This window comes from Mesorhizobium sp. M8A.F.Ca.ET.202.01.1.1, from assembly GCF_004791595.1.
Taxonomy (GTDB): domain Bacteria; phylum Pseudomonadota; class Alphaproteobacteria; order Rhizobiales; family Rhizobiaceae; genus Mesorhizobium.
This window is the reverse complement of sequence record NZ_SRUN01000001.1, coordinates 66,001-510,457: the sequence shown is the minus strand read 5'-3', so window position 1 is coordinate 510,457 and position 444,457 is coordinate 66,001. Positions and strand designations below refer to the sequence as shown.

Below are 444,457 nucleotides of genomic sequence, written 5' to 3'. Positions count from 1 at the left end.
CATTCCGACCATGTGCTGGAACTGGGTCCGCTGATCCACACCGCCTGGACGGCCGGATTGGCGACGCCGGTCAGCGTGTTCGGCCCGCCCGGCACCGGCCATTACTGGCGGCGCTTTTGTCAGGCGATGGAATTCGACATCGAGATCCGCATCGTCGACGAGGGCCGGCCTGATATTCGCGAGCTGGTTTCTGTCGAAGAATTCGGCGAAGGCCATGTGGTCGAGCAGCGCGGCCTGAAGGTGACGGCGCTGCGCGTCGACCATCCGCCGGTTACCGACTGCTTTGCGCTGCGCTTCGAGCATGGCGGCAAGAGCGTGGTGTTTTCGGCCGATACAGCCTTCTTCCCACCGCTCGCCGATTTCGCCGAAGGCGCTGATATCCTCGTCCACGAAGCCATGCTGGAGGAGGGGATCGAGCGGCTGGTTGCCAGGACCGGCAATGGCGCGCGGCTCAGGGAACACCTGCTCGCCAGCCACAGCTTTGCCGAAGAGGCAGGCCGCATCGCCAGCGATGGCGGCGTGAAGAGACTGGTGCTCAACCACCTCATTCCGGCCGACGACCCCCAGATTGGCGAGACCGATTGGACTGCTGCCGTCAGGAAAACATGGGCCGGCGACTTGACGATCGCTCGCGACGGCCTTGTTGTGGAGCTAGCATGATCCCGAAAAGTGGAAACCGGTTTTCGGAAAAAGATCATGCGTAAGAAAAGCCAAAGCGGCGCCAAGGCCGCCTCAGGAGAGGGAACCGCATGAAGCTTGCCACACTGAAGGATGGGACGCGCGATGGAAAACTCGTTGTCGTTTCGCGCGACCTGACACAGTACACAGACGCCTCGTTCCTGGCGCGCACGCTGCAGGCGGCACTCGACGACTGGCGCAGGATCTCGCCGCATCTTGCGACAATCGCCGAATCGCTGGAGAACAGTGCGATGCCGGCGGCTCGCTTCCACGAGCACGACGCGCATTCGCCGCTGCCACGCGCCTATCAATGGGCCGACGGCTCCGCCTATGTGAACCATGTCGAACTGGTGCGCAAAGCGCGCGGCGTCGAGATGCCGGCAAGCTTCTGGACCGATCCGCTGATCTATCAGGGCGGCTCGGACTCCTTTGTTGCGCCGCGCGATCCGATCCGCATGGCCGACGAAGCCTTCGGCATCGACATGGAGGCCGAAATTGCCGTCATCGTCGACGATGTGCCGATGGGCGCCAGCCTCGATGAAGCGCGCGCCGCGATCCGGCTGGTCATGCTGGTCAACGATGTCACGCTGCGCGCGCTGACCGGCCCGGAACTCGCCAAGGGTTTTGGCTTCTTCCAGTCGAAACCGTCCTCGGCCTTTTCGCCGGTCGCGGTGACGCCGGACGAACTGGGCGACGCCTGGGATGGCGGCAAGGTCAGCCTGCCGCTGCTCGCCGACATCAACGGCAAGCCGTTCGGCCGCGCCAATGCCGGTGTCGACATGACCTTTGACTTCCCGGCACTGATCGCTCACGCCGCCCGCACAAGGCCGCTGGTATCAGGCACCATCATCGGCTCGGGTACGGTGTCCAACAAGCTCGACGGCGGCCCGGGCAAGCCTGTGTCGGCCGGCGGCGCCGGCTATTCCTGCATCGCCGAACTGCGCATGATCGAGACCCTCGCGAGCGGCGAACCAAAGACGCCGTTCCTGCGCTTCGGCGACACGGTACGCATCGAGATGAAGGACAAGGCCGGACATTCGATCTTCGGTGCCATCGAGCAGAAGGTCGAGAACTACCAGAGATAGAGGCTAGGACAGATTTTCAGCGATGAATCTTCTGGATCATCTGCGCCGCATGGCGGGCAACAATCTCTGGTCGAACGACCGGCTCTATCGCGCAGTGCTTGCTCTGAAGCCCGGCGAGTTCGAGGCTGAGCGCACCAGCTTTTTCCCGTCGGTCAAGGCCACGCTCAACCATGTGCTTGCGGTCGATTATCTCTATCTGGACTTTCTCGAAGAGGGCGGTGTCGGTGCCGCTGCCCATGATGACTTCGTGCCTTTCGACGAACCACAGGAGCTTTTTGCCGCGCAGGTCGCGGCCGACCGGCGGCTGATTGCCTTCTGCGATGGCTTGTCGGAGAGCGATCTAGATCGCCGCGTCATCACCGACCGGCGCGAGGACGGCATGATCCCGGAAAAGATCGGCAATATCCTGGCGCACGTCTTCCTGCACGACATCCACCATCGCGGCCAGGTCCACGCCATGCTGTCCGGCACCTCCGTCGCGCCGCCGCAACTCGACGAGTTCCTGCTCGATTATGATGTCAGGGTTAGGCGGGACGAGGTTGAGAGGCTTCGGTTGTGAGACCAGGTCCTTCGCTAGTCATGTCACAGCCACATCATAATGGGCGAAATGCGGGTCGGATGTGAGGATGGTCAGATTTTCCACTTGCGCCTGCGCAATCAGCAGTCTGTCGAACGGATCACCATGGTGGCGAGGTAGGCCACCAACGGCGTTCGCGTGCTGTAAGGTTACGGTGAGCGGCTGAAATCGCATCCTTGGAAGCAGCGCCGGCAGATCGTCCGGCGCGTTGAGCTTTCCGATCGAACGTTTGATGGCAATTTCCCAAACGCTCGCCGCGCTCACGAACACCACCGCTTCCGAAACCAGGATGCCGCGGTGATGCTCGCTGAGACGTCGGTCGTCCGAAATTGACCAGAGGATGATATGTGTGTCGGCGAGGAAGGGGCCGACCGTCATTTTACGAACTCGTCCCATTCAGGACCGAGTTCGTCAAAATCATCCGCAATCCAGATCTTGCCCTTCAAAGCGCCGATACGCGGCAGAGGTTCGGCCACCGCCGGAGGTACAATGCGCGCCGCCACCTTGCCGTGGCGCGTAAGAACGATCTCCTCACCTGCTTCCGCGCGGCTGACAAGTTCCGACAGTTTGGCCTTGGCTTCGGCGATGGAAACATTCATGTGCTCGATCCTTTATGACTAGAATTTAGGTCATAATCGACCGAGCGGCAAGTGTTCCTGTGTTAGACCGGCCTATTCCGCCGCCTGTACCTTGATCACGCCGCGCTTGATTTGATCCTGCTCGATCGACTCGAACAAAGCGCGGAAATTGCCCTCGCCAAAGCCTTCGTCGCCCTTGCGCTGGATGAACTCGAAGAAGATGGGCCCGATCACGGTCGTCGAAAAGATCTGCAGAAGGATCTTGGTCATGCCGCCATCGACCACGCCTTCGCCGTCGATCAGGATGCCGTGCTTGTTCATCCGCTCGATCGGCTCGCCATGGCCGTTCACGCGGTCATACGACATGTCGTAATAGGTCTCGGGCGGACCGGGCATGAACTTCAGCCCGTTCTCGGCGAGCTTGTCGGTGGCGGCGTAGATCTCGTCCGTGCCAACCGCGATGTGCTGGATGCCTTCGCCATTGTACTTCTTCAGGTATTCGGCGATCTGGCTGGTCTCGTCCTTGGATTCGTTGAGCGGAATGCGGATCTTGCCGCATGGCGAGGTGATGGCGCGGCTGACCAGGCCGGTGATCTTGCCGTCGATGTCGAAGAAATGGATCTGCTTGAAGCCGAACAGATTGCGATAAAAGTCCCACCACTTGTCCATCTGGCCGCGATAGACATTGTGGGTCAGGTGGTCGAGGAAATAGAAGCCGACGCCTTGCGGCCGCGGGTCGCGCGCGCCGAGCCATTCGAACTCGGCGTCATAGGCCGAGCCTTTCTTGCCGTAGCTGTCGATGAAATAAAGCAACGAGCCGCCGATGCCGACAATGGCAGGCACGTCGAGCGCCTTGTCGTCGCCTTCATAAGGCGTGGCGCCCTTGGAGACGGCATGCTCGAAAGCATGTTTGGCATCGACCACCCGCCAGGCCATCGAGGCAGCACAAGGGCCATGCTTGTCGGCGAACTTCATCGCGTGCGAGCCGGGCTCGGCATTGACGACATAGTTGATGTCGCCCTGCCGCCAGACGGTGATGTCCTTGGTGCGATGCCTGGCCACCGCCACATAGCCCATGCGAGTGAAGAGCTCGGCCAGCTTCTGCGGCTCGGGATGCGCGAATTCGACGAACTCGAACCCATCGGTGCCGGCAGGGTTGTCCCTGCTGATCGTGGCGGGCGGGGCGTCGTGCGGGAAGGGACCCATGATATTCCTCCGAAAATCTCGTTTGGCCTGAAAGGGCCATTTGAAACCATGATAGCGTGGAGCCTGTGCATGGTGCTTGCATTCAAACGCTTGAAATGATGATGTCATGCGTGAAGCATGCATGATTAGAGAAAAAACCATGGATGAGACGCGCATCGATCAGTTTGACCGCAAGATAATGGCTCTTTTGCAGGGCGATGCCCGGCTCACCAATAACGACCTTTCCGAAAGGGTGAACCTGTCGGCGTCGCAATGCTCGCGCCGCCGCCAGCGGCTGGAGGAGGATGGCTATATCAAGGGCTATCGCGCCGTACTCGACCGCGACAAGCTCGGCTTCTCACTGGTCAACGTCATCTCGGTGACCTTGGCCACCCACAACCGTGACAACGCGCGACGCTTCGGCGAATTGGTGGCGCGATTGCCGGAAGTGCAGGAGGCGCATGCGCTGACCGGCGAGATGGATTATATCCTGAAGGTGGTGACGCCCGACCTCAAATCATTGTCCGAGTTCGTCAACGGCGTGCTCCTGCCGCATGAATCCGTGCAGCATGTGAAGACGGCGATCGTGCTGGAGACGCTGAAGGAGACCGGCGCGCTGCCGATCTAACCCTTCGACTGCTGGATCAGCCCATACAGATTGGTGCATCGGGCGCCGGAGCGGCAATAGGCGAACACCGGGCCCTCGAGCTCATCCAGCGCCTCGGCCTGGTCCTCGACATTCTCGGCTGTGATCTGGCCGCTGATCACGGGGATGTAACGGAAGGCGAGGCCGGCGGCTTCGACCGCCGAGCCGATGCTTTTGGCCGAAGGCTGGCCGGGCTGTTCGTCGTCCGGCCGGTTGCAGATGACGCTCTTGAAGCCGGCGGCCTTGATGGCGGCGACATCTTCGGCCTGGATCTGGCCAGAGACCGAATAGTCCTCGCTGATTTCGCGGTATTCCATGACGATGTCCTCGCGATCTGATTTGGCAGGAGTTTTGCCACTCCCTGACGTGGCCGGCAACCAATTCCTATGCCGTGGCCGGCTGAGCGATGCGCGCCCGGGCAAAACGCGCCACGACGATGCCTGCGATCACCGAAGCGACGAAGATCGGCGTCTGTGAATAGCCGAGGCCCAGCGCCGGAATGGCGCCGCCCGGACAGAAGCCGGCAATGCCCCATCCGATACCGAACACGGCGGCGCCGCCAACCAATTCCAGATCGATAACGCGCTTCGTCGGCAGCGCAAACTCGGTTTCGAACACCGGGGCCTTGTACCGGCCGAACACCAGTCGGTAACCGATAAAGGCGACAGCCAAGCCGCCGCCCATGACGAAGATCAGGCTGGGGTCCCAGGTGCCAGCAATGTCGAAGAAATTCAGCACCTTGGCCGGATTTATCATACCGGAAACAGCGATGCCGAGGCCGAAAATCCCGCCGATCAGGAATGCCGAAACGAGCCTGTTCATGGTTAGCCCCCGACGACGTGGCGGATGATGAAGACGGTGATTAATGCGGTGACCATGAAGGTCGCGACGGCGGCCATCGAGCGTGGCGACAGGCGCGCAATGCCGCAAATGCCATGCCCGCTCGGACAGCCACCGCCGAAATGCACGCCGATGCCGACCACGAAGCCACCGACAACGAGGGACAGCGTTGGCAGCGGCACGCTGAAGGCAATATGTCCGCCAACAGTCCGATAGAGGAGCGGCGCCACGACTGCGCCAATGAGAAACGCGGCTCGCCAGCCCCAATCCGGGGCAAGCGGCGGAATGACCCCTGTTAGGATACCGGTCATCCCGGCAATCCGTCCATGCAACGCCATCAGGAGCACCGCCGACAGGCCGATGAGGGCACCGCCGAGCAGCGACTGGAAGGGCGTGAAATCTGTCATGGCAGTGCCGGCCTCAATCTGCGCTTCATGCGCGTCCCGCGCGGATCGACATCATAGCGCAGATGGACGTTGCCAGCGAAGATTCTGACTCGGATTGCCCAGAGGGGAATGAAAAAAGGCGGAGACTGGCTCCGCCTTTCGAGAACGCTCTTCTCAGCTGCCGAGAATGGCGCCTTTGATCTGGCGGATGTTGTTGTGCATCATGTCGATGTAGGTCGAGCCGGGGCCATCGGGCTGCGACAGCGCATCCGAATAGAGCGTGCCGCCCACCTTGATGCCGGTCTCGCTGGCGATCTGTTCGATCAGGCGCGGATTGGTGATGTTCTCGACGAAGATCGCCGACGCCTTGTCCTGCTTCACCTGCTCGACCAGTTTGGCGACATCGGCGGCCGACGGCTCGGAATCGGTCGAGATGCCTTGCGGGGCAAGGAAAGTCAGGCCGTATTCATGCTCGAAATAGCCGAAGGCGTCATGCGAGGTGATGACGACGCGCTTTGCCTCGGGGATCGACTGGATCGCCGCCTTCACTTCGCCTTCCAGCGCATCGAGCTTCTTGGTGTAGGCGGCGGCGTTGGTCTGGTAGGAGACGCAGCCGTCGCTGTCGGCCGCGCAGAAGGCTTCGGCGATGTTCTTCACATAGATCCTGGCATTGGCGATCGACTGGAAGGCGTGCGGATCGGTGACGGTCTTGCCGTCGCCGGTGCCGGCACCCTCCGCCGCGTCGGCGTCGGCGAACTCAGGCTTGAAGTCGATCGGCGTCACGCCCTTGGTCAAGGTGATGATCGAAGCCTTGGTGGCGCTGGCATCGACCAGCCGCTGCAGGAAACCTTCGAAATGCAGGCCGTTGACCAGAACGATGTCGGCCTTGGCCATTGCCACCGCGTCGGCGGGGCTCGGCTCATAGACATGGGCATCGCCGTCCGGCCCGACAATGGTGGTGATGTCGACGCGGTCGCCGCCGACATTTTTGGCGAAATCCGCTATGACCGTGAAGCTGGCGACCACTTTCAGCGGCTCGGCGAAGGCCGATGAAGCTCCAAAGGCTGTTAATGTTATAACGCTCATCGCCAGGGCGGCGCAGAGTGATTTCAGCATGGTTGGGTCTCCTTTGGGGCGGGGGATCAGGCCGTTCTGTGACGGTGATGGACGATGCGGGCGCGCAGAATGCCGCGCGTGCCAAACAGGATAGAGGCGAAATAGACGACGCCGGCCGACAGGATGATGGCCGGGCCTGACGGCAACGACGCATGATAGGACAGGAGCAGCCCGGCAATGCAGGAGGCAAAGCCGATCAGCACGGCCAGCGCGCACATCGGCTCGACGCGCGCCGTCCAGAAGCGCGCCGCTGCCGCCGGCAGCATCATCAATCCGACTGAAAGTAAGGTACCGAGCGCCTGGAAACCGCCGACGAGGTTGAGGACGACGAGACCGAGGAAAATGAAATGCACCGGGCTGCCCATGCGGCTGACCGAACGCAGGAACAGCGGGTCCAGGCATTCCGCGACCAGCGCCCGCCAGAAGACGGCAAGGCTGACCAGCGTCACCGCGACGATGCCGCCGATCAGCGTCAATGCCTCGTTGTTGAGTGCCAGCACCGTGCCGAACAGCACATGCATGAGGTCGACGCTGGAGCCGCGGATCGACACCATCAGCACGCCGATGGCGAGCGAAATCAGGTAGAAGGCCGCCATCGAGGCGTCCTCGCGCTGAATGGTGAAGCGCGAGACGGCGCCGGCGCCGAGCGCCACGATGATGCCGGCGATCAGGCCGCCAATGGTCATCGGCAGGATTTCGAGGCCGTAGAACAGGAAGCCGGCGGCCGCCCCCGGCAGGATGGCGTGCGCCATCGCGTCGCCCGACAGGCTCATGCGCCGCAGCATCAGGAAGACGCCGATCGGGCAGGCGCCGAGCGACAGCATCAGCGAGCCGAAAAGCGCCCGCTGCATGAAACCGAAATCGGCGAATGGCGAGATAAAAAGGCCGTAGAGCGCGTCCATCAGGCAGCCCTCGGTCCGGCGCCATGGTGATGGTCGTGATCGTGGCCGTCATGATGATGATCATGATCATGAGCGTGCTCGTCAGGCTCGCACCAGGGCGCGTTCTCTTCCCAGGCTTCGTGGAAGCGGCGCGCGCGCAACAGGTTCTCCGGCTTCAGCGTCTCCCGGGTCTCGCCCCAGGCTACCGGCTGGCGGGCAAGCAGCAGTGTTTCGGGAAAATTCTGGCGCACAAGATCCAGATCATGGACCACCACCATGATGGTGCGCTCTTCGCCGTGCCAGCGCTTGATCAGGGCAATGAGGTCACCGACCGTCTTGGCGTCGACCGCATTGAAGGGCTCGTCGAGCAGGATCAGGTCGGCATCCTGCAACAGCACGCGGGCAAACAGCGTGCGCTGCAACTGGCCGCCCGACAGCGTGTCGATTGGCCGCTTCTCGAAGCCGCCGAGGCCGACGGCCATCAAAGCCTGGCTGACGGCCTCGCGATCTTCCTGGGTGTAGCGGCCAAGCATGCCGCGCTTCGGCCACAGGCCGAGCGAGACCAGGTCGACGACGCGGGCGGGAAAGGAGCGATCAAGCTCCGATTGCTGCGGCAGGTAGGCCGCCCGCACGCCCGGCGCGCGGATAACCTCGCCGGCCATCGGCTTCAACACCCCAACGATACCTTTCATCAGCGTCGACTTGCCGGAACCATTGGCGCCGACCACGGCCGTCAGCGAACCCTTGCGGATCGCGCCATTGAGATGGTGGATCGCCGGGTGGCTGTTGTAGCCCAGCGTCAGGTCACGGAATGTCAGGCAGGTCTGGGTCATATCGTTCCGTTGGCCAAACGCGGCTGCAGGCAGGCGGCTTGGATATGTGATGTTATTACATTAGTCAACAAGCCAATCCGGCGGAATTGCGACGCGGTGGTCAACTCGCCGTGTACGCGCCTGGCCCTGGATGGAGCGATTGGCTCAAACGGTTTCGGTTCAGGCGGCCTTGCTCGAAGCGGACGGCGACTCTAAAGAGGCGCGACCACAACGGAAGGAACCTCGCAATGAGCATTCGTCGCATCGATGTTGGCCCGCGCATGAGCCAGATCGTCATCCACGGCAACACAGTCTATCTGGCCGGCCAGGTCGGCGAACCCGGCGGCAACGTCGCCTCGCAGACCCGCGACATCCTTGCGACCATCGATGGGTTGTTGGCCAAGGCCGGCACCGACAAGACCAAGATCGTCCAGGCGATCATCTGGCTGGCCGACATGGGCACCTTCGCCGAGATGAATTCCGAATGGGACAAGTGGGTACCGCAGGGCCACACGCCCGCCCGCGCCACCGGCGAGGCAAAGCTTGCCGGCCCCGAATATCTGGTCGAGATCATTATTACGGCTGCGATTTAAGCCGACAGTGCAGCTGCCGATCTCCCCCTCGTGGGGGAGATGCCTGGCAAGGCAGAGGGGGGCGCTGTCCCTCCAGCCCACCGATGTTCGTCATCCTCGGGCTTGACCCGAGGATCCATGCCGTGACCTTTGTCGAGGAACGCGGCGGTGCAGAATTCTGTAAACATTGCAAAGCTTTAGCGTCACGGCATGGATCCTAGGGTCTGCGCGCGTCACTTCGCTCCTTGCTTCGCCCTAGGATGACGAAAGCGAGGGCGCACTCACCCCTGCGACGGCGTGAACCTTGCCACCAGCGTGTGGCTTTCCGCCGGATAGATGAAGCGCACATGCGTCACTGGATGCTCGGCGCTCCATGTTCGCCGCTCGACCACCAGGCACGGCGCGCCGGTATCGATGTCGAGTGAATCGGCGATCGTATCGTCGGCGGCCATGGCGCGGATGCGGTGCTCGGCTTCGCTCCAGGGCACGCGGCCGATCAGCCACGGCCCCGCCGCGATTTCGAGGAACGCCTCGTCCGCTGCCTCGGCCACCGCTGACAGGTTGATCAGCCGCTGCTCGAGAGCGAAAGGCCGTTCGCCGGCAAAATGCAGCCCTTCAAGCCCCAGGACCGAGCCGGCGGCCGAGAGCCCAAGCAGCGCCCTGTCTCCGGCATTGCTGCGCCGCTGCACGCGTTCCAGCCGCTCGTAGCGATAGGGAAGGCCCAGCGCCTCGACCTCGATCCTGATGTCGTGCAGTTCCAGCACCGCCGCTTGCGATTGCGGCTGGCGCACGAAACTGCCCGAGCGGCGGCGCCGCTCGATCAGCCCTGCCTTGGCGAGTTGCGACAGCGCCTTGTTCACCGTCATGCGTGAGCAATCATACTCGGCGGTCAGTTCATGCTCGAACGGAATGCGATGGCCTGGCGGCCATGCGCCCGACAGGATCTTCTCCCTGATGTCCGACAGGATGCGCTGATGCAGCGAGATGTTCTCGCCGCTCTCGATATCCTCTGTCACGACAAGGCTCATCGGCTTGCCTTCAGCTTCGGGAAAGCGCGGTCATCACCTGGCGGAACCGCTCGGCGATCTCCTCGCGCTTCGCATGCCTGCCGCCGCTGACCTGCTTTTGCCCGTGCACCCAGACGCAATCCACTTTGCCGGCATTGGCGAAGATCCACGCATCCAGGATCGCATCGCCCGTCTTGCCCGCCAGCGAGGGATTGCGGGCGTCGAGCGAGACGAGATCGGCTGATGAACCAGGCGCGATTTGCGATGCGCCGGCGCCAAGCGCGACGCTGCCGCCTTCGATCGCTGCATCGAACAGCGCGCGGCCCGTCGAGCCACCGGCTACCGCAAGCACATTGCGGGCGCGGTGCGCGAGGCGCTGCGAATATTCGAGCTGGCGCAATTCGTCGGGCAGGCCGATCAGCACGTTGGAATCGGAGCCGACACCGAAGCGGCCGCCATGCTCCCTGAACAAGGGCGCGGCAAAGGTGCCGTCGCCGAGATTGGCCTCCGTGATCGGGCAAAGGCCGGCAATGGCGCCGCTTTTGGCCATGCCGATGGTTTCGGCGTCCGTCATATGGGTGGCGTGGATCAGGCACCAGCGCTTATCGACATCGGCAGCCCCAAGCAGAAATTCGACCGGACGCGCGCCGGACCAGGCAAGGCAGTCCTCGACTTCCCTGACCTGCTCGGCGACATGGATGTGGATCGGCCCGTCTGGCGCCATGGCGGCAACCGCCGTGAGTTCGTCTGGCGTCGCGGCGCGTAGACTGTGCGGGGCGACGCCGACGACAGCTTGATTCAACGCGCGAACCGATTCGCGGCTTTTCTCAACAAGCCGGGCGAACTCATCCACTTCGTTGACGAATCGCCTCTGGCCTTCGTTTGGCGCGGCACCACCGAAGGAGGAATGCGCGTAAAACACCGGCAGCAGCGTCAGGCCGATACCCGTTTCGCCGGCCGCGGCAGCGATGCGCTCGGCCATCTCGGCAGGGTTGGCGTAAGGTTTTCCGTCGCGGTCATGATGGAGATAGTGAAACTCGCCGACACGGGAAAACCCGGCCTCCAGCATTTCGACATAGAGCTGCGCCGCCACCGCCTCGACCTGGTCTGGAGTCATCGACAGCGCGAAGCGGTACATCACCTCGCGCCAGCTCCAGAAACTGTCGGCGGAGGGACCGCGCAACTCGGCAAGCCCGGCCATGCCGCGCTGGAACGCGTGGCTGTGCAGATTGGGCATGCCCGGCAGGAGAATGGCATGGCGCTCGTCACCTGCCGACGCGGTGCCCCCTGGCTCCACGGCGGTAATGCGCCCGTTGGCGAAAGTGATCCGCACATTGTCGTTCCAGCCATTGGGGAGAAGCGCCTGTTCCGCAAAGATATAGGTCACTTTTCTCTCCACTTCCCGGTCTCGCATGCGATGATGGCACTTGCAGTGCGTTTCAATATGTATATACATAATCGCCACCGATTGAAACGGAAAAGATGATGGCTGTAGAGAGCAAAAGCCGGGCAGGGGGGCTTCGCCTGTGGCGCAATGCGCGTCTGGCGACCATGGCTGAAAATTCTGCCGATCTTGGTATCGTCGAGCATGGTGCGCTGGCCGCGCGTGATGGCCGCATTGTCTATGCCGGTCCGGAATCCGAGATGCCCTCGGGGCTTGCCCAAGGCGAGATCATCGATTGCGAAGACCGCTGGATCACACCCGGCCTGATCGACTGCCACACCCATCTCGTCCATGCCGGCAACCGTGCCAACGAATTCGAGATGCGGCTGGCCGGCGCCTCCTATGAGGAAGTCGCCAGGGCAGGCGGCGGCATCGTCTCGTCGGTCAAATCCTTGCGTGCCGCCAGCGAGAGCGACCTGGTCGCCCAGACGCTGCCGCGCCTCGATGCGCTGATGGCGGAAGGCGTCACCACCGTAGAAATAAAGTCGGGCTATGGACTCGATCTCGAAAACGAGAAGAAATCGCTGCGCGCCGCGCGACTGCTGGGCAATGAACGCCCGGTGACGGTCCGCACCACATGCCTCGCGGCCCATGCGCTGCCGCCCGAAGCCAAGGGCGACAAGGACGCTTTCATCGATCTCGTCGTCAAAACGATTCTTCCCGGCGTCGCCGCAGAAGGCTTGGCTGATGCCGTCGACGGGTTCTGTGAAGGCATTGCCTTTTCGCCCGAGCAGATAGCGCGGGTCTTCGATGTCGCCAAGGCGGCTGGCTTGCCCGTCAAACTCCACGCCGACCAGTTGTCCAACCTGCACGGCGCTGAACTTGCCGCCCGCTATGGTGCGCTTTCGGCCGACCATCTCGAATACACCGACGAGGAGGGCGCCATGGCGATGGCCAAGGCGGGGACCGTGGCGACGATCCTGCCCGGCGCCTATTACTTCATCCGCGAGACCAAGAAGCCGCCGATCGGCCTCTTCCGCCAGCATGGCGTGAAAATGGCTGTCGCCACCGACAACAATCCCGGCACCTCGCCGCTGACCTCGCTGCTTCTGACCATGAACATGGCAGCGACCCTGTTCGGCATGACGCTCGACGAATGTCTCGCCGGCGTCACCCGCGAGGCCGCGCGTGCGCTGGGACTGTTCGACGAGACCGGCACGCTGGAGGCTGGAAAATCCGCCGACCTGGCGATCTGGGACATCGAGCGCCCCGCCGAACTCATCTACCGCATGGGCTTCAACCCGCTGCATGCACGCATCTGGAGAGGACAATGACCGAACTGACCTTGAAGCCCGGCAATGCCACGCTGGCCGACTGGCGCGCCATCTACCGTGGCGCCGTGCCCAAACTGGACGACGCCTGCCGGCCAAAGATCAAGGCAAGCGCCGAGGCCGTTGCCAGGATCGTTGCCAAGGGCGAGCCGGTCTATGGCATCAACACCGGCTTCGGCAAGCTGGCCAGCGTGCGCATCCCGGCCGAAGATCTCGAGACCCTGCAGCGCAACATCGTTCTGTCGCATGCCGCGGGCGTCGGCGAGCCGATGCCAGTCGCCGTTGCCCGGCTGATGATGGCGCTGAAACTTGCAAGCCTCGCGCAGGGTGCGTCCGGCGTGCGCTCGCAAACCATCGAGTTGCTTGAAGCGATGCTCGCCAACGACGTCATCCCGGTAGTGCCGGCGCAGGGCTCGGTCGGCGCCTCCGGCGACCTTGCCCCGCTGTCGCACATGACGGCGGTGATGATCGGTGTCGGCGAATGCTTTACCCCGCATGGCCGTTTTCCGGCCAAGGTCGCCTTCGTCTCGCACGGGCTGGAGCCCGTGACATTGGGCGCCAAGGAAGGTCTGGCGCTGCTCAATGGCACGCAGTTTTCGACGGCCTATGCGCTGGCCGCTCTGTTCGAGGCCGAAGTGCTCTACCAGTCGGCGCTTGTCGCCGGCGCGCTCTCGACCGACGCGGCAAAGGGTTCCGACGCACCCTTCGATCCTCGCATTCATCTGTTGAGAAAGCATCGCGGCCAGATCGAGACCGCGGACGCACTGCGCAATTTGATGGCCGGCAGCGCCATACGCGAGTCGCACCGGGTCGGCGACGAGCGTGTGCAGGATCCCTATTGCTTGCGTTGCCAGCCGCAAGTCATGGGCGCGGCGATCGATGTCCTGCGCAAGGCCGCCGATACGCTCGAAACCGAGGCCAATGGCGTCACCGACAATCCGCTGATCTTCGCCGAGGACGACACGGCACTCTCCGGTGGCAATTTCCACGCCGAGCCGGTCGCTTTCGCCGCCGACATGATCGCGCTGGCCGTCTGCGAGATCGGCTCGCTGTCGGAACGCCGCATCGCCATGCTGGTCGACCCCGCGCTGTCGGGCATGCCCGCCTTCCTGACGCCCAAGCCCGGCCTCAACTCCGGCTTCATGATCCCGCAGGTGACGGCGGCGGCACTCGTTTCGGAAAACAAGCAGAAAGCCTATCCCGCAAGCGTCGATTCCATCCCGACCTCGGCCAATCAGGAAGACCACGTCTCGATGGCCGCGCATGGCGCGCGCCGGCTGATCGGCATGGTCGAGAATGCGACTGCGGTGATCGGAATCGAATTGCTGGCCGCCGCCCAAGGCTGCGATTTCCATCAGCCGCTGGCCTCGAGCGCAGCGCTCGAAGCCGTGCGCAAGCTGGTTCGCGCCGAGGTGCCGCATCTCGACAACGACCGGCACTTCCACCCTGACATGGAAAAGGCGATCGCCATGGTGCGCAGCGGCGCGGCCGTGGAGGCGGCAGGCGCGGTGGCGCTGCCGGGGATTGCGCGATGACACCTTCCTGGCTGACAATAAAACAAGGCACGGCACCGCTGCTTGTGTCGATCCCACACACCGGCATCGACCTCGCCGGCCTCGAAAACCGGCTGGTGTCGCCATGGCTCGGTCGTCGCGATTGCGACTGGTGGATCGACAATCTCTATGATTTCGCCGCCGGTCTCGGCGCCACGGTCGTGCACACCGCGATCTCGCGCACCGTCATCGACGTCAACCGCGATCCTTCCGGCGCCTCGCTCTACCCCGGTCAGGCAACCACCGGCCTATGCCCGACCGAAACCTTCGACGGCGATCCGCTCTATCGCGACGGCGAAGAGCCGGGCCCGTCTGAGATCGACGAGCGCCGCGAGAAGTTCTTTGCACCCTATCACGCCGCCTTGCGGGCCGAGATCGACAGGTTGCGCGCCTTGCATGGCAAGATTGTCCTCTACGACTGCCATTCGATCCGCTCGGTGCTGCCACGGCTGTTCCAGGGCAGACTGCCGGTGTTCAATCTCGGCACGAATGACGGCAAGAGCGCCGATCCGATGCTGCAGGCGACGGTCAGCCAGATCATGGCCGAAACCGGCGAAACCTTTGTCGTCAACGGCCGCTTCAAGGGCGGGTGGATCACGCGCCATTTCGGCCAGCCGCTTCAGGGCGTGCATGCGCTGCAGATGGAACTCTCCAACCGCGGCTATATGCGCGAGCCCGAAGGGAAGGGCACGCCGGACAATTGGCCGGTACCCTACGATGCCGCGTTCGCCGCGCCGATCCGTGCCACGCTGACGCAGATTCTCCAAACCGCCATTGACTGGGCCGGGCGCTGACGCGCCGCCTCATCCGAAAGGGACAATGATGAACAACCCTCGCCACAATATCCGCGAAGTGCGCGCGCCGCGCGGTGACAAGCTCAACGCCCGGTATTGGACGACCGAGGCGCCGCTGCGCATGCTGATGAACAATCTCGACCCTGATGTCGCCGAGAATCCCAACGAACTGGTCGTCTATGGCGGCATCGGCCGGGCGGCGCGCACCTGGAACGATTTCGATCAAATCGTTGCGTCGCTGAAGACGCTTGGCCAGGACGAGACGCTGCTGGTGCAGTCCGGCAAGCCGGTCGGTGTGTTTCGCACCCACCCGGACGCGCCGCGCGTGCTGATCGCCAACTCCAACCTGGTACCGCACTGGGCGACCTGGGAGAAATTCAACGAGCTCGATAAGAAGGGCCTGATGATGTACGGCCAGATGACGGCCGGCTCCTGGATCTATATCGGCACGCAAGGCATCGTGCAGGGCACCTACGAAACCTTCGTCGAGGCCGGCCGCCAGCATTATGGCGGCAATCTCAAGGGAAAATGGATCCTGACCGGCGGCCTTGGCGGCATGGGCGGCGCCCAGCCATTGGCTGCCGTCATGGCCGGCGCCTGCTGTCTGGCAATCGAATGCAATCCCGATTCGATCGATTTCCGCCTGCGCACCCGCTATGTCGACGAGAAGGCCGAGACGCTCGACGAGGCCATGGAAATGATCGAGCGCTGGACTAAGGCCGGCGAGGCGAAGTCCGTTGGCCTGTTTGGCAACGCCGCCGAGATCGTGCCCGAAATGTTCAAGCGCGGCATCCGCCCTGATATGGTCACCGACCAGACCTCGGCGCACGACCCCATCAATGGCTATCTGCCGAAGGGCTGGACGATGGCCGAGTGGCGCGAAAAGCGTGTCAGCGACCCCAAGGCGGTCGAGAAAGCGGCCCGCGCCTCCATGCGCGAGCATGTCGAGGCGATGGTGGCGTTCTGGAACGCCGGCGTGCCGACGCTCGACTACGGCAACAACATCCGTCAGGTCGCCAAGGACGAAGGTTTCGAGAACGCCTTTGCCTTCCCCGGTTTCGTGCCGGCCTACATCCGTCCGCTCTTTTGCCGCGGTATCGGCCCGTTCCGTTGGGCTGCACTCTCCGGCGATCCGGAGGATATCTACAAGACCGACGCCAAGGTACGCGAACTCACTCCCGGCAACACCCATCTGCACAATTGGCTCGACATGGCGCGCGAGCGCATTTCCTTCCAGGGCCTGCCGGCGCGCATCTGCTGGGTCGGTCTCGGCGACCGGCACAGGCTGGGTCTTGCCTTCAACGAGATGGTGGCCAAGGGCGAGCTCAAGGCGCCCGTCGTCATCGGCCGCGATCACCTCGATTCGGGTTCGGTCGCTTCGCCAAATCGCGAGACGGAATCGATGAAGGACGGTTCCGACGCGGTCTCCGACTGGCCGCTGCTCAACGCGCTGCTCAACACAGCTTCGGGCGCCACCTGGGTGTCGCTGCACCATGGCGGCGGCGTCGGCATGGGCTTCTCCCAGCATGCCGGCATGGTCATCGTCGCCGACGGCACGCCTGACGCGGCAAGACGTCTGGAGCGGGTGCTGTGGAACGACCCGGCGACCGGCGTCATGCGCCACGCCGATGCCGGCTATGACATCGCCATCGAATGCGCCAAGGAGCACCAGCTCAACCTGCCCGGCATTCTCGGGTAGCGGCTGACGTGATGCGCATCCTTCGCGCCGCCGATTACCGCGTCATGCCGTGGAAGAACGGCGGCGGCACGACGACCGAGATCGCCGTCTCGCCCGACGGCGCCGGGCTCGACGATTTCGACTGGCGCGTCTCGATGGCCCGGGTCGAAGGCAGCGGGCCGTTCTCCAGCTTTGCCGGCATCGACCGCACGCTGTCGGTGCTGGAGGGCGAGGGGATCGTGCTTGATGTCGCGGGCCGTCCGCCGGAGCGGATGACAGCGGCTTCCCAGCCATTTTCCTTTCCGGCCGACCAGCCGACGCGTGCCGCGCTGATCGCCGGCCCGATCACCGATCTCAACGTCATGACCCGCCGCGGCCACATGTTGCATCAGGTCGAGCGTCTGGCGATTTCGACGCCCGTGGAAATCGCGACCGAGGCCGGTCCCACCCTCATCCTTTGTCACAGGGGCCATGCCATTTTCCCCGGCGCCGCGCCCATTCGTCTCGGGCCGCTCGACGCCCTGCTGCTCGGACCTGATGCCTCTGTCTTGCGGGTTCAGCCCGCACCGGATGCGATCCTTTTCGTGATCCGGATAATCGCTGCCGCCTGACACGTTTGGCGCCAACGGTTACCGCCTGTTTCCAAACATGATCGCGACGCCGGCGAAATATAGCGTAAGCTGGCGGTGGCATCACGAAAAAGCCCGAATCCTCCCCGTCGATCGGTCCTGACGGGAGCGAGGGGCGCTCGTCTTTGAGTTTGCTCGAAAGATGACGCCCTGTCGTGGTGCGGAAACAAACTTTCGGCATAGGGGTTGATGCAACCGATTGCATTTGAACCGGTTTTAGGGCCATTGCCGTGGCGGTGATGCCGCTGAGTGCCCGCTTACGGAATTTTCAATGAATATTCAGACGAACCCAGCCCAGATCGAGAAGACAAGCGCGAGCTTCCCAGCCATCACGGAAGAGCCGATAAGATCGACATTCCTGCCGGAGGAACGGCTCCGGCTGCTCGGCGAAAGCCTGGCCAAGGGCGATCTGACGGACCTGTTCGGACTGATACCATTCGACTTCCAGGCCCGCATCCGTGACAGCGCCAAGAAGATCCTCGAAGTCTACCGGTCGACCAACGCCGCGCAGGCGAGGGGCGAAACCATCACGCCGGCCGCGCAATGGCTGCTCGACAACAACTACCTGATCGAGGAAACCATTTTCCAGGTCAAACGCGACCTGCCGCGCCGCTTCTACCGGCAATTGCCGACGTTGAAACTGCCCGACGGCGGCACCGTGCCGCGCGCATTGGCGCTGGCCTGGACCTATGTCGCGCATTCGGACAGTTCCGTCTCGGCGACCATGTTCAAGTCCATCGTCCAGGGTTTTCAGTCGGTCGAGCCGCTGAAGATCGGCGAACTCTGGGCCCTGCCGTCACTGCTGCGCTTCGTGCTGATCGAGAACCTCCGCCGCCTGGCGGTCAGGGTCAACCGCACCCGCCAGATGCGCCAGATCGCCAACGAGGTGGCCGACAAGGTGCTTGCGACCGACGACAATCCGGATCGGCAGGCAATTCTCGCCAACTTCAGCGCGCATGCGCAGGACACCACCTTCGCCACTCAGCTTCTCTATCGCCTGCGTGACGGATCGCAGAACGCCGGCAAGGCGCTGGAGTGGCTGGAAGGCGAACTCGAAAAGACCGGCTCGGATGCCGAGGAAATCATCATTTCCGAGCACCAGACGCTGTCCAGCGGCAATGTGACCACCGGCAACATCGTGCGCGGTCTGCGCCTCATCAACGACGTCGACTGGACGGTGTGGTTCGAAGGCGTCAGCCGCATCGATACCGTGCTGCGCGAGCGCACCGATTTCGCCGCGCTCGACTTCTTCTCGCGCGATCAGTACCGCACCGCGATCGAGGAACTGGCACGCCGCTCGAACCTGTCGGAGTACCGTGTCGCCGAAAAAGCCATCGAACTGGCCGGCCACGCCGCCGGAGAAACCGTCGCGGAGGGCGTTGAAGGGGGGGATGCCCAGGCAGCATCCGCTCATACCGACGTCGGTTTCTATCTCGTTGGCCCGCGCCGGCTGGAGCTGGAAAAGGCGATCGAGTACCGGCCTACGGTCAGCCAGACGGTCAAGCGGACCTTCGCCAAGACGGGCTGGCTTGGCATCGTGCTCCCCGTCTTCGCGCTGACCGCCCTGCTGCTCGTCCTGTCCGGCAACGCCCTTTCCAATCTCGGCCTGTCGGTGCCGTCGATCGTGCTGATGCTGGCTCTGTTTGCCGTGCCGGCCAGCGAAGGCGCGCTCGCTTTCTTCAACACCGTGGTCTCGCTGTTCCTCAAGCCGACTCGCCTGATCGGTTACGACTACAGGCACGGCGTGCCGCCCGAGGCGCGCACCCTGGTGGTCGTGCCGTCGCTGATCGGCTCGCGTGACGATGTCGAGGAAAACATCCGCAACATCGAAGTGCACTATCTTGCCAATCTGGCGGACGAGATCCATTTCGCGCTGCTTTCGGATTGGCCCGACAGCAAGATCGAGATCGATGCGGCGGACACTGAGATTCTCGACTTCGCCCGCGCCGAAATCGCTCGCCTCAACGCACGCTATCCCTCCGAAGGCGCCCCGCGCTTCTATATCCTGCACCGCCGCCGGCTCTACAATGCGGCTCAAGGGTGCTGGATGGGCTGGGAACGCAAGCGCGGCAAGCTGCACGAGCTCGACCTCTTGCTGCGCGGCGACAGCGATACCACCTTCCTGCCGCTCGAAGTGCCGCTGCCGGAAAAAGTCGTCCATGTGATGACGCTCGACGCCGATACCCGCACCACCCGCGATGCCGTATCGAGCCTTGTCGGCAAGCTTTGCCATCCGCTCAACCGCCCGCATTTCGACGCCACCAGGCGTGTCGTAACCGCCGGCTACACCATCCTGCAGCCGCGTATCACCGCTTCACTCACCAGCGGCGACGAAGCCTCGTTCTTCCAGCGCGTGTTCTCGGCCAATCGCGGCCTTGATCCTTACGTCTTCGCTGTTTCGGACCTCTATCAGGACGTCTTCAGCGACGGGTCCTTCACCGGCAAGGGCCTCTATCATGTCGATGCCTTCGAGGCCGCCTTGCAGGGCCGCATCGAGGAAAACACCATCCTCAGCCACGATCTGCTCGAAGGCGCTCTGGCGCGCGCCGCACTGGTCACCGACGTCGAACTTGTCGAGGACTACCCGACCCGCTACTCGGTCGACGCCTCGCGCCACCATCGCTGGGCGCGCGGCGACTGGCAGCTTTTGGGATACATCTTCAACCCCCGTTCCGGCGTTCCGGCCTTGTCGCGCTGGAAGATGGTCGACAATCTGCGCCGCTCGCTGACGCCGATCTTCTGGGTGATGGCGGCGATCGCCGGCTGGACCTTGCTGCCCTTCACGCAGGCCGCGCAGTGGCAGGCCTTGCTGATCCTCAGCCTGTTCATGGCGCCGACCTTCGACGTGGTCAACGCCATCCTGCCCAAGAGCGGCGACCAGACGCCGCGCGGCCATTTCTCGGCGCTGGCGCGCGACGTCGCCTTCGGCACCGCCATGGTGGCACTGAAGATCGTGCTGATGGCACACAACGCCTGGATGATGGGCGACGCCATCGTGCGCACGCTCTACCGGCTGTTCGTCAGCCGGCAGAACCTCCTGGAATGGCGCACCGCCTCGCAGGCGCACAAGGCGGGCGACAACGACGTCGGCTCCTATTACGGCATGATGTATGGCGCCGTGATCATCGGCTTTGTCGGCCTCGCCATTCCGGTGCTGGCCGATTCCACCGGTGCCTTCGTCGCCTTCTTCTTTGCCTTGTTCTGGATCGGCTCGCCGGCGATCGCCAGCTGGATCAGCCGCTCCGCCGAAACCGAGGACCGGCTGCGTATATCGCAGGCCGATATTCACACCCTGCGCACCGTGGCGCGGCGCACCTGGCATTATTTCGAGAGCTTCGTGACGGCCGAACATCACAATCTGCCGCCGGACAATTTCCAGGAGAGCCCCGCGCCCGTCGTGGCGCCCCGCACCTCGCCGACCAATGTCGGCGTCTACCTGCTCTCGGTCGTCTCGGCGCGCGATTTCGGCTGGATCAGCCTGTCCGATGCCATCACCCGCATCGATGCCACCATGACGACCATCGAGAGCATGCCGCGCAGCCGCGGCCATCTCTTCAACTGGTACGACACCACGACCCTGAAGCCGCTCTACCCGCTCTATATCTCGGCTGTCGACAGCGGCAATCTCGCCGGTCACCTGGTGGCGGTGGCGGCGGCCTGCGCCGAATGGGCGGAAGCCCCTTCCGTCCACCTGCAGGGTGATTTCGAAGGCATTCTCGACACCGTGACCATCCTGAGCGAAAGCCTAGATGAATTGCCTGACGATCGCCGTCAGTTGCGCCCATTGCGCCAACGCCTCGTCGATCGCCTCGACGGCATGCGGCGCGCCGTCGACACGATCAAGGCACAGCCGGAAATGGCCTCGATCCGCACCATCAACCTGGCGGTGCTGGCCGGTGAAATCCGCAAGCTCGCCACCGCCATTCACACCGAGGCCGCATCGCCGCAGAGTGACGTCATTGTCGACTGGGCGGCAAGGCTCGAAGCCACCTGCGAGGCGCACGTCCATGACGCCCACAGCGACGAAAACGCGGTCGAGGCTCTGCGTGCCAAGCTGCTCACCTTGCGCGAGCGCACCCGCCGTTTCGCCTTCGAGATGGAGTTCGCCTTCCTGATGCGGCCGGAGCGCAAGCTTTTGTCGATCGGCTACCGGGTCGAGGAACATCAGCTCGACGAAAGCTGCTACGACCTTCTCGCCTCCGAGGCGCGGCTGACCAGCCTGTTCGCCATCGCCAAGGGCGATCTGCCGACCGAGCACTGGTTCAGGCTCGGCCGCCCCATCGTCGAGATCGGCTTCCAGGGCGCGCTGATGTCGTGGTCCGGCTCGATGTTCGAGTACCTGATGCCGCCGCTGGTGATGAAGGAACCGCAAGGCTCGATCCTCAACCAGACCAGCAAGCTGATCATCAAGCGCCAGATGCAGTACGGCCGCCAGAAGAACGTGCCGTGGGGGATCTCGGAAGCAGCCTACAATGCCCGCGACCGCGAACTGACCTATCAGTACACCAATTTCGGCGTGCCGGGGCTGGGGCTGAAGCGCGGCCTTGGCCAGAACACGGTGATCGCACCTTACGCGACGATCATGGCGGCGCAGTTCAACCCGCGCGAAGCGGTGCAGAATCTGGCCCGGCTGCGCGAGATCGGCGCGCTTGGCCGCCATGGCTATTATGATGCGGTCGACTTCACCCCGCAGCGCGTGCCGGAAGGCACCAACCACGCGGTCGTGCTGAATTACTATGCCCACCATTCGGGCATGTCGATCGCCGCCGTCGCCGACGCCATTTTCGAAGGTCGCCTGCGCGATCGCTTCCACAGCGATCCAGTCATCGAATCAGCCGAACTGCTGCTGCAGGAGAGGGCGCCGCGCGACATTCCGACCGCCACCGTCCGCACCGAGGCCGACGAGCGCTCCAAGGACGAGACCGAAACCGAGAGCCCTGACACCCGCATTGTGCTCGATCCCGTGCGGGCGCTGCGTTCGACCAATGTGATGTCGAACGGCCGCTATTCGGTCATGGTGACCGCGACCGGCTCCGGCTACAGCCGCTGGGGCGATCTGTCAGTGACCCGCTGGCAGCCGGATCCGGTCGAGGACCGTCTAGGCTCATACATCTTCCTGCGTGACGTCAGCACCGGCGACTGGTGGTCGGCAACGGCGGAGCCAAGGCGCGCGCCCGAGGAAAAGACGCAGACCCTGTTTTCCGATGACAAGGCGAGCTTCGTCAAATCGGCCGGCACGCTACGCTCGGAGGTCGAATGCATCGTCGTTTCCGAAGGCAATGGCGAAGGCCGCCGCATAACGCTCTACAATGAGAGCACATCCGACCGTCACATCGAAGTGACGTCCTTTGCCGAGCTGGTTCTGGGATCGGAGGCTTCCGACAACGCGCATCCGGCCTTCTCGAAAATGTTCGTGGAAACGGAAATCGCCGCCAACAATGGCGCGATCTTCGCCACGCGACGCAAGCGCGAAACCAGCGAGCCCGATGTCGCCCTGGTGCATTTCGTCACCGATCCGTCGGGGCCGGCTCGTGATGCCGAGGCCGAGACCGACAGGCGCGCCTTCATCGGCCGTGGCCGCACCATCGTCGATGCCGCCGCCTTCGATCCAGGCGCCAGGCTGGGCGGCCATTCCGGCTTCACGCTCGATCCCATCGCCTCGCTGCGCCGTCAGGTGCGCGTGCCCGCCAACAAGAAGATATCGCTGACCTTCTGGACCGTCGTCGGGGCCAACCGCGCCGAGCTGGAGGAGGCCATAAACCGGCTCGACCATCAGGAGAGCTTTGCCCGCCAGGCCATGCTTGCCTGGACGCGCAGCCAGGTGCAGACCCGCCATATGGGCCTCAGCCTGACCGATGCGGCCAATGTGCAGAAACTGGCGCGCTATCTGATCTATCCCGATCCGTTCCTGCGGCTGCCGGCCGAGTCCATCGCTTCCGGATTGGGCAAGCAGTCGAGCCTGTGGCCGACCAGCATTTCGGGCGATTACCCGATCTTCCTGGTCAGGATCGGCGACGTCGCCGATCTGGAGATCGTTGCCCAGGCGTTGCGCTTCCAGGAATATATGCGCACCCGTGGCATGATGATCGACTTCGTCGTCGTCAACGAGCAGGCCTCGTCCTATGTCCAGGATCTGCAGCGCGCGGTCGAGACGCTGTGCGAAAACAGCCGCTTGCGCGGCAAGGAACTCGGACCCCGCCAGCACATTTTCGCGGTGCGCCGCGACCTGATGGAGGAGACCACCTACAAGACGCTGCTCGCCGTCGCCCGGGTTGTGCTGCATACGCGCAACGGCACCATCTTCGACCAGATCGAACGAGCCGAGGCGGCCGCACTGCAGGCGCGCGATGGCCTGCAGCCGGCAGGATTTCCAGGCCCGCGCGAAATTCCTGCGCCCGTACAGATGCATGCATTCGCCTCGCAGGCGGTGGCCGATGTCAGCGCCGATGGCTCCGGCCTCAGCCAGTGGAACGGTTTCGGCGGCTTCGACGGTGACGGGCGGCACTATGTGGTGCGCCTGGCTGGCCGACGCACCACGCCGCAGCCCTGGATCAATGTCGTCTCCAACGCCTCGTTCGGCTTCCATACCTCGGCCGAGGGCGCGGCCTTCACCTGGAGCCGCAACAGCCGTGACTACCAGTTGACGCCGTGGTCGAACGACCCGGTCTCCAACCGACCGGGCGAGGGCATCTATATCTACGACCAGGCCAGCGGCAGGGCGTTCTCGCCGATCGCCGCGGTGGTGCGCGATCCCTCGATGACCTACGAAGCCTGGCACGGCCAGGGCTTCTCGACCTTCCGCTCGAAGCGCGGACCGTTGTCGATGGACTTGACGCACGTCGTCGATCCCATCGATCCGGTGAAGATCACGCGGCTGCGCATCCAGAATTCCGGCCCGGTACCTGCCCGGCTGCGCGTCTATGCCTATGCCGAATGGGTTCTTGGCGGGCATCGGTCGCGCACCGCGGCAACCATAGTGCCATCCCGTGACGGTGCCACCGGCGCGCTGCTCGCGCAAAATCCCTACGGGCTCGATTTCAGCGAGCGCGTGGCCTTCCTCGCCGCCGACACCGGTGTCCACTCGGTGACGACTGACCGGGCCGAGTTCCTCGGCCGGCACGGGTCCAGCGAGTTGCCGCAGGCAGTGCTGAGCGGTTCGGCCCTGTCGGGTCGCGTCGAAGCCGGAGATGATCCTTGCGCGGCGATCGCCCGCGACATCGAAATCCCCGCTGGTGGCGACGTCACGCTGATCTGGTTGCTCGGCGACGCCGAGTCTCCGGCGCAGGCGAGCGCGCTGGTGCAGAAGCACCGGGGCAAGGATTTCGACCAGCGCCTGGCCGACAATGAGCGCGAATGGCGCGCCTTCCTCGACACCATCCAGGTCGAGACGCCGGACAAGGCACTCGATGCCATGGTCAATCACTGGCTGCCCTATCAGAGCCTTGCCTGCCGCATCCGCGCCCGCTCGGCCTTCTATCAGGCAAGCGGCGCCTTCGGCTTCCGCGACCAGTTGCAGGACACACTCGCCCTGCTGGCGCATGATCCGACGCTGGCGCGCGACCAGATCCTCAATGCCGCGCGGCGGCAGTTCCCGGAAGGCGACGTGCAACATTGGTGGCTGCCGCGCACCGGCGCCGGCGTACGCACCCTGATCTCCGACGACGTGGTGTGGCTCGCCCACGCCACGGCCCGCTATCTCATGGTGACCGGCGACGCCACAATCCTGAAGGAGCAACTGCCCTTCCTCGACGGACAGGCGCTGGGTGAAGGCGAGCACGACGCCTTCTTCACTCCGGAAATCTCGAAGAAGACGGTGTCGCTCTACGATCACTGCGCGCGTGCGCTCGACCTTGCCATCAAGCGCAGCAGTCCAGCCGGCCTGCCGTTGATCCTCGGCGGCGACTGGAACGACGGCATGAACCGTGTCGGCGAGCATGGCAAGGGCGAGAGCGTGTGGCTGGGCTGGTTCCTGCTGAAGACGCTGGGCGACTTCGCCGCGGTCGCCAAGACCGAGGGCGACACCAAGCGCGCGCAGGCCTGGGCAAAGCATGCCGAAGCCCTGAAGCGGGCACTCGAAAGCACGGCATGGGACGGCGAATGGTACCGGCGCGGCAGCTTTGACGACGGCACGCCTTTGGGATCACGCACATCGCAGGAGTGCAAGATCGACTCCATTGCTCAGTCCTGGAGCGTGCTTTCGGGCGAGGGCGACCCGGCGCGGTCGACCACGGCGATGCAGCAGGCGACGAAGCTGCTCGTCGACGATCATCTCAAGATCGTAAAGCTGTTCACGCCACCCTTCTCGAAGACGGACAAGGATCCCGGCTACATCAAGAGCTACCCGCCTGGCGTGCGCGAGAATGGCGGCCAGTACACTCACGCCGCCACCTGGTTCGTCATTGCATTGGCGGAGATGGGACAGACCGATGAAGCCTATCGCTGCTTCTCGATGCTGAACCCGGTCAACCACGCCTTCGACGAGGCCTCGACCGAGCATTACCGCGTCGAACCCTATGTGGTGGCGGCCGACATCTATGCCGGGGACGACAAGGGAGGGCGCGGCGGCTGGACCTGGTACACCGGCTCGGCGGGCTGGCTTTACCGGGCCGCGGTCGAAGGCATCCTGGGCATCGAACGGCGTGGCAAGCAGATCACGTTCCGGCCGAAGCTGCCCAGTCATTGGGAGGGCTATCAGGCTTCACTCAAGATGCTGGGCGCCGAGATCAAGGTGCAGGTCATTCGCGACAAAAAGACCAAGACGATCTCGCTCGAAGTCAATGGTTCGAAGACAAAATCGGCGTCCTTTGAGCCCAAGGCCGGTGGCCAGACCGAGGTCGTGGTCAAGATACCGGCGTAAAATCAACAGGTTGGATCACCGGATCGCGCGTCCTTCGGGACGCGCGAAGCAGCGCCTCGTTACTTGCGCGTGATCCGTGGCGGCGCCGGCTGGGCGCCTTGAAACCGGGCCTCTTCAGCCTGCCGTGATTAAAAATGTGGCAGTGCTCGGCTACTGCCATGATTTTGCCGCAAGGCTGACATTTCACCTTTTATCTCAAACCGTTAGGTGATCACGTCAGATTTCGTATCGTCGTCATCTTTTGTTCGCTAAATGGGAACGGAAGCGATAGACGGGCATTGTTTTGCGACGCATCAACCGTTACGTGTCAGGAAATGGTGCAGTGCACAATATTGGTGTTGGGCACAATAGAGAGTTGGCGGAGTAGCTGAAGTGTCACTTCTGCAGATCTATTGGAGAGCGCTGGGATATCTGGCTGCCGACAAGAAGCGCGTCGCGCTGATCTGTGCGGCCAACGTCGCTCTGGCAGCCATCGCGATCCTCGAGCCGATCCTGTTCGGCCGGGTCATCGACGCGATTTCCACGAAAGGCTCGGTCTTCTCCACGCTTGCCGTGTGGGCCGGCATCGGCGCCTTCAACGTTCTCGCTTTCGTGCTGGTGGCGCGCGGTGCCGACCGGTTCGCGCACGCCCGGCGCAGCGAAGTGCTCTGCCAGTCCTTCGAGCGCGTCATCACCATGCCGCTCGCCTGGCATCATCAGCGCGGCACCTCGAATGCTCTCCACACGCTGCTGCGCGCCGTCGAGACGCTATTCAGCCTTTGGCTCGAATTCATGCGCCAGCATTTGTCCACCGCTGTTGCGCTCGTCCTGCTGGTTCCGACGGCCCTCAGCATGGACGTGCGCATGTCGATGGTCCTGCTCGTCCTCGGCGTTCTCTATGTCGGCATTGGCCGCCTGGTGATGAAGCGCACGAAGGAAGGCCAGGCCGCCGTCGAGCGCCACTATCACAAGGTTTTCGCGCACGTGACTGACTCGGTGAGCAACGTCGCCGTGCTGCAGAGCTACAACCGTCTTGGCCACGAAGCCGACGCGCTGCGCAGCTACGTCAAGAACCTGCTCGACGCGCAGAACCCGGTGCTCGACTGGTGGGCGATCGCCAATGCGCTCAATCGCCTGTCGTCGACGATCTCGATGATGGTGGTGCTTCTGATCGGCGCCTATCTGGTCACCCACGGCCAGCTGCGCATCGGCGACGTCATCGCTTTCACCGGCTTCGCCACGCTGCTGATCTCGCGGCTCGACCAGATGTCGGCTTTCGCGAACCAGATTTCGGAGGCCCGCGCCAAGCTCGAGGATTTCTACAAGCTCGAGGACTCGGCCGCCGATACCGCCGAGCCGGACGGCCTGCGCGACCTGGCCAACGTCACCGGCCATGTCCGTTTCGAGGATGTCAGCTTCGAGTTCGCCAATTCGGGGCAGGGCGTCAGCGACGTGTCCTTCGAGGTCCAGGCCGGCCAGACCGTCGCCATCGTCGGGCCGACGGGTGCGGGCAAGACCACGCTCATCAACCTGCTGCAGCGCGTCTTCTCGCCGTCCAGCGGCCGTATCCTGATCGACGGCATCGATACCCGCACCGTGACCCGCAAGTCGCTGCGCCATTCGATCGCCACCGTGTTCCAGGATGCCGGGCTTCTCAACCGCTCGATCGAGGACAACATCCGGGTCGGCCGTGCCGATGCGACCAACGACGAGATCCATGCCGCAGCCACCGCAGCCGCGGCGCAGGATTTCATCCTGGCCAAGAGCAATGGCTACGACACGGTGGTCGGTGAACGTGGCGGCCAGCTGTCTGGCGGCGAGCGCCAGCGCATCGCCATTGCCCGTGCCGTGCTGAAGGATGCGCCGATCCTGGTGCTCGACGAGGCGACCAGCGCGCTCGACGTCGAGACCGAGGACCGCGTCAAGGAAGCGATCGACGAATTGCGCCGCGACCGCACTACCTTCATCATCGCCCACCGCCTGACCACCGTCCGCGACGCCGATCTGGTCGTGTTCATGGACAAGGGCAAGGTGGTCGAGATGGGTGGCTTTGCCGAACTGTCGCTGCGCAACGGCCGTTTCGCCAGCCTGTTGCGTGCCGGCGGCCTGCTCAACGACGAGGAAGTCCGCCGCCTCAGCCGCTCCGTGCAGGGCGAGGCCGCCTGAGCAGTTGATGGTTCTGCCTTCTCCCGAATGGGAGAAGGAAGAACCTGCGACACCGCCGCTTGATTGCTCCAAACGCGCCGGCGGTCTATGTAAAGCCGCATGAGTGACACCACCTCACGCCCGAGCGGCTGGACCGATCTTGCCAATCCGATGCGGTTTGTCCGGCTGGCCGACAAGCTTGTGCCGTGGCTGGCGGCGCTCGCCGCCCTCGTCCTTGCTGGTGGCCTCTATATTAGCTTCACCGCGCCCGAGGATTTCCAGCAAGGCATCACGGTGCGCATCATGTACATCCACGTGCCTTTCGCCTGGCTCGCCATGATGTGCTACACGCTGATGGCGGTCTCTGCGCTGGGCACACTGGTCTGGCGGCATCCGCTGGCCGACGTCGCACTGAAGTCAGCGGCCCCCATCGGGGCCGTCTTCACCGCGCTGGCGCTGATTACCGGTTCGATCTGGGGCAAGCCGATGTGGGGCACCTGGTGGGTCTGGGACGCCCGCCTGACTTCCGTCTTCGTGCTGTTCCTGATGTATCTCGGCATCATCGCGTTAACCCGCGCGCTCGATGACGCCAGCCGCGCCGCCTGGGCCGCCGCCATCATCACGCTGGTCGGCTTCATCAACATTCCGATCATCAAATTCTCGGTCGACTGGTGGAACACACTGCACCAGCCGGCTTCGGTGTTCAGGCTCGGTGGTCCGACCATCGATCCCAGCCTGCTCTGGCCGCTGCTGGTGATGGCCGTCGGCTTCACCGTGCTGTTCTTCGCGCTGCATCTGATGGCCATGCGCACCGAAATCCGGCGCCGACGGGTTATTGCCATGCGGCGGGTGGCGGCGCGGCAGGCGGAACGTCCGGCTTAAATATTCACCCCATCCGTCCGCGCGCTGCCACCGGCAGCGTGTCCAGCACCGTCTCCCCGTCGATCAGGTTGACCTCGTTGAACAAATTGGTGACGACGCAGCAATGGTCCGGCACCACGCGCACGCGCTCGCCAATGCGCAGCTTGCCGTCGCCGGAAAGCATGACCGTGCCGTGCTCCTCGCTCAAGCCCGTCACCAGCGCCCCCGGGACGCCCATCAACTCTCCGAAATCCTTTAGCCCCAGCGTATCGCTGGACAGGGCCTTGCTGCCGCTATCGAGGATCGCGCGCGTCGCTGTCGGATGGCTGACCACGGTTGCCAGCACGGTCAGCGCGCAATCGTCGAGGCCGCCGACGCCTTTGGCGACCTGGTAGCGGTCGAGATAGATATAGGTGCCGGGCCGGTATTCGGTGACGACGGAGGCATCGGCGGAACGCCACATATCGGGCGTGCCGCCGCTGGAGACACGCTCACAGGCGAGCCCTGAAGCGGCCAGCGCCTGTTTGGCGTCGGCAAGCCAGGCCTCGGCCTCCACTGCCCGGCCGGCGGCCGGATAGGTCATCAGTCCGCCAAAGGCAAGGCCGCCCGCCTTGTCGATCACCCTCGCCAGCGCAACCGCTTCATTGGCCGTCTGCACGCCGCAGCGCCCCATGCCGGTGTCGCATTCGACCAATACCGACAGCGGATGCCCGGCATCGGTGAAGGTCGCGGCGAGCCCTTCCAGCGTCTGCGCGCTGTCGGCCGTCACCGACAGCGTCACGCGGCCGTGCAGCGCCTTCAGCCGGGCGAGCTTGGCGCGGCCAAGGATGTTGTAGGGAAGAAAGATATCCGTCAGCCCGGCGTCGGCCATCACCTCGGCCTCGCCGATCTTCTGGCAAGTGATGCCGACGGCCCCGGCTGCCACCTGCTTCTTCGCCCAATAAGGCAGCTTGTGGGTCTTGATGTGCGGCCTGAGCTTCAGTCCGTTCTTGTCGGCATGGGCCTGCGCGCGGGCGATGTTGGCTTCAGCGCGTGCGACGTCGATCAGGATCGACGGCGTATCGAGATCATGGATGGTCGGCATCGGTTGTCTCTGTGAAAATTCGCAGGGGTTATGAGCCGGAAAGCACGCGATGTCACGCCGCACGCGAACCCGATCGGTGGGCCATGGGCGCAGGGCTCGAACAGGCAGAATGGATCGACACCGCACCGGCGTTCGGCTATGCGATTTGTCGGAAAAATCGACACGAAGGGTCACGATCATGAAACGCTCCGCCATCAACGACATCATCCGCGAAGCCGACGCCTTCATCCGCTCGTTCGGCTATATCATGCCGCCCTTCGCCTACTGGCCGCCGGAAGAGATGAAGGCGCGCCAGGTCGATTCCTCGGCCATTTTCACCTCACGGCTCGGCTGGGACATCACCGACTACGGCCAGGGCAAGTTCGACGATCTCGGCCTGTTCCTGTTCACCGTTCGCAACGGCCGCTACGAGGACATGAAGAAGGGCATGGGCATGCTCTATGCCGAGAAGATCATGATCTCGCGCAAGGAGCAGATGTCGCCGATGCACCGCCACAACATCAAGGCCGAGGACATCATCAACCGCGGCGGCGGCAAGCTGGTGCTGGAACTGTTCATGCATGACCGCGACGGCGGCATCGACCCCAGGGCCGAGGTGTCGGTGCCTGTCGACGGAACCATCCACAGGCTGCCGGCGGGCGGGCTGTTGAAGCTCGACCCGGGCCAGAGCGTAACGCTTTTGCCCGGCGTGTGGCACGCCTTCTGGGCGGAGGGCAAGGACGTGCTGATCGGCGAGGTATCGACCGTCAATGACGATCGCACGGACAACGTCTTCCGTGAGCCGATCGGCCGTTTCGCCGATATCGAGGAAGACACGCCGCCGCTGCACCTGCTGGTGGCCGACTACGACAAATGGCTGGGTTGAGGCTTCCGCCCTTTATGCCGATTCGCCCCCTGATTTGCCGGCCAGCAACCAAGTCCGACGAGGAATAGATCTTGAAATCAGCTCTAGTTCTAGCCATTGCCGCCTTGGCGGCGGTCAGCTTCGGTATGCCGGCCCAGGCGGCCGGCTTCGCCAACATCATCCTTTCCGCGACGAAGGACGGCGCTACACCTCAGAGCAGCTTCCCCGTCGACACACCGGTGATTTACGTGTCGGCTGACTTGGTGGATATCGCGCCCACATCGAAAATCACATTTTCCTGGGTCTCGGTTGATTCCCACGGCGTCGCACCGGAAAACTATACTATCGACAAGGTCGATCTCGACGTCGGAGCGAACAATCAGGCTGATTCTCAGCTCACCAAACCCACGGCGGGATGGCCGGCGGGCACCTATCGTGTTGATTTGGCCATCGACGGAACGGTTGAGGATTCGGTGCCCTTCAGCATTCCATGATGGAAATGAACTGCCCTGAAAGGGCGTAGGCTCAATGACAACAGCTGAGTGCCGATTGCACGCTCGTCCGGCACAGGCAGGACGAGCTGATCGGCACATCCGCCTTTGCCATCGCCGTGGCAAGCCTTGCCTGCAGTGCCGGCAGTTCTTCGGTCTCGCCACGCCGGCTCAAACATTCCACCAGACCGTGCAGCGCCCAGACATTGTCCGGGTGCTGGGCACAGCGCTGCACCGTGGCGCTCAGGCCGAGATCCTCGCGATAAACCTGCTCGGCTTCCGCCGCATGCCCCTGGTCGAGAAGCAGCGCCGCAAGCGCATGGCGCGGCGGGTGCATCCACGCCCACGGCTCGGTGTAGGAAAGATTGTCATCCAGCTCGACCGCGTGCCTGAGATGGCCATAGGCCTCCTCGTGCCGGCCCTGATGGTAGGCAAGCTCGCCGTCGAGCAAGGCGGCACCGACGGCGAGCGAGGCGCGGGTCGGGTTGCTGAGGAAACGCCGCTCGGGTGCAATGCCTTCGAGGTGCTGGTGAAACAGTTCGCGCTCGCGCTCGGCTTCGGCGAATCGCCTCAACGTCGCATGCGCGACGCCCCTGGCGTAGTGCTGCATGGCCGCCGTCAGCACATAGAGGCCGGGCTCGGCGACCCTTGGTTCATCGATGATCTCCTGCCACCGACCGAAGCGCACCAACACGTGCGATTTCATCGCATGATAGCCTTCCACGGTCTGGGTGAGTTTGGGCCGGTCCTGGATGGCGACCACGTCACGCGTCACCAGGCTGCGCACCTTGTCGGCAGCCCACAGTGCCGGCTGGTACTGGCCTGACAACATGCAGGTGAACATCATCAGGTGCAGATCGTGACAGCAGCCGAGCAGATAGTAGGTCGGCTCGCCGGCATAGGCGAGATAGAGGTCGTTGGCCCCAACCGCCTTTTCGCTGGCAAGCTTGGCTTTTTCATATTCGCCGCACAGCACATAGATATGCCCCGGCATGTGGTTCATGTGTCCGGCATCGGGGCACATCTCGCCGAGCAGATCGGCTGAGCGCATGCCGCGTTCCGGCATGGTGGACATTTCCAGGAGATGAATGTGCAGATGGACGATCGCCGGGTGCTGCGCGATACCGGCCTCGTCTGCGAGCCGGATTGACCGCTCGCAAACCTCCAGCGCCTCGATCACGTCTGAATTTGGCGCCGGTGCACCGGTCTTGAGGTTCCAGAGCCGCCGCACCGTGCGCATCATCAGCGCCTCGACGAACAGCGCCATGACGTCATGGTCGTCGGGAAAGTTTTCATGGACCCGCCGCATCGCAGCGGCATAGGCATCGTCCCACTGCTCGAATTCCTGGGGGCTTACCCGGTGCGGCTTCTGGAAGCGGCAGGCCAGTGCCTCGATCAGTTGCCTTTCGACCTCGCTGGCTGACGCCGCATTGGAGCGCGCGAGCTGGACGTGCTCGAAACAACGCTTCGTCGCGCTGTCAGCCTCGGCCTCGCCATGCTCCTTCCAGGTCAGATTGTAGAAAGGCCCAGCCGCATAGGCGATGCCCCAATGAACCATCGGGCAGTCCGGATCGGTCTCCAGAGCCTTCTCAAAGCACTTGATGCCTTCTTCGTGGTTGAAGCCGTAGCACCAGTTCAGGCCAATATCGAACCAGCGCTGGGTTTCTGCCGAGCGGGTAGAGATGGGGCGGCGGTAGGCGCCAAGATTGAAGCGGTCCATGTGGTCTCATTCAAACTGCTCGGCCGCGAGCCTAGCCCTGGCCAGATTCTTCGCCATGAATGTGTGCCGGAACCGGTAGGCATGGCAAACGCAATGAGGCCATCGATCTGACCGGCGCCCGTTAGTCGCTTTCGGGTGGCGCGTCGCTTTGCCAGCCGGCGAGCTCCGGCAGGTCGTCAAGCCAACTTTTCTCGGTCATCACGGCATCGCCGGCCTGCGGCGCAGCCTCGGTGGCGTTTTGAATCAGCCAGTCCGTCCACTTCCGATAGGCAGCCGGATCCATCTGAGGCGGCAGCACCTTGGCCTTGAGCAGCATCCTCTTGCGGAAACTGGTTTGCCTGCGCAGCTTTGTCGTCGTGAACTTGATTGCCTTGCCTTGGTATTCGACGGTCCAGCGGTCGTCCCCATGGCCGACAAGCCTGTCGATGGCGAAACCGGCATCGACCGGTCTGTCCCGCCAGGGAAGCTCGATGGCGTTCTTCCGCAGATCGATAGCCCATCGCCTGTAGTTGGCCCCGGCACGCTGAGGCGGCAGCACGCCGGCCTGCTCGAGCATCTTCCTTCGGAAGGTAGGCTGCTTCTTCAACTGGCCGGTCGTGAACTCGACGCGATGCCTACGAAACTCGACATGCCACCTGATCCTTCCGTTGCCGACATACTTCACCACCCTGTCGATGAAGAACTCGCCATCGGCAAGCATCACGCAGCCTTGGCTGATGCTTTCGCGGATGAACTCGGTGTCAGTGACCATCCAGGCGGGCCTTATGCAGGATTTCGTCGACGAAGCTTGGGAGCGATGGTCCGGATTCGCACCGGAAGAGCGTTCCGGTTCCGATTTCTTGTTTAGCTGGGTGCTTTCATTGAGAGGTGCTGGCTGGGGAACCTGGATTCGAACCAGGACTAACGGAGTCAGAGTCCGTGGGTCTACCGTTAACCTATTCCCCAGCAGGCGCGGTCATGGACCACGCAGGCCGAACGGCTGAGCCGCTTGAGCGCTGCCTTGTAGCCGCCAGCGGAAAATAGTCAAGCCTGCTCCGCGGTTCAATCGCCAGCTTTTATCACTGGTTCCAAACGCCGCCCCTCCAATGACGTGCGAACCCCGGGCTCAGCTCTCCTTGCGGCTGAATTGCGAGCGTTCGAAGAACAGCACGATGCCCAGGCCCAGAAACAGCGGGATGATCAGATAAAACAGCCGGAACACCAGCAGCGCGGCCAGCACGCCGACCGGGTCCATGTCGGAAAGCCCGGCCAGGAACACCACTTCGAACACGCCGAGGCCGCCCGGCGCGTGCGATATCTGGGCGACCGAGAAGGAGACGAGGAAGACGCCGAGCACGACGAAATAACCGGGATTGTGCATCTCGGGCAGGGCGAAGAAGATGATCGCGGCCGCCGCCAGCAACTCGATCGGGCCGATCAGCAACTGCCTGGCGACGATCGGCAGCGCCGGATAGTGCAACTGGAAGCTGGCGATCTTCAGCGGGCGCAGATGCAGCCAGCTGCCGAATATATAGGCCGCGACGAGGACCAGCATCGCAATGCCCGCCGCCTCCGACAGGCCGTGATGGGCGATGCCGGAGAAGCGGTCGATAATCTGCGGCTCGAACACCAGCACGAGGCCTGCGGCGAGAATCGTCGACAGCACGAAGGTTATCCAGCAGACCGCCACCAACACGCCGACCTCGTGGCCGGTCAGGCCCCTGGTGCCGTAGGCGCGGTAGCGGATGACGGCGCCGGAAAACACCGAGCCGCCGATATTGTGCGACAGCGCATAGGTGGTGAAGGAGCACAGCGTCACGAACAGCCAGGAGACGCGCCTGCCGATATGCAGCAGCGCGATGTGGTCGTAACCGGCGAGCGCGGCATAGGCCACCACCGAACTCAAGCCTGCCAGCATCCAGCCGCGAGCCGGAATGGCCGCCAGCCCGTCCCAGACGTCGTCGAGCGAGATACCGCGCAATTCATGCCAGAGCAGGAGCAGCGAGAAAATCACCGCGCCGATGCCGACGACCGGCCAGAAATAGCGTTTCCAGTTCATTGCCCGACCGTCATGCGTTGCCTGTCCGCTTCCTTTTCTGTCGAGAGGCCGACCGCGCCCCGAATTCCCCATTCATTTCAGAAATGCCTCATTGAAGCCGGCTATTCAACCGCGAACACTTGTCGCGCCTGATGCCGGCAAGGCCCGCCTGCACCGGACGCGGCGCAAAAACGCCTCCAAGCGGCGAGGGCAGCGGCTTCGACGGGCGCGTCCCCGCCGGCGTTGCGTTATCAAACCAGCCTTGCGGGTACATTACGGCGGCGCGGCGAAAAGGCGGGGTTGGGCGCCCAGCCGGCAAAATTCGGCAAGCGGCTCTTGGTGATCGGGCGCGGCACTGTTAGTCTGGCGGCAACTTGAAACATGCCAAAGCGCCTGCTGCGTCCGTCACCGGTTCGCGCGGCGCCGGAAGGAACGACAGTGGAAGACCGCGACACCGGCGCAGGCGCGCCGGAGGTGGGCGCGTCCAGCGCTTCCCCAGGGCCATCGGGCCCCGGGACAGCCGGTTGGCAGCAACGCCGCCCGACGGAGCCTCGCTCCGTGAATGGGCAGGCGGGCGACGCGACCCAGAAGGGCAAGCCCAAGAAACGGCGCAAGCGAAGGCGTGGGCGCAAGGTTTTTGCGCGCGACGATGTGCGCCCCGAGGACAATCGATCGCCGGTACAAGGCAAGGCCGCTGTCGCGACAGTGGAGCTGAAGCCGGTGACGGCTCAGACGATCTCCTCCGTCGTTCCTGTGCCTCGCCCCGAACAAGGCAACCGCAGGCCGCCGGTGCACGAGCTTCCCGTCTTCGCGGCGCTGGACCTCGGCACCAACAATTGCCGGCTGCTGGTCGCCGTTCCCACCCGTCACGGCCAGTTCCGTGTCATCGACGCCTTCTCGCGCATCGTCAGGCTGGGCGAGGGGCTCACCGCCAATGGCCGGCTCGGCCAGCCGGCGATGGACCGCGCGGTCGAGGCGCTGAAGGTCTGCGGTGACAAATTGCGCGGCCGCAAGATCAGGAAGGCAAGGCTGATCGCCACCGAAGCCTGCCGCACCGCCGAAAACGGCCTGGAGTTCCTCGATCGTGTCGAACGCGAAGCCGGCCTGAAACTCGAGATCATCGATCGCCAGACCGAAGCCCGCCTTGCGGTTTCCGGCTGCGGCTCGCTGGTCGAGCGCGACACGCAAGGCGTCGTCCTGTTCGACATCGGCGGCGGCTCCTCCGAGATCGCGCTGATCGATCTCAGCGGCCGCCGCTCGCCGCGCCTTGCCAACCATATCGTCTCATGGACATCGCTGCCGGTTGGCGTCGTCTCGTTGGCGGAACGCTTTGGTGGCCGCACCGTGACGCGCGAGATCTTCACCGCCATGGTCGACGACGTCGCTGGCCGGTTGGCCACTTTCGATGGCCGCGACCGGCTGAGCCATCTCAAGGCCAGCCCGAATTTCCATCTGCTCGGCACTTCGGGCACGGTGACGACGCTGGCCGGCGTCCATCTCGATCTCGAGCGCTACGACCGCCGGCGGGTCGACGGCCTGTGGATGGACCGCGACAGCGTCGACCGCATGGTGGAGAGATTGGTCGGCTGGGATTTCCAGCAGCGCTGCGCCAACCCCTGCATCGGCGCCGACCGCGCCGATCTGGTGCTTGCCGGCTGTGCTATCCTCGAAGCGATCCGCGCCGTCTGGCCGTCGGAGCGGCTGCGCGTCGCCGACCGTGGCCTGCGCGAAGGCATATTGAGCGAACTGATGGCCGATGACGGCGTCTGGCGCAACGATGGGCGTGCTAGGGCATGATCATGCTCAAACAAGAAATCAGGCAATGACCAAGAAACCGGAAAAACCAGGTTCGGCGAGCATTCGCGTGCTGAAGACGCGGATCAAGAAGAAAAGCGGCCTGAAGGAATCGTCACGCCGCTGGCTGCAGCGCCACATCAACGATCCCTATGTCCAACGCTCGAAAGCCGACGGCTATCGTTCCCGCGCGGCCTACAAGCTGATCGAGATCGACGACAAGCACCATCTCTTGAAGCCCGGCATGAAGGTGATCGACCTGGGTGCCGCCCCCGGCGGCTGGTGCCAGGTCGCGGCCGCGCGCACGAAATCGACGGCCGAAAACCCGCATGTCATCGGCATCGATTATCTGGAAATGGACGCCGTGCCCGGTGCGCCGGTGCTGCTGATGGATTTTCTCGATCCGCAGGCTCCGCAAAAGCTGGCCGAGGCGCTGGGCGGCGACCCGGATGTCGTGCTGTCCGACATGGCGGCGCCGACAACCGGCCACAAGCGGACCGACCATATCCGCACCATGCATCTGTGCGAGGTGGCGGCCGATTTCGCGCTGTCGGTCCTGAAGCCCGGCGGCCATTTCCTGGCCAAGACCTTCCAGGGCGGCGCCGAAAACGAACTGCTCTCGATGCTCAAGAAGAATTTCCGCTCCGTCCACCACGTCAAGCCACCGGCCTCGCGCGATGAATCGGTGGAGCTTTATCTCTTGGCCAAGGATTTTAAGGGGCGAGAGGCTGGTCCGCCGTCAGGCGGATCGGAACGTCCAGTGGACGTTCCGATGGGCTCGAGCGCCCGGAGCCATGGCGAAGGGCCGGGGGACGCAGACGGCTGAGTTGGCCGCTTCACTCTCCCGGCGATCTCACCGGTTCCAGCGTCTTGGGCGTCGTCAGCCGGCCATGGCCTGACACGGCGTTGCCGGCATCGGGTGCCAGCCGCATGAACGACAGTGACGCCGCCGCCGATACCGCCGCCACGATGAAGAAGGCGGTATGGAAATCGCCCAGCGTCAGCGGGCCGCCATGGATCGAGGTCGAGACTTCCAGAACACCGCCGGCGAGCGCCACGCCGAGCGCGATCGAGAGCTGCTGGAACACCGCCGTGATCGGCGTCGCCTTGCTGGTGTCCTCCGCCGAAACCTCGGCATAGGAGAGGGCGTTGACGCCGGTGAAGAACATCGAACGGATGAAGCCGCCAACCAGCAAAATGGCCAGCATCAGCGCGTAAGGCGTTTCGGGGGTGAAGAGGCCGTAGATGGCGATCGATGCGGCAGCGACCAGCGAGCCGACGATCAGCACGCGGCGGAAGCCGACCACGCGGAAGATCAGCGCGGTGACGAATTTCATGCCGATGGCGCCGATCGCGGAGACGAAGGTGATCATGCCGGACTGGAATGGGGTCAGCCCGAAACCGATCTGGAACATCAGCGGCAACAGGAACGGCACCGCTCCGATGCCGATGCGAAACAGGCTGCCGCCAAGCACCGACGAGCGGAACACCTGGTTGCGGAACAGCTCAAGCGCCAGCAGCGGATTTCTGGCGCGGCGCGCATGCATCAGGTAGAGCGCGCCCGACAGCAGCCCCACCGCGACCGTGATGAAGCCGGTGGCCGGCGGCAGATAAGGCAGGCTGACCACCGACAGGCCGAACACGACGCCGGATGCGGCAAGCCCGCTCAACACGAAGCCGATGAAATCGAGCGGCGGCGTCTCGGTTGCTTCGGTTTCCGGCAGGAAGCCTGTGGCCAGCCAGATGCCGATCAGGCCGATCGGCACGTTGATCAGGAAGATCCAGTGCCACGTAAAATAGGTGGTGATAAAGCCACCGATCGGCGGACCGACCAGCGGGCCGACGAGTGCTGGAACGGTCAGCCAGGACATGGCGGCGACCAGGTCGCTCTTGGGCGTGGCGCGCACCAGCACCAGGCGCCCGACCGGGGTCATCATGGCGCCGCCAATGCCTTGCAGGAAGCGCGACACCACGAAGGCCGGCAGCGAACCGGACAGCGCGCAGGCAACCGAACCGGCAATGAACACCGCGATCGCCGCACGAAAGATGTTCTTGGCGCCGAAGCGGTCGGCCATCCAGCCGCTGATCGGAATGAAGATCGCCAGCGACACCAGATAGGCGGTCAGCGCCAGTTTGAGCGCGATCGGGCTGGTATGGATGTCGATGGCGATCGCCGGCAGCGATGTCGCGATGACGGTCGAATCCATGTTTTCCATGAAAAGAGCGACCGCCAGTATGAGCGGAATGGTGCGGTTCACAAAAACGCGTCCGGGCTTGATTCCAGATGTTGCCGACCTTGCCGGCACGCAGGGCGGGTATCACGGCTGGACACCGATGTCGCATTAATTTGCTGTCACTTTTGTGCGATCGCAACCAGGGGTGGCGTTGCCGGGCTCGTCGTGATCCTGTTGTGCAACGCAATGATCGGCTTTTCATCCGTCCCGGGACGTGTTACCAGCCACCGCCAATCCTGAAAGGGAATAACGAGTCGGCGCTGCCCATTCCGGTCCAGCGCTTTTTCGCATTCAAAGGGCTGGCTATGGCAAAAATCATCGAAACGTCCACCGGCGCACTGGCGCTGACCTTTGACGACGTGCTTTTACAGCCCGGTCATTCCGAAGTGATGCCCGGCCAGACCGACATCCGCACCCGCATCGCCGGCGACATCGACCTCAACGTGCCGATCCTGTCGGCGGCGATGGACACGGTCACCGAGGCAAGGCTTGCCATCGCCATGGCGCAGGCCGGCGGCATCGGCGTCATCCACCGCAATTTCTCGCCCGCCGAACAGGCGGAGCAGGTGCGGCAGGTCAAGAAATTCGAATCCGGCATGGTGGTGAACCCGGTCACCATCGGTCCCGACGCCACGCTCGCCGACGCGCTGTCACTGATGCGCACCTACTCGATCTCCGGCATTCCGGTGGTCGAGAATGGCGGCGCCGGCGGCCACAAGACCGGCCGGCTGGTGGGCATCCTGACCAACCGCGACGTGCGCTTCGCTTCCGATCCTGCGCAAAAGGTCTACGAATTGATGACCCGGGAGAACCTGATCACGGTCAAGGAGAATGTCGACCAGGACGAGGCCAAGCGGCTCCTGCACCAGCACCGCATCGAGAAGCTGGTCGTGGTCGACAAGGCGGGCAATTGCGTTGGGCTGATCACCGTCAAGGACATCGAGAAGTCGCAGCTCAACCCGCATGCCACCAAGGATGCGCAGGGGCGACTGCGCGCCGCGGCCGCCACCAGCGTCGGCGATGACGGCTTCGAACGCGCCGAGCGTCTTATCGAGGCGGGCGTCGACCTTTTGGTGATCGACACCGCGCATGGCCACTCGCAGCGCGTGCTGGACGCGGTGACGCGGGCCAAGAAGCTTTCCAATTCCGTGCGCATCCTGGCCGGCAACGTCGCCACCGCTGAAGGCACGCAGGCGCTGATCGACGCCGGCGCCGACGCCGTCAAGGTCGGTATCGGTCCGGGCTCCATCTGCACCACCCGCATCGTGGCCGGGGTCGGCGTTCCCCAGCTTTCGGCCATCATGTCGGCGGTCGAGACGGCGCATAAATCCGGCGCCTCGGTAATCGCCGACGGCGGTATCAAATATTCCGGCGATCTCGCCAAGGCACTCGCCGCCGGCGCCAGCGCCGCCATGATCGGCTCGCTGCTTGCCGGGACCGACGAAAGTCCGGGCGAGGTGTATCTGCACCAGGGCCGCTCCTTCAAGGCCTATCGCGGCATGGGCTCGGTCGGCGCAATGGCGCGGGGCTCCGCCGATCGCTACTTCCAGGCCGAGGTGCGCGACACGCTGAAACTGGTGCCGGAAGGCATTGAAGGGCAGGTTCCCTACAAAGGACCTGTGTCTGGCGTGCTGCACCAGCTTGCAGGCGGGCTGAAAGCCGCTATGGGTTATGTTGGTGGCCGCGACCTTGCCGATTTCCGCGACCGCGCCACCTTTGTGCGCATATCCAACGCCGGACTTCGTGAGAGCCACGCCCATGACGTCACGATTACCCGCGAAAGCCCCAACTATCCCGGCGGAGCCTGATTCTTCCGGGCTTTGGCGCAACTTGGCCGCCATGGTGCTGCGCCTGTCGCGCCATGTCGGAGCGCTCTGCTTTCTCTCGGCAGCGGTTTTCATCGCCATGACCGGGATGGAGTTCTTCTATTTCCGCCAGTTGAGCGGGGGCTTGGCCTCGCTCGACATGCGCTATTTCGGATTCACGCCCGACGAAGGCATGGCCTGGCTGACGGCGCTTGGCCGGCGCGGCAGCGAGATCATCCTGGTCTGGCATTACCTGACCTTCGATCTTTTGTTTCCTGCGCTGTTGTCGCTGACGCTAGTCAGCCTGATCGTGGTAACTGGCCGGCGCTTGAAGGCTTTCCGCGTGCTGCCGGGGCAGATGCAGGCGATCTTCGCCTTGGTCCTGGTGCTGCCCTACACGCTCGCCGACTATGTCCAGAATATCGCCGTGGCGCGGCTTCTGTCCGATTTCCTCTATGCCAACCCGGACTCGCTGTCTTTCGCCTCGGCGCTGATCGTCACCAAATTCGCGCTTCTCGCCCTCCCGGTCATCGTCATTGCCGCTTTCTGGCTGGCGGGCCAAAGACGTCAGAATTGAAGCCGAAAAGGGCAGGGGCCACTTCATGAACCAGACCACCATCTTCTGGCCGGTCCTGGCGCATGTGCTGCTGATCTACATCGTCTACTGCGTCCTCGGCCGTCGCCGAGACGGTGCGGTCAAGTCAGGCGAAGCCAAGACCGGCCAATACAAAGTGCGTTCGACCGAGCCGGCGTCCAGCGTCACGGTCGCCGCCAATCTCAACAACCAGTTCGAATTGCCGGTTCTTTTCTACGTGCTGTGCCTGGCGCTGCACGTCACCAACGGCGTCAATTACCTGACCCTGGCGCTGATGTGGATCTTTGTCGCCTCGCGCTACTTCCACGCCTGGGTTCACCTGACCAGCAACGATCTGCGCCTGCGCAGGCGGTCTTTCTTTCTCGGTGCGGTCATTATCCTGTTGGGCTGGATCTGGTTCGCTCTTCACCTGCTCCAGGTGGTTTGAGCAGAAGCGGCGTTGGCGCTCTTCTCCCGAGGCGGAAGAAGAGAGGCCGATTTCTACAGATCGAACACGGCTATCTTGCGCTTGTCGAACTTGATGCCGATCTCGCCGCGCACCAGCTTCAGCGCCTGTTCGCCGAACACGGCGCGCCGCCAGCCTTGCAGCGCCGGCACATCGGCATCCTCGCCTTCGGCCGCGATACGGTCGATATCGTCGCTGGAGGCCAGCACCTTCGAGGCGACGCCCTGTTTTTCGGCGACGATTCTGAGCAGCACTTTCAAGAGTTCCGCGGCCGCATTCGAGCCTTCGGGCGGCTGGAAGTTTTTCGGCAATTTCGGCATCTGCTCCTTGGGCAAGGCGAGCGCCGTGTTGACCGCGCCGAGCAGTGCGGTCGCCGTCGAGGAGCGTTCCCAGCCCTTTGGCGTGGTACGGAGCTTGGCAAGGGCTGCCGCGTCGCGCGGCCCTTGTTGCGCGATCTCGTAGATCGCGTCGTCCTTGAGCACGCGGCCGCGCGGCACGTCGCGCTCGCGCGCCTCGCGTTCGCGCCATGCCGCCACGGTCTGCACGATCGCCAGCTCCTGCGGTTTGCGAAGTCGCATCTTCAGCCGCTTCCAGGCATCCTCGGGGTGCGGGTCGTAGGTCTCGCGCGAGGTCAGGACATCCATCTCCTCATTCAGCCAGTGAGCGCGGTTTTCCCGCGCCAGCTCGGCGTTGAGGTGCTGATAGACCTCGATCAGATGGGTAACGTCGGCCAGCGCATAGTCGAGCTGCTTGTCGGACAGCGGCCGATGGCGCCAGTCGGTGAAGCGCGACGACTTGTCGAGCCGCGCCCCGGTGATGCGCTGCACGAGCTGATCGTAGGAAACGCTGTCGCCGAAGCCGCAGACCATCGCCGCCACCTGGGTGTCGAACACCGGGTGCGGAACGAGATCGCCGAGATGGACGATGATTTCGATGTCTTGCCGGGCGGCGTGGAAGACTTTGACCACCGCCTCGTTGGCCATCAACTTGAAGAACGGAGCCAGGTCGATGTCTGATGACAGCGGATCGATCAGCGCCGTCACGCCGGGCGCGGCCATCTGGATCAGGCACAGGATTGGCCAGAAGGTCGTTTCGCGGATGAATTCGGTGTCGACGGTGACGAAATCCGACTTTTCGAAAGCGGCGAGAACGGTCTCGAGTTCTTTCTGGGTGGTGATGACGTGCATCAAATCGCTTTTGGCAGGAGTAGGGTCTTCCTAGATTTCAGCCGGGAAGGCTTTCGTCAAGCTGTGCTGCCGCCGTCACGGCCCTTCCGGACTGTCTGGATCACTATTTCTCCTGGCCAGACGCGCGAAAATGGTCGAGGTGCGCAACAGCGCGGTGAAGCGGCTGCGCTTGCCGGCCGGCACGCCGGACCGGGCCTGCATGCGGTAGAGGATAACGGCGATGAACACCGCGTAGACCACGGCACTGAAGACAAACAGCGCGCTTGGCCCGAAATACTGCATCGCCGTCGAGGCCGCGAAAGGGCCGCCAATAGCGCCGAAGGAATAGAACAGCATCAGGGCTGCATTGATCAGCACGAACTCGCCGGCATCCGCGCGATCATTGGAATGCGCCGCCGACAGTGAATAGAGCGGCATGGCGAAACAGCCGAAGATGAAGACGGCGATGAAGTTGAGCAGCGGATTGCTGCCGGCAATGAACACCAGCGCCAGTGCCGAAAGCATCGCGCAGCAAGTCGTCATCAGCAGCACCCGCCGCCGGTCCCAGCGGTCGGAGAGATAACCGAGTGGATACTGGATGATCGCGCCGCCGAAAATGCCGACGCTGACGAAAGTGACGACGTCGGCGACCGACATGCCGATCTGCTCGGCATAGACCGGCGACAAGGTGCGAAACGCGCTGTTGGTGACGCCGACGGCGATGCAGCCGAAGCAGCCAAGCGGCGAAATCCGCCAGACGCGTGCCAGATCGAGCTTGACCTCTTCCGGCGGCGTCGGGTTGGAACGGTCGCCAAGCGAGACCGGCACCAGCGACAGCGTGATCATGATCGACATGATGGCGAAGATGCTGAAGCCGCCGGCACCGAGGACCGGAATCAGGAACTGGGCTGATGTCACCGATCCGGTATCGACCATCCGGTAGATGGCCAGCACACGGGCGCGGTCGCGGTTGGTGACGCCTGAATTCAGCCAGCTTTCGACGATGGTGAACAATCCGGCGAAACAGAAGCCGCCGGCAAAGCGCACCGCGCACCACATCACCGGGTCGAGGACCAGTACCAGGAGCAAGGTGCCGACAGAGGCGATCGCCGCCAGCGCCGAGAACGCCCTGATATGGCCGACCGCCTTCATGATGCGGGTGATGGCCAGGCAGCCGAGCAGGAAACCGGCAAAATAGAAGGTGCCCATAAGACCGATGTCGGACGCCGAAAACCCTTCCTGCGCGCCGCGCAGCGCGATCAGCGTGCTCTGCAGCCCATTGCCGCCGAGCAGGATGCCTGCGGCGAGAAGGAGCGGAATCAGCGGGCGGATGGAGGACATGAAGCGGCGATCACGTATCGGTGATCCCTTCTTGAACCAAAGCGACCGTCAATGCCAGCGGACAATCCTTCGTTCTCGCGAAGGCGACCTGCCTTGGGCAGGCCGCGCCAGCGTCCGGTTGGACGGGTAGGCGAGCCGCCTATGCCTCGTTGGCCCGCGCCAGTGCCTCCTCCCGCGTCCCGCTGGAGCCTGCGCTTGCGGAGGTGGCGGAAGAAGATCGCCTGGCGCCAAGCGAGCCGACGGTCAGCAGGCTGAGTATGATGAATGGGATGCCGATGCCGAAGGCCGAGCGGATGCCCCAATGGTCCGAAACGAAGCCAAGCAGCGGCGGGCCGAGCAGGAAGGCAGTGAAGGAGATCTGTGACAATGCCGCTACGTTGATCGCCGCGGGGCGATCGCTTCGCTGTGCGGCGGCCGAAATCGCCAGCGGGAAGATGGCGCTGCTGCCAACGCCCAGAAGCGCAAAGCCGAGCATCGAGACAAATGGCGCGGGCGAGAAGAAGACCAGGAAAACGCCGGCGGCCGTCGTCACCAGGAGGACGCGCGCCACGCCGCTTGGCGAATGGCGGTCGACGAAGCTGTCGGCGAAGAAACGCGTCGTCGCCTGCGAGAATGCAAACAGCGCCACTGTGAAGCCGGCGACAAAGGGGCCGGATTCGAACACGGTGCGCATGTAGATTGCCGACCAGTCGATGCTGGCACCTTCCAGCAGCATCGCCGAAAGCGTCACCGCGACGAGGACGAGTATAGGCAATGTCGGCCGGGCGAACATGGGCGCCTTGTCGCCGGTAGCGGCGAAGCGGGCAGGGGCCGGCTCGTAGCCGCCGAGAAAAATCGCCATCGAGATAGCCACTATGGGGACGACCAGCGCCAGATGGAGTTGCGGCGACAGGCCGAGATGCGCCATCGCGCCGCCGAACAGTCCGGCACCGAAGAAGCCAGCGCTCCAGAACGAATGGGCGCGGTTCATGATCCGGCGTTTGAGATGGAATTCCGTCCTGTCGGCCTCGACATTCAGGATGATTTCGACGCTGCCGATCATCAGGCCGATGGGAAACAGCATCAGGAACAGTGCGACGGGTTCCGGCGCATGTACGGCGATGGCGTAGAGAAGCGCCAGCAGCGGAACCAGCGTGAGCAGCGCGCGGCGAAAGCCGATGCGCTCCAGGAGGGGCGTGGCCAGCGTCAGTGCGGTCAGGGTGCCGATCGGTGTCCCGATCAGGCTGAGCCCCAGCGTGCCGTCCGCGATGCCCATGGCATGCTTGATGTCGGGCAGCCGCGGGAAGATGTTGCCCATGGCGAACGAATAGGTCGCAAACCCGGCATAGACCCGGTGTTGAGGGGCCAGGTTGAGGCTAAAGCTCATCGCGGTGCTTTCAATGAAAAAAGGGCGGCTGCCTTGTCCAGCAGCCAGACATGTCGACTCCTTGCATAAACGTGCAAAACATGCAAGAACGTGCAGAACAAGAAAACAGGGTTCGGCAATGCTCACCGATCAACGGCACCAGCTCATCCGTGACCGCCTTGCGGCGGAGGGGCGTGTCCTGGCCGGCGAACTGGCAAGCCGCTTCGGTGTTTCGGAAGACACCGTACGCCGCGACCTGAGGGAGCTGGCGAAGGCCGGCGAATGCCGTCGCGTTTACGGCGGCGCGGTCGCTTCCGCGCCCTTTGCAGCGGCAACGATCAGCCAGCGAGGCGGCCATGCGATCGAGGAGAAGGCGCGTCTGGCAAATGCGGCGGTGGCGGTGCTCTCCGCTGGACAAAGCCTGTTCATGGATGGCGGCACGACCAATGAGGCGATCGCCAGGGCCATCCCGCGCGACATCGAGCTGACCGTAGCCACCAATTCGCTTGGCGTCGCCTCGGTCCTGTCGGATCACCCCTTGGTCGAACTGATCGTGCTCGGCGGCAGGTATGTCCGCGACCTTGGCACCTGTGTCGGCGCCGATACGCTGGCCGCCGTGGCGCAGCTTGGCGCCGACCTGTTTTTCCTGGGATCCTGCGGCCTTGATGCCACGCGAGGCGTGACCGCCTTCGATTCGGCCGAGGCCGAGGTGAAGCGGGCCATGGCGGGGAACAGCGCCGGCATCCTCATTGCCGTCACCAATGACAAGCTGGCCACCGCGGCGCCCTACCGCGTCGCTGCCGCCGGGATGATCAGCCATCTCGTCGTCGAGAAGACCGCGCCCGCTGCCATCCTTGCCGATTTCGAACGTCAGGGCGCCCAAATCCACTTCGCGTGAACGGTCGAAGCCGCGAGCCTGTATGACCGCTTGCCTTGACAAATCCGGCCTCCCATGCGCTTTTCGCGCAAATTTTGAGGCCGGGCCGTAATGCTTCGGTCTGCCACCCAGCACCCCGGACTTTATCCATGACAATGCATCGTTACCGCAGCCATACCTGTGCCCAGTTGAGAAAGAGCGACGTCGGCAATTCCGTCCGGCTGTCGGGCTGGGTGCATCGCGTGCGCGACCATGGCGGCCTGCTCTTCATCGACCTGCGCGACCACTACGGCCTGACCCAGATCGTCGCCGATCCCGATTCGCCTGCCTTCAAGGTCGCCGAGACCGTGCGCGGCGAATGGGTGATCCGCGTCGACGGCGAGGTCAAGGCGCGCTTGCCCGAGACCACGAACGCCAATTTGCCGACCGGCGAGATCGAGATTTTCGCCCGCGAGATTGAGGTGCTGTCCGCCGCCAAGGAGTTGCCGCTGCCGGTGTTCGGCGAACCGGACTATCCCGAGGACATCCGTCTGAAATACCGCTTCCTCGATCTGCGCCGTGAGACGTTGCATCGGAACATCGTGGCGCGCACGAAAATCATCGCAGAGATGCGCAAGCGCATGGGCGAGGTCGGCTTCACCGAATTCTCGACGCCGATCCTCACTGCGTCGTCGCCGGAAGGTGCGCGCGACTTCCTGGTGCCGTCGCGCATCCATCCCGGCACTTTCTACGCGCTGCCGCAGGCGCCGCAGCAGTACAAGCAATTGATCATGGTGTCGGGCTTCGACCGCTATTTCCAGATCGCGCCCTGCTTCCGCGACGAGGATCCGCGCGCCGACCGTCTGCCCGGCGAATTCTACCAACTCGACCTCGAAATGAGCTTCGTCGAGCAGGACGACGTGCTGTCGACCATGGAACCTGTGATGCGCGGCGTCTTCGAGACCTTCGCCAACGGCAAGCCGGTAACGCAGAAGTTCCAGCGCATCCCTTATGATGTCGCCATGCGCAAATACGGCTCCGACAAGCCCGATTTGCGCAACCCGATCGAGATGCAGGCCGTCTCGGATCATTTCCGCGATTCCGGCTTCAAGGTATTCGCCAACATCTTGGCCAACGACCCGAAGGCGGAGGTTTGGGGCATTCCCGCCAAGACCGGCGGCAGCCGCGCCTTCTGCGACCGCATGAATAGCTGGGCGCAAGGCGAGGGCCAGCCGGGGCTGGGCTACATCTTCTGGCGCAAGGAGGGCGACAAGCTCGAAGGCGCCGGCCCGCTCGCCAAGAACATCGGCGAGGAACGCACGGAAGCGATCCGCCTGCAGCTCGGCCTTGCCGACGGCGACGCCGCCTTCTTCGTCGCCGGCGATCCGAAGAAGTTCGTTTCTTTCGCGGGCGCTGCGCGCACCCGTGCCGGCGAGGAACTCAATCTTGTCGATCGCGAACGCTTCGAATTGTGCTGGATCGTCGACTTCCCGTTCTTCGAATGGAATGAGGAGGAGAAGAAGATCGACTTCGCCCACAATCCGTTCTCCATGCCGCAAGGTGGCATCGATGCGCTCAACGGCGAGGACCTGCTCGGCATCAAGGCGTTCCAGTACGACATGGTCTGCAACGGTTTCGAGATCGCCAGCGGCGGTATCCGCAACCATTTGCCCGAAACCATGGTCAAGGCGTTCGAGACGGTCGGGTTGGACCGCGCCACGGTCGAGGAACGCTTTGGCGGCCTCTATCGCGCCTTCCAGTATGGCGCGCCGCCGCATGGCGGCATGGCGGCCGGTGTCGATCGCGTCGTCATGCTCCTGGTCGGTGCCAAGAACCTGCGCGAAATCACCATGTTCCCGATGAACCAGCAGGCCTATGATTTGTTGATGAGCGCGCCGTCGGAAGCCTCTCCGCAGCAGCTTCGCGAACTGGCGCTACGCGTCGCGCCGACCAAGAAGGACTGACGGCAGCGTTGCGACTGCCGTTTCTCCCCGTCTCTATACGGGGAGAAATGTCCGGCAGGACAATGAGGGGCAGCGCGGACGCAGGCGATTGGCGAACGGCCTCAGCAGTTGACGCCTTCTGACAGGCAATCGGATCGGCGTCGAATTGCAGTTGGCAGGGGGCGGCGCTGCCCCTCATCTGCCTGCCGGCACCTTCTCCCCGTATAATGACGGGGAGAAGGTAGCAACTCCAATCAGTCCTCGTTCGCCTTGACGCTGACGCCGAGTGTCTTCGGCAGATCGAGCGGGTTGGACATGGCGCCCGCCATGATCAGCGCGAAGGGCACCGATGCCGGCGGCTCGGCCGAGATTTCGAGGCTCTTCGGATCGTCGAGGTATTTGCTGACCGCCGCGGTCACCTGAGCCGTCAGTTCCGGATTGTTGAGCTGTGCCATGCCGAACGGCACGATCGCCTTGGCCTGGTTGGCGATGTCCTTGGCCGACATGCCCTGCTGCTTGCCGACATAGTCCAGCACCTTGCCGGTCAGCGAATCGTCGTCGAAGCGGATCGAGGCGCTGTTGAAAGACAGCTGCTGCAGCAGGCCGAGCATGGCCATGCCTTGTGCCGAATTGTCGGCACCTTCGGGCTGTGCCGCCATCTTCTTCTGCATTTCCTGCAGCGACTTGATGAAATCGATCGTGTAGCCGCCAAGGTCGAAGGTCATGCCGAGCGTGCCGGCGTTCTCGACGGAGATGTCGTATTTCGACAGTTCCATCTTGCCGTCCGATGGCTGCCATGTGCCGGCCATTTCGAGATTGCCCGAGATGTTCTGGTAGCCGAGCGCGTCGATGACTTCCTTGGACTTGGGATCGTCGACCAGCGAGAGATCGGCCGTGAACTTCTCGGTATTGGCGGTGAATTCCATCGCCTTGCCGTCGGCGGGCGGCGTGATCTCGATGGCAAGGCCGTCCATCGAGAAGGCGGTCTTGTCGGCGACCTTGACCGTCATGTTCGACAGTTCGGCGGATTTGTACATCATCAGCGAACCAAGCGGGCTGGTGGAGCCGTCGGCCGGTACCGTCATGTCGTGGATGACGAAGGGACTGAGATCGAGGGTGACGCCGTCCTTGCTGTGTTCGAAGGCCGAGGTCGACACGGTGCCGATATCATAGCCGCCATTGGCTTCGGTGACGTTCTCGAGCTTGACGTCGCCGATCGCCAGCGCTTCCTTTTCCGCGGCCGGTTTCACCGACACGCCCTGCAGCACCATGCTGGTGTTGTCGCCGGTCACGCCGGTCCAGGAGATGTCGACACCCTGTGCGGAGAGCGCTGCCTTCAGCCGGTCCGCGACCGCGGCGTCCTGGGCAAGGGCCGCATTCAGCGGCAGTGTGAGCAAGAAGGTCGAAAGAGCGAATTTCCGGAGAGTTGAGCGTTTGATTGTCATCGCAAGGTCCCTGAGAGTGTCCTGAAATTGTTTTTCAATTCTTTGCGCCATCACCATTCCGTGACGAACTGGACGGGAAAAAGGCGTGTTCCGGCACAATGGTCGAAAATCGCGGTGAAAGGCAAACCCGATCCGAGCGCTATTGGAGAATGCAGTGAATTTGGCATGAAGGTCGGGCCGCCAGCGTGCTTCGCAATAGATGCGGCATGTAACAGATTGATGTTGGACGGCAAGCTCGACCTTGCGGGTTCCTGTTGCAGAAACGAGCGCAAATCGATTGGTCGGGTGCGCGCCTCTTGCCGCGAATCACCCGCTCGGCTAGTCCCAGCCCATGGGAAAAAGGCTTTTGCCGCCTGACAATGGCGGTGGCGATCATATCGAACCGGTCGATCTGAAGAAGGCGCTGGAAGAGCGTTATCTGGCCTATGCGCTGTCGACCATCATGCACCGGGCGTTGCCGGACGTGCGTGACGGGCTGAAGCCGGTCCATCGCCGCATCATGCACGCCATGCGCCTGCTGCGCCTCAATCCCGACCAGGGTTTTGCCAAATGCGCCCGTATCGTCGGCGAGGTGATGGGCAAGTTCCACCCGCATGGCGACCAGTCGATCTATGACGCGCTGGTGCGGCTGGCGCAGGATTTTTCGATGCGCTACCCCCTGGTCGACGGCCAGGGCAATTTCGGCAACATCGACGGCGATAACGCGGCCGCCATGCGCTACACCGAAGCGCGCATGACCGACGTGGCGACCGAATTGCTTGCCGGCATCACCGAGGACGCGGTCGACTATCGGCCGACCTACAATGAAGAAGACGAGGAGCCGGTCGTGCTCCCCGGTGCCTTCCCCAATCTCTTGGCCAACGGCTCGTCCGGCATCGCGGTCGGCATGGCGACGTCGATCCCGCCGCACAACGCGGCCGAGCTTTGCGACGCCGCACTGCATCTGATCGAGCATCGCGATGCGCCGGTGGCGAAGCTGATGGATTTCGTCCAGGGCCCGGATTTCCCGACCGGCGGCATCATCGTCGACAGCCGCGCCTCCATCCTCGAAGACTACGAGACAGGTCGCGGCGGCTTTCGCGTGCGGTCGAAGTGGAGCCAGGAAGACCAGGGCAGGGGCACCTGGAGCATCGTTGTCACCGAAATCCCCTATGGCGTGCAGAAGGCGCGGCTGATCGAGAAGATCGCCGAGCTGTTGATGGCTCGCAAGCTGCCGCTGCTCGAGGATATCAGGGACGAAAGTGCCGAGGACATCCGCGTCGTGCTGGTGCCCAAGAGCCGTTCCGTCGACCCAGGCATCCTGATGGAATCGCTGTTCAAGCTGACCGAGCTCGAAAGCCGTTTCCCGCTCAACATGAATGTGCTGTCGCGCGGCAAGGTGCCCAATGTGCTGTCGCTGAAAGGCGTGCTGCAGGAGTGGCTGGATCACCGCCGCGACGTCCTCATCCGTCGCTCGAAACATCGCCTCGGCGAGATCGAGAGGCGGCTGGAAATCCTCGCCGGCTACCTGATCGCCTATCTCAACATCGATGAGGTGATCAAGATCATCCGCGAGGAGGATGAGCCCAAACAGGTCATGATGGCCCGCTGGTCGCTCACCGACACCCAGGCCGAAGCGATCCTCAACATGCGGCTGCGCGCTTTGCGCAAGCTGGAGGAATTCGAGATCCGCAAGGAATTCGATGGCCTGACCGCCGAGAAGAAGCAGATCGAGGCGCTGCTGGCGTCCGACGCCAAGCAGTGGTCGACGATCAAGTGGGAAGTCACCCAGGTTCGCGACAAATTCGGCCCGGAGACCGAGCTCGGCAAGCGCCGCACCCAGTTCGCCGATGCGCCAGAGCACGACCTGACCGACATCGCCCACGCCATGATCGAGCGCGAGCCGGTCACCGTGGTGGTTTCGGAAAAGGGCTGGCTGCGGGCGATGAAGGGGCATCTGGCCGATCTCTCGACGCTGACCTTCAAGGAGGGCGACAGCCTCAAGCTCGCCTTCCATGCCCAGACGACCGACAAGGTGCTGGTCTTCACCACCGGCGGCAAGTTCTACACGATCGGCGCCGACCGGCTGCCGGGCGGCCGTGGCCATGGCGAGCCGATCCGCATCATCGTCGACATGGACAATGACCAGGACATCGTCACCGCCTTCGTCCACGATCCCAAACGCAAGCTGCTGCTCGCCTCGTTCGACGCCAACGGCTTCATCGTTCCGGAGGAAGAGGTGGTCGCCAACACCCGCAAGGGCAAGCAGGTGATGAACGTCAGGGCCCCCGACGAAGCCAAGCGCTGCGTGCCGGTCGTCGGCGATCATCTCGCTATCGTCGGCGAGAACCGCAAGATGCTGGTGTTCGCGCTCTCGGAAATTCCGGAGATGGGCCGCGGCAAGGGTGTGCGGCTGCAGAAATACAAGGACGGCGGCCTTCTCGACCTCAAGCCGTTCACGATGGAGACCGGTCTTTCCTGGCAGGATTCAGCCGACCGTACTTTCACCCGGTCGCGCGAGGAACTGGCCGAGTGGATCGGCGCGAGGGCATCGGCAGGGCGTATGGTGCCGAAAGGTTTCCCGAGGACTGGGAAGTTCGGGTGAAGCTGCCGATCTCCCCCCTCGTGGGGAGATTGGCAGCTTCACCATCACCATTTGGACTATCGTCACGATTGCTGCACTATATCGGCGCATAACTGACCGGATGGTCGGGGAGAACAGCGCGTTTGAAGGAAGCAAAGATCCAGAAACCGGAACGGCAGCAGCGCCTGTTCGGGCTGTCGACGCCGCTCCGTTCGGCTGTCATCCCGCCGCTGTCGGCGGCGCGCTGGTTGTTGGTGCTGATCGTCGCCGCCGGCGTCTATTTCTTCCACGGTTTCCTGTTCCCGGTGCTGGCGGCGCTCGTCATCGCCTTCGCCAGCTGGCCGCTCTACCGTCGCCTGCTGGTCGGCGTTGGCGGCAACCGCACCATCGCCGCCACATTTGCCATCCTGTTCATCCTCGCCTTCCTGGTCATACCGATCGCGCTCGCCGGCACCTATGCCATCAACGAGGTGCGCGAATGGGTCGGCTGGGCGATCGAGACCAACCGCCATGGTGCGGTGACGCCGCACTGGATCGCCACCATGCCTGTCGTGGGTGAGTGGCTCAACGAGCAGTGGACGACCAATCTCGGCCATCCCGGCGGCATCGGCGAACTGATCCAGCTGGTCAGCGGCGCCAATATCGGCAGCATCTACCGAGGCGCGCTCGCCGCCGGCGGCAGCGCTTTCAGCCTCTTTCTGACGCTGCTGTTCATGATGATCGCCCTGTTTTTCGCCTATCGTGATGGCGAGAATTTCGCCGGCCAGATCGACCGCCTCGGCGAACGCATCCTGCCGACCCGCTGGGAGCGGATCTCGCGCGTCGTGCCGGCGACCATTTCCTCGACCGTGACCGGCATGACCGTGATTGCCATCGGCGAGGGCCTGGTGCTGGGTGTCGCCTACTGGCTGGCCGGGGTGCCGTCACCTGTGACGCTGGGCGCGCTGACCGGCGTGATGGCGCTCATCCCCGGCGGGGCGCCGCTGTCCTTCACGCTGGTGTCGATCTACCTCGCGGCCAGCGGCTCGCCGATGGCCGGCCTGGCGCTGTTCATATGGGGGACGGTCGAGCTGTTCATTGTCGACAAGACCTTGCGGCCGAAGCTCGTCGGCGGACCGATAAAACTGCCCTTCCTGCCGACCTTTTTCGGCCTGATCGGCGGCGTCAAGACGATGGGGTTTCTGGGCCTGTTCATCGGTCCGGTGCTGATGGCGCTGCTGGTCGCGATCTGGCGCGAGTGGCTGCGCGAGGTGGAACTGGCCGATGAGACGGCGGCCGGATCGGCCGCCGAGATCGAGGCCGGTCGGCGGATCGAGGTCCTGCCCGAACCAGGCGCCGCGAAGAAGGCCAGCGCCTGACCTCGAACCTTACGCTGGATGATGCACCGCAAGGTCGCCGCGACGCTTACGTCCATCATGCAGCTGCCAGAGCGAATGGGCGACCAGCGTGACGATCAGGATGCCGCCGCCGATCAGGCTGTTGCGGGTCGGCGTCTCGGCGAAGATCATCCACACCCAGATCGGCGCCAGCACCGTTTCGAGCAGGTAGAACATCGCCACTTCCGGTCCTGAAATATACTTCGGCCCGGCGGCGAGGCAGAAGAACGAGATCGGCATGATGACGGCGCCGTTGAAGATGATCCACCATGGCGCGTTCACGTGGAAGCCTTCGCCCGTCACCATGAAGGTGGCCAGCCCAAGCGGCAGAAGGACGCCGATGAGCGAGGTGAATCCCATATCCTTTCCGCTGGCGCGCGAGATGGTGATGGCGACCGCGATGAAGAAGGCCGAGCAGAGCGCCATGAAATCGCCGAACAGCTTGCCGGTGCCGACCGAACCGCCGACGATGACCAGCACGCCGAGGATCATCACCAGCATGGCCACGATGGTCACCGTCCGCGGTCTTTCCCGCAGGAATATCCACGACAGAAGCGCCGCGAACACGGTGTTGAAGGCGAGGATGAACACCAGATCGGCGGTCGAGGTGTGGAAGACCGCGGTGACGAAGGTGATCGAGGTCAGCCCATAGCATATCGCCACGATCAGCCCGTCCCAACCGGGGATGAGCGGCGGTGCATTGCGGCTCAGCGCACGCCAGACCGACCAGATGATCATCGCGGCGATGAAAGTGGTTCCGGTGCGCAGCAAAAGGATCGTCCACGCGCCGCCATCCGCAAGGCGGATCAACGGTATGTCGACAGTCAGTATCAGTCCGCCGATGGCGGTTATAAAAAGGCCCTTCTGGTGATCGTGGTGAGAGGACATGCAGGAACTTTCGCAATTGAATTGCAGGCGGTGGCCGATCGGCGCAAGCGCGCACTCTCTCCAACCGAGCGGCTGAAAGACCAGCATCCCCTGCCTTGAAACAGTTTAAGCGTGGATCGTGGGAAAACTCAGCGTCAGACCGCTTCGTTTGTATAGCGCTCCCAGCCTTTCGGGCCGAGATGCTCCTGCGGCATGAAGCGCATCTTATAGTTCATCTTGCGCGAACCATTGACCCAGTAGCCAAGGTAGACATGGGGCAGTCCCATCGCCTTGGCACGGGCGATATGGTCGAGGATCATGAACGTGCCGAGTGAGCGGCTTTCGAAATCGGGATTGAAATAGGAATAGACCATCGACAGGCCGTCGGCCATCTTGTCGGTGAGCGCCACCGCGATGAGTTCGCCCTGACCCTTGCCGGTGATGAAGGTATCGGGCCCGCGCCGCCGGTATTCGATCACCTTAGTGTCGACATGCGTATCCTCGACCATCATGGCGTAGTCGAGCACCGTCATGTCGGACATGCCGCCGCGGCGGTGGCGGGCATCGAGATAGCCGCGAAACAGCGAATATTGTTCGGTTGAGGGCTCGGCATTGTGCATGGCGCCGACGAGATCGGAATTGTGCTGCAGCACGCGCTTCATGTTGCGGCTGGCGGTGAACTCCTGGGCCAGGATGCGCACGGATACACAGGCGCGGCAGGTTTCGCAGGCTGGCCTGTAGGCGATGTTCTGCGAGCGCCGGAAGCCGCCTTGCGTAAGCAGGTCGTTCATTTCCGAGGCCTTGTCCCCGACCAGATGTGTGAACACCTTCCGCTCGAACTGGCCGTCGAGGTAGGGGCACGGCGACGGCGCGGTCAGGAAGAACTGCGGCGACTGGGTCGGATGCTGCGTCATCGAGCCTTGGAAACACTCCTTCGAATCGCTCTACCTTTGGCTCGGGCGGCGAAAAATTCAACAGGATTGTGAAGGTGTGGTTGCCTGAACACCTTCACATTTGCGCTCAAGGGGCTGCGACTTCTCTTGAGGGCCGGTTTTTAGCGGCCGGTGCGGCTGACCACGGTGCCGAGCAAAAGATCGTGCAGCGTGCGCTTGCGGTCCGAGAATAGCGTCACCAGCAGGACCAGCGGCGACAGGATGACGTTGCCGGCCCAGAACAATACGGAATGGACGACCGCGGTGAGGCCGTCGATCGGCCTGCCGTCGAGACGATCGAGGCGGATGCCCATCATCTTCATGCCCGTGGTGGCCTGGTCGGCGCTGCCCAGCGTGTTCCAGATGTAGAGGATGGCGACTGCCGGCACCAGGACGCCGAACAGCATCCAGCCAAGACCGAGGGTCAAAAGCCCGAGGAAGAACACCAGGATGGCGAACGGAATGGTGAGCAGGGCAACCATGATATAGTCGAGCACGAAGGCCAGGATGCGCCTTGTGCGCACGCCTTCATAAGCCCTGACATCGTCGAGCCGAGTGTTGATGATTTCGCCGTCGAGAACGCGAGCGTTCATGTCATTTCCTCGTAACAGGGTCCGACATAGGGTGCGGACCGCTCGATGATGAAATGGTGAAGGCTCGCCGCGGAATCAAGATTGGGCCTTTCGCCGGCTCGCACGGCGGAGCCAGACGGCCGACAGTCCGAATCGGTTGAATTCGCGGCGCGGATGGCGTTAGCTTGTTGCGGCGCAACAAAATGGGCGCCGTGGGACGGGGACATATGGATTACGACATGCTGGTCATCGGCAGCGGCCCCTCGGGCCGCCGCGCGGCGGTGCAGTCGGCCAAACTCGGCAAATCGGTGCTGGTGGTCGACCGCGGCCGGCGTCTTGGCGGCGTCTCGGTGCACACCGGCACCATTCCCTCGAAAACGCTGCGCGAAACGGTGCTCAATCTCTCGGGCTGGCGCGAGCGCGGCTTCTATGGACGCGGCTACCGGGTCAAGCAGGACATCTCGGTCGGCGACCTGATCGAGCGCCTGCACAAGACGCTCGACCACGAGGTCGAGGTGCTGCAACACCAGTTCATGCGCAACACGGTCAAAAGTGCGCGCGCGGCGGTAAAATTTCTCGGCCCCAACAAGGTCAGCCTGACATCGGACAATGGCGATTACAGCGAAGTCGGCTTCGCCAATGCGCTGATCGCCGTCGGCACCAGGCCGCATCGGCCGCGCGACGTGCCCTTCGACAAGACCCGTGTCTTCGACAGCGACGAGATGCTCGAACTCGACCGGCTGCCGCGCACGCTGACGGTGATCGGCGCCGGCGTCATCGGCGTCGAATACGCCACGATCTTTTCCGCGCTCGACGTACCGGTGACGCTGGTCGAGCCGCGCAACTCCATCCTCGATTTTGTCGACCGCGAGATCGTCGACGATTTCATCCACCAGATGCGCGACCGTGGCATGACCATAAGGCTGGGCAGTGCCGTCAAGGAAATCCGCTCCAAGCCGGAAGCCGCCGAGGTGGAGCTGGCCGATGGCCGCACCATCCGCTCCGAGGTCGTGCTCTATGCCGCCGGCCGCACCGGCAATGTCGGCAGCCTTGGCCTCGACGTGGTCGGCATCGAGGCCGACTCCAGGGGCCGCATCAAGGTCGATCCGCAGACGTTTCAGACCAGCGTGCCCAATATCTACGCCGCCGGCGACGTCATCGGCTTTCCGAGCCTTGCCTCCACCTCGATGGAGCAGGGCCGGGTGGCTGCCTGTCATGCCTTCGGCGTGTCATTGCCGCCGCCGCCGGAGACGTTCCCCTATGGCATCTACGCGGTGCCGGAGATTTCCACCGTCGGCCAGTCCGAGGAGCAAGTGCGCGAGAGCGGCGCCGCCTATGAGGTCGGCGTCGCGCGCTTTCGCGAGACATCGCGCGGCCACATCATGGGCGTCAACACCGGCTTCCTGAAGCTGCTGTTCTCGATCGAGACGCGGCGCCTGCTCGGCGCGCACATCGTCGGCGAGGGCGCCACCGAACTCATTCACATCGGCCAGGCGGTGATCAATCTCGGCGGCACGGTCGACTTCTTCGTCAACAACACCTTCAACTACCCAACGCTGGCCGAGGCCTACAAGATCGCCGGGCTGGATGCCTGGAACCGGATGGGGCGGGGGTAAGCTACCCCTCCATCTGGGCGAGCAGCGTCAGCATCACGTCGGCTGATGGCATCGGCAGCACCGCCTGCCCTGATTGCCTATCGCGATGGCGCGCGCGTCCACGCCGATCCCGGCAGCCATCGCCCGACGATCGCGGCGTCCGGCTCGCCGATTTCGTGGCCCGATGGAACAATCCGGGCGTCGATCTCGGTGCCGTGCCGGCTGAGCAGCGTCACCAGCGCCGGCGCGAAAGACCCGTAGGTCTCGTCGGCGGCTCCGGCAATGATCAGCGTTCGTGTTCCCGCAAGGTCCGTCGCCGGGACCTCGTCGAGCACGGGCATCGGCCTCAACAGCGCTGCGCTGCGGACGATGCCGGGATGGAGCAGCATCAGGCTCGAAACCAGATTGGCGCCGTTCGAATAACCAAGGAATGTCGCGTGATCGAGATCAAGCCCATGGCGCGCGACGGCTTCGTTTGCGAAGGCCGCGAAGGCGGTGGTTTCGACATGGATGCTTTCCTGGTCGAAAGTGGTCGGCGTGATTCGCTCGAACCAGCGAAAACCGTCCTCCTGGGGGACACGGCCACGCACCGCGATCAGGACGGCATCGGGCGCCAAGCGTCTCGCCAGCGCCACCATGCTTGTCTCGCCGACGCCCGATCCATGCAGCAGGAATAGGCATTCACGGCTCTTTTCGCCGGGGCGGAGGAGGCGATACGGAAAGGTCAGATCCAGCGTTAGCGGGCCGCTTTCGACATTGTCGCCGGTCATCTCGCATCCCTTTGATTATATGAGGTTCCGCTCAATTTGCCGGCTTCAAAACGCAATATTTTCATGCTCCGCGAAAGTTGATTGAACCAGGCGCATTCCAGCCCGTTTCTGCGCCGATACACTCCGGTGGGAGGAATCGAAGCGGTGCGTCGGGGGTCGCATTGCTGGACATGAACAACCAGCTTTGAGGCCTTTTGTCGATGACTACCCCTGTTTTGCCGGATCGCAATTTGCGTATCCCCGAACGCGACACGCGTATCGATGTACTGCGCGCGCTGGCCCTGCTCACGATCTTCATCGACCATGTGCCGGGCACGGCTTTCGAGGCGCTGACCTACAAGAATTTCGGTTTCTCGGACGCGGCCGAGGCATTCGTGCTGATTTCCGGCATCTCGGTCGCGCTCGCCTACGGCACGAAGTTCCGCCCGGGTGGCCGGCTTCTCGCGAGCTTGAAGATGTGGCGGCGGGCGGGCGTGCTCTATGTCGCCCATATCGTCACGACGATGGTGGTGATGGCCCTGTTCTGCGCCGTGGCGGTGTTTGCCAAGCGGCCGGAACTGGTGAAGCTGATCAACATCGAGCCGCTGATGAAGAACCCGCCGCAAGTGCTGGTCGGCATCGTCACGCTCGGCCACCAGCTCGGCTACAACAACATCCTGCCGGTCTATGCGGCGCTGCTTTTGATGGCGCCGGCCTTTGTCCTGTTCGTCAGCTACCGGCCCGTCGCGGCCCTTGTCGCATCCGGCACGTTGTGGCTCGTTGCAGGAATCTGGCAGATCGCGCCGCCCAATTATCCCGAGCCCGGTTTCTGGTTCCTCAACCCGCTGTCCTGGCAGTTCCTGTTCAACATCGGCCTTGTCGCCATGCTGCATGTCAGGCGCGGCGGTGTCATTCCGGTTAACCGCTGGCTGGTCGGCGCGGCCGCCGCCTATGTGCTGGCGGCGCTGGTCTGGGTGCACAGCCCGCTCTGGGGGCAGATAACCTGGTTCAACCTGCCGGTGGTGATCGGCGGCTTCGACAAGACCTTCCTGTCGCTGCCGCGGCTGCTGCACATCCTGGCGGTCAGCTACCTCGTCGTCGCTCTGCCGGCGCTCTCCAGCCTGTTCCGCACCAGCCCTGATCATCCGCTGGCGATACTGGGCAAACGATCGCTGCCGGTCTTCATTGCCGGCACGGTGATCGCCATGGTCGCTCAGGTGATGAAGCTGATCAATCCAGGCGGGTTCGTCTATGACAGCCTGCTGATATCGGCCGGCATCGCCATGCAGTTCGCGCTCGCCTTCTATCTCGAATGGCTGTCGACCATCGGCGGCTCGGCCAAGGCCCGCACGGCCCAAAAGGATCCCGCGCCGGTCCGTGCGCCTTTGGGCCTCTCCGCCATGGCAAGAGCCAACCGATAGGCGGTTCGGCGGCGGTTCAAGCGCGGGGCGGACCCGACGAGCCCCGCACGATCAGTTCGACCGGCAGTTGATGCCTGCTGACCGGCCCATCGCTCTCCAGGATCGCCCTGACGGCAAGGCGGCCTATCTCGGCAATCGGCTGGGCGATCGTGGTCAATGGCGGCTTGGACACCGCTGCTTCCGGAACATCGTCGAACCCGACGACGGAAACATCGTCGGGCACGTTGAGCCCGCGTGCGCTCAGCCATTCGAGCGCCACCAGGGCCATTCTGTCCGACATGGCAAGGATGGCGGTGGGCGGCGCGTCGGAGGCGAAGATGGTTTCGAGCCCCGCCTTCGTGCTCGCCACGTCGTTGGCGGTCTCGTAGACGGGCACTTTGGATATATCGACGCCAACCCGCGAAAGCTCCCGGAGATAGCCCGTGAGGCGGTTGCGCGTCCCTGCATAGGTAGCGCCCCGGACCTGTTCGGCCGAAACAATGCCCGTTCGGTCGTCGGCGAAGGGCAGCGCCAGGACGGCGAAGCGGCGATGTCCAAGATCGGTGAGATGGCGGGCCGCCATGCCGGCGCCGGCGATGTTGTCGACACCGATCGCGGCGACCGACCCGTCCTCGGAATCGAGGTCGAGCGCGACGAAGGGCAGCTTGCGCTCGCGTGCCAGTTCCACCAGGCGCGAACCGCCCTCGATGCAGAAGACGATGAAGCCGTCGACCAGCGCGCTCTGGATGTTCCAGGCAAGCTGTTCGTTGTTGGCGGCCGAAACCAGTGAGATGCCGGCTCCGGTCGCATCGCAAGCCTGTGAGATGCCCGCCATCATGACGCGCGCAAACGGATCGTCGAAGAAATAGGAGAGGGGCTCGGCGGTGGCAACGCCAATGGCGTTGACCTTGCCGGCCCGTAGCAGCCGGCCCTTTGGGTCGGGCCCGCCATACCCCATGGCCTCGGCGGCTGCGCGAACCCGTTCGCGAACTTCCTCGCGCACGATCTCGGGCCGGCTGAATACATTGGACGCGGTGCCGTGCGAAACCCCGGCGGCCTTGGCGATATCGGCCAGCCGGACGGGTCGTCGATTGCCTGCGGTAAGTGACGCCATTTGCGCGGGTCTCCTGACATGCATTTAGCACGTTCTCGGGCCGCATCTAGCACTTTCGTTGGATCGATTCAAATTTTGCTTGACCGTCGCCAATGAAAGGCTTATCTTTGAATCGATCCAAAGTGGCGGATTTGGCCTGTTGATTGACCTCCGAGGGAATGATGCATTCCATCAACTATCTGTTCGAAGACATCTACCGCAACGACTGGAATATCGGGTCGGCGACCAACAGCCAGAAGCGCCGCGACAGAACCAGTCCGTGGATTCGCGACTTGCGCTTCCTCGTAGGGCGCAAGCGGAGCTGATCGGCATTGCCCTTTTTGTGCTTGCGATTGGATCGATTCAATTGGAAGGAGAAAAACATGCACCCCATCCAGCATCTGTTCGAAGACATTTACCGCAACTACTGGGGCATCTCGCCCGCCGCCGAGCGGCCAGAGTCCAGACGCCTGAAGAGGCCGGCCGCGCGCAATCGTGATCTGCTGATCCGACCCGAACGTCGGCGCTGATCCTGCTGGCTTGAACCTCAGGAACGTGGGCGAGCCAGGGCAGAAATTGCTATTGCCAGCCAGCCGACGATGAGCAAGGTGCCGCCGATTGGCGCTGACATCGGAAACAGTCTCGATCCCAGGAAATCGCGGGCGAGAAGATCGCCCGCGAAAAGTACGAGACCGACGAGCAACGCCAGGCTGGCCATTCGCAGCCAGCGGTTCGCGCCGACAAGGCCAATGGCGAGAAACACCGGCGCATGCATCAGGAGGAACGACGCGGCCGTGCCGGTGAAGGCACCGCCACGGTGCGCCGCCGCTGCCGACAACGCCACGCCCGCGGCGCCGACGAGGCCGCCGGCAAGCACGAGGAGGCGGCTGCCGTTTGGATCGGCGAGGTTCATGGTCGGCGTGCTCCTTCTTTTTGCAGGTCGGCCAAGCGTCAGGGCTTGCCCGCTTCCAGCGCCATATGCCGCGTCCGCCGCGACTGGACAATCCAGTTGTAGACGGCACCGAGGGCCATCAGCACCGATGTGCCGAGAAACACCGACGGCATGCCGAAATGGCCGCCGACAAAACCGCCGGCCAGCGGTCCCGCGACCTGCCCGACATACTGCGCCGAGATCGCCAGGCCAAGCACGTTGCCGCCAACGCCGTCGGGGATATTGTGCCTGATGACACTGGTGATGCAGGGCAGGAGACCGCCCAACGCCAGGCCCATCAGGAAACGCAGGCCGATAAGCTGCCAGCTGTTGGTGACAAAAGCCTGCGGGATGAGCAGCAGCGCAGAGACGGCCAGCGCTCCCACGACAACGTTCCAGTGTCCGATCCGGTCCGCGAGCTTGCCGAGCCAGGATGCCGACAGGATGGTGCCGAGCGCGGCCGCCGACATCACAACGCCGGCGACGAGCGTCACCCGGCTCTGGTCCTCGATGAGCTGCTGCACATAGACGGTGATGATCGGCTCGATCGACATTGTGGCGAAGGCGAGCAGCATGCCGGTGGTCAGCATGGCCACGACCGGGCGCTTGTCCGGGATCTGAGACCAGCCGCTTTTCGGCTTTGCCACCGGCGCGGCCTCGGCCGGCCTTGGGCGCGGGCTCTCCTTGATGAGGAACGTCGTCGCCAGGAAGGCGAGGAAGATCACGCCGCCCGACAACAGGAAGGTGGCGCGAATGCCGATTACCGGCGGCAGCACGCCGCCGAGCAGCGGGCCGACCAGCGAGCCCGCCGTGATACCCGCCGACAGGACGCCAAGCGCCCAGCCGGAGCGCTCCTTCGGCGTCTGCATGGCCACCAATATCGTTGAACCCGAGGAATAGCCGCCGGCGAAGCCGATCAGCAGGCGCAGCAGAACCAATTGCCAGACCGTCTCGACCATGCCCGTCAGCGACATGCAGATCGCCATGCCGAAGGAGGCGCGGACCAGCATCACCTTGCGGCCGTAGCGGTCGCCCAGGCGTCCCCACAGCGGCGCGACCATTGCCGCGGCGAAGAAGGTGGCCCCATAGGCGATGCCGGACCACTGCACGATGGCCGCATGACCCTGTGCACCGAGCTGTTCGACATAGAGTGGCAGGAACGGCAAGAGCAGGGTCATGGCGATGAGCGTGCTGAACGAGCCCGCGAAACAGACGGCAAGATTGCGCCGCCAGTGAATGTTGTAGCCGCTCTGCCGCGTGTCTTCCTGTGTCATGTCCTGCCTGCCCGGTGTCGGCGCTTGTTGCGGATACCATTTTGGGATACCAATCTGGTATCCGTCATGAACTTCAAGCCCGCCGCTGTCAATGCGGCTTCGGAAAGGACGCGCGATGTCGCAGATGCAGAATGTCGAACGGCAGCTTCGCGAGATGATCCTGGCTCTCGAGGTCGGGCCGGGAGAGCGGCTGACCGAACGCTGGATCGAAGGCCGTTTCGGCGCCTCGCGCACGCCGGTCAGGGCGGCACTTCTGCGGCTGGAGACCGAGGGGCTGGTCGGCAGGGACGGGCGCGGCTGGACGGTCTCGCCCATCAACCTGGCCGAGCTCGAGCAGATCGCGGTCTATCGCGAGGCGGTCGAGGTCGCCGCGCTGCGGCTGACGTGCGGGCAAGCCGACAAGAGCGCGATCGATGTCATCGAGGCGATGCTCGATTCCTGCGACGAAAATACCCCGCGCGAGGAATGGCATCGTGTCGGCATGGATTTTCACATCGAGCTGGCGCGGCTCTCCGGCAACGAATTCCTGTTCCGGGCGGTTCGTGACGCCATGACGCGGCTGTCGCGCGCCCGCTGGCTGGAAGTGCGTGACGAAACGGCCCTTGGCCGTGCCTGGCTCGAACATCGCGCCATCCTTGCCGCGACACGCCTTGGCCAGGCCGATGAAGCCACGCGGCTGCTGTCGGCCCACATCGTCGGCAGCCGTGACCGGCTGGTGACGTCGCTTGCCAACGACCGACGTGGCCTTCGCGCCAGGGGATTTGCCGTCGTCGCCGCCTAGTGCGGTCGATGCAGGGCAGCATTCGCCGGAAAACAGGCCGCATCTGACGTGAAGAGCACTTTCGGCCTCGCTTCAAGCAAGCCGATGGCGTAAGAGCGGCAATGGAAAACAATCGGTTTGAAACACCCGTGACCGTCAAGTCCGTCACGGCGGGAAGCACTCAGCTCTTGCGTTCGGCAAGGGAAGCTTCCGATTACCTGCTCAACAGCTGGCCCGGCAAGCGCAGCGCCAAGCATCGTGCGGCGCTGCAGGCCTGCCACGACGCACTCGCCGGCGACAAGCCGGCGATGAATGCCCGACGCGCTTTCATCGCCGCGGCGCGGGAGGTGGATGTTTTCATCAGTGACAAGGCGCCAGCCTGACCTAGGCTGATACCGACAATTCGGATTGAGGCACGGCCCGCATTCGCGGGCCGCATGCCGTTACTCCTCGGTTTTGGTCTCCGTCTCGGTCTCGGTCTCGGGCTTCGAACGTTCGCGGGCGGCAACCTTGGCGGCCAGCTTTTCAGCCTTCTTGGCCGCTTTCTGGCGGTCACGCTCCTTGCGTTCCTGATCGTAGTTGGGTGCTCGCGCCATATCGGCTCCTTTTATCACTGCCTTGCGGCCCTGAACCTGCCTAGGAGCATTAGCCGTCAAACACAACAGCTGAAGCGACAATGCCTGGGTGCTTGCTGGAAGAGATGCGGGGGCTTGCCAGATGGGCGCCACAATGATGTAGGAAATGCGGGGCGCCAATGAATTGAGAGCTGCCTGTTTGTTTTGATCAAGTGACCGATGGCCACAATTTCGCGGACCGCCGCAAGAGTTTTCTATTATGCGAGAAACGTCGTGCGCGATGTCGCTCCGCAAACGCTGTTTCGCGCAAGGCTGGCCGGCCGGCTCGAAAGGGCGAGGCTTTCCGGTGAGGCGGCGCGCCGCAGGCTGAATTACTACAACAAGCTGCAGGATTGTTTCGCGCCAAGCGCCAATGCCAAGCGCATCAGCAAGCTGCCGTTCACGCCGACCATGTACTATTACGACCTGAAGGAATTCGCCCGCTATTTCGATCCGGATTTGTTCATCGACCTCGAATTCGGCGACGTCAGGAACGTGCCTAGGGTGCCCGCTATCGTCAAGGATCGGCCAATCTGCGATGACGACCGGAACGCCGTCATCATGAAGCTCGACAAGTTTCGTCACTTCCAGATGCCGGCTGACGCTATTGCGTTCGCCGACAAGCTGCCGACCGTGGTCTGGCGCGGCGATCTCAACAACCCGATCAGGACAAGATTCCTCAAGGCAGTGCGCGGCCTGCCGTTCTGCGATGCCGGCTCGCACAAGCCGAACGCGCCGGCCGAATACGCCAAGCCTTTTCTCAGCATCAGCCAGCACCAGCGCTACCGCTACATCGTCTCGCTCGAAGGCAATGATGTAGCGACCAACCTCAAATGGATCATGAACTCGAAGTCACTTTGCCTGATGCCACCGCCGACTTATGAGACATGGTTCGCGGAGCGGCAGCTCGAAGCCAATGTGCACTATGTGCCGCTCGAGGCGGATTTCTCGAACCTTGCGGACCATGTGGCCTATTTCGAGCGGAATCCGGCCAAGGCGGAGCGCATCATCGCCGCCGCGAATGCCTATTGCCGGACATTCGACGACGAGCGGACCGAACAGGCGATCTCTCTGCTGGTGCTCTACAAATACTTCGTGCTCTCGGGCCAGATCAAACCTGATGCCGAGGTGTGGCGCTACATAACGGGCTAGTTGCCGGGCACCTCGTCTCGGCCGGCTGCCACGTGTTCGGGCAGCGCTGGATTGCGTGGCCCAATCATGCGATCATGCCGAGGGAACCGTCCCGGCCGTCATTTGTTTAATCGCGTTTATCTCTGATCAAAAGAACGATGGCCACCATAAAACGAACGACCGCAAAGGTCTTTTACTACGCGCGAAACGTGATCCGCGATATCGCACCCCAGGCGATCTTCCGACGACGGTTGGCGGGCCGCCTGGAACAGGCCAGGCTCTCGGATGTGGCCGTGCGCCGACGGCTGAATCACTACAACAAGCTGCAGGACGCTTTTAGGCCAAGCCCGGATGCCGTGCGTATCGACCAGCTGCCTTTTGAACCGAGCATGTACTATTACGACCTGAAGGAATTTGCCCGCTATTTCGATCCGTCACTGCTCATCGACCTGAAGTTCGGCGACGTAAAAGGCGTGCCCGAGCTGCCGACGCTCGTCAAGGACCGGCCGATCCGCGCCGACAACGGCAACGCCGTCGTGATGAAGTTCAATAAGTTCCGCCATTTTCACATGCCCACCGACGCCGTCGTCTTCACCGACAAACGCCCGGCTGTGGTCTGGCGCGGCGACCTCAACAATCCGATCCGGACACGGTTCCTGGATGTCGCGCGCGACTTGCCGTTCTGCGACGTCGGTTCGCACAAGCGCAATGCACCGGCTGCGTACAGCAAGCCCTTCCTCAGCATCAGCCAGCACCTGCGCTATCGCTACATCGTCTCGTTGGAGGGCAATGACGTGGCGACCAACCTCAAATGGATCATGAACTCCAACTCGCTCTGTCTGATGCCGCCGCCGACCTACGAGACATGGTTTGGCGAGAGCCAGCTCGAGGCTGGAGTCCACTATGCGCCGCTCGACCCGGACTTCTCCGATCTCCGTGAAAAGGTAGATTATTTCGAACGGCATCCGGCCGCGGCGGAGCGCATCATCGCCACGGCCAATGCCTACTGCCGCAAATTTTCCAATGAACGGGACGAGCAGGCGATCTCCCTGCTCGTCCTCTACAAATATTTCGTGCTCGGCGGCCAGATCGAACCCGATCCCGAACTCTGGCGGTTCATCGAGAGCTAGCTCTCGCTCTCGACCTGACGCTGATCAGATATCGCTGCGGTCGAGAACCAGATCGGCGGGGCCGAAGCGATCCTTCGCTGTCAGTTGCTGATGCCAGTAGGGGTAGAGCAGGGGCGGCCGGCTTACGGCGTCGAGACGCTGGCGTTCCTCGGTGCCGAGCTCCAGGGCGGCGGCCGCGAGATTGTCCTTCAGCTGGACGTCATTGCGGGCGCCGATCACCAGCGAGGAGACGGCAGGGCGGCCGAGCAGCCAGGCGAGCGCCACCTGTGCCGCCGAAACACCACGATCCCTGCCGATCTCGACCAGCACATCGACGATCCGCCAGAGCCGGTCCTCGTCGCGGATCGGCGGCTCGGACCAGCCGGCAAGCTGGCGCGCGGTCGGGCTGTCGCGGCGGTATTTACCCGACAGCAGGCCGCCGGCGAGCGGGCTCCAGACCAGCACGCCCAGCCCCTGGTCGACCGAGATCGGCAGCAGCTCGTACTCGGCCTCGCGCGCTTCCAGCGTATAGTGGATCTGCTGGGTGATGAAGCGTTGCTGGTGGCGGCTGTCGCTGATGGAAAGCGCCTTCATCACCTGCCAGCCCGAATAGTTGGAGCAGCCGATGTAGCGCACCTTGCCCTGGCTGACCAAAGTGTCGAGCGCGGCAACGGTTTCCTCGAGTGGGGTGAGGCCGTCCCACTGGTGGACGAAATAGATGTCGATGACATCGGTCTTCAATCGCTTCAGGCTTCTCTCGCATTCGCGGATCAGATGATGGCGCGACAGGCCTTCGTCGTTCGGGCCCTTGCCGATCCGCATCCGGGCTTTGGACGCGATCAGCACGTCGTTCTTGCGCTTGCCGCCGAGCGCTTCGCCTATGATCTCCTCCGACAGGCCGTTCGAATAGACATTCGCGGTGTCGATGAGGTTGATGCCGGCGTCGATGCACATGTCGATCATCCGCTTTGCTTCGGCGAGATCGCTGTTGCCGACCGCAGCGAAAGGCCCGGCGCCGCCGAAGGTCATTGTGCCAAGCGTCAGTGTCGAAACCTTCAGGCCGGAACGGCCAAGGGTGCGGTATTCCATGTCAGATCCTCGCGATTTTGTTGAAGAGGCGTGCCGCCAAGGGCAGGCCTGGAACGCGACCGGGGATTTGTAGGACAATTCGGTCGGCTTGTCGCCATGCGATGACGCCGATCGATCATGCGTCGCGAAATTTGCACCGGCGGCAAATCGCGCCCGGGCTGCAATAAAACCGTCACCGCCGGCCTATATTGAAGTCGGCTCAGGTGTTTCCATTCCCGGCCGCTGGCAGCAATTTGGGGACGCTCCAGGGAACCGACAGGCTTGCAAGCGGAGCAGTTGATATGACCGAGCTAAGACAGAATTCCCCTGCCAAGGACTGGCTTGAAGCCGAACTCGCCGACACGCTCGACGAAGATTATGAACTCGAATTGTCGGAACCGGCGCTGTCGATGGAGATCGCCAAGATCTACAAGAACTCGCATCCGCCTTCGATCGATCGCATGCAGTATTTTCGCGACCTGATCACCCTTCAGTCCGAATTGATCAAGCTGCAATCCTGGGTCGCCTATCACAAGAAGAAACTGGTGGTGATTTTCGAGGGCCGCGATTCCGCCGGCAAGGGTGGCGTCATCAAGCGTATCACCCAGCGGCTCAATCCGCGTATCTGTCGCGTCGTGGCGCTTCCGGCGCCGACCGAACGCGAGAAGTCGCAATGGTATTTCCAGCGCTATGTCCCGCATTTGCCCGCAGGCGGCGAGATCGTGCTATTCGACCGCTCCTGGTATAACCGCTCCGGCGTCGAGCGGGTGATGGGCTTCGCCAGCCCCGATCAGGTCGAGGAGTTTTTCCACGACGTGCCGGAGTTCGAGCGCATGCTGGTGCGCTCCGGCGTCACCGTGGTCAAATACTGGTTCTCGATCACCGATGAGGAACAGCAGATGCGCTTCCTGATGCGCATCCACGATCCGATGAAGCAGTGGAAACTGTCGCCGATGGACCTACAGTCGCGGGTGCGCTGGGAGCAGTACACCAAGGCCAAGGAAGAAACCTTCGCCCGCACCAACATTCCCGAAGCGCCCTGGTACATCGTCGAGGGCAACGACAAGAAGCGGGCACGCCTGAACTGCATCGACCATCTGCTCAAGCAGCTGCCATATGAAGAGGTGCCGCACGAGGAGATCACGCTGCCGGAGCGCGTTTTCAACCCGGAATACGAACGCCAGGTCCTGCCGCGCGAGCTTTACGTGCCGGAGAAATATTGAGTGACCTTTCCTTCTCCCCGTTCACGGGGAGAAGGTGCCGGCAGGCGGATGAGGGGCGGCGCCGAGCTTAAGCCCGCTTGATAACCACGTGCGTGGCCAGCGCCGTCGCCACCTGTTCGGTGCACGCGTAGCCAAGCTTGGGCATGTCGAGGCCGGCAAAAAGGTTCTCGCCCCGGCCAAGCAGCACCGGCGAAATCGCCAGGTGCATCTCGTCGATCAGCCTCTCCTGGAGATACTGGCGGATCGTATCGACGCCGCCGCCGACCCGCACGTCCTTGCCGCCAGCCGCCGATCTCGCCTGCTCGAGCGCCGAATGGATGCCGTCGGTGACGAAGTGAAAGGTGGTGCCGCCTTCCATTGTGATCGATCCCCGCCTGTGGTGCGTCAGCACGAAAACCGGCACATGGTAGGGCGGGTTGTCGCCCCACCAGCCCTTCCACTTGTCGTCAGGCCATTCTCCGCGGATCGGCCCGAACATGTTGCGACCCAGGATCCAGGCGCCGACATTCTCGAAGCTGCGCGCCGCGAACGCCTCGTTGGTATCGGTGGTGCCGCCATCTTGTCCGAGCACCATCTTGCGGAAGGTGCGGGTGTCGAAAAACCACTTGTGCAAGGATCCTCCGCCGATGCCGAGGGGATTTTGCAGATCCTGATCAGGACCGGCGCCATAGCCGTCGAGCGAGAGGGTAAACGCGTTGACACGAAGTTTTGACATGAAGACCTCCTCGATAACCAGTTGTAATTTGCAAGTGGTTTTCTTTTAGCAAACTGATTGCGAATTGCAAGCGGTATTTTCGGATCGAAAGTATGTATCCGGACCTTTGCCGCCAGGCGATGTCGGGACTGTTTTTAGCGATCGGCCCGGACGGCCAGTGACGGCCGCCCAGGCCGCCACGATATCAGCTCATTCGCCCGTCAGTTCCATGAAGCGGATGTGGTTGCTGAACGGGTCGATGACCTCCACCGTCAGCCGGCCGTCTTCATGCTCCAGGCCGGGATTCATGTAGCGGTACTCCTTGCCGGCAAGCTCTTTGTGGAAGTCGCGGATGCCTGTCATATAAACGACCATGTTGCCGCCAGGCGTCGCGTCGCCCGCATGTTCGGACAGGTGCAGTGCAAGGTCGCCACGCGAGACTTGGGTATAGATAGGGGAACTTTCCCCATAGCGGTGCTCCCAGTCCACGGTGAAGCCGAGGAAGCCTAGGTAGAATTCGTGCGCCTTGGCGACGTCGACGATGCGAACGATCGGCGCGGTTCGCTCGAAGACGATCTTGTCTTGGCCGGCAGGCCGCGCTTCGATCTTCGCCGACAGAATATTCCAGCTCGCCAGTCCAAACTGGCGCGCGACGATCTCCAGGGCGTCACTGTGGCTGATCGTCAGGTCGCGGGCGGCAAGCGCCTCCCGCATGGCTTTCGCCATGGTCTTGGCATCGCGATAGGCAAGTATGTCCGTTTCCTCGGGTCACGGCGAAGCCTTCGTCAGTGCCCGCATTGCCGACGCCTTCGCCCGACGGTGAAACGGGTCAGGGAGCATCCTCTGGAGGCGTTCGCCATACCTCTTTGTCCGAGGTGCGGGCTGCCGGCCGCCTCCGGCCGTGCGACTATCATAGCTGCAGCTGCCGGTTTTTGTCAGCGGGAATTCGAAGGAACCGCCGACCGATCGAAAGAGTGGTGACACCTACTGAAAGGCATTGCCCGGGAAGTCGGGGCTAGCCCTTCAGCATCACAGCCACTTCGGGCGCGAAATAGGTCAGGATGCCATCGCAGCCGGCACGCTTGAAGGCGAGCAGCGATTCCAGCATCGCCTTCTCGCCATCGATCCAGCCATTTGCACCCGCCGCCTTGATCATCGAATATTCGCCCGACACCTGGTAGGCGAAGGTCGGCATCTGGAATTCGTCCTTCAGCCGGCGGATGATGTCGAGATAGGGCAGGCCGGGCTTGACCATCAGCATGTCGGCGCCCTCGGCGATGTCCTGTTCCGCCTCGCGCACCGCCTCGTCCGAATTCGCGTGGTCGATATAGTAGGTCTTCTTGTCGCCCTTGAGCAGCCCGGCGGTGCCGACCGCCTCGCGATAGGGGCCGTAGAAGGCCGAGGCGAATTTGGTGGCGTAGGACATGATCGCCACGTCCTGAAAACCGTTGGCGTCGAGCGCGTCGCGGATGGCGCCGATACGGCCGTCCATCATGTCCGAAGGCGCGATGATGTCGGCACCGGCCGCCGCCTGGATGACGGCAGCCGCCGCGACCTGTTCCACGGTTTCGTCATTGACGATGATGCCGTCGCGCAGGATGCCGTCATGGCCATGGCTGGTGAACGGGTCGAGCGCGGCATCGGTGATGATGCCGATCTCGGGCACCGCGTCCTTTATCGCGCGGGTGGCGCGGTTGATGATGTTTTCCGGGTCGAGGATGTGCGAGCCTGTCTGGTCGCGCAGGCCGAGATCGACATTGGGGAAAGTGGCTAGTGCCGGAATGCCGAGCTTGGCAGCGCGTTCGGCTTCCTTGACGGCAAGGTCGACCGAAAGGCGGAAAACGCCGGGCATGGCGGCGATCGGTTCGCGGACATTTCTGCCCTCGACGACGAAGATCGGCCAGATCAGGTCGTCGACCGAAAGCCGGTTCTCCTGCACGAGCCTGCGCGACCAGTCGGCCTTGCGCATGCGGCGCAGGCGGCGGCTGCCGGTGACGTCGTCGACGCTGCGCGCGCCGGCAGGTTTTGCTGGGGTGAATTTGTTCATGGCCAAAACTCCGGATCTACGGCTTTTACCACGAGCCCCTGGTGCTGACCAATGCGACACGTTTGTGCCAGGGGTCAAAGCTGCCACAGCGCTGTCCCACCACGCCTATTGGGTCAGGGCTGCCCATTACCCGAAAGGATCTGCGCCGCGCCTCCGATGGCGACACGGAACGCCTCGTCGAAGCTGACCCCACGCACCTGCCAACGATAGGTCTTGCCGTGATCGGCCAGCCGCCAATCGGCGATCCAGCCGAATTCCTTGTCGCTCCATACGATGCTGCCGGCGAGCGCTCTGGCGCCACCGGCCTGTTTGGCCAGCCGATCGAGCCTTGCCATGTCGGCCGCGCGCAACGCTTCTTCGCTCAGGTCCCCAAGCTGCGCGGCCTTCGGAAAGACGACATGCATCAGTGTTGGACCGGTGGCATTGACGAAGGATTCGCGCATCGTCTCGCCACGCTTTTCCTCGGCCGTCAGTGCGAAATGCCGAGCGCCCTGTTCGGTCGTGAGAAAGACGGTGAGCGTCGGCCGCTCGCCAAGCCAGGGTTTGCCGCCGAGCGACGCCAGCACCTTGTCGATCACATCAGGCTTGTAGAGGCAGGTGAGGTCATGCGGCCGGTCATGCGTGCCTTGCTCGTCATGGATCGGAATGCCTTCCAGCCGGTCGCGGTACCGGAACGAGTCGACAAAGCTGCCGGCCTTGTCGCGCAGCGCGTCCATTTCGCATCTGGCAAGCAGCCGCTGATCGCCCGAAACACGGACGAGGACCTTGTCGAGGCAAGTCCTGAAGCCGAGCTGACGGTTTTCTTCACCCTGGCCGGTGACGATGGTCTGCGATTGGTAAAGATCGCCGAGGTCGGTTGCCTTGGCGGGGACATTGGTTGCCCACGACGCAGACAGGCAACTCAGTACAAGGACAAGGCGCAAAAACTGCGGCATATGGCTCACTATCCGGCTCTTAGCCTGTCGTAATGGCTGCCAACGTCTAACATCGGCCACCGCGTGCCGCCAAGACCGCGGCCGACAGGCTGCTGCCATTGACGCACCCATGCGCCGCCTTTAGCACTTCAGTCCCGCAGGCGCGGGGACAAGGATTCTCTGGCGATGGATTTTGGTGGAGGCGACGAAATTCGCTTCGAAAGGATGGGCAGGGCCGGCGTCGTCACGCTGACGCGGCCGCAGGCACTCAATGCCGTCACCCATCGCATGGTCAAGGCGCTGGACAAGGCCCTGCGTTCCTGGGAGCGCGACGACGGCGTGGACGTCGTCGCCGTCAAGGCCGAGGGCAGGGCGTTTTCGGCTGGGGGCGACATCCTGCACATCTACGAAGCCGGCCGCGCCGGAAAGCCGCCGGTCGAGTTCTTCGCCGACGAGTATCGGCTCAACGCCTATATCGCGCGTTTCAAGAAACCCTATGTCGCCCTCATCGACGGCATCGTCATGGGCGGCGGAGTCGGCATTTCCTTTCACGGCTCGCATCGGGTGATGACCGAAAATGCGCAGTTCGCGATGCCTGAGGTCGGCATCGGCTTTTTCCCCGATGTCGGCGCCAGTCATCTGCTGCCCGATCTCGGCGGTTCCTTCGGCATGTACCTGGCGCTGACAGGCAACCGCATCCGCTATGGCGATGCCCTGTGGTCGGGGCTGGCCACCCACACCATCAAGACCGAAGACCAGGCAAGCTTCCTCGACCGGCTGGCGCTGACGGGCGATCCGGAATCGGTGCTGCGCGGTTTCTTTGTCCCAGCCAAGCGGGAGACGGACAGGCCGATCCTGGAGGCGATCGCCCGTCATTTCGCCCAGCCGTCGCTGCCGGATCTCATCGACAGCCTGGATCGCGCCGGCAGGGACGAGTTCGCAGCCAAAACTCTGGCGACGATCCGCATGCGCTCGCCGACCAGCCTTCGCGTCGCCTGGCGGCAGATCAGCGCCGGGCAGACACTGTCGATGGACGACTGCATGAGGATGGAGTTCCGCATCCTGAACCGCATGCTGGCCGGCCACGATTTCTACGAAGGCATCCGTGCCGCCATCATCGACAAGGGCTCGAAGCCGCAATGGCGGCCGGCAAAGATCGATGCGGTCGCCGAGGCGGACGTCGAAGCCTATTTCGCTCCGCTCGGTGATTGGGAGCTTGGGCTGTGAGCGAGGTGACATCGAGACGCGTCGTCCTGCAGCCCTCGACGGTCGAGGTGATCTTCGCCTGGTTCCAGCGCGTCATCGCGGGCTACTGTCTGATGTTCGGCGTCCTGTACTGGATCAAGCTGATCGGATTCTACCCGGGCTCGCTGTGGCGCTTCGACCTTATGCCGGTGCATTGGCAGGTGGCGGCGGTGTTGCTCGCCGTATTCTTTCCCTTTGCCGCGGCCGGCTTGTGGATGCTGGCGTCCTGGGGGCCGGTGATCTGGTTCATATGCGCGGTCACCGAGACGGTCATGTATGCCGGCTTTCCCGAGCTTTTCGGTCATCGTCTCCTGATCCTCGTCTCGCATGCCTGCGTGGCGCTGCTCTACATCGTCTTTCGCGTCGTCATCTACCTGCAAAAGCGGCCGGCACGGCACTAAGCCCTTGCGCGCGTTGACGACTTGGCGATCGCCTGAATCCAGCCCCGCGATCATTGCCTAAATCTTTAGGTTAATCATCCTTGCTCGGGTGACCGTTCGTTAAGCCTCTTCCGAAACCTCTTACCGGTAAGCTCTTGTTAGCCCTAGCGTTTAAGTCGAATTTTATGAGTATTCGATAGTGTCGCGATCAAGGTGAAAAACAAAAAATCACCAGGGCGACAAACGAGAGGCAAAGACAATGATCAATTCGCGTCCGGCGGCGAAGACCGCCAACGTTTCCGACGATCGCCGTGAGGCTATCCGTTCCCTGTACATGGAATCGCTGCAGCTGGTCGAGCGTCTGCACCGCCGTCTGCTTGATGTGATCAAGGACGAATTCGACCGCAACGGCCGTTCCGACATCAACGCCATCCAGGCGCTGCTGCTCTTCAACATCGGCAATTCCGAGCTGACCGCCGGCGAGCTGCGTTCGCGTGGCTACTATCTCGGCTCGAACGTCTCCTACAACCTGAAGAAGCTGGTCGATCTCGGCTTCATCAACCACCAGCGCTCGCGCATCGACCGCCGTTCGGTCCGCGTCTCGCTGACGCCGAAGGGCAATGAAGTGGCTGATGTAGTCGCCGGTCTCTATGAGCGTCATGTCGGCTCGATCGAGCAGGTCGGCGGCATCAACACCGACGAGTTCAAGCAGATGAACCGCGCCCTGCAGCGCCTCGACCGCTTCTGGAACGACACGATTGCCTATCGGATGTAAAACCATCCAGGAAACGGAGCGCGCCGCAGAAGCGTGGCCGAAATAGCGACCTCCAGTCAGGGCCGGTGCCGAAAAGCACCGGTCTTTTCTTTCTTTCGTCCGGCCGAAGCAAATTGCGGGCCAAGGCCACGTTGCCGCCATATTCCAATGGAACCGAGAGTGGCAGTGATGCTGTGGTGAAGACCATGCGTCCACCCGCAACCGTGTCGCGCCTCTGCCTTTGTCGCCAATGTGATACGGACCATGGTTGGCTAATTGTTAAGATTGCCGATTTTAGAGTGCGGGCGAGATCGCGCGATGATCGACGCAGCAAGTGATCGAACGCTACAAGAATGTCTGGAACGTCCATGAGAACCAGCCGCCGTTTTTTCCTTTCCGGAGCCTCCGTGCTCGCAGCCGCCATGGTGGCCGGCCGTGCGAATGCGCAGGATGTGATCGGGGATATCCTGAAATCCTCGGCCCGCGGCAACTGGGATGATCAGTTCGATGCCCGCGCCAGCGAAGGCGGCAAGGTGGCCTCGACGCTGCCGATCTTCAGCCCGCAGACCGTCGCCTTCACCGAGCAGGCGGTCGCGCAGTACCAGAACATCGTCTCGCAGGGCGGCTGGACAGACGTTCCCGCCACCAAGAAGCTTCAGCTCGGCGTCGACGATCCGGACGTGGTGCCGCTGCGCAAGCGCCTGATGGTTGCTGGCGACCTGTCGCAGAGTGCCGGCATTTCGACGGCCTTCGATTCCTATGTCGATTCGGCGGTCAAGCGCTTCCAGTTGCGCCATGGGCTGCCGGCTGACGGCTCGATGGGCAAATACACCTACGCCGCGATGAACGTGTCGGCGCAGATCCGGCTTGGCCAGCTGCAGACCAATCTGCAGCGCCTGAAGGAGAAGGCCGGTACGCTGGGCAGCCGCTACGTGCTGGTCGACATTCCGGCCGCGCAGATTGAGGCGGTCGAGAACGACCGCGTCGTGCTTCGCCACACCGCGATCGTCGGCAAGATCGATCGCCAGACGCCGATCGTCAATTCCAAGATCAACGAGATCATCGTCAATCCGTACTGGAACGCACCGGTCTCGATCGTGCGCAAGGACATCATTCCGCTGATGCGGAAGAATCCCGATTATCTCAAGAACAGTCACATCCGCCTGTTCGCGCCCGATGGCAGCGAAGTCGATCCGATGAATGTCGACTGGTCGACGGACGATGCTGAAAAGTACCGTTTCCGCCAGGATCCCGGTTCGGAAAACGCCATGGCGTCGGTCAAGATCAATTTCCCGAGCCCGGACGGCGTCTACATGCACGACACGCCGCAGCAGAGCCTGTTCGGCAAGATGATGCGTTTCGATTCCTCGGGCTGCGTGCGCGTCCAGAACGTGCGCGATCTCGTCACCTGGATTCTGCGCGACACGCCCGGCTGGGATCGCCAGCATTTCGAGGCGGCCATCAAGACCGGCCAGAACACACCGATCCAGGTCACCAATCCGGTGCCGGTGCATTTCCTCTATCTCTCGGCATGGTCGACGGGACCTGGCGTCGTCCAGTTCCGCGACGACGTCTACGCACTCGACGGCGCCAGCGAGCTGCAGATCACGTCTTCACTATAACAAGCTGATATCTTTGAAAAAAAGCCGCTCTGAGAGCGGCTTTTTTGTTGCGGACGCCGTCAGATCCTGCCTTCGACCGGCTGGACGAAGTTTCGGCAATTGGCCATGGTCGGCAACAGCCGGAATCGTGCCATGGACGTCGCCAGCTTCATTCTCGTCGTGCTCGTCTTCGTGGCGCTGTCCGGCGCGCTCGTCCGGCTGGTTCGGGTGCCGCTGCCGGTGCTGCAGATCACCATCGGCGCGGCCCTTGCCTGGCCGGCCAAAGGCCTGCATGTCGAGATCGATCCCGAACTGTTCCTACTGGTGTTCATCCCGCCGCTCCTGTTCGGTGACGCCTTCGCCGCGCCCAAACGTGAGCTCATCGGTTTGCGCGGACCCATCCTCGACCTCGCCATCGGGCTCGTCTTCTTCACCATTGTCGGCTTCGGCTATGCCTTGCACTGGCTGGTGCCGAGCTTCCGCTCGTCGTCGCTTTCGCGCTGGCCGCCGTGCTGTCGCCGACCGACGCCGTGGCGGTGTCCTCGATCGTCGACAGGAATGTGGTTCCGTCCCGGCTGATGCACATATTGGAGGGCGAGTCGCTGCTCAACGATGCGTCGGGCCTGGTCATGTTCCGCTTTGCGGTGGCGGCGGCATTGACCGGCAGCTTCTCCTTCGCGGGAGCCTCGCTCAGCTTCCTCTATGCCGTCGCCGCCGGCATCCTGGCCGGTGTCGCGGCCCTGTTCATCGCCGCCAAGGCGCTACAACTGCTCAACCGCATCGGCGGCGTGCCGGCCGAGGCGCAGGTTCTCGTCATGATCCTGCTGCCTTTCGTCGCCTATCTCGGCGCCGAACATGTCGGCGCCTCGGGCATCCTGGCGGCGGTGACCGCCGGCCTGCTGACCGGGGTCTCCGGCATGTATCGCCATCTCGGCGTGTCGGCGCGCATGCAGACCCTGTCGCTGTGGGCGACGCTCACTTTCGTCTTCAATGGCGCTCTGTTCATTCTGCTCGGCCTGCAGCTTCCCGACATCATCCGCAAGGTCCCACCGGAATTGTCCAGCCGGCATTGGCTGATCGAGCCGGTGGCGACGGTGCTGATCCTGACGCTCTGCCTGATCGGGCTGCGCTTCCTGTGGATCTGGGTCGGCGACATTGCCCAGGCGATCGCGGCGCGCTTTGGCAAGCGCGAGGCGGCGCCGTTCGGATTTCGCGTCCAGCTCGCCGGCTCGGTCGCCGGCGTGCGCGGCGCCATCACATTGGCTGGCATCCTGTCATTGCCGCTGGCTTTGCAGGACGGCTCGCCCTTTCCGGCACGCGATGTGGTGATCTTCCTCGCCGCCGGCGTCATCATCTGCTCGCTCGTCATTGCCAGCTTTGCCTTGCCCAGGATCGCGCGGGGGCTGGTCGAGCCGGGCGAGGATCCGGCCGCCGCGGAGGAGCGCCGCGCGCGCGTCGGCGCCGCCAATGCGGCGATCGCCAGGATCGAGAGCATCGCCAACGAGCAAGGCGAGGGCGAGGCGGTCGAGGCCCGGCTCGCCGTCGCCGACAGCATCGTGGCAGGTTACCGTAGACGCATCGCGGCTTCCGACGAGGCCGCCGAGGCCCGCGCCGAGGCCCGCGAGGCCGGCAGGCTGGAGCTGGAACTCAGGGCGGCGGGCATCGAAGCCGAACGCTCCGCGCTGCGCGACATGTTCCGGAGCCAAGAGATCAATGATCACACGATGCGCGCGCTATTTTCCGAAATCACCTTGACCGAGGCCTTGCTGAAGCAGCGGCGGGACAGGAAATAGCGGTCCGCCCGATCGTTTGCCGCAAACCGGCCAGCAAATTTCGCGCCGCAAACGTGGCGAGGCTAAAACAACTGTGTTAATGGCCCGGCGAACGCAATGCATGTCGCCCGGAACCGTCCAGTGGTTTGGGACGACGGCATGCACGAATTTACCCTTCCAACCCCAGGGGAACTCAGGCCATGGCAACAGCAGCGGCGGCGTCGAACAGATTCGAATCCTTCTTCGAAACCACTTTGGAAGATGCCGATCCGGAGATCTTCGGCGCCATCCGCAACGAACTCGGTCGCCAGCGCCACGAGATCGAACTGATCGCCTCGGAAAACATCGTCTCGCGCGCCGTGCTCGAGGCGCAGGGCTCGATCATGACCAACAAATATGCCGAGGGCTATCCTGGCAAGCGCTACTATGGCGGCTGCCAGTTCGTCGACGTGGCTGAGGAACTGGCCATTGAGCGCGCCAAAAAGCTGTTTGGCTGCAATTTCGCCAACGTCCAGCCGAATTCCGGCAGCCAGATGAACCAGGCGGTGTTCCTGGCGCTGCTGCAGCCCGGCGACACCTTCATGGGCCTCGACCTCAATTCCGGTGGCCATCTCACTCACGGCTCGCCGGTCAACATGAGCGGCAAGTGGTTCAAGGTCGTCTCCTATGGCGTGCGCAAGGACGACCACCTGCTCGACATGGACGCGATCGAAAAGACCGCGCACGAGACCAAGCCGAAGCTGATCCTGGCCGGCGGCACCGCCTATTCGCGTGTCTGGGATTGGAAGCGTTTTCGCGAGATCGCGGACGCCGTCGGCGCCTATCTCATGGTCGACATGGCGCACATAGCGGGCCTCGTCGCTGGCGGCGTGCATCCCTCGCCCTTGCCGCACGCCCATGTGGTGACGACCACCACGCACAAATCGTTGCGTGGTCCGCGTGGCGGCATGATCCTGTGCAATGACGAGGATATCGCCAAGAAGATGAACTCGGCGGTGTTCCCCGGGCTGCAGGGCGGCCCGCTGATGCATGTCATCGCCGCCAAGGCAGTGGCCTTCGGCGAAGCGTTGAAGCCGAGCTTCAAGGTCTATGCCGAAAGCGTCGCCGCCAACGCCAAGGCGCTGGCTTCCAGCCTCAAGGAAACGGGTCTCGACATCGTCTCCGGCGGCACCGACAACCACCTGATGCTGGTTGACCTCAGGCCCAAGAACGCCACCGGCAAGCGCGCCGAGGCGGCCCTTGGCCGCGCTAACATCACCTGCAACAAGAACGGCATCCCCTTCGACCCGGAAAAGCCCTTCGTCACTTCGGGCGTGCGGCTGGGTACGCCGGCCGGCACCACGCGCGGCTTCGGCCAGGCCGAATTCCGTGAGATCGGCAAGCTGATCGCCGAGGTGCTGGATGGGCTCAAGGTCGCCAATTCCGACGAAGGCAATGCGGCGGTCGAAGCGGCGGTCAAGGCCAAGGTCGTGGCATTGACCGATCGGTTCCCGCTCTATCCCTATCTCGGTTGACCATCCTTATCTCGGTTGACCGGGCGCGAAGCGTCATCTTTTATCCACCGGCGGTGCGTCACCCCTGATCGGGTGGCGCATGGAACTGGAGATTGATGATGCGCGATTTTTGTCTTGCCTCACTCGGCGCCTTCGGCTGGCTGGCTGCTTGCGGGCCTGCCTTGGCGCAGACGCAGCCCGCTCCGGACATGCCCGCCACCAGCACTTTCGGCCGTTGGACGACTATGGTCGATACGCTCGACACCGGCCAGGACGCGCACAAGACCTGCGCGGCCTCCACGGCATTCTTCGATGCGAGCGGCAATTCGGCCACGCTGACACTGTCGATCTCGACCGGCGATGCGCTGCCGCCCGATGCTTATCCGGCGATCTTGATCACCATCGACAACAAGACCCTGCCAACCGGCAAGAAGATCGCGGCGACTTTCGGCGATCCCGGTGTCAAGGTTTCGGCCACGGTCTACTCCAACGATGGCGTCATCGGCCGCCCCAGCTGGACGGTCGACAATCAGGCTAAGACCAGTCTCGCGCTGCTGCGTGCCATGCGCCAGGCCACCTCGCTCGACGTGACCTTCGGCAAGCAGGCTGTCGCCAGCATTCCGATGGACGGCTTCACCAAGGCCTACCGCAATCTCGGAACGTCCTGCGGCTTCCCAACCAAGGATGTGGCGCCGTGAGGCGGACGACCGGATCGGCATAGGCGCTGCTCATGGATATCGTCTGGAAAGGCGTGGTCGGCGGACTGGTGACGGCCCTGATCGTCTGGGCGTCCAAGCGGGGCAATGTCCTGCCCGGCATCCTGCCGCTGGCGCCGACCTTTGCCGTCATCGCGTTGCTCGCCGTCGGCGCCAAGGGTGATCCGGGCGGGTTCCGCGATGCCTGCCTTGCCGGAATGAAGACGATTCCGGCCTATCTCGCCTTCCTCGGCGCCTGCTGGCTGTTCATCGACAAGGTCGACTATCGCCTGGCTGTTGCCGGCGGCATTGCCGTCTGGCTGCTTGCCGCGCTGGCAATCTTCCTCGCGCCTCGCTATCTCTGAGGCGCGGCAGGCGATCGAAGAAACAGAACTGCTTCAATCCGCACCGGAAAGGCTCTAAGCCTTTCACCTCACCAGATTCGCGAACCCAAGGCTCTCCATGCGCTGTCCCTATTGCCAGTCCGAAGATACGCAGGTGAAGGATTCGCGTCCCGCCGAGGACGGCGCGGCGATCCGCCGGCGGCGTGTCTGCCCCGATTGCGGCGGCCGTTTCACCACGTTCGAGCGCGTGCAGTTGCGCGATCTCGTGGTGGTCAAGAAATCGGGGCGAAAAGTGCCGTTCGACCGCGACAAGCTGTTGCGCTCCGTCGAGATCGCGGTGCGCAAGCGCAACGTCGACCCCGAACGCATCGATCGCGCCGTGACCGGCATCGTGCGCCAGCTCGAAAGCTCGGGCGAGACGGAAGTGGCCTCGGGTGAGGTCGGCCGGCTGGTCATGGATGCACTGAAGTCGCTCGACGATGTCGCCTATGTGCGCTTCGCCTCGGTCTACCGCAATTTCCGTGAGGCCAAGGATTTCCACGAACTGCTCGGCGAGTTGAAGGGGGACGAGGACAAGAGCGAAGAGGACGCCGGCTGAGCATGGCAGCACCGCAACGCAGCGAGGCCGAACAAGCGGCCCTTGACCGCCGTTTCATGGCCGCGGCCTTGCGGCTGTCGCGCAAGCACGCCGGCCGCACCTCGACCAATCCATCCGTCGGCACGATCATCGTGCGTGACGACGGCTCAGGCCCGATGATCGTCGGTACCGGCGTGACCGCGATTGGTGGCCGGCCGCACGCCGAGACCGAGGCGCTGGCGGAGGCCGGCGAACTCGCGCGCGGCGCCACCGCCTATGTCACGCTGGAGCCTTGCGCCCATCACGGCCGCACGCCGCCTTGCGCCAATGCGCTGGTCAACGCCGGCGTTGCGCGCGTCGTGGGAGCTGCGAGCGATCCCGATCCGCGGGTCTCCGGCCAAGGCTATGCCATTCTGCGCGCCGCCGGCGTCGAAGTGGTTGAAAAGGTCCTGGCCGGCGAAGCGGCCGAACAAATGGCGGGCTATTTGATTCGCTCTCTGAAAAAACGCCCGGAAGTGATTCTGAAGATTGCGCTTTCCAGCGACGGCAAGATCGGCAGGGAAGGCGCCGGCCAAGTCGCGATAACAGGCGACATGGCGCGCCGCGAAGTCTACCTGATGCGCGCCGAGGCGGACGCCATTCTGGTCGGCATCGGCACGGCGCTGGAAGATGATCCGGCGCTGACAGTGCGTTTGCCCGGGCTGGAGAACCGTTCACCGGCGCGCATCGTCCTCGACCGCCAGATCAGGCTGCCGGAGGGCTCGAAGCTGGTGTCGGGCGTCGATCGCGTACCGCTTTACGTTGCGGCTTGCCTGGAGGCCGATCCGCAGCGCCGGGCGGCGCTCGAGCGCGCCGGCGTGCGCTTCATCGGCACGGAGACGCACGACGGCGGCGTGGCATTGCCGGAACTGCTCGAGGATCTGGCGGCGCTCGGCATGGCAAGCGTGCTGGTCGAGGGCGGCGCCAAGGTGGCGAGCGCTTTCCTGGCCGACGGGCTGGTCGACCGCATCGTGCTGTTCCAGGGACCGGAAGCGATCGGCGGTGACGGCATTGCGTCGCCCATCGACGCCGACCATATCCCGGCAGGTTTTCGCAAGCTGCGCGAGATGCGGTTCGGCGAAGACGGCTACGCCGAATGGATCAGGGATTTTCAGGGATAGAGATCGATGTTTACCGGGATTGTCACCGATATCGGCACCGTGGCCGCCGTCAAGCCGCTGCGGGAAGGGGTGGGACTGCGCATCGACTCCGCCTATGATCCCAAGACCATCGCCATTGGCGCCTCGATTTCCTGCGGTGGCGTCTGCCTGACGGTCACTGCCTTGCCCGACAGCGGGTCGAACGCGCGCTGGTTCGAGGTCGAGGCCTGGGAGGAGGCGCTCAGGCTGACGACGGCGGCGGGTTGGAAATCGGGCACCAGGATCAATCTGGAGCGGGCGCTGAAGATCGGCGACGAGCTCGGCGGCCACATCGTTTCCGGCCATGTCGACGGTACCGCCGAGATCGTCGAGCGCAAGGATGAGGGCGACGCGGTGCGCTTCACGCTGGAAGCGCCGCGCGATCTGGCGAAATTCATCGCGCCGAAAGGCTCCGTTGCGCTCGACGGCACCTCGCTCACCGTCAACAGGGTCGAGGGAACCCGTTTCGACGTGCTGTTGATCCACCACTCGCTGACCGTCACCACCTGGGGCGAGCGCAAGGCCGGCGACCGCGTCAATCTCGAGATCGACACCATGGCGCGGTACGCGGCGCGCCTGGCGGAGGCCGCGAAAGAGGGGCTTTGAGCGGCAAATCTACGACGAGCTTGGGATCTCGTCAGTTCGAAGACTTACAAGGACCTGCTGTATGGTGATGTGCATCAGCGGATCCGGGCTTTCCTCAGCATATCGCGGCACGACGACTTGTATTTCGCGCAAGATGTCTGCCTGAAATACGCACGGCACGACGATCCAGACGTGCGAAACATTTCCATCACTGGGTTGGGTCATGTCGCGCATCCATGGCGCTATCGACATAGGTTCCGTCCGGGAACTGGTAAGCGATCTTCGGCACGCCGGGCGCGACCACGGTTCCATCGTAGATATGTTTAGCGACATCATGATCTTGGTCGCGCAGCAGGGACGGCGAGCGGCCCTGATGTTCCACGCCTGCGCGTGAGATAAATCTTGAAATTTACGGCCATTGGCCGTACATTGTCGCCAGGAGACGAAGATGACTTCACCCGCTTTGAATACACCTCGCAGCCGCGTCCGTAGCGAGCGTTTGGAAGCGCGCCTCACGGCCGATCAGAAAAATCTTATCGAGCACGCAGCCGCACTTCAGGGCCGGACAGTGACGGATTTTGTGCTGACCAGCATCCAGGAAGCAGCCCGCCGAGCGATCGAGGAGCATCAGCGCCTCGATCTTTCCGTCCGCGATAGTCGCGCCTTCGTGGATGCTTTGATCAATCCGCAACCCGTGAATGATCGTCTGCGTGAGACGGTGCGCCACTATCGTCAAGCCACCGGTACCTAAAGGTGAGCAGTTCGGCCGAGGGGGCTCTTCGGGTCGAAGTGCTTGATCTGCAGCACGACAGGACATCTTTCGAGAGCGGCATAGAGGCGCTCGATCGGTATTTCAGGGTGCAGGCCGGGCAGGATGCGCGCAAGAACGTCGCGGCACCCTTTGTTCTTGTTTTGCCGGACGGGTCCGTGGCCGGGTATTACACGCTGTCCGCAACCGCCGTAGCCATCGGCGAATGGCCTGCCCAAACCGTTCGCAAGCTTCCCCGCTATCCGCTCATTCCGGCCACGTTGCTAGGACGCCTCGCTGTCGACAGGCGGCATCGGGGGCAGGGCTACGGCCGATATCTCCTGGCTGACGCTCTGTCCCGTTGCGTCAGGAGCGAGATTGCTTCGTTCGCGATTGTGGTCGATGCCAAGGACGAAAATGCACGCGGTTTTTATCAACGCGAGAGTTTTCTGCCATTCCCGGATCAGCCGATGAAGTTCTTCCGGCCAATGACCGACATCGCAGAGCTGTTCAAATGAGGAAGTGACTGTGATGGAAAGCGGGAACTCCAAAGAGCAAGAGCGGCTCACGCGGGAAGCATTGGCCGATGTGAATGCCGGCCGTGTGGTGGATCACGAAGCCGTTCGTGCCTGGGCTGAAAGCCTTGGTACGGACTGCCCGGTCTCGACACCTTGCCCAAAGAGGCGATAGGCCTGACCCACCTCCCAGCAATCTTCCGCTTGCGATCAATCCGGCTTCGGCCTAAGTCACCGGCAACCCCCGGAGACTTCTATGGCTGGCATATCCCAACACGGCAAAGCCTTCATTCGCCCGAAGGCGAAAGCGCATTTGCTCATCATTGAGGCGCGCTTTCACGACGACCTTGCCGACGCGCTGCTCGACGGCGCGACGAATGCGCTCGAGGAAGCGGGCGCGACTTATGACGTCGTCACTGTTCCCGGTTCGCTCGAAATTCCCGCGGTGATCACCTTCGCGCTCGACGGCATGGCCGAAGGCGGGACGGGCTATGACGGTTTTGTCGCGCTCGGCACCATTATCCGTGGCGATACCTATCATTTCGATATCGTCGCCAATGAATCCAGCCGTGCGCTCATGGACCTGTCCGTGCAGGACTCGGTCTGCATCGGCAACGGCATCCTGACCACCGAGAACGATGCGCAGGCGTGGACGCGGGCCAAGCGCTCGGAAGGCGACAAGGGTGGCTTTGCCGCGCGTGCGGCGCTGACCATGATCGCGCTGAAGGAACAATTGGGAGCGCGATCGTGAGCGAACCCGCTTCGCCAGGACAGCCCGCGGTGCGCCACGCCAACAAGCGCGGTGCTGCCCGTCTGGCCGCCGTGCAGGCGCTCTACCAGATGGATGTCGCCGGCAGTGGCGTGTTCGAGATCACCGCCGAGTACGAGGCGTTCCGCCTCGGCAAGGAAGTCGACGGTGCGCTCTACCGCGAGGCCGACGCGCAGTGGTTTCGCGCCATCCTGACCGGCGTCGTCGAGAACCAGAAGACCATTGATCCGATCATCCGCCAGGCGCTGACCGACGACTGGCCGCTTTCGCGCCTCGATTCCACGCTGCGTGCCATTCTGCGTGCGGGCGTCTACGAGCTAATGAAGCGCGATGACGTGCCTGTCGCGGTCATCGTCACCGAATATGTCGATATCGCCAAGGCCTTCTACGAGGAAGACGAGCCGAAGCTGGTCAATGCCGTGCTCGACCGTGTGTCACGCCGCGTGCGTGGCGAGGGTCGCGGCAAGGACGCTTCGTGACCGCCATCGCCGTCGAGGCGGGCAAAGAGGCGCGGCGGACCGCGCTGATCCTGGCCGCCTCGCAAGCGATCATCGGCTCGGCGGCCCCCATCGCCATCTCCATGGGCGCATTGGCCGGGCAATATCTGCTGGGAGCCGACAAATCCCTGGCGACGGCGCCCATCACCGGCTTCAACCTCGGCGTGGCGCTCGGTGCCTTGCCGGCTGCGGCCATCATCCGTTGGCTGGGGCAGCGCGGCGGCTTCATGACCGGAACCGTCGTCACAGCGCTCGGCGGGCTGGTCGCCACCCTGGCATTGTTTCATGGCAGCTTCTGGCTGTTCGCGTTCGCGCTGCTCGTCATCGGCGTCGGCGGCGCCTTCGTGCAGCAGTTCCGTTTTGCCGCGGCCGACAACGCGCCGCCGGCGTTCAAGGCGCGCGCCATCTCCTTCGTGCTCGCCGGTGGCATCATCACCGCCATTCTCGGGCCGCAGATCGTCATCTTCACCCGCGAATTGTTCGCGCCTGTCATGTTTGCCGGCTCTTTCGCCTCGATCCTGCCGCTGGCGGCGGTCGGCGCCATCATCCTGTCGTTCCTGCGCTTGCCGGCAAAGACCGCGAGCAAGGTGGACGTTGCCGACGGCGATGCCAGACCCCTTTCCGAAATCGTCACAAAGCCGCGTTTCGTCGCGGCGCTCTTCTGCGCGGTCGGCAGCTACGCGCTGATGAGTTTCGTCATGACCGGCGCGCCGCTCGCCATGGTTGGGTGTGGCCTTTCCGAGGACGATGCGACGCTGGGCATCTCCTGGCACGTCATGGCGATGTTCGGGCCCAGCTTCTTCACCGGCTCGCTGATCCATCGCTTCGGCGCCGAGCGCGTTGTCGCCACCGGCCTGCTGTTGCTGATCGGCTGTGCCGTCGTTGCCTTGTCGGGCCTGGCGCTGTGGCAATTCTGGACAGCGTTGATCCTGCTCGGTCTCGGCTGGAATTTCGCCTTCATCGGCGCCACCGCCATGGTGGCGGCCAGCTACCACCCTTCCGAAAAGGGCAAGGTGCAGGGCTTCCACGACTTTGTCCTGTTCGGCTCAGTCGCCTGCGCGTCACTGATGTCGGGCATGGTCTACAACGCCTGGGGCTGGACGATGCTCAACTGGATGATCTTTCCGGTCGCCGTGCTTTGCTTCGTGGCACTCGGCGCGCTGAAGATTACAAGCTTGCGGCCGGCTTGACGCCTATCCGTCAGCTATGCGTCCGGCGGCAAAACCTGAAGCACCCGCGCAATGAACATGTGGAACTCAGCCATATAGTTGCGCAGGAAGTCCTCGGTGGATTCAACCGTCACCTCGCCCTCATCCGTGATCAGCCCAGGCGTGAACTGGATATAGGCTTCGGGCGCGTTCATCTGCGGCGAGTTGCAGAAACTCAAAACGCTGCGCAGGCTTTGTTGCGCGACAGCGGTCGCGATGGCACCCGGCGATGTTCCAATGACGGCGGACGGTTTGCGCGCGAATGAATTCTTGCCGTAGGGGCGACTGGCCCAGTCGATTGCGTTCTTCAGTCCGCCAGGGATCGAGCGGTTGTACTCCGGGGTGACGAACAGCACGGCCTGGACCGAGGCGATCGCCTTTTTGAAAGCCTGGGCGGCGGGTGGGAAATTGGCGTCGTAGTCGTAACTGTAGAGCGGCAGATCCTTGAAGCCGATTTCCGTCATTTCGAGCTCGGGAGGGGCAAGTTGAACGAGAGCCTTCGCGAGCTTGCGGTTGATGGACTCCCGGGCGAGGCTGCCGATGAGATAACCGACCTTGTGTATGGCCATGACACGCTCTCCGTGTTTGCCCCCGCACCCCCGCGGCATTATCCACCCGATGGCGGCCGACCGCCAGCCCGCTGTTGCCGCCGGGCCGACATCGGCGCGTACGGAACAAAAATATTGCGTCGATCCCCTTTCTTATGAAACCGTGTGCCCCGACTGGCCGTTGAAGCCATGCTCATATGCGGCCACCGCATTCCGGTTCACAGCAAGGGATTCTCATAATGTTTTCAGTCAAGGTTCTGGCCAGCGCGGCAATCGCGCTCGCCATCACGGCGGCTTCCGCGAGCGCTCAGGTCGTCGTCTCCTCGAAGATCGACACCGAGGGTGGCGTGCTCGGCAACATTATCCAGCTCGTTCTCAACGCCAACAACATCAAGACCACGGATCGCATCCAGCTCGGCGGCACGCCGGTGGTTCGCAAGGCGATCACCGCCGGCGAGATCGACATCTATCCCGAATACACCGGCAATGCCGCTTTCTTCTTCGAGAAGGCCGATGATCCCGCGTGGAAGGATGCCGCCAAGGCCTATGAGACGGCCAAGAAGCTCGACTACGACGCCAACAAGATCGTCTGGCTGTCGCCGGCGCCGGCCAACAACACCTGGGCGATCGCCCTGCGCAAGGAAGTGACCGACGAGAACAAGCTCGTCACGCTCTCGGACTTCGGCAAATATGTCGCCGGCGGCGGCAAGGTGGTGCTGGCGGCCTCCGCCGAGTTCGTCAATTCGGCGGCAGCCCTTCCGGCCTTCCAGACCACCTATGGCTTCACGCTGAAGCCCGACCAGCTGATCACCCTCTCGGGTGGCGACACGGCCGCGACCATCGCGGCGGCCGCCAACCAGACCAGCGGCGCCAATGCCGCCATGGTCTACGGCACCGATGGCGGCATCGCACCGTCAGGCCTCGTCGTGTTGACCGACGACAAGGGCGTGCAGCCGGTCTACCAGCCGGCGCCGATCATCCGCGAATCCGTGCTGAAGGAGCATCCGGAGATCGAGACGCTGCTGAAGCCGGTTTTCGCCAAGCTCGATCTCGTCACCCTCCAGGAGCTCAATGGGCGCGTGCAGGTTGGCGGCGAGCCGGTCAAGGGCGTCGCCGAGGACTTTTTGAAGAAGAACGGGTTCTTGAAGTAATCAGCTTGAAAGTGACGCTGGTGCGAGGCGCCCCCCTCTGTCCTGCCGGACATCTCCCCCTCGATGGGGGAGATTGGCGGCTCCTGCGTCCCGCTTCTTTCTGCAATTCCACCGGTTGGCGAAGACCCTCGCGACTTTCGATCTCCCCCCTTGAGGGGGAGATGGCCGGCAGGCCAGAGGGGGGCGCCTCGCGCCAACGCACCTTATGACCCTCCGCTTCGACAAGCTCGGCGTCGTCATCGCGGCGATCGCCGCTTATGCGGCTTTCGCCGCGCCCTTTGCCACGTTCCGCGCCAATCGCATCGTCCCCGGGCAGGCGCGTTCGATCCTTGACGCACTGCCGGCGACCACCGGACCACTGCTTCTGGCAATCGTGATCGTCGCGGCGCTCATCGCATTGTTGAGGACGCCGCTGGCGCTGCGCCTTGCCGCCAGCGTGGTCGCGCTTGTCGCGCTGGCCCTGCTCATCGGCGTCGCCGGCACATTCCTCACTCCGGCCGGCAATACCTTTGCCCGGATCTCGCCGGCCTCCGGCTTTTGGATTCTCATCTTCGCCTTCACGCTTTTGCTCGCCGACGTGCTGAACCGGCTCAACCTGCCGCCCTCGGCGCGCGTTGGCGTGCTTGTCGTTGCGGCGCTAGCCATCGGCTTGCTGCTGATGTCGGGACGCTGGGACAGCCTCTCGATCCTCAAGGAATATTCCAACCGCGCCGACAGCTTTTGGGCCGAAGGCTCCAAACATTTGACCCTGGCGCTCGGCTCGCTGCTTGCCGCGGTGATCGTCGGCCTGCCGCTCGGCATCCTGTGCCACCGCGTCGAAAGCCTGCGGGCTGGCGTCCTCAATGTTCTCAACATCATCCAGACCATCCCCTCGATCGCGCTGTTCGGCCTGCTGATCGCGCCGCTCGGCTGGGTCGCAACCCATGTGCCGGGCGCGGCCGCGCTCGGTATCAGGGGCATCGGCACCGCCCCCGCCTTCGTCGCGCTGTTTCTCTATTCGCTGCTGCCGGTGGTGGCCAACACCGTGGTCGGCCTCGCCGGCGTGCCGCGTGCCGCCAATGACGCGGCGCGGGGCATGGGCATGACCGATCGCCAGCGCCTGTTCGGTGTCGAGTTTCCGCTGGCCTTTCCGGTGATCCTGACCGGCATCCGCATTGTCCTGGTGCAGAACATCGGTCTTGCCACCATCGCCGCGCTGATCGGCGGCGGCGGTTTTGGCGTGTTCGTGTTCCAGGGCGTCGGTCAGACGGCGATGGACCTGGTGCTGCTCGGCGCGGTGCCGACCGTGGCGCTCGCCTTTGCCGCCGCCATCATCCTCGACGCGGTGATCGAAATGACCGCCACCAAGCGCAGGGTAGAAACGGCGTGATCGAGATCGAAGGCATCACCAAGCGCTATGACGCGACGACGGTCGTCGACAACGTTTCAATGGTCATCGAGCCGCGCACCGTCGCCGTCATTGTCGGCACCTCGGGTTCCGGCAAGACGACGCTGCTGCGCATGATCAACCGGCTGGTCGAACCGACGTCAGGCGTCATCAAGCTCGACGGCGCCGACAATCGATCGGTGCCCGGTTACGAACTGCGCCGCAGCATCGGCTACGCCATCCAGGGGCACGGCCTGTTTCCGCATCGCACGGTGGCGCAGAATATCGCCACCGTGCCGGTGCTGCTTGGCTGGGACAAGGCGCGCATCAAGGCCCGCGTGGATGAACTGATGACGCTCTACCAGCTCGACCCCCAGGAGTTCGGGCCGCGCTATCCACACGAACTGTCCGGCGGTCAGCAGCAGCGCGTCGGTGTGGCTCGCGCGCTCGCCGCCGAGCCCAACGTGCTTTTGATGGACGAGCCGTTCGGCGCGCTCGACCCGATCATCCGCACCAAGGCGCAGGAGGATCTGCTGGCGATCCAGAAGCGCTTCGGCACCACCATCATCCTCGTCACCCATGACATGGAGGAGGCCGTGCATATGGGCGACAGGATCGCGGTGATGGATGCCGGCAAGCTCGTGCAATATGCAAGGCCGGCCGAGATCCTGGCGAGGCCGGCCAATGCCTTTGTCGAGACGCTGGTCGGCGCCAGCGAAAGGCCATTCAGGCTGCTGTCGCTCGGGCGGGTGCGCGATGCCGTGGAGCAGGGCGGGGCCGAAGGCGAGGCGATCCCCGGCGACGCCAGCCAGCGTGACGCGCTCGCGGAACTTCTCTGGTCCGGCAGGCCGGCGCTGCCGGTGAAGGGCGCCGACGGCAAGCCGATCGGCCGCGTCACCGTGGATGGCCTGGTCAAGCGGGCGGCGAGGCCGGCATGAAAGCCTGGCTGCCTCTGCTGCTCAGGCTTGCGCTGGTGGTGTTGCTCGTTGCCTTCATCACCAGCCCGGGCTGGTTCGAGCCGTTGCTTAAGCCGCTGACCGAAAACAACGCGCCCGCGATCTACAATCAAGGCAGCCTGCTGACGCTGACGCTGCTGCATCTGCGCACCGTGCTGATCGCGACCGTCGCGGCCACCATCGTCGCTGTGGCGCTTGCCATCCTGGTAACCCGGCCTGCCGGCGCTGAATTCCTGTCGCTGTCGCGCAGCTTGGTCAATATCGGCCAGACCTTTCCGCCGGTGGCGGTGCTGGCGCTCGCCGTGCCGGCCGTCGGCTTCGGCGAGAAGCCGACGTTGATCGCGCTGTTTCTCTATGGCCTGCTGCCGATCTTCGAGAACGCGCTGACCGGGCTGACGACGCTGCCGGCCAATGTCGTCGAGGCGGCGCGTGGCGCCGGCATGACCGGCTGGCAAAGGCTCACCAAGGTCGAACTGCCGCTCAGCGCGCCGATCATCCTTGGCGGCATCAGACTGTCGGTGGTGATCAGCCTCGCCACCGCCACCATCGGCTCCACGGTGGCCGCCAGGACGCTCGGCGAGGTGATCATCGCCGGCTTGCTGTCGAACAATCTGGCCTTCATCCTGCAGGGTGGCCTGATCGTCGCGGCGCTTGCCGTGCTGATCTATGACGGACTGTCGGCGGTCGAGCGCTACGCGGCGCGGCGCATGGGCAGGGAAGCGGACTGACCATGCCCGGTGGTCGGGATCGATTTCAATCGATCTAACCGCCGGGCGATCGCGACCCACACTCGCCCGCCTGGACCTTTTGGGCGAAAGCCGGGCAAAAATCGAACAATATCTTGACGTTCGCAGCCCTGTTTCGCATACACCGATGCGAAGAGGGGGATTCCATGCACGGGATTCCGTCTTTGTCTCAACGGCCCAGGGAGGGGTTCTTTTGGGCCAACAATCGAGGAAAACCCGGCAATGACCATAATTTCCGCCGTCATCGCCTGCGGCTTGCTGTCTGTCCTTTACGCCATATGGGCGACACGTTCGGTCCTTGCGGCCGATCAGGGCAACGCGCGCATGCAGGAAATCTCCGCCGCCATTCGCGAAGGCGCGCAGGCCTATCTGGCACGCCAGTACACCACCATCGCCATCGTCGGCGTGGTCGTGCTCGTGCTCGCCTGGTGGCTGCTGTCGATCACCGCCGCCATCGGCTTCCTGATCGGTGCCGTTCTGTCGGGCGCCGCCGGCTTCATCGGCATGCATGTTTCGGTGCGTGCCAACGTGCGCACCGCGCAAGCGGCTTCCAACAGCCTTGCCGCCGGCCTCGACATTGCCTTCAAGTCGGGCGCCATCACCGGCATGCTGGTGGCTGGCCTGGCCCTGCTTGGCGTTTCGATCTACTATCTCATCCTCACCCAGTTCCTCGGCCTCCAGCCAAACGACCGCATCGTCATCGACTCGCTGGTCTCGCTCGGCTTCGGCGCCTCGCTGATCTCGATCTTCGCCCGCCTCGGCGGCGGCATTTTCACCAAGGGTGCCGATGTCGGCGGCGATCTGGTCGGCAAGGTCGAAGCCGGTATTCCCGAGGATGATCCGCGCAACCCCGCCACCATCGCCGACAATGTCGGCGACAATGTCGGCGACTGCGCCGGCATGGCCGCCGACCTGTTCGAGACCTATGCGGTGACGGTTGTCGCCACCATGGTGCTGGGCGCCATCTTCTTTGGCGGCACCGCCATCCTTGGTGCGGCGATGCTCTATCCGCTCGCCATCTGCGGCGCCTGCATCCTGACCTCGATCGTCGGCACCTTCTTCGTCAAGCTCGGTTCCAACGGCTCGATCATGGGCGCGCTCTACAAGGGGCTGATCGTGACCGGCCTGCTGTCGGTCGTTGGCCTCGGCGTCGCCACTTCGGCCACGCTCGGCTGGGGCGAGGTCGGCACCGTCGCCGGCATCGTCATCACCGGCAAGAACCTGTTCATCTGCGGCCTCATCGGCCTCGTGGTGACCGGCCTTATCGTGGTGATCACCGAATACTACACCGGCACCAACAAGCGTCCGGTCAACTCGATTGCCCAGGCATCGGTGACCGGCCATGGCACCAACGTCATCCAGGGCCTCGCGGTCTCGCTGGAATCGACGGCGCTGCCGGCGATCGTCATCGTTGGTGGCATCATCGCCACCTACCAGCTCGGCGGCCTCTACGGCACGGCGATCGCCGTCACCACGATGCTCGGCCTCGCCGGCATGATCGTGGCGCTCGACGCCTTCGGCCCGGTCACCGACAATGCCGGCGGCATTGCCGAAATGGCCGGCCTGCCCAAGGAAGTGCGCCACTCCACCGACGCGCTCGACGCGGTCGGCAACACCACCAAGGCGGTGACCAAGGGCTACGCCATCGGTTCGGCCGGCCTCGGCGCATTGGTGCTGTTCGCCGCCTATTCGAACGACCTGAAGTTCTTTGCCGCCAATGGCGACAAGTATCCTTACTTCCAGGGCATGGGCGAAATCTCCTTCGATCTCTCCAACCCTTATGTCGTCGCCGGCCTGATCTTCGGCGGCCTCATTCCCTACCTGTTCGGCGGCATCGCCATGACGGCCGTCGGCCGCGCGGCCGGTGCCATCGTCGAGGAAGTGCGCAAGCAGTTCCGCGAGGATCCGGGCATCATGGCCGGCACCTCGAAGCCCAACTATGCGCGCGCCGTCGATCTCCTGACCAAGGCGGCGATCCGCGAGATGATCATCCCGTCGCTGCTGCCCGTGCTGGCGCCGCTCGTCGTCTATTTCGGCGTGCTGCTGATCTCGGGCTCGAAGGCGTCCGCCTTCGCCGCCCTTGGCGCTTCCTTGCTCGGCGTCATCGTCAATGGCCTGTTCGTCGCCATCTCGATGACCTCGGGCGGTGGCGCCTGGGACAACGCCAAGAAATCTTTCGAGGACGGGTTCACCGACAAGGACGGCGTCAAGCACCTCAAGGGTTCCGAGGCGCACAAGGCGTCGGTGACCGGCGACACCGTCGGCGATCCCTACAAGGACACCGCCGGCCCGGCGGTCAACCCGGCGATCAAGATCACCAACATCGTGGCCTTGCTGCTGCTGGCGGTGCTCGCGCACGGCTGAGCGGGAGCCCGGAAACTTGAAATAGCTCAACGCTTGAAATCAAGAACCCGCGAGGAGCGATCCTCGCGGGTTGGACGTTGCGACCGGCCTGATTTCCTTGATCCTGACGCCGTCGATCGGCGGCGGATCGATGGCAAGCCAGTCCGATGTCACTGTCTGCCGGTCAGGTGTCCCCGTCGTCATCCAGCCATCCGGCACCGCACGGTCGTCACCGCTCATGTCCAAGCCCCAAGCCTGGCCGGTTGATATGGGTTTGCCACATCCCTGACAAGCCGGCTCCTCATTGGCCAAACAAAAACCCGTGAGATCGCTCCCACGGGTTTTCGGTCGCCTGAGACATTTCCGTTCCCCAAGGTCAGGGAAGCAGGATTCTAGGGAAGCAGGAATCTAGAAATCAGGGGGTGCCGCCGGGCATGCTGGGGGCCAGCTTGCTGGCGCCGTTGATGATCTGGCTGAGGAAGTTCTGGTCCTTGCCGCCGGTCGGCGTGGTGCGCGAGATGAAGTCGAAGATCTTGCCGTCCTTCAAGCCGTAATTGGCGATCTGGGTGACGCGGCCGTCCGCACCGAAATAGACCGCGAGCACTTTCTGGTCGACGAGCCTGGGCTTGTCGAAGGCGACATAGCGTTTGCGGGTTTGCGAAATGTAATAAAACGCCTCGTTGTCGAACGTCGCCGTCGTCGATGGTGTGCCAAGCGCCAGAAGCACCTGTTCGCGGCTGGAACCGACGGGCACCGAATCGACGGCCTGCTGGTCATAGACATACCCTTGCGTGAACGTTTCGCTCGGACTGAGGTCACCGATCATCTTGTTGGTGTGGCATGCCGAGAGCGCCGATATGACAACCAGCAGCGAGATCGCGCCGGCGGGCCTGGACGAGAAGGTCGACTTGAAATTCAGCGCGCGCAACAACAATTCTCCATTATATCGCCGCAACTTGCGCTGGGCCGCAAAACCGGTAAACCAGCTTGCTTGCCGATGCAACAAGGCCAATTCAACAAACGGTCCCCGGAGACCATCCCCATGTTCCAGCGCCTTTTTGGCCGCGAACGCCACGCCAACCGCGCCATCACTGACGCGCTTTACGCACAAATCGTGGCGGCGGCGCGGCAGACTGTTTTTTATTCCCATTGGAATGTGCCGGACACGCCGCTCGGCCGTTTCGAGATGCTTTCGCTGCACATGTTCCTGGTCCAGCACCGCTTGCGCGGCGAAGACGGCGTGGCCCAGGAGATCGCGCAGGTGCTGATCGACGAGTTCTTCCTCGATGTCGATCATTCGCTGCGGGAACTGGGCATTGGCGACGTCGGTGTGCCAAAACGCATGAAGAAACTGGCGAAGATGTTCTATGGCCGCACCGCCGCCTATGATGATGCGCTGGAACGAGGCGATCATGATGGTCTGACCGCGGCACTTGCCCGTAATGTCCGTCCCGACGCCGACGCCTGGTCGGAAGCATCGCGTTTGGCAGGGTATGTCGCCGACGCCAGCCGGCAACTGAATGCGCAGCCGACCGAATCGATCGTTGCCGGCACTGTGGCATTTCCAGGAGCCAACGGAGGCTGATCGATGAAACACGCCGATATGCAAAGTCCGGTATCCTTTTTCGCCAATGTCGCCCGGCTGCCACAGAAGGGGCTGCCCGTGGTGATCGAGGCCGACCCCGCGCAACGCGCCGCGCTCGCCGAGGCGCACGGGTTGCTGTCGGTCGAAGCCTATCGCGCCGAACTGCTCGTTGCGTCGTGGAAGCGCAATGGCGTCAAGGTCAGCGGCCGTGTCGAGGCAGACATCACCCAGGCCTGCATCGTCACGCTCGACCCCGTCCAGGCACATATCGATGAGCCGGTCGAGGCGCTGCTCTTGCCCGAGGACTCCAAGCTCGGACGGCAGGGGTTCGATGGCGGCGGCGAGATTCTGCTCGACGCGGATGGGCCCGATAGCCCCGAGACATTTTCGGGCGACACCATCGATGTCGGGGCGCTTGCCGAACAGTTCTTCGGATTGGCGATCGACCCCTATCCGCGCAAGCCCGGCGCGTCGCTTGATGCCGGTGACGACACCGGATCGGCGGAGAATGAATTTCAGCAAAAACTGCGATCCTTGCTGGGAAAATCCTGAAAACCTCGCCCGCGACGGAAAAGTCGGTTGTGCGACAGCCTAAAACCGCTATTTTCGCCGAGCCTTTGCGATCACTAAAACGACTTGCCGCCTAACCGTGAGATGAATACCGCGTGATCAGGATTTCCATCGATGCCATGGGCGGCGATCACGGACCAACCGTGGTCATTCCAGCGCTCATGACGGTCGCGACCCGCCGTCCCGACATCCGCTTCGTCATCTACGGACGTGAGGAACTGGTGCGCCCCGAACTCGCCAAGTTCCCCAAATTGGCCGAGGTCAGCGAGTTCTTCCACTGCGAGATCGCGGTCAGGATGGACGACAAACCGAGCCAGGCGCTGCGCCACGGCCGCTGGAAATCGTCGATGTGGAAGGCGGTCGAGGCGGTCAAATCGGGCGCCGCGGATGCATGCATTTCCGCCGGCAACACCGGCGCGCTGATGGCGATGTCGAAATTCTGCCTGCGCACCATGGCCACCATCGAACGCCCGGCGATTGCGGCATTGTGGCCGACATTGCGTGGCGAAAGCGTGGTTCTGGATGTGGGCGCCACCATTGGCGCCGATGCGCACCAACTCATCGATTTTGCCATTCTCGGCACCGGCATGGCGCGTTCCGTATTCGGCATCGCCCGGCCCACGGTCGGCCTGCTCAATGTCGGCGTGGAAGAGATCAAGGGCCAGGAAGAGGTCAAGGAAGCGGGACGCATGTTGCGCGAAGCCAACATGGCCTCGATGAACTACCATGGCTTCGTCGAAGGCGACGACATCGGCAAGGGGACGGTCGACGTCGTGGTGACGGAAGGCTTCGCCGGCAACATCGCGCTGAAGACGGCTGAAGGCACCGCCCGCCAGATAGGCGGCTATCTGCGGGCCGCGATGAGCCGCACGCTGATGGCCAAGATCGGCTATGTCTTCGCCAAGGGCGCCTTCGACCGCCTGCGCGAAAAGATGGATGTCGGCCGCTCCAATGGCGGCGTGTTCCTGGGGCTGAACGGCATCGTCGTCAAAAGCCATGGCGGCGCCGATTCGGATGGTTTCGCCGCGGCGATCGAACTCGGCTACGACATGGTGCGCAACAATCTGCTCGACCGCATCGAGGCCGACCTCGATCTGTTCCATGCGCGCAACCCGCATGCCCTGACATCTAGGAAATCCGACGTCGTTACCGACGCAAAGGAATAGGAAAGAATTTTGATCAGATCAGTTGTGCGCGGCACGGGCTCCGCGCTGCCCCGCCGCATCATGAAGAATGCCGATTTTGAAGGCATGGTCGAGACCTCCGACGAGTGGATCGCCCAGCGCACCGGCATCCGCCAGCGCCATATCGCGGCTGACGACGAGACGACGGCTTCCCTGGGCGAGGCCGCGGCGCGCGCCGCCCTTGCCGATGCCGGATTGACCCCGGACGACGTCGATCTGATCGTGCTGGCGACTTCGACGCCAAACAACACCTTCCCCGCGACTGCCGTCGAAATCCAGAACCGGCTCGGTATGCACCACGGTTTTGCCTTCGACATGCAGGCGGTGTGCTCCGGCTTCGTCTATGCGGTGGCGACAGCCGACCTCTATATCCGCGGCGGCCTGGCAAAGCGCGTGCTGGTCATCGGCTCGGAAACCTTTTCGCGCATTCTCGACTGGAGTGATCGCTCGACCTGCGTGCTGTTTGGCGACGGCGCCGGTGCGCTGGTTCTGGAAGCGGGCGAGGGGGCCGGCACGATCGCCGACCGGGGCGTCCTGGCGGCCAGCCTGCGTTCCGACGGCGCGCACAAGGAGAAGCTTTTCGTCGACGGCGGGCCGTCGACGACGGGAACGGTCGGTCATTTGCGCATGGAAGGCCGCGAGGTCTTCAAGCACGCGGTCGGCATGATCACCGATGTCATCGAGGCGACCTTCTCGGCCGCTGGGATTACCGCCGAAGACCTTGATTGGTTCGTGCCTCACCAGGCCAATAAACGGATTATTGACGCTTCAGCCAAAAAGCTCGGGATAGCAGAGCAAAAGGTGGTGGTGACCGTCGATTTGCACGGTAACACCTCGGCTGCCTCCGTACCGCTGGCGCTGTCGGTGGCCGTCGCCGACGGCCGCATCAAGAAGGGTGACCTGGTGCTCCTGGAGGCGATGGGCGGCGGCTTCACCTGGGGCGCCGTTCTGGTTCGCTGGTAAGTGGAGAACGGTCCGGTTTCGGTCCTTGACCTTGCCGGATCAATTACTTAGGCTCTGCCGCTGTTGTGCCGATTTTACGTTTGAACTGATGGGACGGTCGCATGGGGGGAAAAACACTTACTCGCGCCGACCTGGCCGAGGCCGTCTACAGAAAGGTCGGCCTGTCGCGCACTGAGTCCGCCGAACTCGTCGAGGCCGTGCTGGACGAAATCTGTGAAGCGATCGTGCGCGGCGAGACAGTGAAGCTGTCGTCCTTCGCGACATTTCATGTCCGCTCCAAGAATGAGCGCATCGGACGCAATCCCAAGACCGGCGAGGAAGTTCCGATCCTGCCGCGCCGGGTGATGACCTTCAAATCGTCCAACGTGTTGAAGAACCGCATCTTGCGTTCTCACCAGAACAGCAAGGCCAAGGGCGGAAAATAGCCTTCATTGCCCGGTTGAAAACCGGCGCGGCGATGACGGCGGGCTTGAATATTGCTTCACAAACCGCTGAAATAGGGCCCGATTCGGCGGTATGGCCGGATTGGTGTTCTGGCGTATGATCTGTTCCGCGCTGGCGGAACAAGCTCTTCTCCTCGTTGGGCGCGATCTCGTCTGAAGACCGTTCCGGGCCACGCTCCAGCGTGAGGATTTCGCCCATGGACAAGAGCCCCGACGCCTTCCGCACTATCAGCGAGGTCGCGGAAGATCTCGACCTGCCGCAGCATGTGCTGCGTTTCTGGGAGACGCGCTTCAACCAGATCAAGCCGATGAAGCGCGGCGGCGGCCGCCGCTACTACCGACCGCAGGATGTCGAACTGATCAAGGGCATCCGCCACATGCTCTATGACCAGGGCTACACCATCAAGGGCGTGCAGAAGCTGCTGCGTGAAAACGGCAATCATTTCCTGGTCGCCATCGGCAATGGCGACATGGCCGCGGTCGAGGCGATCTCGCAACGCAAGCAGGCCGACCAGGTGCCGCTGACGCCGGCTGCACAGCCGCGCGGCGGAGATGACGAACTGGTTGGCCAGCCAAGGGTCAAGCCCAGCCGCCGCTTCTTCGGCCTGGGCAAGAGCGACGAGGAAGGTCCGGTCGCGCCGGACGCGTCGAAACTCTCGCGTGACAATCGCGCGCTGCTGCAGGAGGCGCTGTTCGACCTCCTGGAATGCAAGCGTCTGCTTGACCAGGTGCGCTGACCGCGAGCACCGGGTGCTTTGACGCCTCGAAACCGGAACCGGCGGTCGGGTGAGGCGTTACGTTTCCTTCTGCAAGACAAGGAAACGCATGATGGCTTCATTTTCGACCCTTTCGGACATCGACCTCGAAAAGCAGGTCGCGGCTCTCTCGAGGGAACTCGCGGCGTTGCGCAAGGCAGTGTCAAAGCGGGGTGGCGCTTATTATGAAGACGGCCGTGATGCTGCTCTTGATACATATTCGGATCTTGCGGAGCGCCTGCGAGATGCCATGCCGGCAATCCGCAGACAGGGCAGGGTGATCGAGAAATCGGCACGCGACCATCCGGCGGCCGCCGCTGCGGTCGGCCTTGTCGTGCTCGGTCTCGTCGCCAGCCTGCTGTTTAGCCGGCGCTGACTGCCACCCCAGGACAAGGAATCCGGAGAAATGGCGGCTCGCCTTTCCAGGCCGGCCGCCATTCTCATTCATATCAGCGCTTTGTAGTGCCGCTCCGGCATCTGGCACGAAGCGCGTCGGCATAGAGGCGCACGGCCCGCTTGTGCTTCCGACGCAAGAATGCGGATTGATCGAGCCGCCACAGCCGTTCGATTTCCCCGGCGATCGCCGGGTTTGTCCATGTGCCATATCCGGCGGCCGAGTAGACGGTGACCTCGCCGGCATAGAGACGATCGTCGGTGACCAGAAAATCGATACGGATATAATCGAGGTCGCCGGCTATGCCGGGCGCGATCGAGATCGCCTGGCGGACATAGGCGACGAGCCGCGCATTGACAGGCAAGGCCTGGTCCTCCCCGGGATAGTCTGGATCGCGGCCGGGCAACGGATTGGCGTCGCGGTCGAACAGCAGCGAGCGCTTGGCGTGCTTATCCTCCACCCAGACATGGGATATCACCCCGCTGCAGAGATGGACCTTGATGTCGGTGGCGATCGTCCCGCCGCTGAGTGCCAGCGGCTCCTCCACGAAAACAGCCGGTACGACAGGCCAATAGGCCCATTCGCCATTGCGCCGGCCGTAGCGTTTTTTGAGCCAGCGGCTGGCCTTGCGCACGATGGCGGCGCGATCGGGTTCGCCGTTGGAGACAAAAATGTTCATGGCGCAGCCATGGTTTGCCTTGACCACGACGTCTCCGGTCAGCAGATCAGGTGGAAGGTCGGCAGGGTCGCGCCCGGACCAGAGCGTCTTTGGCACGGCGACATCGCGGCAGGTTTCCCGGATATGAGCCTTGGCCGCGAGCTTGTCGGTCAGCGTCACGAATAGCGGGTTGCGATCGAGGATCTTTCGCCAGAGCAAAAGCTCGTTATAGCGCACGGGCGCGGCCGGATTGGGCAGATAGCCCAGTTTCATGACAAATCGTACGACAAGGACAGGATGGCGCAGCGTCAGCCACAATCGCGCGACCGACAGGACAATGCGGTCTGTCCGGGAAAGATCGGCCTTGGCCGTCATCGGGGATACCCTGGCCTTGTTGGCGAAGCCTGATCCGGCGCAGCGTGCCGGTTGGAAGTACCCCTTGCCGTATCGCGGTTTGGCGTCGCGTCAAAGGCACTTGCTTGTTGTCGCTACAGCTGGACCGTCGCCGCCATCCGGCAGTCGGATTAGCCCGGGTCGTCCGGGCCAGGCATTGCATGACCGGAGAAGACCGGCCTCGAACAGGAAGCCAAGACCGGTCTTCTCTGGCAGTCTGGTATGCTTAGTAGGTCTTCTTTGTCATCTTCTTCATGTGGTGATGATGGTGGTGGTGATGGTGGTGATAGCGATGGTGGTGGCGATGATGGTGATGATGATGATGATGCTTTGCCATCGGGGCCGCGTCCGCTTTCGTCGCGCCGACCACCGGCACCGCGAAAGCGATTGCAGCTGCAAGCCCGAGGGCCGAGAGGAGGGACTTCTTCATTGGATCGTTTCCTTCTTTCGCAGGCAGGTATCAATCGGGCCGATATCCCGATCGCCGCGAATGGAATTACGCTCCTGAATTTTTTCGTCAGTATTTCCCGACTGTAGAATTTTGTTTCTGGACTGTTGCCGGGCAAGCCGGAGGGCCTGCACCGTTGCGAGGGCGCAGGCCGAAAGCCGTGTCGTCCGTTTTGGCCTACATAGACCTTTGTTTCCCACAACGACGCGGCTGGCACTCAGCGTGCCGTCAGCCTCGCGCTGAGCGGTAACGAAAACCGTCGCGCTTGGCTTGAGATCGGCCGCCGCGGCCGGCGCGAACGTGACGACGGGCGTACCGTCGGGTATCGAGATCTTCTTCGTCTGACCATTGTCATAGGTCAACGTCACCGCCCGCCCGTTTATGTCGGTGACGTCGGCGACGGTGCCGTTGGTCATGCGGCTGTTCGGCTCAAGGTCCCAGGGGCGGTCCCCCTCGCCAGTGCCTTTCAAGGCAGCCGGAAAGACCACCACTTCCAGCGCGCCGCTGCCGCCGTCGGCCTTGGAGACAGAGGCGATGCCGAGGAAATCGCCCTGCTTGATGTCGTTTACAGACGCTTTGGCAACGCCTGACAGCTTCCAGCCGTCTTTCAGCTTGATCGCGGAAGTATCGCCTTGACGGGTTTTCACGGTCAGCAGCGACGGCTCGAAACTGACCACCGTGCCGCGCACGCGCAATGCGTCCGCCGCCTGCGCGCTGGCCACACCGACGCCGGAAAGCATGGAAATCGTGCCGAGCACGAAGAGGGATGTCTTGAGGTTCATTAGGGGTATCCTTTTGGGAAAGGCTGGCTGGAACGGGATGGTTTCACGCCGGCGACATCGAGATAACGACCGGATGGAGCGAAACTGCCGGGCAAAAGCCGCTCACGCGTTCAAAACAACTTGATCGGGACAGGACGAGGCAGCCGCATGGACATCCGCTTCACGATCCCGTGACGGTCGGTTTGGCGCTTGGCAAATCGCCGGCGAGAGGGCATCTTCCTGCTCGTCTCAGGCAACATCCCATTTTGATCAAACGCTTTCAGCCAACGGAGTTGCCAATGCCCAACAATGCAAAAAGCCACGCCCTCTCCGAACCATTAGCCAACGAGATCGGGCCCGATTACAATACCCTCAGGGCAATGCGGGAAACGCGCGGATACAGCCTCGAAGCGCTTTCCCTGACCTGCGGCCTCTCAGTCGACGAGATCGAGGACATCGAGAGCGGCCGAACGGCCGATCCGGCGAAGCTGCGTCGTATTGCGTCCGCGCTTCGTCTGCCCCAGGACGCTCCCATTGCGTCCGCACCGACACTGGCCGCACAAGGCCGGCCCCAGGCATAGGTCGGCGGCAGGCATGCCCAAGAAACCCGCCAAGGCCCGCTTGGCGGGTTTCTTGTTGATGCCGGCATTCTCCGGCAGGCCGGGCTTGCCGATCTGCAAATCGCACGTGTTTATAGGTGCGACATCCAAATCCGCGCCGATCGCATCTGCCATGCAGCGGGAACCGTGAGTTTTTCGATATGAGCCTGGATTCCGTTGGTGCCTTCTTTGCTGCTCACGCGCCTGACATCGAGGTCATTGTCACGCAAGCAAGTTCGGCGACGGTGACGCTGGCGGCGGAGGCGCATGGCGTGTTGCCGGCGCAGATCGCCAAGACCATCTGCCTTCGCGTCGGCGAGCGCACCATGCTGGTCGTGACCAGCGGCATCGCCAGGCTGGATAACCGCAAGTTCAAGGACCAGTTCGGCGGCAAACCGCGCATGCTGGACGCGCAAGAGGTTGTCGCTGCCACGAGCCATCCGGTGGGCGGTGTCTGTCCGTTCGGCCTGCCGTCACCGCTGCCGGTCTATTGCGACGTCTCGCTGCGTGAATTCGTCGAGGTGGTACCCGCCGCCGGCGCCACCAACGCTGCGGTGCGCGTTGCACCGCAGCGCATGGTTGAGCTTACTGGCGCGCAATGGGTGGATGTGTGCCAAGGTTAGCGCCGGATCCAATCAGGAGCTGAGCTGGGCAAAACGGGCAATTCGAGAATTAGGTGATGCGGCAGGGCGGACTTTTGGGGGCAAGTCCTGCTTCGAAATGGTCGGAGTGGCCGGATTCGAACCGACGACCCCTTGACCCCCAGTCAAGTGCGCTACCGGGCTGCGCTACACTCCGGACCGGTCGCGATGTATCGTGATAACCCGGCTCGGGTCAACCGATTTCCGCATAATTATCTTACCGCGATCCCTGGTTTGAATGAGGCCGGCAAGACCGGCCTCAACAGCCGCTGGTGGCGGTATTCCAGGGCGATGGCGCCCCAGATCAAGCCGAGCAGCAGGTACATGTGGCGCCAGTGGTCGATGTCGATGAAGGTGCCGAGCCCGATATTGCCGATAAAGGCGACGTAGGCGCACAGCAGGTAGGGCTGCCACGGCCGGTCGCGCAGCAGGATGCGGAATCCGGCCGATATCGTCCAGACGACCAGCGTCAGGAACGAGACGAAGCCGAGCCAGCCATAATCCATCAGCATTTTCAGCCAGATGTCGTGTGTGTCCTCGCCGTAGATCGTGCCGAAGACCAGCGGCCCGATGCCGAACGGGTGCTCCATGGCCATCTGGAAACCGATCGAGTAGCGCGCGAAGCGGCCGAGGCGGGCGGTGTCGTAGCTCTGTTCGAGGTGGGCGCGGCTGGAAAACATCTCCGCCACCCCAGGCAATTGCAATATGACGATGATGGCGACGGCAAGCAGCGACAGGGCGGCGATGGTCATGATTACCACGCGCAGCCGGAACATGCCGCTGGCGCTCTGCAGGAACAGGCAGCCGGTGAGCAGGATGGCCGAGACCGCGAACATGCCCCAGGCGCCGCGCGAGAACGAGAAGAAAATACCGGCGCTGATGATCAGCAGCGGCACGGCCAGCAGCGGCATGCGCGTGACCGGTCCGGTCAACAGCAGATAGAGCAGGTAGATGCCGGGCAGCACCAGGAACGGCCCGAACACGTTCGGGTCCTGGAAGGCACCGGCGGCGCGGTCGTATTTGGTGAACATTTCCGCGCCGGGGAAGGCGTGGAAATAGCCTGCTATGCCAAGCAGCGACGTGGCCACGGCCGAGACGACATAGGCATTGAAGATCAGCCGGTAGAGGTTCGGCTGCGTTGCGGTGACCGATGCGAAGAACACCGCGCTGAAGGCGAGAAACAGCGACACGGCGAGATAGAGCGGCGTATAGGCGAGGTCCGCCATCTGCGTCATGGAGATCATGCCGCCGATGTTCATGGTCACCAGCGGCACCAGCAGCGGCATGGCCGCGCGCGAAATCCGCAGGCCGAACAGGGCCCAGATGGCGATAAGCGCGGCCATGTAAATTTCGTAAGGCGCCGGCTCGCTGATGACGAAGCCCGACAGAAGAATGCCGAGCACGACCGCGCTCGAGGAAATCAGCGTGATCAGCTTGGCGTTGATCGCCGCGCGCGGCAGATCATGGCTGATCGCGCTCAATAGGCGTTTTCCGTATTGAGCAGCCGGATCGGCGTCAGGAACAGGATCCGCAGATCGAACAGCAGCGACCAGTTCTCGATGTAATAGAGGTCATACTCCGTCCGCATGCGGATCTTTTCATTGGTGTCCATCTCGCCGCGCCAGCCATTGATCTGGGCCCAGCCGGTGACCCCTGGCTTGACCTTGTGGCGCGCGAAATAGCCATCGACCACTTCGTTGTAGAGCAAATTGTGCGACTGCGCGGCTATGGCGTGCGGACGCGGACCGATGAGCGAGAGCGAGCCGAGCAGCGAGTTGAAGAATTGCGGCAGCTCGTCGATCGACGTCTTGCGGATGAAGCGGCCGACACGGGTGACGCGCGGATCGTTCTTGGTCACCGTCTGCTTGGCGGTCGGGTCCGACCTGTCGGTGTACATAGAGCGGAATTTGTAGACTTCGATCACCTCGTTGTTGAAGCCGTGCCGCTTCTGCTTGAACAGCACCGGTCCCTTGCTGTCGAGCTTGATGGCGATTGCGGTGGCAAGCATCACAGGTGAGAACGCGACGATGCCGATGAGGCTGAAGATGATGTCGAAGGCGCGCTTGGCGACCGAATCCCAATCGTTGATCGGCTTGTCGAAGATATCGAGCATCGGCACCGAGCCGATGTAGGAATAGGCGCGCGGACGAAATTGCAACGCATTGGAATGCGCCGACAGTCGGATGTCGACCGGCAGCACCCACAGTTTCTTCAGCAATTGCAGCACGCGCGATTCGGCGGTCAGCGGCAACGACACGATCAGCATGTCGATGCGGGCGATGCGGGCGAATTCGATCAGTTCCGAAATGGTGCCGAGCTTGGGATAGCCGGCGACGAGGGCTGGCGAACGCTTGTCGTTGCGGTCATCGAAGATGCCGCAGATGCGGATGTCATTGTAAGGCTGCTTTTCCACCGAGCGGATGAGCACTTCCGCCGCCTTGCCGCCACCGACGATGACGGCGCGCCGTTCCATGCTGCCATCGCGCGCCCAGCGCCGGATCAGCTTCGACATCACCAGCCTGAGGCCGAAGAGGCAGACAAAGGCAACGACGAACCAGGTGCCGAACAGCAGGCGCGAATAGTCTTGCGACATCTTCATGACGAATGCCGTCAACGCCATCAGGGCGAAGGTCCCGGCCCAGACCAGCAGGATGCGCCCGAAATTGGCGATCGGCCGCATCAGGGATACGACCTGGTAGCAATCCGTGACATCGAGCAGCACCACGGCGAGGAACGACGCGGCGGCGATCGTCAGCGGATATTGCCAGGCCAGGTAATTGAAGAATCCGACATAGTAGAAATAGACGCAAAGCCCCGAGACCAGGAGCACCGCGAATTCGACCATGCGCAGCACGCCGCTGACCATGATCGGCGACATTGTATCGCGCCGGTATTGCGACGCGACCTGTCGGGCAACGTCGTTCATGCCGCCGGGCTTGTCGCCTTCGGCAGGGCCGTCGAATTTACGGACCGCTTCTGATGAAAAGCGGTGCGCGGGGTCGATCTCGTTCATGGAACAGTCCGCAAGCTTCCCCAGGGTGATTAGCAAAAGAGAGCTAAGAAACCCTTGAAACAACCCATGGCTTTGGAAGAGCTTGGGACTAGTTTGCCAGCGCGGCGAAATACGCCTTCTCGATTTCGGCGGCCATGACGTCGGCGCCGAAGCGCGCCCTGAGCGTGGATTCATCGGGCATCAATTTGCGATAGGCGGCGAGGTCGCCCAGCGCCTGGCTCATCTTATCGGCGAGTTCGGCCGCATCCGGCCGGATCAGGGCGGGGGAGCCTGAACCGAAAATCTCCGGTATGCCGCCGACCGAGGTCGCAATCATTGGTCTTGCCGCGGCAAGTGCCTCCAGCACGGTATAGGGCATGGCCTCGGCACGCGAGGGAACGACGACGAGCGCCGCCAGGACAAAGGCCTCCCGGGCCGGCATAGGCGGCAGGAAGCGGACATTGCCTTCAAGCCCCAGGCGCTTCACCTGCTCGTGGTAGCGGGGCAGGTCGTCGCCATCGCCGACCATCACGGCACTCGGTGCTCGGCCAAGCCGGGAAGCGACGGCGGCCAGCGCATCGATGAAGATATCTGGGCCCTTGAGGTCCCGCATCATGCCGATATAGAGGAAATCAGCCGCATCGGACCCGGCGGTAACCGTCTCGAATTCGGTGGCGCGAAGTCCATTGTAGACCAGCGTGTTCGGGATCGGCGGCTCGCCTACCTTCCTGCGATAGGTCCGCCGCTCGTAGTCGGAGACGAACAGCAGGCTGTCGGTGAAGCGCGCCATGAGATACTCGAGCGCGAAGAACAGCTTTCCGGTGGCTGTGTTCTCGTCATAGTGGAGAGAGCCGCCATGCGGCGAATAGAGGCGGGCTACGCGAGACCTTGATACCCGCAACAATGAGCCGAACAGACGGGCATAGACGCCACCCTTGGCGCCGTGCCCGTGCAGCACGTCCGGCCGCAATTCCTTGATGATCCTGTAGGTGCGCCGCGCCGAGGTCACGTCGCCCGGGCCGACATGGCGCTGCATTGGCGTGCGATGGATGCCGAGCGCCAGCGTGCCCTTCATCTGCTCGAACAGGCGCTCCTCGAGTTCGCCGCCGGTGGTGGAGTCGCAAACGATGCCGACCATGTGGCCGGCGGCGACCTGCGCTTCCGTCAGGTCGCGCACGTGCCGGAAAATTCCTCCGACGGGTGAGCGAAAGCAGTGGACGATCCTGAGCTTGCCCGCCACGAGGTGTCTGTTCAGAACAGGCGTTCGCGGACGTAGACGGTATCTCCCGGCAGCAGCGGATCGGAAGTGACCACGCGGCCGGTTATCACCTTGCCGTTGATGTCGCGGGTGATGTCGACGCTCTCCTGGTTGGCGCGTGGCGTGAAGCCGCCGGCGATGGCGATGGCCTTCTGCACAGTCAGGCCGGGCACATAGGAATACTGGCCGGCGGCGCCCACTTCGCCCATGACGAAGATCGGACGGTAACGATCGATCTCGACCGAGACATCGGGGTCGCGCAGATAGCCCTGCCGCAGTTTGTCGGCGATCTCCTTTTCCATCTGCTGCGCGGTGTGGCCACGTGCCGGAATGGCGCCGACCAGTGGGAAGGAGATGTAGCCGGACTGGTCGACGCTATAGCTATTGGTCAGGCCCTCCTGCTCGAACACGGTGACGCGAACACGGTCGCCGGCGCCGAGACGATACGGCTGGTCGAGGACCTCGTGAAAGGCGGCCGGCGTCGGCCGATAGCTGGAGCAGCCCGCGAGCATCGACACGGCAAGCAGTGCGCGAAAGAGGGAAGCAGTGCTTTTCATGACCGGACAGGTACCTTCGACTGGCCGCTGCGGCGTCGCAGCAAACATCTGGGATCGGGTCCGTTATCATCCTGTTAGGGTTAATGGCCGGTAAAGGAGTGCGCCGATAGCCGTTCTTACGGGCAGGTTTTGCGATTTTATCGATTTTTTCGATCGCCCGCCAGTAAACCCTAATGGAAGCTTACCGTGATCTTAACGGCTGAGTTACCATAGTTGTTTACGGTGCGTCCCGACCCAGTTTCGGAGTAGGGATGCATGTCCGTTCAGTCCGCGGCCGCAGACGTCGACGTTGATCTCAGGCAGCTCTTCGCCAGCCTGGGGCGGAACTGGCTGCGGATTCTGGTCTTCGTTCTCGTGGTGACGGGACTTGCCTTCGCGGCCGCGTCGTTCGCGACCCGACACTACAAGGCCCAGACGCAGGTGGAGATCGCCCCGCGAGAATCCGTCTATACGCGGCCCGCCAGCAGCAACCCGGACAGCGACAAGCCGATCCTCGATGAGCAGGGCGTTGCCACCCAGGTCCAGATAATTTCGTCCAACGAAATCCTCAAGCAGGTTGCCCAGAAACTCGGCCTGTCGCGATTGTCTGAGTTCGACGAGACGATCAACATGTCGTCCCTGAGCCGTGTGCTGATCCTGCTTGGCCTGAAGAACGACCCGATGGATGTTCCGGCCGACGAACGCGTGCTGAAGAAAATGCGCGAGAAGCTCAACGTCTACGGCGTTGAAAAGACTCGCATCATTGCCATCGAGTTCTCTTCGGAGGATCCGAAGCTTGCCGCCGCCATCCCGGATGCCATTGCCGCGGCTTATATTGCGGGGCAGGGCGCGGCCAAGAGCGAATCGAACACCGCCGCCGCGGACTTCCTGGCACCCGAGATCGCCGACCTGTCCAAGCAGGTCAGGGATGCCGAAGCCAAGGTCGCGGCTTACCGCGCCCAGTCGGACCTCCTGATGGGCGGTAACAATTCCACCTTGGCCACCCAGCAATTGGCCGAGTTGTCGACCGAGTTGTCGCGGGTGCGAGCCAACCGCGCCGCGGCCGAAGGCACGGCCGAGAGCGTGCGCAAGGCACTGCAAAATGGCGGATCGCTGGATTCACTGCCGGAAGTGCTGTCTTCCGATCTGATCCAGCGTTTGCGGGAACGGCAGGTCGAACTGCGCGCTAACATCGCCGATCTGTCGACGACGCTGCTCGACAATCATCCACGTATTCGCGCGGCCAAATCACAGCTGGCCGATCTCGATGCGCAGATCCGCAGCGAAGCCCAGAAGATCATGAAGGGCCTGGCGATGCAGGCCGATGCCGCCAAGTCGCGCGAAAACCAACTCGTCGCCGACGTCAACACGCTCAAGGCTGCTTCGGCACAGGCCGGCGAACAGCAGGTCGGTCTCGACGCGCTGCAGCGCGATGCCGCCGCCAAGCGCCAGCAACTCGAACTTTACCTGACCAATTATCGCGAGGCGGCGTCGCGTCAGGATCGCAACTATGTTCCGGTCGACGCTCGCATCGCCTCGCCGGCCTCGGTCCCCTCCGAACCGTACTTCCCCAAGGTCGGGCCGATCGTCGGCGCTGCCGCGGCGGCTTCCCTTCTGCTGGCGGCGGTGTTCACGCTGCTGCGGGAACTTTTCTCGGGCCGCGCCATGCGCCCGGCAAGCGGCGCGCGGCTTGAACCGATCGACGAGGTGGCAATGTCGCCAGCCGCTTATCAGGAGCCATCCAACCGCCTGGAGCCGGCGATCGCCGACGAATTCGCCAATCGCGCCTCCGAGGCATCACGGCCCGAAACGGTCGCGCAAACACCGGCGCAGCCGCAACCTGCCGCCGAGGTCGAGCCTGTCGCCAAAGCGGAGCCTGCCGCCGAGCCTGAATCCTTGGCGAAACCTGAACCCGTGGCCAAACCTGAACCTATGGCCGAGCCTGAACCCGTCGTGGAGGTTCGGCGACCGCGCTCCGTGCTCGGCGAGATCGACGTCGAGAAGGCCGCCGAGAAGCTGATCGCCAGCGGGGCGGCGCGCGCCATATTCGTTTCCCCCGAGGGCGACGAAGCGGCGGCGTCGGCGATCCTGGTGGCGCGCGAGGTTTCCGATGCCGGCCTGCGCGTCCTGCTGCTCGACCTCACGGCCTCGGGGGCTGCCTCGCGGCCGATGCTGGACAGCGGGCTTTTCCCCGGCATCACCAATCTGCTGGCGTCGCAGGCGCAGTTCAGCGACGTGATCCACGCCGACCTCTATTCCGACTGCCATGTCATCCCGGTGGGCACCGCCGATCCGGTGCGTGCCATGCGTGCCGCCGACCGGCTGCCGATCATCATGCAGTCGCTGACGACAGCCTATGATCTGGTGGTGGTCGAGTGCGGGCCGGCCGATGCGCAAGGCATCAGCCGTCTGGGCGGGGAGGCCACCGAGGTGTTCCTGTCGATGCTGGAGGCCGACGACGAGGTGACGCAGGCCGCGGTCAAGCTGATCGAGAGCGGCTATCCCGACCTGACGCTGGTGACGCCGCTCGGCCACGAGCCGCCAGGCAATCCGGTGCCAGGGCGGCGTTCAGCAGCCTGAAAGAGCCGCCGCTCAAAGGCACGCCTGGCCTATCCCAGTTCCAGCGTCGTCACGCCGAATATCCTGTTGGCGTCAAGCCTCGGCGGCGGGCCTTTGTACATGCGCGTGGTGGTGAAGGTCGGTGAGAAGCCTGCCGCCACCAGCGCCGCGATGAAGTCCACCTTGCTGGCCGGAACGTCGATGTGAAGGTCGCCTCCTTCGCAGGCGCCTGCCAGGTCTTCGAGCAATCCCACTGCGGTCTGCATGTCGTCGGCGAAGAGCGGGCCGATCTTGAAGCCGCTGCGGCAGGATCGCGCTACCGCGTAGCCGGCCGTTCCCCGTGGCCCGATCGCTGCCACCGCGCGGTGCGGCGGCAGCAGCCATCGCTGCAGGAAAGAATGGCGGGAGGCGGGAAAGCAGAGCGCGTCATATCTCATGATGTCGGGCACCAATTGCGCGGTCACCATGCGAGGCCGTTTGGCGCCGATGGTCAGGGCCGCAGGGCGCCCGCTGTAACGGATGGTCTCGTAGAGCGGCCTGAACCCTTTGCTCTCGTAGTTGGCTCGTTGCTCTTCGACGCCATCGAGCCCGATGGTGCGCCCGGCCAGCCTGTTCATGCCCGCGGTCCATGCCGCCTTGCCGTAACCCTTGCCGCGCATATCCGGCCGGCAGATGTAGAGACCGACGAAACCAAAATCGTGCCCATAGGCCACGGCCGAGATCCCGGCGACCATTTCGCCGCCGGCAAAGGCGCCGATGAAACCCATGGGATCCGCTGCCTGAAACATCGCCGCATCGTCAACGCCAGGGTTCCAGCCCTCCGCGGCCGCCCAGTCGATGAGGTCAGCCAATTCTCCCAGCGACAGCGTGCGGGTGATCGGTTTCATGGTGCTTACTCGGCAGCGACTGCTCCTGGAGAGAACGATTTCAGCATACCACGATAGGGTTTGGCGAGCGGGGTCGCATAAGCACCGCGCTTCGATGTCGCGAGGCCAAGAGCCACCAGGGCCTCGGCTTGCTTCAAAGCGGCTCCGACGCCGTCAACGACAGGCAGACCGAACTCGCTCTGCAACCTGTGGGCAAGATCCGCCATGCCGGCGCAGCCAAGCACGATGGCCTCGGCGCGATCCTCCTCCACGGCCCGGGCGATCTCATCGCGCAGCTTGCCAACCGCTCCCGATGCCGGATCATCGAGTGCCAGCACCGGAATATCGGCGGCTCGCACGCGCGCCCGACCCGACATGCCATAGCGTTGCACCAACCCCTCGACAGGCACACGCGAGCGTTCGGTGGTGGTTACGACAGTGAAACGCTGGGCAATGAAGCAGGCCATGCTGAGGGCTGCCTCGCAAATGCCGATGACGGGAATGGCGGCCATGGCCCTGGCGGCATCAAGCCCGGTATCGTCGAAGCAGGCAATGATCGCGGCCTGCGCCCCGGCACGTTCGCCGGCGGCGATTTCCATTAGCAGGCCGGGCACCGCCAGTGCCTCGTCATAATAACCTTCGATCGAGGCCGGCCCCATGGACGACGTGACGGCGACGATTTCGGTCCAGACACCGGCGACACTGCGCGCGGCCGCCGCGATCGTCTCGGTCATGCTCGCCGTCGTGTTGGGATTTACCACCAGTATCCGCACGATCACGCCCTGGTCCGGCGGCGGCCGACATAGAGGATGGCGCCTAGCGTCGCCATGATCACCAGGAAGGAAAACACGGTGGTCACCGTGCCCAGCGCGTAGAGAACCGGCGTGGTGACATTGGTGGTCATGCCGTAGATCTCGAGCGGCAGTGTGTTGAAGGTTCCCGAGGTCATCAGTGTGCGGGCGAACTCATCGTAGGACAGCGTGAAGCCGAACAGGCCTACGCCGATCAGGCTTGGCGCGATCATCGGCAGCACGACATGGGCGAAGGTCTGCCAGGACGAGGCGCCAAGGTCGCGTGCGGCTTCCTCATAGGCAGGCGAGAAGCGGTTGAAGACGGCGAACATGATGAGCACGCCGAACGGCAAGGTCCAGGTCAAATGCGCGCCGAAGGCTGACGTATACCAGGCTGGTCGGAAGCCGACCTGCTGAAAGACAACGCCGATGCCCAGCGAAATGATGATGGAGGGTACCACAAGGCTGGCGACCGCCAGGTAGAACAAAGCGGTGGCGCCGCGAAATTTCTGGCGGAAGGCCAGCCCGGCCAGCAGCGAGACGACGACAGTGACGATCATCACCATAAGGCCGAGAACCAGCGAGCGCTTGAAGCTGCCGCCGAAATCGCCGACCGCCTGGCGCTCGAACAGATTGGCGAACCAGTGCAGTGATACGCCGTTGAGCGGAAAGGTGAGGCCGCCGGTCTCGCCCTGGAAGGAAAGGATCAGGATCGCCGACAGCGGGCCATAGAGGAACAGCACGAACAGCGCGAAGAACACCGCCAGCGCGTAGAATTCAAGAGTGCGTTTTTCGTGGTTCACGTCACAGTTCTCTGCGGATGTCGACGATGCGCAGGATGCCGGCGACCATCAAGAGCACCAGCACCAGCAGCACCACGGCGTTGGCGGCGGCGGCTGGATATTGCAGCAGCGACATCTGGTTCTTCATCATCAGCGCGACGGATGCGCTCTGACCGCCCGACATCACCTGCACGGTGGAGAAATCGGCCATTACCAGGGTGACGACGAAGATGGTGCCGATCGCCATGCCGGGTTTGGCCAGCGGGATGATGACGTTCCACAGCACCTGCCCGCCCGAAGCCCCGGCATCGCGCGCGGCCTCGACCAGCGAACGGTCGATGCGCATCAGCGTGTTGAAGATCGGCGTCACCATGAACAGCGTGTAGAGGTGGACCATGGCCAGCACGACCGCGAATTCCGAATAGAGCAGCCATTCGATGGGCTTCGGCACCAGCCCGAGATGCACGAGCGTCGAGTTGATCAGCCCGTTGCGGCCGAGCACTGGTATCCACGAGATCATGCGAATGATGTTCGAGGTCAGGAACGGCACGGTGCAGACCAGGAACAGCACCATCTGCATGGCGGTCGTTCGAATGTGGAAGGCGAGGAAATAAGCGACCCAGAAGCCGATGAACAGGGTCAGCCCCCAGACGATGAATGCGAATTTGATGGTGTTGAGATAGGTTTTCCAGGTGACCCAGGAGCCGAGAACGTCGGAATAATTGGTGGTGAGAAAGTCCGGGTACATTGTGGCGAAGTCGTAGTCCCAGAACGACACGACGACGATCATGATGATGGGCAGCAGCAAGAACGCGCCGAGGATCAGCGCCAGAGGTGCCGACTGCAGATAGGGCGCGACGGCGCCGATGGAGAACCGGCGTCGTCGGGCTGGTTTCGCGGCGGCGATTGCGGGGCGTTCGAGCGCGACTGTCATCAATGCTCTCGGGTTTGGCGATACGGCCGGGCCGCGTTCCCCTTCTCCAGCCAGGGAGAAGGGGTAGAGGAGGGCGCTTGTTCCCTTTACGCCGCGATGAACTCGTTCCAGCGCTTCACCATGTAGCGATCCTCGTCCATGACCGAGTTCCAGCAGGCGACCTTGCCCATGCGCTCTTCGAAGGAGCCGCCGTCACGCACGGCGCCGGCCTTTTCCATGACGGTGCCGTCGGGCGCCTTGATCTCGCCCTTGGCCGGCTTGCCTTCGATCCAGTAGCCCCACTCGTCCTCCGACATGAACTTCTTGGCCGAGACCATGTTGGCCGAGTAGTAGCCCTGGCGGTTGAGATAGCCGCCGACCCAGCCGGAAGTGTACCAGTTGATGTATTCATAGGCGGCGTCGAGCTCGGCGCCCTTGAGATGGGCGGCGAGGCCAAGGCCGCCGCCCCATGAGCGGTAGCCTTCCTTGAGCGGCTGGAAGCGGCAGGGAATGCCCTTGGAGCGCACGGCGGCCACCGCCGGCGACCACATCGATTGGATCACCACCTCGCCCGACGCCATCAGATTGACGCTCTCGTCGAAGGATTTCCAGAAGGCGCGGAACTGGCCGGCTTGCTTGGCCTTGATTAGGAAGTCGATCGTCTTGTCGATCTCGTCCTTGGTCATGTTACCCTTGTCGGCATATTTGATGTTGCCGGTAGCTTCCATGATCATCGCAGCGTCCATGATGCCGATGGACGGGATGTTGAGGATCGCGGTCTTGCCCTTGAAGGCCGGGTCCATGATGTCGGCCCAGGTGGTGATGTCGCGGCCAACGAGGTCGGGGCGGATGCCCAGCGTGTCGGCGTTGTAGATGGTCGGCACCATGGTGAACCAGTTGGTCGGTGCCTTGGCGAAGGTCTTGCTGTCTTGCGCCTCGACGAAGCCGACCGTGTGCGGCGCCGTGCCTTGGGCAATGACGCTGTCGGGCGTCAGCTTGCCGGTTTTGAACAGCGGCACCAGTTCGTCGTAATATTTCAGCTTGCTGACATCCATCGGCTGCAGCACGCCGCTCGGGAACACCTTCTTGCAGATCCAGTATTCGATGTCGGCGATGTCGTAGCTGTCGGGTTGGGTCACGGCGCGCTGGGCGGCGGCATCGGAATCGGTCGCCGTCATCTCCAGCGTGATGCCGAGATCGGCCTTGCACTTGTCGGCTATGGCATTGAGGTTCGACACGCCGGTACCGAACTGGCGTAGCGTGATGTTGGACTGCGCCCAGATGGTCGGAAAGCCTGTGATGACGCCGGAACCGGCGGCGAAGCCGACGGCGGCAGCCCCCGTCTTCAGCAGCGAGCGGCGCGAAATTCCCGTTTTTGTTTCAGTCGTCTTTGTCATGTTCATTCCCCTGTCTTGTTTTGGTTTGGTCATTGAGTGTTGAATGAAGGCGGTCATCAATTGAGACGGCCAAGAACGACCGCGTCCTGCCGGTCCCAGGCGAGCGGCACGGCGTCGCCGACGGCGACAGGCTTTGCGAAGAAATCCGAATCGTCGACGATCACCGTGAAGTCATCGATGCCGGCGCCGTTGACCGACAACTTTACCGAATGGCCGCGATATTCGACGTTGGAAACGATGCCGGTGAAGCCGAGGCCGGGCGCAGGCGCGTCGCCGATGCGCACATGATCGGTGCGGATGGCGATATCGATCGGCGCGCCCGGCTCTCGGCCGTGACCGCAGGCGGCGAGCGAGCCGCCGCCATTGACGTCGAAGACGACCATGCCGTCATGCTCGCCGGTGACCCGGCCGGACATGACATTGTGGTCGCCCATGAAGCGCGCGACGAAGGCCGTGGCCGGCCGTTCGAAGACGTCGCGCGGAGGCGCCGCCTGTTCGATACGGCCCTCATTCATCACCACGATCAGGTCCGCCAAGGCCATGGCCTCCTCTTGGCTGTGGGTGACGTGGACGAAGGTGATGCCGAGCGAGGTCTGCAGTTTCTTTAGCTCGGCGCGCATGCGGATCTTCAGGAACGGGTCGAGCGCCGACAGCGGCTCGTCGAGCAGCAGCGCTTCCGGATCGGTGATCAAAGCCCGGGCGAGCGCCACGCGCTGCTGCTGGCCGCCGGAAAGCTGCGCGGGCCGGCGCGTCGCATAGGCCTCCATCTGCATCAGCTTCAGCATGTCGAGCGCCTTGGCACGGCGCTGTTCCTTGTCGACGCCCTTCATCTTCAGGCTGAAAGCGACATTGTCGACGAGATCCAGATGCGGGAACAGTGCATAGGATTGGAACATCATTGCCGTGCCGCGTTTTGCCGGCGGCAGGTCGGTGACAACAATGTTGCCGAGCCGTACGTCGCCTGACGAGATGCTTTCGTGACCGGCGATCATCCGCAGCGTCGAGGTCTTGCCGCAGCCGGAAGGGCCGAGCAGGCAGCAATAGGTGCCCGCCGGTATCTTCAGGCTGATGTCCTCGACGGCGGTCGTCGTTCCATAGACTTTCGAAACGGACACGATGTCGATCTCGGCGGCTTTGGACATTCAGGCTTCCCCGTTTGGTGCATTAACCAAAGCATCATGCGTGCCAATCTGGGGATGTGGGGCCAAGCGTTTGAATCGTTTAAAGAAATCAGGCTTCTTGCCGGTTGCCTACCTTAGAGGCTACTTTGTGCATTGCACAAATTATGAGCTATCGCGCGCGATCTGCACAAAAATCGTATGCAATCTTTTTCGACTTCGTGTTCACTTTCCCTCTCGTGCACGAGCGAGGACTCGCGTTAGAAGAGGGCGGGAACCATCATCGCCATGAACATCACCGATCAGGTCTATTCCGCCGCAGACAGCGCCAACCAGGATCGCGCCCAGGCGATTCGCGACAGTCTGCGCGACGCCATAGTCGACCGGAGGCTGGCGCCGGGCACCAAGCTGTCGGAAGGCGAGGTCGGCACGCTGTTCGACGTGTCGCGCACCGTCGCTCGCGCGGCGCTGCAGATGCTGTCTTTCGAAGGGCTGGTGCGAACCGAGCGCAATCGAGGCGCCTTCGTTGCCAATCCATCGCCCGAGGAAGCGCGCCAGGTGTTCGCCTCGCGCCGGCTGATCGAGCCGGGCATTGCCACTGCCGCCTGCGAGCGGGTCACATCAGCCGATATTGTCGCCTTCAGGGCGCAACTCGACGAGGAGGGCCGCTTCATCGCCGAGCGCGGTCCGACGGCGCGGCGTTCCGAAATCAAGGCGTCCGGCGATTTCCATCTGTTGCTCGCCTCGGTCGCCGGCAATGCCATCCTGCAGCGCTTCATGGAGGAACTGGTTGCGCGCTCGTCGCTTGTCATTGCGCTTTACGGACGGTCTGGCGTATCGGCCTGCGGCCACACGGAGCACACGGGTATTGTCGGTGCGCTGGAAAGCCGCGACTCCGGGCTGGTGAGCCGCTTGATGCTGCACCACATCGACCACATCGAGGCTGATCTCGATCTCCGCGTCAGGGCAGGCCCAGCGCTCCGCGAGGCTCTCAATTTCTGAGGTCTAGTGTTCGTCTTCCGTGGGAAGGGGGGGCGTCTGTCCGGCTGCCTTGCGGCGCAGCATCTTGGCTAGCTTCCAGATCGTCGGGCTGTTCTTGACAAAGGCCTTCAGCCGCGCGCCCTGGCGAAGTGCCTGTCCCAGCGCACGGCCCTTGAGCGTCAGCGGAACCAGGATCTCGAAATGCTGCGTTTCGATATCGCACCACAGCCGCTTGTAGGGCTCGTCTCCGACGGAGAAATCATAGACCGCGAACCCGCTCTGGCAGGCGTTCTGGATGTTGTCGAAGAACAGGAAGTCGCCCGGGCTGGTGTTGGCGAGTTCATCCTCGGCGATCGCCCCGAACTCGCAGATCAGGCGCCGGCCCGAGCGGCTCGATCCGGTGACGGCGCGCAACTTGCCGGCGACCTCCAGCCCATGCAGCACGAAGCAAGGCTTGTCCTCGGCAAGCGCTTGCGTAAACAGCCCCCGGAAGAAGGCGCGTGTCCGGTCGTCACCGAAGACGTTGGCAATGCCCATCTTGCGGAAGCGCTGTTCCTTCATCTCGAAGAACGCGTCGAACAGCCTCTCCACCTCGTCGGCGCTGCGCGCCTCGATGCGCCGGTGGCTGCCGACGGCCTCGAACTTGCGCGTCTGCGAACGATGCTTCTTGCGTTTGCGCTTGCCGCTGGCACGCAGCAGCAGCGCATCGAATCCACCGCTGAGGTCGACGGCCAACGAAAGATTGGGGCTGGCGAAATGATCGAGCGATGCCAGCGGATTGGCAATGCCGTCGAGATCGGGCAGCAATCTTTCCAGCGCGATGAGATCAATATCGGGCCGGGACCCGGCGATCGCCGCGAGCATTGAGCGGATGGCTGTGATGTCGCCGCTCGCCAGCCATTGCGGTTCGGCGGCGGCGAAATTGCCATTGGCGTGGCGGCCGCCCATGAACTGGGCGACCCGCAACGGGCCGCGCTTGACCACCTCCAGCGCCACTGCGAAAGCCGGCCTGCCCTCCAGTTCGAGCGTGGCGATGAGCAGATCGGGCTTGACCTCGGCGGCCCAGGTCAAGACCCATGCCGCACTTTGCGCCGGCGCATGGAGTGCCGAACGACAGAACGCCGCATACGCCGCGAGTCCTTCGGCGGCGGCAACTGAAACCGACAGCCCCGCGGTATGCCCGGGCAGTGCGCGTGACGAAGCCTGGATCGCCGCGAGCCGCTTGCCATCAAATGACGCGGTTGCGTCAACCATACCTCAATCCTTAAGGCGTACTGATCCCGATTTGGGGGGCGCTCGGGCGTATTCCGTGCTTGGATAGCCTAGGCGCAAAAGGTGAATGAATGATCGACGGTGGGGAGGCAATCCGGAAACTGGCGCTCAACGTCGCCCGCTATACCGGCCTCGCACCGCTGGCCAGGCCGTTTGTCGGCGGCATCGGCGCCATCCTGATGCTGCACCGCGTGACGGCGACACCCGAAAAGCCCGACAGCGTCAACCGGCACCTCAACATCGCGCCCAGTTTCCTCGATGCCGTGATCGCCGACATGAGAGCGGACGGCTATGCCTTCGTCTCGATGGACGAAGCCGTGGAGCGCATCAAGGCAGGCGGCAAGGGCGGCCGGTTCGCCACCATCACCGCCGACGATGCCTATCGCGACAACATGACCGAGGCCTTGCCGGTGCTGGAGAAGCATGGCGCGCCGCTCACCATCTATGTCGCTCCAGGGCTGATCGATGGCACCGCCCACCTTTGGTGGGATGTGGTCGAGGATATCGTCAATGCCTGCGATCGCCTGACCCTGACCACACCGAACGGCCCGACCGTGATCGATTGCGCGACCCCCGTCAGGAAACATCAGGCCATCGCCCGCCTGCATGCCTATTTTACCACCGAGGTCGGCGAGGAGGACCTGCGGAGCGTGCTGCGCGATCTGGCCGCTTCCAATGGGGTCGACGCGGACGCCCCACGCCTGCGCACGCTGATGAACTGGGATGAGATCCGTACCGTCGCCGCACATCCGCTGGTGACGATGGGCGCCCATACGGTCAACCACAGCAATCTGAAGCGGCTTTCCGAGGCCGATGCGCGGCGCGAGATCGGCGCCGTCAACGACATGCTGCGAACTGAGCTTGGCGAGGAACCCCGCCATTTCGCCTATCCCTACGGCTACGCCAGCGCCGTCGGTTGCCGCGAAGTGGGCTTTGCGCGCGACGCCGGCTATGCTTCCGCCGTGACCACCCGCCACGGCGTGCTGCGCGCCGAACATGCCGGTTTCCTGCATGCCTTGCCGCGCATTTCGGTCAATGGCCGCTACCAGAGCCTGCACCATATCCGCACGATGCTGTCGGGCGTGACGACGCCGCTCGCCAACGCCGGCAAGATGCTCGTCACGATCTGACGGACTGCCCGGTCCGGGCTGGGCTCAGCGCTTGGCCCTCGGCTCCAGCATCAGCCATTTGATGATGCCCATCGCCGGCAGCACCCAGAGCAGACCGCTAAGCAGGAAGAACAGGAATTGCACCAGCGCGCCCGACTCCGACAGGCGGGCGACCGCGAAGATCGACGCGACCAGCGCGTAGATGATGACCAGCGCCAAAAGCAGGAACATTCCGATAAGCTTTTTCAGTCGAATGGGCATGGCTTGGCCTCGTTGATGGCTACCGCTTAGGCCGAACGCGGGACGCGCGCAACCTACCACATCAGGCGCGACGGCGTGCCGCGCTGCGCGGTCTTGCCAGCAGGAGTGCGATGGTTCACCAATCCGCGACATTCAACCTGCCGGGATATAGCCATGGCCGCCATCACCGCCGCCGCGCCCTATCAGGCCCGCGACCGCGACCTGCACAACCGGGTACTCGTGCGCGGCTGGCTGTACGTCGTGCTCCTGGTGCTGTTCGCGCTGGTGCTGGTTGGCGGCGCCACGCGGTTGACCGAATCCGGCCTGTCGATCACCGAATGGCAGCCGATCCATGGCGTCATCCCGCCGCTCAACGACGCCGACTGGCAGGAGGAATTCCAGCGCTACCAGCAGATCCCGCAATACACAGAGCTCAACAAGGACATGAGCATCGAGGCGTTCAAGTCGATCTTCTGGTGGGAATGGGCGCATCGCCTGCTCGCGCGCAGTGTCGGCCTGGTCTTTGCCTTGCCGCTTCTGGTCTTCTGGGCGACGCGCCGCATCGAGCGCGGCCTTGGACCGAAGCTGGTCGGCATTCTGCTTCTCGGCGGGCTGCAGGGGGCCATCGGCTGGTGGATGGTGGCCTCCGGCCTGGTCGACCGCGTGTCGGTGAGCCAGTACAGGCTCGCCACGCACTTGACGCTGGCGGCCCTGATCTTCACCGCGACCATGGTTGTCGCGCGGGGTCTCGCTCCTCATTCCGAGCCTGCGGCCGATCGCTCGACGCAGAGATTGGCCGGTTTCATCGTGCTTCTGGCGCTGATCCAGATTTATCTCGGCGGTCTGGTGGCCGGTCTCGACGCCGGCATGAGCTACAACACCTGGCCGCTGATGGACGGCAGGATCGTTCCCGGCGATCTGCTCATCCTCGATCCGGCGTGGCGCAACGTCTTCGAGAACCCGAAGACGGTGCAGTTCATCCACCGGCTCGGCGCCTATACGGTCTTCGCCGTCGCGCTCTGGCACATGATCGCCACGCGTCGGCGGCTGCCAGGCTCGACGCATGCGCGACGCGCGACGCTGTTGTTCGTTCTGGTATTGGTGCAAGCTTCGATCGGTATCGGCACGCTGCTGATGCAGGTGCCCCTGCATATGGCGCTGACCCATCAGGCGTTTGCGCTTGTTGTGCTGGGCTTTGCCGCCGCCCATTGGCGGGGCACCAAGGGCGCTTATCCCTTGCCCAACGAGATTGCCGTCGGACGCTGAGCGCGGCCGATCACATCCAGAATTCGTTGGACTGCGTCGTCTTCTCGCCGGCCTTCGCCGCGCCGCCAGGCAAGGAAATGCTCGCCGCGCAACTCGTCGGCAACGTCGTCGAACGGCTTCAGCGCCTTCACGATCGCCGGTGAGCCGTCCTCGCGCCGCACCTTCCAGATGCGGCTCGAGAATGTTTCGGCAATGAGTTCGGGTTCGCTGACTTGCCAGCGCGCTGGAAAGGCCGGTGCGTCCATCACAGGCCGAGCATCAGGTCCATGTTCTGGACGGCCGCGCCCGAGGCGCCCTTGCCGAGATTGTCGTAGACCGCCAGCAGCAGCGCCTGGGCTCTGCTGTCGTTGGCAAAGACATAGACCCTCATGCGGTTGGTGCCGTTATAGATCTCCGGATCGATGTCCGGCACGCGCTCCAGATGCGCATAGGGCGCCACCTCGACCACACCGCCCTTGATCGCGGCGAAATGGTCCGCAATGGCGGCGTGAAGTTCGGCACCCGTCGGCACGCGGTCGAGGCCGCCGAGCTGCAACGGCACCACCGTGATCATGCCTTGGGCGAAATTGCCCACCGCCGGCTGCATGATCGGATCATGCGACAGCTTCGCATAGGCCTTCAATTCCGGCACGTGCTTGTGCTGCAGGGTCAGGCCATAGGGCAGGAACTCCGAGGCGTCCTCGCCCTTGGTGACATAGTCTTCGATCATCGGACGCCCGCCGCCCGAATAGCCCGTAATGCCGTTGACCGCGATCGGGAAATTGGCCGGCAGCAGGCCTGCGGTGACCAGTGGCCTGAGCGTCGCTATCGGTCCCTGCGGCCAGCAGCCGGGATTGGCGACGCGCTTGGCCGTGGCGATCTTCCTCGCCTGCTCCTTGTCCAGTTCGGCGAAGCCATATTCCCAGCCTTCGGCCACGCGATGCGCGGTCGACGCATCGATCACCTTGGTGGTGTCGTTGGTGATCAGCGAGACGCTTTCCCTGGCGGCATCGTCGGGCAGGCACAGGATGGCGATATCGGCGGCGTTGAGGAATTCGGCGCGCGCGGCCGTTTCCTTGCGGCGCTCGACAGGAATGGAAATGATCTCCAGATCGCCGCGCTCGGCAAGCAGCGCCCGGATCTGGAGGCCGGTGGTGCCATGCTCGCCGTCGATGAAGATTTTCGGTTTCATTGCCTGATCAAATTCCCTGATATACCAAGACTATATGCCGTTACCGTGGTTGACCGCGGCGCCATTGTGGTTGCCGGTGTTCAGCTCCTCGAGCCGGGCCTTTCGCTCGGCCAGCAGGCCGAGATACTGCATGGCCACCATCGAACCGGCGATCGCCGTTATATCGGCGTGATCATAGGCCGGCGCAACCTCCACGACATCGGCGCCGACGATATCGACCTGGTTGAGCTGACGCAGCGTCGACAGGATCTTCGCCGAGGACGGGCCGCCCGAAACTGGCGTGCCGGTTCCAGGCGCATAGGCCGGATCGAGGCAGTCGATGTCGAAGGTCAGATAGGTCTTCTTGCCGCCGGTGCGATCGACGATGGCGTAGGCGATGTCGGAGGCGCGCATCTCCTCGATCTCATGGCCATAGAGGATCTTGATGCCGAACGTGTCGGGCGCGTGGGTGCGGATGCCGATCTGGATCGAGCGGTCGGGATCGATGATGCCTTCCTTGACCGCTCGGCCGACAAAGGACCCGTGGTCGATGCGCTTGCCGTCATCGGGCCATGTGTCCTGGTGGGCGTCGAACTGCACCAAGGCCAGCGGTCCGTGGATGGCGGCATGCGCCTTGAGCAGCGGCCAGGTGACGAAATGGTCGCCGCCGAGCGTCAGCAGGAAGGCGCCCGATTTCAGGATCTTGGCCGCTTCGCGCTCGATCGTGGCGGGCGTCTTCTGATGGTTGCCCGAATCGAGGAGGCAGTCGCCATAATCGACCACGGCGAGGTGCTCGAACAGATCGCGCGAAAACGGGTATTGCGGGTCGTTGTCGAGGATCGCCGAGGCGCGGCGGATCGCCTGCGGCCCGAACCGGGCACCCGGCCGGTTGGTGACGGCGGCGTCGAAGGGAATGCCCCACACCACCGCATCCGCGCCCTTCACGTCCTTGGTGTATTTGCGCCGCATGAAAGACAGCGCGCCCGAATAGGTCGGCTCAAGGGCGCCACCCGTTTTGGAGCGGGCGGTGAAGGCATGGTCGATGTTCTTGGTCGCCATTACGGGTCCTCGTTTTCATCGGGGTGCAACAACTACAGAACCGGCATGGAAGATGCCAGTCACAGCTTGGGGAGACGAAACCGCGCCGCCCGGGCGCCACGGCAAGACAGGATTTGTATCATCATGACGCAGACCGCGTTTCTTAATCCGTCGGATGCCGTGGTGTCGACCCACGCCGGCACGATCGCCGGCGATCGCTTCCAGGTTCTCGATTCGTGGCGCGGCATCTGCGCGTTGCTGGTGGCGCTGTTTCATTTCCCGACCGCATCAGTGATCTCGCAGAGCAGCTTTATCGGTTCGTCCTATCTTTTCGTCGACTTCTTCTTCGTCCTTTCCGGCTTCGTCATCGCCTCCAGCTATGCCAATCGGCTGGGCCGGCCGGAAGAGGTCGCCCGCTTTGCCCTGGTCCGTTTCGGCCGCATCTATCCGCTGCATCTGGTCATGCTTGCCGCCTTTGCCGCCTTCGAATTGTTGCGGCTGATGCTGCCGCAATTGCATGGCACGGGGGCCGCTCCCTTCACCGGCGGCTTCGACCTCAAGAGCCTGGCTGCCAATCTCCTTCTGCTGCAAGGTGTCGGCTTCGAGGATCGGTTGACGTGGAATGCGCCAAGCTGGAGCATCTCGGCCGAGTTTTTCGCCTATCTCCTGTTTGCCGGCGTGGTCTTCATCGCCGGCGCACGCGCCTGGATATGGTTTGTCGCCGCCGCCGTCACCGCGTCGCTGTTCCTGCTCGGCTTCTCCACGCATCATATGGATGTGTCCTACGATTTCGGCTTCATCCGCTGCCTCTACGGCTTCTCGCTCGGCGCCCTGCTGGCCTGGTTTCAGCATGATTCCATTGCAGGGGCGCGACAGGTCCTGGTCACAAACGGCCCGCGGGTGAGCTGGACTCTTGCCGAAATCGTCATGGTGGCCGTCATCGTTCTTTTTGTCTCGCTGGCGGGCGACAATGATTTCGGCATCGCCGCGCCCCTGGTGTTCGCCCTGGCGTTGTTTCTGTTCGCCCATGAAGGCGGCTGGATCAGCGCCTTGCTCAGGACGCCCTTCATGCTGACGCTCGGCGCGCTGTCCTATTCGATCTACATGGTCCACATCTTCGTCCAGGCGCGCCTGATCAACGTCGCCGGGCTCGTCGAGCGCAAGCTCGGCCTCGGCTTGATTGGCGACATCGTGCTGCGTGGCGGGCCCGCGACAGGCTTTGGGCCCGGCTGGACAGGGACTGTAGCGATCGTCGTCATGCTCGCCGCCACCATCGCCGTGTCGTGGATCACATGGCGCCTGGTCGAAATGCCTGCAATGGCCTGGTTCCGCCGGCTCTCGAAACGCATCTGACCCGCATCGCCGGCCAACCGCTAGCCGGCTTCGTTCACCTGGATGTCACCGAGGTCGCCTATCCCCGGCTCGATCCGGCAAGGAGCGATTCTCGATGCGGACGATCTGGCTGAACCTTCTGCTTTCCACCGCGCTGGCGGCCTCCGCCGGCCAGGCCTTGGCCGGCGAAACACGCGCCAGGCAGATCCTCGACCGCTTCGAACATGCCAACCAGTGGCGCGACCATGTCATGGTGGCCGCGCACAGAGCCGGCAGCATGCAGGCCGGCAAGACGCTCTATGCGGAAAACTCGCTCGCGGCGGTTGAAGGTTCGATCGCGATCGGCGCCGAAATCGTCGAGGTCGACATCAGGCGCTCGAAGGACGGCGAGCTCATCGTCATGCATGACAGCTGGCTCGACCGTACGACGACCTGCAAGGGCGAAGTCATCAACTACACGCTGGCCGAATTGAAGAGATGCCGGCTGGTGATCGAGGGCACCCATGCCGTCACCAACGAGACCGTCTCGACATTGCGCGAAATGCTGATGACGACTAGGGACAGAATCCTCATCAATCTCGACAACAAGCTCGAAGTCGGCGACCTCCCGGGCATGATCGCGGTGGCTCGCGATCTCGGCATGGCCGAGCAGGTCATCGTCAAGGAAAACCTTTGGAACCAGAACAGGATCATCACGGTGAAAGCCGCCATGGCCGCGGCAGGCGGTGGCTTTCAGTTCATGCCGATCATTGCCGATGACGCCGTGCATGATGCCGGCTTCGCCTCGACGGTCGACCACGCTTTCGCGCCGGGCGCGATCGAGTTGATCAACTGGCGGGCGGGCGCCGAGACGTTGACCGAAACCGGCGGGCCGCTGTTTAGCACGCGTATGCGCGCCGAGGCGGTGAGGGGCGATTGGCATATTTGGGCCGACACCTATGCCATCGTCAACAAGCCGGGCGGCTTCCTCGCCGGCGGCCGCGGCGACGAACTGGCGGTCCAGGCCAGCTCGCCGCGCGAAGCCTGGGGCTTCTGGGCCGATCGCGGCGCCACCATCATCCAGACCGACGAGCCGAAGGCGGCGATCGCCTGGCTGGCGGCGAACGGCTATCGTGTGCCTTATGCCGACGAGAAGCGGCCGGCCGAACCGACGCATACGGCCAGCATCAATTAGGGCTGAAGCTGCCGATCTCCCTCTCGTGACTGTTGCCCGGCAGGTCGGAGGGGCGCCGTCCCACAACCTGTCGATCACTGAAATCTGCGGCCCGAAAAACAAAGGCCGCCCGGAGGCGGCCTTTGATATCGGAAATTCGAAACGCTTAGCGCTTCGAGAACTGGAAGGAGCGACGGGCCTTGGCCTTGCCGTACTTCTTGCGCTCGACGACGCGGCTGTCGCGGGTCAGGAAGCCCCCCTTCTTGAGCACGGCGCGCAGCGCCGGCTCGTAGTAGGTCAGCGCCTTGGAAATGCCGTGACGAACAGCACCGGCCTGACCGGAGAGGCCGCCGCCGACGACCGTGGCGACGATGTCGTACTGGCCCGAACGGTTGGAGGCGATGATCGGCTGGTTGAGGATCATCTGCAGGACCGGACGCGCGAAATAGGTCGCGAATTCCTTGTCGTTGACGACGATCTTGCCGGAACCCGGCTTCACCCAGACGCGCGCGATGGCGTTCTTGCGCTTGCCGGTGGCATAGGCGCGGCCCGACTTGTCGAGCTTCTGGACATGGACGGGGGCCGCGGCCTGGGTGTTCGTGTTCCCGGTGGCGGCGCCCAGTTCTGCGAGCGAGGAAAGCTCAGCCATCTTATGCGACCTTCTTGTTCTTGGAATTCAGCTTGGCCACGTCGAGGACTTCTGGCTGCTGGGCGACATGCGGATGCTCCGCGCCTGCATAGACGCGCAGGTTCTTCATCTGGCGACGGCCGAGCGGGCCACGCGGAACCATGCGCTCAACGGCCTTCTCGACGACACGCTCGGGGAAACGGCCCTCGAGCAGCTGGCGCGCGGTGCGCTCCTTGATGCCGCCGGGGTGGCCGGTGTGCCAGTAATAGACCTTGTCGGTGAACTTCTTGCCGGTGAACACCACCTTGTCGGCATTGATGACGATGACATTGTCGCCGTCGTCGACATGCGGGGTGAAGGTCGGCTTGTGCTTGCCGCGAAGATGATTGGCGATGACAGTGGCAAGACGGCCGACGACGAGACCCTCGGCGTCGATCAGGATCCACTTCTTCACCACATCCGCAGGCTTCTGCGAAAAGGTTGTCATGTTTTCTGCTCTCGGTTTTGACCTTCACGGGGAAGGCGTTTCTTGTTGCTTGGATTGGCGAAAGACGCTTGTCATCAGCCAATAACAAAACGGCGGCCTTTGCGGGCCGCTGCTTCGTGAGGGCTTATAGGCGAGGGGGAACTGCACGTCAAGCAGATCAAAAAGCTCTACGGCGAAGAAACAATAGCAAAAACAATGACCTAGGTAAAAGGTATTATTTTACCACATCGCTGGTGCGCTTCGGCGGGATCGAGTAGGTACCCGTGGCATGCGCGATCGTGTGTCCATCCGGGCCGGCGACGATGTCGATGTCGAACACCATCAGGCTCTTTCCGAGCTTCAGGATGCGGCAATGGCCATCGATCGGCCCGGCCTCGGCCTTGCGGACGAAGTTGATGTTGAGGTTGGTGGTGACCGAGAGCGCATCCGGCCCGGCATGGCTGAGCACGCAGACATAGCCGCCAATGTCGGCCAGCGTAAACAGGGCAGGGCCGGACACCGTGCCGCCGGGGCGCAAATGCCGCTCGCCGGCATTGAGCCGCACGATACAGCCGCCGGGAAACACGTCGATCGCCTCATAGGCGGCGGAACTCTCATTGAGTTGCGGAAAGACGCTCTCCATCAACACGTTGATCTGCACTGTGGTCAGCACCGGCTTGAGATTGGTCTGGGCGGGCATGTCGGTCTCTCGTTCTGCGCATGCTTGTATGGGGGCAGCCGGGCGTTTCTGGCAACATATACATCGCCCTGGCGCAAGCGATGGGTGTTGGACGAAACCCGATCCGATATTAGATACTCTGCCAACACGATCGGAGTCGCGGAGACCTTAGCCATGGCCGAAATCCTTGCCATCAAGCCTGCTGCCGCCGAAGAGGGCCCGGTCACGACAAGGCTGGACAAGGGCGTGCTGCGCCTGACGCTTGCCAATCCGCCCGCCAACGCCTTGTCGCTGGCGGTCATGGCGGCGCTGACGGCGGAACTCGACCGCGCCAGGGCCGACAAGGCCGTTCGTGTCATCGTACTCTCGGCGGCCGGCAAGGTGTTCTGCGCCGGCCATGACCTCAAGGAAATGACCGCGCGGCGCGCCGACGCCGATCGCGGCAAGGCCTTCTTCGAAGAGACCTTTGCCGCTTGCGCCACGCTGATGCAGACGATCGTGCGCCACCCCCTGCCTGTCATCGCCGAGGTGGATGGCCTGGCGACAGCCGCCGGCCTGCAACTGGTCGCGAGCTGCGACCTGGCCATCGCCTCGCATGAGGCGACCTTCTGCACGCCGGGCGTCAACATCGGCCTGTTCTGTTCGACGCCGATGGTGGCGCTGTCGCGCAACGTCTCGCGCAAGCAGGCGATGGAGATGCTGTTGACCGGTGAGACGATCGATGCGGCAACGGCCAAGGAATTCGGCCTCGTCAACCGCGTCGTGCCGCGTGAGTACCTGAATCAGATTGTCACCAAATACGCGCAAACCATTGCGTCCAAATCGTCCTTGGTCGTGAAGACCGGCAAGGAAGCCTTTTACGCGCAGGCCGAAATGGGGCTGGCGGATGCCTATGCCTATACCGGCCGCGTCATGGTCGAGAACATGCTGGCGCGGGACGCGGAAGAGGGCATCGGCGCCTTCATCGGCAAGCGCAAGCCGGAATGGACGGACGAGTGACGTCGACGTGGAGCGCGATCGACCTTGAGCGATTTTCTCGACATCCTTGTCACGGCGTTCTTCGGATGGGCGGAAAAGCGGAAGTATCAGAATTTTTGGATCTCTGTGGGACTCATTCTATGGATGTCATGTATTATTCTCCTGGGTTACTTGATGTATAAGCATATCGATATCTAATACTGAAGACGGTACGCATGCATACGAAAATGGAACCGCGCATCTCAATCATCACTATCGCCACCGACGATCTCGATCGCGCGGTGCGTTTCTACGAGGCGATGGGCCTGAAACGTCATGCCGGGATCACCGATGGTGTCGCCTTCTTCCAGATGGGCGGCGCCATCCTCGGCCTGTTCCCGCGCGCCAGCGCCGAGGAGGATTCCGGCATTGTCTTCACCAAGGCGCCGTCAGCGGTCTACCTCGCCTACAACACTCGCTCCGATGCCGAAGTCGACGAGGTGCTCGCCATGGCTGAACAGGCCGGCGGCAAGATCGTCAAGCCGGCAGGCCGCGCGTTCTGGGGCGGCTGGTACGGCTATTTCGCCGATGCCGATGGACATGTCTGGGAAGTGGCCCACAATCCGGCCTTTCCGATCGCCGAAGACGGCACGATTTCGCTGCCTGGCTGATGGTCCATCGCAAGCAACTGACACGACTCAAGGCACCGTATCTCAAGCGCATTTTGCTCGACCCCGAGCGCGTGGCGGACTGGGAAAAATACCCGTGGAACCTGCCGCTGTTTCGCGGCCACGCCTTCGAACTCGAATTCACCACGCCGATCACCATCATCGTTGGCGAGAACGGCACCGGCAAATCCACCTTGCTCGAGGCGATCGGGGCGCTGGCCGGTTACGACGAGGCCGGCGGCGGCAAGGGTTACCGGCCGGTCGACCATTCCAGCGCCATCGACAAGAGTGGCGCCGCGCTGGCGAACACGTTCCGTGGCCATTGGCTGCCGAAGGTCACCGCCGGCTGGTTCTTCCGCGCCGAATCCTTCTATTCCGTCGCCCGCTATCTCGATCAGGCGGCGCTGGAAGACCCGTTCGGGCCGCCTCCGCCTGACTTTCTCTCCTGGTCGCATGGCGAGGGGTTTATCCGTTTCTTCGAGGAACGCTGCCGCAGGCAAGGCATCTACATACTCGACGAGCCTGAAAGCGCGCTGTCGCCTTCGCGCCAGATCGAACTGCTCAAGATGCTGCGGCGCATGGACCAGTCGGGCACCGCGCAAGTGATCATGGCGACGCACTCGCCGCTGCTGATGGCCTGTCCCGGCGCGCGGCTGTTCCGCATCAGCAGGTTCGGGCTTGAGCCCGCCGACTTTCGCGATACGGACCATTTCCGCATGCTGCGCGATTTCAGCAATGACCCGGATGGTTTTCTCACCGAGGCGTTGTATGAGGACGAGGCATGAATCACGATAGCTACGACAACACCTACATCGGCGGCATCCTCAATTCGGTGAAGACCATCGCCATGGTCGGCGCGTCGGCCAATGACGTCAGGCCAAGCTATTTCGTGCTCAAATACCTGCAGGCCAAGGGGTTTTCGGTGTTTCCGATCAATCCTGGCCAGGCCGGCAAGGAAATCCTTGGCCGGATGACCTATGCCAGGCTGGCCGACATTCCGGAGCCGATCGACATGGTCGACATCTTTCGCGCGCCGGCGGCTGTGCCGGGCATCGTCGACGAGGCGTTGCGGCTCGTTCCCTTGCCGAAAGTGATCTGGATGCAGCTTGGCGTGCGCCATGACGAGGCAGCCGCGCGCGCCGAGGCCGCCGGCATCAAGGTGGTGATGAACCGCTGCCCCAAGATCGAGTACGGCAAGCTCTCCGGCGAGATCGGCTGGACCGGGGTCAATTCCGGGGTGCTGTCGTCGAAGAAGCCGCTGATGCGCCAGGGCTTCCAGAGTTTCGGTGTGCGCCAGAAATAGGCGACAGGCAAAAGCGCAAAATTATTCCGGCAAAAGCCGTATTTCCCTTCGGCTTGGTCGAAGGTCCCACGCCGAAGGGTATTTTCTTCTTTGCATTCCGGGCCGGGCTTCGCCAAGAATGCCCGGCGATTTTCAGAAGGTTTTTTAGGGAGGTTTCCGTGACCCGTACGCCCGGTTTCAATACGCTCGCCGTCCATGCCGGCGCCAAGCCCGATCCGGCCACCGGCGCGCGCGCCACGCCGATCTACCAGACCACGTCCTTCGTCTTCGACGATGCCGACCATGCCGCCTCTCTCTTCGGCCTGAAGGCCTTCGGCAACATCTACACCCGCATCATGAACCCGACGCAGGCGGTGCTTGAAGAGCGCGTCGCCGCACTCGAAGGCGGCACGGCTGCCCTTGCTGTGGCATCCGGCCACGCCGCGCAGGTGATCGTGTTCCACAATCTGATGCAGCCGGGCGACAATTTCGTCGCCGCCAACAAGCTTTACGGAGGTTCGATCAACCAGTTCGGCCATGCCTTCAAGAATTATGGCTGGGAGGTGCGCTGGGCCGACACCAATGATCTCTCGACCTTCGAGAACCAGATCGACGACAGGACCAAGGCGATCTTCATCGAGAGCCTGGCCAATCCGGGCGGCACCTTCGTCGATATCGAGAAGATCGGCGACATCGCCCGCAAGCACGGCCTGCCATTGATCGTCGACAATACGCTGGCTTCGCCCTACCTCATCCGCCCGATCGAGCACGGCGCGGATATCGTCGTCCATTCGCTGACCAAGTTCATCGGCGGGCACGGCAATTCGATCGGTGGCGTCATTGTCGACGGCGGCACTTTCGACTGGTCGAAATCGGGCAAGTACCCGATGCTGTCGGAACCGCGCCCCGAATATGGCGGCCTCGTACTGCACGAAACCTTCGGCAATTTCGCTTTCGCCATCGCTGCCCGCGTGCTCGGCCTGCGCGATCTCGGCCCGGCGATCTCGCCGTTCAACGCTTTCCTCATCCTGACCGGCCTCGAAACCTTGCCGCTGCGCATGCAGCGCCACTGCGACAATGCGATCACGGTCGCAGGCTGGCTGTCGAACCACCCCAAGGTCGCCTGGGTGAACTATCCCGGCCTGCCCGGTGACAAGAACAACGCCTTGCAGAAGAAATATTCGCCGCTGGGCTCCGGCGCCGTGTTCACCTTCGGCCTCAAGGGCGGCTACGAGGCGGGCATCAAATTCGTCGAGGCGCTCGAACTCTTCTCGCATCTGGCCAATGTCGGCGACACCAAGTCGCTGGTCATTCACCCGGCATCGACCACGCACCGCCAGCTTTCCGACGAGCAGAAGGTCAAGGCCGGCGCTGGCCCGGACACGGTGCGGCTGTCCGTCGGCATCGAGGATGTGACCGACATTGTCGCCGACCTCGAACAGGCACTCGCCAAGGTTTGATTGCCATGGCTGAGCCAAAATTCCTTGCCGTCGGCATCGACACTGTCGATGCCGAACACGGCGCGCCGGCTCCGGATCGCCTGATCTCGGGCGATCCGAAATTCCGCACCTGGAACGTCGAGGAGCGCGACGGCGGCCTCTATGCCGGCATCTGGGAATCGACCCCCGGCAAATGGCGCATCGTCTATGACGAATGGGAGTTCTGCCACATTCTCTCAGGCGTCTCGGTGATCGCGGACGAGGGCGGAGAGGCGCGCACGGTCAAGGCCGGTGACAGCTTCGTGTTGAGGCCGGGCTTCAGGGGAAGCTGGGAAGTGCTTGAAACGACTCGCAAGGAGTATGTGATCAAGCTTTGATCATCTCGGCGGGAACTGGGCGAGGCACGCGTCCGAGGCCTTGTCGTGAGCGGCCAGCAATTCGCTGTCCTGCGCATCGATGTCCGCGTCCGATATCTCGTCGCGATAATATTGCGTCAGGAGATCCATCCCTGTTTGCGTGACGCCTTGCGTCGGCAGCTCGCGGGCAAGGCAGCCGCACAGGCCAAGCGCGCGGTCCGGCGAACCGGTCTTGCGGTTGGTCAGGATGAAATCCTGCGCTGGACAGGCGTCGAGGAAGGCATCGAAGTCAAGTCGCTGCTGCTGCTGCTCGCCATGGTTGAAATAGGCCGGCTGCCACTGGGTTTTGCCGCTGGCGACGTCGCAGCCGGTGCCGGCATCCTCCGCGTCCTTGACCAGAGCCTGCCACGGCTTTTCCCTATCACCGGTCGGATAGGCAAAATTTTCACTGAAAGAGGCCGCATAGGTGTCGAGATCGGCCTGTGCAAAGCCGATCGTCTGGAACCGGTTGAACTGGCACTGGCATTCGCTGGTCACCCGTTCAGCCTCACCCTCTTCGGGCTGTTCGCTCGATTTGTTTTTTCGGCAGGCCGCGATAAAGGCAGTGCCGTCGAGCGAAGAAGCCGGAAAAGTCGAGCTGTCGGCATAGCGCTCACCGTTCCAACTGGCCAGCGTCTGGTTGAGCTGCAGGTCAATAAAGCCTTTGCGCTTGAAGGCGCCGAGCCCGACCTTGGCCGGGTCCGTCAGCCTGGCGCCCGGAATGTCGCCCAGCACCTCGCGATAGCCGTCGCCCTCCAGCACGAACAGGAACAACCCGCACTTGACCCCGTCGCAGGCGGGATCCTGCACATAGACATAGATCTCGGAAAATCCGTCGAGGTTGAAATCGACCTCATAGGCGCCGAACCTCTCCGCCGGCACTTTCGCGCCAATCTGGCGTTCGAGCAGCACGCCGGCCAGTTTCCTGGCGATGGCGTCACTGTTTTGCTGCGGGATATTCTCCGTCTGCTGGGCCACGGCGCCAGCCATGCAGCCGAGCAGAATCGTCACGGCGAGCGCGATCGCGCCTCTCGAAAACAATCTCATAGCAAGCCCCAGCCCACTATGGTCAGAAGCGCACGGAGAGCGCCTCCAGCCCATGGAAGTGGTAAGTGTCGCGGAAGCGGGGCTGTTCGGCAAGATGCAGTTGCGGGTACCGCTCGAACAAAGTCTTGAGCGAAACCTGCAGTTCGAGCCGGGCGAGCGGCGCGCCGATGCAGAAATGGATGCCGGCACCGAACGACACGTTCTTTTGGTCCGGTCGGCCGGACTGGAAGGCAAGGGGTTCGGCGAAGGCGTGCGGGTCATGATTGGCCATGCCGAGCAAAAGCCCGATCGTCTGGCCCGGCCGGACGACGATGCCGGGCGCGATTTCGATTTCCTCATAGGCATAGCGCATGAACATGTGTAGCGGCGCGTCGAAACGCAGGCATTCCTCGACCGTGGCCGCTGTCGCTTCAGGGGAGGTGAAGAAGCGGCGCGGGTCACCGCCTTGCGCCAGGATGGAATGGACGGCATTGCCGGTCTGGTGCACGGTTGCTTCATGGCCGGCGTTGAGCAGCAGGATGGCCGAGGAGACCAACTCGTCCTCGGACAGCCTCTCACCGTCTTCCTGGGCCGAGATCAGCAGCGACAGCAGGTCGTCGCCCGGGTTCTTGCGCCGCTCTGCAACATAGCCGCGCAGGAAGTTGGAGAACTCGCCCGCCGCCCGGTTGGCCGTCTCCTCGGTCTCGCGCGTGCGGCCGTGGATGTACATGGCGACCATCTGATGCGACCAGTCGAGCAGTTGCGGCCCCATCTCGACCGGCACGCCGAGCATTTCGGCGATGATGGTGATCGGCAAGGGGGAGGCGAAGGCCGGCAGGAGGTCGACGGCCTTGCCTGGTTCGAAACCGTCGATCAATTCCTTGGCGAGCGCTTCGACACGCGGCCGCAACCGTTCGACCTGACGCGAGACGAAGGCACGGTTGACCAATGTCCTCAGGCGCGTGTGTACCGGCGGCTCCAGCTCCAGCATCGAATTGGCTTCGATACCGTCGAATGCCTTGAGATGGGTCCTATCCTGGCCGGCACCGCGGCTGTCGGGAATGCCGGCCGGGTTCTGGCGGCCGAAACGGCGGTCGCGCAGCAGTCTGTTGACGTCGCCGAAGCCGCCAAAGCACCAGAAGCCGAATTCTTCCCAGAAAAACGCATTCGATGCGTTGTGCAGGAAGGCGTAGGCCTCGTACGGATTGAGGAAGAAGGCTGGTTCGCGCGGGTCGAGCCTAAGCCGGCGAGTGGCCGGATCAAAGGCCAGATAGGAGAGCGTCGATTTGGTCATGCCAGACCCATAGCGCGGCTTGCCAGCCCGGTTCCAGACCGTATCTTGCGTGCGGCAGCCCGATTGATTGAGCCAGCCAGTAGGGTCGCGGAAAGTCTGAACGGATGAATGTGATCGTTGTCGGCGCGGGTATCGCGGGTCTCTCCACGGCGTGGTCGCTGGTCAAGGCAGGCCACGCCGTGTCGATCGTCGAGCAGGGGCCGATCCCCAATCCGCTGGCGGCATCGGGAGACCATCACCGCATCATCCGCCGGGCCTATCGCGCTGGAACCGGCTATGGGCGGCTGATCACCGAAGCCTATGAGGCCTGGGACGAAATGTGGGCCGATCTCGGCGAGAACCACCTCGATGCGCGTGGCTTCGTCTGCGTTTCGCGCGAGCCCGGCGATGAGGCCGAGGAATACCGCGAGGGTCTGGAAGAGGGAAATTTCCCTTTCGAACTGCTGGAACCGGACGCAGCCGTCGAGCGCTGGCCGTTCTTCGAGGCTGGCTCGTTCCGCTATGCCTATTTCTCGACGGAAGGCGGCGCACTGCATTGCCGCAAGATAGCAGCCGGGCTGGCCACATGGTTGCGTGCCAACGGAGCCAATGTCTACGAGCACAGCAAGGTGACGGAGATCGATGCCGAGGCCGGCCACATCGTGCTCGAAAGCGGCGAGACCATGCAGGCCGACCGCATCGTCGTTACGGCCGGCGCCTGGGTTTTGAAACTGTTTCCGGAACTGGGCGGCGAACTGAGGACTTTTCGCACCGCTCTCGCCTATGTCGAGCCGCCTGCAGACCTGAAGGCGGCATGGGAGGCCGCGCCCATTATTCTCGATGTTGGCGGCAAGACCGACGGCTACATGATTCCGCTCACCCGTGGCACCGGCATGAAGTTCGGCTCGGGCCTGCACAAGGTGCAGACCAGCGACGCCGACTGGAACCGGAATCCGGTGCCGGGCGAGGGCGAGGCGATCCGCAACCTGTTTTCGCCGCCGATCGCCCGGATCGAGGAGTATGAGGTGACTGAAGTGGTCACCTGCGCTTATACGTTCACGGACGACGAGAAATTCTTCGCCTATGAGCGCGGAAAATGCCTGATTATATCGGCCTGCTCCGGCCATGGCTACAAGTTCGGCGCGGCTGTCGGCAGGCGCGTCGCCAAGACCCTAGGCAATGGCGATATCATAGGCTTGAAAAAATGGCTTCGAGCGGAAGTCACTTGACCCGAGGTCTTCTTCAGAGCCTTTCGCTAACCAGCGTAGAAGAAAAGCGCTGCTCCGGCGACTGTCACAAAAACCAGTAGGGCCGCGTAGGGATAATAGTCTTCAGATCCAGACGGACTTTTCCACTTTAGGGCTGTCGCATCATACAGATCGTACCGCAAGAAGACATAAAATGCCGCAACGCCAAAGACGATGACGACCCAGCCGAGGCTATTCATCACAATGCCTCGGAATATGCACACGCCGCCAGCCGGATGACCCTTCACGTACCACCACGCGCCGCGCGACGGTCTGGTAGGAGGCGGGAACATCGATGACGCGCCTTTGCTCGGGCCGCACCAGCACCTCCTCGGCGATGCTGTCATATTGCGCCGGAACGACGACGCGGCGCGTACGTTCGGGCTGGATCACCACCGTCTCGGCGACGCGTTCGTAGCGTGCCTTGTGCCAGACCTTGCACAGCACGCGGCGGCCATGGATGACGCGCCATTCCCAGGAATAGCCGCCGCCATCGACCCTGACGGTGTGGTAGATGGTCCGGGTGACCGCGGGCACCACCTCATACCGGACCTGGGCCGGCACGGTCATCACCACGCGCTCCCGCGTGCCGTAGATCGGCGGGTCATAGTCGACGACCTGCTGGCCGGGAGGGCTGATCATGACGTCCTCGTAGACCGTGTCATAGACATTAGGTGTGCGGACGGGCTCGTAGCATTCGACGGCGCGGCCGCCGGCCGCCGTCTGCGAAATCGAGCCGAGCAGGGTCAGCCCGGCAATGGCGAAGCGTGCGGTTTTCCCAGACATGGCACTCCCCCGTTTGAACTGCAGGCAAAAGTTCAACGCTGAATTGTAGGGGAAGCCGTTGCGGAGAAAAGCGGTTTCGGCGCATTTCGTTAAGTGACGAGGTTAAGAAACTGCTACTTGCCGGGGCTGGCTCGGTATTTCGGGTCGCGCGGCATCAGCTGCTGCTAATCCTTGCCCGGAAGCTTGATTCGACTTACCCAGATGGCTAGGACGGGTCGGCCTTGCACAAGGATGAGCCGGCATCCTATTTACATCTTGACGATCCAGAACCGATTCTGCCCGAGCTGCCAGCCTGTCCGGCGCCGGAATCCCACCGCGAGACAAGAGATATCGAATGAAGAACCCCGTCGAAACCTACATGAACCTCGTTCCGATGGTGGTCGAACAGACCAATCGCGGCGAGCGGGCCTACGACATTTTCTCGCGCCTTCTCAAGGAGCGCATCATTTTCATCACCGGTCCGGTCGAGGACGGCATGGCGACGCTGGTCTGCGCGCAGCTCCTGTTCCTCGAAGCCGAGAACCCGAAAAAGGAAATTAACCTCTACATCAACTCGCCGGGTGGCGTCGTCACCTCGGGCATGGCGATCTACGACACCATGCAGTTCATCAAGCCGGCCGTGTCGACGCTGTGCATCGGCCAGGCGGCCTCGATGGGCTCGCTGCTCCTGACCGCGGGCCACAAGGACATGCGTTTTGCCACGCCGAACGCACGCATCATGGTTCACCAGCCGTCCGGCGGCTTCCAGGGCCAGGCATCGGATATCGAGCGTCATGCCCAGGACATCATCAAACTGAAGCGTCGCCTCAACGAGGTCTATGTCAAGCACACCGGCAAGAGCTATGACGAGATCGAGAAGACCCTCGACCGCGACCATTTCATGACCGCCGACGAGGCCAAGGATTTCGGCCTGATCGACAAGGTCATTTCGTCGCGCGAGGCGGCTGAGGGAGCGTTGGCATAAAGGCTGGGTGGCAGTTGGATGGCACCATCACGCGCTTTTGGCGTGTCTTGCGTCATTTCGGCCACAATTGGCTGTTCCCTCGGAGGTCGGGATTGCCTACGTTAAGGCTATGTTGATTTTCGACGGCTTAGCTTTGCGTGTGGAAGCTGCGAATCATTGCCACGTTTTCTGATTTGTGTTTCGTACGGAATACGTTGCGGGGAGCCGGAAGACTGGCGGCGGCGGATTCCCGCGATAAATAGAGTATGCGCCCTTTCAGCCAGACCATCGGCGGGCGGCCATGAAAGGACATGAAAATGAGCAAGGTCGGCAACAACAGCGGTGATTCCAAGAACACGCTTTATTGCTCGTTTTGCGGCAAAAGCCAGCACGAGGTGCGCAAGCTGATCGCCGGCCCAACGGTGTTCATCTGCGACGAGTGCGTCGAGCTGTGCATGGACATCATCCGCGAGGAGAACAAGACCTCGATGGTGAAGTCGCGCGAGGGCGTGCCGACCCCGCAGGAGATCCTCAAGGTTCTCGACGACTACGTCATCGGCCAGCCTTACGCCAAGCGCGTGCTGTCTGTGGCCGTGCACAACCACTACAAGCGCCTCGCGCATGCGGGCAAGAACAACGATGTCGAACTGGCCAAGTCCAACATCCTGCTGATTGGCCCGACCGGCTGCGGCAAGACGCTGCTGGCGCAGACGCTGGCCCGCATCATCGACGTGCCCTTCACCATGGCCGACGCCACGACGCTGACCGAGGCCGGTTACGTCGGCGAGGACGTCGAGAACATCATCCTCAAGCTGTTGCAGTCGGCCGACTACAATGTCGAGCGCGCCCAGCGCGGCATCGTCTACATCGACGAAATCGACAAGATTTCGCGCAAGTCCGACAATCCCTCGATCACCCGCGACGTGTCGGGCGAGGGCGTTCAGCAGGCGCTGTTGAAGATCATGGAAGGCACCGTCGCTTCCGTGCCGCCGCAGGGCGGCCGCAAGCACCCGCAGCAGGAGTTCCTGCAGGTCGACACCGCCAACATCCTGTTCATCTGCGGCGGCGCCTTTGCTGGCCTGGACAAGATCATCTCGGATCGCGGCAGGAAGACCTCGATCGGTTTTGGCGCCATCGTCGCGTCGCCGGAGGATCGCCGCACGGGTGACGTTTTCCGTCTGGTCGAGCCCGAGGATCTGTTGAAATTCGGCCTCATTCCGGAGTTCGTCGGTCGTCTGCCGGTCCTGGCGACGCTGCAGGATCTTGACGAGCCGGCATTGATCCAGATCCTGACCGAGCCGAAGAACGCGCTGGTCAAGCAGTATCAGCGCCTGTTCGAAATGGAAAATGTCGACCTGACCTTCCACGAGAACGCGCTTTCGGCGATCGCCAAGCGCGCCATCGAGCGCAAGACCGGCGCGCGCGGCCTGCGTTCGATCATGGAAGCGATCCTGCTCGACACGATGTTCGAACTGCCCGCGCTCGAAGGCGTGCGCGAGGTGGTGATCTCGGAAGAAGTGGTGACCGGCAGCGCCAGGCCGCTCTACATCTATTCCGAACAGAAGGAAAAGAAGGGCAATGTCAGCGCATGATATGGCACTTGGCCCTATATTTTTGTGGAACGGCGCCCTTGCGGCGCCGTTTTGCTGTGACGGGTATACGGCCTGAGCGATGGAGTGGATTTGCGGACGATGTTAACTCTTGATCTTTGCCCCGCTTGCATCCACCTAACACGAGAAGGCCGAGGTGCCCGATTTCTGTGCTGTAAAACTCCCGTCACAAACGGTGGTAGGCGGAACGATCCCCGGTCGTTAATATAAGATTCGTGGTTGGCCTGATGGTGGCCGCGACATGAAAGGTTGGACAATGGCCAAAATATCCAAGGCTCCCAGCGACGGCGTCTTCGCAGTCCTCCCACTGCGCGACATCGTGGTGTTCCCGCACATGATCGTTCCGCTCTTTGTCGGGCGTGAAAAGTCGATCAAGGCGCTGGAAGAGGTGATGGGTCAGGAAAAGCAGATCCTGCTCGCCACCCAGATGAATGCCGCCGATGACGATCCCGAGCCCGATGCGATCTTCGACATCGGCACGCTCGCCAATGTGCTGCAATTGCTGAAGCTGCCCGACGGCACCGTCAAGGTTCTGGTCGAGGGCGCCTCGCGTGCGAAAATCGTCTCCTTCACCGACCGTCCCGACTTCCACGAGGCCAAAGCCACGGCGCTGGTCGAGCCGGAAGAGGAAGAGGTCGAGGTCGAGGCCCTGGCCCGCTCGGTCGTCACCGACTTCGAGAACTACGTCAAGCTGAACAAGAAGATCTCGCCCGAAGTGGTGGGCGCCGCCAGCCAGATCGACGACTATTCCAAGCTCGCCGACACGGTTGCCTCGCATCTCGCCATCAAGATTCCTGAAAAGCAGGAAATGCTGGCCACGCTTTCCGTCAAGGAGCGGCTGGAAAAGGCAATGGGCTTCATGGAAGCCGAAATCTCCGTCCTGCAGGTGGAGAAGCGCATCCGCTCGCGCGTCAAGCGCCAGATGGAGAAGACGCAGCGCGAATACTACCTCAACGAGCAGATGAAGGCGATCCAGAAGGAGCTCGGCGAGGGCGAGGACGGCCGCGACGAAGCCGCCGAGATCGAGGCGCGCATCAAGAAGACCAAGCTCTCCAAGGAGGCCCGCGAAAAGGCGGAAGCCGAGTTGAAGAAGCTGAGGACGATGTCGCCGATGTCGGCTGAATCGACCGTCGTGCGCAACTATCTCGATTGGCTGCTGTCGATACCGTGGGGCAAGAACTCCAAGGTCAAGCAGGACCTGGCCTACGCGCAGAACGTCCTCGACACCGATCACTTCGGCCTCGACAAGGTCAAGGACCGCATCGTCGAGTACCTTGCCGTGCAAAGCCGCCAGAAGAAGCTGAAGGGGCCGATCCTGTGCCTCGTCGGCCCTCCCGGCGTCGGCAAGACCTCGCTCGGCAAGTCGATAGCCAAGGCAACCGGCCGCGAATTCATCCGCATGGCGCTCGGCGGCGTGCGTGACGAGGCCGAGATCCGTGGCCACCGGCGCACCTATATCGGCTCGATGCCCGGCAAGGTCATCCAGTCGATGAAGAAGGCAAAGAAGTCCAACCCGCTCTTCCTGCTCGACGAGATCGACAAGATGGGCCAGGACTTCCGTGGCGACCCGTCATCGGCGCTGCTCGAGGTGCTCGACCCCGAACAGAACTCGACGTTCATGGACCATTACCTCGAGGTCGAATACGACTTGTCGAGCGTGATGTTCGTGACGACGGCGAACACGCTGAACATCCCTGCGCCCTTGATGGACCGCATGGAGATCATCCGTATCGCCGGCTACACCGAGGACGAGAAGATCGAGATCGCCAAGCGGCACCTGATGCCGAAGGTGATCCGCGATCATGCGCTGCAGCCGAAGGAGTTCTCCGTCGGTGAGGACGCGATCCGCGCCATCATCCAGACCTACACCCGCGAAGCGGGCGTCAGAAGCCTGGAGCGCGAGCTGATGAAGCTCGGGCGCAAGGCGGTGACCGAGATCCTGAAGACGAAGAAGAAGACGGTGAGCATCACGGCGGCGAATCTCGCCGACTATCTCGGTGTTCAGCGCTACCGCTTCGGCCAGGTCGAGGCTGACGATCAGGTCGGTGTCGTCACCGGGCTTGCCTGGACGGAAGTCGGCGGCGAGCTGCTGACGGTCGAAGGTGTCATGATGCCCGGCAAGGGCCGCATGACGGTGACCGGCAATCTGCGCGACGTGATGAAGGAATCGATTTCGGCGGCGGCCTCCTATGTCCGTTCGCGCGCCATCGATTTCGGTATCGAGCCGCCGCTGTTCGACAAGCGCGACATCCACGTGCACTTGCCGGAAGGCGCCACGCCGAAAGACGGTCCGTCCGCGGGCGCGGCCATGGCCACGGCCATTGTGTCGGTGCTGACGGGTATTCCGGTGCGGGCCGATGTGGCGATGACTGGCGAGATAACGCTTCGCGGCCGCATCTTGCCGATCGGCGGCCTGAAGGAGAAGTTGCTCGCCGCACTGCGCGGCGGCATCAAGAAGGTGCTGATCCCGGAAGACAACGCCAAGGACCTGGCGGAGATTCCGGACAACGTGAAGAACGGCATGGAAATCATTCCGGTTTCACGCGTCGGTGAGGTGTTGCGCCACGCGCTGGTGCGGATGCCGGAGCCGATCGAATGGGTCGAACCGGTCAATCCGCCGGCCGCGACCGATAGTGCCGACGATGCCGGAAAGTCGCTTGCGCATTAGTTTTTTCTAAGGTTGCAGCGCACAAACAGAAAGCCGGGCCTCGCGCCCGGCTTTTTCATGTGAAAAACCCCGGAATTCCGGGCTTTTTCCGCTTTTTTCCTGCCTTTTCGACTTGGTTGCGGGAACGCTTCTTTCTAAAGTCCGTTTCCTGCCGGATGAGTCGTAAGTTCCGGTGTTCTCATGGAAGGGAATTTTTATGAACAAGAACGAACTGGTGTCCGCTGTCGCCGACGCCGCGAGCATTTCGAAGGGTGACGCGCAGTCGGCGGTCGATGCAGTGTTTTCTGTCATCTCCGGCGAACTGAAGAAGGGCGGCGATGTACGGCTTGTCGGCTTTGGCAATTTCACCGTGTCAAAGCGCGCTGCGTCCACCGGCCGCAACCCCCAGACCGGCGCCGAAGTGAAGATCCCGGCGCGCACCGTGCCGAAGTTCTCGGCCGGCAAAGGCCTCAAGGACGCCGTCAACTAAGCGCGTTTTATTTCAAAAAACCAGAAAAGCCGGGCTTGCCCGGCTTTTCATTTTTGGACACGTATCTCCCGATCGGAAGCTCCTCAAACTGTCGGGGCGTCGGCGCGCATCAGGCCCTCTTGCTTGAGATCGGCCCAGAGCGCTGCGGGGACTTTCGCATCCAGCAGCGACCGATTGCTCTCGACTTCGCCCGGGCGCTGACCGCCAGGGATGACTGAAACCACCGAAGGGTGCAACAGCGGGAACTGCAGGGCGGCTTCGATCAGCCTGATACCGTGGCGTTTGCAGACGGCCTCGATGCGCGTCACCTGGTCGATGACATCCTGCGGCGCTTCGGAATAGTTGTAATAGGCGCCGGGCTTCGGTCCGGTCGCCAGGATGCCGGAATTGTAGGGGCCGCCGAGAACGATGCCGATGCCGCGTTTTTGGCAAAGCGGCAGGAAAGACGTCAGCGCCTCCTGTTCCAGCAGCGTATAGCGCCCGGCAAGCAGGAACAGGTCGAAATCGCCGCGCTCGGCCAGGGCCTGCGCAACCTGCCACTCGTTGATGCCGCCGCCGAATGCCTTGATGACGCCCTGGTCGCGCAAGGCGAGCAGGCCATAATAGCCCGAGCGCATGAACTCATCGATGCGCTGGTCGGATGCCTCCTTGCTGCCATGGGTGAAGATGTCGACATCGTGCACGAACAGGATGTCGATGCGGTCGACGCCCAGCCGCTCCAGCGAGGCCTCGAACGAGCGCATGACACCGTCATAGCTGTAATCGTAGACCTCCTTGCGCGACGGCGTGTCGAAGAACTTGCCGATGCCGGTGCGCTCCTCGGGCGGGCAGGCGCGCATGATGCGGCCGACCTTGCTCGACAGCACATAGTCGTCGCGCTTCCTGGAGCGCAGGAACGGGTTAAGGCGCGTTTCCGACAGGCCGAGCCCATAGAGGGGCGCGGTGTCATAGTAGCGGCAGCCGGTCGCCCAGGCGGCCTCCAGCGTCGCATTGGCGTCCTCGTCGGAGACCGCGCGGTAAAGATTGCCGAGCGGCGCCGTGCCGAAGCCCAACTCCGTGAAGGTGATGCCGCCATTGCCGATGCGGTCGAAATTCCGTGTCTTCATATCCTGCCCGTTTGCCTTGCTGATTTGTCTGACATGACACTATCATGCTCGTGGCTCGGCAAAAGCGCCGCTGAGCGTTGGACACGCATTTTCGCGGTTGCTAGCATGAACGAAATCAAGCTGTTCCGGGGAAAAGCGTGATCGGGAATTGCCAATCATCTTCGATTGCCGGCACGGCGGTGGCGCCGCCGTGAACAACTCCGGCTCGCAGATGTTCAAGACCGCGCTCGACGAGCTTGGCGCGGTGTTGGCGCGCGTCGATGGCGACCGGATCGACGCCGCCTGCGGGATGCTGGTTGGTGCCAGGCAGATCGTCGTCTATGGCTGCGGCCGCGAGGCCTTGCAGGTGAAGGGCTTCGCCATGCGGCTCTATCATCTGGGCCTGCCGGTTTCGGCCGTCGGCGACATGACCACGCCGCCGGTAGGGCAGGGCGACGTCTTCCTTGTCAGTTCCGGGCCCGGCGAAACCTCGACCGTACTCACCCTGATGCGCATCGCGCGTGAGGCAGGCGCGACCGTCCTACTCGTGACCGCCCAGGCGGGCGGCAGCGCCGCAAGCCTGGCCGATCTGACGTTGCTGGTGCCGGCGCAGACCATGGCCAACGACCAGGGATCGCAAAAGACGTCGGTGCTGCCGATGGGCTCGGTTTTCGAGGGTGCGTTGTTCCTGCTATTCGAGATCATGGTGCTGAAACTCAGGGAATTGACCGCGGCCTCGCCTGAAGCCATGCGCGCCCGCCACACCAACATGGAATAGATCATGCGCTATGAACTGATGCTGCCGCACCAGATCCGCAAGGCGATCGCGCAGAATTGGCCGGTCGCACTGCCGCTCGGCGTGTTGGAATATCATGGCGAGCACATGGCTGTTGGCATGGACACACTGGCCGTCATCAAGACGCTGGAGCTGTTCGAAAAGGAGAGCGACATCGTCATCCTGCCGCCCTTCTACTATGGCGCGGCGAGCTATGCCGTGGTGCCGCCGGAAGGCAGCGGCTCGGTGCAGGTCGGCGGCAATCAACTGGCGCCGTTCGGCGAGGAGCTGTTCTACAGCCTGCTGCGTATCGGCTTTCGCAACATCCACGCCATCATTCATCACCAGACCGAGAATTTCGCTGCCGGCATGCCGACCGATCTCGCTTTCAAGACCGCCGGCAGACAGGCGATCTTCCGCTTTCTCGAGAAGCAGCGCGGCGAGGGCTGGTGGGGCTCCGACACCATGGCCGACTACTATGCCGGACATGCCGCGGGCGAGAATTTCTTCAACTGGGTGCAGGTGCATCCGCTGATGCCGGCCGCGATGAACGGCAAATATCCTTTCGACCATGCCGGCATCGGCGAGACATCGCTGATGCTGGCGCTATGTTCGGAGGGGGTGGATGCCGCGCGTTTCGAGGACAATACGGGCTGGTATACGGCGAGTGCCAAGGAGGCGTCAGTGGAGTTGGGGCAAAAGGGTGTCGCCATGATCATGGATCACCTCAGGGCGATCCTGAGGCGCTAACGCGGGTTCTTCCTTGTCCCCCTGTGGGAGAAGGAAAAAACGCTACTTCACCGCACCAGCCGTCATGCCCATGATCAGGTAGCGCTCCAGCGCGATGCCGATGACGGCAAGCGGCGCGATGGCGGCGGTGGCAAGGGCGGCCATCGACCACCAGTTGATGCCTTGCGAGCCCGTCTGGCTGGCAACCATGACCGGGATTGTCTTGGCGTCCGTCGAGGTCAAAAGGGCGGCGAAGAAATACTCGTTCCAGCACAGCACCATCGCCAGGATGAAGGCTGCCACCATGCCTGGCAGCGCGATCGGCATGACGATGCGGAAAAAGGCGCCCCAGATCGACAGGCCGTCGACGAGGGCTGCTTCCTCCAGCTCGACGGGGATGGAATTGAACTGGTCACGCATGATCCAGATGACGATCGGCAGCACCATCAGCGTGTAGAGCAGGATCAGCCCGATACGCGTATCGAGCAGCCCGACTTCGCGGTAGAGCACCAGGAACGGCAAGGCCAGCACCACCGGCGGCAGGATCAACTGCGACAGGAAGAAGAAGGAGATGTCCTCGTTCTTGAACCAGGCGAAATGGTAGCGATAGCGGGTCAGGCCATAGGCGGCGAGGCTGCCGATAATGATCGCCAGGCTCGACGCCCCAACCGAGGTGATGACCGAATTCATGAAGCGCTTGAGGAACTCGTCGCGCACGGTCGATGTCTGGAAGATCGAGTCCGGCGACAGGCCAAGCGATCGCCAGCCTTTCCAATCCGGCTGGAAGTCGACAAACGGGATCAGGTGGCCCTGGGTGACATCCACCGCCGTCTTGAACGATGTGGTGATGGTCCAATAAATCGGAAACAGGCAGATGAAGCCCCAGCAGGCGAGCGCGCCGTAAATGAAGACGCGGCTGGCGACGAAGCTCGCCGGCGAGCGGATTTCGGATGCGACGTAGTCGGTGGTCTGAACGCTCATCTTGCCCTAATTCACATTGCGCACGAAACGGCTGGCGAATTTCAACAGCCAGGTCACGAACACTACGATGATGACGAGATAGGCCATCGCCAGCATGGTGCCGTAGCCGACATTCGAGCGGTCGCGGTACTCGCGGTAGATGAAGCTCGACACCGAATCGGTGGCGCCGCCCGGACCGCCCGAGGTGACCGTGATGATGATGTCGGCAAGCTTCAGCTTGAAGATGATGCGCAGGATCACCGCCGTTACCGACACCGGCAGCATCAGTGGGAAAGTGACCTGCCAGAAGGTCTGCCAGGCCGTGGCGCCATCGACACGTGCCGCCTCCAGCACCTCGCGCGACATCGCCTGCAGCCCCGCCAGCAGCATGATCATCATGAATGGAATGAAGGTCCAGGCGTCCAGCAGCATGATCGAGATGCGCGCGGTGATCGGGTTCGAGAAGAAGGCCGGGTCTTCCCAGCCGAGATGGCGCGCCAGCGTCGCTGCCGGTCCAAAGCGATATTCCATCAGCGACTTGCCGATCATCCACGACACCGCGACGGGCGACAGCATCAGCGGCATCAGGAACACCACCCGGAAGAATTTTCGGGCACGGATCTGCGCGTTGAGCAGCAGCGCCAGGCCAAAGGCCACGACATATTCGACCAGCACCGCCAGCACGTAGAGGACCATGTTGAACAAGGCGTTGCGGTAGTAGGGATCGGCGAGCATCTGCCAGAAATTGTCGAGCCCGTTGAACCTGCGACCGCTAAAGGAGCTGAGATTCCAGTCGGTGAGCGCGATGTAGAAGCCGAACAGCGTCGGGAAGATCACCATGGCGATGGTGAACAAAAGAGCGGGCAGCAGGAACAGCGCGCGCTGGCCGTCCTCGCCGCGTGTCAGAACCTGGCCGATGCCGATCGCCACGCCCCACAGCACATAGGCGTAGACCACGGGCCGCCATGTCTCGAAGCCGATCGTATCGACCTCGGTCTTGTAGAGGATCTGCAGCACGATCGTTGCCAGCAGGCCGAGCGTGGCAATCGCCATCAGCGCCCAGCCCAAACGCCGGCGGCCTGGCGGGATCAGATCATGGGGGGCGGCGTCTGCCGGCCACCGGGTCGCGGTCGAAGTCTGGTCAGCCACAAATCTCGCCCGTTTGGAAGGGAAGGCTGTGGTCCGGCGTTGCCGCCGGACCACGGTTCAAAGGGCAGCTTACATGCCGAGCGAGGCCTTGTAGAGCTTGACCTGCTTGTCACGGCCGATCTGGTCGGTGAGCTTCTCCCAGGCGGCTGCGATGGCGTCGGCGCCTTCCTGCGCCTTCATCTTGCCGGCGAAGGTGTTGGCCAGGATATCCTCGGCGGCGCTGTAGTACTGGAAGATGCCGGGGATGCGCGGCTCGATTGCCGCGTTGGGATGGTTGTAGCTGTCGCCTTCCGACTTCAGGTACGAGGTGATGAAAGCCTCGTCGTAGCCGGCCGCCACCCATTCGGGAATGTCGAAATGGGAGTTGCGATAGGGCTGGAAGCCCGACGGATACATCGCCGTCCAGATCGACAGGTCCTTGCCGCCGAGATGGGCGGCCGCCGACCATGCCGCCTTCTTCTTCTTCTCGTCGCTATCGACGCGGGCCATGACATAGACGCCCCAGCCGAGATAGGCGCAGTTGGGCGAATAGTTCGGGCCGCTGGCGAGCTTCTCCCACTTGCCGGTCTTGGAGTTGTAGACGTCGTCGGAGCCCGGCAGGATCGAGAAGCCGGTGACGTCGCCGATAACCGAGCTATCGTTGGTCTTGACGTTCGAGCCGACGTCGCCCCACCAGGGGATCATCGAGCCGGTGCCGGCCAGGAACTGCTGGAAGGCGGTGGTGTTCGGATCGGCATTGATCTGGTCGGCGGGTTCCGACGGCAGGGCATCGATGACGTCCTGGATGGCGCGTACCCAGGCCGGATTGTTGACGCGCGGCTTCATCGTGTCGGCGTCGAACAGCCAGGCCTTGTCGTCGGGATGCTTGGCGTAGGCGGTGGCGCGGCTGCCGAGGAAGTAGAAGCCGAAACCGCCCCAGGGCTTGGGCGCGTCGAGATAGCCATAGACATCCTGGCCCTTGAACTTCTTGCCCTTGAGGAACTTGGTCACGGCCTGAACCTCTTGCCAGGTCTTCGGCACGCCCCATTCGCTCGTCGCTCCGCTATCCTTCCACTGCTTGGCGAGGTCGGCGTCTGCAAACACGTCGGTGCGGTAGTTGAAGTTGTGCGCGTCACCATCGATGGTGACCCGATACTGCTTGCCATCCCAGGTGCCGACGGGCGGCTTGAGGTAGTTGACGAGATCGTCGAAGTCGATCTGTTTCTTGACCCAGTCGGGCATCTCCGAAGTCAGGCCCTTGCCGCAGACGTCGCCCTCGAACGGCGCGCCCATCTCGATGATGTCGAAATCGACGGTGCCGGTGGCGATCGACTGCTGCAGCCGGGCGTTGTAGTCGGCCTGCGCCAGATCGATCCAGCTGATCTTGGCGCCGGTATAGGTCTCCCATGGCTTCAGGAAACCACGGAACAGCACATTGTGCAGGTTCTGGTTGTTGAGGCCCATGAAGGTGAGCTCGACGCCGGCGAACTCGCCTTCCTTGACATTGGCCTTGGTCGCCTCGAGGCAAAGCTCGCCGACCTTCTGGAAGTCGGCGTCGGTCGGCTGGCCTTTGCCAACCCCGGGGATCTGCAGGATTTTCGAGCGCAGTTCGCTTGCGGCGGAAGCCGGGCGCGTCAGGGCGCCAAGCCCGGCGCCGGATGCGGCCGCGATCGCGGCCATCGAGGCCGCGCCCTTCAATATGTCGCGCCTTGTCGCGCCGGCACGGACCAGTTTGTCGTAAAGACCTACTCGCATGGACTATTCCTCCCAGAACGTTAGTCATGAATCGAAGTGCCAATCGTGCCGGGCGCTGGCCGTGTTCAGAAGCGAAACCAGGACCCCAACCTGCGTCGCCTCGCGTTCCGTTTTTTCGGATAGAGTACCGGCGTTCGGATTGGCGCTCGTCACTATTCTCACAACCAAACGCCGTGTCAACGAGGACGGGTTTTTATCTATACGGGACCGACTTGCCCTGACCGGTCGCGTTGGTTAGCTTCTGCGCCTACGGCCAGTTGGAGCCGATGGGGGAACGATGGCTCAAGTCGCGATCAGCAATGTGGCCAAGGCGTTTGGAATCGTCAAGGTTCTGCACGAAGTCAGCGTCGACATTGCCGATGGCCAGTTCGTCGTGCTTGTCGGGCCGTCCGGTTGCGGCAAGTCCACGCTGCTCAGGATGGTGGCGGGGCTCGAGACCGTCTCCGGCGGCACGATCGCCATCGGCGATCGCGTCGTCAATCACCTGCCGCCCGCAAAGCGCGACATCGCCATGGTGTTCCAGAACTATGCGCTCTATCCGCACAAGACGGTCGAGCAGAACATGGCCTTCGCCCTCAAGCTGCGGAAAACCGACCCGGCCGTGGTGGCCGAGCGGGTCAAGCGCGCCGCCGACATCCTCGACCTCAGCCCCTATCTGAAGCGCTATCCGCGCCAGCTTTCCGGCGGCCAGCGTCAGCGCGTCGCCATGGGGCGGGCCATCGTGCGCAACCCGCAGGTATTCCTGTTCGACGAGCCGCTTTCGAACCTCGACGCAAAGCTGCGCGTGCAGATGCGCACCGAGATCAAGGAACTGCACCAGCGGCTGAAGACCACCACCATCTATGTCACGCACGACCAGATCGAAGCCATGACGATGGCCGACAAGATCGTCGTCATGCGCGACGGCCGCATCGAACAGGTCGGCGCGCCGCTGGAGCTTTTTGACCGGCCGGCGAACCTTTTCGTTGCCGGTTTCATCGGCTCGCCGTCGATGAATCTGCTCAAGGGTACCGGGCGCAAGGGCGGCGTCGACATCGCCGGGACGCTGTTCCCGGTCGCTCCGAACAACGCCGTCGAGGAGGGGCGCGCCGTCGTCTATGGCGTGCGCCCCGAGCATCTCGAGATCCATCCCGATGGAGTGCCGGCGAAGATTTCCGTGGTCGAGCCGACCGGCTCGGAAACCCTGGTCTTCCTGCGTTTTGGTGACGGCGAGATGGTGGCGCTGTTTCGCGAACGCCATGACTTCAAGCCCGGCGATACGCTGAAACTTCGGCCAAGGCTCGACCATATCCATCTGTTCGACGCCGAGACCGGCAAGCGTCTCTGATCTCAAACGCACTTCACGAGGACCATCATGCTCAAAGGGATCGATCCGTTGCTCAACGCCGACGTGCTCCAGGCATTGCGGGCGATGGGACATGGCGACGACCTGATCATCGCCGACACCAACTTCCCGTCCGATTCGGTCGCGCGCCGGACGGCGCTCGGTCGGGTGCTGCGCATCGATGCCTCGGCGGCACAGGTGGTGAAGGCGGTGCTGTCGCTTTACCCGTTGGACACGTTTGTCGACGACTCGGCCGCCCGCATGGAGATCGTCGGCAAATCCGACGAGATCCCAGCGGTGCAAAAGGAAGTGCAGAAGGAGATCGATGCCGCCGAGGGCAAATCCTGGCCGATGGTGCCGGTCGAGCGTTACGCCTTCTACGAGCGCGCCAAGCAGGCTTATTGCGTCATCCAGACCGGCGAACGCCGATTCTATGGCTGCTTTGCCTTCCGCAAGGGCGTCGTGCCGCCGGATGCGGAGTAGCGGCATGGCCTCGGGCAAGCCGATCGTCATCCTCGGTGTCTTCGTCGCCGATACGGCCTACAGGGCGCAGCGCCAGCCGCGCATGGGCGAAACGATCCTCGGCAACTCCTTCAAGCTGGGACCAGGCGGCAAGGGGTCGAACCAGGCGGTGGCGGCCGGCAGGTTGGGGGCCGACGTCACCTTCCTGACCCGGCTCGGGGTCGATGCCTTCGCCGAAATGGCCAAGCGGACCTGGAAGGATGCCGGCGTGAAGAGCGCCGCCATCGATACGCCGGACAGCTATACCGGTGCCGCCTACATCTTCGTCGAGGAGGGAAGCGGCAACAACGCCATCATCGTCAGTCCCGGCGCCGCCATGCTGATCACGCCGGACGATGTCGAAGCCAATGCCGAGCTGATCCGTGGTGCCGGTGTTTTCGTCACGCAGCTCGAACAGCCGATCGACGCCGCGCTGCGGGCGCTGGAGATCGCGCGCGGGGCAGGGGTGACGACCATTCTCAATCCGGCACCGGCGGCAAAGCTTCCCGACCGCGTCTACACGCTCTGCGACTATCTAACACCGAACGAGACCGAAACCGAGGAATTGACCGGGCTGAAAGTCTCCTCGGTCGATGAAGCGCGCGCCGCCGCCGGCAAGCTGCTGGAAAAGGGCGTTGGCACAGTCATCGTCACGCTCGGCGACAAGGGGGCGCTCCTGCACACGAAGGATCGCTCCGAGCATGTTTCCGCCATCAGCGCGGGGCCTGTGGTTGAGACGACGGGAGCTGGCGATGCGTTCAATGGCGGCCTTGCCGCGGCACTTTCGCGCGGCGTGGAGCCTCTGGAGGCGGTACGCTTCGCCTGCGCCGTTGCCGGCATTTCCGTGACCCGTCCAGGCACCGCACCGTCTATGCCGACAGTGCAGGAGGTCGAGGCGCTGCTGGCCAAGAGCTGAGGCAATTGCACGGGGCTCGCAGGCCACCCCGGAGGCCGGACTGTTCGGCCTCCGATGTCTCGTGTTCGATGGGCGTCGAGAAGCTACTGCTTGATATAGCAACGCTTCCCGGCATCGGGAGCGGGATCGCCGAAGGATTCATTGTCGCATTCGACGCCATCCCGGAACACGTCCTGCGTGAACCGGCCGCGCGCGCCATACCTGACCACCTTGCGGCCATAGAAATCGCAGAATTCGCCTTCGTCGGCACAGGCCACCCATCTCTCGCGGCGAGGCTCATCGTAACCGCCATCGGCTTCGCCACGACCGCGTAACACGATATAGCACGTCTTTTCGTGGCCGGGCGCAGGGTCGCCAAAAACGCGGGTTGAGCAGGGCACCGCGTCACGGTCGATAAAGCGCGATGTAGTGCGGCCCCCGTCGCCAAAAACCACTTCAGCCGGAAATGGCAGTCGGCAAATGCCGCCCTCCCTTGCACATCGCTGAAGCCGAGCAGCCGAAGCAGTGGCGGGAAAGATGGTGGAAGCAACCATTGTAAGGCCAGCAAGGCTTATGGCCGTGAACACCGTGCTCATCGAGGTGGTTGAGGCGATAGACACTGTAAGTCCTCCCGGGTCGTTCAGGCTGTATGGTTATGGTAGCCGGATTATCTCAGGCCAGGATATTTCAGAGGAGAATCAAGCGTTTTTTTAGGCGGAAGCGCAAGCCCCAAGCGGTTTGCCTGGCGCAAACGTCAGGCCAAGGGAGATATCTGTCAACGCAGGAGCCGAAACAGGCCGGCAGCCGACGTTCCGAGCTGACAGGAGGCAAATCTCATCCGGCACCACGATCATGGCCGCAAGCCCATGCATGGCAGATTGAACCCAGATTTGAAAGGTTCTGGATCACATCCCCATACATGCATCTTTGACAGACAACGTCGACATTTCTACTAAGCCAAGGGTTTGTGTCCCTTGAGAGAAATGGCGCGAGTGACGGGGCTCGAACCCGCGACCTCCGGCGTGACAGGCCGGCACTCTAACCAACTGAGCTACACCCGCGCATTGACGAGCACGTGTCAGCCGTGTTCGTCGTTGGGGCGCTGGATAAGGGGTTCGCTACCGGGTGTCAAGCGCACCAAACCATCATAACGCCAAACAGGAGAAGGTTTTTTGACAGCCGGCATTTTGTTCGCAAATCCGGCCTGCGAACAGGGCGCCTCGCGCTCATTTGGCCTTGCGAAGCAAGTCCCGACCGCTTAAAGGTCCGGCCCGGAGCGGGCGATTAGCTCAGTTGGTAGAGCGCTTCGTTTACACCGAAGATGTCGGCGGTTCGAGCCCGTCATCGCCCACCATATCTTTCCCCCAGTTGATGTTTTCCGGTTGCGGGCGCCACGAAATCGCCACGTCGACAACGGGCAATAGCTCACCTGTTGTCCTTCGTGCGGGCGGTGCATTGCTTTTTCACGGGTGAGCGGCATTTTCGCAGGAAGTTTTTTAGGCCTCGGGCGTTTATCTCAATAGAGATAGCCATTGCCGTGGAGCTACAGCTCCCGCCGGGGGCAACTGGGCCTCTCGGCTCGCGACCGCGGGTTTGTGGCTGCAGGTCAAGGGAAAATGCCCGTTCAAGCTTTCATTAACCGAATTGCCACGGCCGTCCCTGATCACGGCGTTCACGAATTCTTCCTTCAATTTGCGGGCTCCCAGTTGGCAGATCCCCGCCGCCGCGCAATTTTCAATCGCATGGCCGACAAGGGCGGCATCGAACATCGCTATTCCTGCTTCGCACCCGCTGGTGATCCTGAGGGGCTGAGCGTCGACCTGGCGGGTGTTTTCAAGCGCGGTGCGTTTCCGGGTACGGCCAAACGCATGGAAATGTATTCCACTGCCGCGCCCGCGCTGGCCGAGCGAGCATTGGAGCGACTCCTGGAGGGCGAAGACAGGAAAGGTGTCACGCATCTGATTGTCACCACCTGTACGGGCTTCTCCGCCCCCGGCATCGATCTGGACATAATCGCCCGATGCAATCTGCCCACCACCGTGGAGCGCACGATCATCGGCTTCATGGGATGTTATGCGGCAATCAATGCGCTCAAACTGGCGCGGCACATCGTCCTGTCGGAACCTTCGGCCCACGTTGTGATCGTCTGCATCGAACTCTGTACGCTCCATCTCAAGGAGACGGCCGATCTCGAAAAACTGCTGTCTTTCTCGCTCTGGGGCGATGGCTGCGCGGCCGCGTCGGTGACCTCCCGCCCGTTCGGCATCGGCCTGGACAGTTTTCACGCGATCGTGGACGCCGACGCCCGCGACTTGATGAGCTGGAGCTTGCACGACGACGGTTTCGACATGGTTCTGTCGGGGCAAATTCCTGCTGCAATCCAGAATGCGCTTGGCAAAGGGATCGGCGCCATCTTGGGAAACAGGATCGCCGCCAACATCGACCTTTGGGCTGTTCACCCGGGTGGGCGTTCCATTCTCGACGCCGTGGAGCGCGCGCTGGATCTTCCTCCCGATGCGCTGTTGCCGTCGCGCGATGTGCTTCGCGAAAACGGAAACATGTCTTCCGCCACAGTCATGTTCGTGCTGGAGCGGATGCTTCGCGGGTTCACGGATGATGACGTGGGCTGTGCAATGGCATTTGGCCCCGGCCTCACGGCCGAGACGATGATGTTCCACACGGCCGGCCGTGCCTGACATGGCCACCGGTCTCGACAGCCGTCTTATCCAGCCGGAACTGCTCGATCATTTGCCTCCCGACGATCCCAGGGCGATTGGCTCCCGACGTGATCTGATTTGGATAAATTCGCTGATGTTTCAACATGCGATCATGTCCAACCTCCTGAAGGCCAGCGTGCGCGAGGGTTCGATCAGAATCTTGGAAGTCGGGTCCGGCGACGGTGCATTCATGCTCTCGGTTGCAAGGCGCCTCGCCACGAAGTGGATCGACGTGGAGCTGGTCATGCTCGACCAGGTTGACCTCGTCACCGACCGGCGGCGCGCCGATTTCGCGGCTCTGGGCTGGCGGGTTGAAACCGTTACCGACAATATCTTCGACTGGATCGCAAAACCCGGGGGTGCCGCCTACGACGTTGTCTCGGCCAATCTGTTCCTGCACCATTTTTCCGACACCGCCTTAAAGATCCTGTTCGAAGCCCTATGCCGTCTGGCGCCGGTATTCCTCGCCGCCGAGCCGAGCCGAAACATTGTCGCTTTAAAAGCATGCCCGCTCCTGCGCCTTGTCGGTGCAAACCAGGTCACCATGCACGATGCGGCGGCAAGCGTCCGCGCAGGTTTCGCTGGCAAGGAACTTTCCGGTTTGTGGCCTCTCGGTTCCGCGCAGCAGTGTGAAGAGCGCAGAATTGGCCCGTTTACCCACGCCTTCCGCGTTTTCCCCAAGGAAGGACTTGCGCGATGTACGATGCCATCGTCATAGGTGCCGGCCCAAGCGGCTCGTCGGCAGCATTGGCCTTGCGCGGCCAAGGTCGTTCTGTGGCCATCATCGAAGCAAGCGAGTTTCCACGCCGCAAGGTCTGCGGCGAATTCATGTCGGCGGTCAATCTGGAGCTGTTGGACCGTCTGGAGGCGGGCGTGGCGGTTCGTGCCAAGGCAGGGCCGGAAGTCAAGCGGGTTGGCTTGTTCGCGTCGGGCCCTGGCATCATAGCGGGCATGCCGCGCGCCGCGGGAAATGCTTTCGGGCGGGCGCTTGGACGGGACGTTCTGGATGGCATCCTCTTGGACACGGCGCGCAATGCCGGAGCCGACGTTTTTCAGCCGTGGCGCGCGGTGGAGATCGCCAGCAATGGCGATCGTGCCATCGTCCGGATCGCCAACAGGGAGGGTCAGACAAGTCTTAGCGGGCAGGTGGTGATTGCGGCGCATGGCTCCTGGGGGCAGGGCAGGTTGCCAACCAATCTCCCGAAGAGCAGCGCGGCATCCGATCTGTTTGGCTTCAAGGCCCATTTCAGGGGAGCGTCGCTCGCTCGAGACCTCATGCCGCTCCTGGTGTTTCCGGGCGGCTATGGTGGCATGGTGTGGGCGGATCAGGACAGGATATCGCTGTCGTGCTGCATACGCCGCGACGTGTTGACCAGGCTGCGCAAAGAGGGCGGTGCGATGTCCGCGGCCCAAGCCGTTCACGCGCACATGCTGGCATCGTGTCCGGCTGTGGTTTCCACGATCGGCGACGCCAGCCTCGAAGGTGAATGGCTTGCCGCCGGTCCCATACGTCCGGGGATGCGCCCACGATTTGCCGACGACATATTTCGGGTCGGCAACATCGCCGGCGAGTCTCATCCCATCATCGCTGAAGGCATCTCCATGGCCCTGCAGTCCAGCTGGCTTCTCGCTGGCGAATTGGCAAGGTTCGAACAATGGGACCGGACGGCGCGCATCGCCGTCGGCAAACGCTATTCAAGAGCGTGGAGCCGGCAATTTGCCACTCGCATTCATGCCGCCGCACTGTTGGCGCGCATTGCCGTCCTCCCCAACTCTAATACGGCGATGAAGGCCTTCGTGGGTTGGTTCCCGAATAGCCTGACCTTAGGCGCGAGATTGTCCGGCAAGACAAAAGCCTTGCCTGCTCTCAGCCATCCGTAAGGGCATGAAGCCGGCCGGACGCTTGGAATTCGCTGAAGCGCTGGAGCCCGAATCGCAACTCAACAGGCACACGCTTCTTGGCGTATGGCTGCCCGCTCACGGCGGCACCATCCGGAAATCCTTGCCCTCGGGCAGCAATTGCCCGCCGTCGACGACAATGGTGGTGCCGGTGATGTAGCTGGCGTCGTCCGAGGCCAGGAACAGGAAGGCGTTGGCGACGTCGCGCGGGCTGCCGAGCCGGCCGAGCGGGATCGAATCCTCCATGTTCTTGATATAGGCGGCGCCGCGATGCTGTTGGATGGCTTCGGTGAGGATATTGCCGGGTTCGACGCCGTTGACGGTGATGCCGTAGCCGGAGAATTCCAGCGCCGCCGCCCGGATGAAGCCGTTAATGCCTGCTTTCGTCGCCGAATAATGGCCGTGGCCAGGGCTGGTGACGTGGGGGCCGGTGATCGATGAGGTGTAGAGCATGCGGCCAGAGCGCTGCGCCTTCATCGGCACGAGGGCGGCGCGGCTGGCATTGAAAGTGCCGCGCAGGTTGACGGCCATGACGCGGTCCCAGTCGTCGGCGCTGGTGTTTTCGATCAACTGCCAGGGATAGATGCCGGCATTCTGCACGATGATGTCGAGGCGGCCGTGCTGTTTCAGCGAAAGTGCCACCGCGGCCTCGGCGTCGCTCATTTGCGAGATGTCGGTGCGGATGAAGGGGACGCCCAGTTCATCCGCACTTGCTTGCCCCGCCTCCGCCTCGCTGTCGGCCAGCACGAGCCGTGCGCCTTCTTCCGCAAAGCGCAGCGCGATGCCCTTGCCGATGCCGCGCGCGCCGCCGATGATCAACGCCACCTTGTCTTTCAGTCGTCCTGTCATGCCAATCCTCGCCTCACGCCCTCTCACGCCAGTCTTTGGCGAATGGTTTGCTTGAATGCGTCGAGCAGCACCGCGGCCAGAACCAGCAGGCCGTGGATGACCTGGGTGAAATTGGCGGGCAGGCCCATCAGGTTGATCGCCGTGTTGATGGCCGAGAGCAGGAGCACGCCGGCATAGACGCCGGGCAAGGTGCCGACGCCGCCCTTCAGGCTGACGCCGCCGATAACCACGGCCGCAAAGGCATTGAACAGCAGGCCGACGCCAAGATTGGCGGTGGCGCCGGAGGTGCGGATCGCCAGCAGCCAGCCGGCGAGCCCTGCGATGGCACCGGCGAGCACGAAGGCGATGATCAGGTTGCGGTTCACCCGGATGCCGGCGCGGAAGGTCGCGGTTTCATTGCCGCCGATCATCACCAGGTGCCTGCCGAACGGCGTCTTGGCCATGATCAGCGAGAAGACCACGAAACAGGCCACCGCGATCCAGGCGGTAAGCGGCAGGCCGATCAGGCGCTGTATGCCGAACCAGCGGATGGCGGGTGCCAGATCCTGTGCCGAGCGGCCGCCCGAAATGACCAGCACGAGGCCGCGTACCCAGATGTAGGAGGCGAGCGTGATGATGAAGGCGCTCATCTTGACCTTGACCACAAGATAGCCGTTGAAGGCGCCGATGAGGCCGCCGACGGCCAGCGCCAGCAGCAGCGAGACCGGAACCATCAGCCATTCCGGGTGCAATTGGACACCGAGGCCGATGCCCGAGGCGCAAAACAGGATGCCCACCGCCATGGCGCTGAGTGCGGCGACGGATTCGACAGACAGGTCCATGTGGCCGGCAATGATGACCAGCGCCAGGCCGATCGACATGACGCCGAGCACGCTCGACGCCTCGATGATGTTGGCGAAGATGCCGAGTTGGAAATAGTTCGGGATGAACAGCGAGAAGACGACCAGGACAAGGAGCAGCATGAACCAGACGAGGTTGTCGAGGACGAACTCCAGGGCGTGACGCGTGCGAGGGTTCATGTGTCGATCCGGTTGGCGTGCGCAATCAAGGCCGCAGCGAATTGTCTGCGTCTCGTTTCATGCGGGCAGGGATGGGCTCCGGGCCGGGTATGGCCCGGAGCGTTCAGGCGACATGCCTATTCGACCGACTTGACCGTATCGGTCGGCGGCTTCTGGTTGCCCCAGAAGGCCGGGTTGTCGACGTTCTCCTTGGTGATGGCGGCACCCGGAATCTTGATGTTCGGGCCCCACGCTTCCTTGGTGACGGTCGATTTCAGGCCAAGCACGTCGTATTCGCCGGGCTTGATCTCTTGCTTCTTCACGACCTTGTCCATGAACATGGCGACGGCCGCGGCCTGTGCGTAAAGCGGCTGCTCTACTTCGACATTGAGCCAGCCCTTGCGGATCAGGTCGAGGCCGACCGGCGCGCCGTTCGAGCTCATCAGCATCACGTCGCCCGGCTTCTTGCCGGCGGCCTCTAGCGAAGCGACGGCGGCGACCGACAGGTGCGCGGCATGGCTGAAGATCAGGTCGATGTCGGGATTGGCCAGCATCTGGTCGGCAACGATGGTGCCGGCATTGCTGGCCTCCCATTGCATGGCCGGCAGCGAGATGATCTTGACGTCCGGGAACGCCTTCATCTTCTCTTCAAAACCCTTCTGGATGTCGAGCGTGTAAGGATCGCCGGGGTCGCCAAGCACCTGAAGGACCTTGCCCTTCACCGAGCCGTTCTTGGCTTTCAGAAGCTTTTCGGCCTGATCGGCGGCGACATAGCCGATCTCGACGGTACCCGCGACCGACGTGAAATCGGACGGTGTCGACGTGATCTGGCGATCGAATTCGACCACCGGAATGCCGGCGGCGCGGGCGGCCTCGATCGATGGTTTCAGCGCATTGAAATCGACGGCGGCCAGGATGATCGCCGCCGGCTTCAGCGCGATCACGTCGTTCATCTGCGATTGCTGCGCGTCGGTCTTGTTGTCGGCGTTCAGCGTCTTCATCTCGTAGCCGGTCTGTTTCAGGAACAGCTCCAGCGCGCTCACCGATCCGGTTTGGAACTCGTCGAGCAATGTCGGCACCAAGTAGTAGACAATACCCTTGGACTGGGCGAATGCCGGCGTGAGCGTGGCAAAGGCCAGTGCCAGGATACCGAAGACAGCAAGAAGTATTCGCTTCATGTCGTTGGCTCCCTGTTAAGCCGGACCCCTCTTTGTCCCTCAGCCCGCCGGTCCGGCACCGGCAAGCGTCTCCCCGGTGATCATGTTGATCACCGCATCGGGACTTGTCTTGTTGCGTGCGACATCGCCCGCCACGACGCCTTGCCGGATCACCACGATCCGGTCGGCGACCTGAAAAGCCTGCTGCATGATGTGGGTTATGATGACGACGCCGATACCCTGGCTCGCCACTTGGCGGATCATGTCGAGACCGCGCCGCGTCTGTTCGACGCCAAGTGCGGCGAACGGTTCGTCGAGCAGCACGAGTTTGCCGCCCCAGTGGACAAAGCGGTTGAGCTCGATGGCCTGGCGCTGGCCGCCCGAGAGGTGCTCGACATTGGTGCGCAGTGAAGGAATGCGGGTACCGGCGCTGGCCAGCGCCTTGCCGACGACAGCCTCCATGGCGCGTTCGTCGAGCACGGGAATGCCGAGCACCTTCCTCGTGATCTCGCGGCCCATGAAGAAATTGGCCACCACGTCGACATTGGTGCAGAGCGACAGGTCCTGGTAGACGGTCTCGATGCCGGCCGCCTTGGCTTCCGCCGGCGAACGGGCCAGGAACTCCTTGCCCTCGAACAGCATGCGGCCGGATGTCGGTTCGAGACCGCCCGCAATGATCTTGACCAACGTCGACTTGCCGGCGCCGTTGTCGCCGAGCAGCGCCACCACCTCGCCCTTGCCGATGGCAAAGCTGATCCCCTTCAGCGCTTCGATCGCGCCATAGTTCTTGGTCACGTTGTCGAGCACCAGAAGGGGTTCGCTCATGCGGCAATCTCCCTGGCCGAAAGGATGTCGCGGCCGCGCTCGCGTCCGGCGGCGAACATCTGGCCGAAGCGCGGCGACAACACCCCTGAGACGGCGAGGGCCGCCGCGCCGCGCAGCACGGCATGCTGGCCGCCGCTGGCGACGATGACACGCGGCGTCTTGCGATCAGCGCGAGCCGAAACCGAATTGTGCAGCGGTTCGGCCGCGTCCGCCAGGCGTTCGAGCAACTCCGACGCCGCCAGGCCGCCGAGCACGACCGTCTCTGGGTCGAAAAGGTTCTCGATGATGGCGATGGCATTGCGGAAGATCGGGCCGACCTGCGCCACCCAATCGGCGTCGCCGCCGGCCCGGCGGCCCCGCGCTTCGAGCGAGAGGTAGCGCTCGAGGCAGCCGCGGTTGCCGCAGGGGCAGAGCTCGCCATCAGGGACCACGGGAATGTGGCCGATCTCGCCCGCATTGCCCCAGGCGCCGCGCAGAACGCTGCCGTCATGCATCATGGCGCCGCCGAGCCCAACGCCGAAATAGAGATAGTAATAATCGGAATGGCGGGCTCCGATGCCATAAAGCCTCTCGCCCATCGCGGCGGCGGCCATGTCGCTCTCGAAGAACGCCGGCAATCCCGTCGCGGCCGTCAGCCGTTCACGCAGCGCCACGTGCTTCCACCCGGTCATCGTGGTCGGGCCGACAAAGCTCATGGAGTCCACGTCGAACGGACCGGGAAGCGCCATGCCGATGCCGATGACGCGGCCGCCGGGCCGCTTGCCCGTCAGGTCGCGAACCATGGCGCCAATCTGGTCGAACGCATGATCAGGCGCCGCGTTGGGGGCCTCGCGGCGTGAACTCTCGATAACGTCGCCGCTGAGATTGATCAGTGCGGCGTCTATTCCAAGCGGCGTCAGGTGGATGCCGACGGCATAGCCGCCTTCCGGGTTGATGCGCAGCGTCGCGGGTGGCAGGCCACGGCCCTTCGGCTCTTCGCGTACGGAAAGGATGTAGCCCTGTTCCTCCAGTTCGCGAACGATGGTCGACACGGTCTGGACGGTGAGCCCGACATGCCTGGCGATGTCGCTACGTGCGATCGGGCCATGACGGCGGATGGACTCCAGCACGATGCGCCGGTTGTACGGCCGCCCGAACTCCTGATTGGTCCCCCGCAATGCCATGCCTTGCGCCCTCACGTGACGTAAGGTTCGCATCAAATATTTATTCAGTCAAATGGAATTCAAAAATAATCGGAGCGCGGACGGAACTGAAGATCCGTGGTGTCTCATCCTCGGTGGATCAGCGATGAGGCGGGAGACTGCCTGGTGAGGGAGAGGCGTCGCTCGGCCGGTGGCTCGGGATTCAGCTGGCGGGCGAGCGGTTGCCCTTGTCAGAGATACTGCGCGACTTTCCTTCCGACGGTCAGAAAGCGTAGCGGATCGATCGCCTCGCCATTGTGCCGCACTTCATAGTGAAGATGCGGGCCAGTCGAGCGTCCGCTGCTGCCGGTCTTGCCGATGATGGCGCCGGCGTCGACTTTTTCGCCTACCGTCACGTCGATCTCGCTGAGATGTCCGTAGCGCGTGGCAAAACCATTGCCATGGTCGATCTCGACCATACGGCCATAGCCGCCATTCCAGCCGGCCTTGGTGACGACGCCGGGCGCTGTCACCCGCGCCGCCATGCCGATGGGCGCCCTGAAATCCATGCCCGAATGCAGCGCGGCCGTGCCGAGAAGGGGATCGGTGCGCACACCGAACGGGCTGGTGACGGAGTGGCCGGGGGCGGGATTGGCAAGTGGCAGCCGGCGCGCTTCCTTTTTCAGCTGGTCGAGCGTGTCCAGCGCCTCGTCCAGCTCCTTGACCTTGCTGTCGAAGATCATCGACGAGTTGAGCGGGATCAACGGTCCGCCGACATCGCTTTCGTTCTTGCCGAAATCACTGTCGACCGGCAGTCCGGCTGCCTGCAGCGCCTGCTGGATGGCATCCGCGCTTTTGTAGGCATTGTCCGCGAGCGTGCTGATGCGGCTGAGCTGCTCATTCTCGATGGATTTCAGCGACTGGTTGATCGAGACGAACAGCTTGTCGGCACGATCTGCCGCTGAATCGGTGGGTAGCGGATCGGTGCGGGTCGACCACAAGGAGAAGGGCCTGGTGTCGGCGGTGCCGAGGTCGGCGCCCAGGCTGGCAACCGCGTAGGTCTGCGCGGGCTGGTTGATGCTGCCGGTCACCTCGGCGCGCTTGTCCGTCTTGGCGGCCGCGGCTGGATCGTCGGCGGGTACCGTTCCGGCGTCGTTTTCGGCGCGTTGGAGCAGCGGGCCGAGACGGCCATGCCGCTGACTGAGCTGCGTCTGGCGCTGAAGCAGTTCGCTGACCTTGGTTTCCATCAATTGCTGGTCGAGCAGCTGCCTGCTGGTGATGCGGTCGACCTGGGCTCGAAGCGCCGAAATGCGGTCCTCGTACGCCTGCTGCATCCGCGCCTGGCGTGCGGTGGTGGCGCCGATCAGGTCATCGCGCAGCACGAGATAGGATGTGGCCAGGAGGTAGCCGATGGCAATGGCGGCGAGTGCTGAACCGATGAATGCCGCCAGCCAGGGGCGGACCGTGAAGTGCCTGATCTCGTTGCCTCGGGCGATGATGACCGTATGTGGTTCCTTGCGCCTGCCGAAGACTGCGGACTGACCGGTTGCGTTCACGGGACCAAGCTTTCGTTTACGACACCACGAGAGCTTGATTACACATTATTAGGGTTAACAAAGGATTGCCCTATCGGCCGCGCGGCGCCGAATGCACGCAGCGCGGGCACGAGGTTGCGCGAAAATCTCCAGGACGCGGACCCTATGCCGCGGAATCGTTGGCGATGAACACTCATGTTCCGTCGGGAGCATCCAGTAGCTCGCAGAGCAAGGCTCGGGTTTCTTAACTGTCTTCGATTGCATTTAGTTGACGCTTTTCGAGTAAAGGCGTGTTGGTATTTGGGATTCACCGTGGCGGTAGGAATGCTGGACGATCTGGTTGGCAAGATCCTCGACAAGATTTCGGGCACCAGTCTGCTGGCGACCGGGCTTTTGCTGCTGACGGCCTTTGTCAGCGCCCTCGTGGCCTATTGGCGCACGGTCGAGGAGAAGAGCTGGAAGGAGTTTTTCGAGTTCGTCATCCCGCATGAGGTCATCACCCATCCGTCCGCGAAGGCCGACCTGCTGTTCTGGGTCACGAAGAAGGCCCTGATGCCCTTCCTGATGCTGCCCGCCGGAATCGTCTTCGTCACGGCGGTGGGCTACGGGACCAACTGGCTGTTTTCCACACTGTTCCAGTTCCAGCCGCCTCTGATCGAGGGGCCGGCAGGGCCGGTGACGGTGCTGATCTTCACCGTCAGCATGCTGCTTGCCTACGACATTTCCTATTATCTCTATCACGTCGCCCAGCATCGCTATCCGCTGCTTTGGGAACTGCACAAGGTGCATCACTCGGCCGAGGTGATGGTCGGGATCACCAAGGACCGGGTCCATCCGCTCGACGAGTTGATGAACCGGGCCTGGGACGGCCTCATCGTGGGGCTCTGCTTCGGCATCTGGTCGCTGATTTCGCTGAACCTTGTCGAACTGACCGTTTTTGGCGTCAACGTCTATGTCATGCGCAACATCCTGATGATGGATTTCGTCAGGCACACGCATTTCAAGATCTCGTTCGGCCCGCTCAACAATTTGATCCTGTGTCCTCATTGGCACCAGTTGCATCACAGCACCGATCCGCGCCACTACGACAAGAACTTCGGGCTGCTCTTCTCGTTCTGGGACCGGCTCTTTGGGACATTGTGTGTGCCGAGGCCCGACGAGGACTTCAAGTTCGGGCTGGTTGACCGCGATGTGCGTGACTACCAGTCTCTCGCCGGCCTTTACGTCATGCCGTTGAAGCGGATGTGGGGGCATATCGCCAGGCGCATCCGGCCCGGAAAGTCACGCTCACGCACCTCGCGATCCTCGGAAGGGACACGGCCATGAACGCTCCCGTTGTGCTCGCCATCCCGCGGACACGCACCTTCGAAATCGTGACATCGGCGGTGCGCCTGGCCGAGATCGCACCGGCCTGGAGCGCGCTCTGGCAGCGGGCCGGCGGGCTTGTCTTCCAGCACCCGGACTGGATCGCGGCCTGGTGGCGAACCACCCCGCATCAGGAACGGCGCGCGCTCAGGATTGGGCTTGCCTGGAACGGCGACCGGCTCGACGGCGTGATAGCGCTCGCGACCTTCAGGCGCTCCGGCATCCGCATACTCGAATGGGCAGCGAAGGATCACAGTGACTATGGCGACGCGCTGGTTGCACCTGACAGCGACCCGCGGGCGATCTCCCGCCTCTGGCAGCATGTTTTTGACCAGGGCGGCTTCGACCTGATCTATCTCAACCGTCTGCTGCCGGATGCCGGTGTTCATGCCCTGCTGGAACCGGCCCATGGCAAGGCGCTTCGGCCCAACCACCGCACTGAAATCAGCTATCGTGTCGGCGGCTCCTGGCAGCGTGGGGCGGAATGGTTCGAGACGTTGTCCAAGAAGGGCCGGCAGAACTATCGTCGTGGCCGCAAGTTCATGGAAGAAAGCGGCGCATTGCGTTTCCGGCTGCTGGATCCGGATGAGCCGCGCGAACCGGTGCTCGAGCGGGTCGCGACGTTGAAGCGCCTCTGGCTCGCTCGCCATGGCCGCGCCTCGGATCTGTTCGACAAGGGCTCGCCCGTTCTCGCCGCGCTTATTTCGGTGCTGGCCGACCTCGGGCTGTTGCGCATCTTCGTGCTGGAGCTTGACGACAAGATCGTCGCCGTCTCGATCAATTTCGAGCAGCGCGGCACGATGATGGCTTTCGTCACCACCTATGATCCCGAATACGAGCGCGCCTCGCCGGGTATGGTGCTGATGATGGACTATATCCAGTGGTCGTTCGACCGTGGCCTTGCCACGATTGATTTTCTCTGCGGCGGCGAGGATTTCAAGCGGCGCTTCGCCACGCAATCGGTCACGCTGTCGTCGATGATGGGCGCGCGCGGCTTGCGTGGCCATCTTGCCGCGCTGGCCGATCAAGTGAGCCATGCTTCGAAATCCTGGAGCACACGGCGGCAGCCGAAGGCTGAGGCCCCTGACGAGTAGCGTCCACAATTGTCGATTGCTTTGGTGGGCTTTGGCGGCGCTCAGAGCGCGCGAACGGCTTCCAGCACGGCCTCGGCATGGCCCTTGACGCGGACCTTGCGCCAAATCCTGGCGATCCGTCCGTCGCGTCCGATCAGGAACGTCGCGCGCTCGACACCCATGTATTTGCGGCCATACATCGATTTCTCGACCCACAGATGGTAGGCCTCGATCACCTTGCGCTCCTCGTCGGCGGCAAGATCGATGGTGAGATCGTATTTCGACTTGAACTTGTCGTGTTTCTTGGCGCTGTCGGGCGACAGGCCAATGACGACGGCGCCGGCCTTCTCGAATTCCGGCTTCAGTTGTGAGAAGCTGATCGCCTCTTGCGTGCAGCTTGTCGTGTCGTCCTGTGGATAGAAATAGAGCACCACCGGCTTGCCGGCGGATGCCGCCAGGCTGAGCGATCCGCCGCCGTCCCGCGGCAGGTCGAATTGCGGCGCGGGATCGCCTACGTCGAGGTCGGCCATATCGATGCCCTTGTTTGAGGTTACGCGCGAAGCCACACCGATATAGTGTCGAGCGGGGATTCGTCCACGAGCGAATTCGTACAACGGAAGATTGCGTGGATCAGGAGCAACCGCAGCACGAGAAGATCAGGTTCAGGCGGGACGAGATTACCGACCTGGGGGCTTTGCCGTCCGCGTGCCGCGTCCCGCCTCTCGGTCAGGCTGCCATCGGCCGCGGCGTTCGCATCCTTTCACGCCTGTTTGCCGGCCTGGTCGCGTTCATGCTGCTGGTCGCGGTGACCGTCTATCTCATCGGCCTTTCCGGCATCGGCTCGGACCGGCTGCGCGTCGAGGCGGAGAGCGCCATAGAGAGGCTGGCGGGCGTCGACGTCAATGTCGCGGTCGGGCCCGCGCGCATTACGCTCGACAGTTCGAGCTTCGTCGCCCTCCAGGTGAGCGATGTCAGCCTGAAGACATCGGACGGCAAGCCGATGGCGGATGCCGGTCGCGTGCGCTTTGGCGTGCGTCTGGTGCCGCTGCTATGGGGTGAGGTGCGGCTGACCAGTGCCAGGATCTCCGATGCCCGTGTCGTCATGGCGGCGATGCCGTCCGGCGGCGACTGGACCGCGGCGCTGCGCAACCAGGACGGCCTCGTCGATCCGGAGAAACTGTCGGACGCGGTGTTCGGCAATATCCATCGCGCGCTCGATGCCGTGCGGGAAGACTCGATGCGCCGGATCGATCTCAGCAATGTCGAGTTCGTGCTGCCCGACGCCGGATCGATCAAGCTGGTCAAGATCGCCGACGCCACCGTGGTTCAGTCGGGGCCGGGGGGCATGAAATTCACCGCCGAGGCGGATGTCGACGGCAGGACAGTCACGGTTGCCGCCGCCGCCATCCGCGATGTCGCGGCGCACCGGGTAACAAGCCTGGATGCCAGCATCAATCTGGCGGATGCCGGCGCCACCGCTGCCGGCTCCGGGAAGCTTGGTGCCGTCGCGTTGAAGCTGACGGGATCGGAAGGCTCAGGCGCCACCGCATCACGCCTGGCCGCCGCCCTTTCATCCACCGGCTCGGTGCTCGATCTTGGCGCGCGCGGGCTGCTGCCGGCGGATGCCGATGTCAATGCGACGCTTGTCTACGGCTCCAACAAGATCCAGGTGGACAGGTTGCTGCTGAAAACCGGCCGGTCTTCATTCGATTTCGGCGGCTCGATCGGGCCGAAACCGGCAACCGGGGTAGCGGGTGAGGAACCGTCCTACCGTTACGATCTGACCAGCGACGGTTCGACCTTGGCACCGTCGGAATCGCCTGAACCCGCATTGATCTTCCTGGCGCGGATTGCCGGCGTCTACCAGCCGCAAAGCCGTAAACTGGTGGCCGAGCAGATCGCGGTTCGGTCCTCTGGTTCCGGCGAGGTGCTTGGTACCTCAACGGTGGAATTCGTTGACGGCAAGGCTCCCGGGATCAATCTGGCGCTCAGCGTCCATGACATGCCGGTCTCGCACGTCAAACAGCTTTGGCCATGGTTTTCGGCGCGCAATGCGCGGCTCTGGGTGCTGAACAATTTGTTCGGCGGCCGCGTGGTCGACGCCAATCTCCAGTTCCAGGTGGTGCCGGACCGCCTCGGCAATGGGGTACCGCTGTCCGCCGACGAGGTCTTCGGCCGCTTCCAGATCGAGGGGGCGCGCTTCGACACGGCCGGCCGCATTCCGCCGATCCGCGACGCGGTGGGCGTCGTCGGATTCCACGGCAACGACGTCGACATTTCATTGTCCTCGGGCACCGTCTTCATGCCCAGTGGCCGCGTGGTTGCGGCCAGCAACGGGACATTGACCGTCAAGGCGGCCAACCGCCCGCCGGTCATCGGCGCTCTCGATATCGACGTTGCCGGCGATGCGTCCGCTGTCGCCGAACTTGCATCCTATGAACCGATCAATGCCATGCGCCATGTCGGCCTTCTGCCGGAGGATCTTTCCGGCAGCGTTACCGGCCACGTCAAGGCGGACATTCCGCTGCAGTCGGGCGTCGATACCGCGAGGCTCGATTGGCTGGTGTCGCTCGACTATACCGGCCTGTCCTTGGCCAAGCCGTTCGAGGGACAGGCCGTAACCAATGCCGATGGCTCGATCACCGTCGACCCGCAAAAGGCTGTCATTTCGGCTAAGGCATCGCTGAATGGCATTCCGGCCGAACTCGATCTGGTCGAGCCGCTGGCCGATGACGGGCCGGCGCGCAGCCGCAAGGTAGCCCTGGTGCTCGACGACAAGATCCGCGCCGCCGCCATGCCCGGCCTGACGCCGCTGCTTGGCGGAACGGTGAAGGTCGCGATCGACAAGAGCGGCAACGGCAACCAGAACGTCTCGGCCGACCTGACCAACGCCAGGCTGGACATTCCCTGGGCCGGCTGGAGCAAGGGGGCGGGGGTTCCCGCCAGCGCCACATTCGTCATGACCAAGTCCGGCGACACCACGACGCTGTCCGACTTCGAGCTCGACGGCAAGACGTTCTCCGTCGACGGCAGTATCGTGCTGGTCAACGGCGCCTTGTCTTCGGCCAAGTTCAACAAGGTCACCTTGAACAGGGGCGACGACGTGGCTGTTTCGGTCAAGCGATCGGGCAAGGGCTACGCGGTCGACATCAATGGCAATGCGCTCGACGCTCGTTCGCTCATCAAGCAATTTACGTCCGATGTGGACACCGCAACGAAGACGACGGGAACAGACAACATTTCCGTCAGCGCCGATGTCAATCAGCTGACCGGTTTCCACGATGAGCAACTGTCCAACCTGAAGCTCGACTACAGTGCGGCCGGTTCAAGGGTGAACGGACTGAAGGTGAGCGCGACGGCGAGTTCCGGCGCCGCCATCGCCATCAGCAACACCACCGCCGACGACAGACGCTCGCTCAACGTGCAGTCGGCGGACGCCGGCGCCATCCTGCGGTTCCTCAACATTTATGAGCACATGGAAGGCGGCGCGATCACATTGGCCCTGTCGGGAGCCAGCGATGGACCGATGAAGGGCAAGGTCGACACCAGCAACTTCTTCGTCGTCAACGAACCCAAACTCGCCTCCATCGTCTCGACCACGCCGGCCGGCGATAGCCGCAGCCTCAACCAGGCGGTGAAGGGCAAGCTCGACACGTCGCGAGTGAAGTTCGAACGGGGTTACGCCGAGATCGACAAGGGTAGCGGCTACCTGAAGCTGACCAATGGCGTGCTGCGTGGCCCGCGCATCGGCACGACGTTCCAGGGCATCCTCTACGACCAGAACAACAATATGGACATGACCGGCACCTTCATGCCGGTCTACGGCCTCAACCGTATTTTCGGCGAACTGCCCATCGTCGGCGCGCTTCTGGGCAATGGCCGCGACCGCGGCCTGATCGGCGTCACCTACCGGCTCAGGGGCAATGCCAACAAGCCGGTGCTCGACGTCAATCCGCTGTCGGTGATCGCGCCGGGCATATTCAGGTCGATCTTCGAGTACCGGTGAGGGTCCTCAGGCCGGCCGCACCAGGATGTGCTTTTTCCTGCCCAATGAAAGCTTCACGACATTTTCCGGACTCAAATCCTGAAGCGTGACCAGTCGACGGTCGTCGCTTACCGGCTGGTCGTTCAGCCGCACGGCGCCACCCTGGACGTGCCGCCTTGCCTCGCCATTGGACGATGCCAGCCCCGCGCTGACCAATAGCGACAGGATGCCGACGCCGGATTCGAGCGCGGCCCTGTCCGTCTCGACCGTGGGCAACGTGTCGGCGAGAGCGCCTTCCTCGAAGGTCTTGCGCGCCGTCTCGCTGGCCTGTTCGGCGGCCGCGCGGCCGTGCAGATGGGCGGTGATCTCCGTTGCGAGGATCTTCTTCGCCTCGTTGATCTCGGAGCCACCCAGCCGCTCGAGCCGTGCGATCTCGTCCAGCGGCAGCGTGGTGTAGAGTTTCAGGAAACGGCCAACGTCGGCATCCTCGGTGTTGCGCCAGTATTGCCAGAATTCGTAGGGACTCAACATCTCCGGATCGAGCCAGACCGCGCCCGAGGCCGACTTGCCCATCTTGGCGCCGGACGAGGTGGTGAGCAGCGGCGTGGTCAGTGCGTAGAGTTGCGCATCCTCCATGCGGCGACCGAGATCGATGCCGTTGATGATGTTGCCCCATTGGTCGGAGCCGCCCATCTGCAGACGGCAGCCAAGGCGCTTGTAGAGTTCGACGAAATCATAGGCCTGCAGGATCATGTAGTTGAATTCAAGGAACGACAGCGATTGCTCGCGGTCGAGCCGCAACTTGACGGAATCGAAAGCGAGCATCCGGTTGACCGAAAAATGCCGACCGACATCACGCAGGAAATTGACGTAGTTGATCTCCATCAGCCAGTCGGCATTGTTGACCATCACCGCATCGCTGGAACCGCTGCCGAACTTCAGGTATGGCATGAAGTTGCGGCGGATACCGGCCAGGTTGTCGTCGATGTCCTGGGGCGTCAAAAGTTTGCGCGCCTCGTCCTTGAAGGACGGGTCGCCGATCATCGAGGTGCCGCCACCCATCAGCGCGATCGGCCGGTGTCCGGTCTGCTGCAGCCAGTGCAGCATCATGATCTGGATCAGCGAGCCGGCATGCAGGCTCTTGGCCGTGGCGTCGAAGCCGATATAGGCCGTCACGGTTTCCTTGGCGAAGATAGCGTCGAGGCCGGCATCATCCGAGGTCTGGTGGATGAAGCCGCGCTCGCTCATCGTGCGCAGGAAATCGGATTTGAAGGCAGGCATGTTTTCTTTCCCGAAAGCGTACGCCCGGTCCGTCGCGGGCATATGTGAACGCGCGCGTTTAGCACTCAAGTGGCATCAGCAAAAGTGGAATCCGGTTTTGCGCCGGATCGCGCGCCAACCAAGAGTTCGCGATCAGCAAAGGCGGAACCTGGTCTTGCTGCCCGCGGATGGCAATTGCGAATCCTTGCCTCATTCATGCCGCTGGCGTAATGAGGCGCCGCGCAAGGGCAGCGCCCGCACGCCGCGACGGGGTCGTCCCGCAGATCAGATCCGGAAAGCTCCCGCGATGAACAGAAACTACCTCTTCCTCTTTCTGTTCAGCTTGCTAATGAGTTTCAGCGGCTTGGCGAGCCTTCCGCCGATCGACCGCGACGAATCCCGTTTTGTCCAGGCGACCAAGCAGATGGTCGAAACTGGCGATTATATCGACATTCGCTTCCAGGATGTCTCACGCTACAAGAAGCCGATCGGCATCTACTGGCTACAATCGGCAGCTGTCGCATTGAGCGGCGAGGGCGCGGCCGCGCCGATCTGGGTGTACCGCCTTGTCTCGATGCTCGGAATCGCGCTCGCTGTTCTGGGCATCGCCTGGACGGGCACAAAAATGTTCGGCGCCAATGCCGGCCTTGCCGCCGGCCTGATGATGGCGGCGATTTTCGCGACCGCCTTCGAGGGACGCGACGCCAAAACCGACGCCATGCTTCTGGCCTGCTGCGTGGCCGCGCAGGGCGCGCTGGCGCAGGTCTATCTGGCGGCGCGCCGCAACGAGCCGGTGGCGGGCCATCTGCCGTGGATATTCTGGTTCGCGCAAGGCGTGGGGATCCTCATCAAGGGGCCCGTGGCTCCGCTCCTGTCGCTGCTGACGGCGGCGGCCCTAATTGCTTTCGAACGCGACTGGCGCTGGCTTTTGAAGCTGAAATTCGTGCGCGGCGTGGCGCTGGTATTGCTCATCGTGCTGCCCTGGGTCGCTTTTATCGGCTGGAAGAGCGGCGGCGCCTTTTTCCAGGAAGCCGTTGGCAAGGATATGCTGAACAAGGTCGCTTCGGGCGAGGAATCGCACGGCCTGCCACCGGGTTTCTACATGTTGACCTATTCGCTGTTCATGTGGCCGTTCGGCCTGATCGCGGTCGGCGCCGGGCTGCAGGCCCTCAATCGGGTGCGTGACGATTTCAGGCTGCGCTTTTGCCTGGCATGGTACATTCCGTTCTGGCTCGTGTTCGAACTCATCCCGACCAAGCTGCCGCACTACGTCCTGCCGGCCTATCCCGGCATGGCGCTGCTGATTGGCTGGCTGCTGACATTGCAGCCGCAGGACGCCAATGCGCCGCTCAGACCCTGGCAGCAGTGGCTGTGGTGGTCGACCGCATTCGGTCTGGTGGTGGTCAGCCTTGGCCTGGCGGCGGTCTGTATCGGGGCACCGATCTACCTTACGCACAGCTTCTCGTGGTGGAGCATCCCGGCGGCAGCGTCAGCGCTTTGCGCCGGCTACCTCGCCTTCTCACGGCAGTTGCAGGTGCCGCTGCCCCGCATCGGCGCAACCGCCGCCTGTGCGGGCATCACCTATGCCTTGCTGTTCGGTGTCATCGCCCCGTCCCTGAAGCCGATCTGGCTGAGCCCGGCGATCAAGGAAGCCGTGCGCGCCAACAAACCTTGCGACACGACCGTGCTGGCCTCGGCGCGCTATCAGGAGCCTAGCCTGGTATTCCTGGTCGGCACGAAGACGGTGCTGACCGATGTCGGTGGCGTGGCGGAGCATCTGCTCGCCGATCCTGCTTGCTCCTTGGGCCTGGTGCCGATCGGTGACGAACAGAAATTGAATGGCATGCTGTCCGTGCAAGGCAAGTCGGCCAACCGCGTCGCCGAAGTCGACGGCCTCAACTACTCATCGGGAGACAAACTGTCGCTCGGTCTTTATCGTGTGAGCCAATGACTTCGATGATGGCGTCGTGTTCCCAATGCTCGTGAAATCGCGCCCACCCGTTTCCAGCTCGCTCCTCGGGATAGGACGCCGATCCCTCGGCAATTTTCGCGACACCCTGCAACTCGCAAGACGGCGCCTTGCCGTTCGCCCCGCTCGCTATCCCAACATCTCATGGTGGCCGTGGGGCCTGGTCTGGGTCTTTCTGACGGCAGCAGCCTTTGTTCGTCTCGATACGCCGGCGGGGGTGGCGCATGGTCAATGGTCGCCCGATGTGGCCAGGCTTGCCGAGTTCTTCACGCAGTTCGGGCTGGGCGGCTGGTATCTTATTCCGTCCGCGCTTCTGCTTGTCGCGGCCAACCTGACGGATTGGCGAAGCCTTTCGCGGCGCGCGCTGATGCTGGTCTACAGTTGGACTTGTCTGGCTTTCCTGGTGCTGAGCGCGGTTGGCCTGTCCGGCATCACCGTCAATGTCATGAAATATGCCATTGGCAGGGCCCGCCCGCTCTACTTCCAGGATTTTGGCGTCCTTGCGCTGCACCCTTTTGCCTTCGATGCGCGCTTTGCCGGCTTTCCCTCCGGCCATGCCACGACGATGGGCGCCGTGTTCGGTATCCTGCTGCTTCTGTTTCCGCGGCGTTGGTACATCGCTTTGGTGGTCACGGCCTGCATCGCCTCGACCAGGGTCTTCGTCGGCGCGCACTATCCGAGCGACACCGTTGCCGGCTTCGGCCTCGGCTGCGCCTTCGCGCTGGCGTGCGGACTGGTCTTTGCCAGGCTCGGCTTCATCTTCCGGCCGGCACCTTCAGGATTGCCGGTCCGCAAGGCATCGTTCCGACTTATTGCCCCGGAAAAATAGGCCGATGCCGGATAATCCGCGCCGCGGCAGCCTTGCGTCGAGGAGGCGGGCATTGCCCGCCCGCCCTTAGCCCGGCGAATACGGATCGCCCAATGTCTTATCTCAGCCGCTTCGGTCGCGGATCGGACAATTCACCGGCCAGCCGGCGATCGAGATAGTCGGCGCATTCCTCGATCAGCATATCGGCGTCGTTGGCGAAGAAATGGTTGGCGCCGGGCAGGGTCTTCTGCGTGATGGTGATGCCCTTTTGCGTGTGCAGCTTGTCGACCAGGCCTTGCACGTCCTTCGGCGGCGCCACCTTGTCGGCATCGCCATGGATGATCAGGCCCGAGGACGGGCAGGGCGCCAGGAACGAGAAATCATAGGTGTTGGGCTGCGGCGCGATCGAGATGAAGCCTTCGATCTCGGGCCGGCGCATCAGGAGCTGCATGCCGATCCAGGATCCGAAGGAGTAGCCGGCCACCCAGCAGCTCTTGGAATCCGGATGCAGCGACTGCACCCAGTCCAACGCCGCCGCTGCGTCCGACAACTCGCCGGTGCCATGGTCGAATTCGCCCTGGCTGCGGCCGATGCCGCGGAAATTGAAGCGCAGCGTGGTGAAGTCACGCTTCTGGAACATGTAGAAGAGGTCATAGACGATCTTGTTGTTCATCGTGCCGCCGAACTGCGGATGCGGATGCAACACGATGGCAATCGGCGCGCTCTTTTCCTTCGAGGGCTGGTAGCGTCCCTCCAGACGGCCGGCAGGACCGGTGAAAATGACCTCAGGCATGAAATACTCCACGTGACATATACAAGTGCGCGGCGCCCGGAACACTCTTCCTCTGGCTCCGCTTCCACAGACCTTGACGCAGGGCGAGCGTCTTCCTAGAAGCTAGTTTAGAATTGTTCAAAACTGGGTGGCCGAAACGCAATCGCCCGATCGCCTCGCCGCAAGCCGCGTAAATAGGACGGCTTGCCTTGGAATTTCAAGGAAATAACGCCATACGTCGGCGGAATGGCTTCTGACGGGAAGAACTGGACGAAAATGGCCGCGATACGCGCCTATCTCGACTATAATGCCAGTGCGCCGCTGCTTTCCGCGGCGCGCGAGGCCATGGTCGCGGCGTTTGATGCGGCCAATCCCTCGTCGGTCCATGCCGAAGGGCGCGCCGCGCGCAGGCTGATCGACAATGCCAGGCGCGACGTGGCGGCGCTGGTCAACGGCAAGGCCGAACATGTCGTCTTCACTTCGGGCGCGACCGAGGCCGCATCGACGCTTCTGACGCCGGACTGGCAGATGGGGCGCGGCGCCATTCGCATGAGCCGGCTCTACGTGTGCGAGGCCGACCATCCGTGCCTGCTGAATGGCGGAGGCTTCCCGGCAGACCTGGTGACGCGGATCGGTGTCGGCGCCGATGGCATCGTCAATCTCGACGCCTTGATGGCGGCGTTGGCCGGTCACGACAAGGCCGATGGCTTGCCCTTGGTCGCGATCCACGCCGCCAACAACGAAACTGGCGTCATCCAGCCGACCGATCGCATCGCGGAGATCGTCAGGGCGGCGGGCGGCATTCTTGTCGTCGACGCGGTCCAGGCCGCGGGCCGCGTTTCCATCGATATGTCGGCTGGATATGCCGACTATGTTATTCTGTCCTCGCACAAGCTCGGCGGCCCCAAGGGCGCTGGCGCCTTCGTTGCCGCTGCCGACCTGATGATGCCGAGGCCGCTGATCAATGGTGGCGGCCAGGAAAAGAGCCACCGTGGCGGCACCGAAAACCTGCCTGGCATCGTCGGTTTTGGCGCCGCTGCGCGGGAAACCCTGGCCGGGCTGAACACCATCGGTGCCGTGCGTCAGCGTCGCGACGAGGTTGAAACCATCATCAAGACCCTGGTGCCGGACGTCGAAATCTTCGGAGCCGGCGCACCAAGGCTTGCCAACACGACATTCTTCACTATTCCCGGGGTCAAAGCCGAAACCGCCCAGATCGCCTTCGATCTGGCGGGCGTGGCGCTTTCCGCCGGCTCCGCCTGCTCGTCGGGCAAGGTCGGACCGAGCCATGTGCTCAAGGCCATGGGGCACGGTGACAGCCTTGGCGCCCTGCGCGTATCGGTCGGTGCAGAGACCGGCGCCGAGGACATCGAACTGTTCCGCGCCGCGCTGGCAGGCATCGCCGCGCGGAGGGCGGGCAGAGAGAAGGCCGCGTAGCGGTTGGAGCATCGGAATCCGATGCTTGAGAAAAACGGATTTGGGCTTCGGCCTGGTAGAGCCGTGCGTTTCATATTGGCCGGGTGAATTTCCGGTCGAGGCGCACTATATGGAACTTACGCTGCCGCGGACGCTGCTCGGGCGTTCATTTGGTGGTGCCATAGTTTGAAAACTGTCGGGCCTTGACCCCGGCGTGGATGGAGAACGCATATGCCTGCTGTGCAGGACACGATCGATCGGGTCCGAAAGATCGACGTCGACCAATACAAATACGGATTCCAGACCGAGATCGCCGTCGACAAGGCTCCCAAGGGCCTGAGCGAAGACATCATCCGTTTCATTTCGGCCAAGAAGGACGAGCCGTCCTGGATGCTGGAATGGCGCCTCGAAGCCTATCGCCGCTGGCTGACGCTGGAAGAGCCGACCTGGGCGCGCGTCGACTATCCCAAGATCGATTTCCAGGACATCTACTATTACGCGGCGCCCAAGAGCACGCCCGGGCCGACTTCGCTCAGCGACGTCGATCCCGAGATATTGAAGGTTTACGAGAAACTCGGCATTCCGTTGAAGGAGCAGGAAATCCTCGCCGGCGTGCAGAAGACCGACGCCTCGGACCTCGAGGAAGTCAGCGACAACGTCTACAAATCAGGCCGCGTCGCCGTCGACGCCGTGTTCGATTCCGTCTCCGTCGTCACCACCTTCAAGAAGGAACTGGCGCAGGCCGGCGTCATCTTCTGCTCGATCTCGGAAGCGATCCGCGAACATCCGGAGCTGGTGCAGAAATATCTCGGTTCGGTCGTGCCGACCTCCGACAATTTCTACGCCACGCTGAATTCGGCCGTCTTCACCGACGGTTCGTTCGTCTTCGTGCCCAAGGGCGTGCGCTGCCCAATGGAGCTGTCGACCTATTTCCGCATGAACGAGAAGAACACCGGCCAGTTCGAGCGCACGCTGATCATCGCCGAGGAGGGGGCTTACGTTTCCTATCTCGAGGGCTGCACGGCGCCGCAGCGCGACGAGAACCAGCTTCACGCCGCAGTGGTCGAACTGGTCGCGCTCGACGATGCCGAGATCAAATATTCGACGGTGCAGAACTGGTACCCCGGCGATGCCGAAGGCAAGGGCGGCATCTACAACTTCGTCACCAAGCGCGGCGACTGCCGTGGCGACCGTTCGAAGATTTCGTGGACGCAGGTCGAGACGGGCTCGGCGATCACCTGGAAATACCCGAGCTGCATCCTGCGCGGTGACGATTCCTCGGGCGAGTTCTATTCGATCGCCGTCTCGAACGGCTACCAGCAGGTCGATAGCGGTACCAAGATGATCCATCTCGGCAAGAACACGTCGAGCCGCATCATCTCCAAGGGCATCGCCGCCGGCTTCTCGCAGAACACCTATCGCGGCCAGGTCTCGGCGCACCGCAAGGCGACCAACGCCCGCAACTTCACCAACTGCGACTCGCTGCTGATCGGCGACCAGTGCGGCGCGCACACCGTGCCCTACATGGAAGCCAAGAACTCGACCGCGCAGTTCGAGCACGAAGCGACGACCTCGAAGATCTCCGAGGACCAGAAGTTCTACGTCATGCAACGCGGCATCCCAGAGGAAGAGGCGATCGCACTGATCGTCAACGGCTTCGTCAAGGACGTCATCCAGCAGCTGCCGATGGAATTCGCGGTCGAAGCGCAGAAGCTGATCGGCATCTCGCTGGAAGGCTCGGTGGGCTGACCGGCCCAGACAAATATTCAGGAAACGAAAATGCTTGAGATCAAGAACCTGCATGCCCGCATCGTCGATGACGGCACCGAAATCATCCGTGGCTTGAACCTGACGGTGAAAGCCGGCGAGGTTGCCGCCATCATGGGGCCGAACGGCTCGGGCAAATCGACCCTGTCCTATATCCTCGCCGGCCGCGAGGACTATGAGGTGACCGAGGGCGACATCCTCTACAACGGCCAGTCGATCCTCGAAATGGATCCGGCCGAGCGCGCCACGTCAGGCATCTTCCTCGCCTTCCAGTATCCGATGGAGATACCGGGCGTCGCCACCATGGAATTCCTGAAAGTAGCGATGAACGAGCAGCGCAAGGCGCGTGGCGAGGAACCGCTGAAAATCCCGGAATTCCTGAAGCGCGTGAAGGAAGCCGCCGCATCGCTCAGCATGGACATGGCGATGCTGAAGCGGCCGCTCAACGTCGGTTTCTCCGGCGGCGAGAAGAAGCGCGCCGAAATCCTGCAGATGAAGCTCCTGGAGCCGAAACTCTGCGTGCTCGACGAGACCGATTCCGGCCTCGACATCGACGCGCTGAAGATTGTCTCGGATGGCGTCAACGCGCTGCGTTCGCCGGACCGGGCTTTCCTGGTCATCACCCATTACCAGCGCCTGCTCGAACACATCGTGCCGGACAGCGTGCACGTGCTCTACAGGGGCCAGGTCATCAAGTCGGGCGACAAGTCGCTGGCGCTCGACCTCGAGGCCAATGGCTATGCCGGTGTGATCGGCGAAGCCGCTTGAGATGCCAAGTCATTTTGTTCCAAAAGACAGGCGAGACTGATGAACATGCACACACAACCGCAGCGGACACCGGCCGAGACAGCGTTGATCGACGCCTTCGGCGACCGGCTGTCGCTGCTGCCGGGCGACGGCGCGGTGATGCTGAAGCGCGACGACGCCATCGAAGCGATCAAGCACGGTCTGCCGACGCGTCGCATCGAGTCCTGGCACTACACCGATCTGCGCCGGCTTTTGAATGCGGTGCCGGACTTCGATCCGGCCGCCGCAGCGAAAGCCATCGCGCCAATCGTCGACGGTTCGACGGTTCTCGCTCTGTTGAACGGCGTGTCGAGCGCCAAGGCGCCGGACGTCGAGGGTGTCAGCGTCCAGCGTCTGTCCGAAAAGCTGACCGACGGCAGCATCGCGCCGGGGCTCGACCCCTATGGCAGTGACGATGCCATTGGTGCGCTGAACACCGCTTTCGTCGCCGACGGCTTTTTCGTCGACATCGCCGATGGCGCCGAACTGGAAAGGCCGGTCGAGCTGCAGAACCTGCAGGCAGGTGGCCAGACCCATGTGCGCTTGCCGGTGCGTGTCGGCGCCGGCGCCAAGGCGGTCATCGTCGAGCGTCAGGCCGGCGAGGGCGCTGCGCTGACGAGCTCGGTCAGCCAGCTCGTGCTCGGCGAGGGCGCCGAGGTGACCTGGTTGATCGTCCAGGAGCAGCCGGAGACGGCGACACACCTGGCGCAGTTCAAGGCCCATATCGGCAAGAATGCGAAACTGACGCTGTTCGTCATGAACGCCGGCGGCAGGCTGGTGCGCCAGGAGATCATGATCAAGACGACGGGCGAAGGCGCCGACTTCAAGCTGCGCGGCATCAATCTTCTGGCCGGCGACACCCACACCGATGTCACCATGGTGCTCGACCATGCCGTGCCGCATACGACATCGACGGAGGTCATCCGCAATGTGGTGACGGGCAAGGCACGGGGGGTGTTCCAGGGCCGCATCAACGTTCACCAATATGCGCAGAAGACCAACGCCAAGATGGCCTGCAACACGCTGCTTTTGTCGGACGATGGCGAGTTCTCGACCAAGCCGGAGCTTGAAATCTTCGCCGACGACGTCATCTGCGGCCATGGCGCGACTGTCACGGAGATCGACCACGACCATTTGTTCTACCTGATGGCGCGCGGCGTCGACGAAAAGAGCGCGCGGGGGTTGCTCGTCAAAGCCTTCGTGGCGGAAGTGATCGAGGAGCTGGACGACGAAGCGATCGTCGAGGCGCTGGAAGCGCGGCTGGATGAGTGGTTTGTGACGCACGGGTAATTGGATGAGGGGTGCGTGACAGAATGAGGCAATGACGTTGTGATGGACCAGAAGATCGAAACCACCCCCTACGACGTCGAGGCGATCCGCCATGATTTCCCGATCCTGTCGCGTGAAGTCTATGGCAAGCCGCTGGTCTATCTCGACAACGGCGCCTCGGCACAGAAGCCGCAGGTCGTGCTCGATGCGATCCAGCACGCTTATTCCCAGGAATACGCCAACGTTCATCGCGGCCTGCATTTCCTCTCCAATGCCGCCACCGACGCTTATGAGAAGGCGCGGGAAACGGTGCGCCGTTTCCTCAACGCGCCAAGCACCGACAACATCGTCTTTACCTCGAACACGACCTCGGCGATCAACACCGTTGCTTATGGTTATGGCATGCCCAATATCGGCGAGGGCGACGAGATCGTGCTGTCGATCATGGAGCATCATTCCAACATCGTTCCCTGGCATTTCATCCGCGAACGGCAGGGCGCCAAGCTGGTCTGGGTGCCGGTCGACGACCTCGGCGTCTTCCACATCGAGGAATTCGAAAAGCGCCTGACCGACAGGACGAAGCTGGTCGCCATCACGCAGATGTCGAATGCGCTTGGCACGGTGACGCCGATCAAGGAGATTGTCCGGATCGCGCATGCGCGCGGCATTCCCGTACTCGTCGACGGCAGCCAGAGCGCCGTGCACATGGCCGTGGACGTTCAGGATCTCGATTGCGATTTCTTCGTCTTCACCGGCCACAAGGTCTACGGCCCCTCGGGCATCGGCGTGCTCTACGGCAAGAAGGATAGTCTCGCCGGCATGCGGCCCTTCATGGGCGGCGGCGAGATGATCGAGGAGGTCACGGAAGACATCGTCACCTACAACGATCCGCCGCACCGCTTCGAGGCGGGCACGCCGCCGATCGTGCAGGCGATCGGGCTGGGTGCGGCGCTCGACTACATGGACTCTGTCGGCCGCGAGCGCATCGCGGCGCACGAAGAAGACCTCAAGATCTATGCCCACGAACGGCTGCGCGCCATCAATTCGCTGCGCATCTTCGGTGATGCGCCTGGCAAGGGCGCCATCATCTCCTTCGAGCTGCAAGGTATTCATGCCCATGACGTCTCGATGGTGATAGACAGGCAAGGCGTGGCTGTCCGCGCAGGCACCCATTGCGCGCAACCGCTGTTGAAACGCTTTGGCGTAACCTCCACATGCAGGGCATCGTTCGGCATGTATAATACCAGGGCCGAAGTCGACGCTTTGGCCGAGGCGCTTGAAAAAGCGCGCAAGTTTTTCGGGTGACGACGATGGATGATGTGAGCACCACCGCAGAGACCGTATCGGCCGGCAACAGCGTCGTTTCCGCCTCGGCCATCCCCGCGGACGAACTGGCGCGACTGACCGACGACATCGTCTCTGCGCTGAAGACGGTCTACGACCCGGAAATCCCGGCCGACATCTACGAACTCGGCCTCGTCTACAAGATCGACATCGAGGACGACCGCTCGGTCAAGATCGACATGACGCTGACCGCGCCGGGCTGCCCGGTGGCCGGCGAAATGCCCGGCTGGGTGGAGAACGCGGTGGGCGCCATCGAAGGCGTGTCCGGGGTCGAGGTCAACATGACTTTCGATCCGCCCTGGACGCCCGACCGCATGTCGGAAGAGGCGCAGGTCGCGGTGGGCTGGTACTAGCGCTGAGCCTGGTACACTTGCGCCAGTGGTAAAACTTCACCATTTTAGGTGAGGAATCATTCGGCAGGCCTTGAACCTGCATGGAATGGAGAAGGAAAAACATGGGACGCTTTGCCGTCATTACGATGACCGAAAAGGCCGCCGACCGGGTGCGCGAGATCGTCGCGACTCGCGAGAACGCGCATGGCATTCGACTCGGGATCAAGAAGGGCGGCTGCGCCGGCATGGAATACACGGTCGATCTGGTGACCGAGCCCAACACCAAGGACGACCACATCGAGCGCGACGGCGCCCATGTCTATGTCGCGCCCGAAGCAGCCCTGTTCCTGTTCGGCACCGAAATGGATTTCGAGCAGACAACGCTGCGCACCGGCTTCACCTTCCACAATCCGAACCAGAGTTCGGCCTGCGGTTGCGGTGAATCCGTCGAACTGAAGCCGGCCGATCTCAAGGCGCTGGCCGAGGCACGCGCCTCGGCCTGACCTCCCTTCGCCCCGCTACGGGAGAAGGTGGCTCGAAGGGCCGGATGAGGGGCAGCGGTGCCCTCTCGTTAGTTTGTGCGGCCTCATTTGCCTGCCGGCACCTTCACCCCGTGAAGAAAGCTAATCCACCCACATGCCTGTCCGCTTGTGCCAGTCGGCGATCGATTCTTCGGGATAGACGTCGAAGACTTTGTCCTTCGGCCCAACATCAGGCTCGACCCAGTTCGCCTTGTACTTCAGCATCAGATGCACCTTCTCGGGCGGAACGGGCAGGTCGCTGTCGATCGCCGAGGCGAAGGGATGCACCAGTTCCGGCCAGGTCGGATCGTAGAGCCAGAGCGCCGACCCGCATTTGCGGCAAAAATTGCGTTCGCCGGTCGAGACCCCGCAACGGGGATGCTCATCGTCCTCGATCTCGGCCCGGTAGACGCCAAGATTTCTCTTGCCCCGGATGTTCAACGTTGCGTAATCGGCGCCGAGATTGATGGCGAAACCGCCGCCGCCCTGCTGCTTGCGGCAGATCGAGCAGTAGCAGAGCATGAACGGTACGGGCGTGTGGCTTTCCACCTCGAAACGCACGGCGTTGCAGCGACAGGATCCTTTGAGCAGAAGCGGCATGACGAAACGACTCCGACGGAATGTTCACAACCTGTCAGCATGATTTCGGCTGCGCGATGACAATGTCAAATGCCGGTGACATGATCGCGGCATGGACAATGAACGCATCGCCGAGCTTTTCGAGGGCCTGGGCCCGGTCAGCATCCGCAAACTCTTCGGCGGCAAGGGCATCTATTTCGACGATGTCATCGTCGCCATCGTGCTGCGCGGCGAATTGCTGCTGAAAGCCGACGAGCAGAGCGTGCCCGATTTCGAGGCCGCCGGCTGCCGGCAATGGACCTATACCGGAACGCGGCACGGCAAGCTGGTCGCCATGCCCTACTGGAGCATTCCCGACAGTGCCTTCGACGATCCCGACGAGATGACGGTGTGGGCGCGGCGCGCCTATGAGGCGGGGCGGCGGGCTGGGAAGTGATTTGACCTGACGCTGGGGCTGCTACGGAGGGGATACATCGAGGCCGCCCCTCATCCGGCCGCTTCGCGGCCACCTTCTCCCCGGGGGGAGAAGGGGTTGGCGCCGGCAGCTCCTCTCCCCTCGGGGAGAGGTCGGATCGCCCCGAATTGCTCTTAGCAATTTGGTCTTGGCAATTCGGTCTTGGCAATCCGGGTGAGTGAGCCTTCGCCGCGCGACCCTAAAGCGCCTTGGCTATCTTCGCCGCCAGCCTTGCATTGTTCTCGACCAGCGCGATGTTGGTCTTCAGGCTGCGGCCGCCCGTGAGTTCGAGGATTTTTCCCAGCAGGAACGGCGTCACCGCCTTGCCGGTGACGTTGAGGGCTTCGGCGGCCTTCTGCGCGGCTTCGATGTAGCCGGCCATTTCTTCAGCGGGGATTTCGTGGTTTTCCGGCACCGGATTGGCGACCAGCAAGCCGCCGCCAAGTCCCAGAGCCATGCGCGTCTGGTAGAAATGCGCGATGTCTTCCGGCCTGTGCAAGGTCAATGGCGCGCGGAACGGCGACTGCCGCGACCAGAAGGCGGGCATCGTCTCGCAGCCATGGCCGACCACGGGCACGCCGCGCGTCTCCAGCACTTCCAGCGTCTTTTCGATGTCCAGAATGGCCTTGGCGCCCGCCGAGACGACGATGACCGGCGTGCGCGCCAGTTCGTCGAGATCGGCGGAAATATCGAAGCTCTTTTCCGCGCCCTTGTGCACGCCGCCAATGCCGCCGGTGGCGAACACCTTTATGCCGACCATGTCAGCAGCAATCATCGTGGCCGCGACCGTGGTGCCCCCGGTGCGGCCCTGCGCGACAGCGAAGCCGAGATCGGCGCGCGACAATTTCATGGCGTCACCCGTCATCGCCAGCGATTCGCGTTCGCCGTCCGAAAGCCCGACCTTGATGCGGCCGTTGACCACGGCGATCGTCGCTGGCACGGCGCCGCCGTCAGCGATGATTTTTTCGACATTGGCCGCCATGGCGCCATTGTCGGGATAGGGCATGCCATGGGTGATGATGGTGCTTTCGAGCGCCACCACAGGACGCCCGGCGGCCAGGGTCTGCGCCACCGGTGCATGGATATCGATGAAAGGGCGGGCGGTCTCTGGCGTCATTTCTGATCTCCAATCCGGAATGCGGCGCATCCATCAGGAAAGCGTAAGCTTCGCTGCGGCGTCATGAATTTGCCGGTCTCATGCCACTTCCCTGGCATCCGGCACAAGGGCCAGCGCTTCCGCGAAGCTCGCCGCGGAGAATTCGGGCACCGCATTGGCGCTCTCGATGGTCAGCGTCGCCGCCGCGACGCCTTCGCGCAGGGCCTGGCGCAGCGGCAGGCCGCGCAGCAGCGCCGCGACCGTCGCACCCGCGAGCGCGTCGCCGGCGCCGGTGACATCGGCGACTTTTCTGGGAGCAGGCGGCAGGATCGAAAAAGCGCCTGTGCTGTCGAAACCCAGCACAGGGCCACCGCCTGCCGTGACCACGCCGCTGGAAAGGCCGCTGCATCGCAACCCGTCGATCATCTCCCGCTCGGCGGCATCTGCATGGACGCCAGCCAGCACCACGGCCTCCCGCCGGTTCATGAAGAGCTGGGCCAGCCCGTCGAGCACCGGTATCAGCCGCGTCACCTTGGCCGGCGAAATCGCGATGGCGAAAACCGGTTTGCCGGCGGCGAGCGACAGCAACCCCTGCAGTGCGGCCGACGGCAGGTTGGCGTCGCACAGGATGGCATCGGCGGCAGCCACCTCCTGGCGGATCTTGGAACGCCTGATCTGCTTGGTAAAGGCCAAGTCATACAGCGCCATATCGGCAAAGCCGACGATCAATTCGCCCTCGCGGTCGATGAGAGCTGTGTAGCTCGGCGTGGTGCGGTCGAGAAACACCGCCGACAGATCGGCGACGCCCGCCTCGGCGATGGCCCGTGAAACCGTATCTCCCGCCGCATCGCCGCCGCGCACCGAAAGCAGCGATGCGGAGAGGCCGCGCCGCACCATGCCGCGCAGGGCGTTGAAGACGCCACCGCCGACATCTTCGCGCATCGTGCCGGGATTGGAGGCGGCCGGCACGTAAGGACCGGATACCTGGCCACGCCGGTCGATATGGGCGCCGCCCACGGCCAGTATCTTCGCTGATTTCACCATGGCGGCGATATGACCTTTGTTGTTGTAGCCGCACAAGCGCTAGAGTGCGCGACAGAGCTTCGCACGCAAGATCGCGATTCGGCCGGGCGGAATGCCGGGGCCGGCTGGCCCAATGCGGAGCCCGTTCCTGACCGGCTTGGCAAGACAAAAAAAGAACAAATCCGGATATCGCTTGTTTTTCAATTGGTTGCCACCCCTTGCCAAATGAGAACAAACAAGGTACAAAATGCCAGGGATTACGGATTGTCCGGCCTTCATTGACGACCAAGGGGTGATGTATCATGGCTCAGAATTCTTTGCGGCTGGTAGAGGATAAGGCAGTGGACAAATCAAAGGCTCTGGATGCGGCGCTGTCGCAAATCGAGCGGGCTTTCGGCAAGGGCTCGATCATGCGGCTCGGCGCCAACGAGCAGGTCGTCGAGATCGAAACGGTGCCGACCGGTTCGCTCGGCCTCGACATCGCGCTCGGCGTCGGTGGCCTGCCGCGCGGCCGCATCATCGAGATCTACGGGCCGGAAAGCTCGGGCAAGACGACGCTGGCCCTGCATACCGTGGCCGAAGCCCAGAAGAAGGGCGGCATCTGCGCCTTCGTCGATGCCGAACACGCGCTCGATCCGGTCTATGCCCGCAAGCTCGGCGTCGATCTTGAAAACCTGCTGATCTCGCAGCCCGACACCGGCGAGCAGGCGCTGGAGATCTGCGACACGCTGGTGCGTTCCGGCGCCATCGATGTGCTGGTGGTCGATTCGGTGGCGGCGCTGACGCCGCGCGCCGAAATCGAGGGCGAGATGGGCGATTCGCTGCCTGGCCTGCAGGCCCGCCTGATGAGCCAGGCGCTGCGCAAGCTCACCGCATCGATCTCGCGCTCCAACACCATGGTCATCTTCATCAACCAGATCCGCATGAAGATCGGCGTCATGTTCGGCTCGCCCGAAACGACGACCGGCGGCAACGCGCTGAAATTCTACGCTTCCGTACGCCTCGACATCCGCCGTATCGGCTCGGTCAAGGATCGCGACGAAGTCGTCGGCAATCAGACCCGCGTCAAGGTGGTCAAGAACAAGCTGGCGCCGCCCTTCAAGGTGGTCGAATTCGACATCATGTATGGCGAGGGCGTCTCCAAGACCGGCGAACTGGTCGATCTCGGCGTCAAGGCCGGCGTGGTCGAGAAGTCGGGCGCCTGGTTCTCCTACAATTCGCAACGTCTCGGCCAGGGCCGCGAGAATGCGAAACTGTTCCTGCGCGACAATCCCGACACCGCCCGCGAGATAGAACTGGCGCTCAGGCAGAATGCCGGACTGATCGCCGAAAAATTCCTCGAGAATGGTGGTTCGGAGGGCAATGGCGATGACGGTTTTGAGGACGAAGCCGGCGCGATGTAGGGCAACGCCAGAGTTTGGCCATAAATCCAGCCTATTATCCGACGCTTAAGTAACAGAGTTCTTTAGTACCGCGTTCAAAACCGCCGGCCTTCGCGCCGGCGGTTTTCGTTTGTGTGCCCGCGCAAGTGGCGGTGCGAAGCTCGAATTGGCCCAATTTCGTGTTTCTGGACAGGGTCAAGAGCTACGGCTAAAAGGCCAACTCCATCTTCTAGAAAACACTGAGCCATCTCCCGCCGGTCCGGCCGGCGGCTCTCTTGAAAAGGCAGTATCCATGAGTGGCGTGAACGAGATCCGTTCGACCTTTCTCGACTATTTCCGCAAGGAAGGCCACGAGGTCGTGGCCTCGAGCCCGCTCGTGCCGCGCAACGATCCGACCTTGATGTTCACCAATGCCGGCATGGTGCAGTTCAAGAACGTCTTCACCGGTTTGGAGAAGCGGCCTTATTCGCGTGCCACCACGGCCCAGAAAAGCGTTCGCGCCGGCGGCAAGCACAATGATCTCGACAATGTCGGCTATACCGCGCGCCACCTGACCTTCTTCGAGATGCTCGGCAATTTTTCCTTCGGCGACTATTTCAAGGAGCGCGCCATCGAGCTTGCCTGGAACCTCATCACGAGGGAGTTCGGGCTGAAGAAGGACAAGCTGCTGGTCACCGTCTATCACACGGACGATGAGGCGGCCGGCTACTGGAAGAAGATCGCCGGCTTCTCCGACGACCGCATCATCCGCATCGCGACCTCGGACAATTTCTGGGCGATGGGCGACACGGGACCCTGCGGCCCCTGCTCGGAAATCTTCATCGACCGTGGCGAGCACATCTGGGGCGGCCCGCCCGGCAGTCCGGAGGAGGACGGCGACCGGTTCCTCGAATTCTGGAACCTGGTGTTCATGCAGTATGAGCAGGTGACGAAAGAGGAGCGCGTCGACCTGCCGCGTCCGTCGATCGACACCGGGATGGGCCTGGAGCGCATGGCATCCATCCTGCAAGGGGTGGAAAGCGTCTTCGAGACCGACCTGTTCCGTCATTTGATCGATGCGGCGTCCTCCGCGCTTGGGCGCGCGCCCGACGCGGAAACGGTTGCGTCCTATCGCGTCATTGCCGATCACCTGCGCTCATCCTCCTTCCTGGTTGCCGACGGTGTGCTGCCGTCGAATGAAGGCCGCGGCTATGTGCTGCGCCGCATCATGCGCCGCGCCATGCGCCATGCGCAGCTGCTCGGCGCCCGCGATCCGTTGATGTGGAAACTGGTGCCGGCCTTGGTGCGCGAGATGGGCCAGGCCTATCCGGAACTGGTCCGCGGCGAAACGATGATTACCGAGACCCTGAAACTCGAGGAGACCCGCTTCCGCAAGACGCTGGTGCGCGGCCTCGGACTGCTGTCCGAGGCGACGGAGAAGCTCGGCGCCGGCGACATGCTGGATGGCGAGACCGCATTCAAGCTCTACGACACCTATGGCTTCCCGCTCGACCTGACGCAGGACGCGCTGCGGCAGCGCAGCATTTCGGTCGATCTTGCCGGGTTCACGAATGCGATGGAGCAGCAAAAGGCGGAGGCGCGCAAGCACTGGGCCGGGTCCGGCGAGGCCGCCACCGAGACGGTTTGGTTCTCCGTGCGTGAAAAGACGGGCGCCACCGAATTCCTCGGCTACGAAACCGAGCAGGCCGAAGGCCTCATTCAGGCGCTGGTCAAGGACGGCAAGACCGTCGACAGCGCCGCCAAGGGCGATGCGGTCGCCGTGGTCGTCAACCAGACGCCGTTCTATGGCGAATCCGGCGGCCAGATGGGCGACACCGGCGTCATCTCGGGTGAGGGGTTCTCGGTCGAGATCTCCGATACGCAGAAAAAGGCCGATGGTCTGTTCGTGCATCTGGGCAAGGTGGCGAGCGGCACGGTCAAGTTGGGGGCCGCGGTCGAACTGAAGGTCGATCATGCGAGGCGCTCCAGGCTGCGCGCCAATCACTCCGCGACACATCTGATCCATGAGGCGCTGCGTGAGGTGCTGGGCAGCCATGTCGCGCAAAAAGGCTCGCTGGTCGCGCCCGAGCGCCTGCGCTTCGACATCTCGCACAACAAGCCGATTTCAGCCGAGGAGCTCGAAGAGGTCGAGCGCATGGCCAACGAGATCGTCGTCCAGAACAGCCCGGTGACCACGCGCCTGATGTCGGTCGACGACGCCATCGCCGAAGGCGCCATGGCGCTGTTCGGCGAGAAGTATGGCGATGAGGTGCGGGTCGTGTCGATGGGCACGGGCGTCCATGGCGCCAAGGCCAACCGGCCCTACTCGGTCGAGCTCTGCGGCGGCACGCATGTCAGGGCGACCGGTGATATCGGCCTGGTGCGCATCGTCTCGGACGGTGCGGTCGCCGCTGGCGTGCGCCGCATCGAGGCGTTGACCGGCGAAGCCGCGCGCAAACATCTCGACGAGCAGGACCGGCGGCTGAAAGCGGCCGCCGCCACCCTGAAGATCTCGCCGGCGGATGTGCCAGCCCGTGTCGAAGCGCTGCTCGAAGAGCGCAAGAAGCTCGATAAGGACCTGACCGAAGCGCGCAAGAAGCTGGCGCTGGGCGGCGGGTCGCCTGCCGATGCCCCGGCCGCCAACGAGATCGTGGCTGGCGTCGGCTTCCTCGGCAAGGCGGTTTCAGGGGTCTCGCCGAAGGACCTGAAGCCGCTGGCCGACGCAGGCAAGACTTCGTTGGGCTCTGGCGTCGTCGTGTTCGTTGGCGCCGGCGAGGACAACAAGGCGAGCGTCGTGGTCGCCGTCACCGATGACCTCGTCAGCCGTTTCAGCGCCGTCGACCTGGTGCGCGTGGCCTCCGCCGCGTTGGGCGGGCAGGGCGGCGGCGGCCGCCCCGACATGGCGCAAGCCGGCGGCCCCGACGCCTCCAAGGCCAACGACGCCATCGCGGCGGTGAAGGCGGCGCTGGAAGCCGCCTAGCGAATTTAGGCAGGCACTAGGCGTGCCAACGAGCTAGTCCGAGGCTGGCAGGACAGCGCCTGCCTCTGTCCTGCCGGACCGAGGGGTGCTGTCCAGCGGTTATCCCGATACTTGTCAACCAACCTTTTCGGTGTGGGCAAAGCTTGGGCGGGCAGCCACGCGCGCATACCACTCCTGGACCAGTGCAAACCGCGCCAGCAAGTCCCGCCCCTCGATGACCTTGACGAAATAGCCAATCATCGGCGCCGCATGCAGGTCGGCCAGCGTCAGCTGGTCGCCAAGCAGCCAAGGCCCTTGTGCCTTCAGCGACGTCAGCACCCCGAGCACCGTTTCGGCCTGGCGCAGCCCGTCGGCGATCAGCGCCTCGTCGGGCGCTTCCTTCTCCAGCCGCTCGACGGCAACATCCCAGACCATCGACCTGTAGCCATAGGCATCGAGCATACCTGTCATCTGGCCCATCCTCGCTCGGCCGCGCGCGTCGGCCGGCTGCAGCGCCGGACCCTCGAACGCTTCATCGACATAGCGCGCGATCGCATTCGTCTCGAAGAGCCGGAACCCGTCATGTTCGAAGGCCGGGATGCGGCCGAACGGGTGATGTTCCAGATACCAGGCGGGAATGCCGTCGGTGGCGAAGACATCGAGCGGCACCAGCTCGTAGTCGATGCCTTTCTCCTCCAGCGCCATCCGCGCGATGCGCACATATACACTGTAGTCCGCGCCGTAGAGGATTGGCTTGGTCATGCTGTCAGCCCTTCGCATGCGCCGGCCCAAAAAGCGAAGGCTCCTTTCGGAGCCTTCGGCATTTGGAACCGCGGGTACTTACGCCATCGCCTTCTGCAAATTCTCGTCGATCTTGTCGAGGAAGCCGGTGGTGGAGAGCCAGGGCTGGTCGGGGCCGATCAGGAGCGACAGGTCCTTGGTCATGAAGCCGGACTCGACGGTCTGGATGCAGACCTTTTCCAGCGTCTCGGCAAAACGCTTCAGCTCGGAATTGTCATCGAGTTTGGCGCGGTGCGCGAGACCCCGCGTCCAGGCGAAGATCGAGGCGATCGAATTGGTCGAGGTTTCCTCGCCCTTCTGGTGCTGGCGGTAGTGGCGGGTGACGGTGCCGTGCGCGGCTTCGGCTTCGACGGTCTTGCCATCCGGCGTCATCAGCACCGAGGTCATCAGGCCGAGCGAGCCAAAGCCTTGCGCCACCGTGTCGGACTGCACGTCCCCATCATAGTTCTTGCAGGCCCAGACATAGCCGCCCGACCATTTCAGGCTCGACGCCACCATGTCGTCGATCAGGCGGTGTTCGTACCACAGCTTCTTCGACTTGAACTCGGCCTCGAATTCTTGCTCGTAGACCTCCTGGAAGATATCCTTGAAGCGGCCGTCATAGGCCTTGAGGATGGTGTTCTTGGTCGACAGGTAGACCGGGTAGTTGCGCAGCAGGCCGTAGTTCAGCGACGCCCGGGCGAACTCGCGGATCGACTCGTCGAGATTGTACATGGCCATGGCGACACCGGCGCCGGGCGCGTCGAACACGTCGTGCTCGATCACCTGGCCGTCCTCGCCGACGAACTTGATCGTCAGCTTGCCCTTGCCGGGGAAACGGAAATCGGTGGCGCGGTACTGGTCGCCGAAGGCGTGACGGCCGACGATGATCGGCTTGGTCCAGCCGGGCACCAGTCGCGGCACGTTCTTCATGATGATCGGCTCGCGGAAGATGGTGCCGCCCAAAATGTTGCGGATGGTGCCGTTCGGCGACTTCCACATCTTCTTCAGCTTGAATTCCTCGACGCGCTGCTCGTCGGGGGTGATGGTCGCGCATTTGACGCCGACGCCGTATTTCTTGATGGCATTGGCCGAATCGATGGTCACCTGGTCGTTGGTTGCGTCGCGGTGCTCGATGCCGAGGTCGTAATATTCGAGCTTGAGGTCGAGATAAGGGTGGATCAGCTTGTCCTTGATGAACTGCCAGATGATGCGGGTCATCTCGTCGCCGTCGAGTTCGACGACCGGGTTCGCCACCTTGATCTTCGCCATGGAAAGAATGCCTCGTTGCTGGGATTGGGACGGCCTTGCCCGCGTGGCGTTGGCCGGGGGATGCCGCCCGTATATCAAAGCGCTTTTGGCCACGCAAACGGCGATCGGTCACGAATGTAAGGGCATGGCCGCCGTCATTTGCGAATGCTTCATTTTCGCGGCCGAATATGGCAGGGGACGCTGAAATGCCGCAAACAGCAGTTCATTGACAATCATGCCCATCTCCAAAGATTCCGCTAACCCCGCAGCCGTCGGCCCGGCGATCATCCTGGTCGAGCCGCAGCTCGGCGAGAACATCGGCATGGTCGCCCGCGCCATGGCCAATTTCGGCTTGGTCGAGCTGCGCCTGGTCAATCCGCGTGACGGCTGGCCGAGTGAGAAGGCGCGCGCCGCCGCCAGCCGTGCCGACCATGTCATCGACGCCGTCACCGTTTACGAGGATCTGGCCTCGGCGCTCGCCGACCTGAACTTCGTCTTCGCCACCACCGCCAGGCAGCGCGACGGCTTCAAATCCGTGCGCGGCCCGGTGGAAGCGGGCAGGGTGCTCCGTGCCCGTCACGGAATGGGGCAGCGCACCGGCATATTGTTCGGCCGTGAGCGCTTCGGTCTCTACAATGACGAGGTCGGCCTTGCCGACGAGATCGTCACCTTTCCGGTCGATCCCGATTTCTCTTCGCTCAACATCGCCCAGGCCGCGCTGCTGATGTCCTATGAGTGGATGAAGTCGGGTCTGGAGGACGAGACCAAGACCAATTTCTCCGGCCCGGACATGAAGCCGGCCAGCAAAGAGGAATTGCACGGCCTGTTCGCTTATCTGGAGGGCGCATTGGAAGCGCGCGGCTATTTCCGACCGGCGCCGAAGAAACCGAAAATGGTCGACAATCTGCGCGCCGTGCTGACGCGGCCCGGCTTCGCCGAACCGGAGCTCAAGGTGTTGCGCGGCATCATCTCGTCGCTGGACAGGTTCTCGCCGGCCATGCCGCGCGGCGACGGCTCTCCGGGCGACGATCCCCGGCGATTGCCGGCGGCGGCCGCGCGTGCTCGCAAGGTGGATGCGGCTGATCAACTCCCCGACGCCAATGGCGACGATACCGACACGCCGCCGCTGGGCGGCAAGGGAACAGACAATGACTGACCAGCCGATCCTGATGTTCGATTCCGGCGTCGGCGGGCTCACCGTGCTGCGCGAGGCGCGCGTCCTGATGCCCGACCGGCGCTTCATCTATGTCGCCGACGATGCCGCTTTTCCCTTTGGCGCCTGGGAAGAGCCGGCACTGCGGACCCATATACTGGAGCTGTTCGCCAAATTGCTCGACCGCTTCGCGCCGGCGATTTCGGTCATCGCCTGCAACACCGCCTCGACGCTGGTGATCGACGCGCTGCGTGAAAGATTTCCTGGCCATCCCTTCGTCGGCACCGTGCCTGCGGTCAAGCCGGCGGCCGAGCGCACGCGCTCGGGCCTGGTCTCGGTGCTGGCGACGCCAGGCACGGTGAAGCGGCAATACACGCGCGACCTGATCAGCAAATGGGCACAGAAATGCCATGTCCGCCTGGTCGGCAGCGACAGGCTGGCGGGCCTGTCCGAAGCCTATATGCGCGAGGGCTTCGTCGACGAGGAGGCCGTACGCGCCGAGATCGCGCCATGCTTCATCGAGCGCGACGGCATGCGCACCGACATCGTCGTGCTGGCCTGCACGCACTATCCCTTTCTGGTCAATCGCATGCGCAAGACCGCGCCCTGGCCGGTCGACTGGATCGATCCGGCCGAAGCGATCGCACGGCGAGCCCTCTCGCTGCTGCCGCCCATCGATGGAGCGCTGCCGCAAGGCGAACCCGATATAGCGGTGTTCACCTCGGGCAAGGCGGATTTCGCCGTCAGCCGCCTGATGCAGGGCTTTGGACTGACCGTGCGCTAGACAGTGGGCAACGTCTGCCTGTCAAACAGGTTCGAAGACGATGCTGCGTTGATCCGGATCAGCCAGGACCAGCCTTAGCTTCAGATCTTCGCCCTGTCTGAGCCCCGAGGCTTTTACGTTTGCAACGACAGGCATGTCGGCAAGCTGAACGCGCACGCCATGGTCGACGACGTCGGTGACGACGGCTTTGAACGTCTCACCCTCGCGCCCCTCCAGCATGACCGCCTCGGCAAGGTCGATGGCCGCGTGGTTGATCAGCGAAGCGCGGCTATCGGCACGTCCCATCGCCTTCGGCAACCTGGCGAACGCGTCGGTGACAGCCTGGGGCACGGGCTGGCCGTTGGCGATCGCCAGCGCGCAGCGCACGACATAGCGATCGGCAAGTCGCCTGAGTGGCGCTGTCGCATGGGCATAGGTGGCGGCCATGGCCTCATGCCAGGGGACAACGCCGTCCTGATAGGGCTGGTAGGACGCGCCGGGGCTTGCATGGCGGATTTCCAGCATCAACGCTGCTTGTCGCGGATCGGTGGGATCGAGGGTTCGCTGATAGTCTCGCAAACCGGTGGAGGCCGGCCAGGACAGTCCGAGAGCCTGTGCCGCGTTGCGCAGTCTTTGAACCTTGAACGCATCCGGCCCCGACATCACCCGGAACAAACCGGTGTGATGCGCAAGCATGGCATCGGCAATCGCCATGTTGGCGGCCAGCGAAAGCGCGGCATTGTCCTGCTCGGATTGCAGCAGCGGTCTGAACGAAAGCCGGTATGTGCCATCGGCGAGCCTTTCCACCTCCTGCTCGGGTGGATCGACGCGGGAAGCCCCGCGACGCTTTTCGTTCATTGCCATGCGCCGCGCCATTTCGGCAAAGCCGGCCGGAACGTCGGAAGCCTTCACGCTGTCATAGGCGAGCTTGGCGCGGCTTTGAATGATTGCCCGCTCCGCGCCGTCCAGCTTCGTCGCACCATCCTGCGCAACCCGAACCGTGAAGATGACAGCTGGACGCGGTCCATCAGGCAACAGGCTTGCCGCACCCTCGGCAATCACCGGCGGGTAGAGCCCGGCCTTGCCGTCCGGCAAGTAAAGTGTCTCGCCCCGCGTCCAGGCTTCGAGATCCACCGTGTCGCCGTCCTCGACGAACCAGGCCACGTCGGCAATGGCATAATGCAGCAGAAGATCACTGCCGCTCGCCTCGATCGAGAATGCTTGATCAAGATCGGTGGAGGCAGCCGGGTCGAGCGTGACAAAGGGCATCGCCCTTCGATCGGCATGCTGGTCGGGCACACGTTTGGCCGCCGCATCCGCTGCGGCAACGACATCAGCCGGAAATCCATCCGGCACGTGCAATTCGGTGCGGATTTTCGCCAGGCCAGTGGAGAGAGCCTGTGAGGGATCGGTCAGAGATTTCATTCAGCCGTCCTACACTGGGGTTCCGGACACGGGAAGGCTGCCAACGAAAATCGCCAAGGGCGGCCACCGGCTGGCGCCGAGCGGATCGGGAATGAGCCATTGGCGCTGGAACCGCCGCCGAAGCGCGGCGTTTCTCCTGACAGCAAAAGGAGACCTCGCCATGCCAGCCACCTCGAAAGCCCAGCAGAAGGCCGCCGGCGCCGCACTCTCCGCCAAGCGCGGCGAGACCAAGAAAAGCGAGCTCAAAGGCGCTTCCAAGGGCATGTACGAATCGATGAATGAAAAGCAGCTCGAGGAATTCGCCGAGACGAAGCGCAAGGGTCTACCGGAGAAAAAATCCTAGGCTTGAGCGCTTCGAGCCCGACTACCTTGGAATGAAAAAGGGCCAGCGACATGCGCTGCCCGTGGGATTGTTGTGCGGAACAGCCTACCAGCGGTGGCAGTGCCGTATTCTCTCGACGATCAGCCTGCGATGACCATGCCGCCACACCACCTCTCTTTTTGACGATGACCCGGCAGACCTGCCTATGGCCGTGCCAATGGCGCCATGGCCGGTTCCGGGACGAGCACCATCAACCCTGCAAGCACCGCGGCACCTGCCAGGGTAGGAGGAACTTCTTCATGCAATCAGGCTCTCTAGCTCCAGTCCCTTCCTGGTACCGCTGGCGCAAAACCTCCCGCCACATCCGGCATCGCATCAACGCCTTGAACGCTATACTGTTTGCGCCGCGCCGCGCCACTCACGAACTTGACATCGGTTAAATCTCGGTTTAATCAGGCGCCAACGCCGGGCAGCGATGTCCGGTGTTTGTTTTGTATACGCAAGATCTGTCACGATAGCTGTTTCCGATCTTGTTTGAACTGACGTGTCCCGTGGGTTTTCCGCCGCGTTGCGTGGGAAAATCCTGTCAGGTCTCGAAAACGGAGGCCAGAGGAGGGCGCGTTTCCTTCACCCGGACCATGAGGTGCCGGGTGTGTCGTTTTGAAAAGGGAATGCGATGAGCAAGCGCGAATCCGCGAAATACAAGATCGACCGCCGTCTCGGCGAAAATATCTGGGGCCGCCCGAAGTCCCCGGTCAACAAGCGTGAATACGGCCCCGGCCAGCATGGCCAGCGCCGCAAGGGCAAGCTTTCCGACTTCGGCCTGCAGCTGCGCGCCAAGCAAAAGCTGAAGGGTCACTATGGCGACGTTTCGGAAAAGCAGTTCCGCAAGGTCTATGAAGAGGCCGATCGCCGCAAGGGCGACACCTCCGAGAACCTGATCGGCCTGCTCGAGTCGCGTCTGGACGCGGTCGTCTACCGCGCCAAGTTCGTGCCGACCATCTTCGCCGCCCGCCAGTTCGTCAACCACGGCCACGTCAACGTCAACGGCAAGCGCGTCAACATCGGCTCGTACCGCTGCAAGCCGGGCGATGTCGTCGAAGTGCGCGAAAAGTCCAAGCAGCTGGTCATCGTCCTCGAATCGGTGGGCCTCGCCGAGCGCGACGTGCCGGACTACATCGAAGCCGATCACAACAAGATGGTCGCGACCTTCTCGCGCATCCCCGGCCTCGCGGACGTTCCGTTCGCCGTGCAGATGGAACCGAACCTGGTCGTCGAATTCTATTCGCGCTAAGCGAACGTCTTTCTGCGATATCGGAAAGGCCGCCTTCGAGGCGGCCTTTTTGTTTCGGGCATCCGCTTTGCCGTTTCGATTTTGCGGCCGATGCGCTAATCCGGGCGGAAGTCACATTCAGGGGCCGCCGTGCCATGAACATGCAGCCAGACATCGAAACGCTTGAACCAGCCGCCGAAGGCGGCTCCCATCCGCTGTTCGCCGAGGTGCCGTCGTCGGTCGAGTTCAACAAATTGCGCAAGCGGCTGCTGCGGCAGACCCGCCAGGCGATCGAGGACTTTTCGATGGTGAAGCCCGGCGAGCGCTGGCTGGTGGCGCTGTCGGGCGGCAAGGATTCTTACGGTCTGCTCGCCTTGCTGCTCGACATGAAATGGCGCGGGCTGCTGCCGGTCGAATTGCTGGCCTGCAATCTCGATCAGGGCCAGCCGAATTTTCCAAAGAATATCCTGCCCGATTATCTCGACGCCAACGGCATCGCGCATCGGATAGAATACCGGGACACCTATTCGGTCGTCACCGACAAGCTCCCCGAAGGCAGCACCTATTGCTCGCTCTGCTCGCGGCTGCGGCGCGGCCATCTCTACAGGATCGCCCGCGAGGAGGGCTGTTCGGCGCTGGTGCTCGGCCATCATCGCGAGGACATCCTCGAAACCTTCTTCATGAACCTGTTCCACGGTGGTCGGCTTGCCGCCATGCCGCCAAAACTGCTCAACGACGACGGCGACGTCATGGTGTTGCGGCCGCTGAGCTACTGCGCCGAGGTCGATCTGGAAAAATTCGCCGCCGCGATGCGATTCCCGATCATCCCTTGCGATCTCTGCGGCAGCCAGGAAGGGCTGCAGCGCAACGCCATGAAGGCGATGCTCGAGGACATCGAAAAGCGCATGCCTGGTCGCAAGGACACGATGATCCGCGCCCTGTCCAACACCAGGCCGTCGCATTTGCTCGACCGAAAGCTGTTCGATTTCGCCGCCCTCAATGAAACCCTCGCGATCAGGCAAGACATTTCCGATGACATTTGACGATACCGCCATCGACTGGCTGGCCGGGATTCTGGCCGAGGCAGCCCACGCTGAAATCATGCCGCGCTTTCGCCGATTGGGCGATGGCGATATCAGGCAGAAGACTTCCGCCGCCGATCTGGTGACGGAAGCCGATGTCAACGCCGAGCGGCTGATCACCGCCAGGCTGCGCGAGCGCTATCCGTCGGCCATGGTCGTGGGCGAGGAGGCCTGCTCCGACAATCCGGCGCTGCTCGATGGCTTGGGCGATGCCGAATTGGCATTCACCGTCGATCCGGTGGACGGCACCTTCAATTTCGCATCCGGCGTGCCGCTGTTCGGCGTCATGCTGGCGGTCGTGGTCAGGGGCGAGACGGTCGCGGGCATCATCCATGATCCGGTCGGCAAGGATTGGCTCATCGCCGCCAAAGGCGCCGGCAGCCATATCAGGCATGCCCATGGCAGCCTGGAGAAAGTGCATGTAGCGGCGCCCGTGCCGATCTCGCAAATGACGGGCGCGGTATCCTGGCAATATCTCGACGAGCCGGAGCGCTCACGCCTCGCTCGTAACCAGACCAAGGCACTGTCGCAATTCGGCTATCGCTGCGCCGCCCACGAATATCGCTTGCTGGCCAGCGGACATGCGCATTTTGTCGTCTACAACAAGCTGATGCCCTGGGATCATCTGCCCGGCGTGCTGATCCACCAGGAAGCCGGCGGCCATGCCGCGCGCATCGACGGCAGCGCCTATCTGCCGTCCCATGTCGACGGCGGTCTGCTTGTCGCACCGGACCAGGACAGCTGGCAGGACCTGCGCCACGAATTGTGGGCGGAATAGGATCAATTCCTGTGGCTTGAACTGTTGGGTTGTGCGGGTTGAATCGGTGCGTTTGGCGGAGGCTCCCGAATGAAACGTCGGTTCGCGGTTTTTGCGGCACTTGCCTTGTTTGCGAATTGCAACGGGGCACTCTCGCAAGAGCATCCCTGCCGTAGCACCGATCCCATCGACACCATCAAGGAGATGTCGGACGCCATCTATGCATGCTGGCGGCCGCCGCCAGGAACCGCGGGCATGTCCTTGACGCTGCGGTTCTCGCTCCGCCGCAACGGCACCCTGATCGGCAAGCCTCGTGCCACCTATTCCGACCTGGGAACCGATTCCCAGCTCGGCCGGGCCTTCGTGGCATCCATCCTCAAGGCGCTCGACGACGATTTGCCGTTGCCCTTTTCAGATGGCATGGGTGGAGCGATCGCGGGGCGGATGCTTTCTCCTCGCTTCACGGCGTCGCTCGAAGGTACATCCTGACCACCCGCAAACGACAAGTCAGTGCAGGTCGGTGACGTGCCCTGAGACGGGTGCGTTCTGCGGCTGGAACATCTTGCCGCGCTCGGCAATCAGGATCATCAGCAGCGCCGCGACGGAGACGCTACAGAAGCCGGCGGCCAGCGGCGTCACCGTGCCGTTGAAAGCCTGGCCGATCAGCGTGCCGAGAATGCCGCCGAGAAACGTCTGCATGAAACCCAGAATGGACGACGCCGTGCCGGCCAGTTGGCCGAGCGGCTCCATGGCCAACGCGTTGAAATTCGCGCCTAGGCAGCCAAACGGCAGCATGGCACCGGCAAAGAAAGTGATGAACAGCCAGAGCGGCATCTTCATTTCCAGTGAAACCACGAGCCAGGCCAGGCTGATCACCAGAAACAGCAGCAGCGCGCCTTGCGACAGGCGGCGCATGCCGATACGTCCGACGAGGCGCGAGTTGAGATAGTTGGAGAAGGCGAGCACGCCGGCGACACCGGCGAAGATGACGGGAAACATCTCGCCGACGTTGAAGATGTTGACATAGATCTGCTGCGCCGAGGCGATGAAGCCGAACATGGCGCCGAAGATGAACGTGCTGGCGAAGGCATAGCAGAGCACGATGCGGTTGGTGAGCACGATGCGGAAGCCTCCGAGAATGGAGGAAACCGTCAGTGGCCGGCGATACTCGGGATGCAGCGTCTCGGGCAGGCGCAGCAGCGACCATGCCGACACGACCAGCGCGCCGACGGCCATGGTGACGAAGATCCAGTGCCAGGTCGCGAACAGCATGATGAACTGGCCAATGCCTGGCGCCACGACCGGAATGGCCATGAACACCATGAAGATCAGCGACATGACTTCGGCCATACGCCGGCCGTCGAATGTATCGCGCACGATCGAGACCGCGATCACGCGCGTGGCGGCCGCGCCGATGCCTTGCACGGCGCGGCATATCAAAAGTGTCTCGAAGCTCGGCGCGATTGCGGCCGCGGCGGCGGCCGCCACGTAGATGATCAGGCCGGCGACGAGCGGCGAACGGCGCCCGTAACGGTCCGAGATCGGCCCGAAGAACAACTGGCCGCCGCCGAAACCCAGTATGTAGGCGGTGACCACATATTGCCTGTGGTTTTCATTCTCGACGCCGAGCGAGGCGCCGATCTGCTGCAGCGCCGGCAGCATGATGTCGATAGCCAGCGAATTGAGCGCCATCAGCGCCGCGCAGAGCGCGATGAACTCCCAGCGCGGAATGGGCAATTGGCTTGCCCCGGGCAAGGTGCTTGCCCCTTGCGGCGCTGATTTCTGCTGGTCCACGGCAAGTCCGATCTCTCAAACGAAAACGCGCCGGCGGGCCGGCGCATTGGCTCGTGCTGATCCCGGAATCCGGGATGTAAAAACTGCCGGGGTGGGGCAGCCCTGGTGGTCGGGGGCATGTCGATATCGACATGGCCCAAACCGAAGTCAGGCGGCGCCTTTGACGCTCACGCCCTTCTCGACGAGGAAGGTCTGCAATTCGCCAGCCTGGAACATTTCGCGGATGATATCGCAGCCGCCGACGAATTCGCCCTTGACGTAGAGCTGCGGGATCGTCGGCCAGTTGGAATAGTCCTTGATGCCCTGGCGCAATTCGGCGGAATCCAGGACGTTCACGCCTTTGTAGTCGGCGCCGATATAGTCGAGGATCTGGACGACCTGGCCGGAAAACCCGCATTGCGGAAAGCCGGGCGTGCCCTTCATGAAAAGGACGACGTCGTTGCCCTTCACTTCATTGTCGATGTAGTCGTTGATACCGCTCATGGAATATCCTTTCACGCCCGTGGGAGTCAGGCTCGAAGCATGTCTTTCAAATAAACCCATAGGTTGCCCGAAACAAGACTTTAGCCATGCCATCACCCGAATGGCGCAAAGAATGGGCCGTTTTGGGCCAAGCGTGTCGGCGGGAAATGCCTCAGTCGGGAACGCTGGTCTGCAGCGCCAGCGCGTGCAGTACGCCACCCATATTGCCCTTCAGCGCGTCATAGACCATCTGGTGCTGCTGAACGCGGCTTTTTCCCCGAAAGCTCTCGGCCACCACTTCGGCCGCGTAATGGTCGCCATCGCCGGCGAGGTCGCGGATCGTCACGCGAGCGTCCGGGATGCCGTCCTTGATCAGTTTTTCGATGTCGTGCGCGTCCATTGCCATTGCAGAATTTCCTGTTTCGGGAGGGCGGCGGCGCGGCGGCCCGTGCGATGAGAGTCGGCCAAGCCTAGAGCCTTTCCAATCCGGATTGAAGCGGTTCCGTCCAGTGTCCGTTCTGTTGGTGCTCAGGAGATGGTTTCGCCCGGTCCCTGCGCCGGCTCGTCCTCGCGCATCGAAAAGGCACGGCCGAGGCTGAAGACCAGCACGTAGAGCGGGATGTTGACCGCCAGGTTGGCAATCGGCAGATAGCTGGTCATTTGCCAGGCTGACGAGAAGAACGGCTGGCCGTAACCATCGCAGACAAGCGAAGACCCATACTCCCACAAGGCTCCCAAAACAGCCGAGACGGCGAAAAGCTTGATGCAGGTGACGACGTGCCTTGCCCGCGTTGGCTCCGGCAGCAGCCGGTTCCAGAGCACCAGGCAGACGATCGGAACCCCATAGATGAGGTTCTGCAGGACAAGCATCGGAAGCGTATCATTGGCCGCGGCCAGAAACTCCGCGCGTGTTTCCAGCCTGGTACAAACCTCACTCGAGGTCGTCGACAGCAGGAAGAAGACGAACGGCCCGAGGCACCAGAAGAAGAACAGCGACGGCCAGAAGACGACTGCAAGCAGCGCCCGTACGGCCAGTTTCTTATGATTGAGCAGGATCTTCTTCCGAAAACCGGTTTCCACTTTTCGGGATCATGCTCTCGTCAACTGGCCTGGTCCATGAAGCGGGGGAACCAGCCTTCATGGGCGGCGGTCAGATCGCTGACCGGGATTGCCCTGGCATCGCCGAGCTTCAGCGCGTTGCCTCCCGTCGAGCCGATCCACGGCGCGAAGATGCCGAGTTCGCCCTGCTGCTTGCGGATAGCATCCCATTCATCGCCATGCGGATCGATCGACAGCGTCAGGAGATAGCGGCCCTGGTCTTCGCCGAACCAGACCGGGATCGGATCGGTGCCGACAAGCCCGGGAACGGTCGCGCCGATGCCGGACGCCATCGCCATTTCGGCCAAGGCCACCGCAATGCCGCCGTCTGAGACGTCATGTGCCGCCGTGACGATGCCGGACGCGATCAGCGAACGCACATGGTCACCGACGCGCTTCTCGTGCTCGAGATCGACCGGAGGCGGCGGGCCATCGTTGCGGCCGTGGATATCCCTGAGATAGGCCGACTGGCCAAGATGCGTGCCCCAGGAAGCCGGCGCGCCGACCAGCAGGATCATCTGGCCTTCCGCCGCAAAGCCGATCCGCGCCATCTTCGACCAGTCCGATATCAGGCCGACGCCGCCGATGGTCGGTGTCGGCAGGATGCCCTGGCCGTTGGTTTCGTTGTAGAGCGAGACGTTGCCGGACACGATTGGGAAGCCGAGCGCCCGGCAGGCATCGCCGATGCCTTTCACGGCGCCGACCAGCTGGCCCATGATCTCCGGCCGTTCGGGATTGCCGAAATTGAGATTGTCGGTGGCGGCGAGCGGCAGCGCGCCGGTGGCGGTCAGGTTGCGCCAGCATTCGGCCACCGCCTGCTTGCCGCCCTCATAAGGGTCGGCCTCGCAATAGCGCGGCGTCACGTCGGAGGAGAAAGCCAGCGCCTTGGTCGGATGGCCCTCGACCCGCACCACGCCGGCATCCCCGCCAGGAAGCTGCAGCGAATTGCCCTGGATCAGCGTGTCGTACTGTTCCCACACCCAGCGGCGTGACGACAGGTCCGGTCCGCCGAGCAACTTCAACAGCGCATCGGCGAGATCGGCCTGCGGGATATCGTTGGCGGCAAACGGCGCCCGCTTCTTCGGCTCGACCCACGGACGATCGTATTCCGGTGCTTTGTCGCCAAGGTCCTTGATCGGCAGGTCGGCGACCTCGTCGCCCTGGTGCCGCACGCGGAAGCGCAGATCGTCGGTGGTCTTGCCGACGATGGCGAAGTCGAGGCCCCACTTGTGGAAGATCGCCTCGGCTTCCTTTTCCTTTTCGGGACGCAGCACCATCAGCATGCGTTCCTGACTTTCCGACAGCATCATCTCGTAGGCGCTCATACGCTCTTCGCGCACCGGCACCTTGTCGAGGTCGAGCTCGATGCCGAGGTCGCCCTTGGCACCCATTTCGACGGCAGAACAGGTAAGGCCGGCCGCACCCATGTCCTGGATGGCGATGACGGCGCCCGAGGCCATCAGTTCGAGGCAGGCCTCCAACAGGCATTTTTCGGTGAAGGGGTCGCCGACCTGCACTGTCGGGCGCTTCTCGTCGATCTTGTCGTCGAACTCGGCCGACGCCATGGTGGCGCCGCCGACACCGTCGCGGCCGGTCTTGGCGCCGAGGTAGACGACAGGCAGGCCGACGCCCTTGGCTTCGGACAGGAAAATGGCATTGGTCTTGGCAAGGCCTGCGGCGAAGGCGTTGACCAGGATGTTGCCGTTGTAGCGGGCGTCGAAATTGACCTCGCCGCCAACCGTCGGCACGCCGAAGGAATTGCCGTAGCCGCCGACGCCCGAAACCACGCCGGCGACGAGATGCCTGGTCTTGGGATGGTCGGGAGCACCGAAGCGCAGCGCGTTCATCGCCGCGATCGGCCGCGCGCCCATGGTGAAGACATCGCGCAAGATGCCGCCGACGCCGGTCGCCGCACCCTGATAGGGCTCGATGAAGGAGGGGTGATTGTGGCTTTCCATCTTGAAGACGACGCAGTCGCCGTCGCCGATGTCGACCACGCCCGCATTCTCGCCCGGGCCCTGGATGACCTGCGGACCTGTGGTCGGCAAGGTGCGCAGCCATTTCTTCGAGGATTTGTAGGAGCAGTGCTCGTTCCACATCGCCGAGAAGATGCCGAGTTCGGTAAAGCTCGGTTCGCGTCCGACGAGGTCGAGGATGCGCTGATATTCGTCGGGCTTCAGCCCATGCGCGGCGATGAGCTCTGATGTGATCGGTACGGAATTGGAAATGGTCATGGGCGGCGATTTATGTCCATGGAGCAGGGATTTTGAGTCTCCTCTTATCGCAAGCTTTGCGGCCGATACACCCGTCGGCGGAGGAAAAAGGCAGAAAGCAACAGGGTGATGACCCCGATGGGTCTTTCGTACGCGACGAAAGACGCCGCCAGCTATTGCAGCCCTGCAAAGTCAAATGGGGAACGCCATGATGTCCCAGCCGTTAGGTCCCTATCACCCAGGAGACAGCACGATGGCTACCAAGCAAGGCAAGAACGACAATCGCCTCTCGGACAAGGAGGCCCTCCATATCGCGGAGACCACCGACGTTTCGCCCCGGCAGGCCAAGGAATTGGCTGAGAAGCACGGCAAGGACAAGGCCGAGAAGGAAGCCAAGAACTTCAAGGCCGAAGGCTGATCCGGGTCCGGTGCTGACAAGTCCCGGTTTCGCAGGGCGGCATATTGAGGCAAGCAGGGCGGGTGGCCGCGAAAGGTTCAGGAAAAACTGTCGTAGCCCGCGCGGCCCTCGTCCAGCAGCCGCCTGATTACCGCGACGCCGCCGGCAATATCCTCGCGCCGCCTCGGCTGCGAAACGCCGAAGCGCACCCCATGGAAAACCCGCTCCGAGCGCCCCGCCTTGAACTCATCCTCGTCGTCGATCAGCACGCCGTGCTCGAGACAGGCATTCTTGAACGTGCCGGAAAGCCAGGGATCGGGCAGGGTGAGCCAGACGAACGGAACTTTGTCGTGCGATTTGAATGAGAAGCCTGCCAAGCTTTCGCGCACAATGGACATGCGGGCGCCGATCTCCGCGATGCTGCGTTTGCGGATTTCGCTGGCCTGGCCGGAAAGCACCAGCCGGGCATTCACCTCCGCCAACAGGAACGGCATGCCGCCGGTCATCATCTTGTGGGCGACGCGGATGCGATGGCGATAGGCGGGCGGGCAGGACAGCCAGCCGCCACGCAGACCGGCGGCGACCGATTTCGACAGGCCGCCGGCAATGATGGTGCGTTCGGGCGCAAATTCGGCAAGCAGCGGTGTCGGATCGTCGGTCAGATGGCCGTAGAGGTCATCCTCGATCAGGATGACGTTGTATTCACGGGCGACACGCGCGATGGCCTCGCGGCGCGCCGGTGACAAGGTCACCAGGGTCGGATTCTGCGCCGTCGGCATCAGAAAGACCATCTTGGGGTGCTTTTGTGCGCAGACGCGTTCGAAATCCGCCGGATCGAGGCCTTCATCGTCCGATGCCACCAGCGCGGTGCGCCGGCCGATCAGGCCGGCGCTGCGGGAAATTTGCGAGTAGGTGAGGTGCTCGAAGGCGACATAGTCGCCGGGCGTGGTCAGGGCCGCGATCGCGGCCATCACCGCGGCATGGGTGCCGAGGGTGGGGACGATTGTATCGGTCGTTGGCCGGAAGGAGTTTCGTGACAGCCACCGGGCGCCGGCTTCGTACCAGCGATCAGGAAAATCGCGCGTGTAGCTCGAAATCTCATGCGGATGGTCCTGCGCGGCACGCGAGAGCACGTCGGCGACAATGGCGCCCTGGCCAATGTCGGGGGCTGCCGTGCTGTCGAACCGCAGCTTGTCCTTGGGGGCGTCGACATAACGCGTTCCTTCGACGCTGGCGTCGGGCGCCTCTGGCTTTGTAATGGCAATGTTTTCGCCGAGCACATAGGTCCCCCGTCCGACCTCGCCACTGACGAGGCCGCGCTCACGCAGCAATTGATAGGCCCGCCCGACCGTGCCGACAGTGGCGCCGATGTCGTAGGCGAGATCGCGCTGTGGCGGCAGTTTTGCCCCCGCGCCGATCACTCCCCGGTCGATATCCGCCTCGATGGAATCCGCGAGGCGCTGATACAGCGGACCTGAACCCGTGAGATCTGGAATCCAATTTGTCATGGTGACAATTTTCTATATTGCACCGTTTCGGGAGTCAATACATATCAATGAGGCACTAAAAAGGGTGCAATCGATAATTTTGGCAGAAAGAAAATGGATACAATCGCAACATTCCGCCACTCGGCGACCGAATTGCTCGGCCAGCCGACCCGCCCGTCCGGGCAGCGCGGCTTCGCCAGCCGGCTTGTGCAAGTGGTCAGGTCGCTGGCGAAATGGATCGGCCATCTGCTGGAGCGCCGGCGCGGCCGGCTGGCATTGCTGGAGATGACCGACGATCAGCTCAAGGACATCGGCATCTCGCGCTGCGACGCCCACCGCGAGGGCATCAAGCCGCTGTGGGAATAGCGACCGGTCTATCGGTGGCCTTTTCTCCTGAGGCGCCCGACACCGTGATCGATGAAAACGGCGACGACGCATATCACCAGGAACAGCGCGGTGATGGCGAGCGCCGCGACAGTGACGCTCCCGACGCCGTTCTTGGCGATATCGAGGAAGGGGTAGGGCACCTCGCCCGCCAGCGGCGCCCGCGCCAGCGAATAGACCAGATAGGCGATGGGATAGACAACCCACCAGGAGACGTCGCTCCATCGCGTTCTGCCGTCGGCGCCTGATATCAGCCACCACAGCACGAACAGCACCGGCGTCACATAGTGCAGCAGGACGTCGCAGAGCAGGAACAGGCCCTGCGGCTGCCAGAGCCGCGCCAGTACCGTGGCATAGACGATGAAGACCAGGGTGATCGAGACCGCGACGCACGCGCGCATCCGGGGGCCGGCAAAGGCAGGCAGCCAGGCATAGCCGCTGGATGACAACAGCGAGATGTGGACCAGCACGGCGCCAATGTTGGTCAGGATGGTGAAGAAGCTGAAATAGAACACGATCGAGCCGAGCAGGCCGCGGCCCGCTTCCATCGATGCCGGAATGGTGATCGAGAACTGCAGGACGAGCGCGATCAGGCCAACAACCAATCCCGCGATCTGCAGGAACCGGCCCATGGCTGGCTCAAGCGGTGGCTGCGCAGGTCGGATTGCCCGCCTGCCAGCGCGCGATATCAGAACTGATGCGGCCGCCGAGCGGGTCGTTCATCAACGGTCCGAAGACGTCGACACGGCTTGAATTCCCCTGCGCCTGCACGACCAGCAACGGTTTGCCGCCATAGTGCTTGGCCGGCACCAGAAGGAAGCGCGGCGTGCCGCTGAACGAGTTCAGCTCATTGGCCATCTGATACTGCTTGAAGGCCGGATCCTTGCTGGCGATCCAGCATTTGTGGGCTGCTATCGCGACCTGTTCCATGGCCAGCAGCGCAGCACTCTTGCCCGAGGGCACAGGCGTGCTCTTCGGGGTCGATTGGCACGATGCCAGGGCAAAGCCTGCCGCGGCGACGAAGGCGACCGTCTTGCTCTTGATCAAGCGGCACCCATCTCGAGTTCGGACAGGAAGATCTTCAGGCCGTCTGTCATCTCGCCCCATACCCTGGACAATGCGGGATGCTGCGAGGCGATCTGCTCATAGGCATCGAATTTGGGATAGGCGTCGAGCAGGTCGTGGCGACCTGTCATGGCGCGGAAATTGTTGAAGATGAACCGCGTCGGCGTCAGCCAGGCATCGGCAAAGCTGATGTCGCTGCCGAGCGCGAAGGGGCCTTGCGCCATCCGCGCCTGGATGGCCGCCAGCCCATGGTGGAGACGGGCGAATTGGGCTTCGATCTCGGCATTGTTGCGCTTCGGCATGAAATGCAGCTCGAAAAGCTTCATTGTCGGCGTCAACACGTCGAGGTCGGTGATGCGGGCGAACATGCGCACCAGCGCGCGGTCCTTGGAATCGGGCGGCAACAGCGCCGGTTCCGGAAACCGCTCCTCGAGATATTCGGCGATGACCACCGATTCGACGATGGTTTCGCCCGAGCCGGTGATCAGCACCGGAATGCGGTTCATCGGCGAGATGGCCCGAAACTCTTCGGGGATCGGAAAACCCGGCGGCGGCGCGATGATCTTGAGCGGCACGTCCTTGATATAGGCCAGTGCGCGCACGATCGACGAGTAGGGCGACAACGGCCGCGAATAGAGTTTCATGACCGTCTCTCCCTCACCCTATGATTTTGAATTGCCGCAATTCTTAAGGTTGCGGTTGCAAACTTCAAGCGGCAATGCCCAAGGCGCCTTCGAACAACGCCCTGCCGTCACTGCCGCCATGCGCTGCTTCGATCAGGTTCTCGGGGTGCGGCATCAGGCCGAGCACATTGCCTTGTTCGTTGATGATACCGGCAATGTCGTTGATCGAGCCGTTCGGGTTGGTGCCTTCGGCATAGCGGAACACCACCTGGCCTTCGCCTTCGAGGCGGGCAAGCGTCTCGGCGTCGGCGAAGTAATTGCCGTCATGATGGGCCACCGGCGAGCGGATGATCTGGCCCGGCTGATAGCGGCGGGTGAACATGGTGTTGGCGTTGGCGATCTCGAGCTTGACCTGCCGGCAGACGAATTTCAGCGAGGTGTTGCGCATCAGCGCACCCGGCAGCAATCCCGCCTCGACCAGAATCTGGAACCCGTTGCAGACACCGATAACCATCACGCCCTTGGCCGCCTTCTCGGCCACTGCCCGCATCACCGGCATGCGCGCCGCGATCGCGCCGCAACGCAGATAGTCGCCGAAGGAAAAGCCGCCGGGAATGGCGATCAGATCGACATCGGGGATTTCGGTATCGGTCTGCCAGACGGTTGCCGGCGCCTGTCCGGAAATCTTGGTCAGCGCCGCGATCATGTCGCGGTCGCGATTGAGGCCAGGCAGGAGGACGACGGCTGTTTTCATTTTGGTTCGTAAGGCCTCTGTGCTTCGGCAAGATCGCGCAGGTCGAGACGGCGTTCTATGCGTTCAAGTCGATCATCCTGGCGGGCGAGAATGCCATAGATGTTGTGGATGTCACTTTGCGTTGCCACCATGTGACCTCGCATTACATTCAATTCCCGTTTCGTTTCGGAAACATCCTGACGAAGCTCACCAATTTCGTGATGCACGCGCTTCAGCAACTCGTACATCAACTCATTCGTGACTTCCGGCATAGTGCCTCCGACACAACCTCAGGTAAGTGTCACACTATAATTCTCGATCACCGTATTCGCCAGCAGCTTGTCGCACATGGCCTTCAAATCGGCTTCAGCCTTGGCCCTGTCGCTTTCCGCCAGTTCGACGTCGAACACCTTGCCTTGCCGCACCGCGCCGACGCCATCGAATCCCAGCCCCGACAGCGCGTGTTCGATTGCCTTGCCTTGCGGGTCCAGAACGCCATTCTTGAGGGTGACGGTAATGCGGGCCTTGATCACGCTGGACATGCTCCTGTTCTGAATGTCGGGTTGCAAGCCGCAATCAGTGCGGCTTGCCTTTGAGGCCGTCGGTCGAGGCGACCAGCACCGGGCCGGTAGGACGCGGCGGCTCGTTCTCGTTCATGATGCCGAGGCGGCGGGCGACTTCCTGATAGGCCTCGACGAGGCCGCCCATGTCACGGCGGAAACGGTCCTTGTCGAGCTTGTCCTGCGTCGCCACGTCCCACAAGCGGCAGGAGTCCGGCGAAATCTCGTCGGCCACGACGATGCGCATCATGTCGCCCTCGAACAGGCGGCCGCACTCGATCTTGAAGTCGACGAGCTGGATGCCGACGCCCATGAACAGGCCGGAGAGGAAATCGTTGACCCGGATGGCAAGCGCCATGACGTCGTCGATCTCTTGCGGGCTTGCCCAGCCGAACGCCGTGATGTGCTCTTCCGAAACCATCGGATCGTCGAGCGCGTCGGCCTTGTAGTAGAATTCGATGATCGAGCGCGGCAGGACGGTGCCTTCCTCGATGCCGAGGCGCTTGGACAGCGAACCGGCGGCGACATTGCGCACCACCACTTCGAGCGGGATGATCTCGACTTCCTTGATCAGCTGCTCGCGCATGTTGAGCCGGCGGATGAAGTGGGTCGGAATGCCCATGCGGTTCAAATGATTGAAAATGTATTCGGAAATGCGGTTGTTGAGCACGCCTTTGCCGTCGATGACCTCGTGCTTCTTCTTGTTGAACGCGGTGGCGTCGTCCTTGAAGAACTGGATCAGCGTGCCCGGCTCGGGTCCCTCATAGAGGATCTTGGCCTTGCCTTCATAAATGCGGCGGCGATTTTTCATTTGAATTTTTCTCTGGATTTGCGGGCAGGCGGTAAGGGACCACTTCCTGTCCGTCCGCCTGAATTAGCGCGGCGACGGTGACGTTCAATGCCGGGTCTATCCCAATCACATCGTTTGCTCAATCGGCAAATCCTTCGAATCAACCGCTTTCGGGACTGAAATGCCGCAGCGCAGCATATGACGAAGCATATTGACCGGCCCGCGACCTTTTGGTTTGTGCTTCGGCAACACACATATTCACCTGCCAACGAATCGGATTTGACCCGGAGGGACGCCATGAGCAGCATGAAAGACCGCGAAGAGGGCTTCGAGCGCAAATTTGCATTCGACGAGGAGCTTCGGTTCAAGGCTTCGGCGCGGCGCAACAAGGCGCTTGGTCTGTGGGCCGCCGAAAAGCTCGGAAAATCCGGTTCCGACGCCGACGCCTACGCCAAGGAAGTTGTTGTTTCCGACATCGAGGAAGCCGGCGACCATGACGTGTTCCGCAAGATCCGCAAGGATTTCGACGCTGCAGGCGTGGAGCAGTCCGATCATCAGATCCGCCGCACCATGGACGAACTGATGGCGCAGGCGATCGAGCAGATCAGGAATACCTGATCGGCCTCTTACTGGACCAATCGACCGCCCGGCCGATCCGGGCGGTTTTTCTTTGCCTTTGCGGCGGTTTCCGGCTGAAACTGGCGACGTCAATAAGGAAAGAGATTAGATGTCCCTGAAGTCCCGTCTTGCCGCAGATGAAACGCTGGTCACCGCCTGGTCTGGCGTGCCGGACGCCTTGACCGTGGAGATCCTCGCCAGGCAGGACTTCGATGCCGTCACACTCGACATGCAGCATGGCGGCCATCACGAGGACAGCGTCCTGCGCGGCCTGGCGCCGGTACTGGCCCTGGGCAAGCCAGCGCTGGTGCGCATCCCTGTTGGCCGTTTCGACATGGCCAGCCGTGCCCTCGATTTCGGCGCCGAAGCGGTCATTGCCCCGATGGTCAACTCGGTGGCCGATGCCAAGCTGTTCGCCGCCGCCATGAAATATCCGCCGCTCGGAGAGCGCTCGTGGGGCCCGACCTATGCCTTTCCCCGTCATGGCAAGGGCGACTATGCCGAATGGCTGCGCGACACCAATCAGCGCACCATGGCTTTTGCGATGGTCGAGACGCGCGCGGCGCTCGATGCGCTTGACGGCATACTGGATACCCCCGGCATCGACGGCATCTTCCTCGGCCCATCGGATTTCTCGATCGCCTGGTCGAACGGCGCGACAGTCAACTCGACGCTCGAAAGCATGATGGAGACAGTGGCCTCGGTTGCCGAGCGCACCCGCAAGGCCGGCAAGCATGCGGCGATCTACGTCGTCGAACCCGCTATCGCCGGCCGCGTCGTGTCGATGGGCTACCGCCTGCTCGCCACGGGCTCCGAGCATGCGCTGATTTCGCTGGGGGCAAAGACCCTGCTCAAGGGCATCAAGGATTCCATCGGCGCCTGATGCAGCGCGACCACGGACGCTAAGCCTTCAGGTCCGTCAGGAACTTGGCGAAGGTCATCGATCCCTCGGGCCACGGGCCAAAGCCTGAATCCTCGCTGAGATGACCGGTCTCGCCGGCGTCGATGAACAGCGAGCCCCAGGCGCCGGCGATGTCCTCGGCGACATCGAAGGGGCAGAAGGGATCGTTGCGGCTGGCGATCACGATGGAGGGAAATGGCAGCGGCTCGCGCGGATAGGGGCCGAAGGTCATCAGATGCCTCGGCTTGATCTTGGCATTGGCGACGTCGGGCGGTGCCACGAAGAAGGCGCCGGCGACCGGCTTCTGAAATTTCGGAATGGCCTGTACGGCCGCGGCCACTCCCAGTGAGTGAGCGACGAGAACGACAGGTCTCTCGGCCTCGTTGACCGCCTTGGCGACGCTCGCCGTCCAGTCCTCGCGCACCGGCTTCGACCATTCGGCCTGCTCCACACGGCGCGCGGTCGACAGCTTCGATTGCCAGCGGGTCTGCCAATGCTCGGGTCCGGAATTGGTGTATCCGGGAATGATCAGGATATCTGCGTCTTTGACTTTCATGGCGCTGAGATAGCGAGCGCGATTGTCTCATGCAACCGTTGATGGCTGCGCTCTTTGCACGCAATGGTGAACACCATGTTCGCTTTTCGCCGTCTTGTGTGAACGATGGCGATCGACGATCTCTGTGGGGAAAGAAACAGCCGTGGAGGGCCGGGATTTTGGTGCTGACACGACGTACAATGATTGGTGGCGGCGGGCTCCTGGCTTTGGGAGCTTCGCGAAACGTCGCCGCAACGGAGACAATGATGAGCGAACTGCCATTTGCCGCCACCACGCCGGTGAGCGTCGCCCGGGTCGGGCTGAAGGCGCGTGATGCCGAAAGCCTCGCGGCCTATTACCGCCGGGTTGTCGGCCTGCAGGAACTGAGCCGTGCCGATGGCGCGATCACGCTCGGCGCTGCCAACCGTCCGCTGCTGGTTCTTGAGCCGGACGCGTCCGCCAAGCCGGACAATCCGCGCAGCGCCGGCCTCTTCCACACGGCTTTCCTGCTGCCAAGCCGCGCCGATCTCGGCCGTTGGATCAACCACGCCATATCAGACAAGATCGCCATCGAGGGGGCTTCGGATCATCTGGTCAGCGAAGCGCTGTATCTGACCGATCCCGAGGGCAATGGCATCGAGATCTATGCCGATCGCCGCCCGCAGGACTGGAAATGGAGCGGCGACAAGATCGCCATGGCGACCGAGCGGATGAACATTCCTTCTGTCGTTGCCGAAGTGCCGGCCGGCGATGCGGGCTGGCAGGGCGCGCCGGAAAACAGCATTGTCGGCCACGTCCACCTCCGCGTCGGCAGGCCGGAAGAGGCCGAAGCCTGGTGGAACCAGGAATTCGGCTTCGACACGGTCGCCAAATATGGCGGCCAGGCGGTGTTCCTGTCGTCAGGCCATTACCACCACCACATCGGCGCCAATGCCTGGCAGAGCGCCGGCGCCGGTCGCCGCGACCCGTCTCGTTCGGGCCTCGCCTGGGTCGAAATGCGCTCGGACAATGTGGCGAGTGAAACGACCCGTGAGGACCCCTGGGGCACGGTGATCAGGACTGTTCCTGGCAAGGCGTGATTGGCGTCAACACAGCTTCTTTCTCCCCGTTTACGGGGAGAAATGCCCGGCAGGGCAATGAGGGGCGGCGCCGAGGTTGCAAGGTTATCGCTTCTGACACAATGCGATGAGTAGCTTTACCCGTCGAAGTTGGCGCTGCCCCTCATCCGCCTGCCGGCACCTTCTCCCCGTGAACGGGGAGAAGGAAAGCTCACGCCTCCCCGAACACACGCTTGAAAATCGTGTCGACGTGCTTGGTGTGATAACCTAGGTCGAATTTCTCGCGGATTTGCGCCTCTGGCAGCGCTGCGGTCACTTCCTTGTCGGCCAGAAGTTCCTCAAGGAAATCAGCGCCTTGTTCCCATACTTTCATGGCGTTGCGCTGCACCAGCCGGTAGGAGTCCTCGCGCGACAGGCCGGCCTGCGTCAACGCCAGCATCACGCGCTGGGAATGCACCAGTCCTCGGAACTTGTTCATGTTGTTCAGCATGTTCTCGGGATAGACGACGAGTTTGTCGACGACGCTGGTCAGACGTGACAGCGCGAAATCGAGCGTCACGGTGGCGTCCGGGCCGATCATGCGCTCGACCGACGAATGCGAAATGTCGCGTTCGTGCCAAAGGGCCACGTTCTCCATCGCCGGCAACGCCATGGAGCGCACCATGCGGGCGAGGCCGGTGAGGTTTTCGGTCAGCACCGGATTGCGTTTGTGCGGCATCGCCGACGAGCCCTTCTGGCCCGGCGAAAAAAACTCTTCCGCTTCCAGCACTTCGGTGCGCTGCAGATGCCGGACTTCGATCGCCAGCCGCTCGATCGAGGAGGCAATGACGCCGAGCGTGGCGAAGAACATGGCGTGGCGGTCGCGCGGGATCACTTGCGTTGATACCGGTTCCGGCTTCAGTCCCAGCTTTTGGGCTACATGTTCCTCGACATAGGGCTCGATGTTGGCAAAGGTGCCGACCGCCCCTGAAATCGCACAGGTGGCAATGTCTTCGCGCGCGTGCACCAGCCTCTCGCGGCAGCGCGAGAATTCGGCATAGGCCTGCGCCAGCTTGATACCGAAGGTGGTCGGCTCGGCATGGATGCCGTGGCTGCGGCCGATTGTGACGGTGTCCTTGTGCTCGAAGGCGCGGCGCTTGAGCGCTGCAAGCAACGCATCGATGTCGGCGAGCAGAATGTCGCTGGCACGGGTGAGTTGCACCGCAAAGCAGGTGTCGAGCACATCAGATGACGTCATGCCCTGATGGATGAAGCGCGCATCGGGTCCGACGAATTCGGCAAGATGGGTGAGGAAGGCGATGACGTCATGCTTGGTGACGCGCTCGATCGCGTCGATCTTCTCGACGTCGAATTCCGCAGCACTTCCCTTTTCCCAGATGGTTTTGGCCGCTTCCTTGGGGATGACGCCCAGTTCGGCCAGCGCGTCGCAGGCATGGGCCTCGATTTCGAACCAGATGCGAAACCGGGTTTCGGGCGACCAGATGGCGACCATTTCCGGCCGGGAGTAGCGAGGGATCATCGGTCTGTCCTGATGTGTCTAAAGCAATTCCAGGAAAAGTGCGCAGCGGTTTTCCGTCCGGAATTGCGAAAAAGAAAAAGTTAGAGCGGATCGGCGATTCTATCAAACGCTGAACCGCTCCAGGTTGGCCCGCCTCCTACCAGAGGTGGACCAAATGCTCAACGCTGATGCCGCGCAAACCAGATGCCGGCAGCGAACAAGGCGACAAAACCAAGCGGAAAATAGAGCCGGATGCCCAGCACCACGAACTGGTAGGACGCCACCGCCACCGTGAAGGCAAGCTGAAAGCCCCAGGTGAGGGTGAATGCGGGCGCATGCCATTCGGCATAATAGGACCGGTACTGCAGCGCATACAGCCCGGCGGTCAGGCCAATCGTCGCCGCGGCGAGGCACACCAATGCCGCGGCGAAGGCGACCTCGGAGCCTCTTCCGAGCGAGACCAGCCGCGCCGCGAACAGGCCAACCGGAAACGCCAAGGCGCCGCCTGCGGCGAACAGCAGCGACACTGTGCGGATCTTGCCCGGCGTCACCCAATTGTCCAGAAACAGGTTGACGAGTGCGCTGGCGCCCATCGCGGCTGCCCACAGCAGGGCGCCGAGAAGCGCTGCGCGCGGTCTCGGCATCGCGTCGCGAAGGCGGCGCAGGGCGCGATTGCTCCTGACGGGTCGGACAAGCCCTGTCACAGGCGGCCGGTCACGGCGATCCAGCGAAAGTCCGGCCCCTCGAAACCATATTGGCGCACCGCGATCAGAACCGCATAGGCGCTGAGGCTGTCCATTGAGAATGTCTGCACCGCGCCGATGCGGTAGCCGTTCGGGCAGCCCCGGCTCTTGGGGATCGCCTTGTCCTCGTGCAGCAATTTGGTGGTGCCGCCATCCTGCGCCTCGATTCGCAGCAGACGAAAGCCATTGATCTCGCCCTGGCTGTCGCAGCCTTCGATGTTGTTCATGCCGATCTCGTCCAACCGGAACTCGAGCGGCTGATCGACCGGGGAGAAGATCGGCCTCGGATTGACCGCCATGCGATGCGGATCGGCTGAAAGCTCGGTCACCGGGTTGAAACCGGCGGTGATGCCGCGATTGGCATTCAGCTCGGCCTGGCCGACAATGGCTTCGCCCTTTTGCCGGGCCTGGACGCGGGCAGCGTCGAGCGTTGCATTCTCATCGTCGAGCCGGACCCTGATCGGCGTGCCCTTGAGAAAGCTGTCGCTGCTTGTGTCGATGTAATAGCGGTTGGCATAGGGAAAGCCCGACCCGTCCTGGACGCCGTATTCCTCGAAGGCGAAGACGCTGCCATCCCGGGTGAAGCCGAGAATTTCAAGTTCCGCGACATCGCCGGCCTGGGCGGCGATCGACGCCGCGAGCTGCGCTGCCAGGGAAACGGCAAACAGGAAAAGCATTCGCATCGTTTTCACCCCGGCAGCCGTGATCGTTTCAATCCCTAGCACGACGAAATCAAAACGTCGTGCGGACCAAAGCCGATGCATCCAATCCGCTCGTCATTTGTTATTGTCGGCAATCCCCAATGGAGAAGCTACCATGACCGACACCAGCAAAATTCGTGAGCACATGGAAGTCGTCGGCGCCGATGGCGTGCATATAGGCACGGTCGACAAGGTCGATGGCCAGCGCATCAAGCTGACCAAGGCCGATAGCGGCGAGGGCGCTCACAAGGGCCATCATCATTATATTTCCCTGGCCCTGGTTGCCGAGGTCGATGGCAAGAAGGTTTGGCTGTCGGCGAATTCCGATGTCGCGGTGACGTTCGAGGAAGAGAAATCCGATCCGGTTTGATCGAAGGCCTTAGCCCGGGCGCGACGACCAGACGGGGAACAAATCATTATCGGCTGGCGTCGCGGCAAACACCCCGCGGCTGATGGCGCGTGCCATGGTCGCGCCGGCCACGGCGTAGAGGTCGACCGCGGCGTCGGTGGTGAGTTCGATCCCGCTCTTGCCGGTCGCCAACGCGAACACCAGATCGCCGTCGGCCGGCGTATGGGTCGGCCAGATGGCGCGCACGAAGCCGTCATGCGCCGCAATCGCCAGGCGTTTCGCGGCGGCCTTGGTGAGGACCGCGTCCGTCGCGATGACGGCGATGGTCGTGTTGCCGCCGGTTTCCATCTGCCGCCCGTGTTCCTTGTCGCGGTATTTCAGCAAGATCCGCTTGGCGTCTTCGGGCATGGGCGAGGGATAGCCGAGCCCGCCGAATTCATCGCCGATTTCGAAGGGCGCCGCCCAGAAATGGCGGGTGCGGCCAACGGTTACAGAGCCGGTCGGGTTGACGGCGGCCAGCGCGCCGATGGTGATGCCATTGTCCAGCAGCGTCGAGGCGGAGCCAAGGCCGCCCTTCAGGCCCGAAGTCAGTGCGCCGGTGCCGGCGCCGGCCGTGCCAAGCAGGAAATCGGCAGCGGCAGCCTGCACCGACTCGTAGCCGAGGTCGCGATAGGGCGGATAACGGCCCCAGTCCTTGTCGCCGCCATTGCGCAGGTCGAATAGGATCGCCGCTGGCACGATCGGCACCCGGAAGCCGCCCACCTCGAGGCCGATGCCGCGCTCGCGCAGCGCGGCCTGCACGCCGGACGCGGCATCGAGGCCGAAAGCCGAACCGCCCGACAGCACAACGGCATGGATTGTCTCGACGGAATTGTGCGGTTCCAGCAAATCCGTCTCGCGGGTGCCGGGCGCGCCGCCCAGGATCTGGACACCCGCCACCGCCGGCTCGTCGCAAAGCACGGTCGTCACGCCGGACTTCAGCCTGGCATCGGAAGCGTTGCCGACGCGCAGGCCGGCAACGTCCGATATGAGATTGCGCGGGCCGGTGCGGAACATCAGTTGTTTTCCAAGGGCACGAAGCGGGTGCCGTCGAAGCGGAAGACACGGTAGGGGCTCCGGCTGAGGTCGCCCTTGGCGTCGAAGCGGACCGGCCCGATCGCCGTGGTGAAATCATGCCCGGTGAGTGCGTCGGTCAGCGGCTTGCCGGAGCTTTCGGACAAGGCTGCCGCCGCCTTGGCGATCTCAACTGCGGCATAGCCTGGCAAGGTATAGCCGTCCGGCACGATCTTTCGCGCGGCGAAGCTCTCCAGCACTTTAGGGCTCGCGATATCCGCCCATTCCGGCTGGGCGATCATCAGCGTACCGGATGCATAGGGCACGTCACCGGGCGGCGTGCGCAGGTTTTCGCCGCCGGCAAGGACGATGCCGGCCTGGAGCTGGGCGGCATCGCGCCCCATGATGGCGATGTCGTCACCGTCGCCGCCGGCAAAGACATGCGTGGCGCCAGCCTTCTTCAGCCGTCCGATCAGGCCGATCTGGTTGTCGAGCTGCGGCCGGAACGTGTCGACGAAGACCGGTTTCAACGCTGCCTGCTCCGCCGCGGCGCGAAATGTCTCGGCGATCTCGCGGCCATAGATGGTGCCGTCGTCGATGATGGCGAACAATTCATCACGCCACAGGCGGGTCAGGTTAGAGGCGACGGCGTTGCGCTCGTCATCGCCGCGCGGCCCGAGGCGATAGACCGGCCAGCCGGTCTTGGCGCGGCGGTCGGTCAGGCTTTCGGTTCGCACGCCGACGGTGATGACCGGGATGTTGGCGTCCTTCAGGACAGGCATCGCCGCTTCGATCGCCTCCGTGCAGAGAAAGCCGATCACGACATTGACCTTGGCTGCCGCGAACTCCCTTGCCGCTGCGGCGCCGCCGTCGCCGGTGCAGGCGTCATCCACGGTCTTGAGCTGGACGCCGTCCGCCTCCGCGGCGAGTTCGGCGCCAGCCTCGATCTGCTTGCCGAGGATGGCCGACGGTCCCGACAGGGGCGCGGCGACCCCGATCGTGAGCGTCTGTGCGCCAGCGGCACCGGTCAGCAACAGCCAGGCCAGTGCGATGGATATCGTTGCCCCGGATCCCATCCTGCCGAACCGTCCCTCCAAGCCCGCGACGTCGCGTGGGCACCAATTCCCGCCAAGACCTAAAGGCTGTCCGGCCTTGGTGCAACACGCGAATTCGGGATATGGGCCAAGCACTTCGCTTGTGGCATGTGATGTCTGGCCATATATGTCAGGCGAACAATGGCCACGGAAACTTCCAGTGCTGAAGAAGAACGATATTGGACCGCAAGCCTATCGCGACGCGATGAGCCATTTTGCCGGTCACGTCCATGTGGTGACCACCGATGGGCCCGCCGGCAAGCGCGGGGCGACGGTGATCGCGGCCTGTTCGGTGTCGGACACGCCGCCGACCATCCTGGTCTGCCTCAATCGTGAAAATGCCAAGAATGAGCTGTTCGTGAAGAACGGCAAATTTGCCCTGAACACGCTGGCTTCGCACCAGGAGCCGCTGTCGATTGGATTCTCCGGCATGACTGGGTTGCCGGTCGAAGAGCGTTTCGCGCTCGGCGAATGGGATGTCATTTCCACTGGTGCGCCGACATTGAAGGGCGCGCTCGCCGTGTTCGACTGCGAGTTGATCGATACCAAAGACCTGGCCACCCATCGTGTGCTTTTTGGCAAGGTGACAGGCCTGCGTATGGGCGATAATTTGCGGCCGCTGATTTACCACGCACGCGGCTACCACGTTCTGGAAAGTGGGGCGGCCGTACCTACGGAGAAGGAATGAGCGACTTGAAACCGCGCCCCGTGCCGGGGACGATCGACGAAACGCTCGATCTCCTGACCGGAGCGGACTATGTCGCGGACCGGTCGCTGGCAACGGTGCTTTTCCTGTCGCTGCGCATGAAACGGCCGCTTTTCCTCGAGGGCGAGGCCGGCGTCGGCAAGACCGAGATCGCCAAGGTGTTGGCAGAGGCGCTCGGCCGCCGGCTGATCCGCCTGCAGTGCTATGAGGGGCTCGATGTCTCCTCGGCCGTCTATGAATGGAATTACGCCGCGCAGATGATCGAGATTCGCATGGAGGAGGCGGCCGGCAAGGTCGAGCGCTCCGCCATGGAGCGCAACGTCTTTTCCGAAAAATACCTGATCCGTCGGCCGGTGCTCGATGCGCTGACCGGAAAGACGGGTGCGGCCCCGGTCTTCCTGATCGACGAGCTCGACCGCACCGATGAAGCGTTCGAAGCCTTCCTGCTCGAAATCCTCTCCGACTTCCAAGTGACGGTGCCTGAACTCGGCACCATCAAGGCGGAAGAGCCGCCGATCGTCATCATCACCACCAACCGCACACGCGAGATCCACGACGCGCTGAAGCGGCGCTGCCTCTACCACTGGGTCGATTATCCCGATGCGGAACGAGAGCTGGAGATCGTGCGCCGCAAGGTGCCACGGGCCAACCAGCGGCTTTCCGCTGAAGTGGTCTCCTTCATCCAGAAGCTGCGCCAGATCGAACTGTTCAAGGTGCCGGGCGTCGCCGAGACTATCGACTGGGCCGGGGCGCTGACCGAACTCGACAAGGTGGCGCTCGATCCGGAGACCGTGTCCGATACGATCGGCGTGTTGCTGAAATACCAGGACGACATTGCTCGCATCGGCTCGGGCGAGGGCCGGCGCATTCTCGACGAGGTCAAGGCCGAGCTCGCGGCGGCGGAGTAGCAAGAGTGAACACGCCGCGTCCCGACCCAAGAGAGGCGACGGCCGACGGCCGGATCGCCGACAACATCGTCTATTTCGCCCGCACCTTGCGCAAGGCCGGCATGCGGGTCGGGCCAGCCTCGGTCAAGGACGCCATCGAGGCGGTACTCGTCTCCGGCATCGGCTCGCGCGATGATTTCTACTGGACGCTGCACGCCGTGCTGGTGTCCCGGCACGAGGATCATGCCATCTTCGACGAAGCCTTCAGGCTGTTCTGGAAATCGCGCGAACTGATCGAGAAGCTGCTGGCGATGTTTTCGCCGGTGGCGCCTGACGTCAGGCAGAAGCAGAAGCCGCGCGCGGCTGAAAGCCGTGTCAGTCAGGCGATGTTCGAGGGTCACCAGAAGAACCAGCCGCCTCGGGAAATCCCGGAGATCGAAGTCGATGCCCGCTTCACTTTCTCCGGCAACGAGCTGTTGCGGGGCAAGGATTTCGCGCAGATGAACGCAGCCGAGATGGCCGATGCCAGGAAGGCGATCGCGGCGTTGCGGCTGCCCGTGGAGATGGTGCGGACCAGGCGCTTCAAGGCCGATGCGCACGGCCGCCGCATTGATCCGCGCGCCATGATGCGCGCGGCCGCGCGCACCGGCGGTGAATTGATCCTGCCGAAATTCCGCTCGGTCCGCGAAGTCCACCCGCCTCTGGTGGTGCTGGCCGACATTTCCGGTTCGATGAGCCAGTACACGCGCATCTTCCTGCATTTCCTGCATGCGCTGACGGAAAAGCGCCGGCGCGTGCATACCTTTGTCTTCGGCACGCGGCTGACCAATCTCACCCGGCAGATGCGCCACCGCGATCCCGATGCCGCCCTTGCCGACTGTTCGGCGGCGGTCAAGGACTGGTCCGGCGGCACGCGCATCGGCGATACGCTGGCCGAGTTCAACCTTGTATGGTCGCGGCGCGTGCTGGGGCAGGGCGCCGTGGTGCTTCTGATCACCGACGGGCTGGAGCGTGACGATGTCGTGGGCTTGTCGGAAGAGATGGAGCGGCTGCACAAATCCTGCCGGCGGCTGATCTGGCTGAACCCTTTGCTGCGCTTCGACGGTTTTCAGGCGCGGCCCCGCGGTGTGAAGGCGATGCTGCCGCATGTCGACGAATTCCGCTCGGTGCACAATCTCGACGCGCTCGCCGATCTCTGCGCCTCGCTGGACAAGAAATCGGCGCTTTCGGTCGATCCGCGGCGGTGGATGGATGCTGGCGCCAGGCACGCCGCATAGCCATATGTTTCCCGGCTCCTTGAAAAAACAGACCCTGAGAGAAGCAACGATGAGCGACAGCATCTATCTCGATGAGGCCCGCGACCCGCTGATCATCGCGGAAGCCTGGATGAAGGACGGCAAGGATGTCGCCATCGCGACCGTGGTCGAGACCTGGGGTTCGGCGCCGCGTCCGGTCGGCAGCCACCTTGTCATCGATGCCGATGGCAATTTCCACGGTTCGGTTTCGGGCGGCTGCGTCGAGGGCGCCGTCGTGACCGAGGCGGTCGACGTCATCGGCTCCGGCAAGGCCAGGATGCTTGAGTTCGGCGTCGCCGATGAGACGGCCTGGCAGGTGGGCCTGTCCTGTGGCGGCCGCATCAAGGTTTATGTTGAGCGATTGGGCTGACCTCGGATGGATCCCTATGCGCTGAAAACGCTCAATGCCGAGCGGCGCGCCCGCCGCGCGGCGATCCTCGTCACCGATCTCGGTGATGGTCGCGACCGTATCGTGCGCGAGGGGGACAACGTCGCCGGCGATCTCGGAGTGGCGATCGCCAAGGCGTTTCGATCCGGCAATTCCGGCTCCGTCGAGGCGGAAGGTCGGACCTTCTTTCTCAATGCGCATCTGCCGCGGCCGCGCCTTGTGGTGATCGGCGCCGTCCATATCAGCCAGGCGCTTGCGCCGATGGCCCGGATCGCCGGCTATCCGCTGGAGATCATCGATCCGCGCACCGCCTTTGCCACATCAGACCGTTTTCCCGATGTCGCCTTGCATGCGGACTGGCCGCAGGATGTGCTGGAGCGCCAGCCGCTCGACGCTTACACCGCGCTCGCCGCCGTCACCCATGACCCGAAGATCGATGATTTCGCGCTGAAGGCGGCACTCGACGCCAACTGTTTCTATGTCGGGGCGCTCGGCAGCCGCAAGACGCACGCCAAGCGCGTCGAGCGCCTGCTGGCGCTGGGCGCGAGTGCCGACCAGATCGCGCGTATCCACGCGCCGATCGGGCTGGACATTGGGGCGGCAAGCCCCGCCGAGATCGCCGTCGCCATTCTCGCGCAGACCATCCATGCCTTCCGCTCGCGCGGCCTCGAAGCAAAGGGCGCCGCGGCGTGAAATTCGGGCCGGTTCCGATCGATCAGGCCGAGGGGGCTGTGCTGGCCCATGCCACCACCGCCGGCGAAAGGCGGTTTCGCAAGGCGCACAGGTTGAGCGCCGAAGATGTCTCCACGCTCAAAGGGGCGGGTATCCTGCAGGTTGTCGCCGCCGTGCTGGCCTCCGACGATCTCGGCGAGGACGCCGCCGCGCAAACGATTGCGCAGAGCATGACCTTTGGCGGCATCGAGGCAAGGCCCGCCGCCACGGGTCGGGTCAATCTTCACGCCAAGGCGGCCGGTATCTTCACGGTCAAGGCCGCTGTCATCGACGCCATCAATGCCGTCGATCCGGCCATCACCATCGCCACGCTGGCTCAGCATGCGGCGGTCGAGAAGGGTCAGATGGTTGCGACGGTGAAGATCATCCCCTTCGCGGTCGCCTCATCGCTGGTCGACGCCGTGATGAAGATCTGCGCAGGCGGCGAAATCTTCGCAGTCAACGCCTATCGGCCGGTGCGTGTCGGCGTCATCCAGACGGTGCTGCCGGGCACCAAGCCCGGTGTGCTCGACAAGACCTTGCGCGTCACCGAAGCCCGGCTCGCGCGCTCGGGCGGCAGGCTGACGGCGGAGCGCCGCACGCCGCATGAGATCGGCCCTGTCGCCGAGGCCGCCATCGCGCTCGCGCGCGACAACGACATGGTGGTGATCTTCGGCGCTTCCGCCATGAGCGATTTCGCCGATGTCGTTCCGGCGGCGATCGAGAGGGCCGGGGGGATTGTTGTCCGTGCCGGCATGCCGGTCGATCCCGGCAATCTGTTGGTGCTCGGCACACTCGGCGGCAAGCGCGTCATCGGCGCGCCTGGCTGTGCCCGCAGCCCCAAGGAGAACGGCTTCGATTGGGTGCTCGACCGGTTGATTGCGGGCCTCGATGTCACGGCGGGCGACATCGCCGGCATGGGCGTCGGCGGCCTGCTGATGGAGATACCGACGCGGCCGCAGCCGCGCGAGCCGCTGCCGGCCAAAAACCGGCTCAAGGTTGCAATCGTGCTTCTGGCGGCGGGCCGGTCGAGCCGCATGGGTGGACCGAACAAGCTGATGGCGCTGTTCGACGGCCAGCCGCTGGTGCGCCGCACCACCGAACGCGCGCTCGCTTCGAAGGCTTCGTGCACGATCGTCGTCACCGGCCATCAGCGCGAGCGGGTGCGCGCCGCACTGTCGGGCCTCGACGTCACCTTCGCCGACAATCCCGACTTTGCCGATGGCCTGTCGACCTCCCTGAAGGCCGGAATTGCCTATCTGCCTCAAGACGTCGCGGGTGCGATGATCGTTCTTGGGGACATGCCGGGCGTCGCATCCGATGACCTCGACCGGCTGATCGATGCGTTCCGCAAGGCCGGCGGCAACTCAGTGGTTCGCGCCTCGCATGAAGGCAAACGCGGCAATCCGGTGCTTCTGCCGCGTTCGCTGTTCGCGGCCGTCGGCCATCTCGAAGGCGATACCGGCGCACGTCATCTGGTCGAGGCCGAGGGGCTCGATGTCATCGATGTCGAGATCGGCGAGGGCGCGTCCGTCGACGTTGACACCCGAGAGGCTCTCGAAGGCGCGGGCGGCGTGCTGCAGGATTGACAAACCCGAGCCGAATTACGCATGCCTGAGTGATGTTTTTCAGTTCACCAGCGTTTGCGCTTCTACCCCCCTCTGGCCTGCCGGCCATCTCCCCCTCTAGGGGGGAGATCAGCAGTTTCGATGACGGTGTCCACCGTGCAACTTTGGAGCATGGCGAAAGCCGAACGCGTGTCCAATCTCCCCCCTTGAGGGGGAGATGGCCGGCAGGCCAGAGGGGGGCGTGCCGCGCTGCCCTCACGGCCTTGCTTTTCCTGTTTTCCGCCGCCCACGCCAATGCACTCGAATTAAACCCCTTCAAGGACGATCTCTTCGCCTATCCGGCGACGCTCTCATCCGACACAAATGGTGCCTACACGGTCCTCGACTACCGTGAAATGCGCGACATCAACCAGCGTGACGAGGTGCCGGAAAAGCGCGTGCATGCCCAGTATGCCGACACCGGCGTGCGCAAGACGCAGCAGGATCTGATGCTGAAGACGGACGCCGGCGATGTCAGGCATGTCGCCGTCGGCAAGACGCAAGGGGCCGCCGTCATCGTGCTCTATCTGCACGGGCAGGGTGGCAGCCGCAAGCAAGGCATCGACGACTTCACCTTCGGCGGCAATTTCAACCGCCTCAAGAACCTGATGGCCGGCAATGGCGGGCTCTATATCTCTCCGGATTTTCCTGATTTCGGGGACAAGGGCGCAGCACTGGTCGCGGCCCTGATCGACCATTATGCCGAACAGTCCCCGGGCGCGAAAATCTTCGTCGCCTGCGGCTCGATGGGCGGTGCGCTGTGCTGGAAGCTTGCCGCCCGCAAGGATACGGGCGGGCGCATCAATGGATTGCTGCTGCTCGGATCGCTGTGGGACGAGAGCTTTCTCGCTAGCCCCGCCTTCAAGCGTCGCGTGCCAGTGTTCTTCGGCCAGGGCAGCCATGACGTGGTCTTTCCCGTGGCCAACCAGGAAGCGTTCTTCCGCTCCATCCTAGCCAGGTCGAAGACCTATCCGACCCGCTTCGTCCGCTTCGAGACCGGCACGCATGGCACGCCGATCCGCATGGTCGACTGGCGCGGCACGCTGAACTGGATGCTGTCCAAGGCGCCCTGATCGGTGCGGCTCAGGGCGCGGTGTTGTAGTCGACGATGGTCTGCGGATTCTCCTCGCCGTCATAGGACGCATCGACGTCATACTGGACCAGCGAGAAATCGCCGTTGCGGAACAGGTAGGTCCCGGAATCCGAGGCATCGCCGACGCCCCGCCATTTGTTGAAGGTGGTGATCGTGTGGGTGTCCTGGTCATAGTCGGAATTGACCGCCCACCCCGTGGTCTGGAAGCCGATCACCGTCACGCTCAACAGCTTGCCTTCGCTGTCGTTGTTCTCGTAGCGTATGTCCGTCTCCGGCTCGGCGAACTGCAATTGCCGGACGCCGACCACCTCATCGGTCATGTAGTAGATAGAGCTTTCATTGTAGGCGGCGGCCGAGCAGGAGAAGTGGAACAGGCGCGTTTCCTTGTCCGGGTCGCCCGGCTGAGCATTCTTGTCCTTGTATTTGATCGAAAAGACCTCCGGCTCATTGGCCAGGAGTTGCTTGTCGCACTGGTCGCCATAGGTCGCCAGGAAGGCGTTCTTGGCTTGTTCCAGTGCGGCATCCTTCTTCGGCGGCGGCGGACCGTCGCCGCAGCTTGGCGGTACCGCATTGTCGAAATCGGCGGTGGAGGGCTTCAGCGCTCCCTTGTCGATAAAGATCGGCTGGAAGGGCGGCTCCTGGATCTGGGCATTGACCTGGCGCAGCGTGTAGCAGCCGGCGAAGACCTTCGCTTCGCCCTTCTTGTCAGTTGCCTGGATGGCGACCGGGACATTGTAATAGATGCTGCCCGCCGCGCCCTCGTCCGAAATCGGACCGGTCTTGACCTCCACCGTATCGGTGCCGTCATAGCCTTTGACGAACGTATCAAAATCCTTTGCCGGCTTTGTATCGCCGTAGTAGCCCCAGGCGCGGGCGAATTCATGCCGGTTAATGGCGCTATAGAGCGAGTGGACGACCGCATCGGCGCTCGAGCGATCATCGACGTAAGGCGCTTCGGGCGTATCGCTGGCGGCCAATGCCGTCTGAGCTGTCGTGGCAAGGGGGAGAAGGGCTGTCGCTGCGAGAAGGGCGCGTCTCATCGGGAATCTCCGCTCGATAACGAAGATTCTACCATGGCGATTGCGGCGACGTGGTGACGCAGTGCGGCTGCACCTTGAAGAATCGTGCTTGAGGGCGCTACGTCCTCCCGCCGGCGTTCCTGCCGGACAGGAGATCTGACGTGACGATATCGATGTATGAGGCATCCGTGCCCGTGTTTTCAGCCAGGCTGAAAGCACTTTCCAATGTGCTCGCGGCAGCCGAACAAAACGCGCTTGACCGCAAGATCGACCCGCAGGTGTTTTTGACGGCGCGGCTTGCGCCCGACATGTTCGCTTTGGCTCGGCAGGTGCAGATCGCCACCGACCATGCCAAGGGAGCACCCTCACGGCTGGCCAGCCGCGAAGTGCCGAAATACGAAGACAATGAGGCAAGCTTCGCCGATCTCGAAGCGAGGATCGCCAAGACACTGGCCCATCTGGCGACTTTTTCGGCCGCCGATATCGACGGGTCGGATGACAGGATGATCGAGTTGAAGCTGGGGGGCCGGGAAACCACATTGAGCGGCATGCAGTATCTGCTGCATGTGGCCATGCCCAACTTCTATTTCCACCTCACCACCGCCTACGACATTCTTCGCCACAATGGCGTGCCGTTGGGCAAGGCGACGTTCCTGGGATCGCGTTGAGGCGTGAGGTTCGAGATGTCCTGGATCGATCCGGGACATCTCGCGGGATGCAGCCTAGCGGATGGACATTTCGCGCGCGATACGCGGGAAATCGGCGGGCTTGATGCCGATGTCGGCACGCTCGGCGCTGCTCATCGAATGAAGCAGCGCCAGCGCCGCACGATATCTCTGATGTTCCTGCGGGCGCGGCCGGGCGAACATTTCCGTGAAGAAACCCATGATTCAGGCTCCTGGTTGGTCCTCCACGCCACACAATATACGTGAATCGTGACAATTGTGCAGTGCAGCATTTGCATGCCTGCCATGTCCGAATGATTTTCATAAAATTTTTTTTCGGCCTGATGAAACTCTTGCGCCACGTCAATCGTAGGCTTCAACGCTGGCACATGGCCAGTTTTTCCTCGCCACTCCTGGCGAATTTCCGGACTGCATGAAAGTGCAGTCCGGCTTTTGGTCGAGGAGCCATTGATCCTCGATAGCAATCCTCGCAACGGCTAAATTCGTTAAGACCGGTGGCATGTATTTTTAACGAGCCGGTTCTATGCTCTGTAGTCCAGACAGTCAGGCAAGGGGGAGGCTGACATCGCTACCAGCGCCAAGCGTGATTTCGCTTCGTTGCTCGACGACCTCTTCGTTGCCTCCGACAAGGGCGACGGCATCGAGGGCGACGAGACCGGCGCGCGCCCATCCATCCCGTTCGACTATCTTTCGGTCGCCGATGAACTCCATTCCGGCCGCATCAAGGTATCCGCCGCGGAATATCGCGAGGCTGGTGCTGATCTGGCCAGCGAATTTGCTGCCATGCTTGAGCAGGCTAGGCTGGCCCTGGCTGGCGAAGAACCGAAGCCGGAAGAAGAATTGCCGCCAATTGATCCTGAATCGATTGCGGTCGAACTGGGACTGAATCAGCCCAAGGGCGTTGCCGATTTCGGTCGCATGCGCCGCAGCTTTGCTTTTGCCAACCATCCCGACCGGGTTGCCCCGCATTTGCGCCAACGCGCGATGATCCGCATGCAAGTGGCCAACATGCTGATCGACGAGGCCAAGCGCCGCGCCGTTGCCGCCGCACGCCGCTAACCGTCTCTGCTCACGCAAAAGTCGGCCTGGCAAGGCTTGGAGAGCGCCTCCGCTTTTCCTATAAGATGCGGTTTCCTCCCGCGCAGCCGCGCATGTTTTTCCCTCCGGAGCAGAATTCCATGCACAAACGCCGTCTCGGCCGGACCGATCTTCTTGTTACCCAGATTTGCCTCGGTTCGATGACCTGGGGCCAGCAGAACACCGAGGCCGAGGGTCATGCGCAGATGGACCTGGCCTTCTCGCGTGGCGTCAATTTCATCGACACCGCCGAACTCTACCCGATCCCGCCCAAGGCGGAGACGCAAGGGCGGACCGAGAAGATCATCGGTAGCTGGATGAAGGCCAAGTGCAATCGCGACAAGGTGATCCTTGCCTCAAAGGTCGTCGGCCGTACCGCCAACAGCTGGTTTCGCGGCGACCGACCCTCGCAATTGGTGCGGGCCGATATCTTTGATGCCATCGACAAGTCGCTGACCAAGCTCGGCACGGACTATCTCGACCTTTATCAAATCCACTGGCCGGAACGGGACATCCCATGGGGAGCCAACCCGACGCGCGTCGGCGCGGTGGCGCGACGTGCCGATTCCGTCGGCGCGCCAGTCGGCGAGACACCGATCGCCGAGACGCTTGCGGTATTCGAGGAACTGGTGAAGGCAGGAAAAATCCGCCATTTCGGCCTGTCGAACGAGAGTTCGTGGGGCGTTATGCGTTTCCTCGCCGAAGCCGACAAAGGGATCGGTCCGCGCGTCGCCTCGATCCAGAACGCCTACAACCTCGTCAACCGCACCTTCGAGGTGAACCTCGCCGAGGTCTGCGAACGCGAAGGGGTGTCGCTGCTTGCCTATTCGCCACTGGCGCAGGGTTATTTGACCGGCAAGTACGATCACGGCGCCCGCCCGCAGGGCTCGCGCTCGCAGCTCTTCAACCGCGGTCAGCGTTATGAGACGCCCAATGCCGCTGAGGCGCAGCTCGAATACAATGAACTGGCGCGCTCTTTCGGCCTGGAGCCGGCGCTGTTTGCCAATGCCTATGTATCGAGCCGGCCTTTCGTCACATCGAACATCGTCGGCGCGACAACTATTTCGCAGCTGGAAATGGCGCTGTCCTCGGTTGATGTCGTCTGGACCGAAGAGATGCAGAAGGCGGTGGACGCCATTCACCAGCGGGTCGGCAATCCCTGTCCGTGACCGGCCGGGTGCGGAATTGTCGAGCAACAGCAAAGGGGTGGAGACGATGGTGGATTTTTCGATCGAGGCCGTCCGTGGAAAATTTCCCGCTCTCTCGCTGACCGACAAAGGGCGCCGGCGCATCTATCTCGACAATCCTGCCGGGACGCAGGTGCCTCAGGCCGTCGCCGATGCGGTCTCGCGCTGCCTTTTGACGACCAACGCCAATCTAGGGGGCTATTTCGAAACGACGATCGCCGCGCAGCAGGTCGTTGACGAGGCGCACCAGGCGATGGCCGATTTCCTTGGCGCGGCGAGCCCGCAGGAAATCATCATCGGCGCCAACATGACGACGCTGACCTTTCACATGTCGCGGACGCTCGGCCGCACGATGAAGCCAGGCGATGAGATCATCCTCACCCGCATGGACCATGAGGGCAATGTGTCGCCATGGCTGCAACTGGCCGAGGACCTCGGCCTCGTCGTGCGCTGGCTGCCGTTCGACGAAAAGACCTGGCAGGTCGAGGAGGCGACGCTCGCTGGTCTGCTGTCTGGGAAGACACGCTTGGTGGCGTTGAACTACGCCAGCAATCTCACCGGCTCGATCAACCGGGTCAAGTCCTTGACCCAACTTGCAAAAAAGGCCGGAGCGCTGGTCTATGTCGATGCCGTGCAATTCGCGCCGCATGGCCTGATCGACGTGCAGGAGCTCGGCTGCGATTTTTTGATCTGCTCGGCCTACAAATTCTTCGGCCCGCATATGGGCATCCTGTGGGGCCGGCGCGACGTCATCGAAGGCCTGAAGGCCTATAAGTGTCGCTGTTCCTCGAACGGCCTGCCGGAGCGCTTCGAACTCGGCACGCCGCAGATCGAACTGATGGCCGGCCTCACCGCGGCGGTCGACTATTTTGCCGACCTCGGCGCTGGCGAGGGTGGATCGAGAAGGCGCAGGATTGCCAAGGCGTTCGAAGTCTCCATCGCCTATGAAAACCCGCTGGCGCAAAGGTTGATCGATGGTCTGTCCGATATTTCAGGGCTGGCGATCCATGGCATCACCGATCCGAACCGGCTCGGCGATCGCGTACCGACTGTTTCCTTCACCGTGGACGGCATAGTGCCCGAAACGATCGTGCGGCAGATGAACGCCGAAAACATCTTCCTGTGGTCGGGTCACAACTATGCCTGGGAGATCGTCCACCAGCTCGGCATTCCGGCCGAGCAAGGCGTCGTGCGCATCGGCATCGCGCATTACAACACGGCGTCCGAAATCGACGAGACGCTGGAAAGCGTGCACCGGGTGATTGCCATGCTCAGGCAGCAACGGTCCTGACGCGGGCTTGAGCTCTCAGCGCGCCTTGCCGCCAAAACCGGTGAGGAAGGCGGTGAGATTGTCGCCGAGTTCGTCGCAGAGATAGCCGCCTTCCTGGACGATGACCGTCGGCAGGTCGAGCCCGGCGATCGCCTCGCCGATGCGCGAGAAGCCTGGCGTCGTCACCGAAAGCCCGCCGAACGGATCGCCCTCGAACGCGTCGAGGCCGAGCGCCACGACCAGCACATCGGGAGAGAAGGCTCGGATGCGCTGGAACGCCACGCCGAGCGCTTCCAGAAACGCCGCATCGGCGGATTTGCGCGGCAGCGGCAGATTGAAATTGTAGCCGAGGCCGGGACCTTCGCCGCGCTCGTCGGCATGGCCCCAGAAGAACGGGTAGAAGCGCACCGGATCGGCATGCAGCGAGACGGTCAACACGTCGGACCGCGCATAGAAGATGCCTTGCGTGCCGTTGCCGTGATGCAGGTCGACATCGAGGATCGCCACGCGGGCCGCCTGTCTACGCAGCACCTGTGCCGCGACGGCCGAATTGTTGATGAAGCAGAAGCCGCCGGCGACATCGGCAAAAGCGTGATGGCCAGGCGGCCGGCACAGCGCATAGGCGCCGGAAGCGCCTGCCATCACCGTTTCCGCCGCCTCGACGGCGCTCCAGGCGCTCCACAGCGCGCTCTGCCATGTCTCGCCCGAGATCGGGCAGGCCGTGTCTGCCATATGATAACCGGCCTGGCCGACAGCGGAGGCCGGATAGGAGCCGTTGCGGGCGATCGGGTGGATATTGGGGATGACCTCCGCCGACGCTCCGTCGATCCGCTGCCAGCGCTCGAAAATATGTTCGAGGAAGTCGAGATATTCGGGCGTATGCACGGCGGAGACCGGGCCGAGCCCATGATTCCCGGGTCTTTCGATGGTGCAACCCGCAGACCTTGCGCCGGCTAATAATCTTTCGACGCGTTCCGGTTTTTCAGGATTTGGTTGCGCGGCACCGCTGGAAAGGAAAGCCTTGGGGTCGTGCCGCTTCTGCTCCTGCGCGTAGAAGGCTTTCATAGCTGGTCCCCATTTTCCGGCGTGTCGGCGAAGGCGAAAAACGCCTCGCCGATGATTTTCTGCGTCTGCTCGTAGCTCGACCAGGCAATGCCCAGCCTCTCGTAAAAAGCCTTGGCGCCCTCATTGTCGGTGTCGACGGACAGCCTCAGATAAACGCCGCCATCCCTGCGGCATTCCGCCGCCACGCGGCGCAGCAGGCGTTCGCCGATCTTGCGGCCACGGAACCGGTCTTCGACATAGAGGTCCTGCACATAGACGCCAGGCCGCCCCATCCAGGTCGAGAAGATCGGGAAATGCAGGCACAATCCGGCGAACTCGCGATCCACTTCGGCGATCAGCGTCGAGAAAGCGGGCTTTGCGCCGAAGCCCCAGGTTCTGAGATCGTCCGCCGTCGAGATGATTTCCTCGGGCGCGCCGATATGGGTGCCGAGTTTCAGGATCGCCGCATGGATGGTTTCGACATCATCGATGGTGCCGGGGCGGAGGAGGACATCATTGGAGGCTGGATTGGTCACGGTCTTGTCTCAAAAAGCCACGCGGTCGCCGCCCTTGAGCGCCAGCATGTCGCGCGCTTCCGCCGGTGTGGCAACCTCCAGCGACAGCCCATCGAGAATGCCACGGATGCGGCGCACCTGGTCGGCGTTGGATTTCGCCAATTGACGGCCGTCGTAGAGGCTGTCCTCCAGCCCGACACGCACATTTCCGCCCATCGCGGCGGCGATCGAGATCAGCGGCATCTGGCTCCGCCCGGCGGCCAGTACCGAAAACTGGTAGCTGTCGCCGAACAATTTGTCGGCGATCCGCTTCATATGGACGAGATTGTCCGGGTCGGCGCCGATACCGCCCAGTATGCCAAGTACGAACTGGATGAACAGCGGCCCGGAGACCAGCCCCCGGTCGCGGAAATGCGCCAGTGAATAGAGGTGGCCGACATCGTAACACTCGAACTCGAAGCGGGTGCCGCAGCCTTTGCCAAGCCGCTCGAGCACGCCTTCCATGTCGGCAAAGGTGTTCTTGAAGATGGTGTCGCGGGTTGCTTCGAGCAGCCTCGGCTCCCATTCGTGCTGCCATTCCCTTGGCTTGTCGAGCATTGGGAACAGCGCGAAATTCATCGAACCCATGTTGAGCGAACACATTTCGGGTTCAGCCCGCAGCGGTGCCGCCAACCGTTGGTCCAATGTCATCAGCGAGGAGCCGCCGGTGGTGATGTTGATCACTGCGTCGGTCGCCTGCTTGATGCGCGGCAGGAACTGCATGAACACTTCGGGATCGGCGGTGGGGCGGCCATCCCTGGGGTCGCGGGCATGCAGATGCAGGATCGAGGCCCCGGCCTCGGCGGCCGCGATCGCATCCGCCGCGATCTGGTCCGGCGTCACCGGCAGATGGGGCGACATGGACGGCGTATGCACCGAACCGGTGACGGCGCAGGTGATGATGACTTTTCGCGGCGCCATTTCTTCTACCCTCGGCCTTCGACCGGCAGGTCCAGTTCGCCGGCCAGGATTTCGAGCGAGTCGCCGATGATGGAGATGATCTCGCCGACCTGCTCGCTGGTGACGATCATCGGCGGCGCCACCATGAAATTGTCACCGTCGACGCCGCCCTTGACCCTGCGGCCGTAGATGATCAGTCCGCGCTCATAGGCGAGGTCGAGCAGCCGTTGCGTCGCTTTCTTGGGCTGGTCGATCGGCTTCAGAGTTTCCGGATCGGCGACCATTTCGGCGCCCGTAAGCAGCCCCTTGCCACGCACATCGGCAATGAATGGAAAGCGTTTCGCAAGTGCCTTCAGGCCGTCCATCAGCACATCGCCCATGGCAGCCGCATTGGCGATCAGGTCGAGCCGGTCCATTTCGCCCAGCACCGCAAGCCCGGCGGCGCAGGCCAGCGGATTGCCGGCATAGGTGTGGCCGTGCTGGAAGCCGCCGGTGGCGAGCAGCGGCTCGACCAGCCGCATCGGCGCCGCCAGCGCGCCGAGCGGCGCGTAGCCCGATCCCAGCCCTTTCGACAGCGCGACGATGTCCGGCTTGCAGTTCCAATGGTCGCCGCCGAGGAATTTGCCGGTGCGGCCCGCACCGCTCATCACTTCGTCGTGGATGAGCAGGATGCCGTAGCGGTCGCAGATTTCGCGGATGCGCGCATAGTAGCTGTCGGGCGCCACCAGCGCGGCGGTCGCCGCGCCGCCGATCGGCTCCATGATGAAGGCGACGACGCTTTCGGGGCCTTCGGCGAGGATCTTTTCCTCCAGCATGTCGGCGTAGCGGACGCCGCGCTGCTCCATCGAGAAATTGTCGCGGTCGCGCCAGGCGGTTGGTGCCGGCACGGTCGGCATCACCCGCATCATCGGCGTAAAAGTCTCGGCCAGCGCATCGTCGCCGGTGATCGAAAGCGAACCCAGCGTGCCGCCATGATAGGAAGGAAAGCGGGTGATCACTTTCCAGCGGCCGGCCTGGCCGGTGGCGACGGCCCATTGCCGGGCCAGCTTGATGCAGGATTCCGTCGCCTCCGAGCCGCCGGAGACGAAGAAGATGCGGTCCATGCCTTGCGGAAGCTTGCCGGCAAGTTCTCGCGCCAGTTCTTCCGCTGGCTCGTTTTCGAAATGCAGCCGGTAGGCGAAGGTGGCGCGGTCCATCTGCCGCTTCATGGCATCGAGCACATTGCGGTTGGAATGGCCGATATTGGCGACCATCGGGCCGCTCGATCCGTCGATGAAACGGCGGCCATCCTGCGTCCACATGTAGATGCCTTCGGCGCGATCGATGAGCGGTCGGCGCAGGCTGGACAGATAGAAGAGATGCGATTCTCGCCGAGTTTCGGCGGCATGCTGGACTTTCGACATGTCAGGACTTTCCAAGATAGCGATCGAGGACATTCTGGGTAACCCGTTCGACCATCGGGTCTTGTCTTAGCAGGCCGGCGACCCATTCGCAGCTTCCGGCGTGGAACACCTCGCCCTTGCCGCGTGGAAAATTGACGATCATGCCATTGCTGCGTTTGACCTTTTCGAGATTGGCGTCGCTCCTGTCGCCGAACAGCGTCTCGGCGCTGAAGCGGCCATCCTCGTCGGTGAGGAACTGGTCCTCGACCGGGATGTCGGCGCTTTCCTCGACCTGGCTGGCCATGCCGACGGCCAGCACCTGCAAGCCATCGGGCGCGCCGCTGGTCGCGGTCGGGTAGGGCAGGCCGCCACGGATCTCGAAATCGAGCCCGTCGACCTCATAGCCATAGACATGGCTGTCGGCGCCCAGCAGGTCGCCATAATAGATGCCGGTCCCGGCAAAGGCCCAGTGCTCTGGCCGGTAGACCGGAAACCCGCGCACGCCGCGCGGCGCGCAGCCGCCCCAGCCCGCGTAAAGGCCACGGGTGGCGTTGAGCCCGAAGGTCGCGGCACCCGGCCTGCCGATTTCGGGCGCTTCCCAGGAATTGGTGGCGCGTGTCACGTCGCCGCCGCGATAGGCGGGGTCTTCGGCCCGCGCGCGGTATTTGTAGCAAACCTGCCGGCGGCCTTCATCCTCCAGCCGGGTTTGCCACATGAAATTGCCGGCAAAGCGCGCCGCATGGCCGCCGCGCTCGACATAGAAGTCGACGGCATCGCGCATTTCCCAGGTCCAGTATTCGTCATGGCCGACGAAGACCGCGCAGTCGTAGCCGTCGAGAATCTCGGGCGAGAAATGCAGGTCGTGCTGGCTGGTCAGATCGGCATCATAGCCGGCCCGTTCGGCAAAGCGAAAAAAGTGGCTGTCGTAGCTGGCCCAGCCCGACGAGGCGTATTTCTTCGAATGACCAGTGGCGAGCGCCCATTCCATGTGCGGATAGCGCGGCACCGTCTTCGGCGGCACCGCGACTTCCAGCGGCACGCGCGGCGCGTCCGCAGGCAGCACGGCAAAGCCGCGGCACCAGGGGCGCTGCGTCGACACGATGGGCGAGTACTGGTCGCGGTCGGGCCCGGTAATGCCCTGATAATGGTTGGAACCGCCCCAGGTGTTGTATGCGAGCCAGGTGCCCGTCGCCGCCACCTGCAGCACTCGGCCCGGCTTCTTGCCCGGTTGGGGCGAGACGATAAAGATGTGGTGACTTTGGATCGGCTTGCCGTCGCGCCCGTCGGCGGTCAGAGTCACGCGATAGGCGCCGGACGGCCAGTCGTTTTCCACACGGAATTCAAAGGAGGATTCCCAGCCGCAGCCTTCGGCCGAGCACTGGTCCGGGCTGTCCTGCCAGCGCGACGCGATGCCGGATGTCTCGAACACTTTCGTCTCGGTGCCGCCGTCTCGGGTGATGGTCATGCTGAATGACGGAGCTGTGGAACTGACATGCAGCGTAACCGTCTCGCCGGCGCGATACGAAAACCGGTCGCTGTAGCACCAGATCTCGCCGCGCTCGCCATCCATGCCTGGCCACTCGTAATAGTGGCCGCGAACCGCGTGGCGGCGCTGCTCCGCCGTCAGTCCGAAATCGGGGAATTCCGTGGGATATCTGGTCATCATCATGCTCAGGCGGAAAGATATTTCTTGAGGAAGCCGCGCGTGCGTTCCTTTCGCGGCGCGCGAAAGATCTCGGCTGGCGGGCCTTCCTCGACAACCACGCCGCCATCCATGAACAGCACCCGGTCGGCGACCTCGCCGGCAAAGCGCATCTCATGCGTTACGATGAGCATGGTCATGTGTTCGGCGGCAAGCTGTTTCATCACCGCGTTGACCTCGTCGACCAGTTCCGGGTCGAGCGCCGAAGTGGCTTCATCGAACAGCATCACCTTGGGCTGCATGGCCAGAGCACGGGCAATCGCCACACGCTGCTTCTGGCCGCCCGAAAGCCGTGAGGGGTAGGCGTCGATCTTGTCGGCGAGCCCGACCTTGGAGAGGAGCTCGTGCGCGAGCGCCTTGGCATCGGCTTTCGGCATGCCTTTCAGGATCACCGGCCCCATGGTGATGTTCTCGATCACGGTCAGATGCGGGAACAGGTTGAAGTGCTGGAACACCATGCCCATTTGCTGGCGCACCTTGTTGATGTGCCGCTCGAAGGCCTGGCCATGCAGTGGCTGGTTGACCTGCACGCCGTCCAGCCAGACTTCGCCACCGTTCAATGTCTCGAGATGATTGATCGAGCGCAGCAGCGTGCTCTTCCCGGAGCCGCTCGGCCCGATGATCGCCACGATCTGCCCACGCTCGACCGACAGGTCGATGCCCCTGAGAACCTCGACGGCGCCGAAGGATTTGCGTGCCCCGCGCACCTCCACCATTGGCCTCTGCGTGCTCATCGGGAAACCTCCACATGCCGTTCAAACCGATGCAAGGCCGCCTCGAGCACAAGGTTGAGAATGTAGTAGAGCACGGCAGCCGTAATGTAGAATTCGAACGGGCGGAACGTTTCGCTGATCGCCAGTTGCGCCGAGTGGACCAGCTCCGCGATACCGATGACCGAGACGATGGAGGATTCCTTCAGCAGCGCGATCAGGTTGCCGCCGATCGGCGGCGCCGTGTTGCGGATGGCTTGCGGTATGACGACGTAGCGCAGCGCCTGCCATTTGCCGAAGCCGATGCTGCGCGCGCCTTCCGTTTGGCCGACGTCGACCGCCACGATGCCCGCGCGAATGACATCGGCATTGTAGACGGCAAAATGCAGCCCAAGCCCGATGATGCCGGCGGCAAGGGCAGGGATGTCGATGCCGATCTGCACCAGCCCGAAATAGATCAGGAAAAGTTGCAGCAACAGCGGCGTACCCATGAACACCCACATGAAGGCGCGCACGGGGTAGGCCAGCATCGCCGGTGCGTAGAGGACGATGACGGCGAACAGGATGCCGAAGGCGAAACTGAGGGCTCCAGCCGAGACCGTCAGCACCGATGTCCACCAGGCGCCTGTCAGAAGAAGGTCCCAGTACGGCACGACCACGCTGAAATCGAGACCTTGCATCACACTTCCCCGATCAGATGATGGCAAAGCGCTTGTCGAGCAAGTCGACAATGCGGGCAATGGCGTAGACCATGATCATGTAAAGCAGGGCCGCGACGCCGAAAATCTCGAACGGCTTGTAGGTGGAGCCGATGAAACGCTGGGCCGTATAGGTCAACTCCACCACCGAAATGGTGGACACCAGCGCGGACCCCTTCAGCAAGGCGACCGTGTTGACGCCGAGCGGGCGGATCATCAGCCTCGCGGCCTGCGGCAGCACGACTTTGCGCATGGTCTGCAAACGGCTGAATCCGATTGTGCGGGCAGCCTCCGTCTGGCCGCGGTCGACCGCCATCACGGCGCCCCGGATCGATTCCGCCATATAGGCGCCGATGTTGAGGCCAAGGCCGATCACGCCAGCCGTGAACGGCTCCAGATTGATGCCGATCTGCGGTCCGCCGAAATAGAACACGAACAGCTGGATCAGGCAGGGTGTGCCGCGAAACAGGCTGACATAGACAGTGCCGACGGCCCGCAGGATCGCCGATCTCGACATCCGGGCGGCCGCCGCCAGCGCCGCGGCCGCCAGCCCCAGAACCAGGGCCAGCACTGTCAGTTCCAGCGTCACGAGCGCCGCTTCCACGAAAAACGGGAAGACACGGCTCATCAAGGAGAAATCCATGGGGTCTACCCGGCAGGAATGTCGTTTGGTTTTCAGGCGACCTGGCCGCCTGAAAACCGGATGGAATTAGCGGATGTCGGTGCCGACCCACTGCTTGGAGATCTTCTCGTAGGTGCCGTCTGCCATCATCCCGTCCAATGCCTTCTGCATGGCGGCCTTGAGCTCCGGATTGTCCTTGCGGATGGCTATGCCGATGGCGACGCTGCCACCTTCGATGTCAGGCGTGTCGAGCTTGCGCACCTTCTCGCCGGTTTCCTTGACGGCGACCATGACCGGAATGTTGTCGACGACGATGGCATCGACACGGCCCGCCTTCAATTCCAGCAACAATTCCGGCAAGCCCTTGTAGGTGCGGACATCCCAGCCACCCTGCGCGCGCGCCCATTTCTCGTGCGTCTCGCCCAGCGTCACGCCAAGGGTCTTGCCCTTGAGGTCGTCGAGGCTCTGCACCTTGGAATCCTGGTTCACGAAGACCGCGCGGCCGGCGTGATAGTAGGGGCCGACGAAATCGACGACTTTCTCGCGCTCGGGCGTGATCGTCATCGAGCCGACCACGGTGTCGTATTTGTTTGCGAGCAGGCCGGCGATGATGCCGTCCCAGGCGGTGGTGATGATGGTGCCCTTGACGCCGATGCGTTCGGCGATGGCCTTGCCGATATCGGCGTCGAAGCCGACAACCTCGTTCTGGTCGTTGACGAAGTTGAAGGGGGGATACTGCCCGCTCATCGAAATCTTCAGTTCGCCTGCCGACTTGATCGTTTCGAGATCGTCGGCGCTGGCCGAAACGGCGGTGAAGGCCGAAGCAAGCAGCAGTGCTGCAACCGCGATGCCGGAAAATACCTTGTTCATCTGAATTTCTGTCCTCTGGATGGAGCGCGAAGGCTTGTTCTTGGGAGGCGTTGGGGCGCTCTCCTGATGTCAATGATTGCCTTTGCTCCAGCATTGCGCAAATAGATAATGGGAATAGGGAGCATAGATACCAGGAATGGCATTGCCTCGCCCCGAACGGCTGGTCTGGGACCTCGACTGGAACCTGCTGCGCACATTCGTCGTCATCGCGGAGGTGAAAAGCATCACCCGGGCAGCCGAGCGCCTGAACCTCAAGCAACCCAGCGTCAGCAACGCGTTGCGGCGCCTGGAGGATCGCGTTGGCCGGCGCCTGGTCGAGCGTGATGCGACACGCTTCGAACTCACCGAGGTCGGGCGCCTGATCTATGAGCAGAGCGTGGAGGTGTTCGGCACCATATCGCAACTGCCGCTGCTGATGCGCGGGATCAGCGACGACGTCACCGGCCACGTCATGATCGCGACCGCCAGCCATGTCGTGTCGCCGCTGTTCGACCGGGCGCTGGCGGAATTCCACCGCAACTACCCGCGCGGCTCCATCACCATCTCGGTCGCGGCAAGCACGGAAGTGGCCAAGCAGGTGCGGGAGCGCCGCGCTTCCTTCGGCATCTGCCTGGTCAGCCAGCGCGATCCGGCACTGGACTACACGATGGTTTATCGCGAGTTCTTCGGCTTCTTCTGTGGCCCGCAGCACAGGCTGTTCGGGAAGACCGGATTGACGCTTGCGGATCTGCGGGGCGAGCCGTCCGTGTCCTTCCAGACCGATCACATTTCGGACGCCTTGCGGCCGGTGGCGTTGCTGCGCAGCGAGGCCAAGCTGAATGCCGATGTCGTCGGCGTGTCGTCCAGCCTGGAGGAGGTGCGGCGCATGATCGTGGCAGGGCTCGGCATCGGCCCGCTGCCGCTGCATGTCGCGCGGCGCGACGTGGCCGATGGTATGCTGTGGCGATTGCCGCCTTACGATGCGCCGCCGGCCATCGACATCTTCCTGCTGACCAATCCCGACAAGGCGATGAATCGGGCCGAGAAGGCGCTTTTGTCCGGAATTCAGGCCCTGATCGCCGAAACGCCCCTGCAGGATCGAATCTACAGCGATTGACGGGTCGACGCGGGTCTATTCGACAAGGAAGGCCGCGGCGCGGTCGCGCATCGGCTCATCCAGCGCCACCGAGGCCCTGGCGGTGAGATCGAAGCGCACGCTGGTCGTCCGGCTCGATGCATGGACGATGCCATCGATCGATCCGGACATCACCTGTTCGAAGGTGATGGAGGTGCGACCGACCTTGACCACATGCGAGCGGATGGTGAGGAGCGAGCCGGCTTTCGTTTCATGCCGGTAGTCGATTTCGGTGCGCACGTCGGCCCATCCGTTCTGGGAGCCCTGGCCGCCCTCCTGTCCGGCGATATGGCCGAGGAGCTGGAAACTGGCATCGTCGAACATCGCGGCGTAATGGCGCACATTCATGTGCCCCATCACGTCGCACATCCAGGGATGGGCGACGCCCACGAAGGTGACGAGGGATTTGCTCATGTGAATTGTTCCGTGGCCTTTGTTTGGATCGCGAGACGCCTTATCGAAACGCGCGGCTGCAGGCAAACCGGCGGATGACTTGGGCGAGGGCTTTCGAGCCGGCGATGGCCTGTAGGTCGACATTCCTTAGCCGGGCCCTTGGCCCTCCCGAGCAAACCGACTATCTCAGAAAGACGGCGGCAGTTCCGCCATGGGGACAGGCATGCTCAGGGTGCAAAAGGTCAAGGTCGACGACATCTACGTGCCCACCGCGCGCAAGAAGACGCTGCATCCCGAGACCGTCCGGCATCTCGCCGAGGATATCCTGGAAAACGGCATGAAGACGCCGATCCAGGTCCGCCACGATGGCAAGCGGCACATACTTGTCGAAGGACTGCATCGTCTGGAAGCAGCCAAGTGGCTCGGCGAGTCAGAGATCGACGCCTATCTGGTGCAAGCCAAGCGCCACTGACGCGCGCCTTCGCCCGAAGCACGCACAGTCTCCAGAATTTTTCACCTGGCATGTCGGGTTGCGTTGCATTGGCTCGTCCTTGGGACGGAAGCCAGATCAAGCCGAATCCCGAGGAGAAAATAGTGGCCACCAAGCTCGACATCGCCCCCGCCAACGACCGCGAACTGGTTCTCGCCCGCATCATCGATGCACCGCGCGAGAACGTCTATCGCTGCTGGACCGACCCGACCCTGATCACGCAATGGTTCGCGCCAAAGCCGTGGACGACGCCGCGTGCCGAGATGGACGTGCGCACGGGTGGCAACAGCCTCGTCGTCATGGCCGGTCCTGACGGCGATGAATTCCCCAATCCCGGGGTTTTCCTGGAAGTCGTTCCCGGCAGGAAGATCATCTTCACCGATGCCTATACCCAGGCGTGGGAGCCGTCGGAAAAACCGTTCATGACCGGCGTGCTGACCTTCGAGGACGAAGGCGAGGGCAAGACCCGCTACATCGCGCGCGTCCGGCACTGGAGCGTCGCCGACCGGCAGCAGCACGAGGCGATGGGTTTTCACGCGGGTTGGGGGCAATGCACCGACCAGCTCGAAGACCTCGCCAGGACGCTTTGACATCGGTCGACCAGGAGGAGACCGATATGTCCAGAACCCTGTTTTTTGCCATTCTTGCTTCGGCCGCGGCGTTTCTCGCTTGTCCGGGCACCATCAATGCAGAGGAGACGAAGCCCGCCATGACCACCGAAACGAAAACGCTGCCGAAGCCGCAAAAATCCGGCCTGCTGCCGATCAACGGCGTGAACTACTATTACGCTATCTATGGCAAGGGTGAGCCGCTGCTTCTGCTGCATGGCGGCCTCGGCTCCATCGACATGTTCGCGCCGATCCTGGCCAAGCTTGCCGAGAACCGTACCGTCATCGGGGTCGACCTGCAGGGGCACGGCCGCACCGCGCTTGGCGACCGGCCATTCACCCTGGAGGCGATCGGCGATGATATGGCTGGTATCGTCAAGACACTCGGCTACGACAAGGTCGACGTCATGGGCTATTCGCTGGGCGGCGGCGTTGCCTTCCGCATGGCGGTCCAGCATCCCGAGGTTGTGCGCCGGCTGGTCCTTGTCTCGACCGGCTACGCCGCCGACGGCTTTTATGACGAGATGCGTCCGCAGCAGGCGCAGGTAAGTGCCGCCGCCGCGGCGTTCATGAAAGAGACACCGATGTACAAATCCTACGTCGCCGTCGCGCCACATCCAGAGGACTTCCCGAAGCTGCTCGACGCGCTCGGCAATTTCATGCGCCAGAACTACGACTTCTCCGCCGACGTTCCCAAGCTGAAGATGCCCGTCATGCTCGCTTACGGCGACAGCGACATGTACAAGCCCGAGCATGAGATCAAGTTCTACCAGATGCTCGGTGGCGGCCTGAAGGATGCCGGCTGGATGCGTGAGAACCTGTCGCAGAACCGTCTCGCCATCCTGCCCAACCGCACCCACTACGACGTCTTCTTCGCTCCGGAACTGACGGCCGCCGCACTGCCTTTCCTCGATGGCCAGACCAAGGTGAAGAGCTGGGACGAGGTGGTCGGCGAAGCCGAATGACCCTGCGATCGCCGCCGGCCGTCTCCAGCGAGACGGCCGGCGTGCTGCTCAGGAAGCCTTGGCCCGGCGCGGCTGCCTCAGATGCTTGATGCCGCTCATCTCGACGAAGTTCGTCGCCGACTCCCAGAGATAGTCGCCGTAGAGAAACGGCTCGAACGGCTCGGCGCCCTCCAATAGCAGGGGCGAGATTTCCGCATCGACGCGCGGCTCGTAGAAGAACGGGATCGAGAACCGCACCGTTTTCGGTGCAATGACCCGGTGCCGTGTCGCCCGCACGCGACCACCGGTCCAGCGCTCCAGCAACTGGCCGAAATTGACCGCCAGCGTGCCATTGGCTGGAGGCACGTCGATCCATTCGCCGGCGAGGTTCTTTGCCTGCAAGCCCTCGACGCCGTCCTGCGCCAGCAAGGTGACGAAGCCTGAATCGGCATGTTCGCGGCCGATGATGGTGCGCGTTTCGCCCTTGTGGGTCACCGAAAACTCCGGCCCGCTTGTGTCGACGCCGGCACTGGCGTCGCGCAGGGGATAGCGGATCAGCCGCAGCGTCGAGATGCCACCAGCGAAATAGGCATCGAAGATCGTTTCAGGCAGGCCAAGCCCGCGTGCGATCGACCGCATCAGCATGGTGCCGACCGTCTCCATCGCGCGGTAGTAGTCGGCCGCGGCGGTGCGCCAGCCGGGCAAGGCATTTTCGGCCGGTAGTGGTGTCGGCTCGCACAGGGGATCGTCGGAGGTCGAGACTCGCGCCGCATCGGCAAGGTCCGGCCCCATGTCGATGCCTTCCTTGTAGGAAACGGCTTGCGGCTGCAGCGGAAACCAGCCGCGGTAGAAATTCTTCTTCGTGTGATCGAAATTCCAGCGCAGCAATTCCTGCTTGCCGGCATCGGGAAGCGCAAAGATACGCAGCAATCGCGCGCGCTTTTCCGGCGTCAGCCAGTCATCGCCGGGAAAATCCCGGACCGCCAGGAAACCGATGCCTGCCGCGGCAGCCATGATCCTGGCGTCGGCGCGGTCGCGGGCGGGCGAGGGCGGCCCGAACAGGTCCGCAATGCCGATCGTTTCGATGTCCGGTGTCATGACGGTCCTGCCGCATCACGATAATCGATGACGTTGTATCAAAGCTTTTCAATTGACCCAATCGGCCTCGCCGCTACCTTGCCGCCTGTTCACTCCACCAATGGATTCAGGCGATGGCAAAATACGAAGGCGGATGCCTGTGCAAGGCGGTGCGCTACCGCACCGACGCCGACCCCATCAACGAGCGCATCTGTCACTGCCGGCTCTGCCAGAAGGCGATCGGCGCGGCCTTCAATGCGCGTGTTCTGTTCCGCATCGACGATGTGACGGTCGAGGGCCGGTTGGCCACGGTCAACACCTCGCCGGACCTCAAGCGCGGGTTTTGCCCGAACTGCGGCACAACGATGTTTTCGCGGCGCGATTCCGCCGGCATCATCGGCGTGACCACCGGTTCGCTGGACGACCCGTCGTTCTTCAGGCCACAGATGCATATGTGGACCGCCTCGAAACAGCCCTGGGTGATGCTTGACGACGGCTTGCCGCAATATGAAGGCGCTCCGCCGGCCTAGCTTCCTCCTTCTCGTCAACAGGACGACGTGCCCCGGGATGACCAAAAATTAATCCAAAGAGACACGCGATAGCCGGCAAAGCGTCATTGGCGGGCCATCTTTGTCACCCTATCTATGCGTCGCGGGCCCGGCATTCGAGGAGACGACGGATGAACGACAGCATCAGCACCCTGGACGAGCTTTTGAGCGATCCGATGGTCCTGCTTGTGATGGAGCGCGACCGTGTGCGCCCGGAACAGGTGCGCATGCTGCTTGAGCGGGCTCGCCGGCCTTCCCTCGATGAACCGGTTGTCCCGCCGGCGCATGTGATCGCCAGGACCTGCCAGAAACTGTGGCTGTGCCCCTGAGTAGCCTTGCGATCTTCCATGAACATCATTGGCCGGCCCGTGGGCCGGTTTGGATGCGGGTGGCGCGGCCCGCAAGCGTATTGCAATGTGTCCGCCGCCACGCGACGCAATGACGCCCGTTCGGGCCGCCAGCTTACAAATCCGTAAATTGATTCTCCGCCGCATAGCGGTATGGCTTGCCCGGCATTGATCGCCGCCGATCGTGCCTTCGCAAGTCCGATCCCTCCCGCATGGAACCGACATGGCTGATATCTGCACGCAAGGCGTCGACACGGGCTTTGTCGGCCTTGGATTTGCCAAGGTCGCTTTCCTCGGCCTTGTGCAAGGCATCACCGAACTGCTGCCGATCTCCTCGACCGCCCATATGCGCATCGTGCCGGCTGTGCTTGGCTGGCAGGACCCGGGCTCGGCTTTCTCCGCCGCCATGCAGCTGGCGGCCCTTGCAGCGGTGGTCAGCTATTTCTGGGGCGACGTGAGGGATCTCCTGTTTGGATCACTCGATGCCCTCACGCGCCGCGATTTTGCCGACCGGCATTTCCGTCTGGCGCTGTGGATCGTGCTGGCGACGATCCCCATCGTCATCGCCGGCGTGGCGCTCTCGGGCGTCCTCAACACCTGCAATTCGCCGTTGCGCAGTCTGAGCGTGATTGGCTGGGCCTGCATCGCCATGGCGGTCCTGCTGGCGCTGGCCGAGATTTTCGCCCGTCACAAGCGCACCGTGGGCGAAGCGTCGCTCGCCGACGCGCTCCTTGTCGGCGTCGCGCAGGTTGGCGCGCTGATCCCGGGCGTCTCTCGCTCTGGCTCGACGCTGACGGCGGCACTGGGGCTTGGCTTCAAGCGGGCGGAGGCTGCGCGTTTCTCGTTCCTGCTCGGACTGCCGGCCATCGCGCTCGCCGGCCTCAAGGAATTGTGGGAACTGCACAAGGCGCATCTCGACGCCCATGGATGGTCGGTTCTGGGCGTGGGACTGCTCGTGGCCTCGATATCGGCCTTCTTCGCCATCTGGGGCCTGATGCGCGTGCTCGAACGCTTCTCCGCCTGGCCTTTCGTCATCTATCGCGGCGCGCTCGGGGTCGTCCTGCTGCTCGGCGTGGCTATGGGATGGCTAGCCTAGGCCGAACCGGCACGCTTGCGGTGTTGCGCTGCTGCAACCGCCTGGAGCGCATCAACCCATGCCCGAAGATGTGATCGGACGCCTTCATTGACTTCCGGCAATGTCCGCCTTTAACGTTCTGTTAACAAAAAACAGATGGCGGAGCCGCATGGCATCCTCGTTGGGTTTGCGCCGCAAGGCGAAGGGGCTGGGGCTTGCGATTGCCCTGATTGCTTTCTGTTCGGCGGCGAATTCCGCCTACGCGGCTCCCGCTTCCATGGTCATCGGCGGCTCGACCTCGCAGCCAATCGGCCACTATGATTTTTGCAAGATCCATGCTGCCGAGTGCTCCATCCGTTCACCCGACAGCGAGCCGGAACAGATGACTGGCAAGCTGTTGCGGGAGATCAGTGCCGTAAACCTTTCGGTCAACACGCGCGTCAAGCCGATGAGCGACATGGACAATTACGGCAAGGAGGAATGGTGGGCCTATCCGGACAATGGCTTCGGCGATTGCGAGGATTACGCGCTGGAAAAGCGGCGTGAGCTCAACAGCCTGGGCATCGCCATAGCCAATCTCCTGATGACGGTGGTTCGCAAGCCGGACGGCGAAGGCCATGCCGTGCTGACGGTACGCACCGACAAGGGCGACTTCATCCTCGACAATCTTGTCGACAAGGTTCGTCTCTGGAACCAGACGCCGTATCGCTATCTGAAAAGACAGGCGAGTGACAACACCGGGCGCTGGGTCTCCATTCTCGCCGGCGAAGAGAAGCTGGTCAGCGCCGTCAAATAGCCGTCGCGGGCCGTCCCCGGGCCATAGTCCACGCTTCCCCTGAGCAAATCCTTCATCGTACCGGCAAGCGGTGCTATCCACGACAACTCGTTGGAACCGACAATCCGGAACGCGCATGGATTTTTTGACACTCCTGCATTCGGCGCCCTTGTTGCTGACTTTGGTCAAGGCCGCGTTGCCGCACGCGCTTGCCACGACAATGGCGTTCGGCCAGTGGTTCGCTTCGGTGCCGCCGTGCCGTGATGTCGCCTTCGAGGCCGGCAGCTTTCTCGTCTGCGAGGTCGATCCAAAACTGTATTCGATCGAACTGTTCTGGAAGGATCAGGGCGGCAAGCCTTTTCAGTCGCTGCACAATCTCGACAACGCCCAGCGTGCGGTCGGCCGTACCATGCTGTTTGCCATCAATGCGGGCATGTATCACCCCGACCTCAGGCCGGTCGGCCTCTATGTCGAGCGCGGCCGGGAAATGGCCGGTGTGAAGACGGGATCGGGCAGCGGCAATTTTTCGCTGCAGCCGAACGGCATCTTCTATATCGGCGGCGGCAAGGCCGCGGTGCGGGCGACCAGGGACTTCGTCAGGCAGCGGCCAGCCACCGACTATGCAACGCAATCAGGGCCGATGCTGGTGATCGACGGCCAGCTTCACCCGAAATTCCGGTCCGACGGCACGTCGCGCAAGAGCCGCGATGGCGTCGGGGTGCGAAAGGATGGCGTCGCCGTCTTTGCCATCTCGAACGGCACGGTGACATTCCATGCCTTCGCCCGCCTGTTTCGCGACGCGCTCGGCTGCGACAACGCACTCTTCCTCGACGGCACTATATCGAGTCTGCTCGCTCCGGCCATTGGCCGCAACGACGACTATTGGAACCTGGGGCCGATGATCGGCGTCTTCAGGAAACGCGGCTGACGCATGGCGCCATCCCCTAGGTCTGGGCATCGCGCCTGCCTCGCAGCCTGATGACAATCACGGCGACGATGATCGCCGCCACTATGGCCGCGATAACCGCCAGCCCGAACAGGCTGGTCGCGTCGAGTTCGGGCAGGCTGTCGGCCCCTTTCGCCACCAGCCATCCGGGCGACAGCACGACCGGCGCCCAGATGATCGCCGACAGGATGTTGGCGATCTGGAAGCGGCGCCTGTTCATGCCCATCATACCCGCGACCAGCGGCACGGTGGCACGCACCGGACCAAAGAAGCGGCCGACGAAAACCGCGGCGAAACCGTAGCGATGGAAGAACAGGCGCGCCCTGGCGATCTCACGGCGATAGCGGTTGAGCGGCCATTTGTGGACGACGCCGCGCCCGAGCCATTTGCCGAGAAAATAGGAGATGGTGTCGCCGAGCGCCGCACCGATCATCGCGGCGAGGAGAACGGGCAAGGGTTGGACGACACCGGCGCCCACCAGGCCGCCGACGATGATCAGCACCGTGGTGCCGGGCAACAGGATGCCGACCAGCACCAGCGATTCGCCGAAGGCCAGCAGCCCGACCACGAGGCCGGCCCAGGCCTGATGGTTCTCGATGAAACAAACGCTTTGGTCGATGAACGACTGCACGCAAGCTCCCTTTTGAAAGTGTTTCTCAGCTGCCGCTGTCGAGCAGGCTCCTGAGTTCGTCGAGCTTGTCGTTGACGAGCCAGCCGCGTGGCCCGGCGCCTTTTCAAGAATTTTGGGAACGCCGGCGCAAACGCCGCATGCCGTTCTCAACAGCCACATCATGGCGCTGTCAAGGCTTGGCCGGGCCGCCGCCGGCGACTGTCTGAAAGGGGCCACAGCTATGGTAAAAAACTTGATTCAAACTTTATTGGTAATTTCTCGTTCATAACTCGTCTGGTTGTCCGTCGGCCGTCGCCTTCGGTCTGTTGTGTTTGAGTACAGGTCCAGATGCGGTTATCAGGCGTCATCAGTTTCGTGATCGCATCGCTGTGCCTCGCCGGCTGTTCGTCGACGTCGGGCATGGACGCGCTCGACATGCAGAAGCCATCCAATGAAACGACCAGTTCGGTGGTGCGGCCAAGCGCGCCGATCGCGTCCGTTCCGGTGGCCAGGGCAAACGCGCCGCGCAAGAGGGTTGAGGTTGCGTCCGCGGACGACACCGCTCGCCCCTTTGGCCTGGCGGAGGAAGAGACGGTGGCGTTTCCCGCACCCGAACTGCCCGACAGCGCCGAGCCGCCGATCGAGGAAGCTGCCCTGGTGTCGCCACCGAAGCTGTTGTCGCGGGCGGCACCGCCCATGCTCGCAGGACCGGTCACGCGCTACGGCTTCCGCGATGCCAAGCCGATCAATTTCGGCCGCTCGTCGCCCCGTCACCTTGCCGTGCACGGTGTCGACGTGTCGCGCTGGCAGGGTGACGTGAATTGGGAAAAGCTGCGCGCCCAGGGCGCCAACTTCGCCTACATAAAGGCGACCGACGGCGGCGACCACCTCGACCCGATGTTTATGAAGAACTGGCGCGGCGCGCAGGCCGCCGGGCTGAAGCGTGGCGCCTATCATTTCTTCTACTGGTGCCGCACCGCCGGCGAACAGGCCGACTGGTTCATCCGCAACGTGCCGAAGGTCGACGGTGCGCTGCCGCCCGTGATCGACGTCGAGTGGAACGGCGACTCCAGCTGCCAGCGCCGGCCGTCGCGCGAAAAGGTGCTGGAGAAGATGCAGGTGTTCATGGACAAGCTGGAGCGTCACTACGGCCAGCGGCCGATCATCTACACGTCGCCCGACTTCTATCGCGACAACCTTCGGGGCGCCTTCCCAGACTATCCCTTCTGGCTGCGCGCCGTGGCCCGGCATCCGTCTAAGGTCTATCCCGATCGCAAGTGGCTGTTCTGGCAGTATTCCGGTTCCGGCCTGTCGCATGGCGTGACCGGTCGCATCGACCTCAACGTCTTCCATGGCGATGAGCGGCAATGGCGCGCCTGGGCCGGCGGTGGCGGCCGGCAGATGATGGCTGACGCGGACTAGGCAGCGCGACTAATGGGCGCGCGCGCCGGAAGCTTCGCCGCGGGGCGCCTTGTCCGAGTGCCGGCGCGATTCGTCGAACGTGGCGAAGGCCAGAGTCCCGGAAAAAAAGCCGAAGCTGATCAGGACCGCCGCGATAACCATGATGTCGTAGCTGGGCACGTTCGTTCTCCGTTTGATGATTGCCATTGGCGGAGAAGACAGGATGAACGCAGGCAGGGCCTTGATCTGGGTCAACCAAGCCATTGAGGCGGCGCGCGATCCATCATTGCTGCGATGGACAGACCTGGATTCGAATGCCCGGACCGTCGCCATGCGTCCATTCAAGGCAATCCCACCGGGGTAACGAGCGGAGATGGCGCGCCTGGGCGGGCGGCGCGGGCCGGCAGATGATGACCGACGCGGATCAAAACAGCGCTGGTTCGGATTCTTATTGCAGCTGAGCGCTGCGGCTGTTGCGTTCCTCGCTCAGCCGCAGCGCCGTCCTCAACCCCATGATCTCGGAAATCGCCGCGTCGATCATGGCCAGAAGCGTCAGCGTGTCGTGCTGGCTTGGATCGGCCCTGACATAGGCAAGCTGGTTCACGATGTCCTTGTCGTCGTCGGCTTCGTCGTTCATGTCCGTCTCCCGACTTGCAGCCTCGCGAAAGTTCCCGGCCCTTTTTAAGCCGATCGCCTCAGTCGTCAAATTACGCTTCAGCAATTCAGTGCGCGTGAGGCGCCGGCATTGGTGTTTTGCGAATAAGCGAGACATTGCCGCCGCGGTGCTGTCTAGTGCCGGTTCCTGTACTCCGGGGGGATCAGGGTGGAGCTCCAATTTCTGCTTGTCGGATTTGCCTGCGCGGTCGCCGGCATGTTGTCGTTCATCACCTTCGTGAAATGGCGGGAGGTGCAGGCCCTCAGCCACTGGTTGCCGACGCCGGGAAAGATCATTTCGTCGCGCGCCGAGGCGCGTGAGGTGAGAGTCTCGGGCGTTGGCCCGGACAGCAATGACACCACCGAAATCCGCAATTTTCCGGCGATCACCTTCGAATACAAGGTGGGCGGCAAGACATTTCGCGGCTCGCGTTACAGTGTGAAAGAGAATTTGGGAAATTTCGAAGTCGCTGAAACCCTGGCGCAGTTTCCGCGCGGCGCCGAGGTGACTGTCTTCTACAATCCGGCCGATCCGAGCAAGGCGGTGATCGAGCGCACCTTTCCCGATGGCGCCTTCAAATTCATGGCCAAGCTGTCGGCGGGACTGGTGATCGGCACAGTGGTTCTGGTGTTTTCCGTTGGAGGCGTCCTGGAGGGGATCAGGCCGCATCTGGCCAAGCCGCAGAATCTCGGGGCGGCGGCGCTGCTGTTGTTCATGGGCCTGTTCGTCCTGCGCATGGGTTTCGCCCAGAAGGCGCTTGCCAGGCAAGCGGTGCAATGGCCGGTCGCCGCCGGCCGCATCGATGCGTCGGGCCTGCAGACGATCCGCGCCAATGGCAGCTATCGCTGGCGCACCGTCTTTCGGTCGCGCATCGTCTACAACTATGGCGTCGCCGGTCAGCGCTACAGCGCCGACCGCGTCACCTTCGGCGCCACGGTCACGGCTTCGCTGCCCGGGCTCGTCGGCGGTCAGGCAAGACGGTATGTCGAGGGCAGCAAGGTCGACGTGCACTATGACCCGGCCAATCCCGCCTCGGCGGTGCTCGAATGCCGCGTGCGCGGGCTGTGGCTGCTGTGGGTTTGCTCGCTGGGCTTTCTCGGCGCCGCCGCCTGGCTGGTCGTTTGAGGCGCCCGCTTTCATGACGAGGCATCCAATGATCACTGGCAAACTGGCCTTGTTCTTCCTGGCTCTGCTCGGCGCCGTGCAGGCAGCGAGCGCAAAAGAGTGTCTGCTGAGCCACGCCACCTATCGCGAACCGCGTTCGGGTGCGGTCATGCAATTCCGGCCGCTCCACAATGAGCCGGCGGCGCTGACGGCCGAAGTGTTTTCGCTGACCGTGCCGAAGACCGACATTCGCCTGCCGGCCGACATCACCTGGACCAATGGCAGGAATTCGTTTCCGCTCGGCACCATCCGCCACACCTGTACCGACGACGACCGCGAGGCGGGGCTGGAGGATGGCAGCGGGCTGTGCCGGATATGGATGGGGCAGGTCTATGCTTTGACCGGAGGCGGCGCCGAGCAGCTGAATTCGCGCGAAGCGACGCCGGCGCCGAAAGGGCTGTTGCTGCCTGATTTCGGCGCTGCTTTCACCGAATTTGCCGACTTCGCCAAAGCCAATCGGAACGGCTCGGCATGGGACGCCTTCACTTTGACGGGATGCAGCGATGGATAGCGCCATGGGATCGTTCGCCTGGGCCTGCGCGCTGTTTGCATCAGCGACCATATCAGCCGCAGCGCATGCGGATGAGCCCGCGCCGTCGCGCCCGCCGATCGACAAATGCGTCTGGGAAAAGATGACCGACAGGAGGGTCGGGCTGGCCGCCTGGGTGCAGCGCTGCGATTTCGGCTTCCGCCAGATCCATTTTGAATTCGTCGGCAACGCACTTGCCATCAAATACAGCGATGGCGGTGCGGCCGATCCTCTGGTCGAGGTGTTCGACATCAAATCAGGCGAAACCGCCGAAGCCGCAGTGCTACGCCTGTTGCTGGAAAAGACCGACAAGGCCGTCAGCGCCCGCTGTGTGTTGGCGTCCTACACCGAGGGCACCGTGCCCGCCGGCGTCAAACGCTACACATTCAGCCCCGATTCCGCTTACGCCAAGGAGCTGCAGGCGAAAGCCAATGACGAGGTCCCCGAGCCGCCCTGCGGCGACTGGGGCGAAATGCCAGATGGCATCCAGTATTTCGAGGTGCCGGCGGGTGAGGGGCGGAAGGTGCTGTTCATGCGTGTCGGCCAGGACGAGCCGCTGTTCGATGAGCAGACGCTGCGGGTGTTGCCATAGCGGTAGGCTTCGGGAACCAAAGCTGGCCGATGGGTGGATTGTGGTCAGGGCGCCTCTTGAGCAAGCAGCTGCTGCCGACATCAAGGCTCCAGAATACGTCCTCCTTGCCGAAGGAAGGCTATCACAAGTGGGCAAAAATTCTTTTCTCAAAAGAGCTTGCTCTTCGCGGATCGCTCACGCGACGGTAATCGGCAGATGGCCGAGCGGCTAGAGTATCAACTAACCGCCGTCAATGACGGGGCTACGCTCAAAGCTATTCCACCAGGGAACGTGTTTGCTAACGTCTCCAAAAGGTAGGGCGTCTTTGATTGTACCTCGTGATGGAAATCTGGAAGAGAATATCGACGATAATAACCAACCGCTATATTCCTCAGTTGCTGAGGCGTGCATAACTTCTAAAAGGATATCCATACCACCGCGCGACAGTACGAACTCCATATCGCTCAAGCTAAATATGGGAACATGTTTGCGGCACTCCAGTGGGATTCCTCGGGCGTGAGAATCCGCTTTTTTGTGAGCCATTGCATAGATGTCAGCTTCGCTGCCAAAAGCTGATTCAATCCAATTATCCAGAGTGCACACGCCGAGAGCTGTATTGTTCGACGCAGTAAATCCTTGAGGGATCAATCCCCTAGAACTGTCTGCGAGATATTTCCAAAGTTGGAAAACGCCCTTGGCCAAATCCTCATAGGCATCGGCAGAATCCTTCGTCGGATTTTCACCGAAGCGAATAATCGCGTTCTGTCGTCGGGCTTTGACTTCGATGGCGGCCACAACGTCATCTGACTTAGAAACAAGGATGTCAGGTGTCCTTTCCAAGGTTCGACCGTAAGAAAGATTGCCACCGATCGAAAATGTTCCAGATGAAGTTTTGAGGATATTGCTAACGTAATTTTCCAAATTCTCTGCAAATTCATTCCGTAAGTTCGAGTTATCAACAAAACCGTAAAATAGGCCCTCCGTAATTCGATAGAATAGAAGGTCGACAAAAGGGGCCATTACGTATCTTGTTCCCTCTCGTGGAAACGTTATGAGGGGCGAAACACGGAAGATACTCGGCGCATACCCGATGTGGTCGTAGCCTTGACGAAGCGCATATGTACGATCTGTGGCGCTTTCTATGGAGGTGGACAAGATGTTGATTGTTTTTGTCAGGTCTGAAGGAGTGATCCCTATACTGTCAGTTTCAATATCTGGCCGTAACGCCGGTTGACCCAAAAGGACAGAAAATATCGCGAAAGTTGTCTTTGTAAATATATCGAACTCTAAATTGTATTTTTTCTCGAAGTAAATCTTCGAATTTTCGGTCCTATAAATTGAATGATACCGTGCCAAGCGTGACGCTGTTGAGAACCGCCTTTGCCATTCGAACTGACGCTTTCCAAGCCTGTTAAGTTGCGTAAGGACGCCAACTCGGCGCAGAACCGGCCCATCGGAAGCATTTTCGGCTTTGTTTAACAGCGTGTAGGCAGTCACCAGCGCGCTGAAACTGCGTGGGTTTACAGTCCTAATGAACCCGGACCGCAGTCTTGGGTCCCATGGTGCGGCCAACAATTCGTTGGCCAATGTTTCTAAAAACCAAGGATGAAGGTAAGATCTAGCATGATGATCAGTTGTTCGAGCTTCATCTGGCAAATCAATGAAAAATTTTTCGACGCCTTTTCTTGAGTTCTGTATCTGTTGAATTGAATATATTGCCAATAGGAAATCCATCTTTGGGATGGAAGATAGATATTTTCGAAATTTCTTTAAAATTCGACGCTTGTTTTCTGCTGTCGATAAAGCCGTTCTATTGTTTTGTTCATGCAATCTCATTTTGAGATTTAGGCGGGCGACTGAAACGTCGCCCGCCTAAGCCATGCCCCTTAGCTGCACCCGCTCGTGGCGCCGCACGTGTCGCACTTCTCGCAAGTCCCATTCCTTACCATGGTAAAATTCTGGCACTCGGAGCAGGAATTGCCGGTGTAGCCTTGCAGCAGCGACTTGGCGCGGCGGTCAGCGGCGAGTTTCTTCGCCTCGGCTGCTTCCTGGGCCGCCGTGTCGGTGAACAGCGCCGCGGTGGTGTCGGTCGAGGCATCGGAGGCCGCTTCCTCGAAGGCGATGTCCTCGGCCAGTTCCTTGGCCCGCTCCTCATAGTCGCGCTTGTAGGCGATCGCCTCGTCGCTCGCCGGCTTCAACGCCAGCACGTTGGAGCCGGAGAAGGCCGTCGGCGCCGAGCGGGTAGGGGTGCCGGAGCCGGCAAAGCCCTTCGGCTCGCTGCCGCTTGCCCTCGACACCAGCTTCACCGGCGACCCGCGGGTCAGGCCCTTGGAGACGGCGTCGGTCTTGCCCTCGCTGATGCCGCGGCCAAGCGCGGTGTTGGAGAAGTCCGACTGGTCGACATGGGCGAGATCGTTGCGGCCGAGATAGGAGATGGCCAGTTCACGGAACACGTAGTCGAGGATCGACGTCGCGCTCTTGATGGCGTCGTTGCCGATGACCATGCCGGCCGGCTCGAACTTGGTGAAGGTGAAGGCGTGCACATATTCGTCGAGCGGCACGCCATATTGCAGGCCGAGCGAGATCGCGATGGCGAAGTTATTGAGAAGGCCACGCAGCGTGGCACCCTCCTTGTTCATGTCGATGAAGATCTCGCCGAGACGGCCATCGTCATATTCGCCGGTGCGCAGGAATATGGTGTTGCCGCCGATCTTGGCCTTCTGCGTATAACCCTTGCGGCGGCCGGGCAGCTTTTCCTGCTCGCGCGACACACGCTCGATGATGCGTTCGACGATGCGTTCGGTGATCTGCGCCGCGCGCGCCGCCGCCGGTGCCTGGATCAGCTGCTCGACCGCATCGTCCTCGTCCTCCTCGCCATCGGCGAGCAGCGAGGCATTGAGCGGCTGCGACAGCTTCGAGCCGTCGCGGTAGAGCGCGTTGGCCTTCAGCGCCAGTTTCCACGACAGCATGTAAGCGCTCTTGGCGTCCTCCACCGTCGCGTCGTTCGGCATGTTGATGGTTTTGGAGATGGCGCCGGAAATGAACGGCTGGGCCGCCGCCATCATCTGGATGTGGCTGTTGATCGAAAGCGAGCGCTTGCCGATCTTGCCGCAGGGGCTGGCGCAGTCGAACACGGCGAGGTGCTCGGCCTTGAGGAAGGGCGCGCCTTCCAGCGTCATAGCACCGCAGACATGGATGTTGGCGGCCTCGATGTCCTTCCGGGAGAAGCCCAGCGCCGGCAGCATTTCGAACGAGAAGTCGTTGAGCTGCTCGTCGGTGAAGCCAAAAGTCTCCTTCACCCAGTCGGCGCCGAGCGTCCACTGGTTGAAGACGAACTTGATGTCGAAGGCCGACTTAAGCGCGGCATTGAGCGCCGCGATCTTGTCGTCGCCAAAACCCTTGGCCTTGAGCGAGCCGGGGTTGATCGCGGGCGCCTGGTTGAGATTGCCGTGACCGACCGCATAGGCCTCGATCTCGGCTATCTGGCTCTCGGAATAGCCCAACGTGCGCAGCGCTTCCGGCACCGCGCGGTTGATGATCTTGAAATAGCCGCCGCCGGCGAGCTTCTTGAACTTCACCAGGGCAAAGTCGGGCTCGATGCCGGTGGTGTCGCAATCCATGACCAGACCGATCGTGCCGGTCGGCGCGATCACGGTTGCCTGCGCGTTGCGGTAGCCATGCTCCTCGCCGAGTTCGATGGCGCGATCCCAGGCGGCCTTGGCGTGGGTGGCCAAATCCTGCTGCTTCAGGTCCGACGCCACGAGAGGCACCGGATTGACGGCGAGTTTCTCGTACCCGTCCTTGTCGCCATAGGCGGCGCGGCGGTGGTTGCGCATGACGCGCAGCATGTTCTGGGCATTGCGGTCATAGTCGGGGAAGGCGCCGAGCTCGGAAGCCATTTCCGCCGAGGTGGAGTAAGCGACGCCGGTCATGATCGCGGTCAGTGCTGCACAGATCGCGCGGCCCTCGTCGGAATCGTAGGGAATGCCCGAGGTCATCAGCAGGCCGCCAATATTGGCGTAGCCGAGGCCGAGCGTGCGGTAGTCGTAGGAGAGCTTGGCGATCTCCTTCGATGGGAACTGCGCCATCATGACCGAGATTTCGAGAACCATGGTCCACAGCCGCACGGTGTGCTCGTAGGCAGCGATATCGATCGTGCCGTCGGCATTGCGGTAGGGGAGAAGATTGATCGAGGCGAGGTTGCAGGCCGTGTCGTCGAGGAACATGTATTCCGAGCACGGGTTGGAGGCCCGGATCGCACCGGCGGAGGCGCAGGTGTGCCAGTCGTTCATCGTCGTGTTGAAATGCAGGCCGGGATCAGCGGAAGCCCAGGCGGCGTAGCCGATCTTTTCCCAGAGGTCGCGAGCCTTCAGCGTCTTCAAGACCTTGCCGTCCTTGCGGGCGGTCAGGTGCCAGTCGGCGTCGGTCTCGACGGCGCGCAGGAAATTGTCCTTCAGCGACACCGAATTGTTGGAGTTCTGGCCCGAAACGGTGAGGTAGGCGTCAGAATCCCAGTCGGTGTCGTAGGTCTTGAACGACATCGAGGTGTAGCCCTGCTTGGCGAACTGGATGACGCGGTAGATGTAGTTTTCCGGCACCGCCGACTTCTTGGCCAACTTGATCTCGCGCTTCAGCGCCGTGTTGATGGCCGGATCGAAGCAGTCGTCGTCATGGCCTTCGCAATTGACGCAGGCCTTCATGATTGCTTCGAGATGCTTCTTGACGATCTTGGAACCGGTCACCAGCGAGGCGACCTTCTGCTCTTCGTTGACCTTCCAGTCGATGAATTCCTCGATATCGGGATGGTCGGCGTCGACGATGACCATTTTCGCCGCACGGCGCGTCGTGCCGCCCGACTTGATGGCGCCAGCGGCGCGGTCGCCGATCTTGAGGAAGCTCATCAGGCCGGACGAGCGGCCGCCGCCGGACAGCTTTTCGCCTTCGCCGCGCAGCAGCGAGAAGTTCGAGCCGGTGCCGGAGCCATATTTGAACAGGCGCGCCTCGCGCACCCACAGATCCATGATGCCGCCCTCGTTGACGAGGTCATCCTGCACGCCCTGGATGAAGCAGGCATGCGGCTGCGGATGCTCGTAGGACGACTTCGACTTGGTCAGCTTGCCGGTGAAGGGGTCGACATAGAAGTGACCCTGGCTCGGACCGTCGATGCCATAGGCCCAGTGCAGGCCGGTGTTGAACCATTGCGGCGAGTTCGGCGCGACGCGCTGCGTCGCCAGCATATAGGCAAGCTCGTCGCGGAAGGCGCGCGCGTCTTCCTCCGACGCCTTGAAGTAGCCGCCCTTCCAGCCCCAATAGGTCCAGGTGCCGGCCAGCCGGTCGAAGACCTGGCGGGCGTCGATCTCGGAACCATAGCGCTCGGCTTCCGGCAGCTTGGCGAGTTCGGCTTCATCGGCGACGGAGCGCCACAGGAAAGAGGGGACGTCGTTCTCCTCGACCTTCTTCAGGCGCGCGGGGACGCCGGCCTTGCGGAAGTATTTTTGGGCCAGGATGTCGGCGGCGACCTGGGAGAACTGCGCCGGCACATCGATATTGTCCAGGCGGAACACCACCGAGCCATCCGGATTCTTGATCTCGGAAAGCGCCTTGCGGAATTCGATCTCCGCATAAGCAGATTGGCCTGGCTTGGTGAAACGACGCTCGATGCGCATTGGTCCGGTCCCTTTTGTCTATATATAGCGCGTTCACCAGGGGATTTCTGCCCCCAAAAGACGAAACGCGCAGTCCGCCGTTTGCCGGCATTTCGAACAATGCCGGCATCTCCACTTCGCGGGCGCGGCCACGCACACGACAAATCGCCTTGCCGGGCGTTTGCCGAAGCTGCCAATCGACCCCGCGGGTCCCTCAAGACTGAATTTTTCGATTCCCTCACCCGAGGGAAATTCACACTATCTAGCGTCGAACCTAGCTGCAAACACTAAATATAGTATTAACAGACAATTTATTCCAGTCCGACAATTCTCCCTTTCGTCGCCCCATCACCCCACGATCCCAACGCTTCCGCCGGCCTCGTAAACAGGCGGAAATGCGGGCAAAACGCACATAATCCGGGAAAAAGACCGGGCTCAGAACTTTCCGGTCGCGCTCTCAACAGGAGCACATGGCCTATAAAAGGCGACTCGTTTCGAGCCGTCAAGGATTCGTTTGCGTAGCTTTTGTGACCCCAACATCTTGTGTGTCACACATGTGGATAACGGGGATAGAATTGACCGCTGTGGCGGCCATTTTTCCGCCGGCAGGCATGCGCGATCCCGGTGCGTGTACGCGGACTGCGGAAATACTGTGCCGCGAACTCAAAAAGCCCCGCACGCCGGTGCGCCAGGGATCAGCCGTAATGCAGCTTCGGCTTGGGTTCAGTGCCGGTGAACTGGACGCCGAGTCGGTCGCTGCGGCGCCAGCGGACCTCGCAGCGATAGGCGACGCCGTCGAGCGGCACATAGAGAAGGAAATGATCGGGAACCCGGGCCTCGAGCGGTATTTTCAGTTCGGCGCCGCCCGCATGCTGGTTGCGCACCATGCAACTCACTTCGGAATTCTGGATACCGGTGATGATCGTTCCACCCTTGAGCACGCGCGGACGATGCTCGCGCTGGGGCTCGGTGGACTCTTGCTGAAGTGGGTTTACAGGGTTCGCCATCGATGAAACGCGCCAGATTGGCCAATTTCTACCGGAGAAAAATTAGCAAACCATTCACGCGGTACATCACATGGTTGTGAAATGATTACGATCCACGCACGGGGTGGATGGCCTGCGCCCTAGGAGAACCTGCGTGGGTCGGCGCAGAAATAGGCGATGATCTGACACAGGTCCGGTTCATTGACCATGCGCACCGCTTCGCTGGAATTGACCCATTTGCGGATGCGGGAGTGCTTTTCCTTCCAGCGGTCGGCGACCTTGTCGACGTGCAGCGGATACACCAGCACCTCGCAAGGCACTTCTTCGCCCGAAGCCAGCACCTTGGCGTAGAAATAGCGGCCGGCTTCGAGGTGGGAAATGTTTCCGCGCAGTCCCGCTTCCTCGGCGGCCTCGCGCGCTGCCGCTTCGCAGAGCGGCTCCCGGGCTTCCGGCCAGCCTTTTGGAAGCACCCAGCGTCCGGTATCGCGGCTGGTGATCAGCATGACCTCGACGCCGTTCCCGGCATCGCGCCAGGGCAGGGCGGCAACCTGCAGACGACACGGCGCCGTACCAAAGAGTCGCCGGACCCTCTCAGCCAGGTGGTTGTGTGTGGTTGGCCGTGTCAACATCGGAGAAGCTAGCCCCAAGCCTCCAGAATCGTTTGCCGTCTCACGAATCTTACGGCTAATTGTGACCAATAAAAGTAAAAACTTTGGTCAAGCTGGCTGATTCCCGTCAACAGAGGTCGATTTCACAGGATATCTTGTCGGCGGATCAGTCTGCGCAAGCAAATATTATCGCCGGCGACGGCCTGATTGGCGAAAAAACGGCTTGCCGCGAATCAACCGGCGTGATCGTCGGCGATCGGCTTTTGATAGGTGAAACCCATGTCCCAGGGAAAATAGATCCAGGTGTCCTGGCTGACCTCGGTGACGAAAGTATCGACCAGTGGCCGGCCCTTGGGCTTGGCGTAGACGGTCGCGAAATGGGCCTTGGGCATCATTGCCCGCACGATGCCGGCGGTCTTGCCGGTGTCGGTCAGGTCGTCGATGATCAGCACGCCGGCGCCATCGTCGGCCAGCAAGGCCGGCGTTATCTCCTTCAGCACCTGCAATTGTCCCTGGCTGGTGTAGTCGTGATAGGAGGCGACACAGACTGTCTCGATGATGCGGATGCCGAGTTCGCGCGAGATGATCGCCGCCGGGACCAGGCCACCGCGCGTAATGCAGACGATAGCCTTCCACTGGCCTTTGCTGGTGCCGGCAAGCCGCCAGGCAAGCGCGCGGGCGTCGCGATGGAACTGGTCCCAGGAGACCGGGAAGGCTTTTTCGGGAAGGGACATTTTTCGCGCACTCCACGGCACGCGGCGGCCGCGTGCGAGAAAACAGGTGAATGCGCGCGGAATTAACTGGAAACCCTTGGGTTTGGCAAGGGAGAGCGGTCGCGATCGCTGTGGACTTATCTCGACAGGAAAGTCGCTACCTGCGCCGTGCGCAGCACCGTGCGTGTCACCCCGCCGAACAGAAGCTGGCGCAGCCAGGAGTGGCTGTAGGCGCCAAGCACCAGGAGATCGGCACCGGTCTCCGCGATCCTGTTCTGGATCATGTCGTCGACCGAACTCCCGCCCGATTTCTGCACCGAGACACTGACGGTGGCGCCGTGGCGCGACAGGGCCGACGCGATTTCGGCGCCCGCGGCCTCCGGGCTTTCGTCGAGCGTATCGGGCGGATCTATGACCAGTATGTCGGTTTTCTCGGCCTCGATGATGAAGGGCAAGGCATCGAAGGCGGCGCGGGCGGCCTCCTTGCTGCCGTTCCAGGCGAGCAGCACGCGTTTGAAGGTGGTGACGAGAGGACCGGCATGCGGCACGACCAGGACCGGCCGGCCGGCATCGTAGACCAGCGTATCGACGTCCGCGCTCGGATCGCCGCCGGTCTCGCGTTGGGCGGCGATGATGAGATCGGCGGCGCGCACGCTTGAAATGCCGGTCAGCGCGCTGTCGCCGGAGAAGCTCTCCAGGCTGCGCCATTCGAAGGAGAGGCCGGAATCCTCGACCCGCCCGAGGAAGACAGCCTGGAGCTTGTCTGCCCGCTCCCGATTCATGTCGGCGGAAACCTGCAGGAACTCCGTATCGGGAAAGCCCGTCGCCGACGTGTAGGGCACTGGGAGCGCCTCGGCATGGATGCCGATCAGATGGCTCTCGAAGCGGCTGGCAAGCGGAATGGCGCAGTCGAGCACCCGCTCGGCGTCCTGTTCATTCTGCAGAATGGCAACGATGGTCTTGAAACGCATGATGATCCCTCAATCTTGCGAGCGACCGGCCTCGCGGCAGGGAAACGTTACAGCCCCGTTCTTGGTTCCGGCCCGGCCGGATCAGTTCGCCTTGTCGGCGAAGCCAGCCACCATGGCCTCGACGTCGGCGCGCGCGGCCTCAAGCGCATCCGCGCTGCGGGCACGCACCACAAGTTCAGTCCAGAACTTGCCGTCGCCATATTTGGGGTAGGAGCCGATGATCGTATCCGGATGCGCTTTCTGGATCTCGCCCAATGGCCCGCCGACAAGGCCCTCGCCGAACGGGCAGTGCACCGTGGCCGACAGCATTTTGGTGCCGGCTCTCAGGGTCGGGACGACATTGTCGAGCATGGCCTGGAAGATCGACGGCACGCCGGCCATGACATGGACGTTGCCGATGCGGAAGCCGGGCGCCACGGACACCGGGTTGTCGATAAGGTCGGCGCCGCGCGGCATTCGCGCCATGCGCTTGCGGGCCTGCGTGTATTCGATGCCGCGCGCGGCATAGCTCGCCTCCAGCAGGGCGTAGGCCTTGGCATCGTATTCGCAAGGCACGCCGAACGCCTTGGCGATCGAATCGGCCGTGATGTCGTCATGCGTCGGACCGATGCCGCCGGTGGTGAACACATAGGTATAGCGCGCGCGCACGGCGTTCACCGCCGCGACGATCTCGTCCTCCTCGTCGGGCACGATGCGCACCTCTTTCAGGTCGATGCCGATCGCCGTCATGATATCGGCGAGGTGGCCGATGTTCTTGTCCTTGGTGCGACCGGACAGAATCTCATCGCCGATGACCAGCATGGCGGCAGTAACGATTTCAGGCATGGAAGGCTCCGGCAGACGCGCAGTCTGAATAGCGCGGCGGACGAGCGGCGGCAATGCCGCCCAAATGGCGGACGACCCGGCATACACGGATATCACCTGGATTGCAGTGGTTGGCTGGCCTGGACGGGAACAAGTCTGATTGTTCTCGGACCCGGGCTGTGAACGACCGCCTCGCCAAGTCGGTCTGTTTTGTCCATCCTTGCGGCGCCATCGCGGACGGGTAAGGTGCGCGGCTCGGAGCCGGGTGACGAATGCTGATGTCGATTCTGCTCTGGCTGTTTGGCGCGGCGTTTCTGGCGGCGATCCTCGTGCTTACCTCTCTGCTGCTGGCCACGCTGTGGATCGCGGCGAAAGCGGAAAGATTGGTGCCGCCGGTCGGAAAATTCGTCGAGATCGACGGCAACCGCATCCACTATGTCGACGTCGGGGAGGGACGGCCGATCGTCTTCGTGCATGGGCTTGGCGCCCAACTGCATCATTTCCGGCACACCGTGTTTGGCCGTTTCGGTCCTGGCTACCGCCTGATCGCGCTCGACCGTCCGGGCTCGGGCTATTCGACGCGGGCAAGCGGAGCGACGGGCCGCTTGCCCGAGCAGGCCGAGATCATCCGGCGCTTCATCGAAAGCCTGGGACTGGAAAGGCCGTTGGTGGTGGGCCATTCCCTGGGCGGCGCCATCACGTTGACCCTGGCCGTCGAACATCCCAATGCGATTTCAGGCATCGCATTGCTGGCGCCCTTGACGCATCTGGAGACAAGGACGCGCCAAGGATTTGACCTGCTGTACATTTCTTCACGCCTGTTGCGGTGGTTCATGGCCTATACCGTGGCGATACCAGCAAGCCTCAGATATGCCCGGCCGACGATGGACTTCATCTTCGCGCCGCAAGCCGTCCCTGGCGACTATATGAGCGGGGGAGGCGGATGGCTCGGCTTGAGGCCCGGCCACTACCATGCGACATCGACCGATGTCGTGGCTGTCGAGGAGGATCTCGGCCACATCGAGCGCCGCTATGGCGAGATCGCCATGCCGGCCGGCATTCTCTTCGGCGGCGCCGATCGCGTCATCGGCATGGCTGTCCATGGCGAGCCGATGCGGGAAAAGGTCGAAGGACTAGATTTCGAACCCGTCGACGGTCTCGGCCACATGCCGCAATTCGTCGAGCCGGAACGGGTTGTTGCCTTCATCAAACGCATCGCGCGACGTGCTTTTTCAGATGCGGCATCACCAAGGGTTCACGACAATTTCAATGAACCATCCGGCTGATCGCCGGGTTTACCCCGTGTCGCATCCCAAGGCGGCCAAGATACGGAGTAATTCAATGTACAGAAAACTTTTCGCAGCATCCGTCCTTACGATCGGTCTCGCCACATCGGCGATGGCCCAGTCGTCGGACGCTACCTATCCCAACCATCACAATTGGTGGCTGTTCGGCAATGAGGATTCCTCTGCCGTCGACCAGAGCACCACCGGCAGCATCAACGGCGATGGTTCCGGATTGAATACCCTTGGCAATCCTGGCCCGGCCGGACCTTGTGCCTCAAACACTCCAGGCCCCGATGCCAATGCTCAGCGCAACATCAACGATCAGTACTGCGGCAAATAGCCAGCCGCGGGCTTGTCGCCCGCCGCCGGACGCCATCTTTCCTGGCGTCGGCGGCTGGCGCCTGGCTGGATATCAATCCGAGATTTCGGTCTGAGGCCGGTCGCGGCCGTCGGCAAGTTCCTCATGCCATTTGCCCTCGGCGTCCTCATACTGGATGCCATCGGTGGAACCCGCCACTTGTTGTTCGGCCGAAGCGATCTCGGCGGCGCGCAACGCATCCTGACGGGTGGGAAATGTCTCCGAGAAGGTCGCGCCGACCTTGTAGGCCCAGCCACCGTCATGCTCGACGATCTTGTAAGTCAGCTTCGCCATCAAAACCTCCAGTTAAAGGTCCGCCTGCTCAATGCAACCGGTCGTCTGGCAGCCGGTCGTCGGGCACCAGCACTTCCGATTCCTTGGCGGCCTCGATCAGTGCCCGGCGCGCTTCCGCCGTCGAACGATATCCTTCCAGCACTTTGAGGCAAGTGTCGAGGGCATCTCGATGACGAGGTCCGCGATTGAGCGGCCACACAGTCATCAGGCACTCCGCCGCCTCCTGGGTCGAGCGGATATGGCGATATTTGCCGACATGGCCAAGCTCGACCACGACGGGCGTCTCAAAAGGCTTGTTGTCCATCATGGCCGCAACGCAAAGCAGCCAATTTGGTTGCAAAAATGGCCTTCGGCCTGCGCCCAAAGGTCGCGTCAAGTCCGTGACGCGCTTTGGATCTCGGCGTGACGCAAGCGTTGCCCCGGACCGGATCCGCCCTCGGATCAGCCCCGGGGCATGCCTCTGGGTGCCATGTATTGGCGTCTCAGTAGCCGCAGTCGTTGCGCAGCCAGCGCGCATTCGCCCGGCCGGTCCCGCCGCGGCCGCGCCCGCCGCAGCCTGACCCAGCGCAACATTTTGCAGCCAGAATTGAAGCAGGCCGTTGGCGAACCGTCCGGGATCACAAGCGGCAGCACGCCGGTACCGGGAGAATGGCCGATCAGCCCGCCGCCTTCATCCAATGTTGCATCGTCGTCACCGAGCGGGCGAGCTGCGGCGCCGGATGGATCTTTTCGCTGAAGGTGGCGGCCGCACGCCATCCCCACCGCGGATCCGCGAGGAAGGCGCGTGCCAGAGCCACCATATCGGCGCGGCCTTCGGCTATGACAGCCTCGGCCTGTTTCGGGTCATCGATCAGTCCGACCGCACGGGTCGGAATGCCGGCGCCCTTGCGCACGGCTTCCGCCAGATGCACCTGATAGCCCGGCCCGGTGGGCAATTTCTGCAACGGCGAATTGCCGCCGCTCGAGCAGCAGAGATAGGCGATGCCTTCGGCCTTCAGCGCTTTCGCCACCTCGATCGCGTCCTCGACGTCAAAGCCGCCATCGACCCAGTCCTTAACCGACAGCCGTGCGCCGAGCATCAGCTTTGGCACCGCTTTCTTCACCGCCCTGGCGATCTCGACGACAAGACGCATCCGGTTTTCCAGCGAGCCGCCCCAGCGATCAGTGCGCTGGTTGGACAGCGGCGACAGGAACTGGAAGATCAGATAGCCATGCGCCGCATGCAGTTCGATGAAGTCGAAGCCGGCACGTTCGGCCCGCCTGGCGGCTTCCGCGAACCGCTCGATGAGCTGCAGGATTTCCTCGTCCTCCAGCGCGTGCGGCACGTTCCAGCCGTTGTCGTAGGCGATGGCCGAGGCCGAGACGGTCTGCCAGGGATCCTCGTTTGGCTGCAATGGGCCGCCACCTTCCCAAGGCCTGCGGTTCGAGGCCTTGCGGCCGGCATGCGCCAGCTGCGTGCCGAACTTCGTGCCGGGTGCGGCCACGCGCCGGGCCGCGTCCAACGCGCGGCGCGCGGCTGCTTCATTGTCTTCGGAATAGAGACCGAGGCAGCCATGGCTGATGCGTCCGCGCCGCTCGACATCGGTCATCTCCACCGTGACCATGCCGGCGCCGGACATGGCCAGGTTCATCCAGTGGTAGAGATGCCAGTCGCTGGCCGAGCCGTCCTCGGCGGAATACTGGCACATCGGCGCCACGGCGATGCGATTGGGGAAGGTGAGCCCATCGAGCGTGATCGGCTGGAAAAGCGATGTCGACATGAAAAAAACTCCGGGAAGGGGAATGCGCTATCTAGGCAATGGCATCGTTCCATACCACACACGAGACGGTGAAGCGCGCTGGACCAATCGCTAGCTCGATTGCGCCTATACCGGTTCGCGGCTACGCCTGCGTCCGCCAGCAAGCATTGAGGTGTCAGATGGAAGACCGCATTCGTATCCGCTCGGAAGAGGTTCTCTCCGACGACTGGGCGGTCCTGAAGAAGACCGTGCTCGACTATCGCCGGCGTGACGGGCAATGGGAGACGCAGGTCCGCCAGACCTATGATCGCGGCGACGGCGCGGTGATCCTGCCCTACGACCCCCAGCGTTCGACCGTGCTTCTGGTGCGCCAGTTCCGTTACCCTGCCTATGTCACCGGCCACCGCGAGCCGCTGATCGAGGCCTGTGCCGGGCTGCTGGACGAAAACGATCCGGAGACGGCCATTCGCAAGGAAGCCGAGGAAGAACTGGGTTACCGGTTGAACAAGATCGAGCGGCTGTTTTCGCCCTATATGAGCCCGGGCAGCGTCACCGAGCGGCTCTGGTTCTTCGTCGCCCGCTATTCGCCTGCCGACCGCATTTCGGCCGGCGGCGGCGCTCCGGAGGAGGGCGAGGACATCGAGGTCCTGGAAATGCCGCTCGACGACGCACTGGCCGGCATCGCCGACGGCCGCATTGTCGATGCCAAGACCATCATCCTGATCCAGCATCTGAAGCTGAACCCGATCTCGGCTTGATCAGAGACCGGGGGATACCAATTCAGCCGGCGTGATCCAACAATCGGGTGGTGGCCGCCTCACGATGATGTTCGGAATTGACGCGATCGATGCCTTCCACGGTGATGGCGAACGTGCCGTTTTCCGTTCTGGCTATCCAGCCCTTCGCTTTTAGATACCAGAGGTGGAACTCGAGGTGCTCACGCGGACAGCCTGACATTCGTTCGAGTTCATCGTCGCCAATGCCAGGATTATTGACGTCCTGCCGGCGTCTTACATAAAGCAGTGAGAGCACTTTGGCTTGAAAGACGGAATCTCGATCGAGGTTCTTCGTGTTGTTCGCCTGATCGGTCAGCTCGGCCCGCAGGTCCAAATGGGCCTTGTACTGAATATCGTATTGCGCACGCTTGACCGGATCCTTGAGCGTGTTGTGGGCCTCAAGAATATCGCTGAAGCGCGATTCATCACCGGTGATCTGGTTGTCGGGATGGTAGCGCATGGCAAAATGACGAAAAATGCGTTCTATTGTTTCCGAATTGGCATTCGGACTGATTTCCAGCATTTCGTAGAAGTCGACGAACATACCAGGCCTTCCCGTACCGTGTCTGTTCGGCTCTCCCCGCCACAGTTTCGGGCAAGCCTGGCGACGATTATAGAGCCGAATATTTCACGATTTGCTAATGTAAAGAACGTACAAAGGACAAGAACGGAACTTCAGCAAAAACGTAAGACCTTTGCGTCCTGCACCGCAGACTTTAGTCTGATAGCGTTTCGCTCGTTAGAGGCAGCTTACCATGACCGACAAACCTTCTGAACCGCCAATTGAACGTCGAAGTCACTTGAGAGAAGTGGTTTTGAAGGATGCGTTCATAATCACGCAGGATGGCGAAATAGGCTGCGCCGTCAGAAATCAGCATGAGCACGGCGCCGAGTTGCGTGTCGCCGCGGGGGTTGAAGTGCCAGATACCTTCCGGCTGCGCGTGCCGTTGGACGATGCGACCTATCGAGCGGAAGTGCGGTGGAGAAAAGGCGAGCGACTTGGCATCCAAATCCACGGCAATTTCTCGCTGAAGGTTAGATGATAGGGGAGCCGGCCTGATATTCAGGGGCGCGCCTGCCAAGGGAGCGCAGTTCGATATTCAATGTGGTGCGGACGACGGGAATCGAACCCGTACGATCAGAGATCGAGGGATTTTAAGTTAGTAATTTGCTGTCACCGCAAGGGTATCCACGATACCCTAAAGCGCTTGCAAAATAAGGAAGATACAAGGGTTTACAATTTCCATTCCAGCCCTTAAATAACCTTTGGTAGACACCAAAGGGATACCCCTACGGCCACCCTAGGGGTTCCATAAAAACCCGAGGGATTGAAAAACCCCGTGCCCGTTCTGAGCGACGATTTCCTGAAGCGTCTTAGCCTTGGCGACAAGCCCGAGCGCATATTCCGCGATAGCCGATTGCCCGGTTTTTGCTTGCGCGTGCGGCGCAATGCCGACGCCTCGCTTTCGAAGCTGTTCTTCGTCATGCACGAGTTGCCCGGCAAGGAAGGCAAGCGGCGCCGCCGCAAGGTCTCGATCGGCGAGGCGTCGAAGTTCCCGGCAGCGATGGCGCGCTCTGAGGCCGAGGCTATGCTGCGCGCCATCAAGAATGGCGACGATCCAGCCGCAGCTAAGGCAGCGAAGAAGGCGCAGCCACTATTCGAGGACGTCGCAGCAGACTTCGAAACCCATTATCTCGCCGATCGCAAACCGGCGACGATCAAGGACTACAGGGGCAGGATCCGGCGCCTGCTGACCCCGTATTTCAAGGGCCGACGCTTCGCCGACATCACGCCCGACATGGTCTCAGCCTTCATGCGCAAGCATAAGGCTCATCCGACCGACGCGAACCGCGCCCTTGCCGTGTTATCAAAAATGATGAACTGGCAGGGGCGGCGTGCCGACAATCCATGTATGCGGCTACCGAAGTTCAAGGAGATTCCGCGCGAAGCCTGGCTGGACGAGATCGACCTGCCCAAGTTCGTCAAGGCGCTCGCCGCGATCAAAACTCCTATAGGGGACTTGCTCCGGTTCATGACCGTATCCGGCTGGCGCATATCTGAAGCACGGCTGATGACATTCGATATGGTGGATTTGCAGCGCATGATTGTTCGCCTGCCCGACTCCAAGACAGGGGCGCAGACACGGGCGCTGTCGACGGACGCGGCAACGATCATCGATAGGCAGCAGCATCGTATTGGATTCGTCTTCTCCAACCGCAAGGGACGTTATCCAGTCGGCGATGCTGACATTCGGGAAGTGCTGGATGGTGTCTGCGCCGTGGCCGGTGTCGAGCGCATCACGCCTCATGCACTACGGCACACGGCGGCCACTTGGGCGGCGCTGAGTGGCGCGCAGGCTCATGAACTGCGAGAGGCGTTCGGCTGGAAGACACTAGCCATGACGGCGCGCTATGTCGCGCGAGCCGAGAGCCTTGGAAGGCGCGGCGCACAACGTGCCGCTGACGCTATGAACGTCCTGCAAAGGCCTGCGGCAGACGTGAAGACGATAGGTGCAGGTGATGGCTAAGCTACCGCCGATAGAGGTAAGGGCGATACTGGCGCGCGATGAACTCCACCGGGGCAAGGCACACCGCGAGAAGGCGCTTGCGTTTCTGGCGGAAGCCGGCGACGGCCCTCTTGCTCAAGAGTTGCGAGCCGCAGTCTCGAAGCGAGGGCGACAACCGTTCGGCGCGAAGCATCGATGGTGGGAGATCGGCGTCGACAATGATGATCTTCGCGATATCGGCATGGGCTACGAGGAGCGTCGCATAGAGCTTGCCGCGCGCTACATGCTTGACGTGACGCAGATCGCCACTGCGCTTGGCAAATACGAGCGGGCCATTGAGGAAATCCGCGCCGCCGAGGGAAGTCCTCAGGGCTGATTTAAGCAAAGTAATCTTTATCGCGGTAAAGCGGTAAATGTCAGTCATCCTAAACAACCGAAATGGTGACTGACATGAGCAACCACGCCGATAGGGCGTTTTCGGAACGCTTGGCGCACTGGACGGCGCAGGGCTTTTCCGGCGCGGCCGTCTATCAGAAATTGGCCGCCGATCCCGACCTTCCCACCGCCTTCGACAGCAGGGAACTTGCTGGCATCCTTGGCATCACCGAACTGTCAGTGAAGAAGCAGCGGCACCGCGGCGGTGGCCCTTCCTACTACCGAACGACCTCAACAAAGGGCGTTCGGTACCCACGAGCGGAACTTTGCGAATGGCTAGGATCGCGCTTCGTCAGAGTGGCCAACGACAACCGCGGCGCAAGGGCGGCAGCATAAGCAGCACGCGAGCCGACTGAACTAGAAAAATCTGCCCCATAACACTATATTTAGTATTTGCTAGCGCACTGGTCGCTAGATAGTGTTCTCGTTAACCCTCCACATTTCCTATGAGACGCCCCGCGCTTCGCGGGCAGGAGATTCTTTTGCGCAAATTCACGCCGACATTCGATTTCGCCGCATATCGCGTAAAGACCATTGATGTTGATGTTACCAGTCCGGATGAGTTCTTCGCCTTCCGGGTAAAGGCCTCCCCGATCAGGGAGCCCGAAAAGGAGATCATCCTTGACTTCACAACCGACCTTGGTGGCCGAGGTAAGCGGTTTCGAAGCCTCGCTGCCGCCCTTGGAATCGAATTCGCCTTGATTCTTGAGGAGTACCCTGGCCGGGTGTTTGCGATGAAGAACTGCGGCAAGGAGCCCGACGACTTCGCGTCACTCGAGTACGCGTCCGCGTGTCTTCAATCCGACCGCCAGGCTTTCGCCGCAGCAAATGCATATGCCGCAGAATGCGCCGGGGAAGAAGAAGCCGACGCCGCTATGGCGCAGTATGTCGAGACCGGCATTGAAGCCTTTTCGCGCAAGGCTGCCCGCTGTGCAGCTTGAACCGCGTATCCGATCAATCAGGGCGACAGGAGAGACCCCGTCGCCGAAGGGGTTTGCGTGCATCGCCAGATTCGACGTCGAGCTTGGCGATGATGTGACATTGCACGGACTGCGCCTCGTGCGCACTCCGTCGGGCCGCCATGAGGTGTACCCACCCGACACACAGACAGGCGGTCGCTCAGCGTCGCTGGCACCCACGTTCCGCACCAACCTTGCCGCACTTGCCGCTGCCCACCTGGGAGACGTCCTTGGCGCCGATTCCGCGACTCATTCGTAAGACACCCACCCCAACAGAAATTCGACTACACCTCATTGATAACGGCTATCCGCCGATCCCGACAGATGGCAAGCGGCCACGGATATCAAACTGGTCAAAGATTGTTGCGACTCCCGCGTCGGTAGCTTCGTGGGAGCGTGGCTATGCCGACCATTTAAATACCGGAATTCTCACTGGCCGGGTTGTGGCGGTTGATGTCGACGCGCCGGATGAGGATGTCGCGGCGAGGCTGTCGGAATTGGTTCGCTCCGTGCCAGGTGGAGAGGATGCGCTATGCCGTGTGGGACGAGCGCCAAAGACACTCTATGTCTTTCGTGCGGAGGAGCCGCGGGAAAAGGCTTCAACGCCGGTTTACATCGCGAACGGTCATCGTTGCCAAGTTGAGGTGCTCGGATCCGGCCAGCAATTCGTTGCGTTCGGCCTGCACCCTGATACCGGAAGGCCATATGAGTGGATCGGCTCATCGCCGCTGGACGTAGCGTTTGAAGACCTGCCGCTGATCAGTCCGGCCGATCTGGACAGGCTTCTTATCAACGCGGAGAAGATTCTTTCCGAACTCGGGCAGCCGGAAAAACAGCCGAAGGCCGAGCGCCACCTGAACACTGGCGGAGAGACATTTTGGCAGCGCGTTAACGCGGCAGCATTAGATTCGCCGGAGCGGTGGGTCACGACACTCTTCCCGTCTGCTCGCCGAGAGGCTGGAACGGGCGCCTGGCGCGTGACGTCCCAAGAGTTGGGCCGTCCTCTGCAGGAAGACATCAGCATCCACCCTGATGGCATCCAAGACTTCGGGAAGGAGCAGGGTGAGACAGCCATCAACCTCGTAACTGAATATGGTGGCGCGTCCACAGCGAAGGATGCCGCGCTCTGGCTGTGCGAGCGGCTTGGGCTGGATCCGGAATCGATGGGGTGGAGCATCGCAGCGTCGACCTCCAGCGCGGACGATGATACTCAGGAAGAACGCGCCCGACCGAAAGCTGCAAACGACAACAAGCCGGCGGACGACCGTTGGTCGGGTATCATCTCAAGCGGCGATCTGGTCAGGGGCTTCAAACCGCCAGATTACGCGATCGAGGGCATAGCGCAGACGAGTTTCATCTATTCGCTTACTGCGATGACCGGCACGGGTAAGACTGGCGTGCTGCTGCTTCTGTGCGCGCACACGGCGCTCGGCTTGCCGCTGGCCGGCAGGGAAGTGCGCAAGGGCCGGGTGGTCTATTTCGCTGGCGAGAACCCGGATGACGTGACGATGAGGTGGATCGGGATGGCGCACCATTTCCCGTTCGATCCGGAGACGATCGACGTTCATTTCATCAAGGGCACGTTCTCGATACCGGCGATGTTCAGGAAAATCTCTGCCGAGGTTAAGCGCCTTGGCGGCGCTGACCTAATTGTCATCGACACGTCCGCCGCATACTTTCAGGGCTCCGAAGAGAACAGCAACACCGAGTTAGGCAAGCATGCGCGCGACCTGCGTACTCTCACTACGCTTGAGAGTTCGCCCTGTGTCCTGGTGGCGGCTCACCCGACCAAGAGTGCTGACCAGGCCAATCTGTTGCCGCGGGGCGGCGGTGCGTTCCTAAATGAGGTCGACGGCAACCTAGTGCTGATCAAATCAGATGGCGTTGTCAAACTGCACTGGCACGGGAAGTATCGCGGTGCCGATTTTGATCCGCTGCAGTTCGAATTGAAGACGGTCAATGCCCCGCAATTGAAAGACTCGAAAGGGCGGGACGTCCCGACCGTCATGGCGTCTGTTGTGACGTCCGGTGAGGCTCGGGCGCGCAGGGATACGGCTCGCCGCGACGAGGACGACCTGTTGCTGCTCATCGAACGGGACGGCAAACAATCGCTGCATGAAATGGCGGAGACGCTCGGGTGGTCTGATGCGAAGGGCAAGCCGCACAAGGCCCGCGCGGGGCGCGCAACGCATAAGCTCAAGGCGGCAAAGCTGGCCGAGTACAAAGAGCGCGTCGGCTGGAACCTGACAAAGGCAGGACTGGAGGCCGCCGTAGCGGTGCGTAGCGATCGTTTCAGAGAGAAGCAGGTGTCCGCGTTCGTCCGGAGAAACGCTGGTGACTACGATGAAAACTAGCCGTTCGCAAGCCGTTCTAGGGCGCGAACGAACCGATCGGTTCGATGTGAATTTTTCGGTCCGTTCGTTCGCGTTCGTTCGGATCGTTCGCGAGGCAGCAAAGACGGCGAATAGCTCAATGAAATCAATGCGTACGCTTAGAACGATTTTTGTACCAAAACAGATATAGGGGGAGTGTGGGTTTACCCACTCTCCCTACCGTTCGTTCGTTCAAGATTCCTAGGTAGCGAACGGCGAACGGTTCAGCCCCAAAGCTTCCCCGAAAATCAGGAATTCAGATGCACTCTGCAATCCGCGCCGGCCAAGTTAACGACGCCCTTTCGCATGACCCCTACGCCGCAGCAAACGATAACCTGTCGGAACTTGGCCCAAAGACCACCGCAATGCCAGCACCCGCCATCCTCGGCTGGCTCGCCTCCAACGACTATATCGGCGCTGACGAACGGGATGCTGGCGAGCACCTCATCAAACTTGCTTCGATCACGCGTTCGAGACTGACCAGCCCCATCGTGCGATACACGGCGCGATCCGCTGACGCCAAGTGGTGCCAAGTCGAGGTGCAGCGGCACACGGTGCGGCCGGCGCTCGAGGGTTGCATCAGCGCGATCCGGTACGAACCGCGTCGCAAGGCGACTGTGCAAGCCTTTGTGGTCGAGGAGACCAACGTCGATCTGGCTAACCCGCACCGTGTTGCGCAGGGCCTGGCGGACGTCGCCCGGCATCTGTGGGGCACCAAGAAGAGTGCAGCCACTCCGATCTTGGCTGCGAACGATAACGAGCCGGAGGAGGATGTAGCCGTAGCGCCGGTTCGCAAGTCAGACAATTTCCAACGCATGCATACTGCAGGCCAGTTGGACAAAGACGCCGAGACCAATGATGCGCTCCATGCTGCCGGTCTGCGCTACGCCAGTGACCATTATCTGGCAGGGCTGCAGCCGCTTGGTGCCATCGACTATTCCCGCGTTTCGGTCGACGGCGGATCCGGCGAAGGGATGGGCGAGCGTATGACCCAGGCGCGTGACCGCTATCGAAAAGCACGCGTACTGCTCGGCGCCCACTATGGGCCAATCGTTGATGCTGTGGTCGTCGATGGTAATTCACTTGGCGAAGCCGGATTGAAGATCAGCCATTACAAAGACCGCGGCAAAGCAATCGCGGCTGCCGGTGAGCGCCTCAACGGCGGTCTACGCCTGCTGGCTCAGCACTACGGGATATTGCGGCAATGAGGTCGCCCTACAGTTTCGATCATATCCGCCAGAAGGACGGCGAGCCACTCACAGAATGGTTCGTGCGCGTCGTTGAGTGGGCAATTGCCGAAAGCAAGGGCAGGGTTGGGCGCATTCGGTATGCCCTCCACGCCTTTGAGGGTCTGGCTCGTGATGAAGAGCGGGCCGCAGTCCAACGCGAGGCAGACGCCCGCCTAAAGCGTGAGACGGAACCGCTGCAGAAACGCATTGCTGAACTCGAGCACATGCTTCGCGGCACGGTTTCGAAGACAGACGCCGAAGCCATGTGGGTGGCAGCAGCCGAGGCGATGCGAAATAAGGCTGAGTTTTTCGCAATGGATCTTGGTGAGATACCAAATAGTTTGTCGGAAGCGATTGGCGCTCTGCCGCTTCCGAAATTGCGCTGGATTTCTACGACGCGCGGCTAGCTTCCCTCGTGCGCATGAGGCGCACGACATTTGCTACGATAGGTCAGGATCAAGTTTTGCGGGTGGCGGAAACGCCGCCCGTTTTCGTTTCGATGCGCCCAACTCTGTGGCGATCGACCCCGCGCAAGTGATTAGCGCGGGGAACAATCATTGCCGCTGGCGCCAATGGCGACGGCGGTACTCGCTTAGGCGTTAAGCGGCGCGGGCGTTGTATCCCGCATGACGTCCGGCGCGGTGCAAGGCCGCGGACAATTTATCTTGGCGGACTAGCCCTTGTCCTTTTTGGTCGGCTTCGGATCTGGCTTCGGACGTTCAGGCTTGCGAACTGACGCCTTTTCTGAGTTCCCTGATTTATTGCCTGTGAAGCCGCCGTCGCTTTTTTTACCAGTTTCTGTTTTTCTAGGTTGGAAGTAGAACTCATGGTGCATTTGCATGACGGATGATTCCCTTGCCCTGAAGCTTCGACCAGCTAGTGAAGACACTCTAACGGAACTGATCCGTCAAGCCGAAGCTCACTTGGATACACAGTTGACAGCGGCAATAGCCGCCGATCAGCGAGCTTATACGTTCGCAGGGTTGGCAGCCGCCTCGGGTATCGTCCTCATTGGCGGTGCTTACAATCTAGCGACGTCTTCTCAACCGAACATTCTACTTGCCAGTGTCGCTACGGCTGTTGCAGCAACACTGGTGGGCTGTGCGTGGAGCGCTGTTCACTCTGCAAGATCGATAGAATTTGGGTATTCTGGTAGCCAGCCATCCGATTGGGATGAGGACGTTGCTTGTTCGAAGCCGTGGGCACATTCACTCGCAGAGAAGTGCGAGCATTACAACGACTTGATCAATGCGAATCGCAGAGCGATGAACGCAAATAGTCAACTCTTTAACAGCGCAACGGAACTGGCTCTAAAGTCCCTGCTTCTTGGTGGTGTTGCATTCACCGCATGGTTGGTGAATGCCTTCACCTTCTAACCTTTGCTCTTCCTCGGATCGGCACCATAGGTGCGTTCTTCGCGAATTTTCCCGTCCGATTTGTGCAACACCGCCTGGCCCAGGCCGCCAGCATTTTGTGCTGCGTGCCCAGCCTTGATTGCCGCGGCTTCCGATCCCTTTTGGGTCTTATGATTAGAGATTGTCGTACCGCTTTGAGTAACCTTCCAACCGTCTTTGGTAGGAGAGGAATGGAATACGCTGCGCTTTGCCATGAAATAGTCTCCACAATAGAACGACCCAATTGTACCAGACACAGGCAGCGGCAAGAAATAGCCGATCAGCAGAAGCCACAGAATATCGCCGCCTCTATGCAACCGCTCAATGGCGCCGCCTACGCCTTGCCAAGCTCGCGCAGGATCCGCTCTGCGAATGGTGCCTTGAGCGCGAGGTAGTAGAGCCAGCGACAGAGGTGCACCACGCAGACGGTGGCCACAAAGGTGACGTCGAGAAGTTCTGGACGGGTCCATTCGTCAGCACGTGCAAGCCCTGCCACGCAAGCCGCGGGCAGCGCGAAGACCTAGGCCAGGAGGTGGTCCGGTTCGACCCGTCTGGCTGGCCCGTCTGACGGGGCAGGGGTGCCTCAGGCCTGGCGGCCATCGCCTCCTAGTAACCGGTGCATCCCCGTTCTGCACGCGTATGCAATTCAGAATATGACCCCTGCCTAGAGGACTTCATGCCATGGCGAGGCCGAGAAATCCCCTCGCCAAAGCCAAGGCTGAGGGTCGCGACAAGATGAACGCCGGCCGGTTTAAGAGCCGCGCCGAGCCGAAGGCAGCCGGGCCGCTTGGTACTCCACCGAAGTGGATCGCTGACACTGACGGCTGCAAGGCCAAATCCGCCTGGCTGATCTTTCAGAAAGAGCTGCCCTGGCTGAACCAGTCGCACCGAACGCTAGTCGGCATGGCGTCCAACATTCAGGGACGGATGATGGCGGGGCAGGAGGTTGGCGTGCAGGCCATGAACCTGCTTCGGCAAATGCTTGGGCAGATGGGCGCGACACCGGCTGACGCGACCAAGATTACGGTGCCCGATGACGAAGAAGAAAAGGACGACTTGCTCGACTGAAGTCGGCCCTGCACTCGATCGTGTGAATGCCTACGCCAATGCCGTCCTATCTGGCGCGATCGTTGCCGGTCCCCATGTCCGAAACGCCTGCCGGCGCCACCTTGATGACCTGGTCACCGGCGCTGCCCGTGGACTGTGGTTCGATGACGCCGCTGCGCTGAGGGTGTTCCGCTTCTTCGAGGAGCGCCTGAAGCTTTCGGAAGGTCAATTTGAGGGTAAGCCGTTCGCGCTGCACCCGTCGCAGGCCTTCAAACTTGGCTCGCTCTTCGGTTGGAAGCGGGCGGACGGCACCCGCCGCTTTAGGCGGGCGTATGTCGAGGAAGGCAAGGGCAATGGCAAATCGCCATTCGCTGGCGGGGTAGGACTCTATGGCCTGACGGCCGACGATGAAGCCGGCGCGCAGATCTATGCCGCCGCGGCAAAAAAAGAACAGGCAGCAATCCTGTTCCAAGACGCCGTGAAGATGGTGCGTGCTGCACCAGCATTGGCGCAGCGTTTAAAGTTCAGTGGCGGCATGGGGCGCGAGTTTAATATCGCGCACCATCGTTCCGGATCCTTCTTCCGTCCGATTTCAAAGGACAGCGGCAAGTCGGGCTCCGGACCGCGACCACATTTTGCTCTGGCCGACGAGGTCCACGAACACCCCGACCGCTCGACTATGGAGATGCTGGAACGCGGGTTTAAATTCCGACGCCAGCCGCTGCTTTTGATGATCACCAATTCCGGCAGCGATCGAAATACCGTTTGTTGGGAAGAGCACGAGCACGCTGTGCGAGTCGCGGCCGGCACCCGCGAGCCCGACGACGACTTCACCTACGTTGGTGAGGTGCTGGACGACAGCACGTTCGCGTATGTGTGCGCGCTGGACAAAGAGGACGATCCGCTCGAGGATCCGACGTGCTGGGTAAAGGCCAATCCACTTCTTGGCACGATCCTGACAACTGACTACCTGGCCGGCGTCGTGGCGCAAGCCAGGCAGATCCCTGGCAAGCTGAACGGTATCCTTCGTCTCCATTTCTGCCGTTGGACCGACGCTGATAAGGCGTGGATGCCGCGCGCGACCGTCGAAGCCGTCATGGAGGACTTCGATCCCGAAGAAGAGCACGCAGAGGCGCCGCTTTTCTTGGGTGCCGACCTCTCGGCGAGCAAAGACTTGACCGTGCTGGCGTGTGTTGTGCCGACTGGTCACAAGGACATGCAGCGAGACGATGGCACGGTCGTTAGCTTGCCGACGTTCGACGCTTGGGTGGAAGCCTGGACGCCAGGCGACACGCTGAAGGCGCGCGTACTGGCCGACAAACAGCCTTATGATTTGTGGGTGCAGGGCGGTTGGCTGAATGCACCGCCGGGTTCACGCATTCGGTTCGATTTCGTAGCCGCGCGTGTGCAGCAACTCGACCAGATTTTCGATATCCAGGCGATCGCTTACGACAAATACGCCTACGCCAAATTCCGCGAGGAAGTCGAAGCGCTTGGCGTAGAGGTTGAGCACATAGCGCACCCGCAAGGCGGCAAGGTTCGCGCCAGGCCAAGCGAAAACAAGGTGGAAGCCGCAAAGGCAGCAGGCGAGGCGCCTCCGCTGGGCTTGTGGATGCCCGGGTCCGTTTCTGCTCTGGAAGACATGATCATCGACGGCCGCATTCGGTTGCGGCGCAGTCCGGTGTTGATGACCGCGCTCATGGGCGCCGCATTTGATCGAGACCCGCAGGACAACCGTTGGTTCGTGAAGTCGAAGGCCTCGGTTCGCATTGATGCAGCCGTGGCTCTCTGCATCGCAATTGGCGCTGCCACTGACGGCGGGTCCACCGCATCGCAACCCACATCACCGTGGGATGATCCCGAATATTCACTCATGAAGGAGGCGGCTTGATGTGGCCATTTAGCCGCGAAAACCGAGCAGAATCGGTCATTAATGTCGCCGAAACACGCGATTCCATCGAAAACCAGAACATTCCGGTAAGTGCCGAAAATTTCTTGGCATATTTCGGCATCCAGTCGCTCAATCTGCCCGCCGTTACGATCGACAGCGCCCTGGCCGTACCGTCTGTGTGGGCCGCTGTGGCGTTTCTGTCGCGCACTCTGGCTGCATTGCCACTGCACGCTTACCGCGACACCAAGGACGGCCCGAAAGCCCTGACTGGTAAGCTACAGTCGGTTGTGCACGACGCGCCCAACCCGGAACAAGGGTCGTTCAAGTTTCGCCAATGGTTTTGGCAGCAGGTGTTTACCGGTGGGCGCGGCCTGGCGTGGATCGAGCGGGCGCCACAGGGCGTTGACGCGATTTGGCCGATGGATCCGACCAAGACTACGATCCAGAGGCGCGGCGGACGGGTATTTTACCAGTTCGGCGATGCCGCGCATCCGGTCAAGGAATACTCAGCCGAAGACGTCATCGACGTTCCATTCATGCTGTGGCATGATGGCTTGAGGCACTATGGGCCGATCACCATGGGGTCCAAGGCAATTCAGCTTGCCTTGGCCATGAATGATTACGGCTCGAATTTCTTTGCTGGCGGTGGCGTACCTCCGCTAGCGCTGACCGGCCCGCTGCCTGCTGGCAAAGACGCAATGCAGCGCGCTCAGGCCGACATCAAGCGGTCTGTCGACGCAGCGAAGAACGCAAACGAGGCGGTTTTCCCGATTCCGCCTGGCTACGAGCTTAAGCCGGTCGGCATCGACCCGGCAAAAGGGCAGATGATCGAAGCCCGTCGCTTTCAGGTGGAAGAGATTGCCCGCATCTACCAGTTGCCGAAGGTGTTTTTGCAAGACCTTATCGGGGCGACGTTCAGCAACACAGAACAGCAAAACCTGATGCTGGTGCAGCATCTAGTTGGCCAGTGGGCCGAGGCGCTTGAGGATGAATTGAACCTCAAGCTGTTCGGCCGCAACGGCGCCGGCGGGAAGTACGTTTCCCACAATTTGGATGGCATCCTTCGCGGTGATTTCGTCACACGCATGACCGGCTTGGCACAGGGCGTGCAGAACGGACTAATCACGCCGAACGAAGGCCGCGCACTGGACAATCGCCCGGCAATGCCGAACGGCGACGCATTGTACATCCAAGGCGCCACAGTTGCGCTTGGTAGCAATGTTGCCAAGTCTGTTGCGCCGCCTGCGAACGACAACAATGCTACAGACAGTGGGGCTGCTGCCGCATGACGAACGATATTGAACGGCGCGGCGGGCTGCTTGGTGTTGAAGCCCGCGCCGCGGACGGCAAACGCACCCTGGTAGGGTATGCCGCCGTGTGGAATTCAGACACGACTATTGGCGACTATTTCGTTGAGCGCATCGCGCCTGGCGCCTTCAGTAAGGCGATCGGCGGCGACATCCTAGCGTTATACGATCACGACATGGGCCGAGTTTTGGGGCGCACTCGCTCTAAGACGCTGCGCTTGTCTGAGGATGCCAAAGGTCTGGCCGTAGAAATCGACGTACCCGATACGAGCGACGGCAATGATCTTTGGACGCTTGTCGAGCGCGGCGATGTTTCAGGCATGTCATTCGCGTTCCGCGCAACGAAACAAGAGTGGGATGACACTCAAGAGCCTCCGCACCGCACCATTCTCGAGGCTGAGCTTTACGAAGTGACGGCCACGGCAAACCCGGCATATCCGGACACCACTTTGGCGGCGCGCTCGCTAGAGGCTGCGCGCGAAGAGGTCGAGCGCCACAAGAAAGACGCTGAAAAGCGGACTGCAGATGCTACCGCTGCAGCCAGGCGAGTTGCCGAAAGGCGCGCCTCCATGGAGCAAAAGATCCGAGGCATCCAAATCGCCTGACGGGCGATCGGGGACCGCTCTCGTAGTCACCCGGCTTAGTCCGGAGGGCGGCCCGTCCGCCAATTCAAACCACGACTGCCCACTAGCGCCGCTGAGGCCGCGCAAGGGCTTCCTTTTGCCAAAAGGCTAGACAATGACTCTCAGGGAAATGCAGGAAAAGCGCGGCCAACTGGTCACGCAGGCGCGCGAAGCGCTCAACGAAATCAAGAAGAACACCGACCAGGCCCGCGCCGCCGAGCTTGAAGCTCGCCACGACTCCGTCATGGCCGATTTTGACAAGGTCGAGAAGGATATCGAGCGCGAGCAGCGCATGTCCGCGGCCGAAGATCGCATCGCTCGCGCGGCCGAGGAAGAGCGCAAGGCCAAGCGCCCGACTGGCGGCGATACCGAGCAGCGTGGCCGGGCCGAAGGCGACAAGCCGGAATACCGCTCGGTGTTCTACAAGTTCCTCGCCAGTGGCGCCTCCCTCGACGCGCTCGACGCTGAGGAGCGCAACGTACTGCGCGAAGGCGTGCAGGACATTGAAAAGCGTATCCAGACCGCCGGCTCGAATTCGGCCGGCGGCTATACCGTTCCGGTCGAACTTCAGAACATGCTCGTCCGCGCGATGAAGGCGTGGGGCCCGATGTATGACGCCGCAATCGTGAGCGAGTTGAACACCACCGCCGGCAACGCGCTGCCGATCCCGACCACGGACGACACAGGCAGTACCGGTGTTGCTGGCACGGAGGGTGTTGCGCTGACCGACGACGGATCGGCCGACGCGGCGTTTGGCCAGAAGCAGCTCGAGGCATACGACTACAACACCAAGTTCGTGAAGTTCTCCTGGCAGCTGGCGCAGGACAGCATCTTCTCGGTCGAGGCGCTGCTCGGTGACCTGCTAGGCGAGCGCCTTGGCCGCCTTGCCAACGCACAGCTCACGACTGGCACCGGCACCAACGCCCCGAACGGCATTGTCACCGCCTCGACCCTTGGCAAGACGGCTGCGTCGGCCACTGCAATCGCCTCGGACGAACTGATTGACCTGCTGCACTCGGTAGACCCGGCTTACCGCCAGTCGCCGAAAGTGGGATGGATGTTCAACGACAAGACTCTGGCGGCCATCCGCAAGCTGAAGGACGGTCAGGGCAACTACCTCTGGCAGATGGGCGACATTACCAAGGGTCAGCCGGCAGCGCTGCTGGACCATAAATATAACATCAACCAGGCCGTGGCCGATATTGCCACTGGCGCCAAGGCTGTGATCTTCGGTGACCTCGGCAAATACTGGGTGCGCAAGGTGGGAAGCCCTGTAATTGGGGTACTCCGAGAAAGATTCTGGCCCGACTTGGGGATCGCCGGCTTGATCCGTTTCGACGGAGAGTTGCTCGACGCGGCCGCGGTCAAGCACCTGAAGTTGGCCTAATCTGGAACAGCGGGCCGGCTAATGGCTGGCCCGCCTCCTTTTTTGGAGGCGACATGCTTTTGAAGATGCTTACCGGCCTTTCGGGGCCACTGTTCAGTCTGGCGCCCGGCGATGAGTATGATTTTGAAGACGCCGAGGCAGAGCGCCTTAAGGCTGCAGAGTTCGCTGTTGACGCCGACCCCAAGGAACCGGTCAAGGGCAAGAAGGGTAGGGGCGATGTGGTATCCAGCAACGGTGACGACGCCGGCAACGGCTGAGCCGGTAACGCTTGCCGAAGCCAAGCGGCATGTGAATGCCACCGAGTTTGCCGACGACGACACCTGCCTGACCGATCTTATCGCGATGGCGAGAAGCCACGTCGAGAAGTACTGCAACGCGACGTTCGCGACGCAAACGGTAACAGCCAGAGCCACTGGCTGGTGTGATTTCGATCACCTGTCGTTCGGTCCGGTACAGAGCATTACGTCGATCGCCTACGTCGACAGCAGCGGCGATCCGCAAACGCTTGACGACACTGTCTACGAACACCGCGGCGACGCCATTGTGGTGAAGTATGGGCAGACCTGGCCGTCTATCCAGCCGCGCTCGCTGATTACCCTTACGGCGGTGATTGGCACAGAAAATGTGCCGCCTGCTGTTAAGCACGCGATGCTTATCCGCTTGGCCGATCTCTACGAAACTCGCGAGACGGCTGACGAGTCCGGCTGGACGACGTTCGACTCGCTACTCAGCAACCACCGATATTACTAACCGCGGCTAGGCCGCCAAGGAGGCCGCATTGACGGCACTAGTTATCACGGCAGCCAATGTCGCTGCCGGCGCTAATTCCACGCGCGAAAACGGCACCGCCGGCGCTTCAATCACTGCGGGCCAGGTCGTGTACAAAGCCGCGGACGGCACGTACAAGCTTGCCGACACCAACGACGCCTCGGCGGTTGTGCGCAAGCCTCGCGGCATTGCGCTGCACGCGGCGTCTGCTGGCCAGCCGCTTGCCGTACATCTGAGTGGCCCAATTACGATCGGCGCTACCGTGACGCCTGGCGTCGCGTACTATCTCGGCGGCACGCCCGGCGCGATTGTTCCCGTTGCCGACCTTACGACCGGCGACCACCCTGCCTTGCTCGGCCTGGCCGCAAGCACCACCGTCATTAATATCGACATTCAGGCGCCCGACGCGGCTCTGTAATGTGGGTGCGGTTTGTCGCTGATTACGAGTATCGGCAGCCCAATTTCAGCATCGACTACAAGGTCGGCATGGAGTGCAACGTGACGCGCAAATGCGCCGCGTTGGCCATTGCCGCGGGCAAGGCCGAGCAGATTAGCAAGAGCCGTGAGGAGCCGACCGAATGGTTGCCAGAAAAGGTGCAGGCGCGCTTAACTGCCGTGTGACATTCCAGCGGCGTGATGTGGTGCAGGATGAATACGGCAACGACGTCACAGGCGAATTTGTCGACGTGTTCTCGATATCGGCGCGGCTTGCACCGCAGTTCAATGGTCGGCTTAGCGTTGAAGGCGTCACAGCAGCCCGTCTAGCGGCCTTGCAGCCGCATAACCTTACGGTGCGCAGTTGTGCCGACACACGCGCCGTGCGTGCTGACTGGCGCGTCTATGACGCACGCAAGGGCAAGATTGATGGCAAGCCTCTGCGGTCCTGGAATATCAAGACCATCGTCAACCCGGATGAGCGCGGCCAGTATATTGAAATGCTCGTTGTTGAAGGCGAGGCCAGCTAATGGCAATGAAGGCCACCATCATCGGCCGCGAGGCTCTGCAGCGTCGACTAGACGAACTTGTGCCCGAAGCATCAGCAGCTGCAGCGAAAGCCAAGCTTGAGGTTGCTCGAGAAGCCGCCAATCGCATTGCGGCACGCGCACCGGTTGGCGCTACTGGAGTTCTAAAGGACAGCATCATCGGCGCGCGCCAGGCTGACATGCCAGGAGCAAAAGCGATCGGGAACAATCCCTCCAAGGATCCTGATGCGACGGGTGTGTATGCCGACTTCACATGGAAATTCGTAGAGCACGGCACGGCGCCACACAAGATAACCGGACGCAACGGCAAAAACCTTGTGTTTACCGCCAGCGACGGCACGCGCGTTTCTACGCCGTCAATCAACCATCCCGGCTCACCCGCGCAACCTTTCGTCTTCTACACATGGAAGGCGTACCGCAAAGCGGCCAAGGCAAAGATAGCGCGCGCCATAAGCAGGGCGGTCAAGGCATCAATGGGGAAGTAAAACCCATAAGGAGCGAATATGGCCGCACCGGCACATGAACTTGTCGGCGTCGCCACGGCCCGCCTTAAAGCATTTCCGGCGCTAACCGCGTTGGTTCCGGCGAGCAAGATTTTCTATCGGCCGCCCGCGTCTTTCACGCCGCCATATGTGACGGTAGATGACGTGTCGACTCGCCGTGACGACATCCAGTGCGTTACGGGAATAATCGCCAGCCTGACAATCCATGTCTGGACTGACGATAGCAATCCGCTGCCAGGCGGCGGTGGTGCGCTACAGGACGCAAGGGCGATAGCGTGGGAAGTCGCCAACGCATTGCATCACTATCCGTTGGCGCTTCCCAATAACCGGCTGGTAACGCTCGCGCATACCGGCGAGCGGGTATTCTACGACGCTGATGGCACAACTGGCCATGCAGTCGTGGATTTCGAGGCGGAAATCGAAGCCGCATAGCGCGACACAGCAACCAAACTCAACAACTGCCCGCTTGGCGGGCTTTATCTTTATGGAGCCTACCATGGCAGTTACTCCCGGCCAGCAGACTGGTCGTCTTTTGCTCATCCAGATCGGCGACGGCGGCGGTCCCGAGACTTTTACGAATCTCTGCGGTCTTATGACCCGCAGTTTCAACCTGTCGGCCAACGATGTCGACACGACTGTCGTTGATTGCGATAATCCTGGAAACACGCCTCAGAAGACTGGCGTTCCCGGCATCCTGAATCGCACCTTCACCGGTTCTGGCAAGTACGTTGCTGGTGCCAATCAGACGGCGTTCATGGCCTACGTGGTTGCTGGCTCGACATTCAATGCCAAGGTCATTGTGCCTGGCCTCGGCACATTTACTGGCCCTTGGTACGTTACCAATTTTGAGCTGGGCGGGGATGTTGAAGGGACTATGACCTTCAACGCAACCTTCAACGCGGGCGGCGCACTGTCGTTTGTTGCGGAGTAATTGAATGACTACAGAGGAGAAGCCGTTTCCGTTGGAAGTCAACGGTGCGCGCGGCGAGGTACCGCTCTGGGTCGGCAATACGCCACTTGCTATTGCCGCCACTATGGCTGGCCTGGCTGCCGTCTCGACGCGGCTTGAGTGCAAGTCGCTGAACGATTTGTTTCAGCGACTCTCTGGCGTTGAGGCCGCGGCTACCATGGCCGCCATCGATCTGCTTACCGTCCGCGGTGACAGGGGTGCGGCCATTGATGCGCTTAAGCTTAAGCACTTCAAGGCGTGCTCGGATGCGTTCGCGCTCGCGCTGTCGCACCACTTCGATGGTGAGCAAAAAAACGACCAAGCCGCGTCGGCAGCGGGGTAGAAAAGCCGTTCCCTTGGCGAAATTGGATGAAGGGCGCATTTGGCGCCCTTCAGTGGACACCGGAGACCTTTTGGCGCTCGACGCTCACCGAGTACATGCTAGCGATTGACGGCTTTAACGAGCTTAACGACGGCGGCAAAAGGGACAATGGTCCGAGCGACGACGATTTGGCGACGCTATTGGCCAAATATGGTTGAGCCTAAAGATACGGGCGTGCCGCCTCGGCGAATTGCTTGTCGTGATCTGCGCAATTCTGGACGTATTCAGCAGTGCTGTGCTCGGTAAGAGGCGCATTCGCCGGCTCATAGCCTGCCTTGAAGGCACGTAGGTCGCTTAGGCGACCGGCGCAATAGGCTGCGTCGTAGGGGGCGGCCGGTGGCTCATTTGCGCCTGCGTAGATCGCCGCAACCGCAACTGCCGCGCCCGCAAGTATCCCGATTTGCCATTTCCACATAACTGTCCCGTGTCAAGAAGGTTTCTAGATGACCGATAGAACCGACGACCTTCTTATTAGTGTAAGTACCGATCTTTCTACCATCAAGAGGCAGTTAAAGCAACTCGGCCAAGATGTGGGCCAGGCAACCTCTGGAGTGCAGAGGCAATTCGATGCCATGGGTAAAGGCATCGATGCGTCGATGACGCCAATTCAGAAGCGCATCAACGCCATGGTTGGCCTGCCTGTCGGGCCAAGGCTTAAGGAATGGCAGGGCGCACTCTCTGGCGTTGAGGGCGGTTCAAAGATTACCGCTAACCAGCTTTTGAACCTGTCGCGACAAGGCAACGACGTCATCACGATGTTCGCGCTTGGCGCCAAGCCGATGCAGATTTTCGCATCGCAGGCCGGTCAAATTTTCGACGCACTGCAAAGCGGACCTGCTGGTGTCATGGGGTCGATCAAGGCCCTTGGCGAAGGCGCCATTGGTCTTGCCACCAAGTTCCCGCTGGTTACCGCTGCGGTTGCGGCGGCAGGCGTTGCATTCATCGCGTATGAGGCTGTCGGCGGATCGAACCTCAAGACTCTTGACGAGATCACCAAGACGCACGAGGGCAACATCAAGTTGCTTGGCGATGCGTGGGATGAGGCGTCCGCCAAGAAGAAGAATTACGCCGCGCTGTCGGTGAATTCCGTTGTCGCGCTGAACGAAAAGGACGTCCAGAACGCAAAAGATCTGCTTTCCGCGCAGATCAAAGGCATTTTGGATCAACTTTACAAGACGATCGGCGCGGGCGGCGGCAACCAGTTCGCGCTTTCCAAGTCGCTTATATCGACGTTTGAGCCGTTCAGGCAGGCGATTGAAGACCTGGCGCGCACCAGCGACGTCAAGACGTTCATCAGCCAGATTGACCAGATCGCCGAGGTGAATCCTAAGCTTTCGTCAACGCGCGATGAGCTTAAGGCGTTGGCGTTGGAGGCGGCCAACACGGCGGCTGCGATTCCGGGGTTGAGCCAGCCTGTCGATGAGATGGGCGACACGATTGACAAGTTCAATCGCGCGATGGCCTCGGTGACGTCTGAGCCGCTGCAAAAGACGCTGCAGGACATCTTCAACGACGCCAAAGACGGCAAGTCGAGTATTGATGAAATCAATGCAGCCATTGCTGCGCTTGAGCAGGCAAATCCTAGTTTTGCTGGCATACTTCAGGGCTTGCGCAATATCGCCATTGAGGCGCGCGGCGCATCGCAGGCTGTAGCCGACGCCTACGCTAAGGCGGCCGGCAGTTCTCCGAATGGCCGCGTTTACAATCCGCTCGGCGCACAGGTCGACGACGCGATCGCGCGCGGCGCGAATATCATTCCGACGCCTGCACCAAATCGCGAAGACCTCGGCGCCGAATACGACAAGGCGGTTGCGGCGGCACAGCGCAAAGCCGACGCAGCAGCCAGGCGAGCCAACAGGGCGCAGCCAAAGACTGCCGACGATCGCTTTGCAGAGGACTTGCAGTCGATCCGCGACCGCACTGCAGCGCTGACTGAGGAGTATAATTCGCTCGGCCTGTCGTATGAGGCGCAAACCAAGCGCAAGACGGCACTCGACCTCGAGCAGCAAGCATTGAAACAGGTCCGCGAGGAGGCCCGCAAGAAGGGCGACACGGACTGGCAGAACGCGCAGCTCACGCCTGACCAAATTGCCAAGATCGACGCCGTTTCCGAAGCCTACGCTCGGCAAGCTGACGAATTGCGCAAAGCGCAAGAAATGTACGACCTGCAGAAGGACGTCATCAAGGGCGCGTTTGACGATCTGCGTTCGGCGCTGGACGACGGCAAGCTGGATTGGCAGGACTTCGGCAAGATCGCCGAAGGCGTTCTCGATAAGATCATTGACAAGATCGAGAATGATTTGGTCGACGCCATCATGCAGGCTTCGTCCAGCGGCGGCGTCGGCGGCGGTTGGCTAGGCAGCATCTTGGGCGCCGTTACCGGCGGCGGAGGCGGTAGCGACCCTGGCATCATCGGAGCACTTGGCCTGCGCGCCAATGGCGGCCCGGTTACGGCTGGCCAGCCTTATATTGTTGGCGAGAAGAGGGCCGAACTGTTCATCCCAAACACCAACGGGATGATCCTACCGCAGGTGCCCAGCATCCAGTCGGGCGGCGGATCCTCGCAGTCCAACGTCATCACCTTCGCCCCAACCATCCAAATGCAGGGCGGCGGCAAGGATGCTGGCGAGCAGGTGACTGCGGCGCTTAAGAAGTTCGAGAAAGAGTTCACGCCGCGCGTCGTCAAGTCGCTGCGTGAGGCAAAAACAAGGGGGATGGCGTGACAATCAACCTACCTGCCGTCCCCTTTATGCCCGCCTACCCGCAACTTATGGAGTCGGTCTCGGTATCCCGCAGCGGCACGCGCGCAATGTCGTTTGTCGAGTATGCAGATGCGTACTGGACAATCCAAATGAAGACCGTGCCGCTAAAGCCGGCACAGCGTCTTGTGGTGGAGGCGTTCAAGGACGCGTGCCGCGGCGGTCTAACCACGATCACCTACACGCCGCAGCACATGTGCGTTCCGCAAGCCTATTGGGGCGACTCCGGCAACGCTGCTCTATCGAACTCTGGGAACTTGGTTTCCATTACGGGCAACAGCCTGGTTATCAACAGCGTCGACAACGGCCTGACGCTCGGTCCTGGCGACCTGATTTCGGCAACTACTGGCAGCTACAATTCGTTGTTTCGGGTGCAGACCGGCGCCACGGCTGCGGCCAACACCATGACGATTACGGTTGAGCCTACCGTGCCTGCATACATTACCGCGGGCGCCGTTATCACGTTCAAGAATCCGATTGCCAACATGCGCGTAATGCCTGGCTCGTTTTCGATCGGCGACGACTTCTTTTCGTCGGCATCGTTCACGCTTGTGGAAATTCCGAAATGAGCGCGCTTTCTACGTTGAACGCAAACCTTGGAACTTCAGTTGCCGGTGTCCTGCGGGTGTCTGATGGAAGCCATAATCTTGGTCACTTGCGCGCAGGCCGCCTCTTTTACGTAGGTTTCTGTCGCCTCATTGGCCTTTGCAAAATTGGTTCTGCCAGAAATTGACGTGACGGCTGCCTCCTCAAAGGCCCGCGCCCGACGCCGGAATTCAACCGGGTCCGCCGAATAGCAAATCTCTCCTATTGCGAGCCTCAGCAACTCGAGCAGCGCCAAGTTGGCAGCGATGTCATCTGCCCTGTCTCGTTCCGTGTATTCCACCTGTGGCTCCTGCTGTTTTTCGTTTCCGGCACGCTACCCTATTCGGAATTTAAATCCATGACCTTCCCAACGCGCCTACAGGACGTTCTAACGGACGGTCGGGCAATCATCCGCTCGGGCATCAAGATTGTCTGCACGACCGGCACCTACGGCTTCTGGAACGGCAAGGGCGACATCACCATTGATGGCCAACTCTACTGGCCCAATGCGCTCATTACCGTTTCGGAGCCGATCTACGGCCTCGGCACCGCGGCGTCGGCATTCACGGTCGACCTCGTCGCCCAGCGCGATTCCGGCCTTACGCCCGACAAGCTCCTGCTTATCGAGGCAGAGGGCTACAAGGACGCACCGGTAACGGTTTATGATTTCTACTTCGATCCGGACGACCGCTCGTTCCTTTACGCCCAGCCTGGCGCTTATGGCTTCATCGATACCGTCGATCACTCGCGCGATAGCGGCGAGTCGAAGCTGATTGCCAATGTGCGGTCAGGCGCGATTGCCAACCACCGCGACGGCTACAGGACGGCCAGCCATGAGGACCAGCAATTGGTTTTGGCTGGCGATATGTTCTTTCAGTACGCGTCCAAGGTGAAGCACGAGACGTTCGACATCACGTTCTAGGCGCGCCGCACGCTAAAGGAATCTCATGCTTACCCTAACCCGGTTGCCCGATTGGGACCGGCGCCTTGCGCGCATGGTCAATGAACACAATAAGACGCCAGGAGAGTGGGGCACATCGGACTGCCTGCTTACCGTCATGGACGCCGTTGTCGCAGTCACCGGATTTGACCCCGCGGATGACATTCGCGGCGGCAAATATAGCACCCCTGCGGGCGCGACGAAGATACTTCTGAAACGCGGCTTTGCCGATGTCGAGGCGGCGCTAGCAAGCCTATTCCCGCCAGTTGCTACGCTTATGGCGCAGCGTGGCGACGTTGGCGTCGTTGAACGCGATGGCGTGCTTTCCTGTGGCTTTGTCTGCGATCGCGGCTTTGCTGTGAAAGACGAGCGCGGGCTGTCGTTCATTCCCCAAACTGAAATCAAGTCGGCATTCAAGGTCGGCTAAAGGCGGGTAACGAATGGGATTCCTAGTCCCTATTTTCTCGACCATCCTTGGGGCGGTCGGGCTGGGTGGCGTTGCGTCATGGCTTGGCGGTTCGACTATCCTGGCGGGCCTGGCTCGCTTCGGCCTCGGACTGGCCGCCAAATATCTTCTTGGCAACCTCCTGCAACCGAAGGCGCAGGCACAGACGTCACAGCTTGAGACCGCTTACGGCGAAGACCTTTCGCGCTCGGTCGCCATGGGCAAGGTCGGCACTGCTGGCCACCTCATCTATCGGAACGCTTATGGCTCCGGCAATCGCTCGGTGCAGGACGTATACATCCTGTCCAACTTTCGTATAGGCGGCGTTACTCGCGTTCGTTACAACGGCGTGTGGGCGACCCTCGGCGGCACAGTGGACGCGACGCGCGGCTACCGCATTCAGGGCATTGACTCGGAAATTTGGGTCAAGGTCTACACCGGCACGATGACGCAGACGGCCGACGCCGGCCTTATTGCGAATTCCAACCCTGCGGGACGCTGGACGTCTGCCCACAAGGGCGCAGGCATCGCTTATGCCGTCGTTACGCAATACCTCAACCGCGAACACCTGACGCAGCCGTGGCAGGCGTTCTTTGAGGTGCAGGGCGCGCCGCTCTATGACTGGCGCAAGGATAGCACGGTCGGCGGCTCGGGTAGCCATCGCTGGTCCGATCAGACCACATGGGAGTTTACCGAAAACCCCATTCTGATGGCCTATGCGCTCGAGCGCGGGATATTCAACGGCACAGAAATGATGGTCGGCAAGGGCGCGAAGGCGTCCAGCCTGCCTTTGGCAAACTGGACCATTGCGGCCAACATCTGCGACGAGGTCGTTGGCGCCGGCACGCGCTATTCTGCGGGCTTGATTCCGGCAGCTGGTTCCGGCGTGACGCATGACCAGAACATGCAGCCGTTGCTTGAAGCATGTGCCGCGACGTGGGTTGAAGATGCTACTGGCGAGTACCCGATAGTTGGCGCCGCGCAATCGCTGGTGTTGACGTTCACCGACGACGACATCATGGTCGATGAGCCTTTCCGTTTTTCGGTCAAACGCACGAAATCGGAACTGATCAACACTCTTGCCGGCACCTATTTCGAGCCATCCAACTTCTACGAGCAAACACCGTTCACACCACGCATCGATGCATCGGCTCTGGCCGAGGACGGCGAGCGCCTAGCTGTGTCGGTGCCGTATAGCGCGGTAAACCGTTCAGAGGTTGCTGACCGGCTTGCGGACATCGCCTTCAAGGCGAGCCGCTACCAGGCCAATGGCGAGATCTGCATCCATCCGCGCTTCCTGGCGGATGCGCAAGTCGGGCGCTGGGTGCAGTGGACGAGCGCCGCGTATGGCACGCGCACTTTCCAAATCATGGAAAAGCGCCTTGGACCGTTTGGCGATAAGGCCACCCGCAATATCTATTTAACGTTGCAGGAAGTCAGTACGGGCATTTTCGATGGCACGGCCTACGTGACCGTGCCCGTCGTTACAGTCGATCCTGGCAATCCCAATTATGCAAATGCGGCATCCAACTTTGCGGCCATTGGCGTTCAAATCAAGGTTGCTGACGGATCCACGCAACGCAAGGCTGCCATCCGGTTCTCTTGGGATGCATTCACCGACATCACCGTTAGTGCGGTCGACGTCGAATACCGACCGCAGGCCGTTGGCGTCACTGTGTCTATACCGGGCGGCGTCATCACTTGGCCGAACCACGGCCTTGCCGCAAATGACCTGTTCTATCTCGCCACAACGGGCGCGCTGCCGACCGGCTTGACGCCTGACAGCCCGCTCTATGTCAAGACTGTTCTGACGGCGGGTACGTTCACGGCGTCGTTGACGCCAGGCGGCGCGGCCATCGTCACTAGCGGCACGCAGTCGGGCATCCACAGCGGCTACGTCAACAGCATCGTCAAGCGGGCAGAAATGCCCGTACAGGTGCTTACCGTCTCTGAAGGCGTATTGCCCAGCAAGACATACGAGTACCGGCACAGGATCATCACCAGCCCGCCGCGCACGACGTTCTTTACGGCGTGGGCGCAGGTATCGACGCCCACTGACGTGTTTGACGTGTCCGTGGGCCTCGCGCAGCAGCAGTCCGACGTCATAGCGTTCCTGACCAGCCTGTCGGCTGGCCTGCAGGATGCGCGTGACAAGCTTTCGCAGTTGGCCGCGGCAGCGGTTGAGTCTGCCGGACGCCAGGTTGAGGACAACTCGGTCTCGCGCCGGCTCCGCGATGCAAGTGCCGCAGCGTTTACCGAACTCGAGGCATCGATAACGGATATCGATGGGCAACTCACAGCGCAGGCCGCAGCCATTACAGGCGTCCAAGCGTCAGTAGGCACAGTGTCGGCCAACGGCCTATTCCAGATCGTGGCGACTGCCGGGACTGGAGATGTCGTGTCGCGGATGACGGCGCAGGTTCGTGCCACAACGGGCAGCGCTTGGGTTGACGCTGGATGGGTGATTGAGGCGGGCTTTACCGGAGGTAATCCGGCATTGCCGTTCTCGAATTTCATCGTCAAGGCAAGCCAGTTCGTGGTTACGGACGGCACCAATACGGGAACGCCGCTCACGTTCTCTGGCGGGACGCTGAAGTCGTTGGTGGCCAATATCGGCACGGTGACTGCTGGCCTTCTGCAGAGCGCGGATGGATCGGTGAAACTCGACCTGAACAACGGCTTCTTTTCGATCGCGGTGCCGTAGCAAAAAAGCCGGAGCAGCAATGCCAAACTTAGCAATCGGACGGCGCTCAGGAGTACCGTTCGCCAAGATCATGAAGAGCAATCTTGATGATCCGATGACGACTGCGAATACAGATACCGGGAAATTCTACTTCAATTCGGAGATCCAGAAGGTCGGGTATATCAAGGATATTTTCGCGGTTGATGCTGACTTCACCACGTATCCTGCGTCTGGCGGAACTGTCTCGTCTCCGAATAATTATTATGTTCCCTCTGGCTCGAACCAGAACACATGCCAAATATACATAGGATGTTGGCAATCTGGCGGCTCTAATTTCCAGCAGTGGTTTTTCTATCAGGAGTATTTTGCCGCTCAATATGGGTTTACATTCTACCCCCTCGTTGAGTCGCGTCCCTGTATAAATTTCACCACTAACAATTTCCGCGGGCCTTTTATCAACATATCCGGCAACGGGTCTTCGAACGGAACGATATTTTCCTATACGAGCGCCAACTCCAGAACGAGACTTGTTCGGTTCAGCGGCTCAAGCGGCCCGTCCGGACGAAATAGACCAGCGCTGATCATCCCAAATGTCACATTTGGTCTAACGGACAACAGCGCCGCTTCGCCCGCCTACAAGCGGTGCCTCATAACCGTATTCGACCTGCCGATGCACTCAGAGGCAATCCCCGACAACTCTACCACGCCTTCTTCAGGGCAAGAGGTGGTCCGCTTCGACAAGGTATCGCCTGGTATTGCGCGTGTCGCGCTCGCCGGGAGGACTGTGGCTGACACGGACGCGAGCCACTATATTCTGCATGAGAACCGAATACCGGCCAAGGTCATGGCGAGCGGCACGATCACGGTGGGGGCTTTCGCGACAGCGACGATCACCACTCGCCTGCCAATGACCAATCTGACCTACATGGACTATATCTGCAAAAAGACGAGCGAGAGCACATTCTGGCACCCGCCGTTTATTGGCAGCTACAGCGCGCACGCTAACGACTTCACCTACACTATGTCTGGCACGACGCTGACCATCGTCAGCAATTGCGATGTGTCGATCGACATCATCTACGTCGTCTATGCAGACTCCGGTGAGGCGCCAACTACTGGCGGGAAGAAAATCCTGTTGAAGGGCAATGACGGCATCAGCGACTACGTTCAGGTGAAGCGGCCCGGCTCCTCTGAGTTGGGGCCGAACCTAAACGACATCATGCTCGATACGCGCTTAACGTACCTGCCGATATTGGCCGAAGGGTTTCTTAACTGGTCGAGCGACTTTCCGACCGTCCTTTCCGGCAGCGACCTGTTCAAGGGTGTTCGCTCGGCCAACATCACAGTGCCAAATCCTCAAGGGCTTCTGCTCTTCCCAAAGGTTGGGGCGGTCTACAATCTGCCAACCAATACCGCCGCCTTCGGCGAGCCTTCGGCTGTGTGGGGCGAGCATGGTGTGTTCGTCAACAACGCGACATGGGCAGGGAAAAGCACAGGATGGTCGACGTGGGCAAATGTCCTTTCGTCAACCAGCGTCGATATCTTCGCATCGAACAACAATCCGGACGGAATCCAGCCGACTGCGGCTTTCTTCGACAGTCAGCTTAAGGGCGCCCGATACTACATCTTCGGCGTGCCGCAGAGCTTGTAACCACCCGCAAGGAACATAAATGAGCACCTACAAAACCGGCACGGTTTCCGTGACGAATGGCAGCGCTACGGTTACGGGCAGCGGCACGGCTTGGTCGGTCGCGCTTGTGGCTGGCGGCATGTTCTCGAGCGCCGGCATTGCCGTGCCGATTGCTTCGGTGGGCAGCGACACGTCCATTACGCTTGACTATCCATGGCCAGGCACCACGGCAAGCGGTGCGGCTTATTCGATCGCTCTGGAGAACTCGTCCGCGGCTAGCGTTGTCAATCTGCAGGCCACGCTATCGCGCGTACTGGTGACTTTGTCGCTGGCCGGAATCACGCCCAACTCATCTGGCAGCCTTACCGATCGCGCTGCGCTTACGCTGACGATGGCCGATAAGGGCTATCTATTCCTGCGCGCCGAGATCGGCGTTGCGTTCGCATTCTATCGCTGGACGGGCACGGCTTGGGATGGGCCGTTTGCGGTCGGTACGGGCGTTGTAGGTGGCGGCGTCAACTCGGTTGTCGCCGGGGATGGCGTTGCGGTTGACGCGACTAACCCTGCAATTCCGGTCATTTCGATTAATCTCGCTGGTCAGGCGCAAGGTGATATCCTCTATCGCGGTTCGGCAGCGTGGCAGCGGCTAGCCAAAGGAACAGCGTTGCAGACGCTTCGGCAGAACAGCGCGCTTACGGCACCGGAATGGGCGGCGTCGCGGGAAGTGCTGTCGGCAACACGCACCTATTACGTTCGTACGGACGGAAACGACGCAAACACAGGGCTTGTCAATAGTGCGGGCGGCGCATTTCTGACAATTCAAAAGGCCATCAACGTCGTCGCGGCGCTTGATCTTTCGATCTACTCGGTTGTCATACAAGTTGGCAACGGCACTTATACCGGGAATGTTGGCGTATTTTCATCTTGGGTCGGCTCCGGCAGCGTTACATTGCAAGGTGATATCGTTACGCCAAGCAATGTCGTTCTAAGCGTGACTTCCACAAACGCAATACAGGTTAGCAACGGTGGCCGTCTGCTTTTGGGTGGCTTCAAGATACAAACAACAACCTCCGGCGTTGGTATCTTCATTCCGGGCGGATCGGTGACGATCATCGGAAAAATGGAATATGGCGCTTGCGCACAGCCTCATATTCAATTGGGAACCGGTGGTTCATTCATAAACAGTGGAAAGAACTACACGATCAGCGGAAGCGCGTCGTCGCATATTTTCTTGGACGCGCTTTCGTATGCGCAAATTGTTTCTTCAACAATAACATTGACCGGAACGCCAGCGTTTTCGGCTGGTTTCGTGTCTTGTTCTGATAGTTTCATTCAATGCAACGCAAATACGTTTGTCGGCAGCGGGACTGGTCCTAGATATAGTGCAACAGTCAACGGCGCTATTCAAACGTTCGGCAGCGGCGCAACGTATCTTCCGGGCAACGCGGCTGGATCAATCGCGACACAAGGGCAATACATATGATGGCTTTCCCGCGTGATTGGTTTTGGTTTGTTGGCGGTGATGAAACCCGCGCGTGGTCGAGTGCTGCTGCGGCTTATGTCGACGCGATACCGGAGGATGCCGGAGTAACCCACATTGTAAGCGAAGACGAACTTACCGACGTCTTGGCAGTCTACGGATTGCCAGGACCAACGGTGCGCATTCCCGAGTCTGTTTCGGCCAGGCAATTCAAACTGCAGTTGCTAGCCGCAGGGCTGCTGGAGCAGGTGGAGGCGTTTGTGGCTTCGCAAGGCGACGATGTGCAGATCGCCTATGACAACAGTGGTACCTTCGTCAGGACAGAGCCGATGATGGCCTCTGGCTTTGCAGCGCTGGGTTTCACTCCTGAGCAGGTTGACGCGTTTTTTTCAGTCGCTGCAAAACTGTAGCGCCCCGATAGCACCACCAAAAATTTGTGATTTAAAATTTATGGTGTTGCGAAAATCGCACCGTGTAACCAAAGTGGTTCCACCTGAACGGAAGCGGGAGGTAGCGCTAAACCACCTCCCGCCCTCCGGGGAGCCAACTGGCACATTGGGTTTGCGGCCGTTTCTCTTGGCTGAGGACGCCGCAAACCCTAGCCAGTGCCGCTAATCTACAGGCAATCAGCGCCCGCCGCCTGCCAAGGCTGGCTTTTCCCACAAGGTTTTTGTTCCCTGTGTGTTCCGGCATTGCCGCAACGTCAGGCGCCCTGCCATTGCCGCTACGTCACGCAGCGATTGGGCGGAACATCAGGCGCCTCTAAAGCTTTCTTTTGGCGGCAGGGCGGTGTCACCTGCCGAACATCGGCTTCAGCCTGATCGGCCCGCGTGCACGCCAACGCACGCGGGCTTTTTCTGCACTGCCTTCGAAAGAGTTGGCCGGCGCTCATTGGGCGGGGGGGCTTGGGTTTAAATGAGCGCCGGCCGGGCGGTTCGCTCGGATCCGCCGCGGGGCAACACGTAAATGAGTCGCTGCTAAAGAGAGATGGTGCGATCACGTAATGGTTGCCAATTGAGCGCGGCTCGGCCCTGTCAACCTGGTGCTCTGTTGCCCAACAAGTCGGGTGGCAAAACCAAGCCGCCAGCCAGCATCGCGTCGGTTGGCCATCGAGTGCAATTTACAAAAATGTAAAGAACCGGCTCGTCTCGATGGGACAGCAAAACGACTGACGCGCGTTTTTCGTGGCGGCAGCGAAACTGTAACAAAACCCCAAGGACAAAATGCGCCTCATCCCCGACGTCGAGCGGGTGCTTAAACGCGCCTGGTCGCTGCGGCTCATTGAGCTAGCGGCGGCTGTAGACATCATCCTGAACGTCGTTCCGTACATGGATTTCCTGCCGTGGTGGCTCACGCTTGCGCTGCTTGGCGGCGCTTGGACGGCGCGGCTTTTAACGCAATTCGAGAAAGACGCAGCCAAGGAGGCAGACGATGCCGATAAACAAAATTAGGCCCAGCAAGCGGGCCATTGCGGCTATTGCTGCTGCGGCGGTCGCCGCGGGCGCTGCGCTTATGCCGTCGAGCCCGCCACCCGCCGTTACGCTCGCCGTTAACTCGCTGATTATCCCTTGGGAGGGCCTTGTGCTTCATTCTCATTGGGATCGATACGCCGAGATTTACGACATCTGCTACGGCGAGACGCAGATTGATGGCAAGCCGGTAAAGGCCGGCATGACGCGCACGAAAGAGCAATGTCACGACATGCTTATGAGGCGCGTGGTTGCGGACTACTACAAGCCGCTTACACGCTGCATTGCAGGCTACGCCAGCCTGCCGGTCAGCCTGCAGGCGTCGCTGCTGTCGGGCGCCTACAACTTCGGCGTAGGCGCGGCGTGTAAGTCGCGGGCGGCCAAGTTCGCGACCGCCAAGCAATACCGGCAAGCCTGTGAAGCGCAGACCGCGTTCAACAAGGCGGGTGGCCACACCGTACAGGGCTTAGTTCTTCGCCGCGAGATGGGCGACGCACAGCGCATCGGCGAGGCCGAGCTTTGTGTTAGCGGGTTGCCGCAGGTGGGTGGCGCATGAACACGCTGAAAATCAGTTTTGACGGCGCGTCAGCAAGTGACTTGCCATCATCGCTTTCCGAGGCGGCCGAGTGTTTTCTTGAGTTCGGCTACGCTCTTGTCGACTTCCTTGAGTCCGGCAAGGAGTTTTTTCTTCTCAAGCACGATCGTGGTTCCGCATCCGGCACAAACGAAATCGTCGTGAGACTTGATCCAAGCGATAGTCTTGTTGGTCTTGTGACTGCATTTCGGGCAAGGAATACCGATTTCGGCTTTCTCGAACATTTTCACCTCCCATCCTCCGATCCTCAATTCAGCACAAGTATTGAGGTAGAGCAATCATGAGTCTCCTAGACACGCTCACAGGTGGCTACGCCAGCCTCATCAAGTACGGCCTGATAGCTGCGGTGATCGTCGGCGCGTTTGGCTACACCTACCATTTGGGCAGCGCGCACAGCACCGCCATCTGGTCCGCGAAATACGACAAGCGCGAAGCCGAAGTCAAAGCGGCGACCGCAGCCGAGATTTCCCGCCAGGCGCAAGCCAACGCGCAGGCCAAAGCGAATGAGTCCAAGCGCCTGGACGAACTCGAGGCCGCAAACCAAGCCCTAGAAGCCCACATCAAGGAATTGTCAGATGCAGCGAACGCTGACCCTGATCGCGATCGCGTTTGCCTGTCTGACGGCAGCGGGTTGCGTATCGACTCGGTCCATTAGTGAACCGCCAACGCTAAGCGATCCGGATAGGTCGCTGCTGATTTCCTGTCTTGGTCCGGTGCGCCTGCCGAAGGGTGAGTTGAAGCAAGGTGACGTCGAGCGGCTGTGGATATCTGATCGCAAGGCGCTCATTCAGTGCGGCGGCAGACACAAGGCGCTGCGCGATTTCTATCATGACCGCGATGCGGCTTTGCGGGGTGGCAAGAAGTGATCAACGACCCCGTCATACAAGAGCGCATAACCACCGGCATTGCCGCAGCGGCCACGACAAACGTTCTCTGGCTTCCATACATTCAGGACGGCGCGTCCCTCACGCTGACGTTCCTCGGCATCGTATGGCTGGCCGTGCAAATCTATTACAAAGTGTGGCGCGGCAAGTAGCCCGCTCGTTTTCGCCCCTCGTGCTTCGGCATGAGGGGCTTTTTTGCTGGAACCAAACCGCTGCTATGAAATTCACCATATGCTCAGTCCCCTCAACTGAGCAGACCAACAAGGCCCGTCACTGCTTCCTCAGTGGCGGGCTTTTCCTAGTTCGAATAGCTCGGGGTTCCAACGCCTCGGGTTATGCCCCTGATTCATCCCTGGGGCGCCCGTCGCTGCCGTGAATGGGGCGGCGGGCTAATAGGGGCGGATCATACAGGCATACCAGACTTGCCGCTGCCGGAAGGTAGCGGGCTTTTTTGTTCTTTAGCCCGTGCTACAATGCCGATCTGCAACGAGACGGGCGTCGCATGCGGCTTTTACTGTTTTCAATGGTAGTGCTGCTGTTCATGGCCAGTGGCTTCTGGCTGGCGGCCGAGCTGGTGATCTCTGGCGCAGGCGGTTGACAAGAATTGTCGACGTAATGCAGTTTCTACGCCGAGGGTAAAGCGAGGAGCACCACTATGAAGAGAGCCTATGAGAAGCCAGCGCTGATGAAGCGCGAGCGCCTGTCGGTTGTGACAGCCGCCGTGACCCTATCGTTTACACCGCCGCCTCCGCCGGCTTGAGTTCTGCCTTATGTTCCATAAAGCCCGCTTGCCCTGACCGGCAGGCGGGCTTTTCTATTTTGGTCGAGGGAAACTGAGGATTGTCGCGGGCTCTGTCTCCAGTGGCTCATGGCCAGGAACTTCATGCCACATGACTTGGCGCAAATCGCGCTGATCGACCTTCTGCCCGCAGCTCGGGCAATTGTAGAAATGGTCCTCGTCGCGGGGGAAGCCGCCTCCGTGCATTGTGCCGGCGATTGGCAGGCCAAGGTCTGACAACTTCGTCGATCCAGAGAGGTCTGGACGCTGGTCAGGTCCGACCAAGCTGTACTCATATACGGCGGCCCGATCCTCATCGACCACGCGAAACCAATGATCCTGAAGTGCCCTTGCCGACACAGGTTGACCGGCCAGTATCTCGGCGGCCTTTATCGGATCGTCCTCCAAGACCACGCCAGCTGACACCACCGCGCCGCCGTAAATCTCTTCCACCACGTACTTCGTCATCGGGCGCCTCCGCAGATGCAGGCAACGTGGTTTGTCCCGCTTTGTTGCATGGCGCACGGATGGGAGTTTGGAGTTTTGGAACCATTTTAGATAAAGCTAATTGAATCGCGGTTTTGCCGAGTCCTGTGCATGCGTTTGACGTTCATCCGGCCAATGGAGCCCGAGCTTTACGATGACCCTCCCAAGGGAGACGAGTGGATTCACGAAATCAAGTTCGACGGCTACCGTACCCAGGCTATTAAGGATGAAGACGGCATCCGGTTCTACACCAAGCGAGGTTTCGACTGGACCGGGAGATACCGGTTCCTCGCTGAAGAGGCCGCCGGCATCGAGGCGGACACCTTCATCTTCGAGGGCGAAACCATCATGATCAACGAAGCCGGCCTTTCCGACTTCCATGCCTTGCAAGCGGCGGTCAGTGGTCGGCGGCCATCGCCCGACCTATATCTGGTCGGCTTCGACCTTCTCCACCTCAATGGCCATGATCTGCGTTCGATGCCTCTGCAGGACCGCCGCGAGATTCTTCAAGGCATGCTCCCGGAAGGGGGACGCATTCAATTCAGCGAGGCGATGCCAGGCACTGGTGACGCCGTCTTCCACCTGGTCGACAAGGCCAACCTTGAGGGGATGGTGTCGAAGCGACGGGATAGTACCTATCGGAGCGGGCCGACCAATCAGTGGCGCAAGATCAAGTGTTTCGAAGAGAAGGACATGGAGATCATCGGCGTGCAGCGTGAACCGGGCAACGCGGCGCAAGTGCTGATGGCAGACGCCGGCCGCTACAAGGGTGGCGCCAATGTCGCGTTCAAAGCAGACAAGCGGAAGGCACTCTGGGACCGCGTCCAGGGCAAGGTCGGCGGCCCGGTGCCGAAGGGCCAAAAAAGGGACAAGGCCGAATGGCTGAAGCCTGGCCTTGTCGGCCGGGTGAAAACCTTGAAGGGCGAGGAAGGGCTTCGCCACGCCAAGTTGCTGGATTTCTGGGAAGATAGCTGAGGCTTGCCTTTAGCGGGCGCTGTGGTTTTTATTCCGGATTTCGTTTCGTTGAGGTAGGCTATGCCGATCCGACATAAGGCTCAAGAAGCCGGTCACTTTGATCCATCCGAAGTCGAACTGCTCGGGCGGGTTTTCGACCAACTCAAGTCGGATCTTCCGCCTGACGCGCGCGACGCGCTCGCATCCCGAATCATCGCGAACTACATGGCCGGAGTGAGCGACGAAGCCGAACTGGTGGCGCTATCCAGGCAGCCTCTCGGCCGCTAGGGGGTAGCGATGGCTGTAGCAAAAAAGGATCAGGAGCGCGCGAATTACGCCTGGATGTACGGGGCGCAGGCGCGCAAGGACGGCAAGGAACGTACGGTGCCCGACTCTGGCAGGAGCATGCCGATGCCTGGCTACAGGGCTTCGACGGCGTGCCGATCGGCAGCGAGGTCAGGCCGGTTGCCGCGACCGTGGAAGCTGAGGCGGATGAGGCCGCCGTCGCCAACCCGGAAGGAACCTAAGCGCCGCCCTAAAATTGTCGCAGCATGAGCACGCGCGGCCTCAACTTCCTGCATCGATGGATCCAGAACAACGTTCCGGAAACCGCGAGGGCGGACGCGGTCTCGATACACGACCTAACTCACAAGCTATTTGCCGACGCGAAGGCCGTCGGCATCCGGCGCGACGAGATCGACGATGAGGTGGAAAGCCTGTATCGGACCCTGGTGGACTGGATAGCGCACTTCCATGATCCCGGAGTGCCGGAATGAGTGCGCGGCCGCTTCGATAAGCGCGGGCAGTGCGTCATTTGATAGGTAGTGTCTCAGTTTGAAATTTAGCCGTTGCAGGATCGGGTTTAAACCCCAAACGTTGAAGCCCTATGCTTACGCAAAGCACAGGGAAATTTGATGAAGGCGCATGAAGCATTGATAGCCTGGAGCGGATGGGATGACGAATCCCCTATGCGCGGCGAAGTTGCCGTTGGCCGCATTGTTGGCGAAGGCCAGGTAGCCTGGACTGACGGATATTCTAACAAGGGCGGCGCGGTGTTGGTACAGGCTCGCCGCAAGATGCGCGGGGCACAAAGCCTCACTGGCGTTTTCAGGGACTTTCATTATCTGGTGGTTGACGAACGCCTAGACCCGGAAGCGGTACACAAGGCGTTCCTCGCCATCGATGAATATGCGGAGCTATTCGGATAAATGCCCACCGGACCTAAAGGCCGGGCAAGCACGGACCATATAAGAAGCGCGCAGCCTAAGCCGGAACCGGGCTTCCGGGAGGACGTTGAGCCCAATGGGAGCCACACTCGACATGAGCGCCGATGCTATCAACCGGGCCGAAAAACTGCGGGCTGAAAACGAGAAAATCCGCGCCAAGGTCAAGGCTGAAGCCGACCGCGCCCGGAGACTCGTTGAGGAAGTTACCGAGGTTCTTCAGCAGTCCAGAAATTCAAACTGAGACACTACCATTTGATAACGACACAATGAGTCTCAAGGCATAAAGCTGGAAGATCGGCGGGAATTGCCACGGGCTCCGCCGACTGTGAGCGACTATCGCGCTTCCGCCCCAAGCCGGAGGAGCTGCGATGTTTCGCGCTACCAATCCTGACGCATATCAACCTGAAGAAATCGACCTCCTGCAACGGGTATTCGATCGGCTTTGCACCGCAGCAAACATCCACCGAGACTCAATTTTGGCGGAACTGTTAGCGGCAGCGCTCATCCAACTGTATCAAGCGGGCGTGACGGACCAGGTCTCCCTATCGGACAAAGGTCGCGAGTACCTGGCAATGACGACTGCGCATCCCACGTTTCGAATGCGCGGCGCGATCGGCGAGACTGATCCAACCGGGGCACCTTGACTCGTTCGTACTCCGTTCCCATTTTGGCCTTCCCTAACGGCAACGATTGAGCATGCCCTAATGTGCGGACGCGTTTTCGTAAAGACGACAATCCCCGACATGGTTCGTCGGTTTGAATTCGCCCATGCCGGCGAGGTCGAGCGACTGGGCAACAGCTTTCCGCTCTGGAACGGCGCGCCCAGTCTGGCCTATCCGATCATCGTCCGCGAAGAGTTGTCGACCAGCATGGCCGGCTTCGTCTCGGCGCGGTGGGGCCTTGTGCCCGGCTGGGCTCGCGACGGTGGTGGTCGACCGCCGCCTGTCAACGCGCGCTGCGAGACAATCGCCAGCAATGGTCTGTTTCGCAAAGCCTATGCCGCGCGGCGCTGCCTAGTACCGGTCGATGGCTACTTCGAATGGCAGAAGCTCGATGCATCGGGCAAGAAGAAGCAGCCCTATGCCATCGCGATGAAGTCTGGAGAGCCCTTTGCCATGGCTGGCATCTGGGAAGAGTACGCCGACAAGGCCGCCGGCGAGTTGATCCGGACCTTCGCGATCGCCACCTGTGAGCCGAACGACCTCATGGCCACGATCCATGACCGCATGCCGGTGATCCTGGCGCCGGCGGATTATATGCGCTGGCTCGGACCGGAACCTGATCCGCGCGACCTGATGAAGCCATTTCCGTCCGATTTGATGAAGATGTGGCCGATCAACAGCAAGGTCGGTTCGCCGCGGAACAACACGCCCGACATCATCGACGAGATTGGCTTGGGGCCTACTGATCTGTTTGACGTATAATTTCAGGGCTTTGCAGACCGCTGCCGCCACACATCGGGCATCTGATCGTCGAACCTTTGCACCCGGGTCGGTGCACCCCCTGCGGGCAACACGTGCCGTTTGAACTCAGCCATTTTACGCATTGAAAAACCTTGCCGGCACCGAGACATTGCCGGCATCGGAACTTCCTAAATTCTGCCAAGTACCACCTGCCCACCTACTTGAGACGGCAAAAACGCGAGGGGCAGAAAATAGTTTCACCAGCTAAACCACGTTCGAGATATTGCTGGCCGTGAGGTGCGTCTCCCTTCAGAGATAACGCTCACCGTCATCCCTGTGCTCGAAACAGAACCAATGCGGCTCTAGGCGAGGCCGGGCAAAGCCGAAGCCTCCGTGCTTCACACAGCCTGCGTGCTCACACATGTGGCCCAGCGCTCCGGCGCGCTCTCGCGGCGCCGGCGTCATGCCGTCGGCGAGCTTGGCAGGTTCGTCACTCATGCGGGATAGATTCCACATGACGGCTTGACGAGCAAGGAATTTGTTCCTTTTCTGTTCTCATGGCGCATGATCCGATCGACACGCTGGGCAAGGCGACCCGGCACAACATGCTTGTGAAGGCGGAATGCAGTTGCGGCAATGTCCGATACTGCCGTTCAGCCGATCTCATGATGGTCTATGGCGGCGGCGTCGACCCGTTGAAGCTGAAATTCGACTGCAGCCGGTGCAAACCGCAGGTGAAGATCACGCTCCTCGAGCTCCACCCCGAGCATCTTCCCAAGAGGCTGGTGATTCACAAGCCTATGAAGGTCGGCGGCAAAATCACCTGGTACACCGAGAGGTTCCGGGGGTGACCGATCGCTTCACCGTCCGCTTGGCCTATCAGCGCGGCTGGCAGGTCGTGGATGGCAGCGCCATCGCGCACACGTTCGAAACGAAGGAAGACGCGTTCCAAAGCCTTGTTGACCGTGGCGCGCGAGTCCACCTCTCTTGGAGACGGACCGTCATCGCCGGGGCCTCGGTGCCATATGACTTTTCGGCCGAGTTTCAGAGCAAGTATGCAGGCCGCATCAAGAAAGAGATGCATGGCCCATCTGCTGGCAAGTGGTTCTGGTTTCAAGGCTCTTCGCGCGGGGAGGTCGCGACCAAAGACGATGCCATTTTTCAAGTCGAGCGAGCGTATACGTGCCTTGTGGTGAAGGCCGACCATCCGAAGTAAGTGCGCCCAGAAAGCGCCCAGATAACCCTGCAGGCACCCATCCCGGCACCCACCCATAAGGCGCAGCCGGGGGTATCCTCAAGCGCTGCTGCGGCCTCGAAGGAAGCAATACCGTCGTCAATCGCCGCGTGGTCTGGCTCTTGGTGCTGGCAAGCTATCGCACGGATTTGCGGCCAATCTGGCGGCTCCCGGATCTCTTAGCCACAGCGATTTCCTCCTTCTTTCAAGTGTCTCATTGAGGCTGGCATCGACGCCCGATCGGCCTTTCGTCGCGGCGATCAAATAGTCGGCCTTGTTCGTTCGATAGTCTTCTTTCTGGGCAAACATTGGTTTTCCTCCCGATCCGCAGCCTTTCTCCTCCACCGGTACGGACGGAGACACTAGATGCCGATGCACCATGGGAGTCTACAAATTGGGGATTGTATTAAAATGGCACACTTGGCGCGCGCGTTCGGGCGGGTCGACTATGCTTGCTGGAAACGGCCGCTAGTCCCAATCCTGATCAAGTGTAGCGGGACGACGATTCCAGCTTCTAACGGCGTTCAATTCGTCGATGCAGACCGGGCCGGATGCGCCGCAGTCTTCGCATCTCATCACCGTTCGCCCTTCTGCCACGTGTGGGATCACGTCAGAGCTTGTGCAAAACGGGCAGGGCTCCGCCGTCACTGTGCCGAGCGCCTTTTGCCGCCCTTCGCCGGTTTTGCCGCGGGCTTCCGCCCGAGCCCAGTCGATTTCGCCAACGCCGAACGCTGGGCTGCATAGTTGGGCGCAACCATCGGATAGTCCGCCTTCAAACCCCACTTCTCGCGATATTCTTCCGGGGTAAGGCCATAGTGTACGCCGAGATGGCGCTTCAACGACTTGAATTTCTTCCCGTCTTCGAGGCAGATGATGTAGTCGGGAAATACCGAACGCTTCGGATTTACTGCAGGATCTTGCTTGGGCTGCTCCGGCACGGTCGGTTGGCCTACACCCGACAACGATGCATGGATCGAGGCGATGAGGTCGGGCAACCCTGAAACGGGGAGGGGATTGTTGCCAACATAGGCAGAGACGATGTCTGCAGTCAGGGTGATCAGTTCATCGATGTTTTCGTCGGCCAAAGTAGTTTGCTCCTGTGTCTTATCACCCCCCCGCAATCGCTTGTAGTGCAAGGTTGCTGACTCGCCAATGACGAGCCGACCGCTCATCAATCCGTCGATCGCGTTGCAAGTTCATCGAGGGCTTGATTGATGCGTCCACGCAACAGCCTCCGCGCCTCCCACAGATCCATGGGGTTCGGCGGCGGAGGGTTCTTCGTGTCATGGTGACGATGGAACCAGTTCGCAGTCCGGCTAAAGCGAGTCATTTGCCCCTTTTTCGCAAATCCCGCCTGCTCAAGACACTCCATCGCTTTATAGAGGTCGAACCAGCCAGGCTCGCCAGCGCAATAGTTCAACGCATGCGTCAACAGCTCGTTTTTTCTCGATGCGGCATATCGGCTTTGTGCGGCAGTCGGCGCTGGCGGTGGGACGACGACGTTTCCTTCCTTGTTTCGAACAATTACGTTGAATTCGGCCGAGGGTCCGCCAAAAGAAAAGTGTGCTGTTTCAGTCCGCATCATCATATGGCGGATCAGTTTGCCGCCGCGCATTTCGGCAGCGCCATCCGGCTCAACAGCAGACTTTTCCATTATGGCTGCGACGACTCCATTCAAGGTGCGGACTATGCCCTCGCCGACGTTGTAGGTGTCCTTGAGTGTAGAGAGATCGTCCAATTCTTTAGTCTTGAGGACGAGCAATTGGTCGCCCGAATCATGAGACATAAGTTCGACGTGAGGATCGAAGGGGGGCTTGAACATCTTCAGCCAATTGTATTGGTCTGACTCGTTCGCCTTAAGTACCAACCACATCGATCGGGTCCGACTCTTTCCTCGCTCGCGCGAACGGTCTTCGATCGGTGGACGGGACGCAAGTATGCTTTGTCCCGGAGCCGAGACAGTGCATTCAGGATTGGCCGTTAGCGGACTCGGCTGCCCGCTTCGCCCGGTGGGCCTCTAGGGCATTGCGCTTTTTCACAGCCCAAGCCTCTGCGTTGGCTTTAGCCTCCGCTTTGCGCTGCGCATGAGATCGCCGAAGGTTTGTTCCCGGGTTAGTTCCCGGTGCATGGCTCGCGGTCGAATCGTCTCTGTTCTGATCGCGCGGTCGCCATGATCCCACCTTGTCGACACCGTCTGGCGGCGGCGCCATCGTGAAGCCAGCGGTGATGCCAAGGTAGAGGGCGTAAAATTGGCGCACGTGCGGCACGGCCCGCCCTTGGTGCAACGAGTCCCATTTCGGAAAGCCTCTGCGCTCGAGCGCCGGGATCACATCGCGCTTCCACCTTGATGCGTTCTGCTTGCCGACGATTGCGATGGCTATTTCCAAGTCGGTCGCGAATAGCGGTAGCTTGTCGAGAGCAGCATTCGTGACGGTGCGAGGCTCTGGCGTCATGGCGTGCTCTCCATCCGGGCGATGCGTTCCCGCCGCAGCCGCTTCTTTCGTTGCGGCGTCCAGTACGACGGATCCTTGTTTGCGAGGTCGAGTTGTTCGCCTTCAACCGAGGCGCGCTTAGCCGCGGTCATCGCCGCTTTCTCAGCGCGCTTTGCCGCTCTCGCCTCGACTTTGGCACGCGACACTAGGCGCTTCTCTTCGAGGCGTCGCTCTCGTTGCGGCGTCCTTTTCCTTGCGGAGACGGCGTTTTTCTTCCCGGTCGCGTTGCTTGGTGCGCAGCAAGTCCTTGTAGGAGGTATCCGCCGAATAAAACGCCACGGCGCGCGCAGAAACAGGCTTGGTTTCCGTGGCGGGCGCCCGCATGACCTGCCAAATGTCGAGAAGATCCTGCTCTGAGAATAGCACGGATCTCCCGTGCATGGAGCAGCAGCCATAACGCTTGCCGAGTGTGATAACGCCTCGCCGCGTCATCTTGAGGCGCGTCGCAGCTTCCTTTGCTGTGTAGATGGTGCCAAGGCCAGCGAATGACGGAATATCGATCATTGCGCATGAATCCATAAAATCCTTGCGGAGTCCAGAGGGAGTACTTGCAGGTATCTGTCTTTCGGCGATTACCGCTTTACTGTCGCGTTATCTCGGTAAAGCGGTATTTGACTTGGCTGCCGGCGTTTTTATATGCTCTGTAGCCTACCGAGATCGGGGGGGCAGGCATTTGGAAGGGCCGGCATTGACGCTTCAATGCCAGGGCGCGCTGTAGCGTGGTAACTGCGGCGCGCCTCTACTCTGCCTTCGGAAGGAAGCCCTTGGCCTCTAGATCGGCAACGATCAAAAGCTCGACATATGCAGATAGCGTGCGTCTATCGGCCTTGGCTGCCTTGTCCAATGCGGCTTTGACCTCGTCTGACAGCCGAATGCCGATGCTTGCTGCGCGGATCATTTTTGCTCCTGTTGAACGATGTTGAACATTGTTGTTGACGATTGTTGAACATCGTTATATAACGTTCAACATCGCAACGCAACGAGGAGTCGCAGCAATGCTTAATGCAGTTCAACCCGGCCAGGTCGTGCAGTACGGCCACAACGCGGCTAAGGCCTTCGTCTTGGCGCCTGCGCACTACCGCGGATACTGGCAACTCGAAAACGTGTATGACGACGAGGGCGCGTTCGCCATTGTAGCCGAGAAGGATCTGCGGCCTGCCGAGCTTGATGATGATGAGCGGGAGCTTTGGGGAAGGAACTGACGACTTGCACCCGCGCGCGGCCTTTGACCAGCCATAACCCAAAGTCGACGTGCCGCGCGAGGCCCGTCCCTCGAAAGGGAGGCGGGCTTTTTGTACGGATACCCTTACGGATACCCCGATCAAATCTAGCCGGGGCGTCATCTACATCTGAAAATGCCAATTTAATAAGCAATTTCAATATGGTGCGGACGACGGGAATCGAACCCGTACGATCAGAGATCGAGGGATTTTAAGTCCCTTGCGTCTACCAATTCCGCCACGTCCGCCTGCTGCGATTACAAGCACTTAAGCGAGGTCCGGTCCAGCCACTTACTTTCACTTGGCACCGGATTGGCACCGACGGCCAGTTTACTGTTCCGCGCCTGTTCTCATCGCAGCTTCTATCGCCGCTGCCGCGCCTTCGTCTGATCTCTTGAACAAGTGCGCGTAGACCGACAGCGTGACGACGGGTGACGCATGCCCCAGACGGCGGCTAATTGCAACCACGTCGAGCCCGCCAGCGATGAGGGCGGAGGCGTGGGTGTGTCTCAAGTCATGGAAACGCACCTTGGGAAGCTCGATGGTAGCTGGCGCGCCTTCCGCGGCTGGCTTCCTCAAGCGGTCGATAGTATCGCGCCAGGCTCCCGAAACGCGAGACGGCGCTATTGCTTCGCCATCCGGGGTGCAGAAGACCAGCGCATCCTTGCCGAGCTTCCCGCCAGGATGGCGCGTTCGGGCTTTTCAGGCTGCGCGAAAAAGAACCAGTGGTACCAGTCGCGGGCGAATGTCCAATCGGCGCGTTCCAGATGCTCCAGCACCGGCAGTCCGTCTACCGTGATCAGCTTCCGCACCCTGTCGGGATGATCCATCGCCATCCTGAATGCGACCAGACTGCCACGGTCATGCCCGGCAACGACGAAGGTCTGGTACCCTAACCGTTCCATCATCTCCACCAAGGCCTTCGCCTTCGCTCGTTTGGACGAGTATCGGCTCGCCGGGTCATCCTTCGGTTGGTAAGAGCGCCCGAAGCCCGGAAGGTCAGGGCACAGGACGTTGAAATCGGCCAGCAGCAGATTCGCGACTTGGCCCCACGTCATATGAGAGCGAGGATGGCCGTGGAGGAGCAGCAGCGGCGGACCAGATCCGCCATGCCTCACCCGTATCGGCCCACTCTTCGTTCCGATCGTTTCGAGCACGAAGTTCTCGAACATCCGCATATCCTTGGAAGGCAGCCGGGTTTCCAGTTAGGGAACTCGCCGCGTCCAAAATGGTTCAGACCGCTCGCGCAGTGGAACTCCCTGTAGTGCGGCAGATGCCATCCGAACGCGCCGACCCAGTGCTTGGCTGGCGGCGCAACAATCCTTCATCCTCGAAGGCGCCCCAGCGCACCTATGATCCGAGAGTTGCTGCCGGGGTTAGTGGCCATTCGGCGAACAATGGATGCGTACCCATCCGCTGCCTCCTCTTGCGGCTTCCACCGCCCGCTTGCCGCCAGGCAGAGCCTTTACAACTGCGGCACGGGCATCGCGGCAAAGGCCGGCGATCGCCATTGATGAGGCGCTATTGAGCGTGAAGAGATGCTTCGCCATAGGTTCACTGCCTCACCCGTTCGATCAGAGGCATACTAGTGCGGCTTGTCTGCACAGACGCTACAGCTGCGAGCGCAGTCTGCTCGACAACCAATCCGTCACCTTTTCAGTCCACGGCCGCGCTTGCCACTCTTCAAGACTGATCTGCCTCGACCGCCCAAGGTCCTGGTTGAACAGATCGATCTGAGTCTGTGCGAAATCCTTGCCGTAAATGTTCAGATTGGCCTCGTCGTTGAGACGCAGTGACCGCTCGTCCAGGTTGGCCGAGCCGAAGCTGGCCCACACATCATCCACGATTAACAGCTTGGGGTGATACATTGTCGGTTGAAACTCGTGGATGCGCACCCCGGCTTTGAGCAACTCGCCCCAGAAATAGCGCGAGCCTTTTCGCACGATAGGGACATCCGTCAGCGAGTTGGGCACGATGACGTCGACCGCGACCCCTCTTTTCCTGGCGTCCAAGATTTGCAGGATCGCAATGTCGTCCGGAACGAAATAGGCCATTCCGATCCGCAGGTGATCCTTGGCGGCAGCCATGGCGGCCAACATCATCAACTCCATGTCTTCCGAACCATTCGGCTGGGAAGCCAGGGTCAATTGAGCGCTGAGTGATCCTGCGGGTTCAGAAGGCGGGTAGAATTTTTCTCCCTGCAAAGTTTCGCCTGCCGCCTCGAGCCAGTTCTCGGCGAACGCCGCCTGGAAGGCGGATACGGCGGGTCCTTCTACCTGATAGTGGGTGTCTCGCCACTCGTTCGGGTTGCGTGCGTCTCCCAGCCAGTTGTCGGCGATCCCGACGCCTCCGGTAAATGCGATCTTCCCGTCGACTATGAGCAGCTTGCGGTGGGTTCGATTGTTCACCCGATCCATCGTATACCAATGGACGGGTCGATAACGCTGAAACCGCACTCCGGCGCTGGTCATGACGTGGATCAAGTCTTCGTCGAAGGGCAGGCTGCCGACCCAGTCGACAAGCACGCGAACCTCGACGCCATCTCGCGCCTTCGCAGCCAAGGCCATGGCGAAGTCGTAGCCCACTGTTCCCGACCAGTAGATGTAGGTTTCCATATCGATGCTGGAATGAGCAGCATGGATCGCTCGCAGCATCGCGGGAAAGATCTCGTCGCCATTGACCAGGGTCTGTACGGCGTTTGCATCGAACATCTGTCCGTTTGAATAGCTGCTCATGCTCCTTGCGAATGCGGGATCCTCGGCATCGAAAACGTGTGGGACGATGGTGCGCAGCGCCCGTGGATTCGGCATCAGGTTAATCGCCGCCAGCGTGACCAGACCCGCGGTGATGGCAACCGCAAGATATTTGAGTTTATCGAGCCAGCGACCAAGCTTTGTCCGGGCGGCGACCGCCTTTCTGATAGCAGATCGCGTTCCAGAGATGCTCGGCCGCACGTCTCTTGCCATGTTCAAACGGTGAATTCGCCCGACAAGAACTCTCGATTGGGATGAGGGTTCCCGGATGGAATGGGTCGGGTTGGCTCCGGTCCGCGTGGTATCGCTCGGCGATTGAAGTGGAACGCCGAGACCCTCCCGGAGTTGTAGCAAATCACCCTGTTCCGAAGGACAACTGATGACCCACGATCAAGAGCAAGATAGCGACCTGACCCCGGTCCAGGCCACGGACCGGATTTGGGAGCTCGCCAGAGATATCGACATCTGCATGTTTGTGACGTGGGACGGGGAATACAATCGCGCCCGTCCTCTCTCGGCGCGCGTCAGGAGGGAAGAGGGCGCCATCTATTTCCTCGTCAATGACGACAGCGCCAAGAACAAGCAGTTGGCGAAATATCCCAAGGTAACGTTGGCCTGGAGCGACAGCAGCCACTACAAATACGTTACGATCTCGGGGTCGGCCGCAGTGACAAACGACAGAGGCAAAATCGCGGAGCTCTGGGAAAAGACCGACAAGGCCTGGTGGGAAAGCGCCAGCGATCCTGAAATTAGGCTTATCAAGGTCACGCCGGACGAAGGCGAATTGTGGGACAGCCCAGGGCTTGTCATGGCCACCGCGAAAATGGTTTTCGCCGCAGTTTCCGGGGCCAAGCCCGATGTCGGCGACAATGCCAAGGTGCAACTCTGAAAGTTCCGGTGAGGCTTGTTGCGGAAGTCGGAAGCGGCCTTGCCTCTGATGAGTCGTCGACTTTGTAGCGCGACGTTCGAGATCGATGACAATGGCAAACAATCAAGTGAGGAGCGCCATTACCAAGATCGGTACGGTGACGTCGCGACCGTACGCCTTTCTGGTGTTTTTTGCGTACACCGGACTTTGGCTGGTTTTCGAACGCAGCAGTCTCGACTGGCATGGTGTGGCGACGCTGGCGACCTGGGCGATGACGCTGTTCATACAGCGCGCCGAGCATCGGGACACTCAAGCCTTGCATGCTAAGCTCGACGAGCTGCTGCGCGCCTCTGCGAAGGCGGACAGCACGACAGCCAAGATCGACGACAAGGAACCCGAAGAGATCGAAGCCGAGCGAAAGCGGCGACAGAATGACCGCTGACATTGATCGGTGCGGAACGTTCAGCCCATCGATGCGGCGATGCCGAAAATCGCCGCTGCTACAACTACGACCGCGGCGATGACAAGTAACGGCCAATTCCGGCGCGGGCGCGGCGCGCTTTCCACCGGTCGCATTGCATTGGCAAAGGTAGCCTGGTTGTTGAAATCCGGCTCGCGCAAGGGAGCCGCAGCAGCGATACCCGGTGTGTCGGCGGCTTCCGCATCTGTTTCTAAGGGCGCTGCCGCGGGGTCGAAGCCGGGCGTCTTGTCATGCGTTTTGCCTGCCTGGACATCGCCTCGATCTTGGGATGGCGTTCTTCTGGTCGGGAACATGATGATACCTCCTGCCGCCGAACTTCTCCCCGGCATCATGGTTCCAATAGCCCCTTGTGAGCCAGCCACCTCAGCTTAAGGCGGAAGGCTACGTGCCGAGAAAGAGGGCGCCGACGAGGAACAAACCGGCAGCCTGGTGGTTGGATTGCAGCGTGCCTGGCACGCCCAATGGAGCAGGAGAGAGAGATGGCAGAAAGAAAAGGCTTGGAAGACCTGTTTTACGACGGCCTGAAGGACATTTACTACGCTGAGCGCAAGATACTCGCCGCCCTCAAAAAGATGGCAAAGGGCGCGGAGTCCGCCGAACTGACCGCCGCTTTCGAGAAGCATCGGGATGAAACCGAGGCCCAGGTTGAACGCCTGCAGCAGGTCTTCGACATTTTCGGCAAGCGAGCCCAAGGCAAGGTCTGCCCCGCGATCGACGGCATTCTTGAGGAAGGGCAGGAGATCCTGGAGGAGTTCGAGAATGCGCCGGCCCTCGATGCCGGGCTCACAGCCGCAGCGCAGGCCGTCGAACACTACGAGATCGCCCGCTATGGGACCTTGGTGACCTGGGCGGGCCTGCTTGGCCTGAAGGATGCGGTTCCGCTTTTGGAGCAGACGCTCAAGGAAGAGAAGGCGACGGATGAAGCGCTGACGAAGCTCGGTGATGCGGGCGTCAATCAAAGGGCCCTGCAAGAAGCGGCCTGATTGGCTCGATCGAGGAACGCTACATGACTATCCATGAAGACGCGCGACCCGAGCGGGGCGCACGTGAGGAGGCAATGCCGTCGGGCCAGGGCCCGAGCCAACGGCAGCTGCTGTTCGAGCCCAACATTTCCATCAACGGCCTGATCAACGAGGGCACGGTGCCTTTCTTCCTTGGGCGCCTACAAGACGTGCGCGATAGTGGCCAGGACATGTTGATGGAACTGAACACCAATGGCGGCGATGCCGACGCGGCGCGACGCATAGCTCATGAGGTCCGGCTCTTTCGTCGCCACAGCGGCCGCAATGCTTATTGCGTCGGCAAGACGAATGTCTACTCGGCTGGCGTGACTGTGTTTGCCGCTTTCCCGAAGCCGTGCCGCTTCCTTACCGAGGACGCGGTTCTGCTTGTGCATGAACGGCGCATGGAGACGAACATAACCCTTAACGGCCCGATGAAGTCTTGCATCCAGATCATTCGCGAGCAGCTGGCTTTGCTCGAGACAGCGGAGCAATTGGAGAAGGAGGGCTTCACGGAACTCGTCGCCGGAAGCACGCTCAGCCCCGATGAGCTTTATCGGCGGGCGACCAAAAACTGTTACATCCACGCCAGGGAGGCTCTCGAGTTGGGGATCGTGGCCGGCGTGCTACGCTAGCGGGCCTTGGTAACGGCCGACACGCAGAATGCTGCCGCTTCGACGGTGGAACCTCCGTTCGCATAGGAAGTTTCGATAGGCCAATTCAAGGAGTCCCGTGATGCCCTCAGACAAGGTCCCAGCCGCTCCGGTCCCCGGGTCGCGCTCGGCGGTAAGGCAGAGCCGCCATCCCACGCCGTCTCCGGCAACGGAGAAAGTCTCCGGCGCTGGGCCGGCCATTTCAGAGCATTCGAAAGACGCCAAGGCGCCGAAATCGGGTCGTCAGCCCGGCGCCTACGTCAAGGATCGGACATGAACGCGGCGAACCTCCAACTCGAAGGCCTAATGATGGCGGTCGCGGCAATCAACAACGCGCTCGTCCATCGCGGCATGTTGTCGGTCGATGACATCGATGTGGCTTTGCGCAAGGCCGAAGCCTCCGTGACCAGCGATGAGCGCGTTTACGAAGATATGTCACCCGCCAACCGGGACGCGATCTGTTTTTCGCTGCGGCTTTTGTTGTTGGCCAATCGGGGGCAGTACGAAGCCGGAGTCCCGTCATTCGGCGAGTTGGCCCGGCAGGTAGGCAAGACCAAGACGCTTTACAACGACCAGATGTAGCAGGAGGATCGCATGCAAATCGTGGCTACCACTGTCGACCATGCCGGCACTCCGGTGGTGGAGTTCCAGGGCGAGGGAGGCGAACAGATCGCAGTGACCCTGGACGCCCCGACGACCCTGTCCGACGGCGAGTTGATTGCGAGGGCCAAGGTCATGCTGCTCCATGCGGCCCAATTCGAGGACGGCGCCCCAAACGGACCCTCCGAGCCCAACAATCGGGAGGCGTCCCTGTACACCCTCGAATACCAGGAAAAGGGCCGGATCCGCGCGGTAACCGGCTTGTCGTTTCCAAGCGTTCAGGCAGCTGCTGAGGAATGCAAACGCTCCGCCGAGGACCTGTGGCAAGACGCACTGTCACGGGGCGAAGCGCCGCTCGGATGGGCCGTGGGTGCGCGCGACGAACATGGCACGGTGGTGGCGACGGTCGACTTCGCTGACCTGCAGCGGGAGGCTGCCGCCGTGAATCCACGAAAAACCAGCAAGTCCGGCCCTGATGAGCCCTTCAGCTGATCGCTGACGGCCTGCACAGATCCGGCCGTGCGCGGATACGGCGGAAAAGTCCCAATGCGACTGCCCTCTTGGCCTACACTTGCTGTGGCGGTTCTGGCGGCCACGGGGCTCGCTTCGGCCACTTTGTGGTATCTGACCGAAGTTCAGGCGCCGTATTCGCCTGATGATCCGTTGTTTTCTGAGGCCGGCGATGAAGCGCGCGGCCAGCTTGTCTTCGCTGCGGGTGGCTGCGCTTCCTGTCATACAACTCCCGGGCAACCCGATGATTTGAAACTCGGAGGCGGCTTGGCGCTCGCCTCGCCCTTTGGCACATTTCGGCCGCCCAATATCTCCCCCGATCCAGTGGACGGCATTGGGGCGTGGACGGTCGCGGATCTTGCGAACGCGTTGATCGGCGGCGTCTCGCCTTCGCGGGAGCATTATTATCCGGTATTTCCCTATACGAGTTTTACCGGGATGAAGGTGGGGGATGTAAAAGATCTGTACGCCTATTTACGGACCCTCCCCAAAGTGGCCGGGCGCGCGCCGCCGCACCGCCCGAAGCTTCTTTTCCGCATCCGCCGGTCCGTCGGGCTATGGAAGCTGATGTTTTTTCGCCAAGGACAGAACGCCAGCCACCTCACTGGAGATCCCGTGCATGACCGGGGTGCCTACCTGGTTGAAACGGTCTCTCATTGCGCCGAATGTCATTCCGCGCGCAACGTTTTCGGTGCGATCAAACCGGATACGCGGTTTGCGGGCGGTGTCGACCCGCAAGGCACCGGCTTCGTTCCCAACATCACCCAGGCAAGACTGCGCGAATGGACCGAGGATGACATCGCCACCATGCTCGAAACCGGCGAGACGCCCAATCACGGCCGGGTTGGATCGTCCATGGCCGACGTCGTGAAGAACACCGCCATGTTGCCCGACAGCGACCGTCGGGCGATCGCACGCTACATCAAAGCCCTGTCGGCCGTAGCCACGCCGCATCCGTAAGGCCCCACCGTCGCGGGTCGATCTGCTTTCCGGTCTACGACTACCAGGATCCGCCAGGCCGGCGCGCCGGGTAGGTGTCATTGAGCGTAAAGATACGCGGCCAGGTCGCGGGCTTCTCGCTCCGAGATTCCTGTTACGGGCATTGCCGTTCGGGGAGAGAAGGTTTTCGGCGAGACGATCCAGGCGACGAGATTGTCGGGACGGTTTTCCAGCACGCCGGCAATGTATACGCGCTTCGATAGTTCTGTCAGCGGCGCGCCGGTCTGGCCGTCGGCACCTTCTATGCCGGGGATGGTGTGGCAACCCGAGCAACCGTAGCGACGGAAAATCTCTGGAGCATGGTCGGCATTGCCGCCGGTCATCATCCTGGCGGTGGCCGCCTTGGTGTTGTTGTCGCGCACGACATTCGTCGCGACAAGCGCGGCCGACGCAGCAAGAACGGTCACGGCGATGAAGCCGACCGGGCCGGAGATAAAGGCAGGATGGTCAGGCATTTTGCATCCCCCTGTCGCCTGAGCCACGGATCCAGAGCGCCAGCATGACCATTGCCACACCCGCATAGATGGTGCCGGCCGGCACCCACATGATCATGCCCGCCAGTTGCTGGTCTTCCAGGGGTGTCAGTCCCCACGCCATGGCCGTCTGCGTCTGCGCGACGTAGAGCACGCGCGGCGCCAACGCCATCAACGCCCCGAGCACGCTGGTGTGGATCATGGTCACGAACAGATGCCATGCGGCGACCCCATGGTCGCTTCTCCAGACCATCGCCCACCAGAACAGTATCGCCGTGGCGAGGAAGCTGAGATGCTGGAGCCGGTGCAGGGTCGCATCTGTCACGGCCGTGTCGAACAGGATCGGCACATGCCACGCCCAGATAGCCACGCCGTGAAGGATCGTCGCATTCGCCGCGCTCGTGCACCAATCCCATGGCCGTCGCAGCAGGGGCGAGCGCATTGCCGCAGCAGCCATGTGGCGCGCGCGCCTGGGCAATCCCCATAGCAGGATTCCGGCCGGCCGCGCGAAGACGATCAGCGGAGCCGAGACGGCCATGACGACCTCATGCTCGATCATGTGGAAGGTGAAAAGATGTTCCCCCAGCCAGTGCAGTGGGGACATCAGCGAGCCGGCGAGCGTCAGCAAGCCGCCGGCATAAAGCAGCGCACTGATCAGCGTGGCGCCGGGCCGTCTGGTTCGCCACGCCAGCCTTGTCACGCCCAGTCCAAACAGTATAGCGAGGACCGCGAGCGGCGTGACGATCCATGGATCGAACGTCCAGGACCCTCCAGCACCATGCGTCTCGTCGCTATGCGCCATGGCCGGAGTGGCGACCATGAACAGGATTGACGTGCGGATCAGCGTTGGCATGGGTCCAGCACCATTGCGGCCGTCCCCTGCAGGGCCAGCGCGAACAAAAAGGCGAGCGCGATAAGGAAGCCGGTATCGACGACGAATCGCCCGGTTTTTCCCAGTCCCTGCAATCCAACTCGCGACACGACGATGCCTGCGATCGCGAAGACGATCAGAAGGCCGCAGAAGATCGCGGTCCAAGAGACATTCTGCCGGCAATCCAAATAGGGCGTGACCTGCCCAAACTGGGTGCTGAGCCCCCAGGCCGCGAGGGGAAGCAGAAGTCCGATGTGTCTTAGCCAGGTTTTGGTCAAAGCCGTGGGACCCAATAAAGGCAGGCATACATCGGCAACCACGTCGCGACCACGAAGTTCCAGTACATCGCATTGTCGTTGACGTCACCGAAGCGGCGCGGATTGTCGGCGTGTCGTGAAAACATCAGGCAGGTCAGCACCAGGGTCTCGACCACATCGGTCAGTATATGCGTGGTGTGGAGGCCGAGCATGACCCACACGATCGAGCCATAGGCGTTCTGGTCCCACTTGATGTGCATCGCGGGGAATTCGAAGGCGCGTAGGATCAGCGGCACAATGCCGACCAGCGACATGACGATCAGCCCGATGCGGACCTTGCGCAAATCCTGTTGGCGCGCCCAGCGATTGACGAGGATGTTGGGCAGGACGCTCAGCACCAGGAACACCGTAAGAATCGTCCCCGCCAAAAGGTCAGGCGGTGCGGTATCCAGAGGCCACAGCGGCGCCAGGCTCATCAGATAGAGATAGACAGCAATGGCCAGGGCAAAGCCGGTGCCTTCGATCAGCATGAAGGCTAGGGTTCCCCACCAACTCTGGCTGGCGGAGCCGAGGCCATGCGGCGGGAGATCGGCGAGATCGATGACGATTTTTTCCTTCATGCTTCGTCCTCCGGCACGCCTTTCGGCCAGAACCAGCCGATGAGCGTGATCCCCAGCGGTATCGAGCCCCAGACGACGGCCCACGGGCTGAATATCGACCAGATCAGCATCAGCGTGGTGGCAAGTGCCGCCCATAGGGGCCAGATGGAGTCTCCGGGCGACGCCTCACGCGCTTCCGGCGATGCGTGAACGACGCTGCTGGTCAGCAGTTCCCGGCGGTCGACCCGCAGTCCGCTGGCGACCGGCACAGCTTCGATGTCATCGGACAAGGGATCGTGGCGATCCACTACCGGCAGCCGCGCGAAATTGTAGGAGGGCGGTGGCGACGAGGTGGCCCATTCCAGCGTCCTGGCGCCCCAAGGATTGGCTGGCGCCAAGGATCCTGATCTGGCGCTGCGTATGGCGTCGACGAAAAACAGCAGGAAACCCAATGAGAGGATGGCGGCGCTGAGGCTGATGAACAGGTTCAAACCGGACCAGGGCATCTCCGGCTGGTAGGTGTAGATGCGGCGCGGCATGCCTTGCAGGCCAAGAATGTGCATGGGGAAAAAAGTCAGGTTGAACCCCGTGAAGATCAGGCCGAATATCCAGCGGCCAAGCGTCTCGCTCATCATTCGCCCGGTGAACTTCGGAAACCAGTAATAGACCGCGCCCAGCAACGGAAACACCGCGCCGCCGACCAGCACATAGTGGAAATGGGCGACGACGAAATAGGTGTCGTGAACCTGCGTGTCGAAGGGAACGGAGGCCACCATCACCCCGGTCAGGCCGCCGATGACGAATATGACCATGAAGCCGATGACGAACAGGAACGGCGTCTTGAACACGGGCCGGCCGGCCCACATCGTTGCCAGCCAGCAGAAGATCTGCAGCCCCGCCGGAACGGCGATGGCCATGCTTGAAGCGGTGAAGAAACTCTCCCCGAGGCGCGGCAGCCCAGCGACGAACATGTGATGAACCCATAGCCCGAACGCCAGGACGCCGGTGGCGATCAGGGCCATGACCATGCCCAGGTAACCGAACACGGGCCGCCGCGTGAATGTCGCCACGATGGTCGAAACCATCCCCACCGCCGGCAGGAAGATGATGTAGACTTCCGGGTGGCCGAAGAACCAGAATAGGTGCTGCCACAACAGCACGTCGCCACCTTCGGCGGGGTTGAAGAAATGCGTACCTACCAGGCGATCCAGGATAAGGGAGGAGCTGGCGACCATGATCGCTGGCATCGCCATGATGACGAGAAACGACGTGACCAGCATCGACCAGACAAACAGCGGAATCCTGTCGAGTGACATGCCCGGGGCGCGTTGCTTGAAGACGGTGACGACGATTTCGACGGCCACGGCGAGGGCCGATACCTCGGTGAAGGTGATCATCTGCGCCCAGATATCGGCCCGCTTTCCGGCGCCGTACTCCGGGCCGGCGAGGGGTACATAGGCGAACCACCCGACATCGGGACCGGTGTCGACAGCGAAAGCGATCCAGAGCAGTAGCCCGCCAGCGAGATACACCCAGTAGGAGAACGCGTTGAGCCTGGGGAAGGCGATGTTGCGCGTTCCCACCATCAACGGCACGAGATAGATCGCCATTGCCTGCATGACGGGCACGGCAAAGAGGAACATCATGTTCGTGCCGTGCATCGTGAAGATCTGATTGTAGCGATCCGGGCCGATGAAGCGGGCTTCGGGTTGCGCGAGTTGCAGCCGTATCAACAGCGACAGCACCCCACCCAGGGCCAGGAAGACGAAGGCCGTGGTGACGTAGCGCCGGCCGATGATCTTGTGATCGACCGTGGACAGCGCGCCCCACAGCCCGGACGGCGTCGACCAGATCGCCGTGAGGCGACGGTGGAGTTCGGACGCTTCCATTGAACTGTCACGGAGCCCGTCGCCATCCTGCGTCATTTAAGGCTCTCCATATAGGCGGAGATATTTCGCAGCTCGATGCTGGTCAGCGGAACCATCGGCATGTTGTTTCCGGGTTTGAGCGTCTGCGGATCGGCTATCCAGGCCGCCAGCGAGCCGCGGGTGGTTTCCAGCAGCCCGGCGGCGATCGTCCGCCGGCCGCCAACATGCGTGAGGTCAGGTCCGGTCGTGCCGCCGGCAGGCGTGCCGCGGACCGTGTGGCAGGCAGCACAGGGTTTTGCCATGAACGACGCCTGCCCGGCGGCTATGTCGGGATCGGCCGACCCGGCAGCGTCCAGGCGTTGGGTTGCGGCCCAGCCTTCAAAGGCGGCCTGCGTTTCGGCGATCACCAGGATGGCCATGTGGCTGTGCTGGAGGCCGCAGAACTCCGCACATTGCCCGCGATAGACGCCCGGCTTTTCAGCCCTGAGCAGCAAGCTGTTGGACCGCCCGGGGACAAGGTCCTGCTTGCCCGCGAGGCTCGGCACCCAGAAGGAGTGAATCACGTCGGGGCTTTCGAGCCGGAGCCGCACATCCCTGCCGACGGGTATGTGGATTTCATTGGCGGTCTGAAAGCCAGGGCCTGCCGGGGAATCGGCATAAAAGACCTGCCACCACCATTGCTGTCCCCGTACGGTGATGGTCAGGGCGGTGCTGTCGGGAAGACCGATGTTGCGCGTGGTGTAGAAGCTGGCGATGGTCATCCCGGCGATGATGACGACGGTCGCGGCGATCGCCGCCGATACCGCCACGGTCAGCGGCTTTTCGGATCCGGTCTCTTGGCTCACAACGCTGCGGCGTGCACGCACGAGCGCCAAGCCAAGCATGATCATGACAAGGATCCAGATGACCGTGCATACCGCGACGATGCCGACGATGAGGTGCTCGACATGGATCGCCGGGCCGCCCTTGGCGCCGAGCGCCGACTGATAGCCGCCGCAGCCCAACGCGAGGACAAGGACGGATAGCGGGAGGGCGCGGTGCGTCTTCAAGGTGTCGGCCCCTGGTCCGGGTGAACGCCCGCCGGCCCTTCGTCGAAGAGTATTTTCGCCGGACCGCGATTCTCGGCCGGGCGGGTCTGCTTGTCGTCGTTGCGGCTCGGCGCGGCCACCTTCGGCTTGTAGGACCCGATCGTCTGCACATACCCGGCAAGCTGCCATATCTGTTCCGAGGTCATCCGGTCGCGAAAGGCTGGCATGCCATGCGGGCGGCCGTCCCGAATGGAGGCGACGATCGAGACCATTTCGGGGCCGTAAAGCCACCAGCCATCGAGGAAGGAGGGACCGACGCCGCCACGGCCGTCGCCATGGCACGAGCCGCAACCGAACCACGCATAAAGCCGCTTGCCCTGGCTGAGGTTCCAGGCGTCAGATTCATAAGGTTTGCCGATTGCGAAGTAACTCTCAGGTGGCGATCCGCTGATGCCGTTGGGCATCAGTTTGAAGCGGTCGAGATCGGCCGCGACGGGCGGGTCGAGGCGAAGCTCTCTCGGCTCCCCGAACCACCCCAGAATGGCGCCAGAGGCGGCAAAGAACAGAAGGCCCGCCAGCGCGAACGCTGCCTTCGAAAAGCTGGAAACCTTCTCTGCCAAGCGGCCCTCCGCCCGAGAGCAATTCCAGGAACGACTAAGCGGTTCGGCCAGGAATTGCGTTAAACAAAGAGATAGAGCGGTCCTGGTGGAAGGATACCGCTCTGAAATTCAACCATCCGGAGCGGTGGGCGATCGGCTGAGACGGACCGGCAAGAGTTTGTAGGAAGGCGTCTTCGACTTGGGGTCGTGATGAGCCAGCGGGAACAGCGGGTTCGTCTCTGGATAATAGGCCGCGCAGCAACCTTTCGGGATGTCATAGGCGACGACCTTCAGTTCGGTCACCGTGCGAGCTGTCGCCGCGTCGATTGCTGTCGTCAGGTCGACGTTCTCGCCCTCGGCGAGCCCCAGACGCGCAATGTCCTTTCGGTTCAGGAACACGACCCGGCGCGTGCCGCTGATGCCGCGGAAACGGTCGCTGTAACCGTAGATCGTGGTGTTGAACTGGTCGTTGGAGCGAAGCGTCGCGAGATGGAGGACATCGGCGCTCCGCTCAGTCCCCAGCTCCGGAAAAAGTCTTTCCGGCGTGATGAAATTCGCCTTGCCGCTTTGTGTCACCCATTTGCGCTCGCGCGCCGGCAACGGCCTGGCGAAGCCGCCAGGTTTGAAAAGCCGCTTGTTGAAGTCCTTGAAGGTTTCGGGGTAGGTGCGCTCGATGGCGTCCCGTATTTCGGCATAGTTGCCGACCCAGGCGTCCCATGGAACCTTGGTGTCACCGAGCGTGGCCTTGGCGATGCCGGCGACGATGGCCGGTTCCGAAAGGAGTTCCGTGCTCGCGGGTTGAGCCTGGCCGCGCGACCCATGGAAATGGGCGATGGAGCTTTCCATGGAGACCGCTTGAGGGCCTGTCGCCTGTTCGTCCACTTCGATACGCCCCAGACAGGGGAGCAGGTAGGCGATCTCGCCATGCACGACATGGCTACGGTTGAGCTTCGTCGCGATCTGAACGCTCAGGCGCAGTTTGCGCCATCCCTCTTCCATTGCGTCGGTATCTGGGACCGCTTTCAGGAAATTGCCGCCGAGGCTGATGAAAGCACGGGATTGGCCATTCATGATGGCTTCGCATGTCTCCACCGTCGAGTGGCCGGTCCAGCGCGGCGGTTGGAAGCCATACAGCTCGGCGAGCTTGTCCAATGGGACGAGACCCGGCTTTTCCGTAATCCCGACGGTGCGCTGGCCCTGCACGTTGGAATGTCCACGCACGGCGCAGATATTAGCCCCGGGCTTGCCGATATTGCCGCGCAGCAAGGCGAGATTGCACACCATATGGACGTTCTGGACGCCCATCAGATGTTGCGTCAGCCCCATGCCATAGACGGACAGCACTGCATCGGCGTTGGCATAGGTCGCAGCGGCCTGCATCATCTGGTCGCGGCTGAGGCCGGAAACGCGCTCCAGCTCCTCCCAGCGATGACCACGGCACGCCTCAGCGAATTCTTCAAACCCGGTCGTGTGCTGGTTGATGAAATCGTGGTCGAGCACGTGTTTCTTGTCGGCTGCGCGCATTGAGGCCGCGAACGCGACCATTGCCGCATTGCCGGGATCTTTCGGCGTGCCATCCTCTCCCGCAACGATGCTTGTGCCGGAGGCCTTCAGAATGTCGTCGGCTTCGATCAGCGCCTTGCAGACTCCGAACAGTGCCGCGATGTCGCCGCCATTGTTGACCTGGTAATATTCCGATGAAATCTTCGTCTCTTTTCCGGTCAGCATCTGGACGGGCGACTGCGGATTGACGAAGCGCTCCAGTCCGCGCTCGTGAAGCAGGTTGAAGGTGACGATCTTGACGCCGCGCCGGACCGCGTCCTGGAGATCGTGGAGCAGGCGAGGCGACGACGTTCCGACATTCTGGGCGATGTAGAAGATGCAGTCGGTGTTTTCGAAGTCCGACAGGATAGCCGTGCCGACAGAGGCGCCGATGCTTTCGGGAAGAGCCACCGACGAGCTTTCGTGGCACATGTTCGAACTGTCGGGCAGATTGTTGCTGCCATACATGCGAGCGAACAGCTGATACATGTAGCTGGTCTCGAGCGAGGCGCGCCCTGAGGTGTAGAGGTCGACCTGCCGCGGATCGAGCGCACGCAGTTCCCGTCCGATCTCGGCGAATGCTTCGCTCCACGCCACCGGTAGGTACCTGTCCGTGGCTGCATCCCAGCGCATGGGATGGGTCAACCGCCCCTGTTCCTCCAGATCATGGTCCGCCCAGCGTTCCAGTTCGCCCAGAGTGTGCTTCTCGAAAAAATCTGGGCCGGCGCGCCGCGACGTGACTTCCCAAGCCGTCGCCTTCGCGCCGTTCTCACAGAACTCGAGCGGGTGCGTCTTGGCCGGCTTCGCCCAGGCACAGCTGACGCACATATAGCCTTCCGGCTTGTTCTGCACCGCCAGCAGCTTCGGCCCTTTGAGAGGCACGTGTTCCTGGACCGTGATTGCTGTGACAGATTTTGCGGAGCCCCAGCCGCCGGCCGGTCCGCCATACGGTTTGCGTGGCGAGCGACGCGATTCCGAAGTCATTTTCGTCTCTTTCCCTGCCCAAGCGACTGACGATGTATTGCAACGATCCAACTTGCCGCAGCGACGATTGTTCCTCCGTCATGTGACTTGGCTACGGGTGTTCAGGCTACAGGCCGACTTGCCAGGCCCGATACGAGGGCCTGCAGGACTTCGGTCCCGTTGACGCACTGTCGCGGCGCGCTAGGTCAAGGCAAAACGCCGGATGCTTGTCTCTGGCGCGGGGAGCTTACCGTGTGGCGCATCCAATGCCTTGCAATCGACGGCAAAGGCCAAGCTGGCCCTCTTGGCCCCATGTGGTTGCTGACGCTTGCGATTTGCACCGCATGTTCGCCTTCCGATCAGATCGACCAGCAATCGCGAACTGCCGCATCGGCGGCCCAGACGGTGGCGATGACGCTTGATGTCTGGGCAGCAGGCGAGGCGCCGTCCCGATATACGCTCCGCACCCTGCAATCCGTCGGCAAGACGCTTGCCGACGTCCAGTCGCAACTCAGGTCCGCCGGATCAGCCGAACCTGCCGAACAGGCCGCGTTGGCCGCCGCCGTGGGCCGGATGTCTGAAGCGGTCGCGCGGGGCGAAGCGGGGCTGCAAACCGGCAGTCGCTCCGAGGTGCGAAACGCACAGGACGACGCTCAGGCGGCTGCCCGCGCCCTGGCTGCCGCTTACGCCAGATATTTTGCGCCGAAACCATGAAGAAGCTTCTGGAAATATCGCTCGGCGTCGTTACCAGCGTTGGCGGCTTTCTCGAAGTGGGGTCGATGGCGACTGCCGCCCAGGCCGGCGCGACCTTTGGTTTCCACCTGATATGGGCAGTGGTTCTCGGCACGTTCTGCATCATTTTTCTCGTCGAGATGGCCGGGCGGTTTGCCGCTGTGAGCCAGCACACGATTGCCGACGGAATTCGGGAGAGGTTTGGCTTCCAAGTTTTCCTGTGGCCTTTGCTCGCGACTTTGCTGGTCAACTTCCTGGTGATGTCGGCAGAGATCGGCGGCGTTTCGATCGCGCTGGAACTGGCCACCGGCATCGGTTTTCAGTGGTGGGCACTGCCGGCTGCCTTGCTGGCATGGCTGATGCTCTGGAAAGGCACGTTCGGCCTCATCGAGAAAGGCGTCTCGATCCTCGGTCTGGTGACGCTGTGTTTCGTCGTCGGCGCGGTCATGCTGAAGCCGGATTGGAAGGCGGTCGCGGCTGGCGCAGTGCCTTCTTTGCCAGCGCACGACGCGGCAAATTACTGGTTCATGGCTGTGAGCATTCTGGGTGCTTCGATATCGCCATACCTGTTCATGTTCTATTCCTCGGGAGCGATCGAGGACAAATGGGACAAGAGCTATCTTGGGGTCAACCGGGCGATTGCCTGGCTCGGCATGACCTTCGGCGGCACGATCTCGGTCAGCGTGCTGATCGTATCCGCGCTCGTGCTTGCAACGCATGGCATCGTGCAGGTGGATGATTATCATCAGTTGCCATTGATGCTGATACCGATATTCGGCTTTTGGGGCTTTGTGCTGTTCGTCGCTTCGCTCGGCATTGCCTGCTTCGGCGCGGCGGTCGAAGTCGGGCTGCAACAGGCCTATCTGGTGGCGCAAGGTTTCGGCTGGGATTGGGGTGAGGATCTCAAACCGCGTGACGATCCCGGGTTCAGCACCGTCTATACTGTTTCATTGTTTCTGGCCGCCATTCCCATCATGCTGGGACTCGACCCGCTCAAGCTCACCATATTCTCGATGGCGCTAACGGCCGCCAGCCTGCCGCTGACCGTGGTTCCATTCCTCTTTCTGCTCAACGACGAGCGCTATGTCGGCGCGCACCGCAACGGCATCGTCTCAAACGCCGCCGTCATCTTCATCATCACGCTCGCCTTCGTGCTCGCGGTGGTGACGATTCCGCTGCAGATATTCGGAGACGTATGATGAACTTGCTGCGCGATGTCCTCGACAAACAAGTACTCGACCGGAAGGGAGTGAAGATCGGCAAGGTCGACGGGCTGGTTGCCGAGCTGCGGCCCGGAAAGCCGCCCCGGATTGTCGCGGCCGAGCTCGGCTCGATCACCCTTGCGCGTCGCCTCGGCGCACGGCCCGGTCGCTGGGCAGCCCGGCTTGCCGCGTGGCTTGGGGGAGACCGCCATAGCGAGCCGCACCGGATTTCCTGGAAGAAGGTGCGCGATATCGGGCTCGATATCGAGTTCGACATCGACGGGCGCGAGACGTCGATCTTCGACTGGCAGGATTGGCTGCGCGATCATTTCATCGGTCGCATACCGGGGGCGTAGGCATGACCACCACCGTCAACCTCGAACATCTTGCCGGCAGGCGCGTGCTGTCGCTACGCGGCAAAAGCGTAGGCCATATAGAGGAGATACACGCCGAACAGGTGGGCGGCGATCTCGTGGTGACCGAATTTCACGTTGGCATCTATGCCGCGCTGGAGCGGCTTTCTGCTTTCTCTATCGGCTCGGCATTGCTCGATCTTTTCAGGCTGCGGCGGCGCGATGGCTTCTATCGCATCCCTTGGGATATGCTCGATATCTCCGATCCGAAGCGGCCGCGTTTGCTGTGTCCGATGACCGAACTCTCCCAGATGACAGGCGAAGCCGAACCGCATCGGATTCAGGGAAAGCGACGAGGATGACGCGGTTGTCGCCTGGCCGTATGCGAAAGCAGCGCAATGTTGGCATCGGCCGCGAGGCGCATTTGAAGTGACCACATCGCCGGCAACGGGAACATAGGCAGTCCGCGCGCATTGCTAGTGAACGCCATTGCAGGCACGGCTTACGGTCTCGACCATGCGACCCCTGATCACGGACACCTGGAACCTGGTGCGCGAAAGTGCCGTGGGCTTTGTCAACGACAATGCGCTAAGCCACGGCGCTGCGATTGCGTTCTACGCCACGACGTCACTGGCGCCGATACTGCTCATCGTCGTCGCGATCGCCGGCCTTGCTTTCGGTCACGAGGCCGCCCAAGTGGCCTTGTCTGCCCAGCTGTCGGGTCTGATGGGGCCGGAAAGCGCAGACCTCCTGCGGAGCGTACTGGCAAGCGCGTCCCGAAAATCGTCCGGGACCTTGGCGGCGCTGATCGGCATCGCCACCTTGCTCGTAACCGCTTCAGGTGTCTTTGGCGAGATGCAGCAGTCGCTGAACACGATATGGAAGGTTGAACCGCAGGGTGTTTCGTTGTCGCGCCTTATGCGTGCAAGGGCGGCAAGTCTGGGCCTGGTCGCTGCACTGGGTTTCATGCTGCTCGTATCGCTCGCGGCCAGCGCGGCGATCGCGGTGTTAGGCGATATCATCAACGCTCACATGCCGTTTGGCGCCCTGATCCTCGCCGCCATCAATCTGGTCTCGTCGTTCGTGCTGATCTCGATGATGTTCGCCGCGATTTACAAAATCCTGCCCGATCGAAACTTGACATGGCGCGATGTCGGCATCGGTGCTGTCGTCACTGCTTTTCTGTTCACTGTCGGAAAATCGTTTATTGGCTGGTATATCGGCTCCAGCGCCATCGCGTCGTCCTACGGAGCCGCCGGCGGTCTCCTCGTCATATTGTTGTGGGTCTACTATTCAGCGGAAATTTTTCTTCTCGGTGCGGAATTCACGCGCGCCTACTCGGTTCGGCACGGCAAGCAGATCGGATCTGGGCGCGCTGGCGCACGGGGACGTGCCTGCGACAGGTGAGTTGCCATCGAAAGACGTCGACCCATTTGGTACAGGCAACTCCGCCGGGATCGTGACGCTGGTTGCAGTGGCTTGCGCGACCGCTACGTTGACCAGCCTCGTCCTCGGCTTGCGTCGTCCCTGACATGCGCCGTCCGAGCCGCAGAATTCCAATGACGGGTCAGCCGGCGGGTGATTGGTTCGGAGGCCCGGCCGTCCTTGGCAAGATCATCCAAATAATACACGCGGGCGTGGAACATTGGTCGACGCTGGCAGTTCTGGATCGCTTCAGATGCCGCCGCGTGGTGTCTGCGGAAGATCGGTGGAAACACCAGATCGGCCCGCGCCTCTTTCCCTCAGGACGGCGCGGGCTTCCACGACCGCACCTTACCGCGAGATTCCGGCGAAGGATGCTGGAGCGAGCAACAGGAGCCAGCCATGAAACACCAGACACTCGATCAATTGCAGGCGATCGCTGAGGTAAACGCCTCGGTGCCTGCCCCGCGCATGACCAGGACGCAGAGGTTGCAACGTTGGGCCGACCTTCTCGGGGAGAACCCGTCGCGATGCCTCGCCGCGCTTACCGGCACCGAACACATGCGCGCCTCGGTGCGGCAGGAAGCGCGCGCCGCAGGCTCGCCGATCACGGTCGCGTTCGAAGATTCGCTGTTGCGTGCATGCGGCCTGAGCAATGACAGCTACGGCGAAGCCAAGCGCTTCTTCGAACTCTCCGACTGGCAATTGCACGATATCGTGTGCAGCTGTCATGTCGGCTCCACCATGCAGGCAGGGTGGGTTTCTGCGCGGGTCCGCAGGATCTTGACCGGCAACAGGATCGCTGCGTGGCTGCGGCGGCAGTTGTGGGCACATTGAGATGCGTTCCGCCGAAACCGGAAACCGCTGGAACATTGTGCCATGATCGCTGTTAGGGACGCGGCCGGATGCCTTCCCCCCTCCGGTCAGTCCCCAGTGGCTCGCTGCCTCTCCCCCCGGGCAGCGGGCTCCGGAAGCCACCGGGATAGCTTGGGTCGATCGACGTGCATCAGGCCTCACGCAATAGGGGTCAACGGCAATGAGCAGAAGGTCCAAGGATCAAGGAACGCCGGTGCCCCTGCAAGGAACATCGAGCCAGGGTTCCCGGCGCACGCTGGCTACGGTTCTTGCCCTGGCGTTCCACGTCGTTCCGGCCGCCGCCCACCAGGCCCCGGCCGGATGGCAATATGACAGCTCCTGCTGTTCGGGTGTCGACTGCTACCAGGCGCCTGCTTCGGACGTGAAGGAAACCCGGAACGGATATCAGCTGTCGACCGGAGAATTGATCCCCTACAGCGATCACCGCATCAAACGCTCGCACGATGAATATTTTCACGAATGCAAGCCCGGCGGGGACGCCAAGCCCCAGCGCTCGTACTGCCTATATGTTCCAGATCGCGGCATGTAGCCCGTGATGGGCCCATCCAATCTGCCGGTTGAGCATCGGGAAGTGACCATGGCTCGAACTCCGGATGATCTCTATGTCGTGGTCTGAATGACCAGCGTAAGCGTACCGTCTCCATCGACGTTGGCCGCGATGACCTGGGAGGAGTTCAGCCCATTCTGCGTTAGCGCCGCCGTTGCCTGCTGGGACCCGTCGATCGAGTTCTGCAAGGCTCGCAGGTCATCCGCGGTGGTCTGGGCAACGATACGCTCGGCCTGCATCTTGACGTCCGGGGGAAGGTCGTCAATGGAGATGATGGCGACCCGCGTAAACCCGTTGCTGAAATCGAATTGACCCTGATCTGGCGCATCCTGATCCAACGGATCCAAGGGCAGGGACAAGTCGCCCGCTGCCCGCGGCCCCGCAGTCTGAGCATGGCTGGGCGACAGCTGAAACAGAACTGAAATCACAAGTGCCGCGAAAAAGCGCAATGGCGGATTCTCCTTGTTGGACCCGCACCCGTCAGACATCCATCATAGATCTGGCGGGCTCCCGGGCGATATTCTCTTCGATCTGTTCGTGGCCCGGCGTCTGCGGCAGGGCCTTCCGGAAATTCCTGGCATAGTGGGACGGCATCTTGGGCGGCATCATCGGTTCATAGGCATCGACAAGCGCCTCGACTATCACCGGGCCGTCGACGGCGAACGCTTCGTCCAGAACAGCCTCGATCTGGTCGGCCCGATCGATGCGCAACCCCTTTGCGCCCATTGCCTCGGCCGCCTTGGCAAAGTCGATCGGCGCCAGTTCGCAGCCGAATTGCGGGTTGCCGAGAAACATCATCTGCTCCCACGCGATCTGGTTGAGCATATTGTTCTTGAGGACCAGAAGCTTCAGCGGAACGCCGTAACGCACCGCGGTGGAGAATTCGCCGAGCTGCATGGCGAGGCCACCGTCACCGACGATGGCGGCGACCGGTCGGCCAGGGAATGCGATCCCGGCGGCGATTGCGTAGGCTAGCCCGCAGGACATCGACGCCAAAGCGCCCGAGAGGCCAAATGCCTGGCCCTCGCGCAAGTCGACATGGCGTGCCGCCAGTTCGGTATTCTGGCCTGAATCGGTTGCCAGCACCGTATTGCTGGCCAATCTTTCTCCGAATGCGCGGACGACCAATTGTGGTTTTACGGGATGGGCCTGCGCGTCCTCGGACTGCCGCATCATTTCGCGCCACTTGCCCATGTTGTCCTGCGCCCGCAGCAGAAATTCATTGGAAGGCTTCTGCGTCAGCCGCCGGTTGAGCGCGCGCAATGTCTCGGCCGCATCGCCGACGAGCCCCGCCTCTACCGGGAAGCGCAGGCCGATCCGTTGCGCGTCGCAATCAATCTGGACGCCCCGGGCCTGTCCGGGTTTGGGGTAGTACTCGATATATGGAAAAGTCGAACCGACGATCAGCACGGCGTCACAGTTCTCCATCATATCCTGCGATGCCAGTGTTCCCAGAATGCCGATGCCACCGGTCGTGTAGGGATGATCGTCCGGCAGCACCGCCTTGCCGAGCAGGGCCTTGGCCACCGGCGCCTGCAGCAGCTGGGCAGTTCGCTCCAGTTCGCTTGCCGCCCCCAGCGCACCACGGCCGGCCAGGATCGCCACGCGCGGGGCCTCGTTGAGAACGGCTGCTGCCTTGTCCAACTCGACGTCTTGCGCCACCATATGGCCTGTGAACATATTTTGCGGCGTGTGCTCGGGACGATTGCGCTTGGAGCGTTTCGTCGGCTCGCTCTCCTGTTCCTGGGTGTCGCTGGCAATCGAAAGATGAGCAACGCCCTTGCGTGCCAAAGCGGTGCGGCACGCGAGACTGGCGACGTTTTCCATATGGGCGGCGTCGGAGACCTGAACATTGTAGACCGCAACGTCGTTGAACACGCGTGTGAGGTCGACATCCTGTTGGGTGAACGTCTCGATCAGATCGTGAAACTGCATTCCCGTGATTGCCAGGACTGGCGCCTGGTCAAGCTTCGCGTCGTAGAGCCCGGTCAAGAGATGTGTGCCGCCGGGGCCCGATGTGGCCAGGCAGACGCCCAGCTTTCCGGTCCATTTTGCATAGGCGCATGCCATGAACGCAGCCGATTCCTCATGCCTGACCTGGATGAACTTTATTTTTCCGCGCCTTGTGCGAAGCGCTTCCATGATGCCGTTTATGCCATCTCCCGGAAGGCCGAACACCACCTCCACATTCCATGCGATCAGTGTCTCGATGAGTATCTCTGCTGCGTTGGACATGCCGAATTGTCTCTCCGGTGGATGGCGACCGAACCGGCGAACGGCGAGTTGGTTCCTTGATACCGGAAATCAATGGAGTCAGGTCCGGTCTGTAGGTCAGGATCGGATGGAATCCGCCTAGGCGCGCTCCATTCACATGCCTGCGAGAGTAGAACCGCAATTTGCACTCCGCCGACCCGGAGCCTCGGCCCATTTCGCCGGTTCGATGTTGTGCCCCGGCTGGCCGGTCACGGCACCTAACTCCCCGTACCCAGCCTTGTTCCAAAAGCGCTGCTGGCGACGCCATGTCGTCCGACGCTTCGGCCCGGACATTATTCGCCGGAGCTTAAGGCGTGGCGGAACGAACCAAACAGCCGCGCATTAAGCTTAGGCTGCATTCACACTCGTACTGTTTGGGAGTTGGATCGTTGTCATCCGGACGCTATGCGTTGGTCAACAAGCCGAACGAAGAGAATTCCATCGTCGATCTTATACCCGCCCTCCGGGCTTTCGCGCGAACCTTCTGCCGTGTCCCCGATGACGCCGACGACCTTTTGCAGGAGACACTGACTAAGGGGCTTGCCAATACCGACAAATTCGAACCCGGAACACGCATGAAGTCGTGGCTCTTCACCATCATGCGCAACACGTATTACACCCGAATAAAAGCCGCCGTCCGGGAGGCGCCCGGTCTCCTCGATTGCGCGTCCTTACGCCCGATTTCGGAAGCCACGCAGGAATGGTCCGTCCAGAGCAGGGAGGTTCACCGTGCCATTCAGCAGCTGCCCGAACATCAGCGTGAGATCCTGATGCTGATCGGAGTGCTGGGGTTTAGTTATGAGGAAGCCGCCGATATATGCGGCTGCGCGATCGGGACGGTCAAAAGCCGGCTCAATCGGGCGCGCGCCGGCGTGCTGGAATCACTCGGCGAAAGGTCACTCAAGACACTGGTGGAACGGCGAGCACATTTGTCGGACGGACAGCTTGATCTCGGCACCGACCATCATCCCTGATGGGATTATCCAGCGATTGTCCATTGTCCAAGTTCCTCGTGGATCAGTTTGTCAATTCCCGCCGCCGCTTTTCGACAAGCGCGTTCTGCAATTCGACGGCAAGTCGGATCAACCGATCGGGTACCTTCTCCTGTTCGATCGCGGTCAGGAGTGAAGCGATTTTCAAATCCACCAAGATACCAGTGGGAGGGGTGGTCTGGCTCGAGCGGGGCATCGTCGCCTCTGAGGAATGTCGATCTCTTCGCGTCCAGTGTGACGGCACGCGTCCCGCTTTGCAAGGAGGTCCGGCATGCGCGAACGACCTACATCCGCGGCTACGATTGATGGTGGCAACTAGGCCGATCTCTTCTTGGAGGCGGTAGCTTTGCCCTTCCGCGACCCGCTGCCCTCCTGCGCTAGGCTCTTGCGCAATATCTCGGCAAGGTTGACGACGTTCTCCTTTGGCCGGGGAGCGGATTTTGGCGGCGCTTCGCCTTTGCGCTTGGCTTCGATCATCGCGATCAGCGCATCTTCGTAAGTGTCTTCAAATTTCGAGGGATCGAACCTGGTCACTTTCTTTTCGATAAGCAGGCTGGCGATTTCGGTAAGGTCGGAATCGTATTCGACTTTCTTGATCTCCTTGAAAACGCTTTGCTCGGAGATTACTTCGCTGTCGCTGCGCAACTCGGTCAGAAGCATGCCTTTGCCGAAGGGCTGGATCAGGACTTCACGACCGCGCTGATAGAGGACCACACAAGAGCGGGCAGCGACCCTTTTCTTTTCCATGGCCTTGCGGATCACTTCAAAGGCCTCGGCCGCCGCGCCGTCCGCAGGGATCAGGTAATAGGGCTTTTCAAGGTAGCGTGTGTCGATATCGCCCAACTCGACAAATTCGCCGACCTCCAATGTATGGGCTGAGGTAAGCTTCAGCTTCTTGATCTCGTCAGGCTCGATGCGGACGTAGTCGTCAGTGTCGATTTCGAAACCCTTCACTTGATCCTCGGCATCAACGGCCTCCCCGGTTGCTTCATCGACATAGGCACTTTTGACCGGCAGCCCGTCCTTGCGATTGAGTATCTTGAAATGGATCCTGGAGGCCTCGCTGGTGGCGCCAATTATCTTCACGCCACAGGTGACGGATCCGACCTTCAAAAAACCTTTCCAAGCGGCTCGTGGCGCAACCATGCGGGACCTCTCAATCGCTGATGGCCACCAACGGATGCCGGTCGCAATTGTTCCTGGAACACCGCCGTCGGGATGGTGTTAGGCACCCTCGACGCCACGGGGAAGGCAGAACGTGGCGGCACCGAAATCGACAGGAGACCTCCTATGTCCGAAGCGCAGACGACAATCGACATGACGACATCCGCAAATAGGCAGAGGAGCGGAAAGGTAGGCCAGCCGGGTGCGCGGCCGGCGAGAAGGTGGCGTTCTAAGCATCGATTTCGGCGAACCGGAAGAATCATTCGTAGCTATCGAATGGGAAGAGTTCTTTCGTATCTTCGAGGACATGATCTGGCGTTTCTTCATCGGGCCAAGACCGGCGCCGGTAAGACCAGCCGCTTCAAAAAATTCGTCAAGCGTGACCGTATTAGAGCGACAGCCTCGGTCCGCGGCGCACGGATAGATCGGTAGCGCGTCGCGGCATTGCAGCCTCAGTTCAGAAGGCCGGCACCGCCGGAACTGACTACATTGTGCATGACGCGGTTCAGCCAATCCTCGGTGGAGAGCCCGGCCTGCCTTTGGTCGATATCGCGGAGCGCCAATTCGAGCGTCCTCTCGACCAGTCGATCGGAAGCGTTGACGTCTGCGAGTAGCAAACGCGCCGCCAGCCTCAGCTTGGGCAGAAGCGCGAACACGTCGTCGGGAGAGGTCGGCTTGTCGTCGTCGCGCGAGAACGGCGGGAACAAGGCATTGGAGACTTCCTTGCTGGTGGAGGATTTCCAAAGATTGCTGGCACAACGCAGATGCTCAGGAATGGTGATATCGCCTACGCCGCTGAAGAACACGAAGGGCACGCCCCGCCGGAGCAATTGGTCTGCGATAGGGGATACCCGGCGGCCGTTGATGTCGATATCCAGGATCGCCGCCTCGGCCGTCTGCGTATGTATCGCGGCCTGTTCGAGCGTGGCCGCCGGGCCCAGAATCACCGCGCCCATATTGCTGAAATAGCGTGCAAGGTCGTCGGCCAGCAACCATTCATCCTCGACGATAAGAAGCCGCACGCCTCGCAGATTGCGCACCCCACTATCCTTTCTTTGATCAAGAACGGACGTTGCCTGTTTGGCAAGACCGTTCATCCTGCGCGGCCTGCAGGCGCCTGGTCGACACCGAGCCCAAACCTGTCGCCGTAACCGGCTTTCTTTCGGTCAAACGCTTGGTCACTGAACACCGTCCGTCCTCGGCACAACGGATTTGGTCCCAGCTTGTTCCGTCGCCCGGCGCCGCGGCCGAGGCAGAGGGTTTCAGGTCGTCGCCGTTAGGCGGCGTTGCCCGGGATGGCTTCCAAGGTATCGGTATCCTCGGGGCCGGAAGTGTCAGTCAATCGGGTCATCCGTCGGTCGCGGCGTGGCGCCGGCCTGACGCTTTCGGCCGATGTTGCGATTGGCAGCGGGATTGTCGTGTGGTGTTGACTATAGGGTAGGGGCCGACGGTCTTGGGGCCACCGGCGGGCTCCGGCGTCGGTATCGGTTTCGTCCCCTCCGCGATGGAAAGCCGCTGGCACTTGGCGACCGGATGGCGGGTTTTGCGGCATCAGGTCATTCTTGGGTGGAAAGGCTGGTTCAGTCTCAGCCATGAGGCCGCATTACCACCTTGATGCAGCCATCCTGCTTGTCGCGGAAGGTCTTGTAGAGGTCGGGACCGGCGTCGAGATCCGCCCTGTGGGTGATGACGAAGGAGGGATCGATCTCGCCCTCCTGAACCTTGGCCAGGAGCGGTTCCAGGTAGCGCTGCGTATGTGTCTGACCCATCCGGAAGGTGAGCCCCTTGTTCATGGCGGCGCCAAACGGGATATGGTCGAGAAGTCCGACATAGACGCCGGGAACGGAGACCGTACCGCCCTTGCGGCAGCAGTAGATCGCCTCGCGCAGCACATGCGGTCTGTCGGTGCCGAGATAGACGGCTGCCTTCACTTTGTCGACCATGGCGTCGAAGCTGGCGCCCGGATCGGATTCGGTACCGACGCAATCGATGCAGCGGTCCGGGCCACGACCGCCGGTCATCGCCATCAGGGCGTCATAGATGTCGGAATTGCTGAAATCGAGCGTCTCGGCCCTGCCGTGGTCGCGGGCCATGGCGAGCCGCTCGGGAACCTTGTCGATGGCGATGACACGACCGGCGCCGAGCATCCATGCGCTTTGGATGGCGAATTGGCCGACTGGACCGCAGCCCCAGATCGCCACCGTGTCGCCCGGCTCGATGCCGGCATTCTCAGCCGCCATATAGCCGGTCGGAAAGATGTCGGACAAGAACAGCACTTGCTCGTCATCCAACCCGTCGGGCACTTTGATGGGGCCGACATCGGCGAACGGAACGCGCAGATACTCGGCTTGGCCACCCCAGTAGCCGCCGACCAGATGCGAGTATCCGAACAGGCCGGCCGGCGACTGTCCCATCACCTTGGCCGCCTCCTTGGCATTGGGATTGGAGTTGTCGCACAGCGAGAACAGCCCGCTTTTGCAAAACCAGCACTCGCCGCAGGAAATGTTGAAAGGCACCACGATGCGGTCGCCTTTCCTGAACTTCGAATGGCCCTTGCCGACTTCGACCACTTCACCCATGGTTTCATGGCCGAGCACGTCGCCCGACTTCATGGTCGGCATATAGCCGTTCATGAGATGCAGGTCCGATCCGCATATGGCGCAACACGTCACCTTGATGATAACGTCGCGGTCGTCCTCGATTGCCGGGTCGGCTACCTGTTCGCAGCGTATATCGCCTTTGCCGTGCCATGTGAGGGCTTTCATCATGTTGCTCCCTGGGCTGGAAGGGCCGATGCGATCGCGTCGGCCGGTGGATGTGGAAAGATGCGGGGCCGCCCGGGTGTCGGCCGACGGCCTCGGCGTGTCGTCGACAAGTCAGCCTTTCGGAGCCGATCCCGGTTCGGCCATCTTGCGGTGCTGTTCAGCCAGGGTGCCAGCCGGGGTGACATGGGCGGCTGCCACCTGGAGCTTGTTCCTCCAGCCGCTGATGACCTGTTCCTCGCCCGCCAGCAACGCGTCATAGCCGGCGCGCGCGACGTCGGCCGGATTGTCCTTCTCGTCGGTGCCGACCTTGGTGTCCATCATTTCGGCACGTTCGAAGAACCGCGTCTGCGTCGCACCGGGCATCAGCACCGTCACGGTGACGCCGGTGTCCTTCAATTCGTGCCGTAGCGCGATGGCGAAAGAATCGATGAACGCCTTGGTGCCGTTGTAGACTGCCTGGAACGTGCCCGGCATGAAGCCGGCGATCGATCCGGTAAACAGAATACGCCCGCGTCCGCGCCTGGCCATCCTCGCGGCCAGTTGATGGGCCAGATAAATTGTTCCGTTGATATTGGTGTCGACGATGCGACGGATCTTGTTCCAGTCCTGGTCGACGAAGCCGTGACCCAGGCCGCGCCCCGCATTCAGAAAGAGCAGGTCGATATCCCGATTTCCGATCCGCGACACCAATCTGTCGGCGCCCTCCACGGTTGCCAGGTCGACCTCAAGCGCCTCGACCGCCACGTCGTGCGAAGACAGCGCCTCTGCCGCCTGCTTGATCGCCGGCTCATCGGCCGCGATGACAAGGTTATAACCGGCCTTCGAGCAGAGCTTGGCAAGTTCCTTGCCGATGCCGCTTGAGGCCCCGGTTACCACCGCGAGTTTAGTTGCCGTCATCATATCCTCCGCTCCTGACCGCCGCCCCCAACCATCCCAAGCCAGGATTGTTCCGTGGTCGGTTGCCCGCGTCCGACGACGCGCTCCCGGTCGACAAGTTTTCTCGGGCAAGGTGGAACAACCTTCGTGGCCGACAGTTCGGCGGCAAAGGGAGCCGCGGATGCAGTATGCGCAAGACATCGCCCTCAGGCGCGTTGATATACTGATCGAGCAGTATGTCGTCGCCAGAAGCAAAACCTGTGACTTCGTCTCGACGGAACTGGCTTGCAATGCCATCCGGTCGGTCATGCGCAGCCCCGTCAATGATGCGGAACTCGACCTCATGCTGGCCAGGAAGGCAATGAAACAGGGCCTGTCGGTTCGCTTCGACCGCACGGGACGTTGGTCCGACGTGGTGCCGAAAGCAGGTCAGGAGGACTTGAAATGAGAACGATTCTGCTAATTGCGGCGCTCTTCGCGTTGGCTGGGTGCAATGAGAACAACGCGGATCCGGCCAAGTCCAAGACCGATACGGTGAACAGTCAGCCTGTCGACAAAAATCCGAAAGTCGACAGCAATCCGACGCCTCAGACGAGCTCCGGCGGGGATCAGCAAGGCACCCAGCCCACGCAGCCAGCCAAGCCCTGAACTCGGGCGGGAACCGGCCTGTGCCCTTGCCCACGCAGGGATATGAGGCGGGGCTGCGTCACTCCGCGTTGAGCAGGGCCCTGCAGGTTTGGCTGAGAACACGTGGCAGGACGCTGAACGCATACCCTGTGTGCAGCCGTTCGAGCGGCGTGTGATAATCACGCCCCCACGGGCCGATATTGATCGTCGGGATACTGGCAAGGCCTCGGTGCGCGGGCCAGCGCACCCCGTCGCTCCACATAGGCGTGTTGCGGGCGACCACATCGAGCGAGGATTCTGCCACTTCACCAAAGAAGCTCATATCGGAGATGCCGGCGAAATAATCGGCGCAAGCAATCGTACAGCCGTAGAGTCCGTCTGCGTTGGCGGCAATGTCGCCGGCAATCGCGCGCAGCCTTCTGGCTGCGGGGGTCTGCGACAGGTTCGTTGGCAGGTAAGGTATGGAGCCAAAGCCTATGACCACCGCCGGACCTGACAAACGGCTCAGCCGCCATGCCTCTTCGATGACAAGCCGGCATTGTTCAGGTAGCGAAAGTTCACTGGCCGCGAGCGACGCGCCCAGTGCGCCAACCCTGGATATGGCTTTCCCATCGAGGCGGTCAGCGACAGCCTCGTAACGGTATAGGGCAATGTTGTCGACTACGTCGATAGCGGCCGGCTCGTTACCCGGGCCGAGCCGCTGTTTGAGAGCGCCCAGGCAAGTCGAAGCCGCTTGTGCGCAAAGCTGTTCGAACCGGTCGAACACCTCGCCGGGTGTCCTGCGATAGCTCAGTACATTGAAGCTGGCATAGGCGCTTGCCGGTGTCGTCACGTCATAGCCGGCCTTGCCGTCGCGAATGCTGAGCAGGCTCGCCGGCGTGCCGGGCTCCGACCGGGACTGATCGGTCAGCTCCGGCGCCCATTCCACACGCGTGGCTATCGCGGCAGCCAGCGTCGCGGCATTCAAGCCATTCAGCGGAAAACCGCTATGGGCGGGAACGCCGACAACATAAGCCGTCGGCAGCAGCTTGCCCACAGTGCCCAGCGCGATGATTCGCCCCTTACTGCCGTCGCCATCGTCCGCGATCGCATCGAGATTGATCGCGGCCGCAAATTCCAGTTGGCATTCGTCGGCGATGGTAGGAAGAGCCTGCGCCGCCCTGCGCGCGCCGGCCGAGTTGTTCTCTTCATCGGGTACGGCGAGGAAGAAGATGTTCCCCGCCGGATTGATGCTCTCCGCGAATTGCGTGCAGACGGCCAATCCCGCGGCAAGGCCCGCCTTCATGTCGAGCAGACCGCGTCCGGCGAGAAACTCTCCGGAGGCAAAATCGACGCGTGCGCGTCGGGCGGCGGCCGTCTCGGCTGTGGCAAGGGTCTTGCCGAGCGCAGGCGTGAGCAGGCCCGGCCGGGTCGCGAGATCCTCAAGCTCGCCATAGTCGCGCGTCGTGACGGTGTCGTAATGTCCCGTCAGCACCACAGTGGCCCGGCCACCTCCGCGCAGCAGCATCGCCACGCAGTGTCGGCCGTCTCCGGGCTCGACCTCGATCGTCCAGATTTCCGCATGGCGAAAGGCTGTCTCTTGGCGAAGTTTGCCGGCAAGCCATGGCCCGAACGATGCTTCATCCTCGCTCCCGGTGACGCTCCTGCGCTCGGTCAGGGCGAGCGCCCAGCGTTCGGCGCAGGCGGGCAAGCCCTCTTTTGCTCCACCGTTCATCACCGTCTCCGACATGCTTCGAGAGGTCGAGTTTAGCGTCGGCTAGCTTGTTCCTTCAAGAGCGCGACCGGCTGGGCCTAGCAGCGGCAAGTCTCCCCTGTCGATACCTCGTTGTCGGAATGTGGATGCTGATTATCTGGCCTGCGATTGGAACAACTCGCTCGGTGGCTGGTTGGGCAGCATCCCGTTCCAGGAGATGCGGGCCGTCGACCAGGCAAGTCAAACACGGTTGACCAATCCAGATCTCCACAATCTAGGGAGATTATATGACCTCACGCGACAATGGCCCTCCCGGCAGCACCGATCAGAAGCCACGCTGGGAAGGCCCGCCGGAAAACCGTCCTCGCGGTTATTTGCCGGCGAAGGATGATCCGGCTGAAGATCGTGACGCAGCGGGCGAAAACCTGAAGGATCCCGACAAGCACGACCTGGGCGATGCGCTCACGACCAGGCGCAACAAATAGAATGCGACAAATGCCACGCCGGGAGCAATCGAAATACTGACAAGGCCGCGCATATGCCGCAGGCAACAGAAGCGCGGGCTTGCGGAAAAGGCGCGGAGCGGGGCGCCTGGGCGACACCCAACAAGTATGGCCGCGCAGGCAACAGTCTGCCAATTCTGAAACCCTGTCGCGATGACTTTGGGGATTATGTCTTTGCTTGTCCAAACCCCTTCCCTCGCCACCGGCATCGGTGCTATCGCAACCCGCTGATGCGCCTCATGCAGATACTCGCAGGAAAAAATTGGCACCGCAATTGGCACCGGACGGGCGATGAGGGGCAGGGACGTAGAGGTACGCAAGCGGCTATCGAGATTAGACAATTACCGGAAAACCGAGCTGGTCGGGACCTTTACGGACACATCGGGATTGCCGGAGCCGTATTTTAAGTCCCTTGCGTCTACCAATTCCGCCACGTCCGCAGCCCAGCCCTTTTCAGATGCCAGACACAGCCCGTCAAGTCGTGTTCTGCGGTGCCTGAACACGCAACCCAGAGGAGATCGCGCAACGATACTGGCGCGATCACGGAATTATCCGCGCCGTGGGCATCGGTAAATATCTGCGCGGCGGACTTGATCCGCCATGGCCGGCGCCTCTCAGGCCCAACCCATTCCCCCGCCCACTGGGGACGCCGGCCGCCCCCCACTTCCGGCAAGATCGGTCTGCGCGCTGCTTGTTGAGCAACGCCGGTGGCGACGCTCAGAACTTGTCGGTCGGCGCGTAATCGACGTCGACACCGACGGTCCAGCCGACGGTGGTGCGTGTGTCTGAGAAGGCGGTGCCCGCATCTTGCGACGTCTCGACGCCGGCGAGGGCGAGGGCGACGCCGCCTATGCCGTAGACCAGCACACGATCAATCGCCTACGACATTTCCGGGCCCGCCGAATTCCGCTGTGCCGTCGATCGAGGAATAGTTGAGGTCAGCTTCGGCGCCGATCCGGCGATCTCCGGGCAAATCCACGCTTCCTCGCTGGCCAAAACGCCGTCGGCTTGGCACAGTCGGGCAAACAGGAGTCTTTGATGGCCAGGAAGCCGCCCGCCCGTGCGACGAAACCCAAACCGTGGACCGACATGGCGACCGATCTGGTCGATGTCGCGATGGGCCGCAAACCCGCCGATCTCGTGATCCGCAACGGGCGCTGGGTGAACGTCCATTCGGGCGAGATCATCGCCGGCACCGACATCGCCATATCTGGCGGCCGCTTCGCCTATTGCGGGCCGAATGCCAGCCACACGATCGGGCAGGGCACCAAGGTGGTCGACGCAGGCGGACGCTATCTCGTGCCCGGCCTTTGCGACGCGCACATGCATGTCGAGAGCGGCATGGTGACGGTCACCGAATTCTGCCGCGCCGTCATCCCGCACGGCACCACCTCGATGTTCATCGATCCGCACGAGATCGCCAATGTGCTGGGCCTGCCGGGCGTGCGGCTGATGCATGACGAGGCGGTGGCCATGCCCATCAACGTGCATGTGCAGATGCCGTCCTGTGTGCCCTCGGCGCCCGGGCTTGAACATGCCGGCGCCGAGCTGACGGTCGCCGATGTCGCTGAAGCGATGACCTGGGAAAACATCATCGGACTTGGAGAGGTGATGAATTTCCCTGGCGTCGCCGCCAACGATCCGGTGATGTCGGGCGAGATCGCCGCGACGGTCAAGGCTGGCAAGACGGTCGGCGGCCACTATGCCTCGCGCGATCTTGGTCTGCCGTTCCACGGCTATGTCGCCGGCGGACCCGAGGATGACCACGAGGGCACGCGCGCCGAGGACGCCATCGCCCGCGTGCGCCAGGGCATGAAGGCGATGCTCAGGCTGGGCTCGGCCTGGTACGATGTTGCCTCGCAGATCAAGGCGGTGACGGAGAGCGGCATCGATCCGCGCAATTTCATCCTGTGCACCGACGATAGCCATTCCGGCACGCTGGTCCATGAAGGCCACATGGACCGGGCGGTGCGCCACGCCATCCAACAGGGGTTGAAGCCGGTGACCGCGATCCAGATGGCAACGCTCAACACCGCCCTTCATTTCAAGCTGGAACGCGAGATCGGTTCGATCGCGCCGGGGCGGTTGGCCGACCTGCTGATCGTCTCCGATCTCACCGCAATGAGCATTGACGAGGTCTATGCGCGCGGCGTCAGGCTGGCCAAGGGCGGCAAGCTCGACATCGATATTCCGGCCTATGATTATCCGAAGACGGCGAAGAACACCGTCAAGCTCGGCAAGAAACTGAAGGCCGGCGATTTCGATGTCGCGGCACCCAAGGGCGCCAACGAAGTGCGGGTGCGGGTGATCGGCGTCATCGAGAACCAGGCACCCACGCGCGCGCTGGAGGCCGACCTGCCAGTCGAGGATGGGCTGGTCGCCATGGATCGCCGCAACGACATATGCCAGATCGCGCTGGTCGAGCGGCACAGGGGCACGGGTGGCGTCACCAATGCCTTCGTCTCCGGTTTCGGTTACATGGCCGACTGCGCCATGGCCTCCAGCGTCGCCCATGACGCCCATCACATCATCTGCGTTGGCACCAACAAGCAGGACATGGCGCTGGCCGTGAACCGGCTGGGGGAAGTCGGCGGCGGCGTCGTGCTGTTCTCCAGAGGCAAGGAACTGGCACTGGTCGAAATGCCGATCGCCGGGCTGATGTCGGACGAGCGCGCCGAGATCGTCGCCGCCAAGGCTGAGAAACTGACCGAGGCGATGCGCAAGATGGGCTGCTCCCTCAACAACGCCTACATGCAGCACTCGCTGCTGGCGTTGGTGGTCATTCCCGAGCTCAGGATTTCCGACGTCGGGCTGATCGACGTGACGACGTTCCAGAAAGTCGATCTGTTCGTCTGAGGCCAGCCGTCCGCTCTTGGCTGTCTACCCGCCGGTGGCGATGGTCAGCACCTTGAACGGCGTCGTGATGATGACTTCGGCGGCGGAGCCGACGACCTTTCCGAGGCCCTGACCGATATTGCTAAGCTGTGCCGGGTCCTCGTCCGCGGCCAGGCCGGCCGGCGTGCGCAGCCTGTTCCCGAGCAATTGCACCAGGAACGGGTTGTCGGCGAATTTGGCGTGGTTGAGGCCGCCGTCGCCGCCCTTCGTCTTGGTCAGGTCGACCACGGCCACGCCATAGGAGGCGAGGTCCGCCGCATTGCCGTAATCGCCGACTCGCGGCTTGTCGCCAGAAATGAGGGACGACAGCTTCAGGGCCCGATCGTCGCCTGAAAGCAGGATGGCGAAGGGCTTGGTAGGTTTGCCGTAGCGGATCATCTGCTTCTTGAACACGTCGACATCGATGTCCGGCGAGGCCAAGATGACATAGCCGAGCTTGCCGCCGAGATCCCGGTCGCCGGTGATGGCGAGTTGGCGCAGCGCCTCCATCGTCAACCAGGTGCCCATTGAATGGGCGATGATGTCGATGCTCTTGACCCGAGTCTTGGCAAGCATCCTGAGCGTTGCCTCGAGGTCGTCGCGCGCGGCATTGGCACTGTCCCTGTCGTAGAGATACCCTGTTGTCTTGGCGCTCGAGGCCCATGAGAACAGCACCGGGGTACCCGGATATTTCGTGTCGTGGGCGATCTGCGTCAGCCGGTAGATGCCGTCGTCGAAACCATTGTTGAAGCCATGCACGAAGACCAGCGCGCGGTCGCCGCGCATGGTGATGTCGGCGCCGACCGCCTTGGCGAATTGCGGCGCGCCTTCATAGTAGGTGACATCCTTGGCTGTGAAGTCCTTGGCCGGATTGCTGTTGGCGGTCCCCTTGGCCCGCTCGATGGCGCCGACCTGATGGCTCCTCGGAACGGTGACGTCGACACGGGCATAGCTGGTGGTCAGGGAACGATCGCTATCGAACACCTGCCGCGGATCCTTCGTTGCCTTCTGGCGCGTCGTCGCAACAAAAATCTCATGCGTGGCCGCGATGTCCGAAGCCGGTGCGGCGATGGTGGTCTTGTTGAGGAGGTCATGCGTAGGGCCGGCGCAGCCGCCGATGGCGAGCGCAAATGCGAGGACGAGCAAACCCTTCAAACGCACAGTCACACGTCGGCTCCCGCAGCGGGGGACGTCAAACGCATGACGTCACTGACTATTCCGATAAGGCCAGAGGCCGGCGCGGTCCAGTTCAAAGTGGATTGATGGCTCGGCAATGGTGCACGGCGAAATCCGCTGCGCCGCATCTATTGCCCAAGCAGGCTGATGCGGTCGGTCACGTCCCGATCGCTGGCGAAACCATCGTCCTCGCGCAGCCGCTGGCCGATCATCTTCACCAGGGCCGGATTGTCGGCGAATTTCGTATGGTTGAAGCTGTCGCTGCCCTTGACCTTTGAGAGATCGACTACCGTCACGCCATAGGTGGCAAGATCGGCGGCATCCTTGTAGTCGCCGACGCGCGGCCGCGAACCGGCGATCAGGCCGGAGAGCCTGAGCGCCCGGTCATCGTCCGACAACAGCAGGATGAACGGCTTGTCGGGCTTGCCGTAGCGGCGCATCTGGCTCTTGAACACATCGACATCGATGTCGGGAGAGGCCAGCACCACATCGCCAAGCTTGCCGCCGAGGTCGCGGTCGCCGCTGATGGCCATCTGGCGCAGCGTTTCCATGGTCACCCAGGTTCCCATCGAATGCGCGACAATGTCGATGCGCCGCGCACCGGACTGCTGCAGCATTCGCAGGGTCACTTCGAGCTGGTCGCGGGCGGCGCTGGCGCTTTCCTTGTCATAGACATAGTCGGTGGTCTTGGCACCCGAGGCCCAGGAAAACAACACCGGTGTCCCGGGATAGCCGGAATCATGCACGATCTGGGTCAGGCGATAGACGGCGTCGTCGAAACCGGTGTTGTAGCCATGGACGAAGACCATCACCCGGCCGCCGCGCGCCGCGATGTCGGCGTTGAGCGCGCTGGAGAATTTCGGTTGGGTATCGTAGCCGACGACCTCGGAAGCCATGAAATATTTGGCCGGATCATCCGACTTGCCGCGTGAGCGACGCTCGATCTGGCCGGTCGTGTGGACTCCCGGAACGGTGACGTTGACGCGGGCGTAGTTCAGCGTCGCCGAGCGTTCGCCGTCGAAAACCTTGTTGGGATCGTCGGATTTCTTGCGCGTCGTGGCGATGAAGATCGAGTGGTTGCCCGCGATTTCCGTCACCGGCGCGGACATGACCGCGCTGCCGAGCAGTTCCTCGGTTTTGCGGCCGCCGCAGCCTGCCACCAGCAAGGCGAGCGCTAGAATGCAAATCGTCTTCAAATGCACGTCAAAAATTCCGATCGAGCCCAAAAAGGGCCATCCACCCTCCGCGATATCTCCCCAGCAGGCGAAGTGCGGCGGAAGTAAGTCATGTCCAGCCAAAATGCGGTCGGCGCCTCGTGACGGTCATCGCAGTGTTGCGCGAAAGCCAAAGCGGCAGGAAGGCCGCAACGTGGCGGAAGGCAGGGGCCTGCATCCCGCCGGATGTCGACTTCGGGCGTCCAACGATGCCCGGCTAGGCTCGATCAAAAAGCGTGAACAAACATTCGCAAGTGCTTGCAAGCATTTCGGGAAGGCGCCGTTGCAGGCACGGGCTCGACCGGGCAATGGTCTTGCGGTGTAATAGGGTTATTGTCTAACTCGCCCGCGGGCGATCCGGGATGATCTTGCCATGACCAGCTTTTCCGCGCGCGTCGCCACCGCCGCCTCCGCGATCCGCCAGATCTTCCCGCAGACACCGCTGCAGGAAAATGACTATCTGTCGAAAAAGACTGGCGCGCGGGTGCTGTTGAAGCGCGAGGATTTGAGCCCCGTGCGGTCCTACAAGATCCGTGGCGCGTTCAATTTCTTCCGCAAGGCGCTTGGCGAAGGCAACCAAGCCGAGCTGTTTGTCTGTGCATCCGCAGGCAACCATGCGCAGGGCTTTGCCTTCGTCTGCCGCCATTTCGGCAAGAAGGGCGTGGTGTTCATGCCGGTGACCACCCCGCAGCAGAAGATCGACAAGACCAGGCTGTTTGGCGGCGACTTCGTCGAGATCAGGCTGGTCGGCGACTTTTTCGACGATTGCTACCGCGCCGCCTTCGAATTCACCGAAAGCTCCGGTGCCCATATGGTGCCACCGTTCGACCACAAGGACATCATCGAGGGCCAGGCAACGGTCGCCTATGAAATCGCGGACCAGATGCCGGGCGGGCGCATGCCCGACATCGTCATGCTTCCGGTGGGTGGCGGCGGTCTGGCTGCCGGGGTGACGCACTATTTCGCCGATCAGGGTCGCGACGCGCGGTTCGTCTTCTGCGAGCCGGCCGGTGCGCCGAGCCTGCGCGAGAGCCTTGCGGCCGGAAAACGGCTGAGGCTCGCCAAGGTCGACAACTTCGTCGACGGCGCGGCGGTTGCCGAGATCGGCCGCGAACCTTTGCGCTATCTCAAGGAGTTTGCCGCCGACAGCGTGCGGCTGATCCCGGAAAACCGGCTGTGCGCGACCATGATCGAGATGCTCAACGTCGAAGGCGTTGTCCTGGAACCCGCCGGCGCGTTGGCGATCGATGCGCTGAAGGATTTTTCGAGGAAGGAAATCCGGGGCAAGACCATTGTCGCTGTGGTGTCAGGCGGCAATTTCGATTTCGAGCGGTTGCCGGATGTCAAGGAACGGGCGCTGCGCTTCGAAGGCCTGAAGAAGTACTTCATCATCCGCTTCCCGCAGCGGCCGGGCGCGTTGCGCGACTTCCTCGAAATGCTGGGTCCGGATGACGACATCGCGCGCTTTGAATATCTGAAGAAGTCGGCGCGCAACTTCGGCTCGGTTCTGATCGGCATCGAAACCAAGGATCGCCGCAATTTCGATCTGCTCAAGGCGAATTTCGAGGCCGAGGGCGTCCAGTATCAGGACATCACCGACAACGAAACACTGGCGGGTTTCATCATATGAGCGGAAAGGTCTTCATCGCCCTGTTTTCCGGCATCAATGTCGGCGGCAACCGCATCGTCAAGATGGCCGAGCTGCGGTCGTTCTTCGAGGATCTCGGCTTTTCTGCCGTCTCCACCTATGTGCAGAGCGGCAATGCCGTATTCCGGTCCGACAAGGGCGACGCGGCGGCGCTGACCAAGCGAATCGAGGCGGCTTTCGAGGCAAAATGGGGTTTCCATTCGCGCATCATGGTGCGCGATTTCGAATGGTTCGAACGGCTGGTGCGCGAAAATCCCTATCCGGAAGTGGCCGCCGACCACACGAAGCTCCATGCCTACGCGCTGGAGCGTGAGCCGACCGCCGATGAGGTGGCGCGGCTGGCCGAAAAATGCATCGGGCCCGAGCGCTTCGAGGTCAAGGGCGACGTCCTTTATCTCAGCGCGCCGCACGGGCTTGGCAAATCGGTGTTTGCCAACCTCATTCCACGCACGTTGAAAGTGCCGGGCACGGCCCGGAATTGGCGCTCGGTCCTGGCGCTGCTGGAGATGGCGCGCAAGTCTGATAGCGATTGATCCAGGTGTCTCGCCGGAAATGCGCGGCGGCGACACGCATGAACGAACTATGCCGCCTCGGCGCGTTTCCAGTCGAAGGCCAGTTCTTCGCGGAACGCAAAGCGCTTGATGTGGTCGGCAACGACGCTTTCGAGCCGCTCGATCGAAGCGGCTTCGTCGGTCGATACCGTGATGTGCAGCGCTGCCCCGTCGGCGTCCATGACCGTGCGGCCGAGTGAAAGGTCGATGACGCCATGGTTGGGGTCGAACTCGACGGGAAACTTGTGCGCCCAATGTTTGCACAACTGCTGCAGATAGCGGCTCGCGTGCGCCGTGGTGACATTGGCATGGCTGGTCGGCATGAAGGGGGTTCTCCGAAGCTCAATCTCGTGACGTGGCGCCGCTTTTCACGGCAGGCGCCATAGCCGGATAGATAGGCACCACCAAGCGAAACATCACGGAGTGGCCGCCGGTCACTCCAAAAGGGTGATCGATTACCAGCTTCCGGTGTTCGCCATCGACGCCCACGGTTCTGCCTTGGCCTTGGCGGGGCCTTTCTGCAGAAGCTCGATGGAGATGCCGTCCGGCGACCTGATAAAGGCCATGTTGCCGTCGCGCGGCGGCCGGTTGATGGTGACGCCATTGTCCATCAGTCGCTGGCAGGTGGCGTAGATGTCGTCTACCTCGTAGGCGAGGTGGCCGAAATTGCGCCCGCCCTTGTAGTCTTCAGGATCCCAGTTGTAGGTGAGTTCGACCAGCGGCGCCTTGTCGGCGATGCCACTCTGCTCGTCCTCGGACGCCGCCAGGAAGATCAGCGTGAAGCGGCCCTGCTCGTTTTCATAGCGGCGAACTTCCTTCAGCCCGAGCTTGTTGCAGTAGAAATCGAGCGAGGCATCGACATCGGCGACGCGGACCATGGTGTGCAGATAGCGCATGTGTTTTCCTCGATCTGTTGGGTCGCGCGCAACATAGGGTCGGCCCGGTCAAAGGGCAATCGTCCGGCGTCAGGCGGCGCCGGCAAAGAACAAATCCGGTATTCCCGCAATGAACCGTGAAAAAAGGCACGTCAGCTCTTGCACACACCGGAAGCCGCGGTGTTAATCTGGTATCAAGAATCAGTTGCGGTGTTCTTGAATAAAGGGGGCATTCTTATGGGGGAAAAGGCCTCTTTGACCGGGCGGGCCAATACCCTTGGCGACGCCTTGACGCGCGACGAAGGCGGCGACGCCGCCGATTTGGCCGAAATCGCCGGTGCCATCAAGTGGTTCGATGTGGCCAAGGGATATGGCTTCATCCTTCCCGATGACGGTGTTTCGGGCGATATCCTCCTCCACGTGACATGTCTTCGACGGGACGGCTTCCAGACAGCCTTGGAAGGCGCACGCGTGGTCTGTCTTGTGAAGCAAGGCGAGCGCGGGCTGCAGGCCTTCCGTGTGCTTTCCATGGATGTCACCACCGCCGTCCATCCCGCGGAAATGCAGGAACAGCGCACCCATGTCGCGGTGACGCCGGAGAGCGGGCTCGAACGCGCTTTGGTCAAATGGTTCAACCGCACCAAGGGGTTTGGCTTCCTGACCCGCGGCGAGGGGACCGAGGACATTTTCGTCCATATGGAGACCTTGCGGCGCTACGGCATCACCGAGCTTCGGCCGGGGCAGGTCGTGCTTGTCCGTTTCGGCCGCGGTGACAAAGGCCTTATGGCCGCCGAAATTCACCCCGATATGGGCACCTTGCCGGTCTCGCACTAGGGCGAACCGGCCGAGGATTTCATATGACACACAGGAACGGGCTGACGGCGGGCGTGATGTGCGCCGTGGCTGCCGTCATGGTCGCCGCCGCCGCATTCTTCTATTTCCAGGTACCCAGCGCGGCCGATGGCCGGGCGATGATCCTTCCAGTTGATCCCGCGCCGCTGGTTGCCGTGACCAAGAATGGCAAACGCTCCTTCTCGATCGAAGTCGCCGATACCGAGGCCGAGCGGGAAGCCGGCCTGATGTTTCGCGAGGACATGGCCGCCAATCATGGCATGCTGTTCGTCTTCGACGAGACGCGCGACGTCAGTTTCTGGATGAAGAACACGCCGATGGCGCTCGATCTGATCTTTGTCGGCCAGGACGGCAGGATCCGCGCGATCAAGCAGGGTGAGCCGCAATCCGAGGCGATCGTCTCGCCGGGCGAGCCGGTCCGCTTCGTGCTTGAGCTCAAGGCCGGCACGGCCGCCAGGGACGGCATCGCGGACGGCGACCTGCTGCGCCATCCAGTAATCGGCACGGCATCGGGTCCTGGCATGCCGCCCGCGGACAAGGGCGATTCTCCGAACGTCGACTCCGACTGAGCCGGGGATCACCTCCCATGCAGTTTTTTTCCCATGACGGGTTCGATCTTGCCTTCCTCGACCGCCAGCCGGCCTCGGGCGCGGGCGATCCGGTGCTGATGATTCATGGCTTTGCTTCGAGCCACTATGTCAACTGGGTGTCGCCCGGCTGGTTCAAGACGCTCAACGATGCCGGTTATCGCGCCATCGCCTTCGACAATCGCGGCCACGGCGCGTCATCCAAGAGTTACGACGAGGCCGATTATACGCCCGCGAAAATGGCTTCGGACGCGGCAGCCCTGCTCGATCATCTCGGTATCGAGCGGGCCCATGTCATGGGCTATTCGATGGGCGCGCGCATCGCGGCCTTCCTGGCGCTGTCCGATCCGGACAAGGTGGCGACGCTGGTCTTTGGCGGCCTCGGCATCGGCATGATCGATGGGGTCGGCGATTGGGATCCGATCGCCGCCGCCCTTCTTGCCGAGGATCCGTCCGCGACCACCCATCCGCGCGGCCGCGCTTTTCGCGCCTTCGCCGACCAGACCCGCAGCGACCGCCAGGCGCTTGCCGCCTGCATCGCCACGTCGCGGGAATTGCTTGGTGAGGACGACATCGCCCGCATCGCACAGCCGACGCTGATCGCGGTCGGTACCATCGACGACATTGGTGGATCGCCGGACGAGCTCGCGGCGCTGATGCCCAGCGCCAGGGCCTTCTACATCGAGGGCCGCGACCATATGCTGGCCGTCGGGGACAAGACCTTCAAGCAGCGGGTGCTGGAGTTCTACGCCGAAAATCCGCTTTGAGGCGCCGGTTCCTGGGACGAGCGCCTCGGATTCCGAAACTAAGCTAGGTCAAGGCCTGCAGCGAACGCGCCATGTTCAGCCTTGCCTGCGGCTCGAAGCGCTGCTGGAACTCCTGCGTGTGGAAGATATGCGGTCGGGCAAGGAAGGTCTTAAGCACCGCGCCGCGGCCCGCACGCCACATCGGCTCTTCAACCCAGCCATATTCACGGCGAACCGCCCGTTCATAGGCATCGAACGCAACTGCGTCAGCGCCCAGGATCGACAGGTCCATATCGAGGAACAGGCTGGCGTCGCGCGTCGCCGCTGCGTCGTCGAACAGCGGCAACTGGTGCGTGGCGGTGGCGAGGATCATCGCGCTGACGCGGCTCAGGCGCCCGGCATCGGTGCGGCCGGCGAGCTTTTGCTCCGCAAGGGCGGCACTTTGCGCCTCATTGTCCTTGGCTCTGTTGTCGTAGATGGCGTCGTGGAACCAGATCGCCGCTTCGACGGCTTCGGGGTCGTCCAGAAGCGTTCGATAGTCGCCGGCCAGCGTTAGCATCGCTTCGATATGGGCGAGGTTGTGGTAATGGCGGCCGGCGGCATGGTAGAGGACAGAAAGCTCGGTTTTCAGGGCGTCGTCGATCAAGGGTTCGTTTTCCATGGCTGCTTGAATTCCTGCGAACCAAATCCATTTGACACAGCACTAAGGAAAATTGAGTTCAATCGTGCTATGATCTGGCTTATATGTGCGGCCGGACAAGCAGGCAGACTAGCAGGACGCAGGATAAGACGTCGATGAACAGCATCAGCATTTCCCGCCACGGCGCGTTGCAGCCGGTCGATCCGATCTGGCGCTCGATCCGCGACGAAGCGATGGAAGCGGTCAACCGCGACCCGCTGCTGGCCGCGTTCCTCTATTCGACGATCCTCAACCAGGAAAGCCTGGAAGAGGCGGTCATTCACAGGATCGCGGAGCGGCTTGCCCATCAGGATATCGGCTCCGATCTCATCCGCCAGACCTTCAAGTCGATGCTTGCCGACGACAAGGACTGGCCGACCACGGTGCGCGTCGACATCCAGGCCTATTATGACCGCGACCCGGCTTGCGACCGGTTCATCATGCCGGTGCTCTACTTCAAGGGCTTTCACGCCATCCAGACCCATCGGCTGGCGCATTGGCTGTGGAACCACGGCCGCAAGGATTTCGCGCTCTACCTGCAGAGCCGTTCGTCCGCTGTCTTCCAGACCGATATCAATCCGGCCGCGCGCATCGGCAAGGGCATCTTCATCGATCACGCCACCGGCCTCGTCGTCGGCGAGACGGCGGTCATCGAGGACGACGTGTCGATCCTGCATGGTGTGACGCTGGGCGGTACTGGCAAGGCCGGCGGCGACCGCCATCCCAAGATCCGCTACGGCGTGCTGATTGGCGCCGGCGCCAAGATTCTCGGTAACATCGAAATCGGCCATTGCTCCAAGATTGCCGCCGGATCGGTGGTGCTGTCGCCTGTGCCGCACAACAAGACGGTCGCCGGCGTGCCGGCCCGCGTGGTCGGTGAGACCGGCTGCGACCAGCCTTCGCGCCAGATGGACCAGCTTCTGCCGTCGCAGAAGATGGATCACGTGATCAGTTTCGATATCTGATTTGCTGGCAGTGCCCGCATGATTGCGATTTGCCCGGCGGCATTGCCGCTTCCGGTGCAATAAGACCGGCTTGCCTTTACATCGCCATTGTCGACGTGCCAGAAGCGCCGTTCAAACGAGCAAGCCCGATGATCGGAGAAGACTGTTGAAGCCGGACGAAATCAGAAAGCTGGACGCCTATTTCAAGCGCGTCTTCCAGAACCCCAAGCTTGAGGTCAAGGCAAGGCCACGCAAGGAAGATTCGGCCGAGGTCTATGTCGGCGACGAATTCCTCGGCATCGTCTTCAAGGACGAGGACGACGGCGACTATAATTTCTCGATGGCGATCCTGGACATCGACCTGGCCTGAGCCCGCAATGCCACGGCAGGCCGCGTCGAGCGCGGCCGGCCCGCTTTCAGCCGGTCAATGTCTGGCTTTGAGGAGCAGCCCTGCCTCGGCCGTGATCGCCGCGTCCAGCGTCTGCCAGTCGCCGAGGAATTCCCTTGGGAAGCGGTAGGTAAGGCTGAGATCATCCCCGACATGGATGTCCCGCTCGCAAGGAGCCAGCGATTCGCTGGCGCTAGGACCGCTGAGGCAGCGGGCCACGAAGGGGTCCTTGCCCGCGCGCTTGCCGACGACCAGCACCTCGTTCATGTAGCCTGATTTTTCATTGAACCCATAGACCGTCGTGCCGCCAAGCCCTGGAATGCCGGGCTGGACGATCAACGCGCTGTAGATTGGCGCGAACCGGCCACTCATGTCGCGCGACATCATCTGCTGCTCGAAGGACAGGAAGATGATGTTCCTGTTGGCTCCGGCGTGATTGAAATCATCGCGCGACGCCTCGCTGTAGCCGTCCATCTGGGGATAGCGCAGATAGAGGTCGAGGCGCGAGGCGATGCCGTCGCGCCGGGCTGGCTCGAACCTGATGAAATTGGCCGGCACGGTGATGATGTTGTGGCCGATCACCACCTCGCGCACGGTCGCGTCGTCGGTGTATCCGGCCATGGCAATGGAACGGCCGAACCATTTACCGCCAAGGCTGATGGCTATCGACAGCAAGGCCAGAGCCGCGAACGCGTAGAACACCCGCTTCATCAGCTTGGAATCGACCACGGTGAGTTCTGGGCCGTCGGCGATCGCTGCCTGCTTCATCTCGGTCCTCGTCCATCACCATCCGGGTGCCCCGCGGCGGCACACATCGCACGGCACGGCTCTTGCAGCCTTCCTGAAACGACTGTGCGATTTCATGGTAAATGGAGGGTTAATATGGCCCAGATGGAACTCCTGCTGTTCGCTTTTGTCGTCGGGCTGACCGTTTGCGGCCTGACGGGCTCGACAATGGAACTGGTATCGGGTCGCAAGGCCGCCTTCGCCGAGCCTTATGTGTCGCCCTCGCATGTGCTGCGCTCGCTGGCTGTCACTGCCAGTGCCGGACCGTTCATGCTGGTCAACGAAGCCCTCGATGCGCGGCGCCAGGATCGCATTTCGACAGTGGCGCTCCTGTCATGTGGCTGCACCGCTATTGCCTGGTCGCTGGCCCTGGGCATCGTCGTGCTCGCCATTGCTTCCTGGGCGGTCCGTCTCCTAGGGTTTCCAGCCTGAGACGATTCGGAGACCGACAATGCCGCTTTATGCGATCGATGGAACCGAGCCCAGCTTCGCCGATGCGGATTCGAACTGGATCGCGCCCGACGCCACGCTGATTGGCGACGTCAGGATCGGCCGCAATGCCGGCTTCTGGTTCGGCGTCGTCATCAGGGGCGACAACGAGCCCATCATCATCGGCGCCGGCACCAATGTGCAGGAACACACGGTTATGCACACCGATCCCGGCTTTCCGCTGACCATCGGCGAAGGATGCACCATCGGCCATCGCGCCATGCTGCATGGCTGCACGATTGGTGACAACAGCCTGATCGGCATGGGCGCCATCGTGCTGAACGGCGCCAGGATCGGCAAGAATTCACTGGTCGGCGCCGGCGCCCTGGTCACCGAAGGCAAGGAATTCCCGGACAATTCGCTGATCGTCGGTTCACCGGCAAAGGCGATCAGGGTGCTGGACGACGCGGCGGTCGAGCGGCTGCGTGGCTCCGCCGCGCACTACGTCGCCAACGCCGGGCGCTTCAAGGCGGGGCTGAAAAAGGTCTGAAGCCGGCTTTGGCGATGGGTGTCGCCCGGTTCGTCGCTGCAACTCATCGTCCCTTGGAGCGTCGCTTGGCCGTCGCATCGCGCAGCAACGAAGCTCCGGCTTCAAAGCCGGCTTTGTCGGCCTCCTCAAGGGCCGTCGTGTAGTCATCGATACGGGTTTCGAGCGTCGGGTCCGCGCCGGCGGCGAGAAGCAGGCGGATCGCCTCGACGCTGCGGATGGCCACCGCATAGTGAAGCGGCGTCCAGTCGTTGACGCCCCGCATGTTGGGATCGGCGCCGTGATCGACGAGGATGCGGATGATGTCGAGCTTGTCCGCGCGTTCGGTGGACAGCGCCGCGATGATCGGGGGAAATCCGGCATGATCTTCGTAGTTCGGGCTCGATCCGGCTTCGATCAGCGTTGCGACGAAGCCGAGAGGGCTCCAGTAGATCGCATATTCCAGCGGATTGCCAAGACCGAGTTCGAACGGCATGCGCTCGTCGAACCAGCGAGGCGAGCCGCCCAAGGCTTTGCCGAGTTCGTCGAAGTCACCGGCCTTGAAGGCGTCGTCGATCGCCCTGAATAGGCGATGGCGCTCGCATCGATCTTCCGGGATTTCCAGCATCAATGTGACCCAGGAAACGAAACCAACGGCCCGATTGTGCATCGATCTGTTGTGCGTGGAAAGGCGGGCGCGGCGCGATGCGCCACGTGTCATCGGGTCAGTTTAGCATCTTCCCTACAGAAATGGCGGAGCCGGCCCGGGGACGGGGCCGGCTCCTTTGACCCGGTCGTTGGGGACGGGGAGGGTGGGGACTCGACCGGGTTTCTCGTTGAGCGCGTCGCAGCCGTGCAACGCGCCTGACCTTGTTGGCGTCCTCAGCGGACGCTGGCGACCGCGTCGGAACGGCCGTCGTTGATCGTTACCCAAACGCCGGAATTTTCCGTCGATTGACGCTTGAGATAGGTGTAGTCGGTGTCCGTCCAGGACAGCACCTTGGTTTCCAGATTGTCGAGGATGAACTCGCCGAGGCTGGTGCGCACGGTCAGAACCGCATGGCCGTCGCCGTTCGGCTGGCGCGCAACCGTCATCAAAAGGTCGCCGGCGGGCACGCCCACATTCATCAGCTCGCGCCGCTTTTCCAGCGCGTAGTCCTCGCAATCGCCATAGCCACTGTCCGGGTAGGCCCAGTATTCCTCGACACCGTAGTTTTCCATGTCGGTGCGCGGCTTGACGCGGGTGTTGACCGAATTGTTGATGCTGACGATCGACGCCCAGAGCTTGCGGGTCAGGTCGACCGGTTCTCCCTTGGGGGTCTTTTCGTTGCATTCGCCCGGGATGCGTTGGCAGAATTCATAGTGGCCAACAGGCTGCGTGGTGCGTCCGCCGGTATGCATGTAGGCCGGTCCCGCGGCATATGCTGATCCCCAGGCAGAAAACTGCATCGCCATTGCCACCAGCAACAGCTTGCCCCTCGTTCTTTTCATTATTCAGTCTCCCCGTTCGAAGGAGACATTGCCACATGTGGATTTATTTGACGCAAAAGCACGGAGTAGATTTTAAGTAAAACGCCCGTAGAATAAACATAAAATTTGAATCATTTGAGTATTGAATTGTTCGGATTGCGGGATTGGTTTATCTGGTGGGCCTCGCGCGGGCCCTTGACTATGGCGACCTGTCGCCCCGAGGACGCATCGATTGACGCACTCCGGAATCAAAAAAGCCGGCCGCGAGGGCCGGCCTGACAGGTGTACTTTGCTGCCTGATCAGGCGCGCGGCGTGTTGAATTCCGAATCGAGCGTTTCGGGGCGCTGGATGACGGCGAATTCGATGGCGACGCCATCTTCGAAATGCCGGACGATCTGGCCGCGCATCGTGCCGAGCATGACCTGGACACCGATCGCCGGTTTGACCTCGATCTCGATCGCGGCGCCGGACAATGACAGATCGATGATCCGGCACTGATACTGACGGCCGTCGGTGAGCTGCAGCACGCTGGTCGGGTTGCGTGGCGAGACGCGCTCGTGTCGGCGGTCTTCCGGCAGGTCGAGCTCGTGCTTGTTGGCGAGCCATGTCAATTGCGCCGCGAGCTTGTCCTTCTTGCGGTCGGACGCAATCACCGTCATTGCGAAGCCGTCCGGCAACGTGCGCGTCAAGACACCTTCGATGCGACCGATATGATCGATATAGGCGATGACTTTCTCGCCGGGCATGCCGATGCGGTCGGTGCGAAGCGCGACGTTGCCAGGCGACATGTCCACGACCTGGCAGGGGTGCTCGGTGCGGTCCTCCAGCATGAAACGTCCGTATATCTTGACCCGGACGCGCTGAAAGTTACGCCTTTCAGCTTGGGACGGCGCATAGTCGACCGCCGCTGACCTCATGACTGCCTACACCCCGTTTGGCATCCCGCGCCTTAATGCGAGGGACTTCATCAGAGAAGTACAACAAAGCGGGTTAACAAAGGGGAAAAACAGGCCCGCGGGACTGTGTGATCATCAACTATCTTCGCGCCCGCCGTCGAAGACGACGAGGTGGCGGATGCGGCGCGCCCGGCCGAGCGCCGAGATCGTGTCGGGCGCCCCGATCTCGTCGGGAACGAGCGAGGGAACGTCGATCGCCGGACGGTTGTTCAGCAGCTCTTTCTCCGGGTCGATGACGCGTATTGAATCGATCAAGGCGTCCGTGATCGGATCCGCGCCCAGCCAGAACGGCTTCTCCGCGGCGCTGATCACGCCGAGGCAGCGCGGATTTTCAATGCCGCCATCGAGCGGCAGGGCGAGCAATTCGAACTTGTTGGAGCGGCCGTTGCGGCTGAAGCCCTCGAAAATGATCAGCACGACCGATTTCTGGTCGAAAACGCCGTGGATCAGCCGCGAAACCAGCCGCTGATCCTTTTCGCGCCACAGCGACGGGAAGGAAAACCCCTTGAGTTCGCGGCCGTAGCAGGCGCAGAGCCTGGTGCCGGCCAGACGAAACACGGGCTGACCACGCGTGTCCCTTTCCAGGATGAACGTATCGGCCAGCAGCGACTTGATGTCGGCCGGCTCGACTTCCGATCGCTTCGGAGCGGGGCGTCCGTCACGCAGGCGGTTCCAATAGTGGAACAGCGTGATCGATCCGTTTTGGTTCATACTAAAAAGCTCCGCGCATTCTGTCGTCTGATGTCCCATCGGTGAACAGAAGGGCGCCCTCCGATGACCTACATGCGTTCCGGAGCAGGAAGCGTGCCAGCGTCGTTAACACTTGTTCACGGGTCGGGGCCGTTAAGGTTAACAAGTGGTTTACGTTGCGCCCTGGCGAGCCGCGTGGCACACCAAAACCACTCCAGAAGCGGTCGTTTCGCGACGATCGGCAGCACTTCAGTCAAGAGTTTTAGGGGAGCAGGGGGCTCGACCGGCCGTTCAAGGGAAACCTTGGACGGCTTCTTTTTTGATTCGCACCTTTGATTCGGAGCGGGACGATTCGCCATTTGCGGTTCCATCGGCGGTGATCTAGATGCTGGCCAGACCGAACCAGCCCCAGACCGAACCAGCCCCAGACCGAACCGGCCCCGGACTGAACCAGCATCGAGTGCGATTGCAGATGAATGAACCGCAAAATCCGTCCCAGCCCGAACCGGCCGAAGCCATGCCGCCGCCGGCGCGTGAGCCGGTGTTCAACCTGCCGCCGATCGTGCTGGCGGTGATCGGCATCTGCGCGATCGTCTATCTGCTGCAGCAATATGTGCTGAACGACGCCCAGCAAATGACGCTGCTCTATGACGGGGCGTTCATTCCGGTCCTCTATACCGGCCAATACGGCTTCGACTGGTTCCTTTTCACCCGGCCTTTCACTTACGCTTTCATGCATGGCGGCTTTGCCCATATCGCCATCAATATGGTCTGGCTCGCCGCCTTTGGCTCGCCGCTGGCCAATCGTCTCGGCGCGCTCCGGTTCGCATTGTTCTTTGCCGCCACCGGACTGGCTTCGGTGGCGCTCTTCTGGGCCATGCATCCATACGGAGAAGCGCCGCTGGTCGGCGCATCGGGCGCCATATCGGGCATGATGGGGGCCGCGGCGCGCTTTGGCTTCCACACCGACCGCTCGGCCGGCAAGGCTGCTTTCGCCGGCCCGGTGCTGCCGGTCGCGATCGTGTTGCGCTCGCGCGGCGTCGTCATTTTCCTGGCCATGTGGATGATCATCAATCTCGCCACCGGCCTTCTCGGTTTCGCGCCGGGCGTGGACGGCCAGATCGCCTGGGAGGCCCATATAGGCGGCTTTGTCGCGGGCTTCTTCGGCCTGCGCTGGTTCGACAGGGGATGGCAAGCGCCTGAATGGGAAGCGCCCGACCACACTTGAAATGCAACCCATCACGGCGCACGATGTTCACTCTTATGCGAAAACCGGTCAGGTCAGGAACCGGTTGGCAAAGTAGAGGAGGACGCCATGACAGTTAAGGCAATTCTCGAGAGCAAGGGCCATGACGTGCTGACGCTCGGGCCCAACGAAAAACTCAGCGAAGCCATTCGCATCCTGACAGAACACAAGATCGGCGCACTGGTCATCACCAATGGCGATCGCAAGATCGTCGGCATCCTCTCCGAGCGCGACATCGTGCGGGTGATCGCCAAGGAAGGAGCCGCCGCGCTCGACATCGCGGTGCGCTCGGCCATGACGCCGAAGGTGAAGATCTGCAATGAGAACCACACCGTCAACGAGGTGATGGAGATCATGACCCGGGGCCGCTTCCGCCATCTGCCGGTGGAAAAGGACGGCCTGCTGGATGGCATCGTGTCCATCGGTGACGTGGTTAAGCGCCGCATCGAGGACGTCGAGCGCGAGGCAGAGGAAATCCGGGCCTACATCGCCACCGCCTGAGCGGTGACGGCTGCCGCCGACCGAATGCCGGCCGGCGGCACCAGGACTACCTGTTGTCGAGTTCAGAGCGGACGAGTGCGAGCCCGCGCCTTGTGATGCGGTAGGGCCCGCCGCCCGACGACGAAACCGCCTTCTTGCGTTTCAATTTTCGAAACAGGTCGAGATCGACGTCAGGATAATGCCAGCCGTCGCGGGTCAGGCATTTGACGGAAGCGATCCTTTTCTTGTCGTTCTTTTCGATTTCAATGCGTCCGCCCTGCGCGAGCAGGTGCAGGATGCGCTGTTCAGTACGCGAAATATCCATGTGAAGAGTTTCCGGGAAACGAAAAATGCCGCCGCCGCGAAGCTTCGCGGCACGGGGTTTCAGGTTTTCTGCCCTGCCTCATCGAGAGGTCAGGGCCTTACCGGGACTGAGCGTAAGTGGACATCCACTCTCCATTGGGATGAGCGTCCTATAGGCAAAAATGGCTGGGAAGGCCAGACCGAGGCTTTGCGCTTGTCTCTTCTGGCGGTTTGCACTAGCGAAGCGGGTACGATTTGTACCTGCTGAATGTGCAGCGCATTCGGCAATCATCCGGAATTTGACGGCAGGCCATGAGCATCATCGATACCCGTACACCCGACGCAAAACGCCTGATATCAGGTGCCACCGGCGACTGGGAGATCATTATCGGCCTTGAGGTTCACGCTCAGGTCATCTCGGAGGCAAAGCTCTTCTCCGGCGCCTCGACCGCATTCGGGGCTGCGCCCAATGCCAATGTCAGCCTAGTCGATGCGGCAATGCCCGGCATGCTGCCCGTCATCAACGAGGAATGCGTCAAGCAGGCGATCCGCACCGGCCTGGGGCTGAAGGCGGCGATCAACCACAAGTCGGTCTTCGACCGGAAGAACTATTTCTATCCGGACCTGCCGCAGGGCTACCAGATCTCGCAGTTCAAACAGCCGATCGTCGGCGAGGGCACGGTGATCGTTTCCGTCGGTCCCGACCGCCAGGGCGAGTTCGAGGACATCGAGGTTGGCATCGAGCGCCTGCACCTGGAGCAGGATGCCGGCAAGTCGATCCACGACCAGCACCCGACCATGTCCTATGTCGACCTCAACCGCTCCGGCGTGGCGCTGATGGAGATCGTGTCGAAACCCGACCTGCGCTCCGGCGACGAGGCCAAGGCCTATGTGACCAAGCTGCGTACCATCATGCGCTATCTCGGCACCTGCGACGGCAACATGGACGAAGGCTCGCTGCGTGCCGACGTCAACGTCTCGGTGCGCCGGCCAGGGGGCGAATTCGGCACCCGCTGCGAAATCAAGAACATGAATTCGATCCGCTTCATCGGCCAGGCCATCGACTACGAGGCGCGCCGGCAGATCGCTATCCTCGAGGACGGCGGCAAGATCGATCAGGAAACGCGGCTGTTCGATGCCGTCAAGGGCGAGACGCGCTCGATGCGCTCCAAGGAAGAGGCGCACGACTACCGCTACTTCCCCGATCCCGATCTTCTGCCGCTGGAATTCGACCAGGCCCATGTCGACGCCCTGGCCAAGGCATTGCCGGAACTGCCCGACGACAAGAAGGCGCGGCTGATCTCCTCGCTCGGCCTCTCGACCTACGACGCAGCGATCCTGGTGTCGGAAAAGCCGATCGCCGATTATTTCGAGAAGGTAGCGGCCGGGCGCGACGGCAAGCTCGCCGCGAACTGGGTCATCAACGATCTGCTGGGCGCTCTCAACAAAGCCGGCAAGGACATTGAATCCGCTCCGGTTTCGCCCGACCAACTCGGTGCGGTCATCGACCTGATCAAGGAAGGCACCATCTCCGGCAAGATCGCCAAGGACCTGTTCGAGATCGTCTGGAGCGAGGGTGGTGATCCTCGCCAATTGGTCGAAAGCCGTGGCATGAAGCAGGTCACCGACACCGGCGCCATCGAGAAGGCGGTCGACGAGGTGATCGCGGCCAATCCCGACAAGGTCGAGCAGGCACGCGCCAAGCCGACCATGGCCGGCTGGTTCGTCGGCCAGGTGATGAAGGCGACCGGCGGCAAGGCCAATCCGCAGGCCGTCAACGATCTCGTCAAGGCCAAGCTGGGCATCGAGTAAAGGCATGTTCGTCCGCACCGCCGGGGATCGCGACCTCGCAGCCGTCCGGGCGTTGCTGGTCGAGACTTGGCATGCCAGCTATGACGCGATCTACGGTGCCGAACGGGTCACCGAGATCACCAATGAATGGCACTCCATCGCTTCGTTGAAGGCCAGGCTGGTCAAGCCGAGCAGTGAGTTCCTCGTTGCCGATGACGGCAAGCGCATTGGCGGTATGGCGTTTGCCGAAGCCGTCGGCGACGGCGGCGTGGTTATGCTCAGGCAGCTCTATGTGCTTCCTGCGCTGCAGGGCCGAGGCATCGGCGGCATGCTGCTCGACGAAATCATCGAGAGTTTTCCGGAAGCCCATGGGATTCGGCTCGAAGTGGAAGAGAAGAACACCCGCGCCGTAGCCTTCTATCGGGCCAATGGCTTCGTCCAGGCCGGCCGCACCGACAATTGCGGCTCCGCCGGTTCGGCCATCCCGGCGTTGATCTATGAACGGGTACTTGCTGCCTGACCACCGTGGCGGCGTGATCACCTTCGCGCGAGCGCCCGCCCCGGGCTCCGTTTTCGTTTGACGGCCCTGATGTCCGCCACCAAAGGTGCTCAGGCCGACCCGCTCGAAGCCGGAATAAACCGACGCGCGCGGGACGGCTTGGGGGGAACCATGCCAAGCCTGCCGGAACTGATGCCGACCGAGGTGTCGGACGAAACCTTTGGCGGCGTCACCTATCACATAGCGGGCGAACTGGTGCCTGTGCTTTCCGTCGACGTGACGCGGATGCCTGTCTATTTCGAGCACCACATCCTGCTGTGGAAAAATTCCACGATCACCATCGGCCTGAAATCGCTGAAGGGGGCGCTGAAGCGCATGATGGCCGGCATGCAGATCTTCGTCACCGAGGCGTCGGGAGCGGGCGTCATCGCCTTCAGCCGCGACGGACCCGGTCACATCGTGCCGATTCACCTGCGGCAAGGCGAGGAGATCCAGGTGCGCGAGCACCAGTTCCTGGCCGCCACCGGCAATGTCGACTACACGTTCGAGCGTGTACGCGGCCTGGCGACAATGCTGTTCGGCCAGAGCGGCTTCTTCATCGACCGGTTTCGCGGCGATACTGGGGACGGCATCGTCTGGCTGCACGGCTACGGCAACGTTTTTGAAAAGACGCTCGCTCCGGGCGAAACCATCGACATCGAACCCGGCGGCTGGCTGTTCAAGGATGCCTCGGTCAGGATGGAAACCAAGATCGACCGGCTGTCGAGCGGCTTCTTCGGTGCCAACATGAATTTCATCGTCAACCGCTTCACCGGCCCCGGCAGGGTCGGCATCCAGTCAATGTACCTGCATATGCCGACCGAGGAGTAGGCTGGGGGAGCCGCAAGCGGGACGGGTGAAGGCCAGGATCGGCGCGGTCGCAGGTGGCGACAGTTCGCGTATCAGCAATTCGAGTTTCCGCTGTGTGCCTGGCGCCGGCAGCGTTGAGACTGCAAACAGCAATCGATAGCGCGAACGCCGATCAGGCGGTGGAAACGTCCACATTGTCGATCAGCCTGGTTTTTCCCAGCCAGGCGGCGGCGAGGACGCGGCCCATTCGGTCGTGCCGCCATGGCGCAAGTGTCAGGCTTTCTCGGGCCTCGACATAATCGACTTTCTGGAAGCCGGCGACGATCAGGGCTCGGCTTGCTTCGGCGATCGTTTCTTCCTGACCTGCGCCCGCCGCCAGCGCCGTTGCCGCCTTGCGCAGGATAAGGTTGAACTGGCGGGCGGTCTGGAGTTCGGCTTCATCGAGATAGGCGTTGCGTGACGACATGGCGAGGCCATGCGCGTCGCGAATGGTCGGTGCGCCGATGATCTCGACGGGCAGGTCGAGGTCGCGGCAAAGCTGCTTGACGACGCAAAGCTGCTGATAATCCTTTTCGCCAAAGATGGCGAAGTCGGGTGCGGCCTGCAGGAGAAGCTTGGCCACCACTGTGGCGACGCCATCGAAAAAGGTGGGTCGAAAGTCCGTTTCGAGCCCGGCTGACGGGCCGCCGACCGAGATTTTCGTCGCAAAACCGGGGGGATACATCTCGTTGACATCAGGCGTGAAGGCGAGATCGGCCTTGGCCATCGTCAGCATATCGAGGTCGCGGGCCACCTGGCGCGGGTATTTGTCGAGATCCTCGCTCGGCGCGAACTGCGTCGGATTGACGAAGATCGACACCACGCATCGATCGGCTCTTTCGAGGGCGATCTTGATCAGCGAAAGATGCCCGTCATGCAATGCGCCCATGGTTGGCACCAAGGCGATGCGCTGCCCATCGCGCCGCCAGTCGCGGATGCGTGCGCGAAGCTCGGCAACGCTGTCGACGACGTCGGGCCGGCTCATGCTTCATCCCCGCCATTTGTTTTTGAAAAGACATGGGCACGGCCGGGGAATTCGCGGTCCCGTACCTCCGATGCGTAGCGCTCGGCGGCATGCGCGATCACGCTGCGCAGATCGGCGTATTGCTTGACGAATTTAGGCACCCGGTCGACGGTCAGCCCGACCATGTCGTCGATGACCAGGATCTGGCCGTCGCACTCGCTGCTGGCGCCGATGCCGATGGTTGGAATGGCGATGCGGCCGGTGATGTCCGCGGCGACCGTCTCGATCGTTCCTTCAATGACCAGGGAAAACGCGCCGGCCTTCTCGACCGCGAGCGCGTCGGCGATCAGGGCGGCAACATTCTCGTCCGTCCGGCCCTTGATTTTGTAGCCGCCGTCTTTCTCGACCGATTGCGGCTGCAGGCCGATATGGCCCATGACCGGGATACCGGCGGCCACGATCGCCGCGATCTGAGCGGCCATGTCGACGCCTCCCTCGAGTTTCACCGCCTGGCAACCGGTCTCGCCAACGATGCGCCGCGCCGAGGCCACGGCTTGCGCGGCTGAATCCTCATAGGTGCCGGCCGGCATGTCGACGACGACGCAGGCCCTGGCCGAGCCCCGCATCACGGCTTGGCCGTGCGCGATCATCATCTCCAGCGAGGCGCCCAGCGTCGTCTCATGGCCATGCAGGACCATGGCGACGCTGTCGCCGACCAGGAGCAGGTCGACATGGGGATCGAGCAGGCGGGCGATCGGGTAGGTGTAGGCGGTGAGGCAGACGATCGGCGTGCCGCCCTTGCGGCGGCGAATCAGGTCGGCACCGATGCGAATGTCGGTGGTCGGCAATTGCGTGGCCAATCGTCGCCTCCTTTAGCCCCCGAGGCGGAGAGGATTTCCGCCTGGGCGCGCAGAGCTTTAGAAAGAGCGGCAAGGCTTGGCAAGCGTGCATCCGGCTACCCCAGGGATCACAGGCCCAGGGATCACAGGCTTGTGTCGGGTCCCTGGCGCGCCATTTGCGCGCTCCCGCGGCAAAACCCTTGCCTTCCCGAGGGCCTGACGCCATAAGCAGGAAACGGGCGCCACCAGCGCGAGGGTTCTGAGATGAAGACTTTCCTGACGCAGTTTTTCACCTGGTGGAACAGCCAGACGCTGGGAACGCGCCTGCACACCTGGCGGTACGGCAAGAGGGTCGGCCAGGACGAGGCCGGCAATGTCTACTATGAAGGCGGTATCGATTCGGAAGGCCGTACGCGCCGTTGGGTCATCTACCGCAACTATTCGGAAGCGTCGGCCATTCCGCCGGGCTGGCACGGCTGGATTCACCATCGTGTCGATGTCGCTCCCCCCAGCGACGACTACCGGCCGCGCGACTGGCAAAAGCCGCACCTGCCCAATCTGACCGGCACGCCCGCGGCCTATCGCCCGAAGGGCTCGGTGCTGACCAACCAACATCGCCCGCAGGTCACCGGCGACTACGACGCCTGGACGCCGGGGTCGTAACGGCGCGGGTTTGTAACCGTAAGGTGCAGGCCGGTCCTTTATCGCCACAATTGGTGTTTAGCTGCTTGCTGATCAGAAAACGGCGACTAGCCTTGGCGATCGATGGAATCACCTGGGCGCGAACCACCGGTACCCCTGCATGAGCTTTTTCAACCTGATATCGACAGGCGGTCTGACGCTAGCCGCCAGCCTCGCCGTCAGCACCGTCGCCTTTGCGGCTTCACCCACACCTGCCGCCCCGGCGCCGCCAGCGGCAGCGGGATCGGATCGCATTGCCAACCCGGTCGCCGAGTTCGCCGGTATCGACAAGATCACCGGCCGCATCATCACCTTCGATGTCTATATCGACGAGACGGTGCAATTCGGCGCCCTGCAGGTGACGCCACGCGTCTGCTATTCCCGGCCGGAGAACGAGGAGCCGAAGACCGATTCCTTCGTCGAGGTCGACGAGATCACGCTCGACCGCAAGATCCGCCGCATCTTCACCGGCTGGATGTTTGCCGAAAGCCCTGGCCTCAATGCCGTCGAGCACGCCGTCTATGACGTCTGGCTGAAGGAATGCAAGCAGAAGTCGGATGTACCGGCGCCTGATGCTGGCAAGGCCGACGGAGCGAAAGCCGACGCCTCGAAGCCGGCCGCGACCAAGCCCGCCTCGGCCAGGCCCAAGCCCCCGGTCACTCCGGACGCGGCACAGCCGGACGACGCCGCGGAACCGGACACGACCACCGCCAACTGATCTCTTGGAACCGCCATGGCGGGCGCGCGTTGGAGCATCAAGACGTGCCCGGAGGATATGCTATGTCGGACAGCAAGCGGATCATGGCCAACAAGGCCGAGTTGTTGGAACTTGAAAAGGGGTTCTGGACGGGTGACAGTGCCTACTACGCCGCCAACGCGGACACCGAATGCCTGGTGGCGTTTCCGCGGATGGCCAAGGCGATGGATAATGCCGATCTGGCCGAGACCGCGACCAAGCCCAACCGCTGGCGCGATCTCGACATCGAGCTCAAGGGCATAATCGAGCCAGGCAGCGACATCGTCATGCTGACCTACGAGGCGCATGCGACGCGCGAGAATGGCGAACCCTACGCCGCACTGGTCAGCACCGGCTATGTCCACCGCGTCAACGGTTGGAAGATGATGTTCCATGCGCAGACGCCGCTCGAGGCCACCGCCAAGTAGGGCTTGATCCCTACGGAAAAAAGATCGCTTCGCCCTTCAGCGCGTCGGCCAGCATCTTCTCATACTTGCCGCGCGGCACGTCGACCGCGCCGAAGCGCTTGAGGTGCTCGGTGGTGAACTGCGTATCGAGGAGTGCGAAGCCGCGTGCCTTCAGGCGCTCGACGAGATGCACGAGACAGATCTTCGACGCGTCCGTCTCTTTGGAAAACATGCTTTCCCCGAAAAACACCCGCCCGAGCGAGACCCCATAGAGCCCGCCGACCAGACGCCCCCCCCGCCATGCCTCGACCGAATGGCAGTGTCCCATCCGGTGCAGTTGCACATAGGCTTCGCGGATCGGCGCGTTGATCCAGGTCGAGCGGCGCTCCTCGCGCTTTTCGGCGCAGCCGTCGATCGTCGCCTCGAAGTCGAAGTCGAAACGGATGTCGAACGGGTGCCTGCGGATCGTCTTCTGCAGGCTTTTGGGCGTGTGAAAGCCCTCGAGCGGAATGATGCCGCGCGTTTCCGGGCGCACCCAGAACACTTCCGGGTCACCAGCACTTTCGGCCATCGGGAACACGCCCGAGGCGTATGCCTTGAGCAGAAGGTCGGTGGGGATGCGATAGCCTGGCGCGTATGGACGGGTCATCGCGTCCCCGCGCTATTCGCCCTTGGCCAGATATTTTTCCAGCCAATGGATGTCGTAGTCGCCGTTGGCGATGTCGGCATTGCCGACGAGATCGCGAAACAGCGGCAACGTCGTCTTGATGCCGTCGACGACGAATTCGTCGAGCGCCCGGCGCAGCCGCATCATGCATTCGACTCGGTTGCGCCCATGCACGATCAGCTTGCCGATCAGGCTGTCATAGTAGGGCGGGATCTTGTAGCCGGAGTAGACACCGGAATCGACGCGGATTCCGAGGCCGCCGGGCGTATGAAAATGGGTGATCGTGCCGGGCGAGGGGGTGAAGGTGCGCGGATCCTCGGCATTGATGCGGCATTCGATGGCGTGGCCGTTGAACTTGATGTCTTCCTGCTTGACCGAAAGGCCGCCGCCGGAAGCGACGCGGATCTGCTCGTGGACCAGATCGATTCCGGTGATCGCTTCCGTCACCGGATGCTCGACCTGGAGACGCGTGTTCATCTCGATGAAATAGAACTCGCCGTTCTCGTACAGGAACTCGATCGTTCCGGCGCCCGAATAGCCGAGATCGGCAATCGCCTTGGCGCAGATGCCGCCGATGCGCGACCGTTCCTCGGCGTTGAGCGCCGGCGAATTGGCCTCTTCCCAGACTTTCTGGTGGCGCCGCTGCAGCGAGCAGTCGCGCTCGCCAAAGTGCACGCCGCCGCCGAAGCCGTCGCCAAACACCTGCACCTCGATGTGGCGCGGCTTCTCCAGGTATTTCTCGATGTAGACCGCGTCGTCGCCAAAGGCCGCGCCGGCCTCCGAACGCGCCGTCTGCAGGGCGATTTCGAGGTCCGCCTCGGTATGCGCCACCTTCATGCCGCGTCCGCCGCCGCCGGCCGACGCCTTGATGATGACGGGATAGCCGATCTCGGCGGCGATCCGCCTGGCTTCCTTTTCCTCGGTCACCGCACCGTCGGAGCCGGGCACCACCGGAATGCCAAGACGCTTTGCGGTGCGCTTGGCCTCGATCTTGTCGCCCATGACGCGGATATGGTCGCCGGACGGACCGATGAAGGTGATGTTGTGCGCCGCCAGGATGTCGGCGAACTTGGCGTTCTCCGACAGGAAACCGTAGCCCGGATGCACAGCGTCGGCGCCGGTGATCTCGCAGGCCGCGACGATCTGGTGGATGTTGAGATAGCTGTCGCGCGACGGCGGCGGACCGATGCACACGCTTTCGTCGGCCAGCCGCACATGCATGGCGTCGGCATCGGCGGTCGAATGCACCACCACCGTCTGGATGCCGAGTTCCTTGCAGGCGCGCAGCACCCGAAGTGCGATTTCGCCGCGATTGGCGATGAGGATCTTCTGGAACATCCGGCTCGCTCTACTCGATCACGACAAGCGGCATGCCGTATTCGACCGGCGTCGCGTCCTCGAACAGGATCGCCGTCACCGTGCCGGCGCGCGGCGAGGGAATCTGGTTCATCGTCTTCATCGCCTCGATGATCAAGAGCGTCTGTCCTTCCTTGACCTTCTGGCCGACCTCGATGAACGGCTTGGCGTCCGGCGACGGCGCCAGGTAGGCAGTACCGACCATGGGCGAAGGGACGGCGTTCTTGGACACGTCGACCGCGGCCGGGGCAGCCACGGCGGCAGATTGGGATGCCGCTGCCGGCGCATAGGCCGGTTGCGGTGCGGCGATCGCATGGACGGTAGGCGCCTGCCGTGACACCCGTACCTTCAGGTCGCCGAGTTCAACCTCGATCTCGGTCAGGTTGGTGTCGTTCAGTATGCCCGCCAGATCGCGGATCAGTTGCTGGTCAACACCGGTCTTCTTTATCGACATTTTCGAGCCTTCTGTTTGTTGGCCGGTCATAGGCGTGCGGCCAGCGCTTGCAGCGCCAGCGTGTAGCCGAGCGGCCCAAAGCCACAGATCATGCCGACAGCGACCGGCGCGACCATCGAGACGTGGCGGAACGGTTCCCGCGCGTGGATGTTGGAAAGGTGAACTTCGGCGACCGGCAGCGGCGCGATCGAGCGGATGGCGTCGTGGATGGCAATCGAGGTATGGCTGTAGGCGCCTGGATTGATGACGATGCCGGCGGCCTTGTCGCCGGCTTCCTGGATCCAGTCGACAAGATCGCCTTCATGGTTCGACTGGCGGAAATCGATCTCGATCCCGAGCGCTTTGCCTGCCTGCTTGCAGTCGTCGGCGATGGCCGCGAGCGTCTTGCCGCCATAGATGCCCGGCTCGCGCTTGCCGAGCGCGTTGAGATTGGGACCGTTCAGGACGAAAACCGTTTTCAAAAAAGTCGACCTTTTCCGGCGCCGACGTCAAGCCGGCGCGCTGGGCCTCTATACCGGGCATAGTCGCCCGCGGAAAGAGCGCAAGTGCGTTCTTTCACTGTCCACAACAGGCCGAAACGTGCCCGTGAAGAAAACCACTCGCCGGTCAAAGCGCGGCTTTCGCCGCCTCGATCTTTTCGGCAAGCACTTCCTGCCCGAGCGCCCCGAACACGACCTCGTTGCCGACGACGTAGGAAGGGGTTCCGGTGATCTGCAGCTTGTTGGCAAGATCGTAAGTCTTGGAGAAGGCCTCGGGGATCGACGCGTCCTTCATCTTCTCGCGCAGCGTCGCCTCGTCGGCGCCGAGCGAAAGTGCGATCTTGATCGCGGTTGCCTCGGTGGCGCGCCCCTGGCCGCCGAGCAGCGCATTGTGGAACTCGCCGTACTTCTCCGGCATCATCAGGTGGAACGCCATCGAAACGACGCTGGCCTTCTGCGAATCCGGGCCGAGGATCGGGAATTCCTTGAGCACGAAACGCAGATCCGGATCTGACTTGGTCAGGGCCCGCATATCCTCGATGGCGCGTTTGCAGAAGCCGCAATTGTAGTCGTAGAACTCGACGATCGTTACCTTGCCGTTCGGGTTGCCGACGACGCCGTCGAAGGTGGAGTTGAAGATCTGGTCCTTGGCGTTCTTGATGACGCCGAGCGCCGCGAGCCGCTGCTCCTCCTTCTGCTTGGCCTCGAGTGCGTCCTGCACTTCGAGCAGCACTTCCGGATTCTTCAGGAGATAGTCGCGGATGATTCCCTCGACCTCGGCGCGGTCGATTTTGGTATCGGCCACGGCCGACTGGGCAGGCTGCGCCGTCTGGACAGGCTGCGCCGTCTGGGCAGGCTGCGCCGTTCCGGCCTTCGCAACCTGCGGATTGCCGGCCACGAAACCGAAAGCCAGCATGGCAAGGGCGACCGCAACCCCCGTGGTGCACAGCAGCAGTGCCTTCTTCATCGTTCTCGTTCCTTCTGCCTGTTTTCCGGTCTGGCTGTGTCGCAGCACACGGCCGGAGGGTTCATGAGTTTACTGGCTCTTGCCTGATGATTTGTAGTTTATGATGTCCTGGGCGCGTATCCAGCGCGGCTCGCCGCGCTTCATCTGCTGTTGCGCCCGCATGGCGAAGATCTTCGCATCCTTGTAGTTACCGGAATAGAAATGGCCTTCGGCGGTGGCAAGCTCGGCGCCCGGTATGTCTCCCAGCTCGCCGTAAGCCTGCGCCAGATAACGATAGCCGGTGGAGTTTTCCTTGTCGCGCCCCAGGCCATTGTTGATCTGCACGACAGCTTTCTTGAGCGAGTCGGGCGTGCCGACCGCCATCAGCGCCTGGCCAAGCGAGACAGGCAGCAGGCCGGACCGTGCCGGATCGAGGCTGACAGCCTTGGCGTAGGCGTCGGCCGCATCCCTAGGCTTGTTCGCCTTCATCAATATATCGCCGCGCAGTTCCTGGAAGTAGGCATTCTTGGGCTGCGCCTTGATCAGGGCGTTGGTCTTGGCGAGCGCCGCGTCGAGGTTGCCGTAGAGATAGGTCGACTGGGCATCGCCGTATAGCGCCGCCATGCCGCCGCGCATCTTTTGTATCAGCCGCGCCGCGGCGGCCTGGCCTTCCATGTAGACGGCAATCTTCACCCGCATCATGTCATGGCGCTGCTGCAGCGTCGGCGCGTCGAGCTTGTCGACATTGGGGCTCTGCTTGACCAGCACCTCGAGATTGGCGATGCGGTCCTGCGGCATCGGATGGCTGATCCGGTAGGGATCGACCTGCGCGCCTGACAGCGACAGCGCGGTCTGGAAGCGGTGGAAGGTCTTCAGCATGCCCATGCCGGACTGGCCGGTGGCATTGAGATAGGTGATGGCCGAGCGGTCGGCCGTGATTTCCTCGGTGCGCTGATAGGCGAGGATGCTGCGCTGCGCCATCTCGCCGCCGCCAGCCGCCACGCCCATGCCGGCCCCGGCAAGGCCGCCGCTGTTTGTCGTCGCGCCGGCGACCATGGCGCCGGCACCGAGCAAGGTGGCGATGATGGCCATGGTCTTGGCGCGTTCGAGTTGCTCGCGCAGTTTCTGCTGGTGGCCGCCGGCGATATGCCCGGCTTCGTGCGCGATGACACCAATGATTTCATTCGGTGTTTCAGCCGTCATCAGCGCGCCGGTGTTGATGAACAGCCGGCGCCCGGTGACGAAGGCGTTGAAGCTGGAATCATTGACCAGCACGATGTCGATGCCGTCATTCGCCAGCCCGGCCGCCTTGAAGATCGGCCGTGCATAATCGCGTACCAGAGCTTCGATCTCGGCGTCGCGTACCACTGGCACGCCCTGGGCGAAGGCGGTCACCGAACCGGCCACTGCAACCGCGGCGGCAAGCGAGATCGTCGCGAAGACACGCGCTGCCCGGGCAATCGTCGATCTGGGTCGGCTCAACATAATGTGTCCACTGGTAGACGAGCGGGCGAAAGATGAAAAGTCGGCGCCTGAAAAACTTCCTCAACTTGTGATCCTCACATCAATCGGGCATTTGTGCGGCGCATGCGTCAGGACCTGGCGCGCTCAATCCTCGCAACAGGGGTAAAAATGGTCGTTTCGCTCTCCCATCGCGGCAATGTCGAGCCGTTCCACGCCATGGATGTGCTGGCCGAAGCGAACCGGCTGAAGGCACAGGGCGTGCCGGTGATTTCCATGGCGGTCGGCCAGCCATCCGATCCGGCGCCTGTCGGGGTTCGCGCCGCCGCGGCCAAGGCGCTGGAGGTTGGACGCATCGGCTATACCGACACCTTGGGCCTGGCCCCGCTGCGCAAAGCGATCGCGGGGCATTACGCGGATCACTACGGCCTCGATGTCGACCCTGGCCGGATCGCGGTGACCACCGGATCGTCGGCGGCCTTCAATCTCGCTTTCCTGGCGATGTTCGATCCCGGCGACCGGGTCGCCATCGCCGCGCCCGGCTATCCCGCCTATCGCAACATCATGGCAGCCCTTGGCATCGACGTGGTCGAAATCGAGCTCGGCGACGCGGCTTATTTGCATGCCGGCCATCTGCAGGCCGCGCATCGGGAGAAGCCTCTGAAGGGCGTGCTGTTTGCAAGTCCGGCCAATCCGACCGGCGCCGTCATACCGGCCGATGAACTGGCGGCCCTGGTCACCATGGCGGAATCCCTCGGCATCGCCGTCATTTCCGATGAGATCTATCATCGGCTGGCCTATGGCGCCCCAGACACCACGGCACTCGCCTTTAGCAACAGCGTGACGGTGATCAACTCGTTCTCGAAATACTATTGCATGACCGGCTGGCGCATCGGCTGGATGGTGTTGCCGGAAGACCTCGTGCGGCCGGTAGAGCGCATCGCCCAGAGCCTCTACATCTCGCCGCCGGAGCTGTCGCAGATCGCGGCGATCGAGGCCTTTGCCGCAACCGAGGAATTGCAAGCGGTGAAGCGGCGCTATGCCTGGAATCGCGAGCTTCTGATGAAGCGCCTGCCGGAGCTGGGTTTTCCCCTGGCGGCGCCCATGGATGGCGCCTTCTATGCCTTTTGCGATGTCACCCGGCACAGCAATGACAGCATGGCCTTTGCCCGCAAGATGCTGGCCGAGGCGCATGTGGCGGCGACGCCCGGCCGTGACTTCGACACCCGGGCGGGCCACCGCACGATGCGGTTTTCCTATGCCGGCAGCCACGACGACATCGTCGAGGCGATGGCGCGCATCGAACGCTGGTTGAGGTAGCGCCATGCCGGAGCTCGAACAGGCGCTGGCGGAAGTCGCGGCGGAAATGGCTGAACGCACCGATCGCGGCGATGTCGCGACCTACATTCCCCAACTGGGCAAGGTCGATCCGAAGAAATTCGGTATCGCGGCCGTCACCAATGACGGCGGCGTGCTGGTGGCTGGCGATGCCGACCAGGCTTTTTCGATCCAGAGCATCTCGAAGGTGTTTACCCTGACGCTGGCGCTCGGCAATGTCGGCGACGCGCTGTGGAAGCGGGTCGGGCGCGAGCCGTCCGGCAACCCGTTCAACTCGATTGTCCAGCTCGAGCATGAGAACGGCATTCCGCGCAATCCGTTCATCAATGCCGGCGCTATCGTCATTTCCGACATCCTCCTTGCCGGCCACCAGCCGCGCGAGGCGATCGGCGAGATCCTGCGCTTCATCCAGTTCCTCTGCGACGACGAGACCATCATCATCGACCGCGAGGTCGCGGCTTCCGAACGGGCCACCGGCTACCGCAACTTCGCACTCGCCAATTACATGAAATCCTTCGGCAATCTCCATCATGCGCCGGAATTGGCGCTGGGCGTCTATTTCCATCATTGCGCCATCGCCATGAGCTGCCGGCAACTGGCAATGGCCGGTCGCTTCCTCGCCAATGGCGGCAAGAACCCGGCGACCGGGTATCAGGTGGTGTCGGCGGAGCGGGCGCGGCGCATCGGCGCCATGATGCTGACCTGCGGCCACTATGACGGCTCCGGCGATTTCGCCTTCCGCGTCGGTATTCCCGGCAAGAGCGGCGTTGGCGGCGGTATATTGGGTATCGTGCCGGGGGTCGCCTCGCTTGCCGTCTGGTCGCCCGGCCTCAACGCCAACGGCAATTCCAAGCTGGGTTCGATCGCGCTGGAAAAGCTCGCCAGGATGATGAACTGGTCGATCTTCGCGCCATAGCGATCACGACCTGCCGGATATGAAAAATCCCGCGCCGTTCGTTTCGATCGGCGCGGGATTCTTTTTGTCAGAAAATCAATTCAAGAATTTGAAAAGCCTAGAAAAAGCCTTTCCGCTGCCACCAGCCGGCACGCTTGGGCTTTTCTTCGGATTCGGCTTTGGCTTCCGGCTCATCGGCCACGGTCGAGGAAACCACCGGTACGACAGGTGTATCGGCGGCTGCCGCCTTGCGGCGTGATGGCCGGGCCTTCGGTGTCTCCCCGGCGACCGCTGCCTCGTCCGATGCCGTGGCTGGCGTCGCGGCGGCTGCCTGAACGGCCGCTTCCGCGGTCGGCTCCTCGGCCACAGCCTCGGCGGCTGCCTTCTTGGGCTTGGCTGCGCGCCGCGGCTTCTTTGGCTTTTCGGTGCTAGGCACCTCGTCGCTCACAGTAGCCGCCGGCTCTTCGGCGGCCGCCGCAGCCACCGGCTCGATCGACACAGGCTCGCCTAGCGAAGCGTCAGCCTCGGCAGGCTCGGTCGTTTCGCCGGCTGCCGCCTCCGTCTCGCCTTCACCGTCTTCGCGACGGTTGCGCTTGCCGCCGCGCTTGCCGCGCCGGCGCTTCTTGCCTTGGCCATCGTCGGATGCTTCCGCCGTTTCGACGGTCTCCGTTGCGGCGACCGCAGCTTCGTTGTCCAGCTCGGCATCGTCATGGTCCGCTGCGCTTTCCGACGCAGAGAGGCCGTCCTCCGAGGTGGAATGGGGCGTGCCGTCGGTCGGGGCTCCATGCTCGCGGTCGCGATCCTTGCCGCCGCGCCGCCTGCGACGCTTGCGGCGCTTGCGGTCGCGGCCTTCGCCTTCCTCGCCGGATCTGGGCTGCTGATGCTGCGCCGGCTGGGCGTGCCGTGGCTGCTCGGCCTGTACCGGCGCTTCGTCCTCCTCCTCGGCGACGACGATCTCGTCCTCGGGCTCTTCCGGCTCGACATAGGCCGGCAGGCTGCGCGCCTCGACGAAACCTTCCGGCTTTTCGGCCAGCGCGCCGCGGAAGATCGCGTAGTGCTGGGCACCAACCGTATCGTCGGCCTCGATGGTGACGGTCAGGCCGAAGCGGCTTTCCAGTTCCACCAGCGTGCCTCGCTTGTGGTTGAGCACGTAGAGCGCGGTCGCGGCCGGCGTGCGCACCGTGATGTGGCTGCGCGAATCCTTGAGCAGGAACTCCTCGATCGCCCTTACCACCATCAGCGCCACCGACGAATCGGAGCGCACATGGCCGGTGCCGCCGCAATGCGGGCATGGCTTCATGGTCGATTCCAGCACGCTGGCGCGGATGCGCTGACGCGACATCTCCATCAGGCCGAAATGCGAGATGCGGCCGACCTGGATGCGGGCGCGGTCGTTCTTGAGGTGATCCTTCAGCCGCTTCTCGACGGAGCGGTTGTTGCGGTTCTCCTCCATGTCGATGAAGTCGATGACGATCAGGCCGGCAAGATCGCGCAGCCGGAGCTGGCGGGCGACTTCCTCGGCCGCTTCCAGATTGGTGTGGAGCGCGGTGTCCTCGATCGAGTGCTCCTTGGTGGAGCGTCCCGAATTGACGTCGATGGCGACCAGCGCTTCGGTCTGGTTGATGATGATGTAGCCGCCGCTCTTCAGCGTCACTTGCGGCTGCAGCATGCGGTCGAGCTGCGCCTCGATGCCGTTGCGCACGAAGATCGGCGTCGTATCGCGGAACGGCTGAACCACCTTGGCGTGGCTCGGCATCAGCATGCGCATGAAGTCCTTGGCTTCGCGGTAGCCCTCGTCGCCGGAAACCAGGATCTCGTCGATATCCTTGTTGTAGAGATCGCGCACCGAACGCTTGATCAGGCTGCCTTCCTCATAGACGAGGGCAGGGGCGGTGGACTGGAGCGTGAGATTGCGCACGTTCTCCCACAGCCGCATCAGATATTCGTAATCGCGCTTGATCTCCGCCTTGGTGCGGCTCTCGCCGGCGGTCCGCAGGATGACGCCCATGCCTTGCGGCACTTCGAGATCGGCGACGACCTCCTTGAGGCGCTTGCGGTCGACCGCGCTGGTGATCTTGCGCGAAATGCCGCCGCCGCGCGCCGTGTTCGGCATCAACACCGAATAGCGGCCCGCAAGCGACAGATAGGTGGTGAGCGCTGCACCCTTGTTGCCGCGCTCTTCCTTGACGACCTGCACCAGCAGGATCTGCCGGCGCTTGATCACTTCCTGGATCTTGTATTGACGGCGCACCGGCTTGCGGCGGTTGCGCACTTCCTCGAGCGCATCCTCGGCGCCAACCGATTCGATCTCATGATCGTCCGGATGGGAAGAGGATACTTCCTCGAGCATCCCGCGGTCATTGTCGGCGGAAGTGGCTTCGCTGCCCTGTTCCGCCTGCGGCACGGGTTCGGAAATCACGTCGCCTTCGACGGAGGCGGCGATCGACTTGGGGCCACCGTCGCTGGTTTCGCCTTCATCCTGTTCGGAAGAACCCCCGTTGTTATCTTCGGATGCCCCGTTAGCTTCGGATGCACCGTCACGTTCGGATGCACCGGCGTGTTCCGAGGCATCGGGTTCCATGGTTCCCGAAACGTTGGACATGTCCTCGGCGACGGCATCCGCGCCATTGTCGTTGTTTTCGTCTGTCTCGCCGGCGGCCTCGTTTGCCTCGCCGGAATCGGCCGTGCCGGCATCGCGCCTGTTTTCACCACGGTCGCGGCTCTTGCCGCCGCGCCGGCGACCGCGCCGCCCGCGATCCCGGCTCTGGCGATCGTCGCCTTCGCCGTCCTCGTTCTCTTCGTCCTCGGCCTCCTGCGCTTCCGCGCGCAGCAGTGCCTGACGGTCGGCGACCGGAATCTGGTAGTAGTCGGGGTGTATTTCACTGAAGGCGAGAAAACCGTGACGGTTGCCGCCATATTCGACAAAGGCTGCCTGAAGGGAGGGTTCGACGCGCGTTACGCGGGCGAGGTAGATATTTCCTTTGAGCTGCTTCTTGTCCTGCGATTCAAAGTCGAATTCTTCGATACGGTTACCGCGTACGACGACAACGCGTGTTTCCTCCGGGTGGGAGGCGTCTATCAGCATTTTGTTGGGCATTATTTCGTTTCCCCCCGGCAGCCGTCAGCCGCAGCTGGCGGGGCAAAGCCCGCTGCTGTGTGTCTGGATGAGAGTGGGTGCCGGATAATTGAACGTCCGCCGGACGGTGCCTGCGTGTCATGGCGGTGCCGCCCGCAGCCATATTGGCGCGGTTTGATGCGGACGTTTCCATGATTGCGCTTGAAGCCATCGTCACCAGCAGAACCTTTTGAACCAAAGCCCGGAAACCGGACCAGCTTGTTTGCTCATACAGAGCCGGCGCGGGAACAACCCGGCCGTTTTCCTCACGCAGGCGATTCCCCCGCCACGGGAGCACACCTGCGAAATTCGTCGCAATCACCTGAAGCCTTTTCGCGTGAAGCGAAAGGAGCCGCCTTTCATCTGACCCTGTAGCAGGAAGCTGCGGAGGAGGGCGGTTCCAGGATTGCAGTGATCCACCATCGCTTTTATGATTTGGCGGGTTGGAAGGCAACCCCGATTTCCGATGCCGGCAAAAAGCAGTTCCGTAACGTAAGCCTGGGTCCGAACCTTGCATGAAAAGGCTTGGTTAACCTTCTCTGGATACCAATCGTTAATCGAATTCGCGGCCTGACCGGCGCGTCGATGAAATGAACGGGCGCCGGGCGCCAAACCGGGAGCGACTGGAAGAGAGATGGGACTGGCGGACTTCACAGACAAGGGATGTCGTGTTGGCGGCCAGAGTCTCCATGCCTTCTGCCTCGTGTTGCTGGTGGTGTTTTCGTCTGCCTTTTCCACGCTTGCCAGCGCCGCCGACACGACGCTTGTGGCGAGGGGCTACAAAATGGCCGGCGATGCCACCAAGATGCGCATCGTCATGGAGTTCGATCGCGAGCCTGACGTCAAATGGTTCCTGCTGCGCGGGCCCAATCGCCTTGTCATCGATCTTGCGAACACCCGATTTGCCGTAGATGCCAAGGATTTGAAGCCGCGTGGCCTGGTCAAGGGTGTGCGGCTGGGCGAACTCGGCGAGGGCGTCGCGCGGCTGATTCTGACCGGCAAGGGACCATTCGCCGTCGACAAGCTCGATGTGCTCAAGAATGAGGACGGAACCGGCTACCGCATTGCCGTCGACATGTCGGCGGCCTCCGAACGTGAATTTGATGCCGCCCTTGCCAACCAGGCGCTGACCACCGGTTCCACGGTTTCGACCGACAAGGGCGGCCGGGTCGGCACCGGACCTGTCTCCAATCCGGGCCACCGGTTCACCGTCGTCATCGACCCCGGCCATGGCGGCGTGGACGGCGGTGCCGAAGGCCTGAACGGCACCATCGAGAAGAACGTCACGCTGGCCTTTGCCACGGAACTGCGCGACAAGCTCGCGGCGGTCGGCAGATACGATGTCTTCATGACCCGTGATACCGATGAATACCTGCGCCTGGACGACCGCGTGCGCATCGCCCGCCAGCATGAGGCCGATCTGCTGATTTCGATCCATGCCGACACGATCAGCGTCAAGGGTATCCGCGGCGCCACTGTCTATACGGTCTCCGACAAGGCTTCCGATCCGGAAGCACAGGCGCTTGCCGACCGTGAAAATCTGTCCGACCAGTTCGCCGGCATGGTCATCAAGGACGACAACAAGGAAGTGACCGACATCCTGATCGACCTGATCCGGCGCGAGACGCACACTTTCTCGATGAGTTTTGCCCATACTTTGGTCGGTCAGCTCTCGACAAGCGTCGGCCTTATCAACAATCCGCAGCGTTCGGCCGGGTTCAAGGTGCTGAAGGCCCCGGACGTGCCGTCCGTGCTGGTCGAGCTCGGCTATCTCTCCAACGCCAAGGACGAGGCGCAACTGCTCGACACCGAGTGGCGCGGCAAGGCAGCGCAAAGCATCACCAACGCCGTCGCATTGTTCGCTTCCGCGCGCGCCGGGCCTGGAACCGGAGGTTGACGATGCCCGCGGCGCCTGCAACCAGAGGCGGCGTTGCGGGATGACAACACCCGGTGCTTTTATTTCAGGCTTGCGGCCTCGAAACGCGGCCCTGCCGTATTTTGTCCACATGGTGGCGACATGGGTTTTCGATTGCGGATTGGGACCGGCTCGAAAGCTTGCGTGGAAGGCGGCTTCGTTTAGGAAATTCCCGAACCAAGGACTGGAGCGGGTATGATTCGTCTCATTGGCTATTTCTTCGGCATCGGCACGACGCTGGCCCTCCTGGCCGCGGCGGGCGTGGCCCTCTACATCGGCCATGTGGCAAAGGATCTGCCCGACTACGAAGTGCTGGCCAAGTACGAGCCTCCCGTGACCACCCGCATCCATGCCTCGGATGGCGCGCTGATGGCGGAGTATGCACGAGAAAGGCGCCTGTATTTGCCAATCCAGGCCATCCCGGATCGCGTCAAGGCTGCCTTCCTGTCCGCGGAGGACAAGAACTTCTACAGCCACCCTGGTGTCGACATTACCGGGTTGGGCAGAGCGGTGATGACTTACGTTTCGGGTGGCCCCATGCAGGGCGGCTCGACGATCACCCAACAGGTTGCCAAGAACTTCCTGCTCACCAACGAGCGCTCCCTGGAGCGCAAGGCCAAGGAAGCCATCCTTTCGTTTCGCATCGAGCAGGCCTATTCCAAGGATCGTATCCTTGAGCTCTATCTCAATGAGATTTTCTTCGGCTTCAACGCCTATGGCGTTGCCGGTGCCGCACTGACCTACTTCGATAAATCGGTGAACGAGCTGACCGTGGCCGAGGCCGCCTATCTGGCATCGCTCCCGAAAGGCCCGGCCAACTACAATCCCTTCAAGCACGCCGACCGGGCAATTGAACGGCGAAACTGGGTGATCGGCCAGATGGTCGAAAACGGTTACGTTACGCCCGAAGAGGGCGCGAAGGCGAAGGCCGAGCCGCTTGGCGTTGCTCCGCGCCGCACCGGCTCCTACCTTTTCGCCGGCGAGTATTTCACGGAAGAGGTTCGTCGGCAGATCATCGCCCGCTACGGCGAGAACGCCCTTTATGAGGGCGGGCTGTCGATTCGCACCACCCTTGACCCGAAGGTCCAGCTCATTGCCCGCAAGGCGATGCAGAACGGATTGATGAAATACGATACTCTGCGCGGCTATCGCGGGCCGGTGAAGACGATCGACGTCTCCGGCGACTGGGGTGTGCCATTGGGCGCCGTCAAGGGGCTGGAAGACGTTCCCGAGTGGTCGCTTGCCGTCGTGCTCGACAGTTCGGCATCCGGCCTGTCGATCGGCCTCCAGCCCGCGCGCCAGGCGTCGGGCGACATCGTCAAGGACCGCGTCGAAGGCACCGTCAGCAAGGACGACATGGGTTTCGCCATGCGCCATCTGGTCGATGGCAAGACGGTCAAGGCAAAGTCGCCGGCCGACGTGCTGAAGCCCGGCGACGTCATCTTCGTCCAGAAGAACGACGGTTCCGACAATGCCTACAGCTTGCGCCAGGTTCCCGAGGTGGAAGGCGGCCTGATCGCGATGGATCCGCACACCGGCCGCGTGCTGGCCATGGTCGGAGGTTTCTCTTATTCGCAGTCCGAATTCAACCGCGCCACCCAGGCCATGCGCCAGCCGGGCTCCTCGTTCAAGCCGATCGTCTATTCGGCCGCGCTCGACAATGGCTATACCCCGGCCTCGGTGATCATGGACGGACCGATCACCATCCAGAGCGGCAACACCACCTGGACGCCGAAGAACTATGACGGCACGGTCGCCGGTCCGGCAACGCTGCGCTCCGGTATCGAGAAGTCGCGCAACCTGATGACGGTGCGCCTTGCCAATGACATGGGCATGAAGCTGGTCGTCGAATATGCCGAGCGCTTCGGCGTCTATGATCATCTGGCGCCATATCTGCCGATGGCGCTGGGTTCGGGCGAGACGACCGTCATGCGCATGGTTTCGGCCTATTCGATCATGGCCAATGGCGGCAAGTCGATCAAACCGTCGCTGATCGATCGCATCCAGGACCGCTACGGCAAGACGGTGTTCAAGCAGGATGAGCGTGGCTGCGAAGGCTGCAACGCGCCTGAATGGAAGAACCAGCCGGAGCCGGAACTGGTCGACAATTCCGAGCAGGTGCTCGATCCGATGACCGCCTACCAGATCACCTCGATGATGGAAGGTGTCGTCCAGCGCGGCACCGGCGCCACCATCGGCGAGCTTGGCCGCCACATCGCCGGCAAGACCGGCACCACCAACGACGAGAAGGACGCCTGGTTCATCGGTTTCACGCCGAACCTCGTGGTCGGCCTCTACATGGGCTACGACACGCCGCGCGGCCTTGGCCATGGCGCCACCGGCGGTGGTCTTGCGGCCCCGATCTTCAAGGATTTCATGCGCGTGGCGCTGGACGGCACGCCCAATGTCGACTTCAAGGTGCCTGACGGCATGAACCTGATCGCCATCAACCGCAAGACCGGCATGCGCGCATCCTCGGGCGATCCCGGCACCATCATCGAGGCCTTCAAACCGGGCACCGGCCCCGCCGACAGCTACTGGGTGATCGGCATGGGCGCCGATGGCTCCAACGCTTCCGGCGGCGCCCTGTCGCCGCAGGCCAACCAGGCCATCCAGGACGGCGGCGGCGGCCTTTACTGACGAATTCAAACGTCCAAATGGGTCAGCCTCGGGCTGGCCCATTTCGCTTTACACATGGCGGCACCGTCCCTATGTATCGCGCCGACCGAAGCGTCATTCAGCAACAGGACAAAATATCAGGCCATGCGCGCGGAAACGCAGAATATTGTCGACGAGATCAGGCAGGCGATAACCCTGCTGAGGAGGCATCTTTGACTGGGATCAGGCCATAAAGCGGCTTGAATACCTGAACGTGCGAGCCGAGGACGCCAGCCTCTGGAACGAACCGGTGGAAGCGCAGAAGCTAATGCGCGAACGCCAGGGCCTCGAGGAAGGCATCGCGGCGGTCAAGGGCCTGACGCAGGCGCTGGAAGACAATATCGGCCTGATCGAGCTCGGCGAGGAAGAGGGCGACGAAGGCGTCATCGCCGAGGCTGAGGCCGCGATCCGTTCGATGCAGGGCGAGGCCAAGGCCCGCCAGGTCGAGACGTTGCTCTCGGGCGAGGCCGACGCCAACGACACCTATCTCGAAATCCATGCCGGCGCCGGCGGTACCGAAAGCCAGGACTGGGCCTCGATGCTGTTGCGCATGTATACGCGCTGGGCCGAGCGGCGCCGCTTCAAGGTCGAGGTGCTGGAAGTGCATGACGGCGAAGAGGCCGGCATCAAGTCCGCCACCTTGCTGATCAAAGGGCACAATGCCTATGGCTGGTTGAAGACCGAATCCGGCGTCCATCGCCTGGTGCGTATTTCGCCCTATGACAGCAATGCGCGCCGCCATACGTCCTTCTCCAGCGTCTGGGTCTATCCTGTCGTCGACGACAGGATAGAGATCGACGTCTCCGAATCCGACGTGCGCATCGATACCTATCGTTCGTCCGGCTCGGGCGGCCAGCACGTCAACACCACCGATTCGGCCGTGCGCATCACCCATATCGCCACCGGCATTGCCGTCGCATGCCAGGCCGAACGCTCGCAGCACAAGAACAAGGCCAAGGCCTGGGAGATGCTGCGCTCGCGCCTCTACGAGGAAGAGCTGAAGAAGCGCGAAGCGGTCGCCAACGCGACCGAGGCCTCGAAAAGCGATATCGGCTGGGGTCACCAGATCCGTTCCTACGTGCTGCAGCCCTATCAGCTGGTCAAGGATCTGCGCACCGGCGTCGAAAGCACCAGCCCGTCGAGCGTGCTCGACGGCGATCTCGACGACTTCATGGAAGCCTCGCTGTCGCAACGCATCGAGGGCGGCGCGGGCGAAGCGGTGGCGGATCTGGACTAGAATCCGGCATATCTTGAGGCGGGGATCGAACGGGATAAGTGCACCCTTGCCGAAGGGCCCCACAGGCTGATCCATTTCGGCGACGAGAGCAGCCATGATACGCATTGCAGCCGTTCCGGCTTGTTGCTCTATTCGCTCGTCTGCGACGGCGCCGATGTCCACGTCGCCATGGGCATGCTGGCTGACGATCCAACGATTCGGCCGACGGCGCATATCTAGTCGGCTCCAAGGCGCCGTGGTTCACCATCGCCGACGACCCGCCGCAATAGGAAGAGCACGCCGTCCCGGACGCATAGCCGGAACCAATCAGTCCCGGAATTCGTTGACTGCAATCTTGCAGACCCGGCGACGTCAACCTTCTGTTTACCAAGCCGGCGCACCCTTTAGAGCTGACTTATCGGCGCTCGGCTGCACCGTAGCCGAAGCAATTTCTTGCGCCGACCAAGGAATCAGCCCAGCATTCGGGCTGTAACAGAAGCATTTATGGCCGGACGCGGCATATCTGCGAGCTGACGATACGGCCACTGGGAAGACACGTTCCGGGAACGGGCAAGCGCAACGCTTGATGCTCGAAAGGAATGTTTCGATGTCTGCTGCCTCGTCTAGATCGGCCCAAGCCGTTCATCCGGCCGGCCGACTGCTGTTTTCCTTGTTTGCGATGGCGGCGCTGACGGCGCCTGCCTTGGCCCACGATGCCAAGCCCAGCCCGGTCCTGCCGCAGGGCTGGAGTTATCCCTTTGCTTGCTGTGCAAACTACGATTGCCGCACGACCCATTCGGGCGAGGTGCTGGAGAAACCCGAAGGCTATGTGATCGCCGGGACAGGGGAGGTGGTCCCGATGACCGACAGGCGCGTGAAGGACAGCCCCGACGGCGAATTCCACTGGTGCGCGCATCAGGCGGGTCTCGACGCGGGCAAGACCATCTGCCTGTTCGTGCCGCCACGCTCGTACTGACAAAGCAAGTGCATCGTCGCTTCGAACGATGACGATGCTCAGTCGCGATGGAGCATGCTGACAGGCAGTTGCCAGGAGCGCTTCTTTATGTTGCCCTGCCGCATGGGCGGTGGACAATGGAGAAGACTTCATGGCCATCAAGGGAAGCTGCCACTGCAAGGCGACGATATTCGAGGTCTCGGAGGCGCCGCAAACGGTGACGCAATGCACCTGTTCGTTCTGCTCGAAACGCGGCTCGCTTTGGGCCTACTATACGCCATCGCAGTTCAAGCTCATCACGCCGCAGAAGAACGTTTCCTTCTACCAATGGGGTTCAAAGACCATAAAGCATGGGTTTTGCGCCACCTGCGGCTGCGGCACCTTCACCGAAACGCCGGACTGGTCGACCGGCGAGCCGGATTTCGACAATCCGAAGATCAGCGTCAACTCGCGGCTGTTCGACGATTTCGATCTCGACAAGGTCGAAGTGGTGGTCATCGACGGCAAGAATCTCTGGTAGCCCGTGATGGCGCTTCGTCACGCAACTGGCTCCGGGGAAAAGCTGCAACGGCCACTTTTCCCGTTCCGTTTTTCGCCGCATTTCATGGTACAAGTCGCGCCAAGGGCTGATTTGGCGCCATCGTAAGGCGTGACTTGGAGAGGGACCATTCTATGAAAAAGACCGTGCTCGTCGTTATGGCGACGGCTCTGCTCGTGACTGCCTGCACCACCACCGATCCGTATACAGGCGACCAGAAGATTTCCAACACCGCCGCGGGCGCCGGTCTTGGCGCTCTTGCAGGCGCCAGCCTTGGTCTGCTTGCCGGCGGCAATGATCGCCGCAATGCGCTGATCGGCGCCGGCATCGGCGCGCTGGCCGGCGGTGCGATCGGCGCCACTATGGACCAGAACGAGGCGGAACTGCGCCGGCAGCTCGAAGGCACCGGCGTCAGCGTTACCCGCAGCGGCGACCAGATCATCCTCAACATGCCGTCGGATATCACCTTCAACACCGACCAGGACGCGGTGAAGCCCGGCTTCTACCAGGTGCTTAATTCCGTCGCCCTGGTGCTGAAGAAGTTCAAGCAGACCACGGTCGATGTTTTCGGCCACACCGATTCGACCGGTGGCGACCAGCACAATTTCGATCTGTCGCAGCGCCGCGCACTGGCGGTCGCCAACTACCTGTCCGGTCAAGGCGTCGATCAGCGTCGCTTCGCCGTCACCGGTTTCGGCAAGACGCGGCCCGTCGCCTCCAATGCCACGGCCGAAGGCCGGGCCCAGAACCGACGCGTCGAGATCCAGCTTTCGCCGCTCACCTAATTGTTCGGCAAGAAATGCGAAGCGGCCCCACATGGGGCCGTTTTTTGTTGCGCGCACTCGACCCCCTTCAGTGTGGTACTGGAAAATTAGCTAATTCTAAATAATAGCTTTCCCGCGGTCATGGAAAGGAATAGCATCGATGCTGTTCCAGAGGGGATGAGGCGGTACAACTGGCCGCGAAATCAGCACTTTCCGCCTCGGTCTTGCACGGCCAGATCATGAAATCTGGGAGGAATGCATGACAAGAACAATCAGCCTTGGACGCTACGGCGTCCTCGCTTTGACAAGTGTTGTAGGTGCCTGGTTGAGCCTCGCTGCGGCTCATGCCGAGGACGCCAACAAGGCCGACATCGAGGCCTTGAAGAAATCGCTTGTCAAATATCAGGACTACACCGCCGCCGTCCGCGATCTCTATCTGTCGACCGTCGGCTGCGTCTACTACAGCGGCGAAAAGATACCTGGCTCCATGGACTATCCGAAGGGCGCCATGGGCATCCATTTCGTCAACGTCCCGAGCGTCGGCCAGAAACTCGACCCGATGAAGCCCAACGTCCTGATCTATGAGCCGACCAAGAAAGGCCTGAAGCTGGTCGGCGTGGAATGGCTGGTGCCGCTAACCCCGGACATCAAGGCGCCGCCGAAGCTGTTTGGCCAAACCTTCATGGGTCCGATGGAGGGACACTATCCGCTTATTCCAAGGGAGTTCGTCCACTACGATCTTCACGCCTGGCTCGACGACAATCCGAACGGCATGTTCAGCCCGACGAATCCGAAGGTGAAATGCAACAAGGCCGAGTTTCCGATGCTGGAGAAACCGACCAAGATGATGCCCGGACCGATGTGACCTGGAGCGGACCAGCGTCCAAAAAGAATCGCTGGCCCCCCAAAGCTTCGTTTCCAAGCAATTCACGACGGGAAAGCACCATACGGCTTTTCCTCGATTGCTCTTGGCTGCAGGGCGAAAAGGAAGGCAAGCCGGCTAGGCGGCTTGCTGGCTGGCGTCAGACCTTGGCGACGATGCGCATGAAGGCCGGCATGTCGTCGCCGAAGCCGACGGTGGTATCATTGTCTTCCTGATGGTGGCGGGCAGGGCGGCTGTTGCTGCGCTGCGGCCTGGTGTCACCGCGCTCAGGTGCGCGCGGCTCATTGCGGTCGGACGATTTGCGCTCGGTGTTTTCCGAGCGGATCGCATCCTTGCGCGCGCGCCGCTCGACAATATCGGCCGTCTCGGCCACATCCGGCTGCGGTTGAGCAACCGCGGTCGCGGCATCTTCCTCGCTGTGTCGACCGCGTCGTTCGCCACCCTTCTTGCGGTCGCCTCTGCGGTCCTCGTCCTTGCGGCCGGCGCGGCGCGGCGCGCCTTTGCCACGGCGCGGAGCATCGTCCTCGCCTTCGCTGGCAACCACTGTCGACAGGTCGCCGTCATGCCATTCGATCTTGTTGCCGATCAGCCGCTCGATGGCGTCGATATATTTGGTGTCGGACTTGGTCGCGATGGTGAAGGACTTGCCTGAGCGCCCGGCGCGGCCGGTGCGGCCGATGCGGTGGACATAGTCCTCGGCATGGATAGGCACGTCGTAGTTGAAGACATGGCTGACGTCGGGAATGTCGAGGCCGCGCGCGGCGACATCGGAGGCGACGAGATAGCGCAGCTTGCCGTCACGGAAATTGGCCAGCATCTGCATGCGGGCGCGCTGGTCCATGTCGCCATGCAGTGCGCCGGCGTCGAAATCATATTTCAGCAGCGAGCGGAACAGCTCCGATACCTCGATCTTGCGATTGCAGAAGATGATTGCGTTCTTCAGCTCCGCATCTTCGGCCTTGATCAGGTTGCGCAGCGTTTCGCGCTTGTCCCAAGGCTTGGAGCCCGATTTGACCAGCCGCTGGATGATGTTGGTGGCCGCCGACGCCGCCTTGGAGACCTCGACGCGCACCGGCGCATGCAGGAATTTTTCCGTCAGCTTGGTGATCTCGGGCGGCATGGTCGCCGAGAAGAACAGCGTCTGCCGAGTGAACGGGATCATCTCGCAGATGCGTTCGATGTCGGGAATGAAGCCCATGTCGAGCATGCGGTCGGCCTCGTCGATGACGAGGATCTCGACGCCGTTGAGCAGCAATTTGCCGCGCTCGCGGTGGTCGAGCAGACGGCCCGGCGTCGCGATCAGCACATCGGCGCCGCGCTCCAGTTTCTTGTCCTGCTCGTCGAACGACACGCCGCCGATCAGCAGCGCGATGTTGAGCTTGTGGTTCTTGCCGTATTTGACGAAGTTTTCTTCGACCTGCGCGGCAAGCTCACGCGTCGGCTCGAGGATCAGCGTGCGCGGCATGCGGGCGCGGGCGCGGCCCTTTTCCAGCCGGGTCAGCATCGGCAGCACGAAGGAGGCGGTCTTGCCGGTGCCGGTCTGGGCAATACCCAGCACGTCCTTGCCGAGCAAGGCGTGCGGGATCGCACCAGCCTGGATCGGGGTCGGCTGGGTATAGCCGGCATCGGTGACTGCGGAAAGCACCTTCGGCGACAGGCCGAGGTCTGAAAAGGTCAACGCTTCTTGAGCGATCGTCGTGTCTGAGGACAAGTGTTGCTGTCTTTGGCTGGTTCGGGGAAGCGCAACGTCATTCGTCGCGGCAAGCGCCACGCGCCTGCAAGATTGGTATTGCGATTAGGCGCAAGCCCGCGATTTGTCAACAGAAACGGGCAGGGTTGGCGCGATTGTGAAGTTGTAACCTTAATCGCGATGCTTAATCCGGCCGCTTGTCTGTGTGCCGGCTCAGTAACGGAACTGTTCGGCCAGGATGCGCTCGTTCCAGGAGTGATTGGGATCGAACAGCAAAGTCGCCGTGGCCGTCGGCGATTCCCGCACCGTAACCGAGGTCACCGCCTTGACCTCCGTGTGGTCGGCGGCAGCGTTCACCGGCCGCTTTTCCGGCTCCAGAATGTCGAAGCGCACGCTCGCCTTGTTGGAAAGCAATGCGCCGCGCCAGCGTCGCGGACGAAACGGGCTGACCGGCGTGAGAGCCAGAAGTGGCGCATCGAGCGGCAGGATCGGGCCGTGCGCGGAAAGATTGTAAGCGGTCGATCCGGCCGGCGTCGCGATCATGACGCCGTCGCAGCTCAATTCCTCCAGCCGTACCTGGTCATCGACGCTGATTCGGATCTTGGCCGTCTGATAGGATTGGCGCCACAGCGCAACTTCGTTGATCGCCACCGCCGTGACGTGTTCGCCGTCCGAGGTGGTTGCCAGCATCTCCAGCGGGCGGATCGTTTCGGCGACCGCGGCCGCGATGCGCTCGGTGAGCCCGCCGGACCGATACTCATTCATCAGGAAGCCGATCGTGCCACGGTTCATGCCGTAGACTTTCTTTCCCGTACCCATCGTTTCGCGCAAGGTCTGCAGCAGGAAGCCGTCACCGCCCAGCGCCACCACGACAGTCGCTTCGGCGACAGAACATTGGCCGTAGCGCGCCGACAGGCTCTCCAGCGCCGCCTTGGCGTCCGTTGTGTCGGACGAGACGAAAGCGATGCTGTTGGCGGCTGTGCTCATGGCTTCCCGATCGCGACCGATTGGCGCCGGCAGGTACTGGCCGCGCCAGCGCCGGGGTAGCATGGGCGGGCGGGTCTGCAAAGAGACACTCCGCCAGTTCGCGCAGCGACGCGCGGCAGCGCCGCCGCACGGGGCGGTCGCGGTTGATGTCGTGGCGCGATCGAATGTGATGGTTAAGGCCGGGCTTAAGGTCTCGTAAAGCCGGATCGATCATGTTAGCCGGCATGGGTGGCGTGGGGCGCCCGCGGCACCGCCTTATCCTTCGGGACGCAAAGGACGCTGCGGCACGTTAGATTTGTGTGCATGATCCCGCGGATCCTGATGCCAGGGGGACATGCGCCAGCCAGACGAGGCCGACATATTGCCGGTAGCACGCCTGATCATCGTCTTTGTCATGTTGGGAAGTTTCGCGCTTGTCTTCGCCGAGCTGGTGCGCCAGTCGGAACAAATGAGCGCCAGACCGGTCCCCACGGCGTCACGCTGCGGTGATGCCGCCGGGATGCCTTGCCCGCAAAGGGCGCTGTAGGTCGCCAGATACGCTGACCGATCGGCACCATCCGGGTATCGCCGAGCTCGACAGGCACGCGCCGTTATCCTGAGGTGGCCGATCATCGGCTGGCGCAAGACCGGTTTATTTCGCTCCCCGGCCGCCCCGCTGGGTGATCGGCGCTGCTGTACCCCATTGTTCGCCTCGTACCTCCGCCGGCGTCGCGTCCACCATCACCTGCACGTTGGCGCTGCTGCAAAATGTACTATCTGGCCAAGTCGTCACAAAGATATTGACTGTACGTTTAGTTATAATTATCGCTTGTAACGAAAACAGAGTTGGCCAGCCGGTATGCGCCGGTGAATGGCTACGAAACAAAGGGGAATGTCTTGGCAGTCATCCGGCAAGGTCCGGTGCGTCGAGGTGCTGTGCGCCGATGGTTCCGCCAGACCCTTGAGGTTGCGGTCGGCGGATACGGCTTTCTTTCGTCAGCAGGAATGGACCCGAGGCGACGCCGCCGCTGGTCCCAACAATGGGAGCAACTCGCATGAACTGGAAACTGACCGCGGCTGCCGTCGGGCTGTCGCTGTTCGCCGCAACGGGCGCTGCCCGCGCCGACGGGGAACTCAACATCTACAATTGGGGCAATTACACCAGCCCGGACCTCATCAAGAAGTTCGAGGAGACCTACAAGATCAAGGTCACCGTCACCGACTACGACTCCAACGACACCGCGTTGGCCAAGGTCCGCCAGGGTGCTTCCGGCTATGACATCGTCGTGCCCTCGGCCAGCGTCGTGCCGATCTGGATCAGCGAAGGCCTGCTGCTGGAAACCGATCCCAATGCAATGGAGAATTTCAGGAATGTCGATCCCAGGTGGGTCGACGTTCCTTTTGATCCGGGCCGCAAATACACCGTTCCCTGGCAGTGGGGAACGACAGGCATTTCGGTGAACAAGTCGGTCTATGCCGGGGACCCCAACACGTCGGCGCTGTTCCTCGACCCGCCGGCCGAGCTCGTCGGCAAGATCAATGTCGTGCCCGAAATGGGGGACATCATGTTCCTCGCCATCGCCTATGAAGGCGGCCAGTACTGCACCAACGACATGCAGGTGCTGAAGAAGGTGCACGACAAGCTGGTCGAGGCGAAGGCGAAATGGCTTTCGCTCGACTATGCGGCTGTCGATGGCCTGGGCAGGGGCGATATCGCCGCCGGCGTCAACTGGAACGGCATATCGCTGCGCCAGCGGCTTCAGAACGACAACATCGTCTACGGCTATCCGAAGGAAGGCTTTCCCATCTGGATGGACAATGTCGCCGTCCTCAAGGATGCCAAGAACGTCGAGAACGCCAAGCTCTTCCAGAATTTCATCATGGATCCGAAGAACGCCGCGCTGATCTCGGGTTTCGCTCGCTACGCCAACGGCATCAAGGGCTCCGAGGCTTTCATGCCGGACGATATGAAGACCGCGCCTGAGGTGAATATCCCGGCGGAATTCGCCGCCAAGGGCCAGTTCATGCCGGCCTGCCCGCCGGATGTGCAGGCGCTTTACACGAAAATCTGGACCGACCTCCAGAAGTAGCGCCACCAGCCAAACCCAACAAAGAGCCACCGGGCCGCGATGCGCGGTCCGGTCACCTTCATGCCAAGTGCGATCACGTGATCGCGGGAGATTTTCGATGTCCGATCTCGACCTTTGCTACATGCCCGCCAGCGAGGCGCTGCGGCTGTTCAAGGCGAGGAAACTCTCGCCCGTCGAACTGATGCAGGCCACCATCCGCCGCGCCGAGGCCACCAAATCGGCGATCAACTGCTTCACCTTCACGCATTTCGAGGAGGCGATGAAGCTGGCCGCGAAAGCGGAGGCGAGATACGCCAAGGGCGCCAGGACCGGCGCGCTCGAGGGCCTGCCGATCGGCATCAAGGACGAGAGCTATATCAAGGGCAAGCCGACGTCGCATGGCTCGCTGCTGTCCAGGGATGCCATAAGCGGCCACACCTCGACGATGAATGAGCGCATCATCAAGGCCGGTGGCATCGTCCATGCGCGCACGGCTACGCCCGAATTCAGCTGCGCCGGTTATACCTGGTCGAAGCGGTGGGGCGTCACCCGCAACCCCTGGAACCGCGACTTCACGCCAGGTGGCTCGTCGGGAGGTTCGGCGGCAACGCTGGCTTCGGGCACGTCGTCGATCGCCACCGGCTCCGACATTGCCGGATCGATCCGTATTCCGGCGTCGGCCTGCGGTCTCGTCGGCTACAAGCCGCCTTATGGGCGCAACCCGGACGAGCCGCCCTTCAACCTCGATTTCTATTGCCACACCGGGCCGCTGGCCCGGAACGTCCGGGATGCGATCCTGCTGCAGAATGTCATGGCGGGGCCGAGTCCACTCGACATCGCCACGCTTCGCCCGAAGCTGCGGCTGCCGCTCGATTACCAGCCGATCAAGGGCTGGAAGATTGCCTTCTCGATGGACCTGGGCTCTTTCGAGGTCGATGCCGACGTCCGCGGCAACATGCTTGCCGCCTGCGACGTGTTCCGCTCGCTTGGGGCAACGGTCGAGGAAGTCGATCTCGGCTGGGATGACGGGGTGCTCAAGGCAGGAATGGCCTATCTGGAGCATCTTTTCGGCGCTTCGCTGTCGCAACTGCTTGCCGAGCACGGCAGCGACATGACCAGCTATGCCAGGCGGTTTGCCGAGGATGGGCAAAAATCCAAGGCCACCGACTTCGTCGCGACACTGGATGTGGCAGCGCGGATGTATCAGACGCTGGGTCCGCTGCTGGAGACCTACAATGTGCTGATCTGCCCGACGAACGCGCTTCCCGCGGTGCCGGCGGAGTTCGACCAGACCACGGGAACCGTCGAGATCAACGGTAGAGAGGTGAACCCTTCGCTGGGCTGGGTGATGACGACGCCGTTCAACATGATGAGCCGCTGTCCGGTGCTTTCCATGCCGTCGGGGCGGGCGGCAAGCGGCGTGCCGACGGGCTTCCAGATCGTCGGCCGCACCTATAGCGATGCCGATGTCTTCCGGGCCGCGATGGCCTATGAAACGGCACAGGGGCAATGGTACACAAGCGCCGGAACGCGCCCATCGCTTTGATCTGGCGATGCAAGGGAAATTGACGAAGATGGTGCAACGCAAAGCGACGCCAAAGCGCACGGTCGCGACAGCCAAGGGCAGGGCTTCGGCCAATGACGCCGCGCCCAAGGACCGCCGCCGCGAGCGCGGCGAAGCCAGCGTGCAGCGCATTCTTGACGCCACAATCGAGCTCATCGCTGAGGAGGGGCTGGCGAGCGTCACCATGCAGCGCATCGCCGAGCATGTCGGCTCGTCCAACGCCCTGGTGGTCTTTCACTTCCGCAGCAAGGAGAATTTGTTCAGGGCAGTGCTTCAGTATCTCAGCGATCAATATGACGCGCTGTGGCTCGCCCTGGTGCGGGCGCCCGGCCTGACGCCGGTCGAAAGGCTGCTGGGAGCAGTAGACTGCGCGCAACGCTTTGCCCGGCAGCATCCGAAATGGGTGTCGGTCTTTGTCGTGTTCTCCAGCGACCGCAAGAGCATGCAGATTTACAATGAAATCGGCCTGCCCAGCGATCTCGCCTACACCGCCGAAGCGCGGGAACTGCTGGTCGAGATTGCGCGCGACGGGGGTTACGGCGGCGTCGACATCCACACGCTGTCGGAGAGCCTGAATTACCTCGTTCACGGAGCATGGTACTGGGATCACCTCAACCCGTCCGGCCGCGACACCGACGTGCTGCGCAAGACCATGCTGCTGCTGTTGCATCAGGCCTTTCCACGGCATTTCGACTTGCTGCGGTAAACTCGCCCCTCAAGGGCTCTGCCGCAGATGGCAGCCGGCCTGCCGCTTCCGCGCCAGGTATTCGTCGATCAACTGGAGGTAGCGCACCTTGCCGAAGCTCGGGAAATGGCCGCCATGCACGACTGAGACGTCGAGATCGCGCATGGCGAGCAGTGTCGCCATGTAGTCGGAAATATCCGAGTGGTAGACATCATCGATCAGTGGGCCGTCATAGATGATGTCGCCGGACAGCAGGATGCCGGTCTTCTTCTCGTACAGCGCAATGCCGCCGGGCGAATGGCCTGGCGTGTGGACGACCTCGAAGGCGCGGTCGCCGAGATCGATGATGTCGCCATGCGCGAGCAGACGGCCGGCCGGCGCGGGCTGGATGCGGTAGCGTGCTGTTTCCCAGCCTTTTGGCTGGCGGTCGAACATGTCGTCGGTCGCATAGGTACCTGCAGCGGTCCATTCGTTGCGCGGATCGGCCAGGATTGCCGCTTCAGCCCCATGCACGCAGCGATCGGGGAATTCATGGTGGCAGCCGATATGGTCGAAATGCGTGTGGCTGGCGACGCAGGTCAGCTTGCGCTCGCTCACCAGGGGCACATGGGTGCGCAGGCTGAAATGGCCGAGACCACTGTCGAACAGGAGATCGCGGTCGCGGCCACGCACATGCCACATGTTGCAGCGGAAGAACGGCTTGATCCAGGGCTCGTGGATCAGCGTGATGCCGTCGGCCATGCGGATCGTCTCGTACCAGTCCGGTGCGTCGATGACCGCGAGCATGCCCATGTTCAATCCGCCAGCAGGATGATCTGGTCGGTATCGCACGAAATCGCCACCGTGTCGCCCGGCCGGACAGTGGCGGTAGCGGGCAGCTTGGCGATGAACTGCAAGGAGGGTTCTTCGACGGACGTCGCAAGCATGCGCTTGAAACTGCCCTGGAAGACGACGTCGCTCACGTCCGCCTTGCCGAGCTTCGTGCCACCCGAAGTCGTGCCCAGCACGAGGTGCTCAGGCCGTATGGCCAATGCGGCCGCCGACCCCAACGGCAACGCACTGGGCAGCAACACCGGTCCGACCGGCGTCGCGACGGTGCTCGTCCGGTCCCCGGTCTCCACGACCGTGCCGGCAAGGATCGTGCTCTCGCCCATGAAGGTCGCGGAAAAGCGCGTCGCCGGCCTGGCATAGACGCGCTCGGGCGGCCCTTCGTCCTCGATGCGGCCGTCATTCATCACCACGCAATGGTCGGCCAGCGCCATCGCTTCTTCCTGGTCGTGGGTGACGTGAATGAAGGCGGTGCCGACGCGCTTCTGGATCGCCTTCAATTCATCCTGCATCTGGCGGCGCAGTTTGAGGTCGAGCGCGCCGAGCGGCTCATCGAGCAGGAGCACTGCCGGCTCGATGACCAGCGCGCGCGCCAATGCGACGCGCTGGCGCTGGCCGCCGGAAAGATGGTGCGGCTTCTTGTCGAAGGCGGCGGCCAGCCCCACCAGTGCCAGGGCTTCGCGTGCTTTTGCCGCCCGCGTCGCGCCGTCGACACCCTGCATGCGCAGGCCGAAGCCGACATTGCCGCCGACGCTCATATGCGGGAACAGCGCATAATCCTGGAAGACCGTCGTCGTCGGGCGCTTGGCCGGCGGCACGTAGGTACAGTCCTGGCCGCGGATGAGAACCTTGCCTTCGCTGGGGTTGACGAACCCGCCGAGAATGGAGAGCAGCGTCGTCTTGCCGGAACCGGATGGTCCGAGCAGGATCGTATAGCTGCCGGAATCGATCGTCAGCGAGACGTTTTTCAGCACGGGATGCTGGCCGAAGCGGTGCGAGACGTCGCGGATATTGACCAGGGGCGCGTTCATGCCGGCTTTCTCCGCCGCAGCAAGGTCAGTTCGAACAACACCACCAGCACGATCGAGACGGCAAAGACCAGCGACCCGACGGCATTGGTCTTGGGGTTGAGGCCGGAGCGCAGCAGGTTCCAGATTTCCACCGGCAGCGTGGTGTCGAAGCGGGTGAGCAGGAAGGAGATAACGAACTCATCCCAGGAGAAGGTCATCGACAGGAAGAAGCCGGCGAAAATGGCCGGCGCCATCACCGGCACGCTGATCAGCAGCAGCACCTTCCATTCAGGCGCGCCAAGATCGCGTGCGGCGCGCTCGATGTTGATCTGGTGGTCGCCCATCTGGCTGTAGATGATGGCAAAGCACAGCGGCAGGTTGATCACGACATGGCCGATGCCGGCGGCAAGCAGCGACTTCGGCACGCCGGCCCAGTTGAACAGCACCAAAAGCCCCATGCCGATGATGAGGTAGCTCACCGTCAACGGCAGTGTGATCAGCCCGCGCAGCAGACCCGAGCCGGGCAGCACAAAACGCGCGAAACCCCAGGCCGAAAGGAAGCCGAGCGTGACGGCGGTGGCCGAGGAAAGCACCGCGACCGACAGCGAATTGACGAGTGCCGACGTCAGCCGCGTATCCGAGAGAACAGCCTCGTACCAGCGCAGCGACGGGCCGGTGAACGGCGGAATCGGAAAGGAGGTCGACTGCAGCGAGAACAGCACCAGCACGACGACCGGCAGGAAGATGAAGCCATAGACGGCAAGCGCGTAAATCCACGAAGCGATGCGGACAATCCTGTGCATGCTCAGGCCCGCTCGATCTTCAGCCAGCGGGCGCAGGCGAGGTAGGCAATGGTGACGACCGCCATCAGGATGATCGACAGCGCCGAGGCCAGCGGAAAGTCGCCGCGACGGCCGATCTGCATCATCACCAACTGCGGCATCAGAAGCTCGTTGTTGCCGCCGAGGATTTGCGGTGTGATGTAGTCGCCGATGCACAGCACGAAGGTGAGGAACGCGCCCACCATGATGCCCGGCAAGGTCAGCGGCAGGATGACATGCAGGAAGGTGCGCACCGGCCCGGCGCCGAGATCGGCGGCGGCCTTGCGGTAGCTCGGGCTGAGCTGCTTCAGATTGGCGAAGATGGTCAGCGTCAAAAGCATGACGAAGAAATGCACGAAGCCGGTGACGGTGGCCAAGCGCGTATTGGCGAGCTGCAGCGGCTCGCTGATCAGGCCAGAACCGGTCAACGCGCGGTTGATGACGCCGTTCTGCGCCAGCACCAGCAGCCACGAATAGGAGCGCACGACATAGGAGGTCCAGAACGGCAGCACGGCCAGCATCAGCGCCAGCCGCTGCCAGCGCCCGGGCACCTGTTCGGCCAGGATCCAGGCGAAGGGATAGGCGAGCAGCACGGAGACCACGGTGACGGTCGCCGTGACCTGCAGCGAGTTCACCATCGCCTGCCAGTAGGAGGGATTGCTGAAGAACTGGCTGTAGTTCGCAAGCGCGAAGCCGCCGTTCTCATGCGACGTGAGGCTCGAAAACCCCATGGCCACGAACGGGAGCACGAAGAACAGCAGCGTCCAGCCAAGTGCCGGCGTGACCAGCGCCCAGGGCAGGGCGCGGCCCGTCCGGTGCAGGGCACGGCCCGCCCGGGGCGGGGCACGGCCGCTGTTTCCTGCCGAGTTCATGAGCCGCGGTCGCTCACTTGGCCTGCAGCATTTCGGTCCACATATCCTGCATCTTCTTGTCGAGATCGGCATTCGGCGCCGGATAGGCCTGCGCACGGGCGAGGAAGCCAGGCTGCTCGTCGAAGCGCAGGACCTTCTTTTGGTCATCGGTCAGTGTGGCCTTGGTGTTGGACGGCATGCCCCAGTAGCAGGACGACGTGGCAAGGCGCGCCTGGCCTTCCGGGCTCATGATGTACTGGATGAATTTCAGCGCCATGTCCTTGTTCTTGGAATCCTTGAACATGGCGAGCGACTGCGACCACAGCACCGCACCCTCTTTCGGAATGGAGAAGTCCAGCGCCGGGTTTTCCTTCGCAAGGCCAGCCGTCACCCATTCGCCGCCGCCGACCAATATGTCGACCTCGCCGGTCGCCAGCGCCGTCTGGCTGGCGGTGACTTCACCGACCAGCTTCGCATTGGCCTTCATCTTGAGAAGCTCTGCCTTGAGGGCGGGCAGATCGGCTTCGCCGAGGTCGGCCGTCTTCTTGCCGATGGCGAGAGCGGCCATGCCGATCACGGGAAGATAGTAGTCGTAGATGGCGACCTTGCCCTTGTATTTGTCACTGCTCAGCGACGCCAAGGACTGCATGTCGGCCGGGTCGACCTTGGTCTTGTTGAAGCCGATCGTATTGTAGCCGAATTTTTCGGTGATGCCGTAGCGCTTGCCGCCGACGACGGTCGATCCGTCCATCTTCACCTGCGGGAAGAGGTCGGCGAAGGGCAGCTTGTCTTCCGGCAGCGGCTCGAACAGGCCCTTTTCGACGCCGCGCGGCACGTCGATGCTGTCGATCACCATCACGTCCCAATCGCCCGGCTGCGACTGCTCGACGATGGCGAGGCCGGCGCCGGTGCCTTCGAATTCCTTGACGTTGACCTTGACGTTGTTGGCGTCTTCGAACGGCTGCAGCAGCGCCGGATCGGAATGATCGCACCAGATCAGCGCGTTGAGATCGGCGGCCTCGGCAAGGCTGCCGGCCGCAAGCAGCAATGCCGTGGCGGCGCACGCGGCCTGCAGCCGGCGCTTCAGGATGGAAAGCGGATTTCCGGATTTGATGGACATCGAGTGTTCTCCCTTGCCTTTATGGCTTCTTGCAAAAAATTGAACCAATTCTAAAATTGAGTCAATTCGATTTTTGTGGCAAGAGGCTGATATGAGCGGATTGCGGGCACGGCAAAAGGCGGACCGTCACAGGCGCATCATCGAGGCTGCGGCGGCACTTTTCCGCGAGGCCGGCTATGAGGGCGCCAAGATCGAGGCGATCGCCGCGCAGGCCGAAGTGTCGATCGGCACCATCTACAATTACTACCAGAACAAGGGCGACATCCTCGGCGCCATCGTCTCGCTGGAGGTCAACGAGGTGCTCAATGCCGGGCGCGGCGTGGTCGCCCGACCGCCGGCCAATGTCGGCGATGCGCTGGACACGCTGATCGGCATCTATATCGAGCACTCGCTGCACTATCTCAGCAAGGAGATGTGGCGGCAGGCAATGGCGATCTCGACGCAATTGCCCGACAGCCCGTTCGGCCAGGCTTACACCGGCCTCGACCGCTCGCTCACCGAACAGATCCGCGCGCTGATCGCCCGGCTGCAGGAGATTGGCCTGGTGCGGCAGGACATCGACGGCGCGGCGCTTGGCGAACTGATCTTCAACAACATGAACATGATGTTCATCGAATTCGTGAAACGCGAAGAGGCTAGGATACCGGAGCTGAGGGCAGCGATACGCAGGCAGAACAGGATATTGGTGGCGGCGATTGGAGTGTGAGGGAGTCAGGAGCAGGCAGGAGAAGTCGTCGCTTCGGCGTCACACGTCGTCTTACCCAAAGCTTGGCCCTTGAGTTGAGTTTGAAATCTGATACAACTTAGAGGGGCATAAAAGGGAGGGGTAAATGGGGGCGTTTTCCATCTGGCATTGGGTGATCGTGCTGCTGTTGATCGGCGTGCCTGTTTTCTTTGCTGTTCGATCAGCCGCGAAGCCGTCACAGAATCCTGAGGCTCTTGTGGGCTTCGGCGGCTGGCTGATGCTGCTGGCTATCGGTCAGACATTGTCACCGCTGCGCACACTCGCCGACTTCGCCAGCTCGGCCGACGGCTACCAGCAACTCATGATCCTCCCGAATGGCTCCCTGGCCGTGTATGGCGAGGTTGCTCTTAATCTGGCATTCCTGGCGCTTCAGCTGGTAGTGCTCGTTTCGATGCTGCGGCGAAGCCATCGCTTCCCGCAATTGTTTCTGCTTCAGTGGCTTGCGATCCCTGTCGTCTTTGTCCTGGACACGATCTGGATTGCCTCCATTCTCGGCGTTGCGGTGAACCAAGTGCTCGCAGGCAATGCGCTGGCGGCGCCGATAGCCTCGTTTGTTGGGACAGGCATCTGGGTCGCTTATGTCTACAGGTCCGTCAGGGTGCGGAATACGTTCACCAGGACGAACGTATCTGCCCAGCCAGCGAGTGCTTCATAGGGAATTGCACTCGCACCGAGCAGCATGCGACGCTCACCGATCACGGCCTGAAAGGCACGTTTGCAGGGTCAAGGGGCGGCATCTTGCCCAGCCCTGACCATCACATAGTCCTCGAAATGATACGGGCCCATTTGCACGGGTTCCAAACTCTCAATTGCAAAGCCTTGCGACTTGTAGAATACGATAGCTGTCTCATTGCGTTCGCTTACGTAAAGGGCCTGCGGGTGCTGCCTCCCGTAATGGTTCCTGATCGCCGCGATAAACCGCTTTCCGAGCCCCATGCCCCGAACGGACCGCAGCAGATAGAGTTTCTTGATCCACAGGCGTCCGTCTTTCAAGTAGGCCGACGCATAGCCAACGTCTTTCCCGTCAACCGAGGCGATCCAGTACAGGTGGCCTCGATCGCGGATGTCCGCACCAAGCGTGTCAAGCGAATACATGTCCGCTACCATTGGCGGGATCAGCTCGGCGCCAATCAGCGGCGCATAGTGCGCTGGCCAGATGACCAGGGCCAAGTCCCGGACCCGGTTGAGACCTGCCGCGTCGATCTGTGTAATGTCGGCGTTCGCCATGTCCCCAGCCCCTGTGAAATCCATTACCCCGGCTGAACATTACGCAGGGCAACCGCGCACGCAAGACGGTGTTCGTGGAAGTCCGGCGCCAAGGGTATCCTCACACAAACACCAGATAGAAGGGTCGCCTGCAAATGCACGCATTCTGCAGTATCAAACAGGCGCTAGCTCAGTAGGCCGACAACTAATCCGCAATGAATTCAATAATCAACGATGCCATCATTGCAAACGGTCGTTGTTAGGGGAATCGTGAGGTAAACTTGCCTATTCTGGGGGGAGGAAGCGCCACGCCATCCCCTCAGAACCCGGACGGGCCTAATTCCGAAGGCCCGTAGCGGCCTACCTCGCACCCCTTATCGCACTTTCGTGTATAGCAATAGAGCGATCAATATGTTTGTGTATCCTGCAGCAAAGAGGGGAGGATTGCATGCGTCTGCTTTTCTATGTCTTGTCGTGCCTGTTTGCATTGACGGGGGCCGCCTTAGCGCAAAGTGATTGCAACGCGATATTATCTGGCCTTATAAGCAATCGCACAACAATGCATGATGATAGATTTGAGTCTGACTACATTAACTGGTTAAATTCAAATGAAATGGCTACGAAAGAATCTGTTGCGAAACAGAGCGCCAACGCAGGTTTGACATTTTTGGTCGACGATATACCAGTCGATTTTTCAAGCGCTTGGGAGAAGGGCGAGACTCATAATGAAAGTTATAGCAAATCACTCGCAACTTACCTTTCCGAGCATAAAGCGGAAAGCCATAAATTTTTTGAAAAGGTTGTTGAAGCAAATTCTAGTGTCGTTTCAGCGTGGTCAAATTGTAATGACCACGGTCATCCTGGACTTTATTGCTCTGTGTCTCAGACATCAGATCCTGAGAGACTTGAGGTAAATATATTATACATACCAAACGCGGCGAGCGGAAGAACAATTGTGAAAGTAAAATCGATAGATTATGACGACAAGGTAATAAAGCCACTACGTAACTATGTCGGAATGGACATAGAATCTGCAAATCCATCAATAGTATCATTTCATCGGGTGACACACGATGGAGGACGTATAGTGATTACGACAGACCAAAAGGGGGTTAGCTGCGGTAGTACCAGCGGAATGCAATTCTTGCCTGTTGTAAAGGATTTTATTCGCGGTTGCGCTGAGGTTAAAGATGGGCAATGTGTAAAGTGCGTTGTTCCATTTTACACGGAGGGAGCTGGACCTACTGATGCAATGCCCCGAAACCTATTTTCGGCCGCTTGCTCTGAAATGCCTAAGGATCGGCCGGTTGAGATAAAAGTTACCGGAACGATTTTTATTACAGGTGCGAAAAAAGAATTGGGTTGTCGCATTACGACCCAGGTTGAATATCCCTCGGGAAATCCAATCGTAAACGATGCGACTAACAACTACTGCGAAAACTCGCTGACCTCCGACACTGGTTTTAAGCCTATGACGCAGCTGCCTTTCGCGAACCTTGCCTTGGTCCGCTGCACAAATGATACGAATAACGTCGTATGCCAAGTTAAAGGTCAGATAGAATTCTCGACGCCTTAAGCTGCGTAACGACTGGTACCGCTTTTTGGTACATGTCTGTGGCAAGGCGACGGCTCTGGGGACAGGCGTCTCTCTATTGGGCGCATATTGTAGTCTGATAGAGAGGACGACCACTCCAGGGGCCAGCGTACGGCCATCGTTGATGGCAGCGTGAGTGCCCCCTTGGATCGACCTCGCCGTAGGCGATCTGCGCGAATGGCAAACATTGCGCGGATCGTCCAAAAACTGCTCGCATCATCCTGTTGGGAAACCCGCAGCGCTCATCAATTGCCACGGCAAAAAGGGCTTTCAGCTTTTAGCACGGTTGAGCGTGCGCGATTTTGCAATATTTGCGACCGTGGCGGGCAAAATTCACAGGCTGCCACGGAAATGAATGCGCCACCCTAGTTGCGAGCTGTGGCGTCCCAACTTGGTCTATGCACTACGACCATCACTGCGAACGCTAGGAAGGTAAAGAATGGCTCTCTCTGATCGGAATGGTCTTGCAGGATTGCCTTACACCGTCGTACGGATTCGTGCAGGAGACAGAGCAAACAATAGAGCGGTCCACACCGGGACGGGATTCTTCTATCGACTGAAGGTCGATGAGAAAGATGTTCCACTGATTGTCTCCAACAAGCACGTGTTGAGCGGAAAAACGTGGATCGAATTCGATTTCGCTGCCATCGATCATCAGGGAAACCGTGTTTTCGGGCCTTCCAACAAGGTGCGGGTCGAACCTGGACAGTTGCCAATCTTTGAACACCCTGATGAAAACGTCGATTTGGCTGCGATCCCGCTCAATCCAATGATCGAAGGCTTGATAGGGGACGGCAAAAATCCACATCTTTTGCAACTTACCAAAGACAACTTCGCATTATCTCACGTCGAGGCGATCCTGCACGCTGCAACCAGCGTTCTCATGGTCGGCTTTCCAAATGGAATTATGGACGAAGCAAACAATCTTCCCGTGGTGCGACGTGGAACGCTGGCCACCCACTATCGAGCCAACTACCTCGGGCAAACTAATTTCGTGATTGATATCGCTGCTTTCGGAGGTTCATCCGGCTCACCTATTTTTGCATTTTTTGAAAGCATGATGCCCGATGGTCAGGGCAACGTAGCCCTAATTGCCGAGCCACAAATCTTCCTGATCGGCGTCCTCCACTCGGGGCCAATGATGACGGCGGAGGGTAAGATAGTTCCCGCGCCAGTCCCTACGAATTTTCAGGTCGCACGCACGGACGTGACAATACACTTAGGCTATTGCGTCAAGGCGTTTCGAATTGAAGAGATGGGGTTGGCGATCGACGCGTATGTGGCAGAGAACCCGCAAAGCATGGGTGGCGACAGAGCCACCTGAACTCCAATTTATCCCTTGCTGCACCCGACTTTGCACAATTGCACTTGTACCCCAGAGGTTACCCAAGACGGCCTGATCCAGCACCTTTTGAGTGTGGAAATGCGACTAAGTAGCTGATTTTGGTGCCCCCGGACGGAATCGAACCGCCGACCTTCGGTTTACAAAACCGCTGCTCTACCAGCTGAGCTACAAGGGCACGGCGCTCCGGTTAGCATATTTGTTGCGCCAGTAAAGACAAAACTCCGTTTTTGGACCTCAGCCGTGGTGGATGATGCTCCGAGCCTGCGTGCTGAAATCCGCGAAGGCGCTTCCTACATAACGGGGCAGGTGCAAATGCGCTGAACGGAGTGTCGCATGATACGGCTTTTCATCATTCTCCCTATCGTTGTCGTGGCATGGATGCTGCTGGTGAAGCTCATCAGTGACGTGAAGAAGGCCAATGTCGACTGGACCGGCGTCACCACGATCATCGGCTTCATCGCGCTCGCTTTTTGGCTGCGCCATATCACCGGCATGGGGTGAGAAAATAGGGAATAGGAATAGGGGTTGCATCGTTCGGATGCGCATGGTGCCGTTTCACCACTGCCTACTGCCTACTGCCACAAAAAATCTCCTGATCCTGTCGAACCTTTCGCTGCCCAACGCCGACTGATCCTCAGAGGCGAATGGTCGCCTCGATCAGAGATCCAGGAGATCATCATGTTCAAGCGCAGTTTCGTTTCCGGCCTCCTCGCCATCGTCGTTGCAACCGGCGCGCTCGCCAGCACCGTTCAGTCTTCGTCGGCTCATGGCATGCATCGCCATCATCATTACGACGACTACCTCTACTACCAGGATTACCCGGACTACCCGGATTACTGGTGGGTCTATGGCCACCATCACCATCACCATCACCATCGCCACCACATCATCATCTACTGAGCGCAGTCTCGCGGCGTGATTGAAGACACCAGTGCAGGAAAGGGCGGCTTCGGCCGCCCTTTTTGCATGGATACGGCGCTTCCTGTCGCCGCCACGGGCGATGACGCGATTGGCGCAATGTGCCGAAGCGCACGGGTCTCGATGATCAACGCCGGCGAGGGCCGCCGCGCCTTTTCAGGCAGCGGATTCCTGCTTGTTCGAAAAAAATCAAAACCCCGTCGAACCTTTTTCAATGCCGCGGCGACAGATGATCAAGAGGCGGATGGATCGCCTCGGTCAACGAAGCAAGGAGATCGTCATGTTCAAGCGCACACTCGTTTCCGGCCTCATCGCCACCACCGTCGCCGCCGCCGCTTTGGTCGGCACCGTCCAGCCCTCGGCGGCTCACTCGCATCACCACGACCTCGGCATCGGCATCGCCGCCGGCGTCGGCGGTTTCGTCCTGGGCAGCCTGCTTGCCCAGCAGCAGCCGCGCACTGTCTATGTCGACGAAGATGGCGGTTCCTGGCACGTCCGCCGCTGCTTCGAGCGCTACGCGAGCTACGATCCGGATTCCGACACCTATATCGGCCATGATGGCTACAGCCACTATTGCCGGCTCTGAGGGGAGGCAGACGACAGGAAAGTGGACCAACGACAGGAAAGAGGGGTTGCTAGGCAGCCCCTCTTTGTCGTTTGAACACCGTCTTTTTCTAGAGGTGCGTCTTCGTGTCGGTGTCGAGGGTCGGCAAACCGGCCGCGCGGCAGGAGCCGCCAATTTGAAGCCGGGCTGCCTCCGTCTCGTCGCCTATCGCCACCAGTTCAAAGCTGCTTGCGGCTTCCGGATAGACCTTGGCGATGAATGGCTTGTCGCCATGGACGCCCGACGAGGCCTTGGCGCTGACGGTGCCGCAGATCACAATCTCCCGGTGGCCGTTCAGCGTTCGCTCGCCGGCGAGCATCGTCCCGAACTTGGCGGAGGCCGGATCCGGCAGCTGTTGGCGGACACCGGACGTGATGATCTCCTCCAGCGCCAGCGAGATCGGAATGGGATTGACGCGTTGGTCGCCGGCATCGGGTCGAGGTGCCGCCGCCACGCACCCGTAAAGTGAAGTCACAAGCAAAAGCTGAACCGGTTTCCTCATCCGCGCCCTTTCGCATGCATCCAGGCGCCACGGCAAGACGGGTCAAATCCCATGCGGCCGGCGGTATACAGCGATTTTGGGAGCGTCTAGTCTTATCCCGGTGCCAACTGAGGGGAGGGTGGCTTGGACGAGCAGGACCCGAAAGAAGACCTGATCGAAACGGTTTTCCGCAACGGCACGGTCACCACTGTCGGCATCCTGCTGGCATTTTCGTTGGGCTTCATAACCCATTGGGCCGCCAACCCGATCCCGTGGCAGACCTACCACCTTGTCGCCGTTTTGCCGATCCTGGTCGGCATCGCCTTGCAGATGCGGGCACTCTCGCTGCTGCTCGACACAAGATCCCTGCAGCGGCGGGTCTATGAGCGTGCCAACCGCATCTTCATGGCCGGCCTCGTCTTCACCGCCTGCGGTGTCGGCATGGCGATCCTGCTCGATTTCTTCGACATAGCGGCCAAAAGCGCGCTGCCCGGCGCGGGTTGATCAGCCGGCTTGCACGCCGCCGATCATCCGCGTCACTTCGGTTGCCGCATTGCGCACCAACGGTCCGATCTCGGCCAGCCGCTCCGGCGTCACCCGGACCGTCGGCCCCGACACGGAAACCCCGCCGATCGGTTCGCCATATTCGTTGAAGATGGCGGCGGCGACGCAACGCATGCCGGGGTGGCGCTCCTCGTCGTCGACCGACCAACCGCGATGCTTGATAACAGCCAGATCGTGGGCGAGGGCGGAGATGTCGGACAGGGTCTTGTCCGTATAGCGCTGCAGGCCCGCCTTGCGCAGGATGGTTCCGACGCGCTCCGGTTCGAGATGCGCCAGCACCGCCTTGCCGATGCCGGAGGCATGGAAGGGGCTGCGCGTGCCGGGCCGGAAGAAGGCGCGGATCGCCTGATGCGTCTCGACCTGGCTGACGAAGACCACGCAGTCATCTTCGGCAACGCCGAGATTGGCGGTCTCGCCGGTATTCTCCATCAATTCCTGCATGACGACGCGGGCGCGGTCGACCAGCTTGCGGCGGCGCAGGAACGCCGCGCCCATGCGGTAGGTCTCGACACCGATCGACCAGAGCTGGTCTGACGTATCGAACTCGACCATGCCGTGGTTTTCGAGTGTCGTCAGCATACGGTAGGCGGTGGAGGCGGCGAGCCCGCTTTGCGCCGATATCTCGCTCAGCGACAGGCCGCTGCCTTCCGCGACAATGGCCAGGATACGCAAGGCCCGGTCGAGCGATTGCACCGAGGAAGCTTCGGCTGGACCGTTGAAGGAGCGCGGGCGCCCGCGCTGACGTTTTTCGCTGGTTTCCATGGTCGGCATTTTCGGCTGTTTCTCCAAAGATGCAATGAAAAAGTTTTTCATGAAATTTTCGGTGCAAATCCTGGAAAAGGGAAAAGGAAACAAAATCAGTTGGTAGAAGCTGTTTTCTAGAAATGAAAAAATATTCTGGAAAAATTGAAAAATTACCCGCCCGGTGACATCCTTAGCCATCCAACAATCATCTCGTGGAGGCTGGAAATGGCCAGGATGCGCGCTGTCGATGCCGCTGTTCTCGTTCTCGAAAAGGAAGGCATTTCCTGCGCCTTCGGCGTGCCGGGCGCGGCGATCAATCCGCTGTATTCCGCGATGAAGGCGAGGGGCACCATCCGCCATGTCCTTGCCCGTCACGTCGAGGGCGCCTCGCATATGGCCGAAGGCTATACCCGCGCCAAGGCGGGCAATATCGGTCTTTGTATCGGCACTTCGGGGCCGGCCGGCACCGACATGATCACCGGGCTCTATTCGGCCGCGGCCGATTCCATTCCGATCCTGTGCATCACCGGACAGGCGCCGCGCGCGCGCCTCAACAAGGAGGATTTCCAGGCCGTCGACATCGCCGCCATCGCTGCGCCCGTCGCCAAATGGGCGGTGACGGTGATGGAGCCCTATCTGGTGCCGATGGCGCTGCAGAAGGCGTTCCACTTGATGCGCTCGTCGCGCCCAGGTCCGGTGCTGATCGACCTGCCGGTCGACGTCCAGCTGGCCGAGATCGAGTTCGACATCGATGCCTATGAGCCGCTGGCGCCGTTCAAGCCGGCGATGACCCGCGCCCAGGCTGAAAAGGCGCTGGCGATGCTCAATGGGGCTGAGAAGCCGCTGATCGTCGCCGGCGGCGGCATCATCAATGCCGACGCGTCCGACCTGTTGATCGAATTTGCCGAGATTGCGGGCGTTCCGGTCATCCCGACGCTGATGGGCTGGGGCGCCATCCCCGACGACCACCGGCTGATGGCCGGGATGTGTGGACTGCAGACCTCGCACCGTTACGGTAATGCGACGATGCTGGAAGCCGACTTCGTCTTCGGCATCGGCAACCGCTGGGCCAACCGCCACACCGGCTCGGTGGACGTCTATACCAGGGGAAAAAAATTCATCCATGTCGACATCGAGCCAACGCAGATCGGCCGTGTCTTCGCGCCGGATCTCGGCGTTGTCTCGGATGCGGATGCGGCGCTGAAGATCCTGCTCGACGTCGCCACCGAGTGGAAGACGGCGGGCAAGCTGCGCGACTGGTCGGGCTGGGCCAAGGAATGCCAGGACCGCAAGAAGACCATGAAACGCAAGACCCATTTCGACCAGGTGCCGCTGAAGCCGCAGCGTGTCTACGAGGAGATGAACAAGGCGTTTGGCCGCGACGTCACCTATGTCACCACGATCGGCCTGTCACAGATTGCCGGCGCGCAGTTCCTGCATGTCTACAAGCCGCGTAACTGGATCAATTGCGGCCAGGCCGGCCCGCTCGGCTGGACCCTGCCGGCAGCACTCGGCGTGCGCGCCGCCGATCCCGACCGCACCATCGTGGCGCTGTCGGGCGACTATGATTTCCAGTTCATGATCGAGGAACTGGCCGTCGGCGCGCAGCACAAGCTGCCCTACATCCATGTCGTCGTGAACAACGCCTATCTTGGCCTGATCCGCCAGGCGCAGCGCGGCTTCTCGATGGACTATGAGGTGAGCCTGGCCTTCGAGAACATCAACCGGACTGACGATCCGGAGGCCGGCTACGGCGTCGACCATGTCGCCGTCGCCGAGGCGATGGGCTGCAAGGCGGTCAGGGTGCGCAAGCCGGAGGAATTCGCCGGCGCCTTCAAGCAAGCGGAGCGGTTGATGAAGGAACACCAGGTTCCGGTCGTGCTCGAATTCATTCTCGAACGCGTCACCAACATCTCGATGGGCACCGAGATCGACAAGGTCACCGAATTCGAGGACCTTGCCGAACGTCAGGAAGACGCGCCGACCGCGATCGTGATGCTCGACTGATTTTGTTTGAGCATCGGATTGCCCCAAAACTGGTTTCCACTTTTGGGTCCGATACTCCAGGGAGAAAAAGAATGCCGCGTTTTTCAGCCAATCTGTCGATGCTCTTTGGCGAGCACGATTTCCTCGACCGCTTCGATGCCGCCGCCCGCGCCGGCTTCAAGGGTGTCGAATATATCGGCCCTTATGATCATGCGCCCGAGGTGGTCGCCGCCCGGCTGAAAAAGAACGGCCTGACCCAAGTGCTGTTCAACCTGCCTGCGGGCGACTGGGCCAAGGGCGAGCGCGGCATCGCCGTGCTGCCGGACCGCGTGCCGGAGTTCCGCCAGGGCATCGCCAAGGCGATCGCCTATGCGCAGGCGCTGGATTGCAAGCAGGTCAACTGCCTGGCCGGCATTGCGCCGCAGGGCATTGCACGGGACACGCTTGAAAATGTCTTCGCCGAAAACCTTGCCTTCGCGGCGGAGAAACTGGAGCAGGCCGGCATCAAGTTGCTGATCGAACCGATCAACACGCGCGATATCGAGGGTTTCTTCCTCAATTATTCCGACCAGGCGCTAGCGCTGATCGACCGCATCGGCTCCAAGAACCTGTTCCTGCAATACGACATCTACCACATGCAGATCATGGAGGGGGATCTCGCCCGTACCATCGAAGCGAACCTTCCCCGCATCGCGCATATCCAGCTTGCGGACAATCCCGGCCGTCACGAGCCGGGGACGGGCGAGATCAATTTTCCGTTCCTCTACGAACACATCGACCGGATTGGTTATTCCGGCTGGGTGGGTGCGGAATACAAGCCAAAGGCGGGTACGGACGCCGGGCTGGGCTGGTTTCGGGAATTAGCCGGCCAGGGCAGCGCGGCGGCTTAGCCGTCGGGAACTACCAACGTCGGCGCTGCCCCTCACCCTTGCCCTCTCCCCGTGAAGAACGGGGAGAGGGGATCGCCAGCGTCGGAGCGCTTCCCTTCTCCCCGTCACTATACGGGGAGAAAGTGCCGGCAGGCGGATGAGGGGCAGCGCCAGCCTTTCGACGAAGTCGAACGAGATATTCAGGAGAACCACAATGGAAACCATAGGCTTCATCGGCCTCGGCATCATGGGCGCGCCGATGGCGGGGCACCTGCTCGATGCCGGCTATAGGGTCATCGCCAGTGACCATCGCTCGAAGCCACCAGCCGATCTTGCCGCCAAGGGGCTGAAGACTGTCACCGGCCATGCCGCCGTGGCCAAGGCGGCCGACATCATCATCACCATGGTTCCCGACACACCGCAGGTGGCCGACGTTCTGTTCGGCGACAACGGCGTTGCCGTTGGCCTCTCCGAAGGCAAGCTCGTCATCGACATGAGCTCGATCTCGCCGATCGAGACCAAGGAATTCGCAAAGAAGATCAACGAGCTCGGCTGCGACTATCTCGACGCGCCGGTTTCGGGCGGCGAAGTCGGCGCCAAGGCCGCATCCCTCACCATCATGGTCGGCGGCGACGAAAAGACCTTCGAGCGCGCAAAACCCGTATTCGAGAAAATGGGCAAGAACATCACTTTGGTCGGGCCGAATGGCGTCGGACAGACGACCAAGGTCGCCAATCAGATCGTCGTCGCGCTGACCATTGAAGCCGTCGCCGAAGCGCTTGTTTTTGCATCGAAAGCCGGCGCAGACCCGGCCAAGGTCAGGCAAGCGCTGATGGGCGGGCTGGCAGCGTCGCGCATTCTCGAAGTGCATGGCGAGCGCATGGTCAAGCGCACTTTCGCGCCGGGCTTCCGCATCGAACTGCACCAGAAGGATCTCAACCTGGCGCTGGAGGGTGCGAAGGCGCTCGGCGTGTCGCTGCCCAATACATCGACCACCCAGCAGTTGTTCAACTCCTGCGCCGCTAATGGCGCGGCGAAGGAGGATCACTCGGCGCTGGTCAGGGCGCTGGAGCGGATGGCCAATTTCGAGGTCGGCGGCGAGGCGGCTGAAGTGAAGGGCAAAGCGGCATAGGCGGGAGAGGGCGGCACAATGTTCCCAGGCCGCCAGCTCTTGTCCTACACAAGAACGGGTTCCAGCGCTGTCGCTGGAACCCGTTTCTCGTTTCGAGATGTTTTGGCAGGCGGCTTGCCGCGGCTCAGCCGCGCTTCAGAAATGCCCGCGCCGCATAAAGGCTCACCGCCGCGGCGTTCGACACGTTGAGCGAGCGGATGGCGCCGGGCATGTCGAGGCGGGCCAGTGTCGTCACCGTCTCGCGCGTCTTCTGGCGTAGGCCCTTGCCCTCGGCGCCGAGTACCAGTGCTATCCTGTCGCCGGCAAAGCTGGTTTCGAGTTCCGCCTGCCCGTCCGAATCGAGCCCGATGGTCTGGAAGCCGGCCTCGTGCAGTTGGCCGAGCGCGTCGGCGAGGTTCTTCACCTCGATCTGGTCGATATGCTCCAGCGCGCCGGAGGCGGATTTCGCCAGCACGCCCGATTCTTGCGGGCTATGGCGCGCCGTGGTGATCAGCGCGCCGGCGCCGAAGGCGACCGCCGAACGCAGGATGGCGCCGACATTGTGCGGATCGGTGACCTGGTCGAGCACCAGCACCAGCCTGGTGTCGCCAAGCGCGTCGAGGCGCTTGGGCTTCAGCGGCTCGGCCTCTATCAGCACGCCCTGATGCACGGCGTCCGACCCGGTGACCTTGTCGATGTCCCTGGGTTCGACCAGTTCCGCCTTGAAGGGCAGGGCGGCAAGATCACCGATCTCGAGCCGTTCGGCGGCATTGCGTGTCACCAGCATTTTTTTGATCCGGCGGCGCGGATTGTCGAGCGCGGCTCGCACAGTGTGCAGGCCATAAAGGCGCACCAGGCCATCCCCGGCGTTTTCGCCCGGTGGTAAGGGTTGGCGAGGCCTGAACGCCGGCGCGCCGCCGCTTTTCTCGTCGCGAAAGGCGCGGCGGAGCTTGGCGTAGTGGGTGTCTTTCGGGGTGTTGGAATTGTTGCTCATGGCCGGCTTCTATAGCCGTCTCCTCCCGCCAAGGATATGCCCTGTCGCCGCAGCCGGCGAACAACATCGAAAAACCCTTCCTGCGCGGTTGACACCCACTGGCCTTGCCGCCATAAGGCGCTTCGCTGATTTCGGAGAAGACAACTCGGGTCCGGATCGGCGTGAATGGCTCCGGCGGCAGACTGGAGAGGTGCCCGAGTGGTTAAAGGGGACGGACTGTAAATCCGTTAGCTTAGCTTACGTTGGTTCGAATCCAACCCTCTCCACCACTGCCGGCCCGGAAGCCCTGAAACGTGAAAAACATCGGATCGAAAAGGTGCATCGCGCTTTTCGGGTCAATCCGGCACCCCGAGTGCCGATCACGTTGTCGTCTGGATGATCAATGTCAGCGTGCCATCACCATCGATGTTGGCGGCCACGACCTGTGAAGAGTTGAGCCCGTTCGCCCTCAGCGCCGTTGTTGCCTGAGGCGATGCGTCGATGGAGTTCTGCAGCCGCAGCAGATCTTCCGCACTTGTCTGGGTAATCACGGCTTCCGCCTGCGCTTTGATTTCCGCGGGCAGATCCTCGACGGCGACAATGGCAACACCGGTGAAATTCTGGTCGGCAGCCCCTTGCTCGGGCAGCGGTATCTGGTCCGGCTCGGGCTCCAAGGGTGTCGTCTGAGGAACGGGTGTCAGCAGAGGAACCTGCGGGCTGATGGCTTGCCCATGGAGGGGCTGCGTGACGACCACTCCGGAAAGCACGGCAACTATCATCAACATCCGCATCGTCATTCCCTGCTTTTTTCGAAACGTCGAGGACAACCCTTGTGCCGGGCGATGGTTCCGTACCACGGCAGCCGCTGCGCAATTTCAGTCGCCCGCTTGCCGCCGGAGCGGCTGGTTTGGAATCGTGCCTCCCTACGAAATCGACAATTGGTTCCAAATGCGCGATCATTGGAAAATGGGACGCCAATTGGACGACAAACTCGATTGCAAGGCTTGCGGGACGATCCAGATGGACATTCCCGACGATGCCAAGGAGTCGACGCCAATTTATTGCAGCAATTGCGGTGCCTTCCTCGGCGAATGGGGTGAATTGCAGGACGATTTCTACCGCCAGGCTCGCGGCACCGAAGCATTCGACCTGCGCGACGGGAACATTATCAAGAAGTAGGACGCGATAAACGCAACCTCCGGACTGCCCGCCGGGGTGCTAGGTCGCTATGGGAGACCGGCCCTCTATCAGCAGAGGCCCGCAGAGGTTCATAGAATGCGCGCCTTTCAGCGACCGCTGTCAGCGCATTTAGGATCCGGTCAGTCGCGTTCGGTGGCGCCGAATTCTTCCGGTTTCGCGCCTTGTCGAAGCACAGCCGCGCGATAATTTCCTTGAAGGCGTGGGCGCTTCTCCCTTCACGACAGGAGTTGACCATGAAACACCAGACACTCGACCAACTGCAGGCCGTCGCCAGGATTGAATCCTCGGCGCCACATTCGGAAATGACCCGAGAAGAGCGGATCGCGCGATGGGCCGAACTTCTCGATCAGAATCCCGAGCGATGCCTTGGCGCGTTTAGAGGGACCGAACATCTGCATCCGGAGGTACGCGCCATGGCACGCGGCGAAGGGTCGGCGATCGCTGTTGCCTTCGAAGACCCGGTGCTGCGCGCGTCGGGTCTAAGGGATGACACTTATGGCGAGGCCAAGCGCTTCTTCGAACTGAATGACTGGCAACTGCACGACATCGTTTGCGATTGTCACGTAGGCGCCACCATGAAAGCGGGGTGGGCCGCCGCTCGGGTCCGCGCGACAATTGGCGGCAACAGGTTTCTTGCCTGGTTGAGGCAAAGGATTATGTTCTGATGCGTGCCGGGCGGCTCAGGTGAGGACCGTCATCTGTTCGCGACCGCACGGTGCGACCCACCTGATCCGTCTTGTCGATCAGTCCCTGTGTTCGTGGCATAGCCGAACGGCTGCACTTTACTCCTTCTGCGTCCCGCCGGCGACGGCGGCGGCAAACGGGCACTGTGCGTCCTACAGACGGTTGGTCCTGGACGCTGTCGGGCATTTCCAACACGTGAGGCCTCACAAGAGGTTTCGCGGCTGTTGATGTGCTTTCTCAACAGTTTCGGCAGCTGATAATCGCTGCTCAGCGGTCCATTCGGCTTCAATCGCACAAGCTGGAACCTGATGCATCACCGCGCATTTCGTCTCCATTGGTGGATCGAAACGATAGCCAGGGAGAATTGGGATGCAAACTTCAGCCGCAACTTCAGGACACGACTTTCGCCAACTGACCATAGAACCGTTTGCCGGAACGGTGACGGTGCGATTTTCCGACGCCGTGGTCGCGGCCACGGAGCACGCGAAAGTTCTCAGGGAAGAGGGACAGGAGCCGACATTCTTTGTCCCTTTCGAGGACATCTATTTCGACCTTTTCGAAAAGACCAACACCACAAGCAGCTCACCGCTCAAGGGAACCGCGAGCTATTGGCGGGTCCATGCTGTCGGTAGCTCGGCCGACGACTTCATGTGGACATACGAGACGCCCGATACTGCAGCGCGGGCCATTGCAGGTCATGGCGCTTTCGATCCGCGAAAGGCGCGCATCGATGTCGACCCGATGGAGGACAAACGGCACACCCCCCATGTCATGGAATAGGATTATCTTCCATGTCGATGCCGGGCTTGGCATATGGTCCGTTGGGGCGCCGATGCATGCATGTCTGCGTGGATATGCAAAGGCTGTTTGCCGAGCCGTCGCAATGGGCGACCCCCTGGATCACCCGTGTCCTTCCTCAAATCGAGAGCCTGGTCGAAAGACGAGCGCCAGAGACCGTCTTCACGCGCTTCCTGCCCGCGCAAAAGCCCGGGCAGGGCGTTGGCACATGGAAGCGCTATTATGAGCGCTGGGCCTCGATGGCGATCGAAAATATCGGGTCCGAAATGGTCGACTTGTTGCCGGCACTGGCCGCTTACTGCCCGCCGGCGGCCGTCATCGACAAGCACATATACTCGCCCTGGTTCGAAGGTCACCTCAGGGCCTTTCTGAACGAACGCGACATCGACACGCTGGTCATCACCGGCGGCGAAACCGACGTGTGCGTTCTGGCTACGGTGCTCGGAGCGATCGATTTCGGCTATCGCGTGGTTCTCGTTACGGACGCGCTGTGCAGTTCTTCCGATGCCACGCATGACGCGCTGTTGACCGTTTATCACCAACGGTTCGCACAGCAGGTGGAGACGGTCGAGATGGAGACGGTTCTCTCGAACTGGGTCTGACTTGCCGTTCGTCTGCCAGGCATTCGATGCCTACGACTTGCCTCAGCCATCGGGCCTGGCCTGCAATGTCGATTGGGTCGCGAGAGCTTCTTGACCTTCGCAACCTTGTCGAATAGCTAGGGCGTGCGTGCGCGGGTATGGTGAAATGGTATCACATGAGCCTTCCAAGCTCTTGGTGCGGGTTCGATTCCCGCTACCCGCTCCAGATTTTCAGCTACACATCGGCAAGCCGAAACACTGCGCGGCAGGCGCGCAGCGCTTCAGGCATTGGCGTGCGCCGCGCTAGCCGTTGAACGCGGACGCGACCTGGTGCTGCTGCGGCACCTGGCCGTTCGGCGTCAGCTTGTCGACGATGCCGGGCAAGGCAGCCGATAGTTGCTTGAGCAGCTCCTGTTCGTCGAGCCCCGTCCGTTGGGCGATCTCGCGAATGACTTGCGGTCCGATCGCGTTGCCCAGCTCATTGGGGTTGATCGATTGGTTCTGCCCGGTGCCGACCCACGAGTCGGCGACATTGCCATGGCCGGCATTCTTGAGCTTGTCGAGCAGGCCGCCCAGTCCGCCGAGCAGGCCGCCGTCACCAGATGCGGTTCCGGCGGCAGTGGGATCGGCCGGCACGGGTGCTTGAGGCTGGTCCGGCTGTTCGGCGCTTCTGCCGCTCAGCATCTTTCCGACCAGCAGCGCACCGAGCGCGATCATCAGCGGTTTGGTGATGTTGCCGCCGGGAACGGCGTTGTCAAAAAGTCCCATAGTGGATCCTCCATCTGGCCAAGCCCTGCCCATCGTCAACAATGGCGCAATCGGGCGGAATTTCAAGCTGGCTTGTGGTTTTGACATTCATATGAAAATGTCGGGTTGGCGGGGGATGGAGAGGAAAAAAATGGGTATCATCAGCTGGATCATTCTCGGCGTCATCGCCGGCTTCATCGGCAGCAAGATCGTCAACAAGACCGGTCAGGGCATGATCATGGATATCGTGCTCGGCATTGTCGGTGCCATTGTCGGCGGCCTGATCTTCAGTGCCTTCGGTGCTTCGGGCGTCACCGGCCTCAACATCTACAGCTTGATCGTCGCGGTCGTGGGTGCCGTCGTGGTGTTGTGGGCCTATCATCAGTTCTCGGGCAAGCGGACCATCTAGGCGTCGGCAGACTACCAGCTCTGCCGAATCCCGAATTGCGATAATCCGCCGTCGGTGCTGCCTGCGCTCACGGCATCGGAAGCCATATGCCGGCGTGCCGCCGCGGATCAGGCGACCACGGCCAGCCGACGCTTGCGCTGGTCCAGCGACACGATGGTCAGCCCGCTGCAGACGACCAGCAGGATGCCGCAGACCGCCAGTGCATTGGGGAATTGCCCAAACACCAGCAGGCCGGAAATGACGGCCCAGACCGTGAAGCAGTAGTAGAACGGCGCTACCGCTCCGGTCGGCCCGACGCGGTAGGCCATGAAGATGAAGAAGTGGCCGAAGATCAGGAAGAAACCGGCTCCCGCCATCAGCAGCAGGTGATGCGCCTCCGGCGCCACCCAGCGCTCGGAAACCAGATGCGCGGTGCCGGCGCCGATCAGGACCACGACGACCGCCGAGATCGCCACGATCATTCCTGGCACTTCGGCGGTGATCTTGCGGCCGGCCAGATCGCGGGCGGCGGCGAATGTCGCGTTGCCGAGCGCCAGCAAGGCGTAGACCGAAATGCCTTGCATGGTCGGCTGCGCCACCATCAGCGCGCCGATGAAGCCGAGCCCGATCAGCGCCATGCGTTGGCCGCCGATACGCTCGCCAAACAGGATCGAGGATCCGACCAGCATCAGGAGCGGCGTGATCTGCCCCAGCGCGGTGGAATCGGCGATCTGCATGTTGGCGAGCGCGACGACGTAACAGAGGATCGCCGCCAACTCGAGCAGGTTCCTTCCCAGCACTCGCTTGTCGAAGATCAGAGGGACTTGCTTGCCGTAGCCGAGCGCAAACAACAGCGGAAAGCCCCACAGCGTTGCCGCGGCACCACGCAGGAAGAGCACTTCGTAGGACGGCAAGCCGGCAGTGGCGAGCTTCATCATCGTGTCGTTGACCAGATACGACCCGGTCGAGACGATCATGAACAGCGGGCCGCGAATGGCAGTCGGGATGAAATGCATCTGCGCAGGAAATCAGACGCGGATCGCTGCCGCAATGGGCCATGGACCGCCGACAAACCCGACAGTGACGGATGTAGAAGCCGCACGAATCCCCGTGTTGCTCCGTCGGCCTTCGCCCATTCCATTTTCAACGTCGCGTCCCTATATCCGTGTCATATCCCCGCAATCGGATCATGGGTTCTGGCCGAGTGAGATGGCGCCTGGGCAAAAGACGCTTGTGTTTTTTGGCCTTTCTCGCTAATCGCCCCGCATTCGACTGAACTGAAGGTCCAGGCCGTCCAAGGAAAGAGACTATGGCAAAAGGTAAATTCGAGCGCACTAAGCCTCATGTGAACATCGGCACGATTGGTCACGTCGATCACGGCAAGACATCGCTGACGGCTGCGATCACCAAGTATTTTGGCGAATACAAGCGCTATGACCAGATCGACGCGGCGCCGGAAGAGAAGGCGCGCGGCATCACGATCTCGACGGCTCACGTCGAATACGAGACCGAGAACCGCCACTACGCGCATGTCGACTGCCCCGGCCACGCCGACTATGTGAAGAACATGATCACCGGCGCCGCGCAGATGGACGGCGCGATCCTGGTCGTGTCGGCCGCCGACGGCCCGATGCCGCAGACCCGCGAGCACATCCTGCTTGCCCGTCAGGTCGGCGTGCCGTCGATCGTGGTGTTCCTGAACAAGGTCGACCAGGTCGACGACGCCGAGCTGCTCGAACTTGTCGAGCTCGAGGTTCGTGAACTGCTGTCGAAGAACGAATTCCCCGGCGACGACATTCCGATCGTCAAGGGTTCGGCGCTTGCCGCACTCGAGGATTCGAACAAGACGATCGGCGAGGACGCGATCCGCGAGCTGATGGCTCAGGTCGACGCCTACATCCCGACGCCGGTTCGTCCGCTCGACAAGCCGTTCCTGATGCCGATCGAGGACGTGTTCTCGATCTCGGGCCGTGGCACGGTCGTGACCGGCCGCGTCGAGCGCGGCGTGGTCAAGGTCGGCGAGGAACTGGAAATCATCGGCATCCGTCCGACGACCAAGACGACCTGCACGGGCGTGGAAATGTTCCGCAAGCTGCTCGATCAGGGCCAGGCTGGCGACAACATCGGCGCGCTGCTGCGCGGCGTCGACCGTGAAGGTGTCGAGCGCGGCCAGGTTCTGGCCAAGCCGGGCACGGTGAAGCCGCACAAGAAGTTCGTGGCCGAAGCCTACATCCTGACCAAGGACGAAGGTGGCCGTCACACGCCGTTCTTCACCAACTACCGTCCGCAGTTCTACTTCCGCACGACCGACGTGACCGGCATCGTGTCGCTGCCGGAAGGCACCGAGATGGTGATGCCTGGCGACAACATCACGGTCGATGTCGAGCTGATCGTGCCGATCGCCATGGAAGAGAAGCTGCGCTTCGCCATCCGTGAAGGCGGCCGCACCGTCGGTGCCGGCATCGTCGTCACCATCAAGGAATAATCGAGACCGGCTGCTGCCGGTTCGACAAGGAAAGGGCGGCCTCGGGGCCGCCCTTTTTTCGTTTCGTGCGCTTGGCAGCGCAAGTATTGCGAGGGCCTCTCAAAGCTGTTGCAAGCGTCATGGCTGCAACTAGTATAGGTTGCACCAAGGGAGCTTTGCCAACAGTGGTCTCAAGGCGCCGTTTCGATGGGAAGGCATGGCGGTTGTGGGCACTGGTTTGCCTCGTCGTCGCCATGGCTCTGCCTATTGTGACAGCGCAAGCGGAAGATGGGCCTCCCGAAATCCCGCCGATGCGCTTCGTCGTCGTGCGCAGCAACGCTCCGGGATGCGAACCCAACTGTCCTGAATGGATATCGGCGGACGGCACCATCGCGGCGGACACGCCGTCGCTCCTCAAGCGCACGCTCAAGGCGCTCAAGGGAAGGCAATTGCCGGTGGTCGTCAATTCGCCCGGCGGTAATGTCGATGCGGCGCTGGCCCTGGGCCGGATGATCCGCAAGAACAAGCTCGATATCGCCGTCGGCGTGACGGTTTTTTCCGGTTGCCAGCCGGCAATGGGCGACTGCGAGGACAACAAGGGCAAGGGTGCCGACTATTTCGGGGTGGCCTATGACGACGGAGCCATGTGCAATTCGGCCTGTCCATTGATGTTTTCCGGCGGTGTCCGCCGCGTGGTTGGAGATTACGGCTATCTCGGCGTCCACCAGATCACCACCACGTTCCACCGCGAGAGGCTGCTCTACCGGACCACGTACCGGATCGTGAACGGCAAGAAGAAGATCATCAGCACCAAGGTGGTCAGCCGTAAAAACGCAGGCAGCTACAAAACCTACGAGATGAGCAGGACCGTCGAGAAGACGCTTTCGGTGTACCTGAGGGAAATGGGTATAGGCGATGGCGTGCTGGAAATCATGAAGGCCACGCCGGCGAGCGAGATTCGTCAGATTCCGCTCGACGCCATGTTGACGATGAAGCTGGTCACCAGCCGGGACGCGGTAGATTTGTTGACCACGGCAAGCCTGTGCAGGCTGAACCGGCCGGCCACGAACTGCCGGGAGATAGCTGGACCTGCAAACAAGACGACGCCATCGGCCGCGGAAAAATCCATGACTGCCGGACCCGTTCAACCGGACACCGCGAAGGCCGGCGGGGACATGCGCTTCATCGTGGTTCGCGGCAGCAACCCGCTGTGCAATCCCGACTGTCCGGAATGGATATCGGCGGAAGGTGCGATAACGAACCAGACGCCGCGGAAACTGCGGCAGTTGCTGGCCACGCTTGGCCATCGGCGGCTGCCTGTCGTCATCAGTTCACGCGGTGGCGACCTGCCCAGCGCTCTCGCAATGGGACGACTTATCCATGAAAGAAAGCTCGACATCGCCGTTGCCCGGACCGATTTCGTCGACTGCGACCCCGGCGCGTGGAATTGCCTGGCCACGGAGGGAGCCTATGCGGGGTTGACCATCGATGCCGGGGTGGAGTGTGATTCTGCCTGTGCGCTCATGGTCGCCGGCGGTGCCAGACGGCTTGTCGGGCCCCGGGCGCGGCTCAGCCTGTATCCGATGGGACAGAAGCTGGTGGTCAAGGCGTATCTCAACGAGATGGCGATCGGTCCCGCTCTGTTCGCGGCGATCGAGCGACGCTCGTCCGAGGGGCAACTTGACCCGGACACGATGCTGAAGGCTGGACTGACAACGGGACCGCAATCGGTCGACGCGCTGACCGGCTCCACGGTTTGCAAGGCCATTGCCAAGCCCGACAATTGCCAAGGCCTGCCAGCCGCCAATGCACAGGCTGATGCGCCTGCCAAGCTGTAGAGCACGGCGACGTTGGCAAACTGCCCATCGAGGCAGGTTGAGCGATGCTCGATTTCCGCTATCGTCGCGGCTGCGGGGCCGGCGAAGGATCGAGAATGAGCCAGGACGTTCCGACACTCTACGAATGGGCCGGCGGCAGCGAGGCGCTGAACCGGCTGACGCAAACCTTCTACGACAAGGTGGCAAAGGATCCGGTCGTTGGCCCGGTGTTCAAACACATGTCGCCGGATCACCCGGTCCATGTCGCCGCCTTCATCGGCGAGGTCTTCGGCGGACCGAAAACCTACAGCGAGGAATTCGGCGGCCACCGCGAAATGGTCATGCATCATCTGGGCAAGCATTTGACCGAGGAGCAGCGCCGCCGCTGGATCAATCTTCTCGCCGACGCGGCGGATCAGGTCGGCCTGCCGGACGATCCAGAATTCCGTTCCGCCTTCATGGGCTACGTCGAATGGGGGTCTCGACTGGCCAAGATGAATTCCAATCTCGGCGAGACCTGCGATCCCGAGGCCGAACCGATGCCCGCCTGGGGCTGGGGAGTGCCTGGCGGGCCGTACCGGGTGCCGGACGCAAAATAGCTTCCGCTTGCCAGGGAGGTCGATGATTGATGCCGCAAGATGCCAAGATCGTGCGCTGGCGCGAGTGGGATGGACCCGGCTTCGAACATCTTGTGCTGGGGGAGCAAGCGGGCCGGTTCCTGACCGATTCTGTCGTCATCTGCTCGGGCGAGACGCCATTTGCGGTCCGCTACCGCATTACCTGCGATGCCGGCTGGCACGCGAAGAGTGTCACGGTCGATATGATCGGCGATGGCCGGACGCTTGTCCTGGCCTCCGATGGCGATGGTCATTGGACCAGGGACGGCGTGCCGATGCCCGAGCTGGCGGGCGTGCTCGAACCCGACCTCACCGTCACGCCCTTTACCAACACGCTGCCGATCCGGCGCCTGGCGCTTTCGGCCGGGCAGAGTGCCGAGATCGCCACTGCCTTCATCGATTTCCCGGCACTCACTGTCGTGCGCAACCCGCAGCGTTACACGTGCCTCGAAGAGGGCAGGCGCCACCTCTATGAATCGCGCGCCAGCGACTTCAGGCGGGAACTGGAGATCGATGCCGAGGGGCTGGTCGTCGACTATCCCGATTTCTGGCGCAGGGGTTAAGGCATGTTTGCTTGCAAACCACTCTTTACAGAGCGTGCGGAAGCTTTTAGGAAGCGCCTGCGCCAAGGCGCACGTGTACGGGCATAGCTCAGTTGGTAGAGCGGCGGTCTCCAAAACCGCAGGTCGTAGGTTCGAGCCCTGCTGCCCGTGCCATTTTCCAAGGAAAATCAGGCGCCTAGAGATAGCTTTGTCGGGCTGACATTAGCCTTGCATATGTCTTTCACAAACCTGCACGCGCGCAGGGAGTGTGTGGCGGTGGCGGAAAAGCACACGATTCTGGAAGGCAAAGTTCGCGTCTATCGGCGCAATGACAGCCCGATTTGGCACTGTTCGACGTTCACACGGTAGGGGTCACAGGTTCGAATCCTATACCGCCCACCAATCTTTTCAGTTGGTTAGAAGCATTCATGTCACTGAGCGAACACGGTCTCCGAAGGAAGGGGTCATGCGTTCGAATCGCGTCGGGCGCGCCATAATTTCCTCTCCAGATTGCGCCGCGAGATTGTGGGGACTCAAAGCGTCAGCACAATCTTGCCGAAGCCGCCGCCCGCTTCCATCCGGCGGTGGGCGTCTGCGGCTTCGGCGAGCGGGAATACGTGATCAATCAAGGGACGCAGTCTCCCCGCTGCGAATAGCGGCAAGGCGAGGGCCGCGAAGCGTTGGACCATGGCCCGCTTCTCTGCGGCTGTGCGTGACTTCATGACCGTGCCGACGAGACGCAGATGATTGTGCAGAACAAGATTGAGCGGAATGACAGCATCATTCTGGCCGCTCAAGATGCCTACCTGCACCAGTACCCCGCCCGGCCTCAGGCTGCGCAAATTCTTGGCGAGATAGTCGCCGCCAACAAAATCAATCACCGCATCCACTCCTGTGCCGCCTGTGCGCGCGGCAATCTCGGCTTCGAAATCGCCCGTCCGGTAATCGATGACGACATCTGCGCCAATGCTCAGCACATCATCGTGGCGGGACGCGGAAGCGGTGGCATACACCACCGCTCCCAAGCTATGGGCAACCTGTACAGCAGCCGAGCCGATCCCGCCCGCCGCACTATGGACAAGCACCTTTTGGCCGGTGTTGATTTGAGCCAGATTTGAAACCGCCTCGACGGCGGTAACAAAGGATTCCATCACCGCCGCCGCTTCGTGAAAGGGCATACTCTCTGGAATGGGCGCCGCCATGGCGCGATCGACGCGGGCAATCTCGCCGTAACCGCCGCCGCCGACAATCGCCATCACCCGCGCGCCAATCTCGACGTCTGTTACGGCATCGCCGACTGCAATCACCTCGCCCGCCACTTCCAACCCGAGAAGCGGACTCTCGCCGAAGTGTTGCGCGCCGTAAAAGCCGGTGCGCTGCAGGAGATCGGCGCGATTGACACCCGCCGCAGCAACCTTGACCAAAAGATCGGTGGGACGGATGTGGGGTACAGGAACCTCGGCCACATGCAGAACCTCTGCCGCACCGAACTCTTCATAGACGATAGCGCGCATGGCTCTGAACCTTATTTGCGGTTGGCAAGCGCGCGCCGGGCAATGCTGGCGGCAAACATAGGGGTTTCGCGGCTGTTGTGATCGCCACCCGCGTCTTGGCGTGCCTTGGCGGCATCTTCATAGGAGAGGCCATGTTCAGCGAGGAAAGCCATGAACACATCGGTGGGATGCGCAGTGACGCGATTGGTGTAGCGGGTGCGCCCGTCGTCCATGGCTTCAGCGATCAATTCCCACACCACATTGACCTGGGTGCGGCCATTGGCGGTGAAGACATCGGAGATCGAATTCATCCGGCAATAGTTCTTCTCGGCAACCTCGGCGATATAATGCTGGACGACCAGGCCCGAGCCGATTTGCTCGACATTGATGGACATGCGGCGACCATCATCCGTCGTGGTAACACCGGCCGCGATATGGTCAGGAACGCAGCAGCGCTGGTATTCGGCTTCCGGCAGGGTGAACAGCCAATCGGCGATGTCGATAGCCTCTAGCGGCACATCGATCTCGGCGCTATAGGCAGACTGCGACAGAATACGGTCTTCGAGAACGGCAACCATGTGTTTTTCCTTCGGTTTTGGGGGCGGAAGCATCCCGCCCGACGCGAGAAAATATGCGCTGCCGGTGCGCCGATGATAATGTCCGCTGTCTTTCAAACCGTTTTGCGCTGGCCGCACAAATGACCGATCCTCGTTTCGCCGAGCAGATGGCCATTTTTGTCGATGTCGTCCGCGGCGGCAGCTTCTCCAGTGCAGCGCGGCGCCGGGCGGTGACCCCATCCGCCATCATGCGTCAGATCGGAGCCATGGAGGAGAGCCTGGGCGTACCGCTCCTCATCCGCTCCACTCGCGCCTTGGCGCTGACCGATGCCGGTCAAAGGCTGTTTGAGCGCGCGCAGCATCTTCTGGATGCGCTGGCCGATACACGGGCGGAAATCGCTGCCTTTGATGGCGCAATAGCAGGGGTGGTGCGGATAGCCTGCTTTCCTACATTCGGGAGGCGCTATGTAATTCCGGCCCTTGGATCGTTGATGGCAGAGCACTCCGCTATCACGGCAGAAATTGATCTCACTGAAAAACTCGCCGATCCTGTTGCGGACCGTTTCGATGCCGTGATCCGCATCGGCGAATTATCCGACAGCAGCTTGATCGCCACCAAACTCGCCGACCAGAAGCGGCTTCTGGTCGCTAGTCCTTCTTATTTGGACAGCAAAGGGACGCCTGCGGACGTGGCCTCGCTCTCAAAACATGCGCTCATCGACAAACTGCATGGCGCTGACCTTCTCGGCTGGAGCGATGTGCTGGGCCGCCCTGCGGGTAGCGATGCGCTGGACAGAGTTGCTTTTCGCTCGGACGATTTCGAGGCCATGCGCTTGGCCACACTCGTAGGCATGGGTATTGGCCTATTGGCGGACTGGGTTGTTGGTCCAGACGTGCGAAGCGGAGCGCTGATCCGCCTTGGCCTTGGCGGCGAGAGTTGGAACAGGCGCCCCACCGGCATTTATCTACTGCGGGCACTCGCCAAGCCATCCGCAAAACTTGGTGCGTTCATGACAGCATTGCGCGAACAGATCGGGACGCCGCCGACTTGGGAGCAGTAACGCGCCTGTAGACGCAACACTCTGATTTCAGAACATAGCTTTCGTTCACGTTCCAATCCCGGCCTATCCGGCCAGCCGTTCATGCGGAATTCGCATCGGCTTACAGGAGGGCTATAGCGTAGACGTGGCTCTCATCATCATCCGGCGCGGTGCGCCAAGTTCTTCAAATAGTTACCGAGGCAACCCTTGTCATTGACCAAACGATCTTCACCACGCTGGATGATGTGGTGAAGGCGCTCACATCGGGCATGCCAACGACATTGCCGGACTTTGAGGGCAAGCTGTCGGGAAAGCTTGCGCCCGCCGTGTCCCTTCTACCTCCCGCCCCACCGATCGTGCCGCCAGGATTTACTGAACGCGCCGCGTAGCAGGCATTTGGATTGACGATTTCTTACACAAATCTTTGCACATCGAATGCCGATATGTCGTAAATTGCTGGTAAAACAATCGGATGAGTGAAGGCTATTCGGTCTCCAAAACCGCAGGTTCGAGCCCTGCTGCCCGTGCCATTTTCCAAGATGGCATCACAACGATTTTTGCGGGCGGCCTTTGAAAATCGGCGACCCGCTTGCCATATTAGCCCGATTGGGGCATAAGGGCGCCATAGCCGGGACGGAACGACTGGATGGTTCCGAGGCGGCGTTTGGTCATAAAGCGGACACTTGCCACTTGCGTGGATCAAGAATCGGTTTTATGTAGATGGAACAGACACGCGACGCGTGAAGCTGGGAAGCCGGCTTTACGCGTCTGATTTGCATGGGCGAAATGATTGCGCTGATTCGGCGCGAGATTGGGCTCAGGCGGCACGTCCCGGTCAGCGGGATCATCCAGGGGGCCCGGCCAACGGGTCTTGAAGACAGGCGGCATATGGCTTCGAAAACCACAAATCCTTTCGTCTTTCTCCAGCAGGTGCGCGCGGAGACAGCCAAGGTGACTTGGCCGTCGCGCCGCGAAACGATGATCTCGACGGTCATGGTCCTGGCTTTTGCTGTGATCGCGATGATCTTCTTCTTCACCGCGGATCAGCTCATGGGCCTCGCGGTCGAGCAGATTCTGGGCATTGGACGCTAAGTCCGGCGATTACGGAGAAGTCGTAAAAATGGCTACGCGCTGGTACATCGTCCACGCCTATTCGAACTTCGAGAAGAAGGTCGCCGAGGACATCGAGAACAAGGCCAAGCAGAAGGGCCTGTCCGCCGATATCGAGCAGATCGTGGTGCCGACCGAGAAGGTCGTCGAGGTTCGTCGCGGCCGCAAGGTCGACGCCGAGCGCAAGTTCTTCCCGGGCTATGTGCTCCTGAAGGCCAACCTGACCGACGCCGTGTTCTCGCTGGTCAAGAACACGCCGAAGGTCACCGGGTTCCTCGGGGACTCCAAGCCGGTGCCGATCACCGAGGCGGAAGCGCAGCGCATCCTGAACCAGGTGCAGGAAGGCGTCGAGCGGCCGAAGCCCTCGGTCACCTTCGAGATCGGCGAGGCGATCCGCGTTTCGGATGGTCCCTTCGCGTCGTTCAACGGTTTCGTCCAGGAAGTGGACGAGGAGCGGGCGCGGCTCAAGGTGGAAGTTTCGATCTTCGGGCGCGCCGTGCCTGTAGATCTGGAATTCGGACAGGTCGAAAAGGGCTGATCCGAAATCCCTGGCGTCGGTTCGGCGGTCAGGGGAGGCGGCGCGGAAGCGCGTGGCCTGAGAACGGTGGGAGGCGAAGGCGGCTTTAGCCGGCCGCAAGAACCGCACCACCAGACTGCAACCGCCGGTGTTTCCCATAGTGGGGCCGGCATAGACAAAGGCAGGAAAAGAGATGGCTAAGAAAATTGCAGGCCAGCTCAAGCTCCAGGTCTCCGCGGGATCGGCTACGCCGTCGCCCCCGATCGGCCCGGCGCTTGGTCAGCGCGGCATCAACATCATGGAGTTCTGCAAGGCGTTCAACGCGCAGACCCAGGAAATGGAAAAGGGATCGCCGGTTCCGGTCGTCATCACCTATTACCAGGACAAGTCGTTCACCTTCGTCATGAAGACGCCGCCGGTGAGCTACTTCCTGAAGAAGGCCGCGAACCTGAAGTCGGGCTCGAAGGAGCCGGGCAAGGTCAAGGCCGGCACCGTTTCGCGCGACAAGGTTCGCGAAATCGCGACTGCCAAGATGAAGGATCTGAACGCGAACGACGTCGAAGCGGCCATGCGTATGGTCGAGGGCTCCGCCCGCTCGATGGGTCTGGAAGTGGTGGGCTGAGATCATGGCAAAGATTGCAAAGCGTGTATCGAAGACCCGTGAAGGCATCGCTCCCAACAAGGCTTACGCGCTCGCTGACGCGCTGAAGCTGCTCAAGGATCGCTCCTCGGTGAAGTTCGACGAGACCGTCGAAGTCGCCATGAACCTCGGCGTCGACCCGCGTCATGCCGACCAGATGGTCCGCGGCGTGGTCAATCTGCCGAATGGCACCGGCCGCTCGGTCCGTGTCGCCGTGTTCGCCCGTGGCGACAAGGCTGAAGAGGCCAAGGCCGCCGGCGCCGACATCGTCGGTGCCGAGGATCTGGTCGACATCGTCCAGAAGGGCACGATCGATTTCGATCGCTGCATCGCCACGCCGGACATGATGCCGCTCGTCGGCCGCCTCGGTAAGGTGCTCGGCCCGCGCGGCATGATGCCGAACCCGAAGGTCGGCACCGTCACCACCGATGTCGCCGCGGCCGTCAAGGCCTCCAAGGGTGGCGCGGTCGAGTTCCGCGTCGAGAAGGCCGGCATCGTTCATGCCGGCGTCGGCAAGGTCTCGTTCGACGTCAAGGCGCTGGAAGAGAACATCCGTGCCTTCGCCGATGCGGTGACCAAGGCAAAGCCGGCTGGCGCCAAGGGCAACTACGTCAAGAAGGTGTCTGTCACCTCGACGATGGGCCCGGGCCTCAAGCTCGACGTCTCGACGCTCGCCGCGTCCTGATTAGACCATTTGGATCGGCCTCGCGAAGGCTGATCCGTGACTGAATTCCGGGCCTTGGATTTATCCTGGGCCCGGTACCGGAAGCCGGAAGGCTTCCGGACATCCTGTCCGAGATTGCGGGCGGCCCGAGTCTTGATTCAAGAGGAGGGCCTTAATTCATGTGGGCCTGCATGAGACGGGTGAAAACCGGACAACGGAGCGACAAGCTCCAATGAAAGGTTCGAACCGTGTTTGCCTTTTGTCTGCGCATCGCCGGCTTGACCGTCGATGTGGCGAAAGGGGGCAGGATCCTCGAGCGTCGTTCGGGAGATCCGTTACTGGATGGCCCGGCCGGCAAAAAGGCAACCCGACGCCTGTCCTCGCAAATGGGAATGTTCCCATTGACGGGGCAGGGGTCAACTGGAGATAGGCAGTGGACAGAGCGGAAAAACGCGAACTCGTCACGGGCCTGAATGATGCGTTTTCGGGCGCAGGTTCAGTCGTCGTGGCCCACTATGCCGGTATCACCGTCGCGCAAATGAACGACCTTCGGTCGAAAATGCGCGCCGCCGGTGGCACCGTTAAAGTCGCGAAGAACCGTCTCGCCAAAATCGCTCTTCAGGGCACGGACTCCGCATCGATCATCGACCTGTTCAAGGGGCAGACGCTGATCGCCTATTCGGAGGATCCGATTGCGGCGCCGAAGGTCGCGTCCGATTTCGCCAAGGGGAATGACAAGCTCGTCATTCTCGGCGGCGCAATGGGCACCACCTCGCTCAACGCCGACGGTGTGAAGGCACTCGCCACACTTCCGTCGCTCGATGAGCTGCGCGCCAGGCTGGTTGGCATGATCGCCACGCCGGCAACCCGGATCGCCCAGATCGTCAATGCGCCAGCGGCCTCGGTCGCGCGCGTCATCGGCGCTTACGCCCGGAAGGACGAGGCGGCATGAGGCCGTTCCTCGCTATCAAAAACACACGTTCGAACCTAACGAAGGAATACAACAATGGCTGATCTCGCAAAGATCGTAGACGACCTTTCGAAGCTGACCGTCCTCGAGGCGGCTGAGCTGTCGAAGCTTCTGGAAGAAAAGTGGGGCGTTTCGGCTGCTGCTCCGGTCGCGGTTGCCGCTGCTGGCGGCGCTGCCGCTGCTGCTGCCCCCGTCGAGGAAAAGACGGAATTCGACGTCGTCCTCACCGACGCCGGCGCTCAGAAGATCAACGTCATCAAGGAAGTCCGCGCCATCACCGGTCTTGGCCTCAAGGAAGCCAAGGACCTGGTCGAAGCGGCTCCGAAGCCGGTCAAGGAAGGCGTTTCCAAGGCCGACGCCGACAAGTTCAAGGCCCAGCTGGAAGCAGCCGGCGCCAAGGTCGACCTGAAGTAAGCGTAAAAGCGGCGGGCGGCCTCGCGCCGTCCGCCACTCCCTTGGGTGACCAGGGGAGGCTGCGTGACGCGAGATGTACGAAAACCTCTTTCCTGAGGGCCGTAAACCGGCCTTCAGGAAACGGGTTTTCTCCCGTTTTAGCCGGTAGCCGCCAAGTAATTGGAAAAGGCGGCCGGAGAACAGACAGAGAGCCGCCGGCCAGGTGGCTCAGTATGCAAGACGAACCGCGGCGAGGTTCGTCCCGAGTTTAGAGCTAAGGAGCGACGATGGCCCAGACCCAGACTTTCAATGGCCGCAGACGCGTACGCAAGTTTTTCGGAAAGATCCCGGAAGTTGCGGAGATGCCGAACCTCATCGAGGTTCAGAAGGCATCCTATGACCAGTTCCTGATGGTGGACGAGCCCAAGGGCGGACGTCCGGACGAAGGGCTGCAGGCTGTTTTCAAGTCGGTCTTCCCGATCTCCGATTTTTCCGGCTCCTCCATGCTGGAGTTCGTGAAGTACGAGTTCGAAGGACCGAAATTCGACGTTGACGAATGCCGTCAGCGCGACCTGACCTATGCCGCGCCGCTGAAGGTGACGCTGCGCCTCATCGTGTTCGATATCGACGAGGATACCGGTGCCAAGTCGATCAAGGACATCAAGGAGCAGGACGTCTACATGGGCGACATGCCGCTCATGACCTTGAACGGCACCTTCATCGTCAATGGCACCGAGCGCGTCATCGTCTCGCAGATGCATCGCTCGCCGGGCGTCTTCTTCGATCACGACAAGGGCAAGTCGCACTCGTCGGGCAAGCTTCTGTTTGCCGCCCGTGTCATCCCCTATCGTGGCTCGTGGCTTGACATCGAGTTCGATTCCAAGGACGTCGTCCACGCCCGCATCGACCGCCGCCGCAAGATCCCCGTGACGTCGCTGCTGATGGCGCTCGGCATGGACGGCGAGGAGATACTGTCGACCTTCTACAACAAGATCACCTACAAGCGCGCCGGCGACCATTGGCGCATTCCGTTCAACGTCGAGCGTTTCCGCGGCCTCAAGGCCGTCGGCGACCTGGTCGATGCCGACACCGGCGAGATCGTCGTCGAGGCGGGCAAGAAGATCACCGCCCGCCAGGCGCGTCAGCTCGGCGAGAAGGGCCTCAAGGCGATCAAGGCGACCGACGAGGATCTGCTCGGCAACTACCTGGCCGAGGACATCGTCAATTATGCCACCGGTGAGATTTTCCTCGAGGCCGGCGACGAGATCGACGACAAGACGCTCAAGGTGCTGCTCGGCACCGGCGAGCAGGAGATCCAGGTCCTCGACATCGACCATGTCAATGTCGGCGCCTATATCCGCAATACGCTCGCCGTCGACAAGAACGAGAGCCGCCAGGACGCGCTGTTCGACATCTACCGTGTCATGCGCCCGGGCGAGCCGCCGACGCTTGAGACCGCCGAAGCCATGTTCAACTCGCTGTTCTTCGACAGCGAGCGCTACGACCTGTCCGCCGTTGGCCGCGTCAAGATGAACATGCGCCTGGAGCTCAAGGCCGAGGACACCGTGCGCGTGCTGCGCAAGGACGACATCCTGGCCGTGGTCAGGACGCTGGTCGAACTGCGTGACGGCAAGGGCGAGATCGACGACATCGACAATCTCGGCAACCGCCGCGTGCGTTCGGTCGGCGAGCTGATGGAAAACCAGTACCGCGTCGGCCTGCTTCGCATGGAGCGCGCGATCAAGGAACGCATGTCCTCGATCGAGATCGACACCGTCATGCCGCAGGACCTGATCAACGCCAAGCCGGCGGCCGCCGCCGTGCGCGAGTTCTTCGGTTCCTCGCAGCTGTCGCAGTTCATGGACCAGACCAATCCGCTGTCGGAGATCACCCACAAGCGTCGTCTCTCGGCGCTTGGACCGGGCGGTCTGACCCGCGAGCGTGCCGGCTTCGAAGTGCGCGACGTGCACCCGACGCATTACGGCCGCATCTGCCCGATCGAGACGCCGGAAGGCCCGAATATCGGTCTGATCAACTCGCTGGCGACTTTCGCGCGCGTCAACAAGTACGGCTTCATCGAAAGCCCCTACCGCAAGATCGTCGACGGCAAGCTGACCAATGAGGTCGTCTATCTCTCGGCGATGGAAGAGGCCAAGCACCATGTCGCGCAGGCCAATGCCGAGCTCGACAAGAACGGCGGCTTCGTCGACGAGTTCGTCATTTGCCGCAGCGCCGGCGAAGTGATGATGGCGCCGCGCGAAAACGTCGACCTGATGGACGTGTCGCCCAAGCAGATGGTGTCTGTTGCCGCGGCGCTCATCCCGTTCCTCGAGAACGACGACGCCAACCGCGCTCTGATGGGCTCGAACATGCAGCGTCAGGCCGTGCCGCTGGTGCGCGCCGAAGCGCCGTTCGTCGGCACCGGCATGGAGCCGATCGTCGCCCGTGACTCGGGCGCCGCCATCGGCGCCCGCCGCGGCGGCATCGTCGACCAGGTGGACGCGACGCGTATCGTTATCCGCGCCACCGAGGATCTCGACCCGGGCAAGTCCGGCGTCGACATCTACCGGCTGATGAAGTTCCAGCGTTCGAACCAGAACACCTGCATCAATCAGCGTCCGCTGGTGCGCATGGGTGATCGGGTCAACAAGGGCGACATCATCGCCGACGGTCCGTCGACCGAACTCGGTGATCTGGCGCTCGGCCGCAACGTGCTGGTCGCGTTCATGCCTTGGAACGGCTACAACTACGAGGACTCCATCCTCTTGTCCGAGCGCATCGTCGCCGACGACGTCTTCACCTCGATCCACATCGAGGAGTTCGAGGTCATGGCGCGCGATACCAAGCTCGGTCCCGAGGAAATCACGCGCGACATTCCCAACGTCTCGGAAGAAGCGCTGAAGAACCTCGACGAAGCCGGCATCGTCTATATCGGCGCCGAAGTTCAGCCGGGCGACATCCTGGTCGGCAAGATCACGCCGAAGGGTGAAAGCCCGATGACGCCGGAAGAGAAGCTTCTGCGCGCCATCTTCGGCGAAAAGGCTTCCGACGTGCGCGACACTTCCATGCGCATGCCTCCGGGCACCTTCGGCACCGTCGTCGAGGTGCGCGTGTTCAATCGCCACGGTGTGGAGAAGGACGAGCGCGCCATGGCGATCGAGCGCGAGGAGATCGAACGCCTCGCCAAGGACCGTGACGACGAACAGGCGATCCTGGACCGCAACGTCTACGCGCGTCTTTCCGACGTTCTCGTCGGCAAGGAAGCGATTGCTGGACCGAAAGGCTTCAAGAAGGGCTCGACGCTGTCCAATGACACGCTCGACGAGTACCCGCGTTCGCAGTGGTGGCAGTTTGCGGTGGAGAACGAAAAGCTCCAGAGCGAACTGGAAGCCCTGCGCGGCCAGTACGACGATTCCAAGAAGGCGCTCGAACAGCGTTTCATGGACAAGGTCGAGAAGGTGCAGCGCGGCGACGAAATGCCTCCGGGCGTCATGAAGATGGTCAAGGTCTTCGTGGCGGTGAAGCGCAAGATGCAGCCCGGCGACAAGATGGCCGGCCGTCACGGCAACAAGGGTGTCGTGTCGCGCATCGTTCCGGTCGAGGACATGCCTTTCCTCGAGGACGGCACGCATGCCGATATCGTGCTCAACCCGTTGGGTGTGCCGAGCCGCATGAATGTCGGCCAGATCCTGGAAACGCATCTGGGCTGGGCTTGTGCCGGCATGGGCAGGAAGATCGGCGAGCTGATCGACACGTATAAGGCTGCCGGCGACATCAAGCCGCTGCGCAAGACGTTGGAAAGCTTCATGCCCGCCAACGACCGCAACGAACCGGTCCGCGAGTATGACGACGAGAGCATCGTTCGCCTCAGCGAGCAGATGCGCCGCGGCGTCTCCATCGCGACCCCGGTGTTCGACGGCGCGCATGAGGCTGACATCAACATCATGCTGGAGCAGGCGGGCCTGCACACCAGCGGTCAGTCGCAGCTCTATGACGGCCGCACCGGCGAGCCGTTCGATCGCAAGGTGACGATGGGCTATATCTACATGCTCAAGCTTCACCACCTGGTGGACGACAAGATCCACGCGCGTTCGATCGGTCCGTACTCGCTCGTCACCCAGCAGCCGCTGGGCGGCAAGGCGCAGTTCGGCGGCCAGCGCTTCGGCGAGATGGAGGTCTGGGCGCTGGAAGCCTACGGCGCCGCCTACACGCTGCAGGAAATGCTGACGGTGAAGTCGGACGACGTCGCCGGCCGCACCAAGGTCTACGAGGCGATCGTGCGTGGCGACGACACGTTCGAGGCAGGCATTCCCGAGAGCTTCAACGTGCTCGTCAAGGAAATGCGGTCTCTCGGCCTCAATGTCGAATTGGAGAACACCAAGCTCGACGACAACCCTGTCCGGCTGCCCGACGCGGCCGAGTAAACAAGACATCCGGTCGCGAGAGAGGCTCCCGCGACCGGATGCTTCGATTTCTTCGGCCGGTGGGCCGACCACTCAGCGGGCGTTTGGCCCGCGTTAGATGCAAGGGGTTTTCGAGGACCCCGAAAAGGAGAACGGCATGAACCAAGAGGTCATGAATCTCTTCAATCCGCAGGCGCCGGCGCAGGTGTTCGATTCCATCCGGATATCGCTCGCCAGCCCTGAGAAGATTCTGTCCTGGTCGTTCGGCGAGATCAAGAAGCCGGAGACCATCAACTACCGCACCTTCAAGCCGGAGCGTGACGGTCTGTTCTGCGCGCGCATTTTTGGCCCGATCAAGGACTATGAGTGCCTGTGCGGCAAGTACAAGCGCATGAAGTACAAGGGCGTCATCTGCGAGAAGTGCGGCGTCGAAGTCACGCTGTCGCGCGTCCGCCGCGAGCGCATGGGCCATATCGAGCTGGCGGCACCGGTCGCCCATATCTGGTTCCTGAAGTCGCTGCCCTCGCGCATCGGCACGCTGCTCGACATGACCCTTAAGGACATCGAGCGCGTCCTCTACTTCGAGAACTACATCGTCACCGAACCTGGCCTCACCGCGCTGAAGGAGCACCAGCTGCTCAGCGAGGAAGAGTACATGATCGCCGTCGACGAATATGGCGAGGATTCCTTCACCGCCATGATCGGCGCCGAGGCCATTCATGACCTTCTGGCCGGCATGGATCTGGAGAAGATCGCAGGCGACCTGCGTTCGGAACTGGCTTCGACCACGTCCGAGCTGAAGCAGAAGAAGTATCTGAAGCGTCTCAAGGTCGTCGAGAACTTCATGGAGTCCGGCAATCGTCCGGAATGGATGATCATGAAGGTCGTTCCGGTGATCCCGCCGGACCTGCGCCCGCTGGTTCCCCTGGACGGCGGCCGCTTCGCCACGTCCGACCTGAACGATCTCTATCGCCGCGTGATCAACCGCAACAACCGCCTGAAGCGGCTGATCGAACTGCGCGCCCCCGGCATCATCGTGCGCAATGAAAAGCGCATGCTGCAGGAAGCCGTCGATGCGCTGTTCGACAACGGCCGTCGAGGCCGCGTCATCACCGGTGCCAACAAGCGTCCGCTGAAGTCGCTGTCCGACATGCTCAAGGGCAAGCAGGGCCGGTTCCGTCAGAACCTGCTCGGCAAGCGCGTCGACTATTCCGGCCGTTCGGTCATCGTCACCGGTCCGGAGCTCAAGCTGCATCAGTGCGGCCTGCCGAAGAAGATGGCGCTCGAACTGTTCAAGCCCTTCATCTATGCCCGCCTCGACGCCAAGGGTTACTCCTCGACCGTCAAGCAGGCGAAGAAGCTTGTCGAGAAGGAGCGTCCGGAAGTCTGGGATATCCTCGACGAGGTCATCCGCGAGCATCCGGTCCTGTTGAACCGCGCGCCGACGCTGCACCGCCTCGGCATCCAGGCGTTCGAGCCGATCCTGATCGAAGGCAAGGCGATCCAGCTTCACCCGCTGGTCTGCACGGCCTTCAACGCCGACTTCGACGGCGACCAGATGGCCGTTCACGTGCCGCTGTCGCTGGAAGCGCAGTTGGAAGCCCGCGTGCTGATGATGTCGACCAACAACATCCTGCACCCGGCCTCCGGCGCGCCGATCATCGTGCCGTCCCAGGACATGGTCCTGGGTCTCTACTACCTCTCGATCGTCAACCAGAACGAGCCGGGCGAGGGCATGGTGTTTGCCGATATGGGCGAGCTCCAGCACGCGCTCGAGACCAAGGCCGTGACCTTGCACGCCAAGATCAAGGGTCGCTTCCGCACGGTCGACGCCGAAGGCAAGGTCGTGTCGAAGATCCATGACACCACGCCTGGCCGCATGATCATCGGCGAACTTCTGCCGAAGAACGTCAACGTGCCCTACGAGACCGCCAACCAGGAGATGACCAAGAAGAACATCTCCAAGATGATCGACACCGTCTACCGCCATTGCGGTCAGAAGGAGACGGTCATTTTCTGCGATCGCATCATGGCGCTCGGCTTTGCTCATGCGTGCCGTGCCGGCATCTCGTTCGGCAAGGACGACATGCTGATCCCGGACACCAAGATCAAGCTGGTGTCGGACACCGAGGCTTTGGCCAAGGAGTACGAGCAGCAATACAATGACGGTCTGATCACGCAGGGCGAGAAGTACAACAAGGTCGTCGACGCCTGGGCCAAGTGCTCGGAAAAGGTCGCCGACGAAATGATGGCCCGCATCAAGGCGGTCGAGTTCGAGGACAATGGCCGTCAGAAGCCCATGAACTCGATCTACATGATGTCGCACTCCGGTGCGCGCGGCTCGCCCACCCAGATGCGCCAGCTCGCCGGCATGCGCGGCCTGATGGCCAAGCCCTCGGGTGAAATCATCGAGACGCCGATCATCTCGAACTTCAAGGAAGGCCTGACCGTGCTCGAGTACTTCAACTCGACCCACGGTGCCCGCAAGGGTCTGGCCGACACCGCCTTGAAGACGGCGAACTCGGGTTACCTCACCCGTCGTCTGGTCGACGTGGCGCAGGACTGCATTGTCAACTCCGTGGATTGCGGCACCGACAAGGGCCTCACCATGCAGCCGATCGTCGATGCCGGTCAGGTCGTCGCTTCGGTTGGCCAGCGCGTGCTGGGCCGTACATCGCTCGACGACATCACCCATCCGGTGTCGGGCGAAGTCCTGGTCAAGGCCGGAACGCTGATGGACGAGCGGGACGTGGAACAGATCGAAAAGGCCGGCGTGCAGTCGGTCCGCATCCGCTCGGCCCTGACCTGCGAAGTCAGGATCGGCGTCTGCGCGGTCTGCTACGGACGCGATCTGGCCCGTGGCACCCCGGTCAACCAGGGCGAAGCCGTCGGCGTCATCGCGGCGCAGTCGATCGGCGAGCCGGGCACGCAGCTCACCATGCGTACCTTCCACATGGGCGGTACCGCGCAGGTGGTGGACTCTTCGTTCCTTGAAGCCTCGTATGAGGGCAAGGTCGAGATCCGCAACCGCAACGTGGTGCGCAACTCGGACGGCCAGCAGATGGTCATGGGCCGCAACATGGCGGTGCTGATCCTCGACGAGGCCGGCAAGGAGCGTGCAACGCACCGTGTCACCTATGGTTCGCGCATCTTCGTGGACGATGGCGACAAGGTGAAGCGTGGCCAGCGTATCGCCGAGTGGGATCCCTATACCCGTCCTGTCCTCACTGAAATCGAGGGCAAGGTGTCGTATGAGGATCTGGTCGACGGTATTTCCGTCCAGGAAACGGCCGACGAGTCGACCGGCATCACCAAGCGTGAGGTCATCGACTGGCGTTCGACGCCGCGCGGCAACGACCTCAAGCCTGCGATTGCCATCCTGGACACCAAGGGCAAGGTCGGCAAGCTATCAAAGGGCGGCGATGCCCGCTTCCTGCTCTCGGTCGAGGCCATTCTCTCGGTCGAGCCGGGTGCCCAGGTTCGCCCCGGCGACGTGCTGGCGCGTATCCCGATGGAAAGCGCCAAGACCAAGGACATCACCGGCGGTCTGCCGCGTGTTGCCGAACTGTTCGAGGCACGTCGTCCGAAGGATCACGCCATCATCGCCGAGATCGACGGCACGATCCGCTTCGGCCGCGACTACAAGAACAAGCGTCGCATCATTATCGAGCCGCATGACTCGACGCTCGAGCCGGTCGAATACCTGATCCCGAAGGGCAAGCCGTTCCATCTCCAGGACGGCGACGTCATCGAGAAGGGCGACTACATCCTCGACGGCAATCCGGCGCCGCACGACATCCTGGCGATCAAGGGCGTGGAGGCGCTTGCGTCCTACCTCGTCAACGAGATCCAGGAAGTCTACCGTCTGCAGGGCGTGTCGATCAACGACAAGCACATCGAGGTGATCGTTCGCCAGATGCTGCAGAAGGTCGAGATCACCACGCAGGGCGACTCGACCTACATCCCGGGCGACCACGTCGACGTGATCGAACTGGAAGAGGTCAACGAGCGCCTGGTCGAGGACGGCAAGAAGCCGGCCGAAGGCCAGCCGGTGCTCTTGGGCATCACCAAGGCCTCGCTGCAGACGCCGTCCTTCATCTCGGCCGCCTCCTTCCAGGAGACGACCAGGGTGCTGACGGAGGCCGCGGTTGCCGGCAAGACCGACATGCTGCAGGGCTTGAAGGAAAACGTCATCGTCGGCCGGTTGATCCCGGCCGGTACCGGCGGCACGATGAGCCAGATCCGGCGCATTGCCACCTCGCGCGACGAACTCATCATCGACGAGCGCCGCAAGGCCTCCGGTGTTGAAGTGGCCGAGCCGATGCTCGCCGACATGACAACCGCCGCGCAGTAAGCGCGACGGCAAGAAATCTCAGGCAACAGAAGCCGTCGGGGCAACCCGGCGGCTTTTTCGTTTCAACGATCGGAGGAAAGCAGATGAGCACGAAGACCTGGACGGTTGTCGACGACTACATCGTCTCCTCGCTCTTCGAGGCGGATCCCGTTCTCGACGCGGTTCTGGCGGCCAACCGCGACAATGGCCTGCCGGCGATCGATGTCTCGGCGGCGCAAGGAAAACTGCTCTCGCTGCTGGCGCGCATCGGCGGCGCGAAAAAGGCGCTCGAGATCGGCACGCTGGGCGGCTATTCGACCATCTGGATGGCGCGGGGACTGCCCGCCGACGGCAAAGTCGTGACGCTCGAACTCGATCCGCATCATGCCAAGGTCGCACGCTCGAATTTCGAGCGGGCAGGGGTAGCGGACCGGGTGGAACTGCGCGTCGGTCCGGCGCTCCAGTCGCTTGCCGCACTCGGCAATGAGAATGCCGGCCCGTTCGATCTGATCTTCATTGATGCCGACAAGCCGAACAACCCGAACTATCTGTCTTGGGCCTTGCGGCTGTCACGCTCCGGGACGGTCATCGTCTGCGACAACGTCATCCGTGACGGCGCCGTGCTGGATGAGGATGGCCGCGATGCCAATGTCGAAGGCGCCCGCGCGGCGTTTTCCTTCATCGGCGGCGAAAAACGGCTGGACGGCACAGCCATCCAGACCGTGGGCGCCAAGGGCTATGACGGCTTTGCCATCGCGATTGTCGACTGACGTCGGGGCGCACCTGGCGATCTTCAGTCGAAAAACGCCTCGACCACATTGCGCTTGCCGAGCATGAAGGCGTCGGCGACGTGCTGCAGCGGTGCAAGGTCCACATCGGATACGCCGGCATGCACAATCTCGGCAAATCGCCGGTAGAGCATCGGATATTCCGCTTCCGGTTCCTCATGGACGACACGGCCGTCGACGGCGAGCTTCGAGCCGCCACCCGAGAGCACCATCTGCCCGGCATCCGTGTCGGCCAGAATGTCCCAGCTCTGCGGTCCGGTCTGCAACCAGTCGAGATCCATGGTCACATCGGATCCGTTCGCCGCGTGGAACGCGACCTGGGCCGCGATCGGTGCGTCGCGATTCTCCGGAAAATCGAGTACGGCCGAAGTGATGTACATGGCCGGCAGGATATAGGTTGCAATCGACAGCGCGTTGATGCCGGGATCGAAGACGCCGAAGCCGCCAGGCTGCCAGATCCAGTCCTGGTTCGGATGCCAGCGGCGCACATCTTCCTTCCAGACGATCGCCGCCGATTTGATTTTGGTCGAAGCCAGGAATGTCCGTGCCGCTTCGACAGCCGGCGCGTAGCGCGAGTGCCAGCTTGCGAACAAGGAGACGCCTTGTTTCACCGCGAACGCCTTCAGGTCCTCGACTTCGCTGACCGTGGCACCCGGCGGTTTTTCCAGGAAGACGTGCTTCCCTGCCTCGAGCGCCTTGCGCGCGGCGTCATAGCGGAACTGCGGCGGCATGCACAGCGACACCGCGTCGAGTTCGGCAACCGCGCCAAGCATCGTCTCTATATCGGGGAAATTCGCGATGCCGTCGACCTTGCCGTGCCGGCTGGCCGCTGCGATCAGCTGGTAGTCTCGATCCTTGGCCAGTGCCGGAAGGTGCTGGTCGCGGACGATCTTGCCGACACCGACAATGCCGATTCTTATGGGCGAGATGGATGAGGACATGAGGCTCCGCCGGGTTGGGACGTTTGCGCGTCTCTTAGCAGATCGGCCATGACGGGCAAGCGCAGGCCATGCCAGCTATTCGAACGAATCGGCATCATGACGCTGGGCAGGCGAGGGGCGCCACGCTGCGATCAGATCGGCACGTCGAAGGTCACGATCGACACTTCGCCTTCAAGCGCGCCTTGGAAGGCCGAAAGATGCGGCTCATCGTCGGGCTCGCCCTCCATGTCGCCGATCTGGTCGAGTTCGGCCTCGGCATAGCCTTCGGCAGCCAGCGATTCGAGCGCGCGGCGCACCGCCGAATCGTCATCGGGCGCCACCAGCATGACATGCACGCCTTCCGGCTTGCCGCCTTTCTTCTTCCACACCCGGCCGGTGATGATGGTGACCGGGCGTTCTTCATTGTCGTTCACGGGCCGATTCCTTCGCGGCGAGGGATTGTCAGTGTTCATGCGGCCTTTTCGCATGAAGCAAGGCCTCGCAACAGCCAAAACCCGGTCACTTTCTTCCTCGCCCTTGCCAAACGGCGAAAGAAAATTACATGCGGTTTTCGCATGGCTGCCAAGCCCCGGCTTCAATGCAATATTTGCCGCTGCGGGGTTGACGGTTCGCGGGCTTACGAGTAGAAGCCGCCCAGTCAGAACCGATGTGAGGCTCTCCCTTCCGAAGCGACACGCTTTGGAGTTTGCCTCAAACAGGGTTCGTTTTACGAGCGAAAAGACATTTCCGGCGTGCACGAAGCGGTTTCCGCTTCCTCTGCGATTTGTTCGGGCAAGACCGCGAGGCGCGGTTTGTGGCCCGAATTTGCGTATGGAAATGACGCTTTGAGCGAGCCTTGACCGGCACGAGACACGGAATTGAGAGACAAGAGGGTTTAATGCCTACCGTCAACCAGCTGATCCGCAAGCCGCGCATTGCGCCGGTGAAGCGCAACAAGGTCCCGGCCATGCAGCAGAACCCGCAGAAGCGGGGCGTCTGCACGCGCGTCTATACGACGACGCCGAAGAAGCCGAACTCGGCGCTGCGCAAGGTGGCCAAGATCCGCCTGACCAATGGTTTTGAAGTGATCGGTTACATCCCCGGCGAAGGTCACAACCTTCAGGAACACTCCGTGGTCATGATCCGCGGCGGTCGCGTCAAGGATCTTCCGGGCGTGCGCTACCATATCATCCGCGGCGTGCTCGACACGCAGGGCGTGAAGAACCGCAAGCAGCGCCGTTCGAAGTACGGCGCCAAGCGTCCGAAGTAAGATTTTCCGGCCTTGGCGTTGCTTGAACGCGCCGGGCTACGAGATTGAGAGACAAAAGCCATGTCGCGTCGTCACAGTGCAGAAAAGCGTGAGATCAACCCGGATCCCAAGTTCGGCGATCTGATCGTCACCAAGTTCATGAACGCCGTTATGTATGACGGCAAGAAGTCGGTTGCCGAGACCATCGTCTACGGCGCGCTGGACCAGGTCCAGTCGAAGACCAAGCAGGAGCCGGTCACCGTCTTCCACCAGGCGCTCGACAATGTCGCGCCGCATGTGGAAGTGCGTTCGCGCCGCGTCGGCGGCGCCACCTACCAGGTTCCGGTCGACGTTCGTCCCGAGCGTCGCCAGGCATTGGCGATCCGCTGGCTGATCGCCGCGGCCCGCAACCGCAACGAGACCACCATGGTCGACCGCCTCTCCGGCGAGCTGATGGACGCGGCCAACAACCGCGGCACCGCCGTGAAGAAGCGGGAAGACACCCACAAGATGGCTGAAGCCAACCGCGCTTTCGCGCACTACCGCTGGTAAAGCGCGAACAGGACTGAGAGGCAGCTACGATGGCCCGCGAATACAAAATCGAAGACTACCGCAATTTCGGTATCATGGCGCATATCGACGCCGGCAAGACGACGACCACCGAGCGCGTCCTCTATTACACGGGCAAGTCGCACAAGATCGGCGAAGTGCACGACGGCGCTGCCACCATGGACTGGATGGAGCAGGAGCAGGAACGCGGCATCACCATCACGTCCGCCGCGACCACGACCTTCTGGAAGGGCCGTGACGGCAAGATGCACCGCTTCAACATCATCGACACCCCCGGACACGTCGACTTCACCATCGAGGTCGAGCGTTCGCTGCGCGTGCTCGACGGCGCCATCGCGCTGCTCGATGCCAATGCCGGTGTCGAGCCGCAGACGGAAACCGTCTGGCGCCAGGCCGACAAGTATCGCGTGCCGCGCATGATCTTCTGCAACAAGATGGACAAGATCGGCGCCGACTTCTACCGCTCGGTCGAGATGATCGGCTCGCGCCTCGGCGCGCAGGCTGTCGTCATGCAGCTGCCGATCGGCGCCGAGACCGAATTCAAGGGTGTCGTCGACCTGGTCGAGATGAACGCGCTGGTCTGGCGCGACGAAACCCTGGGCGCTGCCTGGGACGTCGTCGAGATCCCGGCCGACCTCAAGGCGCGTGCCGAGGAATACCGCGAGAAGATGATCGAAGCCGCCGTCGAAATGGACGAGACGGCGCTGGAAAACTACCTCGAAGGCAAGATGCCGTCGAATGACGAGATACGTTCGCTGATCCGCAAGGGCACGATCGCGGTCAAGTTCTACCCGATGTTCTGCGGCTCGGCCTTCAAGAACAAGGGCGTGCAGCCGCTGCTCGACGCCGTTGTCGAATACCTGCCGTCGCCGGCCGATGTTCCGGCCATCAAGGGTGTCGATGCCAAGACCGACGCCGAGATCGAGCGTCATGCGGACGACAACGAGCCGCTGTCGATGCTCGCCTTCAAGATCATGAACGACCCGTTCGTCGGTTCGCTGACCTTTGCCCGCATCTATTCGGGCAAGCTCACCAAGGGCGTCTCTGTCGACAACACCGTGAAGGGCAAGAAGGAGCGCATCGGCCGCATGCTGCAGATGCATGCGAATTCGCGCGCCGACGTCGAAGAAGCTTTTGCTGGCGACATCGTCGCCCTGGCCGGCCTCAAGGACACCACCACCGGTGACACGCTGTGCGATCCGCTGCACCCGGTCATCCTCGAGCGCATGGAATTCCCCGATCCGGTCATCCAGATCGCCATCGAGCCGAAGACCAAGAACGACCAGGAAAAGATGGGCCTCGCCCTTCACCGCCTGGCTGCCGAGGATCCGTCCTTCCGCGTCAAGACCGACGAGGAAAGCGGTCAGACCATCATCTCCGGCATGGGTGAACTGCACCTCGACATCATCGTCGACCGCATGCGTCGCGAGTTCAAGGTCGAAGCCAATGTCGGCGCGCCGCAGGTGGCTTATCGCGAGACGATCACCCGCAAGCACGAGCAGGACTACACGCACAAGAAGCAGACCGGCGGTACCGGCCAGTTCGCGCGCGTCAAGGTTGTGTTCGAGCCGAATTCCGAGAGCGAGGACTTCGTGTTCGAGTCCAAGATCGTCGGCGGCGCGGTGCCGAAGGAATACATTCCGGGCGTCGAAAAGGGCATCCAGAGCGTCATGGGCGCTGGTCCGTTCGCCGGCTTCCCGATGATCGGCGTCAGGGCGACGCTCATCGACGGCGCCTACCACGACGTCGACTCCTCGGTCCTGGCCTTCGAAATCGCGTCCCGCGCGTGCTTCCGTGAAGCTGCTCCCAAGCTTGGCGTGCAGTTGCTCGAGCCGATCATGAAGGTCGAGGTGGTGACGCCGGAAGACTACGTCGGCAGCGTCATCGGTGACCTGAACGGCCGTCGCGGCCAGATCCAGGGCCAGGAAGCGCGCGGCGTGGCCGTCGTCATCAACGCGATGGTGCCGCTCGCCAACATGTTCAAGTACGTCGACAACCTGCGCTCGATGAGCCAGGGCCGCGCGGCTTACACGATGCAGTTCGATCACTATGAGCCGGTCCCGACCGCGGTCGCTCAGGAAGTCCAGAAGAAATACGCGTAACTCGAAAGAGCTGCCGCGGTAACGCAATTCAAAGCCCCCATGGGCGAGCAGGAAATGGAGACATCACATGGCAAAAGGTAAATTCGAGCGCACTAAGCCTCATGTGAACATCGGCACGATTGGTCACGTCGATCACGGCAAGACATCGCTGACGGCTGCGATCACCAAGTATTTTGGCGAATACAAGCGCTATGACCAGATCGACGCGGCGCCGGAAGAGAAGGCGCGCGGCATCACGATCTCGACGGCTCACGTCGAATACGAGACCGAGAACCGCCACTACGCGCATGTCGACTGCCCCGGCCACGCCGACTATGTGAAGAACATGATCACCGGCGCCGCGCAGATGGACGGCGCGATCCTGGTCGTGTCGGCCGCCGACGGCCCGATGCCGCAGACCCGCGAGCACATCCTGCTTGCCCGTCAGGTCGGCGTGCCGTCGATCGTGGTGTTCCTGAACAAGGTCGACCAGGTCGACGACGCCGAGCTGCTCGAACTGGTCGAGCTCGAGGTTCGTGAACTGCTGTCGAAGAACGAATTCCCCGGCGACGACATTCCGATCGTCAAGGGTTCGGCGCTTGCCGCACTCGAGGATTCGAACAAGACGATCGGCGAGGACGCGATCCGCGAGCTGATGGCTCAGGTCGACGCCTACATCCCGACGCCGGTTCGTCCGCTCGACAAGCCGTTCCTGATGCCGATCGAGGACGTGTTCTCGATCTCGGGCCGTGGCACGGTCGTGACCGGCCGCGTCGAGCGCGGCGTGGTCAAGGTCGGCGAGGAACTGGAAATCATCGGCATCCGTCCGACGACCAAGACGACCTGCACGGGCGTGGAAATGTTCCGCAAGCTGCTCGATCAGGGCCAGGCTGGCGACAACATCGGCGCGCTGCTGCGCGGCGTCGACCGTGAAGGTGTCGAGCGCGGCCAGGTGCTGGCCAAGCCGGGCACGGTGAAGCCGCACAAGAAGTTCGTGGCCGAAGCCTACATCCTGACCAAGGACGAAGGTGGCCGTCACACGCCGTTCTTCACCAACTACCGTCCGCAGTTCTACTTCCGCACGACCGACGTGACCGGCATCGTGTCGCTGCCGGAAGGCACCGAGATGGTGATGCCTGGCGACAACATCACGGTCGATGTCGAGCTGATCGTGCCGATCGCCATGGAAGAGAAGCTGCGCTTCGCCATCCGTGAAGGCGGCCGCACCGTCGGTGCCGGCATCGTCGTCACCATCAAA

Annotated in this window: 466 protein-coding genes, 9 tRNA genes and 6 pseudogenes (1 of these 481 cut by a window edge); 278 read left to right on the top strand and 203 right to left on the bottom strand. The window is 62.1% G+C overall.

The features are described from left to right. From EN845_RS02785 to EN845_RS02775, 3 genes are all read left to right on the top strand, one after another. Positions 1–660, top strand: the 3' portion of a protein-coding gene (locus EN845_RS02785) for an MBL fold metallo-hydrolase (RefSeq protein ID WP_167531237.1). It extends 195 nt beyond the left edge of the window; the window shows 660 of its 855 coding nt (coding positions 196–855); the start codon falls outside the window, past its left edge; its stop codon occupies positions 658–660. Positions 661–749: 89 nt separating this feature from the next. Continuing rightward, entirely contained in the window at positions 750–1,763 is a 1,014-nt protein-coding gene (locus EN845_RS02780; protein WP_127869673.1) for a fumarylacetoacetate hydrolase family protein, read from the top strand. Between the two features lie 22 nt (positions 1,764–1,785). Then, positions 1,786–2,322, top strand: coding sequence for a DinB family protein (locus EN845_RS02775; RefSeq protein ID WP_127869672.1), 537 nt, complete (start codon positions 1,786–1,788; stop codon positions 2,320–2,322). An 18-nt stretch (positions 2,323–2,340) separates the two neighbouring features. On the opposite strand, the gene EN845_RS02770 is transcribed toward EN845_RS02775, so the two are convergent. The 3 genes from EN845_RS02770 to hppD all read right to left on the bottom strand — a co-directional run bounded on the left by EN845_RS02770 (position 2,341) and on the right by hppD (position 4,124). Beyond that, a complete protein-coding gene (locus EN845_RS02770; protein ID WP_127281272.1) occupies positions 2,341–2,718 on the bottom strand; it encodes a type II toxin-antitoxin system VapC family toxin in 378 nt (125 codons plus the stop codon). Next, positions 2,715–2,939 (bottom strand): type II toxin-antitoxin system prevent-host-death family antitoxin, encoded by a 225-nt coding sequence (locus tag EN845_RS02765; protein ID WP_127869671.1) that lies wholly within the window; start codon positions 2,937–2,939, stop codon positions 2,715–2,717. Before EN845_RS02765 ends, EN845_RS02770 begins: the two co-directional genes overlap by 4 nt. A 72-nt stretch (positions 2,940–3,011) precedes the next feature. Further along, the gene (hppD, locus tag EN845_RS02760) at positions 3,012–4,124 is read right to left on the bottom strand and encodes a 4-hydroxyphenylpyruvate dioxygenase (RefSeq protein WP_127869670.1); all 1,113 of its coding nucleotides are present in this window, start codon (positions 4,122–4,124) and stop codon (positions 3,012–3,014) included. A gap of 139 nt (positions 4,125–4,263) precedes the next feature. On the opposite strand from hppD, the gene EN845_RS02755 reads away from it, so the two are divergent. Beyond that, a complete protein-coding gene (locus EN845_RS02755; RefSeq protein ID WP_032933331.1) occupies positions 4,264–4,731 on the top strand; it encodes an Lrp/AsnC family transcriptional regulator in 468 nt (155 codons plus the stop codon). Here EN845_RS02755 and EN845_RS02750 read toward each other — a convergent pair. The 6 genes from EN845_RS02750 to aztA all read right to left on the bottom strand — a co-directional run bounded on the left by EN845_RS02750 (position 4,728) and on the right by aztA (position 8,805). Next, a complete protein-coding gene (locus tag EN845_RS02750) occupies positions 4,728–5,066 on the bottom strand; it encodes a TIGR01244 family sulfur transferase (RefSeq protein WP_127279826.1) in 339 nt (112 codons plus the stop codon). The genes EN845_RS02755 and EN845_RS02750 overlap by 4 nt on opposite strands. Positions 5,067–5,133: 67 nt before the next feature. After that, positions 5,134–5,571, bottom strand: a complete 438-nt coding sequence (locus EN845_RS02745) for a DUF6691 family protein (RefSeq protein ID WP_127279827.1) — start codon at positions 5,569–5,571, stop codon at positions 5,134–5,136. 2 nt (positions 5,572–5,573) lie between these two features. Continuing rightward, positions 5,574–5,996 carry a YeeE/YedE family protein gene (locus EN845_RS02740; protein ID WP_127279828.1) on the bottom strand — a complete coding sequence of 141 codons (423 nt, stop codon included), beginning with the start codon at positions 5,994–5,996 and terminating at the stop codon, positions 5,574–5,576. Positions 5,997–6,149: 153 nt separating this feature from the next. Continuing rightward, positions 6,150–7,091 (bottom strand): zinc ABC transporter substrate-binding protein AztC, encoded by a 942-nt coding sequence (gene aztC, locus EN845_RS02735; protein ID WP_127279829.1) that lies wholly within the window; start codon positions 7,089–7,091, stop codon positions 6,150–6,152. Between the two features lie 26 nt (positions 7,092–7,117). Then, a complete protein-coding gene (gene aztB / locus EN845_RS02730) occupies positions 7,118–7,993 on the bottom strand; it encodes a zinc ABC transporter permease AztB (protein WP_127279830.1) in 876 nt (291 codons plus the stop codon). Further along, entirely contained in the window at positions 7,993–8,805 is an 813-nt protein-coding gene (gene aztA / locus EN845_RS02725; RefSeq protein WP_127869669.1) for a zinc ABC transporter ATP-binding protein AztA, read from the bottom strand. The genes aztB and aztA overlap by 1 nt, the downstream gene beginning before the upstream one ends. Positions 8,806–9,032: 227 nt before the next feature. Here aztA and EN845_RS02720 point away from each other — a divergent pair, with 227 nt between their 5' ends. Beyond that, complete coding sequence (locus EN845_RS02720) at positions 9,033–9,377, top strand: RidA family protein (RefSeq protein ID WP_127281273.1); 345 nt, start codon at positions 9,033–9,035, stop codon at positions 9,375–9,377. Positions 9,378–9,637: 260 nt separating this feature from the next. Here the strand turns inward: EN845_RS02720 and hutC are convergent, their stop codons facing one another. Further along, entirely contained in the window at positions 9,638–10,384 is a 747-nt protein-coding gene (gene hutC, locus EN845_RS02715; protein WP_127869668.1) for a histidine utilization repressor, read from the bottom strand. A gap of 10 nt (positions 10,385–10,394) precedes the next feature. Continuing rightward, a complete protein-coding gene (locus EN845_RS02710; RefSeq protein WP_127869667.1) occupies positions 10,395–11,750 on the bottom strand; it encodes a formimidoylglutamate deiminase in 1,356 nt (451 codons plus the stop codon). Positions 11,751–11,848: 98 nt separating this feature from the next. Between EN845_RS02710 and hutI the strand changes: the two genes are divergently transcribed. From hutI to EN845_RS02670, 8 genes are all read left to right on the top strand, one after another. Next, positions 11,849–13,081, top strand: coding sequence for an imidazolonepropionase (gene hutI / locus EN845_RS02705; RefSeq protein WP_135906787.1), 1,233 nt, complete (start codon positions 11,849–11,851; stop codon positions 13,079–13,081). Continuing rightward, positions 13,078–14,613, top strand: a complete 1,536-nt coding sequence (gene hutH, locus EN845_RS02700) for a histidine ammonia-lyase (RefSeq protein ID WP_127280648.1) — start codon at positions 13,078–13,080, stop codon at positions 14,611–14,613. Before hutI ends, hutH begins: the two co-directional genes overlap by 4 nt. Beyond that, positions 14,610–15,425, top strand: coding sequence for an N-formylglutamate deformylase (gene hutG, locus EN845_RS02695; RefSeq protein WP_127869666.1), 816 nt, complete (start codon positions 14,610–14,612; stop codon positions 15,423–15,425). The genes hutH and hutG overlap by 4 nt, the downstream gene beginning before the upstream one ends. A 28-nt stretch (positions 15,426–15,453) precedes the next feature. After that, on the top strand, positions 15,454–17,124 hold the full coding sequence (gene hutU, locus EN845_RS02690) for a urocanate hydratase (protein ID WP_127280374.1): 1,671 nt from the start codon (positions 15,454–15,456) through the stop codon (positions 17,122–17,124). Positions 17,125–17,135: 11 nt separating this feature from the next. Then, entirely contained in the window at positions 17,136–17,714 is a 579-nt protein-coding gene (locus EN845_RS02685; RefSeq protein WP_127280373.1) for a HutD family protein, read from the top strand. A gap of 289 nt (positions 17,715–18,003) precedes the next feature. Then, positions 18,004–26,589 (top strand): glucoamylase family protein, encoded by an 8,586-nt coding sequence (locus EN845_RS02680; protein WP_127869665.1) that lies wholly within the window; start codon positions 18,004–18,006, stop codon positions 26,587–26,589. A gap of 372 nt (positions 26,590–26,961) precedes the next feature. After that, complete coding sequence (locus EN845_RS02675; protein WP_127278652.1) at positions 26,962–28,734, top strand: glucan ABC transporter ATP-binding protein/ permease; 1,773 nt, start codon at positions 26,962–26,964, stop codon at positions 28,732–28,734. A 99-nt stretch (positions 28,735–28,833) separates the two neighbouring features. After that, a complete protein-coding gene (locus EN845_RS02670; protein ID WP_127869664.1) occupies positions 28,834–29,595 on the top strand; it encodes a heme ABC transporter permease in 762 nt (253 codons plus the stop codon). Between the two features lie 4 nt (positions 29,596–29,599). Here the strand turns inward: EN845_RS02670 and EN845_RS02665 are convergent, their stop codons facing one another. Further along, the gene (locus EN845_RS02665; protein WP_127869663.1) at positions 29,600–30,658 is read right to left on the bottom strand and encodes a D-TA family PLP-dependent enzyme; all 1,059 of its coding nucleotides are present in this window, start codon (positions 30,656–30,658) and stop codon (positions 29,600–29,602) included. Between the two features lie 178 nt (positions 30,659–30,836). On the opposite strand from EN845_RS02665, the gene EN845_RS02660 reads away from it, so the two are divergent. Beyond that, positions 30,837–31,523, top strand: a complete 687-nt coding sequence (locus tag EN845_RS02660) for a D-lyxose/D-mannose family sugar isomerase (RefSeq protein ID WP_135906788.1) — start codon at positions 30,837–30,839, stop codon at positions 31,521–31,523. A gap of 71 nt (positions 31,524–31,594) precedes the next feature. Continuing rightward, positions 31,595–31,996, top strand: coding sequence for a hypothetical protein (locus EN845_RS02655; RefSeq protein WP_127278656.1), 402 nt, complete (start codon positions 31,595–31,597; stop codon positions 31,994–31,996). 31 nt (positions 31,997–32,027) lie between these two features. Here EN845_RS02655 and EN845_RS02650 read toward each other — a convergent pair whose 3' ends face one another. From EN845_RS02650 to EN845_RS02635, 4 genes are all read right to left on the bottom strand, one after another. Then, positions 32,028–33,713: a hypothetical protein gene (locus tag EN845_RS02650; protein ID WP_127869662.1), complete on the bottom strand. Its 1,686-nt coding sequence runs from the start codon at positions 33,711–33,713 to the stop codon at positions 32,028–32,030. Positions 33,714–33,834: 121 nt separating this feature from the next. After that, positions 33,835–34,464, bottom strand: coding sequence for a hypothetical protein (locus EN845_RS02645; protein ID WP_127869661.1), 630 nt, complete (start codon positions 34,462–34,464; stop codon positions 33,835–33,837). 120 nt (positions 34,465–34,584) lie between these two features. Beyond that, positions 34,585–34,658 (bottom strand) — tRNA-Gln (locus EN845_RS02640). Positions 34,659–34,818: 160 nt separating this feature from the next. Further along, positions 34,819–35,751: a lysylphosphatidylglycerol synthase domain-containing protein gene (locus EN845_RS02635; protein ID WP_127869660.1), complete on the bottom strand. Its 933-nt coding sequence runs from the start codon at positions 35,749–35,751 to the stop codon at positions 34,819–34,821. 417 nt (positions 35,752–36,168) lie between these two features. On the opposite strand from EN845_RS02635, the gene EN845_RS02630 reads away from it, so the two are divergent. Together EN845_RS02630 and EN845_RS02625 are read left to right on the top strand one after the other, a co-directional pair. Beyond that, positions 36,169–37,527 carry a Ppx/GppA phosphatase family protein gene (locus EN845_RS02630; protein WP_127869730.1) on the top strand — a complete coding sequence of 453 codons (1,359 nt, stop codon included), beginning with the start codon at positions 36,169–36,171 and terminating at the stop codon, positions 37,525–37,527. Between the two features lie 25 nt (positions 37,528–37,552). Continuing rightward, entirely contained in the window at positions 37,553–38,350 is a 798-nt protein-coding gene (locus tag EN845_RS02625) for an RlmE family RNA methyltransferase (RefSeq protein ID WP_127869659.1), read from the top strand. A 10-nt stretch (positions 38,351–38,360) separates the two neighbouring features. Here EN845_RS02625 and EN845_RS02620 read toward each other — a convergent pair whose 3' ends face one another. After that, positions 38,361–39,782 carry an MFS transporter gene (locus EN845_RS02620; RefSeq protein WP_127869658.1) on the bottom strand — a complete coding sequence of 474 codons (1,422 nt, stop codon included), beginning with the start codon at positions 39,780–39,782 and terminating at the stop codon, positions 38,361–38,363. 281 nt (positions 39,783–40,063) lie between these two features. Between EN845_RS02620 and guaB the strand changes: the two genes are divergently transcribed. Genes guaB through EN845_RS02605 form a run of 3 tightly spaced genes read left to right on the top strand, consistent with a single transcriptional unit; the run spans position 40,064 to position 42,585 of the window. Continuing rightward, complete coding sequence (gene guaB, locus EN845_RS02615; RefSeq protein ID WP_127279866.1) at positions 40,064–41,566, top strand: IMP dehydrogenase; 1,503 nt, start codon at positions 40,064–40,066, stop codon at positions 41,564–41,566. Between the two features lie 31 nt (positions 41,567–41,597). Further along, complete coding sequence (locus tag EN845_RS02610; protein WP_167531211.1) at positions 41,598–42,140, top strand: hypothetical protein; 543 nt, start codon at positions 41,598–41,600, stop codon at positions 42,138–42,140. Positions 42,141–42,165: 25 nt separating this feature from the next. Next, on the top strand, positions 42,166–42,585 hold the full coding sequence (locus EN845_RS02605) for an MAPEG family protein (RefSeq protein WP_127869657.1): 420 nt from the start codon (positions 42,166–42,168) through the stop codon (positions 42,583–42,585). A gap of 53 nt (positions 42,586–42,638) precedes the next feature. On the opposite strand, the gene rnd is transcribed toward EN845_RS02605, so the two are convergent. From rnd to EN845_RS02590, 3 genes are all read right to left on the bottom strand, one after another. Further along, positions 42,639–43,790: a ribonuclease D gene (rnd, locus tag EN845_RS02600; protein WP_127279863.1), complete on the bottom strand. Its 1,152-nt coding sequence runs from the start codon at positions 43,788–43,790 to the stop codon at positions 42,639–42,641. Between the two features lie 75 nt (positions 43,791–43,865). Then, on the bottom strand, positions 43,866–45,110 hold the full coding sequence (locus EN845_RS02595; RefSeq protein ID WP_127869656.1) for an MFS transporter: 1,245 nt from the start codon (positions 45,108–45,110) through the stop codon (positions 43,866–43,868). A gap of 139 nt (positions 45,111–45,249) precedes the next feature. Then, the gene (locus EN845_RS02590) at positions 45,250–46,476 is read right to left on the bottom strand and encodes an MFS transporter (RefSeq protein WP_127869655.1); all 1,227 of its coding nucleotides are present in this window, start codon (positions 46,474–46,476) and stop codon (positions 45,250–45,252) included. Between the two features lie 118 nt (positions 46,477–46,594). On the opposite strand from EN845_RS02590, the gene EN845_RS02585 reads away from it, so the two are divergent. Both EN845_RS02585 and aspS read left to right on the top strand, forming a co-directional pair. Continuing rightward, entirely contained in the window at positions 46,595–47,353 is a 759-nt protein-coding gene (locus EN845_RS02585; protein ID WP_127869654.1) for a DeoR/GlpR family DNA-binding transcription regulator, read from the top strand. A 134-nt stretch (positions 47,354–47,487) separates the two neighbouring features. Then, positions 47,488–49,275, top strand: a complete 1,788-nt coding sequence (gene aspS / locus EN845_RS02580) for an aspartate--tRNA ligase (protein WP_167531238.1) — start codon at positions 47,488–47,490, stop codon at positions 49,273–49,275. A 233-nt stretch (positions 49,276–49,508) separates the two neighbouring features. Here aspS and EN845_RS02575 read toward each other — a convergent pair whose 3' ends face one another. Continuing rightward, on the bottom strand, positions 49,509–50,699 hold the full coding sequence (locus EN845_RS02575; protein ID WP_127279453.1) for a hypothetical protein: 1,191 nt from the start codon (positions 50,697–50,699) through the stop codon (positions 49,509–49,511). Between the two features lie 331 nt (positions 50,700–51,030). Between EN845_RS02575 and parC the strand changes: the two genes are divergently transcribed. Together parC and EN845_RS02565 are read left to right on the top strand one after the other, a co-directional pair. Beyond that, positions 51,031–53,283 carry a DNA topoisomerase IV subunit A gene (gene parC, locus EN845_RS02570; RefSeq protein WP_127869652.1) on the top strand — a complete coding sequence of 751 codons (2,253 nt, stop codon included), beginning with the start codon at positions 51,031–51,033 and terminating at the stop codon, positions 53,281–53,283. 122 nt (positions 53,284–53,405) lie between these two features. Continuing rightward, on the top strand, positions 53,406–54,620 hold the full coding sequence (locus tag EN845_RS02565; protein ID WP_127869651.1) for an AI-2E family transporter: 1,215 nt from the start codon (positions 53,406–53,408) through the stop codon (positions 54,618–54,620). Between the two features lie 9 nt (positions 54,621–54,629). Here the strand turns inward: EN845_RS02565 and EN845_RS02560 are convergent, their stop codons facing one another. The 3 genes from EN845_RS02560 to EN845_RS02550 all read right to left on the bottom strand — a co-directional run bounded on the left by EN845_RS02560 (position 54,630) and on the right by EN845_RS02550 (position 57,030). Then, a complete protein-coding gene (locus tag EN845_RS02560; RefSeq protein WP_127869650.1) occupies positions 54,630–55,526 on the bottom strand; it encodes a DMT family transporter in 897 nt (298 codons plus the stop codon). A gap of 134 nt (positions 55,527–55,660) precedes the next feature. Next, complete coding sequence (locus EN845_RS02555) at positions 55,661–56,419, bottom strand: arginyltransferase (protein WP_015318275.1); 759 nt, start codon at positions 56,417–56,419, stop codon at positions 55,661–55,663. 140 nt (positions 56,420–56,559) lie between these two features. After that, positions 56,560–57,030, bottom strand: coding sequence for an RDD family protein (locus EN845_RS02550; RefSeq protein WP_127280407.1), 471 nt, complete (start codon positions 57,028–57,030; stop codon positions 56,560–56,562). A gap of 206 nt (positions 57,031–57,236) precedes the next feature. On the opposite strand from EN845_RS02550, the gene sthA reads away from it, so the two are divergent. Beyond that, on the top strand, positions 57,237–58,625 hold the full coding sequence (sthA, locus tag EN845_RS02545) for a Si-specific NAD(P)(+) transhydrogenase (RefSeq protein WP_127869649.1): 1,389 nt from the start codon (positions 57,237–57,239) through the stop codon (positions 58,623–58,625). A 77-nt stretch (positions 58,626–58,702) separates the two neighbouring features. On the opposite strand, the gene EN845_RS02540 is transcribed toward sthA, so the two are convergent. Then, positions 58,703–59,374, bottom strand: coding sequence for an alpha/beta hydrolase (locus tag EN845_RS02540; protein ID WP_127869648.1), 672 nt, complete (start codon positions 59,372–59,374; stop codon positions 58,703–58,705). Positions 59,375–59,574: 200 nt separating this feature from the next. Between EN845_RS02540 and EN845_RS02535 the strand changes: the two genes are divergently transcribed. Beyond that, positions 59,575–60,774 carry an OpgC family protein gene (locus EN845_RS02535; protein WP_127869647.1) on the top strand — a complete coding sequence of 400 codons (1,200 nt, stop codon included), beginning with the start codon at positions 59,575–59,577 and terminating at the stop codon, positions 60,772–60,774. Between the two features lie 16 nt (positions 60,775–60,790). On the opposite strand, the gene EN845_RS02530 is transcribed toward EN845_RS02535, so the two are convergent. Further along, a complete protein-coding gene (locus EN845_RS02530; protein ID WP_127869646.1) occupies positions 60,791–61,867 on the bottom strand; it encodes a substrate-binding domain-containing protein in 1,077 nt (358 codons plus the stop codon). Positions 61,868–62,028: 161 nt separating this feature from the next. On the opposite strand from EN845_RS02530, the gene EN845_RS35290 reads away from it, so the two are divergent. After that, positions 62,029–62,172, top strand: coding sequence for a hypothetical protein (locus EN845_RS35290; protein ID WP_167531212.1), 144 nt, complete (start codon positions 62,029–62,031; stop codon positions 62,170–62,172). A gap of 57 nt (positions 62,173–62,229) precedes the next feature. Next, positions 62,230–62,376, top strand: coding sequence for a hypothetical protein (locus EN845_RS35285; protein WP_167531213.1), 147 nt, complete (start codon positions 62,230–62,232; stop codon positions 62,374–62,376). A 17-nt stretch (positions 62,377–62,393) separates the two neighbouring features. On the opposite strand, the gene EN845_RS02525 is transcribed toward EN845_RS35285, so the two are convergent. Both EN845_RS02525 and EN845_RS02520 read right to left on the bottom strand, forming a co-directional pair. Then, positions 62,394–62,759: a DUF423 domain-containing protein gene (locus EN845_RS02525; protein WP_127869645.1), complete on the bottom strand. Its 366-nt coding sequence runs from the start codon at positions 62,757–62,759 to the stop codon at positions 62,394–62,396. A 38-nt stretch (positions 62,760–62,797) separates the two neighbouring features. After that, positions 62,798–64,051 carry a multidrug efflux MFS transporter gene (locus EN845_RS02520; protein WP_127869644.1) on the bottom strand — a complete coding sequence of 418 codons (1,254 nt, stop codon included), beginning with the start codon at positions 64,049–64,051 and terminating at the stop codon, positions 62,798–62,800. Positions 64,052–64,166: 115 nt separating this feature from the next. On the opposite strand from EN845_RS02520, the gene EN845_RS02515 reads away from it, so the two are divergent. Then, positions 64,167–64,832: a GntR family transcriptional regulator gene (locus tag EN845_RS02515; protein WP_127869643.1), complete on the top strand. Its 666-nt coding sequence runs from the start codon at positions 64,167–64,169 to the stop codon at positions 64,830–64,832. 101 nt (positions 64,833–64,933) lie between these two features. Further along, positions 64,934–65,194, top strand: a complete 261-nt coding sequence (locus tag EN845_RS02510; protein ID WP_027146689.1) for a DUF982 domain-containing protein — start codon at positions 64,934–64,936, stop codon at positions 65,192–65,194. Between the two features lie 60 nt (positions 65,195–65,254). Here the strand turns inward: EN845_RS02510 and EN845_RS02505 are convergent, their stop codons facing one another. After that, a complete protein-coding gene (locus tag EN845_RS02505; protein ID WP_127281008.1) occupies positions 65,255–65,407 on the bottom strand; it encodes a hypothetical protein in 153 nt (50 codons plus the stop codon). Positions 65,408–65,605: 198 nt separating this feature from the next. Between EN845_RS02505 and EN845_RS02500 the strand changes: the two genes are divergently transcribed. After that, positions 65,606–66,577 carry a glycosyl transferase family 90 gene (locus tag EN845_RS02500; protein ID WP_127281007.1) on the top strand — a complete coding sequence of 324 codons (972 nt, stop codon included), beginning with the start codon at positions 65,606–65,608 and terminating at the stop codon, positions 66,575–66,577. 137 nt (positions 66,578–66,714) lie between these two features. Further along, positions 66,715–67,686 carry a glycosyl transferase family 90 gene (locus tag EN845_RS02495; RefSeq protein WP_127869642.1) on the top strand — a complete coding sequence of 324 codons (972 nt, stop codon included), beginning with the start codon at positions 66,715–66,717 and terminating at the stop codon, positions 67,684–67,686. Positions 67,687–67,710: 24 nt separating this feature from the next. Here EN845_RS02495 and EN845_RS02490 read toward each other — a convergent pair whose 3' ends face one another. Beyond that, positions 67,711–68,754 carry an aldo/keto reductase gene (locus tag EN845_RS02490; protein WP_127869641.1) on the bottom strand — a complete coding sequence of 348 codons (1,044 nt, stop codon included), beginning with the start codon at positions 68,752–68,754 and terminating at the stop codon, positions 67,711–67,713. Between the two features lie 281 nt (positions 68,755–69,035). Between EN845_RS02490 and ppk2 the strand changes: the two genes are divergently transcribed. Beyond that, positions 69,036–69,956: a polyphosphate kinase 2 gene (ppk2, locus tag EN845_RS02485; RefSeq protein WP_127280737.1), complete on the top strand. Its 921-nt coding sequence runs from the start codon at positions 69,036–69,038 to the stop codon at positions 69,954–69,956. Positions 69,957–70,023: 67 nt separating this feature from the next. Here ppk2 and EN845_RS02480 read toward each other — a convergent pair whose 3' ends face one another. From EN845_RS02480 to EN845_RS02465, 4 genes are all read right to left on the bottom strand, one after another. Then, the gene (locus tag EN845_RS02480) at positions 70,024–70,671 is read right to left on the bottom strand and encodes a dihydrofolate reductase family protein (RefSeq protein WP_127869640.1); all 648 of its coding nucleotides are present in this window, start codon (positions 70,669–70,671) and stop codon (positions 70,024–70,026) included. Between the two features lie 189 nt (positions 70,672–70,860). After that, positions 70,861–71,403 carry a glyoxalase superfamily protein gene (locus EN845_RS02475; protein ID WP_127869639.1) on the bottom strand — a complete coding sequence of 181 codons (543 nt, stop codon included), beginning with the start codon at positions 71,401–71,403 and terminating at the stop codon, positions 70,861–70,863. A 262-nt stretch (positions 71,404–71,665) separates the two neighbouring features. Further along, a complete protein-coding gene (gene hemB, locus EN845_RS02470) occupies positions 71,666–72,697 on the bottom strand; it encodes a porphobilinogen synthase (protein ID WP_127280910.1) in 1,032 nt (343 codons plus the stop codon). A gap of 113 nt (positions 72,698–72,810) precedes the next feature. After that, positions 72,811–73,632, bottom strand: a complete 822-nt coding sequence (locus EN845_RS02465) for a DUF2066 domain-containing protein (RefSeq protein ID WP_127869638.1) — start codon at positions 73,630–73,632, stop codon at positions 72,811–72,813. A gap of 165 nt (positions 73,633–73,797) precedes the next feature. Between EN845_RS02465 and EN845_RS02460 the strand changes: the two genes are divergently transcribed. From EN845_RS02460 to EN845_RS02410, 11 genes and pseudogenes are all read left to right on the top strand, one after another. Next, the gene (locus tag EN845_RS02460; protein WP_127869637.1) at positions 73,798–74,838 is read left to right on the top strand and encodes an enoyl-CoA hydratase/isomerase family protein; all 1,041 of its coding nucleotides are present in this window, start codon (positions 73,798–73,800) and stop codon (positions 74,836–74,838) included. Further along, complete coding sequence (locus EN845_RS02455; RefSeq protein WP_127869636.1) at positions 74,835–75,257, top strand: DUF6163 family protein; 423 nt, start codon at positions 74,835–74,837, stop codon at positions 75,255–75,257. Before EN845_RS02460 ends, EN845_RS02455 begins: the two co-directional genes overlap by 4 nt. A 238-nt stretch (positions 75,258–75,495) precedes the next feature. Continuing rightward, a complete protein-coding gene (locus tag EN845_RS02450; RefSeq protein ID WP_013896002.1) occupies positions 75,496–76,011 on the top strand; it encodes a winged helix DNA-binding protein in 516 nt (171 codons plus the stop codon). 347 nt (positions 76,012–76,358) lie between these two features. Further along, on the top strand, positions 76,359–77,612 hold the full coding sequence (locus EN845_RS02445; RefSeq protein ID WP_127869635.1) for a murein L,D-transpeptidase: 1,254 nt from the start codon (positions 76,359–76,361) through the stop codon (positions 77,610–77,612). 132 nt (positions 77,613–77,744) lie between these two features. Then, positions 77,745–79,384, top strand: a pseudogene (locus EN845_RS02440) (Na+/H+ antiporter). A gap of 179 nt (positions 79,385–79,563) precedes the next feature. Beyond that, on the top strand, positions 79,564–80,877 hold the full coding sequence (gene glyA / locus EN845_RS02435; protein ID WP_127279284.1) for a serine hydroxymethyltransferase: 1,314 nt from the start codon (positions 79,564–79,566) through the stop codon (positions 80,875–80,877). Between the two features lie 98 nt (positions 80,878–80,975). Next, a complete protein-coding gene (locus EN845_RS02430) occupies positions 80,976–81,554 on the top strand; it encodes a hypothetical protein (RefSeq protein ID WP_127869634.1) in 579 nt (192 codons plus the stop codon). 32 nt (positions 81,555–81,586) lie between these two features. Beyond that, positions 81,587–81,916 carry a GlpM family protein gene (locus tag EN845_RS02425; RefSeq protein WP_127281281.1) on the top strand — a complete coding sequence of 110 codons (330 nt, stop codon included), beginning with the start codon at positions 81,587–81,589 and terminating at the stop codon, positions 81,914–81,916. 97 nt (positions 81,917–82,013) lie between these two features. Next, positions 82,014–82,493, top strand: a complete 480-nt coding sequence (gene nrdR / locus EN845_RS02420) for a transcriptional regulator NrdR (RefSeq protein ID WP_127281280.1) — start codon at positions 82,014–82,016, stop codon at positions 82,491–82,493. Positions 82,494–82,495: 2 nt separating this feature from the next. Then, positions 82,496–83,632 carry a bifunctional diaminohydroxyphosphoribosylaminopyrimidine deaminase/5-amino-6-(5-phosphoribosylamino)uracil reductase RibD gene (gene ribD / locus EN845_RS02415; RefSeq protein ID WP_127869633.1) on the top strand — a complete coding sequence of 379 codons (1,137 nt, stop codon included), beginning with the start codon at positions 82,496–82,498 and terminating at the stop codon, positions 83,630–83,632. Positions 83,633–83,638: 6 nt separating this feature from the next. Further along, a complete protein-coding gene (locus EN845_RS02410; protein WP_127869632.1) occupies positions 83,639–84,256 on the top strand; it encodes a riboflavin synthase in 618 nt (205 codons plus the stop codon). A gap of 187 nt (positions 84,257–84,443) precedes the next feature. Here the strand turns inward: EN845_RS02410 and EN845_RS35280 are convergent, their stop codons facing one another. Further along, positions 84,444–84,617 carry a hypothetical protein gene (locus tag EN845_RS35280; RefSeq protein WP_167531214.1) on the bottom strand — a complete coding sequence of 58 codons (174 nt, stop codon included), beginning with the start codon at positions 84,615–84,617 and terminating at the stop codon, positions 84,444–84,446. Positions 84,618–84,683: 66 nt separating this feature from the next. Here EN845_RS35280 and EN845_RS02405 point away from each other — a divergent pair, with 66 nt between their 5' ends. The 5 genes from EN845_RS02405 to EN845_RS02385 all read left to right on the top strand — a co-directional run bounded on the left by EN845_RS02405 (position 84,684) and on the right by EN845_RS02385 (position 87,954). Then, a complete protein-coding gene (locus EN845_RS02405; RefSeq protein ID WP_127281067.1) occupies positions 84,684–84,986 on the top strand; it encodes a DUF1778 domain-containing protein in 303 nt (100 codons plus the stop codon). A gap of 2 nt (positions 84,987–84,988) precedes the next feature. Next, positions 84,989–85,501: a GNAT family N-acetyltransferase gene (locus EN845_RS02400; protein WP_127869631.1), complete on the top strand. Its 513-nt coding sequence runs from the start codon at positions 84,989–84,991 to the stop codon at positions 85,499–85,501. Between the two features lie 253 nt (positions 85,502–85,754). Beyond that, complete coding sequence (gene ribH / locus EN845_RS02395; RefSeq protein WP_127869630.1) at positions 85,755–86,249, top strand: 6,7-dimethyl-8-ribityllumazine synthase; 495 nt, start codon at positions 85,755–85,757, stop codon at positions 86,247–86,249. Next, positions 86,246–86,746, top strand: coding sequence for a transcription antitermination factor NusB (gene nusB / locus EN845_RS02390; protein ID WP_127281214.1), 501 nt, complete (start codon positions 86,246–86,248; stop codon positions 86,744–86,746). Before ribH ends, nusB begins: the two co-directional genes overlap by 4 nt. Then, positions 86,743–87,954 (top strand): MFS transporter, encoded by a 1,212-nt coding sequence (locus tag EN845_RS02385; RefSeq protein WP_127869629.1) that lies wholly within the window; start codon positions 86,743–86,745, stop codon positions 87,952–87,954. Before nusB ends, EN845_RS02385 begins: the two co-directional genes overlap by 4 nt. Before the next feature lie 14 nt (positions 87,955–87,968). Here EN845_RS02385 and EN845_RS02380 read toward each other — a convergent pair whose 3' ends face one another. Then, positions 87,969–88,541 (bottom strand): NADPH-dependent FMN reductase, encoded by a 573-nt coding sequence (locus EN845_RS02380; protein WP_127279854.1) that lies wholly within the window; start codon positions 88,539–88,541, stop codon positions 87,969–87,971. Positions 88,542–88,759: 218 nt separating this feature from the next. Here EN845_RS02380 and EN845_RS02375 point away from each other — a divergent pair, with 218 nt between their 5' ends. The 5 genes from EN845_RS02375 to EN845_RS02350 all read left to right on the top strand — a co-directional run bounded on the left by EN845_RS02375 (position 88,760) and on the right by EN845_RS02350 (position 95,103). Further along, positions 88,760–89,671, top strand: coding sequence for an ABC transporter substrate-binding protein (locus EN845_RS02375; RefSeq protein ID WP_127869628.1), 912 nt, complete (start codon positions 88,760–88,762; stop codon positions 89,669–89,671). Between the two features lie 205 nt (positions 89,672–89,876). Further along, complete coding sequence (locus EN845_RS02365) at positions 89,877–91,040, top strand: ABC transporter permease (protein ID WP_127869627.1); 1,164 nt, start codon at positions 89,877–89,879, stop codon at positions 91,038–91,040. After that, positions 91,037–91,975, top strand: a complete 939-nt coding sequence (locus tag EN845_RS02360) for an ABC transporter ATP-binding protein (protein WP_127869626.1) — start codon at positions 91,037–91,039, stop codon at positions 91,973–91,975. The genes EN845_RS02365 and EN845_RS02360 overlap by 4 nt, the downstream gene beginning before the upstream one ends. After that, the gene (locus EN845_RS02355; RefSeq protein ID WP_127869625.1) at positions 91,972–92,721 is read left to right on the top strand and encodes an ABC transporter permease; all 750 of its coding nucleotides are present in this window, start codon (positions 91,972–91,974) and stop codon (positions 92,719–92,721) included. Before EN845_RS02360 ends, EN845_RS02355 begins: the two co-directional genes overlap by 4 nt. Positions 92,722–92,961: 240 nt before the next feature. Then, positions 92,962–95,103 (top strand): sodium-translocating pyrophosphatase, encoded by a 2,142-nt coding sequence (locus EN845_RS02350; RefSeq protein WP_127869624.1) that lies wholly within the window; start codon positions 92,962–92,964, stop codon positions 95,101–95,103. A 39-nt stretch (positions 95,104–95,142) separates the two neighbouring features. Here the strand turns inward: EN845_RS02350 and EN845_RS35955 are convergent, their stop codons facing one another. Both EN845_RS35955 and EN845_RS02340 read right to left on the bottom strand, forming a co-directional pair. Continuing rightward, a complete protein-coding gene (locus EN845_RS35955; RefSeq protein WP_245464284.1) occupies positions 95,143–95,322 on the bottom strand; it encodes a hypothetical protein in 180 nt (59 codons plus the stop codon). 175 nt (positions 95,323–95,497) lie between these two features. Next, positions 95,498–96,010 (bottom strand): outer membrane protein assembly factor BamE, encoded by a 513-nt coding sequence (locus EN845_RS02340; protein ID WP_127276589.1) that lies wholly within the window; start codon positions 96,008–96,010, stop codon positions 95,498–95,500. Positions 96,011–96,124: 114 nt separating this feature from the next. Here EN845_RS02340 and EN845_RS02335 point away from each other — a divergent pair, with 114 nt between their 5' ends. The 7 genes from EN845_RS02335 to EN845_RS02305 all read left to right on the top strand — a co-directional run bounded on the left by EN845_RS02335 (position 96,125) and on the right by EN845_RS02305 (position 100,958). Beyond that, positions 96,125–96,667, top strand: a complete 543-nt coding sequence (locus EN845_RS02335) for a ubiquinol-cytochrome C chaperone family protein (RefSeq protein ID WP_127276587.1) — start codon at positions 96,125–96,127, stop codon at positions 96,665–96,667. 3 nt (positions 96,668–96,670) lie between these two features. Further along, positions 96,671–97,219 (top strand): DUF177 domain-containing protein, encoded by a 549-nt coding sequence (locus tag EN845_RS02330; protein ID WP_127276585.1) that lies wholly within the window; start codon positions 96,671–96,673, stop codon positions 97,217–97,219. Between the two features lie 113 nt (positions 97,220–97,332). After that, entirely contained in the window at positions 97,333–98,403 is a 1,071-nt protein-coding gene (gene plsX / locus EN845_RS02325; RefSeq protein ID WP_127869623.1) for a phosphate acyltransferase PlsX, read from the top strand. Between the two features lie 9 nt (positions 98,404–98,412). Further along, complete coding sequence (locus EN845_RS02320) at positions 98,413–99,384, top strand: beta-ketoacyl-ACP synthase III (RefSeq protein WP_127869622.1); 972 nt, start codon at positions 98,413–98,415, stop codon at positions 99,382–99,384. Between the two features lie 101 nt (positions 99,385–99,485). Continuing rightward, positions 99,486–99,809, top strand: a complete 324-nt coding sequence (locus EN845_RS02315; RefSeq protein WP_010915609.1) for an integration host factor subunit alpha — start codon at positions 99,486–99,488, stop codon at positions 99,807–99,809. A gap of 215 nt (positions 99,810–100,024) precedes the next feature. After that, a complete protein-coding gene (locus EN845_RS02310; protein ID WP_127280880.1) occupies positions 100,025–100,564 on the top strand; it encodes a MerR family transcriptional regulator in 540 nt (179 codons plus the stop codon). Between the two features lie 91 nt (positions 100,565–100,655). Further along, positions 100,656–100,958 (top strand): hypothetical protein, encoded by a 303-nt coding sequence (locus tag EN845_RS02305; protein WP_127869621.1) that lies wholly within the window; start codon positions 100,656–100,658, stop codon positions 100,956–100,958. Positions 100,959–101,031: 73 nt separating this feature from the next. Here EN845_RS02305 and EN845_RS02300 read toward each other — a convergent pair whose 3' ends face one another. The 3 genes and pseudogenes from EN845_RS02300 to EN845_RS02290 form a co-directional block, all read right to left on the bottom strand. After that, positions 101,032–102,009, bottom strand: a complete 978-nt coding sequence (locus EN845_RS02300; RefSeq protein WP_127869620.1) for an ATP-grasp fold amidoligase family protein — start codon at positions 102,007–102,009, stop codon at positions 101,032–101,034. 244 nt (positions 102,010–102,253) lie between these two features. Continuing rightward, entirely contained in the window at positions 102,254–102,457 is a 204-nt protein-coding gene (locus EN845_RS02295) for a hypothetical protein (RefSeq protein WP_127869619.1), read from the bottom strand. A gap of 200 nt (positions 102,458–102,657) precedes the next feature. Continuing rightward, positions 102,658–103,257, bottom strand: a pseudogene (locus tag EN845_RS02290) (hypothetical protein); the annotation flags it as partial. 278 nt (positions 103,258–103,535) lie between these two features. On the opposite strand from EN845_RS02290, the gene EN845_RS02285 reads away from it, so the two are divergent. Beyond that, positions 103,536–103,817 carry a helix-turn-helix transcriptional regulator gene (locus EN845_RS02285; protein WP_127281021.1) on the top strand — a complete coding sequence of 94 codons (282 nt, stop codon included), beginning with the start codon at positions 103,536–103,538 and terminating at the stop codon, positions 103,815–103,817. Positions 103,818–103,996: 179 nt separating this feature from the next. Then, positions 103,997–104,458 (top strand): YbaK/EbsC family protein, encoded by a 462-nt coding sequence (locus EN845_RS02280; protein ID WP_127869618.1) that lies wholly within the window; start codon positions 103,997–103,999, stop codon positions 104,456–104,458. Positions 104,459–104,556: 98 nt separating this feature from the next. On the opposite strand, the gene EN845_RS02275 is transcribed toward EN845_RS02280, so the two are convergent. From EN845_RS02275 to EN845_RS02255, 5 genes are all read right to left on the bottom strand, one after another. Beyond that, positions 104,557–104,633: transfer RNA gene (locus EN845_RS02275), tRNA-Pro, on the bottom strand. Between the two features lie 55 nt (positions 104,634–104,688). Then, complete coding sequence (locus EN845_RS02270) at positions 104,689–105,957, bottom strand: O-antigen ligase family protein (RefSeq protein WP_127869617.1); 1,269 nt, start codon at positions 105,955–105,957, stop codon at positions 104,689–104,691. Further along, positions 105,954–107,489: an undecaprenyl-phosphate glucose phosphotransferase gene (locus EN845_RS02265; protein ID WP_127869616.1), complete on the bottom strand. Its 1,536-nt coding sequence runs from the start codon at positions 107,487–107,489 to the stop codon at positions 105,954–105,956. Before EN845_RS02265 ends, EN845_RS02270 begins: the two co-directional genes overlap by 4 nt. Before the next feature lie 88 nt (positions 107,490–107,577). Next, on the bottom strand, positions 107,578–108,708 hold the full coding sequence (locus EN845_RS02260) for a glycosyltransferase (protein ID WP_127869615.1): 1,131 nt from the start codon (positions 108,706–108,708) through the stop codon (positions 107,578–107,580). A gap of 11 nt (positions 108,709–108,719) precedes the next feature. Continuing rightward, positions 108,720–109,283 (bottom strand): polysaccharide biosynthesis/export family protein, encoded by a 564-nt coding sequence (locus tag EN845_RS02255; protein WP_127279587.1) that lies wholly within the window; start codon positions 109,281–109,283, stop codon positions 108,720–108,722. A gap of 255 nt (positions 109,284–109,538) precedes the next feature. Here EN845_RS02255 and EN845_RS02250 point away from each other — a divergent pair, with 255 nt between their 5' ends. Further along, positions 109,539–111,842, top strand: coding sequence for a Wzz/FepE/Etk N-terminal domain-containing protein (locus EN845_RS02250; RefSeq protein ID WP_127869614.1), 2,304 nt, complete (start codon positions 109,539–109,541; stop codon positions 111,840–111,842). A 29-nt stretch (positions 111,843–111,871) separates the two neighbouring features. On the opposite strand, the gene EN845_RS02245 is transcribed toward EN845_RS02250, so the two are convergent. The 6 genes from EN845_RS02245 to EN845_RS02220 all read right to left on the bottom strand — a co-directional run bounded on the left by EN845_RS02245 (position 111,872) and on the right by EN845_RS02220 (position 117,712). Then, positions 111,872–112,708 (bottom strand): GNAT family N-acetyltransferase, encoded by an 837-nt coding sequence (locus EN845_RS02245; RefSeq protein ID WP_127869613.1) that lies wholly within the window; start codon positions 112,706–112,708, stop codon positions 111,872–111,874. Between the two features lie 5 nt (positions 112,709–112,713). Next, on the bottom strand, positions 112,714–113,460 hold the full coding sequence (locus tag EN845_RS02240; RefSeq protein ID WP_167531239.1) for an aspartate/glutamate racemase family protein: 747 nt from the start codon (positions 113,458–113,460) through the stop codon (positions 112,714–112,716). Positions 113,461–113,462: 2 nt separating this feature from the next. Continuing rightward, entirely contained in the window at positions 113,463–114,281 is an 819-nt protein-coding gene (locus EN845_RS02235) for an ABC transporter permease (RefSeq protein ID WP_127869611.1), read from the bottom strand. 1 nt (position 114,282) lies between these two features. Continuing rightward, positions 114,283–115,194 carry an ABC transporter permease gene (locus EN845_RS02230; protein ID WP_127279657.1) on the bottom strand — a complete coding sequence of 304 codons (912 nt, stop codon included), beginning with the start codon at positions 115,192–115,194 and terminating at the stop codon, positions 114,283–114,285. 86 nt (positions 115,195–115,280) lie between these two features. Continuing rightward, positions 115,281–116,570, bottom strand: a complete 1,290-nt coding sequence (locus tag EN845_RS02225) for a PotD/PotF family extracellular solute-binding protein (RefSeq protein ID WP_127279658.1) — start codon at positions 116,568–116,570, stop codon at positions 115,281–115,283. Positions 116,571–116,626: 56 nt separating this feature from the next. Continuing rightward, a complete protein-coding gene (locus EN845_RS02220) occupies positions 116,627–117,712 on the bottom strand; it encodes an ABC transporter ATP-binding protein (protein ID WP_127869610.1) in 1,086 nt (361 codons plus the stop codon). A 264-nt stretch (positions 117,713–117,976) separates the two neighbouring features. On the opposite strand from EN845_RS02220, the gene EN845_RS02215 reads away from it, so the two are divergent. Further along, entirely contained in the window at positions 117,977–118,690 is a 714-nt protein-coding gene (locus tag EN845_RS02215) for a GntR family transcriptional regulator (protein WP_127869609.1), read from the top strand. A gap of 3 nt (positions 118,691–118,693) precedes the next feature. On the opposite strand, the gene EN845_RS02210 is transcribed toward EN845_RS02215, so the two are convergent. Next, positions 118,694–119,923: a GNAT family N-acetyltransferase gene (locus EN845_RS02210; RefSeq protein ID WP_127869608.1), complete on the bottom strand. Its 1,230-nt coding sequence runs from the start codon at positions 119,921–119,923 to the stop codon at positions 118,694–118,696. Positions 119,924–120,012: 89 nt separating this feature from the next. Between EN845_RS02210 and EN845_RS02205 the strand changes: the two genes are divergently transcribed. Continuing rightward, entirely contained in the window at positions 120,013–121,071 is a 1,059-nt protein-coding gene (locus EN845_RS02205; protein WP_127279126.1) for a polysaccharide deacetylase family protein, read from the top strand. A 24-nt stretch (positions 121,072–121,095) separates the two neighbouring features. Here the strand turns inward: EN845_RS02205 and EN845_RS02200 are convergent, their stop codons facing one another. After that, positions 121,096–121,311 (bottom strand): DUF2842 domain-containing protein, encoded by a 216-nt coding sequence (locus EN845_RS02200; RefSeq protein ID WP_027143610.1) that lies wholly within the window; start codon positions 121,309–121,311, stop codon positions 121,096–121,098. 153 nt (positions 121,312–121,464) lie between these two features. Between EN845_RS02200 and EN845_RS02195 the strand changes: the two genes are divergently transcribed. Further along, on the top strand, positions 121,465–122,556 hold the full coding sequence (locus tag EN845_RS02195; protein WP_127869607.1) for a COX15/CtaA family protein: 1,092 nt from the start codon (positions 121,465–121,467) through the stop codon (positions 122,554–122,556). A 50-nt stretch (positions 122,557–122,606) separates the two neighbouring features. On the opposite strand, the pseudogene EN845_RS02190 reads toward EN845_RS02195, so the two are convergent. The 3 genes and pseudogenes from EN845_RS02190 to speB form a co-directional block, all read right to left on the bottom strand. Beyond that, positions 122,607–122,804, bottom strand: a pseudogene (locus EN845_RS02190) (aminoglycoside phosphotransferase family protein); the annotation flags it as partial. Continuing rightward, positions 122,801–123,727: an N-acetyl-gamma-glutamyl-phosphate reductase gene (gene argC / locus EN845_RS02185; protein ID WP_127869606.1), complete on the bottom strand. Its 927-nt coding sequence runs from the start codon at positions 123,725–123,727 to the stop codon at positions 122,801–122,803. The pseudogene EN845_RS02190 and the gene argC, both read right to left, overlap by 4 nt. Before the next feature lie 30 nt (positions 123,728–123,757). Beyond that, on the bottom strand, positions 123,758–124,765 hold the full coding sequence (gene speB / locus EN845_RS02180) for an agmatinase (protein WP_127869605.1): 1,008 nt from the start codon (positions 124,763–124,765) through the stop codon (positions 123,758–123,760). 123 nt (positions 124,766–124,888) lie between these two features. Here speB and EN845_RS02175 point away from each other — a divergent pair, with 123 nt between their 5' ends. Continuing rightward, positions 124,889–126,097: an acyltransferase gene (locus tag EN845_RS02175; protein WP_127869604.1), complete on the top strand. Its 1,209-nt coding sequence runs from the start codon at positions 124,889–124,891 to the stop codon at positions 126,095–126,097. A 94-nt stretch (positions 126,098–126,191) separates the two neighbouring features. Further along, positions 126,192–127,250, top strand: coding sequence for a glycerophosphodiester phosphodiesterase family protein (locus tag EN845_RS02170; RefSeq protein ID WP_127869603.1), 1,059 nt, complete (start codon positions 126,192–126,194; stop codon positions 127,248–127,250). Between the two features lie 145 nt (positions 127,251–127,395). Here the strand turns inward: EN845_RS02170 and rpsI are convergent, their stop codons facing one another. The 3 genes from rpsI to EN845_RS02155 all read right to left on the bottom strand — a co-directional run bounded on the left by rpsI (position 127,396) and on the right by EN845_RS02155 (position 129,023). Next, on the bottom strand, positions 127,396–127,878 hold the full coding sequence (rpsI, locus tag EN845_RS02165) for a 30S ribosomal protein S9 (protein ID WP_010915637.1): 483 nt from the start codon (positions 127,876–127,878) through the stop codon (positions 127,396–127,398). A 1-nt stretch (position 127,879) separates the two neighbouring features. Then, positions 127,880–128,344 carry a 50S ribosomal protein L13 gene (rplM, locus tag EN845_RS02160; protein ID WP_010915638.1) on the bottom strand — a complete coding sequence of 155 codons (465 nt, stop codon included), beginning with the start codon at positions 128,342–128,344 and terminating at the stop codon, positions 127,880–127,882. A 214-nt stretch (positions 128,345–128,558) separates the two neighbouring features. Further along, positions 128,559–129,023 (bottom strand): PaaI family thioesterase, encoded by a 465-nt coding sequence (locus tag EN845_RS02155; RefSeq protein WP_127869602.1) that lies wholly within the window; start codon positions 129,021–129,023, stop codon positions 128,559–128,561. A gap of 153 nt (positions 129,024–129,176) precedes the next feature. Between EN845_RS02155 and EN845_RS02150 the strand changes: the two genes are divergently transcribed. The 6 genes from EN845_RS02150 to EN845_RS02125 all read left to right on the top strand — a co-directional run bounded on the left by EN845_RS02150 (position 129,177) and on the right by EN845_RS02125 (position 133,725). Next, on the top strand, positions 129,177–130,001 hold the full coding sequence (locus tag EN845_RS02150) for an enoyl-CoA hydratase (protein WP_127869601.1): 825 nt from the start codon (positions 129,177–129,179) through the stop codon (positions 129,999–130,001). A gap of 206 nt (positions 130,002–130,207) precedes the next feature. Then, the gene (locus EN845_RS02145) at positions 130,208–130,630 is read left to right on the top strand and encodes a VOC family protein (protein WP_127869729.1); all 423 of its coding nucleotides are present in this window, start codon (positions 130,208–130,210) and stop codon (positions 130,628–130,630) included. After that, positions 130,630–131,412 (top strand): AAA family ATPase, encoded by a 783-nt coding sequence (locus tag EN845_RS02140; RefSeq protein ID WP_127869600.1) that lies wholly within the window; start codon positions 130,630–130,632, stop codon positions 131,410–131,412. Before EN845_RS02145 ends, EN845_RS02140 begins: the two co-directional genes overlap by 1 nt. Continuing rightward, positions 131,409–131,930: a CoA-binding protein gene (locus EN845_RS02135; RefSeq protein ID WP_127869599.1), complete on the top strand. Its 522-nt coding sequence runs from the start codon at positions 131,409–131,411 to the stop codon at positions 131,928–131,930. The genes EN845_RS02140 and EN845_RS02135 overlap by 4 nt, the downstream gene beginning before the upstream one ends. A 158-nt stretch (positions 131,931–132,088) precedes the next feature. Continuing rightward, positions 132,089–133,369 (top strand): O-acetylhomoserine aminocarboxypropyltransferase, encoded by a 1,281-nt coding sequence (locus tag EN845_RS02130; protein ID WP_127869598.1) that lies wholly within the window; start codon positions 132,089–132,091, stop codon positions 133,367–133,369. A 5-nt stretch (positions 133,370–133,374) separates the two neighbouring features. Then, positions 133,375–133,725 carry a cupin domain-containing protein gene (locus tag EN845_RS02125; protein ID WP_127869597.1) on the top strand — a complete coding sequence of 117 codons (351 nt, stop codon included), beginning with the start codon at positions 133,375–133,377 and terminating at the stop codon, positions 133,723–133,725. Here the strand turns inward: EN845_RS02125 and EN845_RS02120 are convergent, their stop codons facing one another. Both EN845_RS02120 and EN845_RS02115 read right to left on the bottom strand, forming a co-directional pair. After that, positions 133,726–134,790, bottom strand: coding sequence for a hypothetical protein (locus EN845_RS02120; RefSeq protein WP_127869596.1), 1,065 nt, complete (start codon positions 134,788–134,790; stop codon positions 133,726–133,728). Between the two features lie 22 nt (positions 134,791–134,812). Then, on the bottom strand, positions 134,813–136,063 hold the full coding sequence (locus tag EN845_RS02115; protein ID WP_127869595.1) for a cytochrome P450: 1,251 nt from the start codon (positions 136,061–136,063) through the stop codon (positions 134,813–134,815). Positions 136,064–136,167: 104 nt separating this feature from the next. On the opposite strand from EN845_RS02115, the gene EN845_RS02110 reads away from it, so the two are divergent. After that, positions 136,168–137,271: an FAD-dependent oxidoreductase gene (locus EN845_RS02110; protein ID WP_127869594.1), complete on the top strand. Its 1,104-nt coding sequence runs from the start codon at positions 136,168–136,170 to the stop codon at positions 137,269–137,271. A 210-nt stretch (positions 137,272–137,481) separates the two neighbouring features. On the opposite strand, the gene EN845_RS02105 is transcribed toward EN845_RS02110, so the two are convergent. Continuing rightward, a complete protein-coding gene (locus EN845_RS02105; protein WP_127869593.1) occupies positions 137,482–138,075 on the bottom strand; it encodes a hypothetical protein in 594 nt (197 codons plus the stop codon). A 334-nt stretch (positions 138,076–138,409) separates the two neighbouring features. Here EN845_RS02105 and clpP point away from each other — a divergent pair, with 334 nt between their 5' ends. From clpP to EN845_RS02085, 4 genes are all read left to right on the top strand, one after another. Then, a complete protein-coding gene (clpP, locus tag EN845_RS02100) occupies positions 138,410–139,039 on the top strand; it encodes an ATP-dependent Clp endopeptidase proteolytic subunit ClpP (protein ID WP_027028064.1) in 630 nt (209 codons plus the stop codon). A gap of 296 nt (positions 139,040–139,335) precedes the next feature. Next, positions 139,336–140,610 (top strand): ATP-dependent Clp protease ATP-binding subunit ClpX, encoded by a 1,275-nt coding sequence (gene clpX / locus EN845_RS02095; protein WP_127869592.1) that lies wholly within the window; start codon positions 139,336–139,338, stop codon positions 140,608–140,610. A 274-nt stretch (positions 140,611–140,884) separates the two neighbouring features. Then, on the top strand, positions 140,885–143,296 hold the full coding sequence (gene lon, locus EN845_RS02090; RefSeq protein ID WP_127869591.1) for an endopeptidase La: 2,412 nt from the start codon (positions 140,885–140,887) through the stop codon (positions 143,294–143,296). A gap of 196 nt (positions 143,297–143,492) precedes the next feature. Beyond that, positions 143,493–143,765, top strand: coding sequence for an HU family DNA-binding protein (locus tag EN845_RS02085; protein WP_015318196.1), 273 nt, complete (start codon positions 143,493–143,495; stop codon positions 143,763–143,765). 83 nt (positions 143,766–143,848) lie between these two features. Here EN845_RS02085 and EN845_RS02080 read toward each other — a convergent pair whose 3' ends face one another. Further along, positions 143,849–144,871, bottom strand: a complete 1,023-nt coding sequence (locus tag EN845_RS02080) for an aldo/keto reductase (RefSeq protein ID WP_127869590.1) — start codon at positions 144,869–144,871, stop codon at positions 143,849–143,851. 190 nt (positions 144,872–145,061) lie between these two features. Here EN845_RS02080 and EN845_RS02075 point away from each other — a divergent pair, with 190 nt between their 5' ends. Beyond that, entirely contained in the window at positions 145,062–145,628 is a 567-nt protein-coding gene (locus tag EN845_RS02075) for an SIS domain-containing protein (RefSeq protein WP_245511616.1), read from the top strand. Between the two features lie 3 nt (positions 145,629–145,631). Beyond that, positions 145,632–146,375, top strand: a complete 744-nt coding sequence (locus EN845_RS02070; RefSeq protein WP_127869589.1) for a creatininase family protein — start codon at positions 145,632–145,634, stop codon at positions 146,373–146,375. 42 nt (positions 146,376–146,417) lie between these two features. Here EN845_RS02070 and EN845_RS02065 read toward each other — a convergent pair whose 3' ends face one another. From EN845_RS02065 to EN845_RS02055, 3 genes are all read right to left on the bottom strand, one after another. Further along, positions 146,418–147,335 (bottom strand): carbohydrate ABC transporter permease, encoded by a 918-nt coding sequence (locus EN845_RS02065; RefSeq protein ID WP_027143632.1) that lies wholly within the window; start codon positions 147,333–147,335, stop codon positions 146,418–146,420. A gap of 6 nt (positions 147,336–147,341) precedes the next feature. Then, entirely contained in the window at positions 147,342–148,463 is a 1,122-nt protein-coding gene (locus EN845_RS02060; protein WP_127869588.1) for a sugar ABC transporter permease, read from the bottom strand. 69 nt (positions 148,464–148,532) lie between these two features. Continuing rightward, complete coding sequence (locus EN845_RS02055; protein ID WP_127869587.1) at positions 148,533–150,197, bottom strand: sugar ABC transporter substrate-binding protein; 1,665 nt, start codon at positions 150,195–150,197, stop codon at positions 148,533–148,535. Positions 150,198–150,474: 277 nt separating this feature from the next. Between EN845_RS02055 and ugpC the strand changes: the two genes are divergently transcribed. From ugpC to rbsK, 3 genes are read left to right on the top strand one after another with little or no spacing between them, the layout of a single operon-like run. Next, positions 150,475–151,524 carry a sn-glycerol-3-phosphate ABC transporter ATP-binding protein UgpC gene (gene ugpC, locus EN845_RS02050; protein ID WP_127869586.1) on the top strand — a complete coding sequence of 350 codons (1,050 nt, stop codon included), beginning with the start codon at positions 150,475–150,477 and terminating at the stop codon, positions 151,522–151,524. A 27-nt stretch (positions 151,525–151,551) separates the two neighbouring features. Beyond that, entirely contained in the window at positions 151,552–152,004 is a 453-nt protein-coding gene (locus EN845_RS02045; protein WP_127869585.1) for an RbsD/FucU family protein, read from the top strand. 4 nt (positions 152,005–152,008) lie between these two features. After that, positions 152,009–152,938: a ribokinase gene (gene rbsK / locus EN845_RS02040; protein WP_127869584.1), complete on the top strand. Its 930-nt coding sequence runs from the start codon at positions 152,009–152,011 to the stop codon at positions 152,936–152,938. Positions 152,939–153,021: 83 nt separating this feature from the next. Here the strand turns inward: rbsK and EN845_RS36730 are convergent, their stop codons facing one another. Then, positions 153,022–153,255, bottom strand: coding sequence for a hypothetical protein (locus EN845_RS36730; protein ID WP_348630716.1), 234 nt, complete (start codon positions 153,253–153,255; stop codon positions 153,022–153,024). 646 nt (positions 153,256–153,901) lie between these two features. Then, positions 153,902–153,978, bottom strand: a tRNA-Asp gene (locus EN845_RS02030). Positions 153,979–154,195: 217 nt separating this feature from the next. Here EN845_RS02030 and EN845_RS02025 point away from each other — a divergent pair. The 4 genes from EN845_RS02025 (at position 154,196) to EN845_RS02010 (ending at position 157,515) form a co-directional block, all read left to right on the top strand. Further along, positions 154,196–154,271 (top strand) — tRNA-Val (locus tag EN845_RS02025). A 262-nt stretch (positions 154,272–154,533) separates the two neighbouring features. Beyond that, positions 154,534–155,613, top strand: coding sequence for a type III polyketide synthase (locus EN845_RS02020; RefSeq protein ID WP_127869583.1), 1,080 nt, complete (start codon positions 154,534–154,536; stop codon positions 155,611–155,613). A gap of 1 nt (position 155,614) precedes the next feature. Further along, the gene (locus EN845_RS02015) at positions 155,615–156,352 is read left to right on the top strand and encodes a methyltransferase domain-containing protein (protein ID WP_127278875.1); all 738 of its coding nucleotides are present in this window, start codon (positions 155,615–155,617) and stop codon (positions 156,350–156,352) included. Further along, a complete protein-coding gene (locus tag EN845_RS02010; RefSeq protein WP_127869582.1) occupies positions 156,331–157,515 on the top strand; it encodes an FAD-dependent monooxygenase in 1,185 nt (394 codons plus the stop codon). The genes EN845_RS02015 and EN845_RS02010 overlap by 22 nt, the downstream gene beginning before the upstream one ends. A 96-nt stretch (positions 157,516–157,611) precedes the next feature. Here the strand turns inward: EN845_RS02010 and EN845_RS02005 are convergent, their stop codons facing one another. From EN845_RS02005 to EN845_RS01980, 6 genes are all read right to left on the bottom strand, one after another. Next, the gene (locus EN845_RS02005; protein ID WP_127869581.1) at positions 157,612–158,382 is read right to left on the bottom strand and encodes an SDR family oxidoreductase; all 771 of its coding nucleotides are present in this window, start codon (positions 158,380–158,382) and stop codon (positions 157,612–157,614) included. Positions 158,383–158,405: 23 nt separating this feature from the next. Beyond that, a complete protein-coding gene (locus tag EN845_RS02000) occupies positions 158,406–159,401 on the bottom strand; it encodes an ABC transporter permease (protein WP_127869580.1) in 996 nt (331 codons plus the stop codon). Between the two features lie 116 nt (positions 159,402–159,517). Then, positions 159,518–160,558, bottom strand: a complete 1,041-nt coding sequence (locus EN845_RS01995; protein ID WP_127869579.1) for a sugar ABC transporter substrate-binding protein — start codon at positions 160,556–160,558, stop codon at positions 159,518–159,520. Between the two features lie 39 nt (positions 160,559–160,597). Next, positions 160,598–161,362 (bottom strand): ATP-binding cassette domain-containing protein, encoded by a 765-nt coding sequence (locus EN845_RS01990; RefSeq protein WP_127869578.1) that lies wholly within the window; start codon positions 161,360–161,362, stop codon positions 160,598–160,600. Further along, positions 161,359–162,525 (bottom strand): ROK family transcriptional regulator, encoded by a 1,167-nt coding sequence (locus EN845_RS01985; protein ID WP_127869577.1) that lies wholly within the window; start codon positions 162,523–162,525, stop codon positions 161,359–161,361. The genes EN845_RS01990 and EN845_RS01985 overlap by 4 nt, the downstream gene beginning before the upstream one ends. 209 nt (positions 162,526–162,734) lie before the next feature. Then, positions 162,735–164,039, bottom strand: a complete 1,305-nt coding sequence (locus EN845_RS01980; RefSeq protein WP_127869576.1) for a M23 family metallopeptidase — start codon at positions 164,037–164,039, stop codon at positions 162,735–162,737. Positions 164,040–164,342: 303 nt separating this feature from the next. Here EN845_RS01980 and EN845_RS01975 point away from each other — a divergent pair, with 303 nt between their 5' ends. After that, the gene (locus EN845_RS01975; RefSeq protein ID WP_127280699.1) at positions 164,343–165,344 is read left to right on the top strand and encodes a sterol desaturase family protein; all 1,002 of its coding nucleotides are present in this window, start codon (positions 164,343–164,345) and stop codon (positions 165,342–165,344) included. Continuing rightward, positions 165,341–166,477: a GNAT family N-acetyltransferase gene (locus EN845_RS01970; RefSeq protein ID WP_127869575.1), complete on the top strand. Its 1,137-nt coding sequence runs from the start codon at positions 165,341–165,343 to the stop codon at positions 166,475–166,477. The genes EN845_RS01975 and EN845_RS01970 overlap by 4 nt, the downstream gene beginning before the upstream one ends. A 41-nt stretch (positions 166,478–166,518) precedes the next feature. On the opposite strand, the gene EN845_RS01965 is transcribed toward EN845_RS01970, so the two are convergent. After that, positions 166,519–166,986, bottom strand: coding sequence for a peroxiredoxin (locus EN845_RS01965; protein ID WP_127869574.1), 468 nt, complete (start codon positions 166,984–166,986; stop codon positions 166,519–166,521). A 95-nt stretch (positions 166,987–167,081) separates the two neighbouring features. On the opposite strand from EN845_RS01965, the gene EN845_RS01960 reads away from it, so the two are divergent. Continuing rightward, positions 167,082–170,462, top strand: coding sequence for a DUF3971 domain-containing protein (locus EN845_RS01960; RefSeq protein ID WP_127869573.1), 3,381 nt, complete (start codon positions 167,082–167,084; stop codon positions 170,460–170,462). A gap of 6 nt (positions 170,463–170,468) precedes the next feature. Here the strand turns inward: EN845_RS01960 and tyrS are convergent, their stop codons facing one another. Continuing rightward, positions 170,469–171,722: a tyrosine--tRNA ligase gene (tyrS, locus tag EN845_RS01955; protein WP_127869572.1), complete on the bottom strand. Its 1,254-nt coding sequence runs from the start codon at positions 171,720–171,722 to the stop codon at positions 170,469–170,471. Positions 171,723–172,008: 286 nt separating this feature from the next. Here tyrS and EN845_RS01950 point away from each other — a divergent pair, with 286 nt between their 5' ends. After that, on the top strand, positions 172,009–173,652 hold the full coding sequence (locus EN845_RS01950; RefSeq protein ID WP_127869571.1) for a glycosyltransferase family 39 protein: 1,644 nt from the start codon (positions 172,009–172,011) through the stop codon (positions 173,650–173,652). A gap of 25 nt (positions 173,653–173,677) precedes the next feature. Continuing rightward, a complete protein-coding gene (locus EN845_RS01945) occupies positions 173,678–174,499 on the top strand; it encodes a phosphatase PAP2 family protein (protein ID WP_127869570.1) in 822 nt (273 codons plus the stop codon). A 97-nt stretch (positions 174,500–174,596) separates the two neighbouring features. Here the strand turns inward: EN845_RS01945 and EN845_RS01940 are convergent, their stop codons facing one another. Continuing rightward, entirely contained in the window at positions 174,597–175,271 is a 675-nt protein-coding gene (locus EN845_RS01940) for an alpha/beta hydrolase (protein WP_127869569.1), read from the bottom strand. 255 nt (positions 175,272–175,526) lie between these two features. Here EN845_RS01940 and EN845_RS01935 point away from each other — a divergent pair, with 255 nt between their 5' ends. The 7 genes from EN845_RS01935 to sufA all read left to right on the top strand — a co-directional run bounded on the left by EN845_RS01935 (position 175,527) and on the right by sufA (position 182,667). After that, positions 175,527–176,687 (top strand): cysteine desulfurase family protein, encoded by a 1,161-nt coding sequence (locus EN845_RS01935; protein ID WP_127869568.1) that lies wholly within the window; start codon positions 175,527–175,529, stop codon positions 176,685–176,687. Positions 176,688–176,897: 210 nt separating this feature from the next. Next, on the top strand, positions 176,898–178,415 hold the full coding sequence (sufB, locus tag EN845_RS01930; protein WP_127279010.1) for a Fe-S cluster assembly protein SufB: 1,518 nt from the start codon (positions 176,898–176,900) through the stop codon (positions 178,413–178,415). A 30-nt stretch (positions 178,416–178,445) separates the two neighbouring features. Then, complete coding sequence (gene sufC, locus EN845_RS01925) at positions 178,446–179,201, top strand: Fe-S cluster assembly ATPase SufC (protein WP_127279011.1); 756 nt, start codon at positions 178,446–178,448, stop codon at positions 179,199–179,201. Positions 179,202–179,240: 39 nt separating this feature from the next. After that, positions 179,241–180,509: a Fe-S cluster assembly protein SufD gene (sufD, locus tag EN845_RS01920; RefSeq protein WP_127869567.1), complete on the top strand. Its 1,269-nt coding sequence runs from the start codon at positions 179,241–179,243 to the stop codon at positions 180,507–180,509. Between the two features lie 42 nt (positions 180,510–180,551). Beyond that, positions 180,552–181,793, top strand: a complete 1,242-nt coding sequence (locus EN845_RS01915) for a cysteine desulfurase (RefSeq protein WP_127869566.1) — start codon at positions 180,552–180,554, stop codon at positions 181,791–181,793. Positions 181,794–181,798: 5 nt separating this feature from the next. Further along, positions 181,799–182,185 carry an SUF system Fe-S cluster assembly protein gene (locus EN845_RS01910; protein ID WP_127278937.1) on the top strand — a complete coding sequence of 129 codons (387 nt, stop codon included), beginning with the start codon at positions 181,799–181,801 and terminating at the stop codon, positions 182,183–182,185. 101 nt (positions 182,186–182,286) lie between these two features. Next, positions 182,287–182,667 carry a Fe-S cluster assembly scaffold SufA gene (sufA, locus tag EN845_RS01905; protein WP_013895897.1) on the top strand — a complete coding sequence of 127 codons (381 nt, stop codon included), beginning with the start codon at positions 182,287–182,289 and terminating at the stop codon, positions 182,665–182,667. A gap of 120 nt (positions 182,668–182,787) precedes the next feature. Here sufA and EN845_RS01900 read toward each other — a convergent pair whose 3' ends face one another. Further along, positions 182,788–183,285, bottom strand: a complete 498-nt coding sequence (locus EN845_RS01900; RefSeq protein ID WP_127869565.1) for a GFA family protein — start codon at positions 183,283–183,285, stop codon at positions 182,788–182,790. Positions 183,286–183,376: 91 nt separating this feature from the next. On the opposite strand from EN845_RS01900, the gene EN845_RS01895 reads away from it, so the two are divergent. Further along, a complete protein-coding gene (locus tag EN845_RS01895; protein ID WP_127869564.1) occupies positions 183,377–183,700 on the top strand; it encodes a TfoX/Sxy family protein in 324 nt (107 codons plus the stop codon). Between the two features lie 217 nt (positions 183,701–183,917). Here EN845_RS01895 and EN845_RS01890 read toward each other — a convergent pair whose 3' ends face one another. Further along, complete coding sequence (locus tag EN845_RS01890; protein ID WP_127869563.1) at positions 183,918–184,835, bottom strand: pseudouridine-5'-phosphate glycosidase; 918 nt, start codon at positions 184,833–184,835, stop codon at positions 183,918–183,920. A gap of 78 nt (positions 184,836–184,913) precedes the next feature. Next, positions 184,914–185,858, bottom strand: a complete 945-nt coding sequence (locus tag EN845_RS01885; RefSeq protein ID WP_127869562.1) for a carbohydrate kinase family protein — start codon at positions 185,856–185,858, stop codon at positions 184,914–184,916. Positions 185,859–186,139: 281 nt separating this feature from the next. On the opposite strand from EN845_RS01885, the gene recA reads away from it, so the two are divergent. Beyond that, the gene (recA, locus tag EN845_RS01880) at positions 186,140–187,240 is read left to right on the top strand and encodes a recombinase RecA (protein ID WP_013895892.1); all 1,101 of its coding nucleotides are present in this window, start codon (positions 186,140–186,142) and stop codon (positions 187,238–187,240) included. Positions 187,241–187,511: 271 nt separating this feature from the next. Next, positions 187,512–190,178 (top strand): alanine--tRNA ligase, encoded by a 2,667-nt coding sequence (alaS, locus tag EN845_RS01875; protein ID WP_127869560.1) that lies wholly within the window; start codon positions 187,512–187,514, stop codon positions 190,176–190,178. A 114-nt stretch (positions 190,179–190,292) separates the two neighbouring features. On the opposite strand, the gene EN845_RS01870 is transcribed toward alaS, so the two are convergent. Together EN845_RS01870 and EN845_RS01865 are read right to left on the bottom strand one after the other, a co-directional pair. Further along, entirely contained in the window at positions 190,293–190,919 is a 627-nt protein-coding gene (locus EN845_RS01870) for a glutathione S-transferase family protein (protein ID WP_127279227.1), read from the bottom strand. Positions 190,920–190,997: 78 nt separating this feature from the next. Continuing rightward, entirely contained in the window at positions 190,998–192,209 is a 1,212-nt protein-coding gene (locus tag EN845_RS01865) for an NADP-dependent isocitrate dehydrogenase (protein ID WP_127869559.1), read from the bottom strand. Between the two features lie 214 nt (positions 192,210–192,423). On the opposite strand from EN845_RS01865, the gene EN845_RS01860 reads away from it, so the two are divergent. Beyond that, entirely contained in the window at positions 192,424–193,344 is a 921-nt protein-coding gene (locus EN845_RS01860; RefSeq protein ID WP_127869558.1) for an RNA methyltransferase, read from the top strand. Further along, the gene (murI, locus tag EN845_RS01855) at positions 193,337–194,125 is read left to right on the top strand and encodes a glutamate racemase (RefSeq protein ID WP_127279224.1); all 789 of its coding nucleotides are present in this window, start codon (positions 193,337–193,339) and stop codon (positions 194,123–194,125) included. Before EN845_RS01860 ends, murI begins: the two co-directional genes overlap by 8 nt. 21 nt (positions 194,126–194,146) lie before the next feature. Here murI and EN845_RS01850 read toward each other — a convergent pair whose 3' ends face one another. Beyond that, a complete protein-coding gene (locus EN845_RS01850) occupies positions 194,147–195,529 on the bottom strand; it encodes an RNB domain-containing ribonuclease (RefSeq protein WP_127279223.1) in 1,383 nt (460 codons plus the stop codon). A gap of 160 nt (positions 195,530–195,689) precedes the next feature. On the opposite strand from EN845_RS01850, the gene EN845_RS01845 reads away from it, so the two are divergent. The 5 genes from EN845_RS01845 to EN845_RS01825 all read left to right on the top strand — a co-directional run bounded on the left by EN845_RS01845 (position 195,690) and on the right by EN845_RS01825 (position 199,452). After that, positions 195,690–195,872 carry a DUF3008 family protein gene (locus EN845_RS01845; RefSeq protein ID WP_015318153.1) on the top strand — a complete coding sequence of 61 codons (183 nt, stop codon included), beginning with the start codon at positions 195,690–195,692 and terminating at the stop codon, positions 195,870–195,872. A 655-nt stretch (positions 195,873–196,527) separates the two neighbouring features. Continuing rightward, positions 196,528–197,145, top strand: coding sequence for a 30S ribosomal protein S4 (gene rpsD, locus EN845_RS01840; RefSeq protein WP_013895883.1), 618 nt, complete (start codon positions 196,528–196,530; stop codon positions 197,143–197,145). Between the two features lie 134 nt (positions 197,146–197,279). Beyond that, positions 197,280–198,167: a tRNA 2-thiocytidine(32) synthetase TtcA gene (gene ttcA, locus EN845_RS01835; RefSeq protein ID WP_127869557.1), complete on the top strand. Its 888-nt coding sequence runs from the start codon at positions 197,280–197,282 to the stop codon at positions 198,165–198,167. Continuing rightward, on the top strand, positions 198,157–198,984 hold the full coding sequence (locus EN845_RS01830) for an inositol monophosphatase family protein (RefSeq protein WP_127281100.1): 828 nt from the start codon (positions 198,157–198,159) through the stop codon (positions 198,982–198,984). Before ttcA ends, EN845_RS01830 begins: the two co-directional genes overlap by 11 nt. Before the next feature lie 69 nt (positions 198,985–199,053). Beyond that, the gene (locus EN845_RS01825) at positions 199,054–199,452 is read left to right on the top strand and encodes a cell envelope integrity protein TolA (protein WP_127869556.1); all 399 of its coding nucleotides are present in this window, start codon (positions 199,054–199,056) and stop codon (positions 199,450–199,452) included. 18 nt (positions 199,453–199,470) lie between these two features. Here EN845_RS01825 and EN845_RS01820 read toward each other — a convergent pair whose 3' ends face one another. The 5 genes from EN845_RS01820 to purL form a co-directional block, all read right to left on the bottom strand. Next, positions 199,471–200,694, bottom strand: coding sequence for a multidrug effflux MFS transporter (locus EN845_RS01820; protein WP_167531241.1), 1,224 nt, complete (start codon positions 200,692–200,694; stop codon positions 199,471–199,473). 210 nt (positions 200,695–200,904) lie between these two features. Further along, positions 200,905–201,240, bottom strand: a complete 336-nt coding sequence (gene grxD / locus EN845_RS01815; protein ID WP_013895877.1) for a Grx4 family monothiol glutaredoxin — start codon at positions 201,238–201,240, stop codon at positions 200,905–200,907. Positions 201,241–201,391: 151 nt separating this feature from the next. Beyond that, positions 201,392–201,625 carry a BolA family transcriptional regulator gene (locus EN845_RS01810; protein ID WP_015318146.1) on the bottom strand — a complete coding sequence of 78 codons (234 nt, stop codon included), beginning with the start codon at positions 201,623–201,625 and terminating at the stop codon, positions 201,392–201,394. Between the two features lie 122 nt (positions 201,626–201,747). Beyond that, positions 201,748–202,299 (bottom strand): hypothetical protein, encoded by a 552-nt coding sequence (locus EN845_RS01805; RefSeq protein ID WP_245464455.1) that lies wholly within the window; start codon positions 202,297–202,299, stop codon positions 201,748–201,750. A 20-nt stretch (positions 202,300–202,319) separates the two neighbouring features. Further along, positions 202,320–204,551 carry a phosphoribosylformylglycinamidine synthase subunit PurL gene (gene purL / locus EN845_RS01800; protein WP_127869555.1) on the bottom strand — a complete coding sequence of 744 codons (2,232 nt, stop codon included), beginning with the start codon at positions 204,549–204,551 and terminating at the stop codon, positions 202,320–202,322. Positions 204,552–204,783: 232 nt separating this feature from the next. Between purL and EN845_RS35270 the strand changes: the two genes are divergently transcribed. Continuing rightward, entirely contained in the window at positions 204,784–204,948 is a 165-nt protein-coding gene (locus tag EN845_RS35270; protein WP_167531216.1) for a hypothetical protein, read from the top strand. Positions 204,949–205,025: 77 nt separating this feature from the next. On the opposite strand, the gene EN845_RS01795 is transcribed toward EN845_RS35270, so the two are convergent. Continuing rightward, the gene (locus tag EN845_RS01795; protein ID WP_127279751.1) at positions 205,026–206,435 is read right to left on the bottom strand and encodes a PLP-dependent aminotransferase family protein; all 1,410 of its coding nucleotides are present in this window, start codon (positions 206,433–206,435) and stop codon (positions 205,026–205,028) included. A 93-nt stretch (positions 206,436–206,528) separates the two neighbouring features. Between EN845_RS01795 and EN845_RS01790 the strand changes: the two genes are divergently transcribed. Beyond that, positions 206,529–206,780, top strand: a complete 252-nt coding sequence (locus tag EN845_RS01790; protein ID WP_127279750.1) for a DUF1127 domain-containing protein — start codon at positions 206,529–206,531, stop codon at positions 206,778–206,780. An 8-nt stretch (positions 206,781–206,788) separates the two neighbouring features. Here EN845_RS01790 and EN845_RS01785 read toward each other — a convergent pair whose 3' ends face one another. The 7 genes from EN845_RS01785 to purC form a co-directional block, all read right to left on the bottom strand. After that, positions 206,789–207,430 (bottom strand): Pr6Pr family membrane protein, encoded by a 642-nt coding sequence (locus EN845_RS01785; RefSeq protein ID WP_127869554.1) that lies wholly within the window; start codon positions 207,428–207,430, stop codon positions 206,789–206,791. Between the two features lie 7 nt (positions 207,431–207,437). After that, positions 207,438–207,845 (bottom strand): hypothetical protein, encoded by a 408-nt coding sequence (locus tag EN845_RS01780; RefSeq protein ID WP_127280768.1) that lies wholly within the window; start codon positions 207,843–207,845, stop codon positions 207,438–207,440. Beyond that, entirely contained in the window at positions 207,842–208,507 is a 666-nt protein-coding gene (locus tag EN845_RS01775; RefSeq protein ID WP_127280767.1) for a glutathione S-transferase family protein, read from the bottom strand. The genes EN845_RS01780 and EN845_RS01775 overlap by 4 nt, the downstream gene beginning before the upstream one ends. Before the next feature lie 64 nt (positions 208,508–208,571). Continuing rightward, on the bottom strand, positions 208,572–209,240 hold the full coding sequence (purQ, locus tag EN845_RS01770) for a phosphoribosylformylglycinamidine synthase subunit PurQ (protein WP_127280766.1): 669 nt from the start codon (positions 209,238–209,240) through the stop codon (positions 208,572–208,574). Beyond that, complete coding sequence (locus tag EN845_RS01765; protein WP_127280765.1) at positions 209,237–209,491, bottom strand: hypothetical protein; 255 nt, start codon at positions 209,489–209,491, stop codon at positions 209,237–209,239. The genes purQ and EN845_RS01765 overlap by 4 nt, the downstream gene beginning before the upstream one ends. An 18-nt stretch (positions 209,492–209,509) precedes the next feature. After that, positions 209,510–209,752: a phosphoribosylformylglycinamidine synthase subunit PurS gene (gene purS, locus EN845_RS01760; protein WP_127280770.1), complete on the bottom strand. Its 243-nt coding sequence runs from the start codon at positions 209,750–209,752 to the stop codon at positions 209,510–209,512. A 43-nt stretch (positions 209,753–209,795) separates the two neighbouring features. Then, the gene (purC, locus tag EN845_RS01755) at positions 209,796–210,590 is read right to left on the bottom strand and encodes a phosphoribosylaminoimidazolesuccinocarboxamide synthase (protein WP_013532127.1); all 795 of its coding nucleotides are present in this window, start codon (positions 210,588–210,590) and stop codon (positions 209,796–209,798) included. 276 nt (positions 210,591–210,866) lie between these two features. On the opposite strand from purC, the gene EN845_RS01750 reads away from it, so the two are divergent. Both EN845_RS01750 and EN845_RS01745 read left to right on the top strand, forming a co-directional pair. Further along, entirely contained in the window at positions 210,867–211,187 is a 321-nt protein-coding gene (locus EN845_RS01750) for a DUF1476 domain-containing protein (protein ID WP_127280658.1), read from the top strand. Positions 211,188–211,296: 109 nt separating this feature from the next. After that, a complete protein-coding gene (locus EN845_RS01745; protein ID WP_127280659.1) occupies positions 211,297–212,070 on the top strand; it encodes an HpcH/HpaI aldolase/citrate lyase family protein in 774 nt (257 codons plus the stop codon). A gap of 19 nt (positions 212,071–212,089) precedes the next feature. Here EN845_RS01745 and EN845_RS01740 read toward each other — a convergent pair whose 3' ends face one another. Further along, positions 212,090–212,644, bottom strand: coding sequence for an alpha/beta hydrolase (locus tag EN845_RS01740; RefSeq protein ID WP_127280660.1), 555 nt, complete (start codon positions 212,642–212,644; stop codon positions 212,090–212,092). A 245-nt stretch (positions 212,645–212,889) separates the two neighbouring features. Here EN845_RS01740 and EN845_RS01735 point away from each other — a divergent pair, with 245 nt between their 5' ends. Further along, positions 212,890–213,702, top strand: coding sequence for a VOC family protein (locus tag EN845_RS01735; RefSeq protein ID WP_127869553.1), 813 nt, complete (start codon positions 212,890–212,892; stop codon positions 213,700–213,702). A 190-nt stretch (positions 213,703–213,892) separates the two neighbouring features. On the opposite strand, the gene purB is transcribed toward EN845_RS01735, so the two are convergent. The 3 genes from purB to EN845_RS01720 form a co-directional block, all read right to left on the bottom strand. Beyond that, a complete protein-coding gene (gene purB / locus EN845_RS01730; protein WP_127279377.1) occupies positions 213,893–215,200 on the bottom strand; it encodes an adenylosuccinate lyase in 1,308 nt (435 codons plus the stop codon). Between the two features lie 158 nt (positions 215,201–215,358). After that, a complete protein-coding gene (locus EN845_RS01725; RefSeq protein WP_167531217.1) occupies positions 215,359–215,823 on the bottom strand; it encodes a hypothetical protein in 465 nt (154 codons plus the stop codon). Positions 215,824–215,879: 56 nt separating this feature from the next. Next, complete coding sequence (locus EN845_RS01720) at positions 215,880–216,605, bottom strand: DUF2259 domain-containing protein (protein ID WP_127869552.1); 726 nt, start codon at positions 216,603–216,605, stop codon at positions 215,880–215,882. A gap of 133 nt (positions 216,606–216,738) precedes the next feature. Between EN845_RS01720 and EN845_RS01715 the strand changes: the two genes are divergently transcribed. Beyond that, entirely contained in the window at positions 216,739–216,993 is a 255-nt protein-coding gene (locus EN845_RS01715; protein WP_023773164.1) for a DUF2171 domain-containing protein, read from the top strand. A gap of 9 nt (positions 216,994–217,002) precedes the next feature. On the opposite strand, the gene EN845_RS01710 is transcribed toward EN845_RS01715, so the two are convergent. Both EN845_RS01710 and EN845_RS01705 read right to left on the bottom strand, forming a co-directional pair. After that, a complete protein-coding gene (locus EN845_RS01710; RefSeq protein WP_127869551.1) occupies positions 217,003–218,028 on the bottom strand; it encodes a P1 family peptidase in 1,026 nt (341 codons plus the stop codon). Then, positions 218,028–219,101 (bottom strand): ABC transporter substrate-binding protein, encoded by a 1,074-nt coding sequence (locus EN845_RS01705; RefSeq protein ID WP_127869550.1) that lies wholly within the window; start codon positions 219,099–219,101, stop codon positions 218,028–218,030. Before EN845_RS01705 ends, EN845_RS01710 begins: the two co-directional genes overlap by 1 nt. A 178-nt stretch (positions 219,102–219,279) precedes the next feature. On the opposite strand from EN845_RS01705, the gene EN845_RS01700 reads away from it, so the two are divergent. The 7 genes from EN845_RS01700 (at position 219,280) to EN845_RS01665 (ending at position 225,786) form a co-directional block, all read left to right on the top strand. Further along, positions 219,280–219,807, top strand: coding sequence for a flavin reductase (locus EN845_RS01700; RefSeq protein ID WP_127869549.1), 528 nt, complete (start codon positions 219,280–219,282; stop codon positions 219,805–219,807). Beyond that, positions 219,804–220,733 (top strand): MoxR family ATPase, encoded by a 930-nt coding sequence (locus EN845_RS01695; protein WP_127869548.1) that lies wholly within the window; start codon positions 219,804–219,806, stop codon positions 220,731–220,733. Before EN845_RS01700 ends, EN845_RS01695 begins: the two co-directional genes overlap by 4 nt. A gap of 5 nt (positions 220,734–220,738) precedes the next feature. Further along, entirely contained in the window at positions 220,739–221,989 is a 1,251-nt protein-coding gene (locus EN845_RS01690) for a VWA domain-containing protein (protein WP_127869547.1), read from the top strand. A gap of 49 nt (positions 221,990–222,038) precedes the next feature. After that, complete coding sequence (locus tag EN845_RS01685; RefSeq protein ID WP_127280086.1) at positions 222,039–222,377, top strand: XdhC family protein; 339 nt, start codon at positions 222,039–222,041, stop codon at positions 222,375–222,377. 6 nt (positions 222,378–222,383) lie between these two features. Beyond that, complete coding sequence (locus tag EN845_RS01680) at positions 222,384–223,088, top strand: XdhC family protein (RefSeq protein WP_127869546.1); 705 nt, start codon at positions 222,384–222,386, stop codon at positions 223,086–223,088. Continuing rightward, a complete protein-coding gene (locus EN845_RS01675; protein ID WP_127869545.1) occupies positions 223,085–224,695 on the top strand; it encodes a molybdopterin-binding/glycosyltransferase family 2 protein in 1,611 nt (536 codons plus the stop codon). Before EN845_RS01680 ends, EN845_RS01675 begins: the two co-directional genes overlap by 4 nt. Before the next feature lie 242 nt (positions 224,696–224,937). Further along, a complete protein-coding gene (locus tag EN845_RS01665) occupies positions 224,938–225,786 on the top strand; it encodes an alpha/beta hydrolase (RefSeq protein ID WP_127869544.1) in 849 nt (282 codons plus the stop codon). A 10-nt stretch (positions 225,787–225,796) separates the two neighbouring features. On the opposite strand, the gene EN845_RS01660 is transcribed toward EN845_RS01665, so the two are convergent. After that, the gene (locus EN845_RS01660; protein ID WP_127869543.1) at positions 225,797–226,846 is read right to left on the bottom strand and encodes a DUF1176 domain-containing protein; all 1,050 of its coding nucleotides are present in this window, start codon (positions 226,844–226,846) and stop codon (positions 225,797–225,799) included. A 140-nt stretch (positions 226,847–226,986) separates the two neighbouring features. Between EN845_RS01660 and EN845_RS01655 the strand changes: the two genes are divergently transcribed. Further along, positions 226,987–227,493 carry a DUF1993 family protein gene (locus EN845_RS01655; RefSeq protein ID WP_127869542.1) on the top strand — a complete coding sequence of 169 codons (507 nt, stop codon included), beginning with the start codon at positions 226,987–226,989 and terminating at the stop codon, positions 227,491–227,493. A 54-nt stretch (positions 227,494–227,547) separates the two neighbouring features. Here EN845_RS01655 and EN845_RS01650 read toward each other — a convergent pair whose 3' ends face one another. Beyond that, complete coding sequence (locus EN845_RS01650; protein ID WP_127280965.1) at positions 227,548–227,712, bottom strand: hypothetical protein; 165 nt, start codon at positions 227,710–227,712, stop codon at positions 227,548–227,550. A 396-nt stretch (positions 227,713–228,108) separates the two neighbouring features. Between EN845_RS01650 and EN845_RS01645 the strand changes: the two genes are divergently transcribed. From EN845_RS01645 to EN845_RS01635, 3 genes are all read left to right on the top strand, one after another. Further along, positions 228,109–228,570, top strand: a complete 462-nt coding sequence (locus EN845_RS01645) for a hypothetical protein (RefSeq protein ID WP_127869541.1) — start codon at positions 228,109–228,111, stop codon at positions 228,568–228,570. Positions 228,571–228,689: 119 nt separating this feature from the next. Continuing rightward, positions 228,690–229,757: an aldo/keto reductase gene (locus EN845_RS01640; RefSeq protein ID WP_127869540.1), complete on the top strand. Its 1,068-nt coding sequence runs from the start codon at positions 228,690–228,692 to the stop codon at positions 229,755–229,757. A 46-nt stretch (positions 229,758–229,803) separates the two neighbouring features. Beyond that, positions 229,804–231,066, top strand: a complete 1,263-nt coding sequence (locus EN845_RS01635; protein WP_167531218.1) for a cysteine desulfurase-like protein — start codon at positions 229,804–229,806, stop codon at positions 231,064–231,066. 15 nt (positions 231,067–231,081) lie between these two features. On the opposite strand, the gene EN845_RS01630 is transcribed toward EN845_RS01635, so the two are convergent. The 9 genes from EN845_RS01630 to EN845_RS01590 form a co-directional block, all read right to left on the bottom strand. Beyond that, a complete protein-coding gene (locus EN845_RS01630) occupies positions 231,082–232,110 on the bottom strand; it encodes a histone deacetylase family protein (protein WP_127869539.1) in 1,029 nt (342 codons plus the stop codon). Beyond that, positions 232,107–232,625: a GNAT family N-acetyltransferase gene (locus EN845_RS01625; protein ID WP_127869538.1), complete on the bottom strand. Its 519-nt coding sequence runs from the start codon at positions 232,623–232,625 to the stop codon at positions 232,107–232,109. Before EN845_RS01625 ends, EN845_RS01630 begins: the two co-directional genes overlap by 4 nt. 9 nt (positions 232,626–232,634) lie before the next feature. Further along, positions 232,635–233,564, bottom strand: a complete 930-nt coding sequence (locus tag EN845_RS01620) for a 3-keto-5-aminohexanoate cleavage protein (protein ID WP_127869537.1) — start codon at positions 233,562–233,564, stop codon at positions 232,635–232,637. Between the two features lie 5 nt (positions 233,565–233,569). Then, complete coding sequence (locus EN845_RS01615) at positions 233,570–234,946, bottom strand: aspartate aminotransferase family protein (RefSeq protein ID WP_127869536.1); 1,377 nt, start codon at positions 234,944–234,946, stop codon at positions 233,570–233,572. Between the two features lies 1 nt (position 234,947). Further along, entirely contained in the window at positions 234,948–236,588 is a 1,641-nt protein-coding gene (locus EN845_RS01610) for a N,N-dimethylformamidase beta subunit family domain-containing protein (protein ID WP_127869535.1), read from the bottom strand. A gap of 8 nt (positions 236,589–236,596) precedes the next feature. After that, positions 236,597–237,361, bottom strand: a complete 765-nt coding sequence (locus EN845_RS01605) for an amino acid ABC transporter ATP-binding protein (protein ID WP_127869534.1) — start codon at positions 237,359–237,361, stop codon at positions 236,597–236,599. After that, a complete protein-coding gene (locus EN845_RS01600; protein ID WP_127869533.1) occupies positions 237,358–238,017 on the bottom strand; it encodes an amino acid ABC transporter permease in 660 nt (219 codons plus the stop codon). The genes EN845_RS01605 and EN845_RS01600 overlap by 4 nt, the downstream gene beginning before the upstream one ends. 13 nt (positions 238,018–238,030) lie before the next feature. Next, positions 238,031–238,678 carry an amino acid ABC transporter permease gene (locus EN845_RS01595; protein ID WP_127869532.1) on the bottom strand — a complete coding sequence of 216 codons (648 nt, stop codon included), beginning with the start codon at positions 238,676–238,678 and terminating at the stop codon, positions 238,031–238,033. 66 nt (positions 238,679–238,744) lie between these two features. Further along, positions 238,745–239,527 carry an ABC transporter substrate-binding protein gene (locus EN845_RS01590; protein WP_127869531.1) on the bottom strand — a complete coding sequence of 261 codons (783 nt, stop codon included), beginning with the start codon at positions 239,525–239,527 and terminating at the stop codon, positions 238,745–238,747. Positions 239,528–239,663: 136 nt separating this feature from the next. Between EN845_RS01590 and EN845_RS01585 the strand changes: the two genes are divergently transcribed. Beyond that, positions 239,664–240,623: a LysR family transcriptional regulator gene (locus EN845_RS01585; protein WP_127869530.1), complete on the top strand. Its 960-nt coding sequence runs from the start codon at positions 239,664–239,666 to the stop codon at positions 240,621–240,623. A 15-nt stretch (positions 240,624–240,638) separates the two neighbouring features. Here EN845_RS01585 and EN845_RS01580 read toward each other — a convergent pair whose 3' ends face one another. After that, entirely contained in the window at positions 240,639–241,055 is a 417-nt protein-coding gene (locus tag EN845_RS01580; protein ID WP_127869529.1) for an acyl-CoA thioesterase, read from the bottom strand. A gap of 202 nt (positions 241,056–241,257) precedes the next feature. Between EN845_RS01580 and EN845_RS01575 the strand changes: the two genes are divergently transcribed. The 3 genes from EN845_RS01575 to EN845_RS01565 all read left to right on the top strand — a co-directional run bounded on the left by EN845_RS01575 (position 241,258) and on the right by EN845_RS01565 (position 243,097). Continuing rightward, entirely contained in the window at positions 241,258–241,506 is a 249-nt protein-coding gene (locus tag EN845_RS01575) for a ParB N-terminal domain-containing protein (RefSeq protein ID WP_127276129.1), read from the top strand. Between the two features lie 122 nt (positions 241,507–241,628). Then, a complete protein-coding gene (locus EN845_RS01570; RefSeq protein WP_127869528.1) occupies positions 241,629–242,114 on the top strand; it encodes an SRPBCC family protein in 486 nt (161 codons plus the stop codon). 26 nt (positions 242,115–242,140) lie between these two features. Further along, positions 242,141–243,097, top strand: a complete 957-nt coding sequence (locus EN845_RS01565; RefSeq protein WP_127869527.1) for an alpha/beta hydrolase — start codon at positions 242,141–242,143, stop codon at positions 243,095–243,097. 48 nt (positions 243,098–243,145) lie between these two features. Here EN845_RS01565 and EN845_RS01560 read toward each other — a convergent pair whose 3' ends face one another. Beyond that, positions 243,146–244,174, bottom strand: a complete 1,029-nt coding sequence (locus tag EN845_RS01560) for a 2OG-Fe(II) oxygenase family protein (RefSeq protein ID WP_127869526.1) — start codon at positions 244,172–244,174, stop codon at positions 243,146–243,148. 113 nt (positions 244,175–244,287) lie between these two features. Between EN845_RS01560 and EN845_RS01555 the strand changes: the two genes are divergently transcribed. The 5 genes from EN845_RS01555 to EN845_RS01535 all read left to right on the top strand — a co-directional run bounded on the left by EN845_RS01555 (position 244,288) and on the right by EN845_RS01535 (position 247,826). After that, positions 244,288–244,683, top strand: a complete 396-nt coding sequence (locus EN845_RS01555) for a GFA family protein (RefSeq protein WP_127276120.1) — start codon at positions 244,288–244,290, stop codon at positions 244,681–244,683. 149 nt (positions 244,684–244,832) lie between these two features. Continuing rightward, a complete protein-coding gene (locus tag EN845_RS01550) occupies positions 244,833–245,030 on the top strand; it encodes a hypothetical protein (protein ID WP_127276118.1) in 198 nt (65 codons plus the stop codon). Between the two features lie 241 nt (positions 245,031–245,271). Beyond that, entirely contained in the window at positions 245,272–246,144 is an 873-nt protein-coding gene (locus tag EN845_RS01545; protein ID WP_127869525.1) for an undecaprenyl-diphosphate phosphatase, read from the top strand. Positions 246,145–246,292: 148 nt separating this feature from the next. Then, on the top strand, positions 246,293–246,919 hold the full coding sequence (locus EN845_RS01540; protein ID WP_127869524.1) for a transglutaminase-like cysteine peptidase: 627 nt from the start codon (positions 246,293–246,295) through the stop codon (positions 246,917–246,919). A gap of 115 nt (positions 246,920–247,034) precedes the next feature. After that, positions 247,035–247,826: a phosphodiester glycosidase family protein gene (locus tag EN845_RS01535; protein WP_127869523.1), complete on the top strand. Its 792-nt coding sequence runs from the start codon at positions 247,035–247,037 to the stop codon at positions 247,824–247,826. Positions 247,827–247,842: 16 nt separating this feature from the next. Here EN845_RS01535 and EN845_RS01530 read toward each other — a convergent pair whose 3' ends face one another. Continuing rightward, the gene (locus EN845_RS01530; RefSeq protein ID WP_127869522.1) at positions 247,843–248,475 is read right to left on the bottom strand and encodes a DedA family protein; all 633 of its coding nucleotides are present in this window, start codon (positions 248,473–248,475) and stop codon (positions 247,843–247,845) included. A gap of 327 nt (positions 248,476–248,802) precedes the next feature. Here EN845_RS01530 and EN845_RS01525 point away from each other — a divergent pair, with 327 nt between their 5' ends. Then, positions 248,803–249,876 (top strand): GH25 family lysozyme, encoded by a 1,074-nt coding sequence (locus tag EN845_RS01525; protein ID WP_127869521.1) that lies wholly within the window; start codon positions 248,803–248,805, stop codon positions 249,874–249,876. 9 nt (positions 249,877–249,885) lie between these two features. On the opposite strand, the gene EN845_RS01520 is transcribed toward EN845_RS01525, so the two are convergent. Further along, complete coding sequence (locus EN845_RS01520) at positions 249,886–250,188, bottom strand: hypothetical protein (RefSeq protein WP_127869520.1); 303 nt, start codon at positions 250,186–250,188, stop codon at positions 249,886–249,888. A gap of 115 nt (positions 250,189–250,303) precedes the next feature. Then, positions 250,304–250,492 (bottom strand): hypothetical protein, encoded by a 189-nt coding sequence (locus EN845_RS01515; RefSeq protein ID WP_127276106.1) that lies wholly within the window; start codon positions 250,490–250,492, stop codon positions 250,304–250,306. Between the two features lie 186 nt (positions 250,493–250,678). Between EN845_RS01515 and EN845_RS01510 the strand changes: the two genes are divergently transcribed. From EN845_RS01510 to EN845_RS01500, 3 genes are read left to right on the top strand one after another with little or no spacing between them, the layout of a single operon-like run. Beyond that, the gene (locus tag EN845_RS01510; protein ID WP_245511615.1) at positions 250,679–251,635 is read left to right on the top strand and encodes a DUF3592 domain-containing protein; all 957 of its coding nucleotides are present in this window, start codon (positions 250,679–250,681) and stop codon (positions 251,633–251,635) included. A 28-nt stretch (positions 251,636–251,663) separates the two neighbouring features. Further along, positions 251,664–252,185: a hypothetical protein gene (locus EN845_RS01505; RefSeq protein ID WP_127869519.1), complete on the top strand. Its 522-nt coding sequence runs from the start codon at positions 251,664–251,666 to the stop codon at positions 252,183–252,185. Further along, positions 252,178–252,795, top strand: a complete 618-nt coding sequence (locus EN845_RS01500; protein ID WP_127869518.1) for a hypothetical protein — start codon at positions 252,178–252,180, stop codon at positions 252,793–252,795. The genes EN845_RS01505 and EN845_RS01500 overlap by 8 nt, the downstream gene beginning before the upstream one ends. A gap of 219 nt (positions 252,796–253,014) precedes the next feature. Here EN845_RS01500 and EN845_RS01495 read toward each other — a convergent pair whose 3' ends face one another. The 7 genes from EN845_RS01495 to EN845_RS01465 all read right to left on the bottom strand — a co-directional run bounded on the left by EN845_RS01495 (position 253,015) and on the right by EN845_RS01465 (position 262,522). Further along, positions 253,015–254,610, bottom strand: a complete 1,596-nt coding sequence (locus tag EN845_RS01495) for a hypothetical protein (protein WP_127869517.1) — start codon at positions 254,608–254,610, stop codon at positions 253,015–253,017. A 50-nt stretch (positions 254,611–254,660) separates the two neighbouring features. Then, entirely contained in the window at positions 254,661–258,440 is a 3,780-nt protein-coding gene (locus EN845_RS01490) for a vitamin B12-dependent ribonucleotide reductase (protein ID WP_127869516.1), read from the bottom strand. Positions 258,441–259,114: 674 nt separating this feature from the next. Further along, positions 259,115–259,426 (bottom strand): PilZ domain-containing protein, encoded by a 312-nt coding sequence (locus tag EN845_RS01485; protein WP_127276099.1) that lies wholly within the window; start codon positions 259,424–259,426, stop codon positions 259,115–259,117. 119 nt (positions 259,427–259,545) lie between these two features. Then, positions 259,546–260,034 (bottom strand): NUDIX hydrolase, encoded by a 489-nt coding sequence (locus EN845_RS01480; RefSeq protein WP_127869515.1) that lies wholly within the window; start codon positions 260,032–260,034, stop codon positions 259,546–259,548. 212 nt (positions 260,035–260,246) lie between these two features. Continuing rightward, the gene (gene gpt, locus EN845_RS01475) at positions 260,247–260,747 is read right to left on the bottom strand and encodes a xanthine phosphoribosyltransferase (protein WP_127280162.1); all 501 of its coding nucleotides are present in this window, start codon (positions 260,745–260,747) and stop codon (positions 260,247–260,249) included. 116 nt (positions 260,748–260,863) lie between these two features. Further along, positions 260,864–261,697 carry a universal stress protein gene (locus tag EN845_RS01470; protein WP_127280163.1) on the bottom strand — a complete coding sequence of 278 codons (834 nt, stop codon included), beginning with the start codon at positions 261,695–261,697 and terminating at the stop codon, positions 260,864–260,866. A gap of 81 nt (positions 261,698–261,778) precedes the next feature. Then, a complete protein-coding gene (locus EN845_RS01465; protein ID WP_127869514.1) occupies positions 261,779–262,522 on the bottom strand; it encodes a competence/damage-inducible protein A in 744 nt (247 codons plus the stop codon). A gap of 257 nt (positions 262,523–262,779) precedes the next feature. Between EN845_RS01465 and EN845_RS01460 the strand changes: the two genes are divergently transcribed. Then, on the top strand, positions 262,780–263,787 hold the full coding sequence (locus tag EN845_RS01460; RefSeq protein ID WP_245511614.1) for an alpha/beta hydrolase: 1,008 nt from the start codon (positions 262,780–262,782) through the stop codon (positions 263,785–263,787). Then, complete coding sequence (locus EN845_RS01455; RefSeq protein ID WP_245511613.1) at positions 263,771–264,127, top strand: hypothetical protein; 357 nt, start codon at positions 263,771–263,773, stop codon at positions 264,125–264,127. The genes EN845_RS01460 and EN845_RS01455 overlap by 17 nt, the downstream gene beginning before the upstream one ends. Positions 264,128–264,199: 72 nt before the next feature. Here the strand turns inward: EN845_RS01455 and EN845_RS01450 are convergent, their stop codons facing one another. From EN845_RS01450 to EN845_RS01440, 3 genes are all read right to left on the bottom strand, one after another. Further along, positions 264,200–264,439, bottom strand: coding sequence for a DUF2188 domain-containing protein (locus EN845_RS01450; protein ID WP_127280166.1), 240 nt, complete (start codon positions 264,437–264,439; stop codon positions 264,200–264,202). 28 nt (positions 264,440–264,467) lie between these two features. Further along, on the bottom strand, positions 264,468–264,746 hold the full coding sequence (locus EN845_RS01445) for a DUF982 domain-containing protein (RefSeq protein ID WP_127280167.1): 279 nt from the start codon (positions 264,744–264,746) through the stop codon (positions 264,468–264,470). A 349-nt stretch (positions 264,747–265,095) separates the two neighbouring features. Further along, positions 265,096–266,199, bottom strand: a complete 1,104-nt coding sequence (locus EN845_RS01440; protein ID WP_127869511.1) for an NADH:flavin oxidoreductase/NADH oxidase — start codon at positions 266,197–266,199, stop codon at positions 265,096–265,098. 158 nt (positions 266,200–266,357) lie between these two features. Between EN845_RS01440 and EN845_RS01435 the strand changes: the two genes are divergently transcribed. Then, positions 266,358–266,936, top strand: a complete 579-nt coding sequence (locus tag EN845_RS01435) for an NUDIX domain-containing protein (protein ID WP_127869510.1) — start codon at positions 266,358–266,360, stop codon at positions 266,934–266,936. A 22-nt stretch (positions 266,937–266,958) separates the two neighbouring features. Here EN845_RS01435 and EN845_RS01430 read toward each other — a convergent pair whose 3' ends face one another. Further along, entirely contained in the window at positions 266,959–267,498 is a 540-nt protein-coding gene (locus EN845_RS01430; RefSeq protein ID WP_127869509.1) for a J domain-containing protein, read from the bottom strand. Between the two features lie 211 nt (positions 267,499–267,709). Here EN845_RS01430 and EN845_RS01425 point away from each other — a divergent pair, with 211 nt between their 5' ends. Then, positions 267,710–267,997, top strand: coding sequence for a PilZ domain-containing protein (locus EN845_RS01425; protein WP_127869508.1), 288 nt, complete (start codon positions 267,710–267,712; stop codon positions 267,995–267,997). 297 nt (positions 267,998–268,294) lie between these two features. After that, entirely contained in the window at positions 268,295–269,482 is a 1,188-nt protein-coding gene (locus EN845_RS01420) for a tyrosine-type recombinase/integrase (protein WP_167531219.1), read from the top strand. A 1-nt stretch (position 269,483) separates the two neighbouring features. Here EN845_RS01420 and EN845_RS01415 read toward each other — a convergent pair whose 3' ends face one another. Continuing rightward, positions 269,484–269,885 carry a hypothetical protein gene (locus EN845_RS01415; protein ID WP_127869506.1) on the bottom strand — a complete coding sequence of 134 codons (402 nt, stop codon included), beginning with the start codon at positions 269,883–269,885 and terminating at the stop codon, positions 269,484–269,486. Positions 269,886–269,911: 26 nt separating this feature from the next. Here EN845_RS01415 and EN845_RS01410 point away from each other — a divergent pair, with 26 nt between their 5' ends. The 5 genes from EN845_RS01410 to EN845_RS01390 all read left to right on the top strand — a co-directional run bounded on the left by EN845_RS01410 (position 269,912) and on the right by EN845_RS01390 (position 274,863). Beyond that, positions 269,912–270,232: a hypothetical protein gene (locus tag EN845_RS01410; protein ID WP_127869505.1), complete on the top strand. Its 321-nt coding sequence runs from the start codon at positions 269,912–269,914 to the stop codon at positions 270,230–270,232. Positions 270,233–270,378: 146 nt separating this feature from the next. Beyond that, positions 270,379–270,837, top strand: coding sequence for a hypothetical protein (locus EN845_RS01405; RefSeq protein ID WP_127869504.1), 459 nt, complete (start codon positions 270,379–270,381; stop codon positions 270,835–270,837). 248 nt (positions 270,838–271,085) lie between these two features. Continuing rightward, positions 271,086–273,209 (top strand): AAA family ATPase, encoded by a 2,124-nt coding sequence (locus EN845_RS01400; protein ID WP_167531220.1) that lies wholly within the window; start codon positions 271,086–271,088, stop codon positions 273,207–273,209. Positions 273,210–273,487: 278 nt separating this feature from the next. Next, complete coding sequence (locus EN845_RS01395; protein WP_127869502.1) at positions 273,488–274,435, top strand: hypothetical protein; 948 nt, start codon at positions 273,488–273,490, stop codon at positions 274,433–274,435. Next, positions 274,432–274,863 carry a hypothetical protein gene (locus EN845_RS01390; RefSeq protein ID WP_127869501.1) on the top strand — a complete coding sequence of 144 codons (432 nt, stop codon included), beginning with the start codon at positions 274,432–274,434 and terminating at the stop codon, positions 274,861–274,863. Before EN845_RS01395 ends, EN845_RS01390 begins: the two co-directional genes overlap by 4 nt. 266 nt (positions 274,864–275,129) lie before the next feature. On the opposite strand, the gene EN845_RS35265 is transcribed toward EN845_RS01390, so the two are convergent. Next, complete coding sequence (locus tag EN845_RS35265) at positions 275,130–275,297, bottom strand: hypothetical protein (protein WP_167531221.1); 168 nt, start codon at positions 275,295–275,297, stop codon at positions 275,130–275,132. Here EN845_RS35265 and EN845_RS01385 point away from each other — a divergent pair. After that, complete coding sequence (locus tag EN845_RS01385) at positions 275,296–275,832, top strand: hypothetical protein (RefSeq protein ID WP_127869500.1); 537 nt, start codon at positions 275,296–275,298, stop codon at positions 275,830–275,832. The two genes, EN845_RS35265 and EN845_RS01385, sit on opposite strands and share 2 nt — an antisense overlap. On the opposite strand, the gene EN845_RS01380 is transcribed toward EN845_RS01385, so the two are convergent. Then, on the bottom strand, positions 275,829–276,065 hold the full coding sequence (locus EN845_RS01380; RefSeq protein WP_127869499.1) for a DUF2188 domain-containing protein: 237 nt from the start codon (positions 276,063–276,065) through the stop codon (positions 275,829–275,831). The two genes, EN845_RS01385 and EN845_RS01380, sit on opposite strands and share 4 nt — an antisense overlap. A 520-nt stretch (positions 276,066–276,585) precedes the next feature. Here EN845_RS01380 and EN845_RS01370 point away from each other — a divergent pair. The 17 genes and pseudogenes from EN845_RS01370 to EN845_RS01290 all read left to right on the top strand — a co-directional run bounded on the left by EN845_RS01370 (position 276,586) and on the right by EN845_RS01290 (position 289,018). Continuing rightward, the gene (locus EN845_RS01370) at positions 276,586–276,918 is read left to right on the top strand and encodes a hypothetical protein (protein ID WP_245511612.1); all 333 of its coding nucleotides are present in this window, start codon (positions 276,586–276,588) and stop codon (positions 276,916–276,918) included. After that, on the top strand, positions 276,884–278,788 hold the full coding sequence (locus tag EN845_RS01365; protein WP_127869496.1) for a terminase large subunit: 1,905 nt from the start codon (positions 276,884–276,886) through the stop codon (positions 278,786–278,788). Before EN845_RS01370 ends, EN845_RS01365 begins: the two co-directional genes overlap by 35 nt. Further along, positions 278,788–280,077, top strand: coding sequence for a phage portal protein (locus EN845_RS01360; protein WP_127869495.1), 1,290 nt, complete (start codon positions 278,788–278,790; stop codon positions 280,075–280,077). Before EN845_RS01365 ends, EN845_RS01360 begins: the two co-directional genes overlap by 1 nt. Next, entirely contained in the window at positions 280,074–280,700 is a 627-nt protein-coding gene (locus tag EN845_RS01355; RefSeq protein WP_127869494.1) for an HK97 family phage prohead protease, read from the top strand. The genes EN845_RS01360 and EN845_RS01355 overlap by 4 nt, the downstream gene beginning before the upstream one ends. Positions 280,701–280,833: 133 nt before the next feature. Further along, positions 280,834–282,105 (top strand): phage major capsid protein, encoded by a 1,272-nt coding sequence (locus tag EN845_RS01350; RefSeq protein ID WP_127869493.1) that lies wholly within the window; start codon positions 280,834–280,836, stop codon positions 282,103–282,105. A gap of 53 nt (positions 282,106–282,158) precedes the next feature. Beyond that, entirely contained in the window at positions 282,159–282,362 is a 204-nt protein-coding gene (locus EN845_RS01345) for a hypothetical protein (protein WP_127869492.1), read from the top strand. Further along, the gene (locus EN845_RS01340; protein ID WP_127869491.1) at positions 282,322–282,855 is read left to right on the top strand and encodes a phage head-tail connector protein; all 534 of its coding nucleotides are present in this window, start codon (positions 282,322–282,324) and stop codon (positions 282,853–282,855) included. The genes EN845_RS01345 and EN845_RS01340 overlap by 41 nt, the downstream gene beginning before the upstream one ends. Before the next feature lie 28 nt (positions 282,856–282,883). Next, on the top strand, positions 282,884–283,291 hold the full coding sequence (locus EN845_RS01335; protein ID WP_127869490.1) for a hypothetical protein: 408 nt from the start codon (positions 282,884–282,886) through the stop codon (positions 283,289–283,291). Further along, complete coding sequence (locus tag EN845_RS01330; protein WP_127869489.1) at positions 283,291–283,494, top strand: hypothetical protein; 204 nt, start codon at positions 283,291–283,293, stop codon at positions 283,492–283,494. Before EN845_RS01335 ends, EN845_RS01330 begins: the two co-directional genes overlap by 1 nt. Then, positions 283,452–283,838: a head-tail adaptor protein gene (locus tag EN845_RS01325; protein ID WP_127869488.1), complete on the top strand. Its 387-nt coding sequence runs from the start codon at positions 283,452–283,454 to the stop codon at positions 283,836–283,838. Before EN845_RS01330 ends, EN845_RS01325 begins: the two co-directional genes overlap by 43 nt. Continuing rightward, positions 283,838–284,341, top strand: coding sequence for an HK97 gp10 family phage protein (locus EN845_RS01320; protein WP_127869487.1), 504 nt, complete (start codon positions 283,838–283,840; stop codon positions 284,339–284,341). Before EN845_RS01325 ends, EN845_RS01320 begins: the two co-directional genes overlap by 1 nt. An 18-nt stretch (positions 284,342–284,359) precedes the next feature. Next, positions 284,360–284,791, top strand: coding sequence for a DUF3168 domain-containing protein (locus EN845_RS01315; protein WP_127869486.1), 432 nt, complete (start codon positions 284,360–284,362; stop codon positions 284,789–284,791). 64 nt (positions 284,792–284,855) lie between these two features. Then, positions 284,856–285,290 (top strand): phage tail tube protein, encoded by a 435-nt coding sequence (locus EN845_RS01310; protein WP_127869485.1) that lies wholly within the window; start codon positions 284,856–284,858, stop codon positions 285,288–285,290. Positions 285,291–285,294: 4 nt separating this feature from the next. Beyond that, positions 285,295–285,651, top strand: a complete 357-nt coding sequence (locus tag EN845_RS01305; protein ID WP_127869484.1) for a hypothetical protein — start codon at positions 285,295–285,297, stop codon at positions 285,649–285,651. 20 nt (positions 285,652–285,671) lie between these two features. Then, positions 285,672–285,848, top strand: a pseudogene (locus EN845_RS01300) (phage tail assembly chaperone); the annotation flags it as partial. Positions 285,849–286,133: 285 nt separating this feature from the next. Beyond that, positions 286,134–288,413, top strand: coding sequence for a phage tail length tape measure family protein (locus EN845_RS01295; protein WP_127869482.1), 2,280 nt, complete (start codon positions 286,134–286,136; stop codon positions 288,411–288,413). Next, positions 288,410–289,018, top strand: a complete 609-nt coding sequence (locus tag EN845_RS01290) for a hypothetical protein (protein ID WP_127869481.1) — start codon at positions 288,410–288,412, stop codon at positions 289,016–289,018. Before EN845_RS01295 ends, EN845_RS01290 begins: the two co-directional genes overlap by 4 nt. A 35-nt stretch (positions 289,019–289,053) precedes the next feature. Here the strand turns inward: EN845_RS01290 and EN845_RS01285 are convergent, their stop codons facing one another. Then, on the bottom strand, positions 289,054–289,335 hold the full coding sequence (locus tag EN845_RS01285; RefSeq protein ID WP_127869480.1) for a hypothetical protein: 282 nt from the start codon (positions 289,333–289,335) through the stop codon (positions 289,054–289,056). Between the two features lie 57 nt (positions 289,336–289,392). Between EN845_RS01285 and EN845_RS01280 the strand changes: the two genes are divergently transcribed. The 12 genes from EN845_RS01280 to EN845_RS35260 all read left to right on the top strand — a co-directional run bounded on the left by EN845_RS01280 (position 289,393) and on the right by EN845_RS35260 (position 299,312). Then, a complete protein-coding gene (locus EN845_RS01280; protein ID WP_127869479.1) occupies positions 289,393–289,956 on the top strand; it encodes a DUF2163 domain-containing protein in 564 nt (187 codons plus the stop codon). A gap of 73 nt (positions 289,957–290,029) precedes the next feature. Further along, positions 290,030–290,401: a hypothetical protein gene (locus EN845_RS01275; protein WP_127869478.1), complete on the top strand. Its 372-nt coding sequence runs from the start codon at positions 290,030–290,032 to the stop codon at positions 290,399–290,401. A 13-nt stretch (positions 290,402–290,414) separates the two neighbouring features. After that, a complete protein-coding gene (locus tag EN845_RS01270; RefSeq protein ID WP_127869477.1) occupies positions 290,415–293,123 on the top strand; it encodes a phage tail protein in 2,709 nt (902 codons plus the stop codon). A gap of 19 nt (positions 293,124–293,142) precedes the next feature. Beyond that, positions 293,143–294,753 carry a hypothetical protein gene (locus EN845_RS01265; protein ID WP_135897762.1) on the top strand — a complete coding sequence of 537 codons (1,611 nt, stop codon included), beginning with the start codon at positions 293,143–293,145 and terminating at the stop codon, positions 294,751–294,753. 19 nt (positions 294,754–294,772) lie between these two features. After that, entirely contained in the window at positions 294,773–296,215 is a 1,443-nt protein-coding gene (locus tag EN845_RS01260) for a hypothetical protein (RefSeq protein WP_127869475.1), read from the top strand. Beyond that, positions 296,212–296,622: a hypothetical protein gene (locus EN845_RS35950; RefSeq protein WP_245511611.1), complete on the top strand. Its 411-nt coding sequence runs from the start codon at positions 296,212–296,214 to the stop codon at positions 296,620–296,622. Before EN845_RS01260 ends, EN845_RS35950 begins: the two co-directional genes overlap by 4 nt. Positions 296,623–297,435: 813 nt before the next feature. Then, a complete protein-coding gene (locus tag EN845_RS01250; RefSeq protein ID WP_127869474.1) occupies positions 297,436–297,663 on the top strand; it encodes a hypothetical protein in 228 nt (75 codons plus the stop codon). After that, the gene (locus EN845_RS01245; protein WP_127869473.1) at positions 297,644–298,237 is read left to right on the top strand and encodes a lysozyme; all 594 of its coding nucleotides are present in this window, start codon (positions 297,644–297,646) and stop codon (positions 298,235–298,237) included. Before EN845_RS01250 ends, EN845_RS01245 begins: the two co-directional genes overlap by 20 nt. Continuing rightward, the gene (locus EN845_RS01240) at positions 298,234–298,560 is read left to right on the top strand and encodes a hypothetical protein (protein WP_127869472.1); all 327 of its coding nucleotides are present in this window, start codon (positions 298,234–298,236) and stop codon (positions 298,558–298,560) included. Before EN845_RS01245 ends, EN845_RS01240 begins: the two co-directional genes overlap by 4 nt. Beyond that, positions 298,557–298,931, top strand: a complete 375-nt coding sequence (locus EN845_RS01235; protein ID WP_127869471.1) for a hypothetical protein — start codon at positions 298,557–298,559, stop codon at positions 298,929–298,931. Before EN845_RS01240 ends, EN845_RS01235 begins: the two co-directional genes overlap by 4 nt. Further along, positions 298,852–299,142: a dehydrogenase gene (locus EN845_RS35945; protein ID WP_245511610.1), complete on the top strand. Its 291-nt coding sequence runs from the start codon at positions 298,852–298,854 to the stop codon at positions 299,140–299,142. The genes EN845_RS01235 and EN845_RS35945 overlap by 80 nt, the downstream gene beginning before the upstream one ends. Further along, positions 299,139–299,312, top strand: a complete 174-nt coding sequence (locus EN845_RS35260) for a hypothetical protein (RefSeq protein WP_167531222.1) — start codon at positions 299,139–299,141, stop codon at positions 299,310–299,312. Before EN845_RS35945 ends, EN845_RS35260 begins: the two co-directional genes overlap by 4 nt. Before the next feature lie 662 nt (positions 299,313–299,974). On the opposite strand, the gene EN845_RS01225 is transcribed toward EN845_RS35260, so the two are convergent. Next, on the bottom strand, positions 299,975–300,406 hold the full coding sequence (locus EN845_RS01225; protein WP_127869470.1) for a hypothetical protein: 432 nt from the start codon (positions 300,404–300,406) through the stop codon (positions 299,975–299,977). 129 nt (positions 300,407–300,535) lie between these two features. Between EN845_RS01225 and EN845_RS01220 the strand changes: the two genes are divergently transcribed. The 7 genes from EN845_RS01220 to EN845_RS01190 all read left to right on the top strand — a co-directional run bounded on the left by EN845_RS01220 (position 300,536) and on the right by EN845_RS01190 (position 304,028). Next, complete coding sequence (locus tag EN845_RS01220) at positions 300,536–301,399, top strand: ATP-dependent DNA ligase (RefSeq protein ID WP_127869469.1); 864 nt, start codon at positions 300,536–300,538, stop codon at positions 301,397–301,399. 60 nt (positions 301,400–301,459) lie between these two features. Continuing rightward, positions 301,460–301,666 (top strand): hypothetical protein, encoded by a 207-nt coding sequence (locus EN845_RS01215; RefSeq protein ID WP_127869468.1) that lies wholly within the window; start codon positions 301,460–301,462, stop codon positions 301,664–301,666. 263 nt (positions 301,667–301,929) lie between these two features. After that, positions 301,930–302,154 (top strand): DUF768 domain-containing protein, encoded by a 225-nt coding sequence (locus tag EN845_RS01205; protein WP_127869467.1) that lies wholly within the window; start codon positions 301,930–301,932, stop codon positions 302,152–302,154. A gap of 138 nt (positions 302,155–302,292) precedes the next feature. Continuing rightward, positions 302,293–302,586, top strand: coding sequence for a hypothetical protein (locus tag EN845_RS01200; RefSeq protein WP_127869466.1), 294 nt, complete (start codon positions 302,293–302,295; stop codon positions 302,584–302,586). 112 nt (positions 302,587–302,698) lie between these two features. Beyond that, the gene (locus EN845_RS35255; protein ID WP_167531223.1) at positions 302,699–302,845 is read left to right on the top strand and encodes a hypothetical protein; all 147 of its coding nucleotides are present in this window, start codon (positions 302,699–302,701) and stop codon (positions 302,843–302,845) included. 127 nt (positions 302,846–302,972) lie between these two features. After that, entirely contained in the window at positions 302,973–303,248 is a 276-nt protein-coding gene (locus EN845_RS01195; protein ID WP_127869465.1) for a hypothetical protein, read from the top strand. A 60-nt stretch (positions 303,249–303,308) separates the two neighbouring features. Further along, positions 303,309–304,028 (top strand): SOS response-associated peptidase, encoded by a 720-nt coding sequence (locus tag EN845_RS01190; RefSeq protein WP_127869464.1) that lies wholly within the window; start codon positions 303,309–303,311, stop codon positions 304,026–304,028. A gap of 288 nt (positions 304,029–304,316) precedes the next feature. On the opposite strand, the gene EN845_RS01185 is transcribed toward EN845_RS01190, so the two are convergent. Beyond that, positions 304,317–304,505 carry a hypothetical protein gene (locus tag EN845_RS01185; RefSeq protein ID WP_127869463.1) on the bottom strand — a complete coding sequence of 63 codons (189 nt, stop codon included), beginning with the start codon at positions 304,503–304,505 and terminating at the stop codon, positions 304,317–304,319. Positions 304,506–304,564: 59 nt separating this feature from the next. Between EN845_RS01185 and EN845_RS01180 the strand changes: the two genes are divergently transcribed. Continuing rightward, the gene (locus EN845_RS01180; RefSeq protein WP_127869462.1) at positions 304,565–304,858 is read left to right on the top strand and encodes a hypothetical protein; all 294 of its coding nucleotides are present in this window, start codon (positions 304,565–304,567) and stop codon (positions 304,856–304,858) included. Beyond that, positions 304,855–305,223: a hypothetical protein gene (locus tag EN845_RS01175; protein ID WP_135906789.1), complete on the top strand. Its 369-nt coding sequence runs from the start codon at positions 304,855–304,857 to the stop codon at positions 305,221–305,223. The genes EN845_RS01180 and EN845_RS01175 overlap by 4 nt, the downstream gene beginning before the upstream one ends. A gap of 117 nt (positions 305,224–305,340) precedes the next feature. Here EN845_RS01175 and EN845_RS01170 read toward each other — a convergent pair whose 3' ends face one another. From EN845_RS01170 to EN845_RS01140, 7 genes are all read right to left on the bottom strand, one after another. Then, on the bottom strand, positions 305,341–305,550 hold the full coding sequence (locus tag EN845_RS01170; RefSeq protein WP_127869460.1) for a hypothetical protein: 210 nt from the start codon (positions 305,548–305,550) through the stop codon (positions 305,341–305,343). 335 nt (positions 305,551–305,885) lie between these two features. Continuing rightward, complete coding sequence (locus EN845_RS01160) at positions 305,886–306,326, bottom strand: MucR family transcriptional regulator (RefSeq protein ID WP_245511609.1); 441 nt, start codon at positions 306,324–306,326, stop codon at positions 305,886–305,888. An 86-nt stretch (positions 306,327–306,412) separates the two neighbouring features. After that, a complete protein-coding gene (locus tag EN845_RS01155; RefSeq protein WP_127869457.1) occupies positions 306,413–307,114 on the bottom strand; it encodes a hypothetical protein in 702 nt (233 codons plus the stop codon). Positions 307,115–307,208: 94 nt separating this feature from the next. Then, positions 307,209–307,694: a hypothetical protein gene (locus EN845_RS35245; protein ID WP_189522861.1), complete on the bottom strand. Its 486-nt coding sequence runs from the start codon at positions 307,692–307,694 to the stop codon at positions 307,209–307,211. Beyond that, complete coding sequence (locus tag EN845_RS36610; RefSeq protein WP_281040947.1) at positions 307,691–307,825, bottom strand: hypothetical protein; 135 nt, start codon at positions 307,823–307,825, stop codon at positions 307,691–307,693. Before EN845_RS36610 ends, EN845_RS35245 begins: the two co-directional genes overlap by 4 nt. A gap of 10 nt (positions 307,826–307,835) precedes the next feature. Next, complete coding sequence (locus tag EN845_RS01145) at positions 307,836–308,237, bottom strand: hypothetical protein (protein WP_127869456.1); 402 nt, start codon at positions 308,235–308,237, stop codon at positions 307,836–307,838. 235 nt (positions 308,238–308,472) lie between these two features. Next, positions 308,473–308,631, bottom strand: a complete 159-nt coding sequence (locus tag EN845_RS01140; RefSeq protein ID WP_127869455.1) for a DUF1778 domain-containing protein — start codon at positions 308,629–308,631, stop codon at positions 308,473–308,475. A gap of 97 nt (positions 308,632–308,728) precedes the next feature. Between EN845_RS01140 and EN845_RS01135 the strand changes: the two genes are divergently transcribed. Continuing rightward, a complete protein-coding gene (locus EN845_RS01135) occupies positions 308,729–308,935 on the top strand; it encodes a hypothetical protein (protein WP_127869454.1) in 207 nt (68 codons plus the stop codon). A gap of 180 nt (positions 308,936–309,115) precedes the next feature. Here EN845_RS01135 and EN845_RS01130 read toward each other — a convergent pair. The 4 genes and pseudogenes from EN845_RS01130 to EN845_RS01115 form a co-directional block, all read right to left on the bottom strand. After that, positions 309,116–309,201 (bottom strand) — tRNA-Leu (locus tag EN845_RS01130). A gap of 82 nt (positions 309,202–309,283) precedes the next feature. Continuing rightward, on the bottom strand, positions 309,284–309,580 hold the full coding sequence (locus tag EN845_RS01125; RefSeq protein ID WP_245464497.1) for a tyrosine-type recombinase/integrase: 297 nt from the start codon (positions 309,578–309,580) through the stop codon (positions 309,284–309,286). Between the two features lie 2 nt (positions 309,581–309,582). Further along, positions 309,583–310,125 (bottom strand): annotated as a pseudogene (locus EN845_RS01120) (alpha/beta fold hydrolase); the annotation flags it as partial. A 438-nt stretch (positions 310,126–310,563) separates the two neighbouring features. After that, positions 310,564–311,907: a phospholipase D-like domain-containing protein gene (locus EN845_RS01115; protein ID WP_245511608.1), complete on the bottom strand. Its 1,344-nt coding sequence runs from the start codon at positions 311,905–311,907 to the stop codon at positions 310,564–310,566. A gap of 178 nt (positions 311,908–312,085) precedes the next feature. Between EN845_RS01115 and EN845_RS01110 the strand changes: the two genes are divergently transcribed. Next, positions 312,086–312,595, top strand: a complete 510-nt coding sequence (locus EN845_RS01110) for a pyridoxamine 5'-phosphate oxidase family protein (RefSeq protein WP_127280084.1) — start codon at positions 312,086–312,088, stop codon at positions 312,593–312,595. A gap of 85 nt (positions 312,596–312,680) precedes the next feature. Continuing rightward, the gene (locus tag EN845_RS01105; RefSeq protein WP_348630714.1) at positions 312,681–313,016 is read left to right on the top strand and encodes a low affinity iron permease family protein; all 336 of its coding nucleotides are present in this window, start codon (positions 312,681–312,683) and stop codon (positions 313,014–313,016) included. A gap of 20 nt (positions 313,017–313,036) precedes the next feature. Here the strand turns inward: EN845_RS01105 and EN845_RS01100 are convergent, their stop codons facing one another. Further along, complete coding sequence (locus tag EN845_RS01100) at positions 313,037–313,348, bottom strand: hypothetical protein (protein WP_127869453.1); 312 nt, start codon at positions 313,346–313,348, stop codon at positions 313,037–313,039. 186 nt (positions 313,349–313,534) lie between these two features. Here EN845_RS01100 and EN845_RS01095 point away from each other — a divergent pair, with 186 nt between their 5' ends. The 5 genes from EN845_RS01095 (at position 313,535) to EN845_RS01070 (ending at position 316,779) form a co-directional block, all read left to right on the top strand. Beyond that, positions 313,535–314,038 carry a ferritin-like domain-containing protein gene (locus tag EN845_RS01095; protein WP_167531225.1) on the top strand — a complete coding sequence of 168 codons (504 nt, stop codon included), beginning with the start codon at positions 313,535–313,537 and terminating at the stop codon, positions 314,036–314,038. A 23-nt stretch (positions 314,039–314,061) separates the two neighbouring features. Further along, a complete protein-coding gene (locus tag EN845_RS01090; protein WP_127869451.1) occupies positions 314,062–314,691 on the top strand; it encodes an ATP-dependent Clp protease proteolytic subunit in 630 nt (209 codons plus the stop codon). A 291-nt stretch (positions 314,692–314,982) separates the two neighbouring features. After that, positions 314,983–315,291, top strand: a complete 309-nt coding sequence (locus EN845_RS01080) for a hypothetical protein (RefSeq protein ID WP_127869450.1) — start codon at positions 314,983–314,985, stop codon at positions 315,289–315,291. A 12-nt stretch (positions 315,292–315,303) separates the two neighbouring features. Continuing rightward, complete coding sequence (locus tag EN845_RS01075; protein ID WP_127869449.1) at positions 315,304–315,801, top strand: hypothetical protein; 498 nt, start codon at positions 315,304–315,306, stop codon at positions 315,799–315,801. A 54-nt stretch (positions 315,802–315,855) separates the two neighbouring features. Then, complete coding sequence (locus EN845_RS01070; protein ID WP_127869448.1) at positions 315,856–316,779, top strand: cytochrome c; 924 nt, start codon at positions 315,856–315,858, stop codon at positions 316,777–316,779. 77 nt (positions 316,780–316,856) lie between these two features. Here the strand turns inward: EN845_RS01070 and EN845_RS01065 are convergent, their stop codons facing one another. From EN845_RS01065 to EN845_RS01030, 8 genes are all read right to left on the bottom strand, one after another. Beyond that, the gene (locus EN845_RS01065) at positions 316,857–317,273 is read right to left on the bottom strand and encodes a c-type cytochrome (protein WP_127279974.1); all 417 of its coding nucleotides are present in this window, start codon (positions 317,271–317,273) and stop codon (positions 316,857–316,859) included. Further along, positions 317,266–318,144 carry a cytochrome c oxidase assembly protein gene (locus EN845_RS01060; protein WP_127869447.1) on the bottom strand — a complete coding sequence of 293 codons (879 nt, stop codon included), beginning with the start codon at positions 318,142–318,144 and terminating at the stop codon, positions 317,266–317,268. Before EN845_RS01060 ends, EN845_RS01065 begins: the two co-directional genes overlap by 8 nt. Continuing rightward, on the bottom strand, positions 318,132–318,440 hold the full coding sequence (locus EN845_RS01055) for a hypothetical protein (RefSeq protein ID WP_127869446.1): 309 nt from the start codon (positions 318,438–318,440) through the stop codon (positions 318,132–318,134). The genes EN845_RS01060 and EN845_RS01055 overlap by 13 nt, the downstream gene beginning before the upstream one ends. Continuing rightward, a complete protein-coding gene (locus EN845_RS01050) occupies positions 318,437–319,039 on the bottom strand; it encodes a cytochrome c oxidase subunit 3 (RefSeq protein WP_127869445.1) in 603 nt (200 codons plus the stop codon). The genes EN845_RS01055 and EN845_RS01050 overlap by 4 nt, the downstream gene beginning before the upstream one ends. Next, positions 319,036–320,907, bottom strand: a complete 1,872-nt coding sequence (ctaD, locus tag EN845_RS01045) for a cytochrome c oxidase subunit I (RefSeq protein WP_189521814.1) — start codon at positions 320,905–320,907, stop codon at positions 319,036–319,038. Before ctaD ends, EN845_RS01050 begins: the two co-directional genes overlap by 4 nt. 32 nt (positions 320,908–320,939) lie before the next feature. Beyond that, positions 320,940–321,935: a cytochrome c oxidase subunit II gene (coxB, locus tag EN845_RS01040; protein WP_127869443.1), complete on the bottom strand. Its 996-nt coding sequence runs from the start codon at positions 321,933–321,935 to the stop codon at positions 320,940–320,942. Then, on the bottom strand, positions 321,932–322,492 hold the full coding sequence (locus EN845_RS01035; protein ID WP_127869720.1) for a cytochrome c: 561 nt from the start codon (positions 322,490–322,492) through the stop codon (positions 321,932–321,934). Before EN845_RS01035 ends, coxB begins: the two co-directional genes overlap by 4 nt. Positions 322,493–322,642: 150 nt before the next feature. Further along, positions 322,643–325,039, bottom strand: coding sequence for an FdhF/YdeP family oxidoreductase (locus EN845_RS01030; protein WP_127869442.1), 2,397 nt, complete (start codon positions 325,037–325,039; stop codon positions 322,643–322,645). Positions 325,040–325,270: 231 nt separating this feature from the next. Between EN845_RS01030 and EN845_RS01025 the strand changes: the two genes are divergently transcribed. The 7 genes from EN845_RS01025 to EN845_RS00995 all read left to right on the top strand — a co-directional run bounded on the left by EN845_RS01025 (position 325,271) and on the right by EN845_RS00995 (position 330,132). Continuing rightward, positions 325,271–325,732, top strand: a complete 462-nt coding sequence (locus EN845_RS01025) for a hypothetical protein (protein WP_245511607.1) — start codon at positions 325,271–325,273, stop codon at positions 325,730–325,732. Continuing rightward, positions 325,729–326,949: a divalent metal cation transporter gene (locus EN845_RS01020; RefSeq protein WP_127869440.1), complete on the top strand. Its 1,221-nt coding sequence runs from the start codon at positions 325,729–325,731 to the stop codon at positions 326,947–326,949. The genes EN845_RS01025 and EN845_RS01020 overlap by 4 nt, the downstream gene beginning before the upstream one ends. Then, positions 326,949–327,308, top strand: a complete 360-nt coding sequence (locus EN845_RS01015; RefSeq protein ID WP_127869439.1) for a hypothetical protein — start codon at positions 326,949–326,951, stop codon at positions 327,306–327,308. Before EN845_RS01020 ends, EN845_RS01015 begins: the two co-directional genes overlap by 1 nt. Before the next feature lie 2 nt (positions 327,309–327,310). Next, positions 327,311–327,667, top strand: coding sequence for a hypothetical protein (locus tag EN845_RS01010; protein ID WP_127869438.1), 357 nt, complete (start codon positions 327,311–327,313; stop codon positions 327,665–327,667). Positions 327,668–327,821: 154 nt separating this feature from the next. Continuing rightward, complete coding sequence (locus EN845_RS01005; protein ID WP_245511606.1) at positions 327,822–328,712, top strand: YihY/virulence factor BrkB family protein; 891 nt, start codon at positions 327,822–327,824, stop codon at positions 328,710–328,712. A 417-nt stretch (positions 328,713–329,129) separates the two neighbouring features. Further along, positions 329,130–329,564: a hypothetical protein gene (locus EN845_RS01000; RefSeq protein WP_127280192.1), complete on the top strand. Its 435-nt coding sequence runs from the start codon at positions 329,130–329,132 to the stop codon at positions 329,562–329,564. Positions 329,565–329,763: 199 nt separating this feature from the next. After that, entirely contained in the window at positions 329,764–330,132 is a 369-nt protein-coding gene (locus tag EN845_RS00995; protein WP_127869437.1) for a hypothetical protein, read from the top strand. 71 nt (positions 330,133–330,203) lie between these two features. On the opposite strand, the gene EN845_RS00990 is transcribed toward EN845_RS00995, so the two are convergent. Both EN845_RS00990 and EN845_RS00985 read right to left on the bottom strand, forming a co-directional pair. Next, positions 330,204–330,599 (bottom strand): hypothetical protein, encoded by a 396-nt coding sequence (locus EN845_RS00990; RefSeq protein WP_127280194.1) that lies wholly within the window; start codon positions 330,597–330,599, stop codon positions 330,204–330,206. A gap of 31 nt (positions 330,600–330,630) precedes the next feature. Beyond that, positions 330,631–332,385: a thiamine pyrophosphate-dependent enzyme gene (locus EN845_RS00985; protein ID WP_127869436.1), complete on the bottom strand. Its 1,755-nt coding sequence runs from the start codon at positions 332,383–332,385 to the stop codon at positions 330,631–330,633. A gap of 407 nt (positions 332,386–332,792) precedes the next feature. Between EN845_RS00985 and EN845_RS00980 the strand changes: the two genes are divergently transcribed. Then, a complete protein-coding gene (locus EN845_RS00980; protein WP_335930831.1) occupies positions 332,793–333,377 on the top strand; it encodes a sigma-70 family RNA polymerase sigma factor in 585 nt (194 codons plus the stop codon). 333 nt (positions 333,378–333,710) lie between these two features. Here the strand turns inward: EN845_RS00980 and EN845_RS00975 are convergent, their stop codons facing one another. Beyond that, positions 333,711–334,541 carry a Ku protein gene (locus tag EN845_RS00975; protein WP_127280005.1) on the bottom strand — a complete coding sequence of 277 codons (831 nt, stop codon included), beginning with the start codon at positions 334,539–334,541 and terminating at the stop codon, positions 333,711–333,713. Between the two features lie 179 nt (positions 334,542–334,720). Here EN845_RS00975 and EN845_RS35940 point away from each other — a divergent pair. Then, a pseudogene (locus EN845_RS35940) lies at positions 334,721–334,991 on the top strand (hypothetical protein). A 20-nt stretch (positions 334,992–335,011) separates the two neighbouring features. Here the strand turns inward: EN845_RS35940 and EN845_RS00965 are convergent. The 3 genes from EN845_RS00965 to EN845_RS00955 form a co-directional block, all read right to left on the bottom strand. Beyond that, complete coding sequence (locus EN845_RS00965; RefSeq protein ID WP_127869435.1) at positions 335,012–335,656, bottom strand: response regulator; 645 nt, start codon at positions 335,654–335,656, stop codon at positions 335,012–335,014. Between the two features lie 489 nt (positions 335,657–336,145). Continuing rightward, the gene (locus EN845_RS00960) at positions 336,146–337,324 is read right to left on the bottom strand and encodes a zinc-dependent alcohol dehydrogenase (protein ID WP_127280007.1); all 1,179 of its coding nucleotides are present in this window, start codon (positions 337,322–337,324) and stop codon (positions 336,146–336,148) included. Positions 337,325–337,435: 111 nt separating this feature from the next. Beyond that, positions 337,436–338,221, bottom strand: coding sequence for an SDR family NAD(P)-dependent oxidoreductase (locus EN845_RS00955; RefSeq protein ID WP_135906790.1), 786 nt, complete (start codon positions 338,219–338,221; stop codon positions 337,436–337,438). 160 nt (positions 338,222–338,381) lie between these two features. On the opposite strand from EN845_RS00955, the gene EN845_RS00950 reads away from it, so the two are divergent. Further along, positions 338,382–338,648 (top strand): hypothetical protein, encoded by a 267-nt coding sequence (locus tag EN845_RS00950; RefSeq protein ID WP_127280506.1) that lies wholly within the window; start codon positions 338,382–338,384, stop codon positions 338,646–338,648. After that, entirely contained in the window at positions 338,645–338,848 is a 204-nt protein-coding gene (locus tag EN845_RS00945; protein ID WP_127280505.1) for a hypothetical protein, read from the top strand. Before EN845_RS00950 ends, EN845_RS00945 begins: the two co-directional genes overlap by 4 nt. Positions 338,849–338,906: 58 nt before the next feature. Here EN845_RS00945 and EN845_RS00940 read toward each other — a convergent pair whose 3' ends face one another. Then, on the bottom strand, positions 338,907–340,541 hold the full coding sequence (locus EN845_RS00940) for a M20/M25/M40 family metallo-hydrolase (protein WP_167531226.1): 1,635 nt from the start codon (positions 340,539–340,541) through the stop codon (positions 338,907–338,909). 266 nt (positions 340,542–340,807) lie between these two features. Here EN845_RS00940 and EN845_RS00935 point away from each other — a divergent pair, with 266 nt between their 5' ends. Beyond that, positions 340,808–341,005: a hypothetical protein gene (locus EN845_RS00935; RefSeq protein WP_127280503.1), complete on the top strand. Its 198-nt coding sequence runs from the start codon at positions 340,808–340,810 to the stop codon at positions 341,003–341,005. A 735-nt stretch (positions 341,006–341,740) separates the two neighbouring features. On the opposite strand, the gene EN845_RS35935 is transcribed toward EN845_RS00935, so the two are convergent. Beyond that, positions 341,741–341,890: a hypothetical protein gene (locus EN845_RS35935; protein ID WP_245511605.1), complete on the bottom strand. Its 150-nt coding sequence runs from the start codon at positions 341,888–341,890 to the stop codon at positions 341,741–341,743. A gap of 171 nt (positions 341,891–342,061) precedes the next feature. Here EN845_RS35935 and ade point away from each other — a divergent pair, with 171 nt between their 5' ends. Beyond that, positions 342,062–343,879 (top strand): adenine deaminase, encoded by a 1,818-nt coding sequence (gene ade / locus EN845_RS00925; protein ID WP_127869432.1) that lies wholly within the window; start codon positions 342,062–342,064, stop codon positions 343,877–343,879. A gap of 24 nt (positions 343,880–343,903) precedes the next feature. On the opposite strand, the gene EN845_RS00920 is transcribed toward ade, so the two are convergent. Together EN845_RS00920 and EN845_RS00915 are read right to left on the bottom strand one after the other, a co-directional pair. After that, positions 343,904–345,064 (bottom strand): alpha/beta hydrolase, encoded by a 1,161-nt coding sequence (locus tag EN845_RS00920; RefSeq protein ID WP_127869431.1) that lies wholly within the window; start codon positions 345,062–345,064, stop codon positions 343,904–343,906. Between the two features lie 137 nt (positions 345,065–345,201). Beyond that, complete coding sequence (locus tag EN845_RS00915; RefSeq protein ID WP_127869430.1) at positions 345,202–346,275, bottom strand: alpha/beta hydrolase; 1,074 nt, start codon at positions 346,273–346,275, stop codon at positions 345,202–345,204. A gap of 385 nt (positions 346,276–346,660) precedes the next feature. Between EN845_RS00915 and ilvA the strand changes: the two genes are divergently transcribed. After that, positions 346,661–347,917: a threonine ammonia-lyase IlvA gene (gene ilvA / locus EN845_RS00910; protein WP_127869429.1), complete on the top strand. Its 1,257-nt coding sequence runs from the start codon at positions 346,661–346,663 to the stop codon at positions 347,915–347,917. Continuing rightward, complete coding sequence (locus tag EN845_RS00905; protein WP_127869428.1) at positions 347,914–348,468, top strand: DUF1697 domain-containing protein; 555 nt, start codon at positions 347,914–347,916, stop codon at positions 348,466–348,468. Before ilvA ends, EN845_RS00905 begins: the two co-directional genes overlap by 4 nt. Positions 348,469–348,515: 47 nt before the next feature. Here the strand turns inward: EN845_RS00905 and EN845_RS00900 are convergent, their stop codons facing one another. Together EN845_RS00900 and gloA are read right to left on the bottom strand one after the other, a co-directional pair. Then, positions 348,516–348,809 carry a DUF2218 domain-containing protein gene (locus EN845_RS00900; RefSeq protein WP_127869427.1) on the bottom strand — a complete coding sequence of 98 codons (294 nt, stop codon included), beginning with the start codon at positions 348,807–348,809 and terminating at the stop codon, positions 348,516–348,518. A 132-nt stretch (positions 348,810–348,941) separates the two neighbouring features. Beyond that, positions 348,942–349,382, bottom strand: coding sequence for a lactoylglutathione lyase (gene gloA / locus EN845_RS00895; protein WP_127280045.1), 441 nt, complete (start codon positions 349,380–349,382; stop codon positions 348,942–348,944). 216 nt (positions 349,383–349,598) lie between these two features. Here gloA and EN845_RS00890 point away from each other — a divergent pair, with 216 nt between their 5' ends. From EN845_RS00890 to EN845_RS00880, 3 genes are read left to right on the top strand one after another with little or no spacing between them, the layout of a single operon-like run. Then, a complete protein-coding gene (locus EN845_RS00890; protein WP_127869719.1) occupies positions 349,599–350,195 on the top strand; it encodes a cold-shock protein in 597 nt (198 codons plus the stop codon). Positions 350,196–350,218: 23 nt separating this feature from the next. Then, positions 350,219–350,782: a DUF192 domain-containing protein gene (locus tag EN845_RS00885; RefSeq protein ID WP_127869426.1), complete on the top strand. Its 564-nt coding sequence runs from the start codon at positions 350,219–350,221 to the stop codon at positions 350,780–350,782. Positions 350,783–350,799: 17 nt separating this feature from the next. Continuing rightward, positions 350,800–351,567 carry an alpha/beta hydrolase gene (locus tag EN845_RS00880; RefSeq protein ID WP_127869425.1) on the top strand — a complete coding sequence of 256 codons (768 nt, stop codon included), beginning with the start codon at positions 350,800–350,802 and terminating at the stop codon, positions 351,565–351,567. Between the two features lie 43 nt (positions 351,568–351,610). On the opposite strand, the gene EN845_RS00875 is transcribed toward EN845_RS00880, so the two are convergent. Continuing rightward, positions 351,611–352,207 carry a hypothetical protein gene (locus tag EN845_RS00875; protein WP_127869424.1) on the bottom strand — a complete coding sequence of 199 codons (597 nt, stop codon included), beginning with the start codon at positions 352,205–352,207 and terminating at the stop codon, positions 351,611–351,613. 134 nt (positions 352,208–352,341) lie between these two features. On the opposite strand from EN845_RS00875, the gene cysE reads away from it, so the two are divergent. Both cysE and EN845_RS00865 read left to right on the top strand, forming a co-directional pair. Next, positions 352,342–353,190 carry a serine O-acetyltransferase gene (cysE, locus tag EN845_RS00870; protein ID WP_127280041.1) on the top strand — a complete coding sequence of 283 codons (849 nt, stop codon included), beginning with the start codon at positions 352,342–352,344 and terminating at the stop codon, positions 353,188–353,190. Between the two features lie 145 nt (positions 353,191–353,335). Then, positions 353,336–353,539: a DUF3126 family protein gene (locus EN845_RS00865; protein ID WP_006200852.1), complete on the top strand. Its 204-nt coding sequence runs from the start codon at positions 353,336–353,338 to the stop codon at positions 353,537–353,539. Between the two features lie 54 nt (positions 353,540–353,593). Here EN845_RS00865 and EN845_RS00860 read toward each other — a convergent pair whose 3' ends face one another. Continuing rightward, complete coding sequence (locus tag EN845_RS00860) at positions 353,594–354,325, bottom strand: hypothetical protein (protein WP_127869423.1); 732 nt, start codon at positions 354,323–354,325, stop codon at positions 353,594–353,596. Positions 354,326–354,439: 114 nt separating this feature from the next. On the opposite strand from EN845_RS00860, the gene EN845_RS00855 reads away from it, so the two are divergent. Then, entirely contained in the window at positions 354,440–354,775 is a 336-nt protein-coding gene (locus EN845_RS00855; RefSeq protein ID WP_127869422.1) for a hypothetical protein, read from the top strand. A gap of 19 nt (positions 354,776–354,794) precedes the next feature. Further along, entirely contained in the window at positions 354,795–355,322 is a 528-nt protein-coding gene (locus EN845_RS00850; RefSeq protein ID WP_127869421.1) for a gamma carbonic anhydrase family protein, read from the top strand. 43 nt (positions 355,323–355,365) lie between these two features. Here EN845_RS00850 and EN845_RS00845 read toward each other — a convergent pair whose 3' ends face one another. The 4 genes from EN845_RS00845 to EN845_RS00830 all read right to left on the bottom strand — a co-directional run bounded on the left by EN845_RS00845 (position 355,366) and on the right by EN845_RS00830 (position 358,436). After that, complete coding sequence (locus EN845_RS00845; protein ID WP_167531247.1) at positions 355,366–355,926, bottom strand: ankyrin repeat domain-containing protein; 561 nt, start codon at positions 355,924–355,926, stop codon at positions 355,366–355,368. A 254-nt stretch (positions 355,927–356,180) separates the two neighbouring features. Further along, positions 356,181–356,789: a transglutaminase-like cysteine peptidase gene (locus EN845_RS00840; protein WP_127869419.1), complete on the bottom strand. Its 609-nt coding sequence runs from the start codon at positions 356,787–356,789 to the stop codon at positions 356,181–356,183. Between the two features lie 279 nt (positions 356,790–357,068). After that, a complete protein-coding gene (locus EN845_RS00835; protein WP_127281204.1) occupies positions 357,069–357,686 on the bottom strand; it encodes a PilZ domain-containing protein in 618 nt (205 codons plus the stop codon). A gap of 114 nt (positions 357,687–357,800) precedes the next feature. Then, a complete protein-coding gene (locus EN845_RS00830; protein ID WP_127869418.1) occupies positions 357,801–358,436 on the bottom strand; it encodes a PAS domain-containing protein in 636 nt (211 codons plus the stop codon). 451 nt (positions 358,437–358,887) lie between these two features. On the opposite strand from EN845_RS00830, the gene EN845_RS00825 reads away from it, so the two are divergent. Continuing rightward, complete coding sequence (locus EN845_RS00825) at positions 358,888–359,643, top strand: rhomboid family intramembrane serine protease (protein ID WP_127869417.1); 756 nt, start codon at positions 358,888–358,890, stop codon at positions 359,641–359,643. A gap of 87 nt (positions 359,644–359,730) precedes the next feature. Then, the gene (locus EN845_RS00820; protein WP_127280953.1) at positions 359,731–360,162 is read left to right on the top strand and encodes a CBS domain-containing protein; all 432 of its coding nucleotides are present in this window, start codon (positions 359,731–359,733) and stop codon (positions 360,160–360,162) included. A 46-nt stretch (positions 360,163–360,208) separates the two neighbouring features. Here the strand turns inward: EN845_RS00820 and EN845_RS00815 are convergent, their stop codons facing one another. Then, positions 360,209–360,466, bottom strand: coding sequence for a YjhX family toxin (locus EN845_RS00815; RefSeq protein WP_127280952.1), 258 nt, complete (start codon positions 360,464–360,466; stop codon positions 360,209–360,211). Positions 360,467–360,756: 290 nt separating this feature from the next. On the opposite strand from EN845_RS00815, the gene gatB reads away from it, so the two are divergent. From gatB to EN845_RS00795, 3 genes are all read left to right on the top strand, one after another. Then, complete coding sequence (gene gatB, locus EN845_RS00805; protein ID WP_127869416.1) at positions 360,757–362,256, top strand: Asp-tRNA(Asn)/Glu-tRNA(Gln) amidotransferase subunit GatB; 1,500 nt, start codon at positions 360,757–360,759, stop codon at positions 362,254–362,256. A gap of 4 nt (positions 362,257–362,260) precedes the next feature. Continuing rightward, the gene (locus tag EN845_RS00800) at positions 362,261–362,755 is read left to right on the top strand and encodes a GNAT family N-acetyltransferase (protein ID WP_127869415.1); all 495 of its coding nucleotides are present in this window, start codon (positions 362,261–362,263) and stop codon (positions 362,753–362,755) included. Positions 362,756–362,905: 150 nt separating this feature from the next. Next, positions 362,906–363,604 (top strand): AIM24 family protein, encoded by a 699-nt coding sequence (locus EN845_RS00795; protein ID WP_127869718.1) that lies wholly within the window; start codon positions 362,906–362,908, stop codon positions 363,602–363,604. Between the two features lie 151 nt (positions 363,605–363,755). Here the strand turns inward: EN845_RS00795 and panC are convergent, their stop codons facing one another. Together panC and panB are read right to left on the bottom strand one after the other, a co-directional pair. Continuing rightward, positions 363,756–364,607: a pantoate--beta-alanine ligase gene (gene panC / locus EN845_RS00790; protein WP_127869414.1), complete on the bottom strand. Its 852-nt coding sequence runs from the start codon at positions 364,605–364,607 to the stop codon at positions 363,756–363,758. Further along, a complete protein-coding gene (gene panB, locus EN845_RS00785; RefSeq protein WP_127869413.1) occupies positions 364,604–365,446 on the bottom strand; it encodes a 3-methyl-2-oxobutanoate hydroxymethyltransferase in 843 nt (280 codons plus the stop codon). Before panB ends, panC begins: the two co-directional genes overlap by 4 nt. 243 nt (positions 365,447–365,689) lie before the next feature. Between panB and EN845_RS00780 the strand changes: the two genes are divergently transcribed. The 3 genes from EN845_RS00780 to EN845_RS00770 all read left to right on the top strand — a co-directional run bounded on the left by EN845_RS00780 (position 365,690) and on the right by EN845_RS00770 (position 367,270). Further along, positions 365,690–366,088: an NADH:ubiquinone oxidoreductase subunit NDUFA12 gene (locus EN845_RS00780; protein WP_127280305.1), complete on the top strand. Its 399-nt coding sequence runs from the start codon at positions 365,690–365,692 to the stop codon at positions 366,086–366,088. Between the two features lie 139 nt (positions 366,089–366,227). Then, complete coding sequence (locus tag EN845_RS00775) at positions 366,228–366,824, top strand: DUF2155 domain-containing protein (RefSeq protein WP_127280304.1); 597 nt, start codon at positions 366,228–366,230, stop codon at positions 366,822–366,824. A 62-nt stretch (positions 366,825–366,886) separates the two neighbouring features. Further along, on the top strand, positions 366,887–367,270 hold the full coding sequence (locus tag EN845_RS00770; RefSeq protein WP_127869412.1) for a hypothetical protein: 384 nt from the start codon (positions 366,887–366,889) through the stop codon (positions 367,268–367,270). A 10-nt stretch (positions 367,271–367,280) separates the two neighbouring features. Here EN845_RS00770 and aat read toward each other — a convergent pair whose 3' ends face one another. The 6 genes from aat to EN845_RS00740 all read right to left on the bottom strand — a co-directional run bounded on the left by aat (position 367,281) and on the right by EN845_RS00740 (position 372,636). Then, complete coding sequence (gene aat / locus EN845_RS00765; RefSeq protein ID WP_127869411.1) at positions 367,281–367,898, bottom strand: leucyl/phenylalanyl-tRNA--protein transferase; 618 nt, start codon at positions 367,896–367,898, stop codon at positions 367,281–367,283. Positions 367,899–367,910: 12 nt separating this feature from the next. Continuing rightward, positions 367,911–369,254: an acetyl-CoA carboxylase biotin carboxylase subunit gene (gene accC, locus EN845_RS00760; protein WP_127280307.1), complete on the bottom strand. Its 1,344-nt coding sequence runs from the start codon at positions 369,252–369,254 to the stop codon at positions 367,911–367,913. 10 nt (positions 369,255–369,264) lie between these two features. Then, positions 369,265–369,726, bottom strand: coding sequence for an acetyl-CoA carboxylase biotin carboxyl carrier protein (gene accB / locus EN845_RS00755; RefSeq protein ID WP_127279917.1), 462 nt, complete (start codon positions 369,724–369,726; stop codon positions 369,265–369,267). 26 nt (positions 369,727–369,752) lie between these two features. Then, positions 369,753–370,187 carry a type II 3-dehydroquinate dehydratase gene (gene aroQ, locus EN845_RS00750; RefSeq protein WP_127279916.1) on the bottom strand — a complete coding sequence of 145 codons (435 nt, stop codon included), beginning with the start codon at positions 370,185–370,187 and terminating at the stop codon, positions 369,753–369,755. Between the two features lie 145 nt (positions 370,188–370,332). Continuing rightward, positions 370,333–371,172, bottom strand: coding sequence for a DsbA family protein (locus EN845_RS00745; protein ID WP_127869410.1), 840 nt, complete (start codon positions 371,170–371,172; stop codon positions 370,333–370,335). A 69-nt stretch (positions 371,173–371,241) separates the two neighbouring features. Continuing rightward, positions 371,242–372,636, bottom strand: coding sequence for a M48 family metalloprotease (locus tag EN845_RS00740; RefSeq protein WP_127869409.1), 1,395 nt, complete (start codon positions 372,634–372,636; stop codon positions 371,242–371,244). Positions 372,637–372,783: 147 nt separating this feature from the next. On the opposite strand from EN845_RS00740, the gene EN845_RS00735 reads away from it, so the two are divergent. Together EN845_RS00735 and EN845_RS00730 are read left to right on the top strand one after the other, a co-directional pair. Further along, complete coding sequence (locus EN845_RS00735; protein ID WP_127869408.1) at positions 372,784–373,932, top strand: aminotransferase class I/II-fold pyridoxal phosphate-dependent enzyme; 1,149 nt, start codon at positions 372,784–372,786, stop codon at positions 373,930–373,932. A 4-nt stretch (positions 373,933–373,936) separates the two neighbouring features. Continuing rightward, the gene (locus EN845_RS00730; RefSeq protein WP_127279912.1) at positions 373,937–374,866 is read left to right on the top strand and encodes a glutaminase; all 930 of its coding nucleotides are present in this window, start codon (positions 373,937–373,939) and stop codon (positions 374,864–374,866) included. Between the two features lie 97 nt (positions 374,867–374,963). Here EN845_RS00730 and EN845_RS00725 read toward each other — a convergent pair whose 3' ends face one another. Next, positions 374,964–377,942: a ribonuclease E/G gene (locus tag EN845_RS00725; protein WP_127869407.1), complete on the bottom strand. Its 2,979-nt coding sequence runs from the start codon at positions 377,940–377,942 to the stop codon at positions 374,964–374,966. A 652-nt stretch (positions 377,943–378,594) separates the two neighbouring features. On the opposite strand from EN845_RS00725, the gene EN845_RS00720 reads away from it, so the two are divergent. The 7 genes from EN845_RS00720 to EN845_RS00690 all read left to right on the top strand — a co-directional run bounded on the left by EN845_RS00720 (position 378,595) and on the right by EN845_RS00690 (position 386,871). Then, positions 378,595–379,857: an N-acetylmuramoyl-L-alanine amidase gene (locus EN845_RS00720; RefSeq protein ID WP_127869406.1), complete on the top strand. Its 1,263-nt coding sequence runs from the start codon at positions 378,595–378,597 to the stop codon at positions 379,855–379,857. A gap of 213 nt (positions 379,858–380,070) precedes the next feature. After that, a complete protein-coding gene (locus tag EN845_RS00715) occupies positions 380,071–382,515 on the top strand; it encodes a penicillin-binding protein 1A (protein ID WP_127869405.1) in 2,445 nt (814 codons plus the stop codon). A gap of 123 nt (positions 382,516–382,638) precedes the next feature. After that, a protein-coding gene (gene prfB, locus EN845_RS00710) for a peptide chain release factor 2 (RefSeq protein ID WP_127869404.1) occupies positions 382,639–383,770 on the top strand; the annotation gives its coding sequence in 2 pieces (ribosomal slippage) (positions 382,639–382,704 and positions 382,706–383,770; 1,131 coding nt in all). A gap of 586 nt (positions 383,771–384,356) precedes the next feature. Then, positions 384,357–384,725, top strand: coding sequence for a hypothetical protein (locus EN845_RS00705; RefSeq protein WP_127279145.1), 369 nt, complete (start codon positions 384,357–384,359; stop codon positions 384,723–384,725). A 130-nt stretch (positions 384,726–384,855) separates the two neighbouring features. Next, entirely contained in the window at positions 384,856–385,224 is a 369-nt protein-coding gene (locus tag EN845_RS00700; RefSeq protein ID WP_127869403.1) for a GFA family protein, read from the top strand. A 152-nt stretch (positions 385,225–385,376) separates the two neighbouring features. After that, positions 385,377–386,027, top strand: a complete 651-nt coding sequence (locus EN845_RS00695; protein WP_015318025.1) for an OmpA family protein — start codon at positions 385,377–385,379, stop codon at positions 386,025–386,027. Between the two features lie 238 nt (positions 386,028–386,265). Next, the gene (locus EN845_RS00690; protein ID WP_127869402.1) at positions 386,266–386,871 is read left to right on the top strand and encodes a hypothetical protein; all 606 of its coding nucleotides are present in this window, start codon (positions 386,266–386,268) and stop codon (positions 386,869–386,871) included. A 157-nt stretch (positions 386,872–387,028) separates the two neighbouring features. On the opposite strand, the gene EN845_RS00685 is transcribed toward EN845_RS00690, so the two are convergent. After that, the gene (locus tag EN845_RS00685; protein ID WP_167531227.1) at positions 387,029–388,600 is read right to left on the bottom strand and encodes a DEAD/DEAH box helicase; all 1,572 of its coding nucleotides are present in this window, start codon (positions 388,598–388,600) and stop codon (positions 387,029–387,031) included. Positions 388,601–388,792: 192 nt separating this feature from the next. Beyond that, complete coding sequence (locus EN845_RS00680) at positions 388,793–389,566, bottom strand: NAD kinase (RefSeq protein ID WP_127869400.1); 774 nt, start codon at positions 389,564–389,566, stop codon at positions 388,793–388,795. Between the two features lie 334 nt (positions 389,567–389,900). On the opposite strand from EN845_RS00680, the gene EN845_RS00675 reads away from it, so the two are divergent. The 4 genes from EN845_RS00675 (at position 389,901) to EN845_RS00660 (ending at position 393,884) form a co-directional block, all read left to right on the top strand. Further along, positions 389,901–390,092: a hypothetical protein gene (locus EN845_RS00675; protein WP_127869399.1), complete on the top strand. Its 192-nt coding sequence runs from the start codon at positions 389,901–389,903 to the stop codon at positions 390,090–390,092. Positions 390,093–390,600: 508 nt separating this feature from the next. Further along, the gene (locus tag EN845_RS00670; protein ID WP_127869398.1) at positions 390,601–391,635 is read left to right on the top strand and encodes an extracellular solute-binding protein; all 1,035 of its coding nucleotides are present in this window, start codon (positions 390,601–390,603) and stop codon (positions 391,633–391,635) included. A gap of 97 nt (positions 391,636–391,732) precedes the next feature. Continuing rightward, a complete protein-coding gene (locus tag EN845_RS00665) occupies positions 391,733–393,160 on the top strand; it encodes an amidase (RefSeq protein ID WP_127869397.1) in 1,428 nt (475 codons plus the stop codon). 28 nt (positions 393,161–393,188) lie between these two features. Beyond that, on the top strand, positions 393,189–393,884 hold the full coding sequence (locus tag EN845_RS00660) for a TetR/AcrR family transcriptional regulator (RefSeq protein WP_127869396.1): 696 nt from the start codon (positions 393,189–393,191) through the stop codon (positions 393,882–393,884). Positions 393,885–393,893: 9 nt separating this feature from the next. On the opposite strand, the gene EN845_RS00655 is transcribed toward EN845_RS00660, so the two are convergent. The 5 genes from EN845_RS00655 to EN845_RS00635 are packed head-to-tail and all read right to left on the bottom strand — an operon-like array spanning position 393,894 to position 398,493. Next, positions 393,894–394,655 (bottom strand): MBL fold metallo-hydrolase, encoded by a 762-nt coding sequence (locus tag EN845_RS00655; RefSeq protein WP_127280420.1) that lies wholly within the window; start codon positions 394,653–394,655, stop codon positions 393,894–393,896. Positions 394,656–394,657: 2 nt separating this feature from the next. After that, positions 394,658–395,722, bottom strand: a complete 1,065-nt coding sequence (locus tag EN845_RS00650) for an ABC transporter ATP-binding protein (protein WP_127869395.1) — start codon at positions 395,720–395,722, stop codon at positions 394,658–394,660. Beyond that, on the bottom strand, positions 395,719–396,504 hold the full coding sequence (locus EN845_RS00645; protein ID WP_127869394.1) for an ABC transporter permease: 786 nt from the start codon (positions 396,502–396,504) through the stop codon (positions 395,719–395,721). Before EN845_RS00645 ends, EN845_RS00650 begins: the two co-directional genes overlap by 4 nt. Before the next feature lie 2 nt (positions 396,505–396,506). Further along, positions 396,507–397,394, bottom strand: coding sequence for an ABC transporter permease (locus tag EN845_RS00640; protein WP_127869393.1), 888 nt, complete (start codon positions 397,392–397,394; stop codon positions 396,507–396,509). A 13-nt stretch (positions 397,395–397,407) separates the two neighbouring features. After that, positions 397,408–398,493, bottom strand: a complete 1,086-nt coding sequence (locus EN845_RS00635) for a spermidine/putrescine ABC transporter substrate-binding protein (protein ID WP_127869392.1) — start codon at positions 398,491–398,493, stop codon at positions 397,408–397,410. A gap of 91 nt (positions 398,494–398,584) precedes the next feature. Here EN845_RS00635 and EN845_RS00630 point away from each other — a divergent pair, with 91 nt between their 5' ends. Beyond that, positions 398,585–399,199 (top strand): TetR/AcrR family transcriptional regulator, encoded by a 615-nt coding sequence (locus EN845_RS00630; RefSeq protein ID WP_127869391.1) that lies wholly within the window; start codon positions 398,585–398,587, stop codon positions 399,197–399,199. Positions 399,200–399,323: 124 nt separating this feature from the next. Next, positions 399,324–399,893 (top strand): DUF2569 family protein, encoded by a 570-nt coding sequence (locus EN845_RS00625; protein WP_127869390.1) that lies wholly within the window; start codon positions 399,324–399,326, stop codon positions 399,891–399,893. Between the two features lie 68 nt (positions 399,894–399,961). Here EN845_RS00625 and EN845_RS00620 read toward each other — a convergent pair whose 3' ends face one another. Continuing rightward, positions 399,962–400,465, bottom strand: a complete 504-nt coding sequence (locus tag EN845_RS00620; protein ID WP_167531228.1) for a GNAT family N-acetyltransferase — start codon at positions 400,463–400,465, stop codon at positions 399,962–399,964. A gap of 427 nt (positions 400,466–400,892) precedes the next feature. On the opposite strand from EN845_RS00620, the gene EN845_RS00615 reads away from it, so the two are divergent. Both EN845_RS00615 and EN845_RS00610 read left to right on the top strand, forming a co-directional pair. After that, a complete protein-coding gene (locus tag EN845_RS00615) occupies positions 400,893–402,020 on the top strand; it encodes a hypothetical protein (RefSeq protein WP_127869388.1) in 1,128 nt (375 codons plus the stop codon). A gap of 457 nt (positions 402,021–402,477) precedes the next feature. Then, the gene (locus EN845_RS00610; protein ID WP_127869387.1) at positions 402,478–403,362 is read left to right on the top strand and encodes a serine protease; all 885 of its coding nucleotides are present in this window, start codon (positions 402,478–402,480) and stop codon (positions 403,360–403,362) included. 120 nt (positions 403,363–403,482) lie between these two features. On the opposite strand, the gene EN845_RS00605 is transcribed toward EN845_RS00610, so the two are convergent. Further along, a tRNA-Thr gene (locus EN845_RS00605) sits at positions 403,483–403,558 on the bottom strand. Between the two features lie 158 nt (positions 403,559–403,716). Between EN845_RS00605 and EN845_RS00600 the strand changes: the two genes are divergently transcribed. The 3 genes from EN845_RS00600 (at position 403,717) to EN845_RS00590 (ending at position 404,887) form a co-directional block, all read left to right on the top strand. After that, positions 403,717–403,884 (top strand): hypothetical protein, encoded by a 168-nt coding sequence (locus EN845_RS00600; RefSeq protein WP_127869386.1) that lies wholly within the window; start codon positions 403,717–403,719, stop codon positions 403,882–403,884. A gap of 177 nt (positions 403,885–404,061) precedes the next feature. Next, positions 404,062–404,283, top strand: a complete 222-nt coding sequence (locus EN845_RS00595; RefSeq protein ID WP_127279641.1) for a hypothetical protein — start codon at positions 404,062–404,064, stop codon at positions 404,281–404,283. Positions 404,284–404,581: 298 nt separating this feature from the next. Next, complete coding sequence (locus EN845_RS00590; protein WP_127279642.1) at positions 404,582–404,887, top strand: BA14K family protein; 306 nt, start codon at positions 404,582–404,584, stop codon at positions 404,885–404,887. An 88-nt stretch (positions 404,888–404,975) separates the two neighbouring features. Here the strand turns inward: EN845_RS00590 and EN845_RS00585 are convergent, their stop codons facing one another. Next, positions 404,976–405,407: a hypothetical protein gene (locus EN845_RS00585; RefSeq protein WP_127869385.1), complete on the bottom strand. Its 432-nt coding sequence runs from the start codon at positions 405,405–405,407 to the stop codon at positions 404,976–404,978. Positions 405,408–405,530: 123 nt separating this feature from the next. Here EN845_RS00585 and EN845_RS00580 point away from each other — a divergent pair, with 123 nt between their 5' ends. Continuing rightward, positions 405,531–405,890, top strand: a complete 360-nt coding sequence (locus tag EN845_RS00580) for a hypothetical protein (protein ID WP_127279644.1) — start codon at positions 405,531–405,533, stop codon at positions 405,888–405,890. Here EN845_RS00580 and bhcR read toward each other — a convergent pair whose 3' ends face one another. After that, positions 405,891–406,712 (bottom strand): HTH-type transcriptional regulator BhcR, encoded by an 822-nt coding sequence (bhcR, locus tag EN845_RS00575; RefSeq protein WP_127869717.1) that lies wholly within the window; start codon positions 406,710–406,712, stop codon positions 405,891–405,893. Positions 406,713–406,919: 207 nt separating this feature from the next. Here bhcR and gcl point away from each other — a divergent pair, with 207 nt between their 5' ends. The 3 genes from gcl to EN845_RS00555 all read left to right on the top strand — a co-directional run bounded on the left by gcl (position 406,920) and on the right by EN845_RS00555 (position 410,681). Beyond that, positions 406,920–408,701, top strand: coding sequence for a glyoxylate carboligase (gcl, locus tag EN845_RS00570; protein WP_127869384.1), 1,782 nt, complete (start codon positions 406,920–406,922; stop codon positions 408,699–408,701). Between the two features lie 71 nt (positions 408,702–408,772). Further along, positions 408,773–409,570 carry a 2-oxo-tetronate isomerase gene (gene otnI / locus EN845_RS00565; protein ID WP_127869383.1) on the top strand — a complete coding sequence of 266 codons (798 nt, stop codon included), beginning with the start codon at positions 408,773–408,775 and terminating at the stop codon, positions 409,568–409,570. Positions 409,571–409,763: 193 nt separating this feature from the next. After that, positions 409,764–410,681: a 2-hydroxy-3-oxopropionate reductase gene (locus tag EN845_RS00555; RefSeq protein WP_348631091.1), complete on the top strand. Its 918-nt coding sequence runs from the start codon at positions 409,764–409,766 to the stop codon at positions 410,679–410,681. Positions 410,682–410,805: 124 nt separating this feature from the next. On the opposite strand, the gene EN845_RS00550 is transcribed toward EN845_RS00555, so the two are convergent. Continuing rightward, positions 410,806–411,654 (bottom strand): RNA methyltransferase, encoded by an 849-nt coding sequence (locus EN845_RS00550; RefSeq protein ID WP_127869380.1) that lies wholly within the window; start codon positions 411,652–411,654, stop codon positions 410,806–410,808. A gap of 184 nt (positions 411,655–411,838) precedes the next feature. Between EN845_RS00550 and EN845_RS00545 the strand changes: the two genes are divergently transcribed. Next, positions 411,839–411,923, top strand: a tRNA-Tyr gene (locus tag EN845_RS00545). 90 nt (positions 411,924–412,013) lie between these two features. Here the strand turns inward: EN845_RS00545 and EN845_RS00540 are convergent. Beyond that, positions 412,014–412,400 carry a hypothetical protein gene (locus EN845_RS00540; protein ID WP_245511604.1) on the bottom strand — a complete coding sequence of 129 codons (387 nt, stop codon included), beginning with the start codon at positions 412,398–412,400 and terminating at the stop codon, positions 412,014–412,016. On the opposite strand from EN845_RS00540, the gene EN845_RS35240 reads away from it, so the two are divergent. From EN845_RS35240 to EN845_RS00515, 5 genes are all read left to right on the top strand, one after another. Next, entirely contained in the window at positions 412,378–412,812 is a 435-nt protein-coding gene (locus tag EN845_RS35240; protein WP_167531185.1) for a hypothetical protein, read from the top strand. The two genes, EN845_RS00540 and EN845_RS35240, sit on opposite strands and share 23 nt — an antisense overlap. A gap of 254 nt (positions 412,813–413,066) precedes the next feature. Next, positions 413,067–413,498, top strand: a complete 432-nt coding sequence (locus EN845_RS00530; protein WP_127869715.1) for a hypothetical protein — start codon at positions 413,067–413,069, stop codon at positions 413,496–413,498. Positions 413,499–413,886: 388 nt separating this feature from the next. After that, positions 413,887–414,297 (top strand): DUF427 domain-containing protein, encoded by a 411-nt coding sequence (locus EN845_RS00525; protein ID WP_127279955.1) that lies wholly within the window; start codon positions 413,887–413,889, stop codon positions 414,295–414,297. A gap of 11 nt (positions 414,298–414,308) precedes the next feature. Further along, positions 414,309–414,917, top strand: coding sequence for an isochorismatase family cysteine hydrolase (locus EN845_RS00520; RefSeq protein ID WP_127869378.1), 609 nt, complete (start codon positions 414,309–414,311; stop codon positions 414,915–414,917). A gap of 131 nt (positions 414,918–415,048) precedes the next feature. Beyond that, positions 415,049–415,122, top strand: a tRNA-Gly gene (locus tag EN845_RS00515). Positions 415,123–415,199: 77 nt separating this feature from the next. Here EN845_RS00515 and EN845_RS00510 read toward each other — a convergent pair. Continuing rightward, on the bottom strand, positions 415,200–415,664 hold the full coding sequence (locus tag EN845_RS00510; protein WP_127869377.1) for a YidB family protein: 465 nt from the start codon (positions 415,662–415,664) through the stop codon (positions 415,200–415,202). Positions 415,665–415,794: 130 nt separating this feature from the next. Here EN845_RS00510 and EN845_RS00505 point away from each other — a divergent pair, with 130 nt between their 5' ends. Continuing rightward, positions 415,795–416,052: a GlsB/YeaQ/YmgE family stress response membrane protein gene (locus EN845_RS00505; RefSeq protein ID WP_127279958.1), complete on the top strand. Its 258-nt coding sequence runs from the start codon at positions 415,795–415,797 to the stop codon at positions 416,050–416,052. Positions 416,053–416,159: 107 nt separating this feature from the next. On the opposite strand, the gene EN845_RS00500 is transcribed toward EN845_RS00505, so the two are convergent. Then, complete coding sequence (locus EN845_RS00500; protein ID WP_127869376.1) at positions 416,160–417,047, bottom strand: DMT family transporter; 888 nt, start codon at positions 417,045–417,047, stop codon at positions 416,160–416,162. 293 nt (positions 417,048–417,340) lie between these two features. Between EN845_RS00500 and tuf (EN845_RS00495) the strand changes: the two genes are divergently transcribed. The 5 genes from tuf (EN845_RS00495) (at position 417,341) to EN845_RS00475 (ending at position 421,645) form a co-directional block, all read left to right on the top strand. Continuing rightward, positions 417,341–418,516 carry an elongation factor Tu gene (gene tuf, locus EN845_RS00495; protein WP_127869375.1) on the top strand — a complete coding sequence of 392 codons (1,176 nt, stop codon included), beginning with the start codon at positions 417,341–417,343 and terminating at the stop codon, positions 418,514–418,516. A 164-nt stretch (positions 418,517–418,680) separates the two neighbouring features. Further along, the gene (locus EN845_RS00490; protein ID WP_127869374.1) at positions 418,681–420,333 is read left to right on the top strand and encodes a hypothetical protein; all 1,653 of its coding nucleotides are present in this window, start codon (positions 418,681–418,683) and stop codon (positions 420,331–420,333) included. A 95-nt stretch (positions 420,334–420,428) separates the two neighbouring features. Further along, the gene (locus tag EN845_RS00485; RefSeq protein ID WP_127869373.1) at positions 420,429–420,911 is read left to right on the top strand and encodes a group II truncated hemoglobin; all 483 of its coding nucleotides are present in this window, start codon (positions 420,429–420,431) and stop codon (positions 420,909–420,911) included. A gap of 29 nt (positions 420,912–420,940) precedes the next feature. Continuing rightward, positions 420,941–421,492 carry a putative glycolipid-binding domain-containing protein gene (locus EN845_RS00480; RefSeq protein ID WP_127869714.1) on the top strand — a complete coding sequence of 184 codons (552 nt, stop codon included), beginning with the start codon at positions 420,941–420,943 and terminating at the stop codon, positions 421,490–421,492. A gap of 77 nt (positions 421,493–421,569) precedes the next feature. After that, positions 421,570–421,645: transfer RNA gene (locus EN845_RS00475), tRNA-Trp, on the top strand. A 359-nt stretch (positions 421,646–422,004) separates the two neighbouring features. Here EN845_RS00475 and EN845_RS00470 read toward each other — a convergent pair. Both EN845_RS00470 and EN845_RS00465 read right to left on the bottom strand, forming a co-directional pair. Then, positions 422,005–422,985, bottom strand: coding sequence for an NAD(P)H-quinone oxidoreductase (locus EN845_RS00470; RefSeq protein WP_127869372.1), 981 nt, complete (start codon positions 422,983–422,985; stop codon positions 422,005–422,007). 11 nt (positions 422,986–422,996) lie between these two features. Then, entirely contained in the window at positions 422,997–423,542 is a 546-nt protein-coding gene (locus EN845_RS00465) for a hypothetical protein (protein ID WP_127279519.1), read from the bottom strand. Between the two features lie 119 nt (positions 423,543–423,661). On the opposite strand from EN845_RS00465, the gene EN845_RS00460 reads away from it, so the two are divergent. The 10 genes from EN845_RS00460 (at position 423,662) to EN845_RS00415 (ending at position 438,361) form a co-directional block, all read left to right on the top strand. Then, on the top strand, positions 423,662–424,582 hold the full coding sequence (locus EN845_RS00460) for a LysR family transcriptional regulator (protein WP_127279518.1): 921 nt from the start codon (positions 423,662–423,664) through the stop codon (positions 424,580–424,582). An 867-nt stretch (positions 424,583–425,449) separates the two neighbouring features. Then, positions 425,450–425,653: a preprotein translocase subunit SecE gene (gene secE, locus EN845_RS00455; RefSeq protein WP_013531408.1), complete on the top strand. Its 204-nt coding sequence runs from the start codon at positions 425,450–425,452 to the stop codon at positions 425,651–425,653. 28 nt (positions 425,654–425,681) lie between these two features. Next, entirely contained in the window at positions 425,682–426,209 is a 528-nt protein-coding gene (gene nusG / locus EN845_RS00450) for a transcription termination/antitermination protein NusG (protein WP_015317996.1), read from the top strand. A gap of 172 nt (positions 426,210–426,381) precedes the next feature. Then, positions 426,382–426,810, top strand: coding sequence for a 50S ribosomal protein L11 (rplK, locus tag EN845_RS00445; RefSeq protein WP_010909262.1), 429 nt, complete (start codon positions 426,382–426,384; stop codon positions 426,808–426,810). Between the two features lie 4 nt (positions 426,811–426,814). Beyond that, positions 426,815–427,513, top strand: a complete 699-nt coding sequence (gene rplA / locus EN845_RS00440) for a 50S ribosomal protein L1 (RefSeq protein ID WP_127869371.1) — start codon at positions 426,815–426,817, stop codon at positions 427,511–427,513. A gap of 412 nt (positions 427,514–427,925) precedes the next feature. Continuing rightward, a complete protein-coding gene (gene rplJ, locus EN845_RS00435) occupies positions 427,926–428,444 on the top strand; it encodes a 50S ribosomal protein L10 (RefSeq protein ID WP_027146631.1) in 519 nt (172 codons plus the stop codon). Positions 428,445–428,498: 54 nt separating this feature from the next. After that, entirely contained in the window at positions 428,499–428,876 is a 378-nt protein-coding gene (gene rplL, locus EN845_RS00430) for a 50S ribosomal protein L7/L12 (RefSeq protein ID WP_006202136.1), read from the top strand. 266 nt (positions 428,877–429,142) lie between these two features. Further along, positions 429,143–433,279 (top strand): DNA-directed RNA polymerase subunit beta, encoded by a 4,137-nt coding sequence (gene rpoB / locus EN845_RS00425; protein WP_127869370.1) that lies wholly within the window; start codon positions 429,143–429,145, stop codon positions 433,277–433,279. Positions 433,280–433,415: 136 nt separating this feature from the next. Then, positions 433,416–437,612: a DNA-directed RNA polymerase subunit beta' gene (gene rpoC, locus EN845_RS00420; RefSeq protein ID WP_127277965.1), complete on the top strand. Its 4,197-nt coding sequence runs from the start codon at positions 433,416–433,418 to the stop codon at positions 437,610–437,612. Positions 437,613–437,695: 83 nt separating this feature from the next. Then, positions 437,696–438,361, top strand: a complete 666-nt coding sequence (locus EN845_RS00415; protein ID WP_127869369.1) for an O-methyltransferase — start codon at positions 437,696–437,698, stop codon at positions 438,359–438,361. A 23-nt stretch (positions 438,362–438,384) separates the two neighbouring features. Here the strand turns inward: EN845_RS00415 and EN845_RS00410 are convergent, their stop codons facing one another. Together EN845_RS00410 and EN845_RS00405 are read right to left on the bottom strand one after the other, a co-directional pair. After that, on the bottom strand, positions 438,385–439,308 hold the full coding sequence (locus EN845_RS00410; protein ID WP_189522864.1) for a Gfo/Idh/MocA family oxidoreductase: 924 nt from the start codon (positions 439,306–439,308) through the stop codon (positions 438,385–438,387). 143 nt (positions 439,309–439,451) lie between these two features. Continuing rightward, a complete protein-coding gene (locus EN845_RS00405; protein WP_127277968.1) occupies positions 439,452–439,733 on the bottom strand; it encodes a transcriptional regulator in 282 nt (93 codons plus the stop codon). Positions 439,734–440,197: 464 nt separating this feature from the next. On the opposite strand from EN845_RS00405, the gene rpsL reads away from it, so the two are divergent. The 4 genes from rpsL to tuf (EN845_RS00385) form a co-directional block, all read left to right on the top strand. After that, positions 440,198–440,569 carry a 30S ribosomal protein S12 gene (rpsL, locus tag EN845_RS00400; RefSeq protein WP_006333356.1) on the top strand — a complete coding sequence of 124 codons (372 nt, stop codon included), beginning with the start codon at positions 440,198–440,200 and terminating at the stop codon, positions 440,567–440,569. A 60-nt stretch (positions 440,570–440,629) separates the two neighbouring features. Beyond that, a complete protein-coding gene (gene rpsG / locus EN845_RS00395) occupies positions 440,630–441,100 on the top strand; it encodes a 30S ribosomal protein S7 (protein WP_008875664.1) in 471 nt (156 codons plus the stop codon). A 29-nt stretch (positions 441,101–441,129) separates the two neighbouring features. After that, on the top strand, positions 441,130–443,220 hold the full coding sequence (gene fusA, locus EN845_RS00390; protein ID WP_127869367.1) for an elongation factor G: 2,091 nt from the start codon (positions 441,130–441,132) through the stop codon (positions 443,218–443,220). A 67-nt stretch (positions 443,221–443,287) separates the two neighbouring features. Then, positions 443,288–444,457 (top strand): elongation factor Tu (gene tuf, locus EN845_RS00385; protein ID WP_135931254.1); only part of this gene is annotated, 1,170 nt, incomplete at its 3' end.

What these genes read in the sequence shown, in the direction of transcription:
- rpsD (WP_013895883.1), top strand. Translation starts at nt 196,528, where the DNA reads ATGAGCAAGCGCGAATCCGCGAAATACAAGATCGACCGCCGTCTCGGC.
- EN845_RS00720 (WP_127869406.1), top strand. Translation starts at nt 378,595, where the DNA reads ATGGGACTGGCGGACTTCACAGACAAGGGATGTCGTGTTGGCGGCCAG.
- EN845_RS01950 (WP_127869571.1), top strand. Translation starts at nt 172,009, where the DNA reads ATGAACAGAAACTACCTCTTCCTCTTTCTGTTCAGCTTGCTAATGAGT.
- EN845_RS01065 (WP_127279974.1), bottom strand. Translation starts at nt 317,273, where the DNA reads ATGCCTGACCATCCTGCCTTTATCTCCGGCCCGGTCGGCTTCATCGCC.
- EN845_RS00610 (WP_127869387.1), top strand. Translation starts at nt 402,478, where the DNA reads ATGGCTCTCTCTGATCGGAATGGTCTTGCAGGATTGCCTTACACCGTC.
- EN845_RS01325 (WP_127869488.1), top strand. Translation starts at nt 283,452, where the DNA reads ATGGTTGCCAGAAAAGGTGCAGGCGCGCTTAACTGCCGTGTGACATTC.
- cysE (WP_127280041.1), top strand. Translation starts at nt 352,342, where the DNA reads ATGAACAGCATCAGCATTTCCCGCCACGGCGCGTTGCAGCCGGTCGAT.
- EN845_RS02355 (WP_127869625.1), top strand. Translation starts at nt 91,972, where the DNA reads ATGAAAGCCTGGCTGCCTCTGCTGCTCAGGCTTGCGCTGGTGGTGTTG.
- EN845_RS01295 (WP_127869482.1), top strand. Translation starts at nt 286,134, where the DNA reads ATGACCGATAGAACCGACGACCTTCTTATTAGTGTAAGTACCGATCTT.
- EN845_RS00745 (WP_127869410.1), bottom strand. Translation starts at nt 371,172, where the DNA reads ATGAAGAAGGCACTGCTGCTGTGCACCACGGGGGTTGCGGTCGCCCTT.
- EN845_RS01715 (WP_023773164.1), top strand. Translation starts at nt 216,739, where the DNA reads ATGACCGACACCAGCAAAATTCGTGAGCACATGGAAGTCGTCGGCGCC.
- hutU (WP_127280374.1), top strand. Translation starts at nt 15,454, where the DNA reads ATGAACAACCCTCGCCACAATATCCGCGAAGTGCGCGCGCCGCGCGGT.
- EN845_RS02255 (WP_127279587.1), bottom strand. Translation starts at nt 109,283, where the DNA reads ATGAAAAGCACTGCTTCCCTCTTTCGCGCACTGCTTGCCGTGTCGATG.
- EN845_RS00860 (WP_127869423.1), bottom strand. Translation starts at nt 354,325, where the DNA reads ATGAAGCAGGCAGCGATCGCCGACGGCCCAGAACTCACCGTGGTCGAT.
- EN845_RS00600 (WP_127869386.1), top strand. Translation starts at nt 403,717, where the DNA reads ATGATACGGCTTTTCATCATTCTCCCTATCGTTGTCGTGGCATGGATG.
- EN845_RS00620 (WP_167531228.1), bottom strand. Translation starts at nt 400,465, where the DNA reads ATGGCGAACGCCGACATTACACAGATCGACGCGGCAGGTCTCAACCGG.
- EN845_RS02450 (WP_013896002.1), top strand. Translation starts at nt 75,496, where the DNA reads ATGATCAATTCGCGTCCGGCGGCGAAGACCGCCAACGTTTCCGACGAT.
- hutH (WP_127280648.1), top strand. Translation starts at nt 13,078, where the DNA reads ATGACCGAACTGACCTTGAAGCCCGGCAATGCCACGCTGGCCGACTGG.
- EN845_RS35950 (WP_245511611.1), top strand. Translation starts at nt 296,212, where the DNA reads ATGATGGCTTTCCCGCGTGATTGGTTTTGGTTTGTTGGCGGTGATGAA.
- EN845_RS01825 (WP_127869556.1), top strand. Translation starts at nt 199,054, where the DNA reads ATGAAACGTCGGTTCGCGGTTTTTGCGGCACTTGCCTTGTTTGCGAAT.
- EN845_RS01095 (WP_167531225.1), top strand. Translation starts at nt 313,535, where the DNA reads ATGGCAGAAAGAAAAGGCTTGGAAGACCTGTTTTACGACGGCCTGAAG.
- EN845_RS01275 (WP_127869478.1), top strand. Translation starts at nt 290,030, where the DNA reads ATGGTCAATGAACACAATAAGACGCCAGGAGAGTGGGGCACATCGGAC.
- EN845_RS35285 (WP_167531213.1), top strand. Translation starts at nt 62,230, where the DNA reads ATGCACCCCATCCAGCATCTGTTCGAAGACATTTACCGCAACTACTGG.
- EN845_RS02670 (WP_127869664.1), top strand. Translation starts at nt 28,834, where the DNA reads ATGAGTGACACCACCTCACGCCCGAGCGGCTGGACCGATCTTGCCAAT.
- EN845_RS02295 (WP_127869619.1), bottom strand. Translation starts at nt 102,457, where the DNA reads ATGAAGAAGTCCCTCCTCTCGGCCCTCGGGCTTGCAGCTGCAATCGCT.
- EN845_RS01355 (WP_127869494.1), top strand. Translation starts at nt 280,074, where the DNA reads ATGACGAACGATATTGAACGGCGCGGCGGGCTGCTTGGTGTTGAAGCC.
- EN845_RS00645 (WP_127869394.1), bottom strand. Translation starts at nt 396,504, where the DNA reads ATGCACAGGATTGTCCGCATCGCTTCGTGGATTTACGCGCTTGCCGTC.
- bhcR (WP_127869717.1), bottom strand. Translation starts at nt 406,712, where the DNA reads ATGGAAACCAGCGAAAAACGTCAGCGCGGGCGCCCGCGCTCCTTCAAC.
- EN845_RS01830 (WP_127281100.1), top strand. Translation starts at nt 198,157, where the DNA reads ATGACATTTGACGATACCGCCATCGACTGGCTGGCCGGGATTCTGGCC.
- EN845_RS01775 (WP_127280767.1), bottom strand. Translation starts at nt 208,507, where the DNA reads ATGAAACTCTATTCGCGGCCGTTGTCGCCCTACTCGTCGATCGTGCGC.
- EN845_RS02530 (WP_127869646.1), bottom strand. Translation starts at nt 61,867, where the DNA reads ATGGCGTCACTTACCGCAGGCAATCGACGACCCGTCCGGCTGGCCGAT.
- EN845_RS02685 (WP_127280373.1), top strand. Translation starts at nt 17,136, where the DNA reads ATGCGCATCCTTCGCGCCGCCGATTACCGCGTCATGCCGTGGAAGAAC.
- EN845_RS00675 (WP_127869399.1), top strand. Translation starts at nt 389,901, where the DNA reads ATGCGCCAGCCAGACGAGGCCGACATATTGCCGGTAGCACGCCTGATC.
- argC (WP_127869606.1), bottom strand. Translation starts at nt 123,727, where the DNA reads ATGAAACCGAAAATCTTCATCGACGGCGAGCATGGCACCACCGGCCTC.
- sufC (WP_127279011.1), top strand. Translation starts at nt 178,446, where the DNA reads ATGCTTGAGATCAAGAACCTGCATGCCCGCATCGTCGATGACGGCACC.
- EN845_RS00415 (WP_127869369.1), top strand. Translation starts at nt 437,696, where the DNA reads ATGAGCACGAAGACCTGGACGGTTGTCGACGACTACATCGTCTCCTCG.
- EN845_RS02280 (WP_127869618.1), top strand. Translation starts at nt 103,997, where the DNA reads ATGAGCCTGGATTCCGTTGGTGCCTTCTTTGCTGCTCACGCGCCTGAC.
- EN845_RS01430 (WP_127869509.1), bottom strand. Translation starts at nt 267,498, where the DNA reads ATGTTCGTCGACTTCTACGAAATGCTGGAAATCAGTCCGAATGCCAAT.
- EN845_RS02125 (WP_127869597.1), top strand. Translation starts at nt 133,375, where the DNA reads ATGGCTGAGCCAAAATTCCTTGCCGTCGGCATCGACACTGTCGATGCC.
- EN845_RS01985 (WP_127869577.1), bottom strand. Translation starts at nt 162,525, where the DNA reads ATGGCATTGCGGGGGACCAATCAGGAGTTCGGGCGGCCGTACAACCGG.
- EN845_RS00595 (WP_127279641.1), top strand. Translation starts at nt 404,062, where the DNA reads ATGTTCAAGCGCAGTTTCGTTTCCGGCCTCCTCGCCATCGTCGTTGCA.
- EN845_RS02780 (WP_127869673.1), top strand. Translation starts at nt 750, where the DNA reads ATGAAGCTTGCCACACTGAAGGATGGGACGCGCGATGGAAAACTCGTT.
- EN845_RS01340 (WP_127869491.1), top strand. Translation starts at nt 282,322, where the DNA reads ATGTGGTATCCAGCAACGGTGACGACGCCGGCAACGGCTGAGCCGGTA.
- aspS (WP_167531238.1), top strand. Translation starts at nt 47,488, where the DNA reads ATGCATCGTTACCGCAGCCATACCTGTGCCCAGTTGAGAAAGAGCGAC.
- EN845_RS01910 (WP_127278937.1), top strand. Translation starts at nt 181,799, where the DNA reads ATGGATGATGTGAGCACCACCGCAGAGACCGTATCGGCCGGCAACAGC.
- EN845_RS00950 (WP_127280506.1), top strand. Translation starts at nt 338,382, where the DNA reads ATGCAGTATGCGCAAGACATCGCCCTCAGGCGCGTTGATATACTGATC.
- EN845_RS02285 (WP_127281021.1), top strand. Translation starts at nt 103,536, where the DNA reads ATGCCCAACAATGCAAAAAGCCACGCCCTCTCCGAACCATTAGCCAAC.
- EN845_RS35290 (WP_167531212.1), top strand. Translation starts at nt 62,029, where the DNA reads ATGCATTCCATCAACTATCTGTTCGAAGACATCTACCGCAACGACTGG.
- EN845_RS02305 (WP_127869621.1), top strand. Translation starts at nt 100,656, where the DNA reads ATGGCTTCATTTTCGACCCTTTCGGACATCGACCTCGAAAAGCAGGTC.
- purQ (WP_127280766.1), bottom strand. Translation starts at nt 209,240, where the DNA reads ATGAAAACAGCCGTCGTCCTCCTGCCTGGCCTCAATCGCGACCGCGAC.
- EN845_RS00800 (WP_127869415.1), top strand. Translation starts at nt 362,261, where the DNA reads ATGTTCGTCCGCACCGCCGGGGATCGCGACCTCGCAGCCGTCCGGGCG.
- EN845_RS01900 (WP_127869565.1), bottom strand. Translation starts at nt 183,285, where the DNA reads ATGCCGCTTCTGCTCAAAGGATCCTGTCGCTGCAACGCCGTGCGTTTC.
- EN845_RS01380 (WP_127869499.1), bottom strand. Translation starts at nt 276,065, where the DNA reads ATGGCAAAGCGCAGCGTATTCCATTCCTCTCCTACCAAAGACGGTTGG.
- EN845_RS02375 (WP_127869628.1), top strand. Translation starts at nt 88,760, where the DNA reads ATGTTTTCAGTCAAGGTTCTGGCCAGCGCGGCAATCGCGCTCGCCATC.
- EN845_RS01785 (WP_127869554.1), bottom strand. Translation starts at nt 207,430, where the DNA reads ATGGGCCGGTTCCTGCAGATCGCGGGATTGGTTGTTGGCCTGATCGCG.
- EN845_RS02315 (WP_010915609.1), top strand. Translation starts at nt 99,486, where the DNA reads ATGGGGGGAAAAACACTTACTCGCGCCGACCTGGCCGAGGCCGTCTAC.
- EN845_RS00985 (WP_127869436.1), bottom strand. Translation starts at nt 332,385, where the DNA reads ATGTCCAACGCAGCAGAGATACTCATCGAGACACTGATCGCATGGAAT.
- EN845_RS01600 (WP_127869533.1), bottom strand. Translation starts at nt 238,017, where the DNA reads ATGCAAGGTCTCGATTTCAGCGTGGTCGTGCCGTACTGGGACCTTCTT.
- EN845_RS01945 (WP_127869570.1), top strand. Translation starts at nt 173,678, where the DNA reads ATGCTCGTGAAATCGCGCCCACCCGTTTCCAGCTCGCTCCTCGGGATA.
- EN845_RS36610 (WP_281040947.1), bottom strand. Translation starts at nt 307,825, where the DNA reads ATGACCGCGGCTAAGCGCGCCTCGGTTGAAGGCGAACAACTCGACCTC.
- ugpC (WP_127869586.1), top strand. Translation starts at nt 150,475, where the DNA reads ATGGCTCAAGTCGCGATCAGCAATGTGGCCAAGGCGTTTGGAATCGTC.
- EN845_RS02080 (WP_127869590.1), bottom strand. Translation starts at nt 144,871, where the DNA reads ATGAAGACACGGAATTTCGACCGCATCGGCAATGGCGGCATCACCTTC.
- hutG (WP_127869666.1), top strand. Translation starts at nt 14,610, where the DNA reads ATGACACCTTCCTGGCTGACAATAAAACAAGGCACGGCACCGCTGCTT.
- rplM (WP_010915638.1), bottom strand. Translation starts at nt 128,344, where the DNA reads ATGACAACCTTTTCGCAGAAGCCTGCGGATGTGGTGAAGAAGTGGATC.
- EN845_RS01110 (WP_127280084.1), top strand. Translation starts at nt 312,086, where the DNA reads ATGACCCACGATCAAGAGCAAGATAGCGACCTGACCCCGGTCCAGGCC.
- EN845_RS01485 (WP_127276099.1), bottom strand. Translation starts at nt 259,426, where the DNA reads ATGGCGAACCCTGTAAACCCACTTCAGCAAGAGTCCACCGAGCCCCAG.
- EN845_RS02520 (WP_127869644.1), bottom strand. Translation starts at nt 64,051, where the DNA reads ATGACACAGGAAGACACGCGGCAGAGCGGCTACAACATTCACTGGCGG.
- EN845_RS01660 (WP_127869543.1), bottom strand. Translation starts at nt 226,846, where the DNA reads ATGAGACGCGCCCTTCTCGCAGCGACAGCCCTTCTCCCCCTTGCCACG.
- EN845_RS00875 (WP_127869424.1), bottom strand. Translation starts at nt 352,207, where the DNA reads ATGGAAAACGAACCCTTGATCGACGACGCCCTGAAAACCGAGCTTTCT.
- EN845_RS00965 (WP_127869435.1), bottom strand. Translation starts at nt 335,656, where the DNA reads ATGAACGGTCTTGCCAAACAGGCAACGTCCGTTCTTGATCAAAGAAAG.
- nusG (WP_015317996.1), top strand. Translation starts at nt 425,682, where the DNA reads ATGGCTACGCGCTGGTACATCGTCCACGCCTATTCGAACTTCGAGAAG.
- EN845_RS02500 (WP_127281007.1), top strand. Translation starts at nt 65,606, where the DNA reads ATGGCCACAATTTCGCGGACCGCCGCAAGAGTTTTCTATTATGCGAGA.
- EN845_RS00670 (WP_127869398.1), top strand. Translation starts at nt 390,601, where the DNA reads ATGAACTGGAAACTGACCGCGGCTGCCGTCGGGCTGTCGCTGTTCGCC.
- EN845_RS01745 (WP_127280659.1), top strand. Translation starts at nt 211,297, where the DNA reads ATGTCCCTGAAGTCCCGTCTTGCCGCAGATGAAACGCTGGTCACCGCC.
- EN845_RS01090 (WP_127869451.1), top strand. Translation starts at nt 314,062, where the DNA reads ATGACTATCCATGAAGACGCGCGACCCGAGCGGGGCGCACGTGAGGAG.
- EN845_RS01320 (WP_127869487.1), top strand. Translation starts at nt 283,838, where the DNA reads ATGGCAATGAAGGCCACCATCATCGGCCGCGAGGCTCTGCAGCGTCGA.
- gloA (WP_127280045.1), bottom strand. Translation starts at nt 349,382, where the DNA reads ATGCGCTATCTGCACACCATGGTCCGCGTCGCCGATGTCGATGCCTCG.
- EN845_RS01455 (WP_245511613.1), top strand. Translation starts at nt 263,771, where the DNA reads ATGAACCATCCGGCTGATCGCCGGGTTTACCCCGTGTCGCATCCCAAG.
- EN845_RS01440 (WP_127869511.1), bottom strand. Translation starts at nt 266,199, where the DNA reads ATGTCGACATCGCTTTTCCAGCCGATCACGCTCGATGGGCTCACCTTC.
- hppD (WP_127869670.1), bottom strand. Translation starts at nt 4,124, where the DNA reads ATGGGTCCCTTCCCGCACGACGCCCCGCCCGCCACGATCAGCAGGGAC.
- EN845_RS35245 (WP_189522861.1), bottom strand. Translation starts at nt 307,694, where the DNA reads ATGACGCCAGAGCCTCGCACCGTCACGAATGCTGCTCTCGACAAGCTA.
- EN845_RS01225 (WP_127869470.1), bottom strand. Translation starts at nt 300,406, where the DNA reads ATGACGAAGTACGTGGTGGAAGAGATTTACGGCGGCGCGGTGGTGTCA.
- rplK (WP_010909262.1), top strand. Translation starts at nt 426,382, where the DNA reads ATGGCTAAGAAAATTGCAGGCCAGCTCAAGCTCCAGGTCTCCGCGGGA.
- hutI (WP_135906787.1), top strand. Translation starts at nt 11,849, where the DNA reads ATGGCTGTAGAGAGCAAAAGCCGGGCAGGGGGGCTTCGCCTGTGGCGC.
- EN845_RS02560 (WP_127869650.1), bottom strand. Translation starts at nt 55,526, where the DNA reads ATGTCCTCTCACCACGATCACCAGAAGGGCCTTTTTATAACCGCCATC.
- EN845_RS00960 (WP_127280007.1), bottom strand. Translation starts at nt 337,324, where the DNA reads ATGAAAGCCCTCACATGGCACGGCAAAGGCGATATACGCTGCGAACAG.
- EN845_RS02005 (WP_127869581.1), bottom strand. Translation starts at nt 158,382, where the DNA reads ATGACAGGACGACTGAAAGACAAGGTGGCGTTGATCATCGGCGGCGCG.
- EN845_RS02335 (WP_127276587.1), top strand. Translation starts at nt 96,125, where the DNA reads ATGTTCCAGCGCCTTTTTGGCCGCGAACGCCACGCCAACCGCGCCATC.
- EN845_RS00955 (WP_135906790.1), bottom strand. Translation starts at nt 338,221, where the DNA reads ATGACGGCAACTAAACTCGCGGTGGTAACCGGGGCCTCAAGCGGCATC.
- EN845_RS01360 (WP_127869495.1), top strand. Translation starts at nt 278,788, where the DNA reads ATGTGGCCATTTAGCCGCGAAAACCGAGCAGAATCGGTCATTAATGTC.
- EN845_RS00695 (WP_015318025.1), top strand. Translation starts at nt 385,377, where the DNA reads ATGAAAAAGACCGTGCTCGTCGTTATGGCGACGGCTCTGCTCGTGACT.
- EN845_RS01265 (WP_135897762.1), top strand. Translation starts at nt 293,143, where the DNA reads ATGCCAAACTTAGCAATCGGACGGCGCTCAGGAGTACCGTTCGCCAAG.
- glyA (WP_127279284.1), top strand. Translation starts at nt 79,564, where the DNA reads ATGGCAACAGCAGCGGCGGCGTCGAACAGATTCGAATCCTTCTTCGAA.
- rplA (WP_127869371.1), top strand. Translation starts at nt 426,815, where the DNA reads ATGGCAAAGATTGCAAAGCGTGTATCGAAGACCCGTGAAGGCATCGCT.
- EN845_RS01995 (WP_127869579.1), bottom strand. Translation starts at nt 160,558, where the DNA reads ATGAAGCGAATACTTCTTGCTGTCTTCGGTATCCTGGCACTGGCCTTT.
- EN845_RS01640 (WP_127869540.1), top strand. Translation starts at nt 228,690, where the DNA reads ATGCACAAACGCCGTCTCGGCCGGACCGATCTTCTTGTTACCCAGATT.
- EN845_RS00460 (WP_127279518.1), top strand. Translation starts at nt 423,662, where the DNA reads ATGACCGATCCTCGTTTCGCCGAGCAGATGGCCATTTTTGTCGATGTC.
- EN845_RS02550 (WP_127280407.1), bottom strand. Translation starts at nt 57,030, where the DNA reads ATGAACGCTCGCGTTCTCGACGGCGAAATCATCAACACTCGGCTCGAC.
- EN845_RS02195 (WP_127869607.1), top strand. Translation starts at nt 121,465, where the DNA reads ATGGCCGCCATCACCGCCGCCGCGCCCTATCAGGCCCGCGACCGCGAC.
- EN845_RS01865 (WP_127869559.1), bottom strand. Translation starts at nt 192,209, where the DNA reads ATGGCGAAGATCAAGGTGGCGAACCCGGTCGTCGAACTCGACGGCGAC.
- EN845_RS01515 (WP_127276106.1), bottom strand. Translation starts at nt 250,492, where the DNA reads ATGAACGACGAAGCCGACGACGACAAGGACATCGTGAACCAGCTTGCC.
- lon (WP_127869591.1), top strand. Translation starts at nt 140,885, where the DNA reads ATGGCCAAAATATCCAAGGCTCCCAGCGACGGCGTCTTCGCAGTCCTC.
- EN845_RS02225 (WP_127279658.1), bottom strand. Translation starts at nt 116,570, where the DNA reads ATGACAAAGACGACTGAAACAAAAACGGGAATTTCGCGCCGCTCGCTG.
- EN845_RS00525 (WP_127279955.1), top strand. Translation starts at nt 413,887, where the DNA reads ATGCAAACTTCAGCCGCAACTTCAGGACACGACTTTCGCCAACTGACC.
- aztC (WP_127279829.1), bottom strand. Translation starts at nt 7,091, where the DNA reads ATGCTGAAATCACTCTGCGCCGCCCTGGCGATGAGCGTTATAACATTA.
- EN845_RS02510 (WP_027146689.1), top strand. Translation starts at nt 64,934, where the DNA reads ATGGAAAACAATCGGTTTGAAACACCCGTGACCGTCAAGTCCGTCACG.
- rbsK (WP_127869584.1), top strand. Translation starts at nt 152,009, where the DNA reads ATGGCCTCGGGCAAGCCGATCGTCATCCTCGGTGTCTTCGTCGCCGAT.
- EN845_RS02480 (WP_127869640.1), bottom strand. Translation starts at nt 70,671, where the DNA reads ATGTCAAAACTTCGTGTCAACGCGTTTACCCTCTCGCTCGACGGCTAT.
- EN845_RS00530 (WP_127869715.1), top strand. Translation starts at nt 413,067, where the DNA reads ATGAAACACCAGACACTCGACCAACTGCAGGCCGTCGCCAGGATTGAA.
- gcl (WP_127869384.1), top strand. Translation starts at nt 406,920, where the DNA reads ATGGCCAGGATGCGCGCTGTCGATGCCGCTGTTCTCGTTCTCGAAAAG.
- rnd (WP_127279863.1), bottom strand. Translation starts at nt 43,790, where the DNA reads ATGCACGTCATCACCACCCAGAAAGAACTCGAGACCGTTCTCGCCGCT.
- EN845_RS02525 (WP_127869645.1), bottom strand. Translation starts at nt 62,759, where the DNA reads ATGAACCTCGCCGATCCAAACGGCAGCCGCCTCCTCGTGCTTGCCGGC.
- EN845_RS01705 (WP_127869550.1), bottom strand. Translation starts at nt 219,101, where the DNA reads ATGGGATCCGGGGCAACGATATCCATCGCACTGGCCTGGCTGTTGCTG.
- EN845_RS01850 (WP_127279223.1), bottom strand. Translation starts at nt 195,529, where the DNA reads ATGAAATCTCTGACCGATCCCTCACAGGCTCTCTCCACTGGCCTGGCG.
- EN845_RS00795 (WP_127869718.1), top strand. Translation starts at nt 362,906, where the DNA reads ATGCCAAGCCTGCCGGAACTGATGCCGACCGAGGTGTCGGACGAAACC.
- hemB (WP_127280910.1), bottom strand. Translation starts at nt 72,697, where the DNA reads ATGAACAAATTCACCCCAGCAAAACCTGCCGGCGCGCGCAGCGTCGAC.
- EN845_RS00505 (WP_127279958.1), top strand. Translation starts at nt 415,795, where the DNA reads ATGGGTATCATCAGCTGGATCATTCTCGGCGTCATCGCCGGCTTCATC.
- parC (WP_127869652.1), top strand. Translation starts at nt 51,031, where the DNA reads ATGGGAAAAAGGCTTTTGCCGCCTGACAATGGCGGTGGCGATCATATC.
- EN845_RS02230 (WP_127279657.1), bottom strand. Translation starts at nt 115,194, where the DNA reads ATGACAGTCGCGCTCGAACGCCCCGCAATCGCCGCCGCGAAACCAGCC.
- EN845_RS02215 (WP_127869609.1), top strand. Translation starts at nt 117,977, where the DNA reads ATGAACATCACCGATCAGGTCTATTCCGCCGCAGACAGCGCCAACCAG.
- secE (WP_013531408.1), top strand. Translation starts at nt 425,450, where the DNA reads ATGGCTTCGAAAACCACAAATCCTTTCGTCTTTCTCCAGCAGGTGCGC.
- otnI (WP_127869383.1), top strand. Translation starts at nt 408,773, where the DNA reads ATGCCGCGTTTTTCAGCCAATCTGTCGATGCTCTTTGGCGAGCACGAT.
- EN845_RS00555 (WP_348631091.1), top strand. Translation starts at nt 409,764, where the DNA reads ATGGAAACCATAGGCTTCATCGGCCTCGGCATCATGGGCGCGCCGATG.
- EN845_RS00615 (WP_127869388.1), top strand. Translation starts at nt 400,893, where the DNA reads ATGCGTCTGCTTTTCTATGTCTTGTCGTGCCTGTTTGCATTGACGGGG.
- EN845_RS35265 (WP_167531221.1), bottom strand. Translation starts at nt 275,297, where the DNA reads ATGCAAATGCACCATGAGTTCTACTTCCAACCTAGAAAAACAGAAACT.
- EN845_RS00885 (WP_127869426.1), top strand. Translation starts at nt 350,219, where the DNA reads ATGACACACAGGAACGGGCTGACGGCGGGCGTGATGTGCGCCGTGGCT.
- EN845_RS01460 (WP_245511614.1), top strand. Translation starts at nt 262,780, where the DNA reads ATGTCGATTCTGCTCTGGCTGTTTGGCGCGGCGTTTCTGGCGGCGATC.
- EN845_RS02175 (WP_127869604.1), top strand. Translation starts at nt 124,889, where the DNA reads ATGACGCAGACCGCGTTTCTTAATCCGTCGGATGCCGTGGTGTCGACC.
- EN845_RS00770 (WP_127869412.1), top strand. Translation starts at nt 366,887, where the DNA reads ATGTCGGACAGCAAGCGGATCATGGCCAACAAGGCCGAGTTGTTGGAA.
- EN845_RS00845 (WP_167531247.1), bottom strand. Translation starts at nt 355,926, where the DNA reads ATGCTGGAAATCCCGGAAGATCGATGCGAGCGCCATCGCCTATTCAGG.
- EN845_RS02055 (WP_127869587.1), bottom strand. Translation starts at nt 150,197, where the DNA reads ATGCGAGTAGGTCTTTACGACAAACTGGTCCGTGCCGGCGCGACAAGG.
- EN845_RS01975 (WP_127280699.1), top strand. Translation starts at nt 164,343, where the DNA reads ATGCTGGACGATCTGGTTGGCAAGATCCTCGACAAGATTTCGGGCACC.
- EN845_RS02740 (WP_127279828.1), bottom strand. Translation starts at nt 5,996, where the DNA reads ATGACAGATTTCACGCCCTTCCAGTCGCTGCTCGGCGGTGCCCTCATC.
- EN845_RS00500 (WP_127869376.1), bottom strand. Translation starts at nt 417,047, where the DNA reads ATGCATTTCATCCCGACTGCCATTCGCGGCCCGCTGTTCATGATCGTC.
- EN845_RS01615 (WP_127869536.1), bottom strand. Translation starts at nt 234,946, where the DNA reads ATGTCGAAAGTCCAGCATGCCGCCGAAACTCGGCGAGAATCGCATCTC.
- EN845_RS00510 (WP_127869377.1), bottom strand. Translation starts at nt 415,664, where the DNA reads ATGGGACTTTTTGACAACGCCGTTCCCGGCGGCAACATCACCAAACCG.
- EN845_RS01750 (WP_127280658.1), top strand. Translation starts at nt 210,867, where the DNA reads ATGAGCAGCATGAAAGACCGCGAAGAGGGCTTCGAGCGCAAATTTGCA.
- EN845_RS01790 (WP_127279750.1), top strand. Translation starts at nt 206,529, where the DNA reads ATGGATACAATCGCAACATTCCGCCACTCGGCGACCGAATTGCTCGGC.
- EN845_RS00520 (WP_127869378.1), top strand. Translation starts at nt 414,309, where the DNA reads ATGTCGATGCCGGGCTTGGCATATGGTCCGTTGGGGCGCCGATGCATG.
- EN845_RS00815 (WP_127280952.1), bottom strand. Translation starts at nt 360,466, where the DNA reads ATGGATATTTCGCGTACTGAACAGCGCATCCTGCACCTGCTCGCGCAG.
- EN845_RS01425 (WP_127869508.1), top strand. Translation starts at nt 267,710, where the DNA reads ATGACCGACAAACCTTCTGAACCGCCAATTGAACGTCGAAGTCACTTG.
- EN845_RS02105 (WP_127869593.1), bottom strand. Translation starts at nt 138,075, where the DNA reads ATGTCTGGGAAAACCGCACGCTTCGCCATTGCCGGGCTGACCCTGCTC.
- EN845_RS02405 (WP_127281067.1), top strand. Translation starts at nt 84,684, where the DNA reads ATGACTTCACCCGCTTTGAATACACCTCGCAGCCGCGTCCGTAGCGAG.
- EN845_RS02465 (WP_127869638.1), bottom strand. Translation starts at nt 73,632, where the DNA reads ATGCCGCAGTTTTTGCGCCTTGTCCTTGTACTGAGTTGCCTGTCTGCG.
- EN845_RS01555 (WP_127276120.1), top strand. Translation starts at nt 244,288, where the DNA reads ATGGCAAAATACGAAGGCGGATGCCTGTGCAAGGCGGTGCGCTACCGC.
- EN845_RS02555 (WP_015318275.1), bottom strand. Translation starts at nt 56,419, where the DNA reads ATGACGCAGCATCCGACCCAGTCGCCGCAGTTCTTCCTGACCGCGCCG.
- EN845_RS00485 (WP_127869373.1), top strand. Translation starts at nt 420,429, where the DNA reads ATGAGCCAGGACGTTCCGACACTCTACGAATGGGCCGGCGGCAGCGAG.
- EN845_RS02660 (WP_135906788.1), top strand. Translation starts at nt 30,837, where the DNA reads ATGAAACGCTCCGCCATCAACGACATCATCCGCGAAGCCGACGCCTTC.
- EN845_RS00890 (WP_127869719.1), top strand. Translation starts at nt 349,599, where the DNA reads ATGGGGGAAAAGGCCTCTTTGACCGGGCGGGCCAATACCCTTGGCGAC.
- ttcA (WP_127869557.1), top strand. Translation starts at nt 197,280, where the DNA reads ATGAACATGCAGCCAGACATCGAAACGCTTGAACCAGCCGCCGAAGGC.
- EN845_RS01580 (WP_127869529.1), bottom strand. Translation starts at nt 241,055, where the DNA reads ATGAGCAAATCCCTCGTCACCTTCGTGGGCGTCGCCCATCCCTGGATG.
- EN845_RS35270 (WP_167531216.1), top strand. Translation starts at nt 204,784, where the DNA reads ATGGCTACCAAGCAAGGCAAGAACGACAATCGCCTCTCGGACAAGGAG.
- EN845_RS01195 (WP_127869465.1), top strand. Translation starts at nt 302,973, where the DNA reads ATGTTTCGCGCTACCAATCCTGACGCATATCAACCTGAAGAAATCGAC.
- EN845_RS35945 (WP_245511610.1), top strand. Translation starts at nt 298,852, where the DNA reads ATGCAGCGAACGCTGACCCTGATCGCGATCGCGTTTGCCTGTCTGACG.
- tuf (WP_127869375.1), top strand. Translation starts at nt 417,341, where the DNA reads ATGGCAAAAGGTAAATTCGAGCGCACTAAGCCTCATGTGAACATCGGC.
- EN845_RS02650 (WP_127869662.1), bottom strand. Translation starts at nt 33,713, where the DNA reads ATGGACCGCTTCAATCTTGGCGCCTACCGCCGCCCCATCTCTACCCGC.
- EN845_RS01070 (WP_127869448.1), top strand. Translation starts at nt 315,856, where the DNA reads ATGCGACTGCCCTCTTGGCCTACACTTGCTGTGGCGGTTCTGGCGGCC.
- EN845_RS02770 (WP_127281272.1), bottom strand. Translation starts at nt 2,718, where the DNA reads ATGACGGTCGGCCCCTTCCTCGCCGACACACATATCATCCTCTGGTCA.
- EN845_RS02205 (WP_127279126.1), top strand. Translation starts at nt 120,013, where the DNA reads ATGATCGACGGTGGGGAGGCAATCCGGAAACTGGCGCTCAACGTCGCC.
- EN845_RS02115 (WP_127869595.1), bottom strand. Translation starts at nt 136,063, where the DNA reads ATGACCAAATCGACGCTCTCCTATCTGGCCTTTGATCCGGCCACTCGC.
- EN845_RS01235 (WP_127869471.1), top strand. Translation starts at nt 298,557, where the DNA reads ATGAGTCTCCTAGACACGCTCACAGGTGGCTACGCCAGCCTCATCAAG.
- EN845_RS01535 (WP_127869523.1), top strand. Translation starts at nt 247,035, where the DNA reads ATGGATTTTTTGACACTCCTGCATTCGGCGCCCTTGTTGCTGACTTTG.
- murI (WP_127279224.1), top strand. Translation starts at nt 193,337, where the DNA reads ATGACTGACCAGCCGATCCTGATGTTCGATTCCGGCGTCGGCGGGCTC.
- EN845_RS02015 (WP_127278875.1), top strand. Translation starts at nt 155,615, where the DNA reads ATGGCCACCGGTCTCGACAGCCGTCTTATCCAGCCGGAACTGCTCGAT.
- EN845_RS01050 (WP_127869445.1), bottom strand. Translation starts at nt 319,039, where the DNA reads ATGAAGGAAAAAATCGTCATCGATCTCGCCGATCTCCCGCCGCATGGC.
- EN845_RS02010 (WP_127869582.1), top strand. Translation starts at nt 156,331, where the DNA reads ATGTACGATGCCATCGTCATAGGTGCCGGCCCAAGCGGCTCGTCGGCA.
- EN845_RS01765 (WP_127280765.1), bottom strand. Translation starts at nt 209,491, where the DNA reads ATGCCGGAAGTCACGAATGAGTTGATGTACGAGTTGCTGAAGCGCGTG.
- EN845_RS01795 (WP_127279751.1), bottom strand. Translation starts at nt 206,435, where the DNA reads ATGACAAATTGGATTCCAGATCTCACGGGTTCAGGTCCGCTGTATCAG.
- EN845_RS01635 (WP_167531218.1), top strand. Translation starts at nt 229,804, where the DNA reads ATGGTGGATTTTTCGATCGAGGCCGTCCGTGGAAAATTTCCCGCTCTC.
- EN845_RS01895 (WP_127869564.1), top strand. Translation starts at nt 183,377, where the DNA reads ATGGACAATGAACGCATCGCCGAGCTTTTCGAGGGCCTGGGCCCGGTC.
- EN845_RS00590 (WP_127279642.1), top strand. Translation starts at nt 404,582, where the DNA reads ATGTTCAAGCGCACACTCGTTTCCGGCCTCATCGCCACCACCGTCGCC.
- EN845_RS01030 (WP_127869442.1), bottom strand. Translation starts at nt 325,039, where the DNA reads ATGACTTCGGAATCGCGTCGCTCGCCACGCAAACCGTATGGCGGACCG.
- EN845_RS00855 (WP_127869422.1), top strand. Translation starts at nt 354,440, where the DNA reads ATGGCCCAGATGGAACTCCTGCTGTTCGCTTTTGTCGTCGGGCTGACC.
- EN845_RS01500 (WP_127869518.1), top strand. Translation starts at nt 252,178, where the DNA reads ATGGATAGCGCCATGGGATCGTTCGCCTGGGCCTGCGCGCTGTTTGCA.
- EN845_RS00940 (WP_167531226.1), bottom strand. Translation starts at nt 340,541, where the DNA reads ATGAACGGTGGAGCAAAAGAGGGCTTGCCCGCCTGCGCCGAACGCTGG.
- EN845_RS01390 (WP_127869501.1), top strand. Translation starts at nt 274,432, where the DNA reads ATGAGGTCGCCCTACAGTTTCGATCATATCCGCCAGAAGGACGGCGAG.
- EN845_RS02350 (WP_127869624.1), top strand. Translation starts at nt 92,962, where the DNA reads ATGACCATAATTTCCGCCGTCATCGCCTGCGGCTTGCTGTCTGTCCTT.
- EN845_RS01525 (WP_127869521.1), top strand. Translation starts at nt 248,803, where the DNA reads ATGCGGTTATCAGGCGTCATCAGTTTCGTGATCGCATCGCTGTGCCTC.
- aat (WP_127869411.1), bottom strand. Translation starts at nt 367,898, where the DNA reads ATGACCCGTCCATACGCGCCAGGCTATCGCATCCCCACCGACCTTCTG.
- EN845_RS00735 (WP_127869408.1), top strand. Translation starts at nt 372,784, where the DNA reads ATGGTCGTTTCGCTCTCCCATCGCGGCAATGTCGAGCCGTTCCACGCC.
- EN845_RS02755 (WP_032933331.1), top strand. Translation starts at nt 4,264, where the DNA reads ATGGATGAGACGCGCATCGATCAGTTTGACCGCAAGATAATGGCTCTT.
- EN845_RS02590 (WP_127869655.1), bottom strand. Translation starts at nt 46,476, where the DNA reads ATGAGCTTTAGCCTCAACCTGGCCCCTCAACACCGGGTCTATGCCGGG.
- EN845_RS02220 (WP_127869610.1), bottom strand. Translation starts at nt 117,712, where the DNA reads ATGTCCAAAGCCGCCGAGATCGACATCGTGTCCGTTTCGAAAGTCTAT.
- EN845_RS02430 (WP_127869634.1), top strand. Translation starts at nt 80,976, where the DNA reads ATGCGCGATTTTTGTCTTGCCTCACTCGGCGCCTTCGGCTGGCTGGCT.
- EN845_RS35955 (WP_245464284.1), bottom strand. Translation starts at nt 95,322, where the DNA reads ATGAGCGGTGACGACCGTGCGGTGCCGGATGGCTGGATGACGACGGGG.
- EN845_RS00830 (WP_127869418.1), bottom strand. Translation starts at nt 358,436, where the DNA reads ATGAACCAAAACGGATCGATCACGCTGTTCCACTATTGGAACCGCCTG.
- rpsG (WP_008875664.1), top strand. Translation starts at nt 440,630, where the DNA reads ATGTCGCGTCGTCACAGTGCAGAAAAGCGTGAGATCAACCCGGATCCC.
- EN845_RS02210 (WP_127869608.1), bottom strand. Translation starts at nt 119,923, where the DNA reads ATGGTTGACGCAACCGCGTCATTTGATGGCAAGCGGCTCGCGGCGATC.
- EN845_RS02750 (WP_127279826.1), bottom strand. Translation starts at nt 5,066, where the DNA reads ATGGAATACCGCGAAATCAGCGAGGACTATTCGGTCTCTGGCCAGATC.
- EN845_RS02665 (WP_127869663.1), bottom strand. Translation starts at nt 30,658, where the DNA reads ATGCCGACCATCCATGATCTCGATACGCCGTCGATCCTGATCGACGTC.
- EN845_RS02605 (WP_127869657.1), top strand. Translation starts at nt 42,166, where the DNA reads ATGAACCAGACCACCATCTTCTGGCCGGTCCTGGCGCATGTGCTGCTG.
- EN845_RS01695 (WP_127869548.1), top strand. Translation starts at nt 219,804, where the DNA reads ATGAGCGACTTGAAACCGCGCCCCGTGCCGGGGACGATCGACGAAACG.
- EN845_RS01100 (WP_127869453.1), bottom strand. Translation starts at nt 313,348, where the DNA reads ATGTTCCCGACCAGAAGAACGCCATCCCAAGATCGAGGCGATGTCCAG.
- EN845_RS00650 (WP_127869395.1), bottom strand. Translation starts at nt 395,722, where the DNA reads ATGAACGCGCCCCTGGTCAATATCCGCGACGTCTCGCACCGCTTCGGC.
- purL (WP_127869555.1), bottom strand. Translation starts at nt 204,551, where the DNA reads ATGACCATTTCCAATTCCGTACCGATCACATCAGAGCTCATCGCCGCG.
- purC (WP_013532127.1), bottom strand. Translation starts at nt 210,590, where the DNA reads ATGAAAAATCGCCGCCGCATTTATGAAGGCAAGGCCAAGATCCTCTAT.
- EN845_RS01710 (WP_127869551.1), bottom strand. Translation starts at nt 218,028, where the DNA reads ATGTTCCGCACCGGCCCGCGCAATCTCATATCGGACGTTGCCGGCCTG.
- EN845_RS00725 (WP_127869407.1), bottom strand. Translation starts at nt 377,942, where the DNA reads ATGCCCAACAAAATGCTGATAGACGCCTCCCACCCGGAGGAAACACGC.
- EN845_RS01680 (WP_127869546.1), top strand. Translation starts at nt 222,384, where the DNA reads ATGGATCCCTATGCGCTGAAAACGCTCAATGCCGAGCGGCGCGCCCGC.
- EN845_RS01885 (WP_127869562.1), bottom strand. Translation starts at nt 185,858, where the DNA reads ATGGTGAAATCAGCGAAGATACTGGCCGTGGGCGGCGCCCATATCGAC.
- EN845_RS02330 (WP_127276585.1), top strand. Translation starts at nt 96,671, where the DNA reads ATGAAACACGCCGATATGCAAAGTCCGGTATCCTTTTTCGCCAATGTC.
- EN845_RS02625 (WP_127869659.1), top strand. Translation starts at nt 37,553, where the DNA reads ATGACCAAGAAACCGGAAAAACCAGGTTCGGCGAGCATTCGCGTGCTG.
- ppk2 (WP_127280737.1), top strand. Translation starts at nt 69,036, where the DNA reads ATGACCGAGCTAAGACAGAATTCCCCTGCCAAGGACTGGCTTGAAGCC.
- EN845_RS00975 (WP_127280005.1), bottom strand. Translation starts at nt 334,541, where the DNA reads ATGGTTGCGCCACGAGCCGCTTGGAAAGGTTTTTTGAAGGTCGGATCC.
- EN845_RS01395 (WP_127869502.1), top strand. Translation starts at nt 273,488, where the DNA reads ATGCACTCTGCAATCCGCGCCGGCCAAGTTAACGACGCCCTTTCGCAT.
- EN845_RS00660 (WP_127869396.1), top strand. Translation starts at nt 393,189, where the DNA reads ATGGTGCAACGCAAAGCGACGCCAAAGCGCACGGTCGCGACAGCCAAG.
- EN845_RS02250 (WP_127869614.1), top strand. Translation starts at nt 109,539, where the DNA reads ATGTCCGTTCAGTCCGCGGCCGCAGACGTCGACGTTGATCTCAGGCAG.
- EN845_RS02110 (WP_127869594.1), top strand. Translation starts at nt 136,168, where the DNA reads ATGAATGTGATCGTTGTCGGCGCGGGTATCGCGGGTCTCTCCACGGCG.
- EN845_RS02150 (WP_127869601.1), top strand. Translation starts at nt 129,177, where the DNA reads ATGGCCGAAATCCTTGCCATCAAGCCTGCTGCCGCCGAAGAGGGCCCG.
- EN845_RS01345 (WP_127869492.1), top strand. Translation starts at nt 282,159, where the DNA reads ATGCTTTTGAAGATGCTTACCGGCCTTTCGGGGCCACTGTTCAGTCTG.
- EN845_RS01575 (WP_127276129.1), top strand. Translation starts at nt 241,258, where the DNA reads ATGCTCAGGGTGCAAAAGGTCAAGGTCGACGACATCTACGTGCCCACC.
- EN845_RS02170 (WP_127869603.1), top strand. Translation starts at nt 126,192, where the DNA reads ATGCGGACGATCTGGCTGAACCTTCTGCTTTCCACCGCGCTGGCGGCC.
- gpt (WP_127280162.1), bottom strand. Translation starts at nt 260,747, where the DNA reads ATGTCCCTTCCCGAAAAAGCCTTCCCGGTCTCCTGGGACCAGTTCCAT.
- EN845_RS01505 (WP_127869519.1), top strand. Translation starts at nt 251,664, where the DNA reads ATGATCACTGGCAAACTGGCCTTGTTCTTCCTGGCTCTGCTCGGCGCC.
- EN845_RS02535 (WP_127869647.1), top strand. Translation starts at nt 59,575, where the DNA reads ATGACTACCCCTGTTTTGCCGGATCGCAATTTGCGTATCCCCGAACGC.
- EN845_RS01215 (WP_127869468.1), top strand. Translation starts at nt 301,460, where the DNA reads ATGCCGATCCGACATAAGGCTCAAGAAGCCGGTCACTTTGATCCATCC.
- EN845_RS01720 (WP_127869552.1), bottom strand. Translation starts at nt 216,605, where the DNA reads ATGCGAATGCTTTTCCTGTTTGCCGTTTCCCTGGCAGCGCAGCTCGCG.
- EN845_RS00995 (WP_127869437.1), top strand. Translation starts at nt 329,764, where the DNA reads ATGAGCAGAAGGTCCAAGGATCAAGGAACGCCGGTGCCCCTGCAAGGA.
- EN845_RS02145 (WP_127869729.1), top strand. Translation starts at nt 130,208, where the DNA reads ATGGAACCGCGCATCTCAATCATCACTATCGCCACCGACGATCTCGAT.
- EN845_RS02380 (WP_127279854.1), bottom strand. Translation starts at nt 88,541, where the DNA reads ATGGCCATACACAAGGTCGGTTATCTCATCGGCAGCCTCGCCCGGGAG.
- grxD (WP_013895877.1), bottom strand. Translation starts at nt 201,240, where the DNA reads ATGAGCGGTATCAACGACTACATCGACAATGAAGTGAAGGGCAACGAC.
- EN845_RS02085 (WP_015318196.1), top strand. Translation starts at nt 143,493, where the DNA reads ATGAACAAGAACGAACTGGTGTCCGCTGTCGCCGACGCCGCGAGCATT.
- EN845_RS01810 (WP_015318146.1), bottom strand. Translation starts at nt 201,625, where the DNA reads ATGGCAATGGACGCGCACGACATCGAAAAACTGATCAAGGACGGCATC.
- EN845_RS02680 (WP_127869665.1), top strand. Translation starts at nt 18,004, where the DNA reads ATGAATATTCAGACGAACCCAGCCCAGATCGAGAAGACAAGCGCGAGC.
- EN845_RS01740 (WP_127280660.1), bottom strand. Translation starts at nt 212,644, where the DNA reads ATGAAAGTCAAAGACGCAGATATCCTGATCATTCCCGGATACACCAAT.
- EN845_RS01560 (WP_127869526.1), bottom strand. Translation starts at nt 244,174, where the DNA reads ATGACACCGGACATCGAAACGATCGGCATTGCGGACCTGTTCGGGCCG.
- EN845_RS01410 (WP_127869505.1), top strand. Translation starts at nt 269,912, where the DNA reads ATGAGCAACCACGCCGATAGGGCGTTTTCGGAACGCTTGGCGCACTGG.
- EN845_RS00880 (WP_127869425.1), top strand. Translation starts at nt 350,800, where the DNA reads ATGCAGTTTTTTTCCCATGACGGGTTCGATCTTGCCTTCCTCGACCGC.
- aztA (WP_127869669.1), bottom strand. Translation starts at nt 8,805, where the DNA reads ATGACCCAGACCTGCCTGACATTCCGTGACCTGACGCTGGGCTACAAC.
- EN845_RS01250 (WP_127869474.1), top strand. Translation starts at nt 297,436, where the DNA reads ATGCGCCTCATCCCCGACGTCGAGCGGGTGCTTAAACGCGCCTGGTCG.
- EN845_RS01965 (WP_127869574.1), bottom strand. Translation starts at nt 166,986, where the DNA reads ATGGCCGACCTCGACGTAGGCGATCCCGCGCCGCAATTCGACCTGCCG.
- EN845_RS00470 (WP_127869372.1), bottom strand. Translation starts at nt 422,985, where the DNA reads ATGCGCGCTATCGTCTATGAAGAGTTCGGTGCGGCAGAGGTTCTGCAT.
- EN845_RS01620 (WP_127869537.1), bottom strand. Translation starts at nt 233,564, where the DNA reads ATGGCGCCGCGAAAAGTCATCATCACCTGCGCCGTCACCGGTTCGGTG.
- EN845_RS01105 (WP_348630714.1), top strand. Translation starts at nt 312,681, where the DNA reads ATGACAATGGCAAACAATCAAGTGAGGAGCGCCATTACCAAGATCGGT.
- EN845_RS02365 (WP_127869627.1), top strand. Translation starts at nt 89,877, where the DNA reads ATGACCCTCCGCTTCGACAAGCTCGGCGTCGTCATCGCGGCGATCGCC.
- EN845_RS00640 (WP_127869393.1), bottom strand. Translation starts at nt 397,394, where the DNA reads ATGAACTCGGCAGGAAACAGCGGCCGTGCCCCGCCCCGGGCGGGCCGT.
- EN845_RS00635 (WP_127869392.1), bottom strand. Translation starts at nt 398,493, where the DNA reads ATGTCCATCAAATCCGGAAATCCGCTTTCCATCCTGAAGCGCCGGCTG.
- EN845_RS01435 (WP_127869510.1), top strand. Translation starts at nt 266,358, where the DNA reads ATGGAAGACCGCATTCGTATCCGCTCGGAAGAGGTTCTCTCCGACGAC.
- EN845_RS02595 (WP_127869656.1), bottom strand. Translation starts at nt 45,110, where the DNA reads ATGTCCTCCATCCGCCCGCTGATTCCGCTCCTTCTCGCCGCAGGCATC.
- EN845_RS02540 (WP_127869648.1), bottom strand. Translation starts at nt 59,374, where the DNA reads ATGACCGGCGACAATGTCGAAAGCGGCCCGCTAACGCTGGATCTGACC.
- rpoC (WP_127277965.1), top strand. Translation starts at nt 433,416, where the DNA reads ATGAACCAAGAGGTCATGAATCTCTTCAATCCGCAGGCGCCGGCGCAG.
- EN845_RS02460 (WP_127869637.1), top strand. Translation starts at nt 73,798, where the DNA reads ATGGATTTTGGTGGAGGCGACGAAATTCGCTTCGAAAGGATGGGCAGG.
- EN845_RS02425 (WP_127281281.1), top strand. Translation starts at nt 81,587, where the DNA reads ATGGATATCGTCTGGAAAGGCGTGGTCGGCGGACTGGTGACGGCCCTG.
- EN845_RS01370 (WP_245511612.1), top strand. Translation starts at nt 276,586, where the DNA reads ATGAACGCCGGCCGGTTTAAGAGCCGCGCCGAGCCGAAGGCAGCCGGG.
- EN845_RS01305 (WP_127869484.1), top strand. Translation starts at nt 285,295, where the DNA reads ATGACTACAGAGGAGAAGCCGTTTCCGTTGGAAGTCAACGGTGCGCGC.
- EN845_RS01060 (WP_127869447.1), bottom strand. Translation starts at nt 318,144, where the DNA reads ATGCCAACGCTGATCCGCACGTCAATCCTGTTCATGGTCGCCACTCCG.
- EN845_RS01970 (WP_127869575.1), top strand. Translation starts at nt 165,341, where the DNA reads ATGAACGCTCCCGTTGTGCTCGCCATCCCGCGGACACGCACCTTCGAA.
- tyrS (WP_127869572.1), bottom strand. Translation starts at nt 171,722, where the DNA reads ATGCCTGCCTTCAAATCCGATTTCCTGCGCACGATGAGCGAGCGCGGC.
- EN845_RS02490 (WP_127869641.1), bottom strand. Translation starts at nt 68,754, where the DNA reads ATGGAATACCGCACCCTTGGCCGTTCCGGCCTGAAGGTTTCGACACTG.
- EN845_RS01550 (WP_127276118.1), top strand. Translation starts at nt 244,833, where the DNA reads ATGAACGACAGCATCAGCACCCTGGACGAGCTTTTGAGCGATCCGATG.
- EN845_RS00480 (WP_127869714.1), top strand. Translation starts at nt 420,941, where the DNA reads ATGCCGCAAGATGCCAAGATCGTGCGCTGGCGCGAGTGGGATGGACCC.
- EN845_RS01000 (WP_127280192.1), top strand. Translation starts at nt 329,130, where the DNA reads ATGAAACACCAGACACTCGATCAATTGCAGGCGATCGCTGAGGTAAAC.
- EN845_RS01015 (WP_127869439.1), top strand. Translation starts at nt 326,949, where the DNA reads ATGAACTTGCTGCGCGATGTCCTCGACAAACAAGTACTCGACCGGAAG.
- EN845_RS02765 (WP_127869671.1), bottom strand. Translation starts at nt 2,939, where the DNA reads ATGAATGTTTCCATCGCCGAAGCCAAGGCCAAACTGTCGGAACTTGTC.
- EN845_RS01415 (WP_127869506.1), bottom strand. Translation starts at nt 269,885, where the DNA reads ATGACTGACATTTACCGCTTTACCGCGATAAAGATTACTTTGCTTAAA.
- EN845_RS01990 (WP_127869578.1), bottom strand. Translation starts at nt 161,362, where the DNA reads ATGAGCGAACCCCTTCTGGTGCTCGACAACGTGACCAAGAACTATGGC.
- EN845_RS00715 (WP_127869405.1), top strand. Translation starts at nt 380,071, where the DNA reads ATGATTCGTCTCATTGGCTATTTCTTCGGCATCGGCACGACGCTGGCC.
- EN845_RS02045 (WP_127869585.1), top strand. Translation starts at nt 151,552, where the DNA reads ATGCTCAAAGGGATCGATCCGTTGCTCAACGCCGACGTGCTCCAGGCA.
- EN845_RS01205 (WP_127869467.1), top strand. Translation starts at nt 301,930, where the DNA reads ATGAGCACGCGCGGCCTCAACTTCCTGCATCGATGGATCCAGAACAAC.
- EN845_RS02065 (WP_027143632.1), bottom strand. Translation starts at nt 147,335, where the DNA reads ATGAGCGTTCAGACCACCGACTACGTCGCATCCGAAATCCGCTCGCCG.
- EN845_RS01585 (WP_127869530.1), top strand. Translation starts at nt 239,664, where the DNA reads ATGGCATTGCCTCGCCCCGAACGGCTGGTCTGGGACCTCGACTGGAAC.
- nrdR (WP_127281280.1), top strand. Translation starts at nt 82,014, where the DNA reads ATGCGCTGTCCCTATTGCCAGTCCGAAGATACGCAGGTGAAGGATTCG.
- speB (WP_127869605.1), bottom strand. Translation starts at nt 124,765, where the DNA reads ATGGCGACCAAGAACATCGACCATGCCTTCACCGCCCGCTCCAAAACG.
- EN845_RS02720 (WP_127281273.1), top strand. Translation starts at nt 9,033, where the DNA reads ATGAGCATTCGTCGCATCGATGTTGGCCCGCGCATGAGCCAGATCGTC.
- EN845_RS01020 (WP_127869440.1), top strand. Translation starts at nt 325,729, where the DNA reads ATGAAGAAGCTTCTGGAAATATCGCTCGGCGTCGTTACCAGCGTTGGC.
- EN845_RS02745 (WP_127279827.1), bottom strand. Translation starts at nt 5,571, where the DNA reads ATGAACAGGCTCGTTTCGGCATTCCTGATCGGCGGGATTTTCGGCCTC.
- ilvA (WP_127869429.1), top strand. Translation starts at nt 346,661, where the DNA reads ATGACCAGCTTTTCCGCGCGCGTCGCCACCGCCGCCTCCGCGATCCGC.
- EN845_RS00740 (WP_127869409.1), bottom strand. Translation starts at nt 372,636, where the DNA reads ATGTTGAGCCGACCCAGATCGACGATTGCCCGGGCAGCGCGTGTCTTC.
- EN845_RS01465 (WP_127869514.1), bottom strand. Translation starts at nt 262,522, where the DNA reads ATGCCTGAAATCGTTACTGCCGCCATGCTGGTCATCGGCGATGAGATT.
- EN845_RS01870 (WP_127279227.1), bottom strand. Translation starts at nt 190,919, where the DNA reads ATGACCAAGCCAATCCTCTACGGCGCGGACTACAGTGTATATGTGCGC.
- EN845_RS01005 (WP_245511606.1), top strand. Translation starts at nt 327,822, where the DNA reads ATGCGACCCCTGATCACGGACACCTGGAACCTGGTGCGCGAAAGTGCC.
- EN845_RS02585 (WP_127869654.1), top strand. Translation starts at nt 46,595, where the DNA reads ATGCTCACCGATCAACGGCACCAGCTCATCCGTGACCGCCTTGCGGCG.
- sthA (WP_127869649.1), top strand. Translation starts at nt 57,237, where the DNA reads ATGGATTACGACATGCTGGTCATCGGCAGCGGCCCCTCGGGCCGCCGC.
- EN845_RS01725 (WP_167531217.1), bottom strand. Translation starts at nt 215,823, where the DNA reads ATGCCGAGACCGCGCGCAGCGCTTCTCGGCGCCCTGCTGTGGGCAGCC.
- EN845_RS00825 (WP_127869417.1), top strand. Translation starts at nt 358,888, where the DNA reads ATGAATGAACCGCAAAATCCGTCCCAGCCCGAACCGGCCGAAGCCATG.
- EN845_RS01220 (WP_127869469.1), top strand. Translation starts at nt 300,536, where the DNA reads ATGCGTTTGACGTTCATCCGGCCAATGGAGCCCGAGCTTTACGATGAC.
- EN845_RS02310 (WP_127280880.1), top strand. Translation starts at nt 100,025, where the DNA reads ATGGACAAGAGCCCCGACGCCTTCCGCACTATCAGCGAGGTCGCGGAA.
- EN845_RS01385 (WP_127869500.1), top strand. Translation starts at nt 275,296, where the DNA reads ATGACGGATGATTCCCTTGCCCTGAAGCTTCGACCAGCTAGTGAAGAC.
- ribH (WP_127869630.1), top strand. Translation starts at nt 85,755, where the DNA reads ATGGCTGGCATATCCCAACACGGCAAAGCCTTCATTCGCCCGAAGGCG.
- rpoB (WP_127869370.1), top strand. Translation starts at nt 429,143, where the DNA reads ATGGCCCAGACCCAGACTTTCAATGGCCGCAGACGCGTACGCAAGTTT.
- EN845_RS01935 (WP_127869568.1), top strand. Translation starts at nt 175,527, where the DNA reads ATGGCCGCGATACGCGCCTATCTCGACTATAATGCCAGTGCGCCGCTG.
- EN845_RS00680 (WP_127869400.1), bottom strand. Translation starts at nt 389,566, where the DNA reads ATGAGCACAGCCGCCAACAGCATCGCTTTCGTCTCGTCCGACACAACG.
- ribD (WP_127869633.1), top strand. Translation starts at nt 82,496, where the DNA reads ATGGCAGCACCGCAACGCAGCGAGGCCGAACAAGCGGCCCTTGACCGC.
- EN845_RS01315 (WP_127869486.1), top strand. Translation starts at nt 284,360, where the DNA reads ATGGCCGCACCGGCACATGAACTTGTCGGCGTCGCCACGGCCCGCCTT.
- sufB (WP_127279010.1), top strand. Translation starts at nt 176,898, where the DNA reads ATGCCTGCTGTGCAGGACACGATCGATCGGGTCCGAAAGATCGACGTC.
- EN845_RS01940 (WP_127869569.1), bottom strand. Translation starts at nt 175,271, where the DNA reads ATGCCTGAGGTCATTTTCACCGGTCCTGCCGGCCGTCTGGAGGGACGC.
- EN845_RS02515 (WP_127869643.1), top strand. Translation starts at nt 64,167, where the DNA reads ATGTCGCAGATGCAGAATGTCGAACGGCAGCTTCGCGAGATGATCCTG.
- EN845_RS02020 (WP_127869583.1), top strand. Translation starts at nt 154,534, where the DNA reads ATGCCCGTTCAAGCTTTCATTAACCGAATTGCCACGGCCGTCCCTGAT.
- EN845_RS01735 (WP_127869553.1), top strand. Translation starts at nt 212,890, where the DNA reads ATGAGCGAACTGCCATTTGCCGCCACCACGCCGGTGAGCGTCGCCCGG.
- EN845_RS01245 (WP_127869473.1), top strand. Translation starts at nt 297,644, where the DNA reads ATGCCGATAAACAAAATTAGGCCCAGCAAGCGGGCCATTGCGGCTATT.
- EN845_RS00705 (WP_127279145.1), top strand. Translation starts at nt 384,357, where the DNA reads ATGTCTGCTGCCTCGTCTAGATCGGCCCAAGCCGTTCATCCGGCCGGC.
- clpX (WP_127869592.1), top strand. Translation starts at nt 139,336, where the DNA reads ATGAGCAAGGTCGGCAACAACAGCGGTGATTCCAAGAACACGCTTTAT.
- rpsI (WP_010915637.1), bottom strand. Translation starts at nt 127,878, where the DNA reads ATGGCTGAGCTTTCCTCGCTCGCAGAACTGGGCGCCGCCACCGGGAAC.
- EN845_RS01470 (WP_127280163.1), bottom strand. Translation starts at nt 261,697, where the DNA reads ATGCGTTTCAAGACCATCGTTGCCATTCTGCAGAATGAACAGGACGCC.
- EN845_RS01540 (WP_127869524.1), top strand. Translation starts at nt 246,293, where the DNA reads ATGGCATCCTCGTTGGGTTTGCGCCGCAAGGCGAAGGGGCTGGGGCTT.
- hutC (WP_127869668.1), bottom strand. Translation starts at nt 10,384, where the DNA reads ATGAGCCTTGTCGTGACAGAGGATATCGAGAGCGGCGAGAACATCTCG.
- EN845_RS00465 (WP_127279519.1), bottom strand. Translation starts at nt 423,542, where the DNA reads ATGGTTGCCGTTCTCGAAGACCGTATTCTGTCGCAGTCTGCCTATAGC.
- EN845_RS01135 (WP_127869454.1), top strand. Translation starts at nt 308,729, where the DNA reads ATGCTTAATGCAGTTCAACCCGGCCAGGTCGTGCAGTACGGCCACAAC.
- EN845_RS02575 (WP_127279453.1), bottom strand. Translation starts at nt 50,699, where the DNA reads ATGACAATCAAACGCTCAACTCTCCGGAAATTCGCTCTTTCGACCTTC.
- EN845_RS00585 (WP_127869385.1), bottom strand. Translation starts at nt 405,407, where the DNA reads ATGAGGAAACCGGTTCAGCTTTTGCTTGTGACTTCACTTTACGGGTGC.
- EN845_RS01180 (WP_127869462.1), top strand. Translation starts at nt 304,565, where the DNA reads ATGGCGCATGATCCGATCGACACGCTGGGCAAGGCGACCCGGCACAAC.
- EN845_RS02645 (WP_127869661.1), bottom strand. Translation starts at nt 34,464, where the DNA reads ATGGTCACTGACACCGAGTTCATCCGCGAAAGCATCAGCCAAGGCTGC.
- EN845_RS01155 (WP_127869457.1), bottom strand. Translation starts at nt 307,114, where the DNA reads ATGTGGTTGGTACTTAAGGCGAACGAGTCAGACCAATACAATTGGCTG.
- EN845_RS01170 (WP_127869460.1), bottom strand. Translation starts at nt 305,550, where the DNA reads ATGTTTGCCCAGAAAGAAGACTATCGAACGAACAAGGCCGACTATTTG.
- EN845_RS02610 (WP_167531211.1), top strand. Translation starts at nt 41,598, where the DNA reads ATGGTGCTGCGCCTGTCGCGCCATGTCGGAGCGCTCTGCTTTCTCTCG.
- EN845_RS00820 (WP_127280953.1), top strand. Translation starts at nt 359,731, where the DNA reads ATGACAGTTAAGGCAATTCTCGAGAGCAAGGGCCATGACGTGCTGACG.
- panC (WP_127869414.1), bottom strand. Translation starts at nt 364,607, where the DNA reads ATGAGCCGGCCCGACGTCGTCGACAGCGTTGCCGAGCTTCGCGCACGC.
- EN845_RS01630 (WP_127869539.1), bottom strand. Translation starts at nt 232,110, where the DNA reads ATGAAAGCCTTCTACGCGCAGGAGCAGAAGCGGCACGACCCCAAGGCT.
- ade (WP_127869432.1), top strand. Translation starts at nt 342,062, where the DNA reads ATGGCCAGGAAGCCGCCCGCCCGTGCGACGAAACCCAAACCGTGGACC.
- EN845_RS01590 (WP_127869531.1), bottom strand. Translation starts at nt 239,527, where the DNA reads ATGAACAAGGTATTTTCCGGCATCGCGGTTGCAGCACTGCTGCTTGCT.
- EN845_RS02155 (WP_127869602.1), bottom strand. Translation starts at nt 129,023, where the DNA reads ATGCCCGCCCAGACCAATCTCAAGCCGGTGCTGACCACAGTGCAGATC.
- sufA (WP_013895897.1), top strand. Translation starts at nt 182,287, where the DNA reads ATGGGACGCTTTGCCGTCATTACGATGACCGAAAAGGCCGCCGACCGG.
- EN845_RS01330 (WP_127869489.1), top strand. Translation starts at nt 283,291, where the DNA reads ATGTGGGTGCGGTTTGTCGCTGATTACGAGTATCGGCAGCCCAATTTC.
- EN845_RS02775 (WP_127869672.1), top strand. Translation starts at nt 1,786, where the DNA reads ATGAATCTTCTGGATCATCTGCGCCGCATGGCGGGCAACAATCTCTGG.
- EN845_RS01915 (WP_127869566.1), top strand. Translation starts at nt 180,552, where the DNA reads ATGGACCAGAAGATCGAAACCACCCCCTACGACGTCGAGGCGATCCGC.
- EN845_RS01365 (WP_127869496.1), top strand. Translation starts at nt 276,884, where the DNA reads ATGACGAAGAAGAAAAGGACGACTTGCTCGACTGAAGTCGGCCCTGCA.
- EN845_RS02635 (WP_127869660.1), bottom strand. Translation starts at nt 35,751, where the DNA reads ATGAACTGGAAACGCTATTTCTGGCCGGTCGTCGGCATCGGCGCGGTG.
- EN845_RS00700 (WP_127869403.1), top strand. Translation starts at nt 384,856, where the DNA reads ATGGCCATCAAGGGAAGCTGCCACTGCAAGGCGACGATATTCGAGGTC.
- EN845_RS01185 (WP_127869463.1), bottom strand. Translation starts at nt 304,505, where the DNA reads ATGAGTGACGAACCTGCCAAGCTCGCCGACGGCATGACGCCGGCGCCG.
- EN845_RS01860 (WP_127869558.1), top strand. Translation starts at nt 192,424, where the DNA reads ATGCCCATCTCCAAAGATTCCGCTAACCCCGCAGCCGTCGGCCCGGCG.
- EN845_RS01350 (WP_127869493.1), top strand. Translation starts at nt 280,834, where the DNA reads ATGACTCTCAGGGAAATGCAGGAAAAGCGCGGCCAACTGGTCACGCAG.
- EN845_RS02120 (WP_127869596.1), bottom strand. Translation starts at nt 134,790, where the DNA reads ATGAGATTGTTTTCGAGAGGCGCGATCGCGCTCGCCGTGACGATTCTG.
- EN845_RS00625 (WP_127869390.1), top strand. Translation starts at nt 399,324, where the DNA reads ATGGGGGCGTTTTCCATCTGGCATTGGGTGATCGTGCTGCTGTTGATC.
- EN845_RS01445 (WP_127280167.1), bottom strand. Translation starts at nt 264,746, where the DNA reads ATGATGGACAACAAGCCTTTTGAGACGCCCGTCGTGGTCGAGCTTGGC.
- alaS (WP_127869560.1), top strand. Translation starts at nt 187,512, where the DNA reads ATGAGTGGCGTGAACGAGATCCGTTCGACCTTTCTCGACTATTTCCGC.
- EN845_RS01845 (WP_015318153.1), top strand. Translation starts at nt 195,690, where the DNA reads ATGCCAGCCACCTCGAAAGCCCAGCAGAAGGCCGCCGGCGCCGCACTC.
- EN845_RS01495 (WP_127869517.1), bottom strand. Translation starts at nt 254,610, where the DNA reads ATGAGATTGCATGAACAAAACAATAGAACGGCTTTATCGACAGCAGAA.
- EN845_RS02300 (WP_127869620.1), bottom strand. Translation starts at nt 102,009, where the DNA reads ATGACGGCCAAGGCCGATCTTTCCCGGACAGACCGCATTGTCCTGTCG.
- EN845_RS00775 (WP_127280304.1), top strand. Translation starts at nt 366,228, where the DNA reads ATGAGCTTTTTCAACCTGATATCGACAGGCGGTCTGACGCTAGCCGCC.
- EN845_RS01610 (WP_127869535.1), bottom strand. Translation starts at nt 236,588, where the DNA reads ATGACCAGATATCCCACGGAATTCCCCGATTTCGGACTGACGGCGGAG.
- EN845_RS00730 (WP_127279912.1), top strand. Translation starts at nt 373,937, where the DNA reads ATGCCGGAGCTCGAACAGGCGCTGGCGGAAGTCGCGGCGGAAATGGCT.
- EN845_RS01520 (WP_127869520.1), bottom strand. Translation starts at nt 250,188, where the DNA reads ATGGCGACGGTCCGGGCATTCGAATCCAGGTCTGTCCATCGCAGCAAT.
- EN845_RS00835 (WP_127281204.1), bottom strand. Translation starts at nt 357,686, where the DNA reads ATGAGGTCAGCGGCGGTCGACTATGCGCCGTCCCAAGCTGAAAGGCGT.
- EN845_RS01605 (WP_127869534.1), bottom strand. Translation starts at nt 237,361, where the DNA reads ATGAGCACGCAGAGGCCAATGGTGGAGGTGCGCGGGGCACGCAAATCC.
- EN845_RS02265 (WP_127869616.1), bottom strand. Translation starts at nt 107,489, where the DNA reads ATGAACGAGATCGACCCCGCGCACCGCTTTTCATCAGAAGCGGTCCGT.
- EN845_RS01450 (WP_127280166.1), bottom strand. Translation starts at nt 264,439, where the DNA reads ATGGCGAAGCTGACTTACAAGATCGTCGAGCATGACGGTGGCTGGGCC.
- EN845_RS01685 (WP_127280086.1), top strand. Translation starts at nt 222,039, where the DNA reads ATGAGCGACAGCATCTATCTCGATGAGGCCCGCGACCCGCTGATCATC.
- EN845_RS00655 (WP_127280420.1), bottom strand. Translation starts at nt 394,655, where the DNA reads ATGGGCATGCTCGCGGTCATCGACGCACCGGACTGGTACGAGACGATC.
- fusA (WP_127869367.1), top strand. Translation starts at nt 441,130, where the DNA reads ATGGCCCGCGAATACAAAATCGAAGACTACCGCAATTTCGGTATCATG.
- EN845_RS01565 (WP_127869527.1), top strand. Translation starts at nt 242,141, where the DNA reads ATGTCCAGAACCCTGTTTTTTGCCATTCTTGCTTCGGCCGCGGCGTTT.
- accC (WP_127280307.1), bottom strand. Translation starts at nt 369,254, where the DNA reads ATGTTCCAGAAGATCCTCATCGCCAATCGCGGCGAAATCGCACTTCGG.
- rpsL (WP_006333356.1), top strand. Translation starts at nt 440,198, where the DNA reads ATGCCTACCGTCAACCAGCTGATCCGCAAGCCGCGCATTGCGCCGGTG.
- gatB (WP_127869416.1), top strand. Translation starts at nt 360,757, where the DNA reads ATGAGCATCATCGATACCCGTACACCCGACGCAAAACGCCTGATATCA.
- EN845_RS01240 (WP_127869472.1), top strand. Translation starts at nt 298,234, where the DNA reads ATGAACACGCTGAAAATCAGTTTTGACGGCGCGTCAGCAAGTGACTTG.
- EN845_RS01890 (WP_127869563.1), bottom strand. Translation starts at nt 184,835, where the DNA reads ATGACGCCAGAGACCGCCCGCCCTTTCATCGATATCCATGCACCGGTG.
- EN845_RS01140 (WP_127869455.1), bottom strand. Translation starts at nt 308,631, where the DNA reads ATGATCCGCGCAGCAAGCATCGGCATTCGGCTGTCAGACGAGGTCAAA.
- purB (WP_127279377.1), bottom strand. Translation starts at nt 215,200, where the DNA reads ATGATCCCTCGCTACTCCCGGCCGGAAATGGTCGCCATCTGGTCGCCC.
- EN845_RS00550 (WP_127869380.1), bottom strand. Translation starts at nt 411,654, where the DNA reads ATGAGCAACAATTCCAACACCCCGAAAGACACCCACTACGCCAAGCTC.
- guaB (WP_127279866.1), top strand. Translation starts at nt 40,064, where the DNA reads ATGGCAAAAATCATCGAAACGTCCACCGGCGCACTGGCGCTGACCTTT.
- EN845_RS00780 (WP_127280305.1), top strand. Translation starts at nt 365,690, where the DNA reads ATGAAGACTTTCCTGACGCAGTTTTTCACCTGGTGGAACAGCCAGACG.
- EN845_RS00850 (WP_127869421.1), top strand. Translation starts at nt 354,795, where the DNA reads ATGCCGCTTTATGCGATCGATGGAACCGAGCCCAGCTTCGCCGATGCG.
- recA (WP_013895892.1), top strand. Translation starts at nt 186,140, where the DNA reads ATGGCTCAGAATTCTTTGCGGCTGGTAGAGGATAAGGCAGTGGACAAA.
- EN845_RS00945 (WP_127280505.1), top strand. Translation starts at nt 338,645, where the DNA reads ATGAGAACGATTCTGCTAATTGCGGCGCTCTTCGCGTTGGCTGGGTGC.
- EN845_RS02505 (WP_127281008.1), bottom strand. Translation starts at nt 65,407, where the DNA reads ATGGCGCGAGCACCCAACTACGATCAGGAACGCAAGGAGCGTGACCGC.
- EN845_RS01650 (WP_127280965.1), bottom strand. Translation starts at nt 227,712, where the DNA reads ATGGGTTTCTTCACGGAAATGTTCGCCCGGCCGCGCCCGCAGGAACAT.
- EN845_RS01260 (WP_127869475.1), top strand. Translation starts at nt 294,773, where the DNA reads ATGAGCACCTACAAAACCGGCACGGTTTCCGTGACGAATGGCAGCGCT.
- EN845_RS00690 (WP_127869402.1), top strand. Translation starts at nt 386,266, where the DNA reads ATGACAAGAACAATCAGCCTTGGACGCTACGGCGTCCTCGCTTTGACA.
- EN845_RS01595 (WP_127869532.1), bottom strand. Translation starts at nt 238,678, where the DNA reads ATGGATTTCTCCTTGATGAGCCGTGTCTTCCCGTTTTTCGTGGAAGCG.
- rplL (WP_006202136.1), top strand. Translation starts at nt 428,499, where the DNA reads ATGGCTGATCTCGCAAAGATCGTAGACGACCTTTCGAAGCTGACCGTC.
- EN845_RS02070 (WP_127869589.1), top strand. Translation starts at nt 145,632, where the DNA reads ATGCGCTATGAACTGATGCTGCCGCACCAGATCCGCAAGGCGATCGCG.
- EN845_RS02495 (WP_127869642.1), top strand. Translation starts at nt 66,715, where the DNA reads ATGGCCACCATAAAACGAACGACCGCAAAGGTCTTTTACTACGCGCGA.
- EN845_RS02135 (WP_127869599.1), top strand. Translation starts at nt 131,409, where the DNA reads ATGAATCACGATAGCTACGACAACACCTACATCGGCGGCATCCTCAAT.
- EN845_RS01270 (WP_127869477.1), top strand. Translation starts at nt 290,415, where the DNA reads ATGGGATTCCTAGTCCCTATTTTCTCGACCATCCTTGGGGCGGTCGGG.
- EN845_RS01545 (WP_127869525.1), top strand. Translation starts at nt 245,272, where the DNA reads ATGGCTGATATCTGCACGCAAGGCGTCGACACGGGCTTTGTCGGCCTT.
- EN845_RS35255 (WP_167531223.1), top strand. Translation starts at nt 302,699, where the DNA reads ATGAGCGCCGATGCTATCAACCGGGCCGAAAAACTGCGGGCTGAAAAC.
- EN845_RS01080 (WP_127869450.1), top strand. Translation starts at nt 314,983, where the DNA reads ATGAACGCGGCGAACCTCCAACTCGAAGGCCTAATGATGGCGGTCGCG.
- accB (WP_127279917.1), bottom strand. Translation starts at nt 369,726, where the DNA reads ATGTCGATAAAGAAGACCGGTGTTGACCAGCAACTGATCCGCGATCTG.
- sufD (WP_127869567.1), top strand. Translation starts at nt 179,241, where the DNA reads ATGAACATGCACACACAACCGCAGCGGACACCGGCCGAGACAGCGTTG.
- EN845_RS02445 (WP_127869635.1), top strand. Translation starts at nt 76,359, where the DNA reads ATGAGAACCAGCCGCCGTTTTTTCCTTTCCGGAGCCTCCGTGCTCGCA.
- EN845_RS01010 (WP_127869438.1), top strand. Translation starts at nt 327,311, where the DNA reads ATGACCACCACCGTCAACCTCGAACATCTTGCCGGCAGGCGCGTGCTG.
- EN845_RS02245 (WP_127869613.1), bottom strand. Translation starts at nt 112,708, where the DNA reads ATGAAACCGATCACCCGCACGCTGTCGCTGGGAGAATTGGCTGACCTC.
- EN845_RS00935 (WP_127280503.1), top strand. Translation starts at nt 340,808, where the DNA reads ATGACCTCACGCGACAATGGCCCTCCCGGCAGCACCGATCAGAAGCCA.
- EN845_RS02410 (WP_127869632.1), top strand. Translation starts at nt 83,639, where the DNA reads ATGTTTACCGGGATTGTCACCGATATCGGCACCGTGGCCGCCGTCAAG.
- EN845_RS02200 (WP_027143610.1), bottom strand. Translation starts at nt 121,311, where the DNA reads ATGCCCATTCGACTGAAAAAGCTTATCGGAATGTTCCTGCTTTTGGCG.
- EN845_RS01310 (WP_127869485.1), top strand. Translation starts at nt 284,856, where the DNA reads ATGGCAGTTACTCCCGGCCAGCAGACTGGTCGTCTTTTGCTCATCCAG.
- EN845_RS00665 (WP_127869397.1), top strand. Translation starts at nt 391,733, where the DNA reads ATGTCCGATCTCGACCTTTGCTACATGCCCGCCAGCGAGGCGCTGCGG.
- clpP (WP_027028064.1), top strand. Translation starts at nt 138,410, where the DNA reads ATGAAGAACCCCGTCGAAACCTACATGAACCTCGTTCCGATGGTGGTC.
- EN845_RS01075 (WP_127869449.1), top strand. Translation starts at nt 315,304, where the DNA reads ATGCAAATCGTGGCTACCACTGTCGACCATGCCGGCACTCCGGTGGTG.
- EN845_RS01480 (WP_127869515.1), bottom strand. Translation starts at nt 260,034, where the DNA reads ATGTTGACACGGCCAACCACACACAACCACCTGGCTGAGAGGGTCCGG.
- EN845_RS01490 (WP_127869516.1), bottom strand. Translation starts at nt 258,440, where the DNA reads ATGCGCATCGAGCGTCGTTTCACCAAGCCAGGCCAATCTGCTTATGCG.
- EN845_RS02000 (WP_127869580.1), bottom strand. Translation starts at nt 159,401, where the DNA reads ATGAACCCTCGCACGCGTCACGCCCTGGAGTTCGTCCTCGACAACCTC.
- EN845_RS01145 (WP_127869456.1), bottom strand. Translation starts at nt 308,237, where the DNA reads ATGATCGATATTCCGTCATTCGCTGGCCTTGGCACCATCTACACAGCA.
- EN845_RS00905 (WP_127869428.1), top strand. Translation starts at nt 347,914, where the DNA reads ATGAGCGGAAAGGTCTTCATCGCCCTGTTTTCCGGCATCAATGTCGGC.
- EN845_RS01200 (WP_127869466.1), top strand. Translation starts at nt 302,293, where the DNA reads ATGAAGGCGCATGAAGCATTGATAGCCTGGAGCGGATGGGATGACGAA.
- EN845_RS02140 (WP_127869600.1), top strand. Translation starts at nt 130,630, where the DNA reads ATGGTCCATCGCAAGCAACTGACACGACTCAAGGCACCGTATCTCAAG.
- EN845_RS01280 (WP_127869479.1), top strand. Translation starts at nt 289,393, where the DNA reads ATGACCTTCCCAACGCGCCTACAGGACGTTCTAACGGACGGTCGGGCA.
- ctaD (WP_189521814.1), bottom strand. Translation starts at nt 320,907, where the DNA reads ATGGAAGCGTCCGAACTCCACCGTCGCCTCACGGCGATCTGGTCGACG.
- EN845_RS00900 (WP_127869427.1), bottom strand. Translation starts at nt 348,809, where the DNA reads ATGCCGACCAGCCATGCCAATGTCACCACGGCGCACGCGAGCCGCTAT.
- EN845_RS00630 (WP_127869391.1), top strand. Translation starts at nt 398,585, where the DNA reads ATGAGCGGATTGCGGGCACGGCAAAAGGCGGACCGTCACAGGCGCATC.
- EN845_RS00840 (WP_127869419.1), bottom strand. Translation starts at nt 356,789, where the DNA reads ATGAAAAGAACGAGGGGCAAGCTGTTGCTGGTGGCAATGGCGATGCAG.
- EN845_RS01190 (WP_127869464.1), top strand. Translation starts at nt 303,309, where the DNA reads ATGTGCGGACGCGTTTTCGTAAAGACGACAATCCCCGACATGGTTCGT.
- aztB (WP_127279830.1), bottom strand. Translation starts at nt 7,993, where the DNA reads ATGGACGCGCTCTACGGCCTTTTTATCTCGCCATTCGCCGATTTCGGT.